Origin of the sequence: Algoriphagus lacus (assembly GCF_003583985.1) — a bacterium.
Taxonomy (GTDB): Bacteria; Bacteroidota; Bacteroidia; order Cytophagales; family Cyclobacteriaceae; genus Algoriphagus; species Algoriphagus lacus.
The window spans coordinates 173,015-634,387 of sequence record NZ_QXML01000001.1 but is presented as its reverse complement, the minus strand read 5'-3'; the positions used below and the strand labels follow the sequence as shown (position 1 = coordinate 634,387).

395 protein-coding genes, 5 tRNA genes and 1 riboswitch (2 of these 401 only partly in view) are annotated in these 461,373 nt (G+C 44.1%); of the genes, 215 read left to right on the top strand and 185 right to left on the bottom strand.

All coding sequences use genetic code 11. The annotated features are described in order from the left end of the window. Positions 1–960, top strand: the 3' portion of a protein-coding gene (locus tag D0X99_RS02630) for an aminotransferase class V-fold PLP-dependent enzyme (protein ID WP_119476076.1). It extends 96 nt beyond the left edge of the window; 960 of the gene's 1,056 nt are visible here — the last part of the coding sequence; its start codon lies beyond the left edge, outside the window; it ends in the stop codon at positions 958–960. Positions 961–1,003: 43 nt separating this feature from the next. On the opposite strand, the gene aroC is transcribed toward D0X99_RS02630, so the two are convergent. Together aroC and D0X99_RS02620 are read right to left on the bottom strand one after the other, a co-directional pair. Further along, positions 1,004–2,089: a chorismate synthase gene (gene aroC / locus D0X99_RS02625; protein WP_119476075.1), complete on the bottom strand. Its 1,086-nt coding sequence runs from the start codon at positions 2,087–2,089 to the stop codon at positions 1,004–1,006. Continuing rightward, positions 2,089–3,498 (bottom strand): BatD family protein, encoded by a 1,410-nt coding sequence (locus D0X99_RS02620; RefSeq protein ID WP_233553632.1) that lies wholly within the window; start codon positions 3,496–3,498, stop codon positions 2,089–2,091. Before D0X99_RS02620 ends, aroC begins: the two co-directional genes overlap by 1 nt. A 151-nt stretch (positions 3,499–3,649) precedes the next feature. Between D0X99_RS02620 and D0X99_RS02615 the strand changes: the two genes are divergently transcribed. Together D0X99_RS02615 and D0X99_RS02610 are read left to right on the top strand one after the other, a co-directional pair. Next, on the top strand, positions 3,650–3,835 hold the full coding sequence (locus tag D0X99_RS02615) for a hypothetical protein (RefSeq protein WP_119476073.1): 186 nt from the start codon (positions 3,650–3,652) through the stop codon (positions 3,833–3,835). A gap of 206 nt (positions 3,836–4,041) precedes the next feature. Beyond that, positions 4,042–4,947: a nucleotidyltransferase family protein gene (locus tag D0X99_RS02610; protein ID WP_119476072.1), complete on the top strand. Its 906-nt coding sequence runs from the start codon at positions 4,042–4,044 to the stop codon at positions 4,945–4,947. Positions 4,948–4,971: 24 nt separating this feature from the next. On the opposite strand, the gene recF is transcribed toward D0X99_RS02610, so the two are convergent. Beyond that, the gene (gene recF / locus D0X99_RS02605; RefSeq protein WP_119476071.1) at positions 4,972–6,072 is read right to left on the bottom strand and encodes a DNA replication/repair protein RecF; all 1,101 of its coding nucleotides are present in this window, start codon (positions 6,070–6,072) and stop codon (positions 4,972–4,974) included. A gap of 90 nt (positions 6,073–6,162) precedes the next feature. Here recF and pdhA point away from each other — a divergent pair, with 90 nt between their 5' ends. The 5 genes from pdhA to D0X99_RS02580 all read left to right on the top strand — a co-directional run bounded on the left by pdhA (position 6,163) and on the right by D0X99_RS02580 (position 10,320). Further along, on the top strand, positions 6,163–7,182 hold the full coding sequence (gene pdhA / locus D0X99_RS02600) for a pyruvate dehydrogenase (acetyl-transferring) E1 component subunit alpha (protein WP_119476070.1): 1,020 nt from the start codon (positions 6,163–6,165) through the stop codon (positions 7,180–7,182). 112 nt (positions 7,183–7,294) lie between these two features. Beyond that, the gene (locus D0X99_RS02595; protein WP_119476069.1) at positions 7,295–7,999 is read left to right on the top strand and encodes a tetratricopeptide repeat protein; all 705 of its coding nucleotides are present in this window, start codon (positions 7,295–7,297) and stop codon (positions 7,997–7,999) included. Between the two features lie 90 nt (positions 8,000–8,089). Beyond that, positions 8,090–8,566: a 6,7-dimethyl-8-ribityllumazine synthase gene (ribH, locus tag D0X99_RS02590; RefSeq protein ID WP_119476068.1), complete on the top strand. Its 477-nt coding sequence runs from the start codon at positions 8,090–8,092 to the stop codon at positions 8,564–8,566. Positions 8,567–8,597: 31 nt separating this feature from the next. Then, on the top strand, positions 8,598–9,917 hold the full coding sequence (locus tag D0X99_RS02585) for an aspartate kinase (protein ID WP_119476067.1): 1,320 nt from the start codon (positions 8,598–8,600) through the stop codon (positions 9,915–9,917). Between the two features lie 73 nt (positions 9,918–9,990). After that, positions 9,991–10,320 (top strand): DUF6787 family protein, encoded by a 330-nt coding sequence (locus tag D0X99_RS02580; RefSeq protein ID WP_119476066.1) that lies wholly within the window; start codon positions 9,991–9,993, stop codon positions 10,318–10,320. A gap of 22 nt (positions 10,321–10,342) precedes the next feature. On the opposite strand, the gene recG is transcribed toward D0X99_RS02580, so the two are convergent. Beyond that, a complete protein-coding gene (gene recG, locus D0X99_RS02575) occupies positions 10,343–12,436 on the bottom strand; it encodes an ATP-dependent DNA helicase RecG (protein ID WP_119476065.1) in 2,094 nt (697 codons plus the stop codon). Between the two features lie 77 nt (positions 12,437–12,513). Continuing rightward, the gene (locus D0X99_RS02570; protein WP_119476064.1) at positions 12,514–13,671 is read right to left on the bottom strand and encodes a phosphotransferase enzyme family protein; all 1,158 of its coding nucleotides are present in this window, start codon (positions 13,669–13,671) and stop codon (positions 12,514–12,516) included. A gap of 78 nt (positions 13,672–13,749) precedes the next feature. On the opposite strand from D0X99_RS02570, the gene D0X99_RS02565 reads away from it, so the two are divergent. Beyond that, complete coding sequence (locus tag D0X99_RS02565; RefSeq protein ID WP_119476063.1) at positions 13,750–15,525, top strand: sodium:solute symporter family protein; 1,776 nt, start codon at positions 13,750–13,752, stop codon at positions 15,523–15,525. A 46-nt stretch (positions 15,526–15,571) separates the two neighbouring features. On the opposite strand, the gene gldD is transcribed toward D0X99_RS02565, so the two are convergent. Continuing rightward, positions 15,572–16,147 (bottom strand): gliding motility lipoprotein GldD, encoded by a 576-nt coding sequence (gene gldD / locus D0X99_RS02560; protein WP_119476062.1) that lies wholly within the window; start codon positions 16,145–16,147, stop codon positions 15,572–15,574. Positions 16,148–16,235: 88 nt separating this feature from the next. On the opposite strand from gldD, the gene D0X99_RS02555 reads away from it, so the two are divergent. Next, on the top strand, positions 16,236–16,754 hold the full coding sequence (locus D0X99_RS02555; RefSeq protein WP_233553631.1) for a DinB family protein: 519 nt from the start codon (positions 16,236–16,238) through the stop codon (positions 16,752–16,754). Between the two features lie 73 nt (positions 16,755–16,827). Here D0X99_RS02555 and D0X99_RS02550 read toward each other — a convergent pair whose 3' ends face one another. From D0X99_RS02550 to D0X99_RS02530, 5 genes are all read right to left on the bottom strand, one after another. Further along, a complete protein-coding gene (locus tag D0X99_RS02550; protein WP_119476061.1) occupies positions 16,828–18,075 on the bottom strand; it encodes an NAD(P)/FAD-dependent oxidoreductase in 1,248 nt (415 codons plus the stop codon). Positions 18,076–18,273: 198 nt separating this feature from the next. Beyond that, entirely contained in the window at positions 18,274–19,299 is a 1,026-nt protein-coding gene (locus D0X99_RS02545; RefSeq protein ID WP_158587668.1) for a hypothetical protein, read from the bottom strand. Between the two features lie 153 nt (positions 19,300–19,452). Next, entirely contained in the window at positions 19,453–20,457 is a 1,005-nt protein-coding gene (locus D0X99_RS02540) for a 4-hydroxyproline epimerase (RefSeq protein ID WP_119476059.1), read from the bottom strand. 146 nt (positions 20,458–20,603) lie between these two features. Then, positions 20,604–22,049, bottom strand: a complete 1,446-nt coding sequence (locus D0X99_RS02535) for an aldehyde dehydrogenase (NADP(+)) (RefSeq protein WP_119476058.1) — start codon at positions 22,047–22,049, stop codon at positions 20,604–20,606. An 89-nt stretch (positions 22,050–22,138) separates the two neighbouring features. Further along, entirely contained in the window at positions 22,139–23,029 is an 891-nt protein-coding gene (locus tag D0X99_RS02530; protein WP_119476393.1) for a dihydrodipicolinate synthase family protein, read from the bottom strand. Between the two features lie 177 nt (positions 23,030–23,206). On the opposite strand from D0X99_RS02530, the gene D0X99_RS02525 reads away from it, so the two are divergent. The 3 genes from D0X99_RS02525 (at position 23,207) to D0X99_RS02515 (ending at position 25,060) form a co-directional block, all read left to right on the top strand. Then, entirely contained in the window at positions 23,207–24,067 is an 861-nt protein-coding gene (locus D0X99_RS02525; protein WP_119476057.1) for an AraC family transcriptional regulator, read from the top strand. 203 nt (positions 24,068–24,270) lie between these two features. After that, complete coding sequence (locus D0X99_RS02520) at positions 24,271–24,819, top strand: hypothetical protein (protein WP_119476392.1); 549 nt, start codon at positions 24,271–24,273, stop codon at positions 24,817–24,819. A gap of 4 nt (positions 24,820–24,823) precedes the next feature. Beyond that, positions 24,824–25,060: a hypothetical protein gene (locus tag D0X99_RS02515; RefSeq protein ID WP_119476056.1), complete on the top strand. Its 237-nt coding sequence runs from the start codon at positions 24,824–24,826 to the stop codon at positions 25,058–25,060. Positions 25,061–25,217: 157 nt separating this feature from the next. On the opposite strand, the gene D0X99_RS02510 is transcribed toward D0X99_RS02515, so the two are convergent. After that, positions 25,218–28,862, bottom strand: a complete 3,645-nt coding sequence (locus tag D0X99_RS02510) for an ABC transporter permease/M1 family aminopeptidase (RefSeq protein ID WP_119476055.1) — start codon at positions 28,860–28,862, stop codon at positions 25,218–25,220. A gap of 10 nt (positions 28,863–28,872) precedes the next feature. Then, entirely contained in the window at positions 28,873–29,760 is an 888-nt protein-coding gene (locus tag D0X99_RS02505; RefSeq protein WP_119476054.1) for an ABC transporter ATP-binding protein, read from the bottom strand. A gap of 237 nt (positions 29,761–29,997) precedes the next feature. On the opposite strand from D0X99_RS02505, the gene D0X99_RS02500 reads away from it, so the two are divergent. After that, complete coding sequence (locus tag D0X99_RS02500) at positions 29,998–31,239, top strand: VOC family protein (protein ID WP_119476053.1); 1,242 nt, start codon at positions 29,998–30,000, stop codon at positions 31,237–31,239. A gap of 10 nt (positions 31,240–31,249) precedes the next feature. Next, complete coding sequence (locus tag D0X99_RS02495; RefSeq protein ID WP_119476052.1) at positions 31,250–32,932, top strand: DUF885 family protein; 1,683 nt, start codon at positions 31,250–31,252, stop codon at positions 32,930–32,932. 243 nt (positions 32,933–33,175) lie between these two features. Here the strand turns inward: D0X99_RS02495 and rplS are convergent, their stop codons facing one another. The 4 genes from rplS to D0X99_RS02475 all read right to left on the bottom strand — a co-directional run bounded on the left by rplS (position 33,176) and on the right by D0X99_RS02475 (position 35,403). Next, positions 33,176–33,541 carry a 50S ribosomal protein L19 gene (gene rplS / locus D0X99_RS02490; RefSeq protein WP_119476051.1) on the bottom strand — a complete coding sequence of 122 codons (366 nt, stop codon included), beginning with the start codon at positions 33,539–33,541 and terminating at the stop codon, positions 33,176–33,178. 78 nt (positions 33,542–33,619) lie between these two features. Continuing rightward, positions 33,620–34,309, bottom strand: a complete 690-nt coding sequence (trmD, locus tag D0X99_RS02485; RefSeq protein ID WP_119476050.1) for a tRNA (guanosine(37)-N1)-methyltransferase TrmD — start codon at positions 34,307–34,309, stop codon at positions 33,620–33,622. Between the two features lie 3 nt (positions 34,310–34,312). Continuing rightward, on the bottom strand, positions 34,313–34,843 hold the full coding sequence (gene rimM, locus D0X99_RS02480; RefSeq protein WP_119476049.1) for a ribosome maturation factor RimM: 531 nt from the start codon (positions 34,841–34,843) through the stop codon (positions 34,313–34,315). A 14-nt stretch (positions 34,844–34,857) separates the two neighbouring features. Continuing rightward, on the bottom strand, positions 34,858–35,403 hold the full coding sequence (locus D0X99_RS02475; protein ID WP_119476048.1) for a 30S ribosomal protein S16: 546 nt from the start codon (positions 35,401–35,403) through the stop codon (positions 34,858–34,860). Between the two features lie 145 nt (positions 35,404–35,548). Here D0X99_RS02475 and D0X99_RS02470 point away from each other — a divergent pair. Next, positions 35,549–35,620: transfer RNA gene (locus D0X99_RS02470), tRNA-Arg, on the top strand. Between the two features lie 33 nt (positions 35,621–35,653). Here the strand turns inward: D0X99_RS02470 and D0X99_RS02465 are convergent. Next, entirely contained in the window at positions 35,654–36,484 is an 831-nt protein-coding gene (locus D0X99_RS02465) for an SGNH/GDSL hydrolase family protein (RefSeq protein ID WP_119476047.1), read from the bottom strand. A 121-nt stretch (positions 36,485–36,605) separates the two neighbouring features. Between D0X99_RS02465 and D0X99_RS02460 the strand changes: the two genes are divergently transcribed. Further along, entirely contained in the window at positions 36,606–38,528 is a 1,923-nt protein-coding gene (locus D0X99_RS02460; RefSeq protein ID WP_119476046.1) for a glycoside hydrolase family 127 protein, read from the top strand. A gap of 96 nt (positions 38,529–38,624) precedes the next feature. Next, complete coding sequence (locus D0X99_RS02455; protein WP_119476045.1) at positions 38,625–39,287, top strand: hypothetical protein; 663 nt, start codon at positions 38,625–38,627, stop codon at positions 39,285–39,287. 65 nt (positions 39,288–39,352) lie between these two features. On the opposite strand, the gene fumC is transcribed toward D0X99_RS02455, so the two are convergent. The 4 genes from fumC to mazG form a co-directional block, all read right to left on the bottom strand. Then, a complete protein-coding gene (fumC, locus tag D0X99_RS02450) occupies positions 39,353–40,753 on the bottom strand; it encodes a class II fumarate hydratase (protein WP_119476044.1) in 1,401 nt (466 codons plus the stop codon). Positions 40,754–40,828: 75 nt separating this feature from the next. Continuing rightward, entirely contained in the window at positions 40,829–41,320 is a 492-nt protein-coding gene (locus D0X99_RS02445; RefSeq protein ID WP_119476043.1) for a hypothetical protein, read from the bottom strand. An 87-nt stretch (positions 41,321–41,407) separates the two neighbouring features. After that, on the bottom strand, positions 41,408–41,794 hold the full coding sequence (locus tag D0X99_RS02440; protein ID WP_119476042.1) for a RidA family protein: 387 nt from the start codon (positions 41,792–41,794) through the stop codon (positions 41,408–41,410). A 77-nt stretch (positions 41,795–41,871) separates the two neighbouring features. Continuing rightward, positions 41,872–42,672 carry a nucleoside triphosphate pyrophosphohydrolase gene (mazG, locus tag D0X99_RS02435; protein ID WP_119476041.1) on the bottom strand — a complete coding sequence of 267 codons (801 nt, stop codon included), beginning with the start codon at positions 42,670–42,672 and terminating at the stop codon, positions 41,872–41,874. 71 nt (positions 42,673–42,743) lie between these two features. On the opposite strand from mazG, the gene D0X99_RS02430 reads away from it, so the two are divergent. Genes D0X99_RS02430 through D0X99_RS02420 form a run of 3 tightly spaced genes read left to right on the top strand, consistent with a single transcriptional unit; the run spans position 42,744 to position 45,597 of the window. Then, on the top strand, positions 42,744–42,974 hold the full coding sequence (locus D0X99_RS02430; RefSeq protein ID WP_119476040.1) for a hypothetical protein: 231 nt from the start codon (positions 42,744–42,746) through the stop codon (positions 42,972–42,974). A 60-nt stretch (positions 42,975–43,034) separates the two neighbouring features. After that, positions 43,035–44,429 (top strand): phosphoglucosamine mutase, encoded by a 1,395-nt coding sequence (gene glmM, locus D0X99_RS02425; RefSeq protein WP_119476039.1) that lies wholly within the window; start codon positions 43,035–43,037, stop codon positions 44,427–44,429. A 25-nt stretch (positions 44,430–44,454) separates the two neighbouring features. Then, positions 44,455–45,597 carry a cysteine desulfurase family protein gene (locus D0X99_RS02420; protein ID WP_119476038.1) on the top strand — a complete coding sequence of 381 codons (1,143 nt, stop codon included), beginning with the start codon at positions 44,455–44,457 and terminating at the stop codon, positions 45,595–45,597. 55 nt (positions 45,598–45,652) lie between these two features. Here D0X99_RS02420 and D0X99_RS02415 read toward each other — a convergent pair whose 3' ends face one another. Continuing rightward, the gene (locus D0X99_RS02415) at positions 45,653–46,396 is read right to left on the bottom strand and encodes a hypothetical protein (RefSeq protein ID WP_119476037.1); all 744 of its coding nucleotides are present in this window, start codon (positions 46,394–46,396) and stop codon (positions 45,653–45,655) included. Positions 46,397–46,599: 203 nt separating this feature from the next. On the opposite strand from D0X99_RS02415, the gene D0X99_RS02410 reads away from it, so the two are divergent. Continuing rightward, entirely contained in the window at positions 46,600–46,923 is a 324-nt protein-coding gene (locus D0X99_RS02410; protein ID WP_119476036.1) for a Rieske (2Fe-2S) protein, read from the top strand. On the opposite strand, the gene D0X99_RS02405 is transcribed toward D0X99_RS02410, so the two are convergent. Beyond that, positions 46,920–47,258, bottom strand: coding sequence for a tRNA-binding protein (locus D0X99_RS02405; RefSeq protein WP_119476391.1), 339 nt, complete (start codon positions 47,256–47,258; stop codon positions 46,920–46,922). The genes D0X99_RS02410 and D0X99_RS02405 overlap by 4 nt on opposite strands. Positions 47,259–47,332: 74 nt before the next feature. Between D0X99_RS02405 and D0X99_RS02400 the strand changes: the two genes are divergently transcribed. Next, positions 47,333–47,689, top strand: coding sequence for a hypothetical protein (locus D0X99_RS02400; protein ID WP_119476035.1), 357 nt, complete (start codon positions 47,333–47,335; stop codon positions 47,687–47,689). 51 nt (positions 47,690–47,740) lie between these two features. On the opposite strand, the gene D0X99_RS02395 is transcribed toward D0X99_RS02400, so the two are convergent. The 9 genes from D0X99_RS02395 to D0X99_RS02355 form a co-directional block, all read right to left on the bottom strand. Further along, positions 47,741–48,475: a 1-(5-phosphoribosyl)-5-[(5-phosphoribosylamino)methylideneamino]imidazole-4-carboxamide isomerase gene (locus D0X99_RS02395; protein ID WP_119476034.1), complete on the bottom strand. Its 735-nt coding sequence runs from the start codon at positions 48,473–48,475 to the stop codon at positions 47,741–47,743. Positions 48,476–48,636: 161 nt separating this feature from the next. Beyond that, the gene (locus D0X99_RS02390; protein ID WP_119476033.1) at positions 48,637–49,641 is read right to left on the bottom strand and encodes a WD40/YVTN/BNR-like repeat-containing protein; all 1,005 of its coding nucleotides are present in this window, start codon (positions 49,639–49,641) and stop codon (positions 48,637–48,639) included. Continuing rightward, positions 49,638–50,552, bottom strand: a complete 915-nt coding sequence (locus D0X99_RS02385; protein ID WP_119476032.1) for a hydroxypyruvate isomerase family protein — start codon at positions 50,550–50,552, stop codon at positions 49,638–49,640. Before D0X99_RS02385 ends, D0X99_RS02390 begins: the two co-directional genes overlap by 4 nt. A 3-nt stretch (positions 50,553–50,555) precedes the next feature. Further along, a complete protein-coding gene (locus D0X99_RS02380) occupies positions 50,556–51,869 on the bottom strand; it encodes a Gfo/Idh/MocA family protein (RefSeq protein ID WP_119476031.1) in 1,314 nt (437 codons plus the stop codon). A gap of 18 nt (positions 51,870–51,887) precedes the next feature. After that, a complete protein-coding gene (locus D0X99_RS02375; RefSeq protein WP_119476030.1) occupies positions 51,888–52,844 on the bottom strand; it encodes a formylglycine-generating enzyme family protein in 957 nt (318 codons plus the stop codon). 45 nt (positions 52,845–52,889) lie between these two features. Beyond that, positions 52,890–56,243 (bottom strand): VCBS repeat-containing protein, encoded by a 3,354-nt coding sequence (locus tag D0X99_RS02370; RefSeq protein WP_119476029.1) that lies wholly within the window; start codon positions 56,241–56,243, stop codon positions 52,890–52,892. 57 nt (positions 56,244–56,300) lie between these two features. Next, positions 56,301–58,157: a RagB/SusD family nutrient uptake outer membrane protein gene (locus D0X99_RS02365; protein ID WP_119476028.1), complete on the bottom strand. Its 1,857-nt coding sequence runs from the start codon at positions 58,155–58,157 to the stop codon at positions 56,301–56,303. Between the two features lie 12 nt (positions 58,158–58,169). Further along, the gene (locus D0X99_RS02360) at positions 58,170–61,295 is read right to left on the bottom strand and encodes a SusC/RagA family TonB-linked outer membrane protein (protein ID WP_233553630.1); all 3,126 of its coding nucleotides are present in this window, start codon (positions 61,293–61,295) and stop codon (positions 58,170–58,172) included. Between the two features lie 307 nt (positions 61,296–61,602). Continuing rightward, complete coding sequence (locus D0X99_RS02355) at positions 61,603–62,256, bottom strand: Tll0287-like domain-containing protein (RefSeq protein WP_119476026.1); 654 nt, start codon at positions 62,254–62,256, stop codon at positions 61,603–61,605. A gap of 148 nt (positions 62,257–62,404) precedes the next feature. Here D0X99_RS02355 and D0X99_RS02350 point away from each other — a divergent pair, with 148 nt between their 5' ends. Beyond that, entirely contained in the window at positions 62,405–65,218 is a 2,814-nt protein-coding gene (locus tag D0X99_RS02350; RefSeq protein WP_119476025.1) for a YCF48-related protein, read from the top strand. A gap of 93 nt (positions 65,219–65,311) precedes the next feature. On the opposite strand, the gene D0X99_RS02345 is transcribed toward D0X99_RS02350, so the two are convergent. From D0X99_RS02345 to D0X99_RS02325, 5 genes are all read right to left on the bottom strand, one after another. Next, positions 65,312–65,836 carry a GNAT family N-acetyltransferase gene (locus tag D0X99_RS02345; protein WP_119476024.1) on the bottom strand — a complete coding sequence of 175 codons (525 nt, stop codon included), beginning with the start codon at positions 65,834–65,836 and terminating at the stop codon, positions 65,312–65,314. 84 nt (positions 65,837–65,920) lie between these two features. After that, entirely contained in the window at positions 65,921–66,994 is a 1,074-nt protein-coding gene (gene prfA / locus D0X99_RS02340; protein WP_119476023.1) for a peptide chain release factor 1, read from the bottom strand. A 129-nt stretch (positions 66,995–67,123) separates the two neighbouring features. Then, entirely contained in the window at positions 67,124–68,965 is a 1,842-nt protein-coding gene (gene glmS, locus D0X99_RS02335; RefSeq protein ID WP_119476022.1) for a glutamine--fructose-6-phosphate transaminase (isomerizing), read from the bottom strand. Between the two features lie 124 nt (positions 68,966–69,089). Next, positions 69,090–70,442, bottom strand: coding sequence for a DUF4270 family protein (locus D0X99_RS02330; RefSeq protein WP_158587667.1), 1,353 nt, complete (start codon positions 70,440–70,442; stop codon positions 69,090–69,092). After that, positions 70,414–71,226, bottom strand: coding sequence for a glycogen/starch synthase (locus tag D0X99_RS02325; RefSeq protein ID WP_119476020.1), 813 nt, complete (start codon positions 71,224–71,226; stop codon positions 70,414–70,416). Before D0X99_RS02325 ends, D0X99_RS02330 begins: the two co-directional genes overlap by 29 nt. Before the next feature lie 124 nt (positions 71,227–71,350). Between D0X99_RS02325 and panC the strand changes: the two genes are divergently transcribed. The 6 genes from panC to D0X99_RS02295 all read left to right on the top strand — a co-directional run bounded on the left by panC (position 71,351) and on the right by D0X99_RS02295 (position 76,612). Then, on the top strand, positions 71,351–72,199 hold the full coding sequence (gene panC / locus D0X99_RS02320; protein WP_119476019.1) for a pantoate--beta-alanine ligase: 849 nt from the start codon (positions 71,351–71,353) through the stop codon (positions 72,197–72,199). Between the two features lie 25 nt (positions 72,200–72,224). Then, positions 72,225–72,572, top strand: a complete 348-nt coding sequence (panD, locus tag D0X99_RS02315; protein ID WP_119476018.1) for an aspartate 1-decarboxylase — start codon at positions 72,225–72,227, stop codon at positions 72,570–72,572. Next, on the top strand, positions 72,572–73,576 hold the full coding sequence (locus tag D0X99_RS02310) for a lysylphosphatidylglycerol synthase transmembrane domain-containing protein (RefSeq protein WP_119476017.1): 1,005 nt from the start codon (positions 72,572–72,574) through the stop codon (positions 73,574–73,576). Before panD ends, D0X99_RS02310 begins: the two co-directional genes overlap by 1 nt. Before the next feature lie 37 nt (positions 73,577–73,613). Next, positions 73,614–74,300, top strand: coding sequence for a zinc metallopeptidase (locus D0X99_RS02305; RefSeq protein ID WP_119476016.1), 687 nt, complete (start codon positions 73,614–73,616; stop codon positions 74,298–74,300). Between the two features lie 103 nt (positions 74,301–74,403). After that, positions 74,404–75,543: an acyl-CoA dehydrogenase gene (locus D0X99_RS02300; RefSeq protein WP_119476015.1), complete on the top strand. Its 1,140-nt coding sequence runs from the start codon at positions 74,404–74,406 to the stop codon at positions 75,541–75,543. Positions 75,544–75,679: 136 nt separating this feature from the next. Next, positions 75,680–76,612 (top strand): AraC family transcriptional regulator, encoded by a 933-nt coding sequence (locus D0X99_RS02295; RefSeq protein ID WP_119476014.1) that lies wholly within the window; start codon positions 75,680–75,682, stop codon positions 76,610–76,612. Here D0X99_RS02295 and D0X99_RS02290 read toward each other — a convergent pair. The 4 genes from D0X99_RS02290 to D0X99_RS02275 all read right to left on the bottom strand — a co-directional run bounded on the left by D0X99_RS02290 (position 76,592) and on the right by D0X99_RS02275 (position 78,735). Further along, positions 76,592–77,353, bottom strand: coding sequence for a phosphoglycerol geranylgeranyltransferase (locus tag D0X99_RS02290; protein ID WP_233553629.1), 762 nt, complete (start codon positions 77,351–77,353; stop codon positions 76,592–76,594). The two genes, D0X99_RS02295 and D0X99_RS02290, sit on opposite strands and share 21 nt — an antisense overlap. Next, on the bottom strand, positions 77,331–77,711 hold the full coding sequence (locus tag D0X99_RS02285; RefSeq protein ID WP_119476013.1) for a hypothetical protein: 381 nt from the start codon (positions 77,709–77,711) through the stop codon (positions 77,331–77,333). Before D0X99_RS02285 ends, D0X99_RS02290 begins: the two co-directional genes overlap by 23 nt. Next, positions 77,704–78,060 (bottom strand): phage holin family protein, encoded by a 357-nt coding sequence (locus D0X99_RS02280; protein WP_119476012.1) that lies wholly within the window; start codon positions 78,058–78,060, stop codon positions 77,704–77,706. The genes D0X99_RS02285 and D0X99_RS02280 overlap by 8 nt, the downstream gene beginning before the upstream one ends. A gap of 87 nt (positions 78,061–78,147) precedes the next feature. Beyond that, a complete protein-coding gene (locus tag D0X99_RS02275) occupies positions 78,148–78,735 on the bottom strand; it encodes a YkgJ family cysteine cluster protein (protein ID WP_119476011.1) in 588 nt (195 codons plus the stop codon). 163 nt (positions 78,736–78,898) lie between these two features. Here D0X99_RS02275 and D0X99_RS02270 point away from each other — a divergent pair, with 163 nt between their 5' ends. Then, positions 78,899–79,624, top strand: a complete 726-nt coding sequence (locus tag D0X99_RS02270; protein ID WP_119476389.1) for an LOG family protein — start codon at positions 78,899–78,901, stop codon at positions 79,622–79,624. An 82-nt stretch (positions 79,625–79,706) separates the two neighbouring features. Here D0X99_RS02270 and D0X99_RS02265 read toward each other — a convergent pair whose 3' ends face one another. After that, complete coding sequence (locus D0X99_RS02265) at positions 79,707–80,210, bottom strand: hypothetical protein (RefSeq protein ID WP_119476010.1); 504 nt, start codon at positions 80,208–80,210, stop codon at positions 79,707–79,709. Positions 80,211–80,396: 186 nt separating this feature from the next. Then, positions 80,397–80,960 carry an LOG family protein gene (locus D0X99_RS02260; RefSeq protein WP_119476009.1) on the bottom strand — a complete coding sequence of 188 codons (564 nt, stop codon included), beginning with the start codon at positions 80,958–80,960 and terminating at the stop codon, positions 80,397–80,399. Between the two features lie 212 nt (positions 80,961–81,172). On the opposite strand from D0X99_RS02260, the gene D0X99_RS02255 reads away from it, so the two are divergent. From D0X99_RS02255 to D0X99_RS02205, 11 genes are all read left to right on the top strand, one after another. Then, positions 81,173–81,754, top strand: a complete 582-nt coding sequence (locus D0X99_RS02255) for a non-canonical purine NTP diphosphatase (RefSeq protein WP_119476008.1) — start codon at positions 81,173–81,175, stop codon at positions 81,752–81,754. Positions 81,755–81,877: 123 nt separating this feature from the next. Further along, positions 81,878–82,498: a uridine kinase family protein gene (locus D0X99_RS02250; RefSeq protein WP_119476007.1), complete on the top strand. Its 621-nt coding sequence runs from the start codon at positions 81,878–81,880 to the stop codon at positions 82,496–82,498. Between the two features lie 57 nt (positions 82,499–82,555). Further along, a complete protein-coding gene (locus tag D0X99_RS02245) occupies positions 82,556–82,900 on the top strand; it encodes a hypothetical protein (RefSeq protein ID WP_119476006.1) in 345 nt (114 codons plus the stop codon). Between the two features lie 92 nt (positions 82,901–82,992). Next, complete coding sequence (secDF, locus tag D0X99_RS02240) at positions 82,993–85,974, top strand: protein translocase subunit SecDF (protein WP_119476005.1); 2,982 nt, start codon at positions 82,993–82,995, stop codon at positions 85,972–85,974. A gap of 131 nt (positions 85,975–86,105) precedes the next feature. Beyond that, positions 86,106–86,468, top strand: coding sequence for a molecular chaperone DnaK (locus tag D0X99_RS02235; protein WP_119476004.1), 363 nt, complete (start codon positions 86,106–86,108; stop codon positions 86,466–86,468). Between the two features lie 13 nt (positions 86,469–86,481). Next, complete coding sequence (locus D0X99_RS02230) at positions 86,482–87,240, top strand: hypothetical protein (protein ID WP_119476003.1); 759 nt, start codon at positions 86,482–86,484, stop codon at positions 87,238–87,240. Next, positions 87,233–87,988, top strand: coding sequence for a sensor histidine kinase (locus D0X99_RS02225; protein WP_119476002.1), 756 nt, complete (start codon positions 87,233–87,235; stop codon positions 87,986–87,988). The genes D0X99_RS02230 and D0X99_RS02225 overlap by 8 nt, the downstream gene beginning before the upstream one ends. A 68-nt stretch (positions 87,989–88,056) precedes the next feature. Continuing rightward, on the top strand, positions 88,057–88,683 hold the full coding sequence (locus D0X99_RS02220; RefSeq protein ID WP_119476001.1) for a response regulator: 627 nt from the start codon (positions 88,057–88,059) through the stop codon (positions 88,681–88,683). Between the two features lie 17 nt (positions 88,684–88,700). Further along, positions 88,701–89,747, top strand: coding sequence for a Gfo/Idh/MocA family oxidoreductase (locus tag D0X99_RS02215; RefSeq protein ID WP_119476000.1), 1,047 nt, complete (start codon positions 88,701–88,703; stop codon positions 89,745–89,747). Positions 89,748–89,801: 54 nt separating this feature from the next. Continuing rightward, positions 89,802–90,239, top strand: coding sequence for an outer membrane insertion C- signal (locus tag D0X99_RS02210; protein ID WP_119475999.1), 438 nt, complete (start codon positions 89,802–89,804; stop codon positions 90,237–90,239). Positions 90,240–90,374: 135 nt separating this feature from the next. Then, positions 90,375–91,841, top strand: coding sequence for a glycine--tRNA ligase (locus D0X99_RS02205; protein WP_119476388.1), 1,467 nt, complete (start codon positions 90,375–90,377; stop codon positions 91,839–91,841). 139 nt (positions 91,842–91,980) lie between these two features. Here D0X99_RS02205 and D0X99_RS02200 read toward each other — a convergent pair whose 3' ends face one another. Next, positions 91,981–92,472, bottom strand: a complete 492-nt coding sequence (locus D0X99_RS02200) for a DUF6702 family protein (RefSeq protein WP_119475998.1) — start codon at positions 92,470–92,472, stop codon at positions 91,981–91,983. A gap of 83 nt (positions 92,473–92,555) precedes the next feature. On the opposite strand from D0X99_RS02200, the gene D0X99_RS02195 reads away from it, so the two are divergent. The 4 genes from D0X99_RS02195 (at position 92,556) to D0X99_RS02180 (ending at position 97,303) form a co-directional block, all read left to right on the top strand. Next, positions 92,556–93,134 (top strand): HupE/UreJ family protein, encoded by a 579-nt coding sequence (locus D0X99_RS02195; protein WP_119475997.1) that lies wholly within the window; start codon positions 92,556–92,558, stop codon positions 93,132–93,134. Positions 93,135–93,204: 70 nt separating this feature from the next. Beyond that, positions 93,205–95,535 carry a M1 family metallopeptidase gene (locus D0X99_RS02190; RefSeq protein ID WP_119475996.1) on the top strand — a complete coding sequence of 777 codons (2,331 nt, stop codon included), beginning with the start codon at positions 93,205–93,207 and terminating at the stop codon, positions 95,533–95,535. A gap of 122 nt (positions 95,536–95,657) precedes the next feature. Further along, on the top strand, positions 95,658–96,443 hold the full coding sequence (locus D0X99_RS02185) for an NIPSNAP family protein (RefSeq protein WP_119475995.1): 786 nt from the start codon (positions 95,658–95,660) through the stop codon (positions 96,441–96,443). A gap of 137 nt (positions 96,444–96,580) precedes the next feature. Further along, entirely contained in the window at positions 96,581–97,303 is a 723-nt protein-coding gene (locus D0X99_RS02180) for a hypothetical protein (protein WP_119475994.1), read from the top strand. On the opposite strand, the gene D0X99_RS20500 is transcribed toward D0X99_RS02180, so the two are convergent. The 4 genes from D0X99_RS20500 to D0X99_RS02165 all read right to left on the bottom strand — a co-directional run bounded on the left by D0X99_RS20500 (position 97,304) and on the right by D0X99_RS02165 (position 101,078). Beyond that, positions 97,304–97,453: a hypothetical protein gene (locus D0X99_RS20500; RefSeq protein ID WP_199707963.1), complete on the bottom strand. Its 150-nt coding sequence runs from the start codon at positions 97,451–97,453 to the stop codon at positions 97,304–97,306. It lies immediately after the preceding gene. A 22-nt stretch (positions 97,454–97,475) separates the two neighbouring features. Further along, entirely contained in the window at positions 97,476–97,991 is a 516-nt protein-coding gene (gene purE, locus D0X99_RS02175) for a 5-(carboxyamino)imidazole ribonucleotide mutase (protein WP_119475993.1), read from the bottom strand. After that, positions 97,988–99,133, bottom strand: a complete 1,146-nt coding sequence (locus D0X99_RS02170; protein WP_119475992.1) for a 5-(carboxyamino)imidazole ribonucleotide synthase — start codon at positions 99,131–99,133, stop codon at positions 97,988–97,990. Before D0X99_RS02170 ends, purE begins: the two co-directional genes overlap by 4 nt. A 181-nt stretch (positions 99,134–99,314) precedes the next feature. Next, the gene (locus tag D0X99_RS02165) at positions 99,315–101,078 is read right to left on the bottom strand and encodes a MutS-related protein (RefSeq protein ID WP_119475991.1); all 1,764 of its coding nucleotides are present in this window, start codon (positions 101,076–101,078) and stop codon (positions 99,315–99,317) included. Positions 101,079–101,182: 104 nt separating this feature from the next. Between D0X99_RS02165 and D0X99_RS02160 the strand changes: the two genes are divergently transcribed. From D0X99_RS02160 to D0X99_RS02150, 4 genes are all read left to right on the top strand, one after another. After that, positions 101,183–101,644 (top strand): hypothetical protein, encoded by a 462-nt coding sequence (locus D0X99_RS02160; RefSeq protein ID WP_233553628.1) that lies wholly within the window; start codon positions 101,183–101,185, stop codon positions 101,642–101,644. Then, positions 101,641–102,840, top strand: coding sequence for a GTP-binding protein (locus D0X99_RS02155; RefSeq protein ID WP_119475990.1), 1,200 nt, complete (start codon positions 101,641–101,643; stop codon positions 102,838–102,840). The genes D0X99_RS02160 and D0X99_RS02155 overlap by 4 nt, the downstream gene beginning before the upstream one ends. A 16-nt stretch (positions 102,841–102,856) precedes the next feature. Beyond that, entirely contained in the window at positions 102,857–103,027 is a 171-nt protein-coding gene (locus D0X99_RS20495) for a hypothetical protein (protein ID WP_199707960.1), read from the top strand. 151 nt (positions 103,028–103,178) lie between these two features. Continuing rightward, positions 103,179–104,006 (top strand): hypothetical protein, encoded by an 828-nt coding sequence (locus D0X99_RS02150; protein ID WP_119475989.1) that lies wholly within the window; start codon positions 103,179–103,181, stop codon positions 104,004–104,006. Between the two features lie 122 nt (positions 104,007–104,128). Here the strand turns inward: D0X99_RS02150 and D0X99_RS02145 are convergent, their stop codons facing one another. Both D0X99_RS02145 and D0X99_RS02140 read right to left on the bottom strand, forming a co-directional pair. Then, on the bottom strand, positions 104,129–104,833 hold the full coding sequence (locus tag D0X99_RS02145; protein ID WP_119475988.1) for a methyltransferase domain-containing protein: 705 nt from the start codon (positions 104,831–104,833) through the stop codon (positions 104,129–104,131). After that, the gene (locus tag D0X99_RS02140) at positions 104,830–105,909 is read right to left on the bottom strand and encodes a type III polyketide synthase (protein ID WP_119475987.1); all 1,080 of its coding nucleotides are present in this window, start codon (positions 105,907–105,909) and stop codon (positions 104,830–104,832) included. The genes D0X99_RS02145 and D0X99_RS02140 overlap by 4 nt, the downstream gene beginning before the upstream one ends. Before the next feature lie 90 nt (positions 105,910–105,999). Between D0X99_RS02140 and D0X99_RS02135 the strand changes: the two genes are divergently transcribed. Beyond that, positions 106,000–106,896 carry a UbiA family prenyltransferase gene (locus D0X99_RS02135; RefSeq protein ID WP_119475986.1) on the top strand — a complete coding sequence of 299 codons (897 nt, stop codon included), beginning with the start codon at positions 106,000–106,002 and terminating at the stop codon, positions 106,894–106,896. Here the strand turns inward: D0X99_RS02135 and D0X99_RS02130 are convergent, their stop codons facing one another. Beyond that, complete coding sequence (locus D0X99_RS02130) at positions 106,897–108,015, bottom strand: NAD(P)/FAD-dependent oxidoreductase (protein WP_119475985.1); 1,119 nt, start codon at positions 108,013–108,015, stop codon at positions 106,897–106,899. It abuts the gene before it with no gap. Between the two features lie 108 nt (positions 108,016–108,123). Between D0X99_RS02130 and D0X99_RS02125 the strand changes: the two genes are divergently transcribed. Both D0X99_RS02125 and D0X99_RS02120 read left to right on the top strand, forming a co-directional pair. Further along, entirely contained in the window at positions 108,124–110,667 is a 2,544-nt protein-coding gene (locus D0X99_RS02125) for a zinc-dependent metalloprotease (protein WP_119475984.1), read from the top strand. Between the two features lie 78 nt (positions 110,668–110,745). Beyond that, a complete protein-coding gene (locus D0X99_RS02120) occupies positions 110,746–111,159 on the top strand; it encodes a Fur family transcriptional regulator (RefSeq protein WP_119475983.1) in 414 nt (137 codons plus the stop codon). Here D0X99_RS02120 and D0X99_RS02115 read toward each other — a convergent pair. Beyond that, the gene (locus tag D0X99_RS02115; RefSeq protein ID WP_119475982.1) at positions 111,156–111,386 is read right to left on the bottom strand and encodes a hypothetical protein; all 231 of its coding nucleotides are present in this window, start codon (positions 111,384–111,386) and stop codon (positions 111,156–111,158) included. The genes D0X99_RS02120 and D0X99_RS02115 overlap by 4 nt on opposite strands. A gap of 151 nt (positions 111,387–111,537) precedes the next feature. On the opposite strand from D0X99_RS02115, the gene D0X99_RS02110 reads away from it, so the two are divergent. Continuing rightward, the gene (locus D0X99_RS02110; RefSeq protein ID WP_119475981.1) at positions 111,538–112,011 is read left to right on the top strand and encodes a YcxB family protein; all 474 of its coding nucleotides are present in this window, start codon (positions 111,538–111,540) and stop codon (positions 112,009–112,011) included. A 51-nt stretch (positions 112,012–112,062) separates the two neighbouring features. On the opposite strand, the gene D0X99_RS02105 is transcribed toward D0X99_RS02110, so the two are convergent. Next, a complete protein-coding gene (locus D0X99_RS02105; RefSeq protein ID WP_119475980.1) occupies positions 112,063–112,563 on the bottom strand; it encodes a fasciclin domain-containing protein in 501 nt (166 codons plus the stop codon). A gap of 188 nt (positions 112,564–112,751) precedes the next feature. Here D0X99_RS02105 and rlmH point away from each other — a divergent pair, with 188 nt between their 5' ends. Together rlmH and D0X99_RS02095 are read left to right on the top strand one after the other, a co-directional pair. Beyond that, a complete protein-coding gene (gene rlmH, locus D0X99_RS02100; RefSeq protein WP_119475979.1) occupies positions 112,752–113,225 on the top strand; it encodes a 23S rRNA (pseudouridine(1915)-N(3))-methyltransferase RlmH in 474 nt (157 codons plus the stop codon). Positions 113,226–113,323: 98 nt separating this feature from the next. Continuing rightward, positions 113,324–114,154, top strand: coding sequence for a hypothetical protein (locus D0X99_RS02095; RefSeq protein ID WP_119475978.1), 831 nt, complete (start codon positions 113,324–113,326; stop codon positions 114,152–114,154). 126 nt (positions 114,155–114,280) lie between these two features. On the opposite strand, the gene D0X99_RS02090 is transcribed toward D0X99_RS02095, so the two are convergent. Further along, positions 114,281–114,787, bottom strand: coding sequence for a DUF6252 family protein (locus tag D0X99_RS02090; protein WP_119475977.1), 507 nt, complete (start codon positions 114,785–114,787; stop codon positions 114,281–114,283). A gap of 127 nt (positions 114,788–114,914) precedes the next feature. Further along, positions 114,915–115,430, bottom strand: coding sequence for an FKBP-type peptidyl-prolyl cis-trans isomerase (locus D0X99_RS02085; RefSeq protein WP_119475976.1), 516 nt, complete (start codon positions 115,428–115,430; stop codon positions 114,915–114,917). A gap of 113 nt (positions 115,431–115,543) precedes the next feature. On the opposite strand from D0X99_RS02085, the gene D0X99_RS02080 reads away from it, so the two are divergent. Then, positions 115,544–116,413: a glycosyltransferase family 2 protein gene (locus D0X99_RS02080; RefSeq protein ID WP_262696700.1), complete on the top strand. Its 870-nt coding sequence runs from the start codon at positions 115,544–115,546 to the stop codon at positions 116,411–116,413. Here the strand turns inward: D0X99_RS02080 and D0X99_RS02075 are convergent. Both D0X99_RS02075 and D0X99_RS02070 read right to left on the bottom strand, forming a co-directional pair. Further along, positions 116,402–118,096 (bottom strand): hypothetical protein, encoded by a 1,695-nt coding sequence (locus D0X99_RS02075; protein ID WP_233553627.1) that lies wholly within the window; start codon positions 118,094–118,096, stop codon positions 116,402–116,404. The genes D0X99_RS02080 and D0X99_RS02075 overlap by 12 nt on opposite strands. Before the next feature lie 12 nt (positions 118,097–118,108). Then, entirely contained in the window at positions 118,109–118,774 is a 666-nt protein-coding gene (locus D0X99_RS02070) for a hypothetical protein (RefSeq protein ID WP_233553626.1), read from the bottom strand. Positions 118,775–118,906: 132 nt separating this feature from the next. On the opposite strand from D0X99_RS02070, the gene wecB reads away from it, so the two are divergent. Together wecB and D0X99_RS02060 are read left to right on the top strand one after the other, a co-directional pair. Further along, positions 118,907–120,001, top strand: coding sequence for a non-hydrolyzing UDP-N-acetylglucosamine 2-epimerase (gene wecB, locus D0X99_RS02065; protein ID WP_119475973.1), 1,095 nt, complete (start codon positions 118,907–118,909; stop codon positions 119,999–120,001). A gap of 3 nt (positions 120,002–120,004) precedes the next feature. After that, positions 120,005–120,487 (top strand): cupin domain-containing protein, encoded by a 483-nt coding sequence (locus D0X99_RS02060; RefSeq protein WP_199707957.1) that lies wholly within the window; start codon positions 120,005–120,007, stop codon positions 120,485–120,487. A 3-nt stretch (positions 120,488–120,490) separates the two neighbouring features. On the opposite strand, the gene D0X99_RS02055 is transcribed toward D0X99_RS02060, so the two are convergent. From D0X99_RS02055 to D0X99_RS20490, 7 genes are all read right to left on the bottom strand, one after another. After that, positions 120,491–120,934, bottom strand: coding sequence for a DinB family protein (locus tag D0X99_RS02055; protein ID WP_119475972.1), 444 nt, complete (start codon positions 120,932–120,934; stop codon positions 120,491–120,493). Positions 120,935–120,946: 12 nt separating this feature from the next. Then, positions 120,947–121,510 carry a hypothetical protein gene (locus D0X99_RS02050; protein ID WP_119475971.1) on the bottom strand — a complete coding sequence of 188 codons (564 nt, stop codon included), beginning with the start codon at positions 121,508–121,510 and terminating at the stop codon, positions 120,947–120,949. Between the two features lie 186 nt (positions 121,511–121,696). Next, positions 121,697–124,600, bottom strand: coding sequence for a TonB-dependent receptor (locus D0X99_RS02045; protein ID WP_119475970.1), 2,904 nt, complete (start codon positions 124,598–124,600; stop codon positions 121,697–121,699). 83 nt (positions 124,601–124,683) lie between these two features. Next, positions 124,684–125,919 carry a hypothetical protein gene (locus tag D0X99_RS02040; protein ID WP_119475969.1) on the bottom strand — a complete coding sequence of 412 codons (1,236 nt, stop codon included), beginning with the start codon at positions 125,917–125,919 and terminating at the stop codon, positions 124,684–124,686. A 185-nt stretch (positions 125,920–126,104) separates the two neighbouring features. Then, complete coding sequence (locus D0X99_RS02035) at positions 126,105–127,076, bottom strand: AAA family ATPase (RefSeq protein WP_119475968.1); 972 nt, start codon at positions 127,074–127,076, stop codon at positions 126,105–126,107. A 118-nt stretch (positions 127,077–127,194) separates the two neighbouring features. Continuing rightward, the gene (locus tag D0X99_RS02030) at positions 127,195–127,878 is read right to left on the bottom strand and encodes a pseudouridine synthase (RefSeq protein ID WP_394336574.1); all 684 of its coding nucleotides are present in this window, start codon (positions 127,876–127,878) and stop codon (positions 127,195–127,197) included. Then, complete coding sequence (locus D0X99_RS20490; protein ID WP_199707954.1) at positions 127,841–128,017, bottom strand: hypothetical protein; 177 nt, start codon at positions 128,015–128,017, stop codon at positions 127,841–127,843. The genes D0X99_RS02030 and D0X99_RS20490 overlap by 38 nt, the downstream gene beginning before the upstream one ends. 715 nt (positions 128,018–128,732) lie before the next feature. On the opposite strand from D0X99_RS20490, the gene D0X99_RS02020 reads away from it, so the two are divergent. Beyond that, positions 128,733–129,353 carry a Crp/Fnr family transcriptional regulator gene (locus D0X99_RS02020; protein ID WP_119475965.1) on the top strand — a complete coding sequence of 207 codons (621 nt, stop codon included), beginning with the start codon at positions 128,733–128,735 and terminating at the stop codon, positions 129,351–129,353. A gap of 212 nt (positions 129,354–129,565) precedes the next feature. Here D0X99_RS02020 and D0X99_RS02015 read toward each other — a convergent pair whose 3' ends face one another. The 4 genes from D0X99_RS02015 to D0X99_RS02000 all read right to left on the bottom strand — a co-directional run bounded on the left by D0X99_RS02015 (position 129,566) and on the right by D0X99_RS02000 (position 137,229). Then, a complete protein-coding gene (locus D0X99_RS02015; RefSeq protein ID WP_233553625.1) occupies positions 129,566–130,936 on the bottom strand; it encodes an alkaline phosphatase family protein in 1,371 nt (456 codons plus the stop codon). Between the two features lie 77 nt (positions 130,937–131,013). Beyond that, positions 131,014–134,151: a TonB-dependent receptor gene (locus D0X99_RS02010; protein WP_119476384.1), complete on the bottom strand. Its 3,138-nt coding sequence runs from the start codon at positions 134,149–134,151 to the stop codon at positions 131,014–131,016. 378 nt (positions 134,152–134,529) lie between these two features. Then, the gene (locus D0X99_RS02005; RefSeq protein ID WP_119475963.1) at positions 134,530–136,047 is read right to left on the bottom strand and encodes a choice-of-anchor I family protein; all 1,518 of its coding nucleotides are present in this window, start codon (positions 136,045–136,047) and stop codon (positions 134,530–134,532) included. A 360-nt stretch (positions 136,048–136,407) separates the two neighbouring features. Further along, positions 136,408–137,229: a universal stress protein gene (locus D0X99_RS02000; protein WP_119475962.1), complete on the bottom strand. Its 822-nt coding sequence runs from the start codon at positions 137,227–137,229 to the stop codon at positions 136,408–136,410. A 409-nt stretch (positions 137,230–137,638) separates the two neighbouring features. Between D0X99_RS02000 and ileS the strand changes: the two genes are divergently transcribed. The 4 genes from ileS to D0X99_RS01980 all read left to right on the top strand — a co-directional run bounded on the left by ileS (position 137,639) and on the right by D0X99_RS01980 (position 146,353). Next, on the top strand, positions 137,639–141,013 hold the full coding sequence (gene ileS, locus D0X99_RS01995; RefSeq protein WP_119476383.1) for an isoleucine--tRNA ligase: 3,375 nt from the start codon (positions 137,639–137,641) through the stop codon (positions 141,011–141,013). A 10-nt stretch (positions 141,014–141,023) separates the two neighbouring features. Further along, complete coding sequence (locus D0X99_RS01990) at positions 141,024–141,644, top strand: lipoprotein signal peptidase (RefSeq protein ID WP_119475961.1); 621 nt, start codon at positions 141,024–141,026, stop codon at positions 141,642–141,644. 209 nt (positions 141,645–141,853) lie between these two features. Beyond that, positions 141,854–144,790, top strand: a complete 2,937-nt coding sequence (locus D0X99_RS01985; RefSeq protein ID WP_119475960.1) for a DEAD/DEAH box helicase — start codon at positions 141,854–141,856, stop codon at positions 144,788–144,790. A 216-nt stretch (positions 144,791–145,006) separates the two neighbouring features. After that, positions 145,007–146,353, top strand: a complete 1,347-nt coding sequence (locus D0X99_RS01980; RefSeq protein WP_119475959.1) for a PhoH family protein — start codon at positions 145,007–145,009, stop codon at positions 146,351–146,353. A gap of 554 nt (positions 146,354–146,907) precedes the next feature. Here D0X99_RS01980 and D0X99_RS01970 read toward each other — a convergent pair. The 6 genes from D0X99_RS01970 to D0X99_RS01945 form a co-directional block, all read right to left on the bottom strand. Beyond that, positions 146,908–147,663, bottom strand: a complete 756-nt coding sequence (locus D0X99_RS01970) for a LytR/AlgR family response regulator transcription factor (protein ID WP_119475957.1) — start codon at positions 147,661–147,663, stop codon at positions 146,908–146,910. A 125-nt stretch (positions 147,664–147,788) separates the two neighbouring features. Then, positions 147,789–148,523: a LytR/AlgR family response regulator transcription factor gene (locus tag D0X99_RS01965; protein WP_119475956.1), complete on the bottom strand. Its 735-nt coding sequence runs from the start codon at positions 148,521–148,523 to the stop codon at positions 147,789–147,791. 14 nt (positions 148,524–148,537) lie between these two features. Further along, positions 148,538–149,590: a sensor histidine kinase gene (locus D0X99_RS01960; RefSeq protein WP_119475955.1), complete on the bottom strand. Its 1,053-nt coding sequence runs from the start codon at positions 149,588–149,590 to the stop codon at positions 148,538–148,540. A gap of 83 nt (positions 149,591–149,673) precedes the next feature. Continuing rightward, positions 149,674–152,505 carry an excinuclease ABC subunit UvrA gene (uvrA, locus tag D0X99_RS01955; RefSeq protein WP_119475954.1) on the bottom strand — a complete coding sequence of 944 codons (2,832 nt, stop codon included), beginning with the start codon at positions 152,503–152,505 and terminating at the stop codon, positions 149,674–149,676. Positions 152,506–152,613: 108 nt separating this feature from the next. After that, on the bottom strand, positions 152,614–153,882 hold the full coding sequence (locus D0X99_RS01950; protein ID WP_233553624.1) for a M24 family metallopeptidase: 1,269 nt from the start codon (positions 153,880–153,882) through the stop codon (positions 152,614–152,616). A 47-nt stretch (positions 153,883–153,929) separates the two neighbouring features. Beyond that, entirely contained in the window at positions 153,930–154,874 is a 945-nt protein-coding gene (locus D0X99_RS01945) for a lytic transglycosylase domain-containing protein (protein ID WP_119475953.1), read from the bottom strand. 201 nt (positions 154,875–155,075) lie between these two features. Here D0X99_RS01945 and D0X99_RS01940 point away from each other — a divergent pair, with 201 nt between their 5' ends. Beyond that, entirely contained in the window at positions 155,076–157,268 is a 2,193-nt protein-coding gene (locus tag D0X99_RS01940) for a carotenoid oxygenase family protein (protein ID WP_119475952.1), read from the top strand. A gap of 6 nt (positions 157,269–157,274) precedes the next feature. After that, positions 157,275–162,359: an adenylate/guanylate cyclase domain-containing protein gene (locus tag D0X99_RS01935; protein ID WP_119475951.1), complete on the top strand. Its 5,085-nt coding sequence runs from the start codon at positions 157,275–157,277 to the stop codon at positions 162,357–162,359. A 32-nt stretch (positions 162,360–162,391) separates the two neighbouring features. On the opposite strand, the gene D0X99_RS01930 is transcribed toward D0X99_RS01935, so the two are convergent. The 6 genes from D0X99_RS01930 to tpiA form a co-directional block, all read right to left on the bottom strand. Beyond that, positions 162,392–163,918, bottom strand: coding sequence for a GH3 auxin-responsive promoter family protein (locus D0X99_RS01930; RefSeq protein WP_119475950.1), 1,527 nt, complete (start codon positions 163,916–163,918; stop codon positions 162,392–162,394). Then, positions 163,918–164,655 (bottom strand): LPS export ABC transporter ATP-binding protein, encoded by a 738-nt coding sequence (lptB, locus tag D0X99_RS01925; RefSeq protein WP_119475949.1) that lies wholly within the window; start codon positions 164,653–164,655, stop codon positions 163,918–163,920. The genes D0X99_RS01930 and lptB overlap by 1 nt, the downstream gene beginning before the upstream one ends. Position 164,656: 1 nt before the next feature. Continuing rightward, entirely contained in the window at positions 164,657–166,381 is a 1,725-nt protein-coding gene (recJ, locus tag D0X99_RS01920; protein ID WP_119475948.1) for a single-stranded-DNA-specific exonuclease RecJ, read from the bottom strand. A 108-nt stretch (positions 166,382–166,489) separates the two neighbouring features. Beyond that, positions 166,490–166,678 carry a hypothetical protein gene (locus D0X99_RS01915; protein ID WP_119475947.1) on the bottom strand — a complete coding sequence of 63 codons (189 nt, stop codon included), beginning with the start codon at positions 166,676–166,678 and terminating at the stop codon, positions 166,490–166,492. A gap of 91 nt (positions 166,679–166,769) precedes the next feature. Next, on the bottom strand, positions 166,770–167,597 hold the full coding sequence (gene prmA / locus D0X99_RS01910; protein WP_119475946.1) for a 50S ribosomal protein L11 methyltransferase: 828 nt from the start codon (positions 167,595–167,597) through the stop codon (positions 166,770–166,772). A 101-nt stretch (positions 167,598–167,698) separates the two neighbouring features. Further along, positions 167,699–168,460 (bottom strand): triose-phosphate isomerase, encoded by a 762-nt coding sequence (gene tpiA / locus D0X99_RS01905; protein WP_119475945.1) that lies wholly within the window; start codon positions 168,458–168,460, stop codon positions 167,699–167,701. Between the two features lie 69 nt (positions 168,461–168,529). Between tpiA and D0X99_RS01900 the strand changes: the two genes are divergently transcribed. Continuing rightward, a complete protein-coding gene (locus tag D0X99_RS01900) occupies positions 168,530–169,030 on the top strand; it encodes a regulatory protein RecX (RefSeq protein ID WP_119475944.1) in 501 nt (166 codons plus the stop codon). 217 nt (positions 169,031–169,247) lie between these two features. Here D0X99_RS01900 and crtD read toward each other — a convergent pair whose 3' ends face one another. Next, the gene (crtD, locus tag D0X99_RS01895; RefSeq protein WP_119475943.1) at positions 169,248–170,705 is read right to left on the bottom strand and encodes a 1-hydroxycarotenoid 3,4-desaturase CrtD; all 1,458 of its coding nucleotides are present in this window, start codon (positions 170,703–170,705) and stop codon (positions 169,248–169,250) included. A 639-nt stretch (positions 170,706–171,344) separates the two neighbouring features. Between crtD and D0X99_RS01890 the strand changes: the two genes are divergently transcribed. Then, positions 171,345–172,922 (top strand): S8 family peptidase, encoded by a 1,578-nt coding sequence (locus D0X99_RS01890; protein ID WP_119475942.1) that lies wholly within the window; start codon positions 171,345–171,347, stop codon positions 172,920–172,922. Between the two features lie 143 nt (positions 172,923–173,065). Here D0X99_RS01890 and D0X99_RS01885 read toward each other — a convergent pair whose 3' ends face one another. The 6 genes from D0X99_RS01885 to D0X99_RS01860 form a co-directional block, all read right to left on the bottom strand. After that, positions 173,066–173,380 carry a DUF202 domain-containing protein gene (locus tag D0X99_RS01885; RefSeq protein ID WP_119475941.1) on the bottom strand — a complete coding sequence of 105 codons (315 nt, stop codon included), beginning with the start codon at positions 173,378–173,380 and terminating at the stop codon, positions 173,066–173,068. Between the two features lie 105 nt (positions 173,381–173,485). Next, the gene (locus tag D0X99_RS01880; RefSeq protein WP_119475940.1) at positions 173,486–175,006 is read right to left on the bottom strand and encodes a RagB/SusD family nutrient uptake outer membrane protein; all 1,521 of its coding nucleotides are present in this window, start codon (positions 175,004–175,006) and stop codon (positions 173,486–173,488) included. Between the two features lie 27 nt (positions 175,007–175,033). Continuing rightward, the gene (locus D0X99_RS01875; RefSeq protein WP_119475939.1) at positions 175,034–178,111 is read right to left on the bottom strand and encodes a SusC/RagA family TonB-linked outer membrane protein; all 3,078 of its coding nucleotides are present in this window, start codon (positions 178,109–178,111) and stop codon (positions 175,034–175,036) included. A 478-nt stretch (positions 178,112–178,589) separates the two neighbouring features. Then, positions 178,590–179,156 carry an RNA 2',3'-cyclic phosphodiesterase gene (thpR, locus tag D0X99_RS01870; RefSeq protein ID WP_119475938.1) on the bottom strand — a complete coding sequence of 189 codons (567 nt, stop codon included), beginning with the start codon at positions 179,154–179,156 and terminating at the stop codon, positions 178,590–178,592. An 86-nt stretch (positions 179,157–179,242) separates the two neighbouring features. Then, complete coding sequence (locus D0X99_RS01865; protein ID WP_119475937.1) at positions 179,243–180,178, bottom strand: class I SAM-dependent methyltransferase; 936 nt, start codon at positions 180,176–180,178, stop codon at positions 179,243–179,245. Beyond that, complete coding sequence (locus D0X99_RS01860) at positions 180,168–181,538, bottom strand: exopolysaccharide biosynthesis polyprenyl glycosylphosphotransferase (RefSeq protein WP_119475936.1); 1,371 nt, start codon at positions 181,536–181,538, stop codon at positions 180,168–180,170. Before D0X99_RS01860 ends, D0X99_RS01865 begins: the two co-directional genes overlap by 11 nt. 156 nt (positions 181,539–181,694) lie before the next feature. Between D0X99_RS01860 and D0X99_RS01855 the strand changes: the two genes are divergently transcribed. Further along, positions 181,695–182,366: a class I SAM-dependent methyltransferase gene (locus tag D0X99_RS01855; protein ID WP_119475935.1), complete on the top strand. Its 672-nt coding sequence runs from the start codon at positions 181,695–181,697 to the stop codon at positions 182,364–182,366. On the opposite strand, the gene D0X99_RS01850 is transcribed toward D0X99_RS01855, so the two are convergent. From D0X99_RS01850 to D0X99_RS01840, 3 genes are all read right to left on the bottom strand, one after another. Further along, positions 182,363–184,150, bottom strand: a complete 1,788-nt coding sequence (locus D0X99_RS01850; RefSeq protein WP_119475934.1) for an ABC transporter ATP-binding protein — start codon at positions 184,148–184,150, stop codon at positions 182,363–182,365. The two genes, D0X99_RS01855 and D0X99_RS01850, sit on opposite strands and share 4 nt — an antisense overlap. 77 nt (positions 184,151–184,227) lie before the next feature. Then, entirely contained in the window at positions 184,228–185,355 is a 1,128-nt protein-coding gene (solA, locus tag D0X99_RS01845) for an N-methyl-L-tryptophan oxidase (protein WP_233553623.1), read from the bottom strand. A 54-nt stretch (positions 185,356–185,409) separates the two neighbouring features. Continuing rightward, positions 185,410–186,009, bottom strand: a complete 600-nt coding sequence (locus D0X99_RS01840) for a hypothetical protein (protein ID WP_119475933.1) — start codon at positions 186,007–186,009, stop codon at positions 185,410–185,412. 160 nt (positions 186,010–186,169) lie between these two features. Between D0X99_RS01840 and D0X99_RS01835 the strand changes: the two genes are divergently transcribed. After that, positions 186,170–187,372, top strand: a complete 1,203-nt coding sequence (locus D0X99_RS01835) for a tetratricopeptide repeat protein (protein ID WP_119475932.1) — start codon at positions 186,170–186,172, stop codon at positions 187,370–187,372. Here the strand turns inward: D0X99_RS01835 and D0X99_RS01830 are convergent. Together D0X99_RS01830 and rbfA are read right to left on the bottom strand one after the other, a co-directional pair. After that, positions 187,369–188,595 (bottom strand): FtsX-like permease family protein, encoded by a 1,227-nt coding sequence (locus D0X99_RS01830; protein ID WP_233553622.1) that lies wholly within the window; start codon positions 188,593–188,595, stop codon positions 187,369–187,371. The genes D0X99_RS01835 and D0X99_RS01830 overlap by 4 nt on opposite strands. Before the next feature lie 11 nt (positions 188,596–188,606). Further along, positions 188,607–188,990 (bottom strand): 30S ribosome-binding factor RbfA, encoded by a 384-nt coding sequence (gene rbfA / locus D0X99_RS01825; protein WP_119475930.1) that lies wholly within the window; start codon positions 188,988–188,990, stop codon positions 188,607–188,609. A gap of 85 nt (positions 188,991–189,075) precedes the next feature. Between rbfA and D0X99_RS01820 the strand changes: the two genes are divergently transcribed. The 9 genes from D0X99_RS01820 to D0X99_RS01780 all read left to right on the top strand — a co-directional run bounded on the left by D0X99_RS01820 (position 189,076) and on the right by D0X99_RS01780 (position 201,579). Next, complete coding sequence (locus tag D0X99_RS01820; RefSeq protein WP_119475929.1) at positions 189,076–190,467, top strand: hypothetical protein; 1,392 nt, start codon at positions 189,076–189,078, stop codon at positions 190,465–190,467. Between the two features lie 127 nt (positions 190,468–190,594). After that, complete coding sequence (locus D0X99_RS01815; RefSeq protein WP_119475928.1) at positions 190,595–192,229, top strand: S8 family peptidase; 1,635 nt, start codon at positions 190,595–190,597, stop codon at positions 192,227–192,229. Positions 192,230–192,355: 126 nt separating this feature from the next. Further along, positions 192,356–193,699, top strand: a complete 1,344-nt coding sequence (locus D0X99_RS01810; RefSeq protein ID WP_119475927.1) for a sigma-54-dependent transcriptional regulator — start codon at positions 192,356–192,358, stop codon at positions 193,697–193,699. 289 nt (positions 193,700–193,988) lie between these two features. After that, complete coding sequence (locus tag D0X99_RS20745; protein WP_119476380.1) at positions 193,989–194,066, top strand: potassium-transporting ATPase subunit F; 78 nt, start codon at positions 193,989–193,991, stop codon at positions 194,064–194,066. Positions 194,067–194,069: 3 nt separating this feature from the next. Beyond that, positions 194,070–195,761 (top strand): potassium-transporting ATPase subunit KdpA, encoded by a 1,692-nt coding sequence (kdpA, locus tag D0X99_RS01800; RefSeq protein WP_119475926.1) that lies wholly within the window; start codon positions 194,070–194,072, stop codon positions 195,759–195,761. 11 nt (positions 195,762–195,772) lie between these two features. Continuing rightward, positions 195,773–197,809: a potassium-transporting ATPase subunit KdpB gene (gene kdpB / locus D0X99_RS01795; RefSeq protein ID WP_119475925.1), complete on the top strand. Its 2,037-nt coding sequence runs from the start codon at positions 195,773–195,775 to the stop codon at positions 197,807–197,809. Between the two features lie 24 nt (positions 197,810–197,833). After that, positions 197,834–198,406: a potassium-transporting ATPase subunit KdpC gene (kdpC, locus tag D0X99_RS01790; protein ID WP_119475924.1), complete on the top strand. Its 573-nt coding sequence runs from the start codon at positions 197,834–197,836 to the stop codon at positions 198,404–198,406. Between the two features lie 244 nt (positions 198,407–198,650). After that, the gene (locus D0X99_RS01785; RefSeq protein WP_119475923.1) at positions 198,651–199,769 is read left to right on the top strand and encodes a sensor protein KdpD; all 1,119 of its coding nucleotides are present in this window, start codon (positions 198,651–198,653) and stop codon (positions 199,767–199,769) included. 7 nt (positions 199,770–199,776) lie between these two features. Beyond that, complete coding sequence (locus D0X99_RS01780) at positions 199,777–201,579, top strand: sensor histidine kinase (RefSeq protein ID WP_147392174.1); 1,803 nt, start codon at positions 199,777–199,779, stop codon at positions 201,577–201,579. A gap of 194 nt (positions 201,580–201,773) precedes the next feature. Here the strand turns inward: D0X99_RS01780 and D0X99_RS01775 are convergent, their stop codons facing one another. The 5 genes from D0X99_RS01775 to D0X99_RS01755 form a co-directional block, all read right to left on the bottom strand. Beyond that, positions 201,774–202,865, bottom strand: a complete 1,092-nt coding sequence (locus tag D0X99_RS01775; protein ID WP_119475921.1) for a cyanophycinase — start codon at positions 202,863–202,865, stop codon at positions 201,774–201,776. A 97-nt stretch (positions 202,866–202,962) separates the two neighbouring features. Then, on the bottom strand, positions 202,963–204,042 hold the full coding sequence (locus tag D0X99_RS01770) for an AI-2E family transporter (protein WP_119475920.1): 1,080 nt from the start codon (positions 204,040–204,042) through the stop codon (positions 202,963–202,965). 233 nt (positions 204,043–204,275) lie between these two features. After that, on the bottom strand, positions 204,276–204,713 hold the full coding sequence (gene rpiB, locus D0X99_RS01765) for a ribose 5-phosphate isomerase B (protein WP_119475919.1): 438 nt from the start codon (positions 204,711–204,713) through the stop codon (positions 204,276–204,278). Between the two features lie 11 nt (positions 204,714–204,724). Next, positions 204,725–205,585 carry a twin-arginine translocase subunit TatC gene (gene tatC, locus D0X99_RS01760; protein WP_119475918.1) on the bottom strand — a complete coding sequence of 287 codons (861 nt, stop codon included), beginning with the start codon at positions 205,583–205,585 and terminating at the stop codon, positions 204,725–204,727. A 16-nt stretch (positions 205,586–205,601) separates the two neighbouring features. Beyond that, on the bottom strand, positions 205,602–206,870 hold the full coding sequence (locus tag D0X99_RS01755) for a serine hydroxymethyltransferase (RefSeq protein ID WP_119475917.1): 1,269 nt from the start codon (positions 206,868–206,870) through the stop codon (positions 205,602–205,604). A 303-nt stretch (positions 206,871–207,173) separates the two neighbouring features. Here D0X99_RS01755 and D0X99_RS01750 point away from each other — a divergent pair, with 303 nt between their 5' ends. Continuing rightward, positions 207,174–207,548 (top strand): UDP-glucuronosyltransferase, encoded by a 375-nt coding sequence (locus D0X99_RS01750; protein WP_119475916.1) that lies wholly within the window; start codon positions 207,174–207,176, stop codon positions 207,546–207,548. Between the two features lie 329 nt (positions 207,549–207,877). Beyond that, entirely contained in the window at positions 207,878–208,786 is a 909-nt protein-coding gene (locus tag D0X99_RS01740; protein WP_119475914.1) for an AEC family transporter, read from the top strand. Here D0X99_RS01740 and D0X99_RS01735 read toward each other — a convergent pair whose 3' ends face one another. The 11 genes from D0X99_RS01735 to D0X99_RS01685 form a co-directional block, all read right to left on the bottom strand. Further along, positions 208,787–209,590: an inositol monophosphatase family protein gene (locus D0X99_RS01735; RefSeq protein WP_119475913.1), complete on the bottom strand. Its 804-nt coding sequence runs from the start codon at positions 209,588–209,590 to the stop codon at positions 208,787–208,789. An 88-nt stretch (positions 209,591–209,678) separates the two neighbouring features. After that, positions 209,679–210,425, bottom strand: coding sequence for a 16S rRNA (cytidine(1402)-2'-O)-methyltransferase (rsmI, locus tag D0X99_RS01730; protein ID WP_119475912.1), 747 nt, complete (start codon positions 210,423–210,425; stop codon positions 209,679–209,681). Further along, entirely contained in the window at positions 210,422–210,655 is a 234-nt protein-coding gene (locus D0X99_RS01725; protein ID WP_119475911.1) for a 4a-hydroxytetrahydrobiopterin dehydratase, read from the bottom strand. The genes rsmI and D0X99_RS01725 overlap by 4 nt, the downstream gene beginning before the upstream one ends. A gap of 12 nt (positions 210,656–210,667) precedes the next feature. Then, complete coding sequence (locus D0X99_RS01720) at positions 210,668–210,934, bottom strand: DUF493 domain-containing protein (protein ID WP_119475910.1); 267 nt, start codon at positions 210,932–210,934, stop codon at positions 210,668–210,670. Between the two features lie 88 nt (positions 210,935–211,022). Further along, the gene (locus tag D0X99_RS01715) at positions 211,023–213,131 is read right to left on the bottom strand and encodes a peptidylprolyl isomerase (protein ID WP_119475909.1); all 2,109 of its coding nucleotides are present in this window, start codon (positions 213,129–213,131) and stop codon (positions 211,023–211,025) included. Between the two features lie 78 nt (positions 213,132–213,209). Next, positions 213,210–214,496 (bottom strand): hemolysin family protein, encoded by a 1,287-nt coding sequence (locus tag D0X99_RS01710; RefSeq protein WP_119475908.1) that lies wholly within the window; start codon positions 214,494–214,496, stop codon positions 213,210–213,212. Between the two features lie 2 nt (positions 214,497–214,498). Then, positions 214,499–214,708 carry a hypothetical protein gene (locus D0X99_RS01705; protein WP_119475907.1) on the bottom strand — a complete coding sequence of 70 codons (210 nt, stop codon included), beginning with the start codon at positions 214,706–214,708 and terminating at the stop codon, positions 214,499–214,501. A 122-nt stretch (positions 214,709–214,830) separates the two neighbouring features. Next, positions 214,831–215,370 (bottom strand): LPS export ABC transporter periplasmic protein LptC, encoded by a 540-nt coding sequence (gene lptC / locus D0X99_RS01700; RefSeq protein WP_119475906.1) that lies wholly within the window; start codon positions 215,368–215,370, stop codon positions 214,831–214,833. 91 nt (positions 215,371–215,461) lie between these two features. Further along, a complete protein-coding gene (locus D0X99_RS01695) occupies positions 215,462–216,763 on the bottom strand; it encodes a tetratricopeptide repeat protein (RefSeq protein WP_119475905.1) in 1,302 nt (433 codons plus the stop codon). A 91-nt stretch (positions 216,764–216,854) separates the two neighbouring features. Beyond that, a complete protein-coding gene (locus D0X99_RS01690) occupies positions 216,855–218,138 on the bottom strand; it encodes a hypothetical protein (protein ID WP_119475904.1) in 1,284 nt (427 codons plus the stop codon). Further along, a complete protein-coding gene (locus D0X99_RS01685; protein ID WP_119475903.1) occupies positions 218,128–218,844 on the bottom strand; it encodes a type III pantothenate kinase in 717 nt (238 codons plus the stop codon). Before D0X99_RS01685 ends, D0X99_RS01690 begins: the two co-directional genes overlap by 11 nt. Positions 218,845–218,934: 90 nt before the next feature. On the opposite strand from D0X99_RS01685, the gene D0X99_RS01680 reads away from it, so the two are divergent. The 3 genes from D0X99_RS01680 (at position 218,935) to nhaD (ending at position 222,892) form a co-directional block, all read left to right on the top strand. Then, complete coding sequence (locus tag D0X99_RS01680) at positions 218,935–220,008, top strand: anhydro-N-acetylmuramic acid kinase (RefSeq protein ID WP_119475902.1); 1,074 nt, start codon at positions 218,935–218,937, stop codon at positions 220,006–220,008. 62 nt (positions 220,009–220,070) lie between these two features. Beyond that, positions 220,071–221,297 (top strand): Glu/Leu/Phe/Val dehydrogenase dimerization domain-containing protein, encoded by a 1,227-nt coding sequence (locus D0X99_RS01675; RefSeq protein WP_119475901.1) that lies wholly within the window; start codon positions 220,071–220,073, stop codon positions 221,295–221,297. A gap of 227 nt (positions 221,298–221,524) precedes the next feature. After that, positions 221,525–222,892: a sodium:proton antiporter NhaD gene (gene nhaD, locus D0X99_RS01670; protein ID WP_119475900.1), complete on the top strand. Its 1,368-nt coding sequence runs from the start codon at positions 221,525–221,527 to the stop codon at positions 222,890–222,892. Between the two features lie 51 nt (positions 222,893–222,943). On the opposite strand, the gene D0X99_RS01665 is transcribed toward nhaD, so the two are convergent. The 9 genes from D0X99_RS01665 to rfbC form a co-directional block, all read right to left on the bottom strand. Beyond that, entirely contained in the window at positions 222,944–223,528 is a 585-nt protein-coding gene (locus D0X99_RS01665; RefSeq protein WP_119475899.1) for a DNA-3-methyladenine glycosylase I, read from the bottom strand. Between the two features lie 45 nt (positions 223,529–223,573). Continuing rightward, positions 223,574–224,428: a formyltetrahydrofolate deformylase gene (gene purU / locus D0X99_RS01660; protein ID WP_119475898.1), complete on the bottom strand. Its 855-nt coding sequence runs from the start codon at positions 224,426–224,428 to the stop codon at positions 223,574–223,576. A 9-nt stretch (positions 224,429–224,437) separates the two neighbouring features. Beyond that, positions 224,438–225,175, bottom strand: a complete 738-nt coding sequence (locus D0X99_RS01655; protein ID WP_119475897.1) for a shikimate dehydrogenase family protein — start codon at positions 225,173–225,175, stop codon at positions 224,438–224,440. Further along, entirely contained in the window at positions 225,172–226,107 is a 936-nt protein-coding gene (locus D0X99_RS01650; RefSeq protein WP_119475896.1) for a DUF368 domain-containing protein, read from the bottom strand. The genes D0X99_RS01655 and D0X99_RS01650 overlap by 4 nt, the downstream gene beginning before the upstream one ends. Before the next feature lie 53 nt (positions 226,108–226,160). Further along, positions 226,161–226,931 (bottom strand): phosphosulfolactate synthase, encoded by a 771-nt coding sequence (locus D0X99_RS01645; RefSeq protein WP_119475895.1) that lies wholly within the window; start codon positions 226,929–226,931, stop codon positions 226,161–226,163. 17 nt (positions 226,932–226,948) lie between these two features. After that, positions 226,949–228,364 (bottom strand): tetratricopeptide repeat protein, encoded by a 1,416-nt coding sequence (locus D0X99_RS01640; protein ID WP_119475894.1) that lies wholly within the window; start codon positions 228,362–228,364, stop codon positions 226,949–226,951. 164 nt (positions 228,365–228,528) lie between these two features. After that, positions 228,529–229,488 carry an NAD-dependent epimerase/dehydratase family protein gene (locus D0X99_RS01635; RefSeq protein WP_119475893.1) on the bottom strand — a complete coding sequence of 320 codons (960 nt, stop codon included), beginning with the start codon at positions 229,486–229,488 and terminating at the stop codon, positions 228,529–228,531. Between the two features lie 10 nt (positions 229,489–229,498). Continuing rightward, the gene (locus D0X99_RS01630; protein ID WP_119475892.1) at positions 229,499–230,248 is read right to left on the bottom strand and encodes a tyrosine-protein phosphatase; all 750 of its coding nucleotides are present in this window, start codon (positions 230,246–230,248) and stop codon (positions 229,499–229,501) included. Then, positions 230,249–230,803 carry a dTDP-4-dehydrorhamnose 3,5-epimerase gene (rfbC, locus tag D0X99_RS01625; RefSeq protein ID WP_119475891.1) on the bottom strand — a complete coding sequence of 185 codons (555 nt, stop codon included), beginning with the start codon at positions 230,801–230,803 and terminating at the stop codon, positions 230,249–230,251. It abuts the gene before it with no gap. A 202-nt stretch (positions 230,804–231,005) separates the two neighbouring features. Between rfbC and hflX the strand changes: the two genes are divergently transcribed. Beyond that, positions 231,006–232,274 carry a GTPase HflX gene (gene hflX / locus D0X99_RS01620; RefSeq protein ID WP_119475890.1) on the top strand — a complete coding sequence of 423 codons (1,269 nt, stop codon included), beginning with the start codon at positions 231,006–231,008 and terminating at the stop codon, positions 232,272–232,274. 151 nt (positions 232,275–232,425) lie between these two features. Continuing rightward, a complete protein-coding gene (locus tag D0X99_RS01615; protein WP_119475889.1) occupies positions 232,426–232,626 on the top strand; it encodes a hypothetical protein in 201 nt (66 codons plus the stop codon). Positions 232,627–232,695: 69 nt separating this feature from the next. On the opposite strand, the gene dgt is transcribed toward D0X99_RS01615, so the two are convergent. Next, entirely contained in the window at positions 232,696–234,042 is a 1,347-nt protein-coding gene (dgt, locus tag D0X99_RS01610) for a dGTP triphosphohydrolase (protein ID WP_199707952.1), read from the bottom strand. Between the two features lie 107 nt (positions 234,043–234,149). Here dgt and D0X99_RS01605 point away from each other — a divergent pair, with 107 nt between their 5' ends. From D0X99_RS01605 to D0X99_RS01590, 4 genes are all read left to right on the top strand, one after another. Next, a complete protein-coding gene (locus D0X99_RS01605; protein WP_119475887.1) occupies positions 234,150–234,956 on the top strand; it encodes a DUF4382 domain-containing protein in 807 nt (268 codons plus the stop codon). A gap of 91 nt (positions 234,957–235,047) precedes the next feature. Continuing rightward, entirely contained in the window at positions 235,048–235,842 is a 795-nt protein-coding gene (locus tag D0X99_RS01600) for a DUF4382 domain-containing protein (RefSeq protein WP_147392173.1), read from the top strand. Then, positions 235,839–236,867: a bifunctional diaminohydroxyphosphoribosylaminopyrimidine deaminase/5-amino-6-(5-phosphoribosylamino)uracil reductase RibD gene (gene ribD, locus D0X99_RS01595; RefSeq protein WP_119475885.1), complete on the top strand. Its 1,029-nt coding sequence runs from the start codon at positions 235,839–235,841 to the stop codon at positions 236,865–236,867. The genes D0X99_RS01600 and ribD overlap by 4 nt, the downstream gene beginning before the upstream one ends. Further along, on the top strand, positions 236,860–237,345 hold the full coding sequence (locus D0X99_RS01590; protein WP_119475884.1) for a GAF domain-containing protein: 486 nt from the start codon (positions 236,860–236,862) through the stop codon (positions 237,343–237,345). Before ribD ends, D0X99_RS01590 begins: the two co-directional genes overlap by 8 nt. On the opposite strand, the gene D0X99_RS01585 is transcribed toward D0X99_RS01590, so the two are convergent. Together D0X99_RS01585 and dxs are read right to left on the bottom strand one after the other, a co-directional pair. After that, positions 237,342–238,109: an alpha/beta fold hydrolase gene (locus D0X99_RS01585; RefSeq protein ID WP_119475883.1), complete on the bottom strand. Its 768-nt coding sequence runs from the start codon at positions 238,107–238,109 to the stop codon at positions 237,342–237,344. The two genes, D0X99_RS01590 and D0X99_RS01585, sit on opposite strands and share 4 nt — an antisense overlap. 10 nt (positions 238,110–238,119) lie before the next feature. Further along, the gene (dxs, locus tag D0X99_RS01580; RefSeq protein ID WP_119475882.1) at positions 238,120–240,033 is read right to left on the bottom strand and encodes a 1-deoxy-D-xylulose-5-phosphate synthase; all 1,914 of its coding nucleotides are present in this window, start codon (positions 240,031–240,033) and stop codon (positions 238,120–238,122) included. A gap of 176 nt (positions 240,034–240,209) precedes the next feature. On the opposite strand from dxs, the gene D0X99_RS01575 reads away from it, so the two are divergent. Genes D0X99_RS01575 through D0X99_RS01560 form a run of 4 tightly spaced genes read left to right on the top strand, consistent with a single transcriptional unit; the run spans position 240,210 to position 245,323 of the window. Then, positions 240,210–240,959: a segregation and condensation protein A gene (locus D0X99_RS01575; protein WP_119475881.1), complete on the top strand. Its 750-nt coding sequence runs from the start codon at positions 240,210–240,212 to the stop codon at positions 240,957–240,959. 2 nt (positions 240,960–240,961) lie between these two features. Continuing rightward, entirely contained in the window at positions 240,962–242,020 is a 1,059-nt protein-coding gene (locus D0X99_RS01570) for a lysylphosphatidylglycerol synthase transmembrane domain-containing protein (RefSeq protein ID WP_119475880.1), read from the top strand. Between the two features lies 1 nt (position 242,021). Further along, positions 242,022–244,490 carry a bifunctional UDP-N-acetylmuramoyl-tripeptide:D-alanyl-D-alanine ligase/alanine racemase gene (locus tag D0X99_RS01565; protein ID WP_119475879.1) on the top strand — a complete coding sequence of 823 codons (2,469 nt, stop codon included), beginning with the start codon at positions 242,022–242,024 and terminating at the stop codon, positions 244,488–244,490. Between the two features lie 23 nt (positions 244,491–244,513). After that, positions 244,514–245,323, top strand: coding sequence for an ion transporter (locus tag D0X99_RS01560; RefSeq protein ID WP_119475878.1), 810 nt, complete (start codon positions 244,514–244,516; stop codon positions 245,321–245,323). On the opposite strand, the gene D0X99_RS01555 is transcribed toward D0X99_RS01560, so the two are convergent. The 3 genes from D0X99_RS01555 to D0X99_RS01545 form a co-directional block, all read right to left on the bottom strand. Beyond that, entirely contained in the window at positions 245,320–246,009 is a 690-nt protein-coding gene (locus tag D0X99_RS01555; RefSeq protein WP_119475877.1) for a potassium channel family protein, read from the bottom strand. The two genes, D0X99_RS01560 and D0X99_RS01555, sit on opposite strands and share 4 nt — an antisense overlap. Positions 246,010–246,133: 124 nt before the next feature. Then, a complete protein-coding gene (locus D0X99_RS01550) occupies positions 246,134–247,945 on the bottom strand; it encodes a TrkH family potassium uptake protein (protein WP_119475876.1) in 1,812 nt (603 codons plus the stop codon). A gap of 68 nt (positions 247,946–248,013) precedes the next feature. Next, on the bottom strand, positions 248,014–249,228 hold the full coding sequence (locus tag D0X99_RS01545) for a voltage-gated chloride channel family protein (RefSeq protein ID WP_233553621.1): 1,215 nt from the start codon (positions 249,226–249,228) through the stop codon (positions 248,014–248,016). Positions 249,229–249,380: 152 nt separating this feature from the next. On the opposite strand from D0X99_RS01545, the gene D0X99_RS01540 reads away from it, so the two are divergent. Further along, complete coding sequence (locus tag D0X99_RS01540) at positions 249,381–250,274, top strand: TIGR01777 family oxidoreductase (protein WP_119475875.1); 894 nt, start codon at positions 249,381–249,383, stop codon at positions 250,272–250,274. A gap of 4 nt (positions 250,275–250,278) precedes the next feature. Here D0X99_RS01540 and D0X99_RS01535 read toward each other — a convergent pair whose 3' ends face one another. The 3 genes from D0X99_RS01535 to D0X99_RS20740 are packed head-to-tail and all read right to left on the bottom strand — an operon-like array spanning position 250,279 to position 250,937. Next, complete coding sequence (locus D0X99_RS01535) at positions 250,279–250,446, bottom strand: PLDc N-terminal domain-containing protein (RefSeq protein ID WP_119475874.1); 168 nt, start codon at positions 250,444–250,446, stop codon at positions 250,279–250,281. Positions 250,447–250,449: 3 nt separating this feature from the next. Further along, a complete protein-coding gene (locus D0X99_RS01530) occupies positions 250,450–250,683 on the bottom strand; it encodes a PLDc N-terminal domain-containing protein (protein ID WP_119475873.1) in 234 nt (77 codons plus the stop codon). 17 nt (positions 250,684–250,700) lie between these two features. Next, a complete protein-coding gene (locus tag D0X99_RS20740; RefSeq protein ID WP_119475872.1) occupies positions 250,701–250,937 on the bottom strand; it encodes a PLDc N-terminal domain-containing protein in 237 nt (78 codons plus the stop codon). 92 nt (positions 250,938–251,029) lie between these two features. Between D0X99_RS20740 and D0X99_RS01520 the strand changes: the two genes are divergently transcribed. From D0X99_RS01520 to D0X99_RS01500, 5 genes are all read left to right on the top strand, one after another. Further along, on the top strand, positions 251,030–253,582 hold the full coding sequence (locus tag D0X99_RS01520) for a M14 metallopeptidase family protein (protein ID WP_119475871.1): 2,553 nt from the start codon (positions 251,030–251,032) through the stop codon (positions 253,580–253,582). Positions 253,583–253,674: 92 nt separating this feature from the next. Continuing rightward, positions 253,675–254,787, top strand: a complete 1,113-nt coding sequence (locus D0X99_RS01515) for an amidohydrolase family protein (RefSeq protein ID WP_119475870.1) — start codon at positions 253,675–253,677, stop codon at positions 254,785–254,787. Between the two features lie 239 nt (positions 254,788–255,026). Next, positions 255,027–255,854 carry a LytR/AlgR family response regulator transcription factor gene (locus D0X99_RS01510; protein ID WP_119475869.1) on the top strand — a complete coding sequence of 276 codons (828 nt, stop codon included), beginning with the start codon at positions 255,027–255,029 and terminating at the stop codon, positions 255,852–255,854. A gap of 80 nt (positions 255,855–255,934) precedes the next feature. Beyond that, complete coding sequence (locus D0X99_RS01505; RefSeq protein ID WP_119476378.1) at positions 255,935–256,558, top strand: dioxygenase family protein; 624 nt, start codon at positions 255,935–255,937, stop codon at positions 256,556–256,558. Beyond that, positions 256,551–257,195 (top strand): YceI family protein, encoded by a 645-nt coding sequence (locus tag D0X99_RS01500; RefSeq protein WP_119475868.1) that lies wholly within the window; start codon positions 256,551–256,553, stop codon positions 257,193–257,195. The genes D0X99_RS01505 and D0X99_RS01500 overlap by 8 nt, the downstream gene beginning before the upstream one ends. A 189-nt stretch (positions 257,196–257,384) precedes the next feature. Here D0X99_RS01500 and D0X99_RS01495 read toward each other — a convergent pair whose 3' ends face one another. Next, on the bottom strand, positions 257,385–259,772 hold the full coding sequence (locus D0X99_RS01495; RefSeq protein WP_119476377.1) for a TonB-dependent receptor: 2,388 nt from the start codon (positions 259,770–259,772) through the stop codon (positions 257,385–257,387). A gap of 142 nt (positions 259,773–259,914) precedes the next feature. Further along, positions 259,915–260,011, bottom strand: a riboswitch (TPP riboswitch). Between the two features lie 92 nt (positions 260,012–260,103). On the opposite strand from D0X99_RS01495, the gene D0X99_RS01490 reads away from it, so the two are divergent. The 3 genes from D0X99_RS01490 to D0X99_RS01480 all read left to right on the top strand — a co-directional run bounded on the left by D0X99_RS01490 (position 260,104) and on the right by D0X99_RS01480 (position 263,685). Continuing rightward, the gene (locus D0X99_RS01490) at positions 260,104–260,949 is read left to right on the top strand and encodes a fumarylacetoacetate hydrolase family protein (protein WP_119476376.1); all 846 of its coding nucleotides are present in this window, start codon (positions 260,104–260,106) and stop codon (positions 260,947–260,949) included. Between the two features lie 3 nt (positions 260,950–260,952). Continuing rightward, positions 260,953–261,381, top strand: coding sequence for a secondary thiamine-phosphate synthase enzyme YjbQ (locus tag D0X99_RS01485; RefSeq protein WP_119475867.1), 429 nt, complete (start codon positions 260,953–260,955; stop codon positions 261,379–261,381). An 87-nt stretch (positions 261,382–261,468) separates the two neighbouring features. Then, positions 261,469–263,685, top strand: a complete 2,217-nt coding sequence (locus D0X99_RS01480) for a carbohydrate binding family 9 domain-containing protein (RefSeq protein WP_119475866.1) — start codon at positions 261,469–261,471, stop codon at positions 263,683–263,685. A 43-nt stretch (positions 263,686–263,728) separates the two neighbouring features. Here the strand turns inward: D0X99_RS01480 and D0X99_RS01475 are convergent, their stop codons facing one another. Beyond that, a complete protein-coding gene (locus tag D0X99_RS01475) occupies positions 263,729–266,134 on the bottom strand; it encodes an alpha-L-rhamnosidase-related protein (protein ID WP_119475865.1) in 2,406 nt (801 codons plus the stop codon). Positions 266,135–266,310: 176 nt separating this feature from the next. Here D0X99_RS01475 and D0X99_RS01470 point away from each other — a divergent pair, with 176 nt between their 5' ends. Next, on the top strand, positions 266,311–267,753 hold the full coding sequence (locus D0X99_RS01470) for a DASH family cryptochrome (RefSeq protein WP_119475864.1): 1,443 nt from the start codon (positions 266,311–266,313) through the stop codon (positions 267,751–267,753). Positions 267,754–267,838: 85 nt separating this feature from the next. Here the strand turns inward: D0X99_RS01470 and D0X99_RS01465 are convergent, their stop codons facing one another. From D0X99_RS01465 to D0X99_RS01455, 3 genes are read right to left on the bottom strand one after another with little or no spacing between them, the layout of a single operon-like run. Beyond that, positions 267,839–269,074 (bottom strand): serine hydrolase, encoded by a 1,236-nt coding sequence (locus D0X99_RS01465; protein WP_119475863.1) that lies wholly within the window; start codon positions 269,072–269,074, stop codon positions 267,839–267,841. Continuing rightward, entirely contained in the window at positions 269,071–270,132 is a 1,062-nt protein-coding gene (locus tag D0X99_RS01460) for an aminotransferase class I/II-fold pyridoxal phosphate-dependent enzyme (protein WP_233553620.1), read from the bottom strand. The genes D0X99_RS01465 and D0X99_RS01460 overlap by 4 nt, the downstream gene beginning before the upstream one ends. An 8-nt stretch (positions 270,133–270,140) precedes the next feature. Then, complete coding sequence (locus D0X99_RS01455) at positions 270,141–270,563, bottom strand: VOC family protein (protein WP_119475862.1); 423 nt, start codon at positions 270,561–270,563, stop codon at positions 270,141–270,143. 58 nt (positions 270,564–270,621) lie between these two features. Here D0X99_RS01455 and D0X99_RS01450 point away from each other — a divergent pair, with 58 nt between their 5' ends. The 5 genes from D0X99_RS01450 (at position 270,622) to D0X99_RS01430 (ending at position 274,404) form a co-directional block, all read left to right on the top strand. Then, on the top strand, positions 270,622–271,518 hold the full coding sequence (locus tag D0X99_RS01450) for a patatin-like phospholipase family protein (protein WP_119475861.1): 897 nt from the start codon (positions 270,622–270,624) through the stop codon (positions 271,516–271,518). Then, positions 271,505–272,119, top strand: coding sequence for a class I SAM-dependent methyltransferase (locus tag D0X99_RS01445; protein WP_119475860.1), 615 nt, complete (start codon positions 271,505–271,507; stop codon positions 272,117–272,119). The genes D0X99_RS01450 and D0X99_RS01445 overlap by 14 nt, the downstream gene beginning before the upstream one ends. A gap of 57 nt (positions 272,120–272,176) precedes the next feature. Further along, positions 272,177–272,779: a trimeric intracellular cation channel family protein gene (locus D0X99_RS01440; protein ID WP_119475859.1), complete on the top strand. Its 603-nt coding sequence runs from the start codon at positions 272,177–272,179 to the stop codon at positions 272,777–272,779. Between the two features lie 150 nt (positions 272,780–272,929). Further along, the gene (locus D0X99_RS01435) at positions 272,930–273,823 is read left to right on the top strand and encodes a YitT family protein (RefSeq protein WP_119475858.1); all 894 of its coding nucleotides are present in this window, start codon (positions 272,930–272,932) and stop codon (positions 273,821–273,823) included. Continuing rightward, positions 273,823–274,404 (top strand): HD domain-containing protein, encoded by a 582-nt coding sequence (locus D0X99_RS01430; protein WP_119475857.1) that lies wholly within the window; start codon positions 273,823–273,825, stop codon positions 274,402–274,404. The genes D0X99_RS01435 and D0X99_RS01430 overlap by 1 nt, the downstream gene beginning before the upstream one ends. Before the next feature lie 159 nt (positions 274,405–274,563). Here D0X99_RS01430 and D0X99_RS01425 read toward each other — a convergent pair whose 3' ends face one another. The 6 genes from D0X99_RS01425 to D0X99_RS01400 form a co-directional block, all read right to left on the bottom strand. Then, a complete protein-coding gene (locus tag D0X99_RS01425) occupies positions 274,564–275,934 on the bottom strand; it encodes an alkaline phosphatase family protein (protein WP_119475856.1) in 1,371 nt (456 codons plus the stop codon). Between the two features lie 105 nt (positions 275,935–276,039). Then, entirely contained in the window at positions 276,040–277,254 is a 1,215-nt protein-coding gene (eboE, locus tag D0X99_RS01420; RefSeq protein ID WP_119475855.1) for a metabolite traffic protein EboE, read from the bottom strand. Between the two features lie 18 nt (positions 277,255–277,272). Further along, complete coding sequence (locus D0X99_RS01415) at positions 277,273–278,427, bottom strand: 3-dehydroquinate synthase (RefSeq protein WP_119475854.1); 1,155 nt, start codon at positions 278,425–278,427, stop codon at positions 277,273–277,275. 77 nt (positions 278,428–278,504) lie between these two features. Beyond that, complete coding sequence (gene eboC / locus D0X99_RS01410; protein WP_119475853.1) at positions 278,505–279,419, bottom strand: UbiA-like protein EboC; 915 nt, start codon at positions 279,417–279,419, stop codon at positions 278,505–278,507. Between the two features lie 3 nt (positions 279,420–279,422). Next, positions 279,423–280,334 (bottom strand): TatD family hydrolase, encoded by a 912-nt coding sequence (locus D0X99_RS01405; protein ID WP_119475852.1) that lies wholly within the window; start codon positions 280,332–280,334, stop codon positions 279,423–279,425. A 50-nt stretch (positions 280,335–280,384) separates the two neighbouring features. Beyond that, positions 280,385–281,272, bottom strand: coding sequence for an EboA domain-containing protein (locus D0X99_RS01400; protein ID WP_119475851.1), 888 nt, complete (start codon positions 281,270–281,272; stop codon positions 280,385–280,387). 201 nt (positions 281,273–281,473) lie between these two features. Here D0X99_RS01400 and D0X99_RS01395 point away from each other — a divergent pair, with 201 nt between their 5' ends. The 4 genes from D0X99_RS01395 to D0X99_RS01380 all read left to right on the top strand — a co-directional run bounded on the left by D0X99_RS01395 (position 281,474) and on the right by D0X99_RS01380 (position 287,185). Continuing rightward, positions 281,474–282,049: a sugar O-acetyltransferase gene (locus tag D0X99_RS01395; protein ID WP_119475850.1), complete on the top strand. Its 576-nt coding sequence runs from the start codon at positions 281,474–281,476 to the stop codon at positions 282,047–282,049. 79 nt (positions 282,050–282,128) lie between these two features. Further along, complete coding sequence (locus D0X99_RS01390; RefSeq protein ID WP_119475849.1) at positions 282,129–283,673, top strand: M20/M25/M40 family metallo-hydrolase; 1,545 nt, start codon at positions 282,129–282,131, stop codon at positions 283,671–283,673. Between the two features lie 268 nt (positions 283,674–283,941). Then, a complete protein-coding gene (locus D0X99_RS01385) occupies positions 283,942–285,093 on the top strand; it encodes an alpha-hydroxy acid oxidase (RefSeq protein WP_233553619.1) in 1,152 nt (383 codons plus the stop codon). Positions 285,094–285,196: 103 nt separating this feature from the next. Further along, positions 285,197–287,185: a sulfatase-like hydrolase/transferase gene (locus D0X99_RS01380; protein ID WP_119475848.1), complete on the top strand. Its 1,989-nt coding sequence runs from the start codon at positions 285,197–285,199 to the stop codon at positions 287,183–287,185. A 148-nt stretch (positions 287,186–287,333) separates the two neighbouring features. Here the strand turns inward: D0X99_RS01380 and D0X99_RS01375 are convergent, their stop codons facing one another. After that, positions 287,334–288,674, bottom strand: coding sequence for a glucuronyl esterase domain-containing protein (locus D0X99_RS01375; RefSeq protein WP_119476373.1), 1,341 nt, complete (start codon positions 288,672–288,674; stop codon positions 287,334–287,336). An 86-nt stretch (positions 288,675–288,760) separates the two neighbouring features. Further along, positions 288,761–290,005 carry an alkaline phosphatase family protein gene (locus D0X99_RS01370; protein WP_119475847.1) on the bottom strand — a complete coding sequence of 415 codons (1,245 nt, stop codon included), beginning with the start codon at positions 290,003–290,005 and terminating at the stop codon, positions 288,761–288,763. A gap of 57 nt (positions 290,006–290,062) precedes the next feature. Here D0X99_RS01370 and D0X99_RS01365 point away from each other — a divergent pair, with 57 nt between their 5' ends. Continuing rightward, on the top strand, positions 290,063–292,135 hold the full coding sequence (locus D0X99_RS01365; RefSeq protein WP_119475846.1) for a S9 family peptidase: 2,073 nt from the start codon (positions 290,063–290,065) through the stop codon (positions 292,133–292,135). A gap of 53 nt (positions 292,136–292,188) precedes the next feature. On the opposite strand, the gene D0X99_RS01360 is transcribed toward D0X99_RS01365, so the two are convergent. Both D0X99_RS01360 and pnuC read right to left on the bottom strand, forming a co-directional pair. Beyond that, entirely contained in the window at positions 292,189–292,710 is a 522-nt protein-coding gene (locus D0X99_RS01360; protein ID WP_317133423.1) for an ATP-binding protein, read from the bottom strand. Then, positions 292,703–293,320 (bottom strand): nicotinamide riboside transporter PnuC, encoded by a 618-nt coding sequence (gene pnuC, locus D0X99_RS01355; RefSeq protein WP_119475844.1) that lies wholly within the window; start codon positions 293,318–293,320, stop codon positions 292,703–292,705. Before pnuC ends, D0X99_RS01360 begins: the two co-directional genes overlap by 8 nt. Positions 293,321–293,550: 230 nt before the next feature. Between pnuC and uvrA (D0X99_RS01350) the strand changes: the two genes are divergently transcribed. From uvrA (D0X99_RS01350) to D0X99_RS01340, 3 genes are all read left to right on the top strand, one after another. Then, positions 293,551–296,367 carry an excinuclease ABC subunit UvrA gene (gene uvrA / locus D0X99_RS01350; protein WP_119475843.1) on the top strand — a complete coding sequence of 939 codons (2,817 nt, stop codon included), beginning with the start codon at positions 293,551–293,553 and terminating at the stop codon, positions 296,365–296,367. Positions 296,368–296,514: 147 nt separating this feature from the next. Next, positions 296,515–296,589: transfer RNA gene (locus tag D0X99_RS01345), tRNA-Val, on the top strand. Positions 296,590–296,664: 75 nt separating this feature from the next. Beyond that, a tRNA-Gly gene (locus tag D0X99_RS01340) sits at positions 296,665–296,740 on the top strand. A gap of 141 nt (positions 296,741–296,881) precedes the next feature. Here D0X99_RS01340 and D0X99_RS01335 read toward each other — a convergent pair. After that, complete coding sequence (locus D0X99_RS01335) at positions 296,882–297,856, bottom strand: NADPH:quinone oxidoreductase family protein (protein ID WP_119475842.1); 975 nt, start codon at positions 297,854–297,856, stop codon at positions 296,882–296,884. Between the two features lie 103 nt (positions 297,857–297,959). Between D0X99_RS01335 and D0X99_RS01330 the strand changes: the two genes are divergently transcribed. Together D0X99_RS01330 and D0X99_RS01325 are read left to right on the top strand one after the other, a co-directional pair. Then, complete coding sequence (locus D0X99_RS01330; RefSeq protein ID WP_119475841.1) at positions 297,960–299,348, top strand: dipeptidase; 1,389 nt, start codon at positions 297,960–297,962, stop codon at positions 299,346–299,348. An 88-nt stretch (positions 299,349–299,436) separates the two neighbouring features. Next, a complete protein-coding gene (locus D0X99_RS01325; protein WP_119475840.1) occupies positions 299,437–301,527 on the top strand; it encodes a protein-disulfide reductase DsbD family protein in 2,091 nt (696 codons plus the stop codon). A 39-nt stretch (positions 301,528–301,566) separates the two neighbouring features. On the opposite strand, the gene D0X99_RS01320 is transcribed toward D0X99_RS01325, so the two are convergent. The 6 genes from D0X99_RS01320 to dapF form a co-directional block, all read right to left on the bottom strand. Next, positions 301,567–302,217, bottom strand: coding sequence for a response regulator transcription factor (locus tag D0X99_RS01320; protein WP_119475839.1), 651 nt, complete (start codon positions 302,215–302,217; stop codon positions 301,567–301,569). An 83-nt stretch (positions 302,218–302,300) separates the two neighbouring features. After that, positions 302,301–303,074: a S1/P1 nuclease gene (locus D0X99_RS01315; protein ID WP_119476372.1), complete on the bottom strand. Its 774-nt coding sequence runs from the start codon at positions 303,072–303,074 to the stop codon at positions 302,301–302,303. A 150-nt stretch (positions 303,075–303,224) separates the two neighbouring features. After that, positions 303,225–304,415, bottom strand: a complete 1,191-nt coding sequence (locus D0X99_RS01310; RefSeq protein WP_119475838.1) for a M20 metallopeptidase family protein — start codon at positions 304,413–304,415, stop codon at positions 303,225–303,227. Beyond that, positions 304,396–304,938, bottom strand: coding sequence for a hypothetical protein (locus D0X99_RS01305; protein ID WP_147392172.1), 543 nt, complete (start codon positions 304,936–304,938; stop codon positions 304,396–304,398). The genes D0X99_RS01310 and D0X99_RS01305 overlap by 20 nt, the downstream gene beginning before the upstream one ends. A 6-nt stretch (positions 304,939–304,944) precedes the next feature. Then, positions 304,945–308,325 carry a preprotein translocase subunit SecA gene (gene secA, locus D0X99_RS01300; protein ID WP_119475836.1) on the bottom strand — a complete coding sequence of 1,127 codons (3,381 nt, stop codon included), beginning with the start codon at positions 308,323–308,325 and terminating at the stop codon, positions 304,945–304,947. A gap of 98 nt (positions 308,326–308,423) precedes the next feature. Continuing rightward, positions 308,424–309,197: a diaminopimelate epimerase gene (gene dapF, locus D0X99_RS01295; protein ID WP_119475835.1), complete on the bottom strand. Its 774-nt coding sequence runs from the start codon at positions 309,195–309,197 to the stop codon at positions 308,424–308,426. Between the two features lie 191 nt (positions 309,198–309,388). Between dapF and D0X99_RS01290 the strand changes: the two genes are divergently transcribed. Further along, positions 309,389–310,144, top strand: coding sequence for a superoxide dismutase (locus tag D0X99_RS01290; RefSeq protein WP_119475834.1), 756 nt, complete (start codon positions 309,389–309,391; stop codon positions 310,142–310,144). Between the two features lie 83 nt (positions 310,145–310,227). Beyond that, complete coding sequence (locus D0X99_RS01285; protein ID WP_119475833.1) at positions 310,228–310,695, top strand: pyrophosphohydrolase domain-containing protein; 468 nt, start codon at positions 310,228–310,230, stop codon at positions 310,693–310,695. A gap of 106 nt (positions 310,696–310,801) precedes the next feature. Here D0X99_RS01285 and D0X99_RS01280 read toward each other — a convergent pair. The 4 genes from D0X99_RS01280 to mutS form a co-directional block, all read right to left on the bottom strand. Further along, a tRNA-Leu gene (locus D0X99_RS01280) sits at positions 310,802–310,886 on the bottom strand. An 83-nt stretch (positions 310,887–310,969) separates the two neighbouring features. Continuing rightward, positions 310,970–311,045, bottom strand: a tRNA-Gly gene (locus D0X99_RS01275). A gap of 139 nt (positions 311,046–311,184) precedes the next feature. After that, a complete protein-coding gene (locus D0X99_RS01270) occupies positions 311,185–311,982 on the bottom strand; it encodes a LuxR C-terminal-related transcriptional regulator (protein WP_119475832.1) in 798 nt (265 codons plus the stop codon). Between the two features lie 57 nt (positions 311,983–312,039). Further along, a complete protein-coding gene (gene mutS / locus D0X99_RS01265) occupies positions 312,040–314,643 on the bottom strand; it encodes a DNA mismatch repair protein MutS (RefSeq protein WP_119475831.1) in 2,604 nt (867 codons plus the stop codon). Positions 314,644–314,725: 82 nt separating this feature from the next. Here mutS and D0X99_RS01260 point away from each other — a divergent pair, with 82 nt between their 5' ends. Continuing rightward, positions 314,726–315,259: an RNA methyltransferase gene (locus D0X99_RS01260; protein WP_119475830.1), complete on the top strand. Its 534-nt coding sequence runs from the start codon at positions 314,726–314,728 to the stop codon at positions 315,257–315,259. A gap of 41 nt (positions 315,260–315,300) precedes the next feature. Here the strand turns inward: D0X99_RS01260 and D0X99_RS01255 are convergent, their stop codons facing one another. Genes D0X99_RS01255 through D0X99_RS01220 form a run of 9 tightly spaced genes read right to left on the bottom strand, consistent with a single transcriptional unit; the run spans position 315,301 to position 321,970 of the window. Further along, a complete protein-coding gene (locus D0X99_RS01255) occupies positions 315,301–315,759 on the bottom strand; it encodes a PaaI family thioesterase (RefSeq protein ID WP_119475829.1) in 459 nt (152 codons plus the stop codon). Positions 315,760–315,761: 2 nt separating this feature from the next. Continuing rightward, positions 315,762–316,346, bottom strand: coding sequence for a hypothetical protein (locus tag D0X99_RS01250; protein ID WP_119475828.1), 585 nt, complete (start codon positions 316,344–316,346; stop codon positions 315,762–315,764). Positions 316,347–316,349: 3 nt separating this feature from the next. Beyond that, the gene (locus D0X99_RS01245) at positions 316,350–317,681 is read right to left on the bottom strand and encodes a pyridoxal phosphate-dependent decarboxylase family protein (RefSeq protein ID WP_233553618.1); all 1,332 of its coding nucleotides are present in this window, start codon (positions 317,679–317,681) and stop codon (positions 316,350–316,352) included. Further along, entirely contained in the window at positions 317,647–317,778 is a 132-nt protein-coding gene (locus D0X99_RS20680; RefSeq protein WP_262696699.1) for a hypothetical protein, read from the bottom strand. The genes D0X99_RS01245 and D0X99_RS20680 overlap by 35 nt, the downstream gene beginning before the upstream one ends. A 12-nt stretch (positions 317,779–317,790) precedes the next feature. Continuing rightward, positions 317,791–318,549, bottom strand: coding sequence for an SDR family NAD(P)-dependent oxidoreductase (locus D0X99_RS01240; RefSeq protein ID WP_119475827.1), 759 nt, complete (start codon positions 318,547–318,549; stop codon positions 317,791–317,793). A gap of 11 nt (positions 318,550–318,560) precedes the next feature. Then, positions 318,561–319,454, bottom strand: coding sequence for a hypothetical protein (locus D0X99_RS01235; protein WP_119475826.1), 894 nt, complete (start codon positions 319,452–319,454; stop codon positions 318,561–318,563). After that, positions 319,454–320,869: an MBOAT family O-acyltransferase gene (locus D0X99_RS01230; RefSeq protein ID WP_119475825.1), complete on the bottom strand. Its 1,416-nt coding sequence runs from the start codon at positions 320,867–320,869 to the stop codon at positions 319,454–319,456. The genes D0X99_RS01235 and D0X99_RS01230 overlap by 1 nt, the downstream gene beginning before the upstream one ends. Before the next feature lie 27 nt (positions 320,870–320,896). Further along, entirely contained in the window at positions 320,897–321,445 is a 549-nt protein-coding gene (locus D0X99_RS01225) for a YfiT family bacillithiol transferase (protein WP_119475824.1), read from the bottom strand. 9 nt (positions 321,446–321,454) lie between these two features. After that, entirely contained in the window at positions 321,455–321,970 is a 516-nt protein-coding gene (locus D0X99_RS01220; protein ID WP_317133422.1) for a ComF family protein, read from the bottom strand. Positions 321,971–322,233: 263 nt separating this feature from the next. Here D0X99_RS01220 and D0X99_RS01215 point away from each other — a divergent pair, with 263 nt between their 5' ends. From D0X99_RS01215 to D0X99_RS01150, 14 genes are all read left to right on the top strand, one after another. Further along, entirely contained in the window at positions 322,234–322,578 is a 345-nt protein-coding gene (locus D0X99_RS01215; protein WP_119475822.1) for a carboxymuconolactone decarboxylase family protein, read from the top strand. Positions 322,579–322,582: 4 nt separating this feature from the next. Continuing rightward, entirely contained in the window at positions 322,583–322,942 is a 360-nt protein-coding gene (locus tag D0X99_RS01210) for a hypothetical protein (RefSeq protein WP_119475821.1), read from the top strand. Further along, entirely contained in the window at positions 322,943–323,704 is a 762-nt protein-coding gene (locus D0X99_RS01205) for an exodeoxyribonuclease III (protein ID WP_119475820.1), read from the top strand. 40 nt (positions 323,705–323,744) lie between these two features. Further along, positions 323,745–324,146 (top strand): ATP-binding protein, encoded by a 402-nt coding sequence (locus D0X99_RS01200; protein WP_119475819.1) that lies wholly within the window; start codon positions 323,745–323,747, stop codon positions 324,144–324,146. A 3-nt stretch (positions 324,147–324,149) separates the two neighbouring features. Beyond that, positions 324,150–324,575 carry an rRNA maturation RNase YbeY gene (gene ybeY / locus D0X99_RS01195; RefSeq protein ID WP_119475818.1) on the top strand — a complete coding sequence of 142 codons (426 nt, stop codon included), beginning with the start codon at positions 324,150–324,152 and terminating at the stop codon, positions 324,573–324,575. Between the two features lie 77 nt (positions 324,576–324,652). Then, positions 324,653–326,518 carry a tRNA uridine-5-carboxymethylaminomethyl(34) synthesis enzyme MnmG gene (gene mnmG, locus D0X99_RS01190; RefSeq protein WP_119475817.1) on the top strand — a complete coding sequence of 622 codons (1,866 nt, stop codon included), beginning with the start codon at positions 324,653–324,655 and terminating at the stop codon, positions 326,516–326,518. A 1-nt stretch (position 326,519) separates the two neighbouring features. Then, complete coding sequence (locus D0X99_RS01185) at positions 326,520–327,413, top strand: class I SAM-dependent methyltransferase (RefSeq protein ID WP_119475816.1); 894 nt, start codon at positions 326,520–326,522, stop codon at positions 327,411–327,413. Continuing rightward, a complete protein-coding gene (locus D0X99_RS01180; RefSeq protein WP_119475815.1) occupies positions 327,410–329,098 on the top strand; it encodes an Ig-like domain-containing domain in 1,689 nt (562 codons plus the stop codon). The genes D0X99_RS01185 and D0X99_RS01180 overlap by 4 nt, the downstream gene beginning before the upstream one ends. Before the next feature lie 449 nt (positions 329,099–329,547). Next, a complete protein-coding gene (locus tag D0X99_RS01175; protein ID WP_119475814.1) occupies positions 329,548–331,296 on the top strand; it encodes an AMP-dependent synthetase/ligase in 1,749 nt (582 codons plus the stop codon). A 241-nt stretch (positions 331,297–331,537) separates the two neighbouring features. Next, positions 331,538–331,999, top strand: coding sequence for a MarR family winged helix-turn-helix transcriptional regulator (locus tag D0X99_RS01170; RefSeq protein WP_119476371.1), 462 nt, complete (start codon positions 331,538–331,540; stop codon positions 331,997–331,999). A 45-nt stretch (positions 332,000–332,044) separates the two neighbouring features. Continuing rightward, on the top strand, positions 332,045–334,450 hold the full coding sequence (locus D0X99_RS01165) for a 3-hydroxyacyl-CoA dehydrogenase/enoyl-CoA hydratase family protein (protein WP_119475813.1): 2,406 nt from the start codon (positions 332,045–332,047) through the stop codon (positions 334,448–334,450). A 65-nt stretch (positions 334,451–334,515) separates the two neighbouring features. After that, positions 334,516–335,691 (top strand): thiolase family protein, encoded by a 1,176-nt coding sequence (locus tag D0X99_RS01160; protein WP_119475812.1) that lies wholly within the window; start codon positions 334,516–334,518, stop codon positions 335,689–335,691. 113 nt (positions 335,692–335,804) lie between these two features. Then, positions 335,805–337,598, top strand: a complete 1,794-nt coding sequence (locus tag D0X99_RS01155; protein WP_119476370.1) for an acyl-CoA dehydrogenase family protein — start codon at positions 335,805–335,807, stop codon at positions 337,596–337,598. 134 nt (positions 337,599–337,732) lie between these two features. Next, on the top strand, positions 337,733–338,869 hold the full coding sequence (locus tag D0X99_RS01150; protein ID WP_119475811.1) for a BamA/TamA family outer membrane protein: 1,137 nt from the start codon (positions 337,733–337,735) through the stop codon (positions 338,867–338,869). A 119-nt stretch (positions 338,870–338,988) separates the two neighbouring features. On the opposite strand, the gene D0X99_RS01145 is transcribed toward D0X99_RS01150, so the two are convergent. After that, positions 338,989–339,351 carry a DUF1304 domain-containing protein gene (locus D0X99_RS01145; protein ID WP_119475810.1) on the bottom strand — a complete coding sequence of 121 codons (363 nt, stop codon included), beginning with the start codon at positions 339,349–339,351 and terminating at the stop codon, positions 338,989–338,991. A gap of 113 nt (positions 339,352–339,464) precedes the next feature. Between D0X99_RS01145 and D0X99_RS01140 the strand changes: the two genes are divergently transcribed. Continuing rightward, on the top strand, positions 339,465–340,841 hold the full coding sequence (locus tag D0X99_RS01140; protein WP_119475809.1) for a methyltransferase RsmF C-terminal domain-like protein: 1,377 nt from the start codon (positions 339,465–339,467) through the stop codon (positions 340,839–340,841). 5 nt (positions 340,842–340,846) lie between these two features. Here the strand turns inward: D0X99_RS01140 and D0X99_RS01135 are convergent, their stop codons facing one another. After that, positions 340,847–342,052: a hypothetical protein gene (locus tag D0X99_RS01135; protein ID WP_119475808.1), complete on the bottom strand. Its 1,206-nt coding sequence runs from the start codon at positions 342,050–342,052 to the stop codon at positions 340,847–340,849. Positions 342,053–342,418: 366 nt separating this feature from the next. Between D0X99_RS01135 and ppsA the strand changes: the two genes are divergently transcribed. The 3 genes from ppsA (at position 342,419) to D0X99_RS01120 (ending at position 346,137) form a co-directional block, all read left to right on the top strand. Then, positions 342,419–344,788, top strand: coding sequence for a phosphoenolpyruvate synthase (gene ppsA / locus D0X99_RS01130; protein ID WP_119475807.1), 2,370 nt, complete (start codon positions 342,419–342,421; stop codon positions 344,786–344,788). A gap of 10 nt (positions 344,789–344,798) precedes the next feature. After that, positions 344,799–345,557 (top strand): SDR family oxidoreductase, encoded by a 759-nt coding sequence (locus D0X99_RS01125; RefSeq protein WP_119476369.1) that lies wholly within the window; start codon positions 344,799–344,801, stop codon positions 345,555–345,557. Positions 345,558–345,717: 160 nt separating this feature from the next. Beyond that, positions 345,718–346,137 (top strand): DUF202 domain-containing protein, encoded by a 420-nt coding sequence (locus D0X99_RS01120; protein ID WP_119475806.1) that lies wholly within the window; start codon positions 345,718–345,720, stop codon positions 346,135–346,137. Here D0X99_RS01120 and D0X99_RS01115 read toward each other — a convergent pair whose 3' ends face one another. Both D0X99_RS01115 and D0X99_RS01110 read right to left on the bottom strand, forming a co-directional pair. After that, the gene (locus D0X99_RS01115; protein WP_119475805.1) at positions 346,138–347,256 is read right to left on the bottom strand and encodes a DmpA family aminopeptidase; all 1,119 of its coding nucleotides are present in this window, start codon (positions 347,254–347,256) and stop codon (positions 346,138–346,140) included. A gap of 136 nt (positions 347,257–347,392) precedes the next feature. Further along, the gene (locus D0X99_RS01110) at positions 347,393–348,235 is read right to left on the bottom strand and encodes a mechanosensitive ion channel family protein (RefSeq protein ID WP_119475804.1); all 843 of its coding nucleotides are present in this window, start codon (positions 348,233–348,235) and stop codon (positions 347,393–347,395) included. A gap of 460 nt (positions 348,236–348,695) precedes the next feature. Between D0X99_RS01110 and nth the strand changes: the two genes are divergently transcribed. The 3 genes from nth to D0X99_RS01095 are packed head-to-tail and all read left to right on the top strand — an operon-like array spanning position 348,696 to position 352,357. Beyond that, the gene (gene nth, locus D0X99_RS01105) at positions 348,696–349,367 is read left to right on the top strand and encodes an endonuclease III (protein ID WP_119475803.1); all 672 of its coding nucleotides are present in this window, start codon (positions 348,696–348,698) and stop codon (positions 349,365–349,367) included. Beyond that, the gene (gene asnB, locus D0X99_RS01100; RefSeq protein WP_119475802.1) at positions 349,368–351,140 is read left to right on the top strand and encodes an asparagine synthase (glutamine-hydrolyzing); all 1,773 of its coding nucleotides are present in this window, start codon (positions 349,368–349,370) and stop codon (positions 351,138–351,140) included. It begins immediately after the preceding gene. Further along, positions 351,137–352,357 carry a glycosyltransferase family 4 protein gene (locus D0X99_RS01095; RefSeq protein ID WP_119475801.1) on the top strand — a complete coding sequence of 407 codons (1,221 nt, stop codon included), beginning with the start codon at positions 351,137–351,139 and terminating at the stop codon, positions 352,355–352,357. The genes asnB and D0X99_RS01095 overlap by 4 nt, the downstream gene beginning before the upstream one ends. Here D0X99_RS01095 and gldB read toward each other — a convergent pair. Together gldB and D0X99_RS20675 are read right to left on the bottom strand one after the other, a co-directional pair. Next, positions 352,320–353,324, bottom strand: coding sequence for a gliding motility lipoprotein GldB (gene gldB / locus D0X99_RS01090; RefSeq protein ID WP_119475800.1), 1,005 nt, complete (start codon positions 353,322–353,324; stop codon positions 352,320–352,322). The genes D0X99_RS01095 and gldB overlap by 38 nt on opposite strands. Positions 353,325–353,373: 49 nt before the next feature. Continuing rightward, positions 353,374–353,505: a hypothetical protein gene (locus D0X99_RS20675; RefSeq protein ID WP_262696707.1), complete on the bottom strand. Its 132-nt coding sequence runs from the start codon at positions 353,503–353,505 to the stop codon at positions 353,374–353,376. On the opposite strand from D0X99_RS20675, the gene D0X99_RS01085 reads away from it, so the two are divergent. From D0X99_RS01085 to D0X99_RS01035, 11 genes are all read left to right on the top strand, one after another. Next, complete coding sequence (locus tag D0X99_RS01085; RefSeq protein ID WP_119475799.1) at positions 353,444–354,448, top strand: radical SAM/SPASM domain-containing protein; 1,005 nt, start codon at positions 353,444–353,446, stop codon at positions 354,446–354,448. The two genes, D0X99_RS20675 and D0X99_RS01085, sit on opposite strands and share 62 nt — an antisense overlap. A gap of 119 nt (positions 354,449–354,567) precedes the next feature. Beyond that, entirely contained in the window at positions 354,568–357,153 is a 2,586-nt protein-coding gene (locus D0X99_RS01080) for an SLBB domain-containing protein (RefSeq protein WP_119475798.1), read from the top strand. After that, positions 357,153–358,220: a GumC domain-containing protein gene (locus tag D0X99_RS01075; protein WP_119475797.1), complete on the top strand. Its 1,068-nt coding sequence runs from the start codon at positions 357,153–357,155 to the stop codon at positions 358,218–358,220. Before D0X99_RS01080 ends, D0X99_RS01075 begins: the two co-directional genes overlap by 1 nt. A 13-nt stretch (positions 358,221–358,233) precedes the next feature. Next, positions 358,234–359,526: an oligosaccharide flippase family protein gene (locus D0X99_RS01070; RefSeq protein WP_119475796.1), complete on the top strand. Its 1,293-nt coding sequence runs from the start codon at positions 358,234–358,236 to the stop codon at positions 359,524–359,526. Then, entirely contained in the window at positions 359,510–360,433 is a 924-nt protein-coding gene (locus D0X99_RS01065) for a glycosyltransferase family 2 protein (RefSeq protein ID WP_119475795.1), read from the top strand. The genes D0X99_RS01070 and D0X99_RS01065 overlap by 17 nt, the downstream gene beginning before the upstream one ends. Further along, positions 360,424–361,833: an O-antigen ligase family protein gene (locus D0X99_RS01060; RefSeq protein ID WP_119475794.1), complete on the top strand. Its 1,410-nt coding sequence runs from the start codon at positions 360,424–360,426 to the stop codon at positions 361,831–361,833. Before D0X99_RS01065 ends, D0X99_RS01060 begins: the two co-directional genes overlap by 10 nt. A gap of 20 nt (positions 361,834–361,853) precedes the next feature. Then, positions 361,854–362,984, top strand: a complete 1,131-nt coding sequence (locus tag D0X99_RS01055) for a glycosyltransferase family 4 protein (RefSeq protein WP_147392171.1) — start codon at positions 361,854–361,856, stop codon at positions 362,982–362,984. Continuing rightward, a complete protein-coding gene (locus tag D0X99_RS01050; RefSeq protein ID WP_119475792.1) occupies positions 362,981–363,877 on the top strand; it encodes a class I SAM-dependent methyltransferase in 897 nt (298 codons plus the stop codon). The genes D0X99_RS01055 and D0X99_RS01050 overlap by 4 nt, the downstream gene beginning before the upstream one ends. Next, positions 363,870–365,030 carry a glycosyltransferase family 4 protein gene (locus tag D0X99_RS01045; protein ID WP_119476368.1) on the top strand — a complete coding sequence of 387 codons (1,161 nt, stop codon included), beginning with the start codon at positions 363,870–363,872 and terminating at the stop codon, positions 365,028–365,030. The genes D0X99_RS01050 and D0X99_RS01045 overlap by 8 nt, the downstream gene beginning before the upstream one ends. Then, complete coding sequence (locus tag D0X99_RS01040) at positions 365,006–366,130, top strand: DUF1972 domain-containing protein (RefSeq protein ID WP_119475791.1); 1,125 nt, start codon at positions 365,006–365,008, stop codon at positions 366,128–366,130. The genes D0X99_RS01045 and D0X99_RS01040 overlap by 25 nt, the downstream gene beginning before the upstream one ends. 216 nt (positions 366,131–366,346) lie before the next feature. Continuing rightward, complete coding sequence (locus D0X99_RS01035) at positions 366,347–366,760, top strand: OsmC family protein (RefSeq protein WP_119475790.1); 414 nt, start codon at positions 366,347–366,349, stop codon at positions 366,758–366,760. Between the two features lie 131 nt (positions 366,761–366,891). On the opposite strand, the gene rlmF is transcribed toward D0X99_RS01035, so the two are convergent. The 3 genes from rlmF to D0X99_RS01020 all read right to left on the bottom strand — a co-directional run bounded on the left by rlmF (position 366,892) and on the right by D0X99_RS01020 (position 370,169). Next, on the bottom strand, positions 366,892–367,842 hold the full coding sequence (rlmF, locus tag D0X99_RS01030; RefSeq protein ID WP_119475789.1) for a 23S rRNA (adenine(1618)-N(6))-methyltransferase RlmF: 951 nt from the start codon (positions 367,840–367,842) through the stop codon (positions 366,892–366,894). Positions 367,843–367,856: 14 nt separating this feature from the next. Next, positions 367,857–368,588, bottom strand: coding sequence for an SIMPL domain-containing protein (locus D0X99_RS01025; RefSeq protein WP_119475788.1), 732 nt, complete (start codon positions 368,586–368,588; stop codon positions 367,857–367,859). Positions 368,589–368,696: 108 nt separating this feature from the next. Further along, positions 368,697–370,169 carry a M14 family zinc carboxypeptidase gene (locus tag D0X99_RS01020; RefSeq protein ID WP_119475787.1) on the bottom strand — a complete coding sequence of 491 codons (1,473 nt, stop codon included), beginning with the start codon at positions 370,167–370,169 and terminating at the stop codon, positions 368,697–368,699. 180 nt (positions 370,170–370,349) lie between these two features. On the opposite strand from D0X99_RS01020, the gene D0X99_RS01015 reads away from it, so the two are divergent. Beyond that, positions 370,350–371,360, top strand: a complete 1,011-nt coding sequence (locus tag D0X99_RS01015) for a dipeptide epimerase (protein WP_119475786.1) — start codon at positions 370,350–370,352, stop codon at positions 371,358–371,360. Between the two features lie 157 nt (positions 371,361–371,517). Here the strand turns inward: D0X99_RS01015 and D0X99_RS01010 are convergent, their stop codons facing one another. Both D0X99_RS01010 and D0X99_RS01005 read right to left on the bottom strand, forming a co-directional pair. Beyond that, the gene (locus D0X99_RS01010; protein WP_119475785.1) at positions 371,518–372,213 is read right to left on the bottom strand and encodes a response regulator transcription factor; all 696 of its coding nucleotides are present in this window, start codon (positions 372,211–372,213) and stop codon (positions 371,518–371,520) included. Then, entirely contained in the window at positions 372,210–373,922 is a 1,713-nt protein-coding gene (locus D0X99_RS01005) for a sensor histidine kinase (RefSeq protein WP_317133421.1), read from the bottom strand. Before D0X99_RS01005 ends, D0X99_RS01010 begins: the two co-directional genes overlap by 4 nt. 219 nt (positions 373,923–374,141) lie before the next feature. Between D0X99_RS01005 and lysA the strand changes: the two genes are divergently transcribed. The 6 genes from lysA (at position 374,142) to D0X99_RS00975 (ending at position 387,883) form a co-directional block, all read left to right on the top strand. Next, complete coding sequence (lysA, locus tag D0X99_RS01000; protein WP_119475784.1) at positions 374,142–375,365, top strand: diaminopimelate decarboxylase; 1,224 nt, start codon at positions 374,142–374,144, stop codon at positions 375,363–375,365. Between the two features lie 226 nt (positions 375,366–375,591). After that, on the top strand, positions 375,592–381,777 hold the full coding sequence (locus tag D0X99_RS20720; protein ID WP_119475783.1) for a PKD domain-containing protein: 6,186 nt from the start codon (positions 375,592–375,594) through the stop codon (positions 381,775–381,777). After that, positions 381,778–382,812 carry a PorP/SprF family type IX secretion system membrane protein gene (locus tag D0X99_RS00990; protein WP_119475782.1) on the top strand — a complete coding sequence of 345 codons (1,035 nt, stop codon included), beginning with the start codon at positions 381,778–381,780 and terminating at the stop codon, positions 382,810–382,812. 374 nt (positions 382,813–383,186) lie between these two features. Beyond that, entirely contained in the window at positions 383,187–385,253 is a 2,067-nt protein-coding gene (locus tag D0X99_RS00985) for a T9SS type B sorting domain-containing protein (protein WP_119475781.1), read from the top strand. A 3-nt stretch (positions 385,254–385,256) separates the two neighbouring features. Then, positions 385,257–386,297: a PorP/SprF family type IX secretion system membrane protein gene (locus tag D0X99_RS00980; RefSeq protein ID WP_119475780.1), complete on the top strand. Its 1,041-nt coding sequence runs from the start codon at positions 385,257–385,259 to the stop codon at positions 386,295–386,297. A 56-nt stretch (positions 386,298–386,353) separates the two neighbouring features. Beyond that, positions 386,354–387,883, top strand: a complete 1,530-nt coding sequence (locus tag D0X99_RS00975) for a cryptochrome/photolyase family protein (RefSeq protein ID WP_119475779.1) — start codon at positions 386,354–386,356, stop codon at positions 387,881–387,883. Positions 387,884–387,932: 49 nt separating this feature from the next. Here D0X99_RS00975 and D0X99_RS00970 read toward each other — a convergent pair whose 3' ends face one another. Continuing rightward, positions 387,933–389,036, bottom strand: coding sequence for a TolB family protein (locus tag D0X99_RS00970; protein ID WP_119475778.1), 1,104 nt, complete (start codon positions 389,034–389,036; stop codon positions 387,933–387,935). 74 nt (positions 389,037–389,110) lie between these two features. Between D0X99_RS00970 and D0X99_RS00965 the strand changes: the two genes are divergently transcribed. The 9 genes from D0X99_RS00965 (at position 389,111) to D0X99_RS00925 (ending at position 399,248) form a co-directional block, all read left to right on the top strand. Continuing rightward, complete coding sequence (locus D0X99_RS00965; RefSeq protein WP_119475777.1) at positions 389,111–390,352, top strand: M20/M25/M40 family metallo-hydrolase; 1,242 nt, start codon at positions 389,111–389,113, stop codon at positions 390,350–390,352. Between the two features lie 183 nt (positions 390,353–390,535). Continuing rightward, complete coding sequence (locus D0X99_RS00960; RefSeq protein WP_119476366.1) at positions 390,536–392,695, top strand: TonB-dependent receptor; 2,160 nt, start codon at positions 390,536–390,538, stop codon at positions 392,693–392,695. 11 nt (positions 392,696–392,706) lie between these two features. After that, positions 392,707–393,351 (top strand): hypothetical protein, encoded by a 645-nt coding sequence (locus tag D0X99_RS00955; RefSeq protein WP_119475776.1) that lies wholly within the window; start codon positions 392,707–392,709, stop codon positions 393,349–393,351. A gap of 126 nt (positions 393,352–393,477) precedes the next feature. Next, positions 393,478–394,554: a sensor histidine kinase gene (locus D0X99_RS00950; RefSeq protein ID WP_119476365.1), complete on the top strand. Its 1,077-nt coding sequence runs from the start codon at positions 393,478–393,480 to the stop codon at positions 394,552–394,554. Next, positions 394,551–395,303, top strand: coding sequence for a LytR/AlgR family response regulator transcription factor (locus tag D0X99_RS00945; RefSeq protein WP_119475775.1), 753 nt, complete (start codon positions 394,551–394,553; stop codon positions 395,301–395,303). The genes D0X99_RS00950 and D0X99_RS00945 overlap by 4 nt, the downstream gene beginning before the upstream one ends. Positions 395,304–395,358: 55 nt before the next feature. Further along, positions 395,359–396,033 carry a VIT1/CCC1 transporter family protein gene (locus tag D0X99_RS00940; RefSeq protein ID WP_119475774.1) on the top strand — a complete coding sequence of 225 codons (675 nt, stop codon included), beginning with the start codon at positions 395,359–395,361 and terminating at the stop codon, positions 396,031–396,033. Beyond that, positions 396,030–396,641, top strand: a complete 612-nt coding sequence (locus tag D0X99_RS00935) for a hypothetical protein (RefSeq protein WP_119475773.1) — start codon at positions 396,030–396,032, stop codon at positions 396,639–396,641. Before D0X99_RS00940 ends, D0X99_RS00935 begins: the two co-directional genes overlap by 4 nt. A 164-nt stretch (positions 396,642–396,805) precedes the next feature. Next, positions 396,806–398,329: an amidase gene (locus D0X99_RS00930; RefSeq protein WP_119476364.1), complete on the top strand. Its 1,524-nt coding sequence runs from the start codon at positions 396,806–396,808 to the stop codon at positions 398,327–398,329. Positions 398,330–398,348: 19 nt separating this feature from the next. Next, the gene (locus tag D0X99_RS00925) at positions 398,349–399,248 is read left to right on the top strand and encodes a cation diffusion facilitator family transporter (protein WP_119475772.1); all 900 of its coding nucleotides are present in this window, start codon (positions 398,349–398,351) and stop codon (positions 399,246–399,248) included. Positions 399,249–399,361: 113 nt separating this feature from the next. Here D0X99_RS00925 and D0X99_RS00920 read toward each other — a convergent pair whose 3' ends face one another. Continuing rightward, on the bottom strand, positions 399,362–399,625 hold the full coding sequence (locus tag D0X99_RS00920) for a hypothetical protein (protein ID WP_147392170.1): 264 nt from the start codon (positions 399,623–399,625) through the stop codon (positions 399,362–399,364). Between the two features lie 119 nt (positions 399,626–399,744). Between D0X99_RS00920 and D0X99_RS00915 the strand changes: the two genes are divergently transcribed. Beyond that, positions 399,745–401,937 (top strand): tetratricopeptide repeat protein, encoded by a 2,193-nt coding sequence (locus D0X99_RS00915; RefSeq protein WP_119475770.1) that lies wholly within the window; start codon positions 399,745–399,747, stop codon positions 401,935–401,937. 59 nt (positions 401,938–401,996) lie between these two features. Here D0X99_RS00915 and D0X99_RS00910 read toward each other — a convergent pair whose 3' ends face one another. Next, positions 401,997–402,458 carry a DUF4251 domain-containing protein gene (locus D0X99_RS00910; RefSeq protein WP_119475769.1) on the bottom strand — a complete coding sequence of 154 codons (462 nt, stop codon included), beginning with the start codon at positions 402,456–402,458 and terminating at the stop codon, positions 401,997–401,999. Positions 402,459–402,679: 221 nt separating this feature from the next. On the opposite strand from D0X99_RS00910, the gene D0X99_RS00905 reads away from it, so the two are divergent. Next, positions 402,680–403,801: a hypothetical protein gene (locus D0X99_RS00905; protein WP_119475768.1), complete on the top strand. Its 1,122-nt coding sequence runs from the start codon at positions 402,680–402,682 to the stop codon at positions 403,799–403,801. Between the two features lie 207 nt (positions 403,802–404,008). Next, on the top strand, positions 404,009–405,076 hold the full coding sequence (locus D0X99_RS00900; protein WP_119475767.1) for a DUF3500 domain-containing protein: 1,068 nt from the start codon (positions 404,009–404,011) through the stop codon (positions 405,074–405,076). 135 nt (positions 405,077–405,211) lie between these two features. Here the strand turns inward: D0X99_RS00900 and D0X99_RS00895 are convergent, their stop codons facing one another. Further along, complete coding sequence (locus tag D0X99_RS00895) at positions 405,212–406,930, bottom strand: histidine kinase dimerization/phosphoacceptor domain -containing protein (protein ID WP_119476363.1); 1,719 nt, start codon at positions 406,928–406,930, stop codon at positions 405,212–405,214. A gap of 580 nt (positions 406,931–407,510) precedes the next feature. Between D0X99_RS00895 and D0X99_RS00890 the strand changes: the two genes are divergently transcribed. The 6 genes from D0X99_RS00890 (at position 407,511) to D0X99_RS00865 (ending at position 414,416) form a co-directional block, all read left to right on the top strand. Then, positions 407,511–408,164 (top strand): DinB family protein, encoded by a 654-nt coding sequence (locus D0X99_RS00890; protein WP_119475766.1) that lies wholly within the window; start codon positions 407,511–407,513, stop codon positions 408,162–408,164. Between the two features lie 302 nt (positions 408,165–408,466). Beyond that, entirely contained in the window at positions 408,467–409,477 is a 1,011-nt protein-coding gene (locus D0X99_RS00885; RefSeq protein WP_119475765.1) for a tetratricopeptide repeat protein, read from the top strand. Positions 409,478–409,600: 123 nt separating this feature from the next. After that, positions 409,601–410,524, top strand: a complete 924-nt coding sequence (locus D0X99_RS00880) for an alpha/beta hydrolase (RefSeq protein ID WP_119475764.1) — start codon at positions 409,601–409,603, stop codon at positions 410,522–410,524. Positions 410,525–410,533: 9 nt separating this feature from the next. Beyond that, a complete protein-coding gene (locus D0X99_RS00875; protein WP_119475763.1) occupies positions 410,534–411,715 on the top strand; it encodes a DmpA family aminopeptidase in 1,182 nt (393 codons plus the stop codon). Between the two features lie 75 nt (positions 411,716–411,790). Further along, on the top strand, positions 411,791–413,563 hold the full coding sequence (locus D0X99_RS00870) for a DUF885 domain-containing protein (protein WP_119475762.1): 1,773 nt from the start codon (positions 411,791–411,793) through the stop codon (positions 413,561–413,563). 328 nt (positions 413,564–413,891) lie between these two features. Next, a complete protein-coding gene (locus D0X99_RS00865; RefSeq protein WP_119475761.1) occupies positions 413,892–414,416 on the top strand; it encodes a nuclear transport factor 2 family protein in 525 nt (174 codons plus the stop codon). A gap of 109 nt (positions 414,417–414,525) precedes the next feature. Here the strand turns inward: D0X99_RS00865 and D0X99_RS00860 are convergent, their stop codons facing one another. Next, positions 414,526–416,256 carry a Vgb family protein gene (locus D0X99_RS00860; RefSeq protein WP_119475760.1) on the bottom strand — a complete coding sequence of 577 codons (1,731 nt, stop codon included), beginning with the start codon at positions 416,254–416,256 and terminating at the stop codon, positions 414,526–414,528. A 367-nt stretch (positions 416,257–416,623) separates the two neighbouring features. Between D0X99_RS00860 and D0X99_RS00855 the strand changes: the two genes are divergently transcribed. The 21 genes from D0X99_RS00855 (at position 416,624) to D0X99_RS00760 (ending at position 439,344) form a co-directional block, all read left to right on the top strand. Next, positions 416,624–418,288, top strand: a complete 1,665-nt coding sequence (locus D0X99_RS00855; protein WP_119475759.1) for an arylsulfatase — start codon at positions 416,624–416,626, stop codon at positions 418,286–418,288. Continuing rightward, complete coding sequence (locus D0X99_RS00850; protein ID WP_119475758.1) at positions 418,285–418,722, top strand: nuclear transport factor 2 family protein; 438 nt, start codon at positions 418,285–418,287, stop codon at positions 418,720–418,722. The genes D0X99_RS00855 and D0X99_RS00850 overlap by 4 nt, the downstream gene beginning before the upstream one ends. 4 nt (positions 418,723–418,726) lie before the next feature. Continuing rightward, positions 418,727–419,500: a hypothetical protein gene (locus tag D0X99_RS00845; RefSeq protein WP_119475757.1), complete on the top strand. Its 774-nt coding sequence runs from the start codon at positions 418,727–418,729 to the stop codon at positions 419,498–419,500. 3 nt (positions 419,501–419,503) lie between these two features. Further along, the gene (locus tag D0X99_RS00840) at positions 419,504–420,319 is read left to right on the top strand and encodes a hypothetical protein (RefSeq protein ID WP_119475756.1); all 816 of its coding nucleotides are present in this window, start codon (positions 419,504–419,506) and stop codon (positions 420,317–420,319) included. After that, on the top strand, positions 420,319–421,125 hold the full coding sequence (locus D0X99_RS00835) for a hypothetical protein (RefSeq protein WP_119475755.1): 807 nt from the start codon (positions 420,319–420,321) through the stop codon (positions 421,123–421,125). The genes D0X99_RS00840 and D0X99_RS00835 overlap by 1 nt, the downstream gene beginning before the upstream one ends. A gap of 3 nt (positions 421,126–421,128) precedes the next feature. After that, entirely contained in the window at positions 421,129–421,911 is a 783-nt protein-coding gene (locus D0X99_RS00830; RefSeq protein WP_119475754.1) for a hypothetical protein, read from the top strand. 2 nt (positions 421,912–421,913) lie between these two features. Continuing rightward, positions 421,914–422,429 carry a nuclear transport factor 2 family protein gene (locus D0X99_RS00825; RefSeq protein ID WP_119475753.1) on the top strand — a complete coding sequence of 172 codons (516 nt, stop codon included), beginning with the start codon at positions 421,914–421,916 and terminating at the stop codon, positions 422,427–422,429. A gap of 7 nt (positions 422,430–422,436) precedes the next feature. Beyond that, a complete protein-coding gene (locus tag D0X99_RS00820) occupies positions 422,437–423,150 on the top strand; it encodes a hypothetical protein (RefSeq protein WP_119475752.1) in 714 nt (237 codons plus the stop codon). After that, positions 423,147–423,896 (top strand): DUF6090 family protein, encoded by a 750-nt coding sequence (locus D0X99_RS00815; RefSeq protein ID WP_119475751.1) that lies wholly within the window; start codon positions 423,147–423,149, stop codon positions 423,894–423,896. The genes D0X99_RS00820 and D0X99_RS00815 overlap by 4 nt, the downstream gene beginning before the upstream one ends. 16 nt (positions 423,897–423,912) lie before the next feature. Next, the gene (locus D0X99_RS00810) at positions 423,913–424,662 is read left to right on the top strand and encodes a DUF6090 family protein (RefSeq protein ID WP_119475750.1); all 750 of its coding nucleotides are present in this window, start codon (positions 423,913–423,915) and stop codon (positions 424,660–424,662) included. Then, the gene (locus D0X99_RS00805; RefSeq protein ID WP_119475749.1) at positions 424,659–425,402 is read left to right on the top strand and encodes a DUF6090 family protein; all 744 of its coding nucleotides are present in this window, start codon (positions 424,659–424,661) and stop codon (positions 425,400–425,402) included. Before D0X99_RS00810 ends, D0X99_RS00805 begins: the two co-directional genes overlap by 4 nt. A 30-nt stretch (positions 425,403–425,432) precedes the next feature. Beyond that, the gene (locus D0X99_RS00800; RefSeq protein WP_119475748.1) at positions 425,433–426,176 is read left to right on the top strand and encodes a DUF6090 family protein; all 744 of its coding nucleotides are present in this window, start codon (positions 425,433–425,435) and stop codon (positions 426,174–426,176) included. A gap of 28 nt (positions 426,177–426,204) precedes the next feature. Then, complete coding sequence (locus D0X99_RS00795; protein WP_119475747.1) at positions 426,205–426,966, top strand: DUF6090 family protein; 762 nt, start codon at positions 426,205–426,207, stop codon at positions 426,964–426,966. Between the two features lie 28 nt (positions 426,967–426,994). Beyond that, positions 426,995–427,252, top strand: coding sequence for a hypothetical protein (locus tag D0X99_RS20365; RefSeq protein WP_119475746.1), 258 nt, complete (start codon positions 426,995–426,997; stop codon positions 427,250–427,252). A gap of 189 nt (positions 427,253–427,441) precedes the next feature. Next, the gene (locus D0X99_RS20360) at positions 427,442–427,609 is read left to right on the top strand and encodes a hypothetical protein (protein WP_158587665.1); all 168 of its coding nucleotides are present in this window, start codon (positions 427,442–427,444) and stop codon (positions 427,607–427,609) included. Between the two features lie 49 nt (positions 427,610–427,658). Next, entirely contained in the window at positions 427,659–428,135 is a 477-nt protein-coding gene (locus tag D0X99_RS00785) for a (2Fe-2S)-binding protein (RefSeq protein ID WP_119475745.1), read from the top strand. Positions 428,136–428,147: 12 nt separating this feature from the next. Further along, positions 428,148–430,373 carry a xanthine dehydrogenase family protein molybdopterin-binding subunit gene (locus tag D0X99_RS00780; RefSeq protein WP_119475744.1) on the top strand — a complete coding sequence of 742 codons (2,226 nt, stop codon included), beginning with the start codon at positions 428,148–428,150 and terminating at the stop codon, positions 430,371–430,373. 263 nt (positions 430,374–430,636) lie between these two features. Continuing rightward, positions 430,637–431,404, top strand: coding sequence for a DUF6090 family protein (locus tag D0X99_RS00775; protein WP_119475743.1), 768 nt, complete (start codon positions 430,637–430,639; stop codon positions 431,402–431,404). A 3-nt stretch (positions 431,405–431,407) separates the two neighbouring features. Further along, entirely contained in the window at positions 431,408–432,139 is a 732-nt protein-coding gene (locus tag D0X99_RS00770; RefSeq protein WP_119475742.1) for a DUF6090 family protein, read from the top strand. A gap of 535 nt (positions 432,140–432,674) precedes the next feature. Next, positions 432,675–434,192 (top strand): hypothetical protein, encoded by a 1,518-nt coding sequence (locus D0X99_RS00765; RefSeq protein WP_119475741.1) that lies wholly within the window; start codon positions 432,675–432,677, stop codon positions 434,190–434,192. Positions 434,193–434,199: 7 nt separating this feature from the next. Then, positions 434,200–439,344, top strand: a complete 5,145-nt coding sequence (locus D0X99_RS00760) for an adenylate/guanylate cyclase domain-containing protein (RefSeq protein ID WP_119475740.1) — start codon at positions 434,200–434,202, stop codon at positions 439,342–439,344. Positions 439,345–439,578: 234 nt separating this feature from the next. On the opposite strand, the gene D0X99_RS00755 is transcribed toward D0X99_RS00760, so the two are convergent. From D0X99_RS00755 to D0X99_RS00740, 4 genes are read right to left on the bottom strand one after another with little or no spacing between them, the layout of a single operon-like run. Then, positions 439,579–441,078 carry a hypothetical protein gene (locus D0X99_RS00755; protein WP_119475739.1) on the bottom strand — a complete coding sequence of 500 codons (1,500 nt, stop codon included), beginning with the start codon at positions 441,076–441,078 and terminating at the stop codon, positions 439,579–439,581. Continuing rightward, on the bottom strand, positions 441,075–443,264 hold the full coding sequence (locus tag D0X99_RS00750) for a hypothetical protein (protein ID WP_119475738.1): 2,190 nt from the start codon (positions 443,262–443,264) through the stop codon (positions 441,075–441,077). Before D0X99_RS00750 ends, D0X99_RS00755 begins: the two co-directional genes overlap by 4 nt. Before the next feature lie 53 nt (positions 443,265–443,317). Continuing rightward, on the bottom strand, positions 443,318–444,643 hold the full coding sequence (locus tag D0X99_RS00745; RefSeq protein WP_119475737.1) for an adenylate/guanylate cyclase domain-containing protein: 1,326 nt from the start codon (positions 444,641–444,643) through the stop codon (positions 443,318–443,320). Between the two features lie 11 nt (positions 444,644–444,654). After that, the gene (locus D0X99_RS00740) at positions 444,655–445,857 is read right to left on the bottom strand and encodes an FIST signal transduction protein (protein WP_119475736.1); all 1,203 of its coding nucleotides are present in this window, start codon (positions 445,855–445,857) and stop codon (positions 444,655–444,657) included. A gap of 362 nt (positions 445,858–446,219) precedes the next feature. Here D0X99_RS00740 and D0X99_RS00730 point away from each other — a divergent pair, with 362 nt between their 5' ends. The 13 genes from D0X99_RS00730 (at position 446,220) to D0X99_RS00675 (ending at position 456,877) form a co-directional block, all read left to right on the top strand. Then, positions 446,220–447,557 (top strand): DUF418 domain-containing protein, encoded by a 1,338-nt coding sequence (locus tag D0X99_RS00730; protein ID WP_233553617.1) that lies wholly within the window; start codon positions 446,220–446,222, stop codon positions 447,555–447,557. A 97-nt stretch (positions 447,558–447,654) separates the two neighbouring features. After that, positions 447,655–448,989 (top strand): DUF418 domain-containing protein, encoded by a 1,335-nt coding sequence (locus D0X99_RS00725; RefSeq protein ID WP_233553616.1) that lies wholly within the window; start codon positions 447,655–447,657, stop codon positions 448,987–448,989. 102 nt (positions 448,990–449,091) lie between these two features. Next, complete coding sequence (locus D0X99_RS00720) at positions 449,092–450,402, top strand: DUF418 domain-containing protein (protein ID WP_119475734.1); 1,311 nt, start codon at positions 449,092–449,094, stop codon at positions 450,400–450,402. A gap of 119 nt (positions 450,403–450,521) precedes the next feature. Continuing rightward, positions 450,522–451,046: a YybH family protein gene (locus D0X99_RS00715; RefSeq protein WP_119475733.1), complete on the top strand. Its 525-nt coding sequence runs from the start codon at positions 450,522–450,524 to the stop codon at positions 451,044–451,046. 103 nt (positions 451,047–451,149) lie between these two features. Next, a complete protein-coding gene (locus tag D0X99_RS00710) occupies positions 451,150–451,551 on the top strand; it encodes a RidA family protein (RefSeq protein ID WP_119475732.1) in 402 nt (133 codons plus the stop codon). Positions 451,552–451,603: 52 nt separating this feature from the next. After that, positions 451,604–452,542 carry an NAD-dependent epimerase/dehydratase family protein gene (locus D0X99_RS00705; protein WP_119475731.1) on the top strand — a complete coding sequence of 313 codons (939 nt, stop codon included), beginning with the start codon at positions 451,604–451,606 and terminating at the stop codon, positions 452,540–452,542. Between the two features lie 171 nt (positions 452,543–452,713). Next, positions 452,714–453,346, top strand: coding sequence for a DUF2306 domain-containing protein (locus tag D0X99_RS00700; protein ID WP_119475730.1), 633 nt, complete (start codon positions 452,714–452,716; stop codon positions 453,344–453,346). A 26-nt stretch (positions 453,347–453,372) separates the two neighbouring features. Next, positions 453,373–454,374: a cytochrome C gene (locus D0X99_RS00695; RefSeq protein ID WP_119475729.1), complete on the top strand. Its 1,002-nt coding sequence runs from the start codon at positions 453,373–453,375 to the stop codon at positions 454,372–454,374. 95 nt (positions 454,375–454,469) lie between these two features. Further along, complete coding sequence (locus tag D0X99_RS00690; RefSeq protein WP_119475728.1) at positions 454,470–455,231, top strand: SDR family NAD(P)-dependent oxidoreductase; 762 nt, start codon at positions 454,470–454,472, stop codon at positions 455,229–455,231. Positions 455,232–455,319: 88 nt separating this feature from the next. Continuing rightward, a complete protein-coding gene (locus D0X99_RS00685) occupies positions 455,320–455,625 on the top strand; it encodes an EthD family reductase (RefSeq protein ID WP_119475727.1) in 306 nt (101 codons plus the stop codon). A 16-nt stretch (positions 455,626–455,641) separates the two neighbouring features. Then, a complete protein-coding gene (locus D0X99_RS20355) occupies positions 455,642–455,803 on the top strand; it encodes a hypothetical protein (RefSeq protein ID WP_158587664.1) in 162 nt (53 codons plus the stop codon). A 9-nt stretch (positions 455,804–455,812) separates the two neighbouring features. After that, positions 455,813–456,070 carry a hypothetical protein gene (locus D0X99_RS00680; RefSeq protein WP_119475726.1) on the top strand — a complete coding sequence of 86 codons (258 nt, stop codon included), beginning with the start codon at positions 455,813–455,815 and terminating at the stop codon, positions 456,068–456,070. A 3-nt stretch (positions 456,071–456,073) separates the two neighbouring features. Continuing rightward, positions 456,074–456,877: a sterol desaturase family protein gene (locus D0X99_RS00675; protein ID WP_119475725.1), complete on the top strand. Its 804-nt coding sequence runs from the start codon at positions 456,074–456,076 to the stop codon at positions 456,875–456,877. 43 nt (positions 456,878–456,920) lie between these two features. Here the strand turns inward: D0X99_RS00675 and D0X99_RS00670 are convergent, their stop codons facing one another. Both D0X99_RS00670 and D0X99_RS00665 read right to left on the bottom strand, forming a co-directional pair. Beyond that, positions 456,921–457,652 carry a LytR/AlgR family response regulator transcription factor gene (locus tag D0X99_RS00670; protein WP_119475724.1) on the bottom strand — a complete coding sequence of 244 codons (732 nt, stop codon included), beginning with the start codon at positions 457,650–457,652 and terminating at the stop codon, positions 456,921–456,923. After that, positions 457,652–459,556: a tetratricopeptide repeat-containing sensor histidine kinase gene (locus tag D0X99_RS00665; RefSeq protein ID WP_233553615.1), complete on the bottom strand. Its 1,905-nt coding sequence runs from the start codon at positions 459,554–459,556 to the stop codon at positions 457,652–457,654. Before D0X99_RS00665 ends, D0X99_RS00670 begins: the two co-directional genes overlap by 1 nt. Positions 459,557–459,767: 211 nt before the next feature. Between D0X99_RS00665 and D0X99_RS00660 the strand changes: the two genes are divergently transcribed. Together D0X99_RS00660 and D0X99_RS00655 are read left to right on the top strand one after the other, a co-directional pair. Next, complete coding sequence (locus D0X99_RS00660) at positions 459,768–460,535, top strand: hypothetical protein (RefSeq protein WP_147392169.1); 768 nt, start codon at positions 459,768–459,770, stop codon at positions 460,533–460,535. A 129-nt stretch (positions 460,536–460,664) separates the two neighbouring features. Then, complete coding sequence (locus D0X99_RS00655) at positions 460,665–461,183, top strand: nuclear transport factor 2 family protein (RefSeq protein ID WP_119475721.1); 519 nt, start codon at positions 460,665–460,667, stop codon at positions 461,181–461,183. An 81-nt stretch (positions 461,184–461,264) separates the two neighbouring features. On the opposite strand, the gene D0X99_RS00650 is transcribed toward D0X99_RS00655, so the two are convergent. Continuing rightward, positions 461,265–461,373, bottom strand: the 3' end of a protein-coding gene (locus D0X99_RS00650; RefSeq protein WP_119476360.1) for a M28 family peptidase. The gene runs 1,523 nt beyond the window's last position; 109 of the gene's 1,632 nt are visible here — the last part of the coding sequence; the start codon falls outside the window, past its right edge; the stop codon is at positions 461,265–461,267.

Sequence of the window (461,373 nt, the reverse complement as noted above, 5' to 3'; positions counted from 1 at the left end):
CGAAGCAACGCCTTCATGCATCTCTATCAGGAGACTGAGCAGTTGATGCGAGAAAAGCTCCACATGCCGGATAATTACAAACTTTTGTTTACTTCATCTGCTACGGAAAGCTGGGAGATCATCTCCCAATCCATTGTGGAAAAAGCCAGCTATCATATTTATTCCGGCTCCTTTGGTAAAAAATGGTTTGAATACGCCAAACACATCATTCCTGCCTCTGCTGCTTTGAAAATCGAAGCCAATCAGTCAGTGGATGTGCCAAATCTGGAAATCGGAGAAGGATTTGACCTGATCGCCGTGACCCAAAATGAGACAGCCAATGCCTCTCAGGTGCCGATGTCGGTCATCACCGAAATCGGAAGAAAATATCCGGAGAAAATGATTGCCGTGGACACGACCTCTTCCATGGCGGGAATTGAGCTCGATTTCAGTTTGGCAGATATTTGGTACGCTTCAGTTCAGAAGTGCTTCGGTCTTCCAGCGGGTTTGGGAATATTGATCGTATCTCCCAAAGCCATCGAAAAAGCCGAACGAAAAGGCGAAAAAGGAAGATACAACAGCCTGAGTTTTATCCTGGAAAATGCTGCCGGGTATCAGACGCATTACACCCCGAATGTGTTTGGGATCTACCTGCTCAATCGGGTGCTGAAGGACATGCAGGAGATTCAGCACGTGGATGCCAGAATTCGATCCAGAATGAGAAAGCTTGAAAACTGTATTGCCCAGACTTCCAAGTTTAGGATGCTGGTGGACAATGACCAGACTCGAAGCTCAACGGTCATGGCTGTTGCAGGAAATGAAGAATTGATTTCGGCTGTGAAAAAAGCCGCAGAAAAAGAAGGCATGCAGCTTGGAAGTGGCTATGGCCCACTCAAACCGACGAGTTTCCGGATTGCCAATTTCCCGGCGATTACGGATGCAGAATTTGATCGGCTGATTGAGTTTCTGAAAAACTACTAAGAAAAATGCCCGGCTGACCGGGCATTTTTAATTTTATTCCAACTTAAATCTCCGAAAGTTTATTGGTCTTGGACAGCAGAAGAAAATCTGCGATGACCAAAGCTGCCATTGCTTCCACAATCGGTACTGCCCGGGGAACAACGCAGGGATCATGGCGTCCTTTTCCGCTCACGGTGACGGTTTCCCCTGCCTCATTGAGGGATTCCTGATCCTGCATGATCGTGGCAACTGGTTTGAAAGCCACTCGGAAGTAGATGTCTTCTCCGTTGCTGATTCCTCCCTGAATTCCACCGGAATGGTTGGTCAGGGTATGTACTTTTTCACCTTCCTTAACAAAGGTATCGTTGTGCTGGGATCCCCGCATTTTCACACCCTCAAATCCACTTCCATATTCGAACCCTTTCACAGCATTGATGCTGAGCATAGCCTTACCCAGTTCGGCATGAAGCCGGTCAAAGACGGGTTCACCTAAGCCGGGAGGGGTATTTTTGATGACGCAGGTCACCACGCCACCGATGGTATCACGGTCCAAGCGAACCGAATCGATCAGTGCGATCATTTTTTCGGCAGTTTCCGGGTCAGGACAGCGGACGATATTTTCTTCCGCCACATCCAGGTTCAACTCATGATAGGGTTTTTCCAACGCCAAGTCACCCACTTGGGAGACAAAAGCCTGGATTTTCACTCCTTTGGCAGCTAGAAACTGCTTGGCAATAGCTCCTCCAGCAACCCGTGCGGCAGTCTCACGTGCACTTGACCGCCCACCTCCTCGATAATCCCGGATGCCGTATTTTTCAAAATAGGTGTAATCGGCATGTGAAGGGCGAAACTTGTCCGCAATGTGGGAGTAATCCTTGCTTTTCTGATCTGAGTTTTGAATTACGATACCAATTGGAGTGCCGGTGGTTTTTCCTTCAAAAACGCCGGACAGGATTTCGATTTCGTCCTCCTCTTTGCGTTGCGTAGTGATTTTGGATTGTCCAGGTTTTCTGCGTTGCATTTCCAGCCGGATTTGTTCTTCGTCCAGTTCCAGACCTGCAGGACAACCTTCCACGATCGCTCCAAGTGCTTTTCCGTGTGATTCACCAAAGGTCGTGAGCCTGAAAAGCCTGCCGAATGAATTTCCCATTATTTCTTCTTGATTATGAGGACCGCCAGCAGCGCCACTGCCCCGAGAAGGAGCAGGTTGATGGCAGTCATGAAATAGTATTTGTATTGCTCGTTGGCAAATTGATTACTTTCCGTATCGATCTTGTCATAGATTCCACCCAGTCTTTGACCCGATAAAGCCTCATTTACTTTGCTTTCGCCGGAGACAACAATTTTTGCCTGAGGCATCAGCGTGTCATAGACTGCCCGCACCGGATCGAAATAAATCCAATTGAAGTGATCATCCAACTCGTATTCACCCGCTTCATTGATTGTGATAAAGTAATTGAATTCTTTGATGCCTGAAACTCGCCCATAGCCCCGGTTGATTTGCTGACGTACATTCGGGTCAAACGTATTCAGGTTTGCTCCGGGCATTCTTTTGGGAGCGGATACCGAATTGATGTTTCCGACTCCATTGATTCCAAAGTTGTAATCAAATCCCTGACCGGTCTCCACTTCGAGTGTACTGATATTTTCTCTCAGCTGAAAAACACCTACACTGACTTCATTTTTGAGCGGGTGCGGAGGTAGCGGTTTTACAGTGATGGTTTGGGGATTGGAATAAAATGTCTTGAAGTCCTCCTGACGGTTTGCTCCGAAAAACGTGGGATTTTTGGCCACTTTGTATTTGATCATTTCCCAAGGAACTCGTGGGATCTCAATGGTCCCTTCAGAAAATGGGAAAAATGAAGCTTCATAAACTTTGTACCGAATCCATCGCTTTCCGTTGATTTCCACTACTTCTGGTTCGATGTTGGTAATGTTGAAGTTTTCTTCCCAGGCATTGTTGGGTTTGAGTTTCTTAAGGACAGCATCCAACTGCTTTCCCGGTTCATAAAACTGAAAAGGCGCCTGATTCTGCTCAGACATGTAAAAAGCAAGGTTCAGGTTGAATCCTTCCCCGGCAAAAATCTCCTTTTTGTCCACCGAAACAGAGAAAAAAGCATCGTCGTCCAATTCCACATATTCGGGTTCTTCCGCATTCCTTCCAAAGAAATCCGCAAAAGGGTCTGCTGCATTTCCTCCTAATCCCTGCGTACTTACCGCATCGCCTACGGTGATTTTTTTCCCCGGAGAGGAGAAGGATTCTCCATTGATCAAAACTGAGAAGTTGCCGAGGGTAAATTGGCCTTTTCGTGTCGGCTTGTAATACTGAATGATACTGTTGGAGCTGCTCATCTGTCCATTGATGATATTCATGGACGAGGATTGGGAGATTCCCTGCTTTTGAAAACCCTGAATCTCCGGAAACTGGTCGTAGGATTTGATTTTGTCATTGGACAGGGTGACTTTGATCGTGAAGGTCTCGTTGAGTCCGATTTCATCCGGCCCCAATTCAATCTGCACTTCCTGCGCTTGTGAAAAATTCACAAATAGGAAGGACATACATACGAAAGCTAGACGAAACGCCGTTTTGATCATGGATGCGAAAATAGGGATTATTCTCTTCTATGGGCCTCCAAAATAACGTAACATATGTGGAAAAGACTTCGTATGGAACCTTAAAATCAGTTAATAAACCCAAATCCAAGCAGTCATGATAGAATATGTGAAGACCATTTTGCAAAAAGTCAGCTTTAGCACGTATTTGTTTGAGCGGGAATTGAAAAAAGGACTTCGGTATTTGATGCCGGCGGAAATCGAAGAGTTTAGAGATTGGTGCTATCAAATGTTTGGCATGAGTCATCAGCCCATTCTCAACCGTTACTTTAAACCAGCTTAGTACTAAATACCTTCAAGAACACTGGCCCCGAAATTACTTTTCGGGGCTTTTTGTTGAAAAGGCTTTTTTGCTAATGGAGTAGCATGCCCGAAATTCGAAGACTTGGTACATAACCAGCAAATGGGTTGATTTTGGTCCTCCACTTTCCCTGATTTGTCCGCCTCGTTTAATAGACTAATTTTGCAAGCGTTTTTTAATAGCTGAAAATGACTAACAAACCAACACTCCTCGTTTTGGCAGCCGGAATGGGCAGCCGCTATGGAGGAAACAAGCAGATTGACGGTTTCGGCCCAAGTGGCGAAACCATTTTAGAGTATTCCATCTTTGATGCCATCCGTGCCGGTTTTGGCAAGGTGGTGTTTATTGTTCGCCAGGAGATTTTGGACGTCGCAAAGGAAAAATTTCTCCCCAAGCTGGAAGGAAAAATCGAAGTGGATTGGGTGATTCAGTCCCTGGACAGCTTTGTACCTGCCGAATTGAAGCAGGCCGATCGGGTGAAGCCCTTTGGTACTGCACATGCGGTGCTTTGTGCCAAAGATGCCATCCAAGAGCCCTTCGCGGTGATCAATGCGGATGATTTTTATGGGAAAGAAGCGTTTGAGGTTTTGGGTAAATTCCTTTCCACGGATGTCCGTCCTGACCTGCATGCCATGGTAGGCTATGCAATTCAAAACGTGCTTTCTGAAAACGGAACCGTAAGCCGAGGAGTCTGCGAAACCAACGAAAAAGGCCAGCTGATCGGGATGACCGAGCGGACTTCCATTGCCAGAGAAGGAGATAAAATCGTCAGCCGCGGTGAAGGGGAAGTGTTGGAGATTGCTGAGAATACGCCTGTCAGCATGAATTTTTGGGGATTCCACCAGGAGGTTTTCGGAGACATTGAGCAGATGTGGAATGAATTCCTTCCTGCAAATTTGAACAATCTGAAATCAGAGTTCTATATCCCGACCGTAGCCAATAACCTGATCAAGGCAGGAAAGGCGGCTTTCGAAATCCTGCCGGGTGGGAAAACCTGGTTTGGGGTAACCTACACCGAGGATCGCCCAGTCGTAATCGAAGCCCTGAAAAAACTTCATGATACAGGGGAATATCCAGCAGATTTGTGGAAATAAAGGAAAGAGGCTTCGGCCTCTTTTTTACTTTTTTAACTCACCCTTTTCCAAATCAAAAAAGAGCACTTCCGCATCCAAAGCTCCCAAAATGCCTTTTGACCGCTCCGGTCTGGCATCGGTCAGGAAGATCTGCCCAAAAGTCCCCCGGGAAACCAAATCCATCAGCTTGGCAATGCGCTCATCATCCAACTTGTCAAAGATATCATCGAGCAACAGAAGGGGTTTTTCGCCTTTGGCTTTTTCGAAAATCTGAAACTGCGCCAGCTTCAACGCGATAATATAGGACTTTTGCTGACCCTGACTGCCGATTTTCCGGATGGAATGCTCCCCGATCTGGAATTCGAAATCGTCCTTATGGATTCCGGCGTTGCTGTTTTTGGTGACCAGATCCTTTTGACGCAGACTTAGAAAGTATTCTCCAAAATCCGATCTCAAGGCCTCCGTTTCATAGCTGACGGAGACTTTTTCCCGACCTTGGGATATCTCCGAATAGTGGGATTGAAGCAGCGGTGCGAATTCCTGCAGAAGTTTAGCCCTTCTTTTAGCCAAAAAAACACTCAGCCGGATCAGTTCCTGATCGTAGCTTCCCAATAGGGTCAGGTCTCTTCGGCCCGTGTCTGCAAATTGTTTCAGCAGGGCATTGCGCTGTTTGAGAAAGTGATGATAGCGGATTAGCTGATCCAGGTATGGATGATCCAATTGGGAGATCAGCCCGTCAAAAAATTTCCTTCGCCCTTCGCTTCCTCCTTTAATGAGTTCTGTATCATCGGGTGCGATCAGAACGAGCGGAATCATCCCCACGTGTTCGCTCGTTTTGTCCAGGGCTTTGCCGTTTTGATAGATCAGTTTCTTCTTCCCCGATTCGAACGTGCATCGAACTTCAAGTGGTTTCCCCCCGATCTCAAACTTACCCTTGATTGAAAAAAAATCCTGTCCATGGGAAATATTCAGGGAATCGCTGCTCTGTACCGCGCTCTTTGTCAGGGACAAATAATGGATGGCATCCAGAATATTGGTCTTGCCGCTGCCATTCAATCCGGTGATACAGTTGATTTGCGGGCTAAAAACAAGCTGTGTCTTGAGGTGATTTTTAAACTGGATCAGGTCGATGGCCTCGAGAAACATGCGGACGGGAATTATTTTAGCGGTGTCCTGATTTTTAGGTCGGGATTGCTATATTTGGGGCCTAAAATAGCATATTTTGATCATTACGATATGGCAAAGAAACCTGCAGCGGCTAAGTCTAAGGTAAAATATTCGAAGGAGACCTACAGCTTTTGGTATGAAAGCATGCTCCTGATGAGAAGATTTGAGGAGAAAGCCGGACAGCTTTATGGTCAGCAAAAAATCCGCGGATTTTGTCACTTATACATTGGACAGGAAGCTTGTGCTTCCGGTTCTATCAGTGCATTGACCAAAGACGATAAGTGGATCACTGCATACCGTTGTCATGCTCACCCACTAGGCTTGGGAACTGACCCAGGCGCAGTGATGGCTGAATTGTATGGCAAGGCAACTGGAACCACCAAAGGAAAAGGTGGATCCATGCACATTTTCGATAAAGAACGAAATTTTGTAGGCGGACACGGAATCGTAGGAGCTCAGGTTCCGATGGGATTGGGTCTTGGCTTTGCAGAAAAATATTTGGGTACAAAAAACCTTGCTATCTGCTACATGGGTGATGGAGCTGTCCGTCAGGGAGCTGTCCATGAGGCATTCAACTTAGCTATGCTTTACAAAGTGCCGGTGATTTTTGTGATTGAAAACAACGGGTATGCGATGGGTACTTCCGTGGCACGTACATCAAATGTGACCGAGCTCTATCAAATCGGTGAAGCGTATGACATGCCTTCGTTCCCTGTAGACGGAATGAACGTGGAAGCAATTCATGAAGCAGTGTCTGAGGCTGCTGACCGTGCCCGAAGAGGTGATGGACCGACTTTGCTCGAATTCAGAACCTACCGATACAAAGGACACTCTATGTCAGATCCTCAAAAGTACCGCACCAAGGAAGAAGTTGAAGAATACAAGCAGCGCGATCCAATCGAGCAGGTGTTGGCCACCATAAAAGAGAACAACATCCTTACTGAAGAAGAAATCGACGCCATCAATAAGAAGGTGAAAAAGCAGGTGGATGATGCGGTGAAATTTGCCGAAGAGTCTCCTTGGCCTGATGGTATGGATGCCTTCAAGGACGTCTATGTTCAGGAGGATTATCCCTTTGTAATGGAATAAAAATCAGTTCAAATCCCTTGAAAGCCATGAAGTCTTTCTGATTTCATGGCTTTTTTGTTTGGACTTGTGTATTTGATAAAAACCGTATATTTGCGACCGAAATTTGAGTATCATGGCAACAAAGCAAACTAAAAAAGTATCCCCCAACGATGTTCTGGAAAACCCGGAAGTACTCGCTCAGCGAATCGGTAGCGGTGAGGCTTTTTTGAAGAAAAACAGTAAAATACTTGGCGGAGTGTTGGCGGCGGCCGTTATTCTGATCGGTGGAATTCTCTTCTTCCAAATCAACAACCAAAACCAAAACGAGAAGGCTCAGGCCGAAATGTTCCAGGCTGTTTATTTCTACGAGCAGGACAGCATCGACTTCGCTCTGAACGGAGATGGCATCAACAAGGGCTTTTTAACTATCGTGGAAGATTATCCGAGAACTGATGCCGCCAACTTGGCACATTTCTACATCGGTTCCATTTACCTTTCTCAGAAGGATTTCCAAAATGCATTGACTCATTTAGAAGATTTCTCTTCGGATGATTACTTGGTCCAGTCCAAAGCATATTCTTTGATTGGCGATGCAAACTTGGAGCTTGGAAACATCGATGAGGCTATTTCAAATTACACGAAAGCCGCTCGCACCAACGAGAATAAATACACTACTCCAAAGTATTTGGCGAAGCTTGCCGTAGCGCAGGAAGAATCCGGTAAGGTGGAAGATGCGATTGCTACCTACACTGAAATCGAGGAGAAATACTACGAGTCATTCGAATACGCTGCAGCACGAAAACACAAAGCTCGCTTAGAAGGCCTTGCCGCTAAGTAATGCTGGTGTGTGTACCGCATAAATTAGAAGAGTAAGGCCCCGGGTCTTACTCTTTTTTGTTTTAATCCCATTTTCAAAAAGAAGAATTTCATGGCAACCGCACTAAAAAGCCTCAGCGAGCACAGCTCAAAAAACATTCAGGATATCAGTTCCAAAAAATTCGCCATTGTCGTTTCTGAGTGGAACGAGGAGGTAACTGAAGCACTTTTTTCCGGAGCATATCAGACCCTGGTTCAGCACGGAGCAAAAAAGGAAAACATCATTCGCAAAAACGTTCCCGGCTCCTTTGAGCTTTCTCTCGGTGCACAGTGGATGGCTCAGGACGAAAGCATCGACGCTGTACTTTGCCTGGGATGCGTAATCCAGGGAGAAACCCGTCATTTCGACTTTATCTGTGATGCAGTAGCTCATGGGATTACCAATGTCAGCCTGAAATACAACAAGCCGGTTATTTTTGGTGTTTTGACCCCAAACAACCAAAAACAGGCGATGGATCGAGCAGGGGGAAAGCATGGCAACAAAGGCGATGAGGCAGCTATCACCGCCATCAAAATGCTCGGATTTTAATTCTCAAACCTATACAGACTCTAGTTTACTTATGAAAATCATGAAATTCGGCGGTACCTCCGTGGGCCGTCCCGAGCGAATGCATCAGGTCAAAGATCTGATTACCCGTGGTGAGGAGCCTACCATTGTGGTACTTTCTGCACTTTCCGGCACAACCAACGCTCTTGTTGGCATTGGGGAGGCTTTGGCTGCCGGCAATAAAACTCTGGCAAAAGAGCGGATTGACACCCTTCATGCGCATTACTTGGCTTTCTATCCTGCACTTTTGAAAACAGCCGTTGGACAAGCCAAAGCAGAAGAAATTATCAGAGAGCACTTTGAATTTCTGAACATACTGCTGAAAATTTCATTCAACGAAGCCATCAATCGGGATATCCTTGCACAGGGAGAACTCCTTTCTACCAAGCTTTTTTATACTCTTTTGGAAGAACTGGAAATCCCGGCGGTATTTCTTCCTGCATTGGATTTCATGAGCATTGATGAAAACTCCGAGCCGGAATTGGGCAAAATCTCCGAAAAGCTGAAGGCAATTCTAGCCAAGCATCCGGAAGGAAGACTATTCATTACCCAAGGATATATCTGCAAAAACCACCGAAATGAGGTCGATAACCTGAAGCGGGGAGGGAGCGATTACACGGCTTCTCTGGTGGCTGCGGCAATCCAGGCATCCGTGTGTGAGATCTGGACCGATATCGATGGCATGCACAACAATGATCCCCGCATCGTAGACCGTACCCGTCCGATCGCAGAGATGTCCTTTGATGAGGCGGCTGAGTTGGCCTACTTCGGTGCCAAGATTCTCCATCCAGCTTCCATTTGGCCGGCACAGTTATACAATGTTCCGGTGAAACTGTTGAACACCATGGAGCCTACCGCTCACGGCACCTTGATCAAAGCTGAGGTGGAGACTACCGGAGTAAAAGCCATTGCTGCCAAAGACGGCATCACAGCAATCAAGATCAAATCCAGTCGAATGCTGTTGGCTTACGGCTTTTTAAGAAGGATTTTCGAGGTGTTTGAAAAGTATAAAACTCCGATCGATATGATCACTACTTCGGAAGTGGCGGTTTCGGTGACTATCGACGACTTAAGCCACATGGATCAGATCATTTCTGAGCTTCAGTCTTTTGGGACAGTCGAAGTGGATCAAAATCAGGCGATCATTTGCGTGGTGGGGAATAAAGTTGCCGAGACCAAAGGAGCGCTTCAGTCTGTCTTGGATTCTTTGGTGGATATTCCAGTGCGGATGGTGTCCTTCGGAGGAAGCAAGCACAACGTTTCCATATTAGTAGACGCACAATACAAAGTTCAGGCCTTGAAGAGTCTGAATGAAGGGGTCTTTACCTGGTAAAACCTAGTGGCCACTGATGAATCGATTTAAATCGCTTCATCGGTGGCTTTTCTTTTATTCCTAATTTTATCCCATGCAAACCGAAAAGCCCGGATTTCTTCAACGACTTCAGACCAAGTGGAAGCTTGAAAGTCTTTTTCAAGTGGTGATGGTTTTGGTGGTATTTGCCTGCACCGGATTCACGATCTTGTTTATAAAAAATCCCATTTTGAACTTCTTTGGCATCGAGCGGGGAGGAGGACAGGGATTTGTGAACACAGTTTTATATCTGCTTTTGGTACTTCCACTCTATCAGATTTTTCTGCTGATCTATGGTGCTATTTTTGGCCAGTTTAAGTTTTTCTGGGAAAAGGAGAAGCAGATTTTCGGAAGAATTACTGGAGTTTTCAAAAGGAAAAAATAAATCCGAAATCCGGTTTTCAAAATCAGCTAATCCGGCTCCAATTCACCGCTGTCTTTTTTTGTAGCCTGACCTGACGAAGGATCGGCACATTATCGGGTTGGCTCAAGTTAGGATCGTTCGACAAGAGCTGCTGGGCTGCATCCCTTGCCAAAGTCAAAATCGGAGCGTCTTTGCTCAGGTCGGCAATCAACAAATCCGTTATACCACTCTGTTGGGTTCCCATCAAGTCGCCGGGACCTCTCAATCTCAGATCTACATCTGCTATCTCAAACCCATCATTGGTCCGTACCATCGTTTCCAGCCGAACTTTGGAGTCTTTGGAGAGTTCCACTTTGCTCATCAGCACGCAGTAGCTTTGCTCCGCTCCACGACCTACCCTCCCACGAAGTTGGTGGAGCTGTGAAAGGCCAAATCGCTCGGCATTTTCTATGATCATCACTGAGGCATTGGGCACATTGACGCCAACCTCGATGACCGTGGTGGCCACCATAATCTTGGTCTCCCCTTTGATGAATCGCTGCATTTCATAGTCTTTCGCATCCGATTTCATTCCCCCGTGCACAATGCTGAGTGGATACTGCGGAAAAGCCCTTGCGATGCTTTCATAGCCATCCATGAGATTCTTTAAATCCATGGTTTCGGACTCCTCGATCAGAGGATAAACAATGTAGACCTGTCTGCCTTTTTTGACTTCCTCGTTAATGAATCCAAAGACTTTCAGTCGATCCTTGTCGTATCGGTGAACCGTCTGGATAGGCTTTCTTCCTGCTGGCAATTCGTCGATAACCGATACGTCCAGATCTCCATAGAGTGTCATTGCAAGTGTTCGAGGAATAGGTGTCGCCGTCATCACGAGCACGTGCGGAATGAATTCCTCGTTTTTGGCCCAAAGCTTGGCTCGCTGCGCCACTCCAAATCGATGCTGCTCATCCACGATGGCCAATCCAAGATTTTTGAATTGCACTACATCCTCCAAAAGCGCATGGGTTCCAATCAGGATTTTCAATTCCCCACTAAGCAGCTCCTCATGAATGACTTTTCGCTCCGATTTTTTGGTGGAACCGGTGAGTAGGGCAATTTTCAACCCCATCATATCTGCAAAATACTTCAGACCCTCAAAGTGCTGGTTTGCTAAAATTTCAGTCGGGGCCATCAGACAGGCTTGTGCTCCTGAGCTGATCGCAATCAGCATGCAGATAAACGCAACCATGGTTTTTCCGCTTCCGACATCTCCCTGGATCAGCCGGTTCATTTGTTTCCCTGACTTCATGTCTCCAAAGGCTTCCCGAATCACCCGTTTCTGGGCATTGGTCAGCTCGAAGGGAATATGGTTTTTGTAAAAATCTGTCAGCAACTCCGTGCTGGACAGGACTTGACCGCGGGATTTTTCAGTCCGGGTCACCTTCATCATCAGCAGTCGAAGTTGGAGGTAGAAAAACTCCTCAAACTTCAACCGCTTTCTGGCTCGGTGTAATAGCTCCGGGGCGCTGGGAAAATGGATTTGCCGGATCGCTTCCTGTTTGCCGATCAGTTGATATTGGTGCAGGATTTCAGGGGAAAGTGTTTCGGGGATATGCGGAAAGACCTGCGGTAAAAGGGCTTCCAGAATTTTGGAGATGCCTTTCGAGTCCAGATATTTTGCCCGCAATTTTTCAGTGGTGGAATAAACCGGCTGGAAATTGTTTCGGGTTTCGTTTGCAGCTGTAACGGGCTCAAGTTCAGGATGGGCAATGCTCCATTTTCGGCCATATTGGGCTGGCTTTCCAAAGAAAATAAGCGCCGCTCCTACAGGCAACTTCTTTTGCACCCATTGAATGCCTTTGAACCAGGTCATTTCCATCTCCCCTGTATCGTCAAAAACGTGCGCGACCAACCGTTTTTTGTTGCCATTGCCGATCAGTTCTACACTTTTGATTCGGGCTATGACTTGCACATTTTCGAGTTCGTCCGTGAGTTCCCGAATTTTGAAAAACTTCGTGCGGTCCTCGTACCGGAAGGGATAATGTTGGAGCATATCCCCATAGGTAAAAATATTCAGCTCTTTGTTGAGCAGTTCTGCCTTTTGCGGGCCGACGCCTTTGAGGTACTCGATGCGGGTATCAAAAATGCCTGACAAGTGAGCTGATTTTGGGAGAGAGCAAATTAAGCCCCGGGCTGATGAAAACCCAATGTTTGGGAATCAATTGTAGGTTTTTAGTACTTGAGTTCGGTCACGGTTTCCCATATCTCCAATAGCTTTTTCCTGTTTCTCTGTTGGTCTTGGAGGAAAATCATCTGGTTTTTGGCTCGGTGAAAGTTCTGCTCGGGATAGCTGACCCTATAGTAGATGTTTCCTTGCAAATGGTCTGTAAAAAACCGAAGCCCCATGATCAGGGTCATGATTTCCCCTCCAAAAAGCAGTGACTTGGCTTCTTCCAGAGTTGTGATTGCCTTTACCCCTTCCCAATATCCTTTGAGCAGCTGTTCAAAAATTTCCGGAATGAATCGAATTTCCGACCATTGGATGGAAGTCTCCGGCAGACTACAGGCCACCGTCCTTACCAAATCTCCAAAATCATACATCAGATAGCCACCCATCAGCGTATCCAAATCGATCAGGGCCTCCACTTGCTCCAGATTTTCGGAAAAAATCAGGTTGTTGATCTTAGTGTCATTATGAGTAACTCTCAGGGGTAGCTGATTTAGCTGTTTCAAATACCAATCGATCAGAGGGGATTGATTCAGGTAGAAGTCCAGAATCTCCTTTTCCTCCACAGAAAGATTATTCTTTCCCAGACTGACCTCTTTGAGTTTTTGATATCGAAGATCCAGTCGGTGAAAGTTGAGAATGGTTTCTTCCATTTCCTTTGCATCGATTTCTATGGCCCAGGAAGCAAATTCTCCATAGGCTTTGGCAGCGATTAAAGCCTGCCGGGGATTTTCAATTTGTTGAAGCGTTTTACCTTTTACAAAATCAAAAAGCCGATACTTTTTTCCTTCCAATTCGGTCAGTCGGTTTTGGCGGGAATTAAGAATCGGCAAGGGTAACTGAAAAGGAAGCGGTTGACTTTTTGCCAAATGGTATAGCATACCAAGATTATGATCAATCCGGGAAGGATAATTGAAGACCGCTTCATTAAATCCCTGGAGAATCCACTTTTTAGATCCATTGGTGACCAAAAGGGTTTCATGAATCAATCCTTCACCGAATGGAGTGATTTCCAGAGGTTGATTTTCCAATAGCGGATAGGCAGTTGAAATTGCAGAGGCGAGTTGAGAAAACATGCTGCGAAAATAGGGAAGAAAAGAATTTTTGCGGTTTTTGATTTTCCAAAAGTATAAATCGGGCAAAAGATCAATTTTGCGATTCATTTTTCAAAAAAATTAAAAAAGACTTTCTCTGTTTAGAAAAAATTTTTGTTAATTGTCCGCCAGTTTAAACCCAAAACTATGAATGTAACCATATTAGATTGGGGCATTATTGCAGCCTTCTTTATTATCTCGCTATGGATCGGTTTGTTTTCTGCAAAAGAGGCAGGGACATCTGCGAAAGAGTTTTTTCTTTCAGGTAGAAATATGCCGTGGTGGCTCTTGGGCGTATCCATGGTGGCGACCACTTTCTCCGCTGATACGCCTAACTTGGTGACGGATATGGTCCGCAAAAACGGTGTGGCAGGTAACTGGGCCTGGTGGGCCTTCCTCCTTACCGGAATGCTGACTGTGTTTGTCTATGCAAAACTCTGGAGAAGATCAGAGGCCACGACCGACTTGGAATTTTATGAAATGCGCTACTCTGGCAAGGGGGCAGCATTCCTTAGAGCTTTCCGAGCCATTTACCTCGGAGTGTTTTTCAATGTGGTGATTATGGCGACAGTTTCTCTGGCCGCAATAAAAATCGGAGGCGTTATGCTAGGCCTTTCTCCTGTCCAAACACTCCTGATCGCTTCTATTGTGACGGTGATTTACAGTTCTCTTGGTGGATTGAAGGGCGTTTTGCTGACTGACTTCTTCCAGTTTTTCATTGCTATGATTGGCTCCTTTGGTGCAGCATATTACGTGCTTGACCTTCCCGAAATCGGATCGTTGAGCAATCTTCTTGCACACGAGGAAGTGGCAAGCAAACTGAACTTCATGCCGGATTTCTCCGATCCAAACGTATACATTCCGATTTTCATCCTGCCCATTGCGATCCAATGGTGGGCGACTTGGTATCCTGGTGCTGAGCCAGGAGGAGGAGGGTACATCGCGCAGCGTATGCTTTCGGCCAAAGATGAAAAAAATGCAATCGGTGCCACCTTATTTTTTAATATCGCGCATTATGCACTGAGACCTTGGCCATGGATCATTGTCGCCCTAGCTTCTCTGGTAGTTTTCCCGAATATTTCGGATTTGCAAACAGCTTTCCCACATATTCCTGTGGACAAGTTGGGCGATGATTTGGCCTATCCAGCCATGTTGTCCTTCCTACCTACCGGCATGATTGGAATCGTCCTAGCATCCCTGATCGCTGCGGTGATGTCTACCCTCTCTACCCACCTCAATTGGGGATCGAGCTATGTTGTGAATGACTTTTACCTTCGATTTGTAAAACCTGAGGCCACAGATAAACAATTGGTGGCTGTGGGAAGAATATCAACAGTTGTATTGATGGCGCTTTCAGCCGTTTTGGCTTTGGCACTTTCATCAGCCCTAGATGCATTTAATATCCTGCTTCAAATCGGCGCGGGTACAGGGTTGATCTTTATTTTGCGCTGGTTTTGGTGGAGAATCAATGCCTATACCGAGATTTCTGCAATGGCAATCTCTTTTGCAGTGGCGATTTTCTTTGAAGTGCTCAATCCAAAAATGGGTTGGATCGATATTCCTGCTGATGAGTCCTACATGAAGTTGGTGTATTCGGTATCCATTACCACCATCGGCTGGCTGATTGTGACTTTCATGACTCAACCCGAGAAAGACGAGGTTTTACTTTCGTTCTATCGAAAAGTAACTCCGGCATCCTATGGGTGGAAAAAACTGCTGGACAGATATCCAGCTGAGAAAGAAGAAAAAGGTCAATTGGGTAAAGAAATCGGATTGATGATTGTCGGAACCTTCATGGTTTATGCCGCTCTTTTCTCGACCGGATTCTTCATTTATGGAAATATGGTGCCTGGATTTATTGCTGCCATTATCGCTTTGGTCGGTGGAGGCATTATCATCAAGTCCTGGAAAAACCTTCATTGATCCAAGCTGACATGACTAAAAAAGCCTGATTTCTCGGGCTTTTTTATTATTCTTTAAACTTCACCGAATTCATCAGGTGTGTCATATCAATTTTGATGTATTCAATGACCGGAGCAAGAGAGTCATTTTTTACAGCCGTGTTGAAATACAAGGCTCCCCGAAGGAAGTGAGTAGTTGAGTCCGTCACAAAAAATTGGAATTGGGTTGGCACCTCCCCCGTCAGTTCCGCTACCACTGCCGTATATCCATTTGGGGTAAGTAAAATACCTTCTTCAATTCCGTAAGCTTTGACTTGATGCTTTGCCGTGAGCTTGAACGCATCGTTGGAAAGGGTTTTAAAATCCACGCTCTTACCGTCAATCCGCTTATAGGTGAGGTGAATCTTAGCCCCAAGATCTCCATAATTCAGATTGATCCAGGCTTTTTCTGCGAGATTAAAAGAATCAGGCTCCACGGTACTGGCCTTGGAAAACTCAAAGAGATACGGGTATCCTTCTGACAGTGGTTGGTAGGTATGTGGAGGAAGATCTATTCGATTATATCCCGGTGGTTTGGGTAACCAAGTTTGCTCACAGGAAGTTAGCCCAATTGCCAGAATCAAAATAGCCGAAATTTTCTTCATAGGTCAAAATTAGGTTTTCCATTTGAATTGAGTCGGGAATAGAGGAACTTTAACTTTCCACCAAATTTTACAAGCTATGATGAAGACCATGAAATTGACCCTTGCCGCTACTTTTTCTGCGGTCCTAATGCTTTTCGGAGCTTATTCCCATGCCCAGACCACCAAAGAGGAATTCCTGAGCAAATGGGAAAACAGCAAGAAATTTACCCTGGATGTACTGGCTAAAATGCCTGACTCCGGGATGGACTACAAAACTGATCCCGGGGCTATGTCCTTCAAGGAACAGATTCACCACATCGCTACTTCCATTGCAGGGATTTCCAAAAATTACCTCAAAGGGGCTGAGGCAGTTCCAACCCTTGACCTCAAAACAGCTGATCGCGCAGCGCTTGCAAGCTATGTGGCGAACTGCTACGATTATGGGACGGCTACCATGAAGGCCTTGAGCGATGCGGATGCGGCCGAAAAACTGGATGTTTTTGGGAACTATGTTTCCCGAAGACAGGTGATGGCGGTGCTGATGGATCACAGTACACATCATCGGGGTTCGGCCATTGCCTACTTGCGGGCCAATGGTGTGGAGCCTCCGGCTTTTGTGGGATTTTGATATCCATTCCTGAAAAACAAAATGGCCTTGGTAATTCCAAGGCCATTTTAGCTTTATTTTTTCTTTTTGATTTTCAATCAAACCTACCCACTTCAAATCCCTTCATTTCCAAAGAAGTCTCCTTTTGCTGGTGCAACTCGGTAAGCAGGCGACCTGTGGCGGGAGCCATAGTCAGTCCAAGCATGGCATGACCAGCACCGACAAGCACGTTTTCATAGCCGGGAGCCATTCCGATGTAAGGCAATCCATCTGGGGAACATGGTCTGAGTCCTTTCCAGATCTGATCTTCTTCGGGGAACTTGGCCTTGAATGTTGGGTAATACTGATTGATGGATTCGAATATTCCTTTGACCCGGTTGAGGTTGACGTTTTGATTCGTGCCGGCGATCTCCAAGGTTCCACCAAACCGAACAAAATTCCCATAAGGACTGACTGCCACCTTTCGCTCAGTTAAGATGGTTGGAATCTGAATTGCAGGAGTATTGTCCTGGATGAAGCTGTATCCTTTACCTCCCATCAGAGGCAGGGAGAAGCTTAGCATTTTCGCCAGTTCTGCGGTCCAGGCACCGCCACAAAGGATGACTTTTCCGGCTTCGATTTTTCCTTTATCGGTCAATACTGACTTCACGTTGTTTTGAGTTTTATCAAAACCCAAAACCTGAGTATTAGGATGAAATTTCACTCCTTTTGAAGCCAAATTCTTCTTCAGGTAGCTGTAAAGCACTCCTGGATCGAGATGGGAATCCCCTGGAAAATAGACCGCACCACGAGCCTTCACTTCCAGATTGGGTTCGAGTTTTTGTACGTCAGTGGCATTCAGCACCTCTGCCTCCAGCTTATATTTTTTGGCTAGATGTGCCAGTTCAATTTCTTCTTTTTCTACAGCCTCGGTTTGATAGACCATCATAAGGCCTTTTTGAGAAAGGTGAACCGAAGATAGAGGGTGTTCTGCTTCAAACTCCTGATACAAAGCTTTGCTGAAGAGGGTCAGGTGATTAAGGTAAGGAATGCTTCTGTTAACCTGGGATTGGGATGTAGCCTTGAAAAAAAGTAAACACCACTGCGCCAGCTTGAAATCCAGTCTGGGATGGATGTAAAACGGGCTTTTCGAAGAAAACATCCAAGCAATCCCTTTACTGATCATCCCTGGAGCAGCCAAAGGTATGATGTGGCTTGGGGTAATCATGCCGGCGTTGCCTGTGGAGCAATTGTCAAGCATATCTGTTTGGTCAATGACCTCGACTTCGATGCCTTCTTTGTTGAGAAAATAGGCGGTAAATAAACCGACGATTCCGCCGCCGATGATAAGGGTTGGTTTCATAAACTAGTTAAAACTAATAACCTGGACAGACAAGCTTTTGTAAATGGGACGTATAATGTGAAAAGAAAATTCACTAAGGCCCCGGAAAACAGGCTGGATTAGCGCTTCGAATTTATTCCGGATACATGACCTTAATTTATCCTTAATTGACCAGAATCCGTCTAGAATTGACAAGTTTGCCACTTTTAAACAACGTTGTTATTTTCTAGCAGCAGGCGTTTCATACTGCTGACAGGATCCAATCATCTGGGATTGAAAGGCAAGATCATTTTTGAGGATATCGAAAAACCCCGAAAGGTATGCCCTAGCTGAATCAAATTCCGAATTGGAAAGGTGTATTCGGTTTTCATCAAGGATTTTCAGGAGTTGAGTTTCCTTTTGAAGATAATAGGCCCTGACCCACTCAGTAAGTTCCGGATTTCTACAGATTCCCCGGTAAAGCCTTTCAGTGACGTTTTTTATTGGGAGATAGTCGTAAGGCAACGCATAAGGAGCATTGACAAATCCGGAATAATCAAAATCATAAGCGACTGGGACATACATGCCATTTCCGATATCCAACATTCGAACGTTGTGTTGGGTAGTATTTGACCAATCGGTGTTTCCGATCATAAAGGCAAAAAAATCCTGGCTCAGGGCAAGCGTATCATTGATCAAGTGAGGCAAGACCAAGCCAGTTTTTTTCTGTTTGGCTTGATAATTTTTGGCCACTTGGTCTATATCCTCAAGGACAAATGCATTTAATGAATAGCTCTTGGCTTTTTTGTTTTGCCGATCTATCAGCGTCAAATTGACTAATCTGGTCCTAAAATAGTAAGGGCTGATCTCTTCATATAGTTTGTAGATGACATACTCCTTAACAGCCAAATGATTGTAATTCTCCCCTTCCTGACAGGGAAGTACCAACTTTAGGCTTCTGTTTCCTTGGAAAATGGTGTTTTTGGCTTCTCCGTTTGGGATTTTAAGCCAAAGCGGCGGAAAAAAGCATTGGGCCCTTCTGGAATTTCCCCTGGCTCTAAGGTCCACCGGGATGGAGTCCGGATTGCCCGCAGAGTCTTTGAATTTAAGCCAACTGGAAAAAAAGACGGTGTCTGACTCCGAATTTTTCAGGAATTTGATGTTAGTATCCATTTCCATATCCAATGGCACTTGGTCAGCAAATAGCTTGTCTTTTTGATAGGCAGCCGAGCGAGGTAGAAGACTGACCACAAGTACTAAGGTCAAGATTCCTTTGACTAAAAAATTTACCTGCATAAAAGTCGGAAATTAAGGTTCACTTAATTTAAGAATATTCTTTTTCCAGCTTACGGTTTTTAAAGTATGTGCCGGAAATCCCACCCTCCTTTTTCAAATTAGGAAGGCCTAATCGTTTCGGAATTATATCACCTGGAATCCATGCACATACGGGTCCTCATCGTCCAGTATGATGGTATTGTAGCCATAGACTTTGGCCCATCCTTCGATACTCGGTACAATGGCTGGTTTACCGGCTATTTTTGTTACTTCTTCAATTCGCCCGGTAAACTTGGAGCCGATGAAGCTCTCATGGATAAATTCATCCCCAGGTTTTAGCCAGCCTTTGGCAAACCATTGCGCCATTCTCGCCGAAGTTCCGGTGCCACAGGGGGAGCGGTCAATAGCCTTGTCTCCATAGAATACTGCATTTCGTGCAGTGCTGGTTGGATCAAGCGTTTTTCCCGTCCAGAGTACATGCGAAAGGCCCCTGATTCGATCATGTTCAGGATGGACAAAATCGTATTTCTCATTCATTTTCTGACGAAGTGCCCGAGCCATGGAGATCAGTTGTTCGGCTTTGTAATGTTCCAGTCCAGGAAAATTCTCCTGAGGATCCACAATGCAATAGAAATTCCCGCCATAAGCCACATCGACAGTAAGCTTTCCAAGTTCATCTGTTTCAATCTCGAGCCCTTCCGCTGCCAGAAAACTCTTGACATTGGTCAGTTTGACTGATTTTACTTTTTTCCCTTCCTGCTTGTATTCAACCAAAACCAATCCTGCCGGAGCCTCCATTCTCAGAAATCCCGGAGTTTTGGGATGAATCAGCCCTTCCTCAATGGCAATGGTGATGGTGCCGATAGTCCCGTGACCGCACATGGGAAGACAGCCGGAAGTCTCTATGAACAGGACGGCAAAGTCATTCTCCGGGTCATGGGGTGGAAAGAGCATAGAGCCGGACATCATGTCGTGACCTCGAGGCTCAAACATCAAACCGGTCCTGATCCAATCCAAGTTTTCCAGAAAGTATTGGCGCTTTTCCAGCATGGTATTTCCTTTTAGAAAAGGAACACCTCCGGAAACAACTCGGACAGGATTGCCGCAGGTGTGCGCATCGATACAACTAAAGGTATGTCTTGAAGGCATTAGGAATTGGAAAATTAAAAGATTCTAAAATTGGAAGATTGGTATGGAATATCAACTCGAATAGTTCAGATTGATTGGATGAGGAATTGAAGGTTAACTCTAGTCAGCCCGTCGTAAATCGTATTTCGTACTTCGTATTTTCAAAATCACTTTTCCAAGTTTCCATTTACCATCCTCCAGATTCCAAGGGGATTACCATCCCTCAAAGCATCCGGAAGCAACTCCTGGGGCATATCCTGGAAAGCAATAGGTCTGGCAAATCGCTTGATCGCATGGGCTCCGACTGAGGTACTGTTTGGAGCGGTAGTGGAAGGGAAAGGTCCTCCATGCTGCATGGCATACCCCACTTCTACTCCCGTAGGAACCCCCTTGAAGAGCAATCGACCACATTTTTCCTCCAAAAGATTCACCAGAAATAGTTGATTCTGAAGTTCCTCCGCTTCAGCCCAAACGGTAATCGTCAACTGCCCATGGAGGTGCTGAGCTATTTCGAGAAGTTCGTCTTCGCTTTGGTACACGACCATCATGGCAAAGGCTCCGAATACTTCTTTTTGGAAGAGGGTATCCTTCAGCCAATCGGCAGCTTTGATTTCTGCCATGGCAGTGCTGCCGTTGATGAGGTGTTTGGGATCTGCCACTTTTACCCAGCGCAATTCCTCCCTGGATTCCAAAAACTGGATTGAGTCGTAATAGGCCTGTGCAATGCCCGGGTGGAGCATGGGCGCCACCGCAATATCTTTCAATTCGGCAGCGACGGCATTTTCAAAGGCTTTAGCCTGCGCTTCCGGTACAAAGATCAAACCCGGATTGGTGCAAAATTGCCCAACGCCTAAGGTAAGTGACGAAATGAAAGCCTTCGCAAGTGCTTGATTTTCTTTTTCCAGCTTGTGCGGGAAAGTAAATATTGGATTTACGGATCCCATTTCAGCGTAAACCGGGATCGGGTTTTCGCGCTGATTGGCAAGATGGAACAAGGCCATGCCGCCCGCATGAGAACCGGTAAACGCTACCGCTTTAGCTAAGGGATGTTTGACCAAAGCCTGGCCTTCGGCAATTCCTCCTTCCACATGGGTGAAAAGGGCCGATGGGAGTCCACACTTCAAAATGGCCTGGTGAATGCAATCTGCCACTTTTCTGGAAGTCTCCGGATGTGCCGGGTGAGCCTTATAAATCACAGGGCAGCCTGCAGCCAATGCAGAAATGGTATCTCCACCAGCCGTAGAAAATGCAAGAGGGAAATTGCTAGCTCCAAATACAACCACAGGGCCAAGGGGAGTGAGAAATCGTCTGATATCCGCCCTTGGAAGTGGGGTTCGATCAGGCAATGCCGGATCAATGGTAGCTTCCACCCAACTTCCTTCTTTGACCAGATTGGCAAAAAGCCGGATTTGGCCCGTCGTTCGTCCCAATTCCCCATTGATCCTTCCTTCGGGAAGATTGGATTCTTTTACTGCCAAGGGAACAATTTCCGACCGATGGGATTCAAGGACGTCTGCCATCGTATCCAAAAAGGCTCCTTTTTCCGTTCCCGGCAGATTTTTATAAAAAAGAAAAGCCTCTTGGGCAGAATTGAAAATTGAGTCGAAGTTCATGGAAATTGAAAATTGAAAGATTAGAATAAGACTGGAAGCAGGAGGCGGAAGAACGAGGTTTGACTTCGGTCTTCCTGCTTCCCTCTTTTTTACAATTTCGGCCTTTTCGCCAATCCTTCAGTAATTATTTTCTCAATTCGTACTCTTTCTTCTCCGATCAAAGTTAATCTTGGCGCACGAACATGCTCAGACCCGATACCGCAGTGCTGCTCGGCAAGCTTAATATATTGAACCAATTTTGGATGAATATCCAGCTCAAGAAGGGGTAAAAACCAGCGGTAGATTTCACGAGCTTCTTCGATTTTACCTTCCTGAACCAAGTTGTAAATCACGACGGTTTCCTTTGGAAAAGCGCACACCAATCCAGCTACCCAACCAACGGCACCCATTAGCAATTCTTCCATCGCCAAAGTGTCTACGCCACATAGTATCTGGAATCGATCCCCAAATCGGTTGATCATTCGGGTGACATTGGAGATGTCCCGGGTGGATTCTTTGACCGCCTGGATATTGGAACATTCAGCCAACTCGGCAAACATATCCAGGGTCACCAAAGTCTTGTAGTCTACTGGATTGTTATAAATCATCATGGGAAGCTTGGTGGAGTTGGCGACGGTCTTGAAGTAAGTCACCACTTCACGTGCGTCTGCAGCATAGCGCATCGGAGGCAAAATCATCAAGCCTGAAGCACCTAATTCTTCCGCTTTTTTAGCCCAAAAAAGTGCATCCTGCGTAGCACCTTCAGCAATATTGAGGATGACTGGAACTTTCCCGTTGATGTATTTGACTGTTTCCCCGGTAAGGGTAATTTTTTCCTCCTGGGACAGGACTGAGCTTTCTCCCAGCGTTCCGCCCAGGATAATCCCGTGAACTCCACACTCGAGCTGAAAGTCCAGGTTTTTGAAAAACAGATCCATATCCAGACTTCCGTCTTTATGAAATTTGGTCGTGACCGCGGGGAATACGCCTTTCCAGTTCATAGTTTGTTGATTTTGTCCACAGCTCATGCCGGGGATTTTTAGTGAAAGATTATCAAATCAAAAGTAGCTGGAGACACCCTTGGAATCTTTCACTGGATTAGTACTTTATGATACAATATTGACATTTTTAAAAAATTTTATGTTTGATTTCCTTCAATTTGATACTAGTTTTAGAACATGGCCAAAGTCATTTCATTTCAAATCCCCAAGTCACAGCGGGAATTTGTCCGCTATCAGGAAGATCGGGGAAGGCATTTTTATGACAAACTCCATCAGCACCCCCAGTTGCAGTTGACGGTGATTTTGGAAGGAAAGGGGCAATTTTTAAGCGGTGACTATGTCGGTCGCTTCCAGGTTGGCGATTTGTTTTTTTTGGGAGAGAATGTCCCCCATGTGTTTAGAAGTGATCCAGAATATTTTGAAGAAAATGGGAAGTTATCAACGGCAGGGAATACAATTTTCTTTGACTTTGCGGCTTTGGGAACGGCCTTGGGAGAATTGGAAGACCTTCAGGCTCTCCGGAAATTCAAAGACTTTTCCGGACTTTGTTTTCAAGTCTTGGGCGAAACCAAAAGTAGAATTTTGGAAATTTTTGATGTGTTTCCCGAAAGTTACGGACTGGCTCGGTTTCAATTTGCCATCCAGCTCTTGGCAATTTTGGATCAGGCGGGAGATAGTCTCGTTCCGTTAAACCGACCGACTTTGATTCGTGGACTTTCCGAGCGGGATGGAAAGCGAATGGATCAGGTGATGCAGTTTTTGCTTGAAAACCGCTTCCGGCAAGTTTCCCTGGAAGAGGCCTCAGAAAAAGCCAATTTGAGCAAGGAAGCCTTTTGTCGGTTTTTCAAACTCAGAACTCGGAAGACTTTTACCCAGTACCTTCAATTACTTCGGATCAATGAAGCTCAAAAACTACTTCAGGAAACTGATCTGCCAGTTTCAGAAATTGCCTTCAAAGTTGGATTTGAGAACCTCTCTTATTTCAACAGAAGTTTCAAATCCATTTTAGGAATGCCTCCCAAAGCCTTTAGAAAGTAAAATTTTGGCCCCTGAGTCTCCCTATTTGGGGAATTCTATTCCCTTTCCGAAATTTTTATTGGGTTGACCTGAGATGGCACAGGGAGTTTGATTGCCAATTAAAATATTGTTTTTCAATAGGTTACACTTTTTGATTTGGCGATTAGATGACGATTGGGATCAGGGCATGTCATTTGGCTAGTGTTGACGAAACACTAGAAAAAATGAATAAAATTTTATTAGCCGTTGCTGTTATGCTGATCAGTATGACATCTTACGCTCAAACCGAAAGAAATCTGGAAGACATTAGCAGTGATAATTCATGGCTAAAAATCGGCTTTCTAATAGCGGCCCCGTCTGGGGAAATCGGTAATTACTCCTCCTTTGTTGGTGGATTGGATGTTGCAGCCCAGTTCTTGAGAACCGATAATTTTGGAATTGGATTGGCTACCGGGTATTCAAAATATTTCAAGAAATCGGAAGCAAATTCTTATCAGGGATTGAACGACGGTTTTGGTGCGATTCCACTCGGATTAATGTTAAGGTATTATCCACAGTCTTCAGGATTGTTTGTAGGAACTGATCTGGGATATACTTTTCTCTCCGGACAAAACGCGTCCAATAAAGGTGGTGCCTACGCTAGACCTATGGTAGGTTATCACAATCATGACTGGAATATTTTTGGATACTACAACCACATTTTCAGACCTGAATCTACCATTGACATTCAGAGCATAGGCATTGCATTTACATACAACTTAAGGTTTAAATAAGCGCATGAAGCATTTCCTGGTTTCCTCAACAAGAACAATCCAATTGGCGGCACTTTTATTCTTTGGATTAGTAATAACTCAACAGGTGCAGGCCCAAGATAAAGGATTGGATATTAAAATAGACTTAAGTCCCGAACCGGTTTGGTATGAACAAACCTGGCTTTTAGTAGCCGCAGGGGCAGCAGTATTTATCCTTATACTGGTCGCGATTTTGAAGAATAACGGCAAAAAAATAGGATAAAGTGCGAGAGCCAGATCTTTGGATTTGGCTCTTTACTTTTTTGTTTTTTTAGAGATCCAATTGCTGTTAAGTCCCCTGAGTTTAGGTTCATTTCCAAAAAAATGCCCCAAGAAGTATTTAGCTTCTTGGGGCATTTCTAATTAGAGGGTCTTGGAATTTATTGGACTTCCACAGCTATTGTATTGTCGTCAGGAAGACGGTCAATAAGCTTATTGTATGGATCGATTCCCGCTTTGACGGGTTCGCCCTTGACTTTGAAAGTCAGGGTTGATTCTCCCGGTTTGATTTTATGTTTTTGGATGTAAAGCGGGTTGACTCGGGTCCTACCATTTTCATCTTTGTCCTCTGCTGCAAAAACACCTACATCGATGTAATCTCCCGCATAGCTGGCATTTTCCTCCTTCCCTGTTTCATCGGCATAAAGTTTTTGCGATCGGATTTTGAGCGTAATTTCATACTCCCCCTCCGCGATACGTTTGGCTTGGACTTCCTCGGCTTTGTTGTCATAAAGGGTAATTTTGTTCCAAGTATCGTCCAGATAGTATTGGAGACTGTCCGGTGTCACTGCTTTAAGATGGCGGTAGAGGTCATAGCTGCCGGGGAAAGGAGGCGTTTCCTTCAGGCCAAACTCCCGATTGAAAGAATAAAGCGCCGAGTCCATGGCCTCCTGACCGATCAGGTCCTGAAGTCCATAGAGGATCAGACTTCCTTTGTAATACCACTGATAGGCTCTGTTGCAGTTGATGAAAGTGTTCTCTTTTTTACCTTCATTGGATCGACCGGACAGGTAGTTGTCCAGTTCCTCCTTCAGAAACCGCTTCATATTGTCCTTGCCATACCTTCTTTCAGTCAGGATCAGCGCCGAATACTCCGCCAAAGCTTCAGAAATCAGGTTTGCTCCACGGGTATAATTTGGCGCAATCTGATGTCCCCACCACTGATGCGCCAATTCATGGGCAGTCACGTAGTAGACATAGTCAAAGTCATCCGGATCTTTGAAATCAGCCACCCATCCAAAACTCTCCGAGAACGGAACTGTATTGGGAAATGACTGTGCAAAACCCGCATAGCGCGGAAATTCCAACAAGCGCATTTGTCTAAACTGGAAGTTTCCATATGTCTCCGAAAAGTACGTCAAGCCATCTTTGTAGGAAGCCAAGAAGCGGTCTAAATTGTATGGATGACGTGCATCGTGAAAAAGTTCGATGTTTACTTTTTGTCCATTTGGTAAAAGCGCCTCATCTCTCAACACCTCGTATTCAGCGGAAACGAAAGTGAAAAACGACTGAATTGGGGTATCCTGAATGTAATGAAAATAGCGTCTGCCATTTTCTTCCCATTCCTTCTGCAAATATCCCGGCGCAACCGCTATCTGTGAGGGAATCGTGCTTACCACCGCTTCAAAGCGGATAAAGTCCGCATCATCTTCAAAAAGCAAGGTAGAAACACCATACGGATCACCATGCTCGGGATAATCTTCCGGCTTGGGAGGAAGGCCGTATTTCTTTCTGTCCTCATCGCTTGACATTTCAGAATTGGCATTGTACCCAATTGAAGGAAGGCCACCTGTGAAAAAGGTACCATTGTAGACAATGTCCCTTCCATACCCTGAATTCGGAAAGCCTGTGTAGGTTTTTTTGCTGATAATAACAAAATCCAGCGTATCACCCGGCATCATCGGCTTGGGGAGGGCGGTGATTCGATACCATTCCGGCTCCGGCTTTTGCCCGAAGATCTGGAATTTTCGCGCCTTATATTTCAAGGGAAACCGGTAAGAAAGCGTATCTCCATCGAGGACTACCTTGAAATCTGTCAGATCAGAGCTGTTGAAATGAATGGAGTCGATTGGAGTACCTGTTTTGTTAACCATCTGGACTTTTGCAGAAAAGTAAGCGCTCCGCTGCATCGGGTAGAGATCTGCCTTTATGTTGATTTTGGTGACTTTAGGTTGAGGCATCCGCTCGTACTTTTTCAGCTGCTGCTCATAGGCCACCAATCGCTCTTTGCTTTCCTCTGAGGTGAGGTAGCCGTTGTCGTAAACCACCACCTGATAGATGTAAGCTCCGGAGAGGAGAGCAATGGCCAAAAAACCAAAAGAAAGCTTTGCGGCGGGTTTTTTCAACCGGGATTTGGCGGTTTTCAGACGGCTCTTCCAGGAGTCTTCCGCCCCTCGACTGAAGAAAATACTGAAAAAGAGTATCAGAAAAATTCCCCAGGAAGTCCAGTATACATTGAACCAAACCAGCGGCTCTGCAAAATGCCCCAGTCCGTTCATGTCACTCCAGGTATAGTTTGGTTTGTAGCTGAAGAAAAACAGATTGAAGTCGTACTCTGCAAAGTTTCGAAGGATGATCATTACCACCCAAATGCCGATAGCCACTGCATGACCTGCAAATTTGTTGTTAACAACCAGATGGACAGCAAAAACCAGCATCACCATCTGCAAAAAGTCTGGTAATGAAATCAGATAGCTGTCGATCAGGTAAACGGATAGATCATAGTCAAAGAAACCTTTGAGCGTCTGCACCAAAATCCCAACCACAATCGGAAGGGTAGTTAGAACCAAACAGACAAAAGCCATCCCAAAGAATTTGGATGCTATCACCACTCCGTCTTTGACAGGAAAGGTATCATTGATCACCGAATAGCCGGTGGATTTATCCCGATGGAGAGCTTCCCCAGTGAAAAAAACGAGAATAATGAATACAAAAATCAGGTAATCGTACCCTTTGTATTCCATCAAAAATGAAGTGGAGGGAAGATTCGAAACACTATACAGTGTATTTCCAATCCAGAAATCGAGGACCAAGAAAATCGTTCCACCCAACAAAATCGACCTAAAGTACATGTCCTTGAGGACATTTTGCACTTCGATCTTAGTCATAGTGACAAAGCTTCTCCACTGATAATCTGCTGAAAAGTCGGACATCACACGCTTCAATATACCAGTAGGAACAGTTTCCGAATCTGCTTTGTCGGAAAGTTTCTTCTGACTCGTCTGAAAGAAGTAATTGAAGCTAAACCTGAAATAAGATGAAAGAAAAAACACCAAACCTACACCTGTCCAAAGGATCCGGTTAAGGAGGAGATTTCCGGAGACTTCAAGCAAAAAGTTGTTTTGCTCATAGGGGGTCAGGTATCTCGTTTGGAGAAAAAACGAGTTCAGGCCAAAGGGGTCGATTAGTTGGACAAGGTCTTTGTTTTCTATGTCCTGTGTCAGAAAATTCGCCAACAAATACCCAATGAAAATGACGATCCCACCCGCATATATCGAGCGAATGTTTCGTGTGAAAATAATCAGCGCAAAAAATATACTTCCGGCCAGCCAAAGGTTAGGCAGAAGCATGGTCAGCCAAGGCTGTAAATAATTGAGCAAAGAGTTGGGGCCATAACGCTCGGGGTCAGTTCCGAAAATGGGACCAAGCAAACTGCCAAGGTAAATTCCAACCAGGGCTCCCAATGAAATAAAAACCAAAGTCAGAAAAGAACCCCAAAACCTACCCATGAAGTATCCAAACTTGGATATGGGATAACTGAATAGAAACGTGGCAGTCTTATGCTCCAGATCTCGGTATAAGGGAACCCCCATCACCGCCGATGCGATCAAAATCCCAAAAATGGAGATGAGTAGCAGCAGGTTAGCAATGACGATCGGGGAATTGTGAAAGACTTTTTCCGAGGCAGGGGTATTCCCAAAACCTATCAAAAGTGTTGCAACCACCAGCAACAAAGCGAAGTAAATCCAGGTAGCCGGACGGCTAAACCGATACTTCAGTTCGAAAAGAAAGATATCCTTAAACATAACCCTTCGATTAGATGGTGATCGGATCTACTTTTCTGGAAATGAAACTAAAATACACATCCTCCAAATCTGCAGGAACGGCGTCAAAACCATTTCCGGGGTTCTCTTCGCTTTCGATTCTAAGACTGAGCCTACCTTCGATGAGTTTGGTAGAAATCACGTGAAAATCTTTTCGGTATTTCTCCAGATCACCCTTATCGATGGATTTCCGGTAGATTTTTCCCTGCACCATGGACAGCCCCTCTTTAGGTTTGCCCTGCATCAGTACCTCTCCCATACAGATGATCGCCATGTTGGAGCAAAGTGTATTGACGTCTTCCACGATGTGAGTGGAAAGGATCACGATGGTGTTTTCTCCGATCTCCGAGAGGAGATTGTAAAATCGGTTACGTTCCGAAGGATCCAATCCCGCTGTGGGCTCATCCACGATTATCAGGGAAGGATTCCCTACCAATGCCTGGGCAATCCCAAACCGCTGCCGCATTCCTCCGGAGTAAGTTCCCAACCCCTTTTTTCGGTCTTTGAAAAGGTTTACTTTTTGCAAAAGAGAAGCAACCAGTTCTTTTCGTTCGGCTTTATTCCCGATTCCTTTCATTTGGGCAATATGATCCAGCATTGTTTCAGCGCTGATTCTTGGATACAGTCCAAAATCCTGGGGCAAATAGCCCAAGCGCTCCCGGACGGCCTGTTTGTCTTTGAGGACATCTATCCCATCAAGTGTGATGCTGCCAAAATCCGCATCCTGAAGCGTGGCAATGGTTCGCATCAGCGTGGATTTACCCGCACCGTTTGGTCCCAGCAGACCAAACATTCCCTGAGGGATGGTAAGCGAAATGTTGTTTAGTGCTTTCACTCCGTTGGAGTAAGTTTTGGAGAGGTTGTTAATGATCAATTCCATAAGGAAAAATGGTTAGGTGAAAATCTAGGTTTCAGCATCAAACTTCTGTTTCAGAAAAAAACAGAAAAGAAATTTTGGCATGGATAAGATAAGCAATTGATTTTAAATGAGATTTTTAAAAATTCATAATTGCATCTTCTGCTATTTGAATGAGGAATTTCCATCACTGGTCGCAGGGAAAAGAGAAATTTTCTCCTAATTCAGGTTCAATCTTTCTTGAGCCATCTCAGACTGTCTATGAAAAAGCATTTTTACTTGGTGATTTTGATTCTACCCTTGTGGATTTCCTGTACCCAACGGGATTTTTTGAAAGAATCCGGTCAAATCGAATCTTTTGCCGAAATGGTCAAAGCCGGGGTAAAACCCATAGCACTGGGTCCACCGCTAAATTCGACAGAAATGGACCTATTCATGCCGGAATTGGAGCGCATCAGCCGCAACTATGGAGTGGAATTCTATCGGGAGACATCCTTGATCGAAACCGACCTTTTTCCAAAAACCAGCACCGAAAACAAGGAGGTCGTCATTCTCTACACCGGGAATTCACTTCAGGCCTACAATAGCCTCAAGGAGGAAATTGCTGGCCTTCAGAAAAACAACAGCTATTCAGATTCGAAGAAAAGGGAATTGAGCAGGAGGTTTGGAAGATTGCTGGGTTATCCTACCTGGAAAATTAATGGATTATTGGCTGAAAATTCAGCTTTTCGGGATTTGGAGGATTTTGGAATCGAGGGTTTGGAGACCCGGTGGTTTTACAAAGACTTGGAAAAAGCCAAAGCTTTTTATCAAACAATCTTAGGCTTGAAACTGCTGGAAGAAACCGAAAACAGCGCCAAATTTCAGATTGCGGGGGATTCATACCTTGTTCTTCAAAGGCTGTCTGGTACGGGATATTCCGGAGCCGAACCTAAATCGGTGGCTTTGGCCTTGCTGACCGACCAGCTTGAAAGTTGGTATGCCCATCTTCAGCAGCAAAAAGTCACAATCAAATACCCGCTCAAGCAAAATCCAGGCGGACCGCACGACGGGTTTGTTGCTGTGGATCCGGAGGGATACTTGCTCGAGTTTGAGACCTTCTTTCAGCATCCTGAAAATGAAATTCTCATTCCCGAATTGAATCAATTGGAGTTAACATCGACCGGAAGTGGAGATAGTCTTCAGATAACCGCGTCCATCGTTTGGCTGTATTACAAGGATATGTTACCGGCTGAGCATTTTGTCGAAGAAACTTTGGGCTTGACCAAAAGTGCCGATCAAGGCTGGGCAAAAGTGTACAGGCTTTCCCAAAATGGATTTTTGGGACTGGTGGATGGCCTCAGAGGGATGAATACCTACGCTCCCGAAAAACTGACCGAATTAAAAATTGATCTCAAAAACCCCGGCCCTTGGGAGAATTACCTCAAGGCAAACTCAGGGGATTCTACCAGACAGTCCGGAACCTTCCGCGACACCGGACTTTACCTTTATCATTTTGATTAACTGATTCCCTATGAAAAAACTTGCTTTCGCATTTCTACTGTGCTTTCTGAGCACCTGGGTTGGAGCCACCGAACTCGTCAATTTGATCCAAACCTACCAAGCGGATCGGGGAGCACTTTCCCGCCTGTACACCAACCGGCTTTCGGCGGAGTATTTTTCCCGAATGGAATCTTTCAATCAGGACTACCTCAAAACCCTTCAGGCCCAGAAATACGAGGGGTTGTCAGAGGATGGGAAGATTGACTATGTGCTTTTTCGGAATTACCTGGAAAAAGAGTTAGCCACGCTTGATCTGGACAAGAGGGATTTCATGCAGATTCAATCGGTGGTAGCTTTTGGAAAGCCACTGGAGGAATTTGTTACTGCTCGAAGACGGGCTAAGCAACCCGATTCACAGGCTTTGGCAGCTAGCTGGAATGCGGTAGCCAAAGCGGTGGATGCCCAACTCAAGGCCTTGCCTACTTCCACCAAATATGATTCCTGGCAAAAGGCCGACTTGGCTGCTCAGTCGGTTGAGAGCTTAAACCGCGTGGTGAAGGAATCCTATGATTTCTACTTTGACTACGATCCGGAATTTACCTGGTGGATGCCTGAACCTTGGAAACAACTGGATGCCAGTATGAAGGCCTATGCCAAAGGCTTGCGGGAGCACTATACAAACTCCGTCAAGGACGACGGCAGTGGCATCATCGGCAAGCCGATCGGAAGAGAAGCCTTGGAGAAGCAATTGGCCTTTGAAATGATCGCCTACTCTCCTGAGGAATTGATTGCCGAAGCGGAAAAGCAGTTTGCCTGGTGCGAGAAGGAGATGTTAAAAGCATCTAATGAACTCGGTTTTGGCAATGACTGGAAAGCAGCTTTGGAAATGGTGAAAAACACTTACTTGCCTGCCGGTGCTTGGCCGGAGGAAGTGGCCCGATTGGGAGAGGAGGCCATTGATATCATGGTGAAAAATGACTGGCTGACTGTACCTCCTTTGGCAATTGAAACTTGGAGGACGAGCATGATCTCAGCAGAACGGCAGCGGGTGAGTCCGTTTTTCCTTGGAGGTGAGGTGATTCAAATTTCCTATCCGACCTCCGAGATGAGTCACGAGGAAAAAATGATGTCCATGCGAGGCAATAACCCACACTTTTCCAGAGCGACAGTGCAACATGAATTGATACCCGGTCACCACCTGCAGCAGTTTATGAATCAGCGATACATGACCCACCGTAGGATGTTTGGTACGCCGTTCTGGACGGAAGGCTGGGCGTTGTACTGGGAGTTTGTGCTATGGGATCGCAATTTCCCTCGGGATGCCAAAGACAAGGTTGGGATGCTTTTCTGGAGAATGCATCGTTGCGCAAGGATCATTTTCTCCCTCAACTATCATCTGGGCAAAATGACTCCTCAGCAATGCATCAATCTCCTTGTGGACAAAGTTGGTCACGAATACGCCAATGCCGAAGCAGAAGTAAGGCGTTCTTTTGAAGGAAGTTATGGACCGCTCTATCAGATCGCCTACATGATTGGTGCCTTGGAAATCTACTCGATGAGAAAAGAATTAGTCGATTCCGGCAAAATGCCCGAGAAGCAATTCCACGATCTGATCCTAACTCAAAACGCCATGCCGATCGAGATCCTAAGAGCAAAGGTCACCGGCAAGCCTTTGGATAAAAATCATAAAGCAAGCTGGAGGTTTTTGGATTGAAAGTCCAAGAATTAATTCCTAATGGAGTCTGCAAAAATCAAAGCAAGCATTGGTAAAATGGCAATTTGATTTCCTATGTAGAAATCGAATAATCAGTGTCAGTCTTTCGCAGCTCATCCAATTCTACTTTGATTTCTTCTTCTTACGAGGACCCTTCGATACATCTCTGTCAAAAAACTTTTCCTATAAACGAAAAAAGGAACCTCTTTCGAGGTTCCTTTTTTATCAGACAGGCAGCAGCTCTTAGTGCTTCGCTCTGATGTTTTCCTTGATACGTGCAGCTTTGCCCTGACGACCTCTTAGGTAGAACAGACGTGCTCTTCTCACTTTACCCTCTCTAACCAAGTCGATCTGCTCGATGGATGGGGAGATGATAGGGAAGATACGCTCCACGCCAACACCGTTGGAAACTTTACGAACAGTGAAGGTTTCACCGTTGGTGTTAGGGTTTTTGCGTTGGATCACAGTTCCTTGGAACTGCTGGATACGCTCCTTGTTACCTTCTTTGATACGAACGTGTACATTGATGGTATCACCGGATTTGAAAGAAGGGAATTTGGCTCTCGCCTCGCTGTATTCCGCTTCTACAATTTTCATTAGATCGCTCATAGCTTTATGTTTTTATGCTTTCGCAGTTCACCGCCTCAGCGGTTTAAATGAATTACTTCTGTTAAATTTTTGTCTCGCCTATTCCCAGCCTTTGCCCTTGAGCAAGTCAGGCCGTTTTTCTTTGGTTCGGCGAACCGACGCTTCAAATCTCCACTCGCTTATCTTGGCTTCATGTCCTGAAAGCAATACTTCCGGCACACCCATTCCCTCATATTCTGCGGGGCGTGTATAAACCGGCGGTGCCAACAGGCCATCTTGGAAAGAATCAGTCAACGCTGAAGTTTCGTCATTGAGTACTCCCGGGATCAATCGGATAATCGCATCGGCCACTACTGCGGCCGCCAATTCCCCACCCGAAAGGACGAAATCTCCAATGCTGATTTCTCTGGTGATAAACTTATCCCTCACTCGCTGATCTACCCCTTTGTAATGACCGCAAAGGATCAGGAGGTTTTGTTTGAGTGAAAGTGAGTTGGCCATGGGCTGATCAAAGGTCTCTCCGTCCGGCGTCATGTAGATGATTTCATCGTACGAACGTTCGGTTTGGAGAGTCTCTATGCATCGGGCGATGGGCTCGATCATCATGACCATTCCGGCTCCACCTCCAAATGCATAATCATCCACTTGCTTTTGCTTGCCGGTGGCATAATCCCGCAGGTTATGCACACGAACACTTGCCAATCCTTTTTCTTCGGCTCTTTTCAAAATCGAATGGGAAAAAGGACCTTCCAGCAATCCCGGCACCACAGTGATGATATCAATGTGCATGACTCAGTCTTCCAGATAAATGTCAAGTAAGCCATCGGGCAACTGGCAGTAAACTTTTTTAGCTGCCTTGTCCACTTTTTGGATAATCCCGTCCTGAATTGGAATCAGAACTTCTTTACCCTTGTGGGTTACTCCGAGGAGATCCTGTGTTTCCAGATCGTAGATGATCTGCACAGGTCCGATCAATCCTAAAGTCTCATCGATGACTTCGAAACCGATCAGTTCGTGGAAGTAATATTGATCCTCTTCCAGCTGGGGCAACTCGGTGAGCGGAAGGTAAATCTCCAGTCCAACGAGTGGCTCTACTTGCTCCAGGGAATTCAGATCCTCAAATTTAACCAGGGCTTTTCCTCCAGGCTGAATCACAAAGTGCTCCAGAAAGAAGGGGACCAACCGGCCTTTTTGTTCGAGAAAGAGGTGCTCTAATCCTTCGTAATCCTCCGGATAATCTACATCCAGCACCGCATTTACTTCACCACGAAGTCCATGAACTTTGGCAAGACGGCCTATTTGAAAGCACTGATCCTTGTTCATGGAAATTTATTCTATTAAGCTTCAGCTTCTCCGCCTTCTGCAGGAGCTTCGGTAGCGGCTTCAGCAGCAGGAGCAGAGGCGGCAGCAGCGGCTGCTTTTGCTTCGTCTTCTTTCGCTTTGATTGCATCCAGACGAGCCTGGTTTTTAGCAGCTTCAGCAGCAAGTGCTTTTGCACGAGCGTCAGCTTTAGCAGCAGCAAGTTTGTCGGTTTTGTTGGTAATCTTGGTGTCTTTCTCAGCCAACCAAGCATTGAATTTTGCATCAGCTTGTTCCTGAGAGATTGCACCTTTCAATACACCGATCTGAAGGTGTTTTTTCAGCATGATACCTCTGTAAGAAAGCATAGCCTTCACGGTATCAGTTGGCTGAGCTCCATTCAACAACCAGGTAAGAGCGCGCTCATTGTTGATGTTGATGGAAGCAGGATTTGTGTTCGGATTGTAAGTTCCGATTTTCTCGATGAAGCGTCCATCACGTGGAGCTCTTGCATCAGCTACAACGACGTCATAGATGGCTTGTTTTTTTCTGCCTCGACGTGCTAATCTGATTTTTACGGACATAATTTTTTAGATTAAGTGATTGGATGGAACCCGTCCATCCTAAATTTGGAGTGCAAAGATAGGTTAAATGATTGGAAAGCCACAAGTTGACTGGAGAATATTTGCCGGAAAGTTGGGATTTGCTTTAACTTGCGACTTTTTACATGGTCCCGTAGTTCAATGGATAGAATAGAAGTTTCCTAAACTTTAGATATGGGTTCGATTCCCGTCGGGACTACAAAATGGGCTGCAAGTAAATTGCAGCCTATTTTTATTTCTGCAATTTCTTAAAAATAGGATACAAATCCTTGGAAATCAACCGATAACCCTTATCTGAAGGATGGAGCCCGTCATACGTAACACCGATTGATTTTTGAGGATAAGGATACTCATCCTTTTCGGGATCAAAAGGAATGTCGATAAAATCAGGATATCGGTAATTTTTATACTCCCCAGTCCCTGGATCTTTCAACCGCTTAAACTTCACCAGATCGGCATGATCCATGCCTTTTTGATGGTACAGATCTACAAATGCGATTCCTTCCAATTGAGCAATTGCCTTCAAAAGGTCAGCAAAAGCTTCTAGACTTTGACCGTTTTTATCCCGATACGAACCCAATGCATTGTTTTTGTAATCGTTGATGTATACAAAATCCACCCGCTTCATCGGAGTGATCAGGATGATTTTTGCCTCGGGATTAAGATTTCGTATTTGATTGACGATCTCACGAAATGAGCCGGCTACGGTGCCTGTTCCAGTCGCATTTTTGTAATCCTCGACCGTACCCAACGAATTCCCCCTCCACCAATCATTGGTCCCCAAGAAAATACTATAAACCTCTGCTTTAGGGATTTCGAGTTTGGCAAATTCCTGGGCAATTCGAATTGCCGTCCAGCCATTGTATCCTTTATTGACTACCTCGAGGTCGGGAAATTTCTCCTGAACCAACGTGAGGTACCCTTTGCTGATCCGGCTTCCGGTTTCTTCCGGATTGTCGTTGAGATAGGTGATCGAGTCCCCAATCGCCACCCAGGTCAACGGTTTGGGTTCAAATCCCAAGTAAAACATAAGGAAAACCAATATCAGAAAAGTCTTTTTCATAGCGACAGGGTTTTTAATACTTAAAGTTTTGATAGGATCCGGTTTCTAAATTACCTGTTTTTGTGAGGAGATCGGGTCGAAAAGAACTGAATTCCCTATTTTTATCCAAACCCAAAACCCAATGAAGAAATCGCAGCTCCTTCTTGCTCTGCTTCTCCCAATTAATTCAGTTTTTGCGCAGGAAAGTCCCGTCAAATTGGAGGCTCATTCCTTTTCTAAAATCAAAATCACTGACTCATTTTGGAAGCCCAAGCTGGAAAAAGTGGCCAAATCTGCCCTCCCTGCTTCTGTTTATCAGACGGAAGTGAAAACTGGGAGAATCCGGAATTTTGAAAAAGCAGGCAGAAAGCAAGGAGAAACTCACGAAGGAATCTATTACGATGACAGCGATGTGTATAAAGCACTTGAAGCCATCGCCTATTCACTTCAAAACATTCCCGATGAAGCATTGGAGCAAAAGGCTGATGAATGGATCGCCAAGATCGCCTCAGCACAAGAACCTGACGGTTACATCAATACTTTTTACTCCCTTACGGGCTTGGATAAGCGTTGGCAGGACATGGAAAAACACGAGGACTACTGCGCAGGACACCTGATGGAAGCAGGTGTGGCCTACTATCAGGCTACCGGAAAACGGCAACTGTTGGACGTGGCCATCCGCATGGCAGACCACATCGACACTCAATTTCGGCAAGCCAATAAACCTTGGGTAAGTGGACACGAGGAAATCGAGTTGGCTTTGGTGAAACTATATAAAGTGACCGGAGAGGAGCGATACCTTCAATTGGCTGACTGGTTTCTGGATCAAAGAGGCCGGGGATATGGAAAAGGTGCCATCTGGGACAAACCGGAGTGGGGACCTAAATATGCCCAAGATGCTGTCCCTGTCAAAGACCAAAAAGAAATCACCGGACATGCCGTCCGAGCCATGTATCTCTACACCGGTGCAGCTGATGTTGCAGCTGCCAAAAATGACTTGGGTTACATGAATGCCATGAAAACCGTCTGGGAAGATGTAGTCTATCGAAACATGTATGTCACAGGTGGCATCGGTTCTTCGGGAAGCAATGAGGGATTTTCCGTTGATTACGATCTACCCAATGAAAACGCCTACAGCGAAACTTGCGCATCCGTGGGCATGGTTTTTTGGAATCAGCGAATGAACCTGCTGGAGGGACAATCCCAATACATCGACGTGCTGGAGCGAAGTCTTTACAATGCAGCTTTGGATGGGCTGAGTCTGAGCGGCGACCGGTTTTTTTATGGGAATCCTTTAGCCTCCAGTGGACAGCATAACCGCAGAGAGTGGTTTGGTACGGCCTGTTGTCCGTCCAACATTTCCCGATTAGTGGCCTCCGTCGGGGATTACATCTATGCAAAAAATGATTCCGGCATTTGGGTCAACCTGTTCATTGGCAATCAAACCGAATTTGAACTTTCCGGTACAAAAGTTCCCGTGGAAATGAAGACCAACTACCCTTGGGATGGGGAAGTTTTGATTGAATTGAATCCGGCAAATCCCACCCGGTTTGAGGTTAATCTGAGAATTCCGGGTTGGATTACAGGAGAACCTGTACCCGGTGAACTCTATTCATTTTTAGATGAAAAACCCACCAATTTTTATCTGGAAGTAAATGGTGAAAAAGTCCAGGCCCCACAGAAGAACGGTTATTTGGTCCTTGATCGGGAATGGAAAAAAGGAGATAAAATATCCTATACCCTCCCGATGGAAGTACGTGAATTGCAGTCCAGACCGGAAGTTTTGGCCAATCAGGGACGGGTTGCCATCCAGCGTGGCCCTTTGGTATATTGTGTGGAAGGAGCAGATAACGGGGGAATGGCCACTGATTTTGTTCTTGCTTCCACTCCGGGATTTGAGGTAAAGGATTATCAGGTATTGGATGAACAAGTCAAAGCAATCAGCTTTAATGTCAATGGCCTGAATAACCAAGGTCAAAAAACACTAACCGCAATCCCTTATTATACCTGGGCCAACCGTGGTCCAAATGAAATGCAGGTTTGGATTCCCGTTGGACAAAAATAAACGCTGGCGTTTCTTTGTGTTTTTGTTCATTCTTTTGAAAAAAATCGGAGACGATCAAAAAAATTTACCTTTGCCAAACTTTTAAACTCTATAAAAATGAAAAAACTCTTACTAACTGCATTGTTTTTGGGCGTGGGATTTGGTCTATATGCTCAGGAAAAAACCAACAAAAACTGGTACGGGGTATCCTCCTCCGAAACCATCCTTTCCTTCGGCAGTGTTGAAAACAATGGACAAGACCTTTCCAACGTGGTCAGATTCTCACCTTTTGTCAACTTTGGCACTCAGTTTCACAAGGACTTTTCAGAAAAAAGCGGATTCTACACCGGTCTAAGCATCCGAAACATCGGTATGATTAATGATATCAACGATTCGGTTCGAGTCAAACAACGTGTCTATACCATTGGCATTCCTATCGCAATCAAATTCGGTGACATGAAAGGCAACCTAGGAGCCATAGGTTTTGAAAATGAATTTGCACTGAACTACAAGCAGAAAGTGTATGTGAATGAAGAAAAGTCAAAATCAAACATCTGGTTTAGCGATCGCACCAAGATCTACTTGCCTTCTGTTTTTGTCGAGTTCAAAAGCAAATACGGAAACTACATCCGGTTCAAATATTACCTGACTGATTTTCTGGAGACAGACAATCAAAAGATTAATGTAGCCGGAGTGGATTACTCTCCTACACGAAGCACCCTGTTCTACGTCTCAACAGGGATCATGCTGAAGAACTTTGATATTTATAAGAAAGATTAAAAATTGTCTTAAATGAAAAACGGCTGTCCGGGAAACCAGACAGCCGTTTTTTTTTGAGTGTGCTTTTACTTCAAACTCCCGATCATATCCTCAGGCTTGACCCACTCGTCAAACTGCTCAGAGGTCAAAAGACCCAAGGCAATGGCTGCTTCTCTCAGGCTGGTTCCTTCTTTGTGAGCCTTTTTGGCAATGGCGGCGGCATTTTCATAACCGATATAGGGGTTCAAAGCCGTTACCAGCATCAGTGAATTCTCGAGGTGACGCTGAATCATCGGCGTATTTGGCTCGATTCCGATGGCGCAGTTGTCATTGAACGAAACACAGGCATCTCCGATCAGTCGGGCGGACTGCAGGAAGTTGGCTGCGATCAACGGCTTGAATACATTCAGTTCGAAGTGACCGTTGGAACCTCCGATCGTGATGGCTACGTCATTGCCCATTACTTGGGCAGCAACCATCGTCATGGCCTCCACTTGGGTTGGATTTACTTTTCCTGGCATGATGGAAGATCCCGGCTCGTTTTCAGGGATTAGGATTTCTCCGATTCCGGATCTTGGTCCTGAAGAAAGCATACGGATGTCATTGGCGATTTTCATCAGAGAAACAGCCAGCTGCTTCAATGCACCGTGGGTTTCTACCATTCCATCGTGTGCTGCCAAGGCTTCAAATTTGTTAGGGGCCGTAACAAAAGGATAACCTGAAAGTTCAGCGATTTTTTTGGCCACCAGTTCAGAATATCCTTTTGGGGTATTCAAGCCAGTTCCTACTGCGGTTCCACCCAAAGCCAACTCTGAGAGGTGAGAAAGGGTATTTTTCAAAGCTCTCAGTCCATGATCCAACTGTGCCACATAGCCGCTAAACTCCTGACCAAGGGTAAGTGGAGTCGCATCCATGAAGTGGGTACGGCCGATTTTTACCACGTTTTTAAAAGCTTCTGCTTTTGCGGCAAGGGTATCTCTGAGTTTTTGAACTCCCGGAATAGTAGTTTCCACCACCATCTGATAAGCCGCCACGTGCATGGCAGTTGGGTAGGTATCATTGGAAGACTGTGACTTGTTCACGTCGTCGTTCGGGTGAATTTTCTTCTTGGCATCCTCCAAAGAACCTCCAAGAAGTACGTGAGCGCGATAGGCGATCACCTCATTGGCGTTCATGTTGGACTGGGTACCCGAGCCTGTTTGCCAAATCACCAAAGGAAACTGATCATCGTGCTGACCGGCCAGAATTTCATCACAGACTTTGGCAATGATTTCGGCTTTTTCCGGAGCTAAAACACCCAATTCAGCGTTGGTCAGGGCAGCTGCTTTTTTCAAAATTGCAAATGCTCGGATGATTTCGATCGGCATACGGTTTTTCTCCCCTCCGATTTTGAAGTTGTTGATGGAGCGTTGGGTTTGTGCTCCCCAGTATTTGTCAGCAGGAACCTCTACAGGCCCCATGGTGTCTTTTTCGATTCGGATTGACATGGTATTTGGGATAGGTGTTTGATTTTCGGGCGCAAAGTTAAGTGCAAAAGGCATTTTTGCCTAAGCTGCAAGGTGTTAATCCTTGTCCTTCATCTGGAAATTGATCAACTCATGGAAAACTTCCCGAGAGGCTTTCACTTGTCTGTGAAAAAAGAAAACTCCCAAGACATAATTGAGGATCGCCAGGCCCAGACAGATGACTCCTTTTTCAACATTCTTGAGCACTCCAAAGTAAAATGCCATAAATGCGATCAAAATGATGCTCCAGAATGCCAGAAAAAAGAGTGTTCCCGGAAAAAGCCGATAACGTAGAAAGATGATGCTGCCCCGGGGCGTAGACTCCACTTCTCCTGTGATCAGAGGCAGGAATGAATCCCCTTTTTTAATCGCTTTTGAAATTCGAAATCCCTCCTGTCCAATCATTCCGTTAAACCGAATCTTCGGATCCTGCAGGGTTCTGGTGTCCAAAAAGTTGACTTCCTTGGTCACACGGATCATATGCCCCAACACTTCCTCCTTGGAAAGGGCACTGACGATGGTTTCACTATGGAAGGGAAGGAGATTCAAAATCGGTTATTTCATGTGTTTATAATTTGTTCTTTATCTGCCACCCACAATGTTCAAAATAATCTTCCTTAGTGTTAGAATCTTTACTCAAGGTAATTTCACGGCTATACAGGAAATTTCAACATTCACATTTTTTGGAAGCTTACTTACCTCAACTGTCTCACGGGCCGGAGGGTTTAATTTAAAATATTGGCCGTAAGCTTCGTTGATCGTACCGAACTGGCCCATATCTCGGATGAAGATCGTGCACTTCACCACATCCGAAAACGAAAAACCTGCTACACGAAGAACAGCCTCCATATTTTTCATCACGGCATGAGTCTCCTCGGTGATATTTTCATTGATCAGCTCACCGGTTTCCGGATCCAAGGCTATTTGACCGGAGATATATAGTGTATTCCCTGCCAGGACAGCTTGTGAATATGGCCCGATCGGTGCCGGAGCTTCCGGGGTGAAAATGATTTGATTGGACATAAAGGGTAAAGATTATTGAGTTTTTGGAAATTGGTAATTGAGTTATTGGTCATGAAAAGCTGCCAACGGAAGACTATTTAATGCCTTTTCGCTTCGTTCCAGTACACATCCATTTCTGCCAAAGTCATTTCGCTGAGATTTTTCCCTGCTTCTTTAGCTGCATTTTCTAAATACTGAAAGCGTTTGATGAATTTGAGATTGGTCCGTTCGAGAGCTTCCTCGGGGTTAATGTCAATAAACCGGGCGTAGTTGATCAGTGAAAAAAGCAAGTCCCCAAATTCTCCGGTGGCTTTTTCTCGATCGATTTCCTTTTCTTCCGCAGCATTGAATTCTGCTTTGAATTCCTGCATTTCTTCCTCCACTTTTTCCCAGACTTGCTGCTTTTCCTCCCAGTCAAAGCCCACTCCTCGGGCCTTTTCCTGGATTCTCATGGCTTTGATCAGAGCCGGTAAAGACTTGGGGACACCGCCTAAAACGGAAACATTACCTTTTTCTTTCAGCTTGATTTTCTCCCAATTCTGCTTGACCGTTTCTTCATCCTGTGCGATTGTATCGCCATAAATATGCGGATGGCGACGAATGAGTTTTTCGCACAGTGAATTTGTCAACGTAGCCATGTCAAAATTACCCTCCTCCGAACCAATCTTGGCATAGAAGACAATGTGAAGGAGAATGTCTCCCAATTCCTTTTTGATTTCTTCCGGATTTCCCTCCAAAATGGCATCCGAAAGTTCAAAAGTCTCTTCGATGGTCAAATGCCGTAGACTTTCAGTGGTTTGCTTTTTATCCCAAGGACACTGGGCCCGAAGCTCATCCATAATGGTCAACAAACGATCAAATGCGGCCAGTTGCTCGGCCCGGGTACTCAAATTTGACATGTCTTGGGAAACTAAGCTGGAATTGTGGACGTTTCGAAGTAAAGCTTTAAATTTGCGCAAATTTATCCGTTATGACAACCATATTTCTAACCTTGGGCTTCGTCGCAGTGTTCTTCATACTGATGTCAGTAAGGCTCATTTTCCTCAAAAACGGAGAATTCAAGGGCACTTGTGCCTCTCAGAGTCCCTTTCTGAATAAAGAAGGGGTAACTTGCAGCTTCTGTGGAAAAACAGTCGATTCCACTAGTACCTGTGCTAATCCGGACAATGAAGTAGACAAGGTTCTTGCAAAATTTAAATAAAACATAATCCTGTCAAAGACAGGTTTTTTTAGATATCCACTTTTACTAAATCAACTGTACGTGTCGCTTATCAAATCTATTTCAGGGATAAGAGGAACCATCGGCGGCAAAGCCGGCGAAGGTCTCACTCCTATCGACGTAGTAAAATTTACCGCGGCTTATGGCGCATGGGTCATTGAAAAGACCAATAATCCAAAAGTTGTAATCGGACGGGATGCGAGGATTTCTGGAGACATGATCTCCAGATTGGTTTCAGCCACGCTACAAGGTATGGGCATTCATGTGGTTGATCTTGGATTGAGCACAACGCCCACTGTCGAGTTTGCGGTGCCTTTGGAAAATGCCGGAGGCGGAATTATTCTCACTGCCAGCCACAATCCCATCCAGTGGAATGCCCTGAAACTCCTGAATTCAGTTGGTGAATTCATTTCTGATGAAGAAGGCAAGTCTATTCTTGAAAAAGCAGAAAACGAGGCTTTCTCTTTCGCAGAAGTGAAAAAGCTGGGAAAATACACTCAAATCGACGACTACATCGACCGACATATTCAGCATGTTTTGGATTTGGCGCTCGTAGATGTCGAGGCGATCAAAGCCAGAAATTTCAAAATCGTGGTGGATGCTGTAAACTCCACTGGAGGAATTGCCATTCCAAAATTGCTTCGTGCTTTGGGTGTGACCGAAATCGAAGAGATGTACTGCACACCTGATGGCCACTTCCCGCACAATCCTGAGCCACTTCCTGAAAACCTCCGGGATATCTCCAAGAAATTGGAAAAAGGAAGCTATGACCTGGGTATTGTGGTGGACCCAGATGTAGACCGATTGGCTTTTGTCAATGAGGACGGATCCATGTTTGGAGAAGAATACACTTTGGTAGCGGTAGCAGATTATGTGCTTTCCAAAACACCTGGCAATACGGTGTCCAACCTTTCATCCACAAGAGCACTTCGTGATGTAACCGAGAAAAGAGGCGGGAAATATACTGCGGCTGCCGTAGGTGAAGTCAATGTAGTCAATCAAATGAAGGCTGTGAATGCCGTAATTGGTGGAGAAGGAAATGGCGGCATCATCTACCCAGCCTCCCACAATGGTCGCGATGCCTTGGTGGGAATCGGATTGTTTTTGACCCATTTGGCCAAATTTGGCAAGTCCATTTCCATGCTTCGGGCTACTTATCCCAACTACCATATTTCAAAGAATAAAATAGAACTTACTCCTGAAATCAACGTCGACAAAATCCTGGTTGAGATCAAAAACAAATACAAAAAGCACCCAATCAATGATATTGATGGGGTTAAAATTGAGTTTGAAAAGGAGTGGGTGCATTTGAGAAAGTCAAATACTGAGCCGATCATCCGGATCTATTCAGAGTCGGATTCTGAAGCCACGGCGGAACACTTGGCCAAGAAAATCATGCAGGACATCAAAGAGGTGGTCAGCGCTTCTCTGATTTGATCCTGAAAAATCCCCCCAGCACCCAATGAAAGTTTATTTTGACAATGCCGCAACGACAGCCATGGACGATCGAGTGATTGAGGCCATGCTTCCGTTCATGAAATCTCATTTTGGTAACCCTTCTTCAGTCCATAGCCATGGAAGGGAAGTAAGGACAGCCATCGAGAAATCGAGAAAGAAAGTAGCGGAATTGCTCAATGCCAGTCCATCTGAGATTTTCTTCACATCCGGAGGAACTGAGGCCGATAACACTGCTTTGGTATGTGGGATCGAAAGCCATGCCATTACTCATGCGATCACTTCTCCTATAGAGCATCACGCGGTTCTGCATACCTTGGAGGTATTGGCAAAAAAAGGAATGGTAAAGCTCAGCATCCTGGATGTAAACGACCGAGGTGAAATCGATCTAAATCAATTGGAGGAATTGCTAAAAACGAATCCGAAAAGCCTGGTTTCCCTGATGCATGCCAACAATGAAATCGGAAACTTGAATGATCTGGATCGGATCGGAGCTTTAGCAAAGGAACACGAAGCATTTTTCCATTCGGATACGGTTCAGACCATGGGACATTATGTCCATGATTTGAAGCTTCTTCCGGTTGATGCCATTGTAGCTGGCGGACATAAATTTCATGGCCCCAAAGGCTCAGGATTTCTATTCGTAAGAAAAGACAAGAAAATTCATCCTTTCATCCACGGTGGAGCCCAAGAGCGAAATATGCGTGGGGGAACTGAAAATGTGATCGGTATCATTGGAATCTCAAAAGCGCTAGAACTTGCCTACGAAGATATGGCCGGACATCGGACCCATATCGAAAAGATAAAAAAACACTTCATTGAAAAGCTGGTCCAAGAATTACCTGGAGTAGAATTCAACGGACTTTCCGCTGATATGGACAAAAGTCTTTACACAGTGCTGAATGTCAGCCTTCCGCCTTCCGAATCCAATCGGGGCATGCTACTTTTCAATCTTGACCTGGAAGGAATTTCCGCCTCAGGAGGTTCTGCATGCAGTTCCGGTGCCACGGTAGGATCCCACGTGTTGAGAGCCCTCCATCACAATCCCGAAAGAGATTCAGTGAGATTTTCCTTTAGCAGATTCAATACTCTTGATGAGGTAGACTATACTGTCAGAAAGCTAAAAGAGCTGTACGCAGTGGAAGTTTAAATAAAAAAAGGAGCCTTTTGGGCTCCTTTTTTTATTTAATACAGTGTCATCTCCCTTATTTGGCGGGCTTATACCCAATCGCATAGGGAGTCCAGATTTCATAGATCGGAGCACCGGTTGAGCTCAGGCCACTGTGATGCCATTCCCCATCAATTACTTTGAAATCAAAACTCAAACTCGCCCCAACTCGGGAATTGTCGCGGGAGAAAAAGGTAATATTTTCAGTGTATTTGCCATTGACGGCAGTGTAGGTTCCTCCTCCTGTGCCGGAAAACTCTTTGGTCTCGGAATTAAAGGCCACCCATTGGAAACGGCCTCCACTGAGGATTTTGATCGTTCTTCGGGCACCCGGTGTAGATCTGGAGATTTCCTCATCACGCTTTCTTCCGGTGATTACCCAGTTTCCAGTCAAATCATCCTTTGCATCTGATATTCTCTCCCAAGTCTCCACCAGCATTCCGTTCGCCGTATCTCCTGAAAGGGTAATTTTATTCCCATTCCATTCAATCCGAAAAGGGGTAGTTGTGCCTACCTGAAGAGGATTCAAGGTGAAAAAATCCAAGGTTTCCAAAAGTTTTCCTTCCTGAATCGAATATGGCCCTCCTCCGGCACCGATAAAGGCATTGTCCGACGCATTTTTTACTCCAAATGCAAAATAGTCATCCTGATATATTTTGATGAATTCCTGGTCCGTGACCGACTTTCCATTTTGGCTAATTAATTTCCAGGCACCGTTTAAATTTTGTCCATTTACCCAGCTGGCCAAAAATAGAAGTGGGAGTAAAAGATATTTTTTCATGATATGATCGGGTTAAGTGTAGCTTACATCAAATTGATGAGGAATAACCAGAAAACCAAAGTTGTGTTGGTTTGATGGTTGTTTGCTTTTATTTAAGGAAATCGCGCATGACATAACTTCCAGCCATCGGGATGTCTCGATTGTCATTGGAGGTTGAGTGACATGAGAGATTCTGAATAAAATTTAAAGACAATTATAAACACATGAAAGAATACGTCTTAGGAAAGACCAAAGAGGAAGTAATCAAATTTTTACCCGAACGGTCGATTAAAAAAATTCAAGTAGGACAGCACCAACTTGCCGGGCTGAGAGTTGGAGATCAAGTTTACGTTTTTCAGGCCTTTTGTCCACATAAAGGAGCATCACTCCTTGAGGCCAATATTAATGGAGCAGGAGAAATCATTTGTCCCCTTCATCAGTACCGATTCGACCTGAAAACCGGAAATGTAAAGGCTGGATATTGCGAAGATTTAACAGTTTACATGACTCGATTAGACGAGGACGGATTAAAGATTACCATTCCTTAATGAAGCCTTTGGCCATTAGGAACATTTCTTTCTACGGTGGCGAGGACGATTCCTCCTTCCCCGGAGGTAAAACCCGTAATCAATACCTCAGACATAAAATCAGCAATTTGCCTGGGTTTGAAATTACATACACAAATCACTTGCTTCCCGATTAAGTCCGTTGGTTGATAAAAATCCGTCACTTGTGCTGAAGATTTTTTCACTCCTACTTCATGCCCTAGATCCACCCAAATTTTATATGCCGGTTTACGTGCTTTATCAAAAACTTCTACCTTTATAACCGTTCCAACCCTAAGTTCTATTTTGGCGAAATCTTCCATGTCAATCGTTTGCATAGTGGTTTTTTTTTCTAATTTTAGGAACATTTTACAAACTCTGGAGTTAAAATATTAACTATTCAAAATAAGCCATGTTGAAATTCGCAGGATTTCATTTTAAAAAACCAGCCTTGCTCAGTGTAGCAATAGTGGGATTGGCGTTGATTACCGTAGATGCTTCGGCGCAGTCAGAGCAGGAAAAAACCGAGGAAAATTCTCCGCGAACCAATGAAAGAGTGGTCCTTGAAGATCCTACCTCAATTCAGGATAATGCTTCACCCAACCTTCTACCGGTACGATCAAATCAAAACCTAAAGGCAGCCCCGGTAAAAAAAGACCTTCCGGCAGTCGGAATTCTACCTGAAAAAGAGGTAAAAAAGAATGAGTCTCCTTCTACGTTGTCTTTTAATATTTTCCTGTACGTAGTTGACAAGTTTAAAGCAGATTGAAATTCTTATCTGAATGAATATAAAAAAAGAGGCTAAAGCCTCTTTTTTCGTTTATGATTCTGCTATAAATTTTTCCAAATCATGCAGACTGATTTTTCCTTCGTAGTAGGCTCTTCCAAAAACAGAAGCTTTCAATCCCATATCCCTCAATCGGCGGAAATCATCAACTCCCCTTACTCCTCCTGAGGCTGCCAAATGAATGGAAGGAAATCTGTCCAAAATCTCCTTGTAAAGATCAAAATTAGGCCCAAGCATTACTCCATCCCTAGTCACATCCGAACACTTCAAATACTTTAACCCTCTTTCGTAGAAAAATTCAATGTGATCAAACAGGTCGATTTCTGTTTTTTTCAACCAGCCTTTGATCTTGATTTTATGGTCTGAAGGGTTGGTGTCGGCAGCAAGATTTATTTTCTCACGCCCATAGGAGAGGATAAACTGGGCGAATCGCTCGGGGTAATTCGCGGCAGCTGAGGCAATGGTCACGGTTTTAGCTCCAAATTCAAAGCATTTGATCACATCTCCGTCAGTAGAGATCCCCCCGGTAAAGTCTACCAAAAGGTCAGTGTATCCGGAAATAGCCTCCAGAATATGATAGTTTTTTGGTTCTCCTCTCCGAGCACCATCCAAATCAACCAGATGGATTCTTTTGATCCCAATTCCCTCGAATGCTTGTGCTATTTCCAATGGGTTATTGGAAATGACCTCTTCTGTTGCAAAGTCGCCTCTTTCCAAGCGAACGCATTTGCCGTTGATAAGCCAAATAGAAGGGATGATCTCAAACATAGGTCTTTTAATAGGTTTTATTAATGGAATCCAAAATTCTTATATCCTTAAATATAATACTGGCAGGGAGGATACAAAGCGGAAAAGAAGTAAAACTTCGCAACTTTTAAAAAAATGATGCTTCACCCTGCCAATCAATTAATAAAAAATGGTAATTCTGATCAATCCAGTAAAAAACCTATCCTACCCTGACTCCCGGATGCCCAAACTCTTTTTCCGTCGTGAGATGATTTCACGGAATGATATCCTATGTCAGAAAAATTCTTCCAAGTATTCCCTAAGTCCACTGAAAAATCCGAGCCGGAGGGTCCTACTGAAATAACCAACTGTTCTTTTTTCCAAAAAGCCACTCCGGATCGGTAACCAAAAGGCGCAACATCTGGAGTTTTAGTCGAAATGTCCCCAACTACAAGAGCATTTCCCTCTCTGGACTCCAATAAAGTGTAATCTCCGCCCACCAAAATTCTACGGTCCTCGGCCAGTGTCATTGCAAAAACACCCTTAGCTGGAGCTCCTTGGGCAATTTGTGCCAAATCGCTTACCGTCCAAACTCTCTTTTCTAAGGAAAAGAAATGAAGACGTGACACACTTCCACCCGTGGCAAATGCAATCCCGTCTGAATTGGTCGTCATGGAGGACGAACTGGCCGCAAATGCCGCTTCACCTGGAGTAGCCAAAGGAAGCGAAGTCAAGGTGTTCCAGGTCTTACCTCCATTCTTTGTCTCCAAAATCATCCATTTTCCCCCAACAGGATCTCCGAGCACAAAACCTTTCTTTTTATTGACAAAGGAAATCGCATCAAAAAACGCCTCCGGACCTTCCTGGTGTACTTTTTCCCAAGATTTCCCTCCGTCATTCGTAAGGTAAATTACTGCAGGTTGGCCAGCAGAAGCGGCCACAGCTGTTTGCTCATCAAATGCTTGAATGGATCTAAAATCAACAGTATCCAACCCTGCAATCACTCCGTATTCCCAGGTTTCGCCTCCATCGGTTGTCTTCAGCCAAGTCCCCCCACTTCCACTTGCCCAACACACCCGGCCTGAAACGGGTGAAAGCCCCCTTAGGGAGGCTTTCACCGGTGTATTCAACTCTTTCCATTGCCAATTTTGAGCATGGCCAATTCCAGCCCAAAATAAACCAAGAAATAATAGAGCAATCAGTCTCATGCAATGTCGACTTTTCGATAAGCCTCAATCAGGGCTTTTTCTCCATCCACTCCCGGCAGGGCATTTCCGTGCTCCATTCCCATGACCCCTTTGAATTCTTTGGAATTGATGTATTTGAACACATTTCCATAATGAATTTCTCCGGTACCAGGCTCTTTTCGGCCAGGATTGTCTCCGATTTGAATGTAGGCGATTTCACTCCAGGTCTTCTCCATAGTGGCTATCAGATTGCCTTCATTGCGCTGCATATGGTAGATGTCATAGAGAATCTTACAACTTGGACTTCCCACGGCTTTACAAATCATATACGTTTGGTCTGCATGGCGAAGAAACAAGTCCGGATTGTCACTCAAAGGCTCAAGTACCATGGTCAACCCGTGAGGTTCGAGTATTTCAGCTCCTCGTTTCATGGCTTCGATTACATTCCCTGTCTGAACCCCAATTGGTAGATTTCTCTCAAAATAGCCAGGAACTACAGTCGCCCACTTGGCTCCGACACGTTTGGCTACTTCCACGGATTCACGGCAGGTTTTTAGAAAGACATCCAGAAATTCCTGTTTGCCTGTGGTCAGGGAAACTTTCCAGTTGTCTCCCCCATCGATCACAAATACGCCCATCCGCATCCCTAGATCACTCAGGGTTTTTCCGATCAATTCCTGATCAGCAACAGATCGTTTCAGCAATCCATTATCCTCCAAAGACCGAAATCCCTGATCCGCCATGAATTTCAATTCATCCACGATCCCCCCGGGGGCGGAATTTTTGAACATCCCAAAGTGAGGAGCAAAATCCATCTTGAATGGGGCTGCAGGCGCTTTTTCACCTGCAAAGGAAGGCAAGCTCATCGCTCCGGCACTGCCCAAAATGGCACTGCCCAAACCCATCTGCTTGATAAAACTTCTTCTTTCCATGACTTAGATTACTTTGGTTTTACCTGGAATCGCATACGGGTAATATCCATCTGCTCCTGGAAGAATCTTAGGCATTGCATCCCATGCCAAGGTATCAGGGAACAAATCCACACTTCCATTCAAGGCTTCATCCCAAGTCAAAACCTTTCCAGAGTACGTGGCATATCGCCCCATAATTGCAGTCATTGTTGATTTTGCCGCATTTTCGGCATCAGCAAATTTGTATTCCCCTTTGACTAGTGTGGCCCAAAGTTCATCGTGCTCAACTTGATAAGGATTTGGCTGATTGTCTCTATTGTGGGTGTAGATCGGATTTCCTTTCCAATCGGTCATTACCCCATGATTTCCTGCACTCAAAAACACCTTTCCTTTAGTTCCTTGGAAGGTTTCATCCACACGATTGGCTGCGCCTGGGAAATGGCGGCATTCAGAGTGAATGACTGAACCATCCGCATAGGTGAAGGTTAGGACATGGTGGTCAAAGATTTCTCCGTGATCCTTTCCAGTACGTACTGCCCTACCTCCGGTACCTTCAGCTTTGATTGGGTAGGAATTTTTCGCCCAGTTGGCAATATCAATGTTGTGCACGTGCTGCTCCACGATATGGTCACCGCACAACCAGTTAAAATAGTACCAGTTTCTCATCTGGTATTCCATTTCTGTTTGCTCAGGCTTACGCTCTCGCACCCAAACCCCGCCGTCATTCCAGTATACCTGGCCACCAACGATTTCACCCAAATCCCCATTGTGGATTCGCTTCATTACTTCTCGGTAATTATTCTGATAGTGACGCTGAAGGCCTACTACCACATTCAGTTTTTTTGCTTTGGCCACTTCAGCTGCTGCTAATACTTTTCGGATACCTGCAGCATCAGTTGCCATCGGCTTCTCTGCAAATATTTGCTTGCCTTGGTTCACTGCTTCCTCAAAATGGGAAGGACGGAAACCCGGAGGTGCTGCCAGAATGACCACATCGGCCTCAGCCATGGCTTTTTTGTATCCGTCAAACCCGACAAATCTTTTTTCTACCGGAACATCGACTTTGTCTTTACCATATTTATCAAAAATCGCTTTATAACTGTTGTCCAAACGATCTTGGAATGCATCTGCCATTGCGACCAATTTGATCGGATGGCCTGTTTCAAAAGCTTGGAAAACCGCACCGGTGCCCCGACCGCCGCAGCCAATCACAGCTAGTTTCAGTTCATTTGCAGGAGCAGCATAGGCTCCGGGCACCAAAAAGGAAGGTGCCAACATGCCTCCCGTCACTAGGGCGGAGGTTTTGAGAAAATCCCTTCTCGAATTCAATTCTTTCATAGATATGGTTAGTTAGGGTTAATAATCAGCAATAGGAGCTTGGTTGTAATAAGCCTGTATTTCCTCCGGCGAAGGAGGATTCAATGGTCTCACGATCCTCAGTCCGATAAAAGGGGCCTCAGGAAACCACCATTGACTTTTGGGAATCTGCGGATCTATGCGCTTCCATGCCGGATCGGATGTTTTTCGGATGGCTGATCCAATTTGATCTTCCGGAGTTTTGAAGCTACCTCCTCTTACAACATGCGGATAAAGTTTGTCTGCCGGATTGAAAGGATTGTCCTTGCCTGACCTGCTGTAAAAATCGGCCTCATACAAGTCAATGGTCCATTCCTGCACGTTTCCGTAGATGTCATATAGTCCCCATGGGTTCGGTTTTTTCTTTCCAACCGGCTGTGTTGATCCTTGACTGTTGGATTCAGTCCATGCAAATTCATTCAGTTTGGAAGGGTCTTCACCGAAGAAAAATCTTCCTTTTGAACCCGCACGAACTGCATATTCCCACTCGGCTTCAGTAGGAATCCTATAAAAAATCCCCGTTTTGAGATACAGCCAATGGCAATATTGAAGTGCTCCGTACTGGGTCATCCCGACGGCAGGTTTTCCTTCTTTTCCCATCCCAAAAGTCATATCCAAATAAGGCAAACTGGGTCGCGTCAATCCATCTACCCGCTCTTCAACTCCTCCCTCCGTCATCGACTCCTCGTAATGCTTGTCCAAAAACAACTCAAAAGCATCCCAAGTCACTTCATGGATACCCATCCAAAATGCATCAATTTCTACTTCATGGGCTGGATTTTGGTCAGGGAATTTTGGGTCGTTCGATCCCATAAGGAAAGTACCCCCCTGAATAGGAGTCATGTCAAAAGTGACTTCAGTTCCGGGTATTTTTTGGGTGTAGGCTTCAAACACACTGTTTTCATTCAATTGAAAACTCATGAGTACTAAACCTGATGCCGCAAAGTATTTTTTCATAGTATGTCTGGGTACTACAGTAATTTAAATTAAGATTTTCTGGCGCTATTGACTTGATTCTTTTGATAAATGGCGCTTAAAGAGGTGGATTCCATCGTCTTTTGTATAAAAAAGCAAATACTCGGCAACCCCTACAATTTTTCGGAGCTCACCTTTCTGAGAAACACCGGATTGAGTTGGAGAAACTGATTGAAATCCTCCCTTCCCATCTCCTAAAAAAACGGAGCCATGATTGGCATCATATCTACCAAATTTCAGTTTGGTGTCATACAGATTGCCCCCGAACACCAAATCGGGATTTCCATCACCATTCAAATCATCCGTGGATGCGGCAAAAACAGGGGAATATTGAGCCGAAAGAGGAAGAGGTTTGGCTTGGAATTTCCCGCTTTGATCAAGCACAAAATAGCTTGTTTCCAATCTGTTGATAAAAATTGATCGGGCATCCTTGCGTTCATCCGGAGTAAAGAGCTCGTCCATTTTCACCTCCGAAAAGCTTTTGAAATCCAGATATCTTTTCTTCAGAAACAGAACCTGCCCCAAAACTTCATCCCGACTTGGAGAAGGGTATTTTTCACCTTGGATGTAATAACTCAAAATTGCATCAACCGAACCATTGGAATCAAAATCCTTATAAAGCAATTCCATAGGCTCCTTATCCGAAGCGCGGAGTTGAGAGTTATTTCCATGATTGCCAATAAATAGCTCAGGTTTGCCGTCCTTGTCCCAATCCCCAACCAACAAATCAGACCAAAATCCTACCTGTGGCATTTCAAAATATTGGGCTGTCACATTTTGCCAGCTTTGTCCTGATTTGGCAAAAACAGTGACTGACATGGCATCCCCAACCAAAATCAATTCGGCTTGGCCATCGCCATTCAAATCAGCCAAACCTGAATCGGTGATCATTCCCAGATTTTTGAAGTCTGGAGCCAAATCTGCGGTTTGATCAGTGAAACTCCCCTTTCCATCACCGATCCAAATTCGACCTCCAGGAGAGGTTGGATATTGTCCTGGAATTATCCTGCCTCCGACAAAAATGTCAGAAATCCCATCTCCGCTGAAATCATGTGTCAAAAGCGAACCAGTTGGAAAAGCCTCCTTGGGAAGTGAATTTGGGGAAAAGGTGAATTTGCCCTTGCCGTCATTTAGGTATAGCCGATCTTGCAACTGTTCGTCACCAATGCTAAACTGATGGACGCCACCACTTCCCACCAAAAGATCCAAAAATCCATCTCCATTGGCATCAATGGCCAACGCGTCGGAGTCTTCTGCCAATGCCGCGGAAGCAAAAGCGGTGGAGTCAGGTCTTCCAAATTGCCCGCTGCCTTGACCAAAGAATAGTCTTCCGCTGATTCCGGCACCTCCACCTACAAACAAATCTGACTTCCCGTCTCCATTAAAATCCTCCGCAACCAGCGCTTTGCCATTTCCGGAAACAGAAAAACTCAATAAGGGCTGACGCTTAAAGTCATTTACCTCTTGGGATTTGGGAAGTGTAATTTTTTCTGCTTTGACTAGAAGGGCCTGAGCTTTTTCAATTTTCTGACCGGAAATTTTCCCCGCCTCGACCTGAGGAATTGTAACAGATTCATTTGCCTTTATTCCGCTCAACTTTGATAGTTTTCCTCCTGGCCAAATCACATGAACAGAATCCGCTTTTGAACTTTTTCCCAAACCAAAAACCAAGCTTGGTGAAACCGAAGACTGAAATCCCCGGTAGAGATTCTGCTCCTGAACCTGAATTTTACCTTCTAAAAATACTTTTACCAAAGCTCCCTGTCCTAAGGTATTTTGACCCTCACCTTCCAATTGGATTTTCAAATAATTCCCCTTTTGCTTTTGCATCGCGAGATTTTCATACACAAAAGCAGGGGAGTTGATGTTATTGACCACCAAATCCAAGTCTCCGTCATTGTCCAAATCCGAGTAGGCAGCCCCGTTACTGTTTCCGTTTTCAGCGATACCCCAAGAGGTACTGACATTTTCAAAAGTCAGGTCCCCTTGATTCTGGAAGGTGTAATTTTTCAAATTGGAGGAAGTCATCGATTTGACGAGGTTAAGGAGATCCTCGCGTTTCAATTGCCCTCCTGCTGTACGGACATAATTGTCCATGTATTTCAGAAAATCCTGATTGTTGTAATCCCGGAGGTAGCCATTGGTGACATAGAGATCTTTCCACCCATCAAGGTCCAAATCCGAAAAAAGCGCTGACCAACTCCAGTCGGTATTGGAAATTCCGGAGAGTTGACCCACTTCCTGAAACGTACCGTCACCTGCATTGACGTGAAGCATATTACGCATGTACTGATAGTAAAATCCACGGTCCAGATTTAGTTGAAACATTTCAAAATTGTCAGGCGAAAGGAGCAACTTTTGGCGCTTATTGTCTTCCGGAAGCATATCCAGGGTGAAAATATCCAGGAGTCCATCGTTGTTGATATCAGCGATATCATTACCCATGGAAAAATGGGAGACATTATCTAACCGGGACTGGATTTCGTCTCGAAACTTGCCATTTTTTTGGTTGATATAGAGGTAATCAGGCATCGAATAATCGTTTCCGATGTAGATATCCGGCCAACCGTCTGCATTCACGTCTGCGACAGAAACTCCGAGTCCATAGGAGAGACTTGAGCTGGAAATTCCGGCTTTTTCGGTGACTTCAAGAAACTTTCCATTTCTGTTTTCGAAAAGTTGAGATCCCGCTTCGTGCTTTTCTGCAAGCAATTTTTTAGTGACAGATGCATCGTGGTTTTGGATGGATTTGGTGTTGTGGTTTAAAAGAAACAAATCCAAATCTCCATCTAGGTCATAATCAAAAAATGCTGCTGAAGTTGTGGTAGATTCAGAGGCAATCCCATAATCCTCAGCCATTTCTTTAAACTGCGGAATTCCGGCAGCGTCATTGCCTTGATTTACAAATAGCTCATTTTTACGCTTTTCCGGCATCAAAGCACCGGAGTGGCAAAGGTAAATGTCTAGCTTTTTATCCCCGTTGATATCTACGAGGACTACGCCTGTTTTCCAGGGTCCAGGACGGCCAGATGCTCCAGATGCCTGGGTAATATCTTTGAATTTTAGATTACCTTGATTGAGGTAGAGTTGGTTGGATCCAATGTTCGCGGAAAAGTAAATATCATCCAAACCATCTTGGTTGAGGTCCCCTACAGCCACCCCTCCACCATTGTAGAGGTATTCATACATCAGGACATTCAGGTTCAGATTTTCCTCAATCGGATTGGTAAAAGTAATCCCAGTTGATCCTGCATCCAGCAATCGAAATAGGGGATCTGATGGCTTGGAGAGTTCTGGGGTGCTTGGAGGATTCGCTTTGTTACATGAAAAAATAACCAGAGAACAAAGTAAAAGGCCTAATGGTAATCGCAACTTTTTCATAATAATAAAATCTGAGCTACCCCAATTGGGATAGCTCAGACAAGTTAATCAGGATTTTTAGTATCCAGGATTCTGAACCAATTCCTTGTTTCGGTTCATTTCATCGCGATGGATTGGCAGATAGTACATTTTGTCCAACCACTTACGGTTTTCCTTACCAGGATCCATTTCAATGACCTTATAGACATAATTGTAAGTTTCCGGATCATACTTATACGTAGTCATTGTCTTTCCGGGCTTCAAAGTACCAGTAATGCTGATACCATTGGCCTGTCTGGCAAATGCCTGTGGTGCAATCATCCATCGACGCGCATCGTGATAGCGCTGCTCTTCATAAGCCATTTCGATTCTGCGCTCATTTCTATAGCGTTGTCTCAAGGCGTCACCTGTCTCAGTCACAGCCGGCTGACCCACTCTGAATCTGATCTGATTGAGCCATTTTCTGGCCTCCTCTTCCTGACCCAATTCGATGGAAGCTTCCACATAGTTCAGGACAGCTTCGGTATATCTCAATACCGGCCAAGGAACTTGCTGCCAGGTGTTCTGATCTACGATAGCAGGGTTTGCATCAATGAATTTGCGGAAATAATATCCAGTGTAGCTACCATTCCAGTCTTCAATTGGGCTATTACGAGTATCCAAACCAAAGTGGGTCACTTTGGCGCCAGAGGAATTGGTCACCTCATATCTTCCGGTCTGAATCTGACCTAGGGGATCACGGGATTGATTTGCAGAGGATCTAGGCTTCCACTGAGCTCCATCATAAAGAACAGAGGCATAAAATCTTGCATCTCGATTTTTATAGGGGGCTGCAGCTTGATCAGGATTATTCCAAGAGAACTTGGTTCCATCCATCATCTCGTAATCATCTACCAAAAGCTGAACTGGGGTGTTTCCTGCCCAGTTATTGTAGCCATTAGGTCCATTGAACAAGCCTTGACGACCACCGTTCTCCGCTTTTAGGTTGATGAAATATCTACCAAGAATAATTTCAGCTTCACCGCCGCTTCTGGCCATGGAGTTGTTGATGTAATTCTGGACGCCTTCTGAGTGAGGCACAGGGGCAGAAAGGCCCATTTTATTACCGGTGGTAGCATCCAAAACCGCCTTGGCAGCAGCCTGAGCTTTTTGCCATCTTTCGGTTCTGTTACCTGACTGATACGCCAACAGTTCCAATTTAGCAAACCCAGCCAAATCCGCAGATTTCGCTTTTGCAGTAGGCCCATCATGCAAATCACTCGCTGCATAAAGCAAAACTCTCGACTTTAACGCTAAGGCAGCTACCTGTGAGGCTCTTCCAGGAATTTTAGATTTCCCGGTCAATAATGCTGCTGCATCATCCAAGTCTTTTACGATGAAGTTGACACATTCCTCAAAGGTGTTCCTTGGAGCCAAGAATGTTTCAGAATCCAGGGTATAGGCAAAGTCAATGATCGGGAATCCACCGTAATATCTGAGCAATTGGTGGTAGTAATAAGCTCTCATAAACTTTGCCTCACCAACCAATCGGTCCGTAGTAGCACCGGTCACAGGAAATTTAGCATCTGTTAGTTTTTCAATGGCCAAGTTAGTAGCACGGATTCGTGTATACATGTTTTGCCATGCCAGGGTATTGTTTACCCACCCGATATCAGCCGGATTGGAGCGTGCCTCAGTGATTGTGGTGATTCCGCGGCCGGGGTGGGTGAAAATTGCCTCATCGGTAAGAGATGCGAGCATCTGCTCATCAAATCCACCATTTCCCAAGCCTTGATAAATACCAATCACATATGCTTCCGCAAGTGCTATATCTGTCCAAACTGATGCTTCTGACACCTGACCCAATGGCTTGGTGTTCAAAAAGTCATCATTACATGCAGTGAAGGAGAAGCCAGTTGCAAGAAGTATGGCGATGATCTTATTAAATCTTTTCATAAGTGACAAATGTTAGAAAGTGACATTTAGACCAGTGCTGATGATTCTAGCCTGTGGGTAGTACTGCCCGGTGGCACTAACTGTCTCGGGATCATAAACATCCAATTTATCCCAAGTCAACAGGTTAAGTCCGTTTACATAAATCCTAAGGTTTCTTACACCCGCTTTCTCAGAAATATGAGAAGGTAGATTATATCCTAATTCCAGGTTTTTCAAACGGATATAATCAGTGCTTCTAAACCAATAGGTATTTCCACCGGAATAGTATTGGTCATTCCGGTTTGCAATTCTTGGATGGACAGTGCTTGGATTATCGATCGTCCATCTGTTATCATGAATTTCCAACAAGAAGTTACCAATGTTTCCGGATTCACCAGCGGAGACATACTGTCTCGCACCAGCAGCTCCTTGGAAAAGGACGGCCAAATCAAAGTTCTTGAACGCCATATTCAAAGTCATACCACCTTGGAAGGTTGGGATGTCGTTGTTGTCCATTCTGATTCGGTCATCAGGATTGATTTTTCCATCACCGTTTATGTCCCTGTATTTCATATCACCAGGGCGAAGGTTGTTGGTAATCGCCTTGTAATCCAACGGAGAGGAATTGATGTCCTCCTGTGTGGCAAAAACGCCATCGTACTGGTAAACCAGAAAGGTGTTCATAGGCTTTCCTGTAGAACGCTGCCACTCTGGAGCTCCTGGAGCTTCGTCCCAGAATAGGATTTTGTTTTTGGCATATCCACCATTCACACCTACTGAGAAGGTCATGTCACCAATATTTCCACGGTAACCTACATTGAAGTCATATCCCTTGTTTTCAACTTCTCCAATGTTCTCAGCTGGAAGAACCAAGCCGGTGCTTTGAGGAACCGAAGCGTTTTTCTGCCAAAGGATGTTTGTTCGCTTGTTGTAGAAGACATCAAACTCGAAGAAAATTTTTCCATCCATAAACTGACCTTCAAATCCAAGGTTGGAGTTGTTGGCCACTTCCCAAGTGATTCTGGTGTTTGGAACTCTGTTTTCTATTAGAGTTTTGACTTCTGTACCATTGATAATGTAGGAGTTAAATCCGTAGGTAGAGAGAAATTGATATTCCTGCAATACCCCACCAAAGAAGATCTGGTCATTACCCAATTGACCCCATGAGCCTCTGATTTTGAAGAAGTCCATGGTTTTACCGATTGAATTCTTCCAGAAGTTTTCGTCAGAAACAACCCATCCCAACATTACTCCAGGGAAGAAACCGTATCGGGTATTCTCTGGGAATATGTAGGAACCGTCATATCTCCAAAGGAATTCTGCCAGGTATTTTTCCTTGTAGTTGTAAGAAGCACGACCGAAGTAATTCAAACGGGCTCTTTCAAATCCTCCACCGCCGTTGTTTTTTTCCAAGTCTCCCCCAGCAAACATTTGATCAATCGCTGTAGAAATGAAGTATCTTCTGAATGCGTTGAAATTGTTCCCTTTTACTGTTTCCTTATTAAAACCAGCTAAAATGTTAATGGTGTGATCATTGGCAATTACCTTATCATAAGAGGCTACGGCACCCAATAGGATATTCAGAGTATTGCTGTTGGATTCTGTCAATCTTGGGTCTGCAGGCCCTCTTACAGTTGCAACCAATTTAGGAGTCACTCCATCCGCTTCGAATCCGGTTCCTTTTTGGTAAAGCGTCCAAGGGGTTTCCCAACGCTTATTGAACTGCATTGTTTTATCCACTGCTGCAGTTCCCGTTAACTTCAATCCTTCCACTCCTGGGATTTTGATTTCCAGTGTACCATTGGATTGGAAATAATCTCGGGTATCCCGATCATATCCGGTTGCGTTTGTAGTGATGACTACTGGATTTTCTCCGTTTTCAATGTCAGGTCCAGGAAGACCATTTGGCCAGAAGGCAGGTTGATTAGGTTTACCTCTCATCTGCATTCTGAAAATAGAACCTGCACTGCGGGTAGGGAAATAGCGCTGCTCTTCCCGGCCCAAGATTCCCAATCCTACTTTAACGTATTTATTTACGTTTGCATCCAGGTTCATTCGAATATCATACTGCTTAAATCCTGTAGCAGATTGCTTATAGTATCCCTCCTGATCCTGGTAGCCAATGGACGTCATGTACTTTACATTGTCATTACCGCCAACGAGTTGGGCATTGATTCTGGACTGTGGTGACCATTCCTTCAAGGTCTCCTTGTACCAATCGGTATTGGGATAATTCCAAGGATCAGAACCATTTCTGTAAAGTTCCAATTCGTTAGGCAGGTAAGGAGCTTTTCTCACCACCCCGTTTGGTCTAGTGTAAGTGCCGGTAGTTTTGTATGCTTGATTCGCAGCATCCCACTCGCTTACAGGTAGAGCATAAATATCCAGATCATTTAGCATTCCTGCATATTGGGCCGCATCTGCCAAGTCGGGTATTACCGTTGGTTGAGCCCAACCTTGATTTACCTGAAAGGTTAACTCAGGCTTGCCACTGATTCCTCGCTTGGTCGTAACAAGAATAACCCCGTTTGCAGCTCGTGAACCATAAATCGCAGCAGAAGCATCTTTCAAAACTGAAATACTCTCAATGTCATTTGGATTCAAGCGATCTATACCGCCTGCTCGTGCAGGAATCCCATCGATTACGATCAGGGCATCGTTATTACCCAATGTATTGGATCCACGGATACGAATACTTGATCCGTCGTATCCTGGCTCGCCGCTTCGGTTAACAGCAACCACACCAGGCATACGGCCAGCAATAGAGTTGGAAAGGTTCATCGCCGGGGACTTGGCAAGTTCACCGCCTTTTACAGTCGCTACTGAACCAGTTATTGTCTCTTTCTTTTGTTCACCATATCCCACGACCACAATTTCTTCAAGTGCTTTCGTATCAGGGCTTAGTGTAATGTTGAGTGTGCTTTGAGCACCTACAACTACTTCTTGGGAGGAAAAACCAATAAAAGAGAAAACCAAAACTGATTGGTCTGAGGCGACATTGATTCTGAACTTTCCGTCCACATCAGTCACTGTACCGGTGGTGGTACCTTTCACTAGGATAGAAACCCCTGGTAGAGGGAAGTTATCCTCGCCTGATATTACTACGCCAGACACCTCCCGGGTCTGGGCCGATGCAGTGCCCAAATAAAGTAGGCACATCAAAAATGTTAGACTAAAGAGCCTAACATGGGTAAAGATTTTCATAGGCAGTTTTGGGTTAAATGAAAACTAAACCTCAATCTCTGCCTTTTTTGACCCAAATCACTAACTGTATAATATCAAAAACTGACTGTTTTTTGCTGTTTCTAAAAACGAATTCGTAAAAAAATGCTCGCTTTAAAGAATGTTTTAAAAGAATGGAACTATTTTTTCTACAAAAAGTTCTAGAATCTTAAATTTTGTTAAATCATTTCTAAAAAAAATCATATTTAAATTTTATTTCATCCATAAAGAGATTTAATAAAAATCAGAGCCGTTTGACCACCTCTTTTTTAGGAATTCTTACCGACCACATGCCTCTTAAGTCTCCGACTTTGTGACCAGTTGCTCGATCATTGGGATAGAGTTTGGTGAGCTTTTCAAGTGTTTCTTTATTGATTTCTTTGCCAGGCTCGCCATGACAACTTAGGCACATTCCATTAGGAATTACGATGGGTTTGGTATAAAGAAAAACCTCTCCACCTTCGAACTTTTGGATATTTGGATCGCTCTTTACTCCCGCTTCTGCATTATATTCGTAAGCCTCCAAAAGCGGTTTTTCCTCTTCGGTCGGCTGGTCAGCCGGATTTCGGTATCTGTTGGATGTCCTTCTGATTTCTACCTTATACTTTTGACTTAGGTCTGAGAGAATGGGTAATGCCTGAACATTACAAAATTCAATTGCTCCAGGAACACCTTTGTCCTCTATCGCTTTTTGAAGATTCGTAATCAATTGTTTTTGGGCCTCTGAAGTGATGGAATCTCCCCAGATCATTGCTTCATCCAAAATTTCCACTTCAGTCAACTTTTTGATCTCCATGTTTTCATTTACCTCCTCAATGGTTTCCTTGGAAACCCTTTCCTGAGGACCACAGGCTAAAAATAAGCCAGAAGCAAGGACAGAAATGACTACCTTTTTCATAATTGAATAGTTTAACCCTTAAATTTATCAAGCTATTTGGGATTATGAGGTAAATCCATTAGTTATCTTGATCTGTCGGATGATTTACAATCAGTGCAAACTGATTAACCAAAATGACCATCTTGAAAAGAATTTATTATAGAGTCAAATGAATAGACTTTCCGCTATTGTATTTTTTCTTTTATTCTTTTCCTACAGCGGATGGTCTCAAACCTGGACCAGAATGCAAAGCTGGGGATTGGATTTTGAATCGATCCATTGGATTAATGATCAGGAAGGAATTATTGTCGGAGAAAAATTAATCATCCGAACCAGTAACGGAGGGACCACTTGGGAAGAGGTTTTACAAAAATTTGACACCCGTTTTTACGATGTTGTTTTTTTTGGTGCCGAAAAAGGTGTGGCGATCGGAGAAAAAGGGGCGGTATTCCTGACTAATGACAAAGGAAAATCCTGGCAAAAAAGGGAATCCGGAACTACCAATGACCTCTTGAGTATTTCCAAGACTTCAGTTTCTGAAGTGGTAGCCGTGGGAAAAAATGGGGAGATCCGAATTAGCTACGATTTTGGAAACACTTGGCAAAAAGTGGTCAGTGGCACAACCGTTCAACTCAACGACATCACATTTGTAAATCAGAACATGGCATTTATTGCAGCAGATGATGGGAAATATCTGAAGTCTTTTGATATGGGGACCACCTGGACTCTTTCAAACCTTTCAGTAAGCAATGACTTGTATGGCATTGCTTTTTCAAGTGATTTGATCGGATATCTAGTCGGTGAAAACGGACTTTTTCAAAAAACCGTGGATGGAGGTCAAACTTGGACCAACCTGAATTCTACAACCACCACCACATTGCGAAAAGTCACATTCAGTCCATTGGATGTGAGGATAGTAGTGGCAGTCGGTGATCTTGGAAACATAATCAGAACTACCAACTCGGGAAGTACTTTTTCAAAAGTCAATTTGGGAGCTAGTGCCACCCGAAAAATCTCTAATACTTCTTTCAAACCAAATTCCAATCAGCAGGTAGCCATAGGCCAAGATGGCTATTTACTCAATTCCGCCAATGCGGGTGCCAATTGGACGCAGGGTCTTGGAGGAATAAGAAATCATTTTTCCTCAGTAGATTTTAAAAACCAAACGACAGGATTTATTTCAGGCCAAAGCGGCAATCTTTTCGTTACAAGTAACAGCGCAACTTCCCTGATCAATCGCCCTTTGCCTGAACCAATTGACATCAGAACAATAGATTTTTGGAATACAGGATTTGGATATACCAGTTCGGCGCAAGGCAAAATCTACCGAACAGGAAATTCAGGTTCAACTTGGGTTCCAGTTTTCAACCCTTCAGGAAAAACCATATCCGGATTTTACCTTTTTGCACCTTCCGTACTTTATGCGGCAGGTTCTCAAGGATACATAACCAAATCTTTTGATTCAGGGGTTACTTGGGACCAGACTGTGGTTTCAAACACCTCTGCTAATCTCAAAGACGTTGTTTTTTTCGATTTTGCGGTTGGGTTTGCCATAGGTGAAAAAGGACAAATAAGCTGGAGTTTTGGAGGAAATATCTGGGAAAATATCCCAAAAGTAACTCAGGAGAATCTAAACGCTCTTGCAAAATTGGATACCACGCGGGCATTAATCGTTGGAGATGGAGGGATAATTCTCAAAACTGAAGACAAGGCAAAAAACTGGAAAATAATCTCATCAGGTACAACAAAAAACCTCAACTCCATAGACTTTTTTAATGAAAAGGTGGGATTTATCGCAGGAGATGAGGGATTAGCTCTAATTTCCTTAGATGGTGGAGAAACATGGGTCAATTCTCCTACCGGTACGGTAAGGAATCTTACCGGAGTAAGTGCCGGTACAGACACCAGAGCCTATTTTGTGGGAGAGGATGGGACTATTCTTTCCTATACCTGTATTCCTCCTGCGGGAAGTCTGGGAGCGATCACAGGAGATACTCAATCTTGCATTCTCTCGACCGTTTATTCAGTAAATGCAACCCCACTGCCCGGATCAGAAATAATCTGGAGAGTCGACGGGGGAGAAATCATCTCCGGTCAAGGAACCGCAAAGATTGAAGTCGAGTGGACAAGTCCAGGAAGAAATGCAGTTTTGGTAAGCAGATCCAATTTCTGTGGCAGCGGAGAAACTTCCTCGCTTGAAGTTACAGTAGGTTCCACACCTCCCTCCAACCTAACCATAATTGGAGAAGGATCCACTTGCAGAGAAAGTACATATGTCTATTCGCTCCCAAATTCAGAAGGTACAACGTACACCTGGACTGCAACTGGAGGGGAAATCACCAAGGGTCATGGCACTCATCAAGTTGAAATCCGCTGGAATCAATCCGGTCAGCAACTCGTATCTGTTTCTCAGGAAAACCGATGTGGAAAAACCAATCCTGTGATTAAGACCGTTATCGTAAAGTCTGCTCCTAGTCAACCCTCACCAATTTCTGGCGAACCCCAAGTCGGACTTGGCGAACAGATTTATGAAATAGAGCGAATTGCCGGTTTGGATTATCGATGGACGATATCAGGAACTGGAGGAAAAATTATTTCAGGGCAAGGCACTGGAAGAATTGTGGTTCTTTGGGATAAAGAGGGAGACTTTGAACTGGCGGTAGAAGCCCAAAATGAATGCAACTTTGGGCCAAAGCGAGTCCTATCTGTAAATGTGAATGTGATCACGGCACTTGAACCAGCCCCAGTAACCCAGCTGAAAATTTATCCAAATCCAAGTCAGGGTCAGGTCACCATTACTTCTTCCGGATTGGACAGCTGGACAAATTTGATTGTCTTCAATCCTATGGGGCAATTGATTCAATCCCAAGATATTTCCACCGGCCAAACCGAAATCAACTTGAGCGGACTTCCAAGAGGATTAGTATTGATTCAGCTTCAAGGAAAAAATGGAAATTTATCGAAAAAAGTATTGGTCAGGTAAAAGGTCTTTTTGAAAATACTTCAAGACCGTTTCGATTACAGAAAAAATCAAAGAATTAATGATAAGAGGTATAAAACCTGGTAGGTAGTTTATTTATTCCTCATCTCGGATGATCACATACTGAAAGATGTCACCGACTGTACCACGCTTAATGAATGCCTTTTTCAGAATCGCTTCAGGGATAAACCCTGCTTTTTCCAAGACATTCATTGACTCTCCATTGAAATCATAGACCTGAGCAAAAATCCTCTGGATGTCAAATTTTTCAAAAATATACTGGGTATAAAGCTTCACAGCCTCGGTTGCAATCCCTTTTCCCCAAAATGGTTCACCCACCCAAAAGCCCATTTCCATGTTGGTCCGGAGTTCATCTTTTCCTCGTTCAGCACCAATTGAGCCGGCTAATTTCCCCTCAAATTCAATGGCAAAATTCTGAGCAGGGTTAAACTTTTGATTATGCTCAATCCAATGTCGGGCATCATGAATAGTATACGGCTGAGGATAACTATCCCTCAGATTCATGGCAATTTTCGGGTTATTGGCAAGAGGATAGAGTTGATGAAAATGCGACTCGTTCCAGGTGACCAGGCTAATTTCTCTTTCTCCTGCTATAATCATACATGCACTCGGGTTATTTCTCCTTAAGGGTTTTTATGTACTTCAATATACCTTGTTAATTCAATCCTGCAAAGCCTGTTCCATTTACTCAATCCCACCAGCCTGCATTTTTTCCAGGTTTTCAGCTAATCGCAGTGCTGAAATGAACTCTTCGATATGTCCATCCATTACATCCGGTAAGTTATAAACCGTTTTATTGATTCTATGGTCGGTTACTCTGGATTGAGGGTAATTGTAGGTTCGGATTTTATCAGAGCGATCCCCGCTTCCTACCATCGACTTTCGCTGGGCTCCTACAGCTTCGTTATGCTTTGCTAACTCTATTTCATAGAGTCTGGATCTTAAGACTTTAAGTGCCTTTTCAAAGTTTTTGATCTGGGATTTTTCATCCTGACAGGTAACAACCAAACCAGAAGGCAGGTGAGTCAATCGGACAGCAGAATAAGTGGTATTAACGGATTGACCACCTGGACCAGATGAGCAATAGGTATCTTTACGGATTTCGTTCATATCCAAATGCACCTCAACTTCATCCATTTCGGGTAGAACCGCCACAGAAGCAGCGGAAGTATGAACCCTTCCCTGAGATTCAGTGGCTGGAACTCGCTGTACTCGATGAACACCAGATTCATATTTCAGCATTCCGTACACATCTGCTCCGGATACTGTCGCGATGATTTCCTTATATCCTCCCGCTGACCCAAAAGTCAAGTCCAATACGGTCAGTTTCCAACCCTGCATTTCGCAAAATCGCTCATACATCCGAAATAGATCTCCAGCAAAAATCGCGGCCTCATCACCACCGGTACCTCCACGGATTTCCAAAATGCAGTCTTTAGAGTCATTTGGGTCTTTGGGAATAAGAAGTTGTTTCAAATCTTCCTCAAGGGTCTCCTTTCGACTTCTAAGATCTTCAAGTTCCGCCTTAGCCATTTCCCTGAATTCTGGATCCTTTTCTTTGTCCAAAATTTCCTTGGAGCTGTCGATATTTTGCAATACGAGTTTGTATTCATCAAAGGCCACGACGATTTTTTCCAAGTCTTTGTATTCCTTGGTGAGCTTAGTGTATTTACTCATGTCGGACATGGAATCCGGCAAAATTATGAGTTGACCTACCTCTTCGAAACGATCTTTAAGCGCTTGTAATTTATCCAGCATGGGTTTTTCCTTGGCTGCGCAAAAGTACAGATTTTATCTTCTGTGGAAGAAAATCAAAACCAATGCGCCAAACAAAAAACAAAAGCCCGGAAAACTGTTCCAGGCTTAGGTTAATTCGCAAATTAAGTGTTATTCAACTGTCACGGACTTGGCCAAATTTCTTGGCTGATCCACATTACAGCCTCTCATGACTGCTATGTGATAAGAAAGCAACTGCAACGGTACTACTGCCACTAAGGGAGTGAATGCCTCGTGGGTTTCAGGGATTTCAATCACGTGATCTGCCATAGCTTTTACTTGGGTATCGCCCTCCGTTACTACAGCGATTACTTTACCTTTTCTGGCCTTTACCTCCTGAATATTGCTGACCACCTTTTCATAACTGCTATCCTGGGTTGCAATGAAAATCACCGGCATTTCTTCATCGATCAATGCAATAGGACCGTGTTTCATTTCAGCTGCCGGATAGCCTTCTGCATGGATGTAACTGATTTCTTTGAGCTTCAAAGCTCCTTCCAAAGCTACCGGGAAATTGTATCCTCTTCCCAAATACAAGGCATTTCTCACGTCTTTGTATTCCGAGGCGATGTACTTGATCTGATCGTTAGTCAGGAGGGCCTTTTCGACCTTGGCAGGAATTGCCGCCAATTCATGCAACAACTGGATGTATTTGCTCTCTGGCAAAGTGCCACGTTGATAGCCCAACTTAAGCGCCATCATGGCCAAAACGGAAATTTGTGCAGTAAATGCTTTGGTGGAAGCTACTCCAATTTCAGGTCCTGCGTGGGTATACGACCCTGCATGAGTAGCCCTGGGAATAGACGAACCGACCACATTACAAACTCCAAAGATTGTGGCGCCTTTGGACTTCGCCAGTTCAATCGCTGCTAAAGTATCGGCAGTTTCTCCAGATTGGGAAATGGCAATCACAAAGTCTTTTTCATTGATAACCGGATTTCGGTATCGGAATTCAGAAGCGTATTCCACCTCAACTGGTACTCGTGCAAATTCTTCGAACAGGTATTCTGCAACCAAACCGGCATGCCAGGAAGTCCCGCAAGCGGTGATGATAATCCGTTCTGCATTTTGGAATTTATTCATGTAATCCCTCAATCCTCCAAGGACCAATCGACCGGATTTGGCATCCAATCGGCCTCTCAGACAGTCTGCAATGGATTTAGGCTGTTCGTAGATTTCTTTGAGCATGAAGTGCTCGTATCCACCTTTTTCGATCGCCTCCAATTCCATTTCAAGCTGATTGATGTATGGATTGGTTTCTACGTTTTCAATGGTTTTTACATTTAGTTTTCCATCGCGGATCACTGCGATTTCATAGTCATCCAGATAGACCACTTTGTTAGTGTATTCAATGATTGGAGTAGCATCTGAGGCCAAAAAATATTCATCTTCGCCAACACCAATAACCAACGGAGAACCCTTTCTCGCTGCAATCAGCGTGTCTGGCTCTTCCATATTGATCAACACAATGGCATAAGCCCCAACCACCTTATGCAGGGCCAATCGAAGAGCTTCCTCCAAGGAACAGTGGTTATGGACATAGATGTCTTCGATGAACTTTACAAAAACCTCCGTGTCAGTATCGCTTTGAAAGGTGTATCCTTTTTGGAGGAGATCTTTTTTCAGAACCTCATAGTTTTCGATGATTCCATTGTGAATCATGGCAAACTTCTCAGAGGCAGAGTAATGCGGGTGGGCATTTACATCGTTTGGTTCACCATGAGTCGCCCAACGGGTATGGCCGATGCCAATTTTAGATTTTAGATCTCCGTTGGATTCAAGGTACTTTTCCAGTTCGGAGACTTTTCCTTTCTTTTTGTAAATACTCAGGCCATTGTTATCCAAAAGAGCTACACCAGCAGAGTCATATCCTCGGTATTCAAGTCTTCTGAGGCCTTTAAGAATGATGGGCAAGGCTTCCTGCTGCCCCACATAAGCTACAATTCCACACATAAATAAAAATTCTTAAAAGTTGGTTAGTACTTCCACAAAGAAACACCTTTCGTGCCAAAAAAAATAATCCACTTTTCTAAAAACGAAAAGTGGATTAGTATGACTTCTTCGAAATCGATTGAATTTACCTTGATTTCGAATAGAGGACTTTTACAGTGATTTTATTTTTATTTACTACAAATTGCCGAAGTGATTTTTTGAAATCATCTCCAGTCTGTGGAGTTGACGCGTATAGTAACCAATCTTGGCGCTGAAGTTGGCCGCGGTAAATCGCATTCACATGGGAAGTAATACCGGCTCTGTATTCATTTTCTTCAGTACCATATCTCAAAATCGCCGCAGTGGCATAGGTATTATTCGGCACCTCATCCCCATTGTTATCTTCGATTACCTGAGGCTGCCCATCCCCTTGGACATATAGCGGTACTTGGTTGATTGTACTGGTAACAGGCTCATTACGCTGATCTGCAAAAATCATCACCATACCTGTAATCGGGGTATTTGTTGAATCCTGAGCCTCTATTTCGCCCATGACAAAATTGATCTGATTGAAAGTAACCCCGGTTAACGTGTCCAGAAACTCATCAATCGGACTGGTATCAATTTTCATAGCCATCGCCATAGTTGATTTCATTCCTACCAAAGAACCAACATCATAGGATTTTCCATATTCCGTGACGTTTTGAGTAGGTGTGCCTGATCGATCTGACTTGATTCCGTTGAAACTCCTTGAGGAAAAAGTCGTGATGTCATATCGTTTGGAAACGGTATCCCCTTCGTAATGGAAAAACACAGAAATACCAGTATTCCCACCTAGCGATACACCAATTGTTGCGTCATCACCTTCTTTCGCCTTTACGGCAACTCCGGGCAAATATCTTCTAAAATTAAAGAGATTGTCAAATTCATTCCCCCTCTTAAGTTTTCCAAAAAGTTCCTCCCGAAAAACTTCCGAGACCGGGAGTCTCAATACGGTGTCTCTGATGTCTTTGAAAGTGAACGACACCTCTGCAATCGGAGACGCTTCATAGGTAAGCTCATCAAAATTGTAATAGAGCGTATCCAGAAGTGGTTCGGACAACTTGTGCACGGTATACTTTTTCGGCTTATCCAGATTGGATCCATTAACACTAACTACGTCTAGATTAAAAAACATGGAGTCCAGAATAGCTGTAGACAAGGGTCGATCCTTTGTTACGTCAATATACAATCTACTATAACCTGTACCTTCGGTTTTCCCAAAGAAGGGATCAGTCTCATTGCCTACTACTAAAACACCGGAGTTGACTGTGTTAAATGAATCCAACAAAACCACTTGGGCATCAAGATTAAACTCTTTGTAAAAAACCCCAATTTGGTTATTTCCAGGAGCTAACTCGAGACCGACGGATGCCGGATCGCTGCATGAACTGATAAAAGGAATAGAAAGTAAGGCCAAAAAGGCCAGTTTAGCCCGCAAGGCTGGTATAAATGCCATAAAGCTCGTCATGAGCTTGCTGCTCTTCTTCAATACTGATTTCAAAATTTTTGTCTTTTGAGAAATCCTCAATGAGTTGGTTTAGTTCTGCAGAGACTTCTGAGCCTTTTACCACCATGTCGGCATATTCCATTCCGATCTTGATAAAGCCAGCAAAGTCTTTGCTTTTCAAAGATGCCAAAATAGTGTCATCGATATCCACCATCTTAACCTTGTTTAACAAATCGTCGCCAAAGGTATGCGAAAATCCATTGTTATAGATCGCAAAGACGGTTTTAGTGTCTTTAAAAAGTGGCTCGTTTTTGTAAGTCGTTTTGAGGTACATCGGAATGAGCGAGGTCATCCAATCGTTGCAATGCACGATATCTGGAGCCCATCCTAATTTCTTTACAGTTTCAATCACCCCTTTGCAGAAGAAAATTGCGCGCTCATCATTGTCTTCGTAGAATTTCTGCTGCTTGTCATGAAATACATGCTTTCGCTGGAAATAATCCTCATTGTCGATAAAGTAAACCTGAAGCTTTGCATTTGGAATTGAGGCCACCTTAATAATAAGCGGCTTCTCCTCGTCGCCTACCGCGATATTGATTCCTGAGAGTCTGACTACTTCATGCAATCGGTTCTTTCGCTCGTTGATCAGTCCAAATCTCGGCACCAATATTCGAATCTCCATACCACGCTCTTGCATAGCTTGGGGAAGAGATCGTAAGAAATTGGCTACTTCTGAAGTTTGTAAGAAAGGGTTGATTTCACTGGCAACGTAGAGGATACGTAGTTTGGACATGCTTAGGAGATTTTAATGATCGTGATAAACAACGGCACAAAGATAAATAAAAAAAGCCTATCAGCATTGTATTTCTGGATATTAATATACTTTTGCCGCAATTTACCCGAAATACTGCCCTCCCGTGAAGGTAATCCGAACCGGAGCCGAATGGAACCCCCTCTGGCTCAAACACCTCCAAAATACCCATCAAATTGGATTTGTGCCCACCATGGGAGCGCTTCATGAAGGACATTTGGATTTGGTGAAAAAGTCCATCTCACAGACTGACGTGACGGTTGTTTCAATTTTTGTAAATCCAACTCAGTTTAACAATCCGGAAGATTTTGCGAAATACCCTGTAACAGTGGATGCTGATCTGGAAAAGCTAGCAAAAGCAGGTGTTGATTATGTTTTTCTTCCTTCTGTGGATGCCATATATCCGACGGAAACCCATCTTAAATTTGATTTTGGTGATTTGGAACGAGTGCTTGAAGGACAATTCCGGCCTGGCCATTTCAACGGAGTAGGTATTGTGGTATCCAAACTCTTTCACCTGATTCGCCCTCATGTTGCTTTTTTTGGCCAAAAAGACCTGCAGCAAGTAGGTATCATCAAACGACTGGTTCGTGATCTTTCCTTCGACCTTTCCTTGGAGATCGTTCCCACCCGACGAGAAGCTGACGGATTGGCCATGTCCTCCAGAAACATGCGACTCAAACCAGAGGAAAGAAAGCAAGCATTGATTCTTTTTCAAAGTTTGGAAAAAGCAAAATCCGATCTTTTGACTGGCAAAAACTGGTTGGAAATCAGGAATCAAATTGAAGTCGCATTTCAAAAAACACCATTGGCCAAACTCGAATACTTCGAATTGATCCATCCCGAATCTTTTCAATCCTATTCCCAATTTGACCCAAATGGAAAATCTTCGATCTGCGTGGCAGCTTTTATTGGCGAAATCCGTTTGATCGACAACATGCCCGTAATTCCTTAATTTCGCGGCCGAAAAAACTAAACCAATGCAAATCCAAGTTTTAAAGTCTAAAATCCACCGGGTAAAAATTACCCAAGCGGAACTCCATTATGTCGGATCAATTACTATTGACGAAGACTTAATGGATGCTGCCCAACTCATCGAAAACGAGAAAGTCCAAGTAGTTAACGTCAACAATGGCGAAAGACTCGAGACGTATGTAATAAAAGGCGAACGGGGCAGTGGCCAGGTATGCCTCAATGGCCCAGCTGCGAGAAAAGCAGCAGTAGGTGATATCGTAATTATTATTTCATATGCGGGAATGGAACTGGAGGAAGCAAAAAAATACAAACCGGTTCTTATCTTTCCCGACGAGAGAAATAAGTTAATCTAATGCTCAACCCAAGAATCAAACAAGGAGTCCAGGTTGCAACCTCACTGGTGATTGCGATCTGGATTTTTTGGTTTTTATACAAGGACATTGAGATTGAAAGTCTGCTGACTCAGCTTAGATCTTCAAACTGGTTTTGGATTCTATTTTCTTTGGGCATAGCGCTTTTTGGATTTTGGTTGAGAGGTTGGAGATGGGCCTTGCTCATCAATGAAGAGGAAGGAAGTAAAGTAACCGCAAACCGTGCCTACCACGCGGTCATGGTGGGATATCTGGCTAATTTATTGGTGCCGAGAGCCGGTGAGGTAGCGAGATGCGGTGTGCTCTCCAGAACAAACGGAATCTCGATCGGTCACCTTCTCGGTACGGTTATTTTGGAGCGAAGTATTGATTTACTTTTCCTTATTGGGACCATATTCCTTGCTTTCCTGATCGAAAATCAACTTTTCCTTTCCTTGGCAGTTCAATTGGTAGATCTGGATGGTATAGGTGAAAAGCTGCTGAGAAACCTCCCCATTTTAATAGGAGGATTAGCCGTGTTTTTGATTTTTGTTTATTATTTATTCAAAAAATTTCGGAATCACGGCCTGGTTAATAAACTCCAGAATTTTGGACGCCAACTTGTATCAGGATTAAAAAGTATCTCCACACTTAAAAATCCTTTCGGCTTTTGGGCAAGTTCAATTTTGATTTGGGTCATTTACTTTATGACTATGTACACCGTGTCCCTTGGGATCCAAAGTACTGCCAACTTGACACCTGGACAAGTTCTTTTGGTGATGGTTATGGGAAGTATTGGCATGGTTGCGCCCGTCCAGGGGGGAATTGGTACCTTTCACGCATTGGTGGCTTACATTTTGATCCAGTTTGGAGTATCAGAACCTGACGGGAAAATTTTCGCAGCAATCATTCACGGAACCCAGGTAATCTTGGTCCTTCTTGCAGGATTGATCAGTTGGGTTATCATGACGAGAATTCCTGCTTGGATTAAACCTGACAAACAATAACTTCGTATTCAAACCCAATTAAACAATTTAATAAAACATGATTATACTAATCGTCGTCGTATTTGCAATTCTTGGATTTGTGGTCAGCAGCAAATTGAAAAGCAAATTCAAAAAGTATTCTCAAACAGCTCTTCAAGCTAACCTCTCCGGTGCGGAGATCGCAAAACTGATGCTGGCAGACCATAATATCCATGATGTACAGGTTGTTTGTGTGGAAGGTCAGCTGACCGACCATTACAACCCAATGAACAAAACCGTGAATCTTTCCCCTGATGTATTTTACGGTCGAAATGCAGCTGCTACCGCGGTAGCCGCTCACGAATGTGGTCACGCAGTTCAGCACGCAACAGCTTACACTTGGCTAAAGATGCGTTCAGCGATGGTACCTGTACAGAATATTTCAGGTAAAATCCTAAATGTGGTATTGATCGCCTCATTGTTTGGAGGATTTGCACTTGGACTTCCCTACCCTGTCATCGGATATATAGTAGTAGGCTCATACTCAGTAATGACCTTGTTCACTCTGGTGACCTTACCAGTTGAATTTGACGCTTCGAACAGAGCATTGGCTTGGGTTCAAAGCCGAAACATTGTTACTCGTCCGGAATATGACATGTCTAAAGACGCCTTGCATTGGGCAGCAATGACTTATGTAGTTGCGGCATTGGCTTCATTGGCGACATTAGCCTATTACATTTTTGTGTTCTTCGGCAATCGCGATTGATCCAGATCAAAATAAAATTCGGAAAGGGGCAAGTTTTTGCCCCTTTTCTTTTTTTGGGCTATATTTTCTCGCAGAATTTAAACCCAAAAATTTTACTACCTCTATGAATTTTCAATTGACAGAAGAGCATTTGGCCGTACAGGAAGCAGCAAGAGAATTTGCTCAGTCGGAATTGCTTCCCGGTGTGATTGAACGGGATACCGAAGCCAAGTTTCCCTACGAACAAATCAAGAAGATGGGAGAGTTAGGTTTCATGGGGATGATGGTGGACCCCAAATACAATGGAGGCGGAATGGACACCATTTCCTATGCGATTGCCATGGAAGAATTGTCGAAAATCGATGCCTCTGCTTCAGTATCCATGTCAGTCAACAATTCCCTGGTTTGCTGGGGATTGGAGAAATATGGAACTGAAGAACAAAAACAAAAGTACCTGACCCGATTGGCAAGCGGAGAAGTACTTGGGGCTTTTTGCCTTTCTGAACCCGAAGCTGGATCGGATGCCACCTCACAAAAAACCTCAGCGGAGCTTCACGGTGACCATTACCTCTTGAATGGCACAAAAAACTGGATTACCAATGGTTCTTCGGCTAGTATTTACCTGGTAATCGCCCAGACTGATGCGAGCAAAGGGCACAAAGGAATCTCTGTATTTATAGTGGAAAAAGGATGGGAGGGTTTTATCATCGGGAAAAAAGAGGATAAACTGGGAATCAGAGGTTCGGATACCCACTCCCTGATGTTCACAGATGTAAAAGTTCCTGTGGAAAATCGAATCGGAGCAGAAGGATTTGGATTCACCTATGCAATGGAAACTCTGAATGGCGGAAGGATCGGAATTGCTGCTCAGGCCTTAGGAATTGCTTCAGGTGCTTATGAATTAGCTTTAGCCTATTCCAAAGAGAGAAAAGCTTTTGGGAAGCCAATCAGTCAACACCAGGCCATCCAGTTTAAACTTGCCGACATGGCAACTCAAATCGAAGCTGCGCGACTTCTAGTCTATAAAGCGGCCTGGCTAAAAGATCAGGGAGAGGATTATGCCCACGCCTCTGCAATGGCAAAACTGTACGCATCCGAGGTGGCCATGGGTGTAACTGTGGAGGCGGTTCAGGTACATGGTGGCTACGGATATGTCAAAGAATACCATGTGGAAAGACTCATGCGCGATGCCAAAATCACCCAGATTTATGAAGGCACTTCGGAAATTCAGCGAATCGTAATTTCCAGAGCATTGCTCAAATAGGTTAACGAATTCGATTAACAGGGTATAATTGCAAAAAATTATACCCTTTTTTTATTTTCAATAGAACTATTATCAAATATTCCTGTTTCCCCTTAGGAAAAGTTATATTTTTACATCTTTATTTTTAATTGCAATTATGGATTATTACAACAAAGTCATTGAGTCCGTCCACGTACGTTTTTTGAAAGGGAATAATTTCAAGATTGAAAAGCCTGTGACCGTTCTCAATTATGAGGAAAACGAGAACAGCTTGATATTACTTCATCATGGCACTTTGAAGTTTGGCGAGGATCAGGAATTGGTCAATGAGGGAGAGGTGCTTTTTATTCCAAAAGCTCAAAAAACTCAAATCACTTTCGGGACTGGCTCCAAAAAAAATGAGATGGAAATGGAAGTTTTCGCAGAAAATAAGCGAAAACACCTTCAGAGCATCAGTTTCAAGGACATCAAAATCACCGAAGAAGATTGCATTTCTCTGATTCAGTTTGAATCCAAGGTTTTTGATGTAGTCAATTTTTTCAATTCGCTGGATATTCCTCCTTTTATCATCCGCTTCAATGACCGGATCGCTGCCTTGGTGGAAGACATCATTAAAGAACTGGAAGGGAGTAATGTTGGCAAAGAACGCTCCCTGAAGGCACAAACGGAGGTTTTGGTCATTGAACTTCTAAGACACATTCTGAAAAACAGACTGTTTACGGAAGAACTTTCCACCAATTCAACCTATTTCAAAGATCCACGTCTCATTGACCTGTTTAATTTCATCAAATCAAATATCGGAGGAGACTTGTCCAATAAAGTATTGGCCAAAGTTGCTAATGTCTCTGAAGACTATGTTGGGCAATATTTCAAAATGCTCACTGGAATTAATCCACAGGACTACATCGAGTACCAACGCATGGAAGCAGCTGTCGAATTGCTTCGCACGACCAAAAAATCAATCCGGGATATCGGTAAAGAAGTCGGCTACAAAGATACAGCCTATTTTTGCCGTCGTTTCAAAATGATGTATGGAGTCCCTGCAGGGAAAATGCGACGAAGGGAATCTCTAATTAACGTTCAGGGATAAATTAAAAACAGACTTTAAATGAAGGACCTCGGCCAAAAAACCGGGGTCTTTTTCGATGGAGTTTCCTAAGACAATCAAATCCGCACCTGCTTCGAATGCGGTTTTCACTCTTTCAGAACTGGTCAATCCCCCACCAACAATCAGGGGGCATTTGACAGCTACTTTAACCTCAGAAATTACCTTTTTGCTCACCGGAGTAGCAGCACCACTACCGGCATCCAAATAAAAAAACCTCATTCCGAGAAATTTCCCAGCCAGAGCTGTCGACTTTACAAATTCAAAATCTTCATTGGAAAGCGGTAAGGTTTGGCTTGAAGAATGGACACTCAGTAATTCTCCATCATTAACGAGAATATATCCTGTAGGTAAAACCTCCAAACCCAAAGACTCCACCTCAGATGCTGCCTGCACTTGATGGGAAATCAAAAACTCCGGATTCCTGCCGGAAATTAAAGACATAAATAAAATAGCATCCGCTTTCCCGGACAACTGAAGATGGGAACCTGGGAAAATACAAATTGGAATTGTCCCCGAGATTTTCTTCAGAGATTGAACTACTCGTTCAAAATTTTGAGAAGTGGATCCGCTTCCTCCAACAAGGATTAAATCCAAACCAGAATCTTTGACCCAAGTGAATTTATCAAAATCCAATTCTTTTTCTGGGTCTACGAGCCATGCAATTCCCTTTTCCCCGCATTTTGAAAGGGACTTTAAAAGTTTACTTACTTTTTTCACCTTCATTTACCTCAGCAGGAGAAGTAAAAATCTCATTGTAGATTTTGTCCTTAGCCAATGCCAAACCCAAAATCACCAATCTCTGAGTAAGATTTGGCCAAAAGGTTGATCGTTTGGATTTAGTCAATCGCTTTTTGATGTCATCATTGAGAAGTCCTTCTTTCTCCAGAACCTCAAGTGCTTTATCAGTAGTCTTTTCCTTCTTTTTTCGGGTTGCTTTCACTATTCCATAAGCAAGCAAAGCTCCAACCGCTACCACTGCCCCTACTTTCAACCAGTCCTCGGAATCTTTCTTGAGCAATTCCAGCTGCTTTGCCAAGGTTTGCTCCAATTCTTCGGACTTCTTTTCGAGTTCTTTACTCATCTTCTTTGTTGTTTTTGATTTGGAATATAAAATCCTTGAGCACAGCAGAAAGCTTCTCCTGGATTTTGAGCGAATCCCGGCTGAGGAATAAAACCAAGACCACCAAAAAATACATCAGCGCCACAATCAAAAATCCCAGGTAAGGGCTCTTGGTCACTTGGCTAAGGAAAAAGGCAAGGGAAAGAGACAAAAACAGGAAAACCAACAACAGCATGCTTCCAATTATGATCAGCAAAATCAGTCGGGACAAAATTCCTACAAATTCATCCTGTATTTCCTGTTTGACTAACCCAATCCGGGTCTCTATAATGCCTTTGATCGTTTGGACGATTTCGCCGATTTTCAACATAATTCTGGGTCTTTTTAGCCTAGTTTCCCCTCTTAATTCTGATCGAATATACTTCAAAACTAAGGAGCAAAAAAATCAGGCTAGGTGTCAACTTTCACCTTCCTGATAAAACTTATATCGCAATACGAGCTCCAGAGCCATCAAAATCGCCTGATTGACCGGGTATTGATTGGACAGCGACTCATCCACATCTTTGAGGCGAGTATAAAACGCTGTTGCCATGGGAATTTCCAAATCTGAATTGATCCTGGAGGATGCGATTTTATAGTTTTCAGCCTTTTGTTCTTTTAGGATTTTACAGGTAATCAGTTCTTTTTGACCGTGTTTGTTCTTTCGGGCCGAGGCTCCAAAAAGCCGGCAGATCAGGCCTCTATTTGCATAATTTCCACAAAACCCTTTAGTCACATCCTCCTTTTGCGAACGGTAAACAATGCAATTTCCCGATTTTTCTTCCTGAGACAATTGATTGGCAATTTCCTCGGCAATTCCCTTTTCATAAAGATCAAAAGCCAATGGCAAAAACTCGAGCGGAGAGGCGGGGACCTCCGGATTTGCGCAGCAAAATCCGCAACCTGAAATACATCCCATGCCTGCTTCAGTATGAAACTGCCGCGACTCATCCTCCAGTTCCTGAAACACAGCTTTTACAGCTTCGGATTTTTCGAAAAGATTCATGTTCATTTATTTCTAAAGCAAAATTAGCCTATGTGGACCCCAATAAATTCCGACATCAAACCATTTTTTCTAATTGATTTTCAACATGTTAAAATTGAATTCGCCTTTTAGACCATCATTTGCATTTGAGAATCGTTTTTTTGAAGGATTAAATGGATGGAACATGAGCAATTTGGAAGACAAAAAAGGAGAGGAACGGATTCGTCAGGCCTTTAAGGAACGCGACTGGAGCGAAATCAGAAGTGAGGATAGCTGGGCCATTTTTAAAGTAATGTCGGAATTTGTCGAAGGCTACGAGAAACTGGCTAAAATCGGTCCCTGTGTTTCAATTTTTGGTTCGGCACGGACTCCAAGGGACCATGAATACTATAAAATGGCCGAGGAAATCGCCGCTAAACTTGTACGCCATGGGTATGGTGTCATTACAGGTGGCGGACCGGGAATTATGGAGGCAGGTAACAAAGGCGCCTATTCCGAAGGAGGAAAATCAGTGGGTTTGAATATTGTTTTGCCCTTTGAACAGTTTAATAATATTTATGTCGACCGGGATAAATTGATCACGTTTGACTATTTCTTTGTCCGCAAAGTAATGTTCATCCGCTATGCCCAGGGATTTGTGGTATTGCCCGGTGGATTTGGAACGCTTGACGAGTTTTTTGAAGCCCTTACACTGATTCAAACCAATAAAATCGCGCGATTCCCAATTGTCTTGGTGGGCAAATCTTATTGGGAGGGATTGGTGGATTGGATCAAAAAAACGTTACTCGCCGAACACAGCTATATCAAAGAAGAAGATCTGGAATTGTTCACCGTTGTTGATAATGCCACTGAAGCGGTAAAGGCAATTGATGATTTCTACGGAAAATATTTACTGAGTCCCAACTTTTAATCCAAAAACCGGGTATCCAGAAAATCAAAAAGCCATCTTCTTGGATGGCTTTTTGATTGTTATGCGATCTTATGCAGGTAAATCAACCCACTTTTAATCTAAGTTCACCTTGTCTCTTGAAGACCTTCAGCTCAAAATATTGATTGATAAATGCCTTGCAGTGGTTTTCAGACCATTCAGCTCTTGATTCGGTATCGTATAGTAGCGTCATTCTCAGCATGGTTTTGACATACTGCTCATGCTGACCCAATTCCTGAACCCAACTAATCAAAGCTGCTTCCCAATCTTCCTTGAACTTATCAAAATGGGTACGGCCATCAAAAAGAAGCTCCAACTGATTGTCCCCGTTTTTGTAGCGATAGATTCCGCAAAGCTGCCGGTATATCATTCTGACCCGATCAGTGGGAAAATCAAAAGTGTCCAGAATCCTTGCATAAGTCTGATCCATTAACCGAAGTGGATTGTAGAGGTAGGTATAGGATCTTTTCAGTTCATAAATCATCTGATCAATCAATTCCTCCTCCAATACAAACTGTGCTTGTCGGAGGATGTAATTTTTGTCCAGAGGGAAAAGCTTATCGATCATGCAGTTATCTGAGTTGGACAAAAATACAATTAAATGAGATTAGTTGTGAATTGACAAATAGGAAATAGATTCTTTGGCTTTCTTTTCCAAAGCTTTTTAGCACACATTCTTTCAAAAAAATCAATTTAATCCCAAAATGATCCTTTCGCTTCCTAACTAGAAACAGGAGTCTTTTTTGATCAAAAATTACCAATCTGCCGGACGTCTTGCCTGGTAGGCCGCCATTTGATCCAGCAAATCCACCGGATCATCCGATATAATCAGCATCTCTTCCTGCTCAGGATAAAGGAATCCGGATTCCATGGCATGATTCAAAAAATCTATCAACTTATCAAAGTATCCATTTACATTGTACAAGGCCAAAGGCTTTTGTATATAGTGAAGCTGATTCAGCGTCATGATTTCAAAAAGCTCCTCCAGCGTCCCGATTCCTCCCGGCATTGCGATAAAACCGTCCCCGCGCTCAGCCATCAACCACTTGCGATCCCTCATCGTCTCAACGATAATCAGCTCGGTACATCCTTGATGAGCCACCTCACGATCAACCAGCTTTTGAGGAATAATGCCAAGAACTTCCTTCCCCGCAGCCAGCATTTCATCAGCGATGACACCCATCAGGCCTACCCGGCCAGCACCATACACCAAAGAATGATCTCGCTTGATCATCTCCTGAACCAATGCTCGGGCGCCCGCCTCAAAGACTCCGCTATTCCCTTTCTTTGAACCGCAATAGATGGTAATTTTTTTCATCTGTATAAATTTTTCTTTTCAGCTGCGAGATTGAATCTCGCTTGGTTGATTAGTATCAATCTTTGAGACGTGATTGTCCTGCTCCATTTTATACCGACGAAAATACATGATTTTGACCAAACTGATTCCCGCCAAGAATTCAGGAGGGAATTGAATGTCTTCGATTCAAAATCCCCGACCTTTACATGACTAAGTTCATGAATTAATTGAAAATGAAAATCTGCTTTGCAACCAATAACCTTAAGAAAATCGAAGAGGTAAAAGCCTCTTTGGGATCTGAATTTGAAATTGTTTCCCTTCAGCAAATCGGATGTTACGAGGAACTGCCAGAAACAGGTGATACACTCGATCACAATGCCTTTCAGAAAGCCAGATTTGTTAAAGAGAATTTCGGCGTGGATTGCTTTGCTGATGATACCGGACTTGAGGTAGAAGCTCTAAATGGTGCCCCGGGTGTCTATTCGGGTAGATTTGCCGGAGAGCCAAGAAGCGATGTCCGAAATATTGATTTGCTTTTGAAAAAAATGAAAGGCGAAAGCAATCGTAAAGCCCGATTCCGAACCGTGATCGCTTTGATTTTGGAAGGACAGGAATATGAATTTGAAGGAATAGCGGAAGGGGAAATTTTAGATCAAAAAATCGGTGAAGGAGGGTTTGGGTACGATCCGGTTTTCAGGCCTAAGGGATTTGAAAAGACGTTTGCAGAACTGACCTTGACAGAGAAAAACCAAATCAGCCATCGTGGGAAAGCGGTAAAAAACCTGATTTCTTTTCTTCGCAATAGAAAATTCTGAGATCACACCTTAAATGATTTAACTTTGCCCTCCATGAAATCGAGCGTGTAAGAAATGACACTCACTGTTTCTTTATTTTCAAAGCAAGATTCCACCTGGCCTCTTAAAACAACTTAATAACAGATGAAAAAACCCTTCATCGTCGGAATCACTGGAGGATCAGCCTCAGGGAAAACCTTGTTTTTGGAGCGCTTGCTCAGCAGCTTTGATCCCGGAGAAGTTTGCCTTATTTCTCAGGACAACTATTACAAGCCCCGGCATATGCAGCCGGTAGACGCTCAGGGAATTCACAATTTTGACACCCCGCATAGCATCGATTTTGAGCAATACGCTGCCGATATCCGAAAAATTCAAGACGGTGAAACTGTCCTCAGAGAAGAATATACCTTCAACAACTCCTCAAAAAAACCAAAAATGCTCACCTTCGCCTCTGCGCCAGTCGTGGTGGTTGAGGGAATTTTTGTCCTTTATTATCCTGAGCTCGCGGAACTTCTCGATTTGAAAATATTTATTGATGCCAAAGACCATATCAAGCTTAAGCGACGGATCATCCGCGACAAGGTAGAGCGAGGCTATGATTTGGATGATGTGCTGTATCGCTACGAGATGCATGTGATGCCGACCTATGAAAAGTACATCAAACCTTTCAAAAACGAGGCAGACCTGATTGTTCCCAATAATTCCAATTTTGATCGGGCATTAGACGTGATTAGAACTTATCTGAGAGCTAAATCCGGGAAGTAATTCAAAAAAAATTACCTGAAAAGCTGGAATTTCAAATAATGCCTATATTTGCCGCGCATGAAAAACTCGACAATCCATAGCAAACTATTCCAACAGCGCTTTACGGTGGTGATGGCATTGCTGTTTTGTCTGTTTATTTCCAGTGTGGAATACATGCCTCAGCAGGGTGAAATCGCCAAAACTGAGCAGAGTTCCGAAAATCCGGATCAGACATTTTTGAATGTTGCAGTGGATGCAGTGGTGCCTTTTGTGGTCCATGTGGCAGATACTGTATTCTATCTGATCCATCACGTTTTCAGTTTCGAATTCCAATTACCTACACTTCAGGCCGTTTCGGCATTCTACCCCAATCAGCTGGTTGAGATTCTTTTTGAGCGGATTATTTCCACTAAGGGTCCCTGATTTTAATTTTTCTTTTGTAAAAATTACTTCCCTAACCTTCTCAGGTTAGTCCATTATCCTGTATTTCATAATCAATCAAATATCCAATTCGTATGCAAAACAAAGGTGTCATTGTGTTTTTGACAGTGATTGTTACAGCGCTCTGTCTGTACTATCTGTCATTCACATTAGTATCCAATGGTGTCCAGCAGAAAGCAACCGAGTATGCTACTGACGCCGCCGGCAATGTTGACTTTGCCAAAAAAAGAGCTTATCTGGACTCGGTCTGGAGAGAGCCGGTTTATAATTTCCTGGGTGCTGATTTCACCTATCAGGAAATCAAGGAAACCGAACTAGGTCTGGGTCTTGACCTTCAGGGTGGTATGCACGTGACATTGGAAGTATCTCCGGTGGAAATCGTGAAAGGTATTGCAGGCAATCCAAAAGATGAGGCTTTCAATAAATCGGTAGATGAAGCCCGAGAAGCAGCCAAAACGTCTGACACTAAATTTGTCGACCTATTTTATACGGCTTGGCAGCGCAACAATCCGGGGAAAAACCTGAGTACCATTTTCGCAACGGCTGCAAATAGAGGCAGAATTTCCTTGGAATCTTCCGACTCAGAAATTCTTGAAATCATAGACACCGAAGTAGAAAACGCGATTGAGCGTTCTTTCAACATTCTAAGAACTCGTATCGACCGTTTTGGTACTTCTCAGCCAAACATTCAGCGAATCGCTGGTTCAGGAAGAATTCAGATTGAGCTTCCGGGAGCTGATAATCAGGAACGTGTTCGTAACCTTTTGCAAGGCGTAGCCAAGCTTCAGTTCTGGGAAGTATTGGAGCTTAACGAATACGGAGGAGCCATTGAAGCCATCAACACAACCTGGGTGGCGGATCAGAAAGGCGGCTCTAGTACTGCCGAAGCTGATACCACAGCGACCGATTCTCTTACTTCCGAAGATTCATTGAGAAATGCCCTTGAAAAGCAATTGGAGGCAATTGACCCTTTGAAGCAATCAAATGATGTATCTCCTCTGATCGCATTGATGAAGGCCAACTATGGCTTGGTATACGATGTAAAAGATACCGTTGCCATCAACCGAATCATCAAAAACGAGCGCTACAAGTCTTTCCTGCCTAGAGATCTCAAATTACTTTGGGGAGTAAAACCAACCGTAGCTGAAGACGGAAGCGAAGTGCTTGAACTTTATGCCATCAAAACTACCCGCGGTTCTGACCAAGCTCCTTTGGAAGGGGACGTGGTAACAGATGCTCGTCAGACTTTGGATCAAACTTCCCGACCTGCGGTGTCTATGCAAATGAATGCAGAAGGTGCCAGAAAATGGAGAAATCTAACGGCTGAAAACACCGGCAGAAGGATCGCTGTAGTGCTTGACGACTATGTGTACACTGCCCCTGTGGTAAATGGCGAAATTCCTAACGGCCAGTCTGAAATCTCCGGTAACTTCACTTTGTTGGAAGCTCAGGATTTGGCAAACATCCTGAAATCAGGCTCACTTCCTGCTCCAACTCAGATTGTGGAAGAAAGCATCATCGGCCCAACTTTGGGTAAAGAAGCACAGGCACAGGGTATCTTCTCTATGATTGCAGGCTTGGCATTAACAATGCTTTTCATGATTGCCTATTATGCCAAAGGTGGTCTGGTAGCGGTAGTTGCTTTGATTTTCAACATTTTCTTCATCCTAGGTATCTTGGCTCAGTTGGGTACAGCGTTGACCTTGCCGGGTATCGCTGGTATTGTATTGACCATGGGTATGTCGATTGATGCCAACGTATTGATCTTTGAGCGTATCCGCGAGGAACTTAAAAACGGGATTGGTCTTTTGGCGGCAATCAACACCGGATACAGCAAAGCATTTTCGGCGATTATTGACGGAAACGTGACTACCTTCTTAGTAGGCGCAATCCTTTTTGCCTTGGGACAGGGGCCTGTGAAAGGCTTCGCCATCGTCTTGATGATCGGTATTGCGTGTTCTTTCTTCTCGGCTGTATTTATCACCCGAGTAATCATCTACTGGATGACCATGAAAAAGGGAGACAAGAGCACCATCAATTTCTCCACTCCACTTACCGGAAAATTGTTGGAAGGATTGAACATCGACTTCCTCGGAAAGAGAAAAGTAGCCTACCTGATTTCTACTTCCATCATCCTAGTAGGTCTGGCAATCGGAGCCGTAAACGGACTCAAATTCGGAGTGGACTTTACCGGAGGCCGATCTTACATTGTGGCATTCAATGAGGCAGTGGTTCCTTCAGACCTGAAAGTAGGCTTGGACAATGAATTTGAAGGATCAGTAGAAGTGAAAACCTACGGATCAAACAACACCCTGAAGGTTACCACTTCTTACTTGATCAATGAGGATGATGATGCTTCCAACAAAGCCGTTGAAGCAAAAGTGAAGGAAGGTATTGCAACAGTTACCGGATTTACCTTTGTGGAAAATCCTGAACAAGTAGGTGCAGGCCAATTCTCCATCACCGGATCCTCCAAAGTAGGTGCCACCGTCGCTGACGACATCAAGGCATCCTCTGCAGAAGCCATGATCGCTGCCTTGGTTGGAATCTTCTTGTATATCCTGTTGAGATTCCGAAACTGGAGATTCTCCCTTGCTTCCATCATTGCCTTGATCCATGATACGTTGTTTGTAATCGCTGCCTTTGCCATCGGGAATCTGTTGGGCGCCAACTTTGAAATCGACCAGGTATTCATCGCAGCGGTATTGACCGTGATCGGTTACTCCATCAACGATACCGTGATCGTATTTGACCGTATCCGTGAAAATATCGAAAACCGAGGTACACATAAATTGGTCAAAGTATTCAATGACGCAATCAACCAGACGCTGAGCCGTACACTGATCACTTCCTTTACTACCTTGATTGTGGTGATTGTATTGTTGTTCTTTGGCGGTGAAGTATTGAGAGGATTCTCTTTCGCCCTGTTTGTGGGTATCACCGTAGGTACATACTCTTCGATTTACATCGCTACTCCGATTGTAGTGGATTTGATGAAAAATGAATTGGAGAATGCGGGAACCCCAGCTCCAAAGGATACCAAAAAAGTAGCTTAATCGATTTGTTTCTTAATTACGCTTAGGAGCGGGAGAAATCCCGCTCCTTTTTTTGTCCTAAAAAATTTAAAAACCAGTATCTTTTCAATTCAAATAGAATTTTTAACAGACAAACTTTTAGTGCACAACACATGAAAATCAGCAAAGCCGACTTCGAACAAATGAAAGCGAAGTATGATCAGGAAGTAAAGAAAGGAAAGCCTGCCAAAGGCAAAAAGGGAGACATTGTTGATCAGACCGATTGGATATTTTTTGACCGAAAGACCCTCGAAGAAATCCTGGCCGATCCCAATGCCGGAGGGATCAAGTTTTATTTTACAGAGTATACTGAAGAGGTCGCCAAAAAGCTTCACCCTGAAAATCCCGATGAATATGTAGGTCGGATAAATCTGGTTATGACTGCCTCGGTCGATGGACAAGGTGAAATCTTAGATGCAAGCGGTGATTCCAGTTATTACAACCGTGGCAAACTTTGTCCTCCCACCTGTGAATAAATAACCGAATTCTGTGACTAAGAATGTCATCTTGTCTATCATTGAAGATCCCTATATCCTGTCGATTAGTATCCTTGGGATTATAGGGATTTTCCTATTCCTAATTTTAGCCAAATCAAGAAAAAGAGAACCCGAAAATTATCTTCCTTTTCTCCTACTTGCCCTGGTGTTTTTTTATGAGAATCTGGGAAGCTACCTCATGGTAAATAAAGCTTTCAATCAAAAAATTCACGAATGGCTATTCGATGTCCCTTTTCAGGGATGGAATGTATGGTCATTTAATTTATTTTATTCCCAGGTTTCAAAAGTCCTATTTCTCCTGATTATTCTGAATCACATCAAGGGAAGAAAATTAAAAAAAGTTACCTATGGACTTTTGATTTTCTTTTTAATCCTTTGCATTGGACTCCAATGGAGTGGCGTAGAACCGCTTTACGGCATCCAACCAATTATTTATTCAATCGGAAACTCATTCATCATCTTTGCTTGTGGTCTTTTTTTTATTGACTTGATTACGGATTCTTTTTATTTGGAACTGGATCCCTTGAAACTCTGGTTTTTTTGGTTTATCACTTTGACGCTATTCCAAAGCAGCCTGGTATTCCTATCCGAAGTATCGTTTGAGTACTTAGCCTTTCGCAACAAGCCCCTTTACTATTCATTGGTTTACATTTCACAGTTTCTTTACGTTTCTATGATGTTAAGTATTGTGGTCAAGTTTGCTTTGGAGAAGTTTTTCCCTAGGCCTAAAACCGCTCTAGTCCATGCTTGAACAGGACAACGAACTCGCCTTCTTGATTGTATCAGGCACTTTTCTAACGGCCTTGATGGGAACGTTCATCGTAGCCATGGTCGTGCTCCACCGGCAGCGGCAAGTCCAAAACCGTCAGAAAATTGATCAGTTGAAGGTCGAGTATGAGAAAACCTTGCTCAACATCGAAAATGAAATCCAGCAGGAGACCCTGACCCAGGTCGGCAGAGAACTCCACGACAACATCGGGCAGCTGCTTTCTTTGGCCAAACTCAACCTCAACTCCTCCAAACCAGAAAAGCAGGCTGAGGGGAAAGACTACATCAACCAGATCATCAAAGAAGTCCGGGCGCTATCCAAAACCCTCAACCTGGATTGGGTAGAGTCCATCACCATGGATGAATTCATTTCCCATCAATTGGAAAGAATCCAGTCAACCGGCTTCTGCAAAACTTCACTGGATTCCGACCACTCATTCAATCAGCTCCCGAAAGACCAAAAACTGATTCTTATCCGGGTCATTCAGGAATGCCTCAACAATGCTATCAAGCATGCACAACCGGATACCATCTCCATCCGAATTTATCAAAAGGGTTCAAAACGATCGATCGAAATCAAGGATGACGGAAAGGGCTTCGATTCCAGTATTAAAACCAACGGGAGCGGTCTGTATAACCTGTCCAAACGAATGGAGACTGTAGGAGGGAAATTTAATCTGACATCTGTAGTCGGAAAAGGTACACTGATCACATTGGAGTTGCCTTTGTGATATATCTGATTTAACTTCCCAAAAGATTAGTGCTTCACTCATCTTTTCCCACCACCACCTTACTTAAAATGATTCGGATTGCTCTGGCTGATGACCACAAGTTATTTGCAAAAGGATTAGAGGGACTTATCGAAGAACACGAAGGTTTTTTGGTGACCGGGCTGTTCCCAAACGGGAAGGAATTATTGGAGTTTTTGGAGAAAGAAGAAGTTGATCTCGTACTGACTGATCTCAATATGCCTATTGTTGACGGTTTTGGGGTTCTTCGCCATAGCAAAAAGCACTTCCCTAACCTCAAAGTAATCGTACTTTCCATGTATGATGAAGAGAAGATTTTTAAAGAATGCCTACAATTGGGGGCAGATGCATTTATTCTGAAAGACGCAGATCCGGATGAGTTGATTTTTACCATAATCGAAGTCTATGAGGGTCGATATGTCAAAAATTTTTCCCGCGTTATTCAACAAGCCGATCAAACACCCTTTTTTGATGCTTTCCGGGAAAAATACCGCCTTTCAAGAAGAGAGGCCCAAATACTGAAAATGATCAGTGACGGGATGCTTAATAAAGACATTGCCGAAAAGTTATGCCTGAGTATACAGACCATAGAAACCCACCGGAAAAATATCCATCAAAAACTTCAGGTAACTTCGCGAATTGATCTTATCAAAAAGGTCAACGAAATGCACCTTTGAACCTATCCTTACCGACTATGACTACTCCTGTTCGCACAGCTTTGGTTGGCTACGGCTCAGTGGCTGAAAAAATGCACGCACCGCTCATTTCGGTTTGCCCTGATCTGGACTTCACAGCAATTGTTGAACGGAACGGCAATCGATGTGAGGAGAAATACCCCAAAGTGAGGACATTTCGAAGTTTGGATGAACTTCTCGAAGCAGATGCGGCTGACCTGATCTGCATCACTACTCCCAATGAATTCCACTTCCCCATGGCCAAGCAGTGCCTATTGGCAGGCAAGCACGTGGTCGTAGACAAACCCGTGACGATCTATTCCCAGGAGGCAGAGGAGTTGGAAAAAATCGCTCAGGAAAAAGGACTGGTTTGCAGTGTATTTCACAACCGACGCTTCGATGGGGATTTCAGGACTCTGCAGCAACTCGTGGAAGAAAAAACACTTGGGGATCTGGTTTACCTGGAATCCCATTTTGACCGATTTAGACCTCAGGTTTCTGACAACTGGCGTGAAAAAGAAGTCCCGGGTAATGGCATCACCTACGACTTGGGTTCGCATCTGATCGATCAGGTAGTTCTGCTCTTCGGTAAGCCAAAAGCCATTTTTGCAGACATCCAATCGCAGCGAAAAAATGCTGTGGCAGACGATTACTTCGATATCGCACTTTATTATCCTAACCTAAAAGCCCGGGTTACAGCTGGAGTCTTGGTCAATGTACCCACGCCCAAGTTTATGCTTCTTGGGGACAAAGGAGCCTTTCAAAAGTACTTTTTGGACGTGCAGGAACAGGCTTTCAAGGAGGGAAAAAAGCCGGAAGGCCCAAACTGGGGAGTTGATCCCGAAGAAAGATGGGGGAAACTCTATCTGGAAAACGAAACTGTTCCTTATCCTACCGTTCCGGGAGATTACCGGATTTTTTACCAAAATGTGGCAAATGCCATCCTCCTCGGAGAACCATTGAAAGTGACTCTTTCTCAGACCATTTCGGTTTTGAAAATCATCGAAACAGCATTTATCTCCGCACGGGAAGGAAGAAAAATCAGCCAATCAGAAGGCAACTGGTAAGCAATTTTGGCTTGGACTTTGCCATAGAGGCAGTCCAACCAACAATTACTTACCATGAAAAAACTTCTTTTCCTTTCCCTTTTCCTGATGGGCCTAATTCAAGTAGCTCAAGCTCAAGTTAGTGCCGGCATCAATTTTCAAAATACCCGAACATTTATCACCGTAGGAACCGATCCGGACAAGGAGTTTTTTGGAGAGGGCAGGCTAGGTTTGGGAGATGACTTGGGCCTTGAATTGATGGGCGGCTACAATTTTGTGAGAAAAAGTGAAGTCAATGCCTATGTCGGAGCGAGTCTGGGTCTGTTTGGTGACGATAGCCGAAACAATGACCATGACCATGACGACGTGTATTTGGCCATTCCATTTGGGGTTCTAATCAAACCTTTCAACACCAAAAATTTTGGTTTTTTGATTGAAGCTGCGCCTGTATTCGCGGATGACCACGATGGTTACCTCCGGGGTGGGATCGGATTCAAATACACCTTTAGATAATCCGGTAACCTTCATTTAAGCTGGCCACAATTCGTTATGAATTGTGGCTTTTTTTGTAAAAAAAGAAGGAAATCAAATGCATATGAAAATTTTCTTCCTGCTTCAAGTCAATTTGTTTCTTTAATTTTGCGGCCTATGGCGAAGACAGAAACCCCGGGCGAAAACGCTCAATTGAAAGATATTATTTCCCATGCCAAAGAGTATGGGTTTGTGTACCCAAGTTCGGAGATCTACGATGGCCTTCAGGCTGTCTATGATTATGGCGCCTATGGGGTAGAATTGAAAAACAACCTGAAGCGACTTTGGTGGGAAACCATGACTCGCGTTTCCGACAATATTGTCGGCATTGATGCAGCTATTTTTATGCATCCGACCACCTGGAAAGCTTCCGGTCACGTGGACTCCTTCAACGATCCGATGATCGACAACAAGGACAGCAAGAAGCGCTACCGCGCCGACGTCTTGGTGGAAGAGCATGCTGCCAAACTGGAAAATGAAGGTCAGGTAGAAAAAGCGAGGTCCCTTACCGCTGCTTTGGCACGATTGCTTGAAGCCGAAGATCTGGCTGGAGTTCGTGATTTGATCACCAACGAAGGTATCAAATGCCCGATTTCCGGAACCTCCAACTGGACTGATGTACGTCAGTTTAACCTGATGTTTTCCACTCAGGTGGGTTCGGTGGCCGAAGATGCCTCAACCATTTACCTTCGTCCTGAGACTGCACAGGGGATATTTGTCAATTTCCTGAATGTACAGAAGACCGCCCGAATGAAGGTTCCTTTCGGAATCGCTCAGATCGGAAAAGCCTTCCGAAATGAAATAGTAGCCCGCCAGTTCATTTTCAGAATGCGAGAATTTGAGCAGATGGAGATGCAGTTTTTCGTACGCCCCGGCACCGAACTCGATTGGTATCAGAAGTGGGCAGATACCCGAATGAGATGGCATCTGGCTTTGGGTACGCCTGCAGCAAAACTTAGAAAGCATGACCATGAAAAGCTCGCCCACTACGCGAACGCAGCGATGGACATCGAGTTTGAATTTCCCTTTGGATTCAAAGAAGTGGAAGGAATCCACTCCAGAACTGACTTTGACTTGAAATCGCATCAGGAATACTCCAAGAAAAAGCAGCAGTACTTCGATCCGGAGATCAACCAAAACTACATCCCATATGTGATCGAGACCTCTATCGGTGCGGATCGATTGTTCCTGCTAACGCTTTGCAATGCATTTACCGAAGAGACGACGGAGGAAAAAAGCAGAACATACCTGAAGTTCCACCCGGCTATTGCTCCGGTAAAAGCTGCCATCCTTCCGATTGTTAAGAAAGACGGATTGCCGGAAAAAGCCCAGGAAATTGTGGAACTGCTTAAATACGATTTCAACATCATCTATGAAGATGCTGCGTCCATCGGTAAACGCTACACCCGGCAGGACTTGATCGGAACGCCTTTCTGCATCGCGGTGGATCATCAGACTCTGGAAGACAATACCGTGACTATTCGTCATCGGGACACCACCGAGCAGGAGCGTGTAGCCATCTCTGAGCTTCATGGCCGAATAGCTGAGGCGACAAGCTTCAGAAGGATATTTGAAAAACTCTGATTAGGTCCCTGAGCCTGTCGAAGGGGCCCCTCGACAAGCTCGGGGACCGATAAAAAAAGCCGTCAGAATTGAGTTTCTGACGGCTTTTTTTATTCGGATTCAATTTTCCAATGTTTCAATTTTCCAATTTTGGAATTCTTTAGAATTCAATCTTCCCCTTTTCATTTCCTTCACTTAGGAGTAGGCTTCGGGGGGATTTGGATTGGTTGTAGACATGGACAATGTTCTGCTGCCCGTCAAAATCATCCAGCAAAATGGTGTTTTGAACTTCCACTGACTTGGGGACTTCCGTGGCGGATGACTCCAGGTAAAACCAGGCGGCATCTTCCTCCACTTCGTATCCCAGCAAAGTGAGGGTTAGAGGCTTGGAGTTTACCCAAATCTGATTGTGCTTGAGCAGGTATTCTTTAACCTGACGATCCAGTTTGGCCTTATCCCTTGGATTCAGGAAATCAACCTTTTCATTGAAATTTTCCCCCAAAGCCACCTCTAGGTCATCCCAAAAAATCTTTTGGGCAATCTCCATTTTCTTGCTTGAGGGATTGAATCTGACTTCCGTCAAACTGATAAAAAACGGATGGAGTACGGCCATCAAAGCCCAACTGATCACGGAAATGTAAAGATGTTGCATTTGGTCAGGGCAATGTGCCTTTTGTGGGATTTATCCTGTATTATTGCCGCAATTTACTTCTTTCGAGGTAGCATCACCCAATTATGAGTTCATTTCAATTGTATTTCAAGCTCGGTTTACAGCATATTCTGGACATCCAGGGCTTTGACCATATCCTTTTTGTACTTGCCCTCTGTGCGGTTTATGTGGCAAGGGATTGGAAGAAAATTCTGATTCTGGTTACTGCGTTTACCATCGGGCACTCTCTGACGTTGGCTTTGGCCACCTTCAAAGTCATTCAGGTACGATCTGATGTCATTGAATTCATGATTCCGGTGACTATCGCCATCACTGCCTTGACCACCATTTTCAAACCCAAGCCTTCCACCGGTAAAGGCGTTCAGCTCAATTACCTCTATGCGGTGTTTTTTGGATTGATTCACGGATTGGGATTTTCCAATTATTTGAAAGAATTACTGGGAAAAGAAGCCAGCCTCTGGCAGCCGTTGTTGGCATTTAACCTGGGTTTGGAAGCCGGGCAAATCGTCATCGTCGTAGCATTTATCCTAGTCACCTCGTTGTTGAATCTTGCGGGGGTAAGCAGAAGAGAGTGGACCTTGATTGTCTCCTCTTTTGTATTAGGAGTGGCTTTTATGCTGATGCTGGAAACAAAATTCTGGTAAAACCCTTTAACTGAAGGGTTCTTTTGGAGTTATCGAAAAACAGATTTGAATTACTAGGATTTATTATAAAATGAAAAAACTACTAGCCATAGCAGCAGTCGGACTGGCAGGTCTGGCTCCGGTTTTTGCTCAGCAGACAGAGCAAAACCATGCCGTTCGTTTTGAGCAGTTGGGCACAATGCTCCGAACGCCAAATGTGTACCGCACGGCTTCCGGGGCTCCCGGACACATGTATTGGCAGCAGCAGGCCAACTATGTGATCGAAGTCGAGCTTAACGATGACAATCAGTCCATCAAAGGTTCCGAAACGGTTACCTACATCAACAATTCCCCTGATCAGCTCACCTACTTGTGGCTTCAGCTGGATCAAAACAACCGCGGAAAAGATTCCGATACCCCAAAAACAACTGAGTCAAGCATCGGGCCACGGATGAGCCTTCGGCAACTGGAAGGAATCCTTTGGCACTCGGATGACTACGATGTCAAAATCCACACGATCAAAGATTCCAATGGAAATCCTCTGAATATCGCCATCAACAAAACCATGATGCGGGTGGATCTCCCTCAGCCACTTAAGGCCGGAGAAAGCTTCACCTTTTCCATAGACTGGAGCTTCAATATCACGGATCGGGTAGGATTTATTGGTGGACGTCCTGGCTATGAGTTTTTCCCGAAAGACGGAAACTACCTCTACACTATTTCGGAATGGTTCCCTAGAATGGCTGTGTATTCGGATTTTCAGGGATGGCAAAACAAACAGTTCCTCGGAGCAGGTGAATTTGCCTTGACCTTTGGAAACTACGAAGTTCGAATCACCGTGCCTGCTGACCACATGGTGGGAGCCACAGGAGAGCTTCAAAACCCGGAAGAAGTGCTTTCGGCTACCGAATTGCAACGCTGGAACACGGCGAAAAAGACCTACGATAAGCCGGTCATCATCCGCACTCAGGCAGAAGCCGAGGCTTTGGAAAAGAAAAAAGCTACCGGAAAAAAGACCTGGGTTTATAAAGCTGACAACGTACGTGACTTTGCCTGGACTTCTTCCCGTAAATTCATCTGGGATGCCATGGCGGTAAAACAAGGTGGAAAAGACGTGATGGCTATGTCTTACTATGCCAAAGAAGCCAATCCACTTTGGGAGCAATATTCCACCCGTGTGGTAGCGCATACCATCAAATCTTATTCTTCCCACACGTTTGATTATCCGTACCCAACTGCCATTTCAGTAGAGGCAAGCAACGGAATGGAATATCCGATGATTTGCTTCAACTATGGCCGTCCGGATGCCGATGGTACCTACTCTGAGGCAATCAAAAACGGAATGATCGGAGTGATTATCCACGAAGTCGGACACAACTTCTTCCCGATGATCGTCAACTCCGACGAGCGTCAGTGGACTTGGATGGATGAGGGTTTGAATACCTTTATGCAGTTTATGGCAGAGCAGGAATGGGACCGTAACTTCCCTTCGCGCCGAGGTCCGGCACACAAGATCGTTCCTTACATGGCTAGTGAAAAAAGCTTGCTGGAACCGATCATGACCAATTCCGAAAACATCATACAATTTGGTCCAAATGCCTATGCCAAGCCGGCAACAGCTTTGAATATCCTACGTGAGACCGTGATGGGACGTGACTTGTTTGACTTTGCATTCAGGGAGTACGCGCGAAGATGGATGTTTAAGCATCCGACCCCTGATGATCTCTTCAGAACGATGGAAGATGCTTCTGCCGTGGATCTGGACTGGTTCTGGAGAGGTTGGTTTTACGGTACAGAGCCTGTGGATATTTCCATTGAAAACGTAAGCTGGTACAAACTCGACAACCGTACACCGGCTCAGAAAAAAGCAGATGCCAAGGCTGAATTTGACCGGGAGGAAATCTCAGTATCCAAGGAATTCAACAAAGCGGATGTGGAAAAAACCGTCATCGAATCCGATCCGGCCACTAGGGATTTCTACACCAGTTACAATCCATTTGCGGTGACACCGGAGGATGAGGAATCCTATAAGAAATTCATGGCGAGTCTGTCCGAAAAGGAAAAAGCTTTACTCAACAGCAATATGAACTTCTACGAGATGACCTTCAAAAACATGGGAGGACTCGTAATGCCTTTGATCATTGAGTTTCACTATGCGGATGGTACCTCAGAGATCGAACGGATTCCTGCCGAAATCTGGAGATTAAATGAATCCCAGGTCACTAAAGTCTTTGCAAAGCAAAAAGAAGTGGTGCGCGTTGTCCTCGATCCAAAGCGGGAAACTGCTGACATCGACGAAAGCAGCAACTACTGGCCAAGACAATATCAGCCGACCCGATTTGAGTTATTCAAAGGCGGAAGTGGTGTAAGAGGCGCTTCCACAGGAGACAATCCGATGAAAAAGGCGCAGAATAAAAAGTAAAATCAAGCCCCGAAGTAAACGCTTCGGGGCTTTTGCTTTAATTCCTTGAATGGGGAATAACCCCAACTTTTTTGGATTAAATTGATCCCATAAAAAACATTCACCCCTAATAACCTTTTACTATGAACTCGAAAAAAGGGATCACAATTGCCCTTCTTGCGTTTTTCACCCTGATTTCAGCAAGCCTTTTTGCCCAGAAAGGGAAACGGGACTTTTACGAACTGAGGATTTACCACATCGAAAATGCCAGTCAGGAAAGTCAAATTGACGGCTACCTGGAAAAAGCACTTTTGCCTGCCCTTCATCGAAATGGAGTGGCGAAAGTTGGGGTATTTAAGCCTATTGCTTCCCAACCGGATGCCGGGAAAAAGGTGTATCTCTTTATCCCCTATTCTTCCATGAAAGTCTATGAAAAAATGGCTGAAAAACTGGTCAAAGACCAAGCTTACCAGACTGCAGGATCGGCTTACATCAACGCTCCTTTTGATAACCCTCCCTATAAGCGAATCGAAAAAGCCTTTCTCCTTGCCTTCACCGGACATCCCAGATTTACAGAATCCAAAGTAACCGGTCCAAAGAAAGACCGGGTGTATGAGTTGAGGAGCTATGAAAGTCAAACTGAGCGCCTGCATGAGCAAAAAGTAAAAATGTTCAACGAGGGTGAAATGGACATTTTCACCAAACTGGAATTTAATCCGGTGTTTTACGGACAGGTGATTTCCGGTGCTTACATGCCCAATCTGATGTACATGACCACATTCTCCAATATGGAATCACGTGACGCACATTGGGATAAATTTCGAACTGACCCCGATTGGGAGCGCATGAAAGTGATGCCGGAATACCAAAACATCATGAACAAAAACGATCAGCGACTGCTGTATCCCACAGAATATTCCGATTTCTAAATCTTAGGGAATGAGCCGAATAATCGTTCTATTCGGCTCAACAAAGACCAAAGCCAAAATCCTACGCCTTGAGGATGATTTACCAATTCAAATTGATACCTTCTTATTAGATTTTGAATGAGTTAAACGAAATCTCCATGAAGTCTTTTCCGAAACTCCACCTTTGGTTACTTATTCCATTTGCTCTCACGCTCATTGGATTTAGTGGCTATTGGACGGGATTTTCGGAGGCTCCGCTTCGTTGGCATTTACATGGAATCTCGGCTACTGCGTGGTATCTGATTTTGATCATTCAGCCTTGGCTTTACCATAATCGCCCCATTCAAATCCATCGTAAAGTAGGCATGCTAGGGATCATCCTGGCGGGATTTGTCACTGCCTCAGCGATTGGTGTCATTCAGGGAAACCTCACTCAGCCGGATCAAAGTCCACTTTATGCCGTTCGATACAGCCTCTCTCTTCTGGATTTCATTTTCATCACCGGCTTTTTGGGATCGGTGATTGCTGCCATTTGGAATGCCAAAAACATCCAAGTTCATGCCCGATGGATGATCAGCACGGTCTTTTGGGTACTTTCTCCCGCCACAACCCGTTTGTCTTTTATCCCTTTGGGAATGATCTACCAACCCAAAGAATTTTCGGATTTTCCGTTTTCATGGGTAGAAGTATTAAGCTGGAATCAAGTTTTGGTCTTTTTTGTCGTGCTGGTTTTGATGGTTTTGGATTACCGCAAAGAGAAAAAAATATACCTGGCCTATGCCTTGGTTGCAATCGTACAACTAAGCTGTATCTGGATTGTACTTGCGCTGAAAGACGCCCCTTGGCTGATTTCGCTTTTCAACCACCTTTTCGAACTCTAATCAGAGCTGTCCGGCACCAAATTTATACCCCATCCAAGCTCCTCCAAGCATCAGCAGGAGCGTCAAAAAAATCAAAAGCAGGAGCGTGGAGAGCGGCATTTCCCAATCCACATCACCGATTTTGAATTTGACAGGTTTATTCCAGTTCATCGAAAAAGCAAGTGGTAATTGATCACTTCTTCAGGACTGCCTTCCAGCCTTTTTCCTCAAGTTGCGATGCAGATTCTTCAACCTTCTCACGAAGTCCGGTTTTGAAATCATCCATTTTTTTCCCCACTTCGGAATCGTAGGCTCCGACAATCGATGCAGCCAGAATTCCGGCATTTTTTCCTCCATTTAGTGCGACAGTTGCCACCGGAATTCCGCTTGGCATCTGCAAAATGGACAAAATACTATCCCAACCATCGATGGAATTAGAGCTTTTGACCGGTACTCCAATCACTGGCAAACTGGTCAGCGAAGCCACCATTCCCGGAAGATGCGCTGCGCCTCCTGCTCCTGCGATGATTACTTTAATACCCCTCCCACGGGCAGACTCGGCATAGTCGATCATGCGTCGAGGTGTCCTATGTGCACTCACCACAGTGAGCTCATAGGCGATTCCGAGTTCCTCGAGAAACTGGGCAGCTTCTGCCATGACGGGGAGGTCAGACTGACTTCCCATGATAATTCCTACCTGTGGGTTCATGAGATGGATTTTATTTTGATCAATTCTTTGATTCGGTGCGCACGGACCTTGAGTGCTTCAATACTTTCATCCAAAATGGTCACATGGCCCATTTTGCGGAATGGCTTCGTCAGCTTTTTCCCATAAAGGTGAATATAGACTCCTTTTTCAGCCATAGCTTCTTTTTTCCCCTCCACAATCACCGGACCGGAAAATCCGTCTTCGCCCAATAGATTAATCATGGCTGCAGGACATCTCAGGTCAGGATTCCCTAGCGGCCAGTTCATCACGGCACGAAGGTGCTGCTCAAACTGAGAAGTAAAATTGGCCTCAATAGTATGGTGACCGCTGTTGTGCGGACGGGGAGCAATTTCATTGACGAGTACTTCACCGGATTTTGTGACAAACATCTCCACTGCCAGGATTCCGACCATGTCCAACTTAAGGATGACTTCCTTTGCGATTTCCTGAGCTTTTGCCTCCACTTCTTCAGAGATTTCTGCCGGAGCAAAAAGGAACTCCACCAGGTTGGCAGTCGGGTGAAAAGCACATTCCACCGAAGGATAGGCAACGAGATCACCGTTTTCATTTCTGGCTACGGTGACGGCAATTTCCTTATCGAAATCGATCAGCTTTTCCAATAATCCCTGCGCATCAAAGGCCTGGCCCAAATCCGCTTCAGATCTGAGGATTTGCACGCCACGGCCGTCGTAGCCTTCCTTTCCAAGCTTATTCACGGCAGGAAGGAACTCCTTCTTCGCAATGACGTCGGCTTTGTTTTCAGTCAAAATAAATTCAGCAGTGGGAATTCCCTGCTGCTGGTAAAACTGCTTTTGCTCACGCTTGTCTTGGATGAGTTTGAGAATGTGGGGTTGAGGAAATACCTTTTTCCCCTCTTCAGCCAACTTCTGAAGTGCATCGGTATTAACTGCCTCGATCTCCACAGTAATCACATCACAGTTTTTGCCAAACCCATAAACGGTGTCAAAATCCTTGAGTGAACCTACTTGAAAGTTCTGAGCAATGTCCTTGCAAGGCGCGTTGGGATCAGGATCAAGAATATGAATGTCCTGATTGTAATTGATCGCGGACTGGATCAGCATTCGACCGAGTTGACCGCCACCAAGTACTCCAAGGATTTGGGAAGGTGATTTCGTAGTCATAGAGACCCCAAAATTAGAAGAATTGACTTGAAATTGGGGTATTTAATCCTTCCCAAGTTCAAATAGCAAGTCACAGGACTCATTTGATGAAATTCAACAGCACTACAACCATTGCAATGATCAACAAAACATGGATTAAGAATTGATTTTGATCCAATTTTCCTCTTTAATCCCTGGCTATTTAATTCTGAAACTTTATTCCCATCAGCTCCATGAGCTTGTGGGCATTGAAACTTGGACAGGGGCCGTTTTTGATTTTGTAATCGAAATGGATTGTCTGGTCGAGGATTTCGGAGTGGAAGGAATAATTGATGACTTTCTCTACTGATTTCTCCAAAGAGGACAATTCGATATCGTGCGTGCTGATGATACCAAAGCCTTTGGTCTTGAGGATTTGAAGAATTAGAGCCTCCGATCCAGAAACCCTGTCCTGTGTATTGGTTCCTTTGAGAATCTCATCCAACAGAAAAAAAAGTGGCTCGCCGGATTCGAGTCGTTCGATCAATTGATGAATCCGACTCAATTCTGCATAAAATGAACTGACACTTTCACCAAGATTATCGGAATTGCGCATGCTGGTGTAGAGTTGGATTGGACCGAGTGTTAGACTTTTCCCAAAAGGACTTAGGCCCAGATTTCCCAAAACACAGTTGATCCCCAAGGTTCGCATGAAAGTGGTCTTTCCGCTCATATTGGCACCGGTGAGAATGACTATTTTACGACTCGGATCAAAATCAACCGAATTGCCGATGGCCTTCCCAGGCGCAATCAGCGGATGAGTCAAGTCTTGCCCCGATAGTCCGACACCATCGGTCCAATCAAACTTCCCTGATCCTTCCAACTCGGATTCAAAGGCGCCTAAAGAAACCCAAACTTCCCAGTTTTCGAGATTTTCCGGAAGATGACTGAGCGATTGCCCCACCCGGTTTTTCCAAGCTGAGAGTCGGATAAAAAGAAGAAAATCCGTCCAAAAAAGCAGATTGATTGGCAGATATAACAGATTTATCCGATTCTGTGCCCAAAGACCCAATTGGTCTAATTCTCTCAAAAGCACCGAAGCTCCAACTCCCGAGCCACTCAACGCTGCTTTTTCTTTTCTCAAAGCCGAAGAGAGGAAATCTTCCTTTTCAATCAGTTCGGTTCTCACCAAAAAAGACTGGAGCGTGGTGGCAGATGGGATTGCTTCAGCTGCTGCCTTCAGTGGATGAAAAATCCTGCTGAGCAAGCCAACCCCAGTCAAGATCCAAATCCCCAAAGCGGCTTCGGGAATAATTCCCATGAAGACCAAAACAAGAAGCGACACTCCACCAACCGGTCCGGCAACAGACAAAAGCCGATAAAGACTGGAGGATTTTTCAGGTTGACCCAACCATTCCGTCCATTTACCAGATATTTCGTCCTTCCGGAAAGCCAATCCCGAAGCCTCCATCGCCTGAAGGAACAAATGTTTGCCCGCTAGCTCTGAGACTGCCTCAGCTCGGGCAGTAGATTCCTCTCGATCAAATCGTCTTTTCATGAGACTAGCCAATCGGTCTTTCCCTCCTTTGGAAACCGTATGGTTCAGAAGCTGAAAAAGAGAATGATCCCCAAAAAGGTCCAAATCACTGGAAAAAGGATGATTCTTTTCCGAGTATTCACTTCCTGAATCCAAACCGGAAAGCGTTCGCTTGATTCTTTTATCAGCCTGATCCCCCATTTTTTGCAAGGATAGGTAAATGGCTTCCTGGTCTTTTTGAAAATTGTACCAGCCAACTAATTTGATGAAAAACCAGGCAGCCAAAATCCCAGGAGCAAACCAAATTGGATGCTCCGCCAATCCTAAAATCAGCACAGCAGCCATTCCAAAAAAAACACCCAATCTATACATACTCAATCGGACCGCTTTCTTCCGGATTGCCTGAAGCTTGAGCATCAACTCCTCACTGTCAAAATCAAATTCAACCATGGACAAATATAGACAAAGGGCTATTTGGGAATCAGAAAATATAAATGCAACATTATTGCATAAATTCCGTCTGGTCACTAGGTTTGAGGAAGAAATTTCACCTGATGATGACACTGGAAAAGTACAGGTTTGTGGCTTGGTTCGCTTTGGTAATACTGGTCGGACTGTCTGCCTTCACTGCTCCTCAGAGCCGACTTTGGGAGCTTTTCGCAAAAACTACTTTTCATGAAAAATTCAATAAAGCACACGGCGTCTATTTCTACTTTCCCAAGTTTGGGTCCGAATTGCTCGCCCTTCAGGGCAAAACTGTAGAGCTCCAGGGCTTTTACATCCCTCTTGATACCAGTCCTTCCAAAACGTTGATTTTGTCCAAATACCCTATGGCTGAATGCTTCTTTTGCGGTGGGGCAGGCCCGGAAAGCATTGCCGTGGTCTACCTAAAATCTCCACCAAACCGACGACCCAAACTTGATCAAATCCTCAAAGTTCGTGGCATTCTTCAACTCAATGCAACCGATGTGGAAGAGATGACCTTCATCATTCAAAACGCAGAAATTATCCCATGAATCCTATCAAAAAACTCCCTGTCACTGTATTGAGTGGCTTTTTGGGTGCAGGAAAAACTACACTTCTCAACCACATCCTTCACAATAAAGAGGGCCTCAAAGTCGCAGTCATCGTCAACGATATGGGTGAAGTCAATGTAGACGCACAGCTTATTTCTCAGGGAAACACCCTTTCCAGAACTGATGAAAAACTTGTCGAAATGAGCAACGGGTGCATCTGCTGCACACTCAGAGAAGATCTGATGATCGAGATCGAAAAACTGGCAATTGAAAACCGCTTTGACTACTTACTCATAGAGAGCACAGGCATCTCTGAACCGCTTCCTGTGGCCCAGACCTTCAGTTTTGTAGATGAGGAAAAAGGAATCGACCTGTCCAGATTCAGCCGGCTCGATACCCTAGTGACTGTGGTCGATGCGTTCAATTTCCCAAAGCAGTTTGGCAGCGGAGAAACTGTCCATTCATCAGGACTCAACTCTGACGAGGAGGATCAGCGGTCCATCGTCAATCTGCTGACCGATCAGATCGAGTTTGCAAACGTGATCCTGCTCAACAAAACTGACCTTGTCAGTCCCGAACAGGCAGGAGAGCTCAGGGCCATTTTGCGAAAGCTCAATCCGAATGCCACCATTCTGGAAACTCAGCACGGAAAGGTAGACCCTAAAACTATCCTGGATACCAGACTATACGATGCTGCTGCCCTGGAAGGAACCGAGGCCTGGCAGGAGGAACTGACCAAAGAGCATACACCTGAAACCGAAGAGTATGGCATCCGAAGTTTTGTATTCCGCGACCGTAGGCCTTTCCACCCCGAGCGATTCTGGAACTTCATAAGCCAAAGCTGGCCAGCCAGCATTATACGCAGTAAAGGGCTGTTTTATCTCGCTTCGAGAAAAGACCAAGCCATCTCCTGGTCCCAAGCTGGAGGCAGCCTCAAAGCCGACCCGATAGGTGTATGGTGGGCTTCGATGCCATTCAGCCAAAGAATCCAATATGCGTCCTACCTCGAGAACCAAAAAACGATCGAAAGCAAATGGGACAAACGCTACGGGGACCGGATGAACGAACTGGTCCTGATAGGTCAATATCCCGATGAAAAAGTCATTCAAAAAGAACTGGAAAACTGTCTTCTGACACCTCTCGAGCTGGAATCTTACTTCAATGGTAAACCTTTTAAAGACAATTGGCCGTTTTAAAGGAAATATGATAGACATGAAAAAGTCCAAACCTACTCAAACCATTGCTGAAGAATGGGATCTAAGCGAAGGAATGGGGATTTTGCCAGACGATATTCCTTTTACCCAAAACATCGGCTGCGCCGGGGGGAAGTCCCCAAAAAGTAAAAAAGATGAATCCCAAAAAAAGAACGAACTCAACAAGTAAATAATCACCCTCATAAACACCATGCAATCAAGTATGGCTCAGGTGGCTCAAACAGGTATGATTATTGCCAAACAAGATTCTCCCGAGACTATCCTTCCCAAAGCAAGTTCGGAAAACCCTTTTTAACTAATGAAAAACAAATCATAAGCTTATGAAAAACGCACTTTTGAATCGAATTGGATTGATGTTGGTCTTTGCATCAGTCTTTCTGGCCTCCTGTAGTGAAGATGAACCTCCTTACAATCCAGAGTCCGCTGTGGCAACAGTTGAAGATGAATTTGTGATCAATGCCAGCTTTGAAGATCTGGACAACTTGACGATCGGCGTAATGCAATCCAGCGGATTGGGCTTACGAACGCAAGGGACCCAAACAATTTGCGAAGGGGCAATCGTTAACCATGACCTCAACGGAAAAAAAATCACGGTTAACTTTGGCTCAGGTTGCACAGGTCCGCAGGGAGTGGTAAGAAAAGGCAAACTAACATTCTCCTATACAGGCACAAATTTTCTTTTCCCCGGAACATCCATTGTAACCACTTTCGAAGGATATGAAGTGAATGGTCTCAAAATCGAGGGAACGAGAACACTTACCAATACGGGAATCAACTTGGCCACCTCCACCATTACCTTAGGAGTGAAAATCGATAATGCTAAAATCACCTGGCCCGACAATACATTCGTGACCTACAACAGTACTCAGGTCCGCCAGCTGAAACTGACCAATACCGGATATGAATCCACCATTACGGGTACGGCTTCCGGAAAAAACAGAGCAAATGTCGCATACACGGCAACTATAACAGAAGACTTGGCCATTAAGCAGGCATGTGTGCTTTCGGGAATTTATATCCCTATCGCAGGTACTCTTGAACTCACTTTTGAAGGAGTTCCGATTACTGCAGATTACGGAGATGGAGCTTGCGACAAGGTAATCCTGATCACTTATCCCGGCGGAACCAAAGAGGTTACGGTTGATTGATCCCTTTTGAAATCAAAAAAATGGCTGCTCGAAGGAGTGGCCATTTTTTTTTTTTTGCTTTTATGAAACTGAATGGGTTAAAAAAGCAGGCCTAAGAAATTTTCTGAAAAACAAGAATCAACCTATACCAAAATCGACACCTGCCAACGGAATGCCCAGTGCCAAGAAATTCGATAGTTTTTGATATCGGCTAGGGCTAAAATCCGCTCCCAATCCTTTTTGGAGAATGCCCTCAAAACTGAAAGCGGACCATCATGCTGGACCATGGGGGATTTTGAAAATAAACGAGTCAAAAATCGGATGCTGTAATAGGCCACGGGATTGCGGTGAAGGTCATTGATGATAATTCCGAGTTTGGCCTTTTTTCGGAAGGACCTGAATAAGGTAACCAACTCCTCGTCCGTAAAATGATGCGTAAAAAGCGTACATGTCAGCATATCGGTTTTTCCTTTTTGGAACTCCTCCGAAAAAACATTTTGAACTTCCCAGTCAATTCCGTCCAGATCAGCGAGCCTTTTTTTCGCCAGTTCGATGGTATTTGGATTGGCATCCACTCCGGTCAGTTTGACTTGAAGCTTTCGGCTTTTTGCCCAGTTGTGCATGACTCTGAGCATGTCCCCTCCACCACAGCCCACATCACAGATGGAGTAGGAAGATTGGGGAAAATCCCTGACAAGTCTGTCAAGGCCATTGGTCGTCACCTGATTCCCTCCCAACCAGCGGTTGATGGTCTTCAGTTCACGAAGGGTCTGTTCCAATACCGGCCCGGAGTATTCCAGATCATCCATGATCTCTTTTTGGTAACTCCTTTGGGAAAAAATACTCATCGCTTTTCCAAATGAAGGGTTTCCAAGGTCAAGCCCGGCCCAAAGCCCATCGAAAGAATATCTCCTTGGACATCCGCGTCTTTCATCATGCGATCCAGCACAAAAAGAATGGTAGCAGATGACATGTTACCAAATTTCCGAAGTACCTCCATAGAATGCAGATTGACCTCTGGCCCCAGACCAAACGCCTCTTGCACCTTTTGGAGAATCTGTTTTCCCCCAGGATGGATGGCAAAATTCCGAATCTGACTGAGTCGAAACTTTCTCTCAAAAGTTTCTTTCAGCTGTCGAATTCCCTGATCCAACAAGTTTGGGATGTATTTGCTAAGTCTCATTTCAAACCCAAAATCTCCAATCCCCCAGGCCATATCCTGTTCTCCTTCCCGCAACACCTGGCTGAGGTAGGAATTGATCTTAAGTCCTTTTTCGGAATTCATCACCAAAGCAGCCGCAGCTCCATCCCCAAAAAGTGAATTAGCAAGGATATTGTCTTCGGAATACTCCTTTTGAAAGTGAAGCGTACAAAGTTCCACGGAAACCACCAAAACCTTTGCCTCAGGTTCGGCCCTTAGGATTTTGTCGGCCAGCTTCAGCCCGGTAAATGCCGCATAGCATCCCATGAAGTGAATACAATATCGCTCGACCGCATCGCTCAGACCAAGTTTTTCCATCAGTTGCAATTCCACTCCCGGCGCCACCATCCCCGTACAGGAGACAAGAATGAGGTGGGTCAAGGATCCGCTCGTTTCTCCGACTTGATTCAGGCAAGACAGCGCAGCCTCCGCGGCAAGGTCTGGAGCCGTTGTCTGGAAAACTTCCATTCTGGCTTTGGTGCCTGGAAAAGGAGAGAGGGTTTGGTTATTTGGGAAAAATGAGAAATCCTCCACACTCAATTTGTCAAAATCATTCAGCACACTGTGCCTGCTTTCGATTCCTGACATACGATAGAGAAATCCAAGTTTTCGTCCTTCAACTTCATCGAGCTGGTGAGCCAGTTTCATAAATCGGGCAATTTCGGACTGGGGGATCGGCAGACCCGGATTGGTAATACCGATGCTAACAATACTGGAATTCATCAAATCAAGTTAAGTGAATATTTCTAAATTGAGTGCTACTCTGACAACCATCCCAATCCGATAAGGTTAAGACCACAACAATTAATCCGAATGATCACCCGCTCCAGTCTCCGCCATTTACGCATCCCGTTTTCTTTTTTTCTGATGCCGGTGTTTTTCTTTTCGTTAGCCATTACGCCCAACTTGAATGAAGGACGATTACTTCTTGTTTTTTTGGCACTTCACCTGTTCCTATATCCCAGCAGCAACGGGTACAACAGTTTTTTTGACCGGGACGAAGAAAGTATCGGTGGTCTCAAAGTCCCACCAAAAGTCACCCCGGATCTATATTGGCTTTCCCAAGGTCTTTTTGTGATCGCCCTGATTTTGGGAGCTATGATCAGTTGGAGTTTTGCCAGCATGCTGGTTGTTTACGGACTGATCAGCATGGCTTACTCTCATCCTCGGATCCGGATCAAGAAGTACCCTTGGGCCAGCTGGATTATCGCAGGGTTGTTTCAGGGCTGTTTTACGTTTGCGATGGCCTATGCCGGATTGAGTGATCTGGGTTGGGATGTGATGGTTCGTCCCCACGTATTGATTCCGGGCCTTTTGACCAGTTTGATGCTCTGGGGTAACTATCCTTTAACCCAGGTATACCAACATTCCGAGGATTCCAGGCGAGGAGATCAAACGCTCAGTCTGAAATTAGGAATAAAAGGGACTTTTCTGTTTTCCAGCTTCCTGTTTGCTCTTACCGGAGCAGCGTTTGTCTGGTATTTTCTGGATCGAAATCAACTGGACATCATTTGGGTCTTTCTGGGAGCGATGGCACCAATCATGCTTTTTTTCCTGATTTGGTTCGGGTTTGTGAATTCTAATCCTTCCAAATATGCATCCTATTCCTGGGCAATGGGCATGAATTCCATTTCAGGTTTGGCTTTAAATGCCTTTTTCATTTACTATTTTCTGGAAAACACCCAAATCTTACAGGTATTCGGATATTGATCAAAAAGGCTTTCCGTGCGTGTTTTTGATGATTTGATTAGCAAAAAAAGGAATCCGTCGAATCAGAATTCCGGTTAAAGTCGAGGCGCCCTTTGCGCCAAATAGTCGCTGCACATTTCTTCCAACCCAAAGTCTCTGACGAAATGCTGCGTTCCAGGAAGCAGCATATCCTGACTCGATTTCGCTACGGTTGTTTCCTTTGATAATTGCATCGGCAGCCAATTTTCCCGAATGAATCGCCATCGCCATTCCATTTCCACAGAGCGGTGTAATCAGCCCAGCTGAGTCCCCTGCCATCAGGATATGATTTTCAACCGGCTTTTTAGGTTCAAAATTGATCTCATTGATGACTTCCGGCTTTTCAAACAGAAACTCACTTTCCTCGAAAATTAACTTGAGCACCGGGTTTTTCCATAAAACCTCCCGCTCCATTTCTTCAATCGTACCAAAAGCTCTCAGCTGCTCCCGGCTTCCCAGATAGCAGAGATTGAATTTATCCTCCTCAATTGCATTCAATCCACAATATCCCCCCTCAAAATTGTGAAGTGCTACTGTATCCCGGACTAAATCTGCATTAATGTGGTACTTGACTCCGATATATGGACTCCTTTTCTGCATAAAAGATCTATCGAGGAACTTGTCCAGTTTGCTTCGTTTTCCAAACGCTCCAATTACAAGACGAGCCTGAATCCGGGATGAATCCGAAAGTCCAAGGCTAAACTTATCAGCCTTTTCATCGAAATCAATCGCTGTGACCTGAATCCCAAGATGAAATTGAACACCCACCTGCTTGGCCTTTTGATACAGCCAATCATCCAAGACGAATCTGCTGATTCCAAAACCTCCCAAGTCCAAAGGAATGTGAGAAGTCCGGCCCGAAGTATCACTGAACTCAAATCGAAAGATCTGAGGCAGCTCCAAAAATTCCGGAAAAAGCTCCTCACGTTTCAAAAAACCCAAGACCTCATTGGAAATGTATTCCCCGCACACCCGGTGGAAGGGATATGTTTTTTTCTCAATGAGCAGCACTTCCTTTCCTTCTTTCGCCAATAAAATCGCCGAAATCAAGCCAGCAAGCCCACCACCGATAACTACAATTCCGTTTTCTGTTCCGTTCAAGAGCCTTTGATTTGATGATCCAACCGTTTATAAAAAATTAAGTTTTAGCGCCCACATATCCGACCGTTTGGAAGTTACTTTAAATCGACAAATCATTTTAACTCAATCATGAATAAAACCCTACCCAAATTACTGAGGAGAACCACCTTGATTTTGGGCGTGATTGGATCCCTCGTGTATGCAGAGGATTCTTTTGCCCAAAAGAAAAAGAAAAAAGGCCAGGAAACTCCCACAGCGGCAGCTCCGGTGGCTCCGGCCCGTCCACAAAACGGTGGTCCTGCAACTGGTCCAAAGCCTTACAAAGAAGTGATTACTGCAAAAGCCAAGACCAAAGAAGGGCTATTTAAAGTACATCAAATCGAAGAAAAGTTTTACTACGAAATCCCTGACTCACTCCTAGGTCGCGACATGCTGATGGTGGTGCGAATCGCCAAAACTGCGGACGGTATTGGCTATGGTGGAGAAAACACCAACAACCTGATGGTCCGTTGGGAAAAAAACCAGGATGATATCCTCCTAAAAGTAGTCTCTGTCAACAACTATGCAGCAGATTCCCTCCCAATCTCCATGGCTGTAAAGGCTTCCAATCTGGAGCCTATTCTTCAAAAGTTCCCAATCCGATCCAGAGGAACAGACTCAACGGGTACTGTGGTAGAGGCCACTGACCTGTTCACCAAAGACAACCAGGCACTTGGTCTTCAGCGAAACAGAAGAACTGAATATAAAGTATCCCGACTGGACAACGAGCGTTCTTACATTGTCCACGTCAATTCTTACCCGATCAATATCGAGGCCCGCTATGTGCTGACTTATGCAGCAGCCGAGCCACCTTCAAACAGTGCGACCGGTTTGATCACGTTGGAAATGAATGCGTCTATGATTTTGCTTCCCAAAGAACCCATGAAGCAGCGTCTCGCTGATCAACGTGTGGGTTGGTTTGCCAGATCTTACGTAGACTATGGAGCAGACGAGCAGCGAGCTACTTCGCGTCGTTACCTCGACCGTTGGAGACTGGAAGTGAAACCGGAGGACATGGAGAAATTCAAGCGTGGCGAATTGGTGGAACCGGTGAAACCTATTGTGTACTACATCGATCCGGCTACTCCTGAAAAATGGGTTCCTTACCTGAAGCAAGGTGTAGAAGACTGGCAAAAAGCGTTTGAAGCTGCAGGCTTTAAAAATGCAATCATCGCCAAAGAAGCCCCAAGCCCGGAGGAAGATCCAACTTGGAGCCCTGAGGATGCCCGCTACTCGGTGATCCGATATTTCGCTTCTGACATCCAAAATGCCTATGGTCCGCACGTTTCCGATCCTCGGTCCGGAGAAATTCTGGAATCCGACATCGGATGGTATCACAACGTAATGAACCTGCTGAGAAACTGGTTCTTTATTCAGACAGCAGCAATTAACCCTGATGCTAGAGGTGTGAAATTTGATGATGCGGTGATGGGAAGATTGATCCGATTCGTGTCAGCTCACGAAGTGGGACATACCTTGGGTCTTCCTCACAACTTTGCCTCTTCGGTAGGATATCCGGTTGAAAAATTGCGAGATCCAGCGTTCACAAAGGAGTTTGGTACCGCGCCATCAATCATGGATTATGCCCGATTTAACTATGTGGCTCAGCCTGAAGACAAAGGTGTAAGCCTTATGCCTGATGTTGGGCCTTATGACAAATATGCCATCATGTGGGGCTACCGTCCGATCCTCGAAGCAAAAACTCCAGAGGAGGAGCAGCCAATTTTGGACAAGTGGATTTTGGACAAAAAAGGAGATCCTGTTTACCGATATGGCCGTCAGGGTAACAATTATGACCCAACTACACAGTCAGAAGACTTGGGTGACAATGCCGTTAAAGCTTCCGAATACGGAATCAAAAACCTCCAGCGAATCATGCCAAATCTAATGGAATGGACTGCTGAAGAAGATAAGCCTTTCAAGGACTATTCAGATTTGGAAGAAATGTACGGGCAGGTGATTGGCCAATACAACCGTTACATGGGTCATGTCAGAACCAATGTGGGTGGTGTGATGGAAGTCTACAAATCCGCAGGTCAGGGCGAAGCTGTATACACCCATACTTCCAAGGAAATGCAAAAGGCTGCCGTTGACTTCCTCAACAAGCAGTTGTTCGCAACTCCAAGCTGGTTGATGGATGAAAACATCATCGCAAGAATTGGTGATTTTGGTGCTTTGGAAAGAATCCGAAACACTCAGGTGACTACACTCAACGGAATCCTGGAATGGGGTCGTTTGGGTCGAGTAATCGAAAACGAAGCCTTGAACGGGAGTGAGGCATATAAGATAACCGAACTGTTTGACGATTTGAGAAAAGGAATCTGGACAGAGTTGTCTGCCGGCAGAGCAATTGATGTTCACAGAAGAGCGCTGCAAAGGGCACACATTGAGCGGTTGGAATTGCTTCTTACCGGAAATGTGGTGCAATTACCAGCACAGTTCAGACAGTTTGCAGGACCTCAAATCAATGCTTCCCAGTCTGACATCAGACCGATGGCAAGAGGGGAACTCAAAACGCTTCAAAGCCAAATCCGTAGCGCAATTGGACGTACTTCCGACAGGATGTCCAAACTTCACCTCGAAGATGCGCTGGCGAGAATCGAAAAAATCCTCTCCGAAGAGTCAGGGGAATAAACTTCAAAAGGGCGCTGGGTTCAGCGCCCTTTTTTTCGCTTACATTTTTTGAGTTAATTTGAAAATCAAACAGAAGTCATGCAGAGCCCCTTTTCCATACTTCAATCCCACAAACTCCGAATAACTGATTGCCGGCTGGAAATCATTCAGGAATTCCTGGACAAAAACATCGCACTTTCCCACTCAGATTTGGAGGACAAGCTCCATCAGCAGTTTGACCGGGTGACAATTTACCGCACGCTGAAGACTTTTTTGGACAAAGATCTGATCCACAAAGTCCTTGACGACAGTGGGGCTACTAAGTATGCGCTTTGTGCACATGGAGAAACCGAACATGATCACAGTCATGAGCATGTGCATTTCAAATGTGAAGTGTGTGGGGAGACCACCTGTCTGGAGGACATAAAACTTCCTCAAATCAAACTCCCTGGTGGATTTGAGAAAAAAGAAATGAATTTATTGATACAGGGTATTTGCGAAAAGTGCCATTAAAACTCCACTGGTTCAGGAGCTTTGGTCTTTTTGGGAGCATCCGAAGGCCAAATCACTCCGGGAGGCAAATCAATCTTGGGAGGAGTTAGATTTTCCACTCCCCCATCTCCATCGTCATTTCTGCTGTTTCCTCTTCTAAGTGAATTTTTTGTCATTGTTGCGACGAAGTAAATCAGAATGACATAAGCCACGCCACAAAGAAAGAGATCGATCACAAGACTATTCATGGCTAAAAATTTTCAGATAAGATAATCGAATACACATTCTAAATCAATGAATTAAGGCATTTGTTTTACTTCAGGCGCTGTATTTATGATTTTTTTCGGCTTGCTAAATCACTCGGATAGGTGGATATTTGCGCTCTCAAATTCCTGACTAATGATCATTAAGACTAAAAAATACCAGCTGGAAACTGGCACTTACATCAAAATGGGCCTAAAAACCATCCTGAAAGTACAGTGGTGGGTTATCCTGATAGCAGTAGCGATCTGCTTTGGATATTTCTGGATTGCTTCCATTTGGTGGTTTATCGGAGCTCTGATCGCCTATGGATTGTATGTCCTTTTTTGGGCAATCCAATTTACCGGAGTTACACAAATGGAACAGAATAAGCCCATTTTTCAAAAAATGGCCTATGAAATCGACAGCCGGCAGATCCTCATGAAACTCAATGTACGCGAAGGAATGCCCGTGCAATGGAATATGATTAAGCGGGTAGAGGTGACCAAGGATGCTTTTGTTCTTTACCTATCCAAAGCCCAGTTCATCCATCTTCCATTCCGGATTTTTAATTCCGAAAACGACAAAAAGTTTTTGGAAACCATCCTCAAAAGAAAAGAACTGATCAAATAAAGAAGGCCCTCCGGAAATCCGGAGGGCCTTCTTTTTGAACTTTAAGATAAATTACATTTTTGGCAAAATGACCGTGTCGATCACGTGAACTACACCATTTGTTGCTTCAATGTCAGCAGTGACTACAGTCGCATTATCGATCATGGCTTTTCCGTCTTTCAAAGTCACAGTTACTTCAGAACCTTGAACAGTTTTTGCTTTTTGGCCATTTTTCAGGTCTTTGGACATTACCTTACCTGGCACTACATGGTAGGTCAATACCGCAACCAACTGCGCCTTATTTTCAGGCTTAAGGAGGTTTTCAACAGTTCCGGCCGGCAATTTGGCAAAAGCCTCATTGGTTGGAGCGAAAACCGTGAAAGGACCCTCACTCTTCAATACTCCTACTAGGTCTCCGGCTTTTACCGCAGCTACCAAAGTGGACAAAAACTCAGTTGAAACGGCCAAGTCAACGATGTCTGCTTCGACTTCATGAACGTTGGTTGATTTTGGAGTGAATGCTGACGCTAAGAATATTGTCATCAGCATTACGATTGAAAGTACTTTTTTCATGGTAGAAATAATTTTGGTTTATGCGAGTCGAACAGTCTGTTTTAAGTGATTGTTTGACAAAGAATTGGCGAGAATCGTAAATGGATGATTTCGGTTAGGCACGGCGCAGATCCTGTATAAGTGGAATTTAGTTTTTGTTCAAAAATCCAATAGAAAATATTACAGCGCCTTTTTCGGATATTTGATCTATGCAAATCAAGTTGATTGCCATCGGAAAAACGGATCACCCTGCGATCCAAAGACTAATTGATGAATACTCCAGCCGCTTGGAGCATTACGTCCGGTTTGAATTCGAAATTATCCCTGACCTCAAAAACACCAAATCTCTGAGTGAATCAGCTCAAAAGGAGAAGGAGGGTGAACTTATTTTGAAAAAAGTCCAAAATTCAGACGAACTGATACTTTTGGATGAACGTGGGAAAACTTTTAGCTCGGTGGAATTTTCGGAGTACCTCCAAAAAAAGATGAATTCCGGACTTAGGCAACTCATTTTTCTCATCGGAGGGCCCTATGGATTTTCGGAAGCTGTCTATTCCCGTGCAAACGGTAAGATTTCTCTCTCCAAAATGACTTTTTCTCATCAAATGGTCCGTCCATTTTTTATTGAACAACTCTATCGGGGTTTCACCATTTTAAAAAACGAGCCCTATCATCACGAATAGTTTTTTTACGCTCAATGTTAAGTTTTTGGGCAAGGTCTTTTCTAATGTTACCAAATTGTTAACTTTGATCAGTTTGGTTAACATTAGCTTCATCACTAATGAAAAAGACATTGCTCACACTCATGATTCTGGCGGGACTGACCCATGCGGCAGTTTCCCAGGAAGTTTTGGTATCCCAGGAAACCCTGACGTTTGTTTCTGAGACAGAACGGGATTATTGGAATGCCGGGAAAACCAATCCATATGCCTTGTTTAGGGCTGTAGAGGCCCAATCAGACGAATCCGGCCAGATTTGGGAAGAATTGGTGAATGAACTTGATCAGAAAGCTTCAAAAAAAGTAGATGAACTTAACTTTTTGAGAATGATCTTTCAGAAATCCCACCAAAAACTTCTCAAAAAATACCAGCTTCATTCGACCTTCAATTCCATGCTTTCAGAGGGAAACTACGACTGCGTGAGTGGATCCGCTGCTTTAGGTCTTTTGCTTGAGCGGTATGGTTATTCCTTCGACATTGTGGAAACAGATTTCCATGTGTTCATCGTGGTTAACCTGAAAGGAAAAAATATTGTGCTGGAAAGTACCCTCCCGATTGGAGGAATGATCACGACTCCCTCTGAAGTTGAAAAATACCTGGATGCCTATAAGCCAAAAGAATTTAGTGCACTGAAGTCCTTAAATCAAGGACTAGCGGGTCCAAATATCGACTACAGTGACAATTCAATTTTCAGAAAAGTAAACCTGCAGCAATTGGCAGGACTTCAATACTACAACGATGCCATCGTGCATTTTAACTCGCAAGCCTTTGGCCAAGCTGTGGAGCAGCTTTCCAAGGCGTATTTGCTGTACCCTTCAGATCGGATCCTGGGACTCCGTGAGCTGAGTGTAGACTTGGCTTACAAGACTTACGGCTATGACCTGAAAAAATGAAAACGGCCTCCCTCACAACAAGGGAGGCCGGCTACATTCCCGGCTTCATCACCCCAATGATCCGAACCTGAGCCATGTCAAAAAATTGGCCTAACCACCCGAAAGCCACCCTCCGGGTGATCGGACTTATTGGAAGTTTGCTTTAAACTTCCCGTTGGTGACTGCAACCGTAGAGGAGGTGTTGTTGACTTTACCCACAAACTCAAAAGTTCCTTCAATTCGTTTGTTGTCATCCGAAGTGACTGTGATTTTGCCGGAAGTCCCTTGAAAGGCAGTTGAATATTGCTGCCCAATGGCTGTTCCTCCAATCCAAGTCGCAGTATTTGCAATGTTCACAGGCCCCAAATCATACGTTCCTGGTCCATTGTAAGTAGTAATCCTAAGCTGAAAGCCTTTTCCGGAATTATCTGTACCCTGGACGACTACCACGTTGGAAGCTCCTGCTGAAATTTTGGTTCCAGCGATGGTATCAAAGTCCTTGGAAGCAGAAAATGCTCCAACACCAGCCACGTTTGCAGTTAACTCTTCAGATTCGCCGGACACATCCTGCCCATCATCACTGGAACAGGCCATAAAAGCGATAAAAAATCCAAGCAATGCAGCTTTTCTTAAAATTTCGATTGTATTTTTCATACGGTAAAAGGGTTAAAATTTTGAAACTGAACGGATCAAAACTACCCTCTTCCACCGGTCAGCACCATACGACAAATGCCCTATTCTGAGGGAACAGGGCATTTACCGGGTGAAAGGTTTTCATTGTTTAATGATGATGGTGACCATCCGGCCCATGGACGTGTCCGTGTTCAATTTCGACCTGCTCCGCTTCTCTTATCGCCATTACTTTCCCTTCAAAATACAGGTCATAACCTGCCAAAGGAGGGTTGAAATCCATGTGGACTCCTAGGTAATCCACTTTGGTTATTTCGCCTCGCATTTGATTCCCTTTGTCGTCCTGCATCGGAATCACACTTCCGACTTTAAGCAAGTCCCTGTTCTTTTTGCCTTCCTCTTTAAAATTTGCTTTTGGGATAATGACCTTCTTTGAGTCATCATAATCTCCATAGCCATTTTCGAAATCGATAAAAACAGAAAAAGTCTCTCCCACCTCTTTTCCGGCCAGGGCTTCTTCAAACTTTGGAAGAACATTTTGATGACCAAAAAGGAAATAAAATGGACTTTCTTCACTGACAGTTTCAAAAAGTTCCTGTCCGCTTTCTCCATCATCCACTTTCAAGGTGTAAGCTACAGCCACTACTTTATCTTTTTCTGCTTTCATTTCATTTGGGATTAATCATATTTGACTCAAAATTAGTCCGAAAAAATAGTTACTCGGTATCTTATTTTTGTGGATAATCAAAGAAATCTAGTGTAAGCCTATCAATCTTTATTTTGGATAACTCAATAACTCAGCTACCAAAAAATCACCTCCCCAAGGTAATCGGCTTTGTTCCTGCCTTCAATTCAGAAAAATTTATATTGAGAACTCTTGAGGCACTTGCTAACCAAACCTACCAAAACTTTGAAATCTGGATCTGTGATGATGCGTCTACCGATGCCACTTCAAGGATTTGCCGAAATTATTGTGAAGAAGACCCCAGGTTTAAGTTTTTTCATAACGAACAAAACCAAGGCTGGTGGAACACCTCTCTTCGATTTTGGAGTACCTGTGCCGAGTTGAGCGATTACTGCTTTTTTCATCCTCACGACGATATTCCGGATCCGGACTTCATTTTTGATCAGGTAAATCTATTGGAGCAAAATCCAGATGCGACACTTTGCGTACCGGGGATCCGGAACACTCATTTTGACGGGAGAAGTAGCGAGACAATCCACTCTGAACTAGGGGTGTCATCCCGCCTGAGCAAACGGATAGTTCCCCTGGTCAAGTGGGAAATGACAGATTGGTGGGCTGCCTACCATGGAATCCACAGAAGCAAATTCATCCCAAAAGTCCTACCGGTTAAACCTCTTAGGTTTGGAGAAAAGGAATTTGCCCTTGACCTGATTTGGCTTATAAAAATGGCTTCACAGGGTCCTTTCGTTTGTGCGGATCGAATCCTGTTTGAAAAAAATTATTCTCAAAAGACTCTTTCGGGACAATGGAAATACAATTTCATTAATAGATCAGCTGTATATCTTGCCATGGCAGAAGAGGTAATTAAAATGTCACTCCCAATTTCGGAAAAGTCAGCCATTTTGAATGCAATAGTTCAAAAAGCGGCTGCTTCGATCGGAAATAAAATCAAATTATCTAAATAGATAGGTTAGCCCAATCTGCCCGACAAAGTTCTTTCGGTCATATCCCGGCACGAAATACTGGTCAGGCTGATTCTCCAAAAACCACTTATAGTTCAGGGTGCTGACGTATTGGAATTTGCCTGAAAGCAAAAAATCACCAAATCGCCACTCAGGTGCCAACGTGAAAACCAAGTCAACATATTTGTTTCTCCAATCCTTGGAGGCTTCATATCGGTAGTAATAAAAATCATTGTTGTATTCAATACGCTCAAACTGAAGCCCAATCTTTTTCAATCCCTCCACCCAAGCCACTCCGAAAAACAGCTGATTGCTGGCCGGTCCATTTCCTATCCCCAGCACTTGACCCTGGTGGGTATATCCGTGGCGCACATGATCATGAATATACCAAGTTCGCAGTTGTCGGATTTCTTCACGGATGGTTTGACCGGAAAGTGTCATCTCCGAACTTATTTCCAAATACCTGCCTGGTTTTTTCAAATTCATCAGGTGGGCAAACCCGAATGTGAACGCCCTTCCCTGCTCGGGAGTGGTCATAAATTCCTCCAGTTTTCTGCTGTTACCCCGAGTCCCATATTCCCCGTAAAATTCGAAATGACCTTGAGGGCTCAACCATCTGAAAAATCCTGAACTGAATTGTTGCCTTTTGTCCCGAACCGGGTCATAAACATTTGAAGGGCCCTTTCTTCCATTGAAAATCGGCAATGCATCTGCTAAATCAGTGACGTCTTCCCGATAGAGGTGATTCACAGATCCATAACCCAAAAATAGTCCAGGAACCCATTTAGGTTGATACGTCAAGACCAATCCTGCCAAGTAGCGATTGCCGTTTTCCCTCTTGGGAATATAAACCGGGTTTTGCTGAATGTTGTAATCCGGCCAAGGCGGCAAATATTCGGTAGATTTCAAAAACCCCGAAATCACCTGTCCCTCAAAAGATCCAATCGCCGTCTTCACTGGCTTTCGGGTATTGAAGGTAAAGTGAAGAAATCCAGGAGCATTATTGCCCAACAACAGGGAATTCCTTCTTCCTGGACCCCACCATAGATTTTCAGTCGAAATCCCCAACGAGTATTCCTTCAGATTAAATCTGAAGCTTGACTGGCCTCCATATAGTTTTACAAAACTTCCCGTTCCGAATCGCTCAGGCATATCGATTCGATTCATATACTCATAATAGAAAAGGATAGTCGCCTGATGTTCAATAGGAAAACCGATGTAATCTTTATTTTGAGCAATCAGCAATTCCGGCTGCAGTTGAAGGCTAAACTTTCCATACTCGGCATAAACACCCGGACTAAAAACCTGCTGAAATCCTCGATTTGGAATAAATGCCCCATCATTCACTCCAAAGGCATAAGTGGAATTATACTGAACCTTGTAGATTCCCGGGAGAGTTAAAAATTTCCCTTTTCCCTCCTTTCCAAATCTCCAATGGAAAAATGAATTGTCCAGATCTACCACAGAACTGTCCAAATCAAATCCGTTTTCAACTCCTGCCACTTCTGTAGGATAGACTGGGCGGACCATCCAGGAAGCAGTCGAATCGATCTTTCCCAAAAGCTGCAATCGTCTCAGGTAATCATCCAAAACGGGAGTTCCCACCGGAACTGACTGGGCAAAGGCAGCTTTACCCATTCCAAAAAACAGAAATCCAAAAATCAAAAACCGAAAAACTTGTAGCATCTGTCTCATCTCTTAATTGGTCTGAATGGCTACAACTTCAATATTGGCAATCGACCAAGATTCATCACAGACAGGATCCGGTGAGTTGGCCGCCAGCAACTCGGCGCCCATGAAAACTTTTACATTGGGGTTTGAATGCGAAATAAGTTTCGAAACACTATATCTGGTTGTATAGTTTTGCGAGGCTCCAAATAGGCAAAGCCCAGGCAAATTTGTACGCACCGCTCCAGATTTAGGGACATTTTGCCTGAAATAATCATTGGGATAAGATTGATACAAACAATAAGTGGACTCACAAGGAGAATTTGAAAAGGTGGTTCTGAAGATTTCTGTATTGTCAAAACCCATAAACCAAAAATCAGGACCTCCAATGCCATCATCCGGATTCCCATCCCAGCTATCGTGAACCAAAACATCCACGGTAATTTTCAAATAATTATGCGCTGGAAGATTTTGGATGGCGACGGATACCTCCTCATTATGGTAATACCCCGCAAGGGTATCTTTCTGCCAAACGAAAAGCTTTCCATTTTCAAAACCAGCTAAATCCAATTTTGAGAAATTATTGGAATACACGACTTGCTCTGTCTCAACAGTTGGAAGACAGGAAGTAACAGAAATCATCATTGCAAAAAGTACCCACGCCCTCAATTCACCCGACCAGTTAATTTTTTTCATTAATTCTGTTTTACCAAAAAAGCTCGGTGACAAAGAAACAAAAAACCGTCCAAAAGAAGGAGATGAATCTGAGGAAAGAGACAGGCAGACAGGCAGGAATACTTATTTTTGTCGAAATTATTCAAGCAGCCCATGTCCATTTTTACCATTGTAGCCGGAGCCCGACCTAATTTCATGAAAATCGCTCCGATCATTCATGCTTTTCAAAATCAACAAAAAGCCGGTGTCGACGTCCAATTCCGTTTGGTTCACACCGGACAGCATTACGATAAAAAGATGTCCGGTGATTTTTTTGATCAGCTGAATATCCCCGAGCCAAATGCCAATCTGGGCGGAGGTGGAGGTACCCAAGCCGAACAGACTGCAGCTATTATGGTGGCTTTTGAAAAAGAACTGATGGAACATCGCCCAGACCTGGTAATTGTTGTTGGGGATGTCACCAGTACTTTAGCCTGCTCCATTGCCGCCAAAAAACTTCAAATCGATGTCGCACATGTTGAAGGAGGGATTCGCTCGGGAGACCTGAGCATGCCTGAGGAAATCAACAGGATGGTGACAGACAGTATCACAGATCATTTCTTCACCACATCGGAAATCGCAAACGCCAACCTGAGAAAGGCGGGGGTTTCTGAGGAAAAGATCCACTTTGTGGGAAACACGATGATTGATACTCTGATGGATCAAATGCCTAATTTCCGAAAGCCGGAAGGAGAAATTTTCGAAAATCTGACTCCTGGAAATTACTTTGTAATGACCATGCACCGTCCTGCTAACGTGGACCAGGAACAATCGCTCAAAGCGATGATTGATGCCATTTTAGAAGGAACCGGCGGATTACCGATCTTCTTCCCAGTTCATCCCCGTACTGCCAAAAACCTCCAAAACCTCGGAATCCAAGCTCCAAATCTTCACTTGTGCGAACCATTGGGCTACCTGGAATTCAACTATCTGGTCAAGAATGCCAAGGGAGTCATAACAGATTCAGGTGGAGTAACTGAAGAAACTTCCGTGATGAATGTGCCTTGTGTGACCCTAAGAAACAATACTGAGCGGGCCGAAACCATTCACATGGGTACCAACGAATTGGTAGGCACCGATCCCAAGAAACTGAAACCCTACCTGGAAAAAATCATGAAGGGTGAATGGAAGCAGTATCAGGGCATTCCGCTTTGGGACGGTAAGACTGCTCAACGGATCGTGGATATTCTGATCAAAACCTACGATTAACCCATGATCCAAGCACGTATTCTGAAATTGGTAGAAAAGCTTAACATGCACCCGCATCCGGAAGGAGGCTTTTATGCTGAGACTTACCGGTCTCATGCAGAAATCGAAACTGAAACCGGGCAAAGACAGCTGATCACCTCCATTTTCTTTCTACTACGCTCCCAGGATGTCTCCCATTTCCATCGGATCAAGAGCGATGAACTCTGGTTTTGGCATGAGGGAAGTTCGCTTTCCGTTCACTTGCTATCAGAAAATAGACATGAAATTCTAAAACTTGGACCTGTCGATGGATCTGGAACTTTACCTCAACACTTGGTGAAAGCCAATACCATTTTTGGAAGCAGCGTAGACGAACCGAATAGCTATGCGCTGGTTTCCTGTGTGGTGGCACCGGGCTTTGATTTCAGGGATTTTGAACTTTTCAAAACTGAAGACCTCCTTCCTCTTTTTCCTGAGGCAGAAGGAATCATACGAAAACTCACCTGATCCTCACTTCCCGTATTTCAAAACCAAAGCCAATTGACCAGCATGGTAGGCGGTATGGGTGGTGATTCTACCCAAAGCTTCGGCTCTGGTCTTTTTTCCAAACTCTTTGGTTTCAATGATTCCATCCCAATTTTCCTGAGCTAAAATCGCCTTTTGAAGCATCTCTGCCGAGTAGGCGGTTATTTCTTTCAGTTCTGCCAAGTTCGTCCACTCACCGGTATCTTTTCCGGCGATCAGTGTTTTAGCGACGATTTTTACCTCAGCCAGACCAAAAACATTTTTGGCAAAAAGTAACTCCACCTCCGCAATATGACGGATCAGGAATCCCGCTGAATTTGGACTGTCTCCATTTTTTTTGGTCAAGTCAGCTTCTTGGACCACATCCAAAAGCTTGGTAAAGCGGGTTCGGCCTTCGGCCCAAAGCGCAATCAGGGAGGAGTTTGTCATGGGTTAGTTTGGTTAGTCTTTCCAACCCCAAGGAGCCTCGGGAGCATCCACAGGCTTGGTCAAATCGAATTTAACACTAAATAGTGTTTCCGAGCCCAAGCGTCGCAGATTATAGGTAAAGGAGTTTTCATCGACGGAAATCCACCAAATATTTCCCACCGCAGCGGGCAGAAGCTCGGCGGTAAATTGATCTGCCGGAAAAAACTGGATGGTCGCGGATCCGCTATTGCTGGCTTTGCCCCCGTATTGGGTTACTTCATCCTGAGTCCCATCGGAGTGGCGATGGTCATGTTTGAGCTGAATCAACTGATCTTCTCCCATAGTTAACACCCAAGTTCTAGATCGGTCATCCCCAACGAAAAAAGGAATCCGTATCCTTCCGTCTTCACAGGATCTCACATGCATGACCAATCTACCCTGAAACCTTGGATCGGATTCGGGTGATACCAGTTTTCCTTCATAAGCTTTGCCACAGTGAGCAGAAAGTTTTTCCCAGAATTGAACTGAAGCGGCCGTATGCTGCGCTTGTGCCTGATAACAAATCACAATTAGCAGGAGTGAATACAGGTATTTCATATGATTATAATTTGAACTTTGAGGCCATATGGAATCTTGCATGGTTAATAATCATCCTAGTGTGTGACTTTTTAGTCATGCTCCAATTCATTGAATTCCAATTTTTTCCTAAAGTACTCTTTTCCGAACCTAATAAAAGCAAAAGGGCCCTTGTGGGCCCTTTTTGAAGCTATTTTTAATAGTGACTTAGAAAGCGAAAGTAGCACCAAAGTTAACTTTCACCCCAGGAGCCAAGCGGGAGAAGATCTGGTCTTGTGCTCCAAAGGAACTGAAGACCACCTCACGCTTATCATTCAGGAGATTCTGAACTCCAAAGTTCAATTTAACCCGCTCGTCAGCCCCAAAAGACTTGTTGAAATTAAGGTTAAGCGAGTGGAAAGGCACGGTAAAGGTGTCCGTTCTGTTTCCAAAGCCTACATAGTTCAACGTAGATCCCTGAACATTGTAGAAAATACCTGCTTCCAAACCTGTGGTGAAACTGGTGTAGGAAATGCCCGTGTTGATGATATACGGTGCCTGACCTGCCATTTGACGGGTATCGTTGATCACTTCACCTTCTTTTGCAGTGAGTCTTCTGGATTTCAATTCAGACTCAGACATTTTGATACGTGAATCAGTCACGGTCACGTTGGCATTCCAGGAGAAGTTCTCCAAAGATGGAGCCATAAACTTCAGAGACTTTCTGAATTCAAATTCAAGTCCGGCTACTGCACCGTTGCCCACATTTCGAGGCTGGAAAGATCCCGGGTCAGATAGGAACTGGACAATCTCAATCGGTCTTTCAAAGGTTTTGTAGAAAGCACTGACAGAGAACATTTCGCCTCTCTGCTGGAACATTTCCCATCTCAGGTCAAAGTTATTGATCCGAGTCGAGGTCAGATTTCCATCCCAAAGGACTTCAGTTCCGCCGTTGGTAGTTTCCTTATACATCCCTCCGATAAAAGTACGGCCTGTGATTGGATCAAGAATTTCTGCATAGGATAGTTCTTTGAAAGAAGGTCTAGCAGTAGTTCTGGTTGCTGAAAATCTGAAATTCTGATTTTCCTTTAGGTTGTAGATCAAGTTCACGGTTGGGAAGAAATCGAGGTCATCCAGCATTTCTACCAAGTCGTACACAATTGTACCGGTCTGATTGGTTCCTGTATAGTATTGGTTAAACTGCTCCACTCTCAAGCCTGCCACAACTTTCAATTTTTCTGCAGGATTCATTTCCAATGAACCATATCCGCCCATTGTCGTCGCGTAAGCCTCGTATTCGTTAGGGTTGACTGGAATAAAGTCCGGGTTGTATCGAACACCATTTCTGTTGGTTGCAGAGAAGAGATTCTCCTCGTTCATGATCGCATTTGGATCTCCGTCAAATACAGTGTTTCCTGTAGGAAACTGGAAACTCTGAATATTGAATAGTCTGTGCTTGAATAAGTAGCTACCTCCAAATTTCAACTTGGCATCTCTGTTAAACAGACTCATGTTTCTCGTGATATCAGCTTTTGTCACCAAATTTTCCTCCTGAAGGCTTCTCCAAATACGGGCAGGAAGACCTACTTCGGAAGAAATGGTATTAGTTGGCTGACGGAATCTGGTAAATCGGATGTCCGGATCTTCGATGGAGGATAGGGTTGGAGCAATTTTCCAACTCACTTCCCAATCTCTTCCGTTGAACAGGTGCGTTCCGGAAAGTAAAACGCTGGTAAGTGATCTTTGACTATACTCCAGGTTGTACTGCTTGGCTTCGAAATTTGCTCCAAGGTTAGTATTCTCAAAGTCGAAAATACCTGCTTTGGATTCACCGTTTTGAAGGTGAAGGAAATTCACTTTGTATTTGGAAGCGTTGGTTTTCAAGGCAATTCCAGCCATTCCTCCCAACAACACTGTGTTTACACCAAAGTCACCTCTTTGCTTTTCAAGCGACTCCAGTTCGGTTTCGGTTTCCCCGATTGGCTTGGCAAACAGGTTGAATTCCGCGTTTTGGTAGAATTCAGTTTCATTCTTGTAAGTAACAGCAGCGTTGTAGCCCCAAGTCACTTTTGGTCTTGCAATCTGATTTCCAAGTGAAAAAGACAATCCAAAATCCATCAAACTGGACTGACGGCTTCCACCCAAGGTCTTGTTGAATCCTCTCAAAATCTCTTGATATTCCAACCCGGCAGGACTGTTTGGATTTCCAACTACCTGACCAAACTGAGGAATATCTGTTCTACCTCCGGTAGGAATAGCTCTCGTACCGTCATCAAAACCCAACCAGTCGGTTTTTCCACCTTGATAGTCGATGTAGTTTTGATTGAAGTGCATGGATGGATTCAACCCTCCGGAAATCCCCAAACGAATGGTTTTTTCTTCAGGGAAATCCTTGGTTTCGATATCCACCACGCCTCCGGTAAAGTCGGCTGGTAATTCAGAAGTGAATGATTTGGAAACGATGATGTTGTCAATCACATTGGTTGGAAAGATATCCATCTGGATGGTATTTCTGTCCGGGTCCAAGCCAGGGATATCCACTCCGTTCAGTACGGTTTTAGTGTATCGGTCTCCCAATCCACGGACGTAAACATATTTGCCACCTTCAATGGATACACCAGTAACACGCTTCACAGCTGAAGCAGCATCACCGTCACCAATCTGACGGAAGGTGGATGCTGAAATCCCATCCAACAAATTTGGAGATCCACGCTTCACCGACATCAAGGCTGATTCCGTAGTACGGATCGCGGCCGCTTGCACGGTTACAGTTTCGAGTTCAGAGGCTTCTTCCTTCATCAGAATGTCATTCAACACATTTACCTGACCCGCTTCAACTACGATAGAGGTCAGTTCAACAGTGGAAAATGAGATGTAGGATACTTGCAGGGTATAAGTGCCTGGAGCAGCTTGGATTTCAAACTTTCCGTCGAAATCCGTTACAGCCCCGATGGCTAATTCTTTAACCAAAACAGAGACACCAAATAAAGGCTCTCCGTTGGTTTCATCATAGACGGCTCCACGAATGGTGCCGTTTTGGGCAAATGCAAATCCTGCCAGCAATTGGAAAAGTACAAGTAGTACTATGGCCAGAGTGCCTTTAAGCAATGTTTTGGATGATTTATTTTTCATACAGCAATTGGAAATTTTCCTTTTTTTAAACCTGAAAAGGAAGGGTCCTTGCAAGACCTTCCCTTTCAGTTTTTTAATTATGATTATTTAAAGTCTGCTAGTGCGTTGGCTGCCGATGCCCAAGTCCAGCCATTGAAAGCTGCTTGATTTGCTCCGACAGTATTTGCTTTCAAAGCGACTGTACTGGCGCTTTTATCAGTTCCGTTTCTGAATGCCTGCTGAAGTGTTACTCCTTCGGCGAGAGTTGCTTCCAGTTTGGTGAATTTTAACACTCCTCCAGTAAAGTTTGCAATGGTATTGTCACCACTTAGGGACAAGTCGCCTCTTCCGGCGTTGTTGTTTGCAGAAGGTGCAGGGAAATTGAAGAAGTACAAATTCTCGAAAGTTCCTCTAGCTCCGGCTCTGAAGTCAGCAAACTCAGAGGATGGATGGCCTTTTACCGATCCGTTTTTCACGGTATGAGCAGCATTGTAAGCTCCTTCTGGTCCATCGATTTCCAATCCGTGGTCTGTATTGGATCCACAGATGATGATGAAGTTATCCAAGGTACCGGCCCAAGACTGATCAGTATCCACTGCATCGTCGCCTGAGTTCCAAACCAAAGCATTCTTTACAGATACTGTTCCTCCAAACCACTCGATTCCATCATCTTGATTTGCTACTACTTCGATGTTTTCGATTACGGTTCCGGACCCTACAGCACCGAGGGTAAGACCGTTGATTTCGTTTCCTTCACCGATATTGGCTCCTCCGTGACGGATGGAGACATACTTCAAAACACCTGAGTTGTCAGCATCGTCAGTGCCACCATATAGACCATTGGTATCAGAAGCAGGGATTCCTTCAATCTGAATCTCAGTGACATCTCCAGCAAAAGAACCTTTCGCACGGCCCATGATCATCAAACCTCCCCAAAGACCTTCCAAATTTGGCTCAAGGTTAGGAGAAGCGATCTGACCTGGTTTAATTTCGTCAGCAACAGTTGTAAAAATGATTGGCTGAGCGGCAGTTCCAACAGCATTGATTTTGGCACCGCGAGCGATAACCAAAGCAGAAGCATTGGCACCGGAACCTACCTGACCTTTCACTACCACTCCGGGCTGAATGGTAAGCGTCACTCCAGATGTAACAGCAATTCTACCGGCCAATACATAGGTTTTACCTGTCTGCCAAGTAGTGTTAGTGGTAATGTTGGAAGTGATTTCGACGCTGGAGTTGTTGCCCTCATCAATTACCGGCTTTTCATTCCCTTCGATACAGCTCGTAAGACCCATCAGGGAAGCTGTAAAAAGCATCAGTAAGAAATTTAATTTTTTCATGTGGTATGTAATGAATTGTGGTTTTGCCTCTTTGATGATGCAAAACTGCCTTCAATTTTCTCCACAAGAGAATTATTCGGTTTATGCTTTTTTTAAAAAATCAAACCAAATTTAATATTGAATTAACAAAGCAAACCTAAAAAAAGGCTTCCCCCTCGGGAAGCCTGCTGATCGATGTTCTGATGTTACTTTAATGTTACCGACTTATTAATCGGCACTTTTTCAAGGAGTGTTTTTACGAGGCTTCGGGTGTTGACATTATCAGCTTCTGCTTCGTAATTGAGCAAAATCCGGTGATTGAGGACGTCCTCTGCGATTTCTTTGATGTCCTCCGGAAGCACATAATCACGGCCGTCCATGTAGGCGACGGCTTTTGCAGCGAGGTTGAGGTTGATGGATGCTCTCGGTGATACGCCAAACATGATGTATTTGGCTTCATCCTTCAGTCCATACTGTTGAGGGAAGCGGGTAGCAAATACCAGCTCAATGATGTAATGCTCCAGAGGTTCGGCGATATTGACCGCATTGATCTGGTTTCGGATATCGAATATGTCCTGCTTGGAGAGGATTGGCCTTACTTCAGAGGTGTACTGCATGTTGGACATTCTTCGCATAACTTCCATTTCATCGGCTTTGCTAGGATAGTCAATGTGGACTTTCATCATGAATCGGTCAACTTGAGCTTCCGGAAGTGGGTAGGTTCCTTCCTGATCCACCGGGTTTTGGGTAGCGAGTACCAGAAAAGGCCTGTCCAGCGCAAAAGTCGTTTCACCAATCGTCACCTGCTTTTCCTGCATGGCTTCCAATAGTGCGGACTGAACCTTTGCAGGGGATCGGTTCACTTCATCCGCCAAAATCACATTGGCGAAGATTGGACCCTTTTTTACTTCAAAGTTGGCGGTCTGCTGATTGTAAATCATAGTACCAATCAAATCCGAAGGCAGTAGATCAGGAGTGAATTGAATTCGGTTAAAATTCAGGTGCAGGACTTTGGCCAGGGTATTTACGGTGAGGGTCTTGGCCAAACCGGGTACCCCTTCCAGTAAAATATGTCCGTTGGTAAAGAGCCCGATCAACAGTCGATTGACCATTTTGTCCTGACCGACCACCACTTTTTTTACTTCCTGAATTACTTCGGCGATTTTTTCCTGATGCATGAACGACGCGAATTAGATGCCTGAAATGGCTGGGCTAAAATAGGGGAAATTGTACCAATGGACAATCTTAATTCTTAACAGCGGTAATGCCGAGTCCCGACACGGTTTTTAGGAATTTTTAAGATCGGCGGGGAGTTCTGCCTCCTTTTTGTGCTACTCCTGTTTTGGCAAATCCCGTCAGCCCCAGTTGATGGTATACTGTTTTTTCATCCAGTTCCAGGATTTCTCCCGACTGCATTCCGGAAATGGTGATTTTCTCCATTGAATACCTCACCAATCGCAAGGTGGGAAAACCAACAGCAGCGGTCATCTTCCGCACTTGCCGGTTTTTCCCCTCGATCAGAGTCAGCTCGATCCAGGAATCTGGAATATTGGCGCGGTATCGAATCGGGGGATTCCGCTCAGGAAGTTTCGGGGCGGGATCCAGTATTTTGGCAAGAGCAGGCTTGGTTTGATAATCCTTTCCGTCCACATTGATGGTGACTCCGGAACGTAATTTTGCCAAAGCCTCAGGAGTCGGAATTCCCTCCACCTGGGCCCAATAGGTACGTTGATGCCCAAACCTTGGATTGAGCAGATGGTGGTTGAGCCATTTGTCGTCTGTTATCAGCAGGAGGCCTTCACTGTCTTTGTCCAATCGGCCAACAGGATAAACTTCCCGGGGAAAAGCACCAAGAGAGGCCAATGTAGGCCCCTCTCCGGTGAATTGTGTTAAGACCCCGTAGGGCTTGTAGATAATAAAGTATCTGGCCAACGTGTTCGTGTTAACTTCCGCAGCCGATGCAGTCGAAATGAGAATCAATCGGTTTCACTCCTTTGAGCTGCATTTCCAGATTGTGGATTTCATCCCGGACCTCCATGTCAGCAAACATGTCTCCGGTTAGCTTTCCTTTCAAAGCCGAGATGGCTTCCTCGAGCGCAATTTTTTGTTGTTCGGTCATAAAAGTGGTTTTGGTATGAGTGGTGAATGAGTGGTTAAAATAGCCTTTGGTGAGAAATAAGTTCCAGTCAAAAGCCGGAATATTTTGGGCAAAAATAAGGCCAGTTGATAATCAGGTAGAAATGGTTTGAACATGTTGGTTGATCAAAGTGAAAAGGATTGATCACCAAAGTAGTTTAGGAATCAGTGTGGTTGAAATTGCAAAAAAGCAACTCAATTTTTGGAGGGTACAGCAAGGCAAAAAGGATTTTTAAACCCAGGGGATTTTTAAAACAGAGACAATTTCTTAACGACCATGAATACTTTTCCTGTAAGCGATCAAAAAAAATGTCCAGAAGAAGAGTTTCAAATACACCTTGCTTAGAATGAATCATAATAGACATGGTTCCCTGGATTGTTTTCAAGGTAGAAGGAAAGGTAAACCCATCAAATCAGATTCTTTGATTTAGATGCTTACTTCAGATTAGTTGGAAATTCCTACCTCGGGGAAGTATAAACAACGAAATAACCCGAAAATAAAGTCGAGTGGAATTTGGGACTGCTGTTCCTAGAAAATTCCATAAAATCCCTTACTACCAAAAGACCTCTAGCAAACCCACCCTTAATAATGGGTATTATCCTCAGATTTACAGAGTGTTAAGATCTTATTAAGGATGATGACCGGCCATCAATAATTCCTGCAAACCATAGAAATTAGGGCAAACAGAAATTAAAATATGGACTTTAGCCTTTTCAACTATTTGAGGGAAAATGAGGTGGAAGGTATCAGCCAAGTGAAGGCTTTGGAAATAGAAAAGGGGGAATTACTCTACCAACCACCACAGCGGATTACTCCAATCTACGAGATTGTAAAAGGGGCAATCCGGATTGGCTCTTATTCTCCGAATGGAGAAGAGATTTGTTTCGATATCCTTAAGCCCGGAGATTTTTTTGGAAACCTCCAATACTTAAACGGGCAATTTTCTGAATTTGCCAAAAGCTTGACCCCTGTGGTCCTTAGGTCTTACGACTTGGCATTTTTTAAAAAAATCACCACACAAATCCCTACTGTCTCCGAGTGGTTTTCCCATAAACTGGTCAGCCGTTGGTGCAGGGCAGAGGATCGCCTATTTGCAGTACGCAGTCTGAATGCCCAAGAAAAAGTCCAACGAATCCTCAAACAATTCCAGGAACACATCGAGGACGGAACAGGAAGAAAACACAGCATAGTCAATCTGCTTACTCTCCAAGATATGGCCGACCTCACAGGCATGACCCGACAGACAGTCTCCAAAGTGATCAAGGAGGAACTTTTCAGATCTGGTCACAAAAGATCCAAACTCAGGAGTTTGGCCTGAACTTTTAATTAGAAAATTAACAGCAGACTTGAACTGTTAAAAATCAGTCGGTTCATTCCATTTTGGATTCAAATGTCTATCCAAAGTGACTGATTTACCTGCATTTTAAGCCTTCCTAATGAGCTATCTGGACTGGCTGCAACTAATTCTAATCAAAGTCCGGGTTAAAAAACCCGGTCGAAAAAATCGACCGGCTTTCCATCCTGAGGCAATTATTTACTTTTTATTCCTGGATACAGGGTACTTTCAGGCAGTTCCATTTTCAGATCCAAAAGGTAATCCACCACAGCTACCACATCCACCAATTTCATTTCCTGAATCTCTACATTCGTATTGATTCCCGCTCCCCAAGCAATAAATCCAGTTTCGATCTCATCAAAATCAGGAAAAAACCCATGAGTGCCTCCGGTGGCAGGTTTCAGGACATCTCCCTGACTACTGGATGAAAAAGAGATTCCCCGAATTGGTGCCAAGGCCAAGGCAGCGTTCGGATCAGCTCCAATAAAAGCCAGCTCTTCTTTCTCGACTACTCGAAACAGACTTTTCAGATTTTCTGGTACTTGGTTCAAAATGCTTTTAACTTCATCTAGCGTTTTTTGATCCTTAGGATCTTTCAAATGTAAAAATGCCGAAGCCCCACTGGTATGGAATGTAGCTTTCCAATCGCCTCTATCAGGTTTATTTTCCATCAGGCCTGCCTGGACAAGCCAAACATTTGGACTGAGTGAGCTGTGGATATTTACAAAGCCATGGTCCCCTGTGACGATAATGGTGGTCTGATCTAAGATTCCTGCCCGTTGGGCAGCTTCGATGATTTTCCCAATAGCCCGGTCGGTCGCGGCAAGAGATTTCCGGACCATTGGCCCTTCCCTTCCCTCTTCGTGCTGAAAATGGTCAGTGGCAATCAAATGAAGGGTAATCAAATTGGGTTTATAGGTTTCCAATACATAACCTGCCATTTCTCCGATACGATCTTCCCTGTTCAGGTAATCCCCGTTGAAAGTCCGTTCGTTGAGCTTTCCAAGTACTTGTTCTTCCAGCTCTGCCAGAAGTCCCTTGGGATTTTCCTCCTGTCGCATGGGTTCAATTCGTCCAAATCCTTCCTCCAAACTCCAAAACTCAGGGAGGTTGTAATCAATTGGTGCTCCTACAGTCACGGGCCAGATAAAACTGGCGCTTTTCAATCCGGACTTTTTTACTGCATCCCAAAGCGTTGGAACTTTAATTTCTTCTGTTTCCCAATACCATCTTCCGGTTTGTCCATTCGGCTCAAATGGAGCATTATAGTAGATTCCATGAGCTGAAGGAGTTCGACCGGTCACAATTGTCGTATGAGAAGGGTAAGTGACAGAAGGAAAAACACCCGTCACCCCTTCAGCCCTAGCACCTTGCGAAGCCATTTCCTGAAGGTTTGGGGCTGGCCAGGAATGATCCAAATAAAAATCCGGCCTAAATCCATCGATGGAAATCAAGACTACATGTTGACTGGGCCGGTCTTGGGCCTTCGGCGAAGAAACGCCTACTCCAGACAACAGGACAACAACGGTTAAGAAACCGATCATTAATACTTTAAAATAGTTCATTGGAAAATTTGATTTGAAAAAAGAAAAGGGCCCGTGTTGCCTTGGGAAATGGCCGGGCCCATTTTTATTAACTTGGTTTAGAAGAAAATTCTACCGGAAATCTGGACTTGGAATGGTGTCCCACCCGGATTGGCTACGCCTACATTTGGGTTGATCTGATACACATATTGCTGATTCACCCGATCAAAGCTTCGAATAGTCATCAGGTTTTGGTTACCCAGATTTTTGGAAGTTCCCCACTCCTTGTTCAGCATATTGGCTACATTGAAAATATCCGCACCCAATTCAAAACCTGATCTTTTGGAACTATTAAGGAAGAATTTTTTAGCTACTCGAAGATCCCAAAAACCGAAGTAGCCATTCTCGCCTCCGTTTCGTTCTGCCACTTGACCTAAGCTGTTTTGCAGATACTCCTTGGCCAGGTTGTTTGGATTAGCGAGGACTTCTCTCATAGCGGTGGCCATAGACTCAGACATTCCTGGTGCATTTGGATCAAATACAAAGGCCAGATCATTGGAGTTTACAAAGTCACCGTTCACATTTCCGTTAACCACCAGAGAATACCGGGTACCTCCGATACCTGAATATCGAACTCCTACTGTGATCCCTTTGAAAGTAGGAAGGGTACCATAGAATACCACCTTGTTTCGAAACTGCCCATTTGAGTAACTCATGCGGGAAAGATCACGGGGATCGTCCACTACTGCCTGGAAAAGTGTGGCACTGTTGGCTACGTTACCGTTGAAAGAAGTATTGTCTTTGGAGTCATTCCAAGTGTAGCTCAAGGTAACCTGTCCGTCCTTGAAATAACGGTAACTAGCATCTACTATGCCAGTGTAAGTATTGTTCCTTCCTTCGCTGACAAGTTCCAGTACCCTGCCTATTTCTGTTGTCTTTCTGCCTTTCGTCCAATCCGCATTTCCATTTGTGGTACTTATCGTCTCACTGGGAACAAAAACACCTCGATTCCCTTCATTAGCCAATCTGAAATAGGGCTGATCTACCATATTTCGATCCACATACATGTAATTGTTTCTGGCTAAGGATGCTATAAAATTTACCCCGATTCGAAGCCTGTTGTTAAGGATTTTGTTGTACATCACGTTGCCCTTGTAAACCGTAGGGACCTTCAAGTCCTCACTGTTCATATTGATGGTGGTTACTGGAGAGACCCCTGGCTTATTTAAAAGATCCACCCCAGGTGCTGTCGAAGGGTCATTTCTGTAAGAAACAAAATCCGGTGTAGGGACAGCCGCTCCGGTTATGTCGACCGCAACGATTTTTGTACCGTCAAACTGGAGGTTGTTGACATCGGTATAGTTGTTCAATGCAGAGCCAAAAATCCCAGCCCCTACTCTCAGGATATCAGTTTGTTTTTCATTGATGTCCCAGGTAAACTGGAATCTTGGCTGGATTTGAAAACCACCGGTCTTCACATCAGTTCTCAATCCTAATTCATCAAAAACAACCTGATTAAAGTTTGGAGCATTCTGATAGGAGGTGTAGTCACCTCTCAAGCCCAAAATCAAACTCATTCCGTTTCCTAAGTCTGAATCAGATTGTGCATAGATACCCCCACCAAATATGTTTTGCTTAACCGTTGGATCAACCAAGGCCACTTCTCTGGCATACCGGAAAGGACGGAGATTATCAAAATTGTCCAGGCCAGTGAAGAAAAATCTACCATTGAATTCACTGGTTGCCAAGGAGGTCAGATTATTCAATAAAAGGTCCATCCCGAAGGTAAAGTTAGTCCTTCCCCTATTGTAGTAAAGGTTATTCACCAACTGATAGACGTGTGATTCAAACCTTTCCGGAAGAAAACGCTGTCCTCCAAGCTGAATATTTGTGTTTACAGTACGATCGTTTACCTGTGACTGTACATTCTGAACAATTGCTCTTGGGATATTTTCACTTGGTAGCTGATCGCTAGGTCTTCCATCGTCCAGGGTATAGAGGTATTGAAGCTTAATTTCATTGGTCAAATTTGAGGAGAGAACGGTTCGCAGCGAAGCCATCAGGCTGTTTGCCTTGGAGAGGTGATCTCCATATACCTCATACAAATTGATGGTTGTGTTGTCATTGACACCCTGGCTGTTGAGATCCCACGAGAAGTTGTTTCTTACACTAAGCAGGTTTTTGGAATTGATCTGATAGTCCAATCTCGCGAATGCGGTATGGGAATATCTAAGCTTGTCGAAACTACCGGTTTGAGGGGATTCTGCTACCCCATATTTGGATCTGGAAATCTGCAAATAACGGTCTAGGGATTCCTGTGAAAGATTGAATCTCACCTCGTCCTCCGGTGTCTGAATGTCCGCAATAAACAAGGGCTGAGCATCACGCTGACCATCGTAGGCGATGAAATAGTGAAGTTTATCCTTAATTATTGGTCCTCCCAAGGTGATCCCGTACTGCTGAATCGCAAACTCGTTATTTCGCACGTTTCCTCGGATGTCATATTTACTGGCCAACCAGTCGGCACGGTTGAAGAAGAATGCAGAACCCGAGACTTGGTTTGTTCCAGTCTTTGTTACCGCGCTGATAATCCCGCCTCCACTTCTTCCATTGGTTACATCGTAATCATTGGTCACTACCTCAAATTCACGAATCGCTTCCATCGAAATGGAGAATGGTCCTCTATTGGTCGATCCACTGGAGAGAGGACTTCGGTTAGTCATGCCATCAATCGTGTAGTTGGTAGATGAAAAAAGCTGGCCTAACAAGCTGTTCCCATTCGAAACCGGAGAAAGGTCCACCAAGGAATTGAAGTTTCTGCCATTAACCGGAAGAGTAGCCATATCTTTTGCCGAAACAGCGGTTGAGCTACCTAGCCTTTCGATGCTGTTGGTAATTGAATTAGCCATGACACTCACCTCGCTCAGCTCCTGCGCTGTTTCGCTGAGCACAAAGTCAAGTTTGATGCTCTCTCCCTGATTCAGAGAAATTCCGGTGAATGTTTTGGAACTGTACCCCAGGTATGTAGCGGTAACCGAGTAATTGGATCCTAGGGGAATCTGAGAGATTAAGTAGTTACCGGTTACTCCACTTACAGTGGAAGCTGTAAATCCGGTCAGTTCATTTTTGACCAAAATTTGGGCCCCGATGAGCATTTCACCGCTCGGATCAGTTAGCCTTCCTGAAACAGTCGCATTGACTGCCTGTGCAAAGGTGTTTTGCTCGAACATGATACAGAAAACCAGTATCAGGGTCATCAAAAAGGAGGTTGTAAAAGTTTTGAATCTCATAGAATTGAGCAGGTTGATTAATGCTCAAAACTAGATTAGGACTCTAGGGCAGATTTGTTAAAAATTAACATTGAGATGTTTCTTCACTTAATCTTAAACCAGATAACAATTTCATAAATCCGGGTATTAGGTCTCGAAGAAAGAAATCTTCAAAAAAACCAGGTTATAAAAAGCCATTCCGTTTGGCCAGCTTCATCCATACAAACCGGAAAAACTAAGATTGTCAGCTTGCAATCCATTTTGTGGAGGGACTTCTCAAAAAATTGAAGGAAGAAATTTGATAAAGCATTCCAAAAACAAAAAAGCCGACTCACGTCGACTTTTTTGGAATTATTAAACCAAAGATTAATTCATGTATACAGTGACTCTACCATCACCTTCAGAACTCACCACCAACATTGGCCGACCGTTAGGGCTATCTGATTCGGGAATAAACAGCAACCCTTCAGGTGCATCGTGGCCTGGATCACCGATAGATTTTACCCCATCCAAAAGCTGAAGGAATTTCAATCCGGCAGCACCGTTGAGTTCATAGACCATAATCGCATCAGAACGCTCCAATCCAACAAAAACCACGTTTTTACCACGGATTTGACCGATTTCGATTGCTTCAGGCTCTACACCTTTGTTATCGCTGCGACCGTCATCATAGAGCGAAGCATTTGCCATCAAGAGGTCTCTTTCCAAGTTTGAATAGTCGCGTACCAATTCACCGTTTCTGCCATTCCAGATCGAGAATGATCTTCCCCCAATTCCATAAAGCACATCAAAATCTCCATCCCCGTCGGTATCACCAGCAGAAGTAGTCACTGTGTATCTACCAAGGTTCACGTCAGCCTGAAGAAATACTGCATTTGGAAATGAAGTAGGATCCAAATCCAAATCCTTGACTCGCTCTTCCTCTCCATAGGTATCGTAATCTCTTGTATCGCCTTCGTTTGCCGAAATAATAAACGTATTTCCACCAACCTCAAAAGATGAAATCGCATCGGGTAAATAATATGCAAGCAAAGGCCAGTTTTGAAGATTACCGGCAATTCCATCCCGATCACTTACGTCCAGCTTATTTTCAGGCATTGAATGATCTTTCAATCCCAAAGGGAAGATGTTTGTAATGGCCTTTCGGTTGAGGTCCACCCGTGCCATCCCGTTGTTTTCCTGAAGTGTAACCCAGGCAAAGGAAGAAGAGGCATCAATGGCTACATATTCAGGCTCAATGTCCTGGGCAAAAGTTGCCCCTGGGCCAAAGATTCTAAATCCTTTAGCTTTCAAGGTTGGATATTGAGTTGTAAAAGAACCAAAACCCAAGGTCGTCACAGTGTAACCGTTGTTCACATCAATAATGGAAACGGATCCCTCAGGATCGATGGAATAATCGTCGTTTGGTTCTCCTTCGTTGGCAGTCACGATCCGGTTTCCATCCGGGGTAAAGGTGACCATATCAGGGAGAGCTCCTACAGGAATAATCGCTTCTGGAGTATCCAGGTTGGAAGTAACATAAACCAAGACTACTCCAGGATCAGTCTTTTCAAATCCTTCTACTGCTATTGCAAGTTTCCCATTTTTCACCGCGACGGAATTCACACCTCCGCCGTAAGTGGAAATAGAAATAGGTGCAAGTTGAACCAAATTCACCGGATCAGTGAAATCGATCACATCGACTCTTGAGTCGCCATCATTATTTACCACAAAAAGTTTGTCTGTGGCAGGGTCAAATGCGGTGATTTCAGCGGCAGTTGTACCACCGATTTTGATACTGGAAATTTCAGAAAATGAAGTGGTAATGGGGCCAAGTTTTCCAACACGCTCAGTACACCCCGCTAGAAGGAGTAAAGTGGCTCCCAGCAAATAAATTTTTCTCATCGCTTTTACGGTTATGGTCTAAAACAAAATGAAGCCGAAATTACCTGCAACAGGCCACGGCTAAACCAGTAAACACATTACCATTTCATTAAAAAATCAATCTCAACCATCTGAAAATTAACCTGGTATTCGTATTTTCTTAACACATGTTTTTTCTACTGTAGGTGGTATTATATAAAAATGAAAAAGGCGAATCCCTCCATTTATTTGGTTTGGATGATTTCCTCCGTTTTCCAACTTGTAAAAGGAAACTGTCTGAAGCTGGGCATGAAGGTTTTCTGATAAATTGGCTATACTCCAACTAAAGGAAGCGCACAAAAGACAAAATTTTCAACTTCTATTTCAATTACCCTAAATCCTTTATTCTATCGGAATGGATAAAATTGGCAAATCTTGTTCTCTAACCAGATTTTCGGTCAAGCTGGGACTGAATACCCTTACCAGATCTGGCTTATCGGATTTGGCCAAGACCAACAGGTCCGGATGATGTTTTTTGGTGTAGTAGAGAATCCCTTTTTCCATATTCAAAGCATTGATTGCCATGAAATTCTTTGAACCCATTGAAGAATATTTGTATTCCAAGTCCTCTGTTTCGAGAAAATTATAGGGTGTATTGATGAAGACCAAATCCAACTCGGCTTCTAGTAACTCGGCAATGGCTTTAATTTTTTCAAATGCCTCCATTTGATTTTGCTCCAGGGTACTCAAAAATCCGATTTTACTGATGATTGGTTTTAGAGGGTTCTTTTTCACTACCAAGGTGGGATTTTTTACATTTCTGAGGACTTTTTGGGCATTGGATCCTAGCATGAATCCTCTTGAAGCCCCTTTGCCCTGTGAACCCATCACAACCAAATCCGCCTTTGAATTCTTTACATGGGCGAATACATTTTCAGGGCCAAAACTGTAAAGCAACGTGGATACAGTACTAATCCCTGATTGTTCGAATTCATAAACCATATCAGAAAGCTTGGCTTTTGATTTCGCAATTTCATCTCGGACTTCGGGATATAAGTGTTCCCGTTCTTTTGGAAGTTTTACCCAATCAACCGGTGTTTGTAAGATATGCATGATCTCAACCTTGCCCCTGGTTTTTTTAGCTATTTGAAGGGCATAGCTTGCGGCAAATCCTGATACTTCAGAAAAATCTGTAAGCAACAGTAGGTTCAATTCTGTTTTCATAGCCTTGAGTGAATTGGTTACCTGAAGTTACCCTTTTTGAACTTGAAATGAGTTGTCAAAAATTGGCTCAAACAATGATAATTATCAGAAAATCAGGGATTTTATGAAATTTCAAAAGTGGTTACGTTCACGAATTCCCCCAGAAAAACTTCAGCTCAAGACAACCTAAGCCATTTTAACAATTTAAGGATTCAAATTAGAACCTAGGAATGGCATTCAACCCTAAAACCAATTTTTCCATTCCCGAGAAAAGTACCCAAAGATTTTACATTACTGATCCCTTTCCGACTGATTTTAAAATTCATTCTCACCCAAAAGCCCATTTCTTCTATCTTTGTGCCTTGTTTTGAGCGGGATGGCCAATTAACCAACCCAATTCTTCACCTACTTGCCCTTTAGAAAGGAAATTGTGAAAACGTATCAGGAATTTAAGCAGGTCGATTATCCGCATATCGGAGAATCAATCCTTCAGTATTGGAAAGAGAATCAGATTTTCGAAAAGTCTATCGCCAACCGGGAGGGAGCAGAGACTTTTACCTTTTTTGAAGGTCCTCCTTCAGCCAACGGAACACCGGGCATTCACCACGTGATGGCCCGGACGCTAAAGGATATTTTCTGCCGATATAAGACCCTGAGAGGATTTCAGGTGAAGCGAAAAGGTGGCTGGGATACGCATGGTCTTCCAGTTGAACTCCAGGTGGAAAAGGAATTAGGCATTACCAAGGAAGACATCGGTAAGAAAATTTCCGTTGCCGAGTACAATCAAAAATGTAAGGAAACAGTCATGCGATTCAAGCATGAGTGGGATGATCTGACTGAGAAAATCGGCTATTGGGTGGATCTGGATGATCCCTATATCACCTTTGACTCCAATTATATTGAGTCGCTTTGGCACCTGCTGAAAAAACTCTATGACAAAGGCCTGCTTTACAAAGGTTATACAATTCAGCCTTACTCTCCCGCTGCGGGTACAGGCCTGAGCTCGCACGAGCTAAATCAGCCAGGCACTTACAAGGATGTAAAAGACACTTCCATAACGGCGCAGTTTAAACTCAAAGGTCAGGACAACACCTATATCCTCGCCTGGACGACTACACCATGGACTTTGCCTTCCAACTCGGCACTGGCGATCGGTGAAAATCTGGATTATGTAAAGGTGAAAACCTTCAATCCATACACCCACGAGCCGGCAACGGTAATTTTGGCGAAAGCCAGAATGGGCGCTTACCTCAATCCAAAAGCTTCAGATCTTAAACTTGAGGATTATAAAGCGGGTGATAAACTCATCCCTTTCAAAGTGATTGAAGAGTTTAAAGGCAAAACCATGGTAGGCTGGGAATACGAGCAACTCTTCCCTATCGCTGGGATAGCGCTGCCTTATCCCGCCTTTACAGTGGTGGCAGGAGACTATGTGACTACCGAAGACGGTACTGGAATCGTACACTTGGCCAAGGCATTTGGTGCAGATGACTTTAGAACACTCGTGCAAAATAATGTGCCGGGAGTATTTGTTCAGGACGAACTTGGCAATGATATCCCTGTGGTGGATAAGCAGGGAAAGTTCCTCCCTGTAATCGGAGAATACCTTGCCTCCAAAATGAAAGAGCATGGAATCACTGCCCACAAGGAATATGGGGTGAATGATTTCTATGTGAAAAACTACACGAATGATGACGAAAGTGCGGCGGACTACAAAAATACCGACGTGATCATTTCCATCATTCTCAAGAATGAAAACAAGGCCTTCAAGGTCGAAAAATACGAGCACTCCTACCCGCATTGCTGGAGAACAGACAAGCCCATACTTTACTATCCCCTGGAAAGCTGGTTTATCAAAACCACGGCTTACAAGGATCGAATGGTGGAGCTGAACAAAACCATCAACTGGAAGCCTGAGGCGACCGGCACAGGGCGTTTTGGTAACTGGCTGGAGAATCTCGTGGACTGGAACCTCAGCCGTTCCCGATTCTGGGGGACACCGCTGCCGATCTGGAGAACCAGCGACGGAACAGCAGAAAAATGCATCGGATCCATCGCAGAACTGAATGCTGAGATCGGAAAATCAGTAGCCGCTGGCTTTATGGCCAAATCTCCTTACGAAGGAAAAGAACTGGACCTTCACAGACCATATGTGGACGACGTGATTTTAGTTTCGGATAAAGGAGAAAAAATGTTCCGTGAGCCAGACCTAATCGACGTATGGTTTGACTCAGGAGCCATGCCTTATGCACAGTGGCACTATCCATTTGAGAATCAAGACATTTTTAAAGCCAACTATCCGGCAGATTACATTGCGGAAGGAGTGGATCAAACACGTGGCTGGTTCTTTACCCTGCATGCCATTGCGGTGATGCTGTTTGACAGTGTGTCGTTCAAAAACGTCATCGCAAACGGGCTTGTGCTGGACAAAAACGGCAACAAAATGTCCAAGCGTTTGGGCAATGCCGTCGACCCGTTCAAGACATTGAAAGAATACGGTCCGGATGCCTTGCGTTGGTACATGCTCAGCAATGCCAATCCTTGGGACAACCTGAAGTTTAACCTGGACGGAGTAGCCGAAGTCCAGCGACGATTCTTTGGTACTCTTCAGAATACGTACAATTTCTTTGCGCTTTACGCCAATCTGGATGCCTTTGTCTATGACAAAAGCAAGACGGTGGCTGTCAGTGATCGCGCCGAATTGGATCAGTGGATCATCTCCAAGCTTCAATCATTGATCTCCGAGGTCGAAGAAGCGATGGACAACTACGATGCGACCAAGGCAACTCGGGCAATCATGAACTTTACCGTAGATCAACTTTCCAACTGGTATGTTCGTCTGGCCAGAAAACGATTCTGGAGAGGAGAAATGAATACGGATAAGCAGGCCGCATACGAAACTATGTATGAATGCCTGCTTACCCTGACTCAGTTGATGTCTTCCTTTGCTCCTTTCTACTCAGACTGGATGTATAAAAATATGACCGAAGCGAATGAAAGCGGCGAAGCTTCCGTCCATTTGACAAACTGGGTTTCTGCTGATGCCTCGCTGATCGATACCGATCTGGAAACCAGCATGGACTTGGCCCAAAATATTTCTTCTTTGGTACACTCGCTGAGAAAGAAGGAAAAGCTAAAAGTACGTCAGCCACTTCAACGCATCCTGATCCCTGTGCTTTCTGCAAAAACCAAGGCACAGATCGAGCATGTGGAAGACTTGATCAAGACCGAGGTCAATATCAAGACCATTGAATATCTAGACGATGCTTCGGGCATTTTGGTGAAAAATGTGAAACCCAATCTGCCTCTTTTGGGTAAAAAGTTGGGACCAAAAATGCGCTTCGTGGTTGCAGCCATCAATAATTGGGGACAGGCAGAAATTGCTCAAATCGAGCGAGACGGAAAAATCGGGGTCCAAGTCGAAGGTGAAACCATCGAATTGCTGTTGGAAGAAGTGTTGATTAGCTCCCAGGACATCCCCGGCTGGTCGGTGGCTTCCGATCAGGGAGTAACCGTGGCCTTGGACGTAACGTTAACCGAAGAGTTAAAGCAGGAAGGGGTAGCCAGAGATTTGGTCAACCGAATCCAAAACCTTCGAAAGGATATGGGGCTTGAAGTTCAGGACAAGATCCACATCTTCGTCCATGATGAGAACGACTTGGTCAATGCCTCTATTGGTAATTTTGGAGAGTACATTCAGTCTGAAACTCAGGCTTTGAGTTTATCATTGAGCCACCAACTGGAAACCGCGACCCTTTTGGACATGGATGAGTTTGAATTGGCAGTAAAAGTAGAAAAGGCCTAAGCCCTTATTGATGAACAACTATATTAAATATTTCGGAATAGCGCTTTTTGTGATAGTCTTGGATCAGGCAGTAAAAATGCTGGTTCATTTTGAAATGGACTTCGGTACCCCTGGTCAAATTCCTGTTTTTGGAGACTGGTTTAAGCTCCATTACACAACCAATCCAGGAATGGCTTTTGGAATGGAACTTGGTTCCGAGTATGGAAAAATGATCCTGACATCCTTCCGATTGGTTGCGATGGTTGGAATCGGATATTACCTCCATTACATTATTCAAAAGAAAAATCACCCTGTCTATATTTTATGTATTTCAATGATATTGGGCGGTGCTATTGGCAATTTGGTTGACTCAGTTTTCTATGGAGTTTGGCTGGACAATGCTCCCTATAATGCACCAACACCTTGGTTTCATGGTCAGGTAGTGGATATGTTTTACTTCGACATTTGGGAAGGATATATTCCAGAGTGGGTTCCTCTATGGGGAGGTAGTTACACTGCTTTGTGGCCGATTTTCAATATCGCAGATGCTTCAATTTTTATCGGAGTGGCCATCATTTTGATTTTCCAAAACCGTTTTTTCCCAGAGAAAAAAGAGGAAGTTCATCAGGAGGGGGCTGAGACCATTTCCTAAGAATCAGCAAAAAACCTTTAATTCAAGGCCCGGTTTGTTAATTACCGGGCCTTTTTTTTTCTTTTTATCCAAAAAACCCCGGCATTTTTAAAAAGGAAAAGCCTTTTTGAGTAATTTTCAATTTATATATCCTGTTTCAACCCTTCAAATCTTATCTAATATAGTGTTTGGAAATATTTTCATTCCCTATATAATGTATATAACTAGTTATGATAGTTAATTCCGATCAACCTTTCCAACTAGTATATTCCATCTTCAGTCATGAATATTTGGGGTTACTTTTTGAATCTTTTGTAATTCAACTTGATGAAAAGGGCAGGCTTTCACTTGCTTATCAAAACATCAGCTCCGCAAATGCGAATGAATTTGATTCCGGACTGGACAAAACCGATTATGAATTGATCAAGCTGATGGATTCCATGCAGCCTGAAGTGGTTGTCAAACCTTACATGAAAAAGGGAAATGTCCGCCCCAAAGATTTTCTGCAAAAAGTCTTTGATCCAAAAACAGAGGACAAAACCATCCAAGAGCTACTTTTTAAAAATATCGAAATCAAGCGTTCCAAAATCCTTCCCTTGTTGATCGGAAAGCGGCTGTTTGAAATGGGCTCTGATGGAAATCCAACTTGGAAGGAAATTAAGGTGCATGCCGAACGGGCTACAGTAATATTCCATTTTGACAAGGGCGAGTACAATACTCAATATTATCCAACTGTAAAATTCCGAGGAGCTAAGCTAAACTGGCAGCATAAAGGTGGATACTTAATCTGCAAAGAACCTGCATGGCTAATTGTAGATGAGCAGCTTTTTCACTTCGAAAAAGGTATTGATGGCAAAAAACTCCAGCCATTCCTGAACAAAAATCAGATCATGATCGAGCGGCGGTTTGAGCCGGAATACTATCGAAAGTTTATTACCGGTTTGATCACCCAATTTGAAGTTCAGGCAAAAGGATTTGAAATCCACACCGAACAAGGAACTCCAGAGGCCTTGTTGGCCTTTAGTGAGCTCCCAGGAGGATCGGGTGAAGATTTATTCGGTGAGGAAATGGAAAATATCACCGAGGACATCATCGTGTTCGAGTTGCGGTTCAAGTACGGCGAGTTCGACTTTGGAATTATTACAGCTGAAGGAGAAAACAGTGGAAATTCCTGTCGATTTGAAGAAAACAACGGGAATTACACCTTTTACAAAACGGTCCGAACCGTTCAGGTAGAAAAGAAATTTGAAACCATCCTGAAGAAAAAAGGCATGGTTTTCATCCACGGTAAGTTTGCTTTACCCAAAACCAAAGCATTTGAATGGCTGGGGAACCAGGAAGACTATCTGGACGAGAACAAAATAAAAGTAGTCCAGCGAGGGAGTCTGAACGGAAAAACGTACCACATCGGCCGGGCTCAGATTACCATCGAAGTCAATGAAAATATTGACTGGTTTGATGTCAAAGCACTGATCAAGTTTGGGGTTTATCTAGTTCCTTTTGCCAAAATCCGAAAGCTGATTATCCAGGGAAAAACAGAATTTGAACTTCCAAACGGAGAAATGGCGGTAATTCCCGCTTCTTGGTTCGTCAACTATTCAGAGCTGTTCAACTTCATCGAAGAGCGTTCCTCCGAGGAACTTGTCCTGAGAAAGCATCACTTGGCGTTTGCCAGAGAGCTTCAGAACGGGGAATTGATCCGCCTCAACTTAAGCCTGAAACTCGAGCGTCTCCGAAATTTCGATGCAATCGAGGATTATGTCTTGCCTCAATCCTTTGAAGGTACGCTGAGACCCTATCAGCAGGCCGGTTACAATTGGCTTCGGTTCTTGAATGAATACCAGTTTGGCGGCTGTTTGGCAGATGACATGGGTTTGGGAAAAACTGTCCAGACGCTGGCTCTTTTGGCTCATGAAAAAGAGGAAAATCCCGGTTTTACCTCGTTGTTGGTGATGCCTACTTCCCTGATTTACAACTGGGAGTTGGAAGCGAGAAAATTCACCCCCGAACTCAAAATTCTGGTTTACTCCGGAACCCAACGACTGAAAGATCCCTGGAAATTCCGTGGATATGATATCGTCTTGACTTCCTATGGGATTGTCCGATTGGATATCGACATTTTGAAGGATTTCTATTTCAACTATGTCATCCTGGATGAGTCGCAAGCCATCAAAAATCCAACCTCCAACATTGCCCTCGCAGTCAATAAGCTAAAAAGCAAGCGCCGGTTGATCCTGACCGGTACGCCTGTCGAAAACGGTACGATGGATCTTTGGTCTCAGATGAACTTTGTGAATCCAGGCCTTTTGGGCAATCAAACTCTGTTTAAAAAGCAGTACCTGCTCCCTATTGAAAAACAAAACGATAAGGATAAAGCAAGCCGGCTTCATGCGATGATCAAGCCCTTTATCCTCCGTCGACTGAAGTCCCAGGTAGCAAAAGATCTTCCCGAAAAACTTACCAATATCAAGTACTCAGACATGACTCCTGCGCAGGAGAAAGTATATGAGGAAGTGAAAAGCTATTACCGGGAAAAAATCATCGGGGAACTTGCCAGTACAGGTCGAGGATCTCAGCAGTTTACTTTGTTGCGCGGATTGACCCAACTCCGGCAAATAGCCAACCATCCCAAATTAGTCCGGGAAGATTACAAAGACGAATCCGGCAAACTAGAGGACATCACATACATGCTTCAGGAAACAATTTCAGAAGATCACAAGGTGCTTGTGTTTAGTCAATTTGTCCGACATCTATCCATCGTTCGTGAATTTTTGGACCGGGAGGGAATTCCTTATGCTTACCTTGACGGAGCCACCAAGGACCGTCAAGCCCAAGTGGAAAAATTCCAAAATAACCCGAGTGTCAAGGTTTTCCTCATCTCGCTCAAAGCTGGTGGCGTTGGTCTCAACCTTACAAAGGCGGAATACGTGTTCCTGCTTGATCCTTGGTGGAATCCAGCCGTAGAAGCACAGGCAATCGACCGGGCACACCGAATCGGTCAGGAAAACAAGGTCATCATTTATAAATTCATCACTCGTGGATCGGTAGAGGAAAAAATCATGGCCCTACAGGATCGAAAGCTTGCCCTTGCCGGTGAATTGATCAGTAATGAGGAAAGCTTTATGAAGAGCCTGGATAATGAAGACATCCGGGCCTTGTTGGACTAAGGTTGAACTGGGGTAAAGTTCAAAAGTTGCAAAGTTCGATCAGTCAACTTTGCAACCTTCCCACTTTTCAATCTTTTAACTTTTTTATCAATTTGATTCTCAAGACCATCCCGGGGATTTACAATTCTTAACCATAATTTCTTGGCTCTTGCTAGCTTTTGATGGGGATATTTTTCTAACTTAAATCAGTACCTAACCACTACAATTTTCCTGCGCATGCCTAGAGCCAAGTCCGATAAAGATCGGAAAATCTTTGTGCTGGACACTTCCGTGATCCTTTATGCACACAACTCCATCATGAATTTTGCCGAACACGATGTGGTGATTCCTATTACTGTACTGGAAGAGCTGGATCAGTTCAAAAAAGGCAATGATACCAAGAATTTTGAGGCACGTGAGTTCATCCGATTGTTGGACAAACTGTCTCAGGATCACATGATTCATGAATGGACCCCACTAAACGGAAAGACCAAAGGATTTTTCAAGGTGCTGATGAATCCGGAGAACAAGATGAACGCAAACATCATTTTCGGAGAGGAAAAAAACGACCACAAAATCCTAAATGCGGCGCTTTACCTCAAGGAGCATGAAAAAAACCGGAAAGTCATCCTCGTATCCAAGGACATCAACCTCAGGCTGAAGGCAAAGTCTTTGGAAATCCACGCGGAAGACTACGAAACGGGGAAAATCAAGAACATCACTGAGCTTGAAAATACCGGAAAGTATGTTTTGGAAGAGGTGGATCCAGACGCAATCAGCAAACTTTATGATCAGGGGTACATTGAAGCAAAGGCTGTATTGGGCACCCGAAAACGGAAGTCCAACGCCTACTACATCCTCAAAAACGAAAAGAATTCGGTTTTGACCTTTTTCAATTCGGATGAAAATGTGCTGGAACGAGTAGACAAACGCTTGGCCTACAATATCAAACCAAAAAATGCCGAGCAGACCTTTGCGCTGCATGCCATCATGAATCCCGCAATCAAACTGGTTTCGATTCAAGGTGTAGCAGGTACAGGAAAAACACTTTTGGCACTAGCCGGAGCTTTGGAGCAACGAAGGGATTACAAACAAATTTTCCTCGCAAGACCGATTGTCCCTTTGAGTAACAAAGACATCGGATACCTTCCAGGAGATATCAAGTCCAAGCTCAATCCCTACATGGAGCCGCTCTGGGACAACCTGAAGTTTATCCAAAACCAATACAAAGAGACGGACAAAGAATATCAGAAAATCACCGAGCTGGTCAATCAGGAAAAACTGGTCATCCAGCCTTTGGCCTACATCCGGGGTAGATCGCTGTCCAATATCTTCTTTATCGTAGATGAGGCGCAAAATCTCACTCCACACGAGATCAAAACGATCATTTCCCGAGCAGGCGAAAACACCAAAATCATCTTTACCGGTGACGTGTTTCAGATCGATACACCTTATCTGGATTCACAGTCCAACGGACTCTCCTATTTGATTGATCGCGTCAAAGATCATCCGCTCTATGCGCACATTAAGCTGGAAAAAGGTGAGCGTTCAGAACTCGCCAATCTGGCAAATGAGTTGTTGTAAGCTTCACAAATCCTAAAACCCATCAAAAGGCTCTGCTAGGAGCCTTTTTTTGTGGCCTTCCCTCAAAAATTTTTAAACTTTCCGCAACCTGCTTTTTTTTAAAATTTTGTCCGAAGCTGGTGGATTGGTGTACGATTGCGTACAGACATTTTTTAAAAAATGGCCAAAAGAACCCGTATTCCGCCTTTTTCAATTTTGGGTCGGTTTTGGCATATTGGGAAATACGAAAACGAACCAACATTTTCCTTCAAAGAATACCGCAGCATTTATCATCAAAGTCTTTCCTGCTTTGAATCCACTTGGTGATAACAGCAACAAAATAAGTTAATGTCAAAAAGAAAACTGCCCGATTTGAATATTCTAAACCAACTACTCTACAGATCGGAATCTGACTAGAAAATGGTCCTGATTGAATTCAGGTAAATCTTAAAAAAACAAAAAGCCTAAAACTCCAAGAGAGAATCAGGCTTTGATAAGAAAATACTCGTAAGGGTTAATTTGGTTGATTGTTTGGTTAATCTAAAGAGGCGGGTTTTACCCGCCTTTTTGTTTTCTCAACTTTCAGTGATGGTATTTAACTTGGCTAGAAAGCTATTGTAATACTGCCTTCCGACTTGTACCACAGCGCCTTGTTTCAGCATGATTTCTTTGGTGTTGAAGCTTTCGATCTGCCCCAAATGCACGATATAGGACTTTTGAACTCTGAGGAACAGATTGGAAGGTAGGATATCCTCAATTTCCTTCATAGACTTTCGTATGCTATAGTCTCTGTTTTTGGTAAAAATGGTAACCATATTTCCATTGGCCTCCACATAAAAAATGTCATCGTATTGAACGCGCTCAAAGGCATTGTCTGCTTTTATAAAAACAGCATCGTTAACCAGATAGGGGCTTTCATTTACTGTTTTAGCTACGGCAACTTCAGCGGTTGGCTTGGTTCGCTTGTTATAAAGAACGATTTCAACAATCGCATGAATATCATTTGTATTGAACGGCTTTACTATAAATCCCGCAGGAGCAATTCGCTTGGCCCGTTCGATAATCGTAGGATCGCTATAAGATGTGACAAACACCAAAGGAGCATCCACCATTTGCTTCACGATCTCACCCAACTCTATTCCATCTTTGTCGCCCTTTAGCTTGATGTCCATGAAGATCAAATCCGGTCTGTACTTCTTGATGACCTTAATACACTGATTCGCTGAATTGGCAATGTCAATATTTACATATCCCAAGAGCTCCAGAATTTCCTGAATATTCTCCGCGATACTAAAATCATCCTCGACGATCAGAATCCGTTCTTCTTTCATAAACTAGCGCAATTGAATTGCTTTTTTGGGGTGAAAAATGAGCATTTACCTATTGGACCCAATAGATACTCTAATGTCAAAATTTTCTTCGGAAAATCAAATGCTTTTTTTTGCCTATGAAATTTTTAGAGACTCATCATTTCCTTGAAACGTGCTGCTTGCCTGCGGCTTACTTCGATTCTGTCACCACCTTTAAGGGTAACTACAAGGCCTCCGTTAAACCATGGCTCGATCGCCTCCACCCATCCCAGATTGATAATATGCTTTCGACTGGCTCGGAAAAATGACTTTTCATCCAATCGCTCATCAAGTGCATTGAGGGATTTGTGAATCATCGGCTTGAAGTTGTCAAAATACACCTTTATGTAATTTCCATCCGATTCGAAAAGTCGAACATTGGATAGTCTTACAAACCAGCACCGATCACCGTCTTTCACAAATACCTGATCCTCAAGGGTTAATTTCTTTTGGTTGACAAAAGCCCCGTTTTCATCACGCTTTGAGATCCCCTCGATTTTTCCCACCAGTTTGTTGATAGCCTCCTCGAGTCTTTTTGGTTCGATAGGCTTGAGCAGGTAGTCAAGGGCATTTACCTGAAAGGCCTTCAATGCATATTCATCATAAGCAGTGGTAAAGATCACATGAGGCACATTATCGAGCTCCTCCAGTAAATCAAAGCCGGTTTTCTCCGGCATTTGAATATCCAAGAAAATAACATCCGGCTGAAGCTGATCAATTTTTTCCTTTGCATCATCCACATTTACCGCCTCTCCGACCACTTCCACAGTCTCGAGTTGATTAAGCAAATTGATCAATTCCTTTCGGGCTAATCGTTCATCATCTATTACAATGGCTCTCATACTTGTTGAGTTTGTTATTCTAAAGTAATTCTTTGTTTCGGTATTTTGATTTCGGTGATTACGAATTGGTTCCCGGAGTTGAAAATCCGGAAGCTTGCTTTATCACCGTAGAGCAGCTTAAGTCGTTGCTTGGTGTTTTCCAGTCCGTGGCCACCTTCCTCTTTTTTGGTTTTTGAAGGATTTGGATTCAGGTAGCCGCTGTTTTTCACCTGAATATACAGCTCTTCCTGCAAGCCTTCCCTGCATTTGATTTCAATCAAGCCCCCTTTGACCAAGTTGGAAATTCCGTGCTTGATGGCATTCTCCACAATGGTCTGAAGCATCATAGGAGGAATTTTATAACTGTAGGCCTCGTCCTCAATCTGATAGATCAACTCCAGCCGCTCCTCAAATCGAATGGCCTCCAATGCAAGATAGTCCTTTACCGTAGCCAATTCATCGGCAAAATCGATCACCTGTTTTTTGTCCATCATGAGCGAAAAGCGCAAAATGTTCGATATCCGGGTGATCGCTGTCTTTGCTTTGTTTGGATCTTCATCCACCAACGCCCGAACAGAATTCAGTGCATTGAAGATGAAGTGGGGATTCAGTTGGCTTTTTAGGTGATTGAGCCTAATCTCGTTGATTTTAGCCTCATATTTTAAACTACTGTTATAATTGTCCAAAAAGTGAAACAAAAAGTAAAGCAAAAACCAAAAAGCATAATAAAGGAAGCTCACAAAGAGGTTGACCGCAATGACCAAGGCGCGAAAATCTTCATCCGGCTTTAGAGTCCCAAAGGCAAGGTTGATCAGAATCTGAGCCAGCACATTGACCACCGATAGTCCCAACAAGGCCAAGAGAGTCAGTGCCAACAGGCGAAATATTCCAAACTTGAACCATTCGTAGGTCTTTACGATATGGCGCATGGAATGCGTTGACACTAGATAGAATGCTGCCAATACCACAAAAGCCCAAAGCTGAACGGCTGAAATACCTTGAGAAAGCGATGCAAAAAAGATATTGACAAAGGCAAAGCCCCCCCAACCCAAAATCTGCAAAATCCAATAAAGCCTGCCTTTGTTCATACCTGAGTCAAAGTTAGATAAGGAGGCAGATTGCTCACCCTTAATTTGATAAAAGGCGGAGTCGATTGATTTTCGCGTCAATTTCAGCGATTTAACTCAGCTTTAAGAAATCTACCGGTATGGCTAAGCGGATGAGCAGCAACTTTTTCCGGGGTTCCTTGTACTACAATTGTACCCCCTTTATTTCCTCCTTCCAGGCCGAGATCCACCACATGGTCAGCAACCTTGATCACATCGAGGTTGTGCTCGATGATCAAAACCGTATTACCCTTTTCTACCAACTTCTGCAAAACACCCATTAACAGATCAATATCCTGAAAATGCAATCCGGTAGTGGGTTCGTCCAGAATGTAGAAGGTTTTGCCCGTGTCTTTTTTGGAAAGCTCCGTTGCCAATTTGACTCGCTGAGCCTCTCCACCGGATAGTGTCGTAGCATGCTGCCCGAGGGTGATATAACCTAGTCCTACTTCGCTTAGGGTTTTGATCTTTCGAAGGATTTTAGGTTGAAATTCAAAAAAGTCAACCGCCTGCTCGACGGTCATGTCCAACACATCCGAAATGGATTTTCCTTTAAATCGAACTTCCAAGGTCTCCCGATTGTAGCGTTTTCCTTTGCAGGTTTCACAGGGAATATGTACATCTGGCAGGAAATCCATCTCGATCAGCTTCATTCCAGCTCCTTCACAATCCTCGCATCTACCACCTTTGACATTGAACGAAAACCGCCCTGGCTTGTAGCCTCTGATTTTTGCTTCCGGCAGTTCAGTAAATAGTGTCCGAATATCGGAGAAAACTCCCGTGTAAGTGGCTGGATTGGATCGGGGGGTACGTCCGATAGGAGATTGGTCTACTTCGATTACTTTGTCCAACTCCTTGAGCCCGGTGATGCTTTCATAAGGCATGGGTTCTTTTTTGGAGTTGTAAAATTCCCGGTTTAGAATCGGATAAAGTGTCTCATGGATAAGCGTACTTTTACCGCTACCTGATACTCCAGTTATCAGGATCAACGTGCCCAAAGGCAGCTCGAGCGTTACATTTTTGAGATTATTTCCTGAGGCTCCTTTTAGTACTAAGCTTTGCCCTTTTCCGGTTCTTCTCTCTTTTGGAATGGGTAATCCAAGGCTTCCACTCAGGTATCGGGCGGTAACCGAATCATTTTTTAAAATTTCTGCAGGAGTCCCTGCTGCAACCACATGTCCACCATGTCGGCCAGCACCAGGCCCCATGTCCAGCACAAAGTCTGATTCCAGCATCATGTCACGGTCATGCTCAACTACCAATACGGAGTTGCCCAAATCCCTTAGGCTTTGAAGTGCTTTGATGAGTTTTTCGTTGTCCCGCTGATGGAGCCCGATACTCGGTTCATCCAAAATATAAAGAACCCCAACTAGCTGGGTTCCGATTTGGGTTGCCAAACGGATTCGTTGTGCCTCTCCTCCGGAAAGTGTTTTCAAGGGTCGATTGAGGGAAAGATAATCCAAACCGATGTCCAGCAGAAAGCCGATTCGTTTGCGGATTTCTTTCAGCACCTCAACACCGATGATGTTTTGCTTTTCGGTCATCCGATTTTCCAGCCCCTGAAACCACTCAGAAAGTGCCCGAATGTCCATCACAGCCAACTCTCCGATGTGCTTTTCATCAATTTTAAAGTGCAGGGCTTCTTTTTTCAGACGATAACCGTTGCAATCCGGACAAGTTTGGGTGATGGTAAATTCACTTACCCAGTCCTGGATTTTATCCGAGCTTCCTTCCTGATATTTCTGAAGAAAATTGACGATTCCTTCAAATGTCGTATTCCATTTCGTGCCGGGATACTTCACTGAATCCACCGCTACCTCCACCTTGTCTCCAAAAAGCAACACCTCCACCACTTGCTCCGGCAAATCCTTGATCGGAGTGCTCATGCTGCATTTGTAGTGCTTCAGGATTGCTTCGATTTTCTTGAAAATCCAGATGTCACGGTATTCCCCGAGCGGAGCAATCCCCCCTCGGGTGATGCTTAGGCTGGTATCCGGAATAATACTTTCCCGGGTAATCTCCTCCGTAACCCCGAGACCGTTGCAGGTCGGGCAGGCTCCATAGGGGGAGTTGAATGAAAAGGAATTTGGCGCAGGCTCATCGTAGGAAAGCCCAGTCTCGGGATCCATCAGATACTTGGAAAAATGGTGGATCTCCCCGTTTTCCTCCCGGATCATAATCACTCCCTTTCCATGCTGAAGTCCTGATTTAAGGGATTGGGTAATTCTGAAGCGGTCTGATTCGTCAGCTACGATCCGGTCTATAACAATTTCGATGTCGTGGATTTTGTAGCGGTCCACCTGCATTTTGGGTACAATGTCCATCACCACCCCGTCTACACGAACCTTGGAAAAGCCCATTTTTCGAATCTGCTCAAAGAGCTCGCGGTAATGTCCTTTCCGCCCTTTGACTACAGGAGCCAAGATATATAGCTTTTTCCCCAGAAACTTGGTAAACAACTGCTCTATAATCTGGTCCTCCGTTTGGCGGATCATTTTTTTCCCGGTCAGATAGGAATAGGCTTCTCCTGCGCGGGCATAGAGCAATCGCATGAAATCATAGATTTCAGTCACAGTTCCCACTGTGGATCGGGGATTCTTCGAAGTGGTTTTTTGCTCAATGGCAATCACCGGCGAAAGTCCGTTGATCTTGTCCACGTCAGGGCGCTCCATTCCTCCCAAAAATGAACGTGCGTACGCCGAAAAACTCTCCATGTACCGGCGCTGGCCTTCTGCATAAATGGTATCAAATGCAAGCGAACTCTTCCCGCTCCCGCTCAGTCCTGTTACAACAACCAGCTTGTTGCGGGGGATTTTGATGTCTAGGTTCTTGAGGTTATGCTCACGGGCGCCAAAAATCTCAATAAATTCTTCCTGTGAAGCAGGGGATTGACTCATGGGAGAGGGGGAATTTTAAACGGCGAAGGTACGGTTTTTTGAACTCGGGGTGAAACTGGGTTCAAAGAATGTAACCTGAAAAAGGTGGAGTTGGTTCTCGCCAATTTGCTAGGCAAATGGCTGAGAAATCGAAGGGCTTGGCTTGGAAAACCAAACTGGACCGGATTCAGTCATGTAGACGCAATCCTCGTGTCTTACTCCAAATTCACCAACGATGGAAATGTTTGGCTCAATGCTGAAGCACATTCCGGGTTCCAAAATCTGCTTGTTACCCCGAACGGCATTACCCCACTCGTGTCCATCCATCCCGATGCCATGTCCGGTTCGGTGTGGCAAACCTGGAAGCTTGTAATCCGGTCCAAACCCCGCATCTGTAATTACTTTTCGTGCGGCTGCATCGACAGCTTCCAAAGGAGCTCCAATCTGAGCCGCTTTGAAACCAGCTGCTTGGGCTTCTTTTTCCAGATTCCAGATTTCAATTTGTCTGGGGGTAGGTTCCGCCCCGAAAACGATCGTTCTGCTGATATCAGAATTGTATCCCTGTACCATACATCCACAATCCACCAGCACCACATCCCCTTTTTTCAAAATCTGAGGTTTGGAACTTCCATGTGGAAAAGCTGATGCTTCGCCAAAATTTGCCAAAGCAAACGCATGTCTTGCTCCCATTTTTTGATGAGCCTGAGCTACTGCTGAAGAGAAATTGGAAGGCCCCTCTCCCTCTTTGAGTGCAGCAAATCCTATTTTCATTGCTTCAATTGTCAGATTGGTTGCATGTTGCATCAAGGCAATCTCTGCAGGAGATTTGATGATTCTGCAGGGAATCACGACTGGATCAGCACTGATCAATTCAAATCCAGTAGCGACTTGTCGTAGTCCATCAGCGATAAAAAACCGGACTCTTTCTTCAATTCCTATTTTTCCGGAAGCAGCTCCCGAGTCAATGATGGCCTTTTTGATTTGCTCATAGGGGCTTTCATCTTCTTCCCAAGGGTAAATATCCGTTCCGATTTTGATAAGTTCCTCCAGCCTTGCTTGCTCAAATTTTGGACAGATGTACCGGACTTCGCCTTTGGCAGAAATTACGACCACCATCGGGCGCTCGCTTTGTCCCCAGGTCAGTCCGGTGAAATAGTTCATGGAAGTGCCGGAGTCCAGAACGATCGCCCTAATTCCGTTCTTTTCCATCAAACTCTGAGCTTTTGCAATTCTTGCTTTTCGTTCTTCCAATGAAATGGGGACCACATCGGCCATACGGGAAGTCAGCTGGTCAAAATCCGGGCTGGATGTCTTTTTTGCCCCGTAAACTGAAGTACTTGATAAAATGGAGGTTCCAAAGCCTAAGGCAGAGAGTTGGATAAAATTTCTTCTTTTCATCTTAATTAAAATAAGGAGTGATGGTCTGATAAAACCCAAAGAAAAGCCTATTCCGGCAAAAGTATTTCGTAAACTTTCCCTTTTCTGACCTTGAGGTTTCTGTCTCTCAGCCAGGGATTGTAAAGCTTCAGATTTTTGAAAGAGCTTTTCTGGTCTTTGGCCCATTTCGGGAGATCTTTAATGTCCCCGTCCACCCGAATGGATTTAAGTGGAGGGTTTTTGTAATAATCACCTTCGCTGAGATGGTAGCCAAAAGCTCCGGGATTTTCAAAAATCACTTTGAAGGCTAAAATCCGAAAAAGGTAACGGCTCGTCTCTTCGTTCAGGTAAAGCTCATAGTAGTTTCGGTGGAATTGTTCTTCCTGCCTTTTGGCAAAACCGGTTTGCCCCATATTGTAACTTGCCGCCACGGCAGTCCAATCCCCGAATTTGGTATGAGCCTTTTTGAAATACTTGGATGCGGTCAAGGTCGCCTTTTCGAGATGGTACCGTTCATCCACGTCTTCCGATATTTCGAGACCATATTCCTTGCCGGTAGTTTCCAGTATCTGCCAAAATCCCCTTGCTCCGGCAGGAGACCCTACATTCATCAAGCCACTTTCGGCAATGGCCAGGTATTTAAAATCATCCGGAATCCCGTTTTCTTTCAAAATTCGCTCGATTTCCGGCAGGTATTTGGTGGACCTTTTGAGCAGGAGAATCATATTCGATTCCCAATAAGCATTGACATAAATCTCCCGCTCCAGCCTTTCCATCACATCTCCTGCCGTCAATGGGACGCTTTCCCCGGCAAAATCAAGCTCCTTGGGAAGATCAAACAGCCTCACGGAATCCCGGGAAGTAGAAAACTGTGCGGAACTAGCCTCTTCCATCCAAGTCGCTTCGGATGGATCGGTTGCTGTAGTTTGCGAAACTTCCCAGAAAGCCAAAACAGAAAAAATCACCGAAAGTGCAAGCAGAGAATAGATGATGAAGAAATGAAATTTTGACATCGGAGAGAAAGGTTGAAATCAAGGTAAGGCGTAGCAAATTACTTCTTTTCAGTTTGGAGTAATTTTGAGAATTTTTTTTAGTGAGTATATAAATTTTCTTAGATTAAGGGTAAAGATTCCGGCGAAAAAGATTTTGAATACAAGCAGTTTTCCAGTGGTATATTTTCTTTTTTGATTTTTCCAACTTCAAACCCAAAACGAATGAAATATAAATTACCCAGGTCCCTGATGCGAACCAAGCGGGAAGAATTTTCGGATCTTCCATTAAAAGTCCTATCAGGATCCATTCCATCTGATATTCAAGGTTATTCGTACTTCATGGTTCCGTCCGGAGATTGTGAGGATGGGAATTTTTCCAAACCCGACTCCCCGATTTTGGGAGGCGATGGTATGATTTTGAAACTGGATCTCAATCAGCCCGGAGAGGCTTTACTGTCATTCAAATTTGGAAAAAGTGAGAGCTTTCTAGCTGATGAAGTTTCCTATCAAAAATTTAATATTCAAGCTGACGGCACGAAAAAACGTAACCCCTATCACCGATATCGGTTTGCTGACTTCGGGCTTGGAAGGATGAGCTTCAAAATAGGAATGAGAAACCGGCTCAATACAGCCATCACCCCTATCAAATTCAAAAATGATCCGCATGAGCGGATTGTTGTCTGTACAGACGATGGCAGACCCTACATCTGCGACCCCAAATCACTTGAAACCTTCAGTCCGATAGGAAGCTTATCCGAGTGGGATGCCATCATGGGCGAGGAACGAAAAGTTCTGGGATTTAAATTTGGTGTAAAACCTTTTCCTTTGATCATGGCTACGGCACACCCAGTTTTCGACCCGAAAACCAATGAGTTTTTCGGAGTCAATTATGGCCGGCTATTCTCGGACACCATCCGAAATCTTGCTGTCATCAACAGTCGGATCGAATCCATCGGTACCATGCTCAAGCTGTTGATCTTAGAATTACCCCAAGCACTTATCTTAGGCACTTTCAGAGTTTTCTTTTTCTTCCAGAATCTGGTAAAAAATCTCATATCAGGAAAAAAAGTCAGCCGGTTTACCCGGATTTTCACTTGGGATGGAAAGGGCAAATTGAAAAAAGTAAATGTCGTACTGCCTAACGGGAAGAATGTGGTGATCAAGCAAACGCTTCACCAAATGGCGGTGACGGAAAATCACGTCATCCTGTTGGATGCCTCTTTCAAATTCACTCCGGATCAGATTATCAATTCTCTGAGACCATTTCGAAAGACCAACAATTTCATTTCGCGGCTTTTGGAGCGTGTGTTGAGGTGGCTGATGACCGCTCCGATGGAGCCTAATGCAAAATTTTACTTCGTCGAACGGAATGCCATAGAAGCAGCGATCGCCGCCCATGGGGATGCTCCCGGCATTCCTGATGTGGCCTCAGTCTGCACTGAATTGCCCTTCGAAACGCTTCACTTTCTAGTGGACTACAAGGAAGAAAACGGCAAAATCACCATGCATTTGGCACACAATAATGCCGCCTGTCTGGCCGAATGGCTGCGTCCATATGATTTCATGTACACAGGGAAAAAGTACAATTTATGGCAAAAAATAACCGGCATTGGCAAAACCAAAATCCCCACGGATCTCCTGGGAATGGTGGCAGTGGGACAGATGGATGTAAGCCGTATCGAAAAAGTAGAAATTGACCCGGTCACGGGCAGCCCGACCCGATCATTCAACCTGATGAGTTATGGCAATACAGAACCTACCCCATCTGGTCTTGATACCATCCCAAATACGTTCAACCTGAGTTTTTATGCTTACCGTGGGCAGACTCCTGTGGACCAGATTCCGGATAAAATCGAGTACATCTTCTGGATGTGCAGTGGCCTTTATCCAGAAGCATTGACCGAATTCATCCATAAAATGTATGCAGGATATGAGCACAGGGTCATCTCTTTAAAGCTCTTTGATCAAATCACGAAGGAAGGAAAACCCTCCAATCTAATCCGAGTGAATTCCAAAACCATGGAATTGGAAGACAGCTATATTTTCGATCCTAAGCAAGTGGGGATGTCCCCTCAGTTTATCCCGAAAAAAGGGTCTTTGACCGGACAGAAAGACGGCTACATTGTCTGCACGGTCTACACCTACTTTGATCAGATCAAGGCTGGACAAATTGACTGTGAATTTTGGATTTTTGATGCTGCCAATTTGGCCCAAGGCCCCATTTGCAAACTAGGTCACGAAGAGGCGATCTTTGGCATGACTCTCCACACGGCCTACACCGAAAATGCCTATCCTCTGGATCGTTCCGGTTACAAAATCAATGTGGAAAAAGAACTGGAACCCAGAATTTCCAAAAATGACAAAACCCTTCAGGAACTATTCAAAAAGCACGTTTACCCCTATTTCAACAACTAATTTCCCATGAATATCCTACCTGGCTATAAGGTAAACGAAACGATTTACGAGGATGAACTTTATATCATCTGCAGAGTGAATCATGAGGAAAACAAGAATTCCTTTTTAGCCAAAAAACTAAAATCCAAATCTCCCAGCCATCAGGAACTGGCCAATTTCCAACATGAGGTTCGCGTCTTGAAGGAAAACGCCATGGATGGAGTTCCAAAGGTGATTTCTCATGTGGAAGAAGGTGGTCATTACACGATTTTAAGCGAAGATTTCAACGGAATAACGCTTCAGCAATTTCTGAAGGAATCCCGCCTGTCGATCTCCCAGTTTTTGGAAATTTCCCTGAAGTTGGCTGAGGTCATTTCCAGAGTTCACAAAAAAGGCTTGGTTCACAAAAATATCAATGCCTCCACTATTTTGCTGTCAAACGACACGATGGAGCTTCGGTTGATTGATTTCAGTGCTTCCAGCAATGCCAAAAGCGAATTGATCCAGCAGGGTGGAAATCCAATGTCACTTTCGGTCCTCCCCTATAAAGCTCCAGAACAAACCGGAAGACTCAATCAGGCCATTGACCATCGCTCCGACTTCTATTCGATGGGAATTGTGCTTTATCAATTGGCGTCAGGAAGGTTGCCTTTCGAATCTGAAGACGTCTTGGAACTTGTGCATTCCCAAATCGCCAAAATACCCGACAGCCCTTCCCTTCACAATCCAAGCTTTCCCGAACCACTCTGCAAAATCATTCTCAAACTCCTCGAGAAAAGTAACGATCAGCGCTACCAGAGCAGTTCAGGTCTCATTCACGATTTGAATTTTTGCAAAGAATCCTACAGCCAAAAGGGATTTATTGCAGAATTCCAGCCAGGGGCTTTGGATTACAGCCAAAATCTGAGAATCCCGGAAAAAATCTATGGTCGTCAGGAAGAGCTTGAAGTGCTTGGAAACTGCGTGGAAAGGCTTTTTGAAGGAAACCATACCAGCCTGTTCATCAGTGGAGAAGCTGGAGTGGGCAAAACCAAACTAGTATCCGAGCTCAAAAAGCAATTGATTTCCAGACGAGCTGTTTTCGTGGAAGGTAAGTTTGACCAATTCAACAAGAATGTCCCTTACAGTGCAGTAGTAGCCGCATTCAACGATTTGATCGGTCAGATGCTGCAAAGCAAGAGCGAGGATTTAGCTCATCTGAAAGAGCTGTTCATTTCGGAGTTGGGTCAAAACCTGGGAATTATTGTGGATCTGCTTCCCAATGCGAGGTTTATTTTCGGAGATGTTCCGCCTGCACCACCTTTGAGCGGAAGAGAGTCCGAAAACCGATTTAGACTTACGATCAGACAGTTTATTCAGGTTTTTTCCCGAAAAGTCCGTCCGCTAGCCATCTTTTTGGATGACATCCAATGGGCCGATCCAGGAAGCTTAAATCTTGCCAAATGGCTGTTGGAAAACCCTTCTGGCAATCATACCCTGTTTGTCTGCACCTATCGAAACGAGGCTAAACAGCAAAACCCCTTGTTTGAAAAGTGGTTGATGGAGATTGATTTCCAAGCCGATAATCGAATGCTTTTGGAACTTAAGCCATTGGACAAAGAAAATGTTCAGGAACTTTTGGCAGATGTGTTTTTAAAGGAAAAGGAAGAAGTGGCTGATATATCCAAAGTCATTTTCCAAAAAACGGGTGGAAATCCTTTCTTCATTTCGGAAATACTCCGACAAATTCAGGCTGAAGGAATCCTGACTTTGGATATCAATACTGAAAAAGTAAGCTGGCAATGGGATCTTGAAAAGATAAATAACCTCAAAATAACAGAAAACGTTGTTGACCTAGTTTTAAGAAGGACACTTTCACTAAGCAAAGAAACTCTGGAAATCCTCAGTGCCGCAGCTTGTGTCAACAAGACCTTTGATCTGGAAACCATCAGCGAGATCTTTCCGGAAAAGTCAAGAGAAGCCATCGGGGGAGCATTGAAAGAAGCGCTGGAGTCGGAACTTATCTATCCGGTTGATGAAAACCACCGATTCATTTTATTGTCCGGAATTACAATCAATGCCTCTTTTAGCTTTTCACACGACAGGGTACAACAAGCCATTTATGCCATCAATCCTGTTGAGGATAGTCGAAAAACTCACCTGAAACTAGCTACGCTGGGAGTTCAAAAACTGCATGAAAGTAGCGAAAGCAGTCTGCTGCTGGAGGTGGCTGCCCATTTTTTGATCGCGGCTCCATTACTTACAGCTATCGATCAAAAACTTGCCGCTTGTGAAATTTTGGTCATGGCAGGCGTAAAGACCAAAGAAAACAACGCCCCTGCTGCGCCATTCCTGAATACGGCAATCAGTCTTTTACCTGAAAATTCCTGGGAGGAAAAACCTTCCTTGACTTTCATGGCCTATTACACCTTGGGCGAAAGTGAATTCCTACAGGGAAAACTGGAAATAGCCGAAAAGATTTTTCGCCAGATTGAGGAAAATGCACCATTACTTCATCAAAAAATAGCTGCCATTTGCCAAAAAATGGTGGTGCATATCAACACGCTCCAATACGACGAGTCTATTCAGCAGGGGAAAAATGCCCTCAAAATGCTCGGATATTCCCTTCCCGAACCAGGAGATCAAACGATCGGAATGGGTCTGGGTGAAGTGATGGGATTGTTGGGAGGTAAGGGAATGGATGATATCCTGAAGATGGAGCCCATTCAGGATCAAAACGTCATCCTGATTAACAACATTCTCGCCATCATCCTTCCTGCTGCATTTCTCTCCGGAAACGGTGCCCTTTGGACCGTGACCGTATTGGAGATGACCAAGGTTTTGCTTTCAAAAGGACTATCTCAGCCTGGTGCCTTGGGCCTAAGTTCGTTTGGAATGATCATGGGGTCTATTCTTGGTGACCGCAACAAAGCCAACGAACTGGGTGAAGTGGCGATCCGGATCACCGAATCGCTCAACGATCAAACCCGCGATTCACAACTGAAATTTGTCCAGGCTGCTTTCCTTGCTCCTTGGATTAAGGATGCTTCTTTTATTTTCGAACTGTTGGACGATGCCATCGCCGACGGGTTGAAGTTTGGTGATCTCGCCTATGCCGGATTTTCCTACCAAGTCAAAATTGGAATGGGAATCTATCTTGGAAAACCACTCGGAGAGTTTTTGGAAAAAATCGAACACGACCGACCTATCCTGAATACACTGGGTAAAGAAGATGCGATCCTGCTGGAAAGGATTATCCTGATTTTGCTTCAGCGAGAACATCATGACAGTCCGGAAACGGTAACTGACCTGAAAAACATCGTGGACGCCAGTGTAGGTGAATTGATGTCCAAAAAACTTTACAATGTTATTGGCATATCCTTAAACCTTCATTGCACGCTTTCCAACCTTCATGGAAATCCTCAGGAGGTGGTCGAACGCTACGGACTTCTTTCCCAACTGGAGGAAGTCTACTTCTCCAATATCATGGTGGCGGCAATCAAGCTTCAATATTTTATCGCCAAATCCCGCCTTTTTCTGTTGAAAAAAATCGAAAATCCAGTCGAGGAATTGAACGGTATCCTCACTTGGATGGAATCTCAAAATCAGGGAAATAACCGATTTTTCAGAAATGCACTTGCCCAAATGAAGGCCTATAGGGGATGGATTACGGAAGGTGAGGAGACCGCAGTATTTCTTTTCAATCAGGCATTGGAAGTCGCAAAAGAGACGGATCACTTCCTGTATTTGGGTACTACACATGAAAATCTCTTCCGGATTTACATGTCCCATAATAACCCCACAATGGCTAGATCCCATTTTGGGGAGTCCTTGGCGGCCTACAACAAGTATGGAGCAATCAAAAAAATCCGGGAAATACGGGAAGAATTTCCACAGCTTTCTTTCGAGATCAGAAACATTCAGCTTAAGGTCGGGGAAAATTCTTTTGCCTCAGAGGCCCACTTGGACTACCTGAGTATAATCAAAAGCAGTCAGGTGCTCAGTGCCGAAATTGACATTGAATCCTTACTGAAAAGCCTCCTGCAAATCAGCCGGGAAAATGCCGGTGCACAGCGGGGCAGATACCTGAAATACCAGAATAATGGATTCCTGATTCAGTCTGAAATAGGAAACTGGGATGGATCCTCCTCAGGTCACCTTCTCCCTGAAGGCTTGATCAATTATGTGATCCATACCCAGGAAACCGTATTTATCGACGATGCGGGAATGAATGAACAGTTTGGACAGGACCCTTATTTCAGGGAAAATCCCATCAAGAGTGTCATCTGCGTACCGGTGAAGTTTAAGCAAAAACTAAAAGGCCTGATCTATCTCGAAAACAACCTGATTTACGGTGCCTTTGGCCAAAATACGATTGAATTGCTCAAGTTGCTTTCGACCCAAATCGGAATCAGTATTGAAAATGCCGAACTCTATACGTACCTGGAGGAAACCAATAAAAACCTCGAGCAAAAGGTAAAGGAGCGAACTCAGGAACTGAGCAAACTCTATTCTGAAAATGAAATGCTACTCCTCAACATGCTGCCTTCGAGCATTGCCAAGCGATTGAAAAGCGGGGAAACTTTCATTGCCGACAGCTATGAAAACGTAAGTGTGATTTTTGTCGATATCGTCAACTTCACCTCAATCAGTGAAAATCTCTCTCCAAAGGCGCTGGTAGCAGAAATCCACGAGTATTTCAAAACCTTTGACCGAATCATCGAACAACACGGACTGGAAAAAATCAAAACCATCGGTGATGCCTACCTGGCCGTGAGTGGGATTCCCAAAACGACCCCTGATCATGCAATCAAATGCATAGAAGCTGCCAAGCAAATGATACGGATTATGAACTACAAACGGGCAAATGGCGGACTATTTGAAGTCAGAGTGGGCATCAGCAGCGGGCCTGTGGTAGCAGGAGTCGTGGGGGAGAAAAAATTTGCTTTCGATATCTGGGGAGACACGGTCAATACTGCCGCGCGAATGGAACAAAACTCCCTGCCCGGACAGATCAATCTGAGCGGATCAGCCTTTGAATTGGTTAAAGACCAAATTTCATGCACTTACCGAGGGAAGTTGCCTGCCAAAAACAAAGGTGACATAGACATGTATTTCGTCAACTTGGAGTAAGCTGAAAATTGACCAATCGGATTTAGAACTTCTCAGGAGTTGGATATCATTTCCAAAATCTCATCGATGTACTCCCGCGAATTGGATAGGCGGGGCACTTTGTTTTGTCCTCCCAGCTTACCCTTTTTCCCCAACCAAGCTTCAAAAAGTCCTTCGGGGGCTTGGTGCAGAATAAGTTGCTTTAGCGCCAAGTCCTTATGCCGCTTGGCATCATAGTCGGAGTTTATCTGTCTGAGTTTATCATCGAGAATTCGGGTAAACTCATCCAGATGCTGCGGTGCCTTGCGGAATTCAACCACCCATTCGTGGGCGCCTTTGGAACCGTTGTTTTCAAAATAAACCGGAGCAGCGGTAAAATTTGCAATGGTTGCCCCTGTTTGTTCACAGGCAAATTGGATGGCACTTTCCGCATTTTCGACGATAACTTCCTCCCCAAAAGCATTAATAAAATGCTTGGTCCGTCCGGAAATCCGGAAACGATAAGGAAGCGTGGAAGTAAACTTCACCGTATCGCCGATCTTATATCTCCAAAGCCCCCCATTAGTGGAAATCACCAGGGCGTAGTTTTTCCCGATTTCCACATCCCTAAGGGAAATCACCTGAGGATGTTCCTTTTCCCACTCTTCCATCGGGATGAATTCATAGAAAATCCCGTAATCCAACAGGAGCAAAAGTTCATCTGAATCGGGTTGATCCTGAATTCCGAAAAATCCCTCTGAAGCGTTATAAGTCTCCATATAGCGCATTTTTTCGGAAGGGATCAGCTCCTTAAAAAGACTGCGGTATGGCCCAAAAGCAACCGCCCCGTGGAAGAAAACTTCCAGATTTGGCCAGACTTCCAGGATGTTTTTGGCTTTTTTTAATTGTAGAATCCGCTGAATCAATACCACCGTCCAAGTCGGAACGCCCGCGATGCTGGTGACATTTTCATTCATCGTCTCCCGGGCCATTTTTTCAATTTTTGATTCCCAGTCAGCCATCAGGGCAATCTCCAGAGAGGGAGTTCGGGCAAATTGGGCCCAAATAGGAAGATTCTGAACGATCACAGCAGAGACATCCCCTGCTCGTGCCGTCCCCTCAGGATTCAGGGGATTTTTTTCCAAAGTCCCTCCGATAGAAAGACTTTTTCCAGTAAAAAGCTTGGTTTCAGGATTGTTGGAAACATAAATCGAAACCATGTCTTTCCCACCTTTGAAGTGGCATTCTTCCAGACTTTCCTCCGAAACCGGAATGTACTTACTCCTACTGGAGGTAGTCCCGGAAGATTTGGCAAACCATTCAATGTCTGAATTCCAGATCACCTGCTGTTTGCCCTGCATGGTCTTCTCTATGAAGGGCTTGAACGCTTCGTAATCAAAAATCGGAACCTGCTCGGCAAAATCACGATACGACTTGATCCGGTCGAAGCCAAACTGCCTGCCAAATTCCGTTCGCTTTCCCGCTTCAACCAATTCTAAAAAGGTCTGGTCTTGAACAGCTATGGGATTCTGCTTGAAATTTTCTATCTGGCCCAACCGGCTTTTAAAAAGCCAAGTCATGAAGCTGTTCAGCACTTCCATCAATTAAAAACTTTGCGTTTTAGCTCAAACTGACTTCCCAGATAAACTTTTCGGACCTGTTCATCTGCTGCCAGTTCCTCGGCGGTCCCGGCTTTTAAAAGCTTCCCCTCGAACATCAGATAGGCACGGTCGGTGATGGAAAGCGTTTCGTTCACATTATGATCCGTGATCAAAATGCCGATATTCTTGGTCTTGAGCTTGGCAACGATTGTCTGGATTTCCTCCACTGCGATGGGATCTACACCTGCAAACGGTTCGTCCAACAAGACGAACTTCGGATTCACAGCCAATGCCCGCGCGATCTCAGTGCGACGTCGCTCCCCTCCGGAGAGTACCATTCCGAGGTTTTTCCGCACATGAGTCAAGCTGAATTCCTCCAATAAACTTTCCACTTTTTCCTTTTGGGCTGCTTTGGGCATATTGGTCATTTCCAGCACAGCCATGATGTTTTCCTCCACAGATAGCTTTCGAAAAACCGAAGCCTCCTGAGCCAAATACCCAATACCCAACTTAGCCCTTTTGTACATCGGCAGTTCGGTGATTTCATCGTTCTCCAGAAAAATCTTCCCTTCATTAGGCTGGATCAATCCTACAATCATGTAAAAAGAAGTGGTCTTTCCGGCACCATTTGGTCCCAATAGACCCACAATTTCTCCCTGCTTTACTTGTACGGAAATATCATTGACCACACGGCGGCCTTTGTAGATTTTGACGAGGTGTTCGGCTCGGAGCATCATATCAGTCAAATTTGATGTCTTTCACGTAGAGTTGCAAACTGCTTTTGTCGCGGAAGAAATTCTCCCGCATTTCGGCTACGATATCGAAACGCATCTTGCCCCGAAGCATATTGACGGTGGTAAGATCGGGGTCTTTGGCCCGGTCAGCCATGCCGAACCCCAAACAGACCGGTGTAGTCACCTGTCCGTCCTGCACGATTTTGAATCGTAAATGTTTGTCTTTCAATACAGTGACTTCGTCCGCATAAACATTGGAAATCCGAAATACCGGCTCGGTATTGCCCGGTCCGAAAGGTGCCATCTGCTTTAGAATATTGTAAAACTTGTAATTGATCTGGTCCAAAAGCAGCACATCATCGATTTCGATGACCGGCTTCAGGTGAATCTCCTCGATCCTCCGACGAACCACCTGCTCAAATTTTTCCTGAAAGGCAGGAACATTGTCCACCGATAAGGTCAATCCGGCAGCATATTTATGTCCTCCAAACTGATCCAGCAGGTCGGCGCACTCTGCAATGGCTTCATAAATGTCAAAGTCCACCACAGACCGGGCGCTGCCGGTTGCTTTGTTGTTGGACTCAGTCAGGATAATGGTGGGACGGTAGTATTTCTCAATGCATCGGCTTGCCACGATTCCGATGACTCCTTTGTGCCAGTCTTCCTTGAAAAGCACCGTGGAGTTCCACTGAGCTTCCTCCTCACGGATGGCTAGCATTTCAAAGGCTTCCTTTGTGATATTTTCGTCAAAATTCCGACGGGTCGAATTTACCTCATCGACCAACTTTGCCCGCTCAATGGCATCATCCAAGTTGGGCGCTATCAAAAGCTCCACGGATGCCTGCGCATGTTCCAATCGGCCGGAAGCATTAATCCTTGGACCGATCTTGAATACGATATCCGAAATTTGAATTTCCTTTTCCACCTTGGCCTGCAGGATCAGCGCCTTCAGCCCAGGTCTTGGAGTATTGTTGATCCGATCCAAACCAAAATAGGCTAAGATTCGGTTTTCTCCCGTGATCGGAACAATGTCAGCCGCGATGCTCACCACCAGCAAATCGAGGTAGGGATACAGCGTTGACTCTTCAATGCCATGAGTTTTGGCATACGCCTGAATCAGTTTGAAGCCTACTCCGCAGCCACTCAGTTCTTTGTAAGGATACTCACAGTCGGATCGTTTGGAATCCAACACCGCCACCGCTGCCGGCAATTCGCTTCCGGGCGTGTGGTGGTCACAGATGATAAAATCAACGCCCAACTCAGAAGCAAGCTGTACTTTTTCCATGGCCTTGATGCCACAATCCAACGCGATGATTAGTGAGAATCCGTTTTCGGCAGCAAAGCGAACACCCCGCTCAGAGATTCCATAACCTTCCTTGTACCGGTCGGGGATATAAAAATCCACATGGGGATAAAAGCTTTTCAAGAAGCTGAACATCAATGCGACGGCCGTAGTCCCATCCACATCGTAATCGCCATAGACCAGAATTTTCTCCTGGTTGATGACTGCTTTTTCGATTCGGATCACCGCAGCCTCCATGTCCTTCATGAGAAACGGATCGTGCAGCAGGCTGAGACTCGGTCGAAAGTAATCTTTGGCCTGATCGAAACTTTCCACGCCCCGATTGATCAGCATGTTGGCAAGGATAGGATTCACATTGATTTCCTTACCGAGCTTTTCGATGGCTGCTTGTGAGGCTTTTGGTTTTGGTTTCCAGACGTACTCCATGAGGCTAAATTACAAAAGTAATCGGGATGCAAATCCCAGTGACTTGGTTTGGTTGATCTCCTAAAATCGATCTTTCAGGTTAAAAAGTTTCCTTTTGGAAGGTAATCGCTACTGCTTTTGCTTTTTGTATTGAAACCAGAAATAAGCGGGGAAGGCCAAGGCTTTCAATTTCCAGTCATTTCTCTCCTTAAAACTCAAGCTGGAGTCCTGATGGACAATACGATACATTTTGCCTGCAAAAATCGCGTGCGCACTCAGTGCTGCGAAGAGAATGGCATAAATAATCAGCTCGTTCATTTTTTATTGGAAGATAGAAAGATTGCAAAATTTAAAAGTTACTCCGTTCCTGGAGTGAAGAAACTCAAAACTTTACCACTTTTTAACCATTTCAGTGTTTTTGCAATATCAACGCTGCCCAGTTGTCCTTGGAAGATTTCTTTTTCAGTTCCAATCCTAATGGTGCTGCAGCATTTACTAGGTCTTCAATGTCCTCGGTATAAAATCCGCTGAGAAGCAAATAGCCCCTGGAAGGCAAAAGCCCGGCATAGATTTCCATTTCATCAAGCAGGACATTCTTGTTGATGTTGGCGAGGACTATATCAAAGTGACCTTTTGGATTTACTTGGCGGATAGTGCCCAAACCCATACGGGTTGTCACGCCATTCAGATCAAAATTTTCGTTGCCGTTATCCACGCACCAATCGTCAATGTCAAAGGCCTCCACTTCCCGAGCCCCAAGCAAATGTGCCATGATGGCTAAGATTCCAGTCCCGGAACCCACATCCAGCACTCTTTTACCCGCATGATCCACCTCTCCTTGATGTCTCAGCATTTGAAAAGTCGTGGCATGATGTCCTGTGCCAAAGGACATTTTGGGATTGATGACAATCTCATGCTTAAATCCCGGCACAGGTTCATGAAAGGATGCCCTGACATAAACCAAATCATCCACTGCGATCGGGTCATAATTTTTTTCCCACTCCTCGTTCCAGTTGACCTTGGGCATTTTGCCTTCAATCAATGAAATCCTGGCGGCCTCCCGATAGTTGGATATGAGTTCATCGAATTTCTCACGGTCAAATTCCGATTCGGGAGCGTAGGCATCGATGCCTTCTTCGGTTTCCAGAAAAGAATCGAAGCCAATTTCCGCCAGTTCGGCGATGAGGATTTCCCGGAACTCTTCCAGGCAAGTGATTTTAAACTCCAGGTAATCCATAAGTAAGCAAAAGGGAGAAAACAACCAGGCTTGGAACTATCCAAGCCCGGTTTGATGAGAGATTCAAATGGTCTGTGAAGACACTGACCTAGGCCAGCTGGTTAGAATGATTTGATGATGTCCAAGAAGTCACGCGACTTCAAAGATGCTCCGCCAATCAGGCCACCATCCACGTCCGGCTTGGAAAACAATTCCTTGGCATTGCCTGGGTTGGCACTGCCTCCGTAAAGGATAGAAGTATCGTTGGCAATTTCTTTTCCGTACTTGGACGCGATATGTCTTCTGAGTGCCTGGTGCATTTCCTGAGCCTGATCGGCAGTAGCAGTTTTGCCTGTTCCAATTGCCCAGATTGGCTCGTAAGCAATTACCACTTTGGAGAACTCCTCCGGAGAAAGATCAAACAAACTTTGGGTCAATTGAAATTTCACATTGGATTCGTGGGTGCCGGCCATCCGGATTTCCAGTGATTCCCCACAGCAAAAAATCGGGGTCAAACCATAGGCAAGCGCCTGCTTCACTTTTGAAGCAAGCAATTCGTTGCTTTCCTTGAAATATTCTCTGCGCTCAGAGTGACCCAAGATCACATACTGCACTCCGAATGAAGCTAGGATTTTAGCAGAAACCTCACCTGTAAATGCGCCGGATTCTTTATCGGAGCAGTTTTGAGCTCCAAGGGAAATTCCCGGTGTGTCGCCGATCAGTTTTTTAACAGGAAAAATATGGGGAAAAGGAGGATTGAGTACAGCGATCACATCTTTCACCGCTTCATCCTTGTACATATTCACAATTTCAGAAGTGAGTTTTTGACCTTCATCATAGGTCATGTTCATCTTCCAATTACCGGCAACAATTTTCTTACGCATGGGAGGTTTGAGTTTTTAAGGGTTTGAAAAAACTTAAGCAGAGGGTATTTTGGCCTAAAATTACCAAAAATGTCCAGTTGGGGAAAAAATAACCCGGATCAGGCTCCAAAAAAGTACTGGTCGCTCGAGGAGGCCAAGGGGAAACTCGAATCCTACTGCTCCTATCAGGAGCGAAGTCAGTGGGAAGTAAGGCGCAAGCTTTACGAAAAAGGGATTAAAGGCAACCCGGTGGAGGAATTGATCAGCGAACTGATCACGGCAAATTTTTTAAATGAAGAGCGGTTTGCACGGTCCTTTGCCAGGGGAAAGTTCCGCCTCAAACATTGGGGAAGAATCCGGATTACCCGGGAATTGAAGATTCGCGAAATCAGTCCCCGCTGCATCCAACTCGGCCTTTCGGAAATTGATCCTGATGAATATTACGACAGCCTCCTGACCCAAGTCGAACGGAAATGGGAAAAAACAACAGAAAAAGACCCATTGAAAAAACGCTATAAAGTGATCCAATACCTAATGTCCAAAGGCTTTGAACAGGACTTGATTCAGGAAGCGGTGGGCAGTTTGCAGTAGGCAATAAACAGTGGGCAGTGGCAGTAGGCAGTATGTCAGGCGGAGCGGAGTCGAAGCCTCAAGAGAGAATAAGTCAACGGTCCACAGTCCACCGTCGACAGCCTGTCCAAAGGACTTTTGACCACACTCTCAGTTCAGAAGTCAGCTTGCCCACTTCTAAAATAAAGGCCTGAAGTCCTCAAATCGGTGCCGTGAACTGTCGTCCGTGGCCCCTTGACTATATCATTTCAGCCATAATCTTCGCCGAAAGCAAGGACAGGGGAATTCCTCCTCCTGGATGGACACTTCCTCCGCAGAAATACAGGTTTTTGATATCGGAGGAGAAGTTGGCATGGCGAAGGAAAGCCGCAAACTTGTTGTTGGAGCTGTTGCCATAAAGGGCGCCCTGGGCAGAGGAAGTTTTGGATTCGATCGTTCGGGGATCAAGGATTTCCTCCACTTCGATTAGGGGTTCCAAGTCGGTTTTCAGGATTCGGTTTACTTTTTCAATAATCGTTTTTCGTGCAGCGGCAATGAGTTCATCCCAGTTTTGTCCCTGATTGTTGGGAACATTGATCATAGTAAACCAATTCATGCAACCCGCCGGGGCGTCGTCTTCCTTATAAACCGAAGTAATGTTGATGTATACCGTAGGATCATGATAGATCGATCCTTTTTTGAAAATGTGCTCAAACTCGGTTCGATAATCATCAGAAAAGAGGATGTTATGAAGCTCCAACTCTGGGAATTTGGCCTTGATTCCCCAATAAAAAATCAGCGCCGAACTGGACTTGGGCTGATCGAGCAAAAACTTGGGTTGCTTTTGCTTCCGCAGGATGGTTTTGTAGGCATTGACCATGTCCATATTGTTGACGACCACATCGCCACGGATTTCTTGGCCTTTGGCGAGGATACCGACTGCCTTTCCATTTTCCACCAAAATCTCCTCCACGGGAGAATTGAAGTGGTAACTCACTTCCAGAGACTTGGCCAGACGATACAGACTCAGGGTAATGTCGTGCATTCCTTTTTTAGGGAAAAATGCCCCGATATTAAACTCCAAATGGGGAATGATATTCAGTGTGGCGGGAGTTTCGTAGGGATTGGACCCGTTATAAGTCGCATAGCGATTGAATAGCTGCACCAACTTAGGGTGGGAAAACTGCCGCTCATTGGCCTTGTTCATGGTTGAAAAGATCCCCAACTTGCCCATTTTCAGGTAGGACTTCAGGGCTTGAGGATTGGTCCAGGTACCCAATCGATGCAGAGACCGATGCATAAAAAGCGGCGCAAGATGATCATAAATAAATGCCGAGCGCTTTAGCGCCTCGCGAATGTGGCTTGCCGGCTCTCCAAGTTTGGTCTCCACCTCGTCGGCAAAGCGGTTGATATCGGCCCAAGCCTGGATTCGTTTGCCATCTTCCCAAAAATAATGACAGGCCACCTCCAGCTTTAGGTATTCAAAATGATCCTCCGGCTTGTGACCTGCCAGGCGGAAAAGCTCTTCGACTTGCTCCGGAAGTGTAAACAAGGAAGGTCCTGCATCGAAGCGGTAGCCTTGGATCTCAATTTCCGAAAGCTTTCCTCCGGGATAGGCATTCGACTCAAAGACCTCAACATGATAGCCTTTGAGTGCCAATCGGATGGAAGCAGCTATCCCGGCGATTCCGGAACCGATGATAAGGGCTTTTTTCATTTCGGTGATTCTTCAAATCAAGATCAGGATTTTGGGGGGAATTGTTTAAGGAAATGAGTTAAAAAAACAAATTGTATGTTCCCTGTCATTTGACTCAAATTATATCTAGGGCCTATTCCCGAAAAAATTACAGACTTATAGGACATGGTGAATTACCGCATTAGTTCAGGATTTGCTTTTCTGAATAACCCATTTAGAGTTAGTTTTCAGATTTTAGCTTAAATCAATGGAGTCTTGAACTGCCGTTAAATCGGAAAAATTACCTATTCAAGAGACTACATAAATAATGGTCCCAATACTTAAGTCTTTAACCAAAAAGGAACTAAAGTATTGAACCAAAAAAAGTTTTTTATCCTGAAAAGCCAAGTAATCCTACCTTAATTAATTCCTCAACCACCTTTTCTCCAAAACAAAATAAAAGGACATTTTTCGAAGTTAATTTCAGAAAACCACCTGTCTATAAGAGTTAATTTTCAGTTCATACCATTATAAATTCTTTTTATTAAGTTTTTTAAAACAATAATCTATATTTAAAGCAGATCAAAAGTTAAGCTCAAAACCAAATTAAATCTTTTAACTATCAGTAAAAGCCAACAAAAATTAGCTTGAAATCAGTTTTCACACTTTTAACAAAACGAAATGATGTACCAAAAAACAACCAAATTTTCATCCCTTCTGGTGGGCGTGGGCTTGCTGATGGCTGGATGTGAATCCACGCTAGTACAGGAAGACCTGGTCAATGAGATTGCTGTGAAGGAAGAAACCAGTTTAGGTGGATTCAAGCTCAGCGAGCTGAAAGAAATGACCGATTTTTCGAACCTGAGACAGGGAGATTTTACCGGAAGATTTTTTATCACCAGCAAGGGCCCAAACCTCCCGGCCAATCTGGCCCGAAGCATCGCCGCGGCTGGCGGGGAAGTAGTAAAAAGTTTTCCTGAAATCGGTGTGGCAATAGCAGTATCCCGCTCCGATAACTTTTATTCCCAAGCACAACTTATCTCAGGCGTAGAATCCGTAACCCCGGATATCATCCTGCAGTACACCAAGGAACCAGAATTTGCCACGGAGCAGATAAGCTTGGATGCCAGTGAGTTGGGTAAACCAGATATGGGAACAGCAGGCGCTCCATTTAATTATCAGGACGCCTTTTTCGACGGATTCCAATGGGCACCTGCTTCTATTGATGCTCCTACAGCTTGGGATGCAGGTTTTACAGGAGAGGGAGTAAGAGTGGCTGTGATTGACGGGGGATTCCGAAACACCCACCAAGACTTGGTCGCCAACTTTGATGTGGCGAGTTCTGTTTCTACCGTTCCTGGATTCAATTTCAATCAAGATGTAGGAACGTTTTGGCATGGAACCCACGTGGCAGGAATCGTTGCTGCTGCTGGGGTGGGTACAGTCGGAATTGCTCCAAAGGCAACTATTATAGGCGTAAAGTCCTTGCATAATGGATCCGGTGCTTTTGAGTGGATCTTGGAAGGCATCCTCTACGCTGCCACTCCTCAATCCAGAGGCGGTGCCGGTGCACAGATCATCAATATGAGCTTGGGTGCTGAGATTGATTTCCGCACATTCTGGCAGGAAGAAGGATTTAGAGAAGAATTCCGGGAATTACAAAAAATCTATGACCGTGCTACGCTGTATGCTTTCCAAAACGGAGTCACCGTGATTGCTTCTTCAGGAAATGGGGCTTCAAACTTTGATGAGGAAAACAATTTGTACAAGCTTCCCGCAGAAAACCGTCACGTACTATCCATCAGCTCTACCGGACCTACAGGTTGGATTTTTTCAGGAAATACCAACTTTGACCAGCCGTCCTATTTTACTGATTATGGAAAATCCCTTGTGGATTTTGCAGCACCGGGAGGTTCAGCCGGCTTATTGGTTGTGGATGGAATTACCTCTTCATGTACTTTAAATGGTACATACGTCTCATTATTGAGACCATGTTATGTATTTGATATGGTTTTAAGTCCATCAAGAGGAGCTGGTTCAAGCAATACATCCTACTCTTGGGCACAGGGCACATCCATGGCTTCACCCGCTGCTGCCGGAGTCGCTGCATTGATTATCGAAGCCAACGGTGGATCCTTGACTCCCGCGCAGGTAAAAACCAAACTCCTTCAATCTGCCACCGACCTGGGCAAGCCAGGTCAGGATTTGTATTATGGAAATGGCTATGTCAATGCAGCCAAGGCGGTAGGATTGAATTAATCCTTTTCTCCAAAAAGAAAAGGAAATCGACTTTTGATCTCTGAATACCTAAAAGCCTCCGGAGGAAAACTTCGGAGGCTTTTTTATTTTATTAGCTCTTCAGGATTTGGAATTGTATTTCAGCCCTTGCGAGTGGTTTCTATTCATCCCTTCTTCTCGTACTCCAACTTGTAATCCCCCACGTGGATTTTACTTTCTTCGATTTTGCGCTTGTGATGGAGGAAATTGATCACACCAAAGATCAGAATGCATACGGATATGCCATAGAACAGCACCTGATAGTAGATGCTTCCCTCGACCTGCAGGAGATTTTTGATACTCAAACCCGCCACCAGAAAGTACATTGAGGTCCGAAGAAAGGACAGAAACGTCGTCTGATTGGCCAGAATGGTACGCTGCAAGGCCAAGTTTTCTCTCAGCAATAGATCCTTGTTGATGGAGTTCTCGAGTTTGGACATTGGAAGGATGGATTGGACTTCAAATTACTAATTCCAATACAGTCCTAACAAAAAAAGTCCGACCCAAAGAGGCCGGACTTTTCGCTTTATAACCTTATATGAGAATTAATATCCAGGGTTCTGCGCGATAGGAGCAGTGGCGTTAGTCTGGATTTCTTCCAATGGAATAGGCCAGATAAATCTGAAATCAGCGTAAGGAATCGCGTGGTCGGTAGGGATCGCTCTGTCAGTGTTGTAGAAGTTGATGTTGGTGATGGAACGGGAAGTAGCCTTTGCAGGTACACCGGCCATTCTTCCTTCACCCGCCAGTCGATGGATGTCCGGCCATCTTCTACCTTCTGCCAGGAATTCGATTCTTCTTTCTCTGATGATGGCATCGATGACGGCATCCGCATTACCCAATCCGGCAACTGTGAACGAAAGGGTAGGATCGCCTAGCGCACGGTCTCTTACTACATTCAACAAGGCCACTGCTTCAGTCAATTTACCCAAGCGGGCATTGGCTTCCGCTGCATTCAACACCACCTCAGCAAATCTGACAATGATGTTTGGCTCTGCCAAGGTAGTCGGGTTGTTGTACTTGTTGGTGAAGATACCGGTAGCATTTTGAGTAGTGATTGTTCTGCGCTTATCCTGCTGCAGCCACCAAGAAGCTCTCCAGATCAAAGGAGAAATCTTCACCAGACCACGAGCTCCGTTGCTTGGGTTGCCATACATGGCAGACAAAGCCCCGTTAGTACCTGCATTTGATTCGGCAGTGTTGACAAACGAGAAGATGTTGTCTGTGCTGGTTCCGCCACGGAAAGGAGTGATCGGATCCGGAGTTACTGCATAAGCACTTTTGATTTTCTCATACTCCGTCAATACGCCAGCCCAGTCTTCCATGTGAATTTTGATTCTGGTTTTTAGGGCGATTACGGCACCTTTTCTTGCTCTGAAGGTCGTGTTGGCAGCAGTGATCTTCGCTTCCGCTTCATTCAGGTCAGCCAAAATTTTCTGGTATCCTTCAGCCACAGTACCTCTTGGTACAGCTTCTCCGATCGGCACTTTCGGCACGTCGTTGATCGCTACAGTTCGGTAAGGAACACCCGGTGCGGATGGATTGTCAGAATACGGTCTTGAGAAGTGGGTCAACAATTCGTGGTGTGCTAGCGCTCTCATAAAAAGCATCTCCCCCTTGTAATTGTCAGCAGCAGCCTGAGTCAATACTCCGTTGGCCACAGCCGCATCCAGATTTTCCAACACGATGTTAGCTCGGTTGATCATTCTGTAAAGGGAGATCCACATCCCGTTGTTGTTGGCGGTCTGAGGGTTGTAAGAACCTACGTAGGTTACCTCATAGAACAACTGATCGTTGTACATGTCTTCCCCTCTCATGTCACCTTGCTCCACGTTGGCAGCACCAAATGGATAGCCTCTTTGAACGGCTCCGAGATAGAACCCTCTCTGGGCCGACTCATATACCCCCAAAACAGCGGATTCAATTCTTGCAGCTGTTGCGAAAGCCTGATCATCCGGAATCAAGTTGGCCGGAGAAAGGTCAGTCACTTCACAGGAGCTGACTACACCCATCATGGCAACACCTGCCAGGACGAGCTTCAAGTTGGTTATAGAAAATTTCTTCATTTTAATTCTTCGTTTAGGATTTGGAGATTAGAACCCTACGTTCAAGCCAAGAGAATAAGTACGGATGACAGGAGCTACGTTCCAGTCAACACCGAAATTCAACTGACCAGAGTACTGGTTGGCTTCAGGATCCAAGCCTGAATACTGAGTGAACAGGAATGGATTCTGAACCTGAGCAAAGAATCTTGCATTGGTGATGGCACCGCCGAAAGCTGACTGAAGTGCAGTAGCTGGCACAGTGTAACCGATCACGATGTTCTGAACTCTGACAAAGTCACCTTTCTCCACGAATCTGGAGTTGGAAGCTGAAGTCTGGAACATGTTGGCATCCTGGCCTGAGTACAGCTTAGGAATGTCTGTTACCTGTCCGCTTTCTGTCCATCTGTTCAGGATGGAAGCATGGTTGTTGGAGAAACCCTGACCTAGCAAACCTCTCAAGGTTTCGTTCATGATGTAGTTACCACCGGAGTATCTGATGAAGATCTCTGCATCAAAGTTTCCGAAGGTGAAGCTGTTGCTCCATCCACCTTGCCACTTAGGAAGGGTGTTACCCAAATACTCCTGAGTAGGACCTGAAGCAGTAGTAGCTACATTGCCTGGGTTAGCTGGATCATATGCTCTCCATCCGATGGCACCAGGTACCAGATTGTACTGAACGATGTTTTGTCCACTGTAATACATTGGATTACCGTTGGCAGAGTTAACACCAGCCCACTTGAAACCATAAAGTTGAGCGATTGGTCCACCTACTTCAGTTCTGTTGTAAGTAGAAGTCAAAGGCTGCACCAAGGCAGTCACTTCGTTGTTCAACCAGGTGAAGTTGAAGTCTGTGTTCCAGGAGAATTTGCCTTTGTTGATTACGTTGGATGCGATTCTTGCTTCAAGACCGGAGTTGGTCATTGCACCTACGTTTTGAGAAATGCTGTTACCTGGGATACCCAAAGATGGAGCAGTAGGAGCGCTCAGGATCAATCCGTCGATATCGTTGGTGAAGTAATCCAAGGCTACGGTTACTTTACCGATAGTCATGTCCAAACCTGCGTTGAACTTCTTGGAGGATTCCCAAAGCAAGCCGTTGTTTGCCACGTTGCTGTAACCGATACCTGCACCGACACCGCCCAATACCGGACCGAAGCCACCTACATAAGGGAATGAACCGATTTCGGTATTACCCACTTCCGCATAAGAAGCTCTCAATTTCACATCGGAGAAAAGCTCAGAGTTGAAGAACGCTTCGTCAGAAAGTCTCCATCCGATGGATCCACCCATAAAGGTACCTCTTCGGTTTGCTTCAGGAAGTGAAGAAATCCCGTCATTTCTCAAGGAGAAAGAAGCAAGGTATTTGCCTTTGAAGCTGTAGTTGAATCTGCTGAAATAAGAATCAAATCCGTTTTCAACATATCCTCCACCGGAGAACTGATTGTTGTAAGAACCAGAAATCAGGTTTTCCTGTCTGTAGAAGTTGTCAGAGAAGTTTTGACCCTGACCGAAGAAGCTGTAAAACTTAGTGTACTGGTATTCTGCACCTACCGTCACGTTCAGGTTATGGTTATCAGCAATAACCGTCTGATAGTTCAAGGTATTCTGCCAGTTCCAACGGAATGCAGGGTTGTACGCCATGTACACGCTACCATTTACACCACGACCGTCACCATGTCTTGGATCCAAAGATTGGAAGTCATCTGCCATAGTCAAGTCAATACCGACCTGAGTTCTAGCAGTCAATCCGGCAATGATATCCACTTCACCGTATACGTTGCCCAAAACTCTGTGAGCACGGCTACGGAAAATGTTGTTGTCCAACACAAACCCGATGTTAGGAATGTTGTTATCCGGACCGGCAAGGTTTGCACCGAAACCAGTGGTAGCACCGTTTGCAGTTACATTATATCCGTCAAATGCAGTGTTGGCAGGATCATAGATCGCTACGTTTGGCAAGGCACGGGTAGCGTTGTAGATCGCACCTGAAAGTGAGTTTGCGCCGTTGTTCAACCCGTTGATTTCAGTCAAGGAATAAGAAATGGAAGTACCCAATCTCACTGCCTTGGAAATGCTGTGGTCGATGTTGCTTCGGAAGGAATATCTCTTCAGGTCATTTGGTCTTACTGGAGACTCCTGATCAGTAAAGCCTAAACCGAAGAAATACTTGGTTGCTTCAGATCCACCGGAGATGGAAATATTGTGCTGCTGAGTAAAACCTTTTCTGTAAATCAGATCCTGCCAATCGGTGTTTTCACCCGGATTAGCCAATGGAGACTGGTTGGCATTAGCTCTTTTTTCATTTGCGATTTCAACAAACTGGTCACCGGTGAGCAATTCGAAGCGTTCAACTTCTTCATTGATACCCATGCTGGTGTTGTAAGTTACTTTTGCTTTTCCTGTAGAACCTCTTTTGGTCGTGATCAGGATTACCCCGTTAGCTGCTCTGGAACCAAAGATTGCAGTAGCAGATCCATCCTTCAAAACTTCGAAAGATTCGATTTCAGCCGGGTTAATGTTTGCAAGTGGGTTGGAGGAGTTTACCGCAGAACGGTCAGAATCCACCACAGGAACCCCGTCGATTACAATCAATGGATTAGCACCGGAAGTGATGGAGTTTACACCTCGAATACGGATGATTGGTCTTGCTCCCAAAATACCACTTGGAGTAGTTACCTGAACACCTGGAGCTCTACCAGCCAACTGAGACTCGAAAGACGGAGCCACCAAGTTTTCGATTGCTTCGCTGTTTACAGAAGTCACCGAACCGGTGATTTCTCTTCTTTCCTGAGTACCGTAGCCCACTACAACTACTTCATTAAGCAATTTCACATCGGCGTCCATAGTCACGTTGATGACAGTGCTTGCTCCGATCGTAACTTCTTTTGTCAGGTAACCAACAAAGCTAAACACCAAGGTGCTTGCATTTTCAGGAACGGAAATAGAGTACGTTCCGTCCAGGTTGGTGATTGTACCCATGGTGGTTCCTTTCACCACCACACTGGCACCAGGCACACCTTCTGGCTCTTCGGCCGAGGTAACCTTTCCCGTGATCGTTTTGGATTGCGCGAGTACTGACACGATGGTCAGAAAACTCAAAGCAAAACCTAATAAAACTTTCTTCATAGGTTTTTGATTTAGTATTTTAAAATTCAGGGAGCGAATATGAACGATTAGAAGGCATGCAAACAAATCTTAAAAAGTGCCTGGGGGGCGCATTGAAGCCAATTATATTTGGTGATTGGGGTTAATTAAAAAACATTTAATAAATGAGAGGATCTATTAGTCGGACGCTCGTAACAATTCAATAGTATTACTAACAGAATGAAGAATAAAATTCTTCGAGAGGTCTAAAATTCTGCTTTTTATTCGGAAAGGTAAAAATGTCCCTATTTAAGATTCGAAAGCATCAGGACTCGTAATGAAATAATATTTGGATAATCCGCTGAGTTTTTCGCAACTGCAGATTAAAATTCCGATTTGATTTAGATCAAATCGGGCAATTTCGAAATGTTTATGAAAGGATTCCGAATTCGTCCAAATTTCTTAAAAGTCGGTTTTTTTTGATGAATCTTCATTTTTTAACCTTGATCGGAGCAAAAAATCAATTTTTGCCTGAAAAAATCTCACCAAAAGGTATGGATCGAAATAAAACCCACCTGCCTTCAATCCGCTTGAGAAGTACCAATTCAGCCGCAGAAAATTCCGTCTTAAAACTCCTTTTTCTGACTAACTCCAAGACATCCGGAAAACTATTGGGCTTAAGATCTTTAAACGCAAGGGTCATATGCGGGTGGTAATTGCGATCACTCAGTTCATCCACCAAATTCAACTCTTTCTTGCAAAATGCCTTCAGGGCGTTTTGAATTGTTTCAAGTTCTTTAGACTTGTCTATGTCCATAAAAATGACCCGATTTCCGAAGGTCCCCACTCCTAAAATCCTTACCGAAAAGGGAGCTTGTTGTTTCAACAATTCTCCGATTTTGCCGATAAGGATTTCCTCTTTTGCCTCATTGTAATTGAACGGCATCTTCAAGGTGATGTGGGCAGGTGACTTGAGCGCGTACTTGACTCCGAACTTTTCCCTGATTTCGACTTTGATGGATTCTGCCCTTTCAAGAATCTCCGTCGGAGGTACTATTGCCAAAAAATACTTTTGAATTGATTTCATACAGGTAGGTCAAGTTTCCGGTAAAGAATCCGGAGGATTTCATTTAAAATGCAATTTCCTTTTCATCGCCTGCTCCCGATCCAAAATCAATGTGCCTTTGGTTTTCTAAAATAAAAGCAAGCTTGATCACCTTTACCCTCCTGATTGTACCGATTTGCTTTTTCTTTTAAGGCATCTCTGTCTTCTGGAGTAAAAAACTTTCCGATTTTGCTTTGCTGAAGTGTTTCACCTTGTTCATAAAGAGTGGTACCCCAAAACTGAAAATCAGAGGAGTCAAATTCGACCTCTTCCAAAACGAATCCCAAACTTTCAGCTTTTGATTTAACTCCACGAACTGTAGGAATGATCAAATGCCTAGGCGCATCCAACTGTACCCAAAGATCCCTCTTTTCTTTCCATACCTCCGAATCAGCCACTGGGCAACGGATCAACAATATCCCACCGGGGTTTAATTTTTCAAAACAAGCCATCAACACCTGATGGGGATCTTCCATGTGCTCAAAAGCATGATGCATCATGATCAGATCAAAGGTAAATTCCGACTCTTCAATCCGCTTTTTCCAGAGTGTTAATCCGGAAGCAAGATGTTGTTCCCCCTCAATGTAGGGATCAAATCCATGCAAATCAGAATAGCCTGCTGCATAAAACTCATAGAGCAGTTGACCATTTCCGCATCCCACATCAGCAATCCGGGCTGAAAATCCCGGATGGACCTTTTTCAACCAATAGCCGTACATCGGAGCCTGCCATTGGACACCCAGCAAAAGAAAAAGTCGCATCCTCAGTTTTTTCAGAATTCTGATGCCCAGACCCGAAGCACTAAGCCCGCTAAAAGAGTAATAATTCGAAGGATAATATTCGGAAAGGTCTTCAGGGATAGATTCCAGTTGGAGGGAACCGCAGTCCTTACATTCGCCATATTCAAACTCACCGCCCAATCCGAGCATTCGCTCTTTGGCGGTGAATAATTCTTGCCTTGGGCTTCCGCAAAACTTGCAAAAAGCCACCGAATCAATAGGCATTTTCGCGATTGAAAATCAGCTCATGAATGGTCTTGACCATGATGCTCATATCAAGGAAAAATGACCAGTTATTGATGTAAAAATAATCCAGGCGAACTCTGGATCTGATTTGATGAGAATTTTCAATTTCTCCCCTAAATCCACGTACCTGCGCCAATCCCGTTATTCCAGGACGAATTTTATGACGGGAATTGTACCGCTCGATTTGGGTTTTAAAGGTCTGATTCATCGGAATCGTGTGTGGTCTTGGACCCACGATCGACATATCCCCCATCAATACATTGAGAAATTGAGGCATTTCATCCAAAGATGAATTCCTCAAAAAAGCCCCAATTCGGGTTACACGGGGATCATTTTTAACCGCTTGTTGGGTGTCTGCATAATCGTTGGGAGTCATGGACCGAAACTTCAGGCAATTGAATACCTGATTATTCACTCCATTTCTCTTTTGGATAAAAAATACCGGTCCACGGGATTCCAGCTTGATCAAAATCCCAACTAAAGGAATCAACCACGATAAAATGAAAATGGTTACCAAACTGGCAAAAACCAGATCAAATGCCCGCTTAACAAAACTATTAAGCGCATGATCCAGAGGAATGTCATTGACATTGATGACGAAAAAATCCCCGTATTTGGAGAAAGAGAGATTCTTCTCCAATTGCAAACTGCCGCCGGGGATCATTTTGACTTTAATGTAATTTTCATCCGCGAAGTCAATTACCCGTTTCACCAAGGCAGGTTCCAATTGCTCATGGATATAAATCAGGTCTAAGTCCAAATCTGGCGCTTCTTCAAAAAAGGAGGAAATTCCACCCCGTGTTTGGTTGCAATCTGCCTGATCATCAAAGTACCCGAGGAAATTGATCCCGAAATCCTTCCGAATTTTAAACACATCTGCAAGCTTAGGGCTAGTACCGCCTTTTCCTACAATTACAGCATTCTGGTAATTATTTCCCTGGGAACGATACTGACGAAGCAACATGTGAACTCCCACTCTGAAAATTCCCATGAGAATCCCCAACGTAAGTCCAAGTCCGGCAATCTGAATCCATCGGTAATTTCCGTTTTGGAGTGGCGTCCATAAAATTGCCGTCGCACCAAGAAACCAAATAAGTGTTCCTAACAGATTTTTTAACGTGTGGTCATACTCGTCTGTGCGCCCGATTTTGTAATCTTTTCGAAGTGATGCAATCAACAACCAAAGGAGAGAAAGAGGAAGAAAAGCCGAAAATTCTGCCCCATCGAAAATCCCAAGTGATTGGAGAAAAAAATTGGAAATCAACAATGATAGCAGAGAAGCCAGGAAATCGCTAGCCGTAAATAGCCAGGGAAAATAGGTATCAAATCTTCTCTTCATAAAAATAATTCCAAACGAGATCTGTCTATTAAAAGCAAAAACCGGACAACAATTGGGATTAACCCGAAAGTTTTGCGGCTTAAAATTAAGAAAGAAATTCTCAAGGCTGCTTACTTTTGAATTTATTTGTAACACCCAACCGCCAATAGGCCTGTAATGAGTTTAATAAACGATCTTTTTGCTTCTTCGGATCACCCCAAATCACTTGGCGCCAAATTTAGGGCGAAACGCCTCAAGACCTTTGAAAAGCTGTTTTTTAAGAATTTCAATCCTGAAAAGCCCATTCACATACTAGACGTAGGAGGTACCGCTTATTTTTGGAAGCACAGCCAACTTCCGAATATTCCAGGAGTCAGAATTACGCTGCTGAATCTACATGAGGAAAAAAGTACCCATCCTCACATTTCGGCGCAGATTGGAGACGCTACTTCCATGGAAGAATTTCCTGACAAAAACTTTGATCTCGTTTTTTCCAATTCGGTAATCGAGCACTTGTACACCTTCGAAAATCAGGCAAAAATGGCGGATGAAATTCAACGGGTAGGTAAAAAATTCTTCATTCAGACTCCCAATAAATACTTCCCGATCGAGGCGCATTATGCAATTCCATTCGCCCAATACCTTCCCAAAAGCCTGCTTCTTTTCCTACTGACCAAAACTAAAATCAGCCGCATGAAACGCTGGGAAAAAAGTGATGCCCAACAATACCTGGATGAAATACGGCTTCTGGATGAGCAAGAAATGAAAACTCTTTTTCCGGGAGCAAAAATCTGGAAGGAAAAAGTCCTGGGAATGACCAAATCCCTCACCGCTCATAACATGCGCTAATCCGCAAACTGCAGGCGAACGAGATTGGCGTAAAATCCTCCTTCCTGCTTAAGTAACTCCTGGTGACTTCCCTGCTCTACAATTTTGCCTTCACTCAACGCATAGATGCGGTCCACTTTTCGGATTGTAGCCAGTCGATGCGCTATAATCAGCGTCGTGCGTCCTTTCATCAGTTCGTCCAGTGCCTGCTGAACCAGTGATTCGGATTCGGCATCCAAGGAAGAAGTAGCCTCGTCCAAAATTAAAATGGCTGGGTCTTTCAAGATGGCTCTTGCAATGGCAACGCGTTGACGTTGACCTCCTGAAAGCTTCACTCCACGCTCCCCGACAAGTGTACCCAACCCCTCTGGAAACTGTGATATAAACTGCCAGGCATTGGCTTTTTTGGCAGCTTGGATGATTTCCTCCTCCGTGGCATCAGGTTTTGCATAAGCGATATTTTCCCGGATGGATCCGCCAAAAAGAAGAACTTCCTGCGGTACAATGCCGATTTTGCTACGGAGGGCTTTCAAATCCCAGTCTTTCACATCCCGACCATCTATCAAAATTGATCCCTTTTCGGTTTCATAAAAACGCATCAGAAGCTGAATAATGGTGGATTTTCCAGCTCCGGAGTGACCGGCAAGTGCTACTTTTTCTCCGGATTGGATCTGGAAGGAAACATTTTTCAACACCTCCACCTCGGGACGGGTAGGATAGCTGAACCCCACCCGGGCAAACTCGATTTTTCCTTCAAATTTTTCAGAAGTTGCTCCCGATTCCAACTCCGGCTCTTCATCCAGGATTTCCAATACCCGCTCAGAGCTTCCGATCGCCTTTTGAAGCTGACTGTAAATGTCCCCCAATCCCGCAATCGATCCTCCAATAAACGTGGTGTATAGCACGAAAGAAACCAGCTCTCCGACACTCATTTCTCCGGATGCTACCAGGCTTGCGCCATACCACATTACCGCTACGATTCCTCCGAAAAGTGCAAAAATGATAAAAGAGATGAACGCTCCACGATATTTTGCCGTGGTGAGCGCCACACTCACGACGGCATTCAGGCCTTTTCCATACCGGGCAGATTCATAAACCTCTCCTACAAAGGACTTGACCGTACTGATCGACTGCAGTGTCTCCTCCACAATCACATTGGCCGCAGCCAATTCATCCTGAGTCTTCTTGGAAAGCTTTCGGATAAATCTCCCAAAAACCATGGCGATAAGCACCAACACCGGAAATGTGCCGAGCATGAACAGGGTCAGCTTTGGTGTATTGAAAAACAAAAAGCCTATGCCCGCAACCAGGGTAATGATTTGTCTGAACAACTCGGCTAGGGTGGTGGAGAAGGTATCCTGAAGCTGGCTGACATCAGCTGTTATCCTGCTGATGAGTTCTCCAGTTCGTCTTTTGTCAAAGAAACTCATCGGAAGCCTTACCAATCTGGAGTATAGCTGCTGACGGATATCCCGCATGGACCGCTCCGAAACCAAGGCAAACAGCCAAACCCGGAAGAAGGAAAAAACACTTTGAACCGCAAGAATACCAATCAACATCCAGGCAATGGTGTTGACATCATTAACGATCCATGAGGCCCCTTGAGCAGTGTCAATCAGCTTGCCGGCTACAAAAGGAAAGGTCAGTAAGGTGAGTGAGGAAAAAAGCAAAAACACCAACCCGGAAATAAAGGCCCAACGATAGGGCATCAAAAACCTAAAAATGCCTCCCAGTTTGCTCAGGTTCTGCTTGTTCAATTTCCGCTTTTCTTCCGGCTCCAGTGCAGTTCCTCGTTTTTTAGCCATTTGTGTTGGTGGTGATCAGGGGGCAAAAGTAGGTTTTTTGAAGTAGAATTGACAGGAAAAATGAGGGAGGCGATTCGTTAACCTTTAATGAGCTCTTTGGCTAGTCGCTCTCCCAAAGCAGCAGAATGCTTGAATCCATGGCCCGAACAAGCAGAAACCAACAGGACATTTTCCATCTCCTCCAAAGGTTTGATTATAAATCGGGCATCGACCGTGACCGTGTAAAAACAAACCACTGATTTGACAAAGGCTCGCTTCAGCCCTTGGATTTTACCCTCTACTTTATCTCTCCAAAATGCCTCTTGCTCTTTTGGACTGACTTCTCTGTTTAAGTATTTCGGATGTTGAATTTCGATAAATGATTCGGTAGCCATTTTTACTGTCATGCCATCCAAAGAGGGGAAACCGTAAATAAAATTCTCCGGCTCAGAACCATAGCCCCACATCCAGACGGGATAGCCCTTCCAACCGGTAAACCCTTCCTCGATCTCCAACCAATGCAAAACCTGTCGGCAAATTTTATACTTAGTCTTTTCTTCCTCCGGCAAAAAATCCTTAATCCAACCTCCTGCACTTAGCAGAACTTTTCGGGCAAAAATTTCTCCCTCCCGCGTCCGAATTAGGATGGACTCCCCATTTTTCCCCAATTCCTCCACGGGCATATTGACCAGAATATGGGCACCATTTTTCCTTGCCAGTTCCAACTGGGTCTTGATGGCCAACTCGGGCCTGAGAAATCCAGCTTGGTGTTCGAGATAAACCTTTCCGGAAGGCTCCAAGTGAAAAGCAGGAAAACGAGATTTCAACGATTTAGGACTGAGAATTTCATGACTTACAGCTTGTCTTTTTGCAAAGGAAACCGTCCGATCCCAAAATCCCTCCGAACCATGCTTTGCCCAAGGCTGAGTACCAGAGTCCAGCAAAATTCCCGAGGTGGTGGTCATGATTTCAACTCCAGTTTCAGCCTCGATTTCCCTCCAGATTTCATGGGATCGTTTGGCCAGTGCGACATAATCCTCCCCTTCACCTACAGCCAATCTAGTGATGCGGGTTTCCCCATGACTGGAGCCCAAGGTATGAGGAGGGTCATATCGGTCAATCCCCAAAACGTTTTTTCCACTTTTGCTCAACTGGAAAAGGGCTGCGCTGCCGACTGCGCCGAGGCCAATGACCACTACATCGTAAATCATGTTGGGATTTGTCATAGGTCCAAGATAGTACAGGCATTAAAAAAGCCGAAGAAAATCTTCGGCTCAAGTTTAATTTTTACCCATTTGGGCGTCAATCAATTCCCGTTTGAGTTTGCGCTCCCGCTCCAGGGTATTTTTCCGATGCTGCTCAAACTCCTCCTGAACCTCCAACAGGTCCTTTTCGGCCTTTCTGATTCGCCCAAAACCTCTAAAATACTGTACGGCGAAAAATCCGAGTGCTGATCCCAATACTGCCACCAAAGCCCACATCATTAATGAGTAGACTGTCTTTTGGATATTCACTCCGAAAAATGAAAAGCTTTCCTGGGCTTCAATTGCTGCCTCTTTATCAGCAATTGCCTGATTCATTTTGGCTGTAATCGCCGCCAAGGTGTCGGAATGGCCAGCTTGGGACGCTTTGATCTGAGCCAATTGAGCATTGATTGTCCGGATCGAGTCCAGTACATTGGCCTTTAATTGCTCCAGATTGGATTTTTTGACTACCTCGTATTCCTGAAAATTGTTTGATACCCGATAGATGTAGTCAAACTGGCTCGTGATAGTACCTGACCGGAGAGAATTTTGTGCAGCTGTGGAATCCTGCTTTACCTGAGCAATCGAAACGGAGAGGGAAGCAAAAAACAAAAACAGGGTAAGGGATCTAATCATCTTGTTGGGTGTTTAAGGAAGGCTTAGATTTTTTCTTTACTAAACAATAAACATGCCTCAGATTAAAACAGTATTCATATTTGAAGTGAAAAATCAACCAAGCTTTTGCAATTTGATCGCCGAATCGCAATAGCTGAATTAAACAAAGAAGTACCGTTCCATGAAGTGCCTTTCAGTCGTTTCTATCCTTCTTTTATTTTCATTCGAAGCATTTTCATTTCAGTCCGGAGCCAGCAAAAATCTCCGTGACTTGGGACTGGAAGCTTTTGAAAAAGAAAACTGGGCTGCTGCTCAAAATTACCTTGACCAGTGGCTTCAAACCCACCCAACCGATCAGGAGGGATACTGGATTCGTGGACAGGCCTTTCAAAATCAGGGTAATTTGGATCGGGCGCTAAGTGATTTCAACAGCTTGCTCACACTTGATCCCACTTATGCCGAGGCTATTTTCGAAAGGGGAAGAGTACGCTATCAGTTGGAGCAGTACGATGAGGCGATGGAGGATTTTGAAAACTACCTCAAAACCCCTCCTGGAGAAACAACACGGATCCTTTACCGGATCGCCCCCGGAGATAACGGCGTTTCGTCCGTCACCACTGCTCAAACCGGAAATCAGGATCAAGCCTATTATCATTTGGGTCTTTGTAGCATCGCACTGGAAGAATACGATTTTGCCATTTTGTATTTGGATGAGGCCATCACTTTGAATCCCAGTGAACCAGACTTCCATGCAGAAAAAGGCCGTGCTTTGGCAAGATTGGGAGATAATGTCCCGGCTATTGAAGCTTACGAACTAGCCCTTCAACTTGACCCTGATCACCTACCTGCCAAGCAGGGTTTGGCCTTGGTAAAAACCGGAGGCGATGAAGTCTTACTTGAGCAGCTCGATCAGGTGATCGCCGATTCAACCGCAAATTCGCAGACGTTCAAACAGCGTGGATTTTACCGAATGAACCATCAGGACGAACAGGGAGCAATTGAAGATTTCACTCAGGCTATCATGATGGATTCCCTGGATTCTGAATCATTTTTTTATCGGGGAAAGATTTTCTCCCGACAAAAGAACTGGGCAAAAGCCGAAGCTGACTATTCAGCAGCCTTGGAATTGGAACCCACAAACCCGGAATACTTTTTGGCCCGTGGCCAAGCCAGGTACACCAGTGGAAAGCTTGAGGCTGCATTGGCCGATTTCACCCTGACTGTGACCCATGACCCCGAGCATGGTTCCGGATTTTATCATCGGGGAATCACTTACCAACGGATGGGCAAAATCTCCGATGCTTGTGCTGATTTACTGGCTGCAAAAAACCTTGGGATGGAAGCAGCTGAAACCGTCTGGAAAAAAGTTTGCGGTTCAAATTAAAGTTCGCGGACAGTATCCACTTGCGAGGCAATAATAGCCGGCCTCCACGAAGCGAGAAGCGTTATTGAAATTACCGAAACGCTTATCCAAACAAAGTCTGTCCATACAATCCGGACCGGATAGGCGTCTACCACTGCGGATGAAATTCCCAGCGAAACCAATCCAAACGTATCCTGAGCCAACACCAACAGGTATCCCAAAATTAACCCGATCAGGGCCCCACTCAAGGCAATCATCGCACCCTGCTTTAGAAAAATCCCACGGATCATCCGGTCAGGAGCACCCATGGCTTTGAGCACGGCGATGTCTTTTTTCTTTTCGATGGCCAGCATACTCAGCGAAAAAAAGATGTTGAACGAGGCGATAGCCAAAATAAAGGTCAGCGTGAGGAACACAAAAAGCTTCTCCAACTTGACCGTACGAAGCAATCCGGCGTGTTGCTCATCGGCATTTTTGACCAAAAAGTCCGGACCCAGATGGCTTTTCAGTCTTTCCTGAACCGATCCAATCGAATACCCTTCTTTTACCTTGATCTCAAGCGCAGTGCGCTTTTCTCCATAATTCAGCAAATCCCGGGTAAAATCCAGCGGAGCGATCACATACTCATCGTCAAACTGCTGCTCTATGCTAAAAAATGCTCTGGGTTCCAATTGGGCAGAGGCATACAGTTGACTGGGATCAATGCTGGCTGCAGATCTCGGGGCTTTGGGGTAAAAAACCTTAAGTGTAGAATTCACTTCTCCAAGATGTATGGAAAGGAAAAACCCAACTCCTCGTCCCAAAATCGCTCCGGGACGGATTGGCGTACCCAGCGTGGTATCTCCCCAGAAATAGCCTTTTGAAAATCTCCCCTGATCCAGAAAATTGTCCGATACGCCTTTGATTTTTGCCACCAACTGATTTCCGTCGTGCTCAAAAAGTGCATTGTCTTCGATCACCTCGGTGAGCACTTCCACTCCCTCAATCCGCTCGATCTCGCTGAGCCATTCCCTTGGTGCCAAAAAACTTTTCCCCTGAGCCGGCTCGACTTTCAACTCCGCGTCGAAGCTGGCAAACAAACTCCGGATCAAATCTTCCAATCCATTAAAAACCGACATCACCACCACCAAAGCGATCGTACCCACCGCCACGCCCACCATGGATATGATGGACAGGACGGTGATGAAGTTTCGCTTTTTCTTACTGCGAAAATACCTGCCGGCAATAAAGGAACTGGTATTCAAGGGATAGTGCGTTAATCTTCGTCTTCTTCTTCCTCTTCCTCAGGGGCAGGAGGAATATTCAAATCTGAGATCACTTTGTCCATGTGCTGTGCATAGCTGGCTGAATCGTCCGGGAAAAAAGCCAGTTCGGGAATGATGCGAACAGACTTCCCGATCCGTTTGGCCAAGGCGTGTCTGATTTCTTTTTTATGCTCGTCGATCAGTTCAAAAATAGTCTTGGGATCCGCCAGCAAAAAGCTGAGATAAACCTTGGCAAAACCTAAATCCGGACTGACCAACACCCGGGTGATGGTGACCATGGCTCGTCCGACCAGGTGCTTTGCCTCCTTTTGAAAAATATCTCCAAGCTCTTTTTGAAGCAGCTTGGCGTGTTTTTGTTGTCTTTTGCTTTCCATCTGAAGTATTTGTGGTACAAATTTAGCGAAATACTTGGGCAAGCTTTAATTTCGGCCTAATCCAACCCAATTCCCCCCTAATACCTTGTTAAGTTTTTTCAAAGTAAACGACCCATTTAGACTCATCGGTGTAGGAATCTACCTGATTGTTTTGGCGATATTGATGCTTGGGGTATTTTCTTTTCCCATTACTGAACCTCGCCTACTTTGGATGGTTTTGGGAGAGCGATTGAGTGAAGGATTTTTCCTGTATCAGGATGTGATAGACGATACAGGGCCGATTTCGGCAGGGTTTTTCACCTTTGTTCATTTCATTTTTGGCCGAAATACCCTAGCCTATGAAATCATCGGAAGGCTGTTGGTCTTGTTTCAGGTTATTTATTGGAACTCCATTCTGATCCGATACCGGGTTTTTGAGGAAAACACCTACCTGCCGGCGATCATCATGGCAGCGTTGTTCCACTTTTCGTTCGACATGTCCGGATTATCTCCGGCCCTTTTGGGAAGCACCTTTTTGGTTCTTGCCTTGGGACAACTTTTTTCTCAGACCGTCCTTCAGAAAGAAACCAGCGAATCCACGCTTTTGATTGGTCTCTATGGTGGCATTGCCACCGGATTTCACTTGAATTTTGGAATTTTCCTTCCCTACATGATTTTCGTGGGGATCGCAATCAGCGGATTTTCATTTCGCCAACTGATCCTCTCTTTGATTGGATTTTTCCTTCCGATTCTGCTTGTCTTTGTCTTCTATTATTGGAACAATGGACTAAGCGAAACACTCCAGATCTGGCCCCTGATATTCACTTATGAGAAGTATGCTTATCAGCCGATAATCAGTTGGGTGATTTTGGGAGCGTTCCCCATTCTGCTTGCCTTGGTCGGCTACTTTTACAGTACAGTTTTTCGAGGATCTACCGTAAATCAGCAAAAGCAACGTCAATTAACTATTTTCTGGTTGATCTTTTCCGTGCTTGAATTTATTCTTTTGAAAAGGCAGGCCTCTTTTGAGTTGGTGATTTTCTTACCTGGATTGACCTATTTGATCACACAGTTTTTCCTGAATCTGGGAAGAGGATTTTTGGGCAAACTGGCCTTTCTTCTCCTGTTATTCGGGCTTCCAGTTGCAGGATGGTGGTATTGGAATGGTGAAGCCAATGCCGGTTCGGCATACTTTGTAAGACCAAAATCGGAATCCACTTTCAAACCGGGTGAAAAGATAATGGTTCTGTCCAACGACCCTTCAGCATTTCTGGAAGCATCTTTGGGTGGGCCTTTTTTGAATTTCCAATTGACCAAGGCCTATTTGGAATCTAATAAAACTCTGGCAGAAAAAGCCAAAATTTTCCAAAACCTCAGCATTCAAAAACCAAAAACTGTAATAGATCCTGACGGGAATTTTAAGGCTCTTTTAGAAGAATTGCCAGCCCTGAAAAATATCTATCGGGAATCAGAACCTGGCATCTTCCGGTTGAAATAACATTTTTCTGGCTGGTCGGATTTTTTGGCGAAGGGAGAATAACCAAAGTCAAAGAAATTCAACCCCTATTTACCCTTTTTAACACTCCCGGGTTCACCCTTATCAATCCTGGTCCGTACCTTTGGGCATGATTAAATCTCTTTCCAAATCACTGACAGGCCTGAGCATCGGGCTTTTGGTCATGAGTTGCAGCACTTCGGCTGTCATCACTGCTCCTCCGATTTCCTACACCAATATTTCCCCCAGAATCTCCGAATTATCTGAAGCTGAAGCCAGACGATGGGGTCATTTGGATTTGCAAAAAGACACCGTGCCTGGGCTGAGTGTGGATCGAGCATATGCTGAGCTTTTGAAAAAGAAAAAAGGCCAACCGGTCATCGTAGGCGTGATTGACTCCGGAATCGATCTAAATCATGAAGATTTGAAGGATGTCCTTTGGGTCAATAGAGGGGAAAAAGCTGGCGATGGAATCGACAATGACGGAAACGGGTACATCGATGACATCCATGGCTATAATTTCCTGGGGGAATCCTACCACGAACAAATGGAACTGGCCCGAATTATCCGGCTGAAAATCGGCAGTGAAGCGTATCAAGCTGAAGCAAAAGCTGAATTGGAAAGCAAGCTTCCCGAAGCTAAAGAGGCCTTACCCCAACTTCAGCAAATTGAGCAGTTCGTCAGTATGGCTCATCAAAACATTCAAAAAGAATTGGGGAAGGAATACTACTCCATGGCGGATTTGGAAAAATATCAACCCAAATCTCCCCAAGAGGAACAAATCGTAGGCGTTTTAATCCAGGTAATGCAAATGGGGCAGGATATTCCCACGGCAATTTCCGATTTGGAAGAAGGGATTTCTTATTATAAGGGTCAGCTGGATTATAACTTAAACATTGATTTTGACGGCAGAAAAGCAGTCGGAGATAATCCCTATGACATCACAGACAACAAGTACGGCAACGGAAATCCGAACATCCGCGATGCGGAAGAAAGTCATGGAACGCACGTATCGGGGATCATTGCAGCGTCACGTGGAAATAAAAAAGGAGTCGATGGGATAGCCAAAAATGTCTCCATCATGAGTGTCCGGGCGGTTCCGGATGGAGATGAATATGACAAGGACGTGGCTCTCGCAATCCGGTATGCTGTGGATAACGGCGCCAAAGTGATCAATGCAAGCTTTGGAAAAGAATTTTCCCCCAATGCGGAATGGGTGTATGAGGCCCTCCAGTATGCGGCCTCAAAAGATGTCCTTTTTGTTCAGGCATCAGGTAACGACGGGGCGAATCTGGACGATCCGGAAAACAAAAATTTTCCCAATGACCACAAGCTTCAAAATTCTCCGGAATTCGTGGAAAATGTGATTACCGTTGGAGCTTTAACTTCAGCTTTTGGCCCGGAAATGATCGCTTCCTTCTCCAATTATGGAAAGCAAAACGTTGATATTTTTGCTCCTGGGGATGCGATTTTTTCCACCATGCCAGGAAATGATTACGATTTTCAGGGAGGTACTTCCATGGCTGCTCCTGCCATTGCAGGAGTAGCGGCTTTGATTCGTTCTTACTATCCACAACTAACTGCTGTGCAGGTCAAACAGATCATCATGCAGTCTGGAATTACTCCACAGATCAAAGTAGTGGTAGGAGGTTCTGAAGGAGAAGAAAAGTCACTCTCCGAAATCTCAAAGACCGGAAAAATTGCGAATCTGTACAATGCCATCATTCTGGCAGATCAGGTGGCTAAGGGCAGCAAAAGCCTATAAGCGTTTTTACTTAAAACCTACATCTGAAAATTGAAGACTTAGGCGTGATTCCTTACCATCAATAGCAAAAAGGTGAATCCAAGTCCTTGAATTTTTTCTAGATTTCCGCTCAAATTGTTAAACCGGATGCCAAAAATCCTAATCATCGACGACGAAAAAGATATTCGGAATCTGCTGGCCAAAACGCTGGAATTGGAAGGGTATCAGGTAAAAACTGCAGAGCGAATCTCGGAGGGCTGGACTAAACTATCCATGGAGGAGTTTGACCTAGTCCTTTCCGATGTCCGTCTCCCTGATGGTTCGGGAGTGGATCTTTGCCGAAGGATCAAGGAAAAATTTCCTTTACTTGAGGTAATCTGTATGACCGCCTTTGGCAACATCCGGGATGGAATACAAGCCATGAAAAACGGTGCCTTTGATTACCTGGTCAAGGGCGATGACAATGAGAAACTGATCCCTGCTGTGGCAAAGGCCATCGAAAAAGCTGAATTGGTCAGGCGAATCAGCCATTTGGAACAGCGCCTTAATCAACAGGTTGGATTCGACACCATTTTGGGAAATTCCAAAGAAATAAAAAAGGCTATTTCGCTAGCCATAAAAGTGGCCCCGACTGACACTACAGTACTTTTGACCGGTGAATCCGGGACAGGCAAGGAGGTTTTTGCAAATGCAATCCATGGAGCAAGCACCCGCAAAACCCAATCCTTCATTGCCATCAACTGCAGCGCTTTTGGTAAAGATTTACTTGAAAGTGAGCTTTTTGGCTACAAAGCTGGGGCATTTACAGGTGCTACCAAAGACAAAAAAGGACTGCTGGAAGAAGCCCACAAGGGAACTGTTTTCCTGGATGAATTCGGGGAACTGCAAGGAGACCTCCAAGCGAAACTATTGCGGGTCATCGAAACCGGGAGGTTCATAAAACTGGGGGATACCAAGGAAACCCAAGTGGACATCCGGATCATCGCCGCCACTAATCGAAACTTGGAAGATGAGGTTTCAAAGGGGCATTTTAGAGAAGATTTATTTTATCGATTGGCAGTTTTTCAGATTGCGCTCCCGTCCCTGGATTCCAGAAAAGAGGATATACCGCTATTGGCTTATCATTTTGCCAAGCGATTTGCCCAGAAGGAAGGACTTCGGGAAATAAACCTATCCTCTGAATATGCCGAAGCATTGAAAGCCCATCGTTGGAAAGGTAACATCCGCGAACTCAGAAATGTCATTGAGCGCTCAGTCATCCTATTGGAGGGAAACAACTTGACTGTAGACCTGCTGCCCGTGCAGTTTTTGCAGGATCAACCAAGCATTCATCTCACTTCCTGGTCTCTGAAAGACCTGGAAAAAACCCATATCGAAAAGGCACTGGCCCATGCGGGGGGAAACAAAACAAAAACGGCCGAACTCCTGGGGATAGGATTGACCACCCTCTACAGAAAGATGGAGGAATACCAACTGGCTGCTGAAAGCTAAGATCCCCAATCCTTCCATTTTGAAAATGACCCTTCCAAAATGAAAGGGTTTTTGACTTTTTAGAATTCCCGGATTCTGTCAACATCGTATTTATTTCATTGATTTTTAGCTAGTTAATAACATTTTCAGGCTGATTCTCTCAGTTGGCATCGTGGTAGTATAGGGAGGAGGAAAACAAATCAACTAATGGAAATCCTTCAGATTCTAGCCATCACGCTACTTACAGCCACTCTTTTCGGTCTCTTCTTCCGGGCGCTGGACTTCTTCGACCAACTTATCAAAAAATAACATGCTAGCCTTACTAATTCTGTCCCTGGTGACCTTTGGTTACCTGATTTATGCCATTGTAAAACCAGAAAAATTCTAAACCATGACTACTGAACTTCTTGGTATCATCCTGATCTTTTTGGTGAGCCTGGGATTGGCCTGGCCCCTGGGAAAATACATCAACCGGGTATTCACAGACCAGCCTACATTTCTTGACTTCCTCCATTCTCTGGAGGAAAAACTACTGCGCTTCGCAGGAGTCAATCCTTCCTACACCATGGATTGGAAGCAAAATGCCAAGGCCCTGTTGGGCCTCAACTTGGTTTTTTTCCTTTTTGCATTTCTATTTCTTCTGATTCAAGGCAGCCATCCCTTTTGGAATCCGGTACAACTGGGAAACTGGGAGCCCACCTTAGCCTTCAATACCGCGGTCAGTTTTGTCACCAACACCAATCTCCAGCATTATTCGGGAGAAACCGGCGCATCCTATTTCACCCAGTTGATCGTATTCTGCTGGCTGCAATTCGTAAGTGCAGGAACCGGGATCGCGGCCTGTGCCCTGATTTTTCAGGGATTGAAAAATGACAAGAGTAGCCAGTTAGGCAATTTCTATAAGTTGTTTCTGAAAAGCTGCACCCGGATTCTGTTACCATTAGCCATCGTTGTGAGCGGGATTTTGATCTGGGGGGGTACGCCAGTCACCTTTGAAGGTCTTCAGGAAGTGACTACACTGGAGGGGGAAAAAGTCCAAGTAGCAACAGGTCCTGTGGCACCGATGGTGGCCATCAAGCAGCTGGGGACCAATGGAGGGGGCTTCTTTGGACCTAACTCCACCCACCCCTTTGAAAACCCCAACTACCTGACCAATGTAGTAGAAAACATTTCCATCCTATTAATCCCTATGGCCCTGGTTTTTTCCTTTGGATTCTTCCTCCAACGGAAAAAGCTGGCTTTGCTTTTCATGGGCGTGATGACTTTTCTCTTTTTAGCTTTTGTGAGCATTTCGGTAGTCGAAGAATACAAAGGGAATCCCCTGTTGACAGAATTAGGCTTGGCCCCGTCACCCAACTTGGAGGGCAAAGAACTACGATTTGGTTCAATGGCATCCTCCTTTTGGGGGATTTCGACGACCTCCACCTCCAATGGTTCGGTCAATAGTATGCATGACAGTCACAGCCCGCTGTCGGGCGGTATCTTCCTGCTGGATATGATGATCAATGCGATTTATGGAGGTGTAGGAGTGGGCTTTATCAACTTCTTCGTTTATGTAATTGTCGCGGTTTTTATTGCTGGACAAATGATCGGACGAACACCGGATTTTCTGGGGAAAAAAATCGAAGCTTCAGAGATCAAAATTGCGTCCTTGGTAATTCTACTGCATCCATTCCTGATTTTGGCAGGGACTGCTTTAGCCTCCTATTCCCTTTCACTGGATCCGGATTTGGGGTGGTTGAAAAACCCCAGCTACCATGGCTTTTCGGAGATTCTATATGAAAATACTTCCGCAGCCTCAAACAATGGATCTGGTTTCGAGGGGTTGGGAGACAATACTCCATTTTGGAATCTGCTCACAGGAATAATCATGCTCTTGGGAAGGTTTTTTCCGATCATCGGTCCACTGGCACTGGTAGGATCGCTTTCTTTCAAAAAATCTATCCCCCAGTCCTCCGGCTCCCTTAAACCGGAAAGTCTGGCCTTCGGGGTTGTCCTCCTTGCAGTGATCCTGATCGTGACTGCACTTGCCTTTTTCCCCGCGCTGGCTCTGGGACCTCTTGCTGATTATTTCTCCATCTGATTATCCTAGCTATGACTACTACTTCTGTTAATAAAACTATAAACCTGGAAGGCGTAAGATTTGCGCTTTTCCAATCCTTGGTAAAACTGAATCCAAAGCTATTAATCAAAAATCCGGTGATGTTCATGGTTGCTTTGGGCACCCAGGTCATGATCTTGGTGACGGTGATATCGCTGTTTCAAAGTTCAGAATCGCTTGGGACACCCGGATATAATTTTGTCATTACGCTGATTCTTTTTATCACGGTAATCTTTGGAAATTTTGCTGAAGCAATTGCCGAAGCCAAAGGAAAAGCCCAAGCTGACTCACTTCGCAAAACCCGACAGGATACCCAGGCACGCAGAGTCTTATCATCGGGAGGTATCGAATTAATATCCTCGGCTGAGCTTAGAAAAGGTGATGTATTTGTAGTAGAAGCAGGAGAAACCATCCCCGCAGATGGAGAAATAATCGAAGGATTGGCGTCTGTCGATGAATCTGCCATCACCGGGGAATCTGCTCCCGTCATCCGTGAAGCTGAGACAGATCATAACTCGGTCATCGGGGGGACCAAAGTTCTTTCTGATCAGATCAAGGTGAAAGTAGTCGCCGAACCCGGAGAAAGCTTCCTTGACAAAATGATCAAGCTGGTCGAAGGGGCCAACCGTCAGAAAACACCCAATGAAATCGCCCTGACCATCTTACTTGCCAGCTTTACGCTGGTATTTCTGATAGTGACTGTTACGCTGAAGTCTTTTGGGGATCTGGTAGATTCCCCAATTACGATTGCAGCTTTGATTTCTTTATTTGTGTGTCTGATCCCGACGACTATAGGGGGATTGCTTTCTGCAATTGGAATAGCAGGGATGGATCGGGCACTGAAGGCAAACCTTATCGCCAAGTCTGGCAAGGCAGTGGAGACTGCAGGAGATATCGACGTCCTGCTGCTGGACAAGACCGGCACCATCACGATCGGCAACCGAAAGGCAACCAATTTTTATCCTTTGCATGAGGCAGACCGTGAAAAACTCAACCGATATGCCGCCATCAGCTCCATCGGTGATCCAACCCCCGAGGGAAAATCCATCCTGGAACTTGCCAAAAGCTTTGGCGTGACGGTTCAGGACCGCGAATTGGAAAATTCCCTGCTTATCAAATTCAGCGCTGAAACAAGAATCAGCGGAATAGATCTGCCTGATGGCACCAAAATCAGAAAGGGATCTTGGGACTCCATTTGCTTCTGGTCTACCAACAAGGAAGATCTCAAATACCTCGAACAAAAAGTGAAAGAAATCGCAGCAAACGGCGGAACACCGCTTGCTCTGGCTGTGGACAAAAAAGCCATCGGGGTGATCCAGCTGGAGGATATCATCAAGCCGGGGATTCACGAGCGCTTTGACAGATTGCGCAAAATGGGTGTCAGAACCGTGATGGTCACAGGAGACAATCCCTTGACAGCAGCTTTTATTGCAAACAAGGCAGGAGTGGATGATTTCATCGCAGAAGCCAAGCCTGAGGATAAACTGAACTACATCAAAAAAGAGCAAGCCGAAGGGAAACTTGTGGCGATGATGGGTGACGGGACCAATGATGCCCCGGCATTGGCACAGGCAGATCTTGGCGTGGCCATGAACAGCGGAACCCAAGCCGCCAAAGAAGCCGCAAATATGGTTGACTTGGACAGCGACCCGACCAAACTGCTGGAAGTCATTGAGATCGGAAAGCAATTGCTAATCACACGGGGTAATGTCACTACTTTCTCCATTGCCAATGATGTGGCGAAGTATTTTGCCATAGTCCCAGCGCTGTTTGCAGCCTCTATTCCGGGACTCAATGCCCTCAATATCATGAACCTGAGCAGCCCAGACTCGGCGATCTTATCGGCGGTGATCTTCAATGCGATCATCATTCCCTTATTGATTCCATTGGCACTTGGTGGAGTCAAATACCGACCCGTTGGTGCATCTGAATTACTCGCCAAAAATCTCCTGATCTATGGAGTTGGGGGTATCCTGGTCCCTTTTCTGGGGATCAAACTCATCGACTTACTCATCAGCGGACTGATTTAATTCTCACATTATTTAACTCTTACCATGAATTCCATCCGAACTTATTTGATCCTTACGCTTGTCTCCCTGGTTTTCTTCGGATTGATTTATCCTTTGTCCATCTGGGGAATTGGAAGATTGATGCCTGACAAAGCCAACGGTAATCCAATTTACCATGATGATCAGTTGGTTGGCTTTGCCCAAGTAGGACAAGCATTCTCCTCTGCCAACTACTTCTGGGGAAGGCCATCTGCGGTAAATTATGATGCCTCTGCTACCGGTGGGAGCAATTACGGAACTACAAACCCGGACCAAATCCGACAAGTTAAAGAACGAATAACTGCATTACTGAAGGCTAATCCGGGGGTATCGGTACGGGATATCCCAGGGGAACTAGTGACGGCATCGGGATCCGGACTTGATCCTCACATTTCTGTGGCAGCAGCTAGAATTCAGATCAGAAGAGTGGCCTCAGCAAGGAATCTGGAGCCCAAGCTTCTCGAAGAACTAGTCGATGATCATACCCTACAACCCCTCGCCGGGATTTTCGGACCGGGCGATCTGGTCAATGTCCTTGCATTAAACCTTGCTCTGGATCAGCTAACCTTAACAAACTAATCGATTTCTGGCACATTTCAGAATTCATTCTGTCAGTGGAAAAACGAAAAGATTAAAACTGCTGAATGCCTGATTCGATCAAAAATTAGGGATCGATTTGAATTAATAATCGAAGAACTGAATCCCATAATTAGTGGAAAAAGTTACTATAACCCAATTTCAAGGCGTTGACGCAAAGTGCTAATCAACTAGAAAACGGTCAGTTTTTTACTGATCTTTTCAATTCTGCAAGACCCTTCATATTATGAGCGAACAAGAGGAAAATTTCTTTCTTTCCCAGATATTCAAACGGAAAAAAGGCAGACTAAAGGTCTATGTGGGTATGATTGCCGGAGTAGGCAAAAGCTACCGGATGCTTCAGGAAGCACAAGAGCTACTTCAAGCAGGCGTAGAAGTCAAAATCGGACTGATTGAAACCCACCAGCGCGCTGAGACGGAGGCCTTGGTGAAAGGGCTTCCTTTGATCCCCCGTAAAAAGACTTTTTACAAGGGGAAAAATCTGGAGGAAATGGACCTTGAAACCATTCTAAGGATCCGACCGGAAGTGGTGATTGTGGACGAACTTGCCCACTCCAATATTCCGGGATCAAAAAATCAAAAACGATGGCAAGATGTGATGGAATTGCTCGAAGCAGGAATCAATGTAATCACAGCCTTCAATGTCCAGCACCTGGAAAGTCTCAACGACATCGTAGAAAAACTCACCAAAGTCAAAATTCAGGAGTGTATTCCTGACAAAATTCTTTCCTATGCCGACGAAGTAGTCAACATTGATTTGCCATCGGACGACTTGATCAAGCGTCTAAAAGAAGGCAAAATCTACTCAGGTGAAAAAATCGGAAAGGCTCTTGAAAATTTTTTCAAACCCGAAACCATCCTGCAATTGAGGGATTTGGCGTTGCGGCAGGTCGCGATGCAGGTAGAGAAAAAAATTGATCTACAATCCCTAGCTGCCCATTCGGCTGCACGGGAGATATTTTTGGCTTGCATCAGCAGTAATTATGAAGGCGGAAAAAAAATCATCCGAAAGACCTCCAGGCTGGCAGAGCGATACCATGGCAAATGGGCAGTAATCTATGTGCAAAGCAGGAAGGAAAATCCCGATCGAATCAATCTCGCCCAACAACGGAAACTGCTACAAAACCTAAAATGGGCAACAGAATTGGGCGCTAAAATCTACCGACGGCAAGGAGACGACATCCCTGAGGAAATCTGCCAGATAGCAGACCAGATAAAAGCCACTAATATTGTGATCGGCAAGCCTTCTTTTGGCTTGATTAGAATGATCTTAGGAAAAAATTACCTCGACGGGCTTTTGAAAAAAATTGAGGGAAAAGAAATTGATCTAATTATTGTATTCTGATCTACCCATGAAAATCAAAGCAAAACTTTATCTCTCTCAATTTTTCCTACTTGGGATAATAATAATCATCGCCGGTATCGGGGTGTTTTATCTGAACTTGGTTAAAGAGTATAATGACAATGTCCTGAAGGACAACTACCGGTCGATGGATTACATGCGGACAATTAACCAACAAATTGATCAGCTTCAGGAGAGGCATGTACGGGAGGTGTTGACCAGGGAAGAATTTGAAAAAAAATCAGCAGAGATCACTGCGCTGCTAAATTCTCAAAAAGCAAATATCACCGAACAGGGCGAAAAAGCCCTTACCGAAAACCTCATAGGTCTAGTAAATGAGTATCTGGAGCAAATTTCTTTGGGGCTTTCCTCCCAAAAAACAGGTGATCAGGAACTTTGGATTTTAAACAGTAAAATAAAAACCCTCACCGATTCGATTTTCCTGCTCAACGAAGAATCCATTTTTTCCAAAAGTGATATTGCCAAAACCAAATCGGAGCAGATTGTCACCTACATGATCATAATCGGGGTTTCGGGAATAGCCTTCGGGATGTTGTTTTTCTTACGCTTGCCGAATTACATCGTCAATCCCATAAAACTTTTCACCAAATCCATCAAGGAAATATCTGCCGGAAACTATGCCGTAGAAATTCCCTTTGAGGAAGAAGATGAATTGGGTGGGCTGGCAAAATCCATCCGAAAAATGGTCCTCAAACTTAAAGAATACGAGAAGTCCAACTTCTCAAAACTGATCCGGGAACAAAAAAGACTGGCGATGATCGTCAATCAAATGAACGAAGCGATCCTGGTGACCGATGAGAACAAAACCATTATCCTCTGCAATGATCTCCTCCTGGACCTGATCCACATGGAGCGAAGTCAAGTGGAAGGCCGACACATTCAGGAAATCGCCCGGGTAAACAACCTGATGGAAACCATCACAGAGGACCTCTTTGTTCCTGTTCAGGAATGGGAAGAAAACCAGGCCTCCCCAATCCGAATCTTAAAAGGAAATAAAGAACGGATTTACAAAAAGGAGGTCATGAAAATCTCCGGATTTGATGAATCAGAAAACTCAAAAAAACTGATGGGACATTTGGTGATTTTGACAGACATCACCGAGTTTTCTGAAAAAGATCAAGCAAAACTGAAGTTCATGTCCACGCTTTCTCATGAATTAAAGACTCCTCTAGCCGCTATACAGCTAAGCACCAATCTGCTGGAAAACACCAAATTTGGGAGCCTAACTTCAGACCAAACTGATCTGATCCACACCATCAAATCCAATCAGGAGCGTATCAAACGAATGGTCAATGAGGTCATGGACATGGCTCAAATAGATCAGGGCTATATCAATATCCAAACGGAGACGTTTTCGGTAGTTGATTCAATTTCCGATTCACTTCAGGGATTGGAGTTGTTCCTAAAGGAAAAAAACCTCCAACTCAATAGTCAATTTCCGGACAACCTTCCCCAAATCTCGGGTGACTATCACAAAGTTGTCTGGATATTCAATAACCTGATCAGCAATGCAATCAGACATAGCCCCTCCAATTCTCAGATTACCATCAGAGCATTTCAGGAATCAAACCGGATCAAAGTAGAAGTCACGGATCTTGGGCCTGGAATTTCCTTACAAAATCAAGAGCGTATCTTTGAACACTTTGTAAAGTTGGATCAATCCTCCGAAAATGGAACCGGTCTGGGACTGGCGATTTCCAAAGAATTTATGGAAGCAATGGGCGGATCGATCGGGGTCAATTCATCAGTAGGAAAAGGATCTACTTTCTGGGTAAAGTTTCGACAAATTTGATCCGCTTTTAAGTCGAAAAAAATGGATTTGGCCGTTATCCTGTAATTTTCCATGAGGGAGGAAAAAGTTTGATGTCAAAAAATTCCTCCCTAAAATCTCCTGGAGTTGTACAGTACAGAGCTTAATCACCAGAATTCATTCAATTCGTAATCCGACCAAATTTTGGGGGCTAGTCATACCAAGCCCGTTTTTTTTCAGTTCATTTGGAAATTACCGGCATTTGCAGACCAAAGTTGGCTCACTCCACCGCTTCCACTCCAGGAGACCAAGTTAAAAGTATTGATCCCCGCGGAAGTTCCCTGAATCACATATGCGGCAACGGCGGTATTGCCATAACTCCAGGTTAACGGTTTTTTGGAAACACAAACTTCAGGAGCTCCCGCATTTCCTTTTAGAAAATAGGCTTTACCGGCTCCAAACACTTTTGATGTGCCATTGCTTTCCACCAATACCGCGGTGGCTTCGTCCACTCCAATACCTTTGACTACGGTTGATCCAAGCTCAAAATCCTTGACCAGTCTGGCCATGAAAGTAAAATGCCTTCCCTGTCGGGTTCTTTCACCATAGTGGGAGTCGGTAATGACATTCTGCATGTAGTTAACAGACAAAAAATCCCCGCCTCCGAGTCCCTGCATGTCTAAATAATAAGGATTGGCAAGGGCTTTGGCTGAAGTGGCCGAACCGGCAGTTGCGCCGTAATAGTGACTTCCAAGTACTGCCAAGCCCGCACTGGTTCCTCCTATTGGAACATTTCGGATATTGACCGCATTGTTGATTGCAGCTTCCAGCTTAGTGTCCTTCCAGTAGTTTATGTAGTTTCCTTGGTCTCCGCCGGCAATGAAAATAGCCTCGGCATTGTTTACCAGGGTCAAAGTAATGGGGTCTTCTGCCATGGCACGGGAAGAAATAACCAAGGTTTCCACCGAATTGACCCCCCCAATCGTGGAGTAGATGTAAGGATTATACCCATCCGCTCCGGAAGCCCGGAGCACAACAAAATCCCCTCCTCCTGATTTTGAAACCAAAAACTTAAACGCTTCCAACTCGGCCGGAGTATCAGATTCCGCGCCGCCAATGAGTGCAATTCCAAAACTTGTCGGGGTGGTTATATTTGCCTCATCACCTGTCCTGTATACAAGAGGGGCCGTAGTACCACCCCCGCCAGGCTTGGTTCTTCCCGCAGCTTTTATACTTGAAGACACCAGATTAAGGTCCGTCTGAAGATATTCCTGTGAGCAAGACAAGGAAATTATGCCGAGCAAAAGTGCCAAAATTGATTTTTTCATAAGCTGAAATGATAAAGTTGAATCTAAAATTAAACCTTCTTCCCTTGACAGTTGGAGTTGAAAACGCCAAGCAAATCCAGTCAGGAAGGATGATCACCTATGGCCTCTGTTCCTCTGAGTTTAACCACCCTACTGCAAGCTTATAGCCCAAAGTCAGAACTATCGCCCCGGTAAACAGCCCGATAAATCCTGAGAAAAGAAAACCTCCAATCGCTCCCAAAAAGACCACCAACATGGGAACAGATGCCCCTTTTCCCAGAAAAATCGGTTTAAGGACATTATCCAACAAGCCCACGACAACCATCCAAACTGTCAAAATGATCGCTGTGAGGTTATCAGCAGTACTCCAGATGTATATGATCACCCCTATGGAAATGGGTAATATTCCGATCTGAACGATGGATAGAATCAGGGCAAGAATAATCCACAAGCCGGCAAATGGCACCCCGGCTATGAGCAAGCCCACTCCAACCAGTGTGGCCTGAATAGCCGCTACTCCTAAGATTCCCTTTACCACATTCTGGATGGTTTGCTTGGCAATGCCGGCCATTTTTTCACCTTCTTTTCCTGCCAGTTTTACGAAAAGCTTTTTCATAAAATCACTTTCCTCCTTCTCATAGGCCAGCATGACTCCACTGACGATGATGGAAATCATCAGGAGTAATATGCCTTTAGCGGTGTTTTTAAGCAAGTCAACTAGTTTGATCAAAACCGGCTTGAGCTGATCCTGATGCTCTTTTAAGGTGGCTGACAAGTTGGAGGAAGCTTCAGCCCAAAAGGTAAAAAGCCGTTCACCAATCAAGGGCCAAGATTTTACTCTTTCATTTGGGGAAGGGATTTCCAAATCATGGTCCCGAAGACTTTGCGCGAGTTCCTTTATTTCCCCTGCGCCTTGCAACATGAAAAAGATGGCTGGTGCGATCAAAATCAGTAAAGCCAATAACGTGATGAATGTGGCCGAAAGACTGTTTTTCCAGTGAAATTTCCCGGTTAGTTTTTCATGAATTGGGGAAAAGGAAGAGGCAAAAACCGCCGCCCAAATAATGGGAATAATAAAAGGCTCCAAAATATTAAAACACCAAACCAACAGAATGGCCAAGGCCAAAAGCTGCATAGCGTAGTGAATGACTGGACTGGGGGATGAAGAATAGGGTGATTCAGGAAGAGGTGATTTCATAGTGCTGGTGATTGGAAGGATAAAATTTACAGCATTTCAAATTCAAAACTTCCGATCACAGGTATGATAAAAATCATATCCTCTAAGTGAAAAAAACAACCCCAAAGCCTTTTAGGCCAAAAAATAATAGAGTCTAAGTGAAGTCAAATTTTCATGGGCCAAGTGCTTTCCCACTATCCAAAAAAAAGCCTCGAGGAGATTTCCACGAGGCCCATTTTGTCATTTAAAGTCAATCAGTTACAGGCAATTTTACCCACCCGGTTTTGATGTCTGCCGCCTTCAAAATCGGTGGTCAGGAAAATCTGAGAAAGCTTCTCGGCGAGTTCATAGGAAATGAATCGGGCAGGAAGTGCGAGGACATTTGCGTTGTTGTGCTGACGGGCCAGTGCAGCAAGGTCCTCGTTCCAGCAAAGTGCTGCGCGAATTCCCTGATGTTTGTTTGCCGTGATGGCTACCCCATTTCCACTCCCGCAAATCACAATACCCAATTCAAAATCCCCCTTTTCAATAGCAGAACTCAAGGGATGCACATAATCAGGATAATCTACAGAGTCAGATGAAAACGGACCAAAATCCTTTACCTCATAGCCAAGGCTTTTGAGCTTCTCGATCAGTTTGCTTTTATATTCATACCCGGCATGATCTCCACCGATTGCGATTTTCTTAGCCATAGTGATAAGAATTAGTCGTTATTTTCTGATCCGCTTAGTTTTTCTTCCTCTGCTCTTTTGAGGGCCTTTTTCTTCTCCAATCGCTTGGCAATGACAATTCCCACCTCATAGAGAACCAAAATCGGCATGGCAATCAAAAGTTGACTCACCACATCCGGAGGAGTAATAATTGCCGAAACAATCAAAATCACAACGATAGAATGCCTTCTGTATTCCTTCAGCATTCGGGAAGTAACCAATCCAGACATCGAAAGGAAGTAAACCACCACAGGAAGCTGGAACATAATTGCCGAAGCCAATACCAGCATCGTCAAAGTAGTCACATAGGAGGTGACGTCAAACTCATTCAGGATCGTAGGATCCAGCTGGTAATTTGCGAGGAAATTGATCGATAATGGAGAAAGGACATAATAGCCAAATGCAGCACCAGACAAGAACAAAAAGCTTACAAATACCACAGCACCGCGTGCAGCATTTTTCTCTTTATCGTACAGTCCCGGACTGATAAATCTCCAAATCTCCCAGAACACGTATGGAAAAGCAACAATGAATCCCACCACGATACTGGAAGTCATGTGCATGGTAAATTGGCCGGTCATCTGCCTACTTTGAATCGTAAACGGGAGTTCATTGATACAAAGCGCGGAAATTCCCAGGTAATTTCCGAGATCACATAGCACTCTGTAAGTGATAAAATCCACTTTAGAAGGACCAAGAATGATCATTCCAAACACGATATCTTTTGCCAGAAAGGCGATTACGGTGAGAATTAGGATGGCAGCAACAGATCGGAGCAAATGGTAGCGCAAGGCCTCCAAATGATCCAAAAATGACATTCCTTCTTCTTCCTCTTGATGTTGATCTAGGGCCACTTTTGGAAATCAATATTTAGTAAAGGGGAAATTGAATCATCCAGGAATTGACTTCTACCTTGATTTTGGCAAGTTCAGCTTCATCTGAATGGTTTTGCAATGCTCGGTCAATGAGTCCAACGATCTTTTTCATATCGTCTTCCTTCAGACCTCGAGTCGTCACAGCAGCAGTACCCACTCGCATACCTGAAGTCACAAAAGGTGACTTGGTGTCGAATGGAACCATGTTTTTGTTAATTGTGATGTCTACTTTGCCAAGGGTCTCTTCGGCTAGCTTTCCGGTCAGGTCTTTGTTTCTCAGGTCGATCAGCATCAGGTGATTGTCAGTTCCACCAGAAATAATCTGGTACCCACGATTTACGAACTCATCTGCCATTATGGATGCATTCCTTTTCACCTGAATTACATAATGCATGTATTCATCTGAAAGCGCTTCCTCAAAAGCTATAGCCTTTGCAGCAATGATATGCTCCAATGGACCTCCCTGAGTTCCTGGGAATACTCCCATGTCCAACAAAGCAGACATCTTTCTAACTTCTCCTTTTGGAGTAGTCAAGCCCCATGGATTATCGAAGTCCTCTCTCATAAGTATCAATCCACCTCGTGGACCTCTTAAGGTCTTATGGGTAGTCGTGGTTACAATGTGGCAATGCTCCAATGGATCATTCAATAATCCTCTTGCAATCAAGCCTGATGGATGCGAAATATCAGCAAGTAACAAGGCGCCCACTTCATCAGCAATCTCCCGAAGTCTCTCGTAATCCCAATCTCTGGAATAGGCAGAGGCACCGCAAATAATCATTTTTGGCTTTACAGCCAGCGCTTTTTCTTCAACCTTATCGTAATCGATCACACCGGTTGCTTCTTCTACACCATAGAAATTCGCCTGATAAAGCTTTCCGGAGAAGTTTACCGGAGAACCGTGAGTAAGGTGACCGCCGTGAGACAAGTCAAACCCCAAAATAGCATCTCCTGGCTTCAAACATGCCAGCATTACTGCAGCATTAGCCTGGGCTCCGGAGTGAGGCTGGACGTTTGCCCATGTTGCGCCGAAAAGTTTCTTGGCCCGGTCGATCGCGATTTGTTCGATTTCATCCACCACTTCGCAACCTCCATAGTAGCGCTTGCCGGGAAGGCCTTCCGCATATTTGTTGGTCAGGACGCTACCGGCAGCCTCCATTACTTGTTTGCTGGTGAAGTTTTCGGAGGCAATCAGTTCGATGCCTCTTTTCTGTCTGTCTTCTTCTCTTGAGATGAGGTCAAAAACAAGCGAATCTCTTTTCATAATCAGGGGTTTGAAAGCAAGGTATGAAAGCCGGAAGCGATCCGGTCGTTTGTTAAACGAGCCCAAAAATAGCCCTAAAGTCCCTATAATCCAATGTGAAAAAAGAGTTGAAAAGCAGTAAGGAGATAAAGTTTCCTGCCTGATTCTGACTGAATAATCAAATCTTGACCTACCAGTGGAAAAAGCCCCTGTTTTAAGGTTAGAAATATCTATTTACCTAGGGAAAGTCGGAGAATTTGGAAAACTGACCAAAAGACGTCCGATTAAGTGTAAACCCTTAATCACACTTCGTAATTTAGAAGCATGTTTGATTTCAAATTCAGACCGGAAACTTATTTTCAAGGCGAAACGAATTCTGTTTTGCTTGTTCGACTGCACTTTCCTGAAAGTACCTGGGGCGAGCAAATCAGCATTTACGCACACCTTCTCGAAGGCAAAATCCAGTTTGAGGTGGTCGATTTCTATGGAAATGACTATGTCCTTTATCCGGGAAGCAGTTGGGATCCTTTGACCTTGGAGGATTTAATTTATTTGATCGAAGGAATGCAAGTCAATCAGGATTTTCAGGAGGGAAATATGCCCTTGGTACTGGATGGAATCCCGGAGGCTGAAAGTGACTTTTACCCGGAGTTAAAAGAATTTTTTATTGAAAAGCGAAAAGGATTTGGCTTGACTTAAAAATCGAACAGCCCTTGCCTCTGATCTGAAACTTGTCTGGATCGATACCAAAACTCATACATATCGAAATCAAGGCAATCACTAAGCTCAATTCCCTGAAAGAAAATCTTTTTGAGGCAATTTACAGGTAAAAAAGTCCGTAGCGATCGGGCTTGCTCTGCAGTTAATTGGGAGAGCTGAACCCATTTTTTGCCCTCAATAAAAATCGGTATAAGTTTATTCATCTTGATTATCCTTTCACGGCATAAAAGTAGCCTGATATTCAGGGTGATACAATCCGTCAGAATTAATTTTATGTTAATTAAAAATAAGTTTTAACATATTCGGGAATGACAGGAGTAATCATCGCCATAAGCTGTCTTTTTCTGGGACTTTTTCTCCAAAAAGCACCTGGGTTCCCAACTATCAAGGCTGCACGCTGGGTACAGGCCTACCTGATCAACGTGGTGCTTCCTGCCTTGGCTTTGCTTTACATTCCAGCGATCAAACCCTCCTGGGGCCTTCTAATTCCAATTTCTTCTGCCTGGTTTACATTCTTACTTTCCTGGCTGATTTTCGGATTTCTTGGAAAAAAGCTCAATTGGGGGAAAAATACCACTGGCTGTCTGATCATCGTGTCGGGATTAGCCAATACTTCATTTTTGGGATTTCCCGTGATTGAGGGCTTGTACGGAAGGGAAGGTTTGCCTACTGCTTTGCTCATTGATCAGGGTGGATCCTTTTTGATAGTTTCATCCCTTTCGATTTTAGTCGGTTCACTTTATGGAAATCACAGTGAAAGCCTTTCCAATGTTCCGCTCAAAATCATCAAATTTCCTCCATTTGGATTTTTGGTGGGAACCTTGATCATGAGTCTGCTGAATGTTCCAACTCCGGAGGTGCTTATTCCAATTCTTCAATTGATTGGAAAAACCATGCCGCCGATGGCTTTACTGGCTATCGGGTTGAAATTTTCGGTGGATTTGGATTCGCTTGCCTCGAGATTTTTTTGGTATGGATTGGGCTATCGATTGATCTTAGCACCTGCCTTGGTTTGGATGATTTACAGAAATTTCCTTCCTGCAGATTCCTTGGACTTGAAAGTCACTGTACTTGAAAGCGGAATGGCACCGATGATCACTGGGTCAATTGTAGCCATGCAATTCGGACTTCACCCCAGGCTTGCTACCCTGCTTTCTGGGCTTGGAATGCCGATTTCCGCTGCAAGTTTGTTGCTTTGGTATTACCTGTTGGGCTAATTATTTCCAGAATTCATCCAGCACAGCAAGAAACTCCGCGTGGATGTTTCCATTGCTTGCCACGATTTTTCTTCCGAAAACATAATCTGAGCCGCCCGAAAAATCAGTCACTGTACCTCCTGCTTCCAACACGATTATTGCTCCGGCAGCCACATCATAGGAATTGAGATTGTATTCAAAAAATCCTTCGGTCCTGCCAGCAGCGACATAACACAGATCCACAGCTGCAGAACCCAATCTTCTCAGTCCATGGGTCTTTTGCATGAGTGATTTCATCGAGTTCAGATACCGGTCGATCAACTCAAAATTGTAATAAGGAAAGCCCGTAGCAATCAAAGATGCGGACAAGTCAGGAGCGCCACTCACTTTGATTTTGGTGTCGTTACAAAAAGCGCCGCCACCTTTCATGGCGTAAAAACATTCGTGCCGATTGATTTCATAGACAACTCCAAGCACAACTTCATTCTTTTCAATCAGAGCGATGCTTACAGAAAAATTTGGAATCCCGTGAATAAAATTGGTGGTACCATCCAGTGGATCAATTACCCAATTATAGAGTTCTGCTTGAGTATTGTTGGTTCCTTCTTCAGTAATAAAACCAGCTTCAGGCAGGATTTCAGAAAGTTTTTCGACGATTTGACGTTCCGCCTCTTTGTCCACATAGGATACCAGATCATTAAACCCTTTATGCTCAACTTTTTCGACGTCAAAATGCTGTCTTTCCTTTCGGATAAAGGCTCCGACTTCTTTTGCTATGTTTTGAGTTTGTTCTAAAAGTCTACTGAGTTGATCTTGGGTAAGCATGAATTGGTTACGGGTTAATGATTATTGGCTATTTAAAAAAGGTGTTTTTTTTGAATTTAGAAGTACGAAGGAAATGGTCGATAAGGACTTATTCAGAAGTGTTCCACTTTTCTTTTTTTGCAGCTTGCTTCTCCTCGCGGGTTTCCAACTTCTCCGGCTTTCCTGCCACCACTAGGACTATTTCGCCTTTAAGAGGGTTAGTTTGATAGTATTCGATTAGTTCGGAAAGTTGGCCCCGTACATTCTCTTCATGAAGTTTGGTCAATTCACGGGATACGCAGGCTTGGCGATCCGGACCAAACGCTTCCGCCAATTGCTCCAAGGTCTTGATTAGCCGATGAGGAGATTCATAGAAAATGATCGTACGGGTTTCTTCAATCAAGGCATCTATGCGGGTTTTTCTCCCTTTTTTGTGAGGCAAGAACCCCTCGAAAACAAAGCGGTCATTGGGAAGTCCACTATTGACCAATGCTGGAACAAATGCAGTCGGTCCGGGGAGACACTGAACCTCCAATCCGGCAGCCAACACTTCTCTGACAAGTAAAAATCCCGGGTCAGAGATAGCAGGAGTACCGGCATCGCTGACCAAGGCGAATACTTCTCCTTTCTTCATTCGCCCCACCAGTTTTTCCACCGCCTTGTGTTCATTGAAAATATGGTAACTCTGGAGCGGTCTGGAAATTTCCAAATGCTTCAAAAGCATTCCGGTAGTTCGGGTGTCTTCGGCAAGTATGGCATCAACTGACTTTAAAACCTCCAGGGCACGAAGGGTAATGTCTTTAAGATTTCCGATGGGAGTAGGAACCAAGAAAAGGCTGATGGGAGTCTCACTCATGCCAGAATTTGATCGATTGCTTTGGCCAATTTACGATCTTTTTCGGTGACCACATTGCCGGCATCGTGAGTTGTCAGTTCAATTTCCACTCGATTGTAAACATTGGACCAGTTTGGATGGTGATTATGAGCCTCCGCCAAAAAAGCTACCCGAGTCATGAACGCAAAGGCCTCCTGAAAATCAGAAAAATTAAAGGTCTTCTTCAATCTGTTGTTTTCTTCAATCCACATGATATGGGTAGTTTAAAGTGCTATAACGCCTTCGATAACTGAGGCTTGCTCGTAAATTTCAATGATCTCATCAGAACTTTCCATCATGACTTGGATGGTGGTACTCACGTACTTTCCTCCGGAACTTGGCTTCAGGCTCATTTCGTTTTTCGGAAACAATGCTCCTACTTCATTTTCCCGTCCCATGGGAACAATGAATTTGAACATGTAAAGCATCGGAAACTGACCCACGGATTCGAGCTTTTCCTTGAATGCAGCTTTATCAAACTTCTTTTGCATCCTCAAATTTACTTCTTTCTTTTTAGAGATTAAATCAAACAAAAAAACCCATGCCTTTCGACATGGGTTCCTTTTGGATACTTATTCTTTAGAAATATTTATATCTGTAATCTTTTACTTTAGCCAAGTCCTGAAGAGCCATCATGATTTGATAGGCCATTCTTTGGGAGGCTGCTTGACTAAGCTGAGCTTGATAGGAAGTATAATCTCCGATTTCGGCTGCCGGAGTTAGGTTATTCAATTTTCCAACCAACACACCGATGTCTTCCTGAATTGGTTTGGTCATTTGACCTGATGACTTTAGACCAAAGATGGATCCGATTGCTTTTGGAGCAAATCCAACACCCGGGATTACAGAAGTACTTAATCTCAAATCAGGAAGTGAGTTGATGGAAGCATCCGCAAAAACTGCCTTCATCTCTTCCAAAGTTGCCTTTCCGGCTAATTTTTCAGTGATCATGGCGGCTTTCTTATCATTGCGAACCAACTGCTCCACTTGCTCTCTTACGTCTTCAAGTTTTGCTTCGCCTTCTTCTTTTCTGCTCACCAAAGTAGCTACAACATAAGAGTTGTCAAGTTCATAAACCGGAGAAACTTCACCTGGTGCACCTTCACCAAAAGCCCAAATAATCACTTCTCTGGCGTTCTGAAGATTGTTGAGATTTCTTGAAGTCGCATCAACATTATTGGCCTGAAGAATTCTATATCCTTTATCGGTAGCATTCTCAGTAAACTCATTTCTGTTACCGCTTTCAGCTGCAAACGAATCAGCATTTCTAAAAGCTTCATTTCGGGTAGCATCTGAGGCTACCAATTCAAGTTCCAAAGTAGCAAGCTTGGTGTAATTTGAGCTTGGCAATGCAGTCACTTCGATGATGTGATAGCCGTATTCTGTCTCTACTAGATTTGGTAGCAATCCGGTGGAAGAGGCAGCAAAAGATGCAGCAGCAAAAGGCTCCACAAAGTCTTCTTTGGCAAACCAACCCAAATCACCGCCATTTTGAGCAGTCCCATCCTGGCCGTATTGACTGGCAGCCTGAGCAAAATTCCCATTGGCTTTGATATCGGCTAAAACCTGTTCTGCCTGAGTTTTTACAGCGGCTTTACCAGCTTCGTCCATTCCTTCAGTGCTGAACAAAATGTGGGAAGCTCTCATTCTAGGTGCTCCTTCGTATTGGTCGGTAACTTTATAGGAAACATAGCTGGAATTTGCTGTCACGAATGGACCGTAAGTCTGGCCTTCTACCAATTCCGACACGTTTGTGGTCAAGCTTGCTGGAAGCTCGTCCCCCGGTCTGTAGGAATTAAAAGGAAATTGAGTTTCTGAGTTCTGGCTTACAAAAGCTGAATCATTGGTAGCTGTTCTTAGTCCCTCTGTCAATTCTTTGATTCTTGAAATGACGTCAGATGAATCTTGGCCGCTAGGCAAAATGCTGAAGGAAACGTATTCTAAATTTGCAGTATTACCAACTTGGAACTTCTCCTGATTTTTGCTCAGATAGGCAGTTAGTTCACTTTCTTCGATTTTTACATCTCCGTCAGGAATCACGTAGTAAGGAACAAAAAGGATGGAAGCATCTGCAATGGTATTGGCAGACTTGTGTTCAAGTTTGGCTTCTGCTGTAGTAGCATATTCCGACGTTGCCAGGATATTGTCATATTTCACCCGGTTTCTGGATTGGGCAAACAATTTTTCCTGTTGAGCCCAAGCAGCCTGCTGCGCTGGGTCGGCAGTTTCCAAAGACTGTAAGAAAGAAATCAGCTGATCTTTGTCAAATTGACCGGTCTGAGGGTTGGTCAATTGAGCGCGAAGCTCGGGAACAATATTTTTCCCCTGAACCATGTCCACCAATTCCTCGCTGGATACAGTCAATCCGAGTTTTTCATATTCTTCGTCAAACACTCGCTCCACGATCAACGCCTGCCAAGCCTGTTCTCTGACAGAAACCATCTCCGGCTCTGCAGGAACCCGTCCGGTTCGTTGTTGAAAAGAAGCCTTGAATTCTTCCACTTTGAGGGAATATTCTTCGAGCGTGATTTCCTCACCCGCAATTTCACCTACGATATTCTGATTGGAATTCAGTAGAGAGGAGTTTGGACTCAGCAGGTCCCCGCCGAGAAGGAATAGAATCAACCCGCCGGCGATAACACCGATTGCGAGACCTGTTCTCTGTCTTATTTGCTTAATTAACGCCATTATTGATACTACGCTTTTTAGAAGTGTCGCAAAATAATAGCATTGGGGGCGAAATTCAAAATTTCCCCAAGAACAAAGTCAGACCTTGAAAATGTCTGATTCGTTGATTTTCAGTCGCACAGTCTCAATCCGGTGTGCTTGTTTGGTCATTACGGTGAAGGTATACTTGCCATATGTAACCGTGTCACCCTTATTTGGAAGATTTTCGGTGAGCGACAAAATCAAACCCGAAAGGGTCTCAAAGTCTCCGTAAGGCAGATCCCAACCGTATTTATCGTTGAGATAGTCAATTTCATGACGTGCACTGAGCAGGTATTCGTGCTCTTCGATCTTTTGTTCAATCAAATCGTCTTTGTCGTATTCGTCGTCGATTTCTCCGAAGATTTCCTCAATAATATCTTCCATCGAAACAATTCCACTGGTACCACCAAACTCATCGACAATCAATGCAAGGCTTTTTCTTTCCTGAATAAATTGGATCAGAAGCTCATTGGCAAGTGCAGACTCCGGAGCAATTACTATTGGTGTAAGAATTTCCTCAATCGTCTTTGGCTTTCGGAAAAGCTCCAACTGATGACAGTATCCAATTACCTCGTCGATGGTGTCGCGATAGACAATCACTTTGGAATGACCACTCTCTTCAAAAACTTTTTTGAGTTCAGAAATCGAATCTTCCACTTCCACTGCTACAATGTCGGTACGGGGAATCATGCACTCCCGCACCCGAACAGTCTTAAATTCAATAGCATTGTCGAAAATCTTTGAATCAATCTCCACTTTCCCGCTGGCATTAGATTGTCCAAAATGCTCCTTGATAAACGAATTGAGGTCAGTGACGGTAAATGCTGGCTTTTCCTCGTTGTATTCTAACCTCAAAATATGAGTGATAAAAAATCTGGACATCCCTACAATTAACCAGACGATGGGATACATCACAAAATAGATTGCAAAAAATGGAAGCACGAAAAGATTCAGCATCCTATTCGGATTGATCATAAAAAAACTCTTGGGAAGAAACTCGCCGGTAATTAGGACTATAATAGTCGACAAAACAGTCTGTGTGACGAGGATTACCGCTTCATTGTTAAGGGATTCAGGGAGCAAATTTCGCAAAGGCGCGTCGAGCAAGTAGGCCATGAAAGTACCATAGAGCACCAGCATAATCGTATTTCCGATTAGCGTAGTGCCAATAAATTGTCCGGGCTTTTGCAAGAATTTGCTCAACAGTCTGCCACTCAACAGCCCTTGTTTATTCTGAAGTTCTATCTGGAGTTTGTTGGACGAGATATACGCAATTTCAAACCCGGAGAAAAACGCTGAAAAAATCAGGGTTATAATTACGTAAAAGAGATAGTCGTTTTCCATTCCTAGTTTTTCTTCTTGTTTTTTGGCTTTTGCTCGGGCACTTTTTCGTGAACTCGTGCCTTGTTCCGACGAAGTTGAAACCAAAATAACAAGCCTACCGCAAACATAAAAATGAAGTAAGATCCACCCATACCGGTGGACCAGCTTTGATGGATTCCTATGACTATCAGAGCCAAAGCAAGCGAAAGAATTAAGGAGTCTGCTAATTTCATGTGTTAATAATTAGTTTCCATTGGCCGCTAATCTGTTCCTATCTGGGTTCAGAACGTCTTGCATAACGCCTCGATAACTGGTAGGGCATCCCTCCTCGGTGACGTCTTCATTATGTTAGATTTCATATTCCTTCGCCGGGTAAGATAGTCCGGCTATCTCTAACTTTTTTCAATTTATAGGTTGAAAAACTATCATCAGCCTCCATGCCTGTACCATTGAAAAGTGTCTGCCGCTCCTGAATGGTCACGAATTTTTCTGTGTAAATTTTCTTTTCAGCCTGATTCCAAAAGATTTCTTCCGTCTGAAGGCGCTGATCTTTAATTAGGTTTTGGATCTGCACATTTCCTTCCCCTCGATAAAGGTTGGCTTCTTTGTTAAAAAAACCTCGGTCTGCTCTCATTGTGGTTTCAAGAAGACCTTCTACCGTAAAAAACTTGATCTCGATCCCTTCCGGAAATTCAAGATTTCCATTTTGAAATTCCAGTTGCCGCGGTGCTGTAATTTCTGATCGAACGATGGCAGAATCACTGTGAACCAGGAAAATATTGGTGGCGGCATTTACCGGTCCATCATATACTTTGAGCTCCTCAGGGTCTACACTTTCTCTGCAGGAGGAAAAAATGCAGAGGGAAATAATGGAAATGAAGAAAATGCGAAACATGATCACGGTCCAAAGATAACGTAATAGTCCTATATCTGGAGAACGAAAAAAGGCAGTCCTGGGACTGCCTTTTCAATATGGATAATGGAAATTAATCTCTTGTAGCCAAAGTTACAGTTTCACCCACCCAGCAACCTGTGCTGATGGAAGATCCTGCAGTAAGACCTTCAGTGAACAATTCTTCCTTGGATGGGAATCTTGATCTTGCGCTTCCCATTCCTTTGGAGTCACCGGCACGCTGATAGGCATTGTATGCGGCAATGAATACAGAGTAATCTTTTGCACGGCTTTCACCACCTCTACAATCATTGAAGGCAGACATATACAAGTCACCGATCAACCCATAGGCAGAAGCAGTCAACTCACCATCCAATGCAGCAGCTTCTCTAGCAAGTGTTCTTGCCTGAGCTTTTCTTCCAGCCTGAGCATTTACTTTTGCCAATTCAAGACTGATTTCAGCTTTTTGCTTATCGTTTTCTGCCAAAGTCATAGCTTTCTCCAATACAGGCAAAGCTTTTTCAAATTCACCGGCAGCCATGTATCTCATTGCTCTTACCTGAGAGGTGGAGAATGTAGGATTCTTAGAGTCGATCAGTTCCAATGCAGCCAAGAACGAATTGGAGGAATAACACTTATACTGCACAGAATATTTGAAAATCTGATTTGCGAGTTCTTCGTTGGTAGGATCTGCAGCTAGCTTTGGACCCATGGTATTTTCGATAAAATCACAATCGATCAGTTCCATGTTCACCAGCAAAGTTTCCACGGTAGATCTAGAGTTGGTTACATCTTTTCCTTCAGCAGCAGACTTATCCAAAAGGGCGTTAGCTTTTTCAAAGATTGCCAACACTTGCTCGCCAGTATAAGCCTTGTTCTGTACGTAGTTTCTGTAAACCAAGTCAAAATAGGCTTGTACCAATTGATGGTTGATGTTACCGTTTAGTTCGATGGCTTTTTCAAAGTCTGCGATTACTCCAGCAAGCTTTGTTTTGTCAGCTCTGTAAAACTGATATCCGAAGTAGGCTTTGTTTTCCATCCACTTGTTTGGATTGTTGTAGAGCTCACCTCTTTTTTCATAAATCATCATGACGCTGTCCTGATATACACGCTTCTGGGCGGCATCTGCGGTTTTGTCAGCAGCACCTTTGTACACGTTTACACCATTGATGTAAATGGATTCGTTAAGACTGGGAACATTCACCAAAAGCCAGTTCAACGGCTTGGTGGCCTCCACAAACTGCTCCGACTTCATGTAATCCACGTAAGCGGCATTCAATTCTCTTGCTCTCGCTTCCTGAGCTGGATCTGTTGGCCAGTTCCAGCCATCCTGTGCCTGAACTAACCCTGCCAGCAAGAAGGCTCCCAGTCCAAGTAATGTAGATTTGATTTTCATATTCGATTAGGTTTTATCCGGCTTTGGTTTGATTCTGTATTTAGTAATGCAAGTTTCGGGCCTGCATAGATAGCAGTTTTCTTAAAATATGTTATTCGTATACTCTCTTATAGAACCAACTATTGTCATTCAAGGAGAATCCTAAGGTGAAACTCACATAATTCTCTTTGATCAGACCATTGTCAAGCGATCCTCTTCTTCCAGCTTTTAATGCAAAGTTGACCAAAGACAGTTGGTTGACCGGGATAGAAGCGCCCAGTGAAAGACCAATATCGTTTATACTGGTTTGATTGATGAAGTAGGGAGTTTCCATCCATTCCACACCGACTCTGTATGTTCCTCTTTTGGCCAAATTGTCAAAAGACAAATAATCCGGTACAATTTGGAATCCCAATGACACCTTTTTTACCGCCTGAAGGGAAAGAGGATCACCAAAGAAGTTCCTGAAATCTGCAAAATCCTGGTATTGACCTTCCAAACCGACCGCAAATTTATTCATTTTCTCATAGGTCAATCCAAATCCATAACGATTTGGGATGTAAATACTTCCCGCTTCATCATTGGCGATTAGGTCTCCATCCGAATCGGGGTTGCTAGCTTGGCCAATCGCCCCCAACTTTGCAAATCCAGTTCCATTAACCTCGCCTAATTTCTGATAAATGGCGCCTAGATGGATATTACTTTTTTCAGAAGCCTTCAACATGTAGTGAATTCCAGCCTTGAAACCCACGTCAGAAACGGTCAATCGCTCGTAATATTCGGATGGATTGCCGACCTCAACGTTTTTTGGATCATAAACTATAAGCTGATTGGATCGGATTGTCGATCCGAAAAGGTAGGATCCGTGAAAACCAATACTCAGATTTTTGGCAAGCAAATAACCAAAGTTCACGTATGCCTCAGAGATACCCCCGTCACCACGGAGGAAATTTCTTGCTTTCAGATCTGAATTGTTGACATCGCTTTCTACTCTCAGGCGGTAGTTCACACTGGTAATCTGACCCAATCCCATTCCTGAAGTAAACTTTCCGGACTTGATCGGAAAAGAAAGAGCCAAGTAAGAAAGCCCTCCTCCGTCTACTAATGAGCTTTCGGTGCCATTGTCAACATTGATCCGCTTGTAATTGAGCGCCGCCTGGAAATTAAAAATGGTGTTTCGCGTGGTCAATGCAGGGTTGACGTTGTTAGCCTGCCATCCGGTACCATAGCTGATGCCCTGACCGCCCATTCCTTGATTTTGAGTTAGGCCTGAGTAGTTAAATTCCCCAACACCAAGGGCACTGTAGGTAGAGGAGCTGGTCTGGGCGTTGACCTCCGCAAATAAGAAAAGGGTGCAAAGCACACCCAAAGATTTCAACCAGTATTTACTCGACATTGTGGTTTAGAATACAATTCAATCCATGCAGGACCAAATTTGGGACTACAAATATGTGGTCTTTTGCCAATGAATCAAAAGATTGAGAATCACCGCCGCAGATATAGACCTTTATTTCAGGAAATTTAATGTGATAAGCCTCCATTTGGCCAATCAATTCATACTCGACTCCGTACCAAATTCCTGACTGAATACAAGAAATGGTGGAGTCACCGGTAGGGGTTTCGGGTTTTTCACCTAATTCCACCAAGGGTAGTCGCGCGGTAAACTTGTTCATCGCCTTTGCCCGCATATGCAATCCCGGGCTGATCGCTCCTCCCCGGTAGACTCCCAAATCATCCACCAACTCGTAGGTAATACAACTGCCCAGATCAATCGCCAGAACGGGACCTTTTCCCGCCAGTTGCCACGCTCCAATGGCTGCAGCAATTCGGTCCAAGCCCAATGTTTTGGGAGTACTGTATCCATTCAGGATTGGCAGAACCGAATTATGGGTCAGAAAATGGAAAGAAAACGGCAGGACAGATTTTAGTTCTTCCTGGGTCAGACTCACCGAGCTCACCAGACAATGTTCAAACTCCATCTCCTTCCAAAAACCAAGCCCGGAGGCCAAGGTATCAAAACTGTGATCCCCCAAGAGTGTCTGCCCCTCAAAAAGAGCGGACTTGATCCGGGTATTCCCAATGTCGATGACGAGATTCCTCATGGCCTTGCAAATTAGACATTATTAAAAAAGGGACTTTTGAAGTCTTAAATTTATCTTTGATCCATTAAGCCACTTAACAATCTTTAACCCATGAGCCAGGAAAAATACACGTTGATTGGACTGATGTCCGGTACCTCGGGAGACGGACTTGACTTGGCCTATGTCCATTTTGAACTGCATCAGGAATGGAACTTTGATATCATCCATTCTCAAACCTGTGCTTTTCCGCCCGATCTTGGGAAAAAACTTTCTTCATCCCATCTCCTTTCAGGACTGGAATTAGCGCAACTGGACGTGGATTTTGGAAAATGGATGGGACTCCAGGTAAACCATTTTTGTAAAGAATTTCAAATCAAACCCATGGCAGTGGCTTCTCATGGGCATACCGTTTTTCACCAGCCCAAAAATGGACTTTCTCTGCAAATAGGGAATGGATGGGCGCTTCATCAGGCTTCTGGAGAGCGGGTGATCAATGATTTCCGAATGCTGGATGTCCAGCTGGGAGGTCAGGGGGCACCGTTGGTTCCCATTGGAGATCGACTTCTTTTTCCAAAGGTGGATTTTTGCATCAACCTGGGCGGGATTTCAAATATTTCCATGGAAAAAGCGGGTAAACGAATCGCATTTGACAGCAGTCCATTCAATCTTTTGCTCAATGGCGAAGCCAATAATCTTGGTAAACCTTATGATGCAGAAGGGAAAATAGCCCGATCCGGTGAAGTCAATCTGACACTTTTTGAAAAGCTCAATCAGCTTCCATTTTACACCCAGTTTTCAGCAAAATCTCTAGGCAGAGAAGACATGGAGCGGGATTTTATCCCATTGATTAGAGAATCCGGACTCAATCCGGCAGATGTCTTGAGTACATTGGTCGAGCATTTTGCCTTTCAAATCGCTTCAGTTATTAAAACCTACTCCCAAAAATCAAAACCATTGGTATTGATCACCGGAGGTGGGGCTTACAACACTTATTATATCGAGCGACTGGATCACTATTTGGATAAAAATTGGGAGCAATACCAAGCCAGTCCTGAACTCATTGAGTTCAAAGAGGCCTTAATCTTTGCGTTTTTGGGAGTATTGAGACTTCGGGGAGAGAACAATTGCCTTGCCTCAGTCACAGGCGCTTCACGTGACAATTGCGGGGGTGTGATTTACGGCTGAAGGTTCTAACCACTGCATTTTTATTTTTCTATTTTTGGGCCCGAATATAAACCCAAAGAGAAATGCAGATCCTGCTAAAAGAATTTGAAAATAAAAAGCCTGAGATCGTCTTCGAATGGAAAGATTCCGAGACGGAAGCTGAAGGCTGGGTAGTCATCAACTCCCTCAGAGGTGGAGCTGCCGGAGGGGGAACCCGCATGAGAAAAGGCCTAGACAAAAGGGAGGTCGAATCTTTGGCCAAAACCATGGAAGTCAAATTCACCGTTTCAGGTCCTGCCATTGGAGGAGCCAAATCGGGAATCAACTTTGACCCCGCAGATCCAAGGAAAGCCGGGGTGCTGGAACGATGGTACAAGGCGGTAATGCCTTTACTCAAAAACTATTACGGCACAGGAGGTGATCTCAACGTGGATGAGATCCACGAAGTGATCCCAGTAACGGAAGCGTATGGGCTTTGGCACCCACAGGAAGGCATCGTCAATGGTCACTTCCATGCGACAGAACCTCAGAAAATCAGAAAAATCGGTCAGTTGAGACAAGGTGTTTCCAAAGTTTTGGAAGACCCGAAATTCACGCCAAATGGTCCCAAAAAATATACTGTGGCGGATATGATTACCGGCTACGGTGTATCTGAAGCGGTACGTCATTACTATCAGATTTGGGGTGGAAATATTGAAGGTAAAAGAGCCATCATTCAGGGATGGGGAAATGTGGGGGCTGCAGCGGCTTGTTTTTTGGCAGTTTGCGGAGTGAAAATCGTCGGAATCATAGACAAAAACGGAGGGGTTATCAATGAATCCGGATTCAGTTTGGATGAGGTTAGGGACCTATTTCTAAAAAGAAACGGCAATACGCTGGTGGCCGATGGGATGATGTCCTTTGCTGAGATCAATGAAAAAATATGGGATTTGCCCCATGAAATTTTCATCCCAGCGGCGGCATCACGACTTGTGACCAAAGAACAAGCAGAACGAATGGTCAAAGCCGGACTTGAAGTGATTTCCTGTGGAGCCAACGTACCCTTTGCGGATGCAGAGATTTTTGTAGGCCCAATCGGGGTTTGGGTTGATGAGCAAGTGTCACTGATACCGGATTTCATTGCCAATTGCGGCATGGCAAGAGTGTTCGCATACCTGATGAGCGATAAAGTGGAGCTAACCGATCAGGCCATCTTCTCAGATGTGAGTGACACCATCAAAAAAGCTCTCCAGCACACCTTTTCCAAAAATCAGGGAAAAACAAAACTGGCTCAAACTTCCTATGAAATAGCCTTATCACAGCTTATGTAAAAGATTCCGGGTGAAATGAGTTTTCGGAATACTTTAGAACACTAATCGTCTCTAAACCTAATTTAGCCTATCTTCTTCCTTCGATTTCCCGAATTTTATACAGCTCGTAAATTCAAAATCTTGGAATTTGGTTAGGAAAATTATCAGAAAGAAGCTAGAATCGCCGGTCAGTTCTCAAAGTAGAGTATCTTAAACCTAAATAATCAACCAAAAGAAAAAATTAACCGATGGAGTATTTAATCATCATAATCTTTGTAGTCGGCTATTTGGCAATTGCGCTGGAGCATCCGATCAAGATCAATAAAACTGCCTCAGCGTTGTTAACTGCTGTAGTTTGTTGGACAATTTTCGCGGTGTCAGGTTCTCCTGAAACCATGCTCAGCAGTGACAGGTACCTACTTTTTGTCCAAGAACTGGGTGAAAAAGCCAGTTCTTTGAGTGCAAGCGAAATCCATTTGGAATATGTTATTGAACAGTTAGGTCACCACCTAAATGAAATAGCCCAAATCCTCTTTTTCCTGATGGGTGCTATGACCATCGTGGAATTGGTAGATGCGCACCACGGATTTAAATTAATAACTGACAGAATCAAGACAAAAAACCCAGTTATGCTTCTTTGGGTGGTCTGTATTGTTACTTTCTTTTTATCCTCTGTATTGGATAATCTGACTACGACAATTGTGATGGTCTCCCTGATCCGGAAATTGATCCCTGACAAGGAGATGCGTCTTTTCTTTGCAGGTATGATTGTCATTGCTGCTAATGCTGGTGGTGCTTGGTCTCCTATTGGTGACGTGACTACTACCATGCTGTGGATCGGTGGTCAGATCTCTGCAGGAGCAATCATGAAAAATGTATTCTTGCCAAGTATCGTTTGTATGCTTGTTCCTTTACTTTACCTGACTTTTACATTGAAAGGAAATCTTGGCGATTTTGAAGAAAAAGGAAAGAAATCGAAAAATGGAGTTGCTACTGGCAACTTAATGTTAGTCCTGGGTATTGGTGCTTTGATCTCAGTTCCGATTTTCAAAACTGTAACTCACCTTCCTCCCTACATGGGGATGTTGCTCGGTCTGGGTGTACTTTGGGTAGTATCCGAATTGATCAATCCCGACTTGGACGAATCTGAAAAGAAACATTATACCGCTGGACATGCCTTGACTAAGATCGATATGCCAAGCGTTTTGTTCTTCCTGGGTATTTTATTGGCGGTAGGCTCCCTTCAGTCAATGGGTACTTTGGCCAATTTCGCTGCCTATCTCAATGACACCATCGGTGACAACCGAATTATCATTACCCTGATTGGTTTGCTTTCAGCCATTGTGGACAATGTGCCTTTGGTAGCGGCAAGTATGGGGATGTACAGCATGGATATGTATCCTCAGGATCACTTCATTTGGGAATATTTGGCCTACTGTGCCGGTACAGGAGGAAGTATCCTGATCATCGGTTCAGCTGCCGGGGTTGCTGCCATGGGTATGGAAAAAATCGAATTCGGTTGGTATTTGAAACGAATTTCAGTCTTAGCCGCTTTGGGCTATTTTGCAGGAGCTGCGATCTATGTTTTCATGCATGGAGGATCTGCTGCCGCTTAATCGATCACGAATTAACTTATAAAGGGGGCAGTCGCCCCCTTTTTTTTTGCCTTATTGGATTTTGACTTCGTTTTTCCGGAAGCATGAATCGAGGTGATCATTGACTAGTCCAGTGGCCTGCATGTGAGCATAGATGGTGGTACTGCCGAGGAATTTAAAGCCTCGTTTTTTGAGGTCCTTTGCCAGGCGATCCGACTCCGGCGTGGTGGCTTTTGCTTCTTTCATGCTGGCCAGGGAGTTTTGAATCGGTTTTCCTCCGACAAATCCCCAGATGTAATTCGAAAAGGAGCCAAATTCTTCCTGGACTTTCATAAAGCATCGGGCATTGTTAATGGCGGCTTTAATTTTTAGGGTATTCCGGATTATTCCGGGATCCTGAAGCAATTCCTGAACGTAGCTTTCCGGAAACTCCGCTACGACTTGATAATCAAAGTCCGCAAATGCTCTCCTGTATCCCTCGCGCTTTTTCAGAATTGTCGCCCAGCTTAACCCTGCCTGAGCGCTTTCCAGCACTAAAAATTCAAAATGAATGCGATCATCATAAACGGGGACGCCCCATTCCGTATCATGATATTGGACATATTCGGGGAAGCCCAAGCACCAAGGGCAGCGGATGGTTTCGACAGATTTTTCCATACCTGAAAATCACCAATAATCCCTCCAGAAGCAAGGCTGGCGAAATCAATAGAAGATAACTGTCTTATTTTTGAAGGCAAGCACCTTTCGGTCCAAGTGGTATTTGATGGCTTTTGAGAGAGTGACTTTTTCCACATCCTGCCCGATTTGGACTAATTCCGCGACTGTATTGTGATGTCTTACTCTGGCCACCTCCTGCTCAATAATAGGCCCCGCATCCAGCACTTCGGTCACGTAATGCGCTGTCGCTCCGATGATTTTAACTCCCCGCTCATACGCCGCATGATAAGGTCTTGCTCCCACAAATGCCGGTAAAAAAGAGTGATGAATATTGATAATCCGATTGGGGAAATTGCGGATAAAGTCCCCGGAGAGAATCTGCATGTAGCGGGCTAAGACCACAAAATCCACCCCTTGTTCTCTTAAAAGCCTCAACTGCTCAGCTTCGGCTGATTCTTTGGTGGCGGCAGTAATCGGGATGTGGAAAAATGGAATCCCAAAAGCCTCCACGATAGTCTGTAAATCCGGATGATTGGAAATCACCATCGGGATCTCTACCTCCAGCTGACCGGCATGGTGTCTTCCCAAAATATCAAAAAGGCAATGGGATAATTTACTCACAAAAATCGCCATCCTTGGCTTGGGAAAGTTGAAATGAAGCTTAAACTCCATCCGGAAGCGTTGACCAACTTCAGCTTCAAATCTGGATGAGATTTCTTCTTTTTTCAGAGAAAAAGAATCCAACTCCCATGCTGCCCGCATAAAAAACAATCCCATCTCCTCATCCACATGCTGGTCAACTTCCAGAATATTTCCATTATAGGAATACAGAAACCTGGAGACCTCTGCTACTATTCCTTTTTGGTCGGGACATTGAATGATTAAAATGGCTTTGTCCATCGATAAAGTTTAAGAGTTCCAGATAGACCAAGCTGCTTCGGCCTGAAGTACCAGCATGTCCATTCCGTTTTTCACTTGGCCACCCTTTTCCAGGCAGGCTTTCATCAGGGTCGTTTCGGATGGATTGTAGACTAAATCATAGACCCGATTTGAATCATTAAGAAGGCTGATGGGAACTTCAGGCATTTCTTCAGTTTTCGGATAAGTCCCAAGCGGAGTGGTGTTAATGATTAAGGGATAGTTTTTTAAAAAGTCCGGATCACTTGCCAGACTACTATAAGTAATTTGGTTTTCTCCATTATTTCTGGATACAGACAGAAAATTAACTCCAAGATCTTTCAAGGCTACTTTGACTGCCTTGGAAGCCCCACCGGTTCCCAGTACCAGAGCCCTTGGAATATTTTGCCCCAACCAACTCTGGAGGGAATTTTTAAATCCGATGTAATCGGTGTTGAAACCCTTGCGCCTTCCGTTGCGAATTTGGATACAATTCACTGCGCCGATAGCCTCACAGGCAGGATCAAGCTCATCCAAAAAAGCAATGACTTCCTGCTTGTAGGGAATAGTCACCGACATCCCTTCCAATTCTGGATTTTCAACCAGCACCTGCTCAAAATCGCTGATTTGAGGGATTTCATACAGGTCAAACTGACAATCCCAAATTTCTTCTCTTTCAAACTTTGCCGAGAAGTATTTTTTGGAAAAAGAATGTGTCAGGGGATACCCGATAAGCCCGAATTTTCTCATGAATTAATAAGCTTTGCTGCCAGCCATTCGATCAACAATACCAATACAATCCCAAATACGAATGCCAAGATTGCCGCAAGAATTTGAGGTTCTTGGCCGACTTGAGCCAGATAGTCCGTTGGAAGAATGTTTTCATCCAGAAAGGGTTTTTGTTCTCCGCTGGAAGAGGTTCTCCACGCGGTGACAATTTTCCATGGCCACAATTCATTGACCGATCCAAGCATAAATCCGGAAAGCAATCCGATGGTTGCTGAATGATATTTTCTCAAAAGCCAAGAAACCACCCTACTAAATGAGAGAATACCTACTGCGCATCCTGCAGCAAATACAAAAAGCTTCAGAAAATTTCGGTCATTGACTGCCTGCAGAATCGGTTCATATTGTCCCATGATCAAAAGGATAAAACTTCCACTGATTCCGGGAAGAATCATAGCGCAAATCGCAATGGCTCCGGAAACAAAGGTAAACCAGATGGCATTTGGTGTGGTGGTAGGAGGCAAGTTGGTCACCCACCAAGCGATCGCAGTTCCTATCAAAACAGCCAAAACTACCCCCATATGCCATCTTTTGATTTCTTTGAGGATCAAAAAGGCACTGATCAGGATCAATCCGGTGAAAAAAGACCACAAAGGAATAGGATGATCACTCATCAGGTAGGTAATGAGGCTGGACAGGGAAAAAATGCTTGTCATAATGCCCAAAAGCAAGCTGAGCAAAAAGGACCCGTTGACTGCCCGATAGAATGCTTTGATCTCAAGCTTGCCAAGCAACTTTAAATTGTCAATTTTAAATGAGTTGATGCTGTCTAGAAGTTCCTGATAGATCCCTGCAATCAAAGCAATAGATCCACCCGAAACACCGGGAACGATATCAGCTGCACCCATTGACATTCCCTTCAAGTAAGTAAGCGCGTGTTTTTTAATTGGATTCATATAGAAAAAAGGCTGACCGAATAGTCGATCAGCCAAAATTTTAGAAAGGAATATTAAAGTTTGATTTCTCCAAGAAAGTGATCGAATGTGTCACCTCTTAATCCTAAGCGGATGGTTTCCAAGGGAATGACTTCGGAAGGACTAATGTTTCCAAGATTTACATTTGCTCCGAGCAATTTGATAAACCATACCTGTTGGGATTTTTGAGGAGCTTCCCAAATGATTCTTTCTTCAGGAACTTGGGTAAGAATTTCTTCGACAAGACCTTGACGAACTTCTCCAGAATCGCGGAACAAACCAACATTACCTCCTTCACGGGCCTCACCGATTACTTTCCAGGCTCCGGCGTTGAGCTCAGTTTGCATCTGCTCGATCCATTTATAAGGAGGGATAATCTTTGCGGCGTCTTTAGATCCAACTTCGGATAGCACTGTTACTTGTTGGGCCAAGGTGGAGATGTATTCGCATTTTTTGTCATGGTTCAATGAAATGGACCCATCAGAAACCTCTGCGAACTCGAGACCAAACTTGTCCAATACTTTCCGGTAATCATCAAATTGTCCTCTGACAATAAAAGCTTCAAAAAGTGTCCCTCCAAAGTAAACCGGAAGGCCTGCAGACTTGTACACTGCAATTTTCTCGGTAAGATGCTTGGTGACATAGGAAGTGGCCCAACCCAGCTTGACGATGTCAACGTAGTCGGAACAACTGTCTACAAAATCTTCGGTTTCCCGAAGGCTAAGGCCCTTGTCCATAGCCATAGTAAATCCCGTGGTACGCGGCTTCTCAGTCCGTACAGGGATATTCTTAAGCACATAATTCATTTGCCAGATTTTAAAGGTTAGAGCTGGGAATGGTCATCCCGATATTGAGCGATGATCTTATAGATGGCCTTCTGTTTTTTCAGCTCCGGCATCAATTCATACAAGATCGTATGCTTATCGAAGTCCAAAGTTAACGCATTTTCCAAATATGAAAACGCATCCTTGTATTTGCCCATCTTCACAAGATAAACAACCATTCGATAATACAACTCGGATTCTTCCGGCGACTCTTCGATTCCTTCCCGGATTACATCAACGGCCTCTTCAAACCGATTTTGCTCAAAATAAATCACAGAAAGGTTAACATAAGTTTCCATCACTCCCGGCTCAAGGTTGATCGCCTCTTCATAGGCTTCTGAGCTGGCCTGCATATTGCCAAGATTAAACTCCGCATCAGCCAATCCAACCCAATAGTTTGGATTGTCTTTATTGAGGTTAAGTGCCTTTTTGAAATAATGGATTGCTTCAAAGAATTTTTCCTTTTTCAGCATGCACATCCCAAGTCCAAACCAAGCATCGTCGTATTCCTCATCCAGCTTAGCTGACTTTTTAAAATATTTGAATGCCTCATCGATTTTGCCCAGTTTTTCATAGGCAGCACCCATGTAGCAGCAGTTTTCGGCATTGGCTCCTTCACAGTTGATGGTATTTTGGTAAGCTTCCAAGGCCGCCTCATACTGATGGGTATTCATCAGTGAATTGCCCATATTGAAATAGGCTGAAGCAAAGGCATCGTCTATGATCAAGGCATATTCATAGGCTGATATAGCATCCTCGAATCGGCCCAAACGGTTATAAACCACCCCAAGATTATACCAAGCCCCGGCAGAATAGGGATCCTGATCAATGAACTCCTGATAGAATTGAAGGATTTCGTCAAAGGAACCCTCCTCCTCTGTGATCATGGCCAACTGAAACAAGGCATCTTCATGATTGATGCGGTTTTTAACTGCCTCTTTGAAATATTCGCTTGCTTTGGTATTGTCCCCTTTAGCACGGTAGAGATTTCCGAGGGAATAGAAAACCTCCGCCTTGTCTTCGGCCATTGGGAGGTAATTTTCCAATAGTTCGATTCCTTCTTGATGGTTTCCAGCCAGAATTTGAGCATTGGCCAAGGCCAATACAATATCCTCATTGTTTGGGGACAAGTTGTTCAGGTTTTCCAAAATACTCAACCCCTCATCCAACTCGTCATTGAATATCAGACATTGCGCTTTGAGCAAACGAATCTCCACTGAAAAAGGAAACTTTTCCAAGGCGTATTCAGAAGCTCTAAGTGCTTTAAGGAATTTTTGTTGATCAAAGTAAAACCGGATGATGTCTTCCAGTTCTTCTTCTTCGAAATAGAGGTCCAAGTTTGATTTCAGGGAATTCTCAAATCGTTCTACTAGTTTTTTGTCCTCTTCCCAGTCGTGATCGTGATCTCCAGTCATTCGATGGCGTTATGGTTTACATAAGATACCAATAAAACGAGTATCTCACTATGATCAATTGTTAAATTTTTCCTTTCCAGGAATGATTTTTTCACAAAGAAAGTCAGTTAATCTTGAGAGGATTGTCGATTGGTTAAACGCCTGGTTGAAAAAATAAGTTTGATTCAGGGCATTTTGGCCCATTCCAGACTCTCGCGAAGGGAATAATACCTGTATCCAAAAAGTTTCTCAATTTTGGAGTTTTCAAAGCGGATTTTCTGTTGGGACAATCTCGCCGTTTGCTTGTTGAGTGGGCTTTTGCTCATCCCCAAAACTTTTAGAACTCCTGTTGTCAGAGAGGCAAAAGAAATCAGCCAATCGCTTAGCGGAACACTAGGTGCCTTTTTGCCAAAAACTACTGCAACTTCTGAGAAAAAATCCCGATAAGGAATACTCTCTTTATTCAAAATGAAACGTTCTCCCCACGCCTTATTTTCCACGAGCATTCTGGTAATTTTTGCTGCGTCTCTGACATCTATAAAATTCAAATCTCCTTTCGGATAAAACCTGTTTTCCTCCAAGACATATGAATAAATGGCTGAACTGCTTTTTGCGTAACTAGCTTTTCCAAGCAAAATGGAGGGATTCACCACAATTAAATCCAAGCCTTCCTGCTCACCTCGCCAAGCCTCCAATTCTGCCCAGTATTTGGATATCGCATATGGTGTATTAAGTGGAGAATCGGCCCATTTGTATTCCTCATCGATTACACTGAGCTCTGGATTTCGGCCAATAGCAGCCACCGAACTCACGTGGACCAATTTGGAAACGCCTGCTATTAACATGGCATTGACCAGATTAGCAGTACCTACACTGTTTACTTCATACAGCTTGTCTTCATCCTGTGGAGAAAAAGACACTAATCCTGCAGAATGGATGACCATATCAATGTCCTTTAGTGCTTCCAAAAGAGAATCCACATCTGAAAGTTCTCCTTTATGCCACTCCACTTCAAAATCAGGATTATTGACCAAGCTCTTATTGGAATTTTCCATTATCAATCCGCGGATCTTGCCTAAATGGCTAAATTCTTTGGCCAAATGGCTTCCAAAAAGTCCGGTTATTCCAGTAATGAGAATGTTCATAGGAGGGAACCTAAAGTTGGGTGTTGATCAACTCGAGGTTTCGAATTTTGTCGTAGACCTTTTGGTGCTGAGGAAGGGTTTCCAGCATGTCCAGATAACGGGAATTGTGGCAATCTGTTCCCAAGAGCGCAACCACACCTCGATCAATCAGCATTTCACCGAATTCTTTTACCTGTTTGGAATAAAATCCAGTAAGCGACAGCAAATTGACCTGAAAAAGAAGCTTTCTATCGATCAGTTCTTCTTGCAGCTTCTTGTCGGCAATCAGGTATTGGTACCGCTCAGGATGCGCCAGAATGGGCTTGTATCCTGCCATTTCAAGATGAAAAATAATATCAAGCAGCATCTGAGGCTTGTTGATAAATCCGGTTTCCACCAGAATGTAATCGTCTCCAAATGTGAGTAGCTTTTCCCCGTTTTTTACTTTTTCGAGGAATATCTCATCCATGTAGTATTCCGCAGCTGCCTCGAGTTGGATTTTAATTCCCTCATTTTTTACTGATTTCCTCAGATCCTCCAGGCCCATGGCAATAATTTCAGGAGTGTTTCGGTAATACTCAGACATGATATGGGGCGTGGTAATGATTTTTTCCAACCCAAAATCAGCCATTCTTTTGACCAGCCCCAGAGATTCTTCCATGGACTTAGAACCATCATCGATCCCAGGAATCAAATGAGAATGCATATCCACTCTCAACCAGGAAAGGTCCAGCGGAGCCACAACATCAGGTTTCCCTTTAAAAAAATCCAACCACCCCATTTATAATCCTCCTCCAGTCTCTATATTAAATTCTTCCAACGTTGGCCAAACCTTGTCTTTGTCAGAGATTATTGGTTCCGCTACTCCCCAGTCGATTCCCAACTTAGGATCATTCCACAAAATCCCTCCTTCGGCAGATTTGTTATAATAATTGGAGCATTTGTACACAAAAATGGCATCTTCCAATACGGAGAACCCATGCCCAAATCCCACCGGAACGTAAAGCAGGTTGTTTTTCTCAGTATCCAAAACAGTCGAAAAGTGCTTTCCGAAGGTAGGAGAGCCTTTTCGCAAATCAACAACCACATCCAGTACTTTTCCGCTGACCACCCGAACCAGTTTAGCTTGGGCATAAGGAGTATGTTGAAAATGAAGCCCTCTTACAGTTCCTTTCTGGGAAAAGGACTGATTGTCCTGGACCCAGTTTTCATTTATGCCTTGGCTCTGTAGCCAGTCCTGACGAAATGATTCAAAGAAATAACCTCTACTGTCGGGAAAAACCCTTGGAAAAATCTCAATAAGACCTGCAATCGGAGTGCTGCGTAATTCTGCCATTTTGGTGATAAATTCATCGGCTTGGGGCGGTAAAATAACCACACCCACTTGGAGTATCCTAATCTATTCTAAGGAATTATGCCCAAATTTGTTGCAAAAAGGATGAAAGTCAAGCCCTCGGTGATTTGCGGAATCTTCCTTGAATTAGCTTGATGAACCAAATCTATTCTTTCGACCTTTTCTTAAGTGAACCGAACCCCTTATGAGTAAATTTTCAAGAAAACTCCAGAAACTACACGATACAGCACCAAAAGTGGAAACTGCCGTTCTGGTCACGCTAATCCGACAGCAACAAAGTGATCAGGAAGTGGAAGAACACTTGGACGAACTGGCCTTTTTGGCCGAAACGCTGGGAGCAAAAACGGTTTACCGCTTTACCCAACGAATGGAGAAACCGGACATCCGGACTTTTGTAGGAAAGGGAAAATTGGATGAAATCCGTGCGTACGTGGAACATTTTGAAGTGGACATGGTCATTTTCGACGATGACCTTACCCCTTCTCAGATGCGAAATCTGGAGAATGAAATCAAGGTTAAAATATACGACCGATCCCTGTTGATTTTGGATATTTTCCTTCAGCGGGCACAGACAGCACAGGCTAAAACCCAAGTCGAACTGGCAAGATTCCAATACCTTTTACCCCGATTGACGAATATGTGGACCCACTTGGAACGTCAGCGAGGTGGAACTGGAACCCGAGGAGGAGCCGGTGAAAAGGAAATTGAAACTGATAAACGGGATATCAGGGCAAAAATCACTTTGCTGAAAGAAAAGCTCAAAGAAATCGAAAAGCAAGGGGTAACCCAACGGAAAGGCCGAAAGGGTGTCGTACGTGTTGCTTTGGTAGGATATACCAACGTCGGGAAAAGCACCCTGATGAACTTAATCTCCAAAACTGATATCCTTGCCGAAAACAAGCTATTCGCCACAGTCGACTCCACTGTTCGAAAAGTGGTGTTGGATACGATTCCGTTCCTGTTATCCGATACGGTGGGTTTCATCCGAAAGCTGCCCACGCACTTGATTGAATCCTTCAAGTCAACACTTGACGAAATTCGTGAAGCGGACCTCTTGGTCCACGTGGTGGATGTTTCACACCATGCATTTGAAGATCATATCGCAGTGGTCACGCAGACACTGAATGAAATCAAAGCAGGTGACAAACCAGTTTTGCTCGTGTTTAATAAAATCGATTTGGTGCAGCAAATGCCCTCTGAAGAAGAATCTCAACATATCAGCGAACATGAACTTCAGGAAACCCGCTATGTGGATTTTAAAGCACTCAGCGATGCTTTTGAAAAAAAGAATGGAATCAAGCCGGTCTTTATGGCTGCTGCGTCAGGGCTGAATGTCGATGAATTTAGAGAAGCTCTTTTAGCTGAAGTGAAAAAGCAACACCGCAAAATATATCCACATTATCTGGAAGACGAAGTGGTGGATTGGAGTGGAAAAGGCGATAAAGAAGAATGATAAAATTCCAATCTTTGGACTGTTTTTTAATCAATTTTTCAATTTGAAATATTTTTTATTGAAAAATTGGTTGACAAATTAACCGAAAGTTTAATTTTGCATCAGTTTATTATCCAAAGCGGATAAATCTCAACCTAAACCACATTCAATCATGTTTACCTCAAAAAAATTAAAGTCTGCTGCCGTGATGGCTTTTGCATTCAGCTTCGCTCTTGCTACTCTGGTAGGCTGCGGTGCTAAAAAGGAAGAAGCTACCGAGGAAGTTCCAACCGAAGAAGCTGCACCAGTAATGGAAGAACCCGCACCGGCACCTGCTGACACGACAGCAACTGACACCACTGCAGCGCAGTGATCTCTTTCTGAAAAAATCAAACCCGGGGAAAATCTCCGGGTTTTCTTTTTTAAAAGAGAAAAGCTAAATCTAGATGCCCGGGAAAGAAATACCTTTTACCCTTCGATAGAGGTTGAGTGCATATTTATCGGTCATTCCGGAAATAAAGTCTACTAATACCCGAAGCATTGGATAAGGGTTGACCTCAGCCCCCCAGCCCTTGAGCGGAAAGTCCTCCGGGAGTAATCTTAAAATGCTTTTGTCCTGTCCTGAAAATAATTCCGGGCTATAAAACTGGTGGTATAGCGCTTGGGAAAAAACAGACAAAAGGCCCTCCAAAACTTGAAATCCAGCAGCTTCTTTTTCCAAAACAATTTTCGAACGGTAGATTTTCTTTACCGAAACGGCAGAGATCGCAGCCAAGGCCTTGGCAGATGGAATAATGTCAGTCAGCGCCTTGTCAAAATTCCCTTTGCGCATGCTTTCCTCAAATTGGGCAAAAACAGCTACGGTTTCCCGAATCAGTTGCCCAATGGCCATTGCCCTGAGAATTCCCAGATTCTGGGTTTGAGATCGCTCTTTTAATTTTTCCTCGTCAAACCGATCGCCCAAAATGGGCTTCAGCAGCGCCACTGTTTCTTCAAAGCTCACCAAACCTATGGTACAGCCGTCTTCCAGATCAATGATGTTATAGCAGATGTCATCAGCTGCTTCGACCAGAAAGGCCAAGGGATGTCTGACCCAGCATTCAGCACTGATTTTTTCAATACCCAAGGTCTCGGCCATTAACTCGAAATCGACCAGTTGATTGATGAAAAATCCGAATTTCCTTTGACTCTTTCGAGCAACATCCCGCTGGGGTATCAAACTGGGTCTTGGGTATTTGGTAAACGCTGCCAATGTAGCATAGGTCAAATTGAGCCCAAATTGCTTTGAGACCAGCATTCGAAATCCTTGGGCATTCCCTTCAAAATTGACCAGATCTGCCCATTGATCTACCCGGACATGCTTTTCCCAAATTTTACCATAAGAATGCAAGCGGAAAAAATCAGAAATCGCCTCCTCACCAGCATGTCCAAAAGGTGGATTGCCAATATCATGTGTCAAAGCAGCGGCAGCTACAATAGATCCGATAGCTGAGGAAGAAATCCCCAATTTTTGCAAGGCAGGATACTTTTCGAGGAGGAATTCCCCGGCCGCTTTCCCCAAGGATCTGCCCACACTGGATACTTCAAGGCTGTGAGTTAACCGGGTATGGACAAATGCCTGCTCGGGAAGTGGAAAGACTTGGGTTTTATCCTGAAGGTTTCTAAAAGGCGCCGAAAAAATGATTCTATCGTAATCTATTTCAAATTCTGTCCTACTGGATTCCAAAGGCAGAGATTTCAGAGAATCTCCGAAACGACCGCTGGCCAGCAACTTTTCCCATTTCATCATCCCCAAAATTAAAAAGCAAATGCTATTAATCAGGTACAATTGAAGGTATCTTTGATGTGATGGCACGATGATTGAAAATATCCAGTCTATCCAAATAAAAAAGAACTATGAAAGCCCTAGTAAAAAGTTTAACCCTAGCCCTGATTTTGCTGGCAAACTTTGCCTGCAACACCGAAGATGGTCCCAGTTCCGGTCAAGCTCGAGTCAACTTCTACCTGGTAGATGCTCCTGCTGATTTTGATGAGGTTTGGATTGAAGTCCTTGCCGTAAGAGTGAAAGCTGATAACGAAGACAGCGAAATGAATGAAGATGAATCCACCTGGAAGGAAATTACTTTCGAGGGAAGCAGATCCATCAATCTTCTTGATCTGACCGGTGGAAATTCACTCCTTCTTGGTTCGGAAGATTTTCCTGAAGGAGAAATTGATCAAATCCGGCTTATGTTGGGAGGGAACAATTACCTCATGAAAAATGGGGAAAGGTTTGAATTAAAAACGCCAAGCGCTGAGCAAAGCGGATTGAAAATCAAAATCGATGAGGTGATAGAAGCTGGTAATACCTATGAACTGACTATTGATTTTGATGCTGCGAAGTCCATCGTTGTAGCCGGAAACTCAGGCAATATCATTTTGAAGCCAGTGCTCAGAGCCTATCTTGAGCAGTCTCAAGGAATCCAGGGACAGGTCCTTCCTCTTGACGCCAAACCAGTTCAGGTGACCGCAACCAGAAATGGCGTGCAGGTAAATACCTTCACAGACGACAACGGAAATTACTCTCTTCAGGGCTTGGCTCCAGGAACCTACGATCTTACTTTTACTCCAAATGACCGCTATAATCCAGCTACCAGTACGGGGATAATAGTGGAAGACGATAAAACTACAACCGCACCCTCGGTTACCCTTACTTTGAAGTAAAATTTAAATGCCGGACTTGATCCGGCATTTTCTTTTCCTTGCACTCAATGGAATTGACTTGGATTGAGGAGTTTTGGCCTAAATTTGCCCTGTGAATAAAATCAAAGCCCATCTCCTGCTTTTTCTTTTTCCAGTAGTCTTATGGTCTTGTGGGGACATGGACAGTGGTCCAAAAGCGCTGGTAAATATTCTTTTAATCGATGCTCCTGCCCAGTGGGACTCAGTGATTGTTGAAATTCAGGGAGTTGAATTGGAATTTGTCCCCAATGGCCGAGAGGGAGAAATCCAGAAGATTTTTCTTCCTTATGAACCAGGAGACAAGCAAGTAGACATCTCTCAACTCGTGGGAGGTACTGCGCTTCCCGTAGCTCGAAATGAAATGGAGTTGGGGGTTGTAACGGGAATTACCTTAAAATTAGGGCAGGGAAATTTTTTGTTTTTGAATGAGAACCGATATCCCCTGGAATTACCTGAAGCAAAAACGGATTATTATCAGCCACTCGAAATCGACTTGGAATCCGGTTTTTCTTATGATTTGATTTTGGATTTTGATCTTGAGAAGTCAATTAAGGTCACGGATTCTGACCCTTTAACATTCGATTTTAACCCTACAATTTTGGCCTATTCGGGTATCGGAAAAGGCGACTTGACCGGCACCACCAGCCCTACTGACCTTCGTCCAGTAATTTATGCCATTGCTGAATCTGACTCCATCAGCACACATACAAATTCCAGCGGAACATTCTTGTTCCGCATAGAGCCAGGGAAATACACGGTATTCATCGATCCTAAAGATAGCCGATACCGGACCGATACCATTTTCAATGTGGAAGTAAAGGCAGGAGAAAGCACCTCATTAGACCGAATCACCCTAAACAGGAAATGAGCGAGCTGGATCAACTTTACATGCGAAGGGCTTTGGAACTTGCCGAATGGGGAAGGGGTTTCGTCAGTCCAAATCCCATGGTAGGTTGTGTAATCGTCCATCAGGGAAAAATCATCGGCGAAGGATATCACCAAACCTATGGCGCAGCTCATGCGGAGGTTAATGCAATCCTTTCTGTAGATAATCAGGAATTACTTAAGGAATCCACGGCTTACGTCACATTGGAGCCCTGCGCCCATTGGGGAAAAACTCCGCCTTGCGCCAATCTATTGGTGGAAAAAGGCTTGAAAAAAGTAGTCATCGCAGCAGTGGATTCCAATCCACTGGTCGGCGGCAAAGGAATTGAAATTCTGAAAAATGCGGGAATTGAAGTGGAAACCGGAGTTCTGGAAAAGGAAGCGCGCTGGCATAACCGTCGTTTCTTCACTCAAATCGAAAAGCAAAGGCCTTACGTGATTCTTAAATGGGCCCAAACCCGGGATGGATTTGTTGCGAGGGAAAATTTCGATTCAAAGTGGATAAGCAATACCCAAAGCAGACAAATCGTACATAAGTGGAGAGCCGAAGAAGATGCCATTCTAGTCGGAAAAAACACTGCGCTCCATGATAATCCAAGCTTGAATGTCCGAGATTGGATCGGAAAAGACCCGGTTCGGATAGTGCTGGATTCTAACCTGAGACTTCCTTCCGATTTGCATCTTTTCGACGGTTCCATACCGACTATTTGCTACAATTCAATCAAAAACGAGATCCTTAACAATCTCGAATTCGTTAACCTTGGACCTGATTTTTCGGTTAAGGCTATGTTGTCAGATTTGAACCATAGAAAAATTCAAAGCCTTCTCATCGAAGGTGGAAGTTTAATTTTACAGAAATTTATTCAGGCCGAGGTTTGGGATGAGGCGAGGGTATTTACTTCAAAAACCACCTTTGAAAGAGGAATCTCTGCGCCGGTTTTGCATCAAAATCCTCAAGAAACCCTTTCTATAGGAGAAGATATTTTACAAGTTTATTACCATGGCTGAAACTTTATTTATTCCCGAACGAGCAAGCAAATCAGAAAAATATGAAGCGGTGATTCCTCAGATTGAGGCGCTGATTACCGGTGAAGCTGACCTTTATGCCAACCTAGCCAATATTGCAGCAGCTTTGCGGGAGGCTTTCGGCTTTTTTTGGGTTGGGTTTTATGTCGTAAAAAATGATCAGCTGGTATTAGGTCCATTTCAAGGACCGATTGCCTGCACTCGGATTAATTTTGGGAAGGGGGTTTGCGGGACTTCATGGAAAGAAGCAAAAACGCAACTGGTGCCGGATGTAGATGCTTTTCCCGGACATATCGCCTGCAGCTCAGCTTCCAAGTCAGAGATTGTGGTGCCGGTTTTCAAAGGCGATGAAGTTGCAATGGTTCTGGACGTGGACAGCGACAAGCTTGCTGACTTTGACCAGACCGACCAAAAGTATCTGGAAGAACTGATGAGTATTTTGGGGAAATCGCTTTCTTAAAGAGCCGAAATACAAAAATTCCTGACTATCTCAAGAGTCTTTTGCCTTTCTTCCACCATTCCCATGTGTCCCACCCCTTCAAGCTCGGCATAGCTGGAAAAAGCATCTTTTTGAGCCCGACTGGATTCGATTTTGACAGCACCATCTTCAGTGCCTGCAATCAATAATTTTGGGCCTGAGAAATTTCTCAGAACCTCCACTCGGTCCTTTCGATCCCGCATGGCAGCCGAGTAGGCCACCAGTCCATTGAGGCTGGATCGCTTGGCATCTTCGATGGCCGATTCGATTTCCCTCGAGAGTTCCGCTCTCCTGTTTTCTGGAAAAAGCGGCGGAACAAATGAAGTCACAAACTTTTCGACCCCATTGTTCTTCAAAAAAGCAATTGTGCGATTCCGCATTTCTTTCTTGTCAGCATCATCCGGAAAAGCTGTGGAATGAAAAAGTCCAATCGCTTTGATCCGGTTTCCCATCAATTCGAGCAAAGCTAAAGAGACATAGCCTCCCAAAGAGTGCCCGATGACAATGGGATTTTCAATCCGATTTGATTCCAGCCAATCCTCTAAAATAACCGAAACCTCCTCCAGAGAAATTTTATCTCCGGAAATAGGAGAATCCCCGAACCCCGGCAAGTCAGGACAGATCACCCGAAATTCCTTCGAAAGCTTTTCCGAAAAATCTTCCCACATCTTTCCGGTTTCACAAAAACCATGGATAAGGACTAAAGGTTGACCGTTCCCTTTTTCAAAAAAATGAATTCCGGACATGGGAGACTGATCAGAAAATCCGCACTACTTCGGAAAGGCTTCGGACAGCATCGGCAATTCCTTCGGGATCAAACCCACATTCTCGGTGCAACTCGATTTGCTCCCCATGCTCAATGACCTCGTCCGGAATCCCAAGACGTTTAACCTGAGCGGTATAACCATGATCAACCATCCACTCCAGAACAGCCGAACCAAAACCACCCATTAGACAACCATCTTCAATGGTCACCACCTTTTTGAACTTGCCAAAAATCTCATGGAGCAGTTCCTCATCCAGCGGCTTCACGAAGCGCATGTCGTAATGAGCAGGATTTAAACCTTCTTTTAACAAGGATTGACAAGCCTCCACGGCATAATTACCGATGTGACCAATGGAAAGTATTGCAACTTCTTCACCTTCTTTAACAATTCGGCCTTGACCAACTGGGATCTCACGAAATGCAGTTTTCCACTCCGGCATGACTCCATTTCCCCTTGGATAGCGGATGGAGAACGGGCCGTTATATTTGCTTCCGGTATACATCAGGTTTCGTAATTCCTCCTCATTCATGGGTGCAGAAACCACCAGATTGGGTACGCAACGGAAATAGGCAATATCATAAGCCCCATGGTGCGTAGGCCCGTCTGCTCCGGCAAAGCCGGCTCTGTCCAAGCATAGAACTACAGGAAGATTTTGAAGGCAAACATCGTGGACTACCTGATCGTAGGCACGCTGCATAAAAGTTGAGTAAATGTTACAGAAAGGAACCAAGCCCTGAGTAGCCAATCCTGCAGAAAAAGTCACTGCATGCTGTTCAGCAATTCCGACATCAAAAGCCCGGTCTGGCATGGCGCTCATCATGATGTTCATTGAAGATCCTGAAGGCATGGCCGGAGTGACACCCATGATTCGGGAGTCCATTTCTGCCAGTTCTACCAGGGTATGGCCGAAGACGTCCTGATATTTGGGGGCTTGAGGCTTGGAAGGGGTTTTCTTGAAAATCTCTCCGGTGACCTTATCAAAAGTTCCCGGAGCGTGCCAAGTAGTTTTATTACCTGTTTCAGAAGGACCATATCCTTTTCCTTTTACAGTAACACAGTGCAGGATTTTTGGACCTGGAATATCTTTGAGATCCTTTAGTATTTCAACCAAGTGATCCACATCGTGACCGTCTACGGGACCAAAATATCGCAAGTTGAGCGACTCAAATAAGTTGCTCTGCTTAAGTACGGCAGATTTTATTGCCCCTTCTACCTTGGAAATAATTTCCTGAGCGCTGCTTCCGAATTTGCTGAGCTTACCGAGCATTTTCCACACCTCATCCTTCACCTTATTGTAAGTATGTGAAGTGGTGATATCAGTCAAGTAATCCTTCAATGCGCCCACATTGGGATCGATGGACATGCAGTTGTCATTTAGGATGATCAGGAGATTGGTATCACTGACACCGGCATGATTCATGGCTTCGAATGCCATCCCACCAGTCATTGAGCCATCACCAATCACTGCGACATGTTGGATATGAGAACCCTTATATTTAGAGGCAACTGCCATTCCCAATGCCGCGGAAATGGAGGTACTGGAATGGCCTACACCAAAAGTATCGTACTCGCTTTCTTTGCGTTTTGGAAAACCTGAAATTCCACCATAGACCCGGTTGGTATGGAAGCGCTCTCTTCTTCCGGTGAGGATTTTGTGACCATAAGCCTGATGGCCTACATCCCAAACGAGCTGATCTTCCGGAGTGTTGAGCACATAATGCAATGCAACTGTCAACTCTACCACACCAAGACTCGCCCCAAAATGCCCTCCGTAAACGGACACGTTGTCTACAATGAACTGTCGCAGTTCATCACAGATTTGAACCAGTTTGTCCTTGGGAAATTTCTTCAGATCATCTGGAGTATTGATTTGGGCGAGAAGTTCTCCTGGAGTGATTTGCATTTTCGGATGGGTTGGTGTCAAAGTGGAATAACTGCAAGAAGAATACTTTGTTTACTCATTCTGAAACAGAGCGATAATCACGCTTTTGCTTTATTCCGTTACGCTCCATTTAATTTACCTTAATTGAATATCTTTGACTAAGAGGAGCCAAAATTAACCAATTAAATTTACTATCGGTGAGTTTCGAGATCAAATTACCGCTGTTTGAAGGTCCGTTCGACCTGATGCTGTTTTTCATCGAGCGGGATGAACTCGACATTTACGACATTCCTATCTCCAAGATTACCAATGATTTCCTCGACTACGTCCACCACCTCGAGCAAATGGAAATCGAAGTGGCCAGTGAGTTTATTCTCTTTGCCGCGACCCTGATGAAAATCAAATCAAGAATGCTGCTCCCCAGACCGGAGCTGAATGAGCACGGAGAAGAAATTGATCCACGGGAAGAACTGATCAGAAACTTACTGGAATATAAAAAGTACAAATCTGTGGTGGAAGAACTGGCCCAATTGGAGTCAGAGCGTCTTTCCAAGGAAAAGCGGGGAAACCTGGCCAGAGAACTGGAGGAGCTCAGCAAAGTGGAAGATGTAGAAGCAGAAATGCAACACGTCGACCTCTACAAGCTGCTTAAGGTGTTTCAAAAATGTATGGCTAAAATGGCCTCCCGAACCGAGGAAACAAAACATACCGTCATTCAGTACCCTTACACCATCGAGCAACAAAAAGATTTTGTTCTTGAAAAAATCAGTTTCAAAAATCAAGTACCTTTCACCGAATTTATCACCTACAACCCTGACAAAATCTTTGTGATTTATACATTCCTGGCTATTCTAGAACTTCTCCAGCTTTCAAAAGTTAACATCATCATCGGAGAAGGGTATAACAACTTTTGGGTGGAAAAGACTGAGCCAATCGCTGCAGCCTAAGTATGAAGCTGGATAATAAAAAGATTTTCCAAACACTTAACCCCAACCGGGTTTGGGTACCTATCCTTATCGGAATAGGGATCGTGTTTGCTATGTTTTACTTTGATCCTTCGATCACCGTTGATTCGCTCAAGGTAGTATTTGACGCTTCTCTGCCTTGGTTATTTTTTGCTGTTATAGTCCTGTTTTTCAGAGACTTCGGCTATGTCTATCGGATTAGGGAGCTTACAGATCGCCATCTTACTTGGACCAGATCCATCTATGTGATTATTCTCTGGGAATTTGCATCAGCGGTCACGCCTTCGGTAGTTGGAGGTACAGCCGTCGCCATGTTTATTCTTAACAAAGAGGGAATTAACATGGGAAAAGCCATTGCATTTGTGATGGTCACTGCAATCCTGGATAACCTGTTTTTTGTTATTGGTGCACCGATTATCCTTTATTTCGCTCAGGGCAACATTTTCCCCGAAACCAAATTGTTTGAAAACCAGTGGGCAAGCAGTCTACAAGCCATATTTTGGATCAGCTACAGTCTTTACGCTGGCTATAGTTTGGTCATGGCCTTGGCTTTGTTTTACAAACCCAGGGTTTTCAAATGGATCATCGTCAAAATCTGCTCCATTAAGTTTCTCCGGAAATGGAGGCACAATGCCTTGGAATTTGGGGATCAAATTATTGAAGCTTCCAAGCAGCTGGTCGGAAAGGACAAACGCTATTGGTACAAAATTATCGGGGCCACCATTTTTGTATGGACATCCCGCTACCTCATGCTCAATGCACTAATTTCGGCATTTGTACCCCTCACATTCAATCAGGAAATCATTGTTTTTGCACGGCAGGTGATTATGTGGATTGTCATGATGATCTCACCGACACCCGGCAGCAGTGGTACAGCAGAGTTTTTCTACGGTCAGTTTTTCGCTCAGTTTTTGGGAGAATATACCTTTGTTACCAGCATCGTTTGGAGACTGTTTTCCTATTATCCTTATCTGCTGCTGGGGGCAATCTTCCTTCCCCGCTGGATCAAGCAGGTTTTTTTTAAAAAGAAATTAGAGGATTAAGATGCTAAGCCCCCTTTCCGTAGCTCAACTTGTAGAGATTACCGGAGGAAAAGCTACCGGAAAAGGATATCCTGCTTTGATTGCCCAAATCAGCATCGATTCCAGGCAAATCATCCATCCGGAACAGACCCTTTTTGTGGCCTTACGGGGAGCAAAAGCTGACGGAGCAGACTTTATTCCGGCTTTGATCCAAGAGGGAATCCGCTTCTTTTTGGTCCATGAAACATGGGAAATCCCAAGTGGGCTTTTGGAAAGGGCCAGTTTTATCGCAGTAAAAAACACCCGGGATGCTCTCCAGGCAATTGCAGCCTTTCAGCGAAAACAATTTGGAAAACCTGTAGTCGGGATCACCGGAAGCAATGGCAAAACCATTGTAAAAGAATGGTTGGGTCAGGTTCTTAGTCAAAGCTACACGGTCGCCAAAAGCCCAAAAAGCTACAATTCCCAAGTAGGAGTTCCGCTTTCGATTTTCGGAATTCAACCCTATCATCAAGTAGCCTTATTGGAGGCGGGAGTCTCAAGAAGTGGAGAAATGGCCCCATTATCCTGGATGATTCAACCTGAATTAGGCATTTTTACCAACATTGGCTCGGCTCATGAAGAAGGATTTGAAGGGCTGGAATCCAAAATCAGGGAAAAACTACAGCTGTTTTCAGAATGCAAACTCCTGATCTATTGCAAAGATCAAGCGTTAGTCAGTCGTGAAATCGAGGAACGATTTGATCCCAGTCGGTTGATCTCCTGGTCTGCAAATCCCGGATCGGACTTCACTGTCTCAGTGAAAAAGAAAGAAGGACAGACTAAAATCATCCTGATGAAACTCGACCTGAGCACGATGACTTTCCAGGTGCCGTTTACCGATTCTGCCTCTATCGAAAACATCACGCATGTTATAATCGCAGCGCTAACGCTCGGGCAGGACATTCCTGCAATTCAGGAAGGCCTTAATCATTTAAAGTCGGTGGACATGAGGCTAACCCTGAAGCCGGGAGTCAATGATTCCCTGCTGATTGATGATACATACAACAACGACTTAGCAGGATTGAAAGTGGCCCTGGAGTTTCTTAGCCAACAACGCCCCAAACGATCCAAAATCCTGATTTTATCCGATTTGCTGCAACAGGGAATACCTGAAAAAATCTATTCCGAAGTAGCCGAGTTGATCCAATCTTACAGCTTGGACAGAATCATTGGGGTAGGAAAAGAAGTGGCTCGCCTGAAGGATTTTTTCCCAGACCGATTCGAAAACTATCCCTCCACCGAGGATTTGCTTCTCCACCTCGATCCTGAAAAATTTCAAAATGAACTGATCCTGATCACCGGTGCACGCCCTTTTGAATTTGAGCGGGTGGTCAACCGACTACAGCAACGGATACATGGCACTACGCTTGAAATCAACCTCAACGCACTGACGCACAATTTCAATTTTTTCAAGCGGCAGGTAAAACCGGAAACCAAAATGATGGTGATGGTCAAGGCTTTTGCATATGGGGGAGGTGCGGCAGAAATAGCCAATCACCTCCAAACCATGGGAGCGGATTACTTGGCGGTGGCATTTTCTGACGAAGGGGTATCGCTGAGAAAACAGGGCATCAGGCTCCCCATCATGGTGCTCAACCCAGTTGAGGAATCATTTGATTTGCTTCGAGAGTATGACCTAGAGCCGGTTGTTTTCAGCCCGGATTTTTTCAGAAAACTGGGCAAATACGTCCAAAACCACCAAATTCAACTCTCTATTCATCTGGATATGGATACCGGAATGCATCGGTTGGGTTTTGAAAAGCACCATCTACCCGAGTTGAAAGATCTCATTCGGTCTTTTCCGGAATTGAAAATCGCTAGCTTATACACCCACTTGGTAGGGGCGGATGAAGCAGAACATGAGGAATTTTCGCTTTCCCAATTGCGGCAGTTTATGGAAATGAAAGCAGAAGTAGAGACGGTTTTAGATTACAAACCGCTCATCCATGCGCTCAATTCCGCTGGAATAATCCGCTATCCGGAATTTCAGATGGACATGGTCCGATTGGGTATCGGCCTTTATGGAGTGGAAGTAACAGGAAAACACGATGCTGCACTCAAACCGGTCAGTACCTTAAAAACGACCATTTCACAGGTAAAAACTTTGCCGCCTGGAGCAACAGTGGGATATTCAAGAAAGGGAAAATTACCGAATGGAGGCAAAATTGCCACTCTAGCCATTGGATATGCAGACGGATACGACCGTAGATTTTCTCAGGGCAAAGGCTATGTACTGATCCAGAGTAAAAAAGCTCCGATCATCGGAAATGTCTGCATGGATATGGTCATGGTGGATGTAAGTGAGATTGATGCAAAAGCAGGAGATGAAGCGATCATCTATGGCGAGCAAATTTCACTGAAGGAACTGGCAGATCGGATCGGTACCATTCCCTATGAACTACTGACCAATATCAGTACCCGGGTGAAGCGGGTTTACTATCTCGATTAGCAGATTTTTTGCTAAATTCCTTAATGAACCTTAGTAAAGAATATCTAGCACATGTTGTTTTTGAATCCAACGACCGTGCCTCCAGAACATTCGATCTGGTGTTACTTTGGTTGATTTTTGGTTCAATACTTGTCGCCGTTTTGGACTCCGTTGGAGAGCTGCATTCCAAATATGGAGTGGTATTTTACACTCTCGAACTTGGCTTTACCATTCTTTTTACTATAGAATATGGCTTGCGTGTTTGGCTGACCAGCAAAACGTTTAAGTATGTCACCAGCTTCTATGGAATCGTCGACTTGCTGTCCATTTTACCTGTCTACCTCAGTTTTTTTGTGGTAAACACCCAAATGCTCTCAGTTATCAGAGCACTACGGCTTCTTCGGGTCATCAGGATTCTTAAGTTGGGAAGATATTTGGCGGAGGCGGATTTTATCAAGGAATCTCTTCGGGCAAGTGCTACCAAAATTCAGATTTTCCTCTTCTCCATTTTAACCATCGTCCTTATTATGGGGGCGCTGATGTTTGTGGTGGAAGGACCGGAAAGTGGTTTTACCAACATTCCTGTCGGAATGTATTGGGCCATTGTAACTCTGACAACTGTAGGATTTGGTGATATCACTCCACAGACTCCCTTGGGCCAACTCTTAGCTTCATTGATTATGTTGCTCGGCTACGCAGTAATAGCAGTACCCACAGGGATTGTGAGTTCCGAAATGGCAAAAAGAAAAGGGACTAAGGACTACGAATCGACTAAATCCTGCACCCATTGTGGGTTTGACGGATTAGAAACCACGGATAATTATTGCAGGAATTGCGGAGAAAAGTCCAATTAACTACCCAAGTTTAAGAATTCCTGAAGGTTTTTGATTTTCCCAAAGAGCAACAGAATATCATCCTCTTCCAGAATATAATCCGGTGAAATAACACCAGCAACCTCCCGTTTTGGCAACTTGATTCCCAGAATATTTGTCTGCTCCTTTATTTTGATGGTAGTCATGATGTTGAGAGAAAATTCCTTTCGGATATTGGCCTCACTGACAGTCATTCCGACATAGCGGGATGGGACTTTTACCTCCACGATATTGTAGTCTTCAGATATCTCCAGGGAATCCAGAACCCCTTTGAGCTGAAGGCGCTTAGCCAATCGCTCGGCGGTCTCTTCCTCTGGATGGATAATTTCATCTACCCCGATCGCCCGAATAACTGTTTCGTGTAACGCATTGATTGCCCGCCCGATAATCCGCTTGGCTTTCATCTGCTTAAAAATGGCTGTGGTCATAATGGAAGCACCCACATCTTCACCGATTGCTATCACCACCACATCACAATCTTTCATCGGCAGGTTGCTAACGGCATGCTGATCTGTGGCATTCAATGCCACTGCATGGGTAATGTGGTCTTTGACCTGTTCAATTTTGATTTCGCTGGTGTCTACACCTACCACTTCATGACCAAGATCGGTCAATCTTTTGGCGAGGTAGTAGCCGAAATTACCCATTCCTACAACGATGTATTTCATGTGTTATAATTGATTTAAGTGGTCATATAGCCTGTTCCGAACACGATTCGGAAGAATCTCGAATTGCAGATAATCAACCATCGAGATGATGTTAGCTCTCATACTCGCTGGTTTAGTATATTCTTTAAGTAATAAAGACAGTTTCTTCGGGTAATTTATAACGTTGTTCGGTCACTTTTCGGGTGATGGCGACTAAAATGGTGAGCGTTCCAACCCGACCAAGAAACATAACAAAACTGACCACAAGCTTACTGGCGGTTGTCAGTTTCGGAGTTATTCCCAAGCTAAGCCCCACTGTACCAAATGCTGAGAAAATCTCAAACGCAACATCAATCAATGCCAATTCCGGGTTGAAAATTGTTACCAAAAACACCCCAAAACCGATGGTTAAAAAGGACAAGGCGATCACAGCAAAAGCCTTTCTCAAGGTTTCAGCAGTGATTTGTCTGCCAAAAATTTCAACTCTCGTCCTTCCTGAAGCAATACTCCAGGTATTCAATACCGCAACTGCAAATGTACTGGTCTTGAGCCCCCCGCCCGTGGATCCCGGAGAAGCTCCGATCCACATTAAAATCAGATAAATCAAAACCGTGGGGACCGACAGTGCCGTCATATCAACGGTATTGAATCCTGCCGTCCTTGGAGTCACCGAGCCAAAGAACGCCGTAACGAACTTGCCATAGGGACTGAGACCTTTCAGGGTATAATCTTGCTCAAAATACCAATACGCGACAAATCCAACAATCAACAAGGCTCCAGTGGTATACATGACCAGACGCGTATTAATGTTGGTCACTCGAGGAGTATGCTTGTATGCTTCTCCATATACCTTGGCCCGGAAAGCACCTTTGATGACCCGAAAAAAATAATTGTAGTAGTTGATAAATACTGGAAAACCAATACCTCCTAGGATAATTGTAATTGCCACAACGAGGTGCATGTTGTACAATTCCCTAAATCCTGGCTCGTATAATCCTGAACTAAGTGTAGAAAAGCCAGCGTTGCAAAAAGCCGAAATCGCATGAAAACTGGCAAAAAACCATTTTTGCCCTGAGGATGAAAAAAGAGCATCATCCGTCCAAACGTAGATCAAGATCGCTGAAAATAGCTCAACCAAAAGGGTAAAAACGATGATTTTGATCAAGGTTGCAGTGATTTCTCCCACGTTGTTTTCATTGATGTAGTCCCGCAAAAAAAGCGTGTTTTCGATAGAAAGGCTTCCTTTGAAGAAGAACCCAAAAAAGGTCGTGAAGGTCATCATCCCCAATCCTCCGATCTGGAATAGAGTCATGATAATGATCTGACCAAACGGGGTGAAGGCCTTGGAAGTATCCAAAACCGCCAATCCTGTTACGCAGACCGCAGAGGTGGAAGTGAATAGCGCGTCAATAAAACTGATCCCGGCAGTCGTTGAGCGGGGCAAACTAAGCAGCGCTGCACCGATCAAAATCAGGATCATGAAACTCAGAATAAAGACCAATGACGGACTGAGCTTGAGCTTATTGACCAAAAGACTGAATTTTCCGAGCTCCTGGATGAAGATCAGAATGACAAGAATATTGACAAAAAGATACTTCCTGGAGACTATCAAAGCGTCCTCTGAAAGGTCTCCAAATGCTCTCCACCTGATCAAAGCCGACAAAATCAGCAGAACAGCTACGATTAGCTCAAAAATCGTTCTTTTATCCTTTAATGATTTCCCAGAAACGAGGTCTCTTCCAATGATAACCAGGCCCAACAAAAACAAAATCACATCAAAAATTCCAGAGGTAATCCGAATTTTGTCAGGGTCAGATGCGTAGCCAAGTTGGTAGATAAATAGCCCAAAAGTCCCAAAACTTAGGTACCGAATAGCTTGCTCCAATACCAAAACCAAGTTTTTAATAAAGATCAGGTTTTGATCTGGATTTGAGAAAAACGGGGAATTTGCCTTCATTTTTTTACCCTAAGTATTGGACTAAAATGAAATTTCCTGTCCAAAAACAACTCGAAGGTAATCCTTTTTCAGAATCGCCGCAGATATTTGAATTCAATTTTTTGGGAGGAATAAATGCTCCCCTTTCCGCTGAATAAAAAGGAAACAAAACAAGCCAAGCCTAAAAAAATCCCCGACTCATAACCAAATAGCTCCAATCCCATCACCGTACAGGCAATTGGAGTATTGGTGGCTCCTGAAAAAACTCCCACAAATCCCATCCCTGCCAAAAGTGCAAGAGGTAAGGGAATCCAAACTGAAAGCGCATTTCCCAAGGTAGCACCAGTGAAAAAAAGCGGAGTAACCTCACCACCCTTGAAACCGGATCCTATTGTCAATCCGGTCAATCCGGTTTTTACCAACCAATCGTACCAAGGCAAGGGAGTTTCAAAAGCCTCCACAATTCTCGGGATGCCTAAGCCTATGTATGTCGTTGATCCAGAGAAATACACAAAAGCGGCAATCAAAATCCCTCCCAAAACAGGCCGAAGCGGTGGATATCCAACGTGTTTGAAAAGGTCTGCTACTCGATGCCCTGTCTCGGCAAACAATCGGGCCGAAAGCCCAAATGCAATTCCTGCCGGAACTACCCAAGCCAGATTTTGGAGGGAATACATGGGTACTTCAGGAATGGCATACTGCATATGCCCCACACCCCAAACAACTTCGCAAGTCCAGTCAGCCACTAAAGCTGTCCAAAAAGCCGGAAAAATTGATTTCCACTGAAATTTCCGGTTCAGCATCCATTCCAGGGAGAAGATCGCTCCGGCCAAAGGGGTTGCAAAAACTGCAGCAAATCCACCTGCCACTCCACAAATAAGAATCAATTTTCGATTTTCCGAGTCCAACGAAAACCATTTCGTCATTTGATCCGCCAGTGAAGCACCCATTTGCACAGCGGTACCCTCCCGTCCGGCAGATCCACCAAAAAGGTGCGTAATAATTGTCCCAAAAAGAACCAAAGGAGTCATCCGGAGAGGGATGGGACTTTGACTCTGATAGAGCTCATCCAAAAGGAGATTATTTCCTTTATAAGAATTGGCCCCATAATGGTGATAAACATACCCGATCCCGAATCCTGCAAGTGGCAACAGGGAGATCAGCCAAAGGTGAGTTTCCCGAAAATGGGTCGCCCAATCCAGGGAAACCAAAAAGATCGCCGACGCCGAACCGGAAAGAATGCCTACCAAAGCAGCCAATCCGAGCCAAAGGACGAAGTATCGGGCCAAAACTCTTCCGTTCACGATCAGGGGTTTGGCGCAAATTAAGAGTTGAAAACAGAAATTTGATTCGGCAAACGAATAAATAAAACCAAACAATTTGCTCGGTCGGTTGTCACGAAAGCGTACATTTCAACCAATTCCGGGTTTTTCAGGTTACCATAGAAATCGTCACCATGCAAAAAATTCTCATTACAGGAGGATCAGGCCTAGTAGGTCAACGAATAACTGACTTATTGGAAAAGAAGGGCTATCAAGTAGCTTGGCTGAGTAGATCCAACCAATCCGGACGAAAATCATTTCTCTGGAATGTGGAAAAACAGGAAATAGATCAGGAAGCCATGGAGTGGGCCGACGCGGTAATCCATTTGGCCGGGACAGGAGTTGCTGAAAAGCGCTGGACACCTGAGCGAAAAAAGCTCATTTTGGAATCCCGTACCCAAAGCACCCTATTACTCTATTCAGCTATAGAAAAGTCCGCAAAGCGCCCCAACACGTTTATATCGGCTTCCGCAGTAGGCTTCTATGGATTCAATACCGGTACTGCCTTGGTAGATGAAACTAGCCCGGCGGGAACCGACTTTCTGGCTAATGTCGTCGTAGCTTGGGAAAACGAGGTGAAAAAAATGGAACACCTTCAACTTCGCACAGTTCTGCTTCGGATAGGAATTGTTCTTGATGCGGATGGAGGAGCGTTGAGAGAGATGTTAAAGCTGCCAGTGGCGGCACCGCTTGGATCCGGAGATCAATGGATGAGCTGGATTCACATCGAAGACTTGGCCAGGATGTTTGTGTTTGCCTTGGAAAAAACTACCCTTCAGGGTATTTACAATGCCGTTGCCCCTAATCCTGCCACCAATCAGCAAATCACGCAAGAAGCGGCATCCGCCAAAGGAAAAGCCTATCTGGGGATTGGAGTACCGGGATTTGTGTTAAATCTGGTATTGGGAGAAATGGCCGCAATGGTCTTGGGTGGTAACCGCGTTTCCTGCCAAAAAATCCAAAAGGCCGGATTTCAATTTGAGTTTTATGATTTGACAGCGGCCTTGAAGGATATTTTTCGAAACTAAGGAGTCAAAGCCTTTTGTTTCGTCCCACTGCAAACCAAAGGATTGTACCCAGCAACGGAAGCAGAAGGACAATGAGTACCCAGATCAATTTATCGTTCGAATTGGCAAAGCGGCTGCTTACCACCTCATAGATCGTGTAAAAATAGACGATGATCCCTAGAAATTTCCACATGATTTAAGTCGTTTTGGAACCCTTGCCCAATATCAAATAGGCGATTGGACCAAGTCCATGGGCAAAAAGTAAAATAAGCACCCAGATGAGCTTCATATTTTGGTCTTTGAAATTAGACCGGATAGCATCTACCAGACAATATACCCAAAGAACAAAGTAGGCCAAGGAAAATAGAAGTAGGACGATTATAAATCCTCCTCCCATATTTTGTACAAAAGATAAGGTCGTGTTTACCATGCTTTATGCGAATTAATTCAATTAAAATTTGGCTGAAATTTCCTTTCCTTTTTTGAGCTTCTACTCATACTGAGGTATTGAAACGTCCCGAAAACCGGGCCAACCCAAATCAGAATCAACCAGATTAATTTTTGATTGGCTCCTCTAAATTCATTTCTCAGGCAATCAAAAAGCGCATTGGCCCAGAAACCAAGGTAAACCAGGCCTGATAATTGCCAAAAAATCAATCCCGAACTAGGTGTTATTAAATCCATGTCGCTTCTTCCATTATTTTTACCACCGATCCAAAATAGCTTTTTTTGATAAATCTAAGTAAGAATTTAGTCGAATATTCAACCCACAACCTATGAAAAAGTACGCGATCACAGTGATTTTGGCACTTTTGGCATCACTCACTTTCGCACAGGATTTGAGTTATTATTTGCCGAAAGGCTATACATACAACCCCGCAATTCCAACTCCTAAGCAGGTTTTAGGCTATGAAGTGGGAGAATGGCACGTAACCCACGACCAATTGGTCATGTACATGAAGGCCGTTGCCGAAGCTTCCGACCGGGTGATTTTCGAAGAGACAGGAAGATCTTACGAGAAGCGTCCACAGACGCTTTTGACGATCACTTCCCCGGCCAACTTGGGTAAACTTGACCAAATCAAAGCCGATCGGGCAAAACTTCGTGATCCCGGAGCTTCAGTAAACATTGCATCGATGCCGGCGGTGATGTTTATGGGTTATTCAGTCCATGGTAATGAGCCCAGCGGTGCAAACGCCGCTTTGGTTGCGGCTTATCACTTTGCAGCAGCCAACGAAATCGCAACAGATCTCGAAAACATAGTCCTTCTCCTTGATCCGGCTATCAATCCCGACGGACTGAATCGGTTCGCTTCGTGGGTCAATTCCCATAAAGCATATATCCTTAATGGAGACCCTGCTCAGCGAGAATTAAACGAAGCATGGCCTCGTGGCAGAACCAACCACTATTGGTTTGATCTCAACAGGGACTGGCTACCGGTACAGCATCCTGAATCCAGAAACCGGGTAAAAGTCTTCCAAAGCTGGTTGCCAAATATCCATTTGGATTTCCATGAGATGGGAACAAACAGCACCTTCTTTTTCCAGCCGGGAGTCCCTGCCAGAGTTCACCCCTTGACCCCAAAGAAAAACTTCGAGTTGACCGAAAAGATCGGTACCTACCACGCCAAAGCACTCGATCAGATCGGCTCTCTGTATTACAATCAGGAGAATTACGATGATTTTTACTACGGAAAAGGCTCCACCTATCCGGATGTCCAGGGATCAATCGGGATTCTTTTCGAGCAGGCAAGCTCACGTGGCCACTTGCAGGAAAGCGCCAATGGCATGCTGAGTTTTCCATTCACGATCAGAAATCAGTTTACCGCCAATCTTTCTTCTTACCAAGCAGCCAAGGAAATGCGGGTTGAGCTCAACCAGTGGATGAAGGATTTCTACACCGACATCAAAAAAGAGACTGACGCTGATATCAACAAAGCTTACATTTTCGGGGCCAAGGACGACGAGGCACGAAGCTTCCATCTGGCGGATTTGATTTTACAACATGACATCAAGGTATTTGAGCTGCAGGAAGACATCACGGTAAATGGTAAGCAATTCAAAAAAGAAACTTCCTACATCGTCCCAGCGGACCAACCTCAGTACCGATTGATCAAAGCCATGTTTGAGACGAGGACTACGTTTCAGGACAGCTTGTTTTATGACATTTCTGCCTGGACTTATCCGATGGCTTTCCATTTGGATTTTATGGCGCTGAACAGCAAAATCCTGAACCTCGCCAATGTACAGCTGATCAATAAATCAGGGTTTGCTCTTGCCCCGGGCAAGGTCGTGGGAACGGCAGGGGCTTACCAGTATGCTTTGGAATGGTCTGATTATTATGCCCCAAAAGCAGCCTATCAATTACTAAAAGCCGGTTTTTTGGTACGGGTTGCCAATGCTGAATTCACTACCCCCGAAGGAAAAACCTTTGGTCGGGGGACTATTCTTATTGACAAAGGTGAATCCGGTCTGGACAATGAAGCGTTTTTCCAAAAACTTCAGGAAATCGCCCAATCTTCCCATGTGGATATCCACGCCATCACCACAGGATACACCGGTGGGATGAACTTGGGATCGACATTTATTTCTCCGATCAAAAAACCTGAAATCGCCCTACTAGTCGATGGAGGAGTGGACAGTGGGGAAGCAGGGGAAATTTGGCACCTGCTGGATCAGCGGATGCAGATGCCTGTGACTTTGCTTCCGGTAAGTTCTGTTTCCATGGCTAATCTGGATCGCTACAACGTAATCCTGATGGCTGATGGCAACTACAATTCCCTTGGAAAAATGGGTGCCGATAAACTGAAAGAATGGACTGAAAAAGGAGGAACGCTCGTGGCAAAAGGTGGCGCTCTTCGCTGGCTCGCACAAAATGAAATCGGCAACTTCACCTTCAAATCCGTGGATAACGCAGACAAAGGCCTGCAGCTTAACTACGCTGATTTCCAAAATGCAACCGGGGCAAAAGATACCTTCGGGGCAATCTTCAAAGCCAATTTGGACGTAACGCATCCGATTGGATACGGATATTCAGAAAAACAAATCTTCACCTTCCGAAACGACAATTTCTTCCTCGAACCATCCACAAATCCTTACGCCAATCCTTTGGTATACACTGAAAATCCATTGGCCTCAGGATACTTGCACCCCAGTAATTTGCCGGGAATCCAAAATAGTGCAGTCGTTCGTGTTTCAGGAGTTGGAAGAGGTAGAATAGTAGGTTTTGCAGATAATCCAAACTTCAGAGCATTTTGGTTTGGGACAAACAAACTCTACATGAATGCTATTTTCTTTGGTCAGGTAATCGACGGAGGTACTGCCCGCTAAATCATTGAAATCCCGGCTTTTCCTCCGGGATTTCTTTTTTTCCGTTCAAAAAAATTTAAATCCATTTTAATTCGATTTCAGTTTAATCGCACATGAAGAAAGCACTACCCATTTTCGCCTCCCTCTTCTTATCTGCCGGGCTTGTCTTTGCCCAGGATATGAGTTTTGAGGGATACAACCCACCATCCACACTTAAGGTCCCTGAAAATCCGGTGACACGGGCCAAATTCCCTTTCATCGATATTCACAGCCATCAGGGCGGAATCAACAAGGGAAAAATTGACCAGCTCCAATCTGAAATGGATGAACTCAACATGGGCATCATGATCAACTTGAGCGGACGTGGATTTGGCCAGGGGAATTCAAACGCCCAACAGGAATACATCCGTGGAATGATGAATGAGTTTAAAACTCACGCTCCGGGCAGATTTATGGTTTTCACCAACCTGAATTTCAATGGATTTGGAACTCCGGAATGGACTGCCTTAGCAGTGAAAGAACTGGAAGAAGATATAAAAGCAGGGGCAGTGGGATTGAAGATTTACAAGAGCCTCGGGTTGAATTCCAAAGACAACAATGGCAAGCGAATTCCAGTGGATCACCCAGATTTGGATCCCGTGTGGGCAAAAGCAGGTGAACTCGGCATCCCCGTTCTGATCCACTCCGCGGATCCGGCTCAGTTCTGGCAACCCATGGATTCCACCAACGAACGTTGGCTGGAACTCAAACTCCACCCTAACCGCCGCAGATCCGATACCGATCCGGCGCCATTTGAACAGATCATTGCGGAGCAGCACCGGGTTTTTGCAAAGCATCCCAAAACAACGTTCATCAATGCCCACATGGGTTGGATGGCCAATGACCTCGATGCTGCGGGTGCCCACCTGGACAAATACCCAAACGTCAACTATGAGATTGGCGCCATCATCGCCGAACTTGGCCGACAACCACGCCGCGCGAAGGAATTTTTTGTAAAGTACCAGGATCGGATTCTTTTCGGAAAAGACGCTTATAACAAGGAGGAATTTTACACCTACTTCCGAGTGCTGGAGAGTGAGGACGAGTATTTTCCTTATTACAAAAAATACCATGCCTTCTGGAATATGTATGGATTGGGGCTCCCAGATGAGGTGCTGAAAAAAGTCTATTACAAAAATGCCCTTCGCATCGTACCGGGATTGGACAAGACCTTGTTTCCTGAGTAATCAAAATAAGCCCATTGGGAATAGTTTAATCGGAATTGGTTTTGCACTAGTCTCAGTGGGCCTCATTTTTATGGCATTTCAACTGGCCGGATATATTTAGGGGCAGGATCAGTGTTTCCGGGTACTGGCTTGGTGGTCAGAGTATTGGGAAAGAACAATAGGAAAGTTTGTCTTATCAGATTGTAGTAGAATAGATTTGGCCAATTTTGAATTATTGGTGAAAAATCGGTTATTCTTTTATGGTCAAATCCTCCCCATTTTTCAAGTTCAGAAATGCAGTAATCAAGCCTGCTTTCAAGTTTTCTGTGGCCTTGGTCCTGATCGTGTTGGCTACCATTTTTCAGGACTACCTTCACGCAAGATACCAGTCTTACTCATTTTTCTTTTCAGAATCGCTACTGTTCAATCTACATTGGATCTTGATTCTTCCGGTTGCTCTACTGGTGAGAATGGCTTTCCGAAGGTCAAAAATTTTATCAAGTCTCGGATCAAAATGGGCTTCCCGGGTTCTTTTTGTACTTATGGCAACAGTTGTACACCTTTTCTTTTTTGCCTTTTTGGTGTTCTCAGTATCGGGTCTGTTTTATGATCACACTTTCGGGTTTTGGGAAAATGTAGTCTATTCAGTTTCCAATGATTTATACAAATTCCTACTGATCTACGCCGGTGTTTCGCTCATTCCTAATCCCTTCACTACAATTTCTCAAAATCCAACAGTTTTAGACCGTGTAGATTTTTTAATCTTTCAGATTGGAAAAAAGACAGAAAAAATTCAAATAGATGCCATTCTGTACATTTACTCTGCCACCCCTTACGTGGAGTTTTTTACTGCTGATAAAAAATACCTGCAACAAGGATCTCTCAAATCCTATTCTGAAAAACTGGACCCATCAATTTTTGTACGAATCCATAAATCCACCCTGGTAAATGTCAGGAAAGTAGATTCGATCCATTCCCGAGGCAATGGAGATTATGATGTTTTGCTTTCAACTGGGCAGCAGCTGCGACTGAGCAGAAATTACGTCCAGGACTTTCGCAGCAAATTTGAACATGCTCCCTCAGGTTGAGGTACAATCTCCACAGGTCAGCGCATCGGTTTTGTAGACCTCTTTTTCTTTCTTTCACTTTGTCAGAAAAAGAACCTGTGATGACCCGAATCCTTATTAAAGCCCTCATTCCCTTTTTTCTCCTTCTGAATTGTAATTGCTCCGGTCAGACCCCCAAGATGGTTGGCGGAGGCTGTGAAGGTTGCGAAGCCATCTTTGAATTTGGGGAAAAAAGCTTGATCCCAATTGATACCCTGCCAGGATTTGATAGTTCATCACCCAAGCTCAAACTTACCGGTACGGTATTTCAGAGCGATGGAAAAACCCCTGCAAGCGGCGTAATTCTCTATGTCTATCACACTGACCGAACGGGAATTTATCCCAAAAAGGGAAATGAAACAGGCTGGGGAAGACGTCATGGATACCTGAGAGGATGGATAAAAACCGATGAAAGTGGGCAGTATGCTTTTTTCACCTTTCGTCCGGCAGCCTATCCTGATGGATCCGAGCCGGAGCACATTCACTTGACAGTAAAGGAGCCGGACAAAAACGAATATTACCTGGATGATTTCATGTTTGAAGATGACCTGATCCTAACCCAACAAAAAAGGGCGCTTCTCCCTAATCGCGGAGGCTCCGGGATAGGATCGCCCAAACAGGAAAACGGTATCCTTACTTTCCATAGAGATATCACTCTTGGCCTTCATATTCCTGACTATGAATAAGTTGGGGATAATCCTCTTACTTCTCTTGGCTGCCAGCTGTGTGGATAAGTCAACTTCCGAAGTCCAAAAGGTTCATATACAAGCTCCCAAAAGCCAAAGTAGCCAGCAAGAGTCGGAACTAGACACGATAAATCTTGACCTAGAGCGATCCAAACTTTTCTGGAAAGGAACCAAAATGAGAAGAACCGGAAGTCATGAAGGAGAAGTCGGCATAAATCAGGGATTTTTGCTAAGGAACAAAACTGACCTGATCGGTGGCAAATTTGAAATTGACATGAAGCGGATTACGATTACAGATATTCCCATATCCGATCCTATTCCGATCAAAAATCTGACAGAACATCTGATGGATTCGGACTTTTTTGATGTGGATAACTTCCCTATCTCAACCTTTGAAATCACCAAAATAAAGACTCATTCCCCTGAAAATCTGGAAATTTCAGGGAATCTAAGCATTCGAGGAATTAGCAAAAACATCACTTTTATGGCCATTCACAACGGAAATTCAATCAATGCCCGATTTCTAATCGATCGATTTGACTGGAATATTGCCTACGAAGGCTATTGGACGGACCGGACTTTGGTGGATCGGGAGATTGAATTCCAGGTTGAGCTTATGATGGAAAGCAAAAAGTGATTTGAGCTAATGTATAGCAGCTTTACATGGGCCTTTTACTCTGTAAAGAAAATCGAAAAATCTTTACATATCCTTACGTATTCAAATAAACATATCATTCAAAAAAGACTCTCACAGATTTCACTGATATCCACAGATCTCTATTTACCTGTGTTCATCTGTGCCATCTGTGAGAGATAAAATAATTCCTTAAAACTTCATCTTCAAACCCAACAGGAAGTTCGTCCCGGCCTGTGGATAATAGAAGTTCTCGGTAACCAATTCACGTCCGTTTCCTCCAGGCACGAAATAGCTAAAGGTATAGCCATTCGGTTCGTAGAGCTCATTGAAGATATTGTTGATCAGCAAATTGAGCTCCAGACCTTTGAAAAACCGAGGCTGGGCCGAGTAGCTTATTCGCAAATCATTGGTGAAAAAGGCATCCAAGGATCGGGCTTCATTGCTCGTGTTATCCAGGTACTGCCTTCCCACATATTTGCTCAGCCAGTTCAAGGAAAGATTTTTTAAAGGCTTGAACTCGATAATCGCCGAGCCCACCACATTGGGAGAAAAGGCGATGTCAGTGTCGGTATAGGTAAAACTTTCCTGCTGAAACTCTTCAGTACTGTAGTCGTCCACGTACTCCGTGAATTCCCTGATTTTATTTTGGCTCACCGCAATATTTCCCCCCAAAGTCCAGGAGGAAGAGAGCTGATATGCTCCGTCCAACTCGATTCCGGCACGATAGGAAGATTCCACATTTTCCCGGATATAGGCTCCCACATCATTGATTTGCCCAGTCAGGATCAACTGATCTTTGTAATCCATGTAGTAGAAGTTGGCGTTGTAGCTAAGCCGACCTGACTTGGCGCGGACACCCGCTTCGATGTTGTTGAGGCGCTCCGGACGGGGAACTTCCGTGATTGGATTGTCCGTGAAGTCCGAACGGGTGGGTTCACGATTGGCAACCGCATAGCTGGCATACCACGTCTGACTTCCTTTTTCATAGGAAAATCCAAACTTCGGATTGAAGAAGGTGTAGCTCTCCTGGCCATCCACAATTCGCTGATCGTCATTGACGCCTGCAAAGGAATAATCAATCCCGCGAAGCTGCAGATCGCCAAAAATATTCAAGCCCGGACTTACCTCATAGGTTGCTTTGGCGTAGATATTCCGGTCGTCTTTGATCGCATTGTTGTCGTAGTATCGGTCACGGATGTTGGTATTTCCGGCAATCCTGGCCCAAATGATCTCTCCAAAGTGCCCCCCGTCGTATCGGTTGGCTCCACCTCCAAGAATTACATCAAGCTTTCCATCCGTTGAGACATAATTCACAGACCCTACAAATCCATAAAAGTCATTGTCCAGCCAGCGGCGACGGATTATGTCTGTGCTTTCGATTACTTCATTTCCGATAGTCACAGGCGATAGCCCATAGCTTTCAAAATCATCATCCTCCCGAAACTGCTCATAATATCCACGGCCATAAGTGTAGTGCAGGGCAAGATTCGTCTTCCAGTTGGACCCTACTTTTCCGGTATAAATCAACTGATAATGATCCTGTTGATAATTATCCGTTTCATTGTCATAGGTGTAGTAATTCCAAGTTCGGTCATTCTCCAGTTTATCCTCAGGAAGACCCCACCAACTTTGGTAGGTTTGCTCTTTTCCCGAGAAAGCCACCAGCTTGATCACGTTCTTTTCTCCATAGTATCCGCCTGAAACAAACCAACTACTTAGATCTGAAAAGGCCCGATCCACGTAGCCATCCGAGGTAATTTTGGACAATCGTGCATCTACTGCAAATCGGTTATTGAGTAATCCTGTCCCAGCCTTGACCGTATGTCTCCAGGTATTGAACGACCCAAAACCGTTATCCAATTCAGCATAAGCCTCATCTTGTCGGGTATCCGTCTGGAAGTTGAGGCTGGCGCCAAATGTGGCCGCCCCATTGGTTGAGGTTCCAACTCCGCGCTGAATTTGGATATTGTCCACCGAGGAAGCGAAGTCAGGCATATTGACCCAGAAAACCCCGTGAGATTCGGCATCATTAAGCGGAATCCCGTTCACAGTTGCGTTGATTCGCGTTTGGTCCGAGCCTCGGATTCGCAATCCTGTGTATCCCACACCCGCTCCAGCATCGGAAAAACTTACCACAGAGGGAGTGAAATTCAACAAAATGGGAATATCCTGTCCCAAATTTCGTTTGGCGATTTCCGACTTATCCACAGTGGAAAATGTGGTCGGAGTAGTCGCTGCGGCACGGGTAGCCGAAACGATAAACTCTTCTGTGAGGATCTCTTTACTTACCAATGAAATTTCCAATTGTCCGGAATAGGGAACCGAAACCAACTGTCGATAGGTCTCAAAACCCAAGTAAGAAATTCTCAATTCCAACGGACCCATCGGCAGTTTGGTCAGGGTAAACAGACCTTTCTCGTCCGTGACAGCTCCTTTACCCAGGTTTTCAGTCCAGACAAAGGCACCTACCAAGACCTCACCTGTTTTGGCATCTGTTACTTTTCCGCTTAGGCTTTGTTGTGCCCAAGCTGAAAATACGGCTAGGTATAGTACCAAGCCTGTTAGTGTTTTTTTCATTTTTAATCTTCCCTTTCGGGTGGTTGAGTGAAACATAAGAAAACCCAGGGGAGGTCTTCCGTGATTGTTTACCCGTTTTGCGAAGCAGAAACGCAACAGACCTTTCGAAGGCTAGCACTTCGGCAGAATCAATTTACATGTACGCTACGCTTTCTCATTTCCCTTCGCCGGCATTACCCGGATCAGGTCGTATGGGTATGATCTCAGCCCGTTGTATTAAGGCACCCCTTATGATCTGGAAGCAAAGGTAAGCGTGAAAAGTTTTTTTGCAAGGACTCCGCTTCAATTGGATTTTTATAAATTCAAGCCCAAACCTCAAACCCAAAAACCAATGCGCTTATTCAAACTAATTTCAGGAACACTTTTGGAAACTGACCAGGAATTTTTGTTAGGTCCCGAACTCGACTGGGATCAATTGTTGGGGAGGGAGCATTTGCCAAAACTGTTGAAATCAGAGGCTGCTCATTGGGAAAAAATCAGTGCGGAAAAAGCCACCGAACTCAAATCGGAAGGGCTTTTGGCCCCCATGGGAAATCAGGAAATCTGGGCAGCAGGAGTGACGTATTATCGTAGCCGAACCGCCCGCATGGAGGAGTCCAAAGATGCCGGTGGGGCGGATTTTTACGACAAAGTCTATGCAGCTGACCGACCAGAACTTTTTTTCAAAGCCACCGCAAGCCGGGTATCCAATCCGGGAGAAACCGTGAACATCCGAAAAGACTCCACTTGGGATGTGCCCGAGCCGGAGTTAACCTTGTTGATATCTCCATCGGGAAAAGTGCAGGGATTCACCGTGGGCAATGACATGAGTAGCCGAAGCATCGAGGGAGAAAATCCGCTCTATTTGCCACAGTCAAAAGTGTATCAAGGCTGCGCAGCAGTCGGGCCTTGCCTCTTGATTCAGGAAGAAATGCTTCCGGACACCACTACAATCCATCTTGAAATCCACAGAAACGGAAAAATCGAAGCCTCGGGAGATACGACTTTGGCCCAGATGAAGCGAAAACCTCAAGAACTCGCAGATTGGCTTTTTCGGGCAAATACGTTTCCTATCGGTTGCCTGATGATGACAGGAACTGGCATCGTCCCGGATAATTTTACCCTTCGGGCCGGGGACCTTGTCAAAATCAGGATTGAAGGAATCGGAACCTTGGAAAATAAAGTGGGATCGATTTAATCCATGTCCCTTTACTTCCAAAAGCAGCTTCGATTGCCAAGCTACCATCAGGGCTATCACCTGATTACAGACCAGATCGAAAAAACGATTCCTGAAATCAGGGAGATCCGTATTGGATTTTTGCAGGTTTTTATTCAGCATACCTCTGCAGGACTATGCATCAACGAGAATGCGGATCCAACTGTGAGGAAAGATTTTCAGACTTTTGTCAATGAACTGATTCCGGAATCTTATCCTCGGTTTGTGCATAATTATGAAGGAGCCGACGATATGCCTGCCCATATCAAAAGCGCATTTTTCGGGACGAGCGTTCAAGTCCCCATTTCTTCCGGAAAACTGGCTTTAGGAATCTGGCAAGGGATTTACCTCTGTGAATTTCGCAGGGACGGGGGCTCCCGAAATTTGGTCCTGACAGCTTTCGGAGCTCCATAAGTCGAAATTAAAACCCTTTTTTGCCTTTGATAAAATTCTTTGGATCCTGCGATTTCCAAAAGCTAATTTTGAGTGTTGCTCCAACCTATGAAGTCCCTTTTCGGAACTATTTCAATTCTCTTCCTTTTCTGCCCTTTCCTTTTCGCCCAACAAGTCGATGAGGGAAACTCAAATGCCTTTGCTTTCAAGCTGAAGGAACCTATTGTTTTGGATGGAATTCTGGATGAACCCATCTGGACTGACAGTGAGGGATGGAACGGGGAATTCAGACAATATTTTCCTTCCGATACGTCCAGGTCTCAGGTAAATACCCGTGTAAAAGTCGCTTTCGACGAAAACAACCTCTACATCGCGGCGGTGATGGAAAATAACGGACCGCGAAAATATGTATCCACTTCGCTAAGACGGGATTTCCGCGGAGAGCAAAACGATGCCATTGTGTTTGTTTTTGACACTTTCAATGACAAGACCAACGCATTTCAATTTGGGATCAATCCCTATGGCGTTCAACGGGAAGGCTTAGTCTCCAACGGAGGTACACGATCAGAAGATTTGAGCCTGGCTTGGGACAATAAGTGGTTTTCAGTTGCAAAAATCAATGAAAATTCCTGGCAGGCGGAGGTGGTCATTCCTTTGACCAGCATCCGTTTCAACGAAGGAGCTCAAAACTGGAATGTCAATTTTTATCGAATCGACAGTCATTATGGCGAACGAAGCACCTGGTCTCCGGTTCCAAGAAATATTCCGATCCTCAGTACAGCCTTTTTGAGAAAACTCATCTTCGAAGAACCGCTCAAGAAGAGCTCCGCAAACATTTCTTTGATTCCCTACACTGCGGCAAGAGCTTCCAAAAATTTTCTGGAAGGGACTCAGGAAGAACTTACCCCTTCCTTCGGTGGAGATGCCAAAATCGGGATTGGGCCTGCTTTAAATTTGGATTTGACTTTTAACCCGGATTTTTCCCAAGTGGAAGTCGATCAACAGGTTACAAATCTGGATCGCTTTGAGATCTTTTTCCCTGAGCGTAGGCAGTTTTTCCTGGAAAACGCCGACCTCTTTGACAGCTTTGGACAGCCTCGTTCCAGACCTTTTTTCTCCAGGAGAATTGGGGTTGATATTGATTCTGCCACCGGACAAAATGTGCAGAGTAAAATCATCTATGGGGCCCGTCTCAGCGGAAAGCTGAATGAGAATTGGAGAATCGGAGCTATGAACATGCAAACCGCAACGGATGAAAATGCGGGTATTGCCGGCAAAAACTTCACAGTGCTCGCGGTTCAGAAGAAAGTGTTTACCCGATCCAACATCGGGCTGATCTATGTGGACCGAGAATCCCTTGCCCTCGATGAGTTTCAGCAGTTGTTTGATCCCACCGCTTACAACCGACTGATCGGTGCAGATTACAATTTGAATTCATCCAATGGGAAATGGACTGGAAAGGTATTTTACCATCGAACCTTTGAATCCACCGATTTGGAAAAACCTTATTCCTTTAATACTTACCTGCTTTTTACAGACATTCATTGGAACTGGACCTTTAGCTTTCAAGACGTTGGAAAATCATTTAATCCGGAAGTCGGTTTTGTCCCCCGAGTGGATTTCAAACGGGTAAATCCTGATGTATCTTATTTGTTCTATCCCAAGTCGAGATTGATCAACCGTCATGGTCCAAAATTGGAATATGAAGGATATTGGAATGAAACCCTCGGGCAGACGGACAGGGATATCAACTTAAGCTACCTCATCCGATTCAATTCGCTTTCAGAGTTGACAGTGACTCAGCGTAACCGGTATGTTTATCTTTTTGAGGACTTTGATCCGACCAGAACTGGGGGAGAGCCACTTCTAGCAGGCACGGATTATACCAATCAAACCATCCGGATAGAATACGAAAGCAACCCAAGAAATGTATTCAATATCAAATTGGAAGCAGAAGCCGGAGAGTATTTCACCGGAAACTTTCAGCGGGTAATCAGCCAGATGGGATTGAGATTAGGCTACTTGGCCAACATTTCGATGAATTTCAACTATGCCCGAATCCGCCTTCCAGAGCCCCAAAACGATGCAAATTTGGTTTTGGTAGGACCTCGCATCGACCTCACCTTTACCAAAAATCTGTTCTGGACGACTTTTATCCAATACAACAATCAGATCGACAACCTCAATATCAACACCCGACTACAGTGGAGATATGCTCCTGTTTCAGATTTCTTTCTGGTATACACCGACAATTATTTCCCAGGTGACTTTATGCCTAAGCAGCGCTCTTTGGTCCTGAAGTTAAATTATTGGTTGAACCTGTAATAAAATACCTTTCAGGTTTTCGAAAATCCTCAAGGTCCAAAAATCATCTACTCGCCTCCACACGTACTTTTTTACCTGACATAAGAATTCTCCGAAAACCGCCCTGTGTATCCGAGCTGACTTCCTTACCCAACACTTTCACCTTGGAAAATTCCTCTGGGAGCTCAATCGAAATCCCCCATTTGGACTGGGTCTGCTCCACCTCTATCGCACGAACTCCCGACTTATCCACATAGGTAACACGGATTTCATTGTCTCCAATTAGTACCTTTTGAATGGAGGCTTCTTCCCAGGAAGTTGGCATTTGAGGACGGATATGGATTACCTTGTTTCCTGCGTCGGGCTGAATCCCAAAAAACTGCATGACGATCGGAACGGCAAAACTATACATGTTCCAAGCCTGAGTAAACATTCCGTAATCAGGCGAAACCTCATAGATTGAACCGGGAAGAGCAAATCCAAAACTTCGAGTCATTCGCTTGAGGTAATCCAAAGCTCCATTAGGATTGCCGTATCGGTTCTCGCCGATTGCAGAGACTCCTGTGGGCAAAGTCATCACGGCACCGGTATAAGAAAAGCTTTTGCTTCCCGAAAAAGAACCGTCTTCATTCTCTGCACTTTCATCCCTATCGATACCGGTCACAAAGGTTCCAAATGGATTGGTGTACTTTTTTGCGGTAGCCAAAGCAATTTTCGCTTTTTCCGAATCTGCTATTCCGGTTTCCATTGGGGTGTTGACCACCCAGTTATGGTAAAGGACAAAGCCCTGCTTTTGATTTTTTGGCAATGTGGATAACTTTGCTTTTGTCGCCTGCAATTCTGCGACTGCCCAAGGTTTTTTCAGCGTATCTGCCCGGATTATTGCCCCATCGATCAAGTGAATCGCCTCCTGAGCGGTACCGATAAAATCAGCATAGCTTCCGAATTCGTCCACCCAGAAATCCGAGTTAATTTTGAAGGCCAGTGAATCAGCCTTCTGTTGATAACTTTTGGAAAGCTCTGTTTTTCCCAGAATTTCGGCCATTTTTGATGCATCAGCAAAGGCCTTCTGACTGTAAACTGCCACATCAATCATCTCGGATTTCAATCCGTGAATCTCCATCATTCCATAGCCATCGGGGAGAAGGTTTCCGTCCTTGTCATTTTCAGTCAGGAGCCATTTCAGACCTTTTTCGATGGTAGGAAAATACTTTTCCAGCAATTCACGGTCTCCTGTCCAGCGATACACTTCCCAAATCGTCGAAGCCCATTGTGGCGTTTCATTGATATTTCCGGGATTGAAGACTGCTCCATTGGTGCTGACCTCATGTACGATTCGGCCGTTTCCGTTCTCCTTTTCAGAAAGACTGTGGATAAGTTCCAAGGTGGAATAAACCAAGTCTTTCCTCCCAGTAGCAATCAAACCTTGGATGGTATATTCACTGTCCACCCCAAACCACCAAGGATAATCCTGCAGTCCAGCACCAAATCCGCGACCGATTCCAGGCACATCCCGCACCAGCCAATCGGTGTTGTACTTAATCCATTCAAAGGCTTTTTGGAGTTCGGGATCGGGTACTTGAATCTGCGATTGTTGGGCCAGAGATTCATAACGCTTCTTTTTGGCAAACCAATCAGCAGAAAGGTTTTGCCGCAAATCGACCAATGTCTCCATGGCTTTCAGCTCATTTTCTGTCGAACCTGCGATGTAGATTGGAATGATTTGTTCGGATTCAGCAGGTACAGTTACCTCCAAAGAAAAACCGGAGGCCGAACCCTGTCCTTTTGGAGAATACGAGCAAGTCAGGTCTTTTTGTAAAGAAAGTGGAATATTCTCATCGGTTCCCCAAACAGCAAACCAAGGATTCCCCTCATCTTTCGCAGTGAAGGTATTGGTCAGCTCATCAAATGAAATCACATCTGGCTGATCGACCATTCCAGTGCGCTCACCCAACCAAACCGGCATCAAATCCACAAAAGCGTTGAACTGAAATCGAATGTTTTTCGCTGACTTATCCACATTTTGCAGGCGAAACAATACCGTTATTCCTTCCTTACCATCTGCTACAAACTGAATGCGCTCAACCTCTATTCCAGCTTCTGGGAATTTAAATTTCAAAACATTGGAAAACGGATAATTGGTAAAAGTCTCCGCTTGATCCAGGCAATAGGTATCTTCTCCCATAGACAAAGAAGCCGTAAATCCATCCATAAGCTTGATCGGATGCAGCCAAATTCCACCCATTTCTCCCTCCACATGCCAGCCTAAATCGGGGAAAGTTCCATTTTGGTGGCCAATCAAGTACACCCGATCTCCGGCTGAAACAAAAGGCGAAGAGAAGTATTCCGATTTCCCGACCAAGCCTTCCTGAGAAGACAAATCCTCAAAAACACTTTGTTCGGGAGTGAGTGATCCCTGGCAGGAAAACAACAAAATCAAAAGGCCGGAAGTCAAAAATTTGGCAACCATAGAAAGTAGGATTTAAGCCAAAAGATAAACCAAATCGATCGAAAACTGGAAAGAAAGGGCATTTTCCGAAGAAAAAGCCCGAACTCAAAGTTTAAAAAGGATCCAGTACCACTGGGGCAAAAAGATTTTTTGTGGAACCATTCAAACACTTTTCTTAAACAGCCTGTTCAAAAAATATGAAGTATAGCAGAGTAATAGTTTGGTTTCGAAATGATCTCCGGGTTTTGGATCAAGAGACTCTATACAAGGCTATTCAACAAAGCCAGGAAGTGGTTCCAGTGTATTGTTTCGACCCTCGGATGTTTGAGAAAACAGAATTGGGTTTCCCAAAAACGGGAATTCATCGAATGGATTTTCTGCTGGAATCTGTCAAATCCCTGAGAGAATCATTACAAAAGTTGGGCGCAGACTTGGTGATTCTTAAAGGCAAACCGGAAGAAAAAGTTCTGGAGTTGGCGGAGGAAATTGGATGCAAAGCTATTTTCTATTCAAAAGAAGCGACTTCAGAAGAGTTGACAGTGGATAAGTCCTTGGAAAAGGCCGCTTTTACCAAAGGAATTGCCTGTGAAAGTTTTTGGCAAAGTACGCTATATCATATTGATGACTTGCCTTTTCCAATAAAACAGACTCCGGAAGTATTTACTCAATTCAGAAAAGAAGTAGAAAAACAATGTAAGATCAGGTCAACTTTCCCTGCACCAAAAAAGATCAATTACTCAGGTGAAGCAGTGATTCCAAATCCGGGGGAACTGCCAAACCTACAAACATATGGACTGGAGAAACCCAAGCAGGATGCCAAATCGTGGTTGGAGATAAAAGGTGGAGAGGTATCCGCGCTAGGGCGACTCCAGTCCTATTTCTGGGAAAAGGATTTGCTGAAAGTTTATAAAGAAACCCGAAACGGTCTAATCGGAATGGATTACAGTTCCAAGTTTTCTCCTTGGCTAGCTTTGGGCTGTATTTCACCACGGACTGTTTATGAGGAAGTCAAACGATACGAACAGGAGCGGAAGAAGAATGACAGTACGTATTGGCTCATTTTCGAACTAATTTGGAGGGATTATTTTAGGTTTATCGCCAAAAAACATGGTGATAAAATCTTTCACATTAATGGCATCAGAAATCAAGAGGACTCCTGGCGAAGGGATAAGGCGCAATTCCAGCGCTGGGTAGAGGGGTTGACAGGAGTCCCTTTTGTAGATGCAAACATGCGTGAACTTAAGGCAACTGGATTTATGTCCAACAGAGGCCGTCAAAACGTGGCAAGCTTCCTGGTCAATGACCTTGGCATTGACTGGACATGGGGGGCAGCCTATTTCGAAAGCCAGTTGATCGACTACGATGTCTGCTCCAACTGGGGCAACTGGATGTATGTCGGAGGTGTAGGCAATGACCCGAGAGAAAACAGGTATTTCAACATCCTTCGTCAAGCAAAAAATTACGACCGAAACGGAGATTATATAAGGCTTTGGCTTCCTGAATTAAAGCCAATTAAAGGGTTTGATATCCATCAACCTTGGGAGTTATCCACAGTCCAGCTAAGAGCCTTGAAAATCCAGTTAGGCCATACTTATCCACAGCCTATGGTAAAAATACCGTCTCTGGAAAAGGCCTATTGAAAATCCAAATTACATCCTAAACCATAGGATGCTGGGGCTTATTCGTTTGTAAGCAGGAAAGAATTTTGAAAGCTTCAGTTAACGCCTAATAGTCAAATCTAAGCTTACTCAAATCCGAAGGGATCGCTTTTTTTCGCTTCACTTCCAATTGATATAAATACTCTCCAAGTTCTGCGAAAAAGGGTAGCCCAATTTCCTCGGTTTCGTATTTGTCGTCGTTGAGGATCTGGTCTTCATTGACATAAACGACGGCAGAGACAAAAAACTCAACGCCACTATCAAAATCCACAAAATAGGATCCATCAATAAGGTAACCATAGGACCAGCCCGTCTTATTGAAAATCCGAAATCTGGATGGAATCGGTTTTTTGTCGGTCCCAAACTTGAAAAACTTCGAAAAACTATCGTAGTATTCCACGGTATCATACTTGGGATAGGTACTTTCCCGAGGAAGCATGCTCATGTACTTCAACACAAAATTTCGATGCTCCTCGTTTAGGTTAAATCGCTCAATGCCTAGAAAAGCCTCAGGAAAAATGATCCTCTTTACCACTCCGTCAAAGTCAGATAGAGAAAACTTATTCTTATAGGAAAAATCCATTCCTCCCTGAACCAGAGAATCATTTCGATAATACGCCTTTCCGATTTTAGGATTTCCGGGAACTACATAGGCACTGTCTGACTGCCTAGCAGAAAGCTCAAAAATGGTTTTTCCTGAGTTATCCACAAACCGAACCGGATTAAAATGTCGATTCTCTTCCGGAGAAATCGGAAAACTCAAGCGCTGAGTGATAACCGTGTGATTCAAGCCTTTTTCCTTAAGCTTTTGATTGATGTAATCCATTCCCATCAACTCATAGAGTCGATTGGAGGCGTCATTATCAGAAACAAGTAAAATCTTCTTGATGTAATGACCGATACTAGGAAGGCCATTTTGGGAAGTTGAATCTGTTATTGCGGGTAATTGAGAAGGACGGACTGAATCCGTCAGCATGGTCGTTTCCAAAGTGAGGCTTTCAATTTTTTGTTCTTCCAGCCATTCCAAAGCCAGCAAAGCAATCGGAAGCTTTACTGTTGAGGCGGGATAAAAATAATGGTCATCATTTAAGTTGAAGGGGTATTCCTTAAAAAGCGGATTGCCGTGCTCGTTCCGGTCAATTTGAGTATAGAGTATCTGAACCTGGTATTTCGCTGTATCTGCAAGCACTTTTTGCAAAGTGGGATACTTCTCCAAGCCATCCTGAAATGGAACAGGATCATTGGTTTGACAGGCACTTATCCACAAGATAGATAAGGCAAAAAAGCTCAGATTTTTGATCATGATTGTGAAAGTTGGTGTAGTTTAAGACTCAAGGCCATCAAGTCATTCAAAGAATGAAAGCCTGAGATGACAATTCGATTAATTCGCTGACTACCAGCAGTGGGATAGGGAAAAGAAGAGGTGATAAAACCCATTCGCTCCAATTTCTCCGGCCAATCCTGATTTTGATATACAAATACAGGGAATTTTGGTGAACCATTAATTGTGGATAAGTCCTGCGTTTCCTGGAAAAAAATCCCAGAAAAGTCTTTAATCTTTTGGTTTTGGGTCTGATAAATTTTCCCAGTGTCGAGAAAAGTCTGCAAGTTGGCGGGAGAACCAGGGGAAGCTCCAGTGAAAATGGGGAGGGATTTGATTCCTGAAATAGTCTCTTCGCTGCCTAAAATAATCCCCGCCGGCATCGCCAACCCTTTCCCGAGAGAACCGGAAACAATTAAATTGATTTTGGGGTCATGATGCGCAGAATACGTTCCAAAGACACTTTTTCCCAAGATTCCAAAGGCATGACTGTCGTCGATTAAAAGTGTGACCTCGTGCTTTTTAGCGATATCCCTCACCCAGGAATAATCATGAATCACTGCCCGAAGTGGATCCACAGCATTCCCAAGTAAAAGGATTTTCTGAGAAGGAATGCCTTCAGAAAGCTCCAAACACTGATTTTTCCATTGTATAAAATTCAATTGAAAATCAGGTTTTAAATCTGCTGGGAGAATTGCAGGATGGGTGTCAGGTGCAATCCAGCAGGTATTGGATTTAGGATAAAGAAACTGCCAAGCTGATATTCCAGCAAGATAGCCCGAACTCACTACTGCAGCCGATTCAGCGCCAGCGTTCTTGGCAAATAGTTCCTCAAACTCCCCAAAAACAGAAAGCCGGACATTATTGACACGACTCAAACCATGATTGAAACCATACCTTCGGATATTTTGAATCAAGATCTCCTCATATTCAGGAATCTGATCCATTCCCAAGTAGGACGTCCCGCTAAAATACAGGAACTCCTGATTTCCGTTTTTTACCAAGCGACCAATCCGCTGATTGAGGTATAGCTCTTTCAATGTTGAATTTACTTGGCAAAAATTTGTGACTTATCCCGGAAAGCCTTGAATTCCAACGCATTTCCACAGGGATCAAAAAAGAACATAGTGTATTGCTCTCCCACTTCCCCTTGGAATCGAACATACGGTTTAACAACAAACTCAATCCCGCTTGTCTTCAGTTTTTCCGCAAGAGTTTCAAACTCATCCCATTCCAAAATCACTCCAAAGTGGCGCAAGGGAACTTGCTTATTGTCCACCGTGGTCAGTGCTTTTGAGCCCAATTCCTCCGGCTTTATATGAGCGGAAAGCTGATGACCGAAAAAGTTGAAATCAATCCATCTTTCGGTGCTTCGGCCGATGTCACATCCCAACAAATCCCCGTAAAAAGCACGGGTTTCCTCAATGTCCCGAATAGGAAAGGCTAGATGAAAGGGCTTAAATTCGCTCATAATGGTTAGCTTCGTATGTAATTTTTTATTTTTCCAACAACTTTTGAAGCCTAAATATATGGCAAAAAAGAAAACAGTTTCATTGGTTTTGAGCAGTGGAGGAGCCAGAGGATTGGCTCACGTGGGTGTGATCGAAGAGTTGGAAAACCGTGGATATGAGATCACTGAATTGGCGGGTTGCTCAGCGGGTGCTTTGGTAGGCGGAATGTATGCCGCAGGTAAAATGCCCGAGTTCAAGGACTGGATTTGCAATCTGGACCGTGTGGATGTTTTTTCCCTTATGGATTTTACGTTTTCCAGCCGGGGGTTTATCAAAGGGGAAAAGGTATACAATGCCTTGAAAAAAGTAGTTCAAGATTGTCAAATTGAAGATTTAAAGATTCCTTTCGCCTGCAATGCCGTGGATTACAAATCGGGGAAAGAGTATGTTTTTCGTGAAGGCAGTCTATATGCAGCCATTCGTGCTTCCGGAAGCATCCCCAGTGTTTTTCAGCCGGCTAGGCACCATCGACATGAATTCATCGATGGAGGAGTCCTGAACCCAGTACCGGTTTCTCTTATTCGAAATTCAGAGAAAAATCTGTTGGTGGTCGTAGATGTGAACGGACCTGAAGAACTTTTTATCCATCCGCCCAAAAAAGATTCTTCAGGAAGAAGCTTCATTTCCATGCCCAATTGGCTTGAAGATTACCGGAAGAAAATGACTCAGTTTTTCCCTGAAAAAGAAGAAAAACAGGAATCCCTGTCCTCTCTCAATTTGATTACCCGTTCTTTCGACTTGCTTCAGGATCGGTTTTGTGAGCTGTTAATCGAAAAATACCCAGTGGACGTGCGGGTTCGACTCTCCAGAAAGCAGGCTGGAACCTTGGAATTTCATCGGGCAGGAGAGCTAGTGGAAATCGGACGGTTGAAAGCCAAGGAAGCCTTAGACCAATTTGAACATGGAAGTGAATGAGTTGAACCGGCTCTTGGGAAATGTTGACATCTACCTCTTGGACCAGATCCTGAAGGGTAGATTCACCAAAGAAATGAAAATCCTGGATGCCGGGTGCGGGGAAGGTAGAAATGCAGTTTATTTTATCAACCAGGGCTATTCGGTTTTTGGGATCGATCCCAATGAAGTGGCTGTGCAATACTGCAGATATCTGGCTAAAAGTCTCAATCCGGATTTTGACACTTTCCGATTTCAGACTGGAAAGCTGGAGGAAATCCCATTCCATACAGGGGCATTTGATGCTGTAATCTGTTCGGCAGTTTTACACTTTGCCTCCAGCCAGGAAAACTTCTGGCAAATGATTGCTGAAATCCATCGAGTGCTCAAACCAGGAGGTGTTTTTTGGTTTCGGATGACTACAGGATTGGGGGGAATTGTAACGCAAAGTCAATCTCTTGAAGCTGGCAAATTCGCACTTCCTGATGGTTCAGAGCGGTTTTTGCTCCTTAAGGAACACTTGGATAGGTTGGAGCAAATGGGATTCCGCTTTTTGGAACATCCAAAAACCGTCATGGTCCTAAACCAGCGGGAAATGGGAGTTTTTGTCATGGTGAAAATGTAATCCTTAACTTTATTCAGGATACCTCCTGCTACCAACTCCAAACAGAATTGCCAATCCATGGAACTTCAATACGCACTGGAACTCACCGGAACATTTGTTTTTGCCATCTCAGGAGCTTTGGCCATCCGGGAAAAAGAGCATGATTTGTTTGGTGCAGGGTTTACGGGCTTCATTACTGCTATTGGCGGTGGTACACTTCGGGATATTTTACTGAACAGTTATCCCTTAGTGTGGATCGGCAATGTACAAGTGCTCTATGCCATTCTAGCAGGGGTATTGGCAGCTTTTATTTTTCCGAATTTTCTCAGTCGATTACGAAAAACATTCTTCCTCTTTGATACTTTAGGAATAGGATTCTTTACAGTTTTGGGGGTTGAAAAGGCGCTAAGTTTGGGTGTGCGTCCGGAAATTGCCGCAATTATGGGGATGTTTTCCGCAGTAATGGGCGGTGTGATTCGAGATACCTTGACTAATGAAATTCCAATTCTATTCAGAAAGGAAATCTATGCCTCTGCCTGCTTGGCTGGGGCAGTTGTCTATTTGGTTTTGAATTACTTTGGCCTGGAGAGAAATTACAATTTATTGATTTCGATGTCTTTGATTATCAGTATTCGCCTGATTGCAATGAAGTACAAGCTCAGTCTGCCACGATTGGATTAGTAAAACGGGCCAATCGTTTTAAATACCACAGATTATTTCTACTTTCCTCGTAGATTCCGAACAGGAAAATTTGGGGAGATTAGGTTTTTACCTAAATTTTATCCGAAATGACAAAGACCAAAAATATTTACTTTTTTAGGACAAGCTGGGATGATTAGTACCAGACAAAACATTGATTGGAGATCAGTTTTTGATCCATTTTCCATCATTTACATCGTACTGGGTGTATTTTGTGCTGCTGTTGCCCTCAAGGTATTTATGCTTCCCAATAAGTTTTTGGATGGGGGAGTAACCGGCATTGCAATTATTGTAAACCTGCAATACGATATTGACCTAAACCTTCTTTTGGTTTTGATCAACATTCCATTTCTCTGGCTAGGGTGGAAAAAAATAGGAAAGACCTTTGCAGTTCAATCCAGCTTCTCCGTTTTTTTATTGGTTATCGTGTTAGTTTTTCTTGATATCCCGCCAATTACCAATGATCTGGTATTGAGCGCTATTTTTGGAGGTATATTGATGGGGTTAGGAATTGGATTGATTATTCGAGGAGGAGGGTTAATTGACGGCTTTGAGGTAATTACTGAATTTGTCCAAAAAAGCTCACCACTATCTGCGAGTGAAATCACAGTCTTTCTCAATTCCATTATTATGTTATTTGCGGCGATTTTCTTTGGCATAGAACCTGCAATGTATTCTATCCTTACCTACTTCACAGCAATCAAAATGACAGATTATGTAGTAGAGGGATTTGAGGAATACACTGCTTTGACGGTCATATCACGGGAAGACGAAAAAGTAAAGGAATTGATTGTAAAGGAATTTGGAAAGGCGATTTCTGTATATAAAGGAGAAAGAGGGTACCTTCCTGATACCTTTCACATCAAGCATCCCTGTGACATTATCATGACTGTAGTTACAAGGCTGGAGGTTCACCGCATGAAAGAGGCGATTCAACAAATTGACCCTAAAGCTTTCTTTTATGTACAAACCATAAAAGAAGTAAAAGGAGGAGTAATCAAAAGGGTCGGTAAAAAGCACAGCTGATGGTATTTGAGGAAATCCAACATACGGTCTATCGGGACATTCTGGCAAACCTGCCTCAACACCTGACTTATCACAATCTGGAACATACAGCCTATGTGCTGGAAAAGGCGGTCTTTTTGGCCAAAGAATCAAATGTTTCAGCCGAAGATCTTCACTTGCTGAAGCTGGCGGCACTTTTTCACGACACCGGGTTTATTGATAATCCCAAGGATCACGAAGAAAAAGGCTGCAAAATTGCCGAAAGCTACTTGGCTAAGGCATACTCTCCGGAAGAGCTGAAGAAAATATATGGGATGATCATGGCCACCAAAATCCCACAAAGCCCAACCAATCATTTGGAAAACATCCTGGCTGATGCGGATTTGGAATATCTTGGAACCGATCTATTTGAGCAGATCGGAGAAACACTTTTTGAAGAACTGAAGCACTTTAATCCCAACTTTACCGAACAAGCCTGGGACGAATTGCAGTTGGTCTTTATGCAAAAGCATCATTACCATACTGAGTACTGCCGCCAAAACAGGGAGCCCAAAAAGCAGGAAAACCTGCTTACGGTCAAGAAGCGGTTGGGGTTGGTGTAATAAAGATTTAAAATTTATCTCCCCAAAGCCGAGTTGATCGTCCACATATACAGAGGACGCCGTCTCTGAAAAACAAAATCAGCATTCGCTTAAAATAATTTTTTCCAAAAGGTGCGAATGTATTGTGGTCAAATAATCAACTTCAAAAAGTTATGAAACTTAACGGTTCACTGATTTGATAATCAGGTCAAAGACTGCCGTGGGTTGGATTCGATCAGAATCAAAAATAGAAGGATCAGCTACCAAAAGCGGTTTGTCCAGGTCCGACTCGGGAATCCGCCCGTGGGCCCCTTTCACCAAGGTCGCCTCCAAAGGAATCACGTCCATCAGGTATCGAAATCCAAGCTTTTTCTTCAGCACCTTGGAGCCGATTTTCAGAATCGGGATCTTAATCGCCGGATCGAGCACCAGCTCGACCGGATCGTACCCGGGCTTGCGGTGGATATCCACGCAGCGGGCATAGTCTGGCGCTTTGGTATCGTCCAACCAGAAATAATAGGTAAACCAGGAGTCCGCATCGGCTATCACCACCAGGTCACCTGATCGGACGTGATCGATATGGTAATCCTTTTTGCCTTGTGTATCCAGCACTTTTTCCACACCCGGAGTCTTTTCAAGCAGGGCTTTGACTTCAGCCAATTTGGAGTGATCGTTGACATGGACGTGAGCGACTTGATGATCAGCTACCGCAAAAACTGCCGAAGTTCCGGCATCCAAAGTTTCTCTTCCCAATTCATTCTTTACCTGAATCCAGCCTTTTTCCCGGAAGATCCGGTTGAGGTGAACCGGCTTACTAACACTGGTAATCCCATATTCGGAAAGCAGTAAGACTTCGGCTCCACGATTTTCAAAAAAGGTAACCAGGTCTTTGGCCAGCTCGTCAACTTCCCGGAGGTCCTTGGAAATTTTGCTAAAATCGATACCGTACTTCTGCAGATTATAGTCGAGATGCGGAATGTAGATCAGATTCAGCGTAGGATTATACCACTCCTCTACCTTCTTAGCCGCGTCTGCGATCCATTTGCTGGATTCAATGGTCGTATTAGGTCCCCAAAAAGTGAACAGCGGAAACTGACCCAACTCAGACTGAAGTTTATCCCGCAGCTCCATGGGTTGGCTGTGGCAATCGGGTAATTTACGCCCATCCGCCGGATACAGCGGGCGCGGAGTCACCGCATAGTCTGCCGAGGAATACATATTGTACCACCAAAACATATTCGCTACTGTGAAATCTGGGTTCTCTTTGCGCAGGACTTCCCAAACCTTCTCGGCCTGCACTAGCTTGTTGGACTGTCGCCAAAATTTGATTTCGCACTCGTCTTGAAAGTACCAACCGTTGCCTACGATTCCATTCTCTGTTGGCCATTTTCCAGTCAGATAAACAGATTGCGCCGAGCAGGTAACTGCCGGAAGTACAGGTTCTATTACAGCTTGCTTCTTTGAAGCTATCCAATTTTTCAAAAAAGGAGTATGCTCACCGATCACTCGGGGAGATAAAGCAACGATGTCCAGGACTACTGTTTTTTTCATAGTTTGATTACAAAATCCCTGTTTTAGCAGTGATTTATATTCTTAACGGGTCCGAATTTCCTCTCCCTAAGGGGAGGTTGGACCGCTTTCCGTCTTTTAGTTCAGCTATTTCTCCATCTCTCCAATCACCCACGACAGTTCGCGCGAGATGGATTCACCCAAGCTGAGTTTTGTTTCCTCAGGCAAAACTTCCCACGTATACGTCTCCACTTCCAAGTGTTTGGTTAATGCCGGATTGGATAAAATTTCCTTGAGTACAATCGAAATAGCCTCTTGGGTAGAGGAAAAAGTCCCATAGTGTTCCATAAAAACAGGGACGTGGAAATGAACTCTCCATTCCTGCTCCTTGCTGTCCGGAAGTTTGTCTAAGGCTTGCGGCAAATCTGGATAGGAAATCAAGGTTCCCCCAATAGTCCTTGCCACTACTTGATGGAGGTAAGTCGATTCTGCAAAGGCCTGAAGCTTTTTTCCCAGACTGAATTTCCCGTTAGCTGTTTCTGGAATTATGACTTTGAGCGCAGCAGAGATTTGGATTTTTCCGATTCGGATACCTTTGGCTGAAAATTTGGCAATCACGGCTGCAGGTTCCTCATACACGATTGCAAAATGACAGACGTCATAGCACACCTGAATGTGGGTTTTGATCAAAATTTCGGCCTCTTGTTCGGAAATGCTGAGCTTTTCTGCCAACCAAGGCTTTCCCTTCGGCAAAAGCCATTCGGTAAACAACCAGATCATTTCATCCGAGTTCTCCAGAACTCCGTCAGGCTCCGGTTCAATATCCAAATGGAGGACTTTGCCGGTTTCCTTTCGGATATTAACCAACTCTTCCACAACTTCCAGCAGATGAACTGTTGCTTTTTCCATGGCTGTGGATAACTCCGTCTCTGCCTTAAACCAATACCGGTAAGAAATCGGGGAAGTGGAAATTCCACCTTCCATTCCTTCGGGCAAAAGTTGGTCAAGAATCCTAAAACAACGAAGGGTGTAATCCCGACGGTCTAAAGTTGTCCAATCCGGAAAGTGAACCTTTTCCTTGACGATTTGACGGTGAAAATCCCCGTAAGGAAATCCGTTCATCGTAAACACGTAGGCGTTTTCCTTTTTCAACCAATCCTGAAATTTCTTGAGTTTTTCAGGCTTTTCGAGGATTAAACTGGCTTCATTGGAAAGTCGAAGACCGATCCCAAAAGAGCCCTTTTCCTGAAGTCGGTTCCTGACTTCAGGAATGTAAATTTTTAAGTTGCGAAACGTAGCATCCCAGCTTTCACCCGGATGGATATTGCTGCAATAGCTCAGATGAAATCCTTTAATGTCCATAGCTTGACCGAATAAAAATCAGGAAGGAATCAGACTTGAATTTTCCTGAATGGAATGTAGCAATTCTACTGACTTATAGATCAAATCCGAGTCCATTTCGTGGACTTCTACTCCTTTTCCGAGCTTTTCCAAAAGCATAATTGTCAGCTGACCACCCAAATGTTCCTGGAATTCTTTTAGTCCCTGGATCAGATTTTCTCCTTTCAATTCCGGTGCAAAAAGGTCAAAGCCCAAGGTCTTCATCGTACGAATGATCCTTATTAGGTCTTCTTCCCCGATTCTTCCCTGCAAAAAAGAATAGGCGGAATCCAATGCAATTCCAATTGCTACAGCTTCTCCGTGACGAATTCGGAAATCGCTCAGCTTTTCCAATTTATGTGCTGCCCAATGTCCAAAATCAAGCGGTCTCGAGGAGCCAAACTCAAACGGATCTTTCCCTGCGATGTGGTCCATGTGCATCTTGGCCGAGCGGATGATGTGCACCTTCATGGGTTCCATTTCCCGTCGGGCTAGTGCTTCTGCTTTGCTTTCCAACCACTCAAAAAAGCTCAAATCCTTGATCAAGGCTACTTTGATTGCTTCGGAAATACCCGCTCTCCAATCCCGGTCATCCAGCGTTTTTAGGAAATTGAAATCATTAAGCACCGCCACCGGAGGAGTAAAAGTCCCGAGGTAATTCTTCTTTCCAAATGCATTGATGCTGTTTTTTACTCCAACGGCAGAGTCATTTTGAGAAAGTACTGTGGTGGGAATCCGAATCAGACGAATGCCCCGATGGGAAATCGCAGCAGCAAAGCCCACCATGTCCAACACCGCACCCCCACCGATCACGGCAATGTAGGAATGCCGATCAATTCCAAAAAGATGTGTGGCCTCTACCACTTTATGATATAGGGTTTCGTCATTTTTGCAAGCCTCTCCACCTGTGACAATCATGGGTTCGGTAGCCAAAATGAAGGAATTACTATGGGCCTGAGCGTAAGATTTTATCTGTGAAATCAGTGTTGGATGCGTGTCCGCCACTCCACTGTCAATGACAAACAAAACTTTTGGAATACGGTCTCCCTTGAGTACCTCCACAAAAATCCGATTCGTGGGATCGAAAAGGTCTTCTGTAAAACAAACCGGATAGTGGAATGGAACTGAAAATTTCTGTTCTAGAATCGTATTCATAGGTACTTAAGCAAGAGGTTATTCGGGCTTTTGCCGATTTCAAGACAAAATCGGCGGTAAATTGGTTTATTTTCGACTCAGGTTACGGCAAATTTTTTGGCCAACCAAAGGGAAATTGGAAGAAGCAGCAAAACGATGATTCCAATGGGCCAACCAGAGAAAGCAGAAGCCAAGGATGCATTCACAATGATCAGGGAAATCACCGCTGCTTTCACCGATTTGCCAATGAATTTGGGTTCCTGAGTTCGAATGGCTTTGGCTAGAGGCGGAAATATCATATACGCAAGCAAAGCTAAAAAAGGAAGGACTTGCAAGTATCCCGGACTCTCCAGATAGGCCAAAGCAAAAATTGCCACGAAAATGGACGCATACATTAATCCTCCCGCGAAAAGGGCTTTGCGGTTTTTCCCATGCACCTCGCCCCTGCTGATCATAGTGATCGCTGCTACGTAGATTAAGGGTAAAACACCTATTGGCCAGATTTTTTCCAAGACTTCCGGCGCCACACTGACACCAAGAAGGAGATTTCCGGTTCGGCAAAGCCCCATATTGATCGGACCTAAAATGCGCTGATGTTTTCCCCAATAATCATACAGAACAGCACAAACCGCCACAGTTATAGCCAAAGCCCCAGCGACCGAGTTGACCTGAAATGCACAGACAATTCCAAAAATCAACAGTGCGGAAGACATCAGCGTGGCGGTGGATTTGGAAGCGCGACCGCTGGGTATTGGTCGTTCCGGCCGTTCAATGGCGTCCAACTCCGCATCTGCTACGTCATTGAAGGCTACTCCACCGGCATACAAACCAATTGTACTCAATGAAAGCCAAAGCAAATTCCACCAAAAAGTTTGATCACCATAGACCCAATCTGTGGCCATGTAATCCCATGCACCTGCAATGGCAAAACCCGCCCAGATGTCTGCGATCGCAGTGATCACATTAGCCGGGCGGGTCAGTTGGAGATAAGGAAAAATCTTCGATTGACGCATGGGTTAATTTTCTACTCGGTCGGCAGGACCTTCAACTCTCGGAATTTGACCTCCACGCAGAACGGAATTTCCACCCATTTTTTTTGTTTGATCAATCGGAGGGGCCTTCAACCAGTCATCTTCGTGCATTTGTCCGCTTAGGCCAAATACGGTTAACGCATTTTGATAGGTTGTCAAACGAACATGCTCTTCCGGAATTCCCATCTTGCGCATCAAGGCAGCAGTCTTCGGTACTGCAATGGGATCAGAAATGCCCCAATCCGCTGCTGAATTAACAATTATCCGCTCAGGGCCGTATTGTTTGACGATTTCGACCATGCGTTCAGAACCCATTTTGGTATGTGGATAAATGGTAAATGCAGCCCAGAAACCCCGGTCTAGCACTTCCTTTACAGTCTCCTCATTGTTGTGATCAACCACCACCCAATACGGATCCATTCCGTGCTCTTCGGCCACATCCATAGAGCGGGTAGTTCCTTTTTTCTTGTCCCGATGTGGGGTGTGAATCAAAACCGGAAGGCTGACTTCTTTTGCCAATTCCAATTGGAGTCGATAAAAACGGTCTTCTGCATCAGTTTGGTCATCATAACCGATCTCTCCGATCGCAACTACTCCTTCTTTTCCTGCATACAGGGGAAGCAACTCCATCACTTGTTCAGCGAGGGGCACATTGTTGGCTTCCTTGGAATTGAGGCCGATGGTGCAATAGTGCACTATCCCAAACTGGCTTGCACGAAAGCGCTCCCAACCGACCAATGTGCTAAAATAGTCCTTGAAAGAACCGACTTCGGTTCGAGGTTGACCTAACCAAAAGGCAGGCTCAATAGTCGCAACGATTCCTGCTTTGCGCATGGCTTCGTAGTCATCCGTCGTCCGGGAGACCAAGTGAATATGAGGATCTATATACATTTCCATGATTCGAAAATTAGATTTGAAGAAGTTAAAATTATGAATTGAAGAGAGATTCAGGCGCGTTTATCCTGAAATTCCTTCCCGATTTTTTCCCAGGTAATTTCCCCATATTCGATTGCCATGACTTCTTCCGATCGCGCTTGGAGCAGTTGTTTCGCAGGGGCGAAATCACATTGATACAAAGCCAAAATTCCAGCCTCTGCCTCCAGTTGATCTTCCGACTCGATGACTTTTTTCAAGTCAGTCATGAATTTGTCATTGACAAAGGGCACGACCAATCGCCACAATTCAGGCATAACATGCCTTCCTGCAGCCCATCGCTCATGAGCAAAGTCCGAAGCAATATCGGCCAGGGCCTGATTTCTTCTGGAGTCAAGACCTTGGATACGGTAAATCGGCCGCTGCATGAATATGGATTTCAACACCAACTGATTCCAGTTGGCCTCGGGGAAATAGGTTGATGGAAAAGGATTGTTCAGTGCAATGGCATCAAAAATGACCGTCATATTGGTACGGCAACCATCAATTGCACGGTAAAGCAATTCCTCCGGGTATGGCATGACTGGCAAAGCCGCATAGAGCGCTTGCTGCTCGTGCATGTCACCAGTTTCAAAAAGCTGATTGACTGCTGCCAGCCAACTGCTTTTTTCTTGGGGAAAACAAAGTAAAAGATACGTCCGGGCAGTTTGAAGCAAGTCCCAATGGCTTGGATCAAATCCTGAGACTAGGGAAGACAATTCACTTTTTTCATTTTCATTTAATTCCAAATTCTCCTTTTTGAAAAACCGCGAGGCCTGCGAAAAGGCAAGAAAAAACTTGTTTGGAGAAGTTTCTGAGCTGATTTTTTCGGTTTGGACCTTGAGCCAATCAAGAGCTTTTGCATCGGATCTATTGCTCAAAATCTCCTGAAAAAAAGCAAGTAGGTCTGTTTGGGTTTTCATGTCTATCTCCGGGTTGAAGAGAATCTAAAGTAAGTCCAAAAGCCACAGAAATGCCAAAGGAAATTTACCAAAGAGTGTGAAAAAGGGCGTTTACTGATAAAAATCAGCGTAGATAATCGGATTGCAACTCAGTTCCCTAAAGCTCCTCAAATAAGCGGGAAGGATTTATTTTTACTTTTAAGAAAGCAACTTAATTCATCCATGAAATCCAACTACCAAAAAATGCTGGACGGAGAATCCTATGACTCCCGAGATCCCGAATTGCTGGAGCTTTACCATAGGGCAAGGGCTTTGATTTTAGAACACAACACCTGTGATAGCAGGGATTTGGAAAGGAGAAAGGATCTGTTGAATCAGCTTTTGGGAAAAGTGGAAAAAGGGGTATGGATTGAAATTCCTTTTTTTTGCGATTATGGAGTCAATATCGAAATCGGAGAAAACACCTTTGTCAACACCAATTGCCTATTCTTGGACGACAACAAGATCAAAATTGGAAAAAACGGCCTAATAGCTCCTTACGTCCAAATCTACACTGCAACACATCCTCTCAAAGCCGCGGATCGCATTTACAAAGACGGAGAAAGTTCTCGGTATCATACCTCAACCAAGCCAGTGGCTATCGGGGATAACGTTTGGATAGGAGGCAATTCGGTAATTTTTCCCGGAGTGACCATTGGAAACAATGTTACCATCGGAGCAGGCTCGGTGGTAACCCAGGACATTCCGGATGATGTATTGGCCTTTGGCAACCCCTGTAAGGTGGTGAAGCCGTTGTAAGACCATTTTTCAAATATCCATAAGCGGTTGACTGGATTATGGGATCCTCATTTATTTTTAGCTCATAAACTAAAATCCAATGAATAAAATCTACCGCTATGGCCTCGGGCTGCTGTTTTTGGTATCTGTCAAAGTACAGGCCCAAAACGAAGTCATCGATGCCATCATCAAAGAGGCCACAGAAAACTCCAAATTGGAAGTGTTGGCTCACGAAATCATGGACGGCGTAGGACCACGTCTTGTAGGTTCGCCTCAGATGCAAAAAGCCCATGATCTTGCTGTATCCACTTATGAATCTTGGGGCATTCTGGCCCGCAATGAAAAATGGGGAGAATGGAGAGGATGGGAAAGAGGAATCACCCACATCGACATGGTTGCACCCTGGACCAAATCCCTTGCCGGAACTCAACTGGCTTGGAGCCCTTCCTCCCCTGAAGGTGGAGCTAAAGGCGAAGTAATAGTTCTTCCGGAATTCACAGATTCAATTGCTTTTCAAAAATGGCTTCCATTAGTAAAAGGCAAATACGTGATGATTTCCGTGCCTCAAATTACCGGACGTCCTGACTACAACTGGGATGAGCATGGGACTCCTGAGTCCATCGAAAAAATACGAGCCGAGCGCACCAAAATCAATGAATCTTGGATGAAAAGACTTCAAGCAACAGGAAAGAACAGAACTCAACTTCCGGTAGCTCTTGAAAATGCCGGTGCCTTGGGCATCCTTACCTCCAATTGGTCCAACGCTTTTGGGGCAAATAAAATCTTCTCAGCATCCACTAAGAAGGTTCCAACGGTAGATATTTCCCTGGAAGATTATGGATTGCTTTTCAGACTTGCAGAAAGTGGCAAGAAGCCTCAAATCAACCTCAACGCCCAATCCAAAGAAACCGGCGTTCAGCCTACCTATAATACCATCGCAGAAATCAAAGGAACCGAAAAGCCTGACGAATATGTAATGCTTTCCGCGCATTTTGACTCTTGGGATGGTGGAACCGGAGCAACTGACAACGGAACCGGCACCATTCTGATGATGGAAGTGATGCGTGTTCTTAAGCAAGTTTATCCCAATCCAAAGCGAACCATTTTGGTTGGACATTGGGGCTCGGAGGAGCAAGGACTGAACGGTTCCCGAGCTTTTGTGGAAGATCATCCGGAGATGATTGGAAAAATTCAGGCCCTTTTTAACCAAGACAACGGAACAGGGCGAATCGCAAACATTTCCGGCCAAGGCTATGTTAACAGTTATGAGTACATCGGTCGCTGGCTGAATAAAGTGCCTAGAGACATTACGAAAGACCTGAAAACCGAATTCCCTGGAAATCCAGGAGCTGGCGGTACGGACCATGTTTCATTTGTAGCTGCTGGTGTTCCTGCTTTCAATCTAAGCGCTTTACCTTGGAGCTATTTCAATTACACTTGGCACACCAATTTGGACACCTATGACAAAATCGTTTTCGATGATGTAAGAAGCAATGTGATCCTAACTGCAATTTTGGTGTATATGGCTTGTGAAGAGCCTGAATTGGTATCCCGAGAGCAACGAATCCCAATCAATCCTCGAACCGGTGAACCAACAGAATGGCCATCCAAAAGATCTCCAAACCGAAAGGGAGGAATGAATTAACCCACAGGAGCCGGCTAAAAACCGGCTCTTTTTTTTGATTAGGGAGGATTTGATTTTATAGGAGCTGCGGAAAGTAAGCTTACCAATTTGGAACCAAAATACCGCGATTTCCTTTGTCCTGCAGCTGATGAATAGGGATGGCGAGACAATACTGAAGCATTGATTTTTAAGCTTTTGGAAAGCGGAAAAGATTTGCGTTTCTTCCATAACTTTCATCAGGTCGAGAGAGGAAATTCTTTTACCCCATATTCAAAATCATTCCCCCAAAATGGAACAATCGAGACGGGATTTACTCAAAACAATCACTGCATTAACCGGAGGATTAATGGTCCCTTTTGCGGGACAAAGTCAATCCATGGCTCAGGATCAACTCCCTTTGATAAACGGCGAACCGGTTGACTTGTCAGGAATCATCAATTTGTTTGATTTTGAGAAAATGGCCGAAGGGAAAATGACCAAAATGGCCTACGAATATGTGGCCAGCGGTGCAGCTGATGAATTCACAGTACGATGGAACAGGCAGGCTTTGGACACTTTAAAATTAAACCCAAATGTCCTCAACGATGTCAGCACACTGGATACATCGGTTACACTTTTTGGGCACAAACTGCCTTATCCCATCCTAGTTGCGCCAACTGCCTTTCATAAAATCATGCATCCCGAAGGCGAACTGGCAACTGCCAGAGGGGCAAGTAAAGCGGAAGCGATTTATGTCGTTAGCTCATTTACAACCACCCCTTTGGAGGAAATTAAAAAAGTGGCAAGTGAACCACTTTGGTTTCAATTGTATGTGAGAGACGACAAAGAATTTACCAAAAATCTGGTTCAAAAAGCGGAATCCATTGGTTGCCGCGCTCTTTGTATTACCGTGGATACACCTGTTGGAGGAGCTCGAAACCGTCAGGCAAGAGTAAATTTTAAACTACCGGAAGGTGTCAATGCTCCCTATGCAAACGGGGAAATGATCCAGAAAATGCCACTTACCTGGAAGGAAATGGAATGGTTAATTTCTTTTGCAAAAGTGCCCGTTTTGCTAAAAGGGATTCTACACCCTGATGATGCAGAAAAAGCAATTCAAATCGGTGCTTCCGGCATTATCGTTTCCAATCACAGTGGCAGAAATTTAGATACTGTGCCAGCAACGATTGAAGTCTTACCAAGAATTGTAGAACGAGTCAACAAGAGAATCCCGATTTTGATGGATGGAGGAATAAGACGAGGCACTGATGTTTTAAAAGCGATTGCTCTGGGAGCCAATGCTGTTTTGGTAGGTAAACCGATCTGTTTTGGTTTGGCTTCGGGTGGAGCTGAAGGTGTTACCAAAACCTTGGAAATATTAAGAGCCGAATTTGAAATGGCCATGGCATTGACCGGTAGATCCACGATTGCAAGTATTGACAAATCCTTGATCTGGAAATAACGAGGCAAGGAACAATCAGGCAAAAAAGAGTATCCAATCATAGTATTTTCAATTCCAGCAAATCGGTTCACTCCATAAGCATCCCGAACAAAACCATAAGTCAATGCTGAATTCAGATATCCTCTACAATAAAATCAAGCCTCTGGCCTTAGTGGGTATATTTCTACTCGCTTTTCTCCCTGCCTATTCGCAAAACCGGCCAAACATTGTATTGATTTTTCCGGACAACATAGGAATGGGGGAGGTAAATTCTTATGGCGGTGTTCGTGGGGTACCGACTCCTCATATTGACAATTTGGGCAAAGAAGGTATTCGCTTAACCAACTTCAATGTTGAGTATTCCTGCACTCCTTCAAGGATTGCAATACTTACAGGTCGCTATGCAGCGCGCGCCGGAGATGATTACTATGCTGGAACTACGTTATGGGAAATTACCCTAGCGGAAAACCTCAAATCAGTTGGATATGCGACTGCACTTTTTGGCAAATGGGATCTCGGCGGAAATCAATGGCTCGGCAAGCGTGAACCTACTGATCAAGGGTTTGACGAATGGTATGGAATCCCAGCCACCAGCCATCTTTCTCAATTTACTTCCATGAAAGGTTTTCCGAAAACACAGGAAGCCCCCTACGTGTGGGAAGGTGTAGCAGGACAAACAGCAAAGAAAGTAAAGCCTTTTGATTTGGAGGCGAGACGTACGATCGACCGTGAGGCAGCTGAGAGAGGGGTTAACTTTATCAGAAAAAATTCGGAAAAAGGAACCCCGTTCTTTCTGTATTACCCTATGACACAACTTCATTTTCCAGCTTTGCCACATCCCGACAAATCCGGAACTACCGGAGCAGGAGATATGGGAGATTCAATGGCTGATGTAGATTACAATGTGGGCTTGATATTAGCCGAGCTAAAGAGATTGGGCATAGAAAAAAATACCATTGTGATTTGGTGCTCCGACAATGGTGCAGAGATGAGACGTCCCTGGAGAGGATCTTCCGGACCTTGGCGTGGCTATTATAATTCGGCCATGGAAGGGGGAGTTCGTACACCATTTGTTATGCGCTGGCCAGGACGTATTCCGGCGGGACAGGTTTCAAATGAAATTGTACATGAAGTCGACTTGTTTGCCACGATCTCAGCTGCTGCGGGAGTGCCCAGCAATCTTACAACTGACCGGATCCTAGATGGAGTAAATCAGCTACCATTTTTAGCCGGGACTCAAAAAACCTCGAATCGGGAGAGTACTCTAATTATGAATCGAAGCGGCAATATGATGGCCGTTAAATGGCGGGACTGGAAGTTATGGTACAACTTTAAAACCGAAATCCCCGATCCAGAACCAGACAATCTTGTCAGACTATTTGACCTTCGGGTGGATCCACAAGAAGAAATTGATGTGAAAGATTTTTACCCTTGGGTAATTGGAATCATGGATTCGATCGTACATGAGTATGAAAAATCCCTGATCCAACATCCGAGAGTTGCTGCAAGCGCCAATGCAGCCGACCCCTACTTTCCTCCTCCTGCAGGTTCAGGTAGTCTTATTCCGACCTATTCAAGAACCGATCGGGCAGCTGCCGAAACCCGCTCTGTTTCACTGCCTAACCCTGATTTTTCAGGAAGTTGGTCCACTGCTGACTTAAATACAGTGTCCGTTATTAATCGGGGGGAAAAGCCAAAAGTAGCCTCCTTGGGTAGCGGATGGGGTGAAAAAATTTCCATTCTTCACCGAGCCGATTATTTAGAAATAGAGCGGGTCGTATTCGTTCCCAGAGAAGTCCAGCCCTTAATCACCTATCGATATGCACTTGATGGTTCCGTTACTGAAAATTCTGTAAATATGGGCCGCAATGAAAAACCACTTGTTTCAAGCACAAAATGGCAGGAAAACAAATTGATCATAACTACCCATTTCCCTTATCAAAATCCAAAAAATGGAGAGTGGCATCAAAGCAAAATGACCCAAACATTATGGCTGGAAGAACCAACCGAAATGCCTTGGGAACCAAGATTAATAGTGGAAACATGGAGAGAGGGAGTAATGGGTGGCTTGTCGACCACAAATCGAACAACTTATTCGAAAGGCTACAGATGATCAGGTAGTAGTGGAAAGAAAAATTAGATAAAACCAACCCTTGTGCTTAGCTTCTTTTGGTTGGCCCAAACCCTTTTTGCTATTGGAAAAACTAATCCTCAGCATCTTTTATTTGAGGGGGAAAATTCATTCTCTACCAAACTGAAATTCAAATTTCCTTCCCAAAATACCTTTTTGCCCATTCAATAAAATATGGCCAATTGGGACCGACGGTATGGCCTCCTTCGTGCTGACGAAACGCGATTTCTCCTGAATCGAGATTGGTCTTGATGGGAGGAAATTCATTCGTTGGAAGACCCTTTTTTCCCAGCAACTCATACACTGGACTGGCATGGACTCCGGCAACAAACATTCCCTTGGCATCGATCCAGTTTCCCTCCACTTCCGGGGAACCCACACTGATAAAAACTGGTCTTGGCGCACAAAGGGCAATCATTTCATGTGCATCCACGGGCAAATCATTTGGAGTCAAGGGACCGGCATATTTGATAAAATTCGGAGTAAACCAATGGTATTCACCTGAAGAAGCCAGGTTTTCCACCTGTTCCCCAAACACTCTCCGGTAGATCTTCGCTCCTCCAGCACCTGACGAACCTATCAATCCCATTGCAAATCTGGGTTCATCGACCATCGCAACCAATGCTGCTTTTCCATATCGACTGAGTCCTTCAATTACAACCCTCTTGCTGTCCACATTTGGGTCGGTTTCCAGATAATCCATGGCTCGACTTGCCCCCCAAGCCCAAGCTCGAAGTGTTCCCCAATCATTCAGTTTTCTCGGTTCCCCTTTGTTTACCAAGCCGATGATTCCTGCCCGAAGTCCTGCGCCGCTATCCGCCTGAAAACTTGTCGGAATAATAATCGCAAAGCCCCATCCTTGGGCAAGCACTTGCTCTTGCCAGGAAGGTCCGACTTGTGCGGGACGCTGAAAACCAGCCGGAAAATTCCATCCGAATTCCAAAACCATCGAAACCGGCTTGGAAGAAGTCGCCGGAGTGGTAACTGTGAGATCAATCGCAACTTCAATCGCCGGAAAGCCAGAATTGTCCACCTGTCCTTTCAGGTATTTGACTTTAACCGGAAAATCTCCGATCAGGCTGTCCCGCTCCTGAATAACCAACCAAGTAACCCCTGGAATATTTTTGGGAAGTTGACCGTAGATTTCTTCGTCAAAATGTCCTGCGATTTCTGCCTTTCTCTTTTCCCAATCCATCGCGTTTTTCACGGTAGAGCCATCTTCAAAAATCAGCGGATCCGGGAGACCGGTATAAGGAGAAGCTTTGCTCTCGTCCGAATTTGCTGCATTTGGTGCGCTTGGATTTCCCGAAGGTCCGGGCCGAAGTGAAGTAATTCCCAATCGTTTCATCATCAATTGATGATCTTCAGAACTGAGTCGGTTGATGCTGTCCCGGGCTTGCTGGGAGAGTTGTGCAAAAGAATTCAAACAGATAATTGCACCAAAAAATAAGATCAGGAGGGGCTTCTTCATGGGTTTCAGGTTAAAAGATTTGGGGAAATGGAGAAGGGTCAAATTACAAAGGTCCAGATTTAAAACCTGCAACATCTGGCTAATTCTCAATCCTTTCCTGTCCACAAGTTCAATGTATTCATCCTCCCTTTTAGCAGAAACTTCGCCCAATCGTCAGTCAGTTGATTTTTTTGGATCCGAAATTCTCCAGATGAAATCTCCACCTCACCCAACAAGGAATAGGAATCGGGTTGACCCGTTGTCTTGAATTTATTGTCCCTGCTCATCCATATTTCGACTTTTCCCTGGTCCTCCATCGGCTTCCAAGTCAGGATGATTTCGGTCTCTGTTTCGCTCAACTCCGCCTGAGTGATTGAAATTGGTCCAATCAAGGGCACTCCGTCCAACTCCATTTCTTGCTCCTGCGGAATTTTCAGACCCATAAATCGCGAAATCGTTGGTAGGATATCCACCATCGCAGGCTTCTCATTTTGGAAATAGAAATTGAGGTTCCCGGCATTGGTTACCATCCAGATTTCGCGCTCCCGATCAGATTGCCCTCCGTGATCTTTGCCATCTTCAAGAGTGCGACCATGATCCGTGGTGATGAAAATCAACCAGTCTTCTTTCCGATTTTTCATTCGGTATTCAACCGCTTCCCAGATTCTCCCGACTTGCTCATCGGCGATCTGAACCGCATGATCCATCTCCCGACTATCTCCAAACCGATGTGCAATGTCATCTGTGTATTCCAAGTAAACCCAGCTAAGATCCGGACCGGAAGTTTTCAAATAGTGTGCGGCTTCGTAAGAAACCAGATTGTCGATATTTAAAATGTATCGCTTGTCCTTGTCTTGTGGATAAGTGATCGTATCGAGTTCAAAGCCATCAAAATGATAGTCGAGTTCCAGATGACCGGATTCCGACAATCCTTCTCCAATCAGCTTGGTCCGATTGTCCAACCAGGTTGAAAAAATCGCCGTTTTCGCTTCAGGCCTGGCTTCCTTCAAAAACCTGAAAATCGTCCAGTAGTTGTAATTCGGCTCCTCGATCCCATTTCCCCATACATTATGCTTATTGGCCCAAGTGCCAGTGATCAGACTATTGTATCCAACCGCTGATATGGTCGGAGTTTCGGAATAACCTCCCCTTTTTCCTCCGGTGAAAGCCCGGGTATATCCTCCTTCAGCCGCTATCCTGTCCAGATTAGGGGTGTTCACCCGCTCCACTAAATCGGCTGGAATCCCGTCTAAAATGATGAATACCACCTTTTTTTCTTGGGAAAAGATTGGGAGAACCCAAAAATTGACTGCCAAAAACAGCAAAACCCTATACCGAATAGACCTATCCATTAGAATTACTTTTTGGAAATAAAGTGGAATTTGTACCTTTTACCAAACCCCGTCCTTATGAGAAAATTCCTTTTTGCCTCATTCTTGATTCTGCTGTCAATTCAGGTCAATGCTCAATCGGTGGCTGACTACATTTCGGCACCATTTCCAACCTACATGACCGCAGCTCCTGATGGAAAAGCCGTGGCATGGGTATTTAATGACAAAGGAGAGCGAAATGTGTTTTATGCAAAAGCGCCGGATTATACCGCCCAAAAACTGACAGATTATAAAGGCGACATTGGGGTAGATCTTGGACCTGTAGTTTTTTCCCCCAATGGAAAGACCCTGCTTTTTGTTCGCGGAAATAGCCGAAACTCAGCCGGTCAAGCTGCCAATCCTGCCCAACTCCAAGAAAATACCGACAAAAAAATCTACAGTTTGGATATTGATTCAGGAAAAACCAGGTGGTTTTCACCTGGAATGTCCCCTGTTTTCAGCCCCAATGGAGAACAGGTCGCTTACCTGATTGGTGGATCTGTATATCTGAAAGCTGCGTCCGATACGACGGATTCAGTAAAGCAACTTTTCACTGCGAGAGGAAACGCTTCCATGCTATCTTTTTCGCCGGATGGAAAATATCTGGCATTTGTCTCCGGACGAACCGATCATTCTTTTGTAGGGCTTTGGGATTTGGAGAAAAAACAATTGACTTATGCCGAATCAAGCTTGGACTTTGATTCCTATCCTACCTGGAGCCCAGATGGGAAAAAATTAGCTTACCTACGAATTCCAAACATCCTAAATCTTTTGCCTTTTACCTCCATTAAAGCCGCCAATCCCTGGAGCATTCGATTGTTGGATATTGCTACCTTGAAAGCAGAGGAAGTTTGGAAAGCCGATCAGGGTCGTGGTTCGGTCATGGTGGATGACCTGCCTGCTATCAGCGAACGACTTTGGTGGACACCCAATGGTTCTTTGGTCTTCCCATGGGAAAAGAACAACTGGATGCAACTCTATGCAGTAAACCCCAAAACCAAAGAGGTCCGCCACCTCACACCGGGGGAAGGACAGGTTGAATGGGTACAAAGTTCGTTCACCAAAAATGAACTATTGGTGACTCATAATATCGGAAATATAGACCGCCGTCAGGTATCCCGTCTGGACTTATCCACATTTGAACTTGAACTTCTTTCTGATCCTAATAGTATAAACTGGGCTCCAGTCCGAATCGAAAATGGTCTTGCGTGGTTGGAATCCAACTGGAATCGCCCTGGCTGGCCGATGATACAAACGTATGGACAAAAGAAAATGCTGGCAGAAACCTTATTCCCTGGCAATTTTGCAAAAACATTCAGTAAGCCTGAAGCAGTGAAAATCAAAGCAAAAGACGGTTTTGAGACCTCAGCACAACTTTTCTTACCAGCCAATTACGACCCAAAAAAGAAATATCCGGCAGTAATTTTTATCCACGGAGGCAGCCGTCGGCAGATGCTCCTAGGCTACAACTATGGGCTTTATTATTCCCATACCTATGGAGCACAGCAGTTTTTCGCCTCTCAAGGCTACATTGCTTTGACGATCAATTACCGTAGTGGGATTGGATATGGAATGGATTTTCGTGAAGAGGAAAACTACGGAGCAGGAGGGGCGAGTGAAGTTCAGGACGTTATGGCTGCAGCAGATTTCCTAGCGGGAAGATCAGATGTGGACGCATCGAGAATTGCTCCTTGGGGAGGAAGCTATGGAGGATATTTGACAGCACATGCGCTGTCCCAAGCGCCTGAAAAATTCCACGTCGGCGTAGACATCCATGGCGTGCACAATTGGAACAATGATATCCCTGTTTTTGCTCCATGGTATGCTCCGGAGAAGTTTCCGAAAATGGCCGAACTTGCCTTTAAATCTTCACCAATGGCCTATGTGGATAAGTGGGTAGATCCTGTACTCCTAATTCACGGAGACGATGACCGGAATGTGCTGTTTTCAGAAAGTGTGGAACTGGCTGAAGTACTTCGAAAACAAGGAGTTGACGTGGAACAATTGGTGTTTCCTGATGAAGTTCACGCTTTCCTTCTGCATCAAAATTGGGTGAAAGCTTTTGATGCCACTTATCAATTCATTACCAAACATTCTTTGGATAAAAAATAGGTTATCCACAATTGGAACAAACCATCCAGGTTTTGTAAACCTGGATGGTTTAATTAATCACCCAACTTTTCCACAGCCTCCACGGCAGTATTTAGCCGCTTGACCCGATCTCCGGATACGATCAAAAATGGAAATCCACTTTCCAATGCCAATCTTTTATACTTTTCAAAAAAATACTGCCGCATCTCTAACTCAGGGTACTCCCTTAATGGATCGGGTTCCCAAGGAAGATCGGTATCAGTCAACAAAATCAAATCATACGTTCTAAGATCAATTTCCTCTAAAACCCAAAGATCCGTTTTCCCAAAACGATGCTCCGACCAAATGTGGATAACTCGGAGATCGGTATCGCAAAAAAGGTATTTCTCGGCCTTTCCGGCCAATTGATCTTCTAATAAAACCTGCCCTTTTCCGATTTCTGCCAAGTCTTCGTATTGATACGGCCGGTTGATTTTATCCAGATATTCCCTAGCAAACTCGGGAACCCAAGGCTCGCCAAAGTGATGGGATAGGTCTTCAGCCAAGGTGCTTTTCCCTGTGGACTCCGGGCCCAAAATCAAAATCCGCTTAGGCATCTGCATAGGCTTTGGAAGATTTTATCCAGGCAAAAAGACCAATTGTGGCCAAAACCGTAAAGAACAAAAACTGGAAAGAGGTTAAAACCAGCCCTTTGTAAAAATAAAGCGGCACTGAAACCAAGTCAGTAAGAATCCAGAATATCCAGTTTTCAACCTTCTTTTTAGCCATCAGCCACATGCCGACAAATGCAGATGCTGTGGTAAATGAATCCCAATAAGGAACATCACTGTCTGTAAAATAAATTAAAAGGTAGACCAAGACTGGATACGAAATCCCAAATAGCAGAATTGAATACCCCCATTCCTTTCCGTTCATCCAAGTAGTTGGGAGAATATCCTGATTTTCTTTTGGATGAGTCCAAACGTACCAGCCGTAGATTGACATGATGAAATAATAAGCATTGATGCCCATGTCGGCATACAGCTTATATTGAAAGCAAATCCAAACATAAATCAAGGTGGAAACAATGCCTGTCGGATACACCCAAATATGCTCCCGCATAGAGTAAAATACTGAAGCGATTCCAAAACACACGGCCACCCCTTCCAGCCAAGTCATATTTTGGAGGCCTTGAGCAAATCCATCCAGAAGAAATTGAAAATCCATATTCGAAGTAAGGGATTTGTTTCTTAGGCACCAAGAACGCCGAGTAACACAAAGGGTTTAACCTTTGGTTTCCCTTATAAACTGGTTTTGAGCCTTGAAGGGAAAAGTAACCTTCTAGACTCAGTGGGCAATTTTTCTTCCCCTCCCGATCGGCTTTGCAGTGAAAGAAGGAAGACAACTTTCCCAACTTTTCTCCCACTTGCAGGGTTTGATTGTTAACTTTGCCAGCTATGACTTTAAGCACTTTACCCGCTAAAATCGACATCGACTCCCTCGATCCCAAAGAGTTCATCATCATCAAAAACGCCCGGGTCAATAACCTGAAAAGCCTGAGCGTGGCGATTCCCAGAAATAAATTTATTGTCATCACAGGCCTTTCGGGGTCGGGAAAATCCTCTTTGGCTTTTGATACACTTTTTGCCGAGGGACAGCGGATGTACGTGGAAAGTTTGAGTTCCTATGCCCGCCAATTCCTCGGAAGGATGGAAAAACCGGATGTGGAATACATCAAGGGGGTGGCTCCTGCGATCGCTATTCAGCAAAAAGTCAGTACAAAAAATCCAAGATCCACAGTCGGAACCACTACTGAGATCTACGATTACCTAAAACTGCTCTATTCTAGAATTGGAAAAACTTATTCTCCGGTCTCCGGTAAAGAAGTCAAACACCACACGGTAACGGACATTGTGGATTATGTGCTTTCATTTGAAGAGGGAGCTAAAGTGATGGTTTCCTGCCCGCTTCAAATCGGTCGTGGCCGAAAAATCGAACAAGAACTGGAGCTTTTGCTTCAAAAAGGGTATACCCGAATCCTCATAGATGGGGAGGTTTACTTTGTGGAAGATCTTTTGGGAGAAAAGAAAGTGCCCAAAGGCTCTTATGAAATATTGATCGACAGGGCGACCGTCCGAAAAGACGACGAGGACAATCAATTCCGAATTGCCGACTCGGTTCAAACTGCCCTTTTTGAAGGTCATGGCGATTGCAAAATCACAGTTCCGGATGTTGAAACCCGTTCCTTTTCCGACCGATTCGAGTTGGATGGCATGAGCTTCGAGCTTCCTTCAGTCAACTTTTTCTCCTTCAACAACCCCTACGGGGCATGCAAACGTTGCGAGGGCTTTGGAAATGTTTTGGGCATTGATCGGGACTTGGTAATTCCGGACAAAGAAATGTCCGTCTACGAAGGAGCAATTGCTCCTTGGCGAGGAGAATCCAGCAAGCAATGGCTGGAACCTTTATTGAAAAAAGGAATTGAGTTTGACTTTCCGATTCACCGATCCTACAGCGAACTCACCGAAAAAGAGCAGGAATTGCTCTGGACGGGAAACAAATACTTCCAAGGACTGAATGCTTTTTTCGAAGATCTCGAAAGCAAAACCTATAAAATCCAATATCGGGTGATGCTCTCCCGATTCCGAGGAAGGACTACATGCCCGGATTGTCGTGGAACCCGCCTTCGAAAAGATGCCAGCTACGTCAAAATCGATGGAAAATCCATCACCGACATCGTACTGATGCCGATTGAGGATGCTTTAAGCTTCTTTCGAAACGTACAACTTAAAGAGCACGAAGCCAAAGTAGCCAATCGCCTTTTAAAAGAAATCACCAGCCGACTGGAATTTATGGATCAGGTGGGATTGGGCTATTTGACACTGAATCGACTGACTTCCACACTTTCCGGTGGAGAATATCAGCGGATCAAATTGGCGACTTCTTTGGGTTCGGCCCTCGTTGGATCGATGTACATCCTCGACGAACCCAGCATTGGGCTCCATCCGCGGGACACCGACCGCTTGATCGGAGTGCTGAAAGAATTGAAAAACTTAGGCAATACCGTCATCGTGGTAGAGCACGAGGAAAAAGTAATGAAAGCTTCCGATCAGATCATCGACATCGGACCCGATGCCGGTGTGAAAGGTGGAGAATTGCTTTTCCAGGGAAAAATAGAAGACCTGATTACCAGCGGAACCACCTACACGGCTAAGTACCTTCGAGGTGAAGAGAAAATTTTTACCAAAAATGGCAACCGAAAGTGGAAGGACTCCATCACTGTAAAAGGTGCTCGTGAAAACAACCTGAAAAACCTAACCGTGCAATTTCCGCTCAATACCTTGACTGTGGTAACGGGTGTATCCGGCTCCGGTAAGTCCACACTGGTCAAAAAGGTGCTTTATCCGGCTCTCGGTAAAATGCTGGGAACGGTCATCGACGAAGGCGGAAAGTACGACAAAATCGAGGGGGATTATAAGCGGGTTACTCAGGTGGAATTTGTGGACCAGGACCCTATAGGAAAGTCCTCCCGCTCCAATCCGGTGACCTATGTGAAAGCTTACGATGCGATCAGAAATCTCTTTTCCGAGCAGCCCCTATCCAAACAGCGAGGATACAAACCGGCTTTTTTCTCATTTAATGTAGATGGAGGTCGTTGCGAAGCCTGTCAAGGGGAAGGCACCATCACTGTAGAGATGCAATTCATGGCTGACATCCACCTGACCTGCGAATCCTGCAAGGGCAAGCGCTTCAAAAATGAAATTCTCGAAGTCAAATACAAGGAAAAGGACATCTCAGAAGTTCTGGACATGACCATCGACGAGGCACTGGAGTTTTTCAAGGGAAAAACCCAAATCGTCAATCGACTTCAGCCCCTTCAGGAAGTGGGGTTGGGATATATCGGAATGGGTCAAAGTTCAAACACGCTTTCCGGCGGGGAAGCTCAGCGTGTGAAACTGGCTTCTTTCCTGGGAAAAGGCGGCACCAAAACAGGAGATCATATCCTCTTTATCTTCGACGAACCCACTACCGGACTTCACTTCCACGACATCAGCAAACTTCTGCACAGCATCAATGCCCTGATCGATCAGGGTCACTCAGTCATCATCATCGAGCACAATACCGAGGTGATCAAATCTGCCGATTGGGTGATTGACCTAGGGCCTGAAGGAGGAAACAAAGGAGGCCATTTGACCTTTTCCGGAACGCCCGAAGATTTGGCGAAGGAAGAGGAAAATTACACGGCGAAATACGTCCGGGAGAGTTTTGTTTAAACCATTTAGGTTTTAAAAACCTCGAAGGTTTTCTATATTCGCAAGCACAATCTGGGATATTGGCTCAGATTGTTTGGAGCGTAGCGTTGGATAACGGGAAGGTCAAGAAATTAAATTCAACTTCGCTGACCTACTGAATTGAAAATTGGGATCTTAGCTCAGCTGGTTTAGAGCGCTGCTTTGACAGAGCAGAGGTCATGGGTTCGAATCCCCTAGATCCCACTTAGTTAGCCACTAAAGCACAAGGCTTAGCAAGATTTTTACACTTTTGATAAACCAATAAATTTGATCAGTCAAGCGGGTGTAGCTCAGTTGGTAGAGCGTCAGCTTCCCAAGCTGAAGGTCGTGAGTTCGAGACTCATTACCCGCTCCAATTATTACAAAGGCACAAAGTCCATATGGGTTTTGTGCTTTTTTTAATTCCATTTTACTATGAAAATCGAAAGTCTGATTTTCGTTTTTCATGGTAAATGCAATAAAAACTCATTGGCCATCTTGCATCGGACATCCAGCATCAAATCACCACCACTCCTTTCCCCAGCATCTTTCGATCTAGGATGGCCTGTAAAACTTCCGGAGCTTCCTCAAGGCTGTATGTTTTCCCGATATGCTGCTTGATTTTTCCTTCCTGAATCCAAGTGACGAGTTGTCGGATATTCTGGAAACTCGCCTTGGCCTCCAGTTTTGAAAATTGTCCCCAAAAAACACCCACAATCGAGCAGCCCTTAAGTAAAGGAAGGTTCATCGGAATTTGTGGGATTTCACCATTGGCAAAACCGACGATCAAGTAACGCCCTTTCCAAGCCATCCCTCGGAGTGCAGAATCGGTGAATTTTCCCCCTACAGGGTCATAAACTACATCCACTCCTTTGCCGTCAGTGAGTTCTTTGATTCGGGTTTTGAGATCTTCGGTTTCGTAGTTGATGGCTAGATCGGCTCCTTTTTCTTGACAAAGAGCCAGTTTTTCTTCGGAAGAAGCTGCTGCTATAACTCTGGCTCCCATAAGTTTTCCCAATTCCACAGCTGCCAAGCCAACTCCACCTGCCGCACCAAGGACCAGCAAAGTTTCTCCGGATTGAAGGTTTGCCCGATCCTTTAGCGCATGGTAGGAAGTCCCATAGGTATAAAGCGTCGTAGCGGCTACTTCGGCCGAAAGGCCAGGAGGTAATGGAAATACCCGATCGGCATCAACAGCTACTTTTTCCGCAAATCCACCCCAACCGCAAAGTGCCAAAACAGGCTGCCCAAGTTGGAATCCATGAACTTGGTTCCCCAATCCTATGATCTTTCCAGCCACTTCACCCCCTGGCGCAAAAGGAAGTTCGGGCTTAAACTGATACTTATTTTGAATAATCAGCGCATCCGGAAAATTAACCCCGCAGGCTTCCACAGCTATCAGAATTTGGTTAGGTGCAGGAATGGGATCGGGTAGCTCATCAAAAATCAATTTTTCAGGGAGTCCAAATTCCCGACAAACAATAGCTTTCATTTTTTAGATTGTATAAGTGAGTACAACAAAACAAAGCTTAAACTAGGCAAATCCTTCCGAAAGGAATAATTTTGAGGCCTTTAGAAAACTCAATCACCCAACTATGTCCGTAGCTGCTTTTATCGCCTCCAACAAAGACCGTTTCCTTAACGAACTCCTTGATCTGCTTCGAATCCCCTCTGTTAGTGCCGATCCCAAATTCAAAAACGACGTCTTTGCGGCAGCCCAGTTTGTCAAAGAATCCTTGGAAAAAGCTGGTGCAGATGTAACTGAAATCTGCGAAACGGCTGGCTATCCTATCGTTTACGGCGAAAAAATCATTGATCCGGCACTGCCAACTGTCTTGGTCTATGGCCACTACGACGTGCAACCCGCCGACCCTTACGAACTTTGGGATTCGCCCCCTTTCGACCCGGTCATCAAAAAAACTTCAAATCATCCTGAGGGAGCAATTTTTGCCCGAGGGTCTGCCGATGACAAAGGCCAATTCTACATGCACATCAAAGCGTTCGAAGCAATGATGGCTTCCGGAGAATTAGCCTGCAATGTCAAATTCATGATCGAAGGCGAAGAAGAGGTTGGCTCGGACAACTTGGACAAATTCGTTTTGGCCAACAAGGAAAGGCTGAAAGCCGATGTGATTTTGATTTCCGATACCCACATGATTAGCATGCAGGATCCTTCCATTACGGTAGGACTTCGCGGCATGGCCTACATGGAAGTCGAAGTAACTGGTTCAAATCGGGACCTCCACTCCGGGACCTACGGCGGTGCTGTCGCCAATCCTATCAATGTACTGTGCAAAATGATCGCCTCCATGAAGGATGAAAACGAGCACATTACTATTCCTGGATTTTACGAAAAGGTCCAAGAACTGACTGAGCAACAACGTCAGCGACTGAATGAGGCGCCTTTCGACCTCAATGAATACAAAGGCAAACTCGATATCGAGGATGTCCATGGCGAAAAAGGCTATACCACCATCGAGCGGGTTGGCATTCGTCCAACGCTTGACGTCAATGGCATTTGGGGTGGCTATACCGGAGAAGGAGCCAAAACCGTATTGCCTTCCAAGGCCTATGCAAAAATCTCCATGCGACTCGTGCCCGATCAGGATTGGCATGAAATCGCACAGCTTTTCGAGGCGCATTTCAAAGCTATCGCACCAAAATCCGTCAAAGTAAAAGTCAAAGCACACCATGGAGGTGCTCCTGCGGTGGTATCTGATTCTTCTGTGGGATATCAGGCGGCAGAAGCAGCGATGGAAGAAACATTTGGAAAAAGACCGATCCCGACTCGCGAAGGAGGGTCGATACCCATTGTGGCTTTGTTCCAAAAAGAACTCGGCAGCGATCCGATTCTTTTCGGCTTTGGCTTGGATACGGATGCGCTCCACTCACCTAATGAGCACTACGGAGTGAAAAACTACTTTATCGGAATTGAGACCATTGCGGCATTCTTTAGACACTTCAGAAGTCTAAGCGGAAAGTGATCAAAGTCGCTTTAAGCCAAGCCAATTCATTCTAAATTCGAACCCCAATACCTAAATCCTTGTTTGCCAGAGTAAATCCCAATCACTCATGACCTCCAGTTCCAAAAAAATCGGTAAGCTTTTGCTTCCGGTTTTTCTTTTGATCTCCTTCATTGCGCAAGCCCAACTGGTGAAGCCTCCCAAGTGGACGTTTACCCTTGAGCCGGCAGCACTTCAAGTGGGAGAAAAAGCCACGGTGGTCATGGAGGCAGAGATTCCGATGGGTTGGTATGTATATTCCAATGATTTTGACAAGGATTTGGGACCGCTTTTGACCGAATTTGTTCCTGCTGAATCAGGAGATTTTGCAGTAGCTTCCAAACTGAAGGCCATCAATCCCAAAAAGAAATTTGACGAGGTCTGGGAAGGGGATGTCACTTATTTTATGGGAAAAGGGCGGTTTGAACAGCCGATCACGATCCAAACCACATCCGGAATAATCAAAGGTTCGCTGGAATACCAAATGTGCTCCGATCTGACCGGGCAATGCATCAATTACGAGCAGGACATTGAGATCAAGTTTACGGCGAAAGAAGGTGCGCCTAAGCCGCAATCAACCATCGAAGAAGTTGCACCAGCTATTTCAGAAGAATTAGAAGTCATTTCCGAGGATTCAAGCTCAACCGATTCCCCTTTTGTCCTAGAAGTAGCAGAAACTGAGACCACTTCTGAACCCCAGGACTTCACCCCAGAAGGTGAATCCGAGTCTGTTTGGGGATTTATGGTTTTGGCGTTTTTAGCAGGATTGGCGGCTTTGGTAACTCCTTGCGTGTTTCCAATGATTCCGATGACGGTGAGTTTCTTTACCGGGCGAACCAAAAAACGGTCGGAAGGAATCCGCCAAGCGTTTATTTATGGGGTTTCAATCATCGGGATTTACACCATTGCCGGAACGGCCGTGGCAGCGATTCAGGGCCCTGAATTTGCCAATTGGCTGGCGACTCACTGGATACCGAATGTGTTTTTCTTTGGGATCTTTATCGTGTTTGCCTTGGCGTTTTTGGGTATGTTCGAACTGACTCTTCCATCGAGCTTTGTGAATAAAATCGACGCCAAAGCCGAAAAAGGAGGATTGGGTGGTGTATTCTTTATGGCCTTCACACTGGTGTTGGTTTCATTCTCTTGCACCGGACCAATTGTGGGATCGATCCTGATTTCCTCCGCTGGAGGTGAATTGGTCAAACCAATCATGGGAATGTTTTCCTTTGGGTTGGCATTTGCGATCCCATTTACACTTTTCGCCATTTTCCCAGAGTGGATGCAGCGATTGCCAAAGTCCGGGGGTTGGTTAAATACAGTCAAAGTCGTTTTGGGCTTTTTGGAATTGGCTTTGGCCTTCAAATTCCTTTCCATAGCTGATCTCGTTTACCATTGGGGTATTTTGGATCGGGATATCTTCCTAGCCATCTGGATCGTGATTTTCTCGGCTCTGGGACTTTACCTATTGGGAAAAATCCGCTTGCCTCACGATTCCAAGTTGGAGCATATTGGCGTACCACGCTTACTTCTGGCATTGCTGACCTTTACTTTTGTGGTACACATGATTCCTGGGCTTTGGGGAGCCCCACTCAAAATTCTCAGTGGCTATTTGCCTCCGATTACTACACAGCAGTTTAAGCTTGAGGAGGGAATTACCTCTGAAGAATCTGTGATCACTTCCGATGAAGTGATCAAGTATGCGGATCGGTTAAAGATTCCACATGGAATTCCCGGCTACTTTGATTACGAACAAGCTTTGGCTGCAGCCAAGCGGGAAGGAAAACCTCTTCTGATTGACTTTACCGGCCACGGCTGTGTCAATTGCCGAAAGATGGAGGAAAATGTGTGGGTGGATCCACAAGTATTGAAGCGATTGAAGGAAGACTTTGTCATGGTGGCCCTCTATATCGACGAACGACTGGAACTGCCGGAAAGCGAATGGTACACCTCGAGCTATGATGGCAAGCTGAAAAAAACGCTAGGCAAGCAAAACGCTGATTTCCAGATCACCCGGTTCAACAACAACGCACAGCCCTATTATGTCATTCTTGATCATAATGAGCGACTTGTGGCCAAACCAAGAGGATACAATACGGATATCGCGGCCTTTATAGAGTTTTTGGATGGGGCGAAAAAGGAATTTGAAAAGAGCATTAAGTAATACTTTCTCCCACATTTTTCACTCTAAATTCCTGATTGTCTAACCTTCAATAATCCGGTTTCTGACTGCCTTATTCACGGCCTCCATTTTATTATGGACATGAAGTTTTCCATAAATGTTTTCCAAGTGCTTCCTCACTGTTTTCGGAGAAATAAATAGGTTTTCCCCGATCTGATTGTAATTCAACCCTTTGGAAGTTTGCTCCAGAATATCGATTTCCCGAGCAGTCAAATTGATTTCCTCTTTGGTTTCTTCAAACTTGGGAGGATTACGAAGAAGCTTGAGAGCTTTCATCGCAATGGAGGGAGTCATTGCCGCACCGCCATCCAGGGTATCCAAGATGCCCTGGTGGAGAGTTAGGGGATCTACTTCCTTCAGAAAATACCCATTGGCTCCTGCCTGAATCGCCCGAAAGATATTTTCATCGTCATCAAACACCGTCAACATGATGTTTTTGATTTGAGGATACTTCTGAGAAATTAATTCCACAGCCTCAATTCCATTCATTTTGGGCATCTCGATATCCATTAAAATGAGATGGACATTGGAATCTTTTTCAAGTTTATCCATGAGTTCCTGCCCATTATAGGCGTGAAACTTCACTTCCAAATCGGAAAAAAGGGCGAGTTTATCCAAAATAGCTTTGAGCAAAAAGCTGTTGTCTTCCGCGATAGCAAGTTTGACAGACATAAGGGAATCGTTTGGCTTGAAAATAAAAAAACGGCTTCCGTCATCCTAAGAGACAAAAGCCGTTATTGAAAAGATTCTGGTTTTCAAGGATAAATCTCCTCTAGTATCTGCGCCAGTCTAACGCTTGCGGCGATCATCCGCTCTTCAGCAATACTGTAATTTTCGTACATGTACTGGTAACTGATCTTTTTGTTTTCTGGAAGGTTGTAAACCATCGGTCGATAGCTGACAGCCTCCTTGAGCCAATCTTCCATTGTCGCTGCCCGGTATTTGGCCTGCATTTCGGGAGTCAATCTTCTGTAAAGTTCTGTTCCGATTTCGGAATAGCTCATACCCTGACGGTCTATCATTCCACTGTCCCAAAGTGCATGAAGGTTGGTTGGTTGATTGAAAAACTCAATCTTCACATCATTTCCACCGCGATCATCTCCAGTCCCAACGTGCAAGGGTTGATGGATATCCTCCACCATGTGGATCAGCATTTTGAGTTTTTCGGATTCCGTTTTTGGATCTAGACCTCCTGCTTTCAGCTCAGCTTTAATCCGTTGAATTGCCTCATAGGCATCTCCGCCTTTTTCCTGAGTCGACGGGTTATACTCTCCGTTTTTACTGTTGAGGTAATGCCATGTGGTGGCATAGTCAAAGCTCTTGTCTGATCTGATTTCGTCCATCCAAGTTCCGCTTCGTCCCAAAGACATCGGATACAGTACTCTTTCTACCTTTTTTCGGGTTGATTTTTTCATTTGCTTTTCAGCCATAAAACCAATCAGGTAGTGCCCGATTTGTCCCCAGGCAAATGCCTGAGAAACCAAAAGGCTAAAGAAGAGGGTAAAAGTGAGGGTTTGTATTCTTTTCATGTGTTGATAATTGATTTTCATATGGCCACATGGAATCTCGCATGCTATATAAATCCTAATTCAGATGGCAAAGGAAAATGCTCGATTTCATGATTTGTAAATAAAAAAGCGAAGATAGTCCTTCGCTGATTTTTAGAGGTTAAGGGAAGATTATCCTTTAGCAAGTTCAGACACCGCCAACCAAGCCATCAAGCCGGCACCTATCTCGAGCGCATCTTCCTCAATGTCAAAAGTCGGAGTATGCACACCCGATACGATACCACGAGCTTCATTTCGGGTACCTAGGCGATAGAAGCAGCCGTCGATTTCCTGAGAAAAAAAGGCGAAATCCTCAGCTGCCATCCAAATATCCAAGTCCAGTACATTTTCTTCACCCAGATATTCCCTGGCTGCTTCCATGGATCGGGCAGTCAGTTCTGGCTCATTTTTAAGGAAAGGATAGCCTTTTCGGATTTCAAAGTCCAGGCGACCTCCCATTCCTTCGACAATACCCTGCGCGATTTGAAGCATTTTCTCATGGGCTTTTGCTCTCCAGGCTTCATCCAGCGTTCGGAAAGTGCCTTGAATTTTTACTTCATTTGGAATCACATTGGTGGCACCCAAAGCCTCCACCCGTCCAAACGAAAGGACAGAAGGAATTTTCGGATTGGCTACCCGGCTCACAATCTGCTGCAGCGCTACAATCATGTGCGAAGCAATAAGTACAGGATCAATGAAGGTCTCCGGCATGGCGCCGTGCCCCCCTTTTCCAGTAACTGTAATATATAGCTCATCAGTGCTCGCCATGTACAATCCCGGGCGAAAACCCACTTTTCCAGCAGGAATCATCGGCATTACATGTTGGCCAAGGATTGCATTCGGACGGGGATTTTCCAGCACTTTATCCTTGATCATCAATGAAGCTCCACCTGGAACCAATTCCTCTCCCGGTTGGAAAATGAGCTTGATTGTTCCCTCAAATTGATCTTTGACTTCATTCAGGATTTTTGCTGCACCCAAAAGGGAAGCCGTGTGGGCATCGTGCCCGCATGCATGCATGACACCTGGATTTTGGGATTTGTAGGGAACATCGTTTGCCTCGATGATGGGAAGGGCATCCATGTCTGCCCGAAGAGCAACGACCTTTTTTTCAGGATTTTTACCTTTGATCAGTGCCGACCAACCCGTGGTGGCTTTTTTTTCAATTTCAGAAATTCCGATTTCCCTGAGTTTACCTTCTACAAATTCAGCTGTTTTGAATTCTTTGAAGGAAAGCTCAGGATTGGCATGTAGGTGTCTCCGATTGGCGATGACTTCCTTCTTGTAGGCCTGGGCCAGGGATTTAATTTTGTCCTTGAGCATTTGGATTTAGCTGCGGTGCCACGTACTCTTTGCGCTGGAAGCGATCCTGAACAATTCGGGCAGTGGGAAACATTGTTTTGATTCGGGAAAAGCTTTTTTGTGCTTCAAACTTATAAGCAAACCTTCCGATTTTGACTAAATACCGAGGTTCTTGGTACTGCATTTCGGGAGAAATCTCCGGAAAATAAGAAGCAATCTCATCCCTAGTTCTGAATGCCTGATTTCGGTCGATTCCTGAATAAACTAACACGGTATACCCGTTGAAATACGGCTCCGACTTATTCTTCTCGGTCAGTCTTTTTTGCACTTCATCCAAACTTGAATCAACGGATTGAACAGAGGTGGAGGGTGCTACGGATTTAGCTTCCTGAGTGGAAACTTGAAAATCAGGATATTCAGGAAGGGATCCCGTCAGGTTTTCCTGATAATTGGAAAATGCCTCAGGTCCAGATACTGAAGCCGAGCCCATGCTTTTGCATCCGCCTAAAAGCACCAAAATCCCAAGTACCCAGATTTTCCTCATTTCAATTTAGTTTTCGATCACAACACATTTTCCGTCAGCGACATCCTGCTCAACGCTTTTGTATTTCACATCTGTTTTGGTCGTGCCATCAGAATATTTAACTGTCACTTTATCGTTCCTGCCAATTACTTTTTCAACCTTTCGTGGAGCTATTGGCTGTGGTGCTGGTCGACCAGCACTTGCAGCTGCAGCCGCGGCACGATTTGCGCCTGGATTCAAGGTACTTCCTGCATCCGCCTTTGAGGTTTGAAGCTTTGGTTCAGGAGCTCTTTGGGTTTGAGCCTGTTGAACCTGTGTCGGGTCTTGTCTTGGGAGATCAGCTCTGGAAAGGAAGGAAATCATGTCCTCATTCAGCTTGCCAATAAATCGCTTAAACATCTCAAAAGCCTCAAATTTATAGATCAAAAGCGGGTCCTTTTGCTCATAAACCGCATTTTGAACCGACTGCTTCAGGTCATCCATATCACGAAGGTGCTCTTTCCAGTTTTGGTCGATAATGGCCAAGGCCACATTCTTCTCTATGGCTCGGATCAATTCACGACCCTCACTTTGGATTGTTGCTTCCAAATTACAAACCACTCCGATCTGCTTGATTCCATCGGAAATCGGCACCATGATGTCCTTGACAGTTCCGCCTCTTTCATCTTGAACTCTCTTGAAAATAGGCAAGGCAGTTTGGGCAATTAGCTCATTTTTCTTCTGATAGCTATCGAAAGCAACTGCATACAATTCCTGAGTCAGTTTGGCTGCATCTTTCGTCTTCAAATCATTTTCTGAAATGTGATAATCCACCCCCAAAGTGGTGAATACGTTCATTCTCAGGTTTTCCGAATCTCCTGTGGATTTGCCCATTTCGACCATGCTTTCGCAAACATCATAGACGATGTTGAGAATATCGAGCTCCAATCGCTCTCCTTTGAGGGCATTTCTTCGACGCTTGTAGACCACCTCTCGCTGAGAGTTCATTACATCGTCATACTCCAGCAATCGCTTACGGGTTCCGAAGTTGTTTTCCTCTACTTTTTTCTGAGCCCGTTCGATGGACTTGGTGATCATGCTGTGCTGAATCACTTCGCCTTCTTCAAGGCCCATTCGGTCCATCAGTTTTGCGATTCGGTCTGATCCGAACAGACGCATTAAGCTGTCTTCCAAAGAAACAAAGAATTGAGAAGAGCCCACATCACCCTGACGACCGGAACGACCTCTCAACTGCCGGTCTACCCGACGGGATTCGTGACGTTCCGTACCGATGATGGCAAGACCTCCTGCTTTTCTGGATTCCGGAGTCAATTTGATATCGGTACCCCGACCCGCCATGTTGGTAGCTATCGTCACTGTTCCAGACTTCCCTGCTTCCGCAACAATATCCGCTTCGCGGGCATGCTGCTTGGCGTTGAGAACCTGATGAGGAATTTTCTTTAGCGTCAGCATTCGGCTAAGTACTTCTGAGATTTCGACTGAAGTCGTACCCACCAAGACTGGCCTTCCCTGAGCCACTAATTCGTTGATTTCGTCTGTTACCGCATTGAATTTCTCACGGACAGTTTTGTACACTTTGTCCTCCCGATCCTGACGGATGATGGGCTTGTTAGTCGGAATCACCACCACGTCCAACTTGTAGATCTCCCAGAATTCTCCTGCTTCTGTCTCTGCTGTACCAGTCATACCGGCCAGCTTATGGTACATACGGAAATAGTTCTGGAGCGTAATAGTAGCGTAGGTCTGGGTGGCATCCTCCACTTTAACGTTTTCCTTTGCTTCAATTGCTTGATGTAAACCATCAGAATATCGACGGCCTTCCATCACACGACCCGTCTGCTCATCTACGATTTTTACTTTTCCATCCACAATGATGTACTCGGTATCCCGCTCAAACATGCAGTACGCTTTGAGCAATTGGTTTACGGTATGGATTCGCTGAGCTTTTACCCCATAGTCTTTGATGACCTCTTCCTTGCGGATCAGCTTTTCTTTGTCGTCAAGGCTGGAGTCTTTTTCCAAATCAGCAATCACCACACCGATATCCGGAAGGATAAAGAAGCTTGGATCCTCATTTTTGGTGGTCATGGTCTCGATACCTCGATCTGTCAAATCCACCACATTGGTTTTCTCATCAATTGTGAACAAAAGCGGCTCATCTGCCTCAGGCATATTCCGCTTGTTGTCCTGGAGATAATAATTTTCTGTTTTCTGTAAAACAACTCGTATTCCAGGTTCAGACAGGAACTTTATTAACGGCTTGTACTTGGGAATTCCGCGATAGGCTCTGAAAAGTGCCAATCCACCTTCTTTTTCATTCCCTTCAGCAATCAGCTTTTTGGCATTGGCCAGGAATCCTTGAACCAACTTACGCTGCTCATCCACCAATGCAGAAACCCTTGGTTTCATCTGTTCAAACTCGTGAACATCGCCTCGAGGAACTGGACCGGAAATGATCAGCGGAGTTCTTGCATCATCAATCAACACAGAGTCCACTTCGTCGACCATGGCAAAGTGATGTTTACCTTGAACCAAGTCACCGGCTTCACGAGCCATATTGTCTCGCAGATAATCAAATCCAAACTCATTATTCGTCCCGTAGACGATATCCGAAGCATAGGCTCTTTTTCGGCCTGGTGAATTTGGCTGGTACTTGTCAATACAATCGACTGTCAGCCCGTGAAATTCAAAAAGTGGCGCATTCCATTCGGAGTCACGTTTGGCAAGGTAATCATTCACTGTTACCACGTGAACACCTCTTCCCGCCAATGCATTAAGAAACGCAGGAAGGGTAGAAACTAATGTTTTTCCTTCACCGGTTGCCATTTCGGCAATTTTCCCTTTGTGAAGAACCATCCCTCCGATCAACTGTACATCGTAGTGAACCATATCCCAAACGACTTCGTTGCCGGCGGCCATCCACTTGTTATGCCAGATTGCTTCTTCATCTCGGATTTCCACGTTGGGCTTGGAAACAGCTAGTTCGCGGTCTCGAAGAGAGGCTTTGACAACAAGTGTTCCGTTTTCCTTGAATCTGCGAGCGGTTTCTTTTACTACGGCAAAAGCTTGAGGCATCACATCCTCCAGCACTTTTTCCAACTCATCATCCCGATCTTTTTCAAGCTTGTCGATTTGGGTAAAAAGTTGATCTTTTTCGTGGATTGCCTGAGCAGGAAGCCCTTCTATTTGAGCTCTGGTTTCGGCTATTTTATCGTCAATCTCCTTCAATCGGCCCTTAATAATCTCTTTGATTTCCTGAGTTTTGGCTCTCAATTGATCGTCAGTGAGGCTTTTCAATGATCCGAAAATCTGATTGATTTCAGTAACCTTGGGCAGGAGTTCTTTAATATCTCTGTCGGATTTGGTGCCGAAAATTTTGGCTAATCCCTTTGCAATAAAATCTAGCATGTCTTTGTATGGATTCCCGGTTGGGGGCCTAAAAATAAGCCCTTTTTGTTAGAATTGATAATTAGTCCTTATTCAGGCAGATATCCTGGAGAAGGAATTTAAAGTTTGATTTTCCCTGAGAAAACCTGCTCAGCTGGGCCAATAAGCCAGATTTTGCTGAATGATCCGTCAGGGTTGGACTGAAACTTAACGGATAACTTGCCGCCAAGGGTATTAATTTTCACCTGATTTTGCTGATGCTGAGCCCCATAAACGATGGCAGCAGCAGTAACGCCTGTTCCACAGGAGAGGGTTTCATTCTCTACCCCCCGCTCATAGGTTCGGACAAAAACTTCATCCTCTGCCATCGGCTGAACGAAATTGACATTGGTGCCGCCTGGAGCATAGACAGAGTCATATCGAATGGATTTTCCTTCTTCAAAAACAGGATATCCTTCTGCTTTTTCCACAAATCGAATATGGTGAGGAGAACCCGTATTGAGGAAAAAATCCCCAGACTTAGCCTCTATGCCTTGGACATCTCCCATTAAAAGTTCCACTTGTTCTCCGGAAATTATCGCTTCATGAGGACCATCAATGGCGAGAAATCTGGTTTTTTCCTTAACTATTCCCAGAAAATGGGAAAAAGCAACGGCACATCGGGCACCATTGCCACACATACTTTGGCTTCCATCGGCATTGAAATAAATCATTTCAAAGTCAAAATCCGGGTGGTTCCGTATGGCAATCAATCCATCGGCGCCGATTCCAAACTTACGGTCGCAAAGCGTCCTGACCAAGTCAAGATTACTTAGATCAAAAGACTCAGCCCGATCATCGATCATGACAAAATCGTTCCCGGTGCCCTGATATTTGTAAAATGTTAGTTCCATGATTTTCAACAGGTCTGTCCCTCGTTTCAAAAACTTAACCAAGACAAATCCCCCTTACAAACTTAACCAACTTGTCAGGAATTCAGACTTAATGTCTGATGCTCAATTCCAAAATCGTCAGATAATCTCTAATTTCAGCAACTAAATCGGACTTTAAACGGTTCTCATTTGGCGAATCAATCCCTACACTCATGAACAATAAAGAACAAAACATAACACGCCGTGATTTCATTGCCAACACTGCCAAAACTGGACTTGCCATCGGACTGGTTGGGGCTGGTGTAACAGATACTTTCGCCTCAATCATTGAAGTGAAGTCTCCAAACGCCTTTGCCACAGGATTTGCACAGACGCCCTTGGCCTATGCCTACCCAGCCTTGGAGCCGAACATTGATGCCCGCACGATGGAAATCCACTACACCAAGCATGCGGCTGCTTACGCTACCAACCTTAGGGATGCTGCAAAAGAAGAAAACGTAGATACTTCAAAACCCCTGGAAAATGTACTCGCAAGCATCTCCAAGTACTCTGTTAAATTGAGAAACAATGGAGGCGGACATTATAACCATGAGCTTTTTTGGAGTATTATGGCTCCCAATACCGGCGGAAAGCCTGAAGGAAAATTAATGGAGGCTATCGTAGCATCTTTTGGTAGCTATGAGGCATTTGCTACCCAATTTGAAACAGCTGCCAAGGGTAGATTCGGATCCGGTTGGGCATGGTTAAGTGTAACAGCCGATAAAAAATTAGTGGTGTCTTCCACACCAAACCAGGATAATCCTTTAATGGATGTGGCTGAAGTGAAAGGAATTCCTATCCTGGGACTGGATGTCTGGGAACATGCGTACTACCTTCACTACCAAAATCGCCGACCAGATTACGTAACTGCATTTTGGAATGTAGTGAACTGGAAAGCGGTGGCAGACCGCTTTAATGCAGTCCTGTAATTCCTTGAGAAAAGGAGGAATAAAAGACCGGAAAAACCGGTCTTTTTCATTTATTTCAAGCCTAAATCAGAATTTCAACTTTCATGCAAGATCCAAAGTCCCTCACCTCGGTCGCTTTATTCCACGAGACCTTCAAGCACCCCGTACTTCCTACGCCCACCATTCCTTCTGAAACCAGATGCAATCTCCGGGTTTCTCTTTTGGCTGAAGAACTAAAGGAATTGGAAGAGGCCATTGAGCAAAAAGACATAGTTGAAATCGCAGATGCCCTTTGCGATCTACAATACGTACTTTCCGGAGCAATTTTGGAATTCGGACTGGGGGAAAAATTCAAAGCCCTTTTTGATGAGGTCCAACGATCCAATATGAGCAAGGCCTGCAAAACTGAAGCTGAAGCTAAAGCCACTGTGAAACATTACGAGGACAAGGGAACTCCTTGTTTTTATGAAAAAGAGGGGGACCTATTCTTGGTTTTTCGTGAAGGGGATCATAAAACCTTAAAATCTGTCGGTTATTCTCCCGCAGACCTAAAGGGAATCTTGGAAAAGTAACTGGAAGCAAGCCAAAAATAGAAACCAGCATTAAAACCGTGCTGGTTTTTTTATGCCCAAAAAACAAAAAAGCCCCGCCCCGATAGCTATCGGAGTGAGGCTTCTGTACCAGGAGCGGGAATCGAACCCGCACGGCCGATATGGCCACAAGATTTTAAGTCTTGCGTGTCTACCTATTCCACCATCCCGGCTTACTCTACTTTAAGGTAGAGCTTCGGTTACATTTGAATTTACAAATGTCCTGAAACGACAAAGCCCTTTTGCAAGGGCTTTATGGAGCGAGAGACGAGATTCGAACTCGCGACCCCGACCTTGGCAAGGTCGTGCTCTACCAACTGAGCTACTCTCGCAATTGTCATTGCTCAAAACGTGATGTGAGCGAATTGTGGATGCAAAGGTAAGACCCGAAAATAATTTTACAAGTCAGCACCATAGAATTTTTTTTAATTTTAGAGATCCCCGTTGTACAAACCTGACCTACAGGGTTTTTTAAAAATCGTAAGAGGCCAAAATTTTGACCATCTCACCCACATTTCTAGCTCCGAGTTTTCTTAAAATATTCTTCCTATGAGTAGCAACTGTATTGACAGAAATATTCAGGAGTTCGCTAATTTCTTTGGATTCTTTCCCTTCAAGAATTAAATCCACAATCTCCTTCTCTTTGGTTGTTAGCTTTATGGCTTTATCAATAGGGGAGTTTTTACTGACAAATATTTTTGCCCCATCCTCTTTGGTGTAGGAATAATTCCAATCATAATTTTTTGCTTTCGGCGGGGTGATCAGTTGAACTATGATGTGCAAATCCATTATGAAATTGCCAGCTTCGTCAATTACATAAGGTCTGACTTTGGAGGTCATCCAGATTACATCCTGAGAGGTCCGATGTACCCACCGTGTAGTATATGAAAACTCAAATGTATGCCTCTCCTGAATGGAAAGACTGTGAAATGCATCAAAGACTATTTTTTGGAAACGAAAAAGCTCCGGTCTATCATCGGGATGAATCATGGTAAATGAGGTCTCCATTCCCTTATTCCGAAACATGGATTCCGGGTAACCGCTTAGTTGCTCTACATTTCCGGTAAAGAAGGCAAGATTAAGATTACGATAATCAAAGCAGGCAATTACTAATCCTTCACTTATTCCAATGGTTTTGCTTAGAGAAGCGAGTTCATCTTTTAACTTTTGCTCGTCTACCTCGCCCTTGAACTCTTGCTCCTTCCATTCCTTAAAAAACTTGGTATACTTATCCTGTTTCTTCAGGTCTTTGAGTAATACCTTATCCATTTTTAATAAAAGTGTTTTTTAGCTTAAATCTTAGTAAAAGATACGGTTTAGGACAAATCATTCCAATTTCTTTTTGATTTCATGAAGTTTGAGAAGTGCTTCAATCGGAGAAATCGCATTAATATCTATCTGATCCAAAATCAGTTTGGCCTCGGTAAACTTAGGATCCATTTCAAACAGACTGAGCTGAAAATTGTTCTTCGGGATTGACTTAAAGTGTTCTTTCTTTTCTTTTAAGGCTTTGTCTTTTTCGAGGTGTCCCATGATCTCAGCGGCACGAAGGACCACTGGATTTGGCATCCCTGCCATTTGGGCTACATGAATACCGAAACTGTGCTCACTTCCTCCTTCTTTCAACTTCCGCATGAAAATCACCTTATTCCCGACTTCCTTCACTGAAACATTGAAGTTTTTGATTCGGGGAAAATCACCGGCGAGTTGATTCAGCTCATGGTAATGGGTAGCAAAAAGAGTCTTTGCTTTAAACGAGGGGTGATTGTGCAAAAACTCCACAATAGACCACGCGATGGAAATCCCATCGTAAGTGGAAGTCCCACGACCAATTTCATCCATCAATACCAGACTCCGATCGGAAAGGTTGTTCAAAATACTGGCAGTTTCGGTCATTTCAACCATGAAAGTAGATTCTCCTTTGGACAAATTATCGGAGGCTCCAACCCGTGTAAATACCTTATCAATAATCCCTATCCTGGCAAATGATGCCGGCACAAAACTTCCCATCTGTGCCATGAGCACAATTAAAGCAGTTTGCCTTAGCAGTGCCGACTTACCCGCCATATTGGGACCGGTAATGATCATGATTTGCTGGCTGTCGTGATCCAGGTAAATGTCATTTGGTACATAATTCTCTCCTACAGGCAATTGCTTTTCAATCACTGGGTGCCGCCCGTCTTTTATTTCCAACGTTTCGGTATCAGAAATTTTAGGACGGGAATAACCGTTGCTTAGAGCTACTTGAGCAAAAGAAAGAAGTGCATCCAAAGTGCCAAGAACACGCGCATTTTGCTGGATTTGAGTGACATAATGAGCAGTTTCCTGCACTAAAGCCTGAAAATACTTCTGCTCAATCCCAAGCATCCGATCTTCTGCGTGAAGGATTTTTTCTTCGTAGTCCTTTAATTCCGGTGTGATATACCGCTCGGCATTCACCAAGGTCTGTTTCCGGATCCACTCTTGAGGCACCTTGTCCCGGTGAACATGGGTAACTTCAAGATAGTATCCGAAGACTTTATTGTAGGAAATTTTCAAAGAAGAAATTCCGGTATTCAGGACTTCGCGTTGCTGGATCTGGACCAGAAAATCTTTACCCGTATTGGCAAGCCCTCGGTATTCATCCAGTTCAGGATCCACCCCGTCTTTGATTACTCCGCCCTGATGAACCAACATGGGCGCATCTTCTTTGAGCTCGCGATCAATCTTCTCCAATAAGAGCTCACAGGGATTAATTTGGTCAGAAAGTCGCTTTAGCGTAGGATTATCCTGGTTTTTAAGAATTTCCTTAATCGGAAGTGCAGATTTGAGAGCCCGCTTGATTTGGTTCATTTCACGGGGATTTGCACGACCCACTACCACTTTGGATATCAAGCGCTCCAAGTCACCGATATGCCGAAGGAGCACAAGAATTTCCTGGATCAGGGTGGAGTTTTGGTAAAAAAAGTCCACCACATTCAAGCGCTCTTCGATCGGCTTTTTTTCCTTTAGGGGAAGTACCATCCACTTTTTCATCATCCGTGAGCCCATAGGCGTCACGGTCTGATCCAAAATGTGAATCAATGGAACCCCGCCCTCATGCTGAGGGAAAACAAGTTCAAGATTTCGGATGGTGAATTTATCCAACCAGACATATTTCTCTTCTGCAATTCTAGAAATGGAAGAAATATGCTGGACTTCCCGGTGCTCGGTTTCCTCAAGGTAATACAGGATTGCCCCTGCTGCGATGGTTCCCGATTCCAGTTCCTCAATTCCAAACCCTTTCAGATTCGCGGTTCCGAAATGATTTTTCAGCTTTTCGTAAGTGAAATCGTACTGATATACCCAGTCTTCACAATGAAAGGTGATGAAGTCGTTTTTGATGAGTTCGGCAGCGGTTTTTTTGGCTGCTTTGGAAAAAATGATTTCCGAAGGGGCAAAACTTTGAAGGAGTTTTTCCAGGTAAGCAGAATTTCCCTCTGCGCACATAAATTCTCCCGTAGAGACATCCAAAAATGCAATGCCGTGCTTTTCCTTTCCAAAATAAATGGACCCGAGGTAATTGTTTTTTCGGGTGTCCAGCACTTGGTCATTGTAAGAAAGACCGGGAGTGACCAATTCGGTGACGCCTCTTTTGACAATACCCTTGACCATTTTTGGGTCTTCAAGCTGGTCGCAAATGGCTACACGATTTCCCGCACGGACCAATTTGGGAAGGTAATTATCCAACGAATGATGGGGGAAACCCGCCAATTCGATGTGGGAAGCAGCCCCATTAGCCCGTTTGGTCAGGACGATGTCCAATACTTTGCTGGCTACGACCGCATCTTCTCCAAACGTCTCATAGAAATCTCCAACCCGAAAGAGCAACAATGCGCCTGGATGCTTGGCCTTGATGGCATTGTATTGCTTCATCAGGGGAGTTTCCTGTCCGTCTTTGGATTTGCTCATGGGGAGAAAAAGGGAATTGTACTTACTTTTGAGTTGGGATTGCGCCCTGAAAATAGCCGATTAGGGCAGGAGATCAAAAAAGATGAAGAAATTAAGCATGGAGGAACTGGATCGGCTTTCGATCCAGGAATTTAAGAAAACCGAAAAGTCCCCACTGGTTTTGGTCCTGGACAATGTGCGCAGCCTGAACAATGTCGGGTCAGCCTTTCGAACTGCAGATGCTTTTCGGGTCGAGAAAATTTACCTCTGTGGAATCACCGGAACTCCACCGCACCGGGACATTCAAAAAACCGCACTTGGCGCAACGGAATCTGTGAACTGGGAATATTGCCTGAATACCTTGGAAGCCATAGAAAAACTCAAGGCAGATGGATACCAGCTTTGTGCCTTGGAGCAAGTGGAAAACTCGGTCAAGCTCAATGATTTTTCTCCGGAAAAAGGAAAAAAATATGCCCTTATCTTCGGAAATGAGGTGTTTGGGGTAGAAGAAGTGGTGCTAAAATCCTGTGATTCTATCCTTGAAATCCCTCAGTTGGGCACCAAGCATTCCCTGAATATTTCCGTGTCGTTGGGAATTGCCGTGTGGGATATGATGGTGAAATTGGATCAGTTTTAAGGCTTGTTTCCCTGATCCTTACAAAACGTAATTTCCACCCTTCAAAACCCCAGATCAGACAATTTCACATGCGTTTTGATCAAGTTTGAGCTGGCCTTTGCCACAAACTTCCCGGATTCTTTTCGGATGATTGCTTCCCAATGATTGAGGTTGGATCCTGAGCGGATTAGTTTTGCGGTTACCTCCAGTGTTTCTCCAATATGTGCTGCTGAGAGAAAGTCCACATTCAGATTGATGCTGGTCATCAGATACTCCGATCCAACCACAAAATTACCCATCCCGATTACGTCATCCAGCATGAGCGAAGCAATTCCTCCGTGAAGAATCCTGCCAGGATTACACATTTCGGGGCGAACGGTATAGGAGACCTTGATGTGGTGGAGATCGATCTCCAGCAAAGTGCCGCCGAGCCAATTCCCTGCTGCGGACGGAGTTTTATCGAGTTTTTTTCCGATTTGGGTTTTGAAAAATTCCAAACCTGGATTTGTTGTGTTTTCCATATTTAGTTGGGTTGTTCCAAAAGTCTGAAGTAATCTTCTACTACAGATTTTAGTGCTGATTTTTCTTTTTCTTCGGACCAAATAGGGTGTGTTTTTCCACCTACGATCAATTCAAAGACGGAACTCTGGTCAATTGCCGGTTTTAACTTCCGAAGCAAATTAAAATGGTCGGTATTGTTCCCATTGGCAAATTCGAAAACTTGTTCAATCCCTCCTGATTTAGACCTGATCTGAATCGGCCAATCCGCATTTTTCAATTCAAAATAGATGAAGGCATTTTCATTTACAGGATTCAATAAGATAACCAAATCCAATGTGGGTAGGATATCAGACTGAAGTCTTTTCCCATGTCGAAACAGCGTCATCCCGGCATCTCGCCTGATTTCCCGATCGTAGTAAATCGACCGGACGTTTTGAAAATAAAGGCGATTGGCATCAGTGACCCGAAATGTTCGATCTTCTCCCGAGTTGTTTGCCCGGCGTTCATTAAAAAACGAAAGCGCCAAAACCAGACCCAAGGCGGAGAAAATGAAGATTTTTAGGATTCGGACAAGGTCTGGAGAAAGGACTGGATCTCGGCTTGGCATGGTTTAATTGATTGGCTCAAGCAACTTTTTACGCTCTTCCAAAAGTAAACTCAATGCATTTCGGATATGTTTTTCTTCCACATCGGTTTGTCCGATCACCCAGCGGATGACAAACTTTCCGTCCAATTTGGTATGGGTAAAAAAGGCTTTTCCGGTAGCATTTACCCGAGCCATCCAAGCCTCATTAAACTGGTTCTGCTTTTCCAAAGAAATGCTTGTGTCACCATGTCGGAAGCAAATTGTATTGAAATTGACGGGGGCCAGGATTTCCAGATTTTTTTCTTTCTCAATCCAACTCTTGGCTAGCTGTGCCAATTGAAGATGGTTTCTCAGCTTCTCCCGAATCCCTTCGAGGCCATAAGAACGTATCACAAACCACAACTTAAGCGCCCGAAATCTCCTTCCCAACTGGATTCCCCAATCCCGGTAATTGTTTACAGAATCATCAAGTTGAGTTTTGAGGTATTCTGGGGTCAACGAAAACGTATTGATCAAAAATTGGGGCTCCCGTAGAAAAAGAACGCTACAGTCAAAGTTGGTAAACATCCATTTGTGCGGATTGAACACATAGGAGTCGGCATCTTGGTGTCCGCTGAGTAGGTGTTGAAATTCCGGTAAAAGCATCGCTGTCCCGGCAAATGCCGCATCGATATGATGCCAAAGGCCATATTTTTTGGTGATTTGAGTGATTTGTCCGATAGGATCAACCGCAGTTGAACTGGTTGTACCCAACGCAGAAACCACACAAAGGGGATAAAATCCGGCCTTCTGATCATTCAAAATCGCCTTTTCAAGTGCATCAGGAATCATTGCAAAATTTTCATCAACAGGGATTCTCACTAGATTTTGTGCCCCGATTCCAGCGATTTTTAAGGCTTTATCTATCGAAGAATGGACATGAGCGGAAGAGTAAACACGAAATTTTTCCTTCCCGGTAAAGCCTTTTTCATTGATTTGATACTGAGTTGCCTTTTCTCTTGCAGTAATAATCGCACTTAGAGTTGCCGTGCTTGCAGTATCCTGAATGACTCCTTTCCAGCTTTTGTCGATTCCTTTGGCATCCCGGAGCCAATCACAAACCCGTTCTTCCAATTCAGTCGCAGCTGGGGATGTGAGCCAAGACATGCATTGTGCACCTAATGTGGACATCAGCATTTCGGCCAAGATCGATGGCTCAGAGTTATTTGCAGGAAAGTATCCAAAAAAAGCCGGATGCTGCCAATGAGTCATTCCAGGCAGAATTATTTCCTTAAAGTCCTCGAAAATTTGATCAAACGATTCTCCCTTTTCCGGCGCATGGTCAGGGATTTTGGTGGAATATTGCCTTTGGTACAAGGGTAGGAGTCACCGGAAAACTTTCCTTTTGCTCCAAGTAATCTGCCATCCAATCCACCACCTGATGAGCAAACGCTCGGAATTCCTCCTTTTTCATTTCCGCAAATGCTTAACGGACATAAGAACCTGCATTCATATCAATGGAGGTACCAGTGGCATGGTCGGCAAGTCCCGAGCAAAGTAGGGTAACCATCGGCGCTATGTCCTCCGGAAGGGTCAGCTCCTTAAGCGCAATATCCTTCAAAGCAAAATCTTCCCCATATTCTGAAAGGATTTCATTGGCCATATCTGTACGGGTGAATCCTGGTGCGATGAGAAAGGCCTTGATCCCAAGCTTTCCATAATGTCTGGCAATGGAGCGGGTTAAGCTGACCAAAGCACCTTTTGAGGCAGCATAGGCTAGATAATCAGGTGTATCGCCACGAAATGCTGCCCTGGAGGAAATCATCACAATTCTTCCGTTCTCATGTGGCTTTGCCTGATCAACAAATTCTTTACTGAGAATCCCAACGGCTGTTGAGTTTACAGCCATAACTTTCTCCCATATCTGCAACCATTCTGCCGTAGGAAGGGTGTCAGGTGCTGAAGGGGAAATCCCTGCATTATTGACCAAGGCAGTTAACGGTCCATACTTTTCAACCAATCGAGGGATAAAACCTACCACTTCGGCGGATTGTGAAAGGTCACAGGCTTCAATATGGGCTGGATTTTTGAGCTGATTTAGAAGACTTTCTGCTTCTGTCTTATTTGAATTGTAATGAATGATTACCTCGGCACCTGACTCGGAAAGTTGCCTGGCAATGGCACGGCCAATGCCTCGGGAAGCTCCGGTTACCAGGATACGTTGATTTTTTAGGGAGATGTTCATGAATTCCAGTATTATTCCAGCTTTTTCAACTCTTCTATAAACGCCTTTGTCGCTATTTTTTTGCCCGAATTCACGACATGGATGTAATCGGAAAAATAATTTGGTTTATTAATCAATCGGGAATGATTGATCACCGTGTAGGGGCAAGACTCTAGGAGATTGATTTCATCCCGAAGGTAAGGAGCTATATATATGATTAGTTTACTTGAGTTTCTGATCGTTAATTCCTGGATCTCTTTTAAAATCGGATTTGTCAAGGCAGTCTGAAAATTGCGTGGCTCCGGTTTTTCATCCATTCCTAGGTAATCAGGGTATTCAAAGTTGCCCAACTCATCAAATTGGTACCTATAATCTGGTTTAATCGATGAAATCAACGTTGGCCCCAACAACTCCATATTGTAATATCCAAACCCAAAAAATGGAAAAGACCCTGAGGCAGCTAAAGGTTTTACAAGGCCTTCATCATATCTGGAATAGTAATTTTGGACATAAGATTCGTTTCGGAAAGGAAGAAAACGGTAATCGTTTTCAGAAATTACTGTCTTTGAGGTATCTCGATCAGGTAAGTCAACAGAAATTACAATGAATTCTGCACGGTAACCTTGAGCGTAAAAATGTTCAAGCATTAATTTTGCCGTAGGTAAGGCAGTATAATCCATGGAAAAATTTGCAGAAAGACCTTCCAGCTCATCTGCAATGAGCTTTGTATCGAGAGAGGCAAGTCCTCTGCTCGAACCAAAAACAGCAAGCTTAAACTGCTCACCTGGCTTAAATGCATTAACCAAAAATGATGGCTTGAAAAACTGACTTCTCTTTAACGTATATAAACCCATTAATGAAAGTCCATAGGCCAGAAACAAAAGGCCCAAAAGATAAAATGTAGACTTTATAACGAATTTTTTCATCAAAACTGAAAGTATATAAAGCTTTCGTGGTTTTTGAACGCACCGAAAAAGATAATTGACAAAGCCAGGATCAACAAATATTTACTTGGCAATAAGACTTCGGATTTTTGTTTGTTTTCGAAAAAAGCCTCTGTTCCCAGCATGAATAAGCTGAAAAAAGCCACTACTGCAAATATTATGGTTCTTTTAGTCTGGCTGAAAATAAAATTTCCAGCCCCTTCATTTGACCATATGTGTCCCAGGTAGTCTAAAGCTTGACCCAATGAATCAGCTCTAAAGAAAACCCAAGCCAAACAAACCACCGAAAACGTCAGAAAAATCCTTGGCAATTTTAGCCAAAAGGAATCCTGATGAAGATTTTGGTGGGCTTTATTGATAAAAAAGGGAACATACATCAAGCCATGAATTGCGCCCCATGCAAGGAAATTCCAATTAGCACCATGCCAAAAACCGCTTACCAAGAAAATGATCATCACATTTCTTACTGAAAAAGCAATTGATCCTCGACTGCCTCCCAAAGGGATGTAAACATAATCCCTAAACCACGTAGAAAGAGAAATATGCCATCTTTTCCAAAAATCATTGATGTTTTGGGCCAAATAAGGGAATCGAAAATTCATCATCAAATCGAAACCAAACATTCTGGAAAGGCCAATTGCAATGTCAGAATACCCGCTAAAATCCCCATAAATTTGGAGTGCAAACAAAACGGATCCGAGAATTAGAGATAAGCTGTTTTGATCCTGATAGTTGGTAAATATCTCATCTACGAGAATTGCGGCGTTATCCGCTATCACAACTTTCTTAAACAAACCCCATACAATAAGCCTGACTCCACTAACAGCAAGGGAATAGTTGAATTTACGTGGAGTATAAAATTGACCAAGTAAATGAGATGCCCGCTCTATAGGTCCAGCAACCAATTGGGGGAAAAAACTCACAAAGCCCAAAAATGCTAACACATCTTTGGTCGGCGTAAGCTGTTTCTTATAAACATCAAATGTGTAACTGAGTGTCTGAAAAGTGTAAAAACTGATTCCAACCGGAAGGATTATGTCCAGTCTGGATTTTTCCAAACTCATCCCGAATAAAGAAAAAGCATCTACAAATGCCTCAGTGAAGAAATTGAAGTATTTGAAAAAGCCCAATAAGCCCAAGTTGGCAACCAAACTCGCTCCCAGCAATAGCTTCCTTCGTTTAGGATCATCTGTTTGTCCTAAGCCAATCCCAATAAAAAAATCTATAAAAGAGCTTAAAGCTATCAAACCCAAAAATCTCCAATCCCACCAGCCATAGAACAAATAACTGGCTAGTAGCAAGATCCACAGTTGAACTCTGTGGTACTTATTAAAAAGCCAATACAGCGCAAATACTATTGGCAGGAAAATGGCAAATTCTATGGAGTTAAAAAGCATCCAATTTAGCGTTTTGGATTTGGAAGATTAATTTCCGATTGGCTTAAATTCCCTCAAAACCAAGTGCTGTACATGCGCAAGATGATGCTGAGAATGCCAAGCATACATTAGCGTGACCTCGCTAAGAGCCTGGGTTTTTTGCTTCTCAGGGTGAAAATAGGTCTTCTTAAAATCCTCCGGATTCATTGAATCCAAAAGGACTCCCCATTTGAAATGGATGGCCCTGATAATGGCCAAGGAAGATTCAATTGGAAGAGTCGCATCCGCAAGATTTGCCCATGTCGCCTCATCGTAGGGTTTGATGGTTGGGTTTTCTTCCGTTAAGGCTAATTTGAATCGGATATAGGCATTCATGTGACTATCTGCACAGTGATGAACCAATTGCCTAACTGTCCAGCCTCCTGGTCGATATGGCGTATCCAACTGGGACAATGAAAGAGGACTTGCTGCAGTAAAAAAATTTGCAGGAAATGACTTGATGATAGCAATAGCATCTTGGATTGCTTGCAAAGTAACGATTTCAGGAAGTTTAAACCTTCCGATAGGGTATTTGAGTAATTCGATGTCTATGGTCATGCCTTGGGATTATTGGCCACCTGCAGCGATGGTAGCCAAATCTACAAGTTTTGCCCCATTGGCCAAAAGCACATTAGCACATGCGCAAAGTGTCGCACCGGTGGTAATTACATCATCAACCAATAAAATCCTGAGGCCGTTGATATTTTCGCTGTCTTTCAAATCAAAAACCTCGTCCACATTTTCAAGGCGTTGAAGCCTTGATTTTTTAGTCTGGGTTTCAGTGAATTTCCTTCTTTCCAAAACTTCTTTTGATCTAATATTCAATGAGATAGAAAGACCTTTGGCAAATTTTTCGCTTTGGTTATAACCTCTTCTTTTTTGCTTCAATGGATGAAGTGGTACAGCCACGATCAAATCCCATTCTCCTGAATATCCTCCCTCTTGTACAAGAGTCAACCCATACAACCTGCCCATTTCTTCACCTATTTCAGGCTTGTTCTTGTACTTCAATAAATGAAGTAGTTTTTGGCTTTTCCCTTTTTTGGTAAATCGGATAAACGCCATTGCTCTATTTACTGGCATCAGTCCCCGAAGCTTTGAAGTGAGTTCATTATCAAAAGCTCTTAAATGAAAATTTGCCCTTGGTAGTGTGCCTTGACAAACCGTACAAAGACAGGGTTCAAAGTCAAAGAGACTCTTCCCGCACAAAGGACAATTGCGCGGGAAGACGAGATCCAAAAAATCTTTTAAGAAAAATAAACGCATGGCCAAAAAGTGTTGTTGTTCTGCCTTAGGGTAGAATAAGCAGTATATTTACCCTTTGGACTATATTAATACTTAAGTTAATGAATCTAATAGAGGAATTCAACGAGTATCGCTCCAAAATGAATGAGCGAATCCTTTCTGAAGACAACAAAGTGATCAAGCGTTTTTTCAACTTGGACACGAATACCTATGCAGAAGGTGAACTGGATATCAAAACCAAAGAAATGATCGGATTAGCCTGTTCGATGGTGTTGCGTTGTGATGATTGCATCAAATACCATTTAGGAAAATCCTTTGAAGCTGGTGTGGGCAGAAAAGAAATTTTCGAAGTGTTTTCCATTTCCATGGTCATAGGCGGATCCATTGTTATACCTCATCTGAGAAGAGCCGTAGAATACTGGGAAGAACTTGAAAATCAAGTATAAGGATATGTTTAAGCGGGATTTGGATCTTGAAAAACGATGGTCAAAACTTCTGGACGGATTGAAAGATACCGTAGGAAAAAAACCCAATGACCTAAATGGCGTACTCTTCCTGATTGGAGTACAGGAACTTGGACAGGGAACAAGGACATTTTCCAAAGAGCAAAAGCAGGACCTAATGCATATTGCGGTGTGCAAAGTTTTGAGCTATGCTGGCTTTTATGAACTCGATTTTATAGATCAAGAGGGATGGCCCCATTGGAAATTGGTAAAAGAACTGCCTCATTTTGATCTTTTGGAACAGGAAAAGTTACTAAAACTCCAAGTCTTGGAATACTTTGAAAAAGAGTATCAAATTGAAATTTAAATGAAACTGATCTCATACAACGTCAACGGAATCCGATCAGCCATGAATAAAGGATTTGTAGAATGGCTTAAGGAAGAAAATCCTGAAATCATTGGTTTACAGGAGATTAAAGCTCAGGAAAAGGATATTGACCCCACTATTTTCCAGGAATTAGGATATGAGTTGTATTGGTTTCCTGCGGTTAAAAAGGGATACAGCGGTGTTGCAATATTTACTAAAATCAAACCCAAATCCATCAAATACGGAATGGGACTAAATAAATATGATGATGAAGGGCGGATGATTCAAGCAGACTTTGAAGACTTTTCATTTATCTCTTCCTATTTCCCATCAGGCACTACGGGAGATATCCGTCAAGATTTCAAATATGAATTTTTGGATGACATTTTTGGATACATGCAGGATTTGAGAAGAGAAAATCCTGCGATTATCCTTAGTGGAGACTACAATATCTGCCACAAACCTATTGATATACACAATCCCGTATCGAATAAAAACTCTTCTGGATTTCTACCAGAGGAACGGGCATGGATGGATAAGTTTACCGATTCGGGTTTTATTGATACTTTCCGACACTTCAATCCCAACCCTAACCAATACACTTGGTGGAGTTTTCGAGCCAATTCCCGTTCAAAAAACTTGGGTTGGCGTATAGATTATCATATGGCAACCAAGGAATTGCAGAACAAACTGAAAAGTGCTGTAATTTTGCCTGATGTAAAACACTCTGACCATTGTCCGATTGTTTTAGAAATTGACTAAGCATAAATCAATAAGATCTGAATCATTGAATATTTCCCAGATGAAGTCTATTAAAATTTCAATTCCATCTCTGATAGAGAATATTAAAATAATCGAAAGTTTCATTGACAATGCCAAGGAAAACTTCGAAATCAATGATGACATCTATGGGAATATTATGATTTCCGTGACAGAGTGTATCAGCAATGCCATTATTCATGGCAATCAAAATGACAAAAACAAACTAGTTCATTTGGAACTACGAGTGGAAGATGACCAGCTAAAATTTACGATAGAAGATGAAGGTGAGGGATTTGATCTTGCTCTATTGCCCGATCCTACAGAACCGGAGAACATTGAAAAACCTGGTGGACGGGGAATTTTCCTTATTCGACATCTCAGTGATGAAGTAAAGTTTGAAGAAGGGGGGAAGAAAACTATACTTTCCTTTTACATGGATTGAAGTATGGCCATCAACTTCTTTACAGAGGAAATCCAATTTGTATTACCTCAAAAACAAAAACGCAAAAATTGGCTTAAGCAAATCGCTAAATCCGAAAATTTCAAATTTGGTGAATTGAATTACATCTTTTGCTCTGATGAATACCTGTATAAGATCAATGTAAATTACCTGAATCATCATACCTATACAGACATCATCACTTTTGATAATTCTGAAGAAGAAGGGAAAATAGAAGGAGACATCTTTATAAGCATAGACCGCGTTAGGGAAAACGCACAAAAACATGCCCAGGAAGAATCCACCGAATTAAGTAGAGTAATATCCCATGGGCTGTTTCACCTGATGGGATATAAAGACAAGACCAAAGATGAGGCTGAAGTCATGCGGAAAAAAGAAGGTTTTGCCATAGACATATTTGAAAAATTATAAACGTTTCACGTGAAACACTCGAAAGGGATTTAAAGCTCATTCCAAGTTTCACGTGAAACATCTAATAAAATAAAATCATGTTTCCAAAATATGATGTGATAGTAGTAGGGGCAGGGCACGCAGGCTGTGAAGCAGCACATGCGGCAGCCAAGATGGGCTCAAAGGTATTGCTCTGCACTATGAACATGAATACCATAGCTCAGATGTCTTGCAATCCCGCCATGGGCGGGGTGGCTAAGGGGCAAATCGTCCGAGAAATTGATGCTCTGGGGGGTATGTCTGGAATCATATCAGATAAATCCATGATTCAGTTTCGGATGCTAAATCGTTCGAAAGGGCCTGCTATGTGGTCGCCAAGAAGTCAAAATGACAGAATGCTATTCGCTGAAGAATGGAGGCTGGCGTTGGAACAAACTCCAAACGTGGATTTTTGGCAGGAAATGATCAGCGGTCTCTTGGTAAAAGATGGAAGAGTCAGAGGTGTTAAGACGGGAATTGGAATAGAAATAGAATCCGAATCGGTGGTATTAACAAATGGAACATTTCTTAACGGTGTAATACATATTGGCGAAAAACAGTTTGGTGGAGGAAGAACTGGAGAATCGGCCGCTAAAGGAATTACAGAACAGTTGGTTCAACTCGGTTTTGAAGCGGGAAGAATGAAAACAGGTACTCCTCCAAGGGTAGACGGAAGAAGTCTGGATTACTCGAGAATGGAAGAGCAATTAGGAGATGAAAAACCTGAAAAATTCTCTTATCTCGATTCTACAAAACCTTTAGAAACTCAAAGGAGCTGCTGGATAACTTACACCAACAAAGAAGTACATCAAACACTCGAGACAGGATTTGATCGATCCCCAATGTTTAATGGCAGAATTCAAGGTCTTGGACCACGTTATTGTCCAAGCATTGAGGATAAAATCAACCGATTCGCAGAACGAGAAAGACACCAAATTTTTGTGGAGCCAGAAGGTTGGAATACCGTTGAAATTTATGTCAATGGATTCTCTACTTCACTTCCAGAGGATGTCCAGTATGAAGCATTAAGAAAAATCCCGGGATTTGAGAATGCAAAAATGTTTCGGCCAGGGTACGCTATCGAATATGACTTTTTCCCTCCAACGCAGCTAAAATTAACGCTTGAAACACATTTGATAGAAAACTTATTCTTTGCAGGTCAAATAAATGGGACAACAGGCTACGAAGAGGCTGCATCTCAAGGATTGGTGGCAGGAATCAACGCAAGTCTTAAAGTACAGGAGAAGGGCCCATTTATACTTAAAAGGTCAGATGCTTATATCGGAGTACTAGTGGATGACTTGATAAATAAGGGCACAGAGGAGCCTTATCGTATGTTTACATCACGGGCAGAATTTCGCCTCTTACTTCGCCAGGATAATGCCGATTTGCGACTAACTCAATTAGGTCATCAAATTGGGTTAGCATCTGACGAACGTCTGGAAAAAATGCTTGACAAAAAAACATCTACAGCCAAATTGATCAATGATCTGAAGCAGAAAAAACTTAGCCCAGAACTAATAAATGAAGGCTTGGAAAACATTGGAACAGCATCAATTCAGGAAAAAATAAGTGTGGAAAAATTACTAAAAAGGCCACAAATTGGAATCGAAGAATTAAAAACTGTCGATCAAGAACTGAAACAGTACTTAAGTAAATATTCAAAAGAAGTGCTCGAACAGGCAGAAATTCAAATTAAATACGACAGCTATATCGACAAAGAACAACAAATGGTGGAAAAGTTGTCAAACATGGAAAGTTATAAAATCCCAACCCGCTTTGACTATTTATCCATAACCGCTTTGTCCAATGAAGGCAGACAAAAATTAAATAAAATACGCCCTGAAACACTCGGACAAGCATCCAGAATTAGTGGGGTTTCACCGGCTGATTTATCAATCTTAACAGTGTATTTGGGAAGATAAAATGCTTGAACGTCTCAATAAATGCCCACTTTGCAAAAGTGGGCTTTTTCTTAACCACTCTGAGGTAACAGATTTTGCGGTGAGCAGGGAAACCTTTATCCTATGTAAATGCTCGAATTGTGAATTACTATTTACAAACCCAAGACCCAAAAAAGAGGATATTGGACCCTATTACAATTTTCCGGAATATTTTTCCCACGAGGATAAAGCAAAGAATTTAACCCAGTGGATTTACCAAAAAGTCCGAAACTATAGCATTACCAAAAAAGTAAAATTCATTGAGTCTCTAAAGAAAAAGGGAAAGCTACTAGACTATGGCTGCGGTACCGGAGAACTATTAAAAGCGGCAAAAAAAAGAGGATGGAAAGTAACGGGGATAGAACCAAGCGAGAAAGCCAGGAACCAAGCAAATTATAAACTGGAAGGAAAAGTCAGAGAAAGCATCGATGACTTGGGAAAGGATTCAACCTTCGACGTAATTACACTCTTCCACGTTTTAGAACATATTCATGATCTAAGAAAATCAACCAGAAAAATTATAAATCATTTAAAATCAAATGGTTGTTTAATTATTGCTGTCCCAAATCACGAAAGCTGGGATGGCAAAAATTATGGTAAGTATTGGGCAGGATGGGATGTACCAAGACACCTTTATCACTTCAACTTATCTTCAATCGAAAAATTCAAGGAGGAATTTGAACTTGAATTAAAAGAAGTAAAACCAATGAAATTTGATAGTTTTTATGTTTCACTTTTATCTGAAGGTTACTTGGATAGAAGTTCCAGCTTAATTTCAAGATACTGGAATGGTTTCTTCAAAGGATTAAAATCAAACCGATCAGCAAACAAACCTGGTCAATTTTCTAGCAACATTTTCATCTTTCAAAAGAAGTGAGCAAGACACTATTCCTGATTACAGGTATTATCATTTTTCTTTTTGCTTCATGTGCAAAGCAAAGTACCCCTACAGGCGGTCCTAGAGATGAAGATCCTCCAATTCTTCAAGAATCAAATCCAAAGAATGAGAGTCTCAACATCAAACCAGAACAGATTGTACTAACTTTTGATGAATACATAAAACTCGAAAATCCATCAAAAGGCGTCGTAATTACTCCCAGAATAAATAAGGATGAAGTGGAGTTTACGGCATTAAAAAATATAGTAACCATTAAACTCAACCAAAAACTTGAGGACAGTACAACTTACGTTTTTGACTTTCAAAAATCAGTCGTGGATATCTCTGAAGATAATCCTGCTGAAAACCTCAAATTGGTTTTTTCGACTGGAAACGCAATCGACAGTATAAGCCTCTCAGGAAAAATACTTTTTCATTTTCCTTCTTCAAAAGTAGATTATACAAATGTCTTAGTCGGAATTTACCCAGTTGGTGACACTACAGATGTTTTCACAGCACAACCCTATTATTTAAGTCAAGTTGACTCAACAGGAAGTTTCATAATGACCAATATAAAAAATGGTCAATACATGGCCTATGCATGGAAAGATGCCAATGGAAGCTTAAAAGCAGAATCAAAATCTGAAGAGTATGATTTTATTCTGGACACATTAGATCTAGACGCAAATCTTGAAAATGTCACCTTCAATCTTTCCAAAGCAGATATTACGCCCATTAGAATTTTAAGGAGCGCTACGTTTGGAAAAAACTTTGATATCGTAGTCAATAGAGAACCAATAGAAACTAACATCAAAAACGATAACCTCGGCAAAGAGTATTTCTATACTTCCTCAGACAGTCGAATAAGAATCTATCCAAAAAGTACAACAAGTGACAGTATTCCCTTTCAAATAAGCCTTAAAGACTCTGTAGGTTTTTCTAAAGACTCATTAATCTGGGCAAAATTCCCTGAGTCAGATCGAAAACCAGAAAAACTGGAGGTCACTGCTAACTCAGGTAAAAACTTCTTCCAGAAATTGGAAGTGGAACTCAAATTCAACAAACCAATCAAATCCATAAATTCTGATTCCCTTTTTGTTTCATTTGATACTGCCTCTAGAATCCCAATTACTGAGTCAATGATGTTTTTTCAAGATTCTTCTAAGCGGGATTTATTGAAAATACAAATGACTATCCCCGACTCCTTAAGCCAAGAAATCTTCACAGTTAAGGCGTCTGATTCTACATTTCAAGATATCGAAAACCAATTCAATGAAAAAAGTCTATCGGCCAATTACCGGAAGATGGAGCGAAAAAATCTTGCAGATGAAATTTCAGGAAATATTCTGGGTGCAAAACCTCCATTCATAGTCCAATTAATTGACGAAAAAAATGAATTAGTAAAGGAACAATTCCTCGAAAACTCAAATAAATACTCTTTCAAACTCTTGGAACCCGGGACCTTCAAAGTTCGAGTTATTGAAGATTTAAATGGAAATAAACGCTGGGATCCATCCAATTTCATACAAAAAAAGTTAGCGGAACGAGTCTTTTACTTCTACAATGAGGAACAAGAACAAGGCCTAATAATCCGCAGCGGATGGACATTGGAAGACCAAAATATAATAGCAACACCCTCAACAGGTTTGCAAAAAATCCCAGAAACCACTGTGGATAAACCTTGAAACCTCGTCGATAACTTGGCAAATACAAAAGGGAAACTATCTGATTTTAAACAAGTCTTTAAATTTCATAATTCAGAAAAAAATTTTTGGGGAAAACCGTATTCTTTTCCACAGCTCACTTAAAAGATTTCCACAGCTCACTTAACCACACCAAACCAAAACGGATTAATCCACCAAATTTCAAAAAATCAACTAGTCTATTGAAAATCAATTAATTATAGGTTAATAAATAGTTAATAACTTGTCAATCTATATAAGAATACAGACAAATTACTGTGGCCAACTTTTAAAGGATCATTTGTCCACAAATCCACACTCCTAATAACCTTAATAGATTTCTTTATTTAAATAAATTAATAAGAGTATTAGAGGGTGGATAGTGTGGATAGCTTTTGTGAATCCATTTTGGTTTTGGTAATATTAGCCGAAATAAACCCAACCTAACTCTCATGCAACTCACCCGACTCTTTGATCTGATTCCATATCAAATTTCGAAGTATGATAAAAAAATAGCCTTGGCTAGAAAAGAAAATGGCACCTGGGTTACTTATTCCTCAAGAGACTTAAAAGAAATTGTCGATAATTTAAGTCTTTCATTTTTAAACTTAGGGTTAGGCTCTGGCGATAAAGTTGCAATTATCTCAGAAAATCGGCCAGAATGGAATTTTGTGGACTTAGCATTGCAGCAAATCGGTGCGATTTCAGTTCCAATGTATCCTACCATCACCTCCGATGATTATGCCTATATCTTTGACCATGCAGAGGTGAAAGTCATTTTTGTAGGTGATCGGGTCATTTATGACAAAGCTGCTGAAGTTGCTGGTGATCGGAAAATCTATTCTTTTGACCATTTGGAGGGTGTCGAACATTGGACTTCCTTACAGGAAAAGGGTATGTCGGGCAACTTGGCAGATCTGGATCAATGCAAACAACAAGTAAATCCCTCTGATATTTTTACCATTATCTACACATCAGGGACTACGGGAAGGCCAAAAGGTGTGATGCTCTCACACACCAATGTTCTGTCCAATTTGCTTTCGGTAGCCTCGATCATGACACCGCTTTCGGGAACTTCAAAGGTACTGAGCTTTCTACCGCTATGTCATATCTATGAGCGGACTGGTTCATTTTGTTACCTCTATCTTGGCTATGAGATTTATTACGCCGAAAGCATGGAAAAAATCGGTGAAAATCTGAAAGAAGTTCAACCGCATTCATTTAACAGCGTGCCAAGGCTTTTGGAAAAAGTCTTTGATAAAATTGTTGCCAAAGGGTATGAATTGGAAGGAACTAAGAAAAAGCTCTTTTTCTGGGCTTTGAATTTGGGGCTCAAGTATGATCCTGCCAAGAATATGGGAGCTTGGTACAATTTCCAGCTAAAACTTGCCAACAAGCTCATTTTTTCAAAATGGAGAGAGGCCTTGGGTGGAAATGTCATGCAGATCAATTCCGGTGCTTCAGCGTTGCAGCCCCGACTTGCAAGGGTATTTTGGGCGGCAGGCATCAAAGTTTGCGAAGGCTATGGTCTTACCGAAACATCTCCGGTAGTTTCGGCATCCATTGGAACCTATGAGGATATCAGAATTGGGTATGTGGGAAAGGTGGTAAAAGACGTGCAGGTAAAAATCGCAGAGGACGGCGAAATTTTGGTCAAAGGACCCAATGTGATGCAAGGGTATTACAAAGAGCCTGAAATGACCGCAGAGGTACTTAAAAACGGCTGGTTTCACACTGGAGATATTGGGGAGTTCGAGGGAGAATACCTCAAAATCACCGACCGTAAAAAAGAGATGTTCAAAACCTCCGGGGGGAAATATATCGCTCCACAGGTTATGGAAAACAAATTCAAGGAATCAACACTCATCGAACAGTTGATGGTAGTCGGAGATGGGAGAAATTACCCGGCTGCCCTGATTGTCCCAAGTTTTGAAGGATTAAGAGAATTCTGCAAGCGAAAGGATATCCCTTACAGCACAGACAAAGAAATGATTGCAAGACCGGAAATTTTGGAAAAGTACCAGTCTGAAATTGATGGATTGAACAAATACTTCGGAAAATGGGAACAGATCAAGCGTTTTAAACTTTTGGATAAACCCTGGGGAGTGGATTCTGGTGAACTGACACCCACGATGAAATTGAAGCGAAAAGTCATCAGTCAAAAGTTTTCGAAAGAAATCGAAGAAATCTATCAGGCGTAACTGCCTGATTTTTTTTGATTAATAAAAAAATAACCTCAAAATTATTTTTGGAGATTTCAATTATTCAAAGATTTTATTCTGTTTAAATAGATTTGTTATTCCATTTAACAACGATAATTCTTTTAATTGGTAGAAATGCAAGTTTTAATTTGTGATGCATGCATAACTTTTTTTGAAAATAGTATGCATGCATACAAATTTTTTCTAACTTAGAACTCCCCTAATTCAGCTTATGAGTGCCATGAAAAGAGAAGAGACCGTAGACTATCACATCAAAAGTGCCTGGCATGCCATATCACGGATGTATAACCAACAGGCTGCAGAGGAAGGGTTTACCACAGCGATCGGATTTGTCCTGATCAATATCAATTCCAAGGAAGGAACTCCAGCTACCAAAATTGCACCTCTGATTGGATTGGAAACCCGAAGTCTGACCCGAATGCTGAAAACCATGGAGGAAAAAGGACTTATTTTCAAAAAAGCAGACCCTTTGGACAAACGATCTGTTCGGATTTTTCTCACTGAAGAAGGAAAAGAAAAAAAGGAACGATCCATCAAAACGATCATGGAGTTCAACGAACAAGTCCGCGAAGTAGTCAGTGAACAAGAGCTAGATACCTTTTTTGGAGTGTTTGAAAAAATCCAGATGGTCATAGAACAGGTCAACGGAAGTGAAGTCAACAAGCCCATATTTGAATTATAAACCAAATCCCGTAAAACGGATATAGACTACCAAAAACCCAAAAAAATGAACAGAACCATTAAAAAAGTTGCCGTCTTAGGTTCGGGAGTGATGGGATCGCGTATTGCCTGTCATTTCGCCAATATCGGTGTGCAGGTACTTTTATTGGACATTGTTCCCTTTGAGCTCACTGAAGAAGAGCTGAAAAAGGGCATGACCAAAGAACATCCTATTGTCCGAAATCGGATTGTGAACACTGCTTTGCAAAATACACTCAAGTCAAATCCCTCTGCGATTTATGATAAATCTTTTGCGGGTCGTATTACCACAGGGAATTTTGACGATGACTTACCAAAAATCAAGGATTATGATTGGGTAATCGAAGTAGTGGTGGAACGCTTGGATATCAAGCAGCAGCTTTTTGAAAAGGTAGAAAAGTTCAGAAAACCAGGTAGTCTGATCACTTCAAATACTTCCGGTATTCCTATGCACCTGATGTGTGCAGGGAGAAGTGAGGACTTTCAGGCCAATTTTGCAGGAACGCACTTTTTCAATCCTCCACGGTATCTGAAACTTCTTGAAATCATTCCCGGTCCAAAAACCAATCCCGAAATCATCGATTTTCTGATGGAATACGGTGACCGATTCTTGGGTAAAGAGACCGTTTTATGCAAAGACACGCCAGCATTTATCGCTAATCGAATTGGGGTTTATGCTATCATTTCGGGAATGCATGCAATCGAAAAAATGGGATTCAGCGTGTCTGAAGTGGATAAGTTGACAGGACCGGTGATCGGTCGTGCAAAGTCGGCAACCTTCCGTACGATGGATGTGGTCGGTTTGGATACTACAGTCAATGTAGCCAACAATCTTTACAAAGCACTTCCTCACGACGAGTCCCGTGATAAGTTTCAACTTCCGAAAATCGTCGAGGTACTTTACAACAACAAATGGTTTGGGGACAAGACTGGACAGGGTTATTTCAAAATGATCCGCCACAAGGATGGTAGCAAGGAACTGAAAGAACTAGATCTGAAAACCTTTGAATACAAGGAGGCAGAAAAGCCAAAATTCAAGGCCCTAGAGGCTTCCAAAGAAATCGAAGACCTCAAAAAGCGGATCAAATTCCTGGTCAATTTTGAGGATCGGGCAGGTGAATTTTATCGAACTTCTTTCTATGATCTTTTCAAATATTGCTCCAACCGCATTCCGGAAATTTCGGATGAGCTCTACCGCATTGATCAGGCGGTCTGCGCTGGGTTCGGTTGGGAGTTAGGTCCGTTTGAGACTTGGGATATTTTGGGAGTCAAAGAAACCCTCGCCAAGATGGAAGCTGCCGGTGAAAAAGCTGCTCCATGGGTTCATGAGATGCTCGCTGCTGGGCATGAGGCATTTTATAAAGTGGATGGTGGTAAGAAATTATACTACGACATTCCGAGCAAATCCTTCAAAGAAATCCCTGGAACCAAAGATTTTATCATTCTCGACACCCTTAAATCTGCAGGGAAAAAAGTATGGGGAAATGCGGGATCAACAGTGTATGACTTGGGTGATGAGGTGATTGGACTGGAATTCCACACCAAAATGAACTCCATGGGTGCCGAAGTCATCGAAGGTATCAATACTGCTATCGGAATGGCAGAAAAATCATACAAAGGTTTGGTCATCGGAAACGAAGGCGGCAATTTCTCAGCGGGTGCCAATTTGGCCATGTTGTTCATGTTTGCCGGAGATCAGGACTTTGATGAGATCAATCTGATGATTGCCCAGTTCCAAAACACAATGATGCGAGCGCGATTTTCTTCCATTCCGGTGGTGGTCGCTCCACACAATATGGCTCTGGGTGGGGGTTGTGAACTTTCACTTCATTCCGATCACATTCAAGCCCATGCGGAACTGTATATGGGATTGGTGGAAGTCGGAGTAGGATTAATTCCTGCAGGAGGAGGCACCAAGGAAATGACGCTGAGATTTTCCAACGGGATCATCAACGGGGATGTGGAGCTCAATCAGCTTCAGGAATATTTCATGAATATCGCTACAGCAAAGGTTTCCACCTCAGCAGAGGAAGCCAGAGGTCTCGGCTACTTAAGGTCCAAGGACGGTATTTCTCTGAACAGAAAGCGGCAGCTTGCGGACGCGAAGTCTAAAGTTTTAGCCTTGAGTGCAGCTGGATATACTCAACCGATACAACAGAATAATATCAAAGTATTAGGCAAAACCTCTTTGGCCTTGTTTGAAGCAGGGATTACGGGCATGCAATACGGGGCATATATTTCCGACCACGATGCAAAAATTGCCAGAAAACTGGCTTGGGTGATGTCAGGTGGAGATTTGTCTTCTCCAACAGAAGTGTCTGAGCAATACTTATTGGACCTGGAGCGTGAAGCGTTTCTCAGTTTGACAGGTGAGAAAAAGACCCTGGAGCGAATTCACAGTATTCTCTTCAAAGGTAAGCCGCTTAGGAATTGATGTACGAAGTACTATGTACCACGTACCAAGTTACTCAATAACCCAAACCCCAATAACTAATAAAAATGGAAGCATATATAATAAACGGATATAGATCAGCGGTTGGAAAGTCCAAAAAAGGAGGTTTCAGATTTTACCGCCCGGATGACCTGGCTGCTGATGTCATCAAACATTTGGTAGCAAATACACCTGGTCTGGAGGCCAAAATGGTCGACGACCTGATTGTAGGTAATGCTGTGCCGGAGGCCGAGCAGGGCATGCAAATGGGCCGAATGATTTCCCTTTTGGCCCTGGGAATTGATATTCCCGGTTTCATTATCAACCGCTATTGCGGATCTGGATTGGAAGCCATCGCTTTGGCCGTTGGAAAAATCAAGGCCGGAATGGCCGATTGCATCATCGCCGGTGGTACGGAATCCATGTCATTAGTGCCGATGATGGGTTACAAAACGGCCCTGAACTGGAAAATCGCATCCCAAACCCCATCCTATTACCTAAGCATGGGATTGACAGCAGAAGAATTGGCCAGGGAATACAGCATCACCCGGGAGGAAGCCGATGCTTTTTCCGTTCGGTCTCATGAGAAAGCTCTTGCAGCCATCGCTTCAGGAAAATTCAAAGATGAAATCGTTCCTGTGGAAGTAGAGGAAACCTATTTGGATGAAAAAGGCAAAAAGAAAACCAGAAAATTCACCGTGGACACTGACGAAGGACCTCGTGCTGGAACTACCATGGAGGGATTGGCGGCATTGAAGCCGGCATTCAAAAACGGAGGCCAAGTGACTGCAGGTAATTCTTCCCAGACTTCTGATGGAGCTTCCTTTGTGGTGGTGATGTCAGAGCGACTGATGAAATCTCTCGGTCTTGATCCAATTGCAAGAATGATGGCTTACAGTGTAGCAGGAGTAGATCCGCGCATCATGGGAATCGGTCCAAAAGAAGCCGTTCCAAAAGCATTGAAGCAGGCAGGCCTAAGCTTAGGTCAGATCGATCTGGTGGAGCTGAATGAAGCCTTTGCTGCTCAAGGCTTGGCTGTGATGAAATCTTTGGACATGAATCAGGATATCGTCAATGTGAATGGTGGAGCTGTTGCTTTGGGTCACCCACTGGGATGCACAGGAGCCAAGCTTTCCGTTCAGATTTTCAATGAATTAAGAAGGCAAAACAAAAAATATGGTCTGGTCACTGCCTGTGTAGGTGGGGGTCAGGGAGTTGCAGGAATCTACGAGTTGTTGAAATAGGGAATACTTCGGTGTTCGAAATTCGTCATTAGATATTCATTATTTGAAATATCGAACATTGAATGTTGAACGCTGAATGTCCAATAATGAAGAATACTAAAAACATAAAAATAATGGCCACACTAACGAAAGCAATCCAAGGAGGTGAATTCCTCGTCAGAGAGACGCCTGCACAGGATATTTTTATTCCTGAGCAGTTTACCGAAGAGCAAAAAATGATGGCTCAGGCCTGTCAGGATTTTATCGATACGGAGATTACGCCAAATATCGAAGCCATTGACAGCATGAAGAACCCTGACTTGGTTCCTTCTATTTTCAAAAAGGCAGGCGAACTCGGACTACTTGGAATTGTCGTGCCTGAAGAATATGGCGGATTGGGGATGAGTTTCAATACGTCCATGCTAATTGCCGATATTATCGGGGCAGCCGGATCATTTTCAACTACCTATGGAGCCCACACCGGAATCGGCACTCTTCCGATTTTATACTATGGCACTGAGGAGCAAAAACAAAAATATCTACCAAAACTTGCTTCAGGAGAATGGGCTGCTTGCTATTGCTTAACCGAACCTGATGCCGGTTCGGATGCCAACAGCGGCAAAACCAAAGCGACCCTATCAGCAGACGGAAAAACCTACTTGCTTAACGGCCAGAAAATGTGGATTTCCAATGCCGGCTTTGCAGATCTTTTCATCGTTTTCGCCAAAATAGAAGACGACAAAAACCTCACCGCGTTCATCGTTGAAAAAACCTTCGGGGGAATCACGATGAATGAAGAGGAAAAAAAGATGGGTATTAAAGGGTCCTCTACCCGTCAGGTCTTTTTCAATGACTGCCCAGTACCTGTGGAAAACATGCTTTCTGACCGTCAAAATGGCTTCAAAATCGCAGTAAACATCCTCAATATCGGTAGGGTAAAACTGGGTGCCGGAGTTTTGGGAGGCGTAAGAGGTGTAATTTCTCTTTGTCTCAAATACTCCACCGAGCGCAAGCAGTTTGGGGTCAGCATCAATACGTTTGGTGCCATCAAATCTAAATTGGCCGAAATGGCCATTAGAACCTACGTTTCCGAATCCCTTTGTTACCGTGCGGGGCAAGATATAGAGGATCGGATTAATGCCCTGATTTCCGAGGGAATGAATGAAACCGAGGCCAAGTTGAAAGGAGTGGAAGCCTTTGCCATCGAATGTGCGATTGCAAAAATCCACGGTTCGGAAGTCCTTGACTACGTAGTCGATCAAGGGGTTCAAGTCTATGGTGGAATGGGTTATTCTGCTGATGCGCCAATGGAAAGAGCCTATCGCGATGCCAGAATTTCAAGGATTTACGAAGGCACCAATGAAATCAACAGAATGCTGATGGTCGGAATGCTCTTGAAGCGAGCTATGAAAGGTGAGGTGAACATTTTCGAACCGGCAATGGCTGTTTCCGCTGAATTGACCTCTGTCCCTTCTTTTGAGACCATCGACACTTCTGAACTTTTTGCAGCGGAGAAGGACGTCCTCAAAAACCTGAAGAAAGTATTTCTCATGGTAGGTGGCAAAGCTGCCATGGCTCTCCAGGATCGGATCGAGGACGAACAGGAGATCATGATGAATCTTGCCGATGTCATGATAGAAATCTATGCTGCTGAATCAGCGATTTTGAGAACCGAGAAACTGGTAAGTCTAAAAGGAGAGGCCGCTTGCTCCAATCAGATCGCGATGTCGCAGGTTTATTTGTCTGAGGCCGTTGACAAAATAAATGCCGCTGCCAAAGAAGCCATCGCATCATTCACTAAAGGTGACGAGCAAAAAGTCATGCTCATGGGCCTGAAGCGATACACCAAAGCGGATTTGGTCAACACCAAAGAATTGAGAAGGCAAATTGCCGACTACATGATTGCCCAAGGAAAATACCCATTTTAATTTTGAGATAGATTGAGTACCTGAGCCTCCGGTTTTGAAAGCGACCGGAGGTTTTTTGTTTTATCTGCTGAAAATCATTTTTCGGAATTCTTTCCCAAATTAGTTTTGACGCTTAGTTGATTAATTAGTTTTTTATGAAAAAAGCCATTCAAATCTTTTGCCTTACTTGTTTTTTCACGGGGCTTGCTTCTGCTCAAAAGCAAAAGGTTTCCTTGAGGGACTCCTTGGACCAAAAGTTGGATTTAAGTGATTGGGTATTAACTGCAAATGGGTTTATTCCTTTTCCTTCAATCATTACTGAACCTGCTTTGGGAAGTTTTGGAGGAGCTTTATTTGCTGTTTTTGTCGATCCAAATACTCCCTATCGGGACAGTGTGGACGGGAAGGTGGTAGAGACTAGAGCCAAACCAAATATTTTCGGAGCAGGTGGAGCTTATACAGCCAACGGAACTTGGGTTTTAGGTGCTGCGGCCGGAGGTGTCATTAAAAAGTGGAGATCCAACTATCGCCTTTTTACTGGCTATGCGGATGTTAATCTTGAATTCTATAGAACCTTTGAAAACTTAGGAGAGAAAGAATTTGAGTTTAATATCAGGACCATCCCAATATCAGGTCAGTTGATCAAGCAGTTTGGGAGAAGTGATTGGTATGCAGGGTTGAATTATTTGTTTTTGAAGACAGAATTAGCCCGAACAAATCCTGAATTCCATGATCCGAAGGATGTCAATAGTACTATTAGCCGACCGGGAATATTGATAGAATTTGATGGAAGGGACAATATTTTCACTCCAAATAAAGGCTTTCGATGGAATACGCTTTTTTCAACTTCTGCAGAATGGCTGGGCAGTGATTACTCTTACAGCTCGGTCAACACAGCAGCCTATTGGTGGATTCCAGTTTCGGACAAACTTATTTCTGGATTCAGAGCCGAGTATCAAAATCTATGGGGAGACGCACCATTTTATATGCTTCCGTTTATCAGCATGAGGGGGATTCCCGTGGCCCGATACCAAGGAAATATCATTGGACTAGGAGAAACTGAATGGAGATGGGATTTTACCTCCCGATTTAGTTTGGTAGGATTTGGAGGGGCTGCAAAGGCCGTTTTAGAGGGAGATTCATGGGGAGATTCTTCCTGGAGAGTTTCCGGAGGTGCGGGAGGGCGCTACCTGATCGCCAGAAAACTTAACCTCCGAATGGGAATGGATGTGGCCCGAGGTCCTGAGCAATGGGCGTATTATTTTGTCTTTGGTACTTCCTGGGTACGATAATGAAGGATTTTCCAAAAGGGATGAGTGTACTGCAAAAAGAAGGAAATCAAGCTCTCAACACTTTTTGAATCCTAATTATCAGGGATAGGTTTTTTGCTGGTTTCGAAATCGAAAAACTATTAGACCATCAAAATCAGAATTATCGCTATAAGGGCTGGTAATCCCTGAACATAAAAGATCTTTTTGCTGGCAGTAATAGCTCCAAAAATTCCCGCGATTAAGACACAGGTCAGGAAAAACAAAGCCACATTATCCGCCCAAACCGGATCGGTAATGACAAGAGACCATACCAATCCTGCAACCAAAAAACCATTGTACAATCCCTGATTTGCAGCCAATGCTTTGGTTTTTGGAAAAAGCTCCGCAGGCATTTGCCTGAATATCTTTCGTCCCGTCGTCTCCCAGGCAAACATTTCAAACCAAAGAAAATACAAATGCAATACGGCGATCAGGCCAATGACTAGATTTGAAGCGAGTTCCATAGATTCATCAGTTTACTTTCAAGATAAGAAATTTTGAAGTTGGCAGTGGTCATCAGGCAGTACGCAAAAATCTGTCAACTGAATACTGCATACTGATCCCTTATATTTGCTCCATGTCCGAGATCCAACTGCCCGCTGACTTTGAGTCCCAGATGCTTGCTCTTTTGGGCAAGCAAGATTTTGAAAACTTTAAAGCGGCCATCAATCGCACACCCCGTACAGCCATCCGCCTTAATCCCTCAAAAAACTTTTCCCCTTCTTGGCCAAAAAACCCGATTCCATGGTCACAACAGGGTTTTTTTCTGGAAGAAAGACCAAGTTTTACCCTTGACCCAGCTTTTCACGCTGGCGCCTACTACGTACAGGAGGCTTCCTCGATGTTTATCGAGCATATCTTGAAAAGTCTGGAAATTCCCAAGGGAGTTTACTTGGATCTGGCTGCAGCCCCAGGCGGAAAGAGTACGATTCTTTCCTCCTATTTGGGAAATGAGGGTCTTTTGGTTGCCAATGAAGTCATTCAGTCCCGAGCTCAAATTCTGAAAGAAAACGCCGTTAAATGGGGACTTGGAAATATTGCTGTGACCAACAATGATCCCGATCACTTTGAGCCATTGGAAGGATTTTTTGATCTGGTATTGGTGGATGCTCCCTGCTCGGGGGAAGGGATGTTTCGGAAGGACCCCCAAGCCAGAGAGGAGTGGTCACTGGATCACGTGACCCTTTGTGCTTCCCGGCAAAAGCGGATAATGGATAAAGCCGGGGCTTTGGTCAAAGGCAGCGGATACCTGATTTATTCCACTTGCACCTTCAACGAGCAGGAAAATGAAGCCATGATCCGCTTTCTCACCGAGGAGTTTGCATTTGAACCTGTTCGGATTACATTGGATTCAGATTGGAAGATTGTCGAAACAGAAGTGGAAACTCCAGACGGGAAGTTTTTTGGCTATCGGTTTTTTCCGCATCTGGTAGAAGGGGAAGGTTTTTTCATCACGGTGTTGAAAAGGCCGGAATCAGCCTCTTCCCAGGAACCAGGTCGGATCAAAGATTTCAAGCATTCGGTGTTGAAATCTCTGGGTGAAAAAGAAGATAAAACACTTGAAGCCGAATTGGGGCTCGATGGAAGCGGAAAATACTACAGCCTCAATGACTCCATTTTCAGGATCAACCGGGAATTTTTCAGGCATTTTGAGCGGATTTCCCAGCATTTAAGTCTCCGCTACTTTGGAGTGGAATTGGGCAAAAAACAGAAAAACGATTGGATTCCTTCCCATGAATGGGCACTTTCCGTGCTGCCAAAATCCGGCTTTGCAACTTTTAAACTTGACCTGGATCAAGCATTGGATTTTCTTAGAAAAAACGAATCCATTCTCCCCGATTTACCTACCGGTTGGGTGTTGATGACCTATCAGGGTCTCCCCCTGGGCTGGGTCAAAAACTTGGGAAACAGGCTAAACAATTACTACCCCAAGGATTGGAGAATCAGGATGTGATCTGACTATTTCTTCACAAATTCAAATCGAGCCCAATTCTTTCGGTAGCGAAGCTCGTTGCCGGTTGACAAAAATGGAGGTAAATAAATAAGCTTCTCCACCCGTAATTCGTGGAGTCCTGGTTTTAAATGACCTACAGGAACCTGCCCAAACAAAGCCATTTGGCCAGTATGGCCTGCCCGCACTTTGGACCACTTCCCCAAGTGAATGAGAGAGTCATTGATATAAATCCGAAACTGATCTTGGTATCCATTTACCGTACTCCATTGAATTGTGTCGGAACTCAGTAACTCATTCATTTTTGATATGGAATTTTCATCCCGGGCATATCGGGGCAAATAAAGCTGCATGAACTCCGAATCCACCGTCTTTTTAGTAGTCCAGACTCGGGCAAATCGTTTTTTTTCAGAATTGTATTCTTCAAAATAGCCCTGATCCTTTGGCCAATCGTATTGCGAATCATCCAAATTGACATTGGTTTGAAAGTCAGAAAATCCTTTCAAATCCTGAGAAATAAAAGGTGAAGAGATCGCCACCAAAACAATAGAGAAGGAGATAAATGACCATTTTCCCAAGTTGCTTTGGTAAACTGCTCCAATGGTGCTACTCATGCTTTTCCCAATGCTGTCCTTTAGCTTATTGGATTTTTTTACAATTGAAAAACCAGCTAGGATAACCATGGTAATCATAAAAATCACATAGACTACCTGAAAGTCCAGATTGAATACCAAGTAAATTCCTATCAGAGCCGATAAATAGCCAGTGATGCTGAAGATCGGAACTGCCACAGAAATCGGAAACCCATATATCATGCTGCACCATCGCTCGAGTTTAACTAGGTAGAACGTAGGGTGGGGATAATCTACCGATTGAGAATATTTAAACAGATTTTCTTTAATCACACCATCCGGAAAAGCATAAGTGATTCCCAACATACCCGCCCAAATAAATCGCATAATCAGGTGTATCACCAAAAAAATCTTAAAAACTGTGATGATCAGAGAGAAATAGACCAGAATCAACTGCGCAGGAATCTGCTCTAGGCCGTAATCTTGGATCAAAACCACAGAAAAATCAAATAATCTGGAAGGAATAATAAACAAAACCGCCAGAGTAATACCCGAAATAATAACTTCCGGCTCCCAGCTGTTTTTTTGAAGGTGCTCAAGCCAGGTTAGATCTTGTTGTTTTTTATCAGTTTGCTGTTCCATAAAAAATTGGAGAAAGCACTAAAAATGAGATTTTTTCGCCCATTCCAAAACTTTTTTCTTGGAAAGCCTCTCTCCTCACGTTTTCCTTTTCCCTTTATCACCCAATTGTCTTTGGCTTAAGTTTTACCAACCAGAAAGATCCAGGTCCACTTGAAAATTCACCTTTTGGATTCCTATATCTTAGCCATTACCTCAGGTATCATCAGAAAATTGCCTCCACATAAGAGGAGAATTAAGATATATGCCCCGATAAGCCACAAACAATCTGATTTTTATCAGGAAAACCACCCCTATTCGGTCATAGAGTTCAGGCTATATTTTGGGTAGGTTTAAGACTCTGTTTTCTTATTACCTAAACCCAAAATAATGGATAATCTGGTAATCCCGTTTGGCCAGCTTAGCATTGGTGACGTTGCCAAAGTTGGGGGAAAAAATGCCTCTCTTGGTGAAATGTATCGAAACCTCGTTCCCATTGGCATTCATATTCCGGATGGATTTGCAACGACAGCTGATGCCTTCCGATTTTTCAAAAAAGAAAACCGACTCGACCAGCCAATCCGTGATTTACTCCATCAGTTGGATAAAAACCATTTTGCAAACCTCCGGGAACTTTCAGTTGAGATCAAAAAGCTAATTCTGGACTCGAAGATCCCAACCCAGCTCGAAACGGAAATCCTGAACTCATATCAAAACTTATGTCAGGCCCATGGCCGTGAATTGGACGTAGCGGTAAGGAGTAGTGCGACAGCGGAAGACTTGCCTGGAGCCAGTTTTGCCGGACAACATGAATCCTTTTTGAACATCCGTGGAAACGAAGCCTTGCTCAAAGCTGTGAAGTCGTGTTTTGCATCTCTTTACAATGCCCGGGCGATCAAATACCGATTTGACAAAGGATTCGACAAAATAGAAATCGCCCTTTCTGTTGGGGTTCAACTCATGGTCAGGTCAGATTTGGCGAGCAGTGGCGTTTGCTTTTCCATTGATCCTGAATCCGGCTTTAGGGATGCGGTTTTGATTACAGGTTGCTGGGGTTTGGGTGAAAATATCGTGCAGGGGGCGGTGATTCCCGATGAGTTTTTGGTTTTCAAGCCCACTTTGAAAAAAGGAAAATATCCGATCCTTTCTAAGAAAATCGGATCCAAAACCAAAACTATGGTTTATGCCGAATCCGGGGGAATCGTCAACGTAGACACTCCGATTGAAAGGCAAAAGGAAGTTGTTTTATCGGATCCTGAAATCCAGACTTTGGGAGATTGGTCAGTCAAAATTGAAAACCATTATGGAATGCCCATGGACATCGAATGGGCTAAAGACGGTATCTCGGGTAAACTGTTTATCGTACAGGCCAGGCCCGAAACCGTCCACGCAGAAAAAGATCCCTACTTGGTCAAAGAATTTTCCCTTTTGGAAAAAAGCAAAGTCCTAGTCTCTGGATACTCCATCGGAAGTGGAATTACCTCAGGGAAAGTCAGAATTTTACATTCTCCTTCCGAATCTGACAAGCTCCAATCCGGAGAGATTTTGGTCACTGAGATCACCAATCCGGACTGGGATCCGATCATGAAAAAAGCAGGGGCAATCATAACCGCCAAAGGAGGAAGGACCAGCCATGCGGCCATTGTAGCAAGGGAAGTTGGAGCGCTGGCGATAGTCGGGGCTGAATCCGCCCTCCAATCCTTGGAAGATGGAGATGTAGTCACCTTGGACACCTCATCGGGAAAGATCGGCAAAGTCTACCAAGGTGCCCTGCAATGGAAAGTCATTGATCATGATTTTCGAGGATTGCAGTTACCCAAGACCCAGCCCATGTTTATCCTTGCAGATCCGGAAAAAGCCTTTGACTTGTCCTTTTTCCCCAACCAAGGCGTAGGCCTGATGAGGATGGAGTTTGTCGTGAACAATAGCATACGGATTCACCCCATGGCCTTGGTTCATTTTGATCAACTCCAAAATCAAGGGGAAAAGGAAGAAATCGAAAACCTCTGTCACGGCTACACGGACAAAAAAGAATATTTCGTGGATAAGCTTTCACAGGCAGTTGCCACGATTGCGGCAGCTTTTTACCCCAAAGATGTCATCCTGAGAATGAGTGATTTCAAAACCAACGAATACGCCAATCTGCTTGGGGGTCATCAGTTTGAACTTTCTGAAGAAAACCCCATGATCGGGTTTCGAGGGGCATCTCGCTATTATCACGATCGCTATCGGGAAGGTTTTCGACTTGAATGCGAAGCAGTAAAGCGGGTAAGGGAAGAAATGGGCCTTGAAAATCTCAAGGTAATGATCCCGTTTTGCCGAACTCCGGAGGAAGGAGAAAAAGTCATTTCCTTAATGGCTGATTTCGGATTAAAACAAAAGGAAAAGGGATTGGAAATCTACGTCATGGCTGAAATTCCCTCCAATGTTATTCTGGCCAAAGAATTTGCCCGGATTTTTGATGGCTTCTCGATTGGATCAAATGATCTCACACAACTGACTCTGGGTGTGGATCGGGATTCAGAGGTGTTGGGTGATCTTTTTGATGAAAATAATCCTGCAGTGACGTGGATGATTTCTCAGGTTATCAGAGAAGCAAAAGCTGCCGCGAGAAAGATCGGATTATGTGGCCAAGCACCCAGTGACAATCCCAACTTTGCCAAATTCCTGATCTCCCAGGGGATTGACAGCATTTCTTTCAATTCCGACGCCTTGATTAAAGGCATCGAAAATATGATTCAGGCCGAAAACGAACGCTAATTCGATGATCATGAAAAAACTCGAAAACAAAACCGCAATCGTAACTGGTGCTGCCTCCGGAATGGGCAAAGCCATTGCAATCTTGTTTGCCAAGGAAGGAGCCAAAGTGGCCCTGGCTGATTTGGACCAGACCGAAGCAGACCTTGTCGCAGGGGAAATCCGAAAGCAAGGAGGACATGCCATTGGAATTTTCTGTGATGTCTCAAGCGAAGAATCTGTCAAAAACCTGATCGAAGTGACCTTGTCCGAGTTTGGGGGCTTGGATATTTTAGTCAACAATGCCGGCATCATGGACAATTTCACTCCATTGGATCGCCTGGGAGATGGGCTGTGGGAAAAAGTCATGGCAGTAAATGTGAACGGCCCCTTTTATACCAGTCGACTTGCAATCAACCAGATGCTTCCTAAAGGAAAGGGTGTGATTATCAATATTTCTTCAATCGGAGGCCTTAATGGTGCGAGGGCAGGACTTGCCTATACCACTTCCAAGCACGCATTAATTGGAATGACCAAAAACATCGGCTTTATGTATGCCAAAAAGGGCATCCGATGCAATGCAATTGCTCCGGGAGGAGTTAATACCAACATCATGAAAAATGCCCAGCCGGATGCAGAAGGGGCAGTTCTGTGCAGTTCGGGAATCGGGTCCAATCCGCGGATGGGCGAACCCGAGGAAATTGCCAAAACTGCCTTGTTTCTGGCTTCAGATGATTCTTCCTTCATTACAGGAGCCGTCATCACTGCTGACGGAGGCTGGACGGCATATTAGATTCCGGGTAATTTGTGGGAAGGTGGCATCATTAATCCGTCCAAGGATTTGACCGCCGGGGTTTGGAATACCCTTAAATTTTTTGGGCTAGGTAGTTTAGACTTAACCTGATTTCTTACCGAATTTCTATTTAACATAGCCAGTAAAAAGAACTCTACGTATGGATGATCTCCTTGAAGAAAAGGACGGGGGAAAGCCCCTCAAGAAAAAGGCTAAAAAACTAATCCAACTCGAACGGACCAGAACAGCTTTTGAGCGCTTGCAGCTTGCCTGGGTAAGAACATCCATAACCATTCTGGCATTTGGGGTTGGGGTGTATGAGTTTTTTTTCAACCGGCTGGAATCCGGGAAAACACCACTTTTTGAAGCTTTTACGGGCCGTGAACTTGCCTTGGTCCTTTATAGTATTTCTTTTATCATTTTGATTCTCTCGCTTTTGCAGCATCTCAAAAGCATGAGAATATTGAAGAAGAGCTTCCCGGAAAGTCGCTATTCGGTGGCAGCGTTGCTTTCGGTTTTATTGCTTCTTTTGGCGTTTTTCTTAGTCAGTTTGCTACTTTGGAAGGCATATAATCCCTGATTATTTGTTGTGGATCCATTCCAAAACCTGAGCTTTGGGCAGGGCTTCCACGACCCTACCGTCTTTGCCAGTCATTGATTCTGCTGCGAAAAGTGAATTAATAATCGCCTCTTCGGTAGCTTCGATCACGGCCAGGAAAAGGGAAGTCATGTCTTCATTTCCTAGAAATTCAGCCTTTTGAAGGGATAGAGGTTGGCTCGAATGCGGAATCCTCAGTCCTTCGGCAGTAGAAAAAGCAATGACATAATCACCCGAGCCGTTGGACGCAATACCACCGGTTTTTGCCAATCCCATCATAGCGCGTTGAGCCATCCTTTCCAAGTTTCGCTCCAATACGGGAGCGTCTGTTGCCACGACAATCATGCAACTTCCGTCGGATTTTTCCAGGGCATCACGAAAGGGATATTTCCCCAGCTTTTCCCCAACTGCGACTCCTCCAATCTGAAGATTCCCGCCGAAATTGGTCTGTACCAATACCCCTACGGTATAGCCGCCCAAGCTTTCGGGAAGTTTTCGTGAGGCGGTTCCAATTCCACCTTTCCAGCCAAAACATACAGTTCCTGTTCCTGCGCCGAAATTACCTTCCTGCACAGGACCTGATTTAGCATCCTGGATCGCCTGAATGACGTCTTCGGTTGAAAGATGCATTCCCCGGATCTCATTCAAATAGCCATCGTTTGTTTCTCCTACCACTGCATTGACGGACTGCAGCTGTTCATTTCTTGACTGAGCCATTGAATACTTGACTACGCCTTCAATTCCGGCGGCTACACTCAGGGTATTGGTCAGGATAATCGGAGATTCAATATTTCCCAATTCCTGCACTTGGGTGACTCCGGCAAGTTTGCCAAACCCATTACCGACAAAAATTGCTGCAGGCACCTTCTCCTGAAATAGATTTCCACCATGAGGTAAGATCGCGGTGACTCCGGTTCGGATAGTTGACCCCTCAATTTTGGTCAGGTGGCCGACCTTGACACCAGCCACGTCAGTGATGGCATTCAAAGGCCCGGTTGGCAAAACCCCAAAATGGACTCCAAGTTCCCGGGGACGGGATTGGGAATATACGATCGAATTCATGGTCAACAGTAGAATTAAGCTTGGGAGCAGAAACTTCATGTATTAGGGATTTGACAAAGAATCAAGTTAAGGATTGTCTTCAATAGGCAGGATTTATTTTAGGGCAGACTTTGTAAAAACAAATAATTGCAGAAAAGTCAGCCTTGAAACGCAAAGGGGCCAATGCTCTATGTTTCTAATCATCAGTAAGAACCCCCGTGGAGCTTTGGTTTTTATTGATGACCAGTCGGGTAGGAATTGGCCCTTCGATTTCATTTTGGTCAAAAGCGACTTTGATCTCTTCCTGAAGACTAAAAAACACATCCCAATACTGAGATTCATCGGCATAAGGCCGGATGGCTAGGGTGACCATCCCGTCTCCGACTTTTAGGACATTCACCGATGGGGCAGGATCCTTCAGCACTTTTTCGTTTGCTTTCAAGACCTCCATGGCTACGGTTTTGGCTTTTTCGATATTCATACTTGGTGAAATGGCCATGTTAATATCCACTCTCAGGTTTCCATGTCTGCTGTAGTTAATAATGGTGTTATTGCTGACTGCGCCGTTTGCCAGGATTACAGTTTTATTTTCGGGAGTTAAGAGGATGGTGTTGAAAATCTGAATTTCCTTCACTACTCCGGTTTGTCCGTTGGATTCTATTAATTCACCTGGCTTGAATGGCTTGAAGATTAGGATTAATACCCCACCGGCAAAATTTCCCAAGGATCCCTGCAAGGCCAAACCAACTGCCAAGCCCAATGCACCGATAATGGCCACAAATGAGGTAGTTTGAATTCCCAGCATTCCGGCAGCGGTGATCAAAAGCAGTACTTTCAATCCGATGGAAACCATACTGGAAACAAAAGTGCGCAGTGAACTATCCACACTTTTTTTATCCATTGCTTGGGAGAGAATCCTGGACGCCCAATTGATGATGGTCATACCAATGACAAGGACTGCAATTGCGGAGATCAGGTTTGGGCCGAAATCAATCAGCCAATTCAATACTTTTTCTGGGAAGGCATTAAATTTTTCCATAGGAAGAGAATTTTAAGTTGAAATAAGGGTTAGATGGTTGGTATTGGAAGAAGTGAAATCTGCGTTTGATGAGAAAAAAATTTCAGGTGCTTACCCCGTAATGAAAATAGGGTGACTGGTTGATCGCTAATCCCTTGGTAAGATTCGCTTCCAAAAAGAAATCTGAAAATCACTAAAAATCCCATGTGCCGAAGAATTAAAAAAGCCTGGATAAGCCTCAAATAATCAAGTTATAGCGATTTCTTTTCCTGAAAGAGTTCTGCTTGAGGATGCCCTTTTTAAGTTAGTCAAATCATTAAAAATCTTCACATTTTTGGCTGAAATTCTCGCCATAGCTGAAGTCTTTTCCAAGCGTTTCGATTTTGGCAAATCCGGTTATCCGGGTAAGATTTAATGGAATATCTTTCGACCTTCCAATTGCTTAGTTATCTTCAGATTCCAAACATTTGTTTTCACCCCCATGCTCAAAAAACAGCGTTACGAAGCGTTTATCAAACATTTTTCCGAAAACATGCCTGCAGCCGAAACGGAACTTCATTATGAAAATCCATTTCAGCTTCTCATTGCAGTGGTACTTTCTGCTCAGTGTACCGACAAGCGAATCAATATGGTTACGCCTGCCTTGTTCCGGGATTTTCCGACGCCGGCCCACCTGGCCGCATCTTCATTTGATGAGCTTTTCCCATATATCAAGTCTGTTTCCTACCCGAGCAATAAAACCAAGCATTTGCTTGGTTTGGGAAAAATGTTGGTGGAGGATTTTGGCGGGGAAATCCCTGAGACAGTTGCCGAACTGACCAAGCTTCCGGGTGTAGGAAGAAAAACAGCCAACGTCATCACATCCGTCGTATGGAATCAACCGAACATGGCCGTGGACACACATGTATTCCGGGTTTCAAGAAGATTGGGATTGGTTCCAATGACTGCCAAAACTCCGCTGGAAGTTGAAAAGCAATTGGTTAAAAACATCCCCAAGCAGTACATCCATGTCGCGCATCATTGGCTCATTTTGCATGGGAGATATACCTGCCTTGCCCGCAAGCCAAAGTGCGAGGAATGTCCGATAACGCATTTTTGCAAGTTTTTTGAAAAGACCAAAGGAAAAGCAGTAGAGGAGGATGCCGAAGTATAAATGTGCGGCATTCATTTAATCTGGGGAAAAGGCGCAAATCAAGATTCAATTCAGGCTTTGGTCGATTCGGCCCGTCATCGGGGTCCCGATCAGGACGCGATATATTCTCCTTGGGCAGGTCTTTGGATTGGTGTCAACCGACTGAAAATCCTCCATCCCGGGCCTGATGCCGATCAGCCTTTATGGGCTCCTGACGGAAAAAGCCTCCTGATCCTGAATGGTGAAATTTACAATTTTCAAGAGTTGAGAAGTCTGCTTTCCAAAATGGGGATCGACTTCATCACTCAGTCCGATACGGAAGTTTTGCTTCATTACCTGAGATTTTTTGGTCCGAAAGGATTGGAAAAGCTCAACGGGATGTTTGCCCTGATTTACGTCGATCTGATAAACAAATCAGTCTTGGTAGCCAGGGATGGAAATGGGGAAAAGCCCCTGTATTATGCCCAAAACCCGGACACCTTGGTGATTTCCTCCGAGACCGGAGGGATTGCAAAAATCCAAGAGCATGCCCCGGATTGGGAGCAGGTGGAGCATTATTTCCATTTCCGGTTCCCATCACCCGGCAAAACTTTTCATCGAGGGATCAGAGAATGGAAACCGGGCAGGTACAGCACGATCTTTCGCCATGACACCTTCCGATGGGATACGATTCCCTTACAAATAGGAATCCTAACCCCGACCCAGGAAAGCTTTCGTGACGCATTGAAACGGACAATACTTAATCAGTTTCATGCAGATGTTCCTGTTGGAATTATGCTCAGTGGTGGGGCAGACAGCAGTCTGTTGTATGCACTCTGGTATCAGGAAACCGGTACTCAATTGCAGGGATATTCCATTCAGGTTGAAAAAAAGTACCGTTCTAAATATGCCGATGGGGATGCCGCCATCCGCTTGGCCAATCAGATTCCCATAAATCACCGAGTATTGGAAATTGACCAAACCGTCTTTTTCAATAACTGGGATGAGTACCTGCAAAGTATTGACCTCCCAATCGGAGATTCAGCAGGTTTTTTGACCTGGATGATTGGCAAAACAGCAAAAACCCAAGTCAAAGTTTTAGTCTCAGGCGCAGGAGCAGATGAACTCTGGGGCGGATATCAGCGTCATGCTGCATTTTTGAGGTACTGGGAGCAATATCGCTTTTGGACGAGTTGGTCTACTACTTTGGAGAAACTGCCATTTGGAAGAGAATGGAAAAAATTCACCTCGGGCATTCGGAAAAACCCAAATCAGACTTTTCTCAATTTTTCTGCGCTGCAAAATCCCTCGTCCGAACTGAAGGGAGATTACGAGCGGATTTTTAATTCCAACCTTGCGGAATACAAGCGAATGCTGGATTTTGACCGGCAAGTATATCTCGTTCAGGATGTGCTAAAAATTCACGACAATGCCCTGATGGCACATGGAATAGAAGGGCGATCTCCCTATTTGGATTCCTCTGTTTTGGGCATTTGGCAAAATGTGGAGGATCCTGCCTTGCTAAGTGGTAAACCTTGGATCAAAAATCTACTTCGGGATCAAAACCTGGCTTGGGTGGCTGATCGCAAAAAGTTCGGTTTTGGATTGCCTTTGCGCGAATGGCTTAGCGAAAAAGGAGAGTTTTCCAATCGGGTTTTTTCAACACTCAAAGAGTTTGATCGAAGCCACGGGGAAAAATTCACGAAACCTGTTAGACAACTGCTTCGCTACCCGGAGGACGGAGTGAAATTCCAATTTCTGACACTCTACAATCTGTTTCTTTTGGCAGAATGGACGAAATTGCGTCGGCTATGAGGGTAATTTACATCCACCAATATTTCAGAACTCCGGAGCAGGGAGGAGCAGTGCGTTCTTATCACCTGGCCAAAGGCTTGGTTCAGGCTGGAATCGAGGTGGATATGATTACTGCACATAATGGTCCAGACTATGACCAACGCTGGATTGAAGGGATTCGGGTTCATTATCTTCCTGTGGGCTATGATCAGAAATTTGGCTTTCTCCTTAGGATTTGGGCTTTTTGGAGATTTGTGATCAAGGCTAAAAAGTTGGTCAAAAAGCTTCCCAGGACGGATTTGATGTACATCACCTCGACGCCTCTCTCTACAGGTATGATTGGGCTTTGGGGCAAGCGGAAATTTGCCATTCCTTACATTTTTGAAGTGAGGGATCTATGGCCTGAGGCACCGGTGCAGGTAGGAGTCCTCAAAAATCCGTTGTTGAAACGGATGCTTTATCGACTGGAGAAGAAAATTTATGATCAGGCGTTGAGCGTGGTTGCGCTTTCTCCCGGAATCGCCTCCTACATCCAAAAGAAAAGTCCTGACCGATCCGTGGCCCTGATTCCGAATTTCTCTGATCTGAACACGTTTTACCCAAAAGAAAAAGATAAAAAATTAGCCATTCAGCTTGGGCTTTCATCCGGATTGACTATTGCCTACACGGGGGCTTTGGGCTTGGTAAATGCCGTGGAGGAATTATTGGATTTGGCTGAATTGGCTCAAAATTCGGGGAAGAACTGGAATTTCCTGGTCATGGGAGAAGGCAGTCACAAGCAGAAGCTGGAAGTCATTTCAGGGAAAAAATCCCTTAAAAATGTCCGATTTGTACCGTTTGGTTCGAAGGATAACGTAAATGAAATTCTGAATCTGGCAGATTTCGCCTGGATTTCTTTTGCACACTTTCCTGTCCTGAAGACCAATAGTCCCAATAAGTTTTTTGATGCCTTGGCTTCGGGAAAGGCCATTTTGGTCAATCACAAAGGCTGGGTTTATGATCTCGTCAAAACCCATCAGCTTGGGATTTCCTGTTTGCCGGGAAAATTGGAGTCCACTTTTTCCAAACTGGAAGAGCTGGAAAATCACCCCTCCAAAATTGACCAAATGGGTCAAAATGCCAGAATGCTGGCCGAAAATCTCTTTTCAAAAGAAATTGCAATTGCCAGGCTTATTGAAGTAGTCCAGCCAAAACCCAAGGTTACTCCGGGCGGCGAGGTCGGTATCCGGACTGCCTGAAGATCTTCTCAGAATCCGATTCCTTCATCAGATCGGGAAGAGAAACATCCTGACCAAATTGGTAGTCGTCCACGATATTCCAACCCAGCCATCGTCCCAATCTTCCTGGAGCTTTGGTGGAAATCGCATCAGTAAATGGTGCCTCCCCTATGTACTTCCGGATCTCGAACGGATTCGTTTCGTACAGCAATTCATTTTCCACAAAGTGCGCCCAGATGAATTCCTCGTTTTCGTAGCATTCGGCGATTTCTTCAGGTTTGTACCCGATGATGTATTGATCGGAGGTGCAGGGAAGGATGGCTTTGACAAAGTGGTAAGCCTTGCCGTAGTAGATCATTTCCGCAAGCAAGGTGTTTTCCTGAGGATTGACTGAATTGTATTTGGAGGAAATAGCCAAAACGATCATCGGAACCAAATAGGGTTTTTCGTAGCGCTCCGCCATATACCTGGCGATATCCGGTTGGAAGGTATGATCAGCCGGAAGGAAGTAGTCCAACCCTATCACAATCATGTCTTCTGTGACCAGTAGGTCAGAGTTGAATCCTGAGACGAAGGTGTAAACTTTCGGAGTCTTGAAATCCGGGAAGTAATGCTTGATGTATTTGAAAGCGTTTTCGAGCTCTTTTTCAATATCCGACACGTCGGCAAACTCTACTTTGACCGAATCATACAATACCCGAAGGGCAGAGTCCTGATGAATGGCCAGGAGGTCTTGTGCCAAAGAATCAGCAGATGCATATTGGCTTTTTTGAAGATAGCTCTCGGCAAAGTCCGGATGCTGATCCAGCAGATACAGGAAATCCTGACTGCTTTTTGCACCAAAAAATTCATCCTCCAGTCGGGTGATTTTTACCTCGAGTTCCTGATCCAGAATGTCCTCATCCAGTTCACAGGTTTCGGTATTTTTACCACAGGCAAAAACCAAAAAAACCAAAATAGACAGGAAAGCCAAGCGGGTGAATCTCATAGAGTCAAGTTGAAGCTTTGCAAAAGTAAGGAATCGGGCGATATGGATTTCAAACGGCGAAAATCGGATTAGCGTATTTCATTTTTGCTTCTTCCTCAGCCATTGCCGTACTTTCTGAGGTGAAAAACAAGTGGATTACCGGGTTGGCATTTTTACGGTTTCTGACTTTTCGGAAAGTCATCAATTACCTCCTGCTTCGGACTTCGTTTCACTTGAGCCAAGTCTTCGGGAAACCTATGATGTGGGGCAATCCCACCACGCTCAGCATCGAACCGACCACCAGCTGCAACTTGCGCTGTCCGGAATGTCCATCGGGATTGAGATCCTTTACTCGGCCTACAGGCATGCTCCAAGAGCAGCTATTCGAGAAAGTCATCGATCAGGTTAGCCGACATTTGACCTGGCTGCACCTGTACTTTCAGGGAGAGCCGTTTTTGAATCCCCGGTTTTTGGAAATGGTGAACTATGCCGATTCCAAGGGGATTTTTACCTCAACTTCCACCAATGCCCATTACCTTCAGGAAAAGCAGGTAAAAGCCATTTTGGCAAGCGGTCTGAAACAGCTCATCGTTTCCATGGACGGGATTACACAGGAAGTCTATGAGCAATATCGGATTGGCGGAAGTCTGGAAAAAGTACAGGATGGGCTGAATTTGTTGATTTCGGAGCGGAAAAAATCCGGTCAATCCTTTCCGAGAATTATCCTGCAATTTTTGGTAACCGGCCAAAACGAGCATCAGCTCCCTGCCTTGAAATCCTGGGCCAAAGCTATGGAAGTGGATGAACTTCAACTCAAAACCACCCAAATCTATGAGTTCGAAAACGGCTCCGAATTGATCCCATCAGACCTTGGCTATTCCCGGTATATTCCCGCCGGAAACGGGAAATGGAAACTGAAAAAGAAACTGGAAAACAAATGTTGGAGGATGTGGCAAGGGGCGGTAGTCACTTGGGATGGAAAGGTCGTTCCCTGCTGTTTTGACAAAGATGCCAGTCATGTCATGGGAGAATTGACCCGTAGCTCACTTGCATCCATTTGGAATTCTTTGCCGTATTTCAATTTCCGGAAACAGCTGTTGTCTGACCGTTCTCAGATCGAGATTTGCCGAAATTGCACCGAGTAGTAGAATCTTCGGGCTGCTTGAAGCCCGGTTTTTGGAGCTATATTTGGTATAATTAAGAAATTGACGGATTTTTAAGTCCCATATTTGCCCGATATTCACCCGGAACAGTCTTTTCGCTCATGATTTCATACAAGAGAATCTGGTACTTTTTTGCCTTTATCGCCCTGCTGATCGTTTCAGTTCCACCTGTAGTTGCCCAGCAAAATACGGATCTGAACACCATAAAAGTAGACGAACTCAGCGATGAGCAAATTGAAGAACTCGTAAAAAGGGCCAATGAGGCCGGCCTTGGGGTGGATGAGTTTCTTCAAATGGCTCAGCTAAGAGGAATGCCTTCTGCGGAAGTTGAAAAACTTCGAAGCCGAATCGAAGAACTGAATTTGAGCGGTTCGGCAAATCGAAGTACCAACGTTTCACGAAGAGAACCCAGGCAGCAACTCGACTTGAATCAAATTACCCAGGGACTTTACCAGCCTCAGGCTGAAATTTTGGCTTCTGAGACTGAAAGTGAAATTTTCGGAACTTCCCTTTTCTATCAAAAAAACCGACGGCTAAGTTTTGAGCCTAGCCTCAACCAAGCCACTCCAAAAAGCTATGTGCTCGGCCCGGGGGATGTGGTTTTTGTAGACATTTACGGCCAGTCGGAATACTATTACGAAGCCACGGTAAATCCCGATGGGTTTGTCTTACTGGACAATATTGGACCAGTATCTGTCTCCGGAAAAACCATCGAGGAAGCGACGGGAATCATCAAAAGCCGAGTGGCGAGATTTTATCCAGGCCTTTCGGGACCCAATCCCAATACTTTTTTGCAGGTGACTTTGGGTAATGTCCGCACGATCAAAGTCCACATCATGGGAGAGGTCAGGCTTCCGGGCACCTTTACCTTGAGTGCTTTTTCCACGGTTTTCAATGCGCTCTATGCAGCAGGGGGACCCAATGAAAACGGCACCATGCGAGCCATCAAACTGATAAGAAATAACAAGCCTGTATCGGAGATTGATGTCTATGATTTGTTGATCAAGGGCACTGCCAACCTGGACGTTCAGCTTCAGGATCAGGATGTGATTTTGGTTTCACCTTTCAAGTCCAGAGTGAAAGTAAACGGTGAAGTGAAACGTCCCTTGACTTTTGAAATCGGGGAGGAAGATACGCTCGAAGATTTATTGAGCTATGCTGGAGGATTTACAGACTTAGCGTTTAAAGATCGTTTGGCGATCTCGAGGATTACCGGAAATCAACGGTCCGTTTCAGACGTTTACCAAAATCAGTTTAATCTTTTTATCCTGAAAGGGGGCGATGAAATCACGGTTAGCAAGATTTTGGACAGATACAGTAATCGGGTACAGATCAAAGGAGCCGTTTATCGGGAAGGCACGTTTGCACTTACAGAAGGGCTGACCCTTTCCCAATTGGTGAAAAATGCTGAAGGCCTGAGAGGCGATGCGTACACGGAACGGGCCAGTATTCTCCGCACCAAAGAAGACCTCAGCACGGAAATGATTGAGGTTAACCTCAGAAATGTGCTTGCTGGTTCAGCACCGGATGTGATTCTAAAACGGGAAGATGTTGTTCGGATTTCCAGTATCTACGACATCCAAAATGAGCGTTACGTTCAGATTTTGGGAGAAGTGAAAAAGCCCGGAACTTATCCCTATTCCGAATCGATGAAAATCGAGGAACTGATTATTCTGGCAGGAGGACTTCAGGAATCCGCTAATTCTCAGGACATCGAAATCGCCAGAAGACTGGAGGATTCCGACCTTGGTACGCTTTCGGATATCATCCCTACCCGAGTCAATCCGGATTTGTCAATCAGTTCGGATTCACCTGCACTCTTGCCATTTGATCAGGTGATTGTGAGAAAAAGGGCCAATTTCACCATGCAGAAGCTGGTGGCGGTCGAAGGCCAAGTCAATGCCCCTGGTATTTTTGCGATCCAAACCAGCGTGGAGCGAATCTCTGATTTGGTGAAGCGTGCAGGAGGACTGAACCAATTCGCCTATTCCAAGGGTGCTACGCTGATCCGAAGAACTGAATTTTTCAATACTGAATCCGAGCAAATCCGAAGACAGCGAAATCTTGAGGCTTTGAAAATGAAGTTGATCGAAGACCCCAACAATTCCGAGGCTCAGGAGGAATTGCTTCAGCGACTGTTCCGGGATTTGCCAAGTGAAAAAGTCAATCCGGTTGACACGCTCCTTTCCAATGCCAAGCGGGAATCCTTGGATCAAATCGCTTCAGAAACTCCAGGCTTCGCCGTGAAAATCAAGGAGTCCGAAGCTGTGGCAATCAATCTGGAAAAAATCCTTCAGAATCCCGGATCTCAGGAAGACCTGATCCTGGAGGAGGGAGATATTCTGACCGTGCCCAAACTTCTTCAAACCGTCCGAATGCGCGGCGATGTGGTCTACCCGACTACACTCCGTCATGAAAGCGGACGCAGTCTCAAGCATTACATCAACAGTGCAGGAGGCTTTGAGCGGCGGGCCAACAGGAAGCAAACCTATGTAGTCTATGCCAACGGCGCCGTTAAGAGAACCAAAGGGATTTTGGCAATCCGAAATTATCCACCGGTGGAACCAGGGGCCGAAGTGATCGTTCCCACCAAGGGACCAAAGGTTCCGCTTCGTCTCGGTGATGTAGTGGGAGTGACCACTGCATTGGCTACTTTGGTATTGGTCGCGTCACAAATAAATTGGTAATGGAAGGATCCAAGCATTTTTCTGACAATCAGTTTACCCTAAAAGAGGTTTTCCAAAACCTTGGGGAATGGTTTGTCTTTTTCCTTTCCAAATGGAAAACCTTGGTTTTTGCCGGAGTAATTGGAGTCGGACTTGGAGCGTTGGTTTCGGTTTTGAAAAAGCCGGTTTTTCATGCTGAAACTTCCTTCGTATTGGAAGAAGGTGACGGTGCTGGAATCGGTCAGATGTCCGGTTTGGCTTCCTTGGTGGGAGTAAACTTGGGTTCACTCGGAAGCACCAGCGGGCTTTTTCAAGGGGATAACATCATGGAACTGTATCGCTCAGACAGAATGATCGGTGAGACATTGCTGAGTCCTTTCGGCGATAATCAACTCCTGATTGATCGTTTTGTCGAATTTGAAAAGCTGGATGAAAAATGGGCTTCCAAAGTTGATTTTTCGGCCTTGGATTTTACTGTTCCCCGAGAAAGCTTCACCGTGACCCAAGATTCGGTGGTCAAAGAAGTAGCCAAACTGATCCGAGAAAGACAACTCAGTGTAGCCAAGCCAGACCGTAAGCTCAGTATCATTCAAGTCAGTATTTCTTCCAAGGACGAGCTTTTCGCCAAGGCATTCAATGAAACCCTGGTGGAAAAAGTGAACAGTTTTTACTTTGAAACCAAGACCAAAAAGACCGGCGAAAATGTCGCAATCCTTCAGACTCAGGCAGATAGTGTGCGGGCGATTTTGGATGAAAGTATTGGCGCTTTCGCCAGTGCTACCGATCGTGTTCCCAATGCGAACCCATTGCTGACTTCTGCCACTGTGGAAACCAGAAAGCGGCAGATCGACGTGCAGGCTACCGGAGCAGTGTATCAGGAAATCGTCAAAAACCTGGAAATCGCCAAGGTGAACCACCGCAATAATTCCCCGCTGATTCAAATCATCGACTCTCCGAGGCTCCCCTTGAAACGATCAGAAATCCGATTGGTCAAAGGGATGGTGTTGGGTGCAGTCATTACCGGCCTGTTGGTTCTTTTCGGGCTTTACTTTCGCAGACTGTATCAGAAGCATGTGCAGGAAAGCTAAACCCTAGGCTGTCGTGTTTGAAAAACTGAACCTGCTCATCCCAATCGGGAATTTTATCCGGAACAAGTCCATCCAGAACTTTCTCTTTTTGGCAGTCATTCAGTCTTCCAACGTACTGATTTCCCTCATTTCCATGCCTTTGCTGATTCAAAGCATTGGAGTGGATCAGTTTGGGCTAGTCAACTTAGCTCTTTCGGTTATTATCCTGTTGAATATTCTGGTTGGATTTGGCTACAATCTAAGTGCACCTCGGGAGGTTGCCTTACATCAAGGAGACAAAACGGCCCTTTCCCATGTGGTTTCCAATGTCTTTTCTGGAAAGGTTCTGCTTGCCGTATTGGCTACATTTCTGATCTTGACTGGAGCGTTTGGACTGAATCTTTTTCAGGAATACCGGATGATTCTGGTTTTTTCAGTGCTATTACTCTTTTCAGAAGCTACGCTACCCCTTTGGTTTTTCCAGGGAATGGAAAAGATGAAGCTGGTTTCCATTGCCAATATTTTCTCCAAGCTGCTCTTTTTGATGGGAATCGTCCTGTTCATTCATTCTCCTGAGCAAAGCAAATGGGTCAACTTTCTGATGGGGTTTTTCGGTCTGGGAATCAACCTGCTGTTGCTTGGATACATCCATTCGTTTCTGGGAATTCGCTTTTATCGCCCTGAAATTTCAGCAATCTGGAAAAGTTTGAAGGACAACATGCTGCTATTTTTCAGCAATTTGGCCAGTCATATTTCGATCAACGGAGGTCTGATTATTCTGAGTTTTTTTTCAGTGGCCGAGACCCTTGGGATGTACAGTCTTGCCGAACGAGTGGTGATGGTATTGCGGCTTTTTCCCGCCTTGATCATTCAGGCCATTTTCCCTAATGCGGCCAGGCTTTTTAAAGATGATCGAGAAGGATTTTATAGATTTTTAAAGGGGGTCTACATCCGTGTATTGTTTTTTGGAGGCTTCATTTCAGCCGGAGCCTTTTTGACTGCCCCATTGATCATCCGGGTTCTTTCCCGTTCTGAATTGGCAGAATCGGTTATTTACTTACAATTTCTATCACCCGTTCCTTTTTTGGCTTGTCTGAATGTTGGAAACATTACACTCCTGTTGGTTTCTGATCTGAAAGAACTCCTCTTCCGGGCAAGTTGGATGATGTGTGTTTACATGATCGTAGTTTCAGTAATTCTGACTTTTTGGATGGGTGGGATAGGGCTTTGCATCGGCATTATTTCCACAGAAATTGTTGTTTTCCTAATCTGTCTGGTACTGCTATACCGACAAAACCGAGCTTTGGTCTATGGCTTTTATTCCTGAAGAATCGGTCGCGATCATTTTGGTCAACTGGAACGGGTATGATTTTACCAGAGCCTGTTTGGAATCACTCAGTAAAGTGGATTTCCCGGATTTCCGGGTGATTTTGGTCGACAATGCTTCTCAAAATCAGGAAGGGTCAAGATTGAAAAAATCCTTTCCTGAAATCGAATTGATCGAAAATTCCCAAAACCTTGGCTTTGCCGGAGGCAATAATGTTGGAATTCGATATGCTTTGGAGCAGGGATTTTCTAATGTGATGCTCTTGAACAACGACACCAAAGTCGAACCAGATTTCCTGGGACAAATGATTCGGAAATTCAATCAGGAGCCGAGATTTGGAGTCGTGCAGCCCTTGATCCTTTTCATGCATGATCCCAAAAAAATCTGGAGCGCTGGAGGAAAATGGATATCGGCTTTGGGACGCGCCATTACCTTAGGAGATCAATCTCCGATTTCGGATTATCGGTTCAAAAAACCGGAACTCGACTGGGCGACGGGCTGCTGCATGTTAATTTCCAGGGAGGCCTTATTGAAAACGGGGCTTTTGAATGAGCAGTATTTCACCTATTTCGAAGATGTGGAATGGTCCCTTAGATTTCGCAAAGCGGGTTTCAGAATCGCATTGGCAGAAAAAGCTATCGTTTACCACGAAGCAGGGGCTTCTTCCAAAAAGAAGAACGCCGAAGGGACCTTGAGTCCAAGGGTGTTTTACTATCATGTGAGGAACCAGTTTTTGCTAATTCGAAGTCAAAAAGCGCCTATTGGACTGATGTATCATCTGCTCCGTTTCACCTTGTGGATGGGGTATTTCCTGATCAGGGTAAGATTTCAAAAACTGAAATCTGTAGCAAAAGGTATCGTTGACGGTCTGACCCAACCTCTTCAATCCCCACCTCAATGGCCCTAATCTTTTTTATTCTGATCGCATTGGCTGTTGGCGCCGGATTTTTGTGGGTGCTTCAGGAGATGGTTTTCAAGGGCAAATGGAGCCATTTTATTTATTTTCTAGCTTCATTTCTTCCGTTTTACATCACCTCTCTGAGTGTCATTTACCTGGCTACCCGCTCGCCTGAAATCGTAGGAATTTTTCAGGTGTTGAAAGAAGTCGTGGTCTTGGTGGCCATACTCGGATTCATTTTCTATCGAAAGAGAATTTTTGATTACCCTTTCCGACTCCGCTCCACCGACTGGCTGATGTTGGCATTTCTGACCCTGTCCTTTTTCTACATCCTCCTACCGCTTGGGGAAGCTTCATTTTTGAACAAAGCCCTCTATTACAAGAGTATGCTGATACCGGGCTTAGTTTATTTCCTGGGTAGAAATACCCGGTTTAATGAGATTGAGATTGCTTGGGTTTTCAAAATCATTTTTGCCGTGGCAATAGGAGCATTTGTAATCAACTGCGTCGAAAACTTCCTTTTGGGAGCGCATTTGCAGCAGTTTACCGGCTATGCATTGTATAATCAAGCGATTAACGACATCGATCCCACCGGGAATTTCGGCCTGACTTGGACCTTTGAGACCCAAGCGGTAACCAAGCGTTTGGCAGGTTTTTTCTCCGACCCACTTGAAATGGCGAGTTCCGTCCTGATGGGCTTTGCGGCTGGCTTGATCTGGTTTTTGACCTCGAAAAAGGAATATAGCTGGCCGTATTTGCTGGTGATGGCTTGTTCCTTGGGAAGCTTGGTTTTTTCGGCATCACGAGCTGCATTTGGGGCCTTTTTCATCATGATCTTTTTCGTTGCGCTGGTTTTCAGGTTGTACAAGCTTATTGGGGCAGGTTTTCTGGCCTTGCTTGGGTTTGGGATCTATGTGGTCGCTTTTGCATCGGATGATTTTTACTTTTTTGTGGTTGATACTCTGACTTTTGAAAATACCTCCAGCATCGGCCACGTGGTCGAATGGCTATTGGCTTTGGACTCCATGGTTGCCAATCCCTTGGGTATTGGTTTGGCGATGAGCGGAAATGCAGGAAGTGTGACGGATGAGGTTCGAGTGGGTGGGGAAAACCAGTTTCTGATCTATGGTGTCCAACTGGGTTGGCTGGGGATGATTCTTTACGTTTTGGTATTGGCTTCCGGGGTGATTTTAAGCCTTCGGGTATTTTACCAAACCGAGGAGGTGATGACCGCCCGGCTTGCTTTTGTCGGAGCGGTGACGAAGGTGGGTTTGCTCTTGCCACTTTTCACTGCCAACGCAGAGATGTACACCTATGTAACTTGGCTGACTTGGTGGATGATTGGGTATAGTGTGAATGAGTATAGCAGATTAAGTTTAACTTTGAAAAGACCTCCAAAGACTGTTTGAGGAATCTAACCCCATTAACCTTGAAAGTTCTCCTTGACCTGCAATACCTCAACGTCGCCACCACAGGGATCAAAACCTACATGATGGAACTGGCTAAAGCGGCCCGAAAATATCCCCATCCGGAGATCGAGTGGATTTTTACCCATGAGCCGGAGGATCAGTCAGCCGATCAGACTTACAAAGGCAATCAGTCCAAAATTCAAAAACTGAATTACCACTTGGATTATTTCCGATGGAAGGAGTTTCAATTGCCCGATTTGGTTAAAAAGTACAAACCCGATGTCCTCATCTGTCCGGATTTTGTTGCGCCGGCGGCATCCTTGCCGTGCCGACGACTGACGGTGATCCACGATGCGTTTTTCTGGCAAATGCCCAAAAACTACCCTTCTTGGTGGAGAAAATATTTTGTAAGTCTGATCAAAAAAGGACTCAAAGAAAACACCGAGATCATCACCACAACGGAATATTCCAAGCAATCGCTCCTTAATTATTTGGGAAGTTCCTGGCCAATCACCGTAGTCTATCAGGCCCCCAAAGGCCTTAAGTCCGCTTCAGATCCCAAGTTTTTGGATAAATACAAACTTGAAAAGGAGGGATATTTTCTCCACATCGGCACCTTTGACCGAAGGAAAAACCTCCCCTTGCTAGTCAATGCATTTGCTGAATTTTTGTCCACAACACGTTCCGAAAAGAAACTGGTTTTAGCAGGAGGCCCGGGTCAAAGTAGACAGATGAATGATCTCCCGGTTGTCCGAAACTTGGTCAAGGAACTTGGATTGGAAGAAAAAGTACTTCTCACCGGATATGTTTCCGACGGAGAAATAAAAGCGCTCTACGAAGGAGCATTTGCCTACGTATTTCCTTCAGAAAATGAAGGATTTGGAATACCCATATTGGAGTCCATGGGTTTTGGAGTGCCGGTTATTCACTCGGATCAGCCCGCTTTACTCGAAGTGGCTGGCGGGGCCGGTCTGGCATTTGCAGGCGGAAATCAGTCTGATTTGATGGAAAAAATGATACTTTTGGAGCGTGAAAACGAGCTGAAATCTAACCTTATCCAAGCGGGAAGGGCTAGATCCAAAGACTTTTCAGCCCAAAATTTTATCCAAGCTTTTCATCAGATTATTCTGAGTTCGCCAACTTCTCCATGAGGCAAATTTCCTGTCCGGTTTGTCATACCTCTCCAACAAGAGCCCCTCAATCCCGATCTGTTCATTCCTGCGAAAGCTGCGGACTTCGGTGGACTTTTCTGCCTGAGGAGGTAGATACTGAGGCACTTTATGAAGACGAAGTCTATGCTGTGGTGGACAATCGACGCTCGATCTTTGAGCGGATCATTTTTTCAGAAGCTAAAAAAATTCTTCTCCAAGCCCTGAAACTTCACCCAAAAATCAAATCGATTTTGGATTTTGGTTCGGGAAAAGGCCAGTTTTTAGCGGTGGCCAAAGAAGTAGGATTCGAAGGCCTAGGAATCGAAACAGCGAAAGATCGGGCGGATTTTGCCCGGGAAAAATACCAAGTCAGGGTTTTGGGTGAGTTTTATTCCGGTGGAAAAATCGAGCAAGGAAACTTCGACCTCATCACTTTAAACCATGTGCTGGAGCATTTACCCGGTCCCATCGGAATGATGCAGGAGCTTTTAAGTCAAAATCTGGCTTCAAAGGGATTGGTCTACATCGAGGTTCCAAGAGCCGATTCCTGGCAGGCGAAAATTGCCGGGGCTGACTGGATGCATTGGGATATTCCCAAGCACTTGACGCATTGGACTGAAGCTGGATTGGAACTGGAATTCTCCAAAATCGGATTTCAGAAAGTAGGTACCCGTGGTTTCTCCGTTCATCTTGGGGTTTTGGGAATGCTGCAGTCGCTGTTGTCAAAAGTTGGGTTCAACGAGAATTTGATTCTTAGACTGAAGCGAAAAAAAACCCTGGGACTTTTGGTTTCGATTGCCTTGATTTTGCCGATTGCGTGGGGTTTGGAAGTTTTTTCCACCGGATTTGGAAAGTCGGGAGTTGTGGGAATTTACCTCAGAAGAAATGGCTAATTTGGGGAACATCCTATTCTTGCAAAGCTCTTCCGAACTCTATGGCTCGGGAAAAATCATTCTGCAGGTGTTGAGGCTTTACAGGAGGGAAGGTTTTAATCCTGTGGTTGTTTTGACCGGCCCGGGGCCCCTTCAGGTGATTTTGGAACAGGAAGGATTCCCTGTTTATGTCCAAAATCTGGGAATTCTCAGAAGAAAATATGTGAATCCAAGTGGGCTCATCAACCGATTGGGGAAAAATTTCAAAGCCTATCGCTTCCTGTCCAAACTGCACCGGAAATATGATTTCAGGCTGGTCTATTCCAATACGCTTGCTGTAATCGTCGGCGCCTACTGGGCAAAAAGAAACCGGATTCCGCATTGTTGGCACATTCATGAAATCATCCCCGGGCCTTTTCCTTTGGTAAAGTTGCTCAGCAATCTGCTCGATCAAAGTACTCCCCGACCCATTGCTGTGTCAAAAGCGGTGGCAGAACACTGGCAGCCTTTTTTGAAGGAATCGAAAATCCAGGTGATTCACAACGGCATTCCGTATGATGCATTTCTGACGGCCACAGCCACGTTAAGGACTGAGTTGGGTCTCGCTGAAAATTCTGTTTTGATTGGAATGATCGGTCGGATCAATCCGGGGAAAGGCCAGCTTTTCTTTCTCGAAATGGCTGAAATACTTTCAAAGACCTACTCGACTGCCTACTTTGTGTTGGTAGGCGACCCATTTCCGGGCTATGAACCCATTTTGGAAGAATTGAAAAAAGAGATTGGAGAAAAGAGATTGGAGGATCGGGTGAGCTACTTGGGCTTTCGGGAGGATATCCCGGAAATCATGGCTTCCTTGGATATTTTTGTTCTGCCTTCCATACTTCCGGATTCCTTTCCAACGGTGATTTTGGAAGCGATGGCTTCCGGAAAACCAGTCGTAGCTACCCGTTCAGGAGGGGCCTCAGAGCTGGTTTTGGAAGGAGAAACGGGCTATCTGATCCCGATTGGGGATGTTCAGAAAGGTGTGGAGGCTTTGGGAGCTCTGGTTCAAAACAGGAACTTGAGGCAAACCTTTGGCGAAGCTGGAAGACAACGGGTACTGAGTGAATTCAGGTTGAAGGCTTTCGAAGAAAAAATCAAAACCCACCTATGGCAGCACCTGAAAGAAAGCTAAAAGTCGCCATCATGGGTGCCAAAGGCTACCCTTATGTTTATGGAGGCTATGATACCATGATCAAAGAGCTCGGTGAGCGACTCGTTGCCAAAGGTGTGCATGTCCGGGTGTACAATCACCGGGCTTTGTTCAAGGACCGTCCGAGAGTGGTCAATGGGATCGAGTGTATTTACACTCCTGCCATCGAGTCCAAGAGCCTGACCCAACTGACACATACCTTCTTTTCCATGATCCATGCCTGCCTTTCGGATGTGGATGTGATTTTTGTGGTGAACAGTGGAAATGGGCCATTTGGAGTGATTTCAAGGCTTTTTGGCAAACCAACGGCCATTAATGTGGATGGTTTGGAGTGGTTGAGGCCTAAATGGAAAGGGCTCGGCTCGACTTATTTTTTCTGGGCATCAAAGATGGCAACCAAATTCTACGATCAGGTTATCAACGACTCAGACGAAATGCGAAGGGTGTATTTGGAGCTGTTCCAAAAAGACTCGAAAGTCATTGCCTATGGAGCCAATCCCAGGGAAAGCGTCTCTTTGGATCCGATCAAAAAATGGAATCTGAATAGCCGTGACTATTTCCTGATTGTAGGTCGACTCGTGCCGGATAACAATGCCGATCTTATTATCGAAGGATTTTTGAAATCCAATTCCAAGCGTACACTGGTGGTGGTAGGTGATGTTCCCTTTGCAGATGATTGGGCTAATCGCTTGAAAAATATACAAGATCCACGATTGCTGTTTACCGGCTACGTGACTGATCCGAACGAACTGGCAGCTTTGTATTCTCATTGCTATGCTTATTTTCATGGGCATGAGTTTGGCGGGACCAATCCTGCCATGCTGAAGGCCTTGGGCTATGGATGTGCGATTTTGGCTTTGGATACGCCATTCAATCAGGAAATGCTTCAAAAGGGAAAGCATGGGCGGTACTTTGAGAAAAGAGCGGAATCCGTCAAAAAGATAGTGGAGCAGGCGGAACTTGAGCCTGAAAGGATGGAAGGACTCCGACTGACTGCACGGTCCGGGCTAACACAGAAATACAACTGGGACTTTGTAACAAATCAGTACTTGGAGGTTTTTAAAAGCTTGGCAAAGATTTAATTCCCCCACAGATTTACCCAGATAATGCCATAAACTGCCACGGATTTCAGAAACATCGACCATTTGCTAATTGAAAGAAACGCCTAATTTCCCTGTCAATCTGTAATTTAAATTGGCAACAGCTTGTGCGACCATTAAAAAAATAGATTCAAGAAACTTAAAGCAACAAAAATCCCTTTATCAATTATCTTTTCACCATAAAAACTCTTTAATCCCATGATCAGAAAAGCAACTGCCGTTTGGAACGGAAGCGGCAAAGAAGGTTCCGGCCACTTGACCACTGCCAGCACTGTCCTTAACAAAACCCAGTATTCATTTAATACCCGATTTGAAGACGGGGTAGGAACAAATCCCGAAGAATTGGTTGCAGCAGCTCACGCAGGTTGTTTTGCAATGAAACTTAGCTTCAACTTGAGCGGGGCAAATTTCCCTCCCAAGGAATTGGATGTCACTTCCAATATTACCTTTGAAGAAGGAACATTGAAAAAGTCTCACTTGGTACTCAAGGCGAAAGTAGACGGAATTTCAGAAGAGAAATTTGCAGAATTGGTGAAGGATGCAGAGAAAAACTGTCCGATCTCCAGAGCCTTGAATATGGAAATCAGTGTGGAATACACGCTGAATGCATGATAAGTAGGATCTGGAAAGACACAGACTAGGTCAAATTTTTAATCCATAAGTAGATTAAAAGAAGCTAGAGGAAACACCATCCTCGGATCCAAAAACTCTCCATGGTTCAAAAAACGTGGAGAGTTTTCTTTTTAGGACCAGCGGTGTTCAGACCAGGTTTTCCGCTGTTTTTCATTCAAAAAACTCCAGACAATAAATCGACTTTTCTTATTTCCCTGCGCCATCTCAATGATTTTTTGAGCCACGGCTCCCGACTTTTCAAGTTGGGTTTGAAGTGGTTTTAGGTTTTCGGATTTGGAAACCAGGGAAGTAAACCAAAACACCTGGCTTTTGAAATTCAGGCTTTCCTGAATCATTTTTCGGATAAACTGCAGTTCTCCTCCATCGGTCCAGAGTTCAGCAGCCTGTCCTCCAAAGTTCAATTCCGGTTTTGGTGAAGATTTACCAGTCAAATTTTTAACCTTTCGCTGACTTCCCTCCAATGCGGCCAGGGCCGATTCATGAAAGGGAGGATTGCACATCGTCATGTCAAAAAACTCATTGGGCTGGATAATGCCCGAGAAAATATTTTCAGGATTGGTTTGCGCCCGGATTTCAATGTTCCCGCTGAAATGTGGGTTTTTGGAAATGATGTGTTCTGCCGAGGCGATAGCCAGGGGGTTCAACTCCGAACCGACAAAACTCCATCCATAGCATGCATTTCCGAGGATCGGATAGATCAGATTGGCTCCCGTACCCACATCCAACACCTTGATTTTTAGTCCGGCGGGAATTTTTCCGGAATGGCTATCTCCCAGCAAATCTGCCAAATAATGAATGTAATCCGCCCTGCCGGGAATCGGAGGACAAAGAAATCCCTCCGGAATGTCCCAGAACTGGAGGTGGTAAAAGTGAAGAAGCAAGGCTCGGTTAAGTGCTTTTACAGCCGTTGGGTCGGAAAAATCAAGGGTTAGATTTCCGTACTCATTGGTAAAAAGGAAGGTATTCAGTTCAGGAAGAGTATTCGCCAATGCGTCCAGGTCATAGCGTCCCTGATGGATATTTCGTGCGTGCAGTCCGGCTTGGTTTCCCTTTCCTTTCATTCTTTAAAACTAAGTCAATCCACCTCAAAACTCAGCTTCATGGTGATCGATGCGGTTTTGTTTTTTGCTGCGGTATTGAAGGTTCCTCCCCAGGAGTAATCCTCCCCGGAATTTTGCCCGGTAATCTGAAAAATTCCCATGTTGGCACTGACCAAGTCGCCCAGACTGGAATTTGAGTTTTCGGCAATTCGCTCTGCCCGGATTCTTCCGTCTTCTGTTGCTTTGGCAATCATTTCCAGTTTCAGGGATTCCAGCTTTGTGTAGTAATATCTTGGAGGCATGGAATAAAAGGTAATCCCCTGATTGAGCAATTCGGTGATTTCCCGGCTGATTTTCTCCACCTTCTCGACTTCCTTGGATTCGATGACCAAGGACTGATTCAGTTGATAACCTTGAAAAGTCTGACCGGCAAAGTTGCCGTTTGCCGTATAGTTTTGTTGGTAAATCGGGGTAGTGGTGACTGCGTTGAAAACCATCTGCTCAGCAGGAATGCCTTTTGACTTCAGATAGTTGATTACTGCTGCCCGATCACTTTCTAGATTTGCATAGGCTTCTTTCAAATCTTTGCTTTCACGAGAAAAATTTCCATCCCATACAATCAGGTCCGAAGTAAAATTCTGCTCTCCCAATCCGGTCACGTGGATCATTCCCTGGGGACGGTTTCGGTTGATGACCGCGTTTCCTAATACAAAAGCAGCGATGACAATGGCTATGGCAAAAACTATTGCCGAAAGGTTCTTTCTCATGTTGACGGGGGAAAGTGTTGATTGAAGTTAGCGCTAATTCCAGTCAATCCAAAGAGCAAAAAACCCGCCTGAATAGCGGGTTTTGAGAATCTTTAGGACATTTAACACTCAGAAAATCCGGTTTCGAAACTCCTGTTTTTTAGGATTTTCCAAATCGATTAGATAGCCATTGACCACTGCAAATTTCAGAACTCCGTCTTTGGCAAGGAAAAAGTTGGGAGTGGCACCTGTCATCCAACCTCCGGAGAATTTCTCGGTGGTTTTTAAAACCAAAACGGGTAAGTCATGGATTTGTCTCGCTTCCCCCGTCTTTACTTTGACGGCCAAAAAACCCTGACGCAGCAAGTCCAAGGCCTTTTCCTGGGAGATGTCTTTGATCCCATCAAAAGCGGTCGGATACAATTTCCCTTCGGTATGTACCAAGCCTGTCGCGTCCAGCGTCTCAAAACCAAAGAAGATCTGCATGTCACCCAAATCCTCCACAGATCCGGTCATGAAATAAGATCCATTGGAATCGGTTTCTCTGCGTCGGATTGCCAAATCAAGCGGGTACAATTTGTCCTGAACTTTGACTTGCATCTCATTGATGATCAAATCCATCAGCTGAAACCCATTGTCCGGAATGGCAAAATACTGCTCCGTGGTGTACTGTTCATAGCTTTTGGTTGCTATCTGATGCAGCGCGTTGAGGATGATCATAAAGTTCAACTTTCGGATGTATTGCTTTTCCGGGTCACCCTGATATCCACCCGATTCGATCAAAATTGTGCTGGTCCCCCATTTTTGGATATTGTCTCCAAATGCTCTGGGCTCAAATGCATCGTCGTATTTTCCAACCTGTCCGGGAATCATTTGCTGCAGGAGTTCATTCATTCCGACAATGGTTTTCATCGCGCGGCCACGTACCTCATTGACTTCGGTTTCCAGGTTATAGGCCGGGGCCAATACAGAAATCGTCGCTTGCTTTGGCGTATTGACCACATTGTAATAGATCTGCTGATCGTGAAGATTGAATCCAAACTCAGGCGCGAAGCTGTCCCGGGCAGTTTTCAGGATTACGGCTTCGGGAGAAATCTGCGATATGGCATCCCGGTTCAGATCGATATCCAGAGAGTTTCGACGCTTGAAACCATCTGCTCCATCGGGATTAAGCATCGGGATAAATTTCAAGCTGAGGGTTGACTTCAAGAGATTTCTCAATTCCCCGTGCTCATCCCCGGAAGCTTCCAGAAAATTGAATAGGTCAAAAAGTGCCATTGTTGCCGTACTTTCATTTCCATGCATCTGAGACCAGAGCATGACTTTGGTCTGTCCATCGCCCCAACTCATGCTGGAAATGCTTTTTCCGTTGACAGATTCTCCCAACTTCTCGATTTGAAAGGCTCCGGAATGCTTCCGGATCAAAGGCTGTATATCTGCATGCTTAAACCGCCGGTGTGTGATTGCTGGTTCTTTATATTTTTCAAATGCAGATTCCAACTTTCCAAGGGAAACCTGTGAATAGGTAACCTGAGCTGAAAGTGGGGTGCTCAGGGATAAGATCAAGAATAAGTGAAGGACAATTATGGATGAAATTTTCATAGGAACAGGTTGGATCAAACGATTTTAAAACTAGCCATTCGGGTGAAATAAATCCGTGTATTTTTGCCGAAGCCCAAAAAATCATGCCATGAAATCGAGCAAATTGCAGGAGACACAAAGTAGAGGGGCTGTAAGTGATGTGAGATTACATGTGGCCTTATGTAAAAAAACTTTAGACACATGAAGTTAAGCTACCAGATTTTTGACCTTCCTCTCAAGCACACCTTTACCATTGCTCACCAGAGTAGGGATATTCAGGATACCCTGATCGTCAAATTGGAGGAAAATGGATTATTCGGTTTGGGTGAGTCCACTACCAATCCCTTTTATGGAATTACGATTGAAAATATGACGGCTTGTCTGGAGGTAATCCGTCCGGTGGTTGAATCAGGCAAATGGAAATCCCCTGAGGACCTATGGGAGTTGGGAAAAGAAGTTTTCAAAGCAAATCCTTTTGCCCAATGTGCCTTGGATTTGGCGGCATGGGATATTTTTACCAAGAAAAAAGGTCAAAAACTCTACGAATACCTTGGCTTGGATCCTTCTCATATTCCCACGACTAACTTCACCATTGGGATCGATACAGTGGAGAAAATGGTTTCCAAAATGAAGGAAGTTGACTGGCCGATCTATAAAATCAAGCTGGGAACGAGCAATGATCTCGAAATCGTCCGCGAACTCCGAAAGCACACCGACTCTGTCTTCCGAATCGATGCCAACTGCGCCTGGACCGCTGAACAAGCGATCCGAAACTCTGAAGAATTGGCCAAACTGGGAGTGGAATTTATGGAGCAGCCACTGGGAAAAGACGATTTGGAAGGAATGAAGGAGGTATTCAAGTATTCCAAACTTCCCGTTATGGCCGATGAAAGCTGCATCGTGGAGAGTGATGTGAAAAAATGCCACGGCCTATTTCATGCCATTAATGTCAAGCTTGTTAAGGCAGGAGGCATCACTCCGGGACTTCGGATGATTCACGAAGCTAAGTCACTCGGCATGAAAACCATGGTCGGCTGTATGACGGAATCTTCCGTCGGAATTACAGCTATTGCCCACATTGCTCCGCTACTGGACTATGTCGATATGGACGGAGCGATGCTTTTGGCAAAAGATCCTGCAAAAGGAGTAAGGATTACTCCTGAAAAAGTGACTTTTCCGGACGGACCGGGGATCGGGGCGGAGTTGGTGTAAATGTTGGGAAGTTAGGAGGCAAGGATGTTTGGGAGTCATTTTTTTCCTGCCGTCAGTTTCGAAATAAACCCTTTGAAAGTAAAAACCCCTGAATTGAATCCATTCAGGGGTTTTGAGTAATTCATTCGACCTGTAGGTCTTGATCTGGCTACTCCAATCATCCTTCTCCCACAATCAGCTTAAACCCTTCCCCGTGCACAGTGATGATCTGTACTTTGGGATCGTCCTTGAGGATTTTGCGGATTTTGCTCAAGTAAACGTCCATGGAGCGGGCGTTGAAGTAGCTGTCATCACCCCAGATTTGCTTGAGCGCATGGCTGCGGTTGACCAGCTTGTTGATTTCTGATGCAAGGAGACGGATAAGCTCATTTTCTTTGGAAGTCAGCTTGTGCTTTCCCCCGGGACCTTCAATAAACTGCTCATCGTAGTGAAGGACAAAGTCTCCGAAAGTGTAGGTCTTGAGTGGGGAAACTTCTGTTGATTTTTGGGTTCTTCTGAGAATAGCGGTGATTCTCAACAGTAACTCTTCCATGCTGAACGGCTTTGTCAAATAATCGTCAGCGCCGATTTTCAGTCCTTCGATGATGTCATCTTTTTGGTTCTTGGCAGTTAGAAAAAGAATGGGGAGGTCTTCCTGAACTTTCTTGATTTCTTTTGCCAAAGTGAAGCCATCCTTTTTGGGCATCATGATGTCCAATAAGCAGAGGTCGTACTTATCTTTTTTGAATTTATTCCAGCCTTCTTCCCCATCCCGGCAAAGGGTCGGTTCGTAGCCTTTCATTTGCAGGTATTCCTGAAGGATATCTCCGAGATTCGGATCATCCTCTACAACTAATAGTTTGGCCTTGCTCATTGTGTTTTGGGTAGGTTAATAATAAAGGTACTTCCTTTTCCGATTTCTGATTGTACGTGAATTTCTCCTCTATGGGCCTCCAGCATGGTTTTCACATATGCAAGCCCCAGTCCGAAACCTTTTACGTCGTGGACATTTCCGGTGGGTACCCGATAGAATTTATCAAAAATCTTTTTTACCGCATCTTTGGACATGCCGATTCCCTGATCTTGAATGCTGACTATCACCTGATCACCATCTTCCTTTGCCTCCACTCGGATTACTGGATTTTCCCGGGAATATTTGTTGGCGTTGTCCAGTAGGTTATTGAAGATATGGGTGAGGTGAAAGGCATCCCCTTCGATCTCTGGGTTTTTCAGTCGGTTTTGGAATTCGATTTTTCCACCGCGTTTTTCGACTTGAAGGCCGATATGGTCTACTGTACTAGCCAGAAGTTCGGATAGATTTATCGTTTCGATGTTAAGTTTGAAATCCTTCTTTTCCAAAGCAGCGGCCTGCAGTACTTTTTCCACCTGGGAAACCAACCGCTTGTTTTCGTCCTTGATGATTCCCAAATACCTTGATCGAAACTTGTCCTGATTGGAAAGATCTGGGTCCTGTAAAGCCTCCACCGCCAAACTCACGGTAGCCAGTGGAGTTTTAAACTCATGAGTCATGTTGTTGATAAAGTCATTTTTGATGTCAGAGAGGGCCTTCTGACGAATAATGACTTTGATCGCGTATACAAAACAGAAAATGATTACGAGAATAAAAACAATGGAGCTGGAAATTGGAAGCCAAACTTGCCGGAAGACATGGCTGTTTTTTTCCGGAAAATACACGTAGAGGTAATTGTCTTTTCCTAAAATATCATTTGGAAAAAGCTTAGCCTGTACCCCATCATTAAGCAAACTTGACGAGTCAGTGACATGACCAATTGGAAGAACCTCCCCACGGTCTCCAGAAAGGGCTAATTCGAAATCCTCCGATATCCCACGTTCTGCTAGTTGTGTTTTCAGTAAGGTTCTCACCGCTCCGGTATCCAGACGATCCGTAATCGCACGTTGTCCCTCTGCCAATTCCTCAAATGCCTTATTCATCAGGTCAATTTTCAAATTTGTCTTCCTGATTTTTTCCATTGCATCCGCTGGGATATTCACTTCCGCTTGTAGCGAGGGAAAAAGAGAAACTACTCGTGTGCGTTCCCGCTGATAACGTTGATTTTTGCTGATGTATTCAAGTTGTCGTTCTTTCTCTTGTAGAAGAATCTCCATTTCATCCGGAGTAAACATCGTAGAGGCTACTTCTGGAGTCATGTAGGTGAAAAAATTCTCCAACTCAGACAATACGTCTGCATCCACTCCCCGGGATTGGAGCATTCTCCGGAAGGTAGGACTCATCTGGGGAGCAGGGGATGTAAGAAAGGTATCTACTATGGAAGGCCTGGTATAGGCAGGAAAAGCTTGGATCTGAAGCTCTATGGGATCGATTTTTTTGAATAGATTCTCTTGTAGCGCAGAGTCTAAAATCAGTTGATCCAAGATCACGTCACTGGCTTCTCCCTTTTCAAGTGTAGCAATAGTGCCAGAAAGTGCCTGAAGGACATTTTGGTCAAACCGCTCTTGGTTGATCCGGATAGCATTACTCACCCAATAGTATTGAAACCCCATCAAGCCAAAGCTGGCCAGGGACATCAAGGCTACGATTAAGGTGATATTTCGTTTGGACACAGTGCAAATTTAGAGTGATTCGGAGGGTAGGAATACCAGTTAACATGTTTTAACTCAGGCATGACTCCAGCGATTTTTTATGAATCAAACCTTCACGTAACATTGACGTTAAGTTTTTAAGTTTCTTAATTACACTAAATCCAAAAAAAGGGAGGTTAATAGCCTTCCTTTTTTATTGTTTGGGTATTTTTGGCGCTCATATCCTAAAACCTATTTCTCGTGCCCAATCCTACGCACATTCAAGGAGTTGCCATCGCTGCATTAGCAGACCAATTTGGCACCCCTCTTTACATTTATGACGGTGAGAAAATCACCAATCAGGTCAAAATCTTACAACAAGCTTTTTCAGCTGTCCCGCTGAAAATTAAGTATGCCACCAAAGCGCTCTCCAATATCAATATTCTCAAACTCATCAGAAAAGCAGGAGCTGGTGTTGATGCGGTCTCTATTGAGGAAGTCAAACTGTGCATGCTTGCCGGGTATTCAGCTCGAGAAATCATGTATACCCCAAGTGGAGTTGGGTTTGATGAGATTAAGGAGGCAGTAGAGCTGGGAATCATGATCAACCTGGACAGTCTTCCGCTGATGGAGGAGTTTGGGAAAACCTATGGTAATGCCATTCCATCCTGTATTCGGATCAATCCCCATATCATGGCTGGGGGAAATTTTAAAATCTCTGTAGGTCACAAAGAGAGCAAATTCGGCATCTCCATCGAGCAACTTCCGGAGATTTTGGAGTTGGTCAAAAAATACAAGCTGAAAATCGAGGGACTTCACATCCATACCGGCTCGGATATTCTGGATGCTGAGGTGTTTTTGAAAGGAGGGAATGTGCTTTTCGAAGCTGCCCTACAGTTTCCAGATCTGAAGTTTTTGGATTTTGGTGGTGGATTCAAAGTGGCCTATAAGCCCAATGACATTGCCACGGATGTCATGGAGGTGGGGAAAAAAGTCGGGGAGGCATTTCAGGACTTTTGCTCCAACTATGGCCGACAACTCGAGCTTTGGCTTGAGCCTGGAAAATTTCTAGTAAGTGAGGCCGGTTACCTGCTTGTGAAGGCCAATGTCGTAAAGGAAACCCCGAGCGTAACCTTTGTTGGAGTGGATTCGGGACTCAACCACTTGATCCGACCAATGATGTACGATGCATATCACAGTGTCTATAATCTCAGCAATCCGGAGGGAAAAAAGAACAAATACAATGTAGTTGGTTATATCTGTGAGACGGATACGATTGCTTCCCACCGGGAATTGACAGAGGTGAAAGCAGGGGATTTATTGGTGATCAAAAACGCAGGCGCATATGGCTACAGTATGGCCTCCAATTATAATTCCAGACTCAGACCTGCAGAGGTTTTGATTTGGGAAGGAAGGGCGCTGTTGATCCGCAAACGTGAAAATTTTGAGGATTTGATCCGAAATCAGGAAATATTGGATTTTTAAGCTAGAGGCGCCCCTATCAGGCGCCTTTGGTATAATTATTGAGTTTTATGGAACGTCGATAAGCGAAAAATGCAAATGGATCGTTACCCGATAAGGAATGAAATTGATTGATTGCTCGCCCCAATCCTAAGCCCTGGTAGTTTCAAATCCTAAAAACACATAGAACTCGAGTTAAAGACCTTAAAATCTGTAATTTTAACCTGAGGAAATTGGTGGCGGAAGTCTCATGACGAAGAGAAAAAAGGTAAGTCTTTTCTTGTTTTATATCCTTTTGCTATCATGGCTTTTGGATGGGAAGGCCTACGCCCAGGTCGCTATTCCAAGAGATGGTTTCCCATATTGCGAACCGTTTACCAATTCTACCACGAGGGCAAATACTGTTTTTGACGGTGTGCCGAATAAGGCAATTCTTACCTCTGGAGGAGTGGACCCAAATGGGAATGGTGTCCTTCGATTAACTACCAACGATATTAACCAACGGGGATGGGTTTTCGTGGATCTTCCATTTTCTTCGGCCTATGGAATTAAGACCTCTTTCGAATATTTTGCTTATGGCCCTATTTCACCAAATGAACCAGGTGATGGGTTTAGCTTTTTCCTCTTCGATGGATCAATTGTAGCTAACGACAACGTTGCTCCTGTAAATCCAAACGAATTTCAAATTGGTGGACTTGGAGGATCTTTGGGATATTCCCCCCTTCGATACAGTGGTGGAAATTTCGGTGGTGGATACGGACTGAAAGGGGCTTATATGGGTATAGGCCTTGATGCAAGAGGAAACTGGGGTAACCAATACGAAGGTAGATACGGCGGTTTTGCCAATCCTTTTGAGTATGGCTCTGGTCTCTCGCCAGCGTTTTTTCCGAGATACCCAAACAATATTGCAATTCGCGGCCCTGTTGATCCAGCTGATGTAGTCAGAGATAATGGCATGACTGGAAATTTTGTTGGTTTCCCGGCATTGTTCCCAAGTACACCTATTTATAATAGCTATCCTTTTATCGATGGCAAGATTTTATTTAATGATCCCGCAGATGGCGCTCCATATACAGGATTACCTGCTAAGTATTTTTTGTCACCGGCTCAGAGATTTACCGTTGGAGCACCTTCCAGAATTACAAATTGTGCAATAAATGGGTATCGGAAGGTATTTATTGATTTAAGGCCTAATGGAGCTGGAAAATATACCATTTCCATGAGTATGTTGATTACTACTCCTTCAGGCCCACAAGTGGTTCCAATATTCTCCAATGTACCTTATCCATATACAGCACCACAAAACCTGAAAGTTGGATTTGCAGCTTCAACAGGGGATAGGACAAGTTTTCACGAAATCCGAAACGTAACAGTGGAGGTTTCCAGCATCGACCCTTTGCTGGCTCCAAACCCACCCAATCTTAATGAGAAAGTTTGTTTTGATGAAGATCTGACATTTGACTTTGATGTTAGTCTTCCTGCACAAAACCAGTTTATTCGATGTTTGCAACTTTTTCCTACAAATCCTGGCCCACCTAACAATACGCCTAATCCAAACGGGGATCCATTTATTGGAAATTGCGGACTTTCAGGAGTTTGCGTGGAAAAATGTAAGCCGGAAAACAAAAAAATCGTTGTTCCGGGAGTTGGAACATTTGAGTCAATTTTGGAAGACTTAACTGATGGAAACTTCATAAATGAACGGAATGAAGCTAAAATCAAATTCACTCCGGAACCTGGATTTTTTGGAACCCACACTATTTACTACAATGTAATCGACAATTATGGCTTGACTTCTGAGCCTAGAACTGTAACAGTAACAGTAAATCCATTTCCAAAAATTGATAGTACCGGGGCAATCATAGGTCCTACTTGTAATGGTCAAAATGACGGAAACATAACAAACGTTGTTCTCAAAGACCTTATTCCGGGATACAGCTTCACTTGGAAGGACCAAAATGGCAACATCCTGCCTGCCTCCAGCTATACCAAATCAGAAACTATGGTGGGTTCATACATCCAGGCAACCATAGGCGTAAACGGCATCAACCTTGGGAAATACTATCTTACAGTAAATAACCCGGCTACAAACAGTGCTTGTGACGACACCTTTGAATTTGAGGTAAAAGATGTCCGAGGAACTCCAGTAGAAGTCGTTCTAGATGATCAACAAATTTGTGAGGGTACTCCTGTTATTTTCAATCCTCAGCTGGAGGATCCTACTGATGCCGCTAACCCAAAATTTATTTGGTGGAAGGATAACCAAAAGACAAAGCCAATAACTAATGGTCTAACAGAAGGAGCCGTAAAATATCAAATTACAGGTCCGGGTATTTTGACAATTACTGGTTTAACCCAAAGCGCTACCCCACTTGAATATTTTGTTGAAGTAGCAGCTGATCCTACTCAAAACCTTTGTGCCACTCCTGCAGGTCAACTTAAGCGAGTTCAGGTTTTGGTCCTTCCTCCACTTGCCCTTTCAGCCAATGTTTTGGACGATTTGTGTAGGGTTGGAGCTGGACAAATAGTTGTCAATGCCAGCGGAGGATTTGGCACGTATACTTTCAGCCTTAACGGAGGGCCATTTCAAAATTCAAATACATTTAATGGATTGAATCCAGGCAATTATACCGTTGAAGTAACCGCAGGAACAAATTGTATTGGAACAATCTCTGCGGAGGTAAAAGGAGCTCCTGCATTGTTATTTGATCTTCCAAAAGTGATTCAACCTGCCTGCGGTGAGTCCAACGGACTTTTAGAGGTAAGTTTTTCCGGGGGGACCCCTGCATATACTTTAGAGTTTCTTAAAAATGGTGTTTTAGTGGAAACTACCAACTCTCCCACATCACCTAAAGTCTATCAGAATCTCAGCCCTGGCAATTATGAAATCCGCATTAAGGATGCGAATTCCTGTACCAAAGTTCTAACCAGAACTTTGATTAACGACGTGGGAATACCAATTACAGTTGCTCCAATGGTGGAGGAATTGTGTTTTGGGGATGTTGCAAAAATCACTCCTGCAGTTACTACGACCGGGTCAGCAGAACTGAAATGGTATAAGGATGCCGGCGCCACTCAAGAAATTTTGTCCAGCCCAACGCCTGACGCTAATGGTCATGTGTTTACCATTAATTCTACTAATCAGGAACTGACAGTTGGAGGTCTTCAGGTTGGCGACTATAAATACTATTTGGTTGCCAAAGGGCCAGGTTATTGCCCAAATCCGCCTTTTGTTGCAAGTGTCAAAGTATATGATCCCATTACTGCAACCTCGGTCGTAACTGACGAAATTTGTTTTGGCGCTAAAGATGGAACCATTACTGTAAATGCTTCCGGAGCCGATGGCAAATTCGAATACAGTTTGAACAATGGGCCTTTTGTATCCAATAAGGTATTCACGGGTGTCGGGCCTGGGACTTATACCGTAAATATCCGAAGTACAGGAAATAACGGTTGTACTTTCCAAACCACAGCAACTGTTAATGGACCTTCGGCAGCAATTAGCGTCAATAAACCCAATATCATAAGAAGTTCCTGTGACTTACCTAATGGAAGTATTGAAAATGTGGTTGTAACCGGTGGATGGGGAAATTACACAGCAGAATGGAGAAAGGGTTCTTTAACAGGTCCAATTGTTCCAGGAGGATTGACTGAGGCTGTGGGCTTATTGACTGACACCTATTATTTGATAGTAAAAGATCAAAAAGGCTGCATCGCTTCGTTTGATTTCAAGGTAGATGAAATGCCGGATCCTATCTATGTGATTGCGCCAGTGGAAATATGTGCCGGTGAAAGCGTAATACTCAAACCTGTCAATACAATATCAGGATCCGCTCCAACGGATTTGGAGTGGTATAAAGATCCAGGAAAAACCCAATTAATAACAAACGGCCCAGATTCTTCCGATCCTACCATCAGTTACTCAATAGATCCTTTAACTTCAAACCTTACCATTACCGGTCTGTCAGGAAAGAATGTTCCTTACTCATTTTACTTAAATGTGGTATGTACAAAAGCCATTGTAAAAGGGGATGCATTGGTAAGAGTTGTTCCAAATCCGGTATTTTCTCCCGAGCCCGTTACTTGCTTTGGAGGAAATGATGGCAGAATTGTCGTTCAGTCAGGAGGAGATGCCAAGTATCTGTATTCAGTGGATGGAGGTGCTCCGATCACAGAAGCTCAACTTGAAGCTAGGACTTTTGCAGCCAAAAAATATTCACTCACTGTTTCCAACGAAGGTTTCTGTTTGACCAGTTTTGAAGTGGAGGTGAAACAACCAATAGCAGCATTGGCAGTGGCGCCATTAAGCAAAGTTGATCCAAGTTGCGGAGCTAATGTAGGAGTCATAAGAGCCCAGGTTAGCGGGGGATGGTCGCCTTATTCAGTCACTTTATTTAAAAACGGCACTTCTGTTAACACTCAAACAATCCAAGGGCCAACTTATGAAATCAATAATCTATCTCCGGGACAATATTATGTGAGAATTACAGATGCTGAAGGGTGTGCTGTTAATTCCAATACCATTACGATGGTCTATGGTCCTACTCAGATTTTGGTGGATGATGCAGAGATTTGCGAAGGAGAAACTGCCATTCTCAAGCCAATACCTAATCCTATTCCAACAGGTGCTGTTTTTGAATGGTTTAAAAATAGCGCTCTCACTTTACCAGTGGTTTCCAGCCCGAACCCGGATGCCAATGGCCATATTTTCCAGATTGCATCAGATGGAACACTATCAGTTTCAGGATTGAAATCCACCAATTCACCAGTTACTTATTATGTGAGAATATCTGGAGGCAATTCCTGTCCAGGCTTTACTGCAGCTCCAAAAGTAACTGTAAATAGGCTTCCGGGTTTGGCGGCAACTATTAAGGATGAGGTCTGCTTTGGTGAAAAAGGCACAATAACATTTACCGGAAGTGCAGGAGACGGCACCTTTGCTTATTCTTTGGACGGAATTACATTCCAATCTTCCAATACGTTTGTGGTTAATCCTGGAATTTACACCGGATACGTAAAAAGCGGGGCAGGCTGCCTAGTCCAACTCCCAAATCTGATTGTGAAGGGTCCAGTAGCTCCTTTGGAGGTTAATATGCCTTCAAAACAAGATGCAACATGTAATGCCTCAGATGGAAATATCAGTTTCGAAATCACCGGTGGATTTAACTCCACCTACAAAGTAGAGACAAAACGAAATGGGCAGCTCTATAAAACGGATATTGTACCAGCAGGAATATTCAGTTTGGTTAACCTTCCGTCCGGTAACTACAGTTTTACAATAACAGATACCGGGGGGTGTTCTGTGACCCTCCCTAGTGATATTCAAGTTGAGAATATTCCAACACCAATTGACTCAAACGATGATGTCATTTGCGAAGGTGAAACAGCAACCCTGAGGCCTACTACCACTCAAACTGGGATAACTCCAATATTTACCTGGTATCTAAATTCGAATGGATCGGGACAAATTCTGCCTGGTACTAGTAATGGAGTTACTTACCAGATTGCAGCTGATGGTACACTCTCAATTTCTGGACTTCAGGGGCGTCAAAATCCTTACGTTTATTACTTGAAAATATCCGGAACCGGAGTTTGTGAACCTCCATTACTACCAGTTGAGGTACTCGTTTATGATATTCCAAACCTTAGAGTGTCCAATCCTTCTATCGTGTGCGATCCTCAGGGTACTGTGGATTTGACGAAGTTTATTGAGGGGTTTGATCCTAATATCTACGACTATCAGATTCTAAGTCCAGCTGGAAGCCTCATGCGGATTGATGAAATCGGGGCAGTTAATCAAAGTGGAAGTTATCAAGTGCAAAATGCAATTAAGGGATCAAATTGTTGGTCTCCCAACCAGAGAATTCAAGTCTTAATCGCAGAAGAAGAACTTCTTCCAGACTTCAATTATGAGGCGGATCTTGGTGGGGGCAATTTCATTCCAAATTCTGAGGCACAGATTTTGGAGAAAGTAAACTTCTTGGATAATTCCATTGGAAAAGTAATTATTTGGAATTGGAATTTTGGCGACGGAACTAGTAGTTCTGAAGAAAACCCAACTCATATTTATACAAAGAAAGGAACCTATACCGTAACGCTGACCACCATAGATGAAATTGGGTGTATTGCCGTCACAGAAAAGTTAATTACTGTTTTGGACGATTATGTCATTATCATCCCGAATGCTTTTACGCCTAATGGACAAAAGAATCAATATTTCAAACCTCAATTCAGGGGTATTGCTTCAATGGAGGTTTACATCTTTAACACTTGGGGAGAATTGATTTTTGAATCAAAAAGTCTGGAAACCCAAGGGTGGGATGGGACTCTAAACGGGAAAAATGCTCCAAATGGGAATTATGTTTACAGAGCTGTTTTCCAAACTCGATCTGGAGAAAAAATTGAAAAATCAGGGGTATTTATTCTAATCAGATAAATGGCAAAAAAGCTGTACATAATTTGGGTTTGCCTATTCTTGGGTTTGGCATTTGCAAAAGCCCAGGATGTCCAATATTCCCAGTTTTACGCAGCACCTCTTTACTTAAATCCTGCACTTACTGGAGCATCTGAACTGACCCGAGTTGGGGTGAATTATCGAAACCAGTGGCCCGGACTAGATCACAGCTTCAATTCGTATTCTGCCTATATTGATCATTATATTTTTGACTACAACAGCGGAATTGGTCTGATCTTCAATGGTAATCAAGAAAGTATGGCCAATCTCTCGACCAACGAAATCGGACTGAGTTATTCTTATCGCTTAAGGCTCAGTGAGAATTTCTTTTTTAGAGTGGGAGGTCAGGTCAGTTATATGCAACGAGATGCATTTTTTTCCGATCTAGTTTTTGGTTCTATGATTGATATTGTAAATGGGTCCGTCGGAGGAATTACAGACGAACTTAATGGAGTTCCTTTGGATAGTCGCCATTCTTTCGTGGATTATGCCGTAGGAGGAATGTTTTACAATGACAAATTTTGGTTTGGAGCTTCAGCCCACCACCTAACTGAACCAAATGTTTCTTTTGTGGAAGATCAGACCAGTGTTCTGCCCATGAAAATTTCCCTACAAGGAGGATATAAGATTAATCTGACTCCGGGAGGAAGGGATTATTTTACCCATGATTACCAAGAGCGTTCTGTTTCATTTGCATTTAACTATAAACAGCAGGATCCATTCAGCCAACTTGATATTGGAGCTCAGGTATTTTTACAACCACTGGTATTGGGGCTTTGGTATCGGGGACTTCCCACCAAAAACAGTCTTCCAAATAATGAAGCGTTCATTGGTGTAGTTGGAATTGCCCTTGAAAATGGACTTGATATTGGCTATTCCTACGACGTAACAACTTCAAAATTGGGAATAAGAAACAGTGGTGGAGCTCATGAAATTTCAATTAGATACACATTTTTATGGGGAGACCCTCGCTCTAGAAACCAACGATCCAGAGTAATTCCATGTTTTAGGTACTGATTTTAAGATCAAATTTCGTCTCAACGAAAAAAAACACAAAAAATTTTAAAGTTTTTTCAAGGCCTGTTTAGCAGGCCTTTTTTCATTTCACATCCTTAAAAAAGTATCACCTCAACAGTTTTTTTAATTATGATACATTTTGAAGAAAAATTAGATTTTTTCAAGGTTGTCATTTCGTTTACAGGGAATTGCCTGACTCTTGGAAATTAGAATTTTTACCCTCTATTTTCTTGAAATCAACATTTTTAAAGAATATCATTTTGCTGTATGTGACTTACAAAAAATAATATTCTTAAAAATGAAATACACAAAAAGACTCTTGTAAGGCAAAAATCTAAGGCTGAAAGAGTTCAGGTGTGTGACAAAATGCAAAAATGAAAGAGGTAAAGAAAAATTCGGCTTTATTGATTCTCCTGCTGAGCTTCAGCATGGCAATTAATTTTTCTGCCCTCGCTCAATTTGCCTTTAATTTGCCAACCCGAGCAAATGACCGGGTTTATAGTATTGATGCAATTGCTGTTACTGTTGGCGGCAAACTTGCCCTTTGTTCCTCCACTGAAAAAGGAAGTATCATTTTGGATGTTACAGGGGGAGTTCCTCCTTATAAATTCCGATGGAATACCAATGAGACCACCCAAAATAGAACCAATCTTTATGCAGGTACTTATACGGTAAAAATCACAGATGCAGTTGGTGCGGAACATACTGAAAGAATTATCATTCAGCCTCCTTATCCTTTAATTCTCAATCCTCTTGAAAAAAGAGATGCTTCATGCGGAGCGGATGGATATGCCAAAATAACCATTAAAACTGCCCATTCCAGCCGTGAGCCCTACCGAATCAATTGGAGTAACGGACTTAAGGATGTTTGGGAGGCAAATAACCTTACTCCCGGAACCTACACTGTAATTGTTGCTGACAAATTCAATTGTGATGTTACTGTTTCCTTTGAAATCAAATCCGGTGTTGGAGGAATCAATCTGAATGAATCACTTGAAAATCCTTCTTGTGGATCTCCAAATTCAGGAAGAATCCTATTGAACGTATCCGGAGGTCAAGCTCCTTATACCTTTAAATGGAGTAATGGCTCTACATCAAAGGATTTGGCAGGAGTTAACGCAGGTACTTATCAGGTACTTGTTACCGACACCAAAGGCTGCACCTACCAAGCTTCCTATATTCTTGCCGCTCCAGGAGCAGTTCAACTTGACTCAAAAGTTTCCCAGCCTACTTGCCAGGGTTCTACCAACGGAGAAATCGAAGTAATCGCCAAGGGTGGAAAAGCGCCATTTACTTACCTCTGGAGCAATGGACAAACATCCTCTAAATTATCAGGACTCCCCGCTGGAAATTATACCGTAAAGGTAACTGACGCTTCCGGTTGTATCAGCGAACAGCAGTTTTCACTCCAGAACCAGTCAAACTTGACGCTTCAGGTTTTGGAAACCCGACCAGTCTCTTGTTCAGGTGAGGCTGATGGTGGAATTTCTCTTGGAATCTCAGGAGCTAAAGGAAACTACCAAATCACTTGGTCTGATGGGGTTAAGGGTCTTCTTCAAAGAAAAGATCTTAAGGCAGGAACATACATCCTAACTGCAACTGACGAAAGTGGTTGCTCAGCCTCCAAAACAGTAACTGTCGAGGAAACGACTAAAATCCAGGCAAGAATAGAAACTGCACTTGATGTGGATTGTGCAGTAGGAAAAGTTACTGGTGTAGCCTGGGTTTCAATTCAGGGTGGCAAAGAGCCCTACACCATCACTTGGAACACAGGTTCCACCAATACCCGGGAAATTAATTTCACTAACTCCGGGACACTTAAAGTCACTGTAAAAGATGCCTTGGGATGTTCAGTTGAAACTGAAGCCAAAGTTGATTTTCCAAATCAAAATACACAAGGTTCCAGACTCGATTTCCAATACCGAAAATTGAGCATTACTAGCGAACCGGAAGTGATGGTTGAGGAAGAAATCCTTTTCGAAAGTGAAATCTCCCCGGAATTCATCGCATGGGAATGGGAATTTGGGGACGGTAATAAATCAACCGAAAAAGATCCAGTGCATGTTTTTGGAAAATCAGGAGTCTATGAGGTGAAACTCACCGGATTCGATTTGTATGGCTGCTCCACGGTCGAAAAAAACACAGTACAAGTTAATACCCCAACAGAATTGGTGGTCATCCCGAATGCATTTTCACCCAATGGAGATGGCCTCAATGATACGTTTATCCCTAAACTAAGAGCAATCTCCTCCTTCCACATGGAAGTTTTTAACACCTGGGGAGAAAAACTCTACACCACCACCAGTCTGGAAAGCAAAGGCTGGGATGGCACTTACCGAGGTCAGCTGGTACCAGCCGGTAACTTCCTTTACAAAATTTCTTACACCACCATGGAAGGACAAATAGTCAACCGTACTGGTGGAATCACCCTAATCAGATAGGTTATGAGAAACACTTTTACACTGCTCACCCTTACGCTAATTTCTTGGACTTGTATTTCCTCCAGCCTTATGGCTCAGGACGTTCAATACTCCCAGTTTTACTCCAATCCTTTATACCTAAATCCAGCCATGGCTGGGGCATCAGAGATGACTCGGATAGGAGTTAATTATCGAAACCAATGGCCGGGACTTGACCAGTCATTTACTTCCTATTCTGCTCACTTTGACCATTACCTGTTCAATGTCAACAGTGGAATCGGTGTTATCTTCAATCGCTCAGAGCAAAGCATGGCTAACCTCAGCGTGACAGAAATCGGCGCTACTTACTCTTACCGTGCAAGATTGGGTTTTAGGTCATTCCTTAGAGTGGGCGGTCAAGTAAGCTACATGGATCGTGATGCATACTTTGGAAATTTGGTTTTTGGCAGTCAAATCGACGACCAAACTGGAGCAATTGGCGACTTCTCCGGTGAAAATCTTGGAGCAGATTTCAACCATCAGTTTGTTGATTACAGTTTGGGCATGCTCTGGACCAATGAAAATGCCTGGTTCGGATTCTCTGCGCATCACATTACGCAGCCAAATATTTCATTTCTTGATGGACAGAACAGCCAATTGCCAATGAAACTTTCAGCCCATGGAGGTTATCGAATTGATCTTTCAGGAGGAGCGGCGCGAAATTTCATGAACCAGCGTTCAGGTACGCGCGATATTACTTTGGCTTTCAACTTCAAAAATCAGGAGCCTTTCTCTCAGTTGGATTTAGGGGCCCAGGTTAATATTCAGCCTTTGGTTTTGGGTGTTTGGTATCGAGGAATTCCTGTTTCTGAGGTTACTCAGTCCAATCATGAGTCAGTGATTGCATTGGTCGGAATATCTCTCGGAAATGGTCTTGATGTAGGATACAGCCATGATTTTACAATTTCCTCACTGGGAAATGGAAATACCGGAGGGGCAAATGAAATTTCCATTCGATACAGTTTCCTTGCAGGTTCTGCCAAAGGGGCTGGTAGAAAATCCTCTATGCCATGCTTCAAGTATTGATTTTTTATAAACAATGGGTTTGGAAAAGGGCTTTAAGCAATTAAAGTCCTTTTTTTATGCCCAAAACCTTACGCCTGATCTTGGGTGATCAGCTTAACAGCAAACACTCATGGTTTTCAGAAGTTGATCCCTCAATCACCTACCTGATGATGGAGATGCGTCAGGAAACTGATTACGTGACGCATCATATTCAGAAAATTGTGGGATTCTTTCTGTCTATGCGGACCTTTTCTGAGGAGCTTATCGAAGCAGGACATCAGGTCCTTTACTTCACGCTTGATCATCCTGAAAACCAACAAAATCTCTCAGATCAAATTCAGTGGTTAGTTCAAAAAGAATGCTTTGATCGGTTTGAATACCAGCTTCCGGACGAATATCGATTGGATGAGCTTGTGAATGAACTCTGCGAAAAACTTACCATTCCTTCAGTTGCAGTGGATTCGGAGCATTTTATGACTTCCCGTGAATTTTTGAAGGACTTTTTCAAAGGAAAGAAAACCTTCCTGATGGAGAGTTTTTATCGGGAGATGCGCAAAAAGTATCACATTCTGATGGATGGGAGTCAGCCGATCACTGGTCAATGGAACTACGACCAAGAAAACCGACAGGCATTGAAAGACAGGAAGCTGCTCAAAAAGGCATTAATCCACCGGAAGGATGTCAGTTCTATAGTTGAAATGCTGGAGAAAAGTGGTGTGAAAACTTTGGGCACGATCGATCCGGAAAATTTTCCCTGGCCGACCTCTCGACAGGAAAGTCTGGAGGTTTTGGAGTATTTCTGTAAAAATCTTTTGGAGTGTTTTGGCGCCTACCAAGATGCATTGACTACCTGGGATCCTTACCTCTTCCATTCCCGACTGAGCTTTTCACTCAACACCAAAATGATTTCCCCGTTGGAAGTCGTCCAGACAGTAGAGCAGTATTGGTATCAACATCAGGATCGGATTTCCATTGCGCAAGTGGAGGGATTTATCCGCCAAATCCTCGGATGGAGGGAATACATGCGGGGAATTTATTGGGCCAAAATGCCGGATTTTGCTGAGCTCAATTTTTTTGGTCACGAGCGAAAACTACCGGACTGGTTTTGGACTGGCAAAACCAAAATGAATTGCCTAAGTCAATCGATCGGGCAGACGTTGGAATTGGCCTATGCGCATCACATCCAACGTCTGATGGTCACCGGAAACTTTGCCTTGCTCGCTGGAATTCACCCAGACGAGGTGGACCGTTGGTACCTCGGAATCTACATTGACGCCATCGAGTGGGTGGAAATCACCAATACCCGTGGAATGAGCCAGTTTGCGGATGGAGGCATCGTTGGCACCAAGCCATACGTCTCCTCTGCCAACTACATCAAAAAGCAAGGCAATTACTGTGATACTTGCGCGTATGATTCTGGTAAAAAAACAGGGCCTGGCTCCTGTCCATTCAATAGTCTATATTGGCATTTTTACGCCCGAAACCGGGAGAACTTGGAGAAAAATCCCCGCATCGGCATGATGTACCGGACTTGGGACAAAATGGGAAACAAGCAGGAAGTACTGAATCAGGCGGAGTTTTATCTAAAAAACCTGGATTCCCTGTAAAAGAAAAAACCACCCCGAAAGGTGGTTTTGACTTTAATAGGAAATCACATTAATCCCCAATCCATTCGGCTACAAACAAATTCGTGTCCCTAGTCCCACCGTTGTTTCTGTTGGAGGAGAACACGAGGTACTTTCCGTCATTGGAGAAAACAGGAAAAGCATCAAAAGTGCCGTCATGGGTGATTCGGGTCAAGCCAGTTCCGTCCAGATTGATCATAAAGAGGTTGAAAGGAAAACCGCGCTCGGTCTGGTGATTGGAAGCGAAAATCAGCTTTTCACCGGAAGGATGGAAAAACGGTGCCCAGTTTGCTTTGCCTAAGCTGGTAATTTTTCGGATCTCCGTACCGTCTGCATTCGCTACATAGAGTTCCATGTCTGTCGGCTTTACCAAACCCTCTTTCAGCAAATCTTTGTATTCCTTGGTTTCTTCTTCGGTCTGAGGTCGGGAAGCTCTCCAGACGATTTTGCTGCCATCCGGGGAGAAAAATGCTCCTCCGTCATAGCCCAACTCTGTCGTGATTTGCTTTACATCCGTCCCATCAATATTCATGGTATAAAGCTCCAAATCCCCGCTCCGCATGGATGTAAACACAATTTTGTCACCTTTTGGAGAAACAGTCGCCTCGGCGTCATAGCCGGGTTCGCTGGTCAATTGGGAAAGGATAGTCCCGTTGAGATCTGCGGTGAAAATGTCAAAGCTGTCGTAGATCGGCCACACATATTTCCCATCCGACCTTCGCTCCGGTACCGGAGGACAGGCATCTCCTCCCAAATGTGTGGAAGCATAGACGATGGTTTTGTCTCCCGGCAGGAAATAGGAACAAGTCGTTCTTCCCAATCCGGTGCTGATTTGTTTTGGAGCAATGGTTTTCAAATCATCTGTTCTCCAGTTCAGGTAAAAAATCTGGTCACAAGCTGCTCCCCAATCCTTGAAATCCGACTGAAAAACGAGCATGCTGTCGTTAAAAGCCCAATATGCTTCCGCATTATTCCCACCGAAGGTCAGTTGCTTGATGTTTTTCAAATACTTCATTTCTTCCGGATGAAGTAAAAGCGAGTCTGTGGCAGAACGGGCCTCGGGTTCAGTCACGGTTTCTGTTTTTGGACTGCAGGCAAAAGCCAAAAGCAGGGCAGGAACAAGGAGTTGTCTCATTTTTTGGATTGAAATTGAAAGAATTGCTGGGCGAAGATACCAATTATTATCTTTGGACTAAATCGACTTAAAACATGAAGAAAACTCTCACATATTCCTTTTTCGCTCTTATTTCTGGAGTTTGGATCAGCGCCTGCGATGGTCCTCCAAGTGATGAAAAATTGCTATCAGAACTCAAGGAAGACGTGACCTTTCTGGCAGCGGATGAGTTGGGAGGAAGAGCTATTGGAACCGATGGTGAACAAAAAGCTGCCGAATACCTCGCTAAAGAATTCGAAAAAATCGGCTTGCAGCCTATGGGAACCGAAGGATTTTTCCAGCCGTTTACTGTTTCCAAACCCAGCAATCCGCATGAAGAGGCGGTCATCGGTACTAATGGTGCAGGGATTACCGGAAGGAATGTGATCGGGTTTTTGGATAAAAAAGCAGACAAAACCATCGTGATCGGAGCCCATTTTGACCATTTGGGCATGGGTGGCCAGGGTTCGCTGCATCGTGGCGATTCCGCTATCCACAACGGTGCCGATGACAATGCATCAGGAACTGCAGCATTGTTGGCTTTGGCGCAAATTCTGACGCATGAAGAACTTAAAAACAACATTCTTTTCATCGCATTTTCCGGGGAAGAAAACGGCCTTTGGGGTTCCAACTATTTTGTGAAAAACCCGACGATTGACCTCAAAACGGTCAATTACATGGTTAACATGGACATGGTAGGCCGACTCAATGAAGAAAAGTCACTTGCTATCAATGGTGTGGGAACGAGCCCGAGCTTCGTCCCTGTTTTTGATCAGATAAATGCCGATAGCCTGAAATTGGTCACCTCCGAATCAGGTGTGGGTCCATCTGACCACACTTCTTTCTACCTCCAGGATCTTCCTGTTTTACACTTTTTCACCGGTCAGCATGAAGATTACCACAAGCCTGGGGACGATTCGGAAAAGATCAATTACGAAGGTTTGGTGAAAGTGGTGCGCTACATTTCCCGCCTTGTGACTCAACTGGATGCTGAACCCAAACTGGCTTTCGCCAAAACCAAAGATTCCAGCGACTCTCCTCGATTCACCGTATCGATGGGTGTGGTTCCTGATTACATGTTTGATGGAAAAGGGATGCGTGTGGATGGAGTCTCCGAAGGCAAACCTGCCCAGGCAGCAGGACTTCAAAAGGGAGACGTAGTCGTACAACTTGGCGACTCGACAGTCTATGACATGATGAGTTACATGCGTGCACTTAGTGCTTTCCAGAAGGGTGATTCTACCAAAGTGGTGATCGAGCGCTCCGGACAAAAAGTGGAAGCGGTTGTGAAGTTCTAATACTTCTTGCACGCTGCCAATATATTTGAAACGCCCTTGGACTTAATCCAAGGGCATTTTTTCTTAGCCCGTTTCATTTCAGGCATAAGCTGGTGAAGTTCAGTAGGTGAATTTCACACTTCAGTCAGGTTTAATTTTTTGATTGGGAAAGCCACTTCAATTTTGGTTCAAATCCGAATCGAAATGAAAATCCGACTCACACTTTTTGCCTCCTTTGTTTTTCTCCAAGGTGCAGTTTTTGCCCAAACGGTTATTTCCGGAAAAGTCCTGGACGAGAAAAATCTGCCCCTACCCGGCGTCAATGTTTTTATCAAAGGCAGCTTTGACGGCACCAGCTCGGATGAAAACGGTGAGTTCAATTTCGAAAGCGCCGAGTCTGGCACTCAATTGCTCGTGATCAGCATGATGGGTTTCAAGACCCAGGAACAGGCCTTGGAACTCAATGGAGAATCTATTAAAATCCCCGTAATAACGCTTAAAGAGGAATTTAGCGAGCTAAATACGGTAACTATTTCGGCAGGAGCAATTGAGGCTTCTGATGAAAAAAAATCGGTCATCCTCCGACCACTTGACATCGTTACCACTCCCTCTGCCATGGGAGACATCGTAGGGGCATTCCAAACTTTGCCCGGTACTTCCACCGTGGGAAATGACGGTCGACTTTTCGTCAGAGGAGGAGATGCAAGTGAGGTTGGGATTTTTATCGATGGCATGCGTGTCGGAAATGCTTATGGCACTACTGCCGGAAACGTTCCCACCCGTACCCGATTCAATCCCAATCTCTTCAAGGGCACATTCTTTTCCACCGGTGGCTATTCCGCCGAGTATGGACAGGCTCTTTCTTCTGCTTTGGCACTGAATACCAAAGATCTGGCAAAGCGAAGCCAGGGAGATTTGTCGATCATGTCAGTTGGCGGTGGTTATTCCCATACTCTGGCTAATGATCAAAGAAGCCTAACGGTATCGGGAAATATATTTGACTTGAAACCCTATCAAGCACTGATCAAGCAGGATTTTGATTGGGAAAGAGCGCCTTATGGAATAGACTTGGAAGTAGCCGCCCAACAAAAAACTGCTAAAGGAGGCCTCTGGAAAGTTCTTGCCCGTACTGAGACCGGAGGAATGAAACTCTGGCAACCTCAACCCGGAATTGAAAGCCGAGGCATCTTGGTCGACCTCACCAATTCCTATTCTTATGCTCAAACTAATTGGAGAAGGGCCTATGAAAACGGATGGTCTCTATTTGGAGGGTTTTCCTATTCTCACAACAAGGACTTGTACAACCTGGATGGTTTAAATCTGGAGCGTAAAAACAACCTTAGCCACGCCAAATTCACCGCCACTTACGACTTCAGTGACCGAATCGCTGCAAAAAACGGATTGGAATATTTCCGAAATGATTACCAGGAAACGCTGACTGAGCCTGGGTTTTCAAGATCGTTTGGAGAAAACCAAGTCTATCTCTTTACTGAGTGGGACTGGTTTCTGAGTCGGAAATTTGTCCTCCGAACCGGCCTTAGAAGTGGAGTCTCTTCTTTGGCTTCCGAAGAATGGCTGGATCCCAGAGCCTCTCTAGCCTATAAAATTTCGGAAAACGGTACATTTTCTTTCGCAGCCGGAAGGTTTCATCAACTGCCCCTGGAAAATCTTCGAGTACTCAATCCTGATCTCAAAAATACCCAATCCGAGCACCTGATTGCCAATTACCTCCTTCAAAAAGAGGGGATCACCTTCCGGGCGGAAGCATTCTACAAGTCTTACGACCACTTGGTGAGGTACGACGGAATTCCTCAAAATCCCCAAAATATCCGAAACGAGGGTGAGGGCTTTGCCCAAGGCTTTGACCTGTTTTTTAGAGATCGTAAATCCCTGAAAAACACCGATTACTGGATCACCTACAGCTTTGTGGATAGCAAGCGAAGCTATCAGCAGTATGAGACACAGGTTCAACCGGACTTTGCACCGAAACATAACTTTTCAGTAGTAGTGAAGCATTTTGTACCCACGCTGAAATCCCAGTTAGGGATGTCCTGGTCTTTCAATGATGGATTGACCTACACTGATCCCAATTTTCCTGGAGAAATGAATTCCAAAACAGTCTCGTACCAGAATCTCAGTCTGAGCTGGAGCTACTTGCCCCGTCCCAATCTGATTATTCACGCAGCAGTCACCAACGTGACTGGGCATGAGAACATTTTCGGGTATCAATATGCCCTTACTCCAAACGAGCAGGGACAGTTTGAATCGATCCCTCAGGGTCAGGGAGCTCCAAGGTTTCTCTTCCTTGGGATTTTTCTGACCCTTTCCAAAGACAAAAACGCAAATCAATTAAACAACCTCTAATACTAATTTCTATGAAAACTATCTTATCCACACTCGTCCTTGTTTTTGCCTTCATTTTTAAGGTGTCAGCCAATGATCCGGCCTTTGAAAACGCGATGAAAACGCAGATTGCTGCCATGAAAAGCATCCAAACACCTGCCGAATCACAGACCGTAACCAATGGATTTCTCAGAATCGCGGAGGCAAAAACAACCGAATGGCTCCCCCTGTACTATGCCGCCTACCTTCAGAGCATTGCCGCTTTCCGATTTGAAGTCAACAAAGATGAATACTTTGACCAGGCGATGGAATTAGTCACAAAAGCAGATAAAATCGCCCCAAACAATTCAGAGATAACCGCATTGAAAGGGTTTATTATCATGGGAAAACTATCCGTAGATCCGATGAGCCGGGGACAGGAAATGAGCCCTTTGGCCATGCAGACGTTTGGAAAGGCAATCGCGCTGGACAAAGAAAATCCAAGGGCGACCACATTGATGGCTCAAATGGAATTGGGAATGTCTCAGTTCTTTGGCAGCGGACCTGAGAAAGCATGCGGATTGGCCAGAGTCGGTTTGGAGCTTTTTGCAAAAGAAGAAGCTAAAGTGACTGAGAACTACCTCCTACCTACTTGGGGAAAAGACCAAGCCGAGCAAGTAGCCGGAGTCTGCAAATAATTCTCCATTAGAAAACTAAACCAATTCCTCTCCTCCGAAACCGAGTTTCGGGGGAGTTTGAGTTTAGAAAAACTTGAAATCACCAGTTCGAAATCCGAAATCCTGCGGTTTTTCCTAAATTCCCACATGACCCAAGCATCATCAGCCACCGACTGCAAAGCCGAGAAAGGAATCTGGCGAGATTTCAAGAAGTTTCTACTCATCAACTTCTTGATTGCGTCTTTCCTGCAGGTGATTTTTTGTCCGATTTGCTTCCTTAGTCTTGAGGATATTATCAGCCTTTTTCCTGATTTTTTGTTTTCATTTTGCGTCTCCATGGCCCTGAGCTTTGGGGGAAATACGGTCCAGGAGTACTGGGAACCTCGGGTTTCCTGGTTGCATGAACCGGTAAAACGACTTTTTTTAACCGTTTCGACCTATTTGGTCTATGCCTATTTGGTGAGTTTTGTGATTGTCTTTTTCTATGCCTGGATCGAGTGGAAATTTGAATTAGGCCAAATTCCCTGGAGGGCAATTTTCAAATTTACGCTTACTCCGATGACCATTGCGTTGGTATTTATGGCGATTTTCACCGCCCGGTCATGGCTCATGGAATGGAAAAAATCCGCCATCGAGGCCGAGCAACTCCGTTCCGAAAAACTTGCCAGCCAATACCAAAGTCTCAAGGACCAGTTAAATCCACATTTCCTTTTCAATTCGCTCAACGCTCTGTCCAACTTAGTCTATGAGGATGCCGACAAGTCCGCGGCCTTTATCCAAAAGCTCAGCAAAATCTACCGCTACGTACTCGATGTTCAGCAGGAACAATTGGTAGAACTGGATCGGGAACTGGATTTTGCCAAAAACTACCTTGAACTTCAGAAGATCCGATTTGAAGAAAATCTGAACTTCAAAATGGACGTTCCCAACTGCAAAGGCTGCTTTTTGCCTCCGCTTTCCCTACAACTTTTGCTTGAAAATGCCATAAAGCACAATATTGCCTCTCAGGAAAATCCGCTCAATATCTCAATTCTTCAAAAGGGAGATGAGCTTTGGGTTAGCAATACCTTCCAGCCGAAGACTAGTCAAAATGAACCTTCTACCGGTGTCGGTTTGGAAAATATCCGGTCGCGCTATCGACTACTCAGCGACCGCGTGCCCGAAATCGTCCAAACCGAAGAGGAATTTTTTGTTCGGCTACCACTTTTAAAAATCAATCCATGAACATCCTGATCATCGAAGACGAAAAGCCCGCAGCCAACCGTTTGATCAAGCTTCTCAAGGGACATTTTGTGGATGGCGATTTCGTGGGCAATCTCGACACAGTAAGTCGCGCGGTTAAGTGGTTTGAAGAAAACCCGGCTCCGGATCTGATTTTCTGCGATATCCAACTTGCCGACGGGATTAGCTTTGAGATTTTTGAAAAAGTAAAGGTCTCTTCCCCCGTAATTTTCATCACCGCTTATGATCAGTATGCGATTCGGGCTTTTCAGGTCAATGCAATTGACTATTTGCTCAAGCCAATTGACCCGGAAGCCCTTGGACAGGCTATAGAAAAGTACAAGTCCCGACAAATTAAACCCAGTTTGGATCTGGAACTTTTGAAAGAATTGCTTCAGCCGGATAAAAAGAGCTTTAAAAGCAGGTTCTTGGTTCGCTTTGGAGAAAAAATCCAAAGTGTGCCCATGGAGGAAGTCTCCTTTTTCTTCAGCGAGGAACGGGTGACTTTTTTGCAAACTGATGCAGGGAAAAAATATGTCCTCGATTCCACTTTGGAACAGGTAGAGTCACAAGTCGATCCTGCCCTGTTTTTTCGACTCAACCGGAAATACCTCAGCCGTGTGGATGCTGTGGAGGAAGTACTGGCCTATTCCAACAGTCGACTGAAAGTAAAACTCAAGAACTGTCAGGATTCCGATATTCTGATCAGCAGGGAAAAAGTGGGAGAATTCAAAACTTGGCTGGATTCCTAACCTGACATTTGTCAGGATCCTTTCGAAAGCAGCGTTTTTTTCTGATCTTTTTTCCATGAAGAAAAAACCGGATTGGAGCCAGATCGTCAAGGAAAGTGCAGTATTGGCACCGATCGACCGCATCTCAGAGGTGTTATTCGGGTTGATCATGGTCTTGACTTTTACAGGAGCAATCAGTGTGGGGACAGATGCCCGGGAGGACGTTCGGGAGTTGCTTTGGGCAGCACTCGGGTGTAATCTGGCTTGGGGATTGGTGGATGCCATCATGTACCTGATGAACCTGATCATCGAGCGGGGACATGCCCTCTCGGTTATCCAAAAAATCCATTCTTCCCGAAAAACCGAAAACTCCAGGCAAATTCTGAAAGACGAACTTTCCCCAACCCTAAGCACTTTGATAAGGGACCAGGAGCTTGACCATTTGGTGGGTAAAATCAAAGAAATCCCCGAACCCGGAATACGGCTACTTTTGACAGGACATGATCTGAGAGCAGGACTTCAGATTTTCCTGTTGGTTTTTCTATGCACACTTCCCATCGCTTTGCCTTTCGCCTTTATTGAAGAATTGGAGTTGGCCATCCGTGTCTCCAACGGAATTGCACTGGTGATGCTTTTTTGGGGAGGGTACCTTCTCGCCCAATATGCAGGATTTCGAAAGATCCTTACGGCAGTCATTTATGCCGGTATCGGAGTATTATTGGTAGCACTCACCATGGCACTTGGAGGATGAAAAAGTTACTTATCCTCACAATTTTCATCCTATGCGGAATATCCGCTTCGGCTCAGGAACAAAATGAGAAGGCCTGGTCTTTTCGAACTGATGCCAATTTCTATTTCTTCACAGATGACTTTATTTTCCTCCCGGTTGTTTCGGCAGATAAAGATCATGTCCATCTGGAAATGCGCTACAACTACGAGGATCTAAATACGCTCTCCACTTGGGTGGGCTATAATTTTTATGGGGGAAATAAACTGGAGTACTTCATTACCCCGATGCTCGGTGCCGTAGTCGGAAATTCCAACGGGATCGCTCCCGGATTGGAGACCACGCTGACATTGGGAAGTTTTGAGGTTTACAGTGAATCCGAATACTTCATTGATTTTCAGGAATCGGAAAACCAATTTATCTACACTTGGACCGACTTGACCTATTCTCCATTGGATTGGCTATGGACAGGAATCAGTGCTCAGCGAACGCGCTTGTACCAGACCGATCTCGATCTTCAGCGGGGAATCATTTTGGGTGGAGGCTTCAAAAACCTGGAGTTGACAAGTTATTGGTACAACATCGGAACCGAAGACAATTTTCTACTTTTTACACTGTCCGCGAATTTTTAATTCTGAGGAGAAAAGAGCGAATAGATCGGAGAACTCGCTATTTTCCATGATGAAATCGAGCATGACTCCAGAGCTTCACGAAGGAATGGTTAGCCTACATACAAGATTTTCCCAAACTCACCTCGGAACATTCAATGTGTCCGAGAAAAATCAATGAAAAACATATGAAAAAATCTTCCCTTGTTCTGATTCTCGTTTGGGTGTTTTTGTCCTGTGCCAGTGAAAAGGCTTCAAAGGATATTCTGGTTGATGAGTTGACCATTACGCAGATTCATGAAGCTTTCCAAAAAGAAGATTATACCGCCGAAGAACTCGTGCAGGCTTATCTGGATCGAATCAGGGGATTGGATTCAGCCTTAAATTCGATCTCTGTGATCAATCCGGAGGCGTTGGAGATCGCCAAAAAGCTGGATGAGGAATACCAAAAAACAGGGAAGCTACGCCCGCTGCACGGGATTCCACTGATAGTCAAAGACAATATCAACACCAAAGGCCTTCCCACTACAGCCGGAGCCTTGGCTTTGGCCGATTTTTATCCGGAGGAGGATGCCTTCATCATCCAAAAACTGACCGATGCCGGGGCGATTATTTTAGCAAAATCAAACATGGCTGAGTGGGCATTTAGCCCGATGCATTCGGAGAGTTCCACCGATGGGACCACTCGAAACCCCTACAATTTAGACCATGTTCCGGCAGGTTCCAGCGGAGGGACAGGTGCTGCTGTTGCCGCAAACTTTGGAACTCTCGGATTGGGAACGGACACAGGAAACTCGATTCGGGGACCTTCCTCACATAATGCGCTGGTTGGATTTCGAACGACTTTAGGCTTGGTGAGCAGGGAAGGTATCGTGCCTCTTTTTCTCCGAAATGACGTCGTCGGCCCCATGTGCCGAACGGTGGAAGATGCTACCAAGGTCTTGGAGGTAATTGCGGGAATTGATCCGAAAGATCCCCTGACCGATTATTCGAGAGGAAAGTCTGAAACAGACTATCAGCAGTACCTTCAACCTGACGGATTGAACGGAGCACGAATTGGGGTATTTCGTACCCTTAGCGAAAATGAAACCGATCCGGAAATTTCCACCCTGTTTAATCAGGCCTTGAAAGACATGGAGAGGCTTGGTGCTGTGATCGTGGATTCTGTGGAAGTGGAGAATTTCGATTCCCTCCGAAGAAATCAATGGTGTCCGGTTTTTAAAGTAGACGTAGAAAAGTTTTTGGCAGATTATGTCAAAAGGGACACCATGAGAACTATTGCCGATATCATTCGTGTAGGCACCAAATCAGATTATGCCAGAAATGGACTTGAAAGCTTTCGTGAAAGTCAGCTCCCTGAAAATATGAATCAGGATTGCGGGGACCCATTTACAGATTTGAAGCGGATTGCTTTCCGCGAAGCCATCGAAAAAGTAATGGATTCGCTGGACCTTGACGCCCTGGTCTATCCGAGCTGGAACAGTAAACCTGCGCGGATTGAGCGATTCCAGGAAGAATATAAAGGAGACAACTCCCAAATCATTTCTCCCCATACCGGACAGCCGGCATTTACCGTACCTATGGGATTCACCTCTGGAAATCTACCCGCAGGACTGCAGTTTCTTGGAAAGATGTGGTCAGAGCCTGTTTTGATTAAATTGACCTACGGATACGAACAAGGAACAAAACACCGCAAGCCTCCGGTTTTGTAACAGTCAAGTCTAAATTCCCATGGCCCATCACCACCACCATCACGATTCAGGGAAAAATCTCCGGACAGCCTTTTTCCTCAATCTGGCCTTTACGATTCTGGAGCTTTTTGGGGGATGGTATGTGAATAGTGTGGCAATAGTTTCTGATGCTGTTCATGATTTGGGGGACTCGATTTCATTGGGCACTTCCTGGTATTTAGACACCCTTTCCAAGAAAAAAGCCACCAGATCGTATTCCTTTGGGTATCGGAGGTTTTCACTTCTAGGTGCTCTGATCAATGCAGTCGTTTTGATTTTGGGTTCTGTCTTTGTAATCCGGGAGGCAATCCTCCGGCTGCAAAATCCGGAAATGTCCGATGCCGAGGGGATGCTCTATTTTGCTCTTTTGGGAGTAGCAGTCAATGGCTATGCTGCCTGGAAACTCAGCAAGGGAAAAACCCAAAACGAAAAAGTGATCTCTTGGCATTTGTTGGAGGATGTATTGGGTTGGGGGGCAGTTTTGATTGCTGCAGTGGTCTTGTACTTTTATCCAAACCCCTATTTGGACCCTGCGCTATCCTTGATTATTGCGATTTACATTCTGTGGAATGTCGTCCAAAGACTGAGAGAGACAGCTTTTTTATTTCTTCAGGGACAGCCTTCCGATGTGGATCAGGCCGCAATTGAAAAGGAAATTCTCGCAATCACCCACGTTCAATCCATTCATCATACACACATCTGGTCGCTGGATGGGGAGCACCATGTGTTTACCACACATGTCAAACTCGAACCTATGGAGTCTCTTGAAGAGTTACTTCAGGTAAAAAATGAGCTAAAGCAAATCATGAAAAAATACCCTTTTGAGCACTACACCATCGAGACGGAAATTGCCGAGGAGGACTGTGACTTGCTTAAAGAAGAAAACTGTCATCATCATTAAGAATAGTTTTTGCCGAACTTATATCCTTTTAGAATTATTCGGTATTAAAGAAAAAACCCAAGCCGATATGCGGAATGGGTTTTTTTCTTATTTCTGTTTAAAGAAAATGACAATCAGGTTCGTGCGGGATCTACTACCCGGGTCCTCGCAGGATCAACCAGTCGTGTCCTCGCAGGATCAACTAGGCCTTGAGAAGAATCATCACTTCCTTGGTCATTTCCGTCCGAATCATTGGATTCTTGGGAAATTTCCTCTTCTTCAGAAGAATCTTGGGAATCTTGCTCTTCTTCTTGACCGGCTGCTTTAAGTTCTTGAATGAGTTTTGCAGTTAAAAGTAAAGCCCAGGGATTAACCGTGTCAGCATAAAATCTTTTCATGATTATTAGTTTAAATTCGAAGTAGATAATACTAAATATAGATTGTTTAGTAAACCTACCAAACTTTATTACTTTGGAATCTGGATATTTCGCTTTTAAAAAATCTTTCTTGCCCATTCATGACCTGTTCTTTATACAAAAAATCTAGGTTCAGCATACCCACGCTTGGCCTGATTTTACTTTTGGTCGGGAGTTTTAGCCTGTTGGCTGCATCAGAGTCGAGTGCGCAGAGTGTCCAAAGTCTAAAGGATGAACTTCAGCAGCTTTCCAAAAGACCTGACTATGCCAAGGATACAGCATATCTATCAAAGGCCAATGAGCTGGGGTTTTTGCTAGCCGAAACCGATCCTGACAGTGCTTTTTCGTTCCTGGAAAACCAAATTGAGCTTTGCCGAAAAGCGGGTTTCAAAAAGGGGGAATCAGATGCATTGAAAATTTATGGCAATGCCCTTCAAAATAAAGGAGATTTTGCCGCTTCAATTAGCTATTATCAGGATGCACTCATCATAGCTGAAGGCCTTCCGGAAAAGAAATTGGTACCCGGAATCCTCAACAACATCGGGTTGGTGAATTACAATCTCGGTAACTACGCAGAGGCCCTTAGCAAATTTTACGAGGCGATTAAAGGGTCTGAGGAGTCGGGAAATATGTATGTCAAAGCAGCTGCCCTCAACAATATCGCTTCGATCTATTTCGAGCAGGAGAAGCTGGAGGAGGCCAAAACCAAGTACAGAGAAATGCTGGAGATCTATCGAAAACTGGGAAATCAGGGTAGGATGATCTTGGCTTACAACAACATCGGGGATGTAGAACTGAAACAAAACCGACCTCTGGAGGCCTTGGAGAATCTGAAGATTGGGCATAGCTCTGCTCTTGAACTTCAAAGTCCGGAATTTATAGAAATGACTGCGAGGACATTGGCGGGAATCTATGCAGCACTCGACAGTTCTGAAAAGGCGGAGGGATTTTATCGCCAATCCATCGATATCGCTCGAGAAAAGGGTTACGGCGTACCCTATTCCCATTCCCTGATTGGCCTGGCAGATCTGTATTATAAGCAGGGTAAATACCAGGAGGCTTCTGCATTTGCCAATGAAGGATTGGTTCAAGCGCAACGAATGGGACAGCCTATGCAGCTCCGCAATGCCAACGAACTGTTGGCAAAAATCCTGGAAAAGGAAGGAAATTTTGAGGCAGCTTTGGAAAAGTACAAGCTTTTCAAGAATTACAGTGACAGCATCAATAACACCCAGGGTAAGCGACTGGCTACTGCTTTGGAATCTGAATATGAGTTCTCCAAAAAAACCTTGGAGTTTGAAAAATCTTCCCTTCGCCAACGCTGGCTTATTTTTTCCGCAGGCATTGGATTAGTTACGTTTTTGGTAATTCTGTTTTTAGTCTATCGAAACAGAAATAACCTCAACAAGGCATACCATAGTCTAATGGAAAAGAATGCTGAAATCGGGCAAAAGAACTCCGTGCTGGAAAATACCCTGACTCAGCTGAAGTCCACTCAACAACTCCTCATACAATCTGAAAAAATGGCTTCGTTGGGTGAACTCACCGCTGGAATTGCCCACGAAATCCAAAACCCGCTCAATTTTGTCAATAACTTTTCCGAAATCAGCATGGAGTTGGTGGACGAAATGAATCAGGAGATGGATAAAGGCGACTTGGAAGAAGCTAAATTCCTTGCGTCTGAGCTAAAAGGAAACCTCTCCAGAATAAGCAGTCATGGGAAAAGAGCTGGGTCCATCGTAAAGGGGATGCTCGAGCACAGCCGCAAAAGCGAGGGCAAAAAAGAACTCACTGATCTTAATCAACTGGCAGATGAGTGCCTTCGACTGAGTTTCCATGGGCTCCGGGCTAAGGATAAAAGCTTCAATGCGGACTTTAAAGCAGAGCTTGACCCTGACCTTCCGCAAATTGAGGTGGTATCTCAAGACATTGGAAGGGTTCTTCTCAATCTTATCAACAATGCATTTTATGCCTGCACTGAGCAAATCCCCAATCAGATCGCAGATTCAAAAAATGGTAGCATAGCTGAGTTAAAGCCTCTGGTCAAAATCTCCACACAGAAAACCAAAAATGAAATTATAATCACCGTCAAGGACAATGGCCCGGGAATTCCTGAGTCACTTAAAGACAAAATTTTCCAGCCATTCTTCACTACCAAACCGGCAGGCAAGGGCACCGGCCTTGGATTAAGCCTAAGCTATGACATCGTCAAAGCACATGGGGGAGAATTGAAGTTGGAATCAAAGGTTGGTTCCGGAACAAGTTTTTTCATTCATCTTCCCATCCTTTCGTAACCAATGATGTCAATTCCATTTCAAGGAATAACGAAGGTCCTTGAATTGGCAATGCTTGCTTATTCCTTGATGTATCCGTTGTAGGACATTCCTTGTTTGCTGTTGCTGATTACTCGGAGAGAAGCTGATCCATTTTTTTGCACCGTAAGATAGACCGATCTAATATCGCTGGTTTCGGTCGGCTCAATGGTTATTTCCCATCCTCCTTTCTTTTTGGGCTTTACCAGAAAATCAAATTCCGAAAATTCAAATTTCAGACCTCCATCCCCCGACCCGGGGTTTCCCTGATAGGATCTTCCAAAAAAAGGTAAATTCCCTACCACTTTTTCAGGGCTGACTTGGAGGGTGTATCCCGGATCCAGTTGGATCATCCTTCCGTTCATGCCGGAGGCCTGTCGTGCTTCGAAAACAATAGTCTCCGAATCTATGGCAGACTGTAATTTTTCCGGATCAGTTTGCTGGGCCTGAGCAAATCCGAAAAAAGAGAGACAGAAAATAATAATGCTCGCTAACGTTTTCATACCGCTGGGTTTTGAGTACGTGCAAAAGTTACTAATACTTTTACTCAAATGATTTCCAAAAGCTGGCCTCCTCTGGAGTTTAGACGGATTGGTTTAATCTTTAACCTTCCTTTGACATTACTCCTTTTCCAAACTGATATTCGTCATGTTTTTAGGCTAGGGATCCTTATACATTTGGTCATATATTATATTAATTCTCTTTTTTTCCACCTACTGCAGTTATGAAACAATCATTTCTATTTGCAATCGCTCTGATTTTGAATTTCGGTTATGCCGAAGCCCAAATATTTTCCAATAAGGAAGTTGGAAAGAAAAACGAGCGGTTCATCGACAGTCTCAAAGCTGCCGAATATCCCTATGCTTTGCCCATTTGGGGAGATAAAGCCACCGGGATGGGATTCAATCTTCCGTATTCCGCAGGGCTAAGTGTCCAGTATTTTTGGTCAGAATCTGATATTATCATAGAAAACCTCATGGTTGGGTTTAATGGTGGAGAGATGTATAATGTGGATGAAATCATCCGGTTCAACAATTCAGTAGCCGCCGCCAGCGCAGTGACTGTGAGACCGGATATTTGGCTTTTTCCCTTTTTGAATGTCTACGGTATTTTAGGTCAAGCCCAAGCTTCTACTCAAATAAATGCAGGACTTTGGCTCCCGGATGGTGAAAATAATTATACTGAGGTTCTTCCTTTCGAAACTCAGGTAGATTTCAAGGCAACTACTTTTGGTCTGGGGATGACACCTACCATTGGTGTGGGAGGAGGTTTTATGGCGTTGGATATGAACGTAGCCTGGACTGACGTGCCTCAACTTGATGAGCCGGCATTCTCATTTATTTTTGGCCCAAGATTTGGCAAAAACTTCAAGTTGGCTAAGCCTGAAAGATCCATTGCCGTTTGGGTAGGTGGGTTTCGAGTGCATATCAAATCCGGGACTAACGGGTCTGTAGCATTGAGTGATGTTTTCCCAGAAGGAACCTTGGGAGGAAGGGTAGAGGAAGGATTTGCCAAAGTTGACAATGCATACGACCAGGTTAATTCTTGGTGGAATGGCCTTAGTCAAGCCGAACAAAACAATCCTATAAATCAGGCTAAATACGAAAAGGCAAACTCTGCTCTGGATAGAGCCAGTGAGATTTTGGTGGCAGCAGATGGAGCGATTGGCACGATTGAAAACTCAACTGTTCAATATTCCATGGATAAGCGGGTAAAAGATATGTGGAACTTCCTCGTAGGCGGTCAGTTCCAGTTGAATAAGCACTTTATGTACCGATTGGAATATGGTTTCTTGGGATCAAGACAGCAAGTCATGACTGGCTTGCAGTACAGATTCGGACTCTAAACTTTAAGTGACCCACCTTTTTGTGGTTCATTTTCCAAAAGCGACCTTGGTAAAACCAAGGTCGCTTTTGCTTTTTGGTCAGGGGATTTTCAGGATTATTATCAGAAAAACTAGATTTTTCCGCTACCTTTTATTTCTGTGAAGGCAAAGGATCGGTTCCTTTGTTCAAAAAAGAAAAACTTAACACTCCCCTTCTTTTAATCCGCCATGTTGAAAAAACTATTTTGTGTGCTGGTCTTGGCAATCTTAGCTATACCGGCATGGTCCCAAAACACAGAAAAGCTAAAATCCTCTACCTTAGGTTTCATCCAAACACTCGAAGGCAACCAGCGGGACTCTGTTTTCATTGCCTTTGCCGATAGCTCTAGAACCCAGTGGACCAACCTTCCTTTGGGACTCGCCCCTCGGGTTGGTCTTCGGTATGGTGATCTTTCCGAACAGAGTAAAATTGCTTTTCATAAAGTTCTGAGTACTGTTTTTAGCTCTCAGGGATACTTGAAAACCTTTGCCATCATGCAGGTGGATGACATTCTTCATGAGCTTTTTGAAATCCAGTTTCAGCAGGGGAAAGTCAACGAACGAAGCATGGAGTTTATCCGAAAGCTAAATTGGGATTACGGGAATTATTATGTGGCGATAGCCGGGAATCCTGAATCGGATGACACCTGGGGAGTGAAGTTTGAGGGGCATCACATTTCTATCAACCTTACTGTGGCGGGGAATGAATTTACCATGACACCGCTCTTTTTCGGATCAGACCCGGCGGTGGTGGAGGCTACTCAGTATGCCGGATTGAGGCCATTGAGTAAGGAAGAAGATTACGGTTTTTGGCTGATCAATGCACTGGATGAAAACCAAAAAGCCAAGGCAACCCTAAGCGAGAAAGTGCCTGGAGACATCATCACCAGTCCGGACCGCCCACAGTGGCTGGAGGAATTCCAAGGCATCAAAGGATCGGATCTCAATGAAGGCCAGCAGAAAATCCTTCACTACTTAATCGAAGAATACATCGGCAATTTGGACCATGAAAAGGCGGAAGAATACCTCGCCAAGCTACACGCGCGTGGAATGGGCGAAGTCTATTTTGCCTGGATCGGAAGTTATGAACCGATGAAGCCCCATTATTATGTCGTTCACAGCCCTGACTTTTTGATCGAATATGACAACGTTGGATTTCTTGACAATGCCAATCACATCCATAGCATCTGGAGAGAAAAAGGAAATAATTTCGGAGAGGATGTCCTGAAAAAACACCGAATGAATCATAAACACTAAGTAAAAAATTCAGGGAGGATGAATTCTATTTCTTTCTTAACCCAGCTTTATTATTGTTGGGAAAAGTAAGGAAGGGGGATGGATTAAATGGAATTTGAAACTCTTCCAATTCCGAAAGGCAGAAACCTGCTATGCTTACACGTCAAGTGTACCGGCTAGCTGCTTTTTGAAATTGATCAACACCATGGTCCCATTACTTACGTCCATGATCAATTTTCCATCAATTTGTCGTGTTAGCAGTTCGACCAACTGCGTACCAAAACCAGTGCCCTTAGCTTTGGAATCCAACTTCTTTCCTATTCCGTTGTCACTGATTTTTAGCTGAAAATTGTCCTCCTGCAAATTTTTTAGACTTAATTCAATATGCCCATTTTCACCTTTGGGGAAAGCATATTTCAATGAATTGGTGAGCAGTTCGTTCACAATCAAACCCAATGGCACCGCCGTATCCACATCCAATTCAAGGTCATTCATTTCAATAGTCACCTTTATTCGTTCGGATTCATTGTATGAGTCCAAAATATTGATGCACAGGTTTTCGAAATAATTTTTCATTTCGATAAATGCCAACTGCTCACTTTGGTAAAGTTTCTGGTGTAAAATTCCCATAGATTGTACCCTGTTTTGGCTTGCCAACATGACATCCTTCATATTTGGGTCGTCTATTTTTGCAGACTGTAGGGCTAATAAACCCGACACAACTTCCAGGTTGTTTTTTACCCGGTGATGTATCTCTTTTAGCAACACTACATTTTCGCTGTTTTTTTGTGAGAGCTCATTTTTGGTTTTAATCAGGTCCTTGATCATGACATTAAGCTGGTGGGTCCGGTCTTCTACCGTCTGCTCCATAGCGAGAAAAAGTCTGCCATACTGGTTAGTGATATAAATGTAAATGCCCAGTGGATAACTGATATAGAGCAATATCAGATCTATATAATATAAGAAGGTGCTAATCGAAATGAGATCCGCATTGATCATCCTATTAATCAATAGAAAGAAAGAAGTACCTATTGCTCCAAAAGTGACATATAACGCTTCTTTGTTTTTTTCTTTGATGGCAATTCGCATGATGATGACCATCAAAACAATTACGGAGAGGATGATAGTAGCATCAAAAAGGACGAAGTTGAAGATTGGAATAAAATAATTCGTTGTTCTTATGATTGCCAGCCAAACCAAATGCTTGGTCCAGTAAAACTTTTGAATTCGAAACAGAGAACTTAAGGAGTAAGGCAAAAGACCAAAACCCAAACCAAAGGCAGTGGAATTTATTATACCACTGAAAATTGGATTGGAAAAACCGTTAAGGTCAGCAAACAAAAGTATGTGGGCACAAATGGCCGCACATAAAAAGAAAAAGGTGATAAGCGTAATTACCAGGTAAGGCTCCTCTTTCCTGAATTTGAAGAAAAGTAGCATATGCAATACCAACAGGATAAAAAGTACAACCACGATGACCGAAAGGGTGGCAAAGCTGTTGGCATATCTAAAGTCTGAATAGTTTGCCCGAACTTTTGAGGAAAAACCGATATCAAACCCCAAGTTTTCAGAAAAGTGCCTGAATGTCTTAAAGTTACTTTTTGAATGATGATTTGAAAATCTAATAGCCAGCGTATGTGTGCCCTGTTGAGAAATTCTCAAGGGTCTGTCCCCTTTATAATCAGGAGTGAAGGTCTGCTCCAGCTGGCGGTTCGGAGAGAAATTTCCATACGAAGCTACCAGCTTTCCATCCAGGTAAATTTCAGCTGCCCCCCATGAGAAAAAATAAAGCCTTTCAATTGCTTCAATTGTTTTCGGATCAGCCGTAAAAGTGATTCGCCACCAACCAAACCCCGACCAAAGGCTATCCGGCATTTGGTAAGCTTTTAAATCATAAGGAGGAATATTGTACCAATTCCTGTCATCAAAGTTGGGATTTGCCCACTCCGGATTGTCTCCCGGTTGGTATCGCCAGCTTTCTTTAAATTTTAACTCGAGTAACCCTTCTTTAAATTGGCTTTCGTCTAAATGGGGCAGTTGGGCAAAGGAATCAAAAGCTCCTAAAAAGCTAAACAGGAATAAAAATAGGCAAAGGTGAAACGGTTTAATTAACCGAGCCTTCTGGTGACTATGAGCGATATCCTGCATAGCTCAAACATAAATTTAATTTTTGAGAATAGGTTGGCAAAGAACGTTTGGTTCTGAAGATTTTACGAGCACAGGCAATGGGAGCCCTTTAAAATTCCATTCTGTTGCTAAACCCACACCCGAAAAGAATTACCATTCCTTGGGAAAGAATTAGATTTGATTTGTCCTAAATAGGAGAAGTAAGGAGGGCGCGTTGTGTAACTTCATTCGAACGATTTTCAATACAGAAAACTCTGAATCGCTCCATAGAAATAAGCATATGGGCAGTGATGATTTTTGCAACACACCTTATTTCAATAGTTCACACATGAAAGATACAAATCCATCCACGCGCAGAGATTTCATAAGGTCAGCGGCGGTAATTACTTCTGGTACGTTTGGCTTATCCATGATGCCGCAATTAGGCGCAGCCCATAGTTTACCAGCCGATGAACGGATAAATATCATAGGGCCAAGAGACGGATTTTCGCCACAGATTGGAACACTGCTATCCATGATGACCTGGATGCGGGATGTGATTTTACGTCCGGTCAAAGGAATGACAATAGAACAGTTGGATTTTATCAATGATGAAAACTCCAACTCAATCGGATCGATGTTACTCCATTTGGCGGCCACGGAGCGGTTTTATCAGGCCCATACTTTCGAAGGAAAGGCATGGGGTGATTGGAGCGAAAAGGATAAAACCCGGTTTGAAGTGGCGATGAACCTCGGAGCCGAAGCTCGGAAAACGATCAAAGGAAATAACCTGGATTTTTATTTAAATGCATTGGAGGAAGTGCGGGAAAACACCATCATGGAATTCAAAAAACGGGATGATGAATGGCTGTTTTCGGTTGATGAGAACTGGCCTTGGGGTCCGACAAACAACTACTGCAAGTGGTTCCATGTCTGTGAGCATGAATCCAACCACAACGGACAATTCAAATACATCAAAAGCAGGCTTCCGGAAAGTAAATAAGAATAAGGCCTCGGCAGGCAACAATCTAACTTAAACATCTAAAATCAAGTATTACGAAACTCAGGATCTTTATTAAAAACTCATCGCTTACCGATCTCAGCATAAGTGCATTTGGCAGTGTAAGCTGGAATGGTAAAAGTTTTGAAGGCGACACGCCTACTACCACAGATATACTCGGCCCTTTTTACAGACCAGAAGCGCCCATTCGAACCCATCTCAGACTTGCCACTTCAACCGGGGCACCGATTGTTTTAAAAGCATTCATTTTATTGGCTTTGTTCTTTGCTACCAACTTTAGCGGCATGGCACAGGTTAGCGGTAAAGTTTATTCCCAAAACAAAGAAGCAATTTCTTATTACAGCAAAGCTCTTGATTACATAAAAATCGGCAACCCGAGAAATGGCGGTTCGGTTGATAGCCTGCTGAAAGCAGTTGATTTGTTAGAAAAGGCAATAAAATCAGACCCGCGTTTTGTAACTGCCTACATTGAGTTGTGCAAGACGTACTGGCTATTTGATTTTTCTTACCCCAATTTCCCCACATATAACAGTAGTGCGGTGGTTATTTTACCAAAGGCAAAAGCCTCAATTTTGAAAGCAATAGAAATTGACAGCACGTCTTCGGAGGCATACTCGCAATTGGCAAGAATGAACAAGAATTATGAATACAACTGGGATGAGGCCTTGAAAAATTATGCAAAAGCAATTAAGTATGATTCAACCAATGCAAGTAATTATGCTTCCTATGGAGAAACACTTGCATTGAAAGGGGAGTGGGATGAAGCTCAAAAATGGATTGACATGGCAAATAAAATAGCCCCGACTGATAGAAGTGTATTACTCACAACAGGTATTTATTACTATTGGAAAAGAGAGTATGACACAGCGACTATATACCTTGAAAACATTAGTCCCGAAAGTTGGGGTAAAATCTTTTATTTAGGCATGGTAAATATTGCTAACAATAATGCTGAGAAAGCAGAGAAAATGTTCAGAACACTTTATCCAAAATTTGAGCAATATGATGGAGGCTCAAAAGCACTTTTGGCTTACGCTCTTATTAAAAATGGACATATTGAGGAAGCACGAAATATATTAAAGCGAATTGAAGAATTGAACCAAGTTGTTGAGTACCGCTCAGCAGTTTGCTATGTTGCTTTGGGTGAATACGACAAAGCATTTGAACTGCTGAATCAATATTTTGAGAGACAAGGTAATTGGATGACCTGGTTTAAATATGATAAAGTTTGGGACCCTATTCGGAACGATTCGCGGTATAAGGACTTACTAGCCAAAATGCCGTTTGTTGAATGATTTATCAGAATTCAAGTAACAGGGACAGGCATCTTTTGATCTGGCAAAGAGAGGAAGGAAAAAGGGAAAATACTTCGGGCCACCTGGTTTTCATATAAATAAAAATAAATCAAAGTCTTTAAAATGAATCGGGAACGCATTATTCAATCCTCCATGCAAAAAACATCCAGTTACCTGATCCTAATTTTTTCAATTCTCCTGTCCTCTTGCTCCAAAAAACTGACCTCACTTACAGACCTGTCCGAAGCGGAAAAGGAGACAGTCTATCAAATATTGAAGAATGTTTCATATGACTCAGATGCGGAACAGGTGATGGATATCTACCTGTCCCAAAAGGCAAAATCCTTTGGTAAGCGAAACTATACCGTTGTATTCCTTCATGGAGGAGGCTATTACTTCAGCGACAAAAGTCAGGAGGAAAGATACATCGAACCTTACCTGAGGAAGGGACTGAATGTTATCAATTTGAATTACCGACTCAAAAGAGGGATTTCTTTGGCGATGGGCGATCTGACAACTGCCTTAAATTTTCTCAAAGCCAATAATGCTGACTATGGATTGAATTTGGACAATGTGATTGTGACCGGTTTTTCCGCCGGAGCACACATTGCTACCAATGTTGGCTTAGCTCAAAACAATCCTGAATATTCCAATCGACTTGATAAAGGAATCACGATCACAAGCATCATCAATTTTTCGGGTCCCGTGGATGGATTGGATGTGGTGGAACGGATATTTACCGAACATGAGAATGAACAGTTCAAAGCGGTGGGAAAGGCATTATTCCCTTCCGAAGGATATGAATCAAGGGAGAACATAGCTCGCTACGAACCAATCACTTATTTTGACCAAAACGATCCTCCCGTTTACCTGTGGCAAGGAGGCTTGGATGATCAGATCCCCCCCGTGACTTTTGAACGGTTTGTTCCCTTAATGAGAAAGGATAAAGACCTCAGAATTTTTATACCTGACGGAAAGCACAGCCCAAATCAGAAGGAGTTTGAAAAGGCTTATATTGACCTGTTTAAGTTTTTGGATGATTTATAAAAAACCAATATGAAGAGGTCGATTTTACTACTCATTCTTACGTTCACACTATCCATTGCCCACGCCCAAAAACCTCGTGCAAGAGATCTGGGAGTTCCTTTTAATGGCACAACAGGTCAATTCAATGCAATCACCGATGTGAAGGGTGTGGAAGTGGGATACAGCACCATCATCTCAGGAAGCGGGGAAAATAAGGTAGGAAAAGGACCTGTCAGAACAGGCGTCACCGCCATTTTTCCTCGGGGAAAAGCCCAGAAATTCAGCCCCGTGTTTGCCAATTGGTACAGTTTGAACGGAAACGGGGAAATGACCGGAACTACCTGGCTGACCGAATCCGGATTTTTGGAAACCCCGATCATGATCACCAATACCAACAGTGTGGGCGTAGTTCGGGATGCCGTCTTGAAATGGTACGTGGATACTGATTGGTACAGAGGGGAAGAGATGTGGTACACTTATCCTGTTGTGGCCGAGACTTACGATGGGTTTCTTAATGACATTTATGGTTTTCACGTCAAAGAAGAGCATGTGCTCGAAGCCATCACCAATGCCAAATCAGGGAAAATAGCCGAAGGAAATGTAGGCGGAGGCACCGGAATGATGTGCTTGGGATTTAAAGGCGGAACCGGAACGTCCTCAAGGATTGTCACGATCAAAGATTCCACTTACACGGTTGGTGTTTTGGTACAGGCAAATTTTGGCAGAAAACCTTCCCTCACCATTGCCGGTGTTCCGGTTGGAAAAGAGTTGATGGATACCCTGAACAATGAATTAAAACTTCCTCCCCAGTCATATCGAAAAGAAGGAAATGGGTCTATCATCGTGGTGGTTGCCACAGATGCCCCCTTGCTTCCCCATCAATTGAAGCGAATTGCGCAGCGGGTTACCATCGGAATCGGGCGGACCGGAGGAATAGCTACAAATGGTTCCGGGGATATTTTTATCGCCTTTTCCACCGCTAATCCGGATGCTTTCCAGCGATCTGATTTTGCCAAAGTGGACATGTTGGCAAATGACGAAATCGATCCTTTGTTGGAAGCGACGGTTCAATCTGTCGAAGAAGCCATCATCAATGCTATGATCGCGGCAGAAACCATGGAAGGAATCAACGGGAATAAATCCTATGCATTGCCTCATGGATTGCTGGTGGAAGTGCTCAAAAAGTACAATCGCCTGAATGAAGTAAAATGAATAAAATGGTCCAAATCCAGACTGTTCGTCAGGAGTAATCCTACCAAGTTTTAAAATAGAATTAGCTAATAACGTATGAAGAAATTTATTGGAGCTATGCTCTTCATCCTGATGATTTCAGGATGCTCCCCTTCAAAAAAAGAAAAGGATTCGGTTGACCTCAACGGAATCTTTTCGCAATTCGCCCGTGAAAATTATGAACTCTATCCGCTATTAGCTACGCAAAATAACGTGAATGACTTCAACGATCAGCTTCCAGTGGATATCAGCGAAGAGTTTTTTGAAAAGGCCATTGCGCTAAATACCCGTTATCTCGACACACTCAATACGGTGGATTACGATGGGCTGACAGATTCTGAAAAATTGAGTGTGGATGTCCTTAAGTACCAATTGACCATCAAAAATGAACAACTGATCAATCGCTATGGATTTTATAAGCCCGTTGATCAGTTCGTATTCAGTTTTCCACAACGATTTGCAGTACTCGGTTCAGGAGCAGGATTTATTCCATTCAAGGATGAAACCGATTACCGCAACTTCATTAGTCGAATGAAGGCTTTTCCGGAATGGATCGATCAGTCCATTAACAATATGCAAACCGGATTAGAATTGCACTTTACCAATCCAAAGGCGAGCATGGAAAAAGTGCCGGCACAATTAAGACCCCTGTTTGAAGCGGAAGTTGAGAACCATATTTTTTATAAGCCCTTACAGAATTTACCCGAAACGATCGATAGTGCTGCGCGGGAAAAGCTAATTGCTGATTACACCGATGCGATTGAAACACATATTAAACCCGCCTACAAAAAACTGAACGATTTCCTTGTTGACACCTATATTCCAAACACCCGTAGCACTACCGGCCTGCTTGACAACAGCAATGGGAAGGCAGAGTATGCGTATTGGTTGAAGTATTACACCACTACGGACATTACAGCAGATGAGATTTTTGATCTGGGACTTCGTGAAGTGGCCCGTATCCGAAATGAAATGGATTCCATCAGGAAATCAACGGGCTTCAAAGGTGACTTGCCGGCATTCTTTGAATACATCAAAACGGACCCGAAATTTTTCCCCTTCAAGACGGAGGAAGAAGTTTTGAACAGATTCCGAAGTTTTGAAGCTCACATGGAGCCCCAATTAAATCGTCTTTTTAATCTCCGACCGAAAGCCTCCTTTGAAGTGAAAGCCACAGAGAAATTCAGAGAGGCCGGAGCCAATGCCCAGTATATGCAGCCCTCGCGGGATGGGAAACGCCCGGGTATTTTCTACGAAACAGTCCCAAATCCATTGGAGTACAATTATTTTTCAATGGAAGGATTATTTATTCATGAAGCCATACCGGGTCATCATTACCAGGTTGCCATACAACTGGAAGCCGATATTCCTGAATTCAGAAAATCATATTGGACAAGTGCTTTTGGTGAAGGCTGGGCATTGTATGCAGAAAGTCTGGGAACTGATCTGGGTATGTACACCGACCCCTATCAATACATGGGCAGACTGAATAACGAGATCGAGAGAGCCGTTCGCTTAGTGGTGGATGCTGGAATGCATCACAAAGGATGGACACGGGAACAAGCCATCGCCTATGTGCTGGAGAATCAGCCTGTCTCAGAAACTGAAGCAATACAGCGCATTGAGCGATACATGGTCACGCCTGGGCAGGCCGTCAGCTACAAAGTAGGTGAATTAAAAATCATTGCCTTACGTGAAAAAGCCAAGCAGCAGTTGGGGGAAAAATTTGACATTCGGGAGTTTCATGATCAGGTTTTAAAGGATGGTTCCTTACCCCTGTCCATTTTGGAAAGACAAATTGACTTATGGATTGCAAGTAAAAAACCGTAATACTTCTGGGGAGGAAAACATCCGGATAAAACAGAAGAAAAGTCACCCTGCCAGAAGCACAATCCATAAGAAAAAGGGAGAATCAAAAGCACTGGTGTCCTGACTTGAAGGCGATGATCAATTTTAAACTTCATGAATCGCTTTGGTAGGAACTATGAAAAAATCGGCAAGGAAAACTTCCGGGAAACCCTTGGGTTCAAGGTGTCATTGAATCTGGTAACAGAGCTGAAAGGAGATCAATAGTTTGGTCTAGCCATACTTAAAATGGCTATCCTCCATTCGGGCTAAAGTACTTTTAGAAATTAGTTTAACATAGCATTTACTCAAAATGAAAAGATTAATTGATCATTCGCTGTTTGCATTGCTTCTTTCCATTACCATAAGTTGCAATCAAAACTCCCAAGATTCTTCAAAAGCCGAAACCCCCATACCGACGGTGAGCAAAACCGAACTGGAAAATGAGGCCTGGCATATGGAAGAACTCTATTGGGTGTATGTTCAAAACATTGACACAGTTTCCTATAAAACACTCTGGCATGCCAATTTCATCGGCTATCCAAGTTTTGGGGATGGCGTTTCCGACAAAAGTAAAATCGCCAGTTGGATATTGGATTTACATAAGGATCCGGGTCTGAAATACAACTATGTCCTTCACAAAAAGGCCTCCAATGCTATTGAGGATGTGGTGATGGTGTTTTATGACACGGATTATTTCTGGACTGACAAGGACAATCAAGTAGTCAGAAAAGGGACCTTAAAGATTACCCATACCTGGAAAAAAGTGGAGGGCAAGTGGGTGATTTTAGGAGGCATGGCAGCGGAGAAAAATCAGTATGCCCTTGGGGATAAATAAACTAGATCTGGGTGAAAATCAAATAAAAAAACTCCCCCATATCCAAAAGGAAAAGGAGGAGTTGGTCACCATTTTAGTTTAAAAAGCTGTTTTTTGTAATGAAAGAACCTCAGAATTTAGAGACTTTGTAAATCACATTCTTGCCTCCCCCTGAGACATAAATATCTCCGGATTGACCAATTGCTACGCCATCAAACCACCAGGTAGGTGGAAAGTTCGGCAAACCAGCTGCAGGAGCACTCAGTTTCAGACCATCCGCAATTTTAGTCACTTCACCGGTGGACAAGGAAATACGGGATAGTCGTGAAGCCCCTGATTCAACTACCACCAACGTCCCGTCACTATCCCAAGCCAATCCTTCTGGATTTGCAAGTCCTGTTGCCAAAATGGTCGGCGCCTTTGGAATATTTCCATTGAAATCAATCTGCCAAACAATTCCTGTACCCCAGTCAGCTACCCACAACCTTTCTCCGTCAGTAGCCAGACCGCTGGGTGCAAAAACTGTTGCATTGTCGATCGGCAGGATCATAGAATGGTCACTAGCCCAAATCACTCCTCCAAGTCCCACATCGGAGGTGACAATTCCGTCTTTAAATCGCAGTGCATCAATCGGAGCCCCTACCGGAAAGCTTTCCACGACCTGATCAGTCTGTGGATTCCATACTTGAACCACCGCACCAAACCAGGAAGAAACGATCAGATTCTCTCCGTCTGCAGATAGGGAGAAAGAAGTAGTCAGATTGCCTTCGCCATTTAGTAAATCCCCTTTATAAGTGTTTTCCAACCTTCCTGTGAGCCCATTGATTTTTCGCAATCGGTATAAATCACCCACAAACAAAGCGTCCTGATTATTTGCCCCAGGTAATACCGCCAAGCCCATAGGCCCGATCATCCCTCCACCACTTACCGTGCGAGGCTGTCCACTCGGCAGAATTTCTACCACTGATCCTGACTCCGCATTTGAGATAAATAAAGCCCCTTTGGAATCAAAGGCCAGATTGTCCATTCCTCCCTCCAAGGTGGCAAAAAGCGTTTTTTCCCCCGTCTCAGTATTGACTTTAAAAACTCCACCGGACTGATCCAAGACATGAAGGACTCCTTTGGAATCAAACTTCGCAGCAACCGGGACGGTGAAGCCAGCCGAAACCACTGTCACCGTTCCATCGGTGTAGGGACTAGTGGAAGGGGGACCTGGTCTGTTGATGTCTACTTTGACTAAGATATCTCCGGCAAAAATAGGTCCATACAACATGCCGTCGGCTCCAAAGTCAAACGCATTCAAAAACCCAAGGGGAAATGGATTTTCCGGTGTGGAAATGATGATAGGCCGTGGGGCATCAACAAGATTGGGATCAAGTTCATATAAGCCATCACCCAAGAAACAAAGCCCGACAATGAGTCGCCCGTCTTCAGAAAAGGTAATCGGGTTGACACCAGGAGCAACAAACTGCTCAGTTACCACACCTTCCGGAGTCCTTCTCTTTACGAATCCAGTAAAAATATCTGTCCAATACAAAGAACCGTCAGGGCCGAACGCCAAATCATCGGGAGTGGTCACTCCCACATTTGGTCCAAGTCGATTCAGAATCTTTCCGGTTTGACTGTTCATCACGATAATTTCCTGCCCATTTACCGATCCGATGTAAAGATTGCCATCCGGGCCAAAGTTGATACCATTGGCTCCCTTTATGACTGCGCCACTTGCAATCTCTTTTACCAAGGGTTTGGGGCCCTTTTTGCTATTGGCACCCAAAGGAATAAGCTCATTAAATTCTTGGCATGCTGAGACTGCAATCAGCAAGGCCAAGGTGGCTGCACTGGGAAATAATTTAAGTTTCATAGTGATTGGGGTTATGGTTAAAAATGAAATTCTTTGAAATAATAAAGCCTTTATTTTCAAGAAGTTAAATTGAAAAAATAGCAACTCCTAATGTCAAAATTTGTCTAGGATATGCTCAGAAAAAAGAAAAACCGCCAATCAACCTTGGGAAAATAATCCATGCTGTTGGAGAAAAAATTCATACAGTTGGTCCAAGATTGAAAAGATTGGAATGATGGATTATCTATTTTATTCCTTGAAGATTCTTCAAACTTTTTTTCCAACAAGCCTTAAAACCTGATTTAACAACTTGAATTTCTGCAATTTCTACCTAAGTTAAATCTTATGGAAATCGTCCGGTACCTCAATAGACGGCAACAACTAAAACATGAATTGTAAAGCAAAATCCTTCCCTCTGCTTGTTCTGTTTGGACTTTCACTTTTCTCCTGCAAAAAAGACACTCCTTCCCCAAAAGCCTCCAATATCCTTCTGATTGTCGCAGATGACTTAGGATATGCGGACATGGGTTCTTTTGGGGGAGATATTGAGACACCAAACTTGGATGAACTAGCCAGGCAAGGCATTCGCTTTAGCCGGTTTCATACTGCCCCGTTTTGTGCAGTGACGAGAGCGATGCTTCTCTCAGGTAATTTTAGCCATGTTGCAGGTATGGGTTCACAGGGACTGGTAACTGGTGTGCCCGGATACGAAGGCAGACTCAGTGATCGGATTATTCCTGTCCCTGAATTACTTCGAAACGCAGGCTATCACACATACATAGCCGGAAAATGGCATTTGGGAGGAATGGAAGGCGCAAATCCTGCTGACAAAGGCTTTGAAAAATCTTTTGTGATCCAAGAGGAAGGGGGTGCTAATCATTACAGCGAGAAAGGCATTTTTCCTGAGTTTCCGGTTACCCTTTATACCGAAAATGGAGCCCAAGTTAAGTGGCCTGACGGTGCCTATTCCACGGACTTTTACACGGATAAACTGATTGAATACATTCAGTCCAACCCAAAGGATGGAAAACCTTTTTTCGCTTTTGCGGCCTACACATCCCCACATTGGCCACTTCAAGTGGATTCAACCTACTGGAAAAAATACGAAGGCCGCTATGATAAAGGCTATGAGGTACTTCGCGAACAGCGATTGGTGTCACTAAAAAAAGCAGGGATGATTTCACCTAATGCACAGCTTCCCCCACTTCATCCCCGGGTCAAGCCTTGGGATTCCCTTTCTCCGGAGGAGCAGAAAAAGGAAGCCCGCAAAATGGAACTCTATGCCGGCATGGTGGACAATTTGGACTACAATATCGGCAGGTTGATTGCTTTCCTAAAAGAAACCGGACAGTATGAAAACACCCTGATTGTCTTTATGTCCGACAATGGCGCTGCCGCGGAGGATTTCTTCTACCATGAGTATTATGGGCCTTTTCTGCAGGAGAATTATTCTGACGCACTCGAGGACATGGGTAAAGAAAACTCCTTTGTCTCCTATGGCCCCCAATGGGCAGAGGCCGGATCAGCCCCATTTCTGTACTTCAAAGGATATACCACCGAAGGTGGGATGAACGCCCCGATGATCATAGCGGGCAAAGAAGTCGAAGGCAAAGGAAGCATCAACTCCTCTTTCCTCACCGTGATGGACTTGGCTCCTACCTTTTATGAATTGGCAGAAGTAAGTTATCCCGAAAGCTGGCAGGGAAAAGCAAGAAAACCTTTGGCAGGAAGCTCAATCTTGCCTTTACTGACAGGAAAACAGGATCTGGTCCACGATTCTACTTATGTTTTTGGGCTCGAGCATCGAGGCAATGCGATGCTCAGAAAGGGAAAATGGAAGCTTTTAAATACGACTACTCCCTTGGAAGTGAAAAACTTCGGGCTTTACAATATAGAAACCGACTTATCGGAACAGCAGAATCTGAAAGATCTTTACCCTGAAAAATTCCAGGAGCTACTCCTCGAATGGGAAAAATTCTCCAAACAAGTCGGAATCGTCACTCCTACTCCGAAAGCAGGGGAAGGATTGAATAATCAAAACATCAAACCATGAAAAACACACTTCTCCTTCTCTTGGGGCTTTTTATACTCAGCTTTTCCTATGGACAGGATTCTGAGATCGCCCAAATCCTTTCCCAACGGGATGCTTCCAACAAAGCCCTTCGGAATTTTGATCATGAGTTGAATGCCACCTTCTCCACTGACGACCTGTTTATCACTACCGGGGCAGGGACGCTGATTTCAGGCAAAGAAGCTCAGGCAGCATACATTAACTCGCTTCAAGGTCCCAAAATATATTGGGTTCGGACTCCGGATGAAGTGCTGGTCAATCCCAAAACCCTATTGGCATGGGAGACGGGAACCTGGAAAGGATACTATGAAAACTCGGAAGAACCTGTTGTTGGCGGAAAGTATTCGGCACAATGGACCAAAGCCTCAGGGACCTGGCTGATCCGATCGCAGTTGTTTGTCACTTTGGAAAATTAAGGGGATGGAAGAAAACCAAGCCCCCGAAAATGAGAAAGACCTTTCCACCAAAGAGGTGATCAGCTCCCTCAAAAAGAGAAACTGGAGTTCTTACATCAAGGAATTTTTCATGCTGTTTCTGGCTGTTTTCTGCGGATTTCTGGCAGAAAATTACCGGGGAAATATGGTAGAAAAGCGGCAGGAAAAGCAGTTCATTCAATCTTTCATCGAGGATTTGAAATCTGATACTGCCACGATCCGGGTAGCCTTGGATTTCAGAAAATTGAAGATGACGCAAATGGACTCTTTGATGCTTTTGCTAAGAAATCAAACCATTAAAGGCCATGAAAATGAGCTTTATTTTTTTGGAAGAAGCCTGGTAAGAAGTGTCTGGTTTCAAAACAATGACCGAACTTTTGCCCAATTAAAAAATTCAGGCTCTCTGCGATTGATCCGAAATGAACAGGCAACAGATAGCATCATGGCATATCAAAAATTAATAGAAAGATTAATTACTAATCATGAAGATGATCGCACAGAACGGTACAATGCCTTCCCTGTACTCTCTCAAATATTCAACCCGTTTGTTTTTGACCAAATGGTAACCGCTACCGGAATTCAAAGGCCTACTGACAATCCACCTCTTAGGTCCTATGACCCAGCCCTTCAACAAGACCTTGCCTTTTGTATACACCAACTTAAAGGAAGCACTTTCATTATTGAAGACAGGCTGGCACAATTGAATGATAAAGCAATCAGGCTGATCGATTTACTGAACAAAGAATATGATCTTGAATAGGATATGGAAGAAAACCCAAATAACCCCGAAATCCAGCAACCTTTAATGAATCCCACAGCCATTAAAAGAAACTGGACTTCCTATTTCAAAGAATTTCTCATGCTGTTTCTTGCTGTTTTTGCAGGTTTCATGGCAGAAAACTATAGAGATAAGCTCACTGAAGAAGCATGGGCAAAAGAGCTTGCAATCAACCTCTACGAAGAGCTCAAGGCCGATTCAGTCATTGTGGTAATTAAAACTGAAACCAGAATAAAGCAGGAAAAGGCACTTCAGGAATTGATGCATTATTTTGAAGACAGTAGCCTTACCGAGGTGTCCAAAAAATTTTCTGTTAACTTTTTATATGGGATTGCTTACAGAACGCCTTCACTTTTTGAACCCAGAACAGTCATCCTAGAGCAATTACAAAATTCTGGTTCTCTTAGATATTTCAAAAACCGTGAATTGCAAAAGCTGATCGGCGATTTATCCGTTGCCATTAACAATATCAATGACAGGCAAAGGTTGGAGACGGATATCAGAAAGGAGTATATAAATCCGTTGCTGGTCCTTCATTACGATTATGATTTTCATCGGATGCTAGTAAAAGATAGCGTGACAAGTATAACAGTAGCGGCAGCATATGAAGCTTCCGATGAAATCATACCTTTTGAATTTAAATCTTTGGAAAAATTTGACAAACAAGGCACCATCAACGCACTTGGTATTTATGGTATGAATGGCTTAGCTTCTACCCGTTCTGTTCATTTCCAAGTCTATAAGGATGTGAACACAAAACTCTTACAATTACTTAGAAAAGAGTTTAAAATAAAGGACTGATGGAAGAGAATCAAATTAAGCCCGAAATACAAGCTGCCGAAAATACACAACCTGTATTGGCTACCTCACCTCCGAAGAGAAACTTGATTTCCTATTTCAAGGAGTTTCTCATGCTTTTCCTTGCGGTATTCTGCGGGTTTCTGGCGGAAAATTATCGGGACAACCAAAGCGAGATTGCCTACGCAAAGGAATATGCAAAGTCACTGATCCAAGATCTTGAAAACGATACGATCATGATTAATGGAACAATTGAACAAAAACTTGTGATCCTAAAGAGCATAGACAGTATCAGTGAAATAATTCATCAAGGTGTTCCGGTAAATGGAGTCAGAGGATCATTTTACTACCATTCTCAGATGGTTTCTTTTTCCCCCACTGCAATTTGGAATGATGCAACACTCATTCAGATCACCCAATCCGGAAACTTGAGGTATTTTAAAAACGCGGAACTGGTCAATAAAATCAGCGAGTATTATTCGAGGCAAGGTTATCTAACCGGATTGATTGATTCGGACAAAATAAAACGGAACACCACTTTGGAAATCAAAAGCAGGATTCTGAACAATTATCACTATAGACCCTTTTCATCCCTTCTTCCGACAAGAAAAAACGAAATAGCAGATTCACTGATAAATGCATCACTACCGCTTCAAAACAGCGATAAAGATCTTTTAAATGCATTTGCTAACAGTCTGGAAAACAGAAAATTCTATTTTATGCTCGTCATATCCGAGACTTATCCATTGATTAAAAGTCAGGCCCATGAGTTGATTTTGGCCTTAAAGAAAGAATATAACATCGAATAAATCATGGACGAAAATCAAAGTATCCCGAAGGAACAAACCGAGGAAAGCCATCCACCCACGGAGGCTGCTTCCAATTCAAAAGGGACTTGGAAATCCTATTTCAAAGAGTTCTTCATGTTGTTTTTGGCGGTATTCTGCGGGTTCCTTGCAGAGAATTATCGGGAATCGCTTACTGCCCAAAAGGTGGAACGGGATTACATCCTTTCCCTGGTGGAGGATTTGAAAATGGACACGGCAAACCTCAACGGTTACATCGCCTTCCGGAAAGAGAAAAGCGTTTTGATGGATTCCCTGGCGCAAATGATGCTTTCCAAGGATCGGAATTTATTCGGAAACCAGATGTACTATTTAGCCCGGCAAGTATTCAATGACAGGGCATTTTTCTATTCCGACGGTACCATTCAGCAGCTGAAAAATGCAGGAAGCCTACGGCTGATCAGCAAACGCAACGTCGTGAATGAATTGCTTAATTATGAGAAAAAAGTAAAGGTATTGGAAGAATGGGACGAGAATGACAACCGGACCAAGTCCACCTTTCGCGAAATGGGGGGGAAGGTTTTTAATTCCCTGGAATTGAATAACACCATGGACGCAGAATTGAAATTCGTCGTCCCAACCACCAACCCCCAATTGATCACGGATGATTTTGCGGTCATCAATGAAGTGGCTTTCCAGATCCACTACTTATCCAAGATGACCAAGGGCAATAGCATAAGGGCAGAAGCCTTGAGAACTGATGCGGGCCGCCTATTGGAATTGATTCAAGCAGAATATAACCTGAACTGACCATGGAAAACACGTATAGAAATTTCTTTTTGCTATTGATTCTTTTCGTGTGGAGTATGGCAGAAGCTTCACTGGCGCAGGAAGTTTCCCCCAAAACTGAAGCCCACGAAAACGGGATTGATCAAGACCCCGATGAAGCTGCTGTCAAAAACTTGGTAGAGCGTTTTCTCGCTGCTATGGGAAACGGGGATTTGGAGGCCATTGAGCCTATGTTTTTGCCAAAGGCAACCATTGGGGGTGCAAGATTCAGGGAGGGAAAGTGGAACACCTTTACCACCACTATCGAAGATTATTTGGCCAGTAAAAACGAGAATCACTCTCCCTATACCGAACCGGTGTCCAATTACACCATCCACATCAGCGAGGGTCAGTTGGCTTTTGTTAAAGCCGATGCCATCCTTTATCGGGAGGGAAAAGCCCAATCCCAAAACATGGATTATTTCACCTTGCTGAAGGATGGTGATTCCTGGAAGTTTCTTAGTGCTGCGTATACCGCAAAGCCGATACTCGTCAAATAAGATTCCGATGTTGAAATTCTTCCGAAAAATCCGCCAAAAACTCCTTGAGGAAAACCGGGTCACGAGGTACCTGACCTATGCTTTGGGAGAGATCGCTTTGGTGATGATAGGGATCTTGTTGGCTTTACAGGTAAACACCTGGAATGAAAACCGAAAGGCCAGGGTGTTTGAAAAAGAAATACTTTCCCTAATCGACCAAAACCTCCAACGGGATTCTGCACTCTTGTCTGAAGAACTCTTTAAAGCCAAACAGGCAATTGAACTGACCGACCGGCTGCTGGAGCAAATAGCCCTGAAAAACTACAGTGACAGCCTGAATTTCTGGATGGGGAAAATCATTTCCTTCGAACGCTTTAAATCCCAATCCAGTGCCTTTGAAGTATTAAAGGCAAAAGGGATAGAAAACATCACGGATAAGGAACTCCAGCTGGCCTTTATTTCCTACTATGATGTGAATTTGTTTGAGGCCTATCAAAGTCTGGATGATGTGGAATTTTCTTTTAACACCGATTGGCTTCCGGTAATCAAAGCAGAGTTTTCGGATTTTAAGTGGATGGATTATTGTCAGCCGGTGAACTCCAAAACATTTTTCGAAAAACCTTCCAACATTGTGCTTTTCAGAATCTATCAGGATAACCGGGAAGGCACAGTACGAACCGTTGAAAGTGCGCTTCTCAAGATTTCTGAAATCAGATCCCTGACCAAAACCCATCTTCGATGATCACCTTCTTCCGCAAAATCCGCCAAAAGCTCCTTTCCCAAAACCGGGTCACCCGGTACATCGCCTATGCCTTGGGGGAGATTTTTTTGGTAACCATTGGGATTTTGATCGCACTTCAGGTAAATACCTGGAACGAACAACGCAAAACAAAAATCAAAGCTTACAGCTACTTGCAACGACTCAATGAGGATATGGAAATTGCTCTCAAGGATACAGAAGGCTTTATCATGGGCAATGAAAGACATTTGAAGAATTCCATCATTGTAAAAAATGCAATGGAGACCAAAAAACTTTCGAGTTCAGACCAAGTGAATTTTGATCAGTATGTAAATGAATACCACATGTTTTATATGACCTTGGCAAGCTTATCTACTTATGAGGAAATGAGTAGCGGAGGAGAACTCAACCTGATCCAAAGTCGCTGGATTCGAGATGCTTTTATCAATCTCTCTGAGTACCGTGATTTTATCCTGGAAGTGAATAGGACCTATCATGATTCGGAACTCATGAAAACAGGAGAATTCCAAAAGTATGTTCGATATACAATCCTACATCCCGGTACTGATTCCAGCAAAGTCACCCCTTCCTACGATTTTGAATTAATGGCAGCCGATCCCTCACTGATCAATAAGGTTTCCCGACAATCAGTAAGTTGGAATGAAATTCTTGGCATGTTTAAAGGTTACAAGTTCGATGTTTCACGGATTAGGGATTCAATCCAATCAGAGGTGAAAAAATATCACTAATCAATAAGCTCTACTTATGATCTCATTCTTCCGCAAAATCCGCCAATCCCTTCTTTCCCAAAACAAGGTCACCAGGTACATCGCCTATGCTTTGGGGGAAATTTTTTTGGTCACCATTGGGATTTTGATCGCCTTGCAGGTGAATACCTGGAATGAAAATCGAATCAATCAAAAAAAGGAAGCCGCTATCCTCAAAGACCTTCACCAAGAATTTCAGCTAAACAAAGTAAGTATTCATGCCTTCATCCAGCATCATCGGACTGTTTTGGAGGCAATCAAGGAAGTCTTGAATAGTATGGGAGAGCCTGATTCTGAGCTTTCGGAAGCTCATATAGACAGTCTACTCTATTTGACGTTGGATTATGAGAATTACGTCCCCAGCCAAACGGTGATTGCCGAATTGATTTCCTCAGGAAAAACCAACCTGATATCATCGGATACCTTGCGAACCTTGATTTTTCAGTGGGTGAATGAAATCGAGGATAAAAAAGAAGGATTTCAGTCCCTAGACGCTATAGCTGAAACCTTAATGTTACCCTATCTTTCAAAAAACGGGTCGATGAAAAACATCGACTCTTTTGGAATGCTCAAAGGAAACGGAAGATCAAAATTCTCCTCACGAAACCTTGCTCTCTTACAGGAAGTGGAGTTTGAAAATGTATTGGACAATCAAGCTTGGGGCGTAACCAACTACTTTTCCAAACTGGAACAATTGGAGGAAATCATTGAGGCTATTTTGTACCACACCCAACCCCCTACATCATGATCTCTTTTTTCCGAAAAGTCCGCCAAAAGCTTCTCACTGAAAACCGAGTTACCCGATATCTGGTCTATGCGATTGGTGAAATCTTCCTAGTTGTGATTGGTATTTTGATCGCACTCCAGATCAATAATGCAAATGAGGCGAGTAAGGCGAGGCGGTCAGAACAAATCGTTTTAAAAAATCTAATTCAGGACTTAAGGGAGGATTCGCTCTCTTTCAGCGAAAACCTGACTACCCTAACCAAAATAAATAACCTGCACCAAGCCCTTTATGAAATCGGAGTGAAGGGAATAGACTCTGAAATTGAAAACCCCAATTTGATCCGACTCCTGATTTATTACAATCCTATCGCGACTAAGAATGATCCCTTTGTTGCTGACAAACTATCAAATGAGTCTGTCAGAAAGGAAGTAAATACCTACGCCAGGTATCTGAAAGATCTTGATGTTACTTATACAGAGTATGCAGAGTTGTTGGAAAACAGAGTTCGGGTCTATCTGGCCGACAACAAGACCCACCAATTATCCAGCTGGTTTGAAAACAATAACAATAGCGGCAAAGGAGAATCCCCTTTTGACTTTGTGGATAAAGAAAGGCTAATCCTTCTTTCCAAAACGCCGGAATTTCAACAATTGCTTTTGGAAACTTCAATAAAAACCAAAAACACAGAGTTTAACATAAAGACTGTTCTTGCCCAAAACCACAGGCTGAAAGAAGTAATCCTCAAGGAATTAACTAAGTGAGAATTGCGCTAACACCATCATCCTCTTAACATGAAACGCATCTACTCTATCCTCAAAGAAAAGTGGCCGGAATACATCTTGGAAATCCTGGTCATTACGATTGGTATTTTGGGTGCTTTTGCCTTGAATAACTGGAATGAAAATTCAAACAACAGAAGAATCGTAGTAGACTATTACTGTAGATTTTTGGCGGATTTGAATCAGGACGAGGTACAGGTAGATAGTCTGCTCTCAGAAGGCCAGCTCCGCTTAAAGAAAAGCAATGAACTATTGGCTGAGCTGGTCAGCCCCAATCCGAACAAGCAAAAAACCATGAAGCTACTCCTGGAATCCACCGCCAGGATTACCTATCCCTTCAACCCCATATCTGCTGGGTACGATGATATCAAATCCAGTGGAAACCTGAACAATTTCACAGACCAGGCGATCCTGGATCGGATGGGCGTCTATTTTCAGGAAACCAAAGGCCTTTCTGCCAATATTGCCAACAACGGGGAATTGGGTCTCAGCGAAGTATTTGAACTCGATAATTTCTTTTCCATTGGATTTGCAGACAATGAATTTATGAAAGAAGCGCTGGACACGACCGTTGTCCGTCCAGAATTCCTGGACAGGCATCCACTCACCCCCTCCCAAAGTCAAGAGCTAAAGCATGTTGCCTCTGCCCTGATCGCTTTGAACCATCGAAATATCCGGCATTATGAATCTATAAGGTCCAGAATTATGGCCTTAAAGCCAGCGCTGAAAGGCAAATGCTCCGTAGCTTCTGACTGATTCTGCCCATAGACCTAAAAAATAACCCATGAAACGCATCTACTCCATCCTCAAAGAAAAGTGGCCGGAATACTTTCTTGAAATCCTGGTGATTACCATTGGTATCCTTGGTGCTTTTGCCTTGAATAGCTGGAATGAAAACCGAAAAAATAAATTGGAAGAGCGGGCTATTCTGGAAAACCTCCAGAATGATTTGGATAACACCATCGCTGAATTTGAATTCCTAAATACCCTTCGAAAAAATGCCATTGATGCCAGCCTCCGCATATTTGAGATCTCCTCAACTATGCCAATAAATCCGAATTCTGAGTTGGATACATTATTTGGCAAAACCATGGTCCGCCCTACCTACAATGGAAAAATGGGGACTCTGGAATTACTGTTTTCAACTGGTAAAATAAGTCTCATTCAAAATGAAGAAATAAAGGAAAAATTGATCAGTTGGCCGGGAATGATCGATGATTTTAAAGAAGAGGAGGTCTATGCGAATGAAATTTTCATGGGACCTTTCATTGGGCAACTCGCAAAGTATGCCGTAATCCCAGATCTGTATCCGGCGGTATATGGAAGTTCATTTATTAACGCTGCACCCACCTCTTCCAATCTGGAAAACCAACCTAGCCAACTCCCGATGAAAAGTGACTACGGGCACCTCCTGAAAAACCAAGAGTTTCTAAATCTCCTGGCCATGAGAACTACCCATTTCGATATTTCTTACTCAGAAGCGATTTCGCTTGTCAATCATGCCAATCAATTAAGGGAACTGATCAAAAAAGAGCTCCAAAAATGAAACGAATCCTGGTTACTCTTAAGGAAAAATGGCCGGAATACTTCTTCGAAATCCTCGTGCTGATCTCGCAGTATGTTTTTTCCTACAGGGAGAAGCAGAGGAATTGGCTGAGTTACAGTATGGGATGAGGCATATCCTGCCTGGGCGATTTGAGGAAGGTTTTAATTATCCCAATTCAGATAATTCATTTTCAGGAAGTATGATTCCCCTTGACTTCGAATCCCTAAAAACGGATCAGGCCTATTTGTTCTTTCTTAAAACCCAACGAAATCGTACCAGATCCTAAATCAACTTCTTCTATGAAAACCTGAGGAAATCGGTAAAATCGACGATTCGGGATTTGGATGTAGAAATTGCCAGGCTAAGTCCTTGAAATCTTGGGAATACTTCAATTTATCAATCAATGGCGGGTCTGGAATAATAAATTCCCAGAACAATCCATTGAAAAAATAGTCTAGAAGAGGTATGAGCACGTATGACGATCGCGTCTATTCTGCTCAATTTTGAGGTGATGGGAGTGCTTCTATTCGGAAGGCTCAATACCAAAGAAATGTGCGTCAAGATCTGTAAACATGTAATGCCGGACATTTTCATCAAAAAAGTCGCCGTAGTCCGCATTATGATCGAGGAATTCAAAAACTAATGATTAGTAATAATATACCGATATTGATAAAAAACATTACCGCTGAATCATGACTAGTTTGAAAATAAATGGAAAGGAATATGTAGTAGATGCCTCTGCTGACATGCCCTTGCTTTGGGTGATTCGTGAACAATGCGGATTGACCGGGACCAAATTTGGATGCGGCATCGCTCAATGTGGTGCCTGTACGGTTCACATTGATGGCCAGCCTGTTCGCTCTTGCATCACTCCCGCGATCTCAGCAGAAGGAAAAAACATCACTACCATAGAAGGAATAGCTCCTGATAAAAACACACTTCATATCGTGCAGCAAGCTTGGATTGAAGAGCAAACTCCACAATGTGGGTATTGCCAATCCGGACAAATCATGTCTGCAGTGGCACTATTGAATGAAAATCCCTCCCCAACTGATGAGGAGATTGACGCAGCCATGTCAGGAAATATCTGTCGCTGCGGCATGTACAGCCGGATTAAGTCAGCCATTCATCGCGCGTCAGCATCACTTCAAACTTCCAATACGCTCTAACTCTACAAGCATATGAAAAAATGGACTAGACGCGCATTTATAGGAGCTGGAGTTTTGGCAGGAGGAACCTTGGTGATTGGGATAGCGATCCGACCGGGAAACCGTTCTTCAAAAGTAGCCGGATTGATAGCTTCAGAAGGAGAAACCGTCATGAATATTTGGCTCAAGATCGCTCCGGATAATACGGTCACAGCCATCATTCCACATGCCGAAATGGGGCAGGGAGTACACACTGCCTTGGCAATGATGCTCGCTGATGAGATGGATGCAGATTGGTCTAAAGTAACCTTTCAGGAAGCTCCCGCTGATAAAGAATATGCCAATTTCACCTTGTTGAAAGGTTTTGTTGCAGGCAATGCCACTTTCCCCAAGTTTATAGAAGAAACAATAGACGGGGTTTTCCTCACTGCAGTGAAATCCCTGAATTTCCAGATTACTGGCGGAAGTGCTTCTGTAAGATTTACAGGTCAGCAGGCCATGCGTATTGCAGGAGCTGCGGCCAAATCCATGCTACTGCAGGCTGCAGCCGATACTTGGAAAGTACCGACAGAGGAGCTTACCGCTAAAAACAGTATTATAAGTCATGCAAGCAGTAAGCGCAGTGCCACTTTTGCGGAGCTTGCACCTGCAGCAGCCAAGGTCAACATACCCAAACAGCCCAAGCTGAAATCACCCGAAGAGTTTACCCTCATGGGTACTTCACAGCCAAGATTTGATATACCGGCAAAGGTGACCGGAGAGGCTAAGTTTGGAATGGATGTGCAGGTACCCGGAATGAAATATGCCACGATAAAGGCAGCCCCGGTTTTTGGAAGTAAGGTAAAATCTCTGGACACCACTGTCTCCTCAAGCCAACAGGGAGTAAAAAAGATTTTAAACTTAGGAGATGCAGTGGCTGTCATTGCTGATGGATATTGGCAGGCAAAAACTGCATTGGATGCACTGCCCATAGAATTTGAAGCCACAGAAAATAGTGGTCTGAATCAGGCAGAAATCATGGACCGCTATCGCAAGGCCATGGATGCTGATTTGGCAGATGGAAATCTGGAAAAACACTTCAAAGATGGAGATGCTACAAAAGCATTAGAACAGGCAGCGATCCTTGTGGAGGCAGAATACCAACTTCCGTTTTTGGCCCACGCCACCATGGAGCCTATGAATTGCACAGCATGGGTGCACGAAGGAAAATGTGAAATTTGGTGCGGAAGCCAAAACCCCCTTGGGGTCAAGGCCGCGGCTGCAGAACTCCTTGAAATAGATATTGATAAGGTAACCGTCCACAATCAACTCCTGGGAGGTGGTTTTGGAAGACGGTCCGAGACCGATGTGATGACGCAGGCGATATTGATCGCAAAGGAAGTGGACTTCCCGGTCAAATTAATCTGGTCCAGAGAAGAAGATACGCAGCACGATGTCTATCGGGAAGCGACCATCAGTCGGATGAAGGCAGGTTTGGATCAATCAGGGCTTCCCATCGCCTATACCCATCAGTTTATATTCAAACATCATCCGCCAGAGGCAGCGGATATTCCCTACACCATACCTAATCAGTTGATTCAATATTCCAGCCCCGCCTCCTTTGTGCCTTGGGGAAACTGGCGAAGCGTGGACCACTCGACTCATGGGTTTTTGACTGAATCTTTTATTGACGAATTAGCCCATACGGCCAAGAAGGATCCTTTTGCCTACAGAAAGACCCTGACAAAGGATAATTTAAGGTTTCAACGTGTTCTGGACTTGGTTTACGAAAAGTCAAATTGGGGAGCTCCTCTTCCTGCCAATTGGGGCAGAGGCGTCGCCATAGCCCAATCTTTTGGATCTATTGTGGCTGAAGTAGCAGAAGTGGAAGTGAGCGTCGAAGGAAAGGTGAAAGTGCATCGTGTTGTCTGTGCTGTTGATCCAGGCTTTGCCATTCACCCGGATGGATTTATTGCCCAGATGGAAAGTGGAATAATCTACGGCTTGGCGGCTGCCATGACCGGCGAGATTACCATCGAAAACGGGGCAGTGGCACAGAGTAATTTCCATAATTATCCGGTAACCCGAATGAATGAAGCGCCAAAAATTGAGACTTATATCATCAATTCCGGAAATCCTCCAGGTGGTGCAGGAGAACCAAGCACTCCCGTAATAGCCCCGGCGGTGACCAATGCCATCTTTGATGCAACAGGTATCCGAATCCGACAACTTCCGATTTCAAAAAACGATTTGCGAGCATCAATTCTACCTTCGACTTGATCCGTTCTCCTGTTGACATCAGGAGTAGTTTGTTTTTAAATAATCATAACTTTAAAAGCATCGGATTTTTTCGGAAAACCTCTTAGCAAAAAGGTAGAGCCGAAACCCCGGATGCAAAAGTCGCTTTCTTAGAATATGTACTTCAGAATGCAAAATCTCTTTTGATCCACAACTTAAAGATTTTCGAGGAGCAAAGTGGAAAAGACCTTCCTAGAGAAGGAAAGCTAGGGTAGGTGGATTATTTCTTAAATTTTAAACAGGCCATGGTCACAATATTCAGAAAAATCCGCCAATCCCTTCTTCAACAAAACCGGGTCACCCGATATCTGGTCTATGCGATTGGGGAGATTATTTTGGTTGTAATCGGGATTCTGATTGCCTTGCAAGTAAACAACTACCGTGAGGCTCAAATCAAAAAGGCTCGTGAAAGGGCCTTCTTACACGGATTGAAATCAGACCTGCTACTCAACATAACAGAACTGGACCGTAGCATCGACCGATACACCAGAGCCTCAAGCTCTGCAGAAGTGATGATCAGCTACTTTGAAGGTGCTCCCATTTCAGGTTCGGACTCCTTAAATTTTCACACCATGGAGGTGTTGAACTGGGAACCTTTCATTCGCAACAACAGTACCATACGAGAGATGATCAGTTCAGGAAGCCTGGGGATACTTTCTGACGACAGTCTGAAAAGTGAGCTAATGCGAATGGAACTCAACTATGATAAGATCGATGGCAGTCAGGAACACATGCGCTATGACTATCAAGAATATCTTTATGGACCCTACTTCCGAACAGGGGATGTGGGACAGGCCTATAAAGATTACATCAAATTTGTAGATAGGGACACACAAACCTCAGCGAAGCCAACCTCACCCGAGGTGATTGAAAAACTCCTTAGCGATCCTACCTACAAAAATGGTTTTTCACTATGCCTTCTCAACGGTAGAAATTTGATTGAAGAACTGAAAACCATGAAGGTGTCTACAGAACAATTACTGGATAGAATTGAAGCCCAACTAAACCGCTAAGCGATGATCTCGTTCTTCCGGAAAATCCGCCAACAGCTCCTCTCTCAAAACCGGGTCACCCGATATCTGGTCTATGCGATTGGGGAAATCTTCCTTGTTGTGATTGGGATTCTGATTGCCCTCCAAATCAATAATACCAACGAATCGAGCAAGTTGAGAGTAAAAGAAGCTATTTTATTGAGTGAGATGAAAAGCAATCTCCAAAGCGACCTGTTGGATTTGGAGTTTAATATCAGTGGAAACCAAAAAAGAATTACCTCCAATGAAGTCATCCTTTCCGCTCTAAGTGAGAAAAAACCATACCATGATTCCCTGAAACCATATTTCGGGAGTATTTTCGGCAATTTCCAATTGTCAGAAAACACCGCCTCCTGGGAAAACCTAAAATCTGTAGGTCTTGATCTGATTTCCGATGACTCCCTTCGCAATCGGATTTCCTACCTCTATTCCACCCGATACGTCTACCTTGAGAATACCGAAAAGGACCTAGACGATGGATACCAATGGAATTATTTCTATCCAATGGTTCTCGAAAACATAACCATGGATGAGATTTGGGTATCGGCAAGCCCCGAAGATTATGAAGCGCTTTTGAGAAACAGAGAGTTTAACGAAGTGCTCAAAATGAACCTGTTTATCCGGAAGTTCCAGCAAGATCAGTATGAGGAAATTCAGAAAACCGTGGTGGGATTAATCGCGCAAATTGACCGGCACCTTGCAAATCTCAAAGAATAGACCATGATACCCTTCTTCCGAAAAATCCGCTAACTCCTCCAATCCTCATCAAAAAAACGGGGACGGATTGAAAGTCCGTCCCCATTCTGTTTTTCCCAAAGGTATTTTTCTTTTTGGTTAACGTCAGGAATACACTTATAGACCCCATAAATAACCGGTATAGGCCCCGACAAAAAATGCTGGTCTTTCACTTTTCTACGAAAAATAGATCAAGTGTTTCGGTCAAAATAATAGGGCATTCGTCCTCGCTGGGATATTTTAATAAGTACTTGATTTGACTTTACCAAAAGCAATATTTCTTATAATTATTGGTTCGTTTTAACTTTTGAAAAAGGGCAATAAAATCTTATCCCCAAAATATTGTAAGTGTTTTTTCCTTTAGGAGGAATTCAAAATCTATCAATACTTCGATCAGAATTGAATTGTGAAGAAAGCTTCAGAAGGATTAGCATTTGAAATTAACAGGGAAAATTCCCCAAAAATACCTTTCAAAAAATAAGCTTATATTTAGAATAATCACCGAACCCCATTCCTTATGAGCTTGCCAAGAGTTAAACCTTCCTCTAATTACTATTATGACAGAAAAGGCCCTTGGCCACAGCCTCAACCCTCACATCCTTTTGGTTTCGCTCCCGGGGTAGTTCATGTCCCGAAAGATGAGGTGAAAAAATGGAACTGGACAATCGGCATTCACTACAAAATCACCTTCCTTACCTATTGGCCTGTTTCGATGAAATATGCCTTTCAAAATCGAGGCTTAAAGCCTGTTTCTGATGCGGAATTCGAAGAATTACTTACTCATTCTTCTTTCAGCAAATTTATCTCAAACGAATTGAATGAACGGGAAAAGTACCCCGAAAACGAGAAACTGAAGATTTTCAAGGAGTTTTTGGATGCCGAACCTAACGAGAAATTTTTTGTTTCAGACTTTACTTTATTGGAGCACTGTCTTTCTTTTCCGGGGATTTTCACCGCCCCTACGATCACCTTATTTAAGGGAGATTTGGTAGATGGAAAAAGAAAAGTAGTAGCTATCTATTTCCCTGACACTCCATTGATGCTGGAACCAAAAGACGGGAATGCTTGGGAATTGGCTAAATACTTTGTTTTGCAAGGGGCGGCTATCCGAATTTCCTCCTCGGCACATGCCAATTTGCATTTTCCCTATGATAGTATCAATGCCGTTTCAAAAACCTGCCTGCCTAAAGACAGCGTGCTATTGCGACTTCTAAAACCCCACTTAGATCTTACTCTGGAATTGAATTATTCAGTTCTGAACTCTCCTACCTCTCCTATTGTCAATAACCAGAAATTACCTTTTGCAGCATTTCCTGCACCTGAAGGGGGACTCGCGGGAATGTTTTTATATGGGTATAATGGAATAGAAGGGAATCCCTCTTATCCCAAGTATAAGTTCCAAATCGTGCCTGATACCTATCATTCGGATTATGGGACTTTCCTGATGGCCTATTATGATACGATCTTTGATTTTGTACACAAAGTAGTAGAACAAATCCCTCCTGATGAATACACCGACATCATGATTTGGGCGGACTATGTTAAAACTTGGGTCCCGGAATTTCCTTCAGGAAAAGAGTTTTTCTATCTGGATCATAATGGAGATGCAAAGTTCAAAAAGCACGCCGAGAGCGGTGAGAAATCACTTCTTTCGAAGGTAATTGCCAATATCATCTGGGATCTATCCGTAGGCCATGCAGCAGATCATTATGATTTCAGTCTGATTGACATCAATGTGGCACCACTCCGGTTGAGAGTGCCGCCGCCAGATTCCAAGGATATCCCTCCCTTTGACCGCAAAGGAATCATTCATTGGGGAGATATTTTCAGACATCACTTCGAACGGAAAATGTTCTTTGCACCTCGCAATGTCACGCTACTGAAGGATACAGTTTACAATTTCAATAAGCCAACTGAACAGACGCTTCGAGAATTAAATATTTACTTCCTGAAAGATCTGCAAAAGACCGAAAAGGAATTGACAGTCTATAATTACATTCCACTAGATCAGATTTCAAGAAGCATACAATATTAAATCGTTGATGAAAGCGTTTCCAGGATTTACCATTAATGAGTGCCTTTCGGATAATGGCCGAATGATAATCTCCCGAGGAATCCGAACTCATGATGGATTGCCTGTCATTCTCAAACTAGTCCCGGTAGAATTTCAAGAGCTTTCTTCGTTTAGAAAATTTGAACGAGAGTTCGATATTTCCTCGAAAATCCAGATTCCAGGTTTGGTCAAAATGTTGGAAATGGTGGATTCAAGGCATGGTTTAGCCTTGGTAATGGAAGATTTTCAAGGAGTAGTCCTGAGTGAAGGAATCAAGAAAAAAAGACCTTCCATCAACACCAATCTCAGCCTTTGCATAGAAATCGCCACGATCATTGGAGTCCTCCATCAGCGTAAGATCATCCACAAAAACATCAATTCCAGTACCTTTTTGATCGGGGAAGAAACCTCCGAAATCAAGCTTTTGGATCTCAGCGTATCCATGCTGTTAAGTCAGGAAAGAACCGAACTCTTCGACCACAAAGAAATAGTTGGGGATCTTCATTTTATTTCCCCGGAACAGACTGGTCGAATCAACAGGTTACTGGACTATCGAACAGATTTCTATTCAATGGGGGTTCTATTCTATTGGATGTTTACAGGTAAGTATCCCTTTGAGACAGCTGATCCAATCGAACTGATCCATGCACACATTGCAAAGCTTCCGGACCATCCTTCCCTCATTGATAATCGAATTCCCAAAATGATTGGGAATATCATTATGAAATTGTTGGAAAAATCCTCCGATCAGCGGTATCACTCCGCCAGTGGTCTGATCGCAGATTTGGAAAATTGTCTCTTTCTTCTGAATGAAAAGGGGGGGATTTCAGATTTTGAATTAGGACTGCATGATCAATCGGATATTTTTAGTATTCCACAAAAGTTATACGGAAGAGAAAAAGAACTTGAAGAGATTCGTTCTGAATTTCGAAATACATGTATTGGTGGGAGCTCTTTTGTCCTGATCTCGGGCTACTCCGGGATAGGCAAATCTGCCTTGGTGCACGAAATTGCGCAGGACATCATTTCAGCAGGAGGCTTTTTTGCTGAGGGAAAATTTGATCAATTTCAGAGGAACATCCCTTATAGTGCCGGAATTTCCGCCTTTAGAGGTTTGATCAAACGGATCCTGGCCGAGCCGGACAAAAAAGTCGAAGAGTGGAAGGAAAAAATTCTTTCCGCACTGGGTCCTAATGTCCAACTCCTCATTGAAATCATTCCTGAATTGGAATTGATAGTTGGAAAGCAAGCTCAGGTTATCGCTTTGCCTCCACAAGAAGCCAAGAACAGAGCTACATTGGCCTTTGTCTCCTTTATCCAGCTATTTGCAAAACCAGAACACCCACTAGTCATCTTTCTGGATGACATTCATTGGGCTGACTTACCCACGCTGGACTTGATTTACAATATGCTGACGGATCAGGAAACCTCTCATTTTTTGCTGATTGGCACTTTCCGGGGTAACCAAGTAGACATCACACATCCGCTTCAAAATTTGGTCAAAAAGTTAAAGCCCGATTTTAGCCATCTCAAGGAAATTACCCTTTCACAGTTGGAATCACAAGATTTGATTCAGCTACTGGTAGATACTTTTCATCTACCCGCTGCCAAGTGTGCTTCATTGGCCCAATTACTCCTAAAGAAGACAGGGGGCAATCCTTTTTTCACCAGTGAGTTTCTAAAATCGCTGTATGATGAAAAATTGATCCATTTCAACTACGAAAAGAAGGAATGGAAATGGGAGATCAACGAAATCATGAAACATGATATTACAGACAATGTAATTGATCTCATGATTGGGAAAATAAAAAAGCTTGATGCCAATGCCCAAAGGCTATGCGTACTTGCATCCTGTATTGGCAACATTTTCGATCTTCAGGTTTTGTCTGCCATCTATGGCAAAAGCTGGGGCGATACCTCCAGGGATTTTTTGTCTGTTTTGGAAGAAGATCTTGTTCTCTCCATCAACGGTTCCTGGATGAATCAGGAAGAATCACTCGATAACGAGATCCCCAAGTTTAAATTCCTGCATGACCGAGTTCAACAAGCTGCGTATGCTTTGGTGGATGAACCTGATAAAAAAGCCGTTCACCTTCAGATCGGCAGAATGATGCTACACAATTTGTCTGAGGAAAAAATTTCTGAAAACCTGTTTGACCTCGTTTACAACCTGAACAACGGAGCAAGTCTGGTGGAGGATTACTCAGAAAAATTGAAAATTGCCGAGCTGAATCTTCTGGCTGGTAGAAAAGCAAAGGCTTCTGCATCCTACGGACCAGCCAATGGCTTCTATTCAAGCGGATTGCTTATACTTCCCGAAGAAGCCTGGAAAAAGAATTATGACCTCACCCTGTCAGTTTACAACGAAGGAGGAGAAACCGCTTACTTAAGTGGGGATTTCGAATCCATGGGTCGAATTACTGACTCCATCTTCACCAATGCTCAAAATATCAGTGACTTGGTGAAAGCATACATTATCAAGATCAAAGCTTACGTCTCGCTCACAAAAAATGAAGAGGCCTTTGATATAGGGATAGAATGCTTGAAAAAACTGGGAGTAAAATTTCCCTCCAAGCCCAATCCGCTTCATATCATTATCAATCTACTGGCTACCAAGTATTTGCTTAGAAATCACTCTGCCGATTCCCTCCGGTCTTTGCCAAATATGACGCAAGAAAAGGAAGCGGCAATCATGGAAGTACTCTCAGAAATCGCCCAGCCTTCCTATTTCGCCAAAAAGAATTATTTCCCGCTTATCGTATTCAAACAGATCAACCTTTCTATCAAGTATGGAAACCATCAACACACAGCTTTTGCATATGCCACTTATGGAATCGTGATGTGTGGAAGTACGTTTGAATTTGACGAAGGATTGAAATTTGGAGAGCTTGCTGTCAGCCTTAATGATAAATTTCAAACTCAGGGTTTATTAGCAAAAACTCACTTTATAAATGGAAATTTCATCAGGAATTGGAAATATCCTTACCATAATAACCTTCCGGAAATTTTATTAAGCTATCATAAGGGTATTGAAAATGGGGATTTTCTCTTCGCTTCCTATGCAGCATTCAATTACTGTGTGATCAAATTTTTCATGGATGTGCCGCTGACCCAACTCAAATCAGAGATGGATGGGTATGCCTCCAGCCTGACTAAAATCAAGCAGGATTTGGGACTTCGCTGGTTGAATACTTTCAGGCAAACAGTTTATATTCTTCAAAACAACAAGACTGAAACCAACCTTCTCGGGCCATATTACGACGAAGATACTGATCGATTACAACAAGAAGAATCCTTTGATTATACAGGCCTATGTGTCTTTGCCATCAACAAGATGCTGTTGAATTTCCTATTTGGAAATTATGATGAAGTAATAGCGCATGGGGATAAAGGCTTCAAAATAATTGACAATGTATTGGCTTGGCCTCATATCCCATTCATGCAATCTCTCTATGCTATTGCAAAACTTAAGTCGGCTGAAAAACACTCCGGAATAAAAAAGCAAATGCTGATTTTGAAGGCCAAAAAATACTTAGGCAAGATCGAAAAAGCAGCTAGAAGTTCTCCCGAAAATTATAACACCAAAATGTATTTGGTAAGTGCAGAACTCCAACAAATCAAAGGGAACAAAGAAAAGGCAGCAGCATTATTTGACCTAGCGATCAAAACCGGGAAGGATTCCAAATTGATGCTGGAAGAAGCAGTTGCCAACGAATCTGCAGGAAAGTTTCATTTACCTCAGGATAGGGCAGTCGGAATGAAATATCTGATGGAAGCTAGAAGACTTTACCTGAAATGGGGAGCAATAGCTAAAGTTGACCATCTGGACAATATGTATGCGCTCATTCCCAAAACGGAATATGTTGACGCCTTTTCCAAAACACCAATCACGAAGTATCAAGAATCGCAAAACAGCAACAAATTGGATTTGACTTCCCTGGTGAAGGCCTCATTGGCTATCTCAGGAGAAATACTATTTGAGCAGCTCATCAAGAAACTGATGGGTGTAGTCATAGAAAATGCCGGCGCTCAAAATGGCTATTTGATCATTCCAAAAGGAACAAGTTGGGTGATCGAAGGAATGGGATCGTTGAAGGAGGAATTTGAATATCAAACCCTCCAAGTCCCATTGGAAAAAAATAAATTCCTGCCGGAATCAGTCATTAATTATGTAATCAGAACGAAAGAAAACTTGGTCATTGACGATATCCAACATGATCTGAGGTTTGCAAATGATCAAATCCTTGAAGAACAAAAAACATCCTCAGTGCTCTGTTTGCCAATTCTCAATCAGGGCAAAATTTCTGCAGTTATTTACCTTGACAATACCCTTTACTCTGGAGTGTTCAGTGTCGAGCGAGTGGAATTTTTAAAATTATTGTCTGGTCAAATCGCTGTATCACTTGAGAACTCAATCTTCTATCAAGATCTGGAACAAAAAGTAAAGGACAGAACCGAGGAACTCGAAAAGCAAAAAAATGAATTGGAGCAGGAAAAAATAAAATCTGATCGATTGCTCCTCAACATCCTTCCAAAAGAAACTGCTGATGAGTTAAAATCAACAGGATCCACACTTCCTAAATACCATCGTAACATCAGTGTCATATTTACAGATTTTGTCAACTTCACTACCATCAGTGAAAAATTTGATGCCGTTGATTTGGTCAATGAAATCAACCACTACTACAGCAAATTCGATGAAATTATTTCCCTGCATCAGGTCGAAAAAATAAAGACCATAGGAGATAGTTACATGTGTGCAGCCGGTATTCCTGTAGAAAGGAATACTCATGCTATTGACGCTGTACGAACAGCTTTAGATTTCAATGAGTTTGTTGGGCAGGAAAAAGTTAAACGACAAAAAGAAGGCAAGCCTTATTTCGACATTCGAATAGGAATTCATAGTGGACCGGTTGTATCAGGAGTAGTTGGCACAAAGAAATTTGTGTACGATATCTGGGGCAATACTGTCAACCTTGCCTCAAGAATGGAATCCTCGAGTGAGGCTGGCAAAGTCAATATCAGTGAGGTAACCTACAATGAGGTTAAAGACTTTTTCAAATGCGAGTATCGCGGAAAAATCGAAGCAAAAAATACCGGGATGCTTGACATGTATTATGTAGAAAAAAATTAAATCTAAGCGCTTCATTCATTTTTCAGTTCCTTAAGATTACACCCATAGTGCCTTACCCTTTCCTTTTTGAAAATTTCGAAAAGGGAATGTCTGCCAATTTGAAATTAATTGAAGCAGAAAAGGTGGTGATTAGACTCCTCTGGAAAATCCGCTAAACCCTACAATCCTCATCAAAAAAAACGGGGACGGATTGAAAGTCCGTCCCCGTTTTGTTTTTCCCTAAAGCCTCTTACCTCATTGGTTTACATTGGGAATACTCATGTAGACCTCATAAAGAACCGGATTTGTGGTGGTACTTCTGGGTCCTCGAGGGGAAAAGGTAATCGCCGCGGGGGAGAGAATCCCACCGTACATATATCCGACCAATACGGGACCAGTGACTGAATCCGGAAATACTTTGTTCAGGTCGATCACATTGGAAGAGCTTCCATAGAGGTAATCCGACACGGGGAAAAAGACCGCGTTTGTACCCAAGTAGCCTGGTAAAAGTTCATTGGGTGGCAGCTGAACGAGTTCGACGGTTTCATCTTCTCCATTGGTATAGTAAGATGACATCAGATTGGAAAAAGGCAAAACCTCCGTAATTGGAGGAATTACTAATCCGCCCGAGTCTTTGTTGTAAGCCTTGTAAGTGATTCCGCCGAGGAGGGCAATGCGATTGACCCGATACTCCCCAGCAGCCATTACAGAATTGATTTTGGCGCTGGAGTAGAGGTTCACATTCTGCTGAGTCACGGTATCCACCTCGATCGACGGATTGCCCGAGGCAAGGCCGTTAATGTAAACCGGGCTTTGGTAAGCCATGTCATCGGGCGTAAAAACGCCTCCCATGATGACCACACCAATTGAATCCTCATCCGGAAGAATGACCTCTGCCAGATTGAAATCCCGACGGTGAAGATTTTCCGGATCGCTGAGGGTGAGGGTGTCGGTGACAGCCCAGGCATTTCCTACCATCGAGAGTTCAAATTTTCGGATGGCATTGGTGTATTTGCCTGTTTTGCCGGGCTGATAGGCTCCTTGGTAGTTATGCCCCCCAACAATGTAGAAATTGCCGTTGGACTCGATCATCTCGCCCCCCGTGACTTGTAGGTAGGGGTCTCTTAGGAATTTGGTAAAGACTTGGTCCAAATCAGGAGAAGTCCCTCCGATTGTGACATATTGAATCAAAGACGGAACGTTGATTTCGAAAAAAGCATCAGATGTCCAATTGCTAACCAAGGTCGAGCTGCTGTCCGAGAAGGTAAATCCTCCATTCACGTACAGCAAATCCCCGTCCTGAAAATACTGCTGACTGCTGGCCGCGAGGTATTTGAAATAGGAAGGAGGGACAGGAACTCCCATTGATCGTTGGTTGGCAAGGTCCACTACCCAGATCGAATCATTGGCCTGCAGCGTGTTGAATGCCGGAGGATTGTTGTTCATGCTGTGCAAGCCGGCCTTTCTTCCCCCAAAAAGCACCCAGACTCCATTGGAATGGGCTGCTACTGGACTTTGAATCGCAGGCAGGTAAAAACCCAAGGTATCCGGGACTAGGGTCATTTGGACGAAATCTGAAACAGAGGAATCCGCCTTTGCCAATTCAGAAATCCTGGCTATTTCCTGGTGCCACTTGGGTGTAGCCTTTTCCGACACTTCAGTCTGATTTGTGGTAGTGGTACATCCCCACATCCCCATGCCGATCAAGAAAACAGTGACTAGTTGGGAGAAAGTAATCATTGGGCCCTTTTTCATCGCTGGCTAGAATTGAAAATGGAAGATAAAATGCCGTTGGCCCACTTTTGAAGCAGTGCCCGCTGATTTGCCGATAGCTCCCGAGTCACCGGCATGTAATAGGGTTCCCCCCAGTTGGCATCGTCAATGACTCCCAGCAGGTACCGAAGGGTATTGGGCTCTGCCCAGTTGCTTTCCTCAAAAGGAATAATTTTGGACATGATCGGAACCACGGTACCATAGTTCATCAGCACATTTTGCAGGATCAAATCCCAAGTGATGGGTTCATTTCCAGACAAATAAGGATCCAATTCAGGAAATGTGTTCAAAACCCGAGTGGTGATGCTGTAGCCGTTTGCAGCGAAATAGAGTCCCTGCGAAGGATTGCTAGGAATTTGTTGGTTGGGAGTGATGGCAAACACATACTGCATACAGCCAGGATTGGCTACAGGATAGACGAAAGACATTCCATCGATATAGTTAATAGGAGTACTCACAGTGTTTCCTGAGGCAGGGTCACTGTATTGGTAAACTCCCAATACCGGATTGGTCAGAGGTTCTCCTCTATAGAACACCCGAAGGTAAACCGGCCCTCTGCCAGGACCATCGGATTTGTATCCGTAGGCTATGGGCTGATTTTGCTCTGCGTAAGAACCCTGCTGGTCAGATAGAATCAAGTAGTCATCCTCCACCATCAAGGGAACAGTTCCTGACAAAAGGCTGAACGTTCCTTTTGACCAATCTATCTGATTGGGCAAGGCAAAGTCCATTACTCCTCCCCGGGCTAAAAAGGTGGCCATGTTGTAATCATTCACATGATCCATTTTCCCGATAAAGACCGGAGGATTGCCATTTTCAGGGTAAAAATACAGGCTTAAGGTACCGTGGTCAAAGTTTTCAAAACTTAAGAAGGGGGGAATAGAAGTCTGTCCACTATAGTTAGGGTAGGGTCCAAAACCAATTCCGTACTCACAAATGGTACTGATAAGGTCAAGCGAAATGAAATTGTAGGCAGAATTGATCTTTAAAAATGCCGGAGCAAGCTGAAAGGAACTGTTCAAGGAAATCTTAGTCCCACCAAAAGTAGTGGGAATATCCAGTCCAGAGGTGTCAAGGGATGGATTTGCGGAAATGGGATTTTTAAGAATTCTGCAGATGGTGTTGGTGGTCATGTCCCCTTCAAAATAGGGGGTAATGGATCCTGAGATAGCTGCTCTAGCTGGGTTTTTGGGAACCCCAGTCTGGTTGTTGCCCAAGGGTTGGGTAGGCATTTTGGAATAATCCGGACTATGGACTTCATAGACCTCATGAACCATGATTTTCACGGAGAGTTTGGTGACGTGCAAACCGGCATACTGATCCAAAACCTCCTGCAAAGCAGGATCGCAGGAACCTTGGCTCAAATCGATCGTCGTGTAGAAATACGCCGAACCGCTCATCGGCATCAAGAGGTCAGCGTACCAGTTGAGGACTTTGCTCAACCCCAGCCAGTTGAAGGTCGCTTTGCAAGGCTTTCCAGTGAAGTAAGTTTTTTGGGGTGAATTCTGTGGATTATACATACCTGCTTTCCCGATAAAGAGCTGGGTACAAGTCTGTCCAATGCTGTCCACATCACAGAACATGGCCGAGGTCTTGGGATTTGGATAATAAAAATCCTGATGGAAGGAAAATGAAGTTCCTAAAAGCTGCTCCAATCCTGCAGGACAGCCAGCCGAATTTCCCGGTGAGTATGTGGAGACTCCCCCTTGGCCATCAGGTATTTGGACACCGGTCACCTGCACGGATTCGGCAAAGACACTCATGTCGCCATAGTAATTCCAGTAGCCTGGCTGTATCCAACCTGCCCCAAGCGAAGGGTTTGGAACCCCACCAGGAGAGGAAACAGGAACAATATTATACAATTTCCAATAGCCTTGATCCAGGGGGCTTGTTCCCAGAGTCTGGGTACACCATTGGTCGTAAAGTTCGGGAGTATTGATGCTGCTGATCTCTACGTAATTTCCATTACTACCACTTTCAACGTGGTATCCGGCATTGACAACATCTCCGAGGATTTTGTCGGAGATCGTTACGAATGGAGGGATAATCGGTCTGGCATTGACCTGGTCATAAACTTGAAGCGGATCAAACCTGCCGTTGTTTGCAGTACCGACATCAAACAAAACCGAACCATGGAAATTGATCCGGGGGAAATCAAATTGACTCATAAAAATTGGTTTGGGTTAAAAATCTATTTACTCCTGAAAGAGGCTTTTCTCCTTCAGTCTTTCTTTTTTTCGACAAAATACATATCGATGACCCCTTTGTTTTTGGCATCCATTTTCCCCCGATAGGAACAATCAAAGGAATCTTTAACCAATTGATAGGTGCTTTCACTAATATTTACTTTTCCGGCTTCTCCGCTTGATTCCATTCGGGAGGCGATGTTTACGGTATCTCCCCAGATGTCGTAAGCGAACTTTTTGATCCCCACAATACCAGCCACCACCGGACCGCTGTTTAAGCCTACCCGGATTTCGAAATAGGATTGTCCATTCCTTTTTCGCTCTTCCATCAGGTTTCCTACAAAATCACGGATCTCAAGTGCAGCAAGCACTGCATCTAGGGCATGGCTTTCCTTTTCGATCGGAAGACCGGAGGCGCACATGTAGCTGTCGCCGATGGTTTTGATCTTTTCGATCCCATATTTGGTGATGATCTCATCGAATGCACGGTAATAAAAATCAATCTCGGCCACCAAGTCGTGGGAAGACATCCCCTCACTGAACTGGGTGAAGTTTTTGAAGTCCGTGAACAGCACCGTTACGACATTGTAATCCTTTGCTTTTGCAAAACCATTGGCTTTCAATTCCTGGGTGGTTTCGTAAGGAAGAATGTTCAGCAGGAGTTCTTCACTGATTTCCTTCTCCTTCTTGAGTTCCTGGGTTCGTTCATCCACCAAGCGTTCCAGGATCACATTTCGGTCAATCTGATTTTGTACTGCAGAAATCACCCCACCGATGGCGTCAAGGATATTCAGATGATAGGGAAGGATTCCAGTTCCGGTTTGCAAAAGCTGAGGTCTTCTTCCACAGAAAAAGTACCCGAATATGGCTTTGTCATGAAGAATGGGGGCGAGGACAAAATGATGCATGGAAAGCTCCTTTCGGAGCATTTGGACCAGTTCATCCTCGCTGTTTTCTTCATTGAAGATCAAGGAAGATTTTTGCTCAAAAAACTCCGCCGGAATGGTCAGAATTTTTCGGGAAACTTCCTCCTTGTTGTAAGTATTATAGGCCTTGATGTACTTGGGAGTGTATTGTAAAGGCTTTTCTGGTAGGGGTAAAAGGATTAGCGTTACATCCATTTTCAGCCGGATGTTTATACTTTCTGTTAGCCCGTCCAGAAAATCCTCATTGTTGGTGTGGGTGTCAATATGCTGTAATTCTGCAATTACCTTTAGTCCCTCACTCATCTGAAAAACGTCCTTAGAAAGGTCAGCATTTCTGTACTCCAGACTCATGTACGAGCTGGTCATCTTTCTTAGGCGCTCCTTATAATAATTTATTTCTTTTTGAGATAAATCATCATTCTGATGAGTACTCATGGATTGAGGGATTAGTTTTCTGCCAAAATACACAACACTCCGGTCCAATCCAGAGGCTGAAGTTTATTACCCACTTTGGCAACTTCTACTCCTGAATAAAAACCGGACAACGGGATAGCACCAACCTCCCGCTGAACTTCCGCAGCATCCTCAAAATCCACTCCCGAGTAAGGCTTGGCTCTTCCTCCACAGTTAATGTAAAAAGCATGTACTGGATTAAACCCTTTGATATTTTCCTTAATGCCGGCAATGACCTCAGCCACATAATCCGGCTCCAGGTTTCGTCGCATCAACTGAACTTCTGTTCCATTGGTCAGATCCGGTTCGAACATAATTAGGGCCTTGTGTTGCTCATCGACCGCAAGAGTGAGCCGGTTTGCGTAATCACTTTCTTTGAAATCACTGAACTTGTCTCCCCGGTTGACTCCGAGTGTCACGTTCATCGCAAAGTCTTTGACCTTGATTCCATGATCAGGGCCCAATAATTCATCGATCAAATCCAGTGCGGGCTGCCCTTCGATTTCCATTACCACAGGGCCTTCTGCCTTGGTGATGGTGATATAGTCACTGCAAGGCTGACATCCATGCAGGATAGCAGTTTCCATTTTGCATTCTCCTGAAACCAAAATCCCCACAGCATGCTGTGAGAAAATCTCATTGTTTACAAACTGGTAGCACGTACTGAGCATCATGTCTGCCAAAAATCCTCCTCCCGCAACAGAAAGATCTTCTGGAAGGAAATTTTCCAATGCGGCAAAAAGTGGAGTGGCAAAATTCAACATTGGTGGATTTTGCTGCTTGCTGGAGTCATAAAACACCCAGAGTCCGCGGGAATCAGGCTTAATCGCTTTTTGGATTTTACCCCCGAGTTCCTGACCTACTTTGAACTCATCCTCATTTAATCCTCCGGCATGAAAAATCTCAAATCGGATCTTGTCTGAGCTGAAGATGGTCACTCCGACTTCAAAACCATCGTAGCCGATAAATTTGTCTGTAAGGATGCCAAAGGAAGAACCCCCTGCTTTGGGGACATTTGGGATGATTTCATTAACTCCTCGAAGAAATTCCTTGGGATCATGTTTGCCCCCACAAAAAATGAGTGCAAAATCCGGTCTTTCAATTTTTCCCTCTTTCATGGCCTGAGAGGCGGCCTCTTTTCCTGCTGAAAAAGAATTTGTTTGGTTACTGGCACCAACTCCAACTGTTGTCTTCATAAAATGACAAGGATTAAAATATTCTGATTGAAATATGATTTATTCTAGAAAAGTGACCGTCAAGATAAAAATATTCAAAGAACCTTTGAGCGGGAGGCAAGCATTTTTTAAAAAATTAATTTTTCAATTAAACCCCATTTTTTATGCCCCTCCGTGGGTTTTTCCACATATGAAAAAATGTTTTTCCCTTCGGGAAATAATTCAATTGCTTGGGACAAAAATATCATCTTTTCGTCCTTGGCCTATTTTTGAAACCCATCCAATCCAGTAGCTTTTAACAAATCCTCCTGCGGGTGAAATTTTTAAAAACTTAACACACCACTCTTCAATTCGATTCCCCGCTAGGAGGATTTTCCTAAACTATGGATATACATACCTCCCCAGCCTCGTTAGCTCCTCTTCAGGAATCCGAGCGAATTCAGTCCCTTGATGTCATGAGAGGAATTGTTCTTTTTGGAATTCTACTGATGAACATCAACATGTTCGGACTTGCTGGTGCTTACAATGACCCCACTGTTGCAGGAGGGTTCACCGGATGGAATCTGTACACCTGGATTGCCACCAATATGTTTTTTGAGGGCACCATGCGCGGATTGTTTTCCCTTCTTTTCGGAGTGGGGATGTTCATTTTTCTGGACAGGTTAACCAAGCGGGGAGCAGGAATCAAGGCGGCAGATATATTCTTTCGGAGACTCACATGGCTTCTTGTTTTTGGACTGATTCACGGATATCTGCTGCTTTGGACAGGAGAGATTCTTTACGATTATGCGCTGATGGGCTTTCTGGTGTACTCCTTTAGAAATATGGCTCCAAAGAAATTGATCCTGGCAGCTACAGTTTTGGTGTTAGCAGGGTCTGTTTGGAACTATTCGGATTATATCAAAAGTCAGAAACTGGCTGAAGATGTAGCCCTGATAGATTCCTTCAAGGCGGAAAATAAAGATCTGACCAAAGAGCTGAAAGAATCTCAAAATGCTTGGGAAAAGATGCAGGAAGAACGGTCTCCTGAAGCAATTGGAGAATTCAACTCTTCCATGCAGAAAGGCTATTTTGATGTGGTTGCATTTTTAGCACCGATCAATTCCCATTACGATCAATTTATGTCTTACAGATACGGGCTTTGGGATATTCTCAGCATGATGCTGATCGGGATAGCCTTGTTCAGGTGGAACATCCTTTCTGCGGAAAAATCCTTTGGCTTCTATGCAGGCATGGCTGCAATCGGATACCTGATCGGTTTATCAATCAATTACTACGAACTCCGAACCGTTTTAGATGGTCAGTTCTCTCCTGTCGCGATAACTAAATCCAATCTTACCTATGGTTTTGGAAGGATCTTTACTTGTATGGGCCATATTGGACTGATCATGATTTTCTGTAAATCCAACATTTTGATTTGGTTAAAAACCAGCCTTTCTGCGGTAGGAAAAATGGCTCTGACCAATTACATCATGCACTCCCTGATCTGCATGGTAGTCTTTACCGGAGTTGGGTTTGGATTATTCGGAAAGCTCCAACGCTATGAATTGCTGTATGTGGTCTTTTCGATCTGGATTTTCCAATTGATCCTCAGTCCGATCTGGCTCCGCTATTTTCATTATGGCCCGATGGAATGGCTCTGGAGAAACCTCAGCTATCAAAAGGTGCATCCCATCAGAAAGGAATTTCCCGTCACTCTTGTAGCTCTTCAAAAAGAATAGGATAAGAGATGTTTCCGGGGATCCTTACTATCCAAATCCGGCATATTCTTTTTTAAAAGAAAACCACCCCTTTTCCTGATAAATACTAGCCGAAACTATGACGCAAATTTCTTCTCCACAGTTCACGCCTCTTCAGGAATCCGAGCGAATCCAATCTTTGGATGTGATGCGGGGCATCGTCCTTTTCGGCATTTTGATCATGAACATTAACGGATTTGGACTTGCTTTCGGTTATAATAACCCTTCTGTCTTGGGAGGTGATACGGGATTGAACCTTTACACCTGGATGGTTTCCAACCTGTTTTTTGAGGGAACGATGCGGGCATTGTTCTCCCTGCTTTTTGGTGTGGGCATGTTTATTTTTCTGGATCGATTGATGAAAAAAGGAGCAGGAATCAATGCCGCCGACATCTATTTCCGACGGATTACTTGGCTGTTGGTTTTCGGATTAATTCATGGGTACTTATTGCTGTGGGTGGGTGAGATTCTTTACGATTATGCTCTGATGGGATTTTTGGTTTATTCTTTCAGGCGAATGGTCCCAAAAAAATTGATGCTGACAGGTCTTCTACTTTTAAGTATTGGAACCGCATGGTATTACTTCGACTACCAAAAAGATCTCGAATGGTATACCAAAGTGCAGGAAGCTGAAGTTGCAATTGCAGCAGGTCAAGAACCTTCGAAAGAATTGAAGGAAGCTAAAGATTCTTGGGAAAAAAGATTGGCCGAAACCTCCCCTGAAATGATGGCTGGGTATACCGAGGAAATGCAAAAGGGGTATTTTTCAGTAGTCAAACACCTTGCGCCAATCAATTTTGATTTCAATACAAAAGCACCCTATCGAGAAGACATTTGGGATGTCTTGAGTATGATGTTGATCGGGATAGCACTATTCAAATGGGGATTACTTTCAGGAGAAAAGCCTTTCTCAATTTATTGGATTTTCGTAGGCATTGGCTATCCGATTGGCATTGCGATCAACTATTATGAAATGCAGCTGATTTTGGATGCTAAATTCTCCCCGCTATCCTTCAGTGAGTCCAACATTACCTATTACTGGGGTAGATTTTTCGTGTCGATGGGCCATATTGGATTGATCATGATTTTCTGTAAATCCAACATTTTGATTTGGTTAAAATCCAGCCTTTCTGCAGTTGGGAAAATGGCTCTGACCAATTACATCATGCACTCCCTGATCTGCATGGTAGTCTTTACCGGAGTTGGGTTTGGATTATTCGGAAAGCTCCAACGCTATGAATTGCTGTATGTGGTCTTTTCGATCTGGATTTTCCAGTTGATCCTCAGTCCGATCTGGCTCCGCTATTTTGATTATGGCCCGATGGAATGGCTTTGGAGAAACCTCAGCTATCAAAAGGTGCATCCCATCAGAAAGGAATTTCCCGTCACTCTTGTCGCTCTTCAAAAAGAATAGGAGGAAAAGTGTTTCCGGGCATCCTTCCTTACTAACCAGATCCGGCTTTCTCTCCTTAAAATAAAATAACATCCCTTTTCCAAATAAATACTAGCCGAAACTATGACGCAGATTTCATCTCCTCAACTAGCTCCAGTTGAAATTTCCGAGCGAATCCAATCCCTCGATGTCATGCGCGGGATTGTTTTATTCGGAATTCTGCTCATGAATATTAATGGCTATGGTTTGTTTCGGTCTTATTCAGACCCCACAATATCCGGGGGCTTTACAGGATTGAATTTAGCCACTTGGATGACTACTAACCTGTTTTTTGAAGGGACGATGCGGGCGCTTTTTTCACTGCTTTTTGGTGTGGGAATGTTCATTTTTCTGGACCGGTTGGTGAAAAAAGGAGCCGGTGTAAATGCTGCTGACATCTATTTCAGGCGAATCACCTGGTTATTGGTTTTTGGCTTGATCCACGGATACCTATTACTCTGGGTTGGGGAGATTCTTTACCAGTATGCCCTGATGGGATTTTTGATTTATTCCTTCAGACAAATGAATCCCAAAAAATTAATCCTGACAGCCGTCATCCTATTCTGTATCGGCACCACCTGGAATTATTTCGATTATAAAGGGGCCGAGAAACTCGTTGAGAATGTAGCCGTGGCTGAAACCTACAAGGCAGAAGGCAAGGAATTAACCAAAGAACTGAAGGAAGCCAAATCCGAATGGGAGAATAGACTATCAAAAAGATCCGAAGAAGCCGCTGTTGAGTACACCGCAAAAATGAATCAGGGATACTTCGGAGTAGTAGCTCACCTAGCCCCAACCAATTTTGAATTTGATACGGTTTGGCCCTACCGACAAGACCTCTGGGATGTCTTGAGCATGATGCTGATCGGCATTGCCTTGTTTCGTTGGAATGTGCTTTCGGCAGAAAAATCCTTCAAATTCTATGGGCTGATGGTTCTGATAGGCTACGCAGTTGGTTTAGCTATCAACTACTATGAACTGAAAATAATCTTGGATGATAACTTCTCCTTTCTATCCTTCCAAAGGTCTGAAGTCACATACTATTGGGGTCGCCTATTTATAGCCATGGGCCATGTCGGCATGATTATGATTTTCTGTAAATCCAATTTTTTGAATTGGCTGAAATCAGGACTTGCCTCGGTCGGGAAAATGGCTCTCACCAATTATCTAATGCACTCTGTCATTTGCATGATCGTCTTTACGGGGGTAGGATTTGGCCTTTTCAATAAACTGGAGCGCTACGAACTCCTTTTTGTAGTCTTCTCCATCTGGATTTTCCAATTGATCCTCAGTCCGATCTGGCTCACCTATTTCCAATATGGCCCAATGGAGTGGCTCTGGAGGAACCTGAGCTATCGGAAAGTATATCCAATCAGAAAGGAATTGCATGTGTGAGTTTCAACCATTTACCGATAAGAATTCAGGATGGTTGAGAGATGGAAATTATATCGATCAAATAAAAAAAAACGGGTAAGCCGAAAACCGATTAGAGTAAGCACTAAACAACCAAAAAAATGAACAATCCAACCTATTTCCGTATAGCGATCGCCTGTATCGCTTTTTCTCTTTTTAGTGTTGCCTGCAGCTCCCCCGCTCCCGAAGAGGCGGCCGCTCCGGAAGAAATGGCGCCACCGGTAGCCGCTTCTCCGGACATGTCTGCAATCAAAGCTGAAATCCAGGCTCTGGAAACTGCCTGGGGTGCTGCTGATAATGCCGGCGATGTCGCGGCCTTGCTTGCTTTCTATACTGACGATGCTGTGAGTATGGGAAGCGGGGCTCCAATGGCTGTGGGTAAAGCTGCCATTCAAAAGGAACTTGAGGCGGGCATGGCATCCAAACCTGCAGGATCTACTGTTTCTTATGAGGTTTTAGATGTTTTTGGTGATGAAAACACCGTCACTGAAGTGGGTAAAACCACTCGAGTGGATGCTTCCGGCAAAGTAATTTCCTCCGGTAAGTATATGGCAATCTGGGAAAAGCGTGACGGAAAATACCTCTGCGTAAGAGATATCAGCAATAGTGACTCTAAGGAAAAGTAAGTTCCTCCCCTCATTTCCCTCTTCATTCTGGAACTGAGGAGCCTTTGTACAATGTCTCCTCAGTCTCCAATTTATTTTTTTGGAAACTATAAAACTTAGAAACATGAAATCAGAAAAGCCCGAATACTTCTGCCTCAGACCTGAGGTTGAAAAGGCCTACGGGTATTCCCATGCAGTCAAGATTGGAAACAGTATCAAAGTATCCGGGGCAGTCAGCATGGATGATGAAGGCGGACCCACTGCAGTGGGTGATTTTCTTCAGCAGATGAAGAACTGCTATTCTGATCTGGATAAAGTGCTGAAGCATTATGGCTGCACCATTGACGATGTGGTGGTAGAAAATGTGTTTACCACAGATATGCCGGCTTTTTTAGAACATGCAGGCTATAGAAATTCCATCTATACCAAGCAGTTTCCAACTGGATCTTGGTTGGAAGTCAAAGGCTTGGCCTTGCCCGAGTTTTTACTGGAGATCGAGCTGGAAGTGCATGTAATGCAGGATTAAGGAAAAAAATGCAATTCAAAAAATTAAAAACTGAATAGTTAAATCATATAAAATGAAAAAAGTAGGAATCATTGGCGGGGCAGGATTTATTGGAAGCCATGTAACAAGAATATTTTTAGAAGAAGGATTCAAGGTGCGCGTATCGACCACTGACCTTTCCAATGAAAGCAAATATCAACACCTGAAAAAACTTCCCAATTCGTTAAACCTTGAGATCGTACAGCTGGATGTAAGAAATCAGGATGAGCTTCAGGAATTTTTGAAGGGTTGCTCGATTGTCATTCATGGGGGCACTCCTTTTCAATTGGCAGTCAAGGACCCTCAGAGCGAACTCTTTGATCCTACAGTCAGAGGAACTGAAACATTTCTTTCCATGATCCAAAACGCAACAGGAATTGAAAAGGTGGTTTTTATTGCCTCCGTGGCAGCGAGGAACACCAACTTTCCACTTCCTGCAGGAAACAAAGCATCTGGCGAAACTTTCAGCGAGAGCGATACTCCCTTTTATGGAGAAGAAAGTCACCCCTATGCACAGGCAAAATTTCTTGCACAGCGGGCAGTGGAAAAATTCGTTGAAAATCATCCGGATTTGAAATTTGAAATCACCACGGTCTCTCCTGTAATGGTAGTCGGCAAATCCCTTTCCGGAAGAGAAGATTCCACTTCTACAGGTATCCAATTTCTCTTCAAAAACAAGATTGCTCCGGATGCATTCTTCCAGATGTTCTACGACCATGACATTGAATTTGCCCTGGTCGATGTCGAGGATGTTGCCGAAGCCATATTTCAGGCTGCTACTACTAACCGCCTCCATGGAAAAGATTACTTGCTGAGCAGTGAGACCTTTCCTGTTTCTGCTATTCACAGCATGCTAAACGGTCAGGAGGCAAACAGTGATGGAAAAATAGTCTACACCAATTCATTGGCGAAAAGGGAACTGGGTATCAGCTTTAAGCCCGCAAAAGATTCATTAAAGGAATATTCAGAATAAAAACTTCTTGACCTAAAAGATAATAAAGCTCCTTTTTCCCTATGAAACGCCCATGTGAAATACTTCTTACCCAGGGGATGATTATTCAGGGAATTCTCCCGAAACAAGCCTGCCTGAGGCAGACAGGTTTGGGACAGGACATCTGACCAATGAAAAACAAATTATGAACAGATGAATCAAAACCTAACCCTTGCCCCATCCAACACCAAATCCTGGCTTACCTTAGCATTCTGGATTTTTGTGGTTGCTTTTGCAGGAAGATTTGTCCTGAATGATGCCTTGCCCTACTTCGGATTGGAAGAGGAAGTTTTTGGTAGATTCTGGCGGATGAAGTGGCCATTGATCGGTCATATTTCCGGAGGATTGATTGCGCTGGTTTTGGGTCCTTTTCAGTTTTGGGCTGGATTCCGCAATAGGTACCTGAAGGTTCATCGATGGATGGGCAGGCTTTATCTTACCGGAATTTTAATCGGAACCATAAGTTCGGTTACGCTCGCTTTGACTACCGGGATTGCCGTTCATTCGACTTGGGCACTTGCCTTATTGATGCTTGCGACGGCCTGGTTTTTTACTTCGGGAATGGCTTTACGGTTTATCCTGCTGAGGCGCGTCAATCTTCACAAAGAATGGATGATCCGAAGCTATGTGGTCACGTTTGCTTTTGTGATTTTCCGGTGGTTAAATGGAATGGATTGGATCCATGAATTCGGAAAATTTTCAGAAGTAGGCCCGACATTGATCTGGATTTCCTGGGTTATCCCGCTGTTTTTTACCGAGATCATCCTGCAATGGAATAAAAAATAATATTCATACACCTAAACATTCAACCCATGGCGAAGAAAATCATCCTCGGAATCCTGGCTCTTCTAGTGGTAGTCATTGGAGGGTTTGTAGTTTATGTCCAACTGAACTGGAACAAAGTCTACGACATTCCTTATCCCGATCTTCAGGTAAGTACAGACTCCACCGTCCTGGCCAGAGGAAAATACCTGGTGTATGGACCAGCTCATTGTTCCAACTGTCACGTAGCCAGTATGGAAGAATATATTGCCGCTGACAATGGGAAGGAAATTCCGCTCAGAGGAGGGGTTGAGTTTGCCATGGGGCCATTGGGCAGTTTGTTTACCAGAAATTTGACTCCTGACCCGAGCACTGGCATCGGCAGATATTCTGACGGGCAATTGTTTAGGATGATGCGCCATGCTGTAAAACCGGATGGCACAGCAAGCATTGGGTTGCTCATGCCCTTTTGGGATATGGCAGATGAAGACCTAATCGCAGTTGTTTCCTATCTGAGAAGTATGGAGCCTATTCAAAACGAGATTCCGGATAACCAATGGACTTTTATGGGCAAAGCTGTTCGGGTTTTTTCCTCAGCATTTAAGCCTATTGAAACCCCAAATCCTCCACCCCTTGCTCCTCCTATGGAAGCCAGTATTGTAAGAGGAGAATATATCGCAAGGTATGTAGCAAATTGTGTAGGCTGCCATACCAATAGAGATTTGACAACTTTTGAGGCGATTGGGCCGGAATTCGCAGGAGGTATGGAGTTTGAGCCTTGGCCGGAAATGCACCTCGCAGTGGGTGAAGATCCCGAACTGTGGATGCGCTCGCCAAACATCACCCCTCACCCAAACAGTGCACTTTCCAAATTCAAGAATGTGGAGGAATGGAAAGAGAGGTTCCGAAAGGGAAGACAAATAAAGATTTCTCCAATGCATTGGGGTCCCTTTTCAAGAATGTCAGATCAGGACTTAGAAGCACTTTATCTCTACCTCCACAGTCTTGAACCTATAGAGAATGACCCGGGAGAATTGATGTTCAAAAAGTAATCACTTTAATTAAATCCCATAATCAGTGACCATACCCATAATCTTCCAATTGCGGGAGAATCAATCAAATTATCAGGACAAAAAATTAACAAGCAATGAAAGATAAAGTAGCATTAATCACAGGGGCAAGCAGCGGAATAGGAAGAGCAACTGCCGAATTATTTTCTGCAAAAGGTGCCAGTGTGGTGGTCGCTGCAAGGCGGGGCGATGAACTTGATGAATTAGTAAATGAAATCAGGAGTCGTGGAGGCAAGGCAAGTGCCGTAGTGGCAGATATGTCAAAGTCCGGAGATGTGGAGAAAATGGTCGACCATACCCTTCAGGAGTTTGGGAAATTGGATTTTGCAGTAAACAATGCGGGGATTGAAGGAGAATTTTCACCAATTGTGGATTTATCGGAAGAAGAATGGGATCGTGTTCTGGACATCAATTTAAAGGGGGTTTTTCTCTGCCTGAAATATCAGGCAAAGGCAATGCTCGCTGCAAAGCAAGGCGGGGCGATAGTCAATATTGGGTCTGTCAATTCCTTTCTCGGGTTCCCTACTGGTTCAGCATATGTAAGTTCAAAACATGCTCTTATCGGATTGACAAGCAGTGTTTCAGCGGAATTGGCACCAAATGGTATCCGAGTCAACTTGGTTTGTCCTGGTATTATAGATACTCCCATGCACCGGAGACTGAGAGGTATTGTCGGAGATGCGGTTTATGACCAATATGCAATTCCAAATGTACACCTCAGGCGTGCAGGTCGTGCGGAGGAAATAGCCAAAACCATTGCTTTTCTTTGCTCTGAAGAAGCAAGCTATATCACCGGGACTACCATTACGCCAGATGGAGGATTTACACTTACAATTTAATTGTAGTAGGGAATAGATTTTCAGAAAAATATTGAAGCCCTTAAAGGCTTTAAAAATTGGAAAGAATAAAAACTAACCCCAAAATCTTATGATCAAACTAACCGTTCTCTATGGTCACCCCGTTGACCCGGCAGCATTTGAGGCCTATTATTCCAGCACACATATGCCTTTGGTTGCCACCATCAAGGGAATCGTCAAGGCCGAAACCACCAAGTTTTTTCCTAACCCGGATGGAAGCAATGCTAATTATTACCGACTGGCAGAACTGTATTTTAACAGTCCGGAAGAACTTCAAAAAGCCATGGGCTCACCTGAGGGGACGGCAACATCGGCCGATCTGGCAAATTTTGCAACGGGAGGGGTTACTGTGTTGGTAGGAGCGGTGGATTTATAAATACTGAAAACTGGTAATGGAAAATAAATCCCCAAAAGATTGGCCATGGCCGGAAAAGCTGGACGCATTGGCAGCCGATCCCAAGCACCATACTTTATTGCTTGAGAATGAATTTGTCCGGGTTCTGGAAACCATCATTTTCCCCGGCGAAATCACGGCCATTCATACCCATCAATAGCCGGCATCCTTGTACATCATCTCTTGGTCAGACTTCATCAGGTATGATGCCGATGGAAATATTTACGCTACTTCCCGAAATCTGCCTGCCACAGACCGAAACGGAATCTCTCTTTGGACCAAACCATTAGCCCCACATTCTTTAGAAAATGTCGGAGACAAAATGATTCATATCATCAGTACGGAGCTCAAAAAAAACCCTAACTTCTCTGTTCCCTCCTACCAGTATGTCCAAAAAAACTTCGAAAGCATCTTAATCCTGACCTGAAAAATGAATACTCTGGAATACCTCCTCTCCATTGACATAAATTATATCGCATTCGGGTTGATTGCGTTGTTTTTCACGTTGGAGCAACTCCTAAACACCCAATTTCATTTCTCAAAACGAGGGCAACATTTCTTGCAGAGTTTCCTCTTCCAGATCCTTTTCTTATTGGGGAATTTGATTTGGGCAAGCGTTACTGTTTTCTGTATCGATTGGCTTAATCAAGAAGAAATAGGGCTTTTTTACCTGATTGACCTTCCCCTTTGGACTAAGTTGATTTTGGGAATTATGGTCTTGGATTTGTCCACCTATTGGTTTCATCGCTTTTCTCATATAGCACCAGTCCTCTGGAGATTTCATCGGGTACACCATAGTGATACGACCATGGATTCTTCCACCTATTTTAGAGCTCATCCGATTGAGACATTGTTTTGGTTTGGAAGTGCTCCTATCGTCGCTGCAGGTATTTTTGGCCTGGATTTGGTCGTCATCGGCTTTTATTTCCTGGTCCTTACGCCTTTTTTGGTACTTGAGCATTCCAATCTCCGGTTTCCTGCATGGCTGGATCGAACGGTAGGCCTTGTGATTACCACGCCCAATCTGCATAAGTTACACCACGATCAGGATCAGCAGCATACTGACTCCAACTTTGCAGATATCTTTATTCTATGGGATCGGATTTTTGGAACATTCAAATACAAACCTGCCGACCAAATTAAATTAGGGCTGAAGGAATTTGACGAAGATCAGAAACAGACCTTCTGGTATTTGATCAAAAGTCCATTTTTAAGAATTGAAAGGAAAAATTGAGGGTTGAAAATCGGAGGTTAACTTTCTGCTGATTAAATCCGCCTCAAACTTTATTCAGCAATCTGTGCAGATCGTCTTTGTATTGTTTTCCTATGGGAATCAACTTCCCTTTCACATCCACGTAAGATTCGGCCACTGAGTCGAGCTTTGCGAAATTGACCACATAGGATCGGTGTACCCGGACAAATCGCTTGGGATCCACTTTTTCGCAAAGCTTGTTCAAGGGACTTACAATCAAATAGGTCTGAGTAGTCGTTGTGATTTTGCAATAATTGCGCTCGGCTTCCACATACAGAATATCCTCCAACATCACCTTGACCAGTTTATTTTGATGTCGTATAAATATCCGGTCATCCTGGGAATCCACAAAAGTGTTTTCCACAGAGACGATAGGTCGTTTTTCCTTTAGCTTGTCCTCAACCAAAGCAATGGTGCGCTCTAAATTTAGGTTGGTAAACGGCTTGGAAATAAATGCGAAGGGGTGGGTTGCTTTAGCTTTTTGAAAGGTAGCATCATCCTCGTTTGCGGTGAGGTAGATGAGGGGAATGTCCATGTATTTACGAATGGCATGGGCAGTATCGATCCCATTGGAATTCCCCTTTAGTTGGATATCCATCAGAATGATATCCGGTTTGGTTTCCAAGGCATGGTGGACGGCTTCTTCGCCCTTGGTCTCAATTCCGGTGACTTCATAGCCAAGATTGCTAAGTTGTAGGCTGATATTTGCAGCGATGATCATATCATCCTCCACAATAAGAATTCGGGTCTTTTCCATTAGGCGGCTTTTTGCATTAAGAATTCAAATGAAACTTTTGTTCCTGCCTGATTGAACAGGGTCATTTTGCCATCTAATTGGCGGGTGAGAAGGCGGATCAATTCGCTGCCAAAACCTGTTCCGTGAATAGTTGGGTTTTCAGGCATCCCTATTCCGTTATCAGCAACTTGCAGCAAAAGACGACTTTCTTTTTCAATCAGTTTGACTGAGATTTTTCCTTGCCGGTTGTCCGGGAAAGCATACTTTATCGAGTTTGAAATTAATTCATTTACAATTAACCCAATCGGAATTGCCCAATCTACGTCCAATTCCAAAGGTTCCATTTCTGTATAAAATTTGACTTTATTCGGAACATCAAAAGTATCGATCGAGTAATTCCCGAGGCTTTCAAAAAAGCCCTTCATTTCGATGGATTTCATATTCTCCCCTTGATAAAGCCGCTTATGGATCATTCCCATACTGTGCACACGGTTTTGGGTTTCTTCCATGATTTCCTGGAATTCTTTGTTTTTGATTTTTGAGGTCTGCAGGGCAAGCAAGCTTGAAATCGTCTCAAGATTGTTTTTTACCCGGTGATGAATTTCCTTCAGCAGAAACTCCTTTTCCAGATTCTTCTTCTCCAACAAATGGGAGTATTTCTTTTTTCGAAGGAAAATCCGATAAAGCACGAATAGAAAACCCAGCAACAAACCGGATAATATCATAATAGAAACTTGAAGGATCCGATTTCTTGCAAGTTGAGCTTCCTGAAGTTTAATGGTATTTTCCTTTTGGGAAAGCTCCATTTCCGTCTCCAAATTAGAAATCTGGTTATTGGTCTCAGCGGTAAAGACCTCTTGACGAAGCTGATCGTAGGTTCTGGTCGCCTCCAATGCTTTGTCAAATTGCTTATTTCCTTCAAGCGCTTTACTCAGTTCCAGATATACCAAACTCAGAAAGTACTTATCCCCAAAGGACGGCGTTGCAGCTTGAATACTATTTTTCAAAAAATCCACTGCTTCCGGAAAATTCCCTGCGGCATTGCTTGCCCTGCCAAGGGATAAATAGGATCGCATAATCATAAATCCATTTTCCAACAGCTCGGCATATTTAAGTGCTTTCAATCCTGAAGAAAGGGAATATTCAAAATTTCCTTTTTGTGCATTCAGATCAGAAAGTGCGATGTAGCTATCGCTTAGATTATTGTAAAAACCGTATTTTTCCCCGATTTGGATCGACTTTTCAAAATACTTCTGAGCTTCGTCGAGACGGTTGAGAGCCACCAGATTGTTTCCCACAACATGAAGCGTGAAGTCATAGTCCAGGTCGTCCAAGCCTCGTTCTTCAAAAAATTTGATGGATTTCAGCCCGTAATCAAGTCCTGTATCAAATTTTCCCTGCTTCCAAAATATATTGCTCATATCAGAATACGCCATGGCTATGGCTTTTTTATCCTGATATTTCTCTCCGATTTTCAGCGTTTTGGAAGCATAATCAAATGCTTCTCCAAGATTTCCTCTTCGCTCAAATACATACCCCAAGTTGGTATAAAGCAACCAGCTTTCTTTTTCCGGAATTTTGGTAATAGCGTTTTCCAGGACAAGTTCGGCAAGATCCAATTCCTCCATCCGAAGCAAAATTGCTCCCTGGGAAACCTGTAGTCGCCCTTGCCAATATCGGTTGTTTAGTTCGGTTGCTTCCTCCAAACCCTGATTTATAATTTGAAGGGCTTTGTTCAGATTTCGGGTGTGGTAATAGTAGCCCAGATCATTTAGGATACGGACTCGCAGGAGTGAATCTTGGTTGATCAAAGTCAGTGATTTGGCCAAATCCTCAAGGTATTCCTCTCCGAAATCATCACCTTCTATAAATACTTCCCGATATTGAAAAAATCCATTCTTTTCTTCAACCTGGGCGTTTGCCAAAGTTGATATCAAAAGAAATAGAAGTGTCCAAATCCGCTTCATGTATCCTAAATGTAAGGAAATATAAGTTTTTGAAATACAATTTTTTGTTGTTGGAGGTGTCCGAAAAGTAAACCGGCCTTTTCGGGAAGGATTCAACCTACTTCGTCCTATCTCCCTTTCATTCTAATTTTTCTAGTGTCAAGTTGGAAAGAAATAATCCTATAATCTCATGAAAAGGCTTTATAAAAACCTAACAAAAGCGGTACTCAGTGCTGTCTTTTCTTTTGTCCTAGTAACTTTCTCTATGGGTCAGACCCAATCTTTGGGCCCTCTCATGTCTGTGACGGAATTTACCATCAAACCAGGCCACGATACCCAATTTCAGGAAGGCGTAAAAGCATGGAAAGCTTGCTATATCGCCGAAAAAGGAGAATGGACCTGGAAAGTCTGGCAAAGGCAACAAGGGGAAGGCAACGTTTACGTGTTGGCCTCGGAAATGCCAAACTGGGCTGAAATGGACAAAAATGATCCAGTTGGCGGCAAATGTTATTCTCTGGTCACTGCTATGATTGATCCTCATATCGAAAAGGCCACCAGTCATGTCACCCGACTGCTTCCTGAAATAAGTAAGAACACGCCAACAACTGACGAATTGATCTCAGTTGGATTCTATGAGCTTAGTCTTACTGATGGCCATAAATTTCTTCCGGCTGTAAGAGAAGTCTCAGCCAGTATGGCAAAGGCAGAAGGAACTGTCAGAGGATATTGGTACAGTTGGTTGACTATGGGTCCCGACAGCCCAAATTACCATGTAGTGACCCCCTACAAGAATTTTGCTGCAATGGATATTACCAGAGACAGCATTTGGGACATCTACGAAAAAGAGCATGGGAAAGAAAAAAGGGATGCAATTCAAGCTCAATTTAGATCCTCACTCAAGAATGTCTGGACCTATCATTATAAAATGAATAAGGACATGAGCAGGCCTGTTAAATAACCATTAGGGGCAAATTGGAAATCAGAGTTTAGAAAGTACTTAAGTCATTAAATGGAGAGGGACTCAACCGGTACCTAATGGTAGTTCTTCCTCGAGTTACCAGAATGACCACTAAAAAATCATAGAAAGATGAAAAAATTCCTAATAATCGGTGTACTAGCCTCGCTACTTTTCGCTTGCGAAACGAAACAACGCTATACTCAGCAATCAGCCGAAATTGAGACTATTAAATCCATCATCGGCAACTATGTCAACGGCGAATGGGATGCCTACCAATCGCATTATGCTGACAGTGCAAAGATTTATTTCAATGTAACTGAAGCCCATCCATCCACCATACAGCAGATCATTGCCCAGCAAAAAATGGAGTTGGAGCCATTGAGTTCCTATACCATGGACCGGGAAAATGAGGCCATTGAAATGGTCGTCGACGATAAAGGTGAAACATGGGTGAATTATTGGGGACTTTGGAAAGGTACTATGGCCTCAACCGGAAAGACGTACGAGACCCCGATTCACATCACTGCACAGTTTGTCAATGGGAAAATTGTAAAAGAATTTGGGTATTGGAATAATGCTCCGATTCAATTGGACGCTATGGCCTTGCAGATGGCTGCTGAAAAAGAGGCCGAGGAAATTCCTAAATAAAGAGACCACTAACAAATTTTTTTTTAACCGGGAAGAGCTTCAATTATTAATTTGATTGAGCAATCTTCCCGGTTTATTTTTTTATCTCCTTTCTAAACCAAACAAATCGCCCGGGTTCCAGCTGGGTTTTACCGGAGTATTTGCAATGGAATAGCTGATCAAAAAGTTGAGTTGTACGTAGGTTTTGGCT

What these genes read in the sequence shown, in the direction of transcription:
- aroC (WP_119476075.1), bottom strand. Translation starts at nt 2,089, where the DNA reads ATGGGAAATTCATTCGGCAGGCTTTTCAGGCTCACGACCTTTGGTGAA.
- D0X99_RS02620 (WP_233553632.1), bottom strand. Translation starts at nt 3,498, where the DNA reads ATGTCCTTCCTATTTGTGAATTTTTCACAAGCGCAGGAAGTGCAGATT.
- D0X99_RS02615 (WP_119476073.1), top strand. Translation starts at nt 3,650, where the DNA reads ATGATAGAATATGTGAAGACCATTTTGCAAAAAGTCAGCTTTAGCACG.
- D0X99_RS02610 (WP_119476072.1), top strand. Translation starts at nt 4,042, where the DNA reads ATGACTAACAAACCAACACTCCTCGTTTTGGCAGCCGGAATGGGCAGC.
- recF (WP_119476071.1), bottom strand. Translation starts at nt 6,072, where the DNA reads ATGTTTCTCGAGGCCATCGACCTGATCCAGTTTAAAAATCACCTCAAG.
- pdhA (WP_119476070.1), top strand. Translation starts at nt 6,163, where the DNA reads ATGGCAAAGAAACCTGCAGCGGCTAAGTCTAAGGTAAAATATTCGAAG.
- D0X99_RS02595 (WP_119476069.1), top strand. Translation starts at nt 7,295, where the DNA reads ATGGCAACAAAGCAAACTAAAAAAGTATCCCCCAACGATGTTCTGGAA.
- ribH (WP_119476068.1), top strand. Translation starts at nt 8,090, where the DNA reads ATGGCAACCGCACTAAAAAGCCTCAGCGAGCACAGCTCAAAAAACATT.
- D0X99_RS02585 (WP_119476067.1), top strand. Translation starts at nt 8,598, where the DNA reads ATGAAAATCATGAAATTCGGCGGTACCTCCGTGGGCCGTCCCGAGCGA.
- D0X99_RS02580 (WP_119476066.1), top strand. Translation starts at nt 9,991, where the DNA reads ATGCAAACCGAAAAGCCCGGATTTCTTCAACGACTTCAGACCAAGTGG.
- D0X99_RS02570 (WP_119476064.1), bottom strand. Translation starts at nt 13,671, where the DNA reads ATGAATCGCAAAATTGATCTTTTGCCCGATTTATACTTTTGGAAAATC.
- D0X99_RS02565 (WP_119476063.1), top strand. Translation starts at nt 13,750, where the DNA reads ATGAATGTAACCATATTAGATTGGGGCATTATTGCAGCCTTCTTTATT.
- gldD (WP_119476062.1), bottom strand. Translation starts at nt 16,147, where the DNA reads ATGAAGAAAATTTCGGCTATTTTGATTCTGGCAATTGGGCTAACTTCC.
- D0X99_RS02555 (WP_233553631.1), top strand. Translation starts at nt 16,236, where the DNA reads ATGAAATTGACCCTTGCCGCTACTTTTTCTGCGGTCCTAATGCTTTTC.
- D0X99_RS02550 (WP_119476061.1), bottom strand. Translation starts at nt 18,075, where the DNA reads ATGAAACCAACCCTTATCATCGGCGGCGGAATCGTCGGTTTATTTACC.
- D0X99_RS02540 (WP_119476059.1), bottom strand. Translation starts at nt 20,457, where the DNA reads ATGCCTTCAAGACATACCTTTAGTTGTATCGATGCGCACACCTGCGGC.
- D0X99_RS02535 (WP_119476058.1), bottom strand. Translation starts at nt 22,049, where the DNA reads ATGAACTTCGACTCAATTTTCAATTCTGCCCAAGAGGCTTTTCTTTTT.
- D0X99_RS02530 (WP_119476393.1), bottom strand. Translation starts at nt 23,029, where the DNA reads ATGAACTGGAAAGGCGTATTCCCCGCGGTCACGACCAAATTTCATAAA.
- D0X99_RS02525 (WP_119476057.1), top strand. Translation starts at nt 23,207, where the DNA reads ATGGCCAAAGTCATTTCATTTCAAATCCCCAAGTCACAGCGGGAATTT.
- D0X99_RS02520 (WP_119476392.1), top strand. Translation starts at nt 24,271, where the DNA reads ATGAATAAAATTTTATTAGCCGTTGCTGTTATGCTGATCAGTATGACA.
- D0X99_RS02515 (WP_119476056.1), top strand. Translation starts at nt 24,824, where the DNA reads ATGAAGCATTTCCTGGTTTCCTCAACAAGAACAATCCAATTGGCGGCA.
- D0X99_RS02510 (WP_119476055.1), bottom strand. Translation starts at nt 28,862, where the DNA reads ATGTTTAAGGATATCTTTCTTTTCGAACTGAAGTATCGGTTTAGCCGT.
- D0X99_RS02505 (WP_119476054.1), bottom strand. Translation starts at nt 29,760, where the DNA reads ATGGAATTGATCATTAACAACCTCTCCAAAACTTACTCCAACGGAGTG.
- D0X99_RS02500 (WP_119476053.1), top strand. Translation starts at nt 29,998, where the DNA reads ATGAAAAAGCATTTTTACTTGGTGATTTTGATTCTACCCTTGTGGATT.
- D0X99_RS02495 (WP_119476052.1), top strand. Translation starts at nt 31,250, where the DNA reads ATGAAAAAACTTGCTTTCGCATTTCTACTGTGCTTTCTGAGCACCTGG.
- rplS (WP_119476051.1), bottom strand. Translation starts at nt 33,541, where the DNA reads ATGAGCGATCTAATGAAAATTGTAGAAGCGGAATACAGCGAGGCGAGA.
- trmD (WP_119476050.1), bottom strand. Translation starts at nt 34,309, where the DNA reads ATGCACATTGATATCATCACTGTGGTGCCGGGATTGCTGGAAGGTCCT.
- rimM (WP_119476049.1), bottom strand. Translation starts at nt 34,843, where the DNA reads ATGAACAAGGATCAGTGCTTTCAAATAGGCCGTCTTGCCAAAGTTCAT.
- D0X99_RS02475 (WP_119476048.1), bottom strand. Translation starts at nt 35,403, where the DNA reads ATGTCCGTAAAAATCAGATTAGCACGTCGAGGCAGAAAAAAACAAGCC.
- D0X99_RS02465 (WP_119476047.1), bottom strand. Translation starts at nt 36,484, where the DNA reads ATGAAAAAGACTTTTCTGATATTGGTTTTCCTTATGTTTTACTTGGGA.
- D0X99_RS02460 (WP_119476046.1), top strand. Translation starts at nt 36,606, where the DNA reads ATGAAGAAATCGCAGCTCCTTCTTGCTCTGCTTCTCCCAATTAATTCA.
- D0X99_RS02455 (WP_119476045.1), top strand. Translation starts at nt 38,625, where the DNA reads ATGAAAAAACTCTTACTAACTGCATTGTTTTTGGGCGTGGGATTTGGT.
- fumC (WP_119476044.1), bottom strand. Translation starts at nt 40,753, where the DNA reads ATGTCAATCCGAATCGAAAAAGACACCATGGGGCCTGTAGAGGTTCCT.
- D0X99_RS02440 (WP_119476042.1), bottom strand. Translation starts at nt 41,794, where the DNA reads ATGTCCAATCAAATCATTTTCACCCCGGAAGCTCCGGCACCGATCGGG.
- mazG (WP_119476041.1), bottom strand. Translation starts at nt 42,672, where the DNA reads ATGTCAAATTTGAGTACCCGGGCCGAGCAACTGGCCGCATTTGATCGT.
- D0X99_RS02430 (WP_119476040.1), top strand. Translation starts at nt 42,744, where the DNA reads ATGACAACCATATTTCTAACCTTGGGCTTCGTCGCAGTGTTCTTCATA.
- D0X99_RS02420 (WP_119476038.1), top strand. Translation starts at nt 44,455, where the DNA reads ATGAAAGTTTATTTTGACAATGCCGCAACGACAGCCATGGACGATCGA.
- D0X99_RS02415 (WP_119476037.1), bottom strand. Translation starts at nt 46,396, where the DNA reads ATGAAAAAATATCTTTTACTCCCACTTCTATTTTTGGCCAGCTGGGTA.
- D0X99_RS02410 (WP_119476036.1), top strand. Translation starts at nt 46,600, where the DNA reads ATGAAAGAATACGTCTTAGGAAAGACCAAAGAGGAAGTAATCAAATTT.
- D0X99_RS02405 (WP_119476391.1), bottom strand. Translation starts at nt 47,258, where the DNA reads ATGCAAACGATTGACATGGAAGATTTCGCCAAAATAGAACTTAGGGTT.
- D0X99_RS02400 (WP_119476035.1), top strand. Translation starts at nt 47,333, where the DNA reads ATGTTGAAATTCGCAGGATTTCATTTTAAAAAACCAGCCTTGCTCAGT.
- D0X99_RS02395 (WP_119476034.1), bottom strand. Translation starts at nt 48,475, where the DNA reads ATGTTTGAGATCATCCCTTCTATTTGGCTTATCAACGGCAAATGCGTT.
- D0X99_RS02390 (WP_119476033.1), bottom strand. Translation starts at nt 49,641, where the DNA reads ATGAGACTGATTGCTCTATTATTTCTTGGTTTATTTTGGGCTGGAATT.
- D0X99_RS02385 (WP_119476032.1), bottom strand. Translation starts at nt 50,552, where the DNA reads ATGGAAAGAAGAAGTTTTATCAAGCAGATGGGTTTGGGCAGTGCCATT.
- D0X99_RS02380 (WP_119476031.1), bottom strand. Translation starts at nt 51,869, where the DNA reads ATGAAAGAATTGAATTCGAGAAGGGATTTTCTCAAAACCTCCGCCCTA.
- D0X99_RS02375 (WP_119476030.1), bottom strand. Translation starts at nt 52,844, where the DNA reads ATGAAAAAATACTTTGCGGCATCAGGTTTAGTACTCATGAGTTTTCAA.
- D0X99_RS02370 (WP_119476029.1), bottom strand. Translation starts at nt 56,243, where the DNA reads ATGAAAAAGTTGCGATTACCATTAGGCCTTTTACTTTGTTCTCTGGTT.
- D0X99_RS02365 (WP_119476028.1), bottom strand. Translation starts at nt 58,157, where the DNA reads ATGAAAAGATTTAATAAGATCATCGCCATACTTCTTGCAACTGGCTTC.
- D0X99_RS02360 (WP_233553630.1), bottom strand. Translation starts at nt 61,295, where the DNA reads ATGTGCCTACTTTATTTGGGCACTGCATCGGCCCAGACCCGGGAGGTG.
- D0X99_RS02355 (WP_119476026.1), bottom strand. Translation starts at nt 62,256, where the DNA reads ATGAAAAAGGTAGTCATTTCTGTCCTTGCTTCTGGCTTATTTTTAGCC.
- D0X99_RS02350 (WP_119476025.1), top strand. Translation starts at nt 62,405, where the DNA reads ATGAATAGACTTTCCGCTATTGTATTTTTTCTTTTATTCTTTTCCTAC.
- D0X99_RS02345 (WP_119476024.1), bottom strand. Translation starts at nt 65,836, where the DNA reads ATGATTATAGCAGGAGAAAGAGAAATTAGCCTGGTCACCTGGAACGAG.
- prfA (WP_119476023.1), bottom strand. Translation starts at nt 66,994, where the DNA reads ATGCTGGATAAATTACAAGCGCTTAAAGATCGTTTCGAAGAGGTAGGT.
- glmS (WP_119476022.1), bottom strand. Translation starts at nt 68,965, where the DNA reads ATGTGTGGAATTGTAGCTTATGTGGGGCAGCAGGAAGCCTTGCCCATC.
- D0X99_RS02330 (WP_158587667.1), bottom strand. Translation starts at nt 70,442, where the DNA reads ATGGCATTTATACCAGCCTTGCGGGCTAAACTGGCCTTTTTGGCCTTA.
- D0X99_RS02325 (WP_119476020.1), bottom strand. Translation starts at nt 71,226, where the DNA reads ATGTCCAAACTACGTATCCTCTACGTTGCCAGTGAAATCAACCCTTTC.
- panD (WP_119476018.1), top strand. Translation starts at nt 72,225, where the DNA reads ATGCAAATCCAAGTTTTAAAGTCTAAAATCCACCGGGTAAAAATTACC.
- D0X99_RS02310 (WP_119476017.1), top strand. Translation starts at nt 72,572, where the DNA reads ATGCTCAACCCAAGAATCAAACAAGGAGTCCAGGTTGCAACCTCACTG.
- D0X99_RS02305 (WP_119476016.1), top strand. Translation starts at nt 73,614, where the DNA reads ATGATTATACTAATCGTCGTCGTATTTGCAATTCTTGGATTTGTGGTC.
- D0X99_RS02300 (WP_119476015.1), top strand. Translation starts at nt 74,404, where the DNA reads ATGAATTTTCAATTGACAGAAGAGCATTTGGCCGTACAGGAAGCAGCA.
- D0X99_RS02295 (WP_119476014.1), top strand. Translation starts at nt 75,680, where the DNA reads ATGGATTATTACAACAAAGTCATTGAGTCCGTCCACGTACGTTTTTTG.
- D0X99_RS02290 (WP_233553629.1), bottom strand. Translation starts at nt 77,353, where the DNA reads ATGAAGGTGAAAAAAGTAAGTAAACTTTTAAAGTCCCTTTCAAAATGC.
- D0X99_RS02285 (WP_119476013.1), bottom strand. Translation starts at nt 77,711, where the DNA reads ATGAGTAAAGAACTCGAAAAGAAGTCCGAAGAATTGGAGCAAACCTTG.
- D0X99_RS02280 (WP_119476012.1), bottom strand. Translation starts at nt 78,060, where the DNA reads ATGTTGAAAATCGGCGAAATCGTCCAAACGATCAAAGGCATTATAGAG.
- D0X99_RS02275 (WP_119476011.1), bottom strand. Translation starts at nt 78,735, where the DNA reads ATGAATCTTTTCGAAAAATCCGAAGCTGTAAAAGCTGTGTTTCAGGAA.
- D0X99_RS02270 (WP_119476389.1), top strand. Translation starts at nt 78,899, where the DNA reads ATGAGCAATTTGGAAGACAAAAAAGGAGAGGAACGGATTCGTCAGGCC.
- D0X99_RS02265 (WP_119476010.1), bottom strand. Translation starts at nt 80,210, where the DNA reads ATGATCGATAAGCTTTTCCCTCTGGACAAAAATTACATCCTCCGACAA.
- D0X99_RS02260 (WP_119476009.1), bottom strand. Translation starts at nt 80,960, where the DNA reads ATGAAAAAAATTACCATCTATTGCGGTTCAAAGAAAGGGAATAGCGGA.
- D0X99_RS02255 (WP_119476008.1), top strand. Translation starts at nt 81,173, where the DNA reads ATGAAAATCTGCTTTGCAACCAATAACCTTAAGAAAATCGAAGAGGTA.
- D0X99_RS02250 (WP_119476007.1), top strand. Translation starts at nt 81,878, where the DNA reads ATGAAAAAACCCTTCATCGTCGGAATCACTGGAGGATCAGCCTCAGGG.
- D0X99_RS02245 (WP_119476006.1), top strand. Translation starts at nt 82,556, where the DNA reads ATGAAAAACTCGACAATCCATAGCAAACTATTCCAACAGCGCTTTACG.
- secDF (WP_119476005.1), top strand. Translation starts at nt 82,993, where the DNA reads ATGCAAAACAAAGGTGTCATTGTGTTTTTGACAGTGATTGTTACAGCG.
- D0X99_RS02235 (WP_119476004.1), top strand. Translation starts at nt 86,106, where the DNA reads ATGAAAATCAGCAAAGCCGACTTCGAACAAATGAAAGCGAAGTATGAT.
- D0X99_RS02225 (WP_119476002.1), top strand. Translation starts at nt 87,233, where the DNA reads ATGCTTGAACAGGACAACGAACTCGCCTTCTTGATTGTATCAGGCACT.
- D0X99_RS02220 (WP_119476001.1), top strand. Translation starts at nt 88,057, where the DNA reads ATGATTCGGATTGCTCTGGCTGATGACCACAAGTTATTTGCAAAAGGA.
- D0X99_RS02215 (WP_119476000.1), top strand. Translation starts at nt 88,701, where the DNA reads ATGACTACTCCTGTTCGCACAGCTTTGGTTGGCTACGGCTCAGTGGCT.
- D0X99_RS02210 (WP_119475999.1), top strand. Translation starts at nt 89,802, where the DNA reads ATGAAAAAACTTCTTTTCCTTTCCCTTTTCCTGATGGGCCTAATTCAA.
- D0X99_RS02205 (WP_119476388.1), top strand. Translation starts at nt 90,375, where the DNA reads ATGGCGAAGACAGAAACCCCGGGCGAAAACGCTCAATTGAAAGATATT.
- D0X99_RS02200 (WP_119475998.1), bottom strand. Translation starts at nt 92,472, where the DNA reads ATGCAACATCTTTACATTTCCGTGATCAGTTGGGCTTTGATGGCCGTA.
- D0X99_RS02195 (WP_119475997.1), top strand. Translation starts at nt 92,556, where the DNA reads ATGAGTTCATTTCAATTGTATTTCAAGCTCGGTTTACAGCATATTCTG.
- D0X99_RS02190 (WP_119475996.1), top strand. Translation starts at nt 93,205, where the DNA reads ATGAAAAAACTACTAGCCATAGCAGCAGTCGGACTGGCAGGTCTGGCT.
- D0X99_RS02185 (WP_119475995.1), top strand. Translation starts at nt 95,658, where the DNA reads ATGAACTCGAAAAAAGGGATCACAATTGCCCTTCTTGCGTTTTTCACC.
- D0X99_RS02180 (WP_119475994.1), top strand. Translation starts at nt 96,581, where the DNA reads ATGAAGTCTTTTCCGAAACTCCACCTTTGGTTACTTATTCCATTTGCT.
- D0X99_RS20500 (WP_199707963.1), bottom strand. Translation starts at nt 97,453, where the DNA reads ATGAACTGGAATAAACCTGTCAAATTCAAAATCGGTGATGTGGATTGG.
- purE (WP_119475993.1), bottom strand. Translation starts at nt 97,991, where the DNA reads ATGAACCCACAGGTAGGAATTATCATGGGAAGTCAGTCTGACCTCCCC.
- D0X99_RS02170 (WP_119475992.1), bottom strand. Translation starts at nt 99,133, where the DNA reads ATGACTACGAAATCACCTTCCCAAATCCTTGGAGTACTTGGTGGCGGT.
- D0X99_RS02165 (WP_119475991.1), bottom strand. Translation starts at nt 101,078, where the DNA reads ATGGTTGAATTTGATTTTGACAGTGAGGAGTTGATGCTCAAGCTTCAG.
- D0X99_RS02160 (WP_233553628.1), top strand. Translation starts at nt 101,183, where the DNA reads ATGATGACACTGGAAAAGTACAGGTTTGTGGCTTGGTTCGCTTTGGTA.
- D0X99_RS02155 (WP_119475990.1), top strand. Translation starts at nt 101,641, where the DNA reads ATGAATCCTATCAAAAAACTCCCTGTCACTGTATTGAGTGGCTTTTTG.
- D0X99_RS20495 (WP_199707960.1), top strand. Translation starts at nt 102,857, where the DNA reads ATGAAAAAGTCCAAACCTACTCAAACCATTGCTGAAGAATGGGATCTA.
- D0X99_RS02150 (WP_119475989.1), top strand. Translation starts at nt 103,179, where the DNA reads ATGAAAAACGCACTTTTGAATCGAATTGGATTGATGTTGGTCTTTGCA.
- D0X99_RS02145 (WP_119475988.1), bottom strand. Translation starts at nt 104,833, where the DNA reads ATGAGTATTTTTTCCCAAAGGAGTTACCAAAAAGAGATCATGGATGAT.
- D0X99_RS02140 (WP_119475987.1), bottom strand. Translation starts at nt 105,909, where the DNA reads ATGAATTCCAGTATTGTTAGCATCGGTATTACCAATCCGGGTCTGCCG.
- D0X99_RS02135 (WP_119475986.1), top strand. Translation starts at nt 106,000, where the DNA reads ATGATCACCCGCTCCAGTCTCCGCCATTTACGCATCCCGTTTTCTTTT.
- D0X99_RS02125 (WP_119475984.1), top strand. Translation starts at nt 108,124, where the DNA reads ATGAATAAAACCCTACCCAAATTACTGAGGAGAACCACCTTGATTTTG.
- D0X99_RS02120 (WP_119475983.1), top strand. Translation starts at nt 110,746, where the DNA reads ATGCAGAGCCCCTTTTCCATACTTCAATCCCACAAACTCCGAATAACT.
- D0X99_RS02115 (WP_119475982.1), bottom strand. Translation starts at nt 111,386, where the DNA reads ATGAATAGTCTTGTGATCGATCTCTTTCTTTGTGGCGTGGCTTATGTC.
- D0X99_RS02110 (WP_119475981.1), top strand. Translation starts at nt 111,538, where the DNA reads ATGATCATTAAGACTAAAAAATACCAGCTGGAAACTGGCACTTACATC.
- D0X99_RS02105 (WP_119475980.1), bottom strand. Translation starts at nt 112,563, where the DNA reads ATGAAAAAAGTACTTTCAATCGTAATGCTGATGACAATATTCTTAGCG.
- rlmH (WP_119475979.1), top strand. Translation starts at nt 112,752, where the DNA reads ATGCAAATCAAGTTGATTGCCATCGGAAAAACGGATCACCCTGCGATC.
- D0X99_RS02095 (WP_119475978.1), top strand. Translation starts at nt 113,324, where the DNA reads ATGAAAAAGACATTGCTCACACTCATGATTCTGGCGGGACTGACCCAT.
- D0X99_RS02090 (WP_119475977.1), bottom strand. Translation starts at nt 114,787, where the DNA reads ATGAAAAATACAATCGAAATTTTAAGAAAAGCTGCATTGCTTGGATTT.
- D0X99_RS02085 (WP_119475976.1), bottom strand. Translation starts at nt 115,430, where the DNA reads ATGAAAGCAGAAAAAGATAAAGTAGTGGCTGTAGCTTACACCTTGAAA.
- D0X99_RS02075 (WP_233553627.1), bottom strand. Translation starts at nt 118,096, where the DNA reads ATGCTACAAGTTTTTCGGTTTTTGATTTTTGGATTTCTGTTTTTTGGA.
- D0X99_RS02070 (WP_233553626.1), bottom strand. Translation starts at nt 118,774, where the DNA reads ATGAAAAAAATTAACTGGTCGGGTGAATTGAGGGCGTGGGTACTTTTT.
- wecB (WP_119475973.1), top strand. Translation starts at nt 118,907, where the DNA reads ATGTCCATTTTTACCATTGTAGCCGGAGCCCGACCTAATTTCATGAAA.
- D0X99_RS02060 (WP_199707957.1), top strand. Translation starts at nt 120,005, where the DNA reads ATGATCCAAGCACGTATTCTGAAATTGGTAGAAAAGCTTAACATGCAC.
- D0X99_RS02055 (WP_119475972.1), bottom strand. Translation starts at nt 120,934, where the DNA reads ATGACAAACTCCTCCCTGATTGCGCTTTGGGCCGAAGGCCGAACCCGC.
- D0X99_RS02050 (WP_119475971.1), bottom strand. Translation starts at nt 121,510, where the DNA reads ATGAAATACCTGTATTCACTCCTGCTAATTGTGATTTGTTATCAGGCA.
- D0X99_RS02045 (WP_119475970.1), bottom strand. Translation starts at nt 124,600, where the DNA reads ATGAAAAATAAATCATCCAAAACATTGCTTAAAGGCACTCTGGCCATA.
- D0X99_RS02040 (WP_119475969.1), bottom strand. Translation starts at nt 125,919, where the DNA reads ATGAAAAAATTAAATTTCTTACTGATGCTTTTTACAGCTTCCCTGATG.
- D0X99_RS02035 (WP_119475968.1), bottom strand. Translation starts at nt 127,076, where the DNA reads ATGCATCAGGAAAAAATCGCCGAAGTAATTCAGGAAGTAAAAAAAGTG.
- D0X99_RS20490 (WP_199707954.1), bottom strand. Translation starts at nt 128,017, where the DNA reads ATGACCGAACAACAAAAAATTGCGCTCGAGGAAGCCATCTCGGCTTTG.
- D0X99_RS02020 (WP_119475965.1), top strand. Translation starts at nt 128,733, where the DNA reads ATGGACTTTAGCCTTTTCAACTATTTGAGGGAAAATGAGGTGGAAGGT.
- D0X99_RS02015 (WP_233553625.1), bottom strand. Translation starts at nt 130,936, where the DNA reads ATGAACTATTTTAAAGTATTAATGATCGGTTTCTTAACCGTTGTTGTC.
- D0X99_RS02010 (WP_119476384.1), bottom strand. Translation starts at nt 134,151, where the DNA reads ATGACCCTGATACTGGTTTTCTGTATCATGTTCGAGCAAAACACCTTT.
- D0X99_RS02005 (WP_119475963.1), bottom strand. Translation starts at nt 136,047, where the DNA reads ATGAGAAAAATTTATTTGCTGGGAGCCACTTTACTCCTTCTAGCGGGG.
- D0X99_RS02000 (WP_119475962.1), bottom strand. Translation starts at nt 137,229, where the DNA reads ATGAAAACAGAATTGAACCTACTGTTGCTTACAGATTTTTCTGAAGTA.
- D0X99_RS01990 (WP_119475961.1), top strand. Translation starts at nt 141,024, where the DNA reads ATGAACAACTATATTAAATATTTCGGAATAGCGCTTTTTGTGATAGTC.
- D0X99_RS01985 (WP_119475960.1), top strand. Translation starts at nt 141,854, where the DNA reads ATGATAGTTAATTCCGATCAACCTTTCCAACTAGTATATTCCATCTTC.
- D0X99_RS01980 (WP_119475959.1), top strand. Translation starts at nt 145,007, where the DNA reads ATGCCTAGAGCCAAGTCCGATAAAGATCGGAAAATCTTTGTGCTGGAC.
- D0X99_RS01970 (WP_119475957.1), bottom strand. Translation starts at nt 147,663, where the DNA reads ATGAAAGAAGAACGGATTCTGATCGTCGAGGATGATTTTAGTATCGCG.
- D0X99_RS01965 (WP_119475956.1), bottom strand. Translation starts at nt 148,523, where the DNA reads ATGAGAGCCATTGTAATAGATGATGAACGATTAGCCCGAAAGGAATTG.
- D0X99_RS01960 (WP_119475955.1), bottom strand. Translation starts at nt 149,590, where the DNA reads ATGAACAAAGGCAGGCTTTATTGGATTTTGCAGATTTTGGGTTGGGGG.
- uvrA (WP_119475954.1), bottom strand. Translation starts at nt 152,505, where the DNA reads ATGAGTCAATCCCCTGCTTCACAGGAAGAATTTATTGAGATTTTTGGC.
- D0X99_RS01950 (WP_233553624.1), bottom strand. Translation starts at nt 153,882, where the DNA reads ATGAAAAGAAGAAATTTTATCCAACTCTCTGCCTTAGGCTTTGGAACC.
- D0X99_RS01945 (WP_119475953.1), bottom strand. Translation starts at nt 154,874, where the DNA reads ATGTCAAAATTTCATTTCTTCATCATCTATTCTCTGCTTGCACTTTCG.
- D0X99_RS01940 (WP_119475952.1), top strand. Translation starts at nt 155,076, where the DNA reads ATGAAATATAAATTACCCAGGTCCCTGATGCGAACCAAGCGGGAAGAA.
- D0X99_RS01935 (WP_119475951.1), top strand. Translation starts at nt 157,275, where the DNA reads ATGAATATCCTACCTGGCTATAAGGTAAACGAAACGATTTACGAGGAT.
- D0X99_RS01930 (WP_119475950.1), bottom strand. Translation starts at nt 163,918, where the DNA reads ATGGAAGTGCTGAACAGCTTCATGACTTGGCTTTTTAAAAGCCGGTTG.
- lptB (WP_119475949.1), bottom strand. Translation starts at nt 164,655, where the DNA reads ATGATGCTCCGAGCCGAACACCTCGTCAAAATCTACAAAGGCCGCCGT.
- recJ (WP_119475948.1), bottom strand. Translation starts at nt 166,381, where the DNA reads ATGGAGTACGTCTGGAAACCAAAACCAAAAGCCTCACAAGCAGCCATC.
- D0X99_RS01915 (WP_119475947.1), bottom strand. Translation starts at nt 166,678, where the DNA reads ATGAACGAGCTGATTATTTATGCCATTCTCTTCGCAGCACTGAGTGCG.
- prmA (WP_119475946.1), bottom strand. Translation starts at nt 167,597, where the DNA reads ATGGATTACCTGGAGTTTAAAATCACTTGCCTGGAAGAGTTCCGGGAA.
- tpiA (WP_119475945.1), bottom strand. Translation starts at nt 168,460, where the DNA reads ATGCGTAAGAAAATTGTTGCCGGTAATTGGAAGATGAACATGACCTAT.
- D0X99_RS01900 (WP_119475944.1), top strand. Translation starts at nt 168,530, where the DNA reads ATGTCCAGTTGGGGAAAAAATAACCCGGATCAGGCTCCAAAAAAGTAC.
- crtD (WP_119475943.1), bottom strand. Translation starts at nt 170,705, where the DNA reads ATGAAAAAAGCCCTTATCATCGGTTCCGGAATCGCCGGGATAGCTGCT.
- D0X99_RS01890 (WP_119475942.1), top strand. Translation starts at nt 171,345, where the DNA reads ATGATGTACCAAAAAACAACCAAATTTTCATCCCTTCTGGTGGGCGTG.
- D0X99_RS01885 (WP_119475941.1), bottom strand. Translation starts at nt 173,380, where the DNA reads ATGTCCAAACTCGAGAACTCCATCAACAAGGATCTATTGCTGAGAGAA.
- D0X99_RS01880 (WP_119475940.1), bottom strand. Translation starts at nt 175,006, where the DNA reads ATGAAGAAATTTTCTATAACCAACTTGAAGCTCGTCCTGGCAGGTGTT.
- D0X99_RS01875 (WP_119475939.1), bottom strand. Translation starts at nt 178,111, where the DNA reads ATGAAGAAAGTTTTATTAGGTTTTGCTTTGAGTTTTCTGACCATCGTG.
- thpR (WP_119475938.1), bottom strand. Translation starts at nt 179,156, where the DNA reads ATGAAATCAATTCAAAAGTATTTTTTGGCAATAGTACCTCCGACGGAG.
- D0X99_RS01865 (WP_119475937.1), bottom strand. Translation starts at nt 180,178, where the DNA reads ATGCCTATTGATTCGGTGGCTTTTTGCAAGTTTTGCGGAAGCCCAAGG.
- D0X99_RS01860 (WP_119475936.1), bottom strand. Translation starts at nt 181,538, where the DNA reads ATGAAGAGAAGATTTGATACCTATTTTCCCTGGCTATTTACGGCTAGC.
- D0X99_RS01855 (WP_119475935.1), top strand. Translation starts at nt 181,695, where the DNA reads ATGAGTTTAATAAACGATCTTTTTGCTTCTTCGGATCACCCCAAATCA.
- D0X99_RS01850 (WP_119475934.1), bottom strand. Translation starts at nt 184,150, where the DNA reads ATGGCTAAAAAACGAGGAACTGCACTGGAGCCGGAAGAAAAGCGGAAA.
- solA (WP_233553623.1), bottom strand. Translation starts at nt 185,355, where the DNA reads ATGACAAATCCCAACATGATTTACGATGTAGTGGTCATTGGCCTCGGC.
- D0X99_RS01840 (WP_119475933.1), bottom strand. Translation starts at nt 186,009, where the DNA reads ATGATTAGATCCCTTACCCTGTTTTTGTTTTTTGCTTCCCTCTCCGTT.
- D0X99_RS01835 (WP_119475932.1), top strand. Translation starts at nt 186,170, where the DNA reads ATGAAGTGCCTTTCAGTCGTTTCTATCCTTCTTTTATTTTCATTCGAA.
- rbfA (WP_119475930.1), bottom strand. Translation starts at nt 188,990, where the DNA reads ATGGAAAGCAAAAGACAACAAAAACACGCCAAGCTGCTTCAAAAAGAG.
- D0X99_RS01815 (WP_119475928.1), top strand. Translation starts at nt 190,595, where the DNA reads ATGATTAAATCTCTTTCCAAATCACTGACAGGCCTGAGCATCGGGCTT.
- D0X99_RS01810 (WP_119475927.1), top strand. Translation starts at nt 192,356, where the DNA reads ATGCCAAAAATCCTAATCATCGACGACGAAAAAGATATTCGGAATCTG.
- D0X99_RS20745 (WP_119476380.1), top strand. Translation starts at nt 193,989, where the DNA reads ATGCTAGCCTTACTAATTCTGTCCCTGGTGACCTTTGGTTACCTGATT.
- kdpA (WP_119475926.1), top strand. Translation starts at nt 194,070, where the DNA reads ATGACTACTGAACTTCTTGGTATCATCCTGATCTTTTTGGTGAGCCTG.
- kdpB (WP_119475925.1), top strand. Translation starts at nt 195,773, where the DNA reads ATGACTACTACTTCTGTTAATAAAACTATAAACCTGGAAGGCGTAAGA.
- kdpC (WP_119475924.1), top strand. Translation starts at nt 197,834, where the DNA reads ATGAATTCCATCCGAACTTATTTGATCCTTACGCTTGTCTCCCTGGTT.
- D0X99_RS01785 (WP_119475923.1), top strand. Translation starts at nt 198,651, where the DNA reads ATGAGCGAACAAGAGGAAAATTTCTTTCTTTCCCAGATATTCAAACGG.
- D0X99_RS01780 (WP_147392174.1), top strand. Translation starts at nt 199,777, where the DNA reads ATGAAAATCAAAGCAAAACTTTATCTCTCTCAATTTTTCCTACTTGGG.
- D0X99_RS01775 (WP_119475921.1), bottom strand. Translation starts at nt 202,865, where the DNA reads ATGAAAAAATCAATTTTGGCACTTTTGCTCGGCATAATTTCCTTGTCT.
- D0X99_RS01770 (WP_119475920.1), bottom strand. Translation starts at nt 204,042, where the DNA reads ATGAAATCACCTCTTCCTGAATCACCCTATTCTTCATCCCCCAGTCCA.
- rpiB (WP_119475919.1), bottom strand. Translation starts at nt 204,713, where the DNA reads ATGGCTAAGAAAATCGCAATCGGTGGAGATCATGCCGGGTATGAATAT.
- D0X99_RS01755 (WP_119475917.1), bottom strand. Translation starts at nt 206,870, where the DNA reads ATGAAAAGAGATTCGCTTGTTTTTGACCTCATCTCAAGAGAAGAAGAC.
- D0X99_RS01750 (WP_119475916.1), top strand. Translation starts at nt 207,174, where the DNA reads ATGTTTGATTTCAAATTCAGACCGGAAACTTATTTTCAAGGCGAAACG.
- D0X99_RS01740 (WP_119475914.1), top strand. Translation starts at nt 207,878, where the DNA reads ATGACAGGAGTAATCATCGCCATAAGCTGTCTTTTTCTGGGACTTTTT.
- D0X99_RS01735 (WP_119475913.1), bottom strand. Translation starts at nt 209,590, where the DNA reads ATGCTTACCCAAGATCAACTCAGTAGACTTTTAGAACAAACTCAAAAC.
- rsmI (WP_119475912.1), bottom strand. Translation starts at nt 210,425, where the DNA reads ATGAGTGAGACTCCCATCAGCCTTTTCTTGGTTCCTACTCCCATCGGA.
- D0X99_RS01725 (WP_119475911.1), bottom strand. Translation starts at nt 210,655, where the DNA reads ATGTGGATTGAAGAAAACAACAGATTGAAGAAGACCTTTAATTTTTCT.
- D0X99_RS01720 (WP_119475910.1), bottom strand. Translation starts at nt 210,934, where the DNA reads ATGCAAAAGAAGTTTGATAAAGCTGCATTCAAGGAAAAGCTCGAATCC.
- D0X99_RS01715 (WP_119475909.1), bottom strand. Translation starts at nt 213,131, where the DNA reads ATGGCGTTAATTAAGCAAATAAGACAGAGAACAGGTCTCGCAATCGGT.
- D0X99_RS01710 (WP_119475908.1), bottom strand. Translation starts at nt 214,496, where the DNA reads ATGGAAAACGACTATCTCTTTTACGTAATTATAACCCTGATTTTTTCA.
- D0X99_RS01705 (WP_119475907.1), bottom strand. Translation starts at nt 214,708, where the DNA reads ATGAAATTAGCAGACTCCTTAATTCTTTCGCTTGCTTTGGCTCTGATA.
- lptC (WP_119475906.1), bottom strand. Translation starts at nt 215,370, where the DNA reads ATGTTTCGCATTTTCTTCATTTCCATTATTTCCCTCTGCATTTTTTCC.
- D0X99_RS01695 (WP_119475905.1), bottom strand. Translation starts at nt 216,763, where the DNA reads ATGAAAATCAAATCTACATTACTTGGACTGGGAGCCTTCTTGCTGGCA.
- D0X99_RS01690 (WP_119475904.1), bottom strand. Translation starts at nt 218,138, where the DNA reads ATGTCGAGTAAATACTGGTTGAAATCTTTGGGTGTGCTTTGCACCCTT.
- D0X99_RS01685 (WP_119475903.1), bottom strand. Translation starts at nt 218,844, where the DNA reads ATGAGGAATCTCGTCATCGACATTGGGAATACCCGGATCAAGTCCGCT.
- D0X99_RS01680 (WP_119475902.1), top strand. Translation starts at nt 218,935, where the DNA reads ATGAGCCAGGAAAAATACACGTTGATTGGACTGATGTCCGGTACCTCG.
- D0X99_RS01675 (WP_119475901.1), top strand. Translation starts at nt 220,071, where the DNA reads ATGCAGATCCTGCTAAAAGAATTTGAAAATAAAAAGCCTGAGATCGTC.
- nhaD (WP_119475900.1), top strand. Translation starts at nt 221,525, where the DNA reads ATGGAGTATTTAATCATCATAATCTTTGTAGTCGGCTATTTGGCAATT.
- D0X99_RS01665 (WP_119475899.1), bottom strand. Translation starts at nt 223,528, where the DNA reads ATGGAAAAATCTGTCGAAACCATCCGCTGCCCTTGGTGCTTGGGCTTC.
- purU (WP_119475898.1), bottom strand. Translation starts at nt 224,428, where the DNA reads ATGGACAAAGCCATTTTAATCATTCAATGTCCCGACCAAAAAGGAATA.
- D0X99_RS01655 (WP_119475897.1), bottom strand. Translation starts at nt 225,175, where the DNA reads ATGAGAAAATTCGGGCTTATCGGGTATCCCCTGACACATTCTTTTTCC.
- D0X99_RS01650 (WP_119475896.1), bottom strand. Translation starts at nt 226,107, where the DNA reads ATGAATCCAATTAAAAAACACGCGCTTACTTACTTGAAGGGAATGTCA.
- D0X99_RS01645 (WP_119475895.1), bottom strand. Translation starts at nt 226,931, where the DNA reads ATGAATTATGTGCTTAAGAATATCCCTGTACGGACTGAGAAGCCGCGT.
- D0X99_RS01640 (WP_119475894.1), bottom strand. Translation starts at nt 228,364, where the DNA reads ATGACTGGAGATCACGATCACGACTGGGAAGAGGACAAAAAACTAGTA.
- D0X99_RS01635 (WP_119475893.1), bottom strand. Translation starts at nt 229,488, where the DNA reads ATGAACATTCTCATTACTGGAATAACCGGACTTTTTGGAAGCCATTTG.
- D0X99_RS01630 (WP_119475892.1), bottom strand. Translation starts at nt 230,248, where the DNA reads ATGGGGTGGTTGGATTTTTTTAAAGGGAAACCTGATGTTGTGGCTCCG.
- rfbC (WP_119475891.1), bottom strand. Translation starts at nt 230,803, where the DNA reads ATGGCAGAATTACGCAGCACTCCGATTGCAGGTCTTATTGAGATTTTT.
- hflX (WP_119475890.1), top strand. Translation starts at nt 231,006, where the DNA reads ATGAGTAAATTTTCAAGAAAACTCCAGAAACTACACGATACAGCACCA.
- D0X99_RS01615 (WP_119475889.1), top strand. Translation starts at nt 232,426, where the DNA reads ATGTTTACCTCAAAAAAATTAAAGTCTGCTGCCGTGATGGCTTTTGCA.
- dgt (WP_199707952.1), bottom strand. Translation starts at nt 234,042, where the DNA reads ATGATGAAATGGGAAAAGTTGCTGGCCAGCGGTCGTTTCGGAGATTCT.
- D0X99_RS01605 (WP_119475887.1), top strand. Translation starts at nt 234,150, where the DNA reads ATGAAAGCCCTAGTAAAAAGTTTAACCCTAGCCCTGATTTTGCTGGCA.
- ribD (WP_119475885.1), top strand. Translation starts at nt 235,839, where the DNA reads ATGAGCGAGCTGGATCAACTTTACATGCGAAGGGCTTTGGAACTTGCC.
- D0X99_RS01590 (WP_119475884.1), top strand. Translation starts at nt 236,860, where the DNA reads ATGGCTGAAACTTTATTTATTCCCGAACGAGCAAGCAAATCAGAAAAA.
- D0X99_RS01585 (WP_119475883.1), bottom strand. Translation starts at nt 238,109, where the DNA reads ATGTCCGGAATTCATTTTTTTGAAAAAGGGAACGGTCAACCTTTAGTC.
- dxs (WP_119475882.1), bottom strand. Translation starts at nt 240,033, where the DNA reads ATGCAAATCACTCCAGGAGAACTTCTCGCCCAAATCAATACTCCAGAT.
- D0X99_RS01570 (WP_119475880.1), top strand. Translation starts at nt 240,962, where the DNA reads ATGAAGCTGGATAATAAAAAGATTTTCCAAACACTTAACCCCAACCGG.
- D0X99_RS01565 (WP_119475879.1), top strand. Translation starts at nt 242,022, where the DNA reads ATGCTAAGCCCCCTTTCCGTAGCTCAACTTGTAGAGATTACCGGAGGA.
- D0X99_RS01560 (WP_119475878.1), top strand. Translation starts at nt 244,514, where the DNA reads ATGAACCTTAGTAAAGAATATCTAGCACATGTTGTTTTTGAATCCAAC.
- D0X99_RS01555 (WP_119475877.1), bottom strand. Translation starts at nt 246,009, where the DNA reads ATGAAATACATCGTTGTAGGAATGGGTAATTTCGGCTACTACCTCGCC.
- D0X99_RS01550 (WP_119475876.1), bottom strand. Translation starts at nt 247,945, where the DNA reads ATGAAGGCAAATTCCCCGTTTTTCTCAAATCCAGATCAAAACCTGATC.
- D0X99_RS01540 (WP_119475875.1), top strand. Translation starts at nt 249,381, where the DNA reads ATGCAAAAAATTCTCATTACAGGAGGATCAGGCCTAGTAGGTCAACGA.
- D0X99_RS01535 (WP_119475874.1), bottom strand. Translation starts at nt 250,446, where the DNA reads ATGTGGAAATTTCTAGGGATCATCGTCTATTTTTACACGATCTATGAG.
- D0X99_RS01530 (WP_119475873.1), bottom strand. Translation starts at nt 250,683, where the DNA reads ATGGTAAACACGACCTTATCTTTTGTACAAAATATGGGAGGAGGATTT.
- D0X99_RS20740 (WP_119475872.1), bottom strand. Translation starts at nt 250,937, where the DNA reads ATGGATTTAATAACACCTAGTTCGGGATTGATTTTTTGGCAATTATCA.
- D0X99_RS01520 (WP_119475871.1), top strand. Translation starts at nt 251,030, where the DNA reads ATGAAAAAGTACGCGATCACAGTGATTTTGGCACTTTTGGCATCACTC.
- D0X99_RS01515 (WP_119475870.1), top strand. Translation starts at nt 253,675, where the DNA reads ATGAAGAAAGCACTACCCATTTTCGCCTCCCTCTTCTTATCTGCCGGG.
- D0X99_RS01510 (WP_119475869.1), top strand. Translation starts at nt 255,027, where the DNA reads ATGGTCAAATCCTCCCCATTTTTCAAGTTCAGAAATGCAGTAATCAAG.
- D0X99_RS01505 (WP_119476378.1), top strand. Translation starts at nt 255,935, where the DNA reads ATGACCCGAATCCTTATTAAAGCCCTCATTCCCTTTTTTCTCCTTCTG.
- D0X99_RS01500 (WP_119475868.1), top strand. Translation starts at nt 256,551, where the DNA reads ATGAATAAGTTGGGGATAATCCTCTTACTTCTCTTGGCTGCCAGCTGT.
- D0X99_RS01495 (WP_119476377.1), bottom strand. Translation starts at nt 259,772, where the DNA reads ATGAAAAAAACACTAACAGGCTTGGTACTATACCTAGCCGTATTTTCA.
- D0X99_RS01490 (WP_119476376.1), top strand. Translation starts at nt 260,104, where the DNA reads ATGCGCTTATTCAAACTAATTTCAGGAACACTTTTGGAAACTGACCAG.
- D0X99_RS01485 (WP_119475867.1), top strand. Translation starts at nt 260,953, where the DNA reads ATGTCCCTTTACTTCCAAAAGCAGCTTCGATTGCCAAGCTACCATCAG.
- D0X99_RS01480 (WP_119475866.1), top strand. Translation starts at nt 261,469, where the DNA reads ATGAAGTCCCTTTTCGGAACTATTTCAATTCTCTTCCTTTTCTGCCCT.
- D0X99_RS01475 (WP_119475865.1), bottom strand. Translation starts at nt 266,134, where the DNA reads ATGGTTGCCAAATTTTTGACTTCCGGCCTTTTGATTTTGTTGTTTTCC.
- D0X99_RS01470 (WP_119475864.1), top strand. Translation starts at nt 266,311, where the DNA reads ATGAAGTATAGCAGAGTAATAGTTTGGTTTCGAAATGATCTCCGGGTT.
- D0X99_RS01465 (WP_119475863.1), bottom strand. Translation starts at nt 269,074, where the DNA reads ATGATCAAAAATCTGAGCTTTTTTGCCTTATCTATCTTGTGGATAAGT.
- D0X99_RS01455 (WP_119475862.1), bottom strand. Translation starts at nt 270,563, where the DNA reads ATGAGCGAATTTAAGCCCTTTCATCTAGCCTTTCCTATTCGGGACATT.
- D0X99_RS01450 (WP_119475861.1), top strand. Translation starts at nt 270,622, where the DNA reads ATGGCAAAAAAGAAAACAGTTTCATTGGTTTTGAGCAGTGGAGGAGCC.
- D0X99_RS01445 (WP_119475860.1), top strand. Translation starts at nt 271,505, where the DNA reads ATGGAAGTGAATGAGTTGAACCGGCTCTTGGGAAATGTTGACATCTAC.
- D0X99_RS01440 (WP_119475859.1), top strand. Translation starts at nt 272,177, where the DNA reads ATGGAACTTCAATACGCACTGGAACTCACCGGAACATTTGTTTTTGCC.
- D0X99_RS01435 (WP_119475858.1), top strand. Translation starts at nt 272,930, where the DNA reads ATGATTAGTACCAGACAAAACATTGATTGGAGATCAGTTTTTGATCCA.
- D0X99_RS01430 (WP_119475857.1), top strand. Translation starts at nt 273,823, where the DNA reads ATGGTATTTGAGGAAATCCAACATACGGTCTATCGGGACATTCTGGCA.
- D0X99_RS01425 (WP_119475856.1), bottom strand. Translation starts at nt 275,934, where the DNA reads ATGAAAAAAACAGTAGTCCTGGACATCGTTGCTTTATCTCCCCGAGTG.
- eboE (WP_119475855.1), bottom strand. Translation starts at nt 277,254, where the DNA reads ATGGACATTAAAGGATTTCATCTGAGCTATTGCAGCAATATCCATCCG.
- D0X99_RS01415 (WP_119475854.1), bottom strand. Translation starts at nt 278,427, where the DNA reads ATGAATACGATTCTAGAACAGAAATTTTCAGTTCCATTCCACTATCCG.
- eboC (WP_119475853.1), bottom strand. Translation starts at nt 279,419, where the DNA reads ATGCGTCAATCGAAGATTTTTCCTTATCTCCAACTGACCCGCCCGGCT.
- D0X99_RS01405 (WP_119475852.1), bottom strand. Translation starts at nt 280,334, where the DNA reads ATGGAAATGTATATAGATCCTCATATTCACTTGGTCTCCCGGACGACG.
- D0X99_RS01400 (WP_119475851.1), bottom strand. Translation starts at nt 281,272, where the DNA reads ATGAAAACCCAAACAGACCTACTTGCTTTTTTTCAGGAGATTTTGAGC.
- D0X99_RS01395 (WP_119475850.1), top strand. Translation starts at nt 281,474, where the DNA reads ATGAAATCCAACTACCAAAAAATGCTGGACGGAGAATCCTATGACTCC.
- D0X99_RS01390 (WP_119475849.1), top strand. Translation starts at nt 282,129, where the DNA reads ATGAATAAAATCTACCGCTATGGCCTCGGGCTGCTGTTTTTGGTATCT.
- D0X99_RS01385 (WP_233553619.1), top strand. Translation starts at nt 283,942, where the DNA reads ATGGAACAATCGAGACGGGATTTACTCAAAACAATCACTGCATTAACC.
- D0X99_RS01380 (WP_119475848.1), top strand. Translation starts at nt 285,197, where the DNA reads ATGCTGAATTCAGATATCCTCTACAATAAAATCAAGCCTCTGGCCTTA.
- D0X99_RS01375 (WP_119476373.1), bottom strand. Translation starts at nt 288,674, where the DNA reads ATGAAGAAGCCCCTCCTGATCTTATTTTTTGGTGCAATTATCTGTTTG.
- D0X99_RS01370 (WP_119475847.1), bottom strand. Translation starts at nt 290,005, where the DNA reads ATGGATAGGTCTATTCGGTATAGGGTTTTGCTGTTTTTGGCAGTCAAT.
- D0X99_RS01365 (WP_119475846.1), top strand. Translation starts at nt 290,063, where the DNA reads ATGAGAAAATTCCTTTTTGCCTCATTCTTGATTCTGCTGTCAATTCAG.
- D0X99_RS01360 (WP_317133423.1), bottom strand. Translation starts at nt 292,710, where the DNA reads ATGCCTAAGCGGATTTTGATTTTGGGCCCGGAGTCCACAGGGAAAAGC.
- pnuC (WP_119475844.1), bottom strand. Translation starts at nt 293,320, where the DNA reads ATGGATTTTCAATTTCTTCTGGATGGATTTGCTCAAGGCCTCCAAAAT.
- uvrA (WP_119475843.1), top strand. Translation starts at nt 293,551, where the DNA reads ATGACTTTAAGCACTTTACCCGCTAAAATCGACATCGACTCCCTCGAT.
- D0X99_RS01335 (WP_119475842.1), bottom strand. Translation starts at nt 297,856, where the DNA reads ATGAAAGCTATTGTTTGTCGGGAATTTGGACTCCCTGAAAAATTGATT.
- D0X99_RS01330 (WP_119475841.1), top strand. Translation starts at nt 297,960, where the DNA reads ATGTCCGTAGCTGCTTTTATCGCCTCCAACAAAGACCGTTTCCTTAAC.
- D0X99_RS01325 (WP_119475840.1), top strand. Translation starts at nt 299,437, where the DNA reads ATGACCTCCAGTTCCAAAAAAATCGGTAAGCTTTTGCTTCCGGTTTTT.
- D0X99_RS01320 (WP_119475839.1), bottom strand. Translation starts at nt 302,217, where the DNA reads ATGTCTGTCAAACTTGCTATCGCGGAAGACAACAGCTTTTTGCTCAAA.
- D0X99_RS01315 (WP_119476372.1), bottom strand. Translation starts at nt 303,074, where the DNA reads ATGAAAAGAATACAAACCCTCACTTTTACCCTCTTCTTTAGCCTTTTG.
- D0X99_RS01310 (WP_119475838.1), bottom strand. Translation starts at nt 304,415, where the DNA reads ATGCTCAAGGACAAAATTAAATCCCTGGCCCAGGCCTACAAGAAGGAA.
- D0X99_RS01305 (WP_147392172.1), bottom strand. Translation starts at nt 304,938, where the DNA reads ATGAGGAAAATCTGGGTACTTGGGATTTTGGTGCTTTTAGGCGGATGC.
- secA (WP_119475836.1), bottom strand. Translation starts at nt 308,325, where the DNA reads ATGCTAGATTTTATTGCAAAGGGATTAGCCAAAATTTTCGGCACCAAA.
- dapF (WP_119475835.1), bottom strand. Translation starts at nt 309,197, where the DNA reads ATGGAACTAACATTTTACAAATATCAGGGCACCGGGAACGATTTTGTC.
- D0X99_RS01290 (WP_119475834.1), top strand. Translation starts at nt 309,389, where the DNA reads ATGAACAATAAAGAACAAAACATAACACGCCGTGATTTCATTGCCAAC.
- D0X99_RS01285 (WP_119475833.1), top strand. Translation starts at nt 310,228, where the DNA reads ATGCAAGATCCAAAGTCCCTCACCTCGGTCGCTTTATTCCACGAGACC.
- D0X99_RS01270 (WP_119475832.1), bottom strand. Translation starts at nt 311,982, where the DNA reads ATGGATAAGGTATTACTCAAAGACCTGAAGAAACAGGATAAGTATACC.
- mutS (WP_119475831.1), bottom strand. Translation starts at nt 314,643, where the DNA reads ATGAGCAAATCCAAAGACGGACAGGAAACTCCCCTGATGAAGCAATAC.
- D0X99_RS01260 (WP_119475830.1), top strand. Translation starts at nt 314,726, where the DNA reads ATGAAGAAATTAAGCATGGAGGAACTGGATCGGCTTTCGATCCAGGAA.
- D0X99_RS01255 (WP_119475829.1), bottom strand. Translation starts at nt 315,759, where the DNA reads ATGGAAAACACAACAAATCCAGGTTTGGAATTTTTCAAAACCCAAATC.
- D0X99_RS01250 (WP_119475828.1), bottom strand. Translation starts at nt 316,346, where the DNA reads ATGCCAAGCCGAGATCCAGTCCTTTCTCCAGACCTTGTCCGAATCCTA.
- D0X99_RS20680 (WP_262696699.1), bottom strand. Translation starts at nt 317,778, where the DNA reads ATGAAAAAGGAGGAATTCCGAGCGTTTGCTCATCAGGTGGTGGATTGG.
- D0X99_RS01240 (WP_119475827.1), bottom strand. Translation starts at nt 318,549, where the DNA reads ATGAACATCTCCCTAAAAAATCAACGTATCCTGGTAACCGGAGCTTCC.
- D0X99_RS01235 (WP_119475826.1), bottom strand. Translation starts at nt 319,454, where the DNA reads ATGAAAAAATTCGTTATAAAGTCTACATTTTATCTTTTGGGCCTTTTG.
- D0X99_RS01230 (WP_119475825.1), bottom strand. Translation starts at nt 320,869, where the DNA reads ATGCTTTTTAACTCCATAGAATTTGCCATTTTCCTGCCAATAGTATTT.
- D0X99_RS01225 (WP_119475824.1), bottom strand. Translation starts at nt 321,445, where the DNA reads ATGACCATAGACATCGAATTACTCAAATACCCTATCGGAAGGTTTAAA.
- D0X99_RS01220 (WP_317133422.1), bottom strand. Translation starts at nt 321,970, where the DNA reads ATGCCAGTAAATAGAGCAATGGCGTTTATCCGATTTACCAAAAAAGGG.
- D0X99_RS01215 (WP_119475822.1), top strand. Translation starts at nt 322,234, where the DNA reads ATGAATCTAATAGAGGAATTCAACGAGTATCGCTCCAAAATGAATGAG.
- D0X99_RS01210 (WP_119475821.1), top strand. Translation starts at nt 322,583, where the DNA reads ATGTTTAAGCGGGATTTGGATCTTGAAAAACGATGGTCAAAACTTCTG.
- D0X99_RS01205 (WP_119475820.1), top strand. Translation starts at nt 322,943, where the DNA reads ATGAAACTGATCTCATACAACGTCAACGGAATCCGATCAGCCATGAAT.
- D0X99_RS01200 (WP_119475819.1), top strand. Translation starts at nt 323,745, where the DNA reads ATGAAGTCTATTAAAATTTCAATTCCATCTCTGATAGAGAATATTAAA.
- ybeY (WP_119475818.1), top strand. Translation starts at nt 324,150, where the DNA reads ATGGCCATCAACTTCTTTACAGAGGAAATCCAATTTGTATTACCTCAA.
- mnmG (WP_119475817.1), top strand. Translation starts at nt 324,653, where the DNA reads ATGTTTCCAAAATATGATGTGATAGTAGTAGGGGCAGGGCACGCAGGC.
- D0X99_RS01185 (WP_119475816.1), top strand. Translation starts at nt 326,520, where the DNA reads ATGCTTGAACGTCTCAATAAATGCCCACTTTGCAAAAGTGGGCTTTTT.
- D0X99_RS01175 (WP_119475814.1), top strand. Translation starts at nt 329,548, where the DNA reads ATGCAACTCACCCGACTCTTTGATCTGATTCCATATCAAATTTCGAAG.
- D0X99_RS01170 (WP_119476371.1), top strand. Translation starts at nt 331,538, where the DNA reads ATGAAAAGAGAAGAGACCGTAGACTATCACATCAAAAGTGCCTGGCAT.
- D0X99_RS01165 (WP_119475813.1), top strand. Translation starts at nt 332,045, where the DNA reads ATGAACAGAACCATTAAAAAAGTTGCCGTCTTAGGTTCGGGAGTGATG.
- D0X99_RS01160 (WP_119475812.1), top strand. Translation starts at nt 334,516, where the DNA reads ATGGAAGCATATATAATAAACGGATATAGATCAGCGGTTGGAAAGTCC.
- D0X99_RS01155 (WP_119476370.1), top strand. Translation starts at nt 335,805, where the DNA reads ATGGCCACACTAACGAAAGCAATCCAAGGAGGTGAATTCCTCGTCAGA.
- D0X99_RS01150 (WP_119475811.1), top strand. Translation starts at nt 337,733, where the DNA reads ATGAAAAAAGCCATTCAAATCTTTTGCCTTACTTGTTTTTTCACGGGG.
- D0X99_RS01145 (WP_119475810.1), bottom strand. Translation starts at nt 339,351, where the DNA reads ATGGAACTCGCTTCAAATCTAGTCATTGGCCTGATCGCCGTATTGCAT.
- D0X99_RS01140 (WP_119475809.1), top strand. Translation starts at nt 339,465, where the DNA reads ATGTCCGAGATCCAACTGCCCGCTGACTTTGAGTCCCAGATGCTTGCT.
- D0X99_RS01135 (WP_119475808.1), bottom strand. Translation starts at nt 342,052, where the DNA reads ATGGAACAGCAAACTGATAAAAAACAACAAGATCTAACCTGGCTTGAG.
- ppsA (WP_119475807.1), top strand. Translation starts at nt 342,419, where the DNA reads ATGGATAATCTGGTAATCCCGTTTGGCCAGCTTAGCATTGGTGACGTT.
- D0X99_RS01125 (WP_119476369.1), top strand. Translation starts at nt 344,799, where the DNA reads ATGAAAAAACTCGAAAACAAAACCGCAATCGTAACTGGTGCTGCCTCC.
- D0X99_RS01120 (WP_119475806.1), top strand. Translation starts at nt 345,718, where the DNA reads ATGGATGATCTCCTTGAAGAAAAGGACGGGGGAAAGCCCCTCAAGAAA.
- D0X99_RS01115 (WP_119475805.1), bottom strand. Translation starts at nt 347,256, where the DNA reads ATGAAGTTTCTGCTCCCAAGCTTAATTCTACTGTTGACCATGAATTCG.
- D0X99_RS01110 (WP_119475804.1), bottom strand. Translation starts at nt 348,235, where the DNA reads ATGGAAAAATTTAATGCCTTCCCAGAAAAAGTATTGAATTGGCTGATT.
- nth (WP_119475803.1), top strand. Translation starts at nt 348,696, where the DNA reads ATGCTCAAAAAACAGCGTTACGAAGCGTTTATCAAACATTTTTCCGAA.
- asnB (WP_119475802.1), top strand. Translation starts at nt 349,368, where the DNA reads ATGTGCGGCATTCATTTAATCTGGGGAAAAGGCGCAAATCAAGATTCA.
- D0X99_RS01095 (WP_119475801.1), top strand. Translation starts at nt 351,137, where the DNA reads ATGAGGGTAATTTACATCCACCAATATTTCAGAACTCCGGAGCAGGGA.
- gldB (WP_119475800.1), bottom strand. Translation starts at nt 353,324, where the DNA reads ATGAGATTCACCCGCTTGGCTTTCCTGTCTATTTTGGTTTTTTTGGTT.
- D0X99_RS20675 (WP_262696707.1), bottom strand. Translation starts at nt 353,505, where the DNA reads ATGACTTTCCGAAAAGTCAGAAACCGTAAAAATGCCAACCCGGTAATC.
- D0X99_RS01080 (WP_119475798.1), top strand. Translation starts at nt 354,568, where the DNA reads ATGATTTCATACAAGAGAATCTGGTACTTTTTTGCCTTTATCGCCCTG.
- D0X99_RS01075 (WP_119475797.1), top strand. Translation starts at nt 357,153, where the DNA reads ATGGAAGGATCCAAGCATTTTTCTGACAATCAGTTTACCCTAAAAGAG.
- D0X99_RS01065 (WP_119475795.1), top strand. Translation starts at nt 359,510, where the DNA reads ATGGCTTTTATTCCTGAAGAATCGGTCGCGATCATTTTGGTCAACTGG.
- D0X99_RS01060 (WP_119475794.1), top strand. Translation starts at nt 360,424, where the DNA reads ATGGCCCTAATCTTTTTTATTCTGATCGCATTGGCTGTTGGCGCCGGA.
- D0X99_RS01050 (WP_119475792.1), top strand. Translation starts at nt 362,981, where the DNA reads ATGAGGCAAATTTCCTGTCCGGTTTGTCATACCTCTCCAACAAGAGCC.
- D0X99_RS01045 (WP_119476368.1), top strand. Translation starts at nt 363,870, where the DNA reads ATGGCTAATTTGGGGAACATCCTATTCTTGCAAAGCTCTTCCGAACTC.
- D0X99_RS01040 (WP_119475791.1), top strand. Translation starts at nt 365,006, where the DNA reads ATGGCAGCACCTGAAAGAAAGCTAAAAGTCGCCATCATGGGTGCCAAA.
- D0X99_RS01035 (WP_119475790.1), top strand. Translation starts at nt 366,347, where the DNA reads ATGATCAGAAAAGCAACTGCCGTTTGGAACGGAAGCGGCAAAGAAGGT.
- rlmF (WP_119475789.1), bottom strand. Translation starts at nt 367,842, where the DNA reads ATGAAAGGAAAGGGAAACCAAGCCGGACTGCACGCACGAAATATCCAT.
- D0X99_RS01025 (WP_119475788.1), bottom strand. Translation starts at nt 368,588, where the DNA reads ATGAGAAAGAACCTTTCGGCAATAGTTTTTGCCATAGCCATTGTCATC.
- D0X99_RS01020 (WP_119475787.1), bottom strand. Translation starts at nt 370,169, where the DNA reads ATGAAAATTTCATCCATAATTGTCCTTCACTTATTCTTGATCTTATCC.
- D0X99_RS01015 (WP_119475786.1), top strand. Translation starts at nt 370,350, where the DNA reads ATGAAGTTAAGCTACCAGATTTTTGACCTTCCTCTCAAGCACACCTTT.
- D0X99_RS01010 (WP_119475785.1), bottom strand. Translation starts at nt 372,213, where the DNA reads ATGAGCAAGGCCAAACTATTAGTTGTAGAGGATGATCCGAATCTCGGA.
- D0X99_RS20720 (WP_119475783.1), top strand. Translation starts at nt 375,592, where the DNA reads ATGACGAAGAGAAAAAAGGTAAGTCTTTTCTTGTTTTATATCCTTTTG.
- D0X99_RS00990 (WP_119475782.1), top strand. Translation starts at nt 381,778, where the DNA reads ATGGCAAAAAAGCTGTACATAATTTGGGTTTGCCTATTCTTGGGTTTG.
- D0X99_RS00985 (WP_119475781.1), top strand. Translation starts at nt 383,187, where the DNA reads ATGAAAGAGGTAAAGAAAAATTCGGCTTTATTGATTCTCCTGCTGAGC.
- D0X99_RS00980 (WP_119475780.1), top strand. Translation starts at nt 385,257, where the DNA reads ATGAGAAACACTTTTACACTGCTCACCCTTACGCTAATTTCTTGGACT.
- D0X99_RS00975 (WP_119475779.1), top strand. Translation starts at nt 386,354, where the DNA reads ATGCCCAAAACCTTACGCCTGATCTTGGGTGATCAGCTTAACAGCAAA.
- D0X99_RS00970 (WP_119475778.1), bottom strand. Translation starts at nt 389,036, where the DNA reads ATGAGACAACTCCTTGTTCCTGCCCTGCTTTTGGCTTTTGCCTGCAGT.
- D0X99_RS00965 (WP_119475777.1), top strand. Translation starts at nt 389,111, where the DNA reads ATGAAGAAAACTCTCACATATTCCTTTTTCGCTCTTATTTCTGGAGTT.
- D0X99_RS00960 (WP_119476366.1), top strand. Translation starts at nt 390,536, where the DNA reads ATGAAAATCCGACTCACACTTTTTGCCTCCTTTGTTTTTCTCCAAGGT.
- D0X99_RS00955 (WP_119475776.1), top strand. Translation starts at nt 392,707, where the DNA reads ATGAAAACTATCTTATCCACACTCGTCCTTGTTTTTGCCTTCATTTTT.
- D0X99_RS00950 (WP_119476365.1), top strand. Translation starts at nt 393,478, where the DNA reads ATGACCCAAGCATCATCAGCCACCGACTGCAAAGCCGAGAAAGGAATC.
- D0X99_RS00945 (WP_119475775.1), top strand. Translation starts at nt 394,551, where the DNA reads ATGAACATCCTGATCATCGAAGACGAAAAGCCCGCAGCCAACCGTTTG.
- D0X99_RS00940 (WP_119475774.1), top strand. Translation starts at nt 395,359, where the DNA reads ATGAAGAAAAAACCGGATTGGAGCCAGATCGTCAAGGAAAGTGCAGTA.
- D0X99_RS00935 (WP_119475773.1), top strand. Translation starts at nt 396,030, where the DNA reads ATGAAAAAGTTACTTATCCTCACAATTTTCATCCTATGCGGAATATCC.
- D0X99_RS00930 (WP_119476364.1), top strand. Translation starts at nt 396,806, where the DNA reads ATGAAAAAATCTTCCCTTGTTCTGATTCTCGTTTGGGTGTTTTTGTCC.
- D0X99_RS00925 (WP_119475772.1), top strand. Translation starts at nt 398,349, where the DNA reads ATGGCCCATCACCACCACCATCACGATTCAGGGAAAAATCTCCGGACA.
- D0X99_RS00920 (WP_147392170.1), bottom strand. Translation starts at nt 399,625, where the DNA reads ATGAAAAGATTTTATGCTGACACGGTTAATCCCTGGGCTTTACTTTTA.
- D0X99_RS00915 (WP_119475770.1), top strand. Translation starts at nt 399,745, where the DNA reads ATGACCTGTTCTTTATACAAAAAATCTAGGTTCAGCATACCCACGCTT.
- D0X99_RS00910 (WP_119475769.1), bottom strand. Translation starts at nt 402,458, where the DNA reads ATGAAAACGTTAGCGAGCATTATTATTTTCTGTCTCTCTTTTTTCGGA.
- D0X99_RS00905 (WP_119475768.1), top strand. Translation starts at nt 402,680, where the DNA reads ATGAAACAATCATTTCTATTTGCAATCGCTCTGATTTTGAATTTCGGT.
- D0X99_RS00900 (WP_119475767.1), top strand. Translation starts at nt 404,009, where the DNA reads ATGTTGAAAAAACTATTTTGTGTGCTGGTCTTGGCAATCTTAGCTATA.
- D0X99_RS00895 (WP_119476363.1), bottom strand. Translation starts at nt 406,930, where the DNA reads ATGCCGGATAGCCTTTGGTCGGGGTTTGGTTGGTGGCGAATCACTTTT.
- D0X99_RS00890 (WP_119475766.1), top strand. Translation starts at nt 407,511, where the DNA reads ATGAAAGATACAAATCCATCCACGCGCAGAGATTTCATAAGGTCAGCG.
- D0X99_RS00885 (WP_119475765.1), top strand. Translation starts at nt 408,467, where the DNA reads ATGGCACAGGTTAGCGGTAAAGTTTATTCCCAAAACAAAGAAGCAATT.
- D0X99_RS00880 (WP_119475764.1), top strand. Translation starts at nt 409,601, where the DNA reads ATGAATCGGGAACGCATTATTCAATCCTCCATGCAAAAAACATCCAGT.
- D0X99_RS00875 (WP_119475763.1), top strand. Translation starts at nt 410,534, where the DNA reads ATGAAGAGGTCGATTTTACTACTCATTCTTACGTTCACACTATCCATT.
- D0X99_RS00870 (WP_119475762.1), top strand. Translation starts at nt 411,791, where the DNA reads ATGAAGAAATTTATTGGAGCTATGCTCTTCATCCTGATGATTTCAGGA.
- D0X99_RS00865 (WP_119475761.1), top strand. Translation starts at nt 413,892, where the DNA reads ATGAAAAGATTAATTGATCATTCGCTGTTTGCATTGCTTCTTTCCATT.
- D0X99_RS00860 (WP_119475760.1), bottom strand. Translation starts at nt 416,256, where the DNA reads ATGAAACTTAAATTATTTCCCAGTGCAGCCACCTTGGCCTTGCTGATT.
- D0X99_RS00855 (WP_119475759.1), top strand. Translation starts at nt 416,624, where the DNA reads ATGAATTGTAAAGCAAAATCCTTCCCTCTGCTTGTTCTGTTTGGACTT.
- D0X99_RS00850 (WP_119475758.1), top strand. Translation starts at nt 418,285, where the DNA reads ATGAAAAACACACTTCTCCTTCTCTTGGGGCTTTTTATACTCAGCTTT.
- D0X99_RS00845 (WP_119475757.1), top strand. Translation starts at nt 418,727, where the DNA reads ATGGAAGAAAACCAAGCCCCCGAAAATGAGAAAGACCTTTCCACCAAA.
- D0X99_RS00840 (WP_119475756.1), top strand. Translation starts at nt 419,504, where the DNA reads ATGGAAGAAAACCCAAATAACCCCGAAATCCAGCAACCTTTAATGAAT.
- D0X99_RS00835 (WP_119475755.1), top strand. Translation starts at nt 420,319, where the DNA reads ATGGAAGAGAATCAAATTAAGCCCGAAATACAAGCTGCCGAAAATACA.
- D0X99_RS00830 (WP_119475754.1), top strand. Translation starts at nt 421,129, where the DNA reads ATGGACGAAAATCAAAGTATCCCGAAGGAACAAACCGAGGAAAGCCAT.
- D0X99_RS00825 (WP_119475753.1), top strand. Translation starts at nt 421,914, where the DNA reads ATGGAAAACACGTATAGAAATTTCTTTTTGCTATTGATTCTTTTCGTG.
- D0X99_RS00820 (WP_119475752.1), top strand. Translation starts at nt 422,437, where the DNA reads ATGTTGAAATTCTTCCGAAAAATCCGCCAAAAACTCCTTGAGGAAAAC.
- D0X99_RS00815 (WP_119475751.1), top strand. Translation starts at nt 423,147, where the DNA reads ATGATCACCTTCTTCCGCAAAATCCGCCAAAAGCTCCTTTCCCAAAAC.
- D0X99_RS00810 (WP_119475750.1), top strand. Translation starts at nt 423,913, where the DNA reads ATGATCTCATTCTTCCGCAAAATCCGCCAATCCCTTCTTTCCCAAAAC.
- D0X99_RS00805 (WP_119475749.1), top strand. Translation starts at nt 424,659, where the DNA reads ATGATCTCTTTTTTCCGAAAAGTCCGCCAAAAGCTTCTCACTGAAAAC.
- D0X99_RS00800 (WP_119475748.1), top strand. Translation starts at nt 425,433, where the DNA reads ATGAAACGCATCTACTCTATCCTCAAAGAAAAGTGGCCGGAATACATC.
- D0X99_RS00795 (WP_119475747.1), top strand. Translation starts at nt 426,205, where the DNA reads ATGAAACGCATCTACTCCATCCTCAAAGAAAAGTGGCCGGAATACTTT.
- D0X99_RS20365 (WP_119475746.1), top strand. Translation starts at nt 426,995, where the DNA reads ATGGCCGGAATACTTCTTCGAAATCCTCGTGCTGATCTCGCAGTATGT.
- D0X99_RS20360 (WP_158587665.1), top strand. Translation starts at nt 427,442, where the DNA reads ATGACGATCGCGTCTATTCTGCTCAATTTTGAGGTGATGGGAGTGCTT.
- D0X99_RS00785 (WP_119475745.1), top strand. Translation starts at nt 427,659, where the DNA reads ATGACTAGTTTGAAAATAAATGGAAAGGAATATGTAGTAGATGCCTCT.
- D0X99_RS00780 (WP_119475744.1), top strand. Translation starts at nt 428,148, where the DNA reads ATGAAAAAATGGACTAGACGCGCATTTATAGGAGCTGGAGTTTTGGCA.
- D0X99_RS00775 (WP_119475743.1), top strand. Translation starts at nt 430,637, where the DNA reads ATGGTCACAATATTCAGAAAAATCCGCCAATCCCTTCTTCAACAAAAC.
- D0X99_RS00770 (WP_119475742.1), top strand. Translation starts at nt 431,408, where the DNA reads ATGATCTCGTTCTTCCGGAAAATCCGCCAACAGCTCCTCTCTCAAAAC.
- D0X99_RS00765 (WP_119475741.1), top strand. Translation starts at nt 432,675, where the DNA reads ATGAGCTTGCCAAGAGTTAAACCTTCCTCTAATTACTATTATGACAGA.
- D0X99_RS00760 (WP_119475740.1), top strand. Translation starts at nt 434,200, where the DNA reads ATGAAAGCGTTTCCAGGATTTACCATTAATGAGTGCCTTTCGGATAAT.
- D0X99_RS00755 (WP_119475739.1), bottom strand. Translation starts at nt 441,078, where the DNA reads ATGAAAAAGGGCCCAATGATTACTTTCTCCCAACTAGTCACTGTTTTC.
- D0X99_RS00750 (WP_119475738.1), bottom strand. Translation starts at nt 443,264, where the DNA reads ATGAGTCAATTTGATTTCCCCCGGATCAATTTCCATGGTTCGGTTTTG.
- D0X99_RS00745 (WP_119475737.1), bottom strand. Translation starts at nt 444,643, where the DNA reads ATGAGTACTCATCAGAATGATGATTTATCTCAAAAAGAAATAAATTAT.
- D0X99_RS00740 (WP_119475736.1), bottom strand. Translation starts at nt 445,857, where the DNA reads ATGAAGACAACAGTTGGAGTTGGTGCCAGTAACCAAACAAATTCTTTT.
- D0X99_RS00730 (WP_233553617.1), top strand. Translation starts at nt 446,220, where the DNA reads ATGGATATACATACCTCCCCAGCCTCGTTAGCTCCTCTTCAGGAATCC.
- D0X99_RS00725 (WP_233553616.1), top strand. Translation starts at nt 447,655, where the DNA reads ATGACGCAAATTTCTTCTCCACAGTTCACGCCTCTTCAGGAATCCGAG.
- D0X99_RS00720 (WP_119475734.1), top strand. Translation starts at nt 449,092, where the DNA reads ATGACGCAGATTTCATCTCCTCAACTAGCTCCAGTTGAAATTTCCGAG.
- D0X99_RS00715 (WP_119475733.1), top strand. Translation starts at nt 450,522, where the DNA reads ATGAACAATCCAACCTATTTCCGTATAGCGATCGCCTGTATCGCTTTT.
- D0X99_RS00710 (WP_119475732.1), top strand. Translation starts at nt 451,150, where the DNA reads ATGAAATCAGAAAAGCCCGAATACTTCTGCCTCAGACCTGAGGTTGAA.
- D0X99_RS00705 (WP_119475731.1), top strand. Translation starts at nt 451,604, where the DNA reads ATGAAAAAAGTAGGAATCATTGGCGGGGCAGGATTTATTGGAAGCCAT.
- D0X99_RS00700 (WP_119475730.1), top strand. Translation starts at nt 452,714, where the DNA reads ATGAATCAAAACCTAACCCTTGCCCCATCCAACACCAAATCCTGGCTT.
- D0X99_RS00695 (WP_119475729.1), top strand. Translation starts at nt 453,373, where the DNA reads ATGGCGAAGAAAATCATCCTCGGAATCCTGGCTCTTCTAGTGGTAGTC.
- D0X99_RS00690 (WP_119475728.1), top strand. Translation starts at nt 454,470, where the DNA reads ATGAAAGATAAAGTAGCATTAATCACAGGGGCAAGCAGCGGAATAGGA.
- D0X99_RS00685 (WP_119475727.1), top strand. Translation starts at nt 455,320, where the DNA reads ATGATCAAACTAACCGTTCTCTATGGTCACCCCGTTGACCCGGCAGCA.
- D0X99_RS20355 (WP_158587664.1), top strand. Translation starts at nt 455,642, where the DNA reads ATGGAAAATAAATCCCCAAAAGATTGGCCATGGCCGGAAAAGCTGGAC.
- D0X99_RS00675 (WP_119475725.1), top strand. Translation starts at nt 456,074, where the DNA reads ATGAATACTCTGGAATACCTCCTCTCCATTGACATAAATTATATCGCA.
- D0X99_RS00670 (WP_119475724.1), bottom strand. Translation starts at nt 457,652, where the DNA reads ATGGAAAAGACCCGAATTCTTATTGTGGAGGATGATATGATCATCGCT.
- D0X99_RS00660 (WP_147392169.1), top strand. Translation starts at nt 459,768, where the DNA reads ATGAAAAGGCTTTATAAAAACCTAACAAAAGCGGTACTCAGTGCTGTC.
- D0X99_RS00655 (WP_119475721.1), top strand. Translation starts at nt 460,665, where the DNA reads ATGAAAAAATTCCTAATAATCGGTGTACTAGCCTCGCTACTTTTCGCT.